This window comes from Pseudomonas sp. B21-036, assembly GCF_024748925.1.
In the GTDB taxonomy this organism is placed as follows: Bacteria; Pseudomonadota; Gammaproteobacteria; order Pseudomonadales; family Pseudomonadaceae; genus Aquipseudomonas; species Aquipseudomonas palmensis.
Genome location: NZ_CP087178.1, coordinates 4,312,153 through 4,763,307 on the forward strand (window position 1 = coordinate 4,312,153; position 451,155 = coordinate 4,763,307).

The 451,155-nt window shown below is 64.3% G+C and carries 421 protein-coding genes, 6 tRNA genes, 1 other RNA gene and 5 pseudogenes (2 of these 433 cut by a window edge); 199 read left to right on the forward strand and 234 right to left on the reverse strand.

The window, feature by feature from the left end; genetic code table 11:
• Both LOY33_RS19490 and nhaA read left to right on the forward strand, forming a co-directional pair.
• Positions 1-366: the 3' portion of an NAD(P)/FAD-dependent oxidoreductase gene (locus LOY33_RS19490; RefSeq protein ID WP_043862616.1), read on the forward strand. It extends 1,254 nt beyond the left edge of the window; 366 of the gene's 1,620 nt are visible here — the last part of the coding sequence; the start codon falls outside the window, past its left edge; it ends in the stop codon at positions 364-366.
• Between the two features lie 169 nt (positions 367-535).
• The gene (nhaA, locus tag LOY33_RS19495; protein ID WP_258659764.1) at positions 536-1,717 is read left to right on the forward strand and encodes a Na+/H+ antiporter NhaA; all 1,182 of its coding nucleotides are present in this window, start codon (positions 536-538) and stop codon (positions 1,715-1,717) included.
• A 91-nt stretch (positions 1,718-1,808) separates the two neighbouring features.
• On the opposite strand, the gene LOY33_RS19500 is transcribed toward nhaA, so the two are convergent.
• Positions 1,809-2,273 carry a glycine zipper 2TM domain-containing protein gene (locus LOY33_RS19500; RefSeq protein WP_043862618.1) on the reverse strand — a complete coding sequence of 155 codons (465 nt, stop codon included), beginning with the start codon at positions 2,271-2,273 and terminating at the stop codon, positions 1,809-1,811.
• Between the two features lie 147 nt (positions 2,274-2,420).
• Here LOY33_RS19500 and LOY33_RS19505 point away from each other — a divergent pair, with 147 nt between their 5' ends.
• Complete coding sequence (locus tag LOY33_RS19505; protein WP_043862619.1) at positions 2,421-2,657, forward strand: hypothetical protein; 237 nt, start codon at positions 2,421-2,423, stop codon at positions 2,655-2,657.
• Here the strand turns inward: LOY33_RS19505 and pdxH are convergent.
• The 5 genes from pdxH to dinG all read right to left on the reverse strand — a co-directional run bounded on the left by pdxH (position 2,654) and on the right by dinG (position 10,062).
• The gene (gene pdxH / locus LOY33_RS19510) at positions 2,654-3,301 is read right to left on the reverse strand and encodes a pyridoxamine 5'-phosphate oxidase (protein WP_043862620.1); all 648 of its coding nucleotides are present in this window, start codon (positions 3,299-3,301) and stop codon (positions 2,654-2,656) included. The genes LOY33_RS19505 and pdxH overlap by 4 nt on opposite strands.
• Positions 3,302-3,319: 18 nt before the next feature.
• Positions 3,320-4,297 (reverse strand): OmpA family protein, encoded by a 978-nt coding sequence (locus tag LOY33_RS19515; RefSeq protein ID WP_054914729.1) that lies wholly within the window; start codon positions 4,295-4,297, stop codon positions 3,320-3,322.
• A gap of 98 nt (positions 4,298-4,395) precedes the next feature.
• The gene (locus LOY33_RS19520; RefSeq protein WP_258659767.1) at positions 4,396-5,541 is read right to left on the reverse strand and encodes a serine hydrolase domain-containing protein; all 1,146 of its coding nucleotides are present in this window, start codon (positions 5,539-5,541) and stop codon (positions 4,396-4,398) included.
• 108 nt (positions 5,542-5,649) lie between these two features.
• Positions 5,650-7,836, reverse strand: coding sequence for a beta-galactosidase (locus tag LOY33_RS19525; RefSeq protein ID WP_258659769.1), 2,187 nt, complete (start codon positions 7,834-7,836; stop codon positions 5,650-5,652).
• 81 nt (positions 7,837-7,917) lie between these two features.
• Complete coding sequence (gene dinG / locus LOY33_RS19530; protein WP_043862624.1) at positions 7,918-10,062, reverse strand: ATP-dependent DNA helicase DinG; 2,145 nt, start codon at positions 10,060-10,062, stop codon at positions 7,918-7,920.
• Positions 10,063-10,159: 97 nt separating this feature from the next.
• Here dinG and LOY33_RS19535 point away from each other — a divergent pair, with 97 nt between their 5' ends.
• Complete coding sequence (locus LOY33_RS19535; protein WP_043862625.1) at positions 10,160-10,624, forward strand: CopD family protein; 465 nt, start codon at positions 10,160-10,162, stop codon at positions 10,622-10,624.
• A gap of 87 nt (positions 10,625-10,711) precedes the next feature.
• On the opposite strand, the gene LOY33_RS19540 is transcribed toward LOY33_RS19535, so the two are convergent.
• From LOY33_RS19540 to LOY33_RS19555, 4 genes are all read right to left on the reverse strand, one after another.
• Positions 10,712-11,470: a collagen-like protein gene (locus LOY33_RS19540; RefSeq protein WP_196933023.1), complete on the reverse strand. Its 759-nt coding sequence runs from the start codon at positions 11,468-11,470 to the stop codon at positions 10,712-10,714.
• A complete protein-coding gene (locus tag LOY33_RS19545) occupies positions 11,463-11,738 on the reverse strand; it encodes a DUF1145 domain-containing protein (RefSeq protein ID WP_043862627.1) in 276 nt (91 codons plus the stop codon). Before LOY33_RS19545 ends, LOY33_RS19540 begins: the two co-directional genes overlap by 8 nt.
• Positions 11,739-11,849: 111 nt before the next feature.
• Positions 11,850-12,563 carry an OmpA family protein gene (locus LOY33_RS19550; RefSeq protein WP_054914734.1) on the reverse strand — a complete coding sequence of 238 codons (714 nt, stop codon included), beginning with the start codon at positions 12,561-12,563 and terminating at the stop codon, positions 11,850-11,852.
• A 90-nt stretch (positions 12,564-12,653) separates the two neighbouring features.
• A complete protein-coding gene (locus LOY33_RS19555; RefSeq protein ID WP_043862629.1) occupies positions 12,654-13,346 on the reverse strand; it encodes an OmpA family protein in 693 nt (230 codons plus the stop codon).
• Positions 13,347-13,505: 159 nt separating this feature from the next.
• Here LOY33_RS19555 and LOY33_RS19560 point away from each other — a divergent pair, with 159 nt between their 5' ends.
• The 16 genes and pseudogenes from LOY33_RS19560 to pdeM all read left to right on the forward strand — a co-directional run bounded on the left by LOY33_RS19560 (position 13,506) and on the right by pdeM (position 30,970).
• A complete protein-coding gene (locus tag LOY33_RS19560; protein ID WP_043862630.1) occupies positions 13,506-14,000 on the forward strand; it encodes a DUF6231 family protein in 495 nt (164 codons plus the stop codon).
• A gap of 4 nt (positions 14,001-14,004) precedes the next feature.
• Positions 14,005-14,481 (forward strand): YchJ family protein, encoded by a 477-nt coding sequence (locus LOY33_RS19565; RefSeq protein WP_043862631.1) that lies wholly within the window; start codon positions 14,005-14,007, stop codon positions 14,479-14,481.
• A 2-nt stretch (positions 14,482-14,483) separates the two neighbouring features.
• On the forward strand, positions 14,484-14,963 hold the full coding sequence (locus LOY33_RS19570; protein WP_043862632.1) for an LEA type 2 family protein: 480 nt from the start codon (positions 14,484-14,486) through the stop codon (positions 14,961-14,963).
• A gap of 6 nt (positions 14,964-14,969) precedes the next feature.
• Entirely contained in the window at positions 14,970-15,176 is a 207-nt protein-coding gene (locus LOY33_RS19575; RefSeq protein WP_078480560.1) for an SEC-C metal-binding domain-containing protein, read from the forward strand.
• A gap of 98 nt (positions 15,177-15,274) precedes the next feature.
• Positions 15,275-15,917: pseudogene (locus LOY33_RS19580) on the forward strand (glutathione binding-like protein).
• A gap of 116 nt (positions 15,918-16,033) precedes the next feature.
• A complete protein-coding gene (locus LOY33_RS19585) occupies positions 16,034-18,472 on the forward strand; it encodes a penicillin acylase family protein (protein WP_253086737.1) in 2,439 nt (812 codons plus the stop codon).
• Positions 18,473-18,648: 176 nt separating this feature from the next.
• The gene (locus LOY33_RS19590) at positions 18,649-20,676 is read left to right on the forward strand and encodes a c-type cytochrome (protein ID WP_258659783.1); all 2,028 of its coding nucleotides are present in this window, start codon (positions 18,649-18,651) and stop codon (positions 20,674-20,676) included.
• A gap of 108 nt (positions 20,677-20,784) precedes the next feature.
• Positions 20,785-21,801 carry a ligase-associated DNA damage response exonuclease gene (locus tag LOY33_RS19595; RefSeq protein WP_078480563.1) on the forward strand — a complete coding sequence of 339 codons (1,017 nt, stop codon included), beginning with the start codon at positions 20,785-20,787 and terminating at the stop codon, positions 21,799-21,801.
• Positions 21,798-23,435 carry an ATP-dependent DNA ligase gene (locus LOY33_RS19600; protein ID WP_054914741.1) on the forward strand — a complete coding sequence of 546 codons (1,638 nt, stop codon included), beginning with the start codon at positions 21,798-21,800 and terminating at the stop codon, positions 23,433-23,435. The genes LOY33_RS19595 and LOY33_RS19600 overlap by 4 nt, the downstream gene beginning before the upstream one ends.
• A gap of 111 nt (positions 23,436-23,546) precedes the next feature.
• Positions 23,547-24,329, forward strand: coding sequence for a transporter substrate-binding domain-containing protein (locus LOY33_RS19605; RefSeq protein WP_043861953.1), 783 nt, complete (start codon positions 23,547-23,549; stop codon positions 24,327-24,329).
• A 103-nt stretch (positions 24,330-24,432) separates the two neighbouring features.
• Positions 24,433-25,161, forward strand: a complete 729-nt coding sequence (locus LOY33_RS19610) for an ABC transporter permease (RefSeq protein ID WP_043861954.1) — start codon at positions 24,433-24,435, stop codon at positions 25,159-25,161.
• Complete coding sequence (locus LOY33_RS19615; protein ID WP_258659791.1) at positions 25,158-25,868, forward strand: ABC transporter permease; 711 nt, start codon at positions 25,158-25,160, stop codon at positions 25,866-25,868. Before LOY33_RS19610 ends, LOY33_RS19615 begins: the two co-directional genes overlap by 4 nt.
• A gap of 8 nt (positions 25,869-25,876) precedes the next feature.
• Positions 25,877-26,992 carry a succinylglutamate desuccinylase/aspartoacylase family protein gene (locus tag LOY33_RS19620; protein ID WP_258659793.1) on the forward strand — a complete coding sequence of 372 codons (1,116 nt, stop codon included), beginning with the start codon at positions 25,877-25,879 and terminating at the stop codon, positions 26,990-26,992.
• 10 nt (positions 26,993-27,002) lie between these two features.
• Complete coding sequence (locus tag LOY33_RS19625; protein WP_258659795.1) at positions 27,003-27,767, forward strand: ABC transporter ATP-binding protein; 765 nt, start codon at positions 27,003-27,005, stop codon at positions 27,765-27,767.
• Between the two features lie 83 nt (positions 27,768-27,850).
• Positions 27,851-30,310: a ligase-associated DNA damage response DEXH box helicase gene (locus LOY33_RS19630; protein WP_258659797.1), complete on the forward strand. Its 2,460-nt coding sequence runs from the start codon at positions 27,851-27,853 to the stop codon at positions 30,308-30,310.
• On the forward strand, positions 30,311-30,970 hold the full coding sequence (pdeM, locus tag LOY33_RS19635) for a ligase-associated DNA damage response endonuclease PdeM (protein WP_258659807.1): 660 nt from the start codon (positions 30,311-30,313) through the stop codon (positions 30,968-30,970).
• Between the two features lie 2 nt (positions 30,971-30,972).
• On the opposite strand, the gene LOY33_RS19640 is transcribed toward pdeM, so the two are convergent.
• Together LOY33_RS19640 and dcd are read right to left on the reverse strand one after the other, a co-directional pair.
• Positions 30,973-31,200 (reverse strand): hypothetical protein, encoded by a 228-nt coding sequence (locus LOY33_RS19640; RefSeq protein WP_043861959.1) that lies wholly within the window; start codon positions 31,198-31,200, stop codon positions 30,973-30,975.
• Positions 31,201-31,300: 100 nt separating this feature from the next.
• Positions 31,301-31,867, reverse strand: coding sequence for a dCTP deaminase (gene dcd, locus LOY33_RS19645; protein ID WP_028943496.1), 567 nt, complete (start codon positions 31,865-31,867; stop codon positions 31,301-31,303).
• A 350-nt stretch (positions 31,868-32,217) separates the two neighbouring features.
• On the opposite strand from dcd, the gene LOY33_RS19650 reads away from it, so the two are divergent.
• A complete protein-coding gene (locus LOY33_RS19650; protein WP_008365925.1) occupies positions 32,218-32,427 on the forward strand; it encodes a cold-shock protein in 210 nt (69 codons plus the stop codon).
• 180 nt (positions 32,428-32,607) lie between these two features.
• On the opposite strand, the gene apbC is transcribed toward LOY33_RS19650, so the two are convergent.
• Positions 32,608-33,702 (reverse strand): iron-sulfur cluster carrier protein ApbC, encoded by a 1,095-nt coding sequence (apbC, locus tag LOY33_RS19655; RefSeq protein ID WP_058540969.1) that lies wholly within the window; start codon positions 33,700-33,702, stop codon positions 32,608-32,610.
• A gap of 151 nt (positions 33,703-33,853) precedes the next feature.
• Between apbC and metG the strand changes: the two genes are divergently transcribed.
• The 8 genes and pseudogenes from metG to LOY33_RS19695 all read left to right on the forward strand — a co-directional run bounded on the left by metG (position 33,854) and on the right by LOY33_RS19695 (position 40,424).
• Complete coding sequence (metG, locus tag LOY33_RS19660) at positions 33,854-35,893, forward strand: methionine--tRNA ligase (protein WP_043861961.1); 2,040 nt, start codon at positions 33,854-33,856, stop codon at positions 35,891-35,893.
• 91 nt (positions 35,894-35,984) lie between these two features.
• Positions 35,985-36,560 (forward strand): Rnf-Nqr domain containing protein, encoded by a 576-nt coding sequence (locus LOY33_RS19665; protein ID WP_043861962.1) that lies wholly within the window; start codon positions 35,985-35,987, stop codon positions 36,558-36,560.
• Positions 36,557-37,372, forward strand: a pseudogene (locus LOY33_RS19670) (RnfABCDGE type electron transport complex subunit B); the annotation flags it as partial. The gene LOY33_RS19665 and the pseudogene LOY33_RS19670, both read left to right, overlap by 4 nt.
• A gap of 16 nt (positions 37,373-37,388) precedes the next feature.
• The gene (locus tag LOY33_RS19675) at positions 37,389-38,372 is read left to right on the forward strand and encodes an RnfABCDGE type electron transport complex subunit D (protein WP_236176558.1); all 984 of its coding nucleotides are present in this window, start codon (positions 37,389-37,391) and stop codon (positions 38,370-38,372) included.
• A complete protein-coding gene (locus LOY33_RS19680; protein WP_258659814.1) occupies positions 38,369-38,983 on the forward strand; it encodes an RnfABCDGE type electron transport complex subunit G in 615 nt (204 codons plus the stop codon). Before LOY33_RS19675 ends, LOY33_RS19680 begins: the two co-directional genes overlap by 4 nt.
• Complete coding sequence (locus LOY33_RS19685; RefSeq protein WP_258659817.1) at positions 38,976-39,497, forward strand: Rnf-Nqr domain containing protein; 522 nt, start codon at positions 38,976-38,978, stop codon at positions 39,495-39,497. The genes LOY33_RS19680 and LOY33_RS19685 overlap by 8 nt, the downstream gene beginning before the upstream one ends.
• Before the next feature lie 4 nt (positions 39,498-39,501).
• Positions 39,502-40,140: an endonuclease III gene (nth, locus tag LOY33_RS19690; protein WP_043861967.1), complete on the forward strand. Its 639-nt coding sequence runs from the start codon at positions 39,502-39,504 to the stop codon at positions 40,138-40,140.
• A 104-nt stretch (positions 40,141-40,244) separates the two neighbouring features.
• Positions 40,245-40,424 carry a PA3496 family putative envelope integrity protein gene (locus tag LOY33_RS19695; RefSeq protein ID WP_043861968.1) on the forward strand — a complete coding sequence of 60 codons (180 nt, stop codon included), beginning with the start codon at positions 40,245-40,247 and terminating at the stop codon, positions 40,422-40,424.
• A 75-nt stretch (positions 40,425-40,499) separates the two neighbouring features.
• Here LOY33_RS19695 and LOY33_RS19700 read toward each other — a convergent pair whose 3' ends face one another.
• A complete protein-coding gene (locus tag LOY33_RS19700; RefSeq protein ID WP_043861969.1) occupies positions 40,500-41,126 on the reverse strand; it encodes a response regulator transcription factor in 627 nt (208 codons plus the stop codon).
• Between the two features lie 467 nt (positions 41,127-41,593).
• On the opposite strand from LOY33_RS19700, the gene LOY33_RS19705 reads away from it, so the two are divergent.
• Entirely contained in the window at positions 41,594-42,118 is a 525-nt protein-coding gene (locus LOY33_RS19705) for a hypothetical protein (protein WP_238596438.1), read from the forward strand.
• Positions 42,119-42,172: 54 nt separating this feature from the next.
• Here LOY33_RS19705 and LOY33_RS19710 read toward each other — a convergent pair whose 3' ends face one another.
• A complete protein-coding gene (locus LOY33_RS19710) occupies positions 42,173-43,390 on the reverse strand; it encodes an argininosuccinate synthase (protein WP_043861971.1) in 1,218 nt (405 codons plus the stop codon).
• 134 nt (positions 43,391-43,524) lie between these two features.
• The gene (locus LOY33_RS19715; RefSeq protein WP_043861972.1) at positions 43,525-44,493 is read right to left on the reverse strand and encodes an OmpA family protein; all 969 of its coding nucleotides are present in this window, start codon (positions 44,491-44,493) and stop codon (positions 43,525-43,527) included.
• A gap of 131 nt (positions 44,494-44,624) precedes the next feature.
• On the opposite strand from LOY33_RS19715, the gene pyrC reads away from it, so the two are divergent.
• A complete protein-coding gene (gene pyrC / locus LOY33_RS19720) occupies positions 44,625-45,671 on the forward strand; it encodes a dihydroorotase (RefSeq protein ID WP_043861973.1) in 1,047 nt (348 codons plus the stop codon).
• A 53-nt stretch (positions 45,672-45,724) separates the two neighbouring features.
• Positions 45,725-46,336, forward strand: a complete 612-nt coding sequence (gene rnt, locus LOY33_RS19725; RefSeq protein ID WP_173925077.1) for a ribonuclease T — start codon at positions 45,725-45,727, stop codon at positions 46,334-46,336.
• 110 nt (positions 46,337-46,446) lie between these two features.
• Here rnt and LOY33_RS19730 read toward each other — a convergent pair whose 3' ends face one another.
• A complete protein-coding gene (locus LOY33_RS19730) occupies positions 46,447-47,049 on the reverse strand; it encodes a peroxiredoxin (protein ID WP_043861975.1) in 603 nt (200 codons plus the stop codon).
• 236 nt (positions 47,050-47,285) lie between these two features.
• On the opposite strand from LOY33_RS19730, the gene LOY33_RS19735 reads away from it, so the two are divergent.
• Together LOY33_RS19735 and bfr are read left to right on the forward strand one after the other, a co-directional pair.
• Positions 47,286-47,504, forward strand: coding sequence for a bacterioferritin-associated ferredoxin (locus tag LOY33_RS19735; protein ID WP_043861976.1), 219 nt, complete (start codon positions 47,286-47,288; stop codon positions 47,502-47,504).
• A gap of 201 nt (positions 47,505-47,705) precedes the next feature.
• On the forward strand, positions 47,706-48,176 hold the full coding sequence (gene bfr, locus LOY33_RS19740; protein WP_043861977.1) for a bacterioferritin: 471 nt from the start codon (positions 47,706-47,708) through the stop codon (positions 48,174-48,176).
• Between the two features lie 140 nt (positions 48,177-48,316).
• Here the strand turns inward: bfr and grxD are convergent, their stop codons facing one another.
• A complete protein-coding gene (grxD, locus tag LOY33_RS19745; RefSeq protein WP_038999109.1) occupies positions 48,317-48,652 on the reverse strand; it encodes a Grx4 family monothiol glutaredoxin in 336 nt (111 codons plus the stop codon).
• A 92-nt stretch (positions 48,653-48,744) separates the two neighbouring features.
• Positions 48,745-50,853 carry a molybdopterin oxidoreductase family protein gene (locus tag LOY33_RS19750; RefSeq protein WP_258659823.1) on the reverse strand — a complete coding sequence of 703 codons (2,109 nt, stop codon included), beginning with the start codon at positions 50,851-50,853 and terminating at the stop codon, positions 48,745-48,747.
• A gap of 390 nt (positions 50,854-51,243) precedes the next feature.
• On the opposite strand from LOY33_RS19750, the gene argF reads away from it, so the two are divergent.
• Together argF and LOY33_RS19760 are read left to right on the forward strand one after the other, a co-directional pair.
• A complete protein-coding gene (gene argF / locus LOY33_RS19755; protein WP_043861979.1) occupies positions 51,244-52,164 on the forward strand; it encodes an ornithine carbamoyltransferase in 921 nt (306 codons plus the stop codon).
• Positions 52,161-53,270, forward strand: a complete 1,110-nt coding sequence (locus tag LOY33_RS19760; protein WP_043861980.1) for an ABC transporter ATP-binding protein — start codon at positions 52,161-52,163, stop codon at positions 53,268-53,270. The genes argF and LOY33_RS19760 overlap by 4 nt, the downstream gene beginning before the upstream one ends.
• An 82-nt stretch (positions 53,271-53,352) precedes the next feature.
• On the opposite strand, the gene LOY33_RS19765 is transcribed toward LOY33_RS19760, so the two are convergent.
• Complete coding sequence (locus LOY33_RS19765; RefSeq protein ID WP_058540964.1) at positions 53,353-54,132, reverse strand: PhzF family phenazine biosynthesis protein; 780 nt, start codon at positions 54,130-54,132, stop codon at positions 53,353-53,355.
• Between the two features lie 92 nt (positions 54,133-54,224).
• A complete protein-coding gene (gene ybaK, locus LOY33_RS19770) occupies positions 54,225-54,695 on the reverse strand; it encodes a Cys-tRNA(Pro) deacylase (RefSeq protein ID WP_043861982.1) in 471 nt (156 codons plus the stop codon).
• A 302-nt stretch (positions 54,696-54,997) separates the two neighbouring features.
• On the opposite strand from ybaK, the gene LOY33_RS19775 reads away from it, so the two are divergent.
• The 11 genes from LOY33_RS19775 (at position 54,998) to LOY33_RS19825 (ending at position 67,190) form a co-directional block, all read left to right on the forward strand.
• A complete protein-coding gene (locus tag LOY33_RS19775; RefSeq protein ID WP_043861983.1) occupies positions 54,998-55,849 on the forward strand; it encodes an MIP/aquaporin family protein in 852 nt (283 codons plus the stop codon).
• A 66-nt stretch (positions 55,850-55,915) separates the two neighbouring features.
• Positions 55,916-57,415 (forward strand): glycerol kinase GlpK, encoded by a 1,500-nt coding sequence (gene glpK / locus LOY33_RS19780; RefSeq protein WP_043861984.1) that lies wholly within the window; start codon positions 55,916-55,918, stop codon positions 57,413-57,415.
• Between the two features lie 162 nt (positions 57,416-57,577).
• The gene (locus LOY33_RS19785) at positions 57,578-58,333 is read left to right on the forward strand and encodes a DeoR/GlpR family transcriptional regulator (RefSeq protein ID WP_043861985.1); all 756 of its coding nucleotides are present in this window, start codon (positions 57,578-57,580) and stop codon (positions 58,331-58,333) included.
• Between the two features lie 172 nt (positions 58,334-58,505).
• Positions 58,506-60,044, forward strand: coding sequence for a glycerol-3-phosphate dehydrogenase (gene glpD / locus LOY33_RS19790; RefSeq protein WP_043861986.1), 1,539 nt, complete (start codon positions 58,506-58,508; stop codon positions 60,042-60,044).
• Positions 60,045-60,383: 339 nt separating this feature from the next.
• Positions 60,384-61,298: a glutamate/aspartate ABC transporter substrate-binding protein gene (locus tag LOY33_RS19795; RefSeq protein ID WP_043861987.1), complete on the forward strand. Its 915-nt coding sequence runs from the start codon at positions 60,384-60,386 to the stop codon at positions 61,296-61,298.
• Positions 61,299-61,397: 99 nt separating this feature from the next.
• A complete protein-coding gene (locus LOY33_RS19800) occupies positions 61,398-62,144 on the forward strand; it encodes an amino acid ABC transporter permease (protein WP_043861988.1) in 747 nt (248 codons plus the stop codon).
• A complete protein-coding gene (locus LOY33_RS19805; protein WP_043861989.1) occupies positions 62,144-62,815 on the forward strand; it encodes an ABC transporter permease subunit in 672 nt (223 codons plus the stop codon). Before LOY33_RS19800 ends, LOY33_RS19805 begins: the two co-directional genes overlap by 1 nt.
• Positions 62,812-63,546 (forward strand): amino acid ABC transporter ATP-binding protein, encoded by a 735-nt coding sequence (locus LOY33_RS19810; RefSeq protein ID WP_043861990.1) that lies wholly within the window; start codon positions 62,812-62,814, stop codon positions 63,544-63,546. The genes LOY33_RS19805 and LOY33_RS19810 overlap by 4 nt, the downstream gene beginning before the upstream one ends.
• Before the next feature lie 66 nt (positions 63,547-63,612).
• Positions 63,613-65,520 (forward strand): ATP-binding protein, encoded by a 1,908-nt coding sequence (locus LOY33_RS19815; protein WP_258659825.1) that lies wholly within the window; start codon positions 63,613-63,615, stop codon positions 65,518-65,520.
• On the forward strand, positions 65,517-66,842 hold the full coding sequence (locus LOY33_RS19820) for a sigma-54 dependent transcriptional regulator (RefSeq protein WP_043861992.1): 1,326 nt from the start codon (positions 65,517-65,519) through the stop codon (positions 66,840-66,842). The genes LOY33_RS19815 and LOY33_RS19820 overlap by 4 nt, the downstream gene beginning before the upstream one ends.
• Positions 66,843-66,863: 21 nt before the next feature.
• Positions 66,864-67,190 carry a GlpM family protein gene (locus LOY33_RS19825; protein WP_173925076.1) on the forward strand — a complete coding sequence of 109 codons (327 nt, stop codon included), beginning with the start codon at positions 66,864-66,866 and terminating at the stop codon, positions 67,188-67,190.
• Here LOY33_RS19825 and LOY33_RS19830 read toward each other — a convergent pair.
• Entirely contained in the window at positions 67,187-68,179 is a 993-nt protein-coding gene (locus tag LOY33_RS19830) for an alpha/beta fold hydrolase (protein WP_104572022.1), read from the reverse strand. The two genes, LOY33_RS19825 and LOY33_RS19830, sit on opposite strands and share 4 nt — an antisense overlap.
• 180 nt (positions 68,180-68,359) lie before the next feature.
• On the opposite strand from LOY33_RS19830, the gene metR reads away from it, so the two are divergent.
• Positions 68,360-69,277: a transcriptional regulator MetR gene (metR, locus tag LOY33_RS19835; RefSeq protein ID WP_043861995.1), complete on the forward strand. Its 918-nt coding sequence runs from the start codon at positions 68,360-68,362 to the stop codon at positions 69,275-69,277.
• Between the two features lie 18 nt (positions 69,278-69,295).
• Here metR and LOY33_RS19840 read toward each other — a convergent pair whose 3' ends face one another.
• The gene (locus LOY33_RS19840; protein WP_054914755.1) at positions 69,296-69,934 is read right to left on the reverse strand and encodes a LysE family translocator; all 639 of its coding nucleotides are present in this window, start codon (positions 69,932-69,934) and stop codon (positions 69,296-69,298) included.
• Positions 69,931-70,338 (reverse strand): NUDIX domain-containing protein, encoded by a 408-nt coding sequence (locus LOY33_RS19845; RefSeq protein WP_043861997.1) that lies wholly within the window; start codon positions 70,336-70,338, stop codon positions 69,931-69,933. The genes LOY33_RS19840 and LOY33_RS19845 overlap by 4 nt, the downstream gene beginning before the upstream one ends.
• A gap of 202 nt (positions 70,339-70,540) precedes the next feature.
• Between LOY33_RS19845 and LOY33_RS19850 the strand changes: the two genes are divergently transcribed.
• A complete protein-coding gene (locus tag LOY33_RS19850; protein ID WP_258659829.1) occupies positions 70,541-74,809 on the forward strand; it encodes a DEAD/DEAH box helicase in 4,269 nt (1,422 codons plus the stop codon).
• A gap of 130 nt (positions 74,810-74,939) precedes the next feature.
• Complete coding sequence (locus LOY33_RS19855) at positions 74,940-76,556, forward strand: FMN-binding glutamate synthase family protein (protein ID WP_054914757.1); 1,617 nt, start codon at positions 74,940-74,942, stop codon at positions 76,554-76,556.
• Between the two features lie 96 nt (positions 76,557-76,652).
• Here the strand turns inward: LOY33_RS19855 and LOY33_RS19860 are convergent, their stop codons facing one another.
• Positions 76,653-78,077, reverse strand: coding sequence for an amino acid permease (locus LOY33_RS19860; protein ID WP_058540960.1), 1,425 nt, complete (start codon positions 78,075-78,077; stop codon positions 76,653-76,655).
• A 439-nt stretch (positions 78,078-78,516) separates the two neighbouring features.
• Here LOY33_RS19860 and LOY33_RS19865 point away from each other — a divergent pair, with 439 nt between their 5' ends.
• The 3 genes from LOY33_RS19865 to LOY33_RS19875 all read left to right on the forward strand — a co-directional run bounded on the left by LOY33_RS19865 (position 78,517) and on the right by LOY33_RS19875 (position 83,163).
• The gene (locus LOY33_RS19865; RefSeq protein WP_258659831.1) at positions 78,517-81,663 is read left to right on the forward strand and encodes a transglycosylase domain-containing protein; all 3,147 of its coding nucleotides are present in this window, start codon (positions 78,517-78,519) and stop codon (positions 81,661-81,663) included.
• Positions 81,664-81,829: 166 nt separating this feature from the next.
• On the forward strand, positions 81,830-82,402 hold the full coding sequence (locus tag LOY33_RS19870) for a PadR family transcriptional regulator (protein WP_054914759.1): 573 nt from the start codon (positions 81,830-81,832) through the stop codon (positions 82,400-82,402).
• Entirely contained in the window at positions 82,399-83,163 is a 765-nt protein-coding gene (locus tag LOY33_RS19875) for a siderophore-interacting protein (RefSeq protein ID WP_043862003.1), read from the forward strand. The genes LOY33_RS19870 and LOY33_RS19875 overlap by 4 nt, the downstream gene beginning before the upstream one ends.
• Positions 83,164-83,173: 10 nt before the next feature.
• On the opposite strand, the gene LOY33_RS19880 is transcribed toward LOY33_RS19875, so the two are convergent.
• Both LOY33_RS19880 and LOY33_RS19885 read right to left on the reverse strand, forming a co-directional pair.
• The gene (locus tag LOY33_RS19880; protein ID WP_370409178.1) at positions 83,174-83,812 is read right to left on the reverse strand and encodes a Pr6Pr family membrane protein; all 639 of its coding nucleotides are present in this window, start codon (positions 83,810-83,812) and stop codon (positions 83,174-83,176) included.
• A gap of 25 nt (positions 83,813-83,837) precedes the next feature.
• The gene (locus tag LOY33_RS19885; RefSeq protein ID WP_043862005.1) at positions 83,838-84,059 is read right to left on the reverse strand and encodes a VF530 family DNA-binding protein; all 222 of its coding nucleotides are present in this window, start codon (positions 84,057-84,059) and stop codon (positions 83,838-83,840) included.
• 196 nt (positions 84,060-84,255) lie between these two features.
• Here LOY33_RS19885 and LOY33_RS19890 point away from each other — a divergent pair, with 196 nt between their 5' ends.
• The 5 genes from LOY33_RS19890 (at position 84,256) to LOY33_RS19910 (ending at position 93,464) form a co-directional block, all read left to right on the forward strand.
• Positions 84,256-86,304 carry a TonB-dependent receptor gene (locus LOY33_RS19890; RefSeq protein ID WP_058540956.1) on the forward strand — a complete coding sequence of 683 codons (2,049 nt, stop codon included), beginning with the start codon at positions 84,256-84,258 and terminating at the stop codon, positions 86,302-86,304.
• A 200-nt stretch (positions 86,305-86,504) separates the two neighbouring features.
• The gene (locus LOY33_RS19895) at positions 86,505-87,857 is read left to right on the forward strand and encodes a carbohydrate porin (RefSeq protein ID WP_253086753.1); all 1,353 of its coding nucleotides are present in this window, start codon (positions 86,505-86,507) and stop codon (positions 87,855-87,857) included.
• 46 nt (positions 87,858-87,903) lie between these two features.
• The gene (locus LOY33_RS19900; protein WP_043862008.1) at positions 87,904-90,312 is read left to right on the forward strand and encodes a glucose/quinate/shikimate family membrane-bound PQQ-dependent dehydrogenase; all 2,409 of its coding nucleotides are present in this window, start codon (positions 87,904-87,906) and stop codon (positions 90,310-90,312) included.
• A 197-nt stretch (positions 90,313-90,509) separates the two neighbouring features.
• Complete coding sequence (gene lon, locus LOY33_RS19905; RefSeq protein WP_043862009.1) at positions 90,510-92,930, forward strand: endopeptidase La; 2,421 nt, start codon at positions 90,510-90,512, stop codon at positions 92,928-92,930.
• A 135-nt stretch (positions 92,931-93,065) separates the two neighbouring features.
• Entirely contained in the window at positions 93,066-93,464 is a 399-nt protein-coding gene (locus LOY33_RS19910) for a protease inhibitor I42 family protein (RefSeq protein ID WP_043862010.1), read from the forward strand.
• 18 nt (positions 93,465-93,482) lie between these two features.
• Here LOY33_RS19910 and LOY33_RS19915 read toward each other — a convergent pair whose 3' ends face one another.
• The 3 genes from LOY33_RS19915 to LOY33_RS19925 form a co-directional block, all read right to left on the reverse strand.
• Positions 93,483-94,397: a hypothetical protein gene (locus LOY33_RS19915; protein WP_054914765.1), complete on the reverse strand. Its 915-nt coding sequence runs from the start codon at positions 94,395-94,397 to the stop codon at positions 93,483-93,485.
• Positions 94,398-94,476: 79 nt separating this feature from the next.
• Positions 94,477-95,481 carry an alpha-xenorhabdolysin family binary toxin subunit B gene (locus LOY33_RS19920; RefSeq protein ID WP_058540954.1) on the reverse strand — a complete coding sequence of 335 codons (1,005 nt, stop codon included), beginning with the start codon at positions 95,479-95,481 and terminating at the stop codon, positions 94,477-94,479.
• Positions 95,482-95,491: 10 nt separating this feature from the next.
• Positions 95,492-96,667: an alpha-xenorhabdolysin family binary toxin subunit A gene (locus LOY33_RS19925; protein ID WP_054914767.1), complete on the reverse strand. Its 1,176-nt coding sequence runs from the start codon at positions 96,665-96,667 to the stop codon at positions 95,492-95,494.
• Between the two features lie 162 nt (positions 96,668-96,829).
• Here LOY33_RS19925 and cmoA point away from each other — a divergent pair, with 162 nt between their 5' ends.
• On the forward strand, positions 96,830-97,609 hold the full coding sequence (gene cmoA / locus LOY33_RS19930) for a carboxy-S-adenosyl-L-methionine synthase CmoA (RefSeq protein WP_173925038.1): 780 nt from the start codon (positions 96,830-96,832) through the stop codon (positions 97,607-97,609).
• The gene (gene cmoB, locus LOY33_RS19935) at positions 97,606-98,562 is read left to right on the forward strand and encodes a tRNA 5-methoxyuridine(34)/uridine 5-oxyacetic acid(34) synthase CmoB (RefSeq protein ID WP_043862015.1); all 957 of its coding nucleotides are present in this window, start codon (positions 97,606-97,608) and stop codon (positions 98,560-98,562) included. The genes cmoA and cmoB overlap by 4 nt, the downstream gene beginning before the upstream one ends.
• Before the next feature lie 71 nt (positions 98,563-98,633).
• Here cmoB and LOY33_RS19940 read toward each other — a convergent pair whose 3' ends face one another.
• The 4 genes from LOY33_RS19940 to LOY33_RS19955 all read right to left on the reverse strand — a co-directional run bounded on the left by LOY33_RS19940 (position 98,634) and on the right by LOY33_RS19955 (position 104,569).
• The gene (locus tag LOY33_RS19940; protein WP_058540951.1) at positions 98,634-98,828 is read right to left on the reverse strand and encodes a co-regulatory protein PtrA N-terminal domain-containing protein; all 195 of its coding nucleotides are present in this window, start codon (positions 98,826-98,828) and stop codon (positions 98,634-98,636) included.
• A 70-nt stretch (positions 98,829-98,898) separates the two neighbouring features.
• The gene (locus tag LOY33_RS19945; protein ID WP_258659835.1) at positions 98,899-102,051 is read right to left on the reverse strand and encodes a CusA/CzcA family heavy metal efflux RND transporter; all 3,153 of its coding nucleotides are present in this window, start codon (positions 102,049-102,051) and stop codon (positions 98,899-98,901) included.
• A 19-nt stretch (positions 102,052-102,070) separates the two neighbouring features.
• Complete coding sequence (locus LOY33_RS19950) at positions 102,071-103,291, reverse strand: efflux RND transporter periplasmic adaptor subunit (protein WP_043862018.1); 1,221 nt, start codon at positions 103,289-103,291, stop codon at positions 102,071-102,073.
• A 27-nt stretch (positions 103,292-103,318) separates the two neighbouring features.
• Positions 103,319-104,569, reverse strand: coding sequence for a TolC family protein (locus LOY33_RS19955; RefSeq protein WP_043862019.1), 1,251 nt, complete (start codon positions 104,567-104,569; stop codon positions 103,319-103,321).
• 191 nt (positions 104,570-104,760) lie between these two features.
• On the opposite strand from LOY33_RS19955, the gene LOY33_RS19960 reads away from it, so the two are divergent.
• The gene (locus LOY33_RS19960; RefSeq protein WP_258659837.1) at positions 104,761-105,435 is read left to right on the forward strand and encodes a heavy metal response regulator transcription factor; all 675 of its coding nucleotides are present in this window, start codon (positions 104,761-104,763) and stop codon (positions 105,433-105,435) included.
• Entirely contained in the window at positions 105,432-106,811 is a 1,380-nt protein-coding gene (locus tag LOY33_RS19965) for a heavy metal sensor histidine kinase (protein WP_043862021.1), read from the forward strand. Before LOY33_RS19960 ends, LOY33_RS19965 begins: the two co-directional genes overlap by 4 nt.
• An 82-nt stretch (positions 106,812-106,893) precedes the next feature.
• Here LOY33_RS19965 and pdxJ read toward each other — a convergent pair whose 3' ends face one another.
• The 7 genes from pdxJ to lepA all read right to left on the reverse strand — a co-directional run bounded on the left by pdxJ (position 106,894) and on the right by lepA (position 112,900).
• Complete coding sequence (pdxJ, locus tag LOY33_RS19970) at positions 106,894-107,637, reverse strand: pyridoxine 5'-phosphate synthase (protein ID WP_258659838.1); 744 nt, start codon at positions 107,635-107,637, stop codon at positions 106,894-106,896.
• A 44-nt stretch (positions 107,638-107,681) separates the two neighbouring features.
• Positions 107,682-108,365 (reverse strand): DNA repair protein RecO, encoded by a 684-nt coding sequence (gene recO / locus LOY33_RS19975; protein ID WP_043862023.1) that lies wholly within the window; start codon positions 108,363-108,365, stop codon positions 107,682-107,684.
• Positions 108,366-108,422: 57 nt separating this feature from the next.
• On the reverse strand, positions 108,423-109,325 hold the full coding sequence (gene era, locus LOY33_RS19980; RefSeq protein WP_043862024.1) for a GTPase Era: 903 nt from the start codon (positions 109,323-109,325) through the stop codon (positions 108,423-108,425).
• Positions 109,318-110,007, reverse strand: coding sequence for a ribonuclease III (rnc, locus tag LOY33_RS19985; RefSeq protein WP_043862025.1), 690 nt, complete (start codon positions 110,005-110,007; stop codon positions 109,318-109,320). The genes era and rnc overlap by 8 nt, the downstream gene beginning before the upstream one ends.
• Complete coding sequence (locus tag LOY33_RS19990; protein ID WP_156326207.1) at positions 110,004-110,144, reverse strand: hypothetical protein; 141 nt, start codon at positions 110,142-110,144, stop codon at positions 110,004-110,006. The genes rnc and LOY33_RS19990 overlap by 4 nt, the downstream gene beginning before the upstream one ends.
• Before the next feature lie 96 nt (positions 110,145-110,240).
• A complete protein-coding gene (gene lepB, locus LOY33_RS19995; protein WP_043862027.1) occupies positions 110,241-111,095 on the reverse strand; it encodes a signal peptidase I in 855 nt (284 codons plus the stop codon).
• 5 nt (positions 111,096-111,100) lie between these two features.
• Complete coding sequence (gene lepA, locus LOY33_RS20000; RefSeq protein WP_258659841.1) at positions 111,101-112,900, reverse strand: translation elongation factor 4; 1,800 nt, start codon at positions 112,898-112,900, stop codon at positions 111,101-111,103.
• A 178-nt stretch (positions 112,901-113,078) separates the two neighbouring features.
• Between lepA and LOY33_RS20005 the strand changes: the two genes are divergently transcribed.
• Entirely contained in the window at positions 113,079-114,362 is a 1,284-nt protein-coding gene (locus LOY33_RS20005) for a hypothetical protein (protein ID WP_258659844.1), read from the forward strand.
• A 71-nt stretch (positions 114,363-114,433) separates the two neighbouring features.
• Here the strand turns inward: LOY33_RS20005 and LOY33_RS20010 are convergent, their stop codons facing one another.
• The 4 genes from LOY33_RS20010 to rpoE all read right to left on the reverse strand — a co-directional run bounded on the left by LOY33_RS20010 (position 114,434) and on the right by rpoE (position 118,298).
• On the reverse strand, positions 114,434-115,813 hold the full coding sequence (locus LOY33_RS20010; RefSeq protein ID WP_370409179.1) for a DegQ family serine endoprotease: 1,380 nt from the start codon (positions 115,811-115,813) through the stop codon (positions 114,434-114,436).
• Between the two features lie 300 nt (positions 115,814-116,113).
• Positions 116,114-117,079, reverse strand: coding sequence for a MucB/RseB C-terminal domain-containing protein (locus LOY33_RS20015; protein WP_043862031.1), 966 nt, complete (start codon positions 117,077-117,079; stop codon positions 116,114-116,116).
• A gap of 12 nt (positions 117,080-117,091) precedes the next feature.
• Complete coding sequence (locus tag LOY33_RS20020; RefSeq protein WP_043862032.1) at positions 117,092-117,685, reverse strand: sigma-E factor negative regulatory protein; 594 nt, start codon at positions 117,683-117,685, stop codon at positions 117,092-117,094.
• A gap of 31 nt (positions 117,686-117,716) precedes the next feature.
• Positions 117,717-118,298 (reverse strand): RNA polymerase sigma factor RpoE, encoded by a 582-nt coding sequence (gene rpoE, locus LOY33_RS20025; protein ID WP_010220971.1) that lies wholly within the window; start codon positions 118,296-118,298, stop codon positions 117,717-117,719.
• A 449-nt stretch (positions 118,299-118,747) separates the two neighbouring features.
• Between rpoE and nadB the strand changes: the two genes are divergently transcribed.
• Positions 118,748-120,364, forward strand: a complete 1,617-nt coding sequence (gene nadB / locus LOY33_RS20030) for an L-aspartate oxidase (protein ID WP_054914774.1) — start codon at positions 118,748-118,750, stop codon at positions 120,362-120,364.
• Here nadB and LOY33_RS20035 read toward each other — a convergent pair.
• Complete coding sequence (locus LOY33_RS20035) at positions 120,333-120,785, reverse strand: protein YgfX (protein ID WP_043862034.1); 453 nt, start codon at positions 120,783-120,785, stop codon at positions 120,333-120,335. The genes nadB and LOY33_RS20035 overlap by 32 nt on opposite strands.
• Entirely contained in the window at positions 120,769-121,026 is a 258-nt protein-coding gene (locus tag LOY33_RS20040; protein ID WP_043862035.1) for a succinate dehydrogenase assembly factor 2, read from the reverse strand. The genes LOY33_RS20035 and LOY33_RS20040 overlap by 17 nt, the downstream gene beginning before the upstream one ends.
• A 134-nt stretch (positions 121,027-121,160) precedes the next feature.
• Between LOY33_RS20040 and LOY33_RS20045 the strand changes: the two genes are divergently transcribed.
• Positions 121,161-122,102, forward strand: coding sequence for a folate-binding protein YgfZ (locus LOY33_RS20045; RefSeq protein WP_043862036.1), 942 nt, complete (start codon positions 121,161-121,163; stop codon positions 122,100-122,102).
• 58 nt (positions 122,103-122,160) lie between these two features.
• Positions 122,161-122,967, forward strand: a complete 807-nt coding sequence (locus tag LOY33_RS20050; RefSeq protein ID WP_054914777.1) for an HDOD domain-containing protein — start codon at positions 122,161-122,163, stop codon at positions 122,965-122,967.
• Here the strand turns inward: LOY33_RS20050 and LOY33_RS20055 are convergent, their stop codons facing one another.
• Both LOY33_RS20055 and LOY33_RS20060 read right to left on the reverse strand, forming a co-directional pair.
• Complete coding sequence (locus tag LOY33_RS20055) at positions 122,968-124,350, reverse strand: sensor histidine kinase (RefSeq protein WP_043860097.1); 1,383 nt, start codon at positions 124,348-124,350, stop codon at positions 122,968-122,970.
• Positions 124,343-125,014 carry a response regulator gene (locus tag LOY33_RS20060; RefSeq protein ID WP_043860096.1) on the reverse strand — a complete coding sequence of 224 codons (672 nt, stop codon included), beginning with the start codon at positions 125,012-125,014 and terminating at the stop codon, positions 124,343-124,345. Before LOY33_RS20060 ends, LOY33_RS20055 begins: the two co-directional genes overlap by 8 nt.
• A gap of 202 nt (positions 125,015-125,216) precedes the next feature.
• Between LOY33_RS20060 and LOY33_RS20065 the strand changes: the two genes are divergently transcribed.
• The 5 genes from LOY33_RS20065 to LOY33_RS20085 all read left to right on the forward strand — a co-directional run bounded on the left by LOY33_RS20065 (position 125,217) and on the right by LOY33_RS20085 (position 130,660).
• Entirely contained in the window at positions 125,217-126,506 is a 1,290-nt protein-coding gene (locus LOY33_RS20065) for an OprD family porin (protein WP_043860095.1), read from the forward strand.
• Between the two features lie 35 nt (positions 126,507-126,541).
• The gene (locus LOY33_RS20070) at positions 126,542-127,522 is read left to right on the forward strand and encodes a tripartite tricarboxylate transporter substrate binding protein (RefSeq protein ID WP_043860094.1); all 981 of its coding nucleotides are present in this window, start codon (positions 126,542-126,544) and stop codon (positions 127,520-127,522) included.
• Between the two features lie 127 nt (positions 127,523-127,649).
• Positions 127,650-128,108 carry a tripartite tricarboxylate transporter TctB family protein gene (locus tag LOY33_RS20075; RefSeq protein ID WP_043860093.1) on the forward strand — a complete coding sequence of 153 codons (459 nt, stop codon included), beginning with the start codon at positions 127,650-127,652 and terminating at the stop codon, positions 128,106-128,108.
• A gap of 1 nt (position 128,109) precedes the next feature.
• Complete coding sequence (locus LOY33_RS20080) at positions 128,110-129,624, forward strand: tripartite tricarboxylate transporter permease (protein WP_043860092.1); 1,515 nt, start codon at positions 128,110-128,112, stop codon at positions 129,622-129,624.
• A complete protein-coding gene (locus LOY33_RS20085; protein ID WP_043860091.1) occupies positions 129,617-130,660 on the forward strand; it encodes an AbrB family transcriptional regulator in 1,044 nt (347 codons plus the stop codon). The genes LOY33_RS20080 and LOY33_RS20085 overlap by 8 nt, the downstream gene beginning before the upstream one ends.
• Before the next feature lie 50 nt (positions 130,661-130,710).
• Here the strand turns inward: LOY33_RS20085 and LOY33_RS20090 are convergent, their stop codons facing one another.
• The 4 genes from LOY33_RS20090 to ung form a co-directional block, all read right to left on the reverse strand.
• On the reverse strand, positions 130,711-132,084 hold the full coding sequence (locus LOY33_RS20090; RefSeq protein ID WP_161493036.1) for an autotransporter outer membrane beta-barrel domain-containing protein: 1,374 nt from the start codon (positions 132,082-132,084) through the stop codon (positions 130,711-130,713).
• Positions 132,085-133,147: 1,063 nt separating this feature from the next.
• Positions 133,148-135,274: a hypothetical protein gene (locus LOY33_RS20095; protein ID WP_058540935.1), complete on the reverse strand. Its 2,127-nt coding sequence runs from the start codon at positions 135,272-135,274 to the stop codon at positions 133,148-133,150.
• A gap of 162 nt (positions 135,275-135,436) precedes the next feature.
• Positions 135,437-137,431, reverse strand: coding sequence for a hypothetical protein (locus LOY33_RS20100; RefSeq protein ID WP_258659855.1), 1,995 nt, complete (start codon positions 137,429-137,431; stop codon positions 135,437-135,439).
• A 132-nt stretch (positions 137,432-137,563) separates the two neighbouring features.
• Entirely contained in the window at positions 137,564-138,256 is a 693-nt protein-coding gene (gene ung / locus LOY33_RS20105) for a uracil-DNA glycosylase (RefSeq protein ID WP_058540933.1), read from the reverse strand.
• 129 nt (positions 138,257-138,385) lie between these two features.
• Between ung and LOY33_RS20110 the strand changes: the two genes are divergently transcribed.
• A complete protein-coding gene (locus LOY33_RS20110; protein ID WP_043860088.1) occupies positions 138,386-139,492 on the forward strand; it encodes an enoyl-CoA hydratase/isomerase family protein in 1,107 nt (368 codons plus the stop codon).
• An 18-nt stretch (positions 139,493-139,510) separates the two neighbouring features.
• Here the strand turns inward: LOY33_RS20110 and LOY33_RS20115 are convergent, their stop codons facing one another.
• Positions 139,511-139,924: a hypothetical protein gene (locus LOY33_RS20115; RefSeq protein ID WP_054914782.1), complete on the reverse strand. Its 414-nt coding sequence runs from the start codon at positions 139,922-139,924 to the stop codon at positions 139,511-139,513.
• A 213-nt stretch (positions 139,925-140,137) separates the two neighbouring features.
• Here LOY33_RS20115 and LOY33_RS20120 point away from each other — a divergent pair, with 213 nt between their 5' ends.
• The 7 genes from LOY33_RS20120 (at position 140,138) to LOY33_RS20150 (ending at position 146,687) form a co-directional block, all read left to right on the forward strand.
• Positions 140,138-141,607, forward strand: coding sequence for a sensor domain-containing diguanylate cyclase (locus LOY33_RS20120; RefSeq protein ID WP_043860086.1), 1,470 nt, complete (start codon positions 140,138-140,140; stop codon positions 141,605-141,607).
• Between the two features lie 23 nt (positions 141,608-141,630).
• Positions 141,631-141,852 carry a cysteine-rich CWC family protein gene (locus LOY33_RS20125; protein WP_078480620.1) on the forward strand — a complete coding sequence of 74 codons (222 nt, stop codon included), beginning with the start codon at positions 141,631-141,633 and terminating at the stop codon, positions 141,850-141,852.
• Positions 141,853-141,884: 32 nt separating this feature from the next.
• Entirely contained in the window at positions 141,885-142,577 is a 693-nt protein-coding gene (locus LOY33_RS20130) for a pseudouridine synthase (protein WP_043860084.1), read from the forward strand.
• A gap of 320 nt (positions 142,578-142,897) precedes the next feature.
• The gene (locus tag LOY33_RS20135) at positions 142,898-143,782 is read left to right on the forward strand and encodes an alpha/beta fold hydrolase (protein WP_043860083.1); all 885 of its coding nucleotides are present in this window, start codon (positions 142,898-142,900) and stop codon (positions 143,780-143,782) included.
• 117 nt (positions 143,783-143,899) lie between these two features.
• A tRNA-Gly gene (locus LOY33_RS20140) sits at positions 143,900-143,973 on the forward strand.
• A 220-nt stretch (positions 143,974-144,193) separates the two neighbouring features.
• Positions 144,194-144,847 (forward strand): hypothetical protein, encoded by a 654-nt coding sequence (locus LOY33_RS20145; protein ID WP_258659860.1) that lies wholly within the window; start codon positions 144,194-144,196, stop codon positions 144,845-144,847.
• Between the two features lie 136 nt (positions 144,848-144,983).
• Positions 144,984-146,687 carry a SulP family inorganic anion transporter gene (locus tag LOY33_RS20150; protein ID WP_258659862.1) on the forward strand — a complete coding sequence of 568 codons (1,704 nt, stop codon included), beginning with the start codon at positions 144,984-144,986 and terminating at the stop codon, positions 146,685-146,687.
• Between the two features lie 72 nt (positions 146,688-146,759).
• Here LOY33_RS20150 and LOY33_RS20155 read toward each other — a convergent pair whose 3' ends face one another.
• The 4 genes from LOY33_RS20155 to LOY33_RS20170 form a co-directional block, all read right to left on the reverse strand.
• Positions 146,760-148,346 (reverse strand): alpha/beta hydrolase-fold protein, encoded by a 1,587-nt coding sequence (locus LOY33_RS20155; protein WP_258659863.1) that lies wholly within the window; start codon positions 148,344-148,346, stop codon positions 146,760-146,762.
• A gap of 7 nt (positions 148,347-148,353) precedes the next feature.
• Complete coding sequence (locus LOY33_RS20160; protein ID WP_258659864.1) at positions 148,354-150,768, reverse strand: TonB-dependent receptor; 2,415 nt, start codon at positions 150,766-150,768, stop codon at positions 148,354-148,356.
• Between the two features lie 68 nt (positions 150,769-150,836).
• Positions 150,837-151,805: a FecR domain-containing protein gene (locus tag LOY33_RS20165; protein ID WP_043859743.1), complete on the reverse strand. Its 969-nt coding sequence runs from the start codon at positions 151,803-151,805 to the stop codon at positions 150,837-150,839.
• Complete coding sequence (locus LOY33_RS20170) at positions 151,798-152,337, reverse strand: RNA polymerase sigma factor (RefSeq protein ID WP_043859744.1); 540 nt, start codon at positions 152,335-152,337, stop codon at positions 151,798-151,800. Before LOY33_RS20170 ends, LOY33_RS20165 begins: the two co-directional genes overlap by 8 nt.
• Positions 152,338-152,528: 191 nt before the next feature.
• On the opposite strand from LOY33_RS20170, the gene LOY33_RS20175 reads away from it, so the two are divergent.
• Positions 152,529-153,557 (forward strand): DUF4917 family protein, encoded by a 1,029-nt coding sequence (locus tag LOY33_RS20175; RefSeq protein ID WP_258659867.1) that lies wholly within the window; start codon positions 152,529-152,531, stop codon positions 153,555-153,557.
• Positions 153,558-153,720: 163 nt separating this feature from the next.
• Positions 153,721-154,608, forward strand: coding sequence for a DMT family transporter (locus LOY33_RS20180; protein WP_253086613.1), 888 nt, complete (start codon positions 153,721-153,723; stop codon positions 154,606-154,608).
• 88 nt (positions 154,609-154,696) lie between these two features.
• Here LOY33_RS20180 and LOY33_RS20185 read toward each other — a convergent pair whose 3' ends face one another.
• The 4 genes from LOY33_RS20185 to LOY33_RS20200 all read right to left on the reverse strand — a co-directional run bounded on the left by LOY33_RS20185 (position 154,697) and on the right by LOY33_RS20200 (position 158,000).
• A complete protein-coding gene (locus LOY33_RS20185; RefSeq protein ID WP_258659868.1) occupies positions 154,697-155,914 on the reverse strand; it encodes an SAM-dependent methyltransferase in 1,218 nt (405 codons plus the stop codon).
• A gap of 108 nt (positions 155,915-156,022) precedes the next feature.
• Positions 156,023-156,640 carry a TPM domain-containing protein gene (locus LOY33_RS20190; RefSeq protein WP_043859748.1) on the reverse strand — a complete coding sequence of 206 codons (618 nt, stop codon included), beginning with the start codon at positions 156,638-156,640 and terminating at the stop codon, positions 156,023-156,025.
• A 26-nt stretch (positions 156,641-156,666) separates the two neighbouring features.
• Complete coding sequence (locus LOY33_RS20195; RefSeq protein ID WP_058540923.1) at positions 156,667-157,404, reverse strand: YgcG family protein; 738 nt, start codon at positions 157,402-157,404, stop codon at positions 156,667-156,669.
• The gene (locus tag LOY33_RS20200) at positions 157,404-158,000 is read right to left on the reverse strand and encodes a LemA family protein (RefSeq protein WP_043860787.1); all 597 of its coding nucleotides are present in this window, start codon (positions 157,998-158,000) and stop codon (positions 157,404-157,406) included. Before LOY33_RS20200 ends, LOY33_RS20195 begins: the two co-directional genes overlap by 1 nt.
• Before the next feature lie 184 nt (positions 158,001-158,184).
• On the opposite strand from LOY33_RS20200, the gene bglX reads away from it, so the two are divergent.
• The 6 genes and pseudogenes from bglX (at position 158,185) to LOY33_RS20230 (ending at position 166,354) form a co-directional block, all read left to right on the forward strand.
• On the forward strand, positions 158,185-160,479 hold the full coding sequence (gene bglX, locus LOY33_RS20205) for a beta-glucosidase BglX (protein WP_058540922.1): 2,295 nt from the start codon (positions 158,185-158,187) through the stop codon (positions 160,477-160,479).
• 63 nt (positions 160,480-160,542) lie between these two features.
• Positions 160,543-162,300 (forward strand): ATP-binding protein, encoded by a 1,758-nt coding sequence (locus tag LOY33_RS20210; RefSeq protein ID WP_043860785.1) that lies wholly within the window; start codon positions 160,543-160,545, stop codon positions 162,298-162,300.
• A complete protein-coding gene (locus LOY33_RS20215; RefSeq protein WP_054914790.1) occupies positions 162,294-163,637 on the forward strand; it encodes a sigma-54 dependent transcriptional regulator in 1,344 nt (447 codons plus the stop codon). The genes LOY33_RS20210 and LOY33_RS20215 overlap by 7 nt, the downstream gene beginning before the upstream one ends.
• A 163-nt stretch (positions 163,638-163,800) precedes the next feature.
• Positions 163,801-165,117, forward strand: a complete 1,317-nt coding sequence (locus LOY33_RS20220; RefSeq protein WP_043860783.1) for an MFS transporter — start codon at positions 163,801-163,803, stop codon at positions 165,115-165,117.
• Positions 165,118-165,436: 319 nt separating this feature from the next.
• Positions 165,437-165,643: pseudogene (locus LOY33_RS20225) on the forward strand (hypothetical protein); the annotation flags it as partial.
• Between the two features lie 105 nt (positions 165,644-165,748).
• On the forward strand, positions 165,749-166,354 hold the full coding sequence (locus LOY33_RS20230; RefSeq protein ID WP_043860781.1) for a flavin reductase family protein: 606 nt from the start codon (positions 165,749-165,751) through the stop codon (positions 166,352-166,354).
• Here LOY33_RS20230 and LOY33_RS20235 read toward each other — a convergent pair whose 3' ends face one another.
• Positions 166,355-166,585, reverse strand: a complete 231-nt coding sequence (locus LOY33_RS20235; protein ID WP_054914791.1) for a hypothetical protein — start codon at positions 166,583-166,585, stop codon at positions 166,355-166,357.
• A 40-nt stretch (positions 166,586-166,625) separates the two neighbouring features.
• Positions 166,626-166,934, reverse strand: coding sequence for a putative quinol monooxygenase (locus tag LOY33_RS20240; RefSeq protein WP_043860779.1), 309 nt, complete (start codon positions 166,932-166,934; stop codon positions 166,626-166,628).
• Between the two features lie 204 nt (positions 166,935-167,138).
• Between LOY33_RS20240 and LOY33_RS20245 the strand changes: the two genes are divergently transcribed.
• Positions 167,139-168,065 carry an AraC family transcriptional regulator gene (locus LOY33_RS20245; protein WP_258659871.1) on the forward strand — a complete coding sequence of 309 codons (927 nt, stop codon included), beginning with the start codon at positions 167,139-167,141 and terminating at the stop codon, positions 168,063-168,065.
• A gap of 78 nt (positions 168,066-168,143) precedes the next feature.
• On the opposite strand, the gene LOY33_RS20250 is transcribed toward LOY33_RS20245, so the two are convergent.
• Entirely contained in the window at positions 168,144-169,580 is a 1,437-nt protein-coding gene (locus tag LOY33_RS20250) for an aldehyde dehydrogenase family protein (RefSeq protein WP_258659872.1), read from the reverse strand.
• Positions 169,574-171,214, reverse strand: a complete 1,641-nt coding sequence (locus LOY33_RS20255; protein WP_258659875.1) for a 5-guanidino-2-oxopentanoate decarboxylase — start codon at positions 171,212-171,214, stop codon at positions 169,574-169,576. The genes LOY33_RS20250 and LOY33_RS20255 overlap by 7 nt, the downstream gene beginning before the upstream one ends.
• A 113-nt stretch (positions 171,215-171,327) precedes the next feature.
• Here LOY33_RS20255 and LOY33_RS20260 point away from each other — a divergent pair, with 113 nt between their 5' ends.
• A complete protein-coding gene (locus tag LOY33_RS20260; protein ID WP_058540916.1) occupies positions 171,328-172,194 on the forward strand; it encodes a LysR substrate-binding domain-containing protein in 867 nt (288 codons plus the stop codon).
• Positions 172,195-172,399: 205 nt separating this feature from the next.
• On the opposite strand, the gene LOY33_RS20265 is transcribed toward LOY33_RS20260, so the two are convergent.
• Together LOY33_RS20265 and LOY33_RS20270 are read right to left on the reverse strand one after the other, a co-directional pair.
• A complete protein-coding gene (locus LOY33_RS20265; protein ID WP_043860774.1) occupies positions 172,400-173,014 on the reverse strand; it encodes an NAD(P)-dependent oxidoreductase in 615 nt (204 codons plus the stop codon).
• A gap of 29 nt (positions 173,015-173,043) precedes the next feature.
• Complete coding sequence (locus tag LOY33_RS20270; protein ID WP_258659877.1) at positions 173,044-173,928, reverse strand: MBL fold metallo-hydrolase; 885 nt, start codon at positions 173,926-173,928, stop codon at positions 173,044-173,046.
• A gap of 105 nt (positions 173,929-174,033) precedes the next feature.
• Here LOY33_RS20270 and LOY33_RS20275 point away from each other — a divergent pair, with 105 nt between their 5' ends.
• Together LOY33_RS20275 and LOY33_RS20280 are read left to right on the forward strand one after the other, a co-directional pair.
• A complete protein-coding gene (locus LOY33_RS20275; RefSeq protein WP_054914797.1) occupies positions 174,034-174,942 on the forward strand; it encodes a LysR family transcriptional regulator in 909 nt (302 codons plus the stop codon).
• A 74-nt stretch (positions 174,943-175,016) separates the two neighbouring features.
• A complete protein-coding gene (locus tag LOY33_RS20280) occupies positions 175,017-175,190 on the forward strand; it encodes a hypothetical protein (RefSeq protein WP_167400210.1) in 174 nt (57 codons plus the stop codon).
• Here the strand turns inward: LOY33_RS20280 and LOY33_RS20285 are convergent.
• Positions 175,183-176,061, reverse strand: a complete 879-nt coding sequence (locus LOY33_RS20285) for a helix-turn-helix domain-containing protein (RefSeq protein WP_258659879.1) — start codon at positions 176,059-176,061, stop codon at positions 175,183-175,185. The two genes, LOY33_RS20280 and LOY33_RS20285, sit on opposite strands and share 8 nt — an antisense overlap.
• Before the next feature lie 139 nt (positions 176,062-176,200).
• Here LOY33_RS20285 and pobA point away from each other — a divergent pair, with 139 nt between their 5' ends.
• Together pobA and LOY33_RS20295 are read left to right on the forward strand one after the other, a co-directional pair.
• Positions 176,201-177,391: a 4-hydroxybenzoate 3-monooxygenase gene (pobA, locus tag LOY33_RS20290; RefSeq protein WP_078479553.1), complete on the forward strand. Its 1,191-nt coding sequence runs from the start codon at positions 176,201-176,203 to the stop codon at positions 177,389-177,391.
• A gap of 108 nt (positions 177,392-177,499) precedes the next feature.
• Positions 177,500-178,903, forward strand: coding sequence for an MDR family MFS transporter (locus LOY33_RS20295; RefSeq protein WP_054914927.1), 1,404 nt, complete (start codon positions 177,500-177,502; stop codon positions 178,901-178,903).
• Here the strand turns inward: LOY33_RS20295 and LOY33_RS20300 are convergent, their stop codons facing one another.
• The gene (locus LOY33_RS20300) at positions 178,904-179,788 is read right to left on the reverse strand and encodes a DMT family transporter (RefSeq protein WP_043860769.1); all 885 of its coding nucleotides are present in this window, start codon (positions 179,786-179,788) and stop codon (positions 178,904-178,906) included.
• Between the two features lie 151 nt (positions 179,789-179,939).
• Positions 179,940-180,572 carry a TetR family transcriptional regulator gene (locus LOY33_RS20305; RefSeq protein WP_043860768.1) on the reverse strand — a complete coding sequence of 211 codons (633 nt, stop codon included), beginning with the start codon at positions 180,570-180,572 and terminating at the stop codon, positions 179,940-179,942.
• Positions 180,573-180,833: 261 nt separating this feature from the next.
• Between LOY33_RS20305 and LOY33_RS20310 the strand changes: the two genes are divergently transcribed.
• The 4 genes from LOY33_RS20310 (at position 180,834) to LOY33_RS20325 (ending at position 188,049) form a co-directional block, all read left to right on the forward strand.
• On the forward strand, positions 180,834-181,985 hold the full coding sequence (locus LOY33_RS20310; RefSeq protein WP_054914799.1) for an efflux RND transporter periplasmic adaptor subunit: 1,152 nt from the start codon (positions 180,834-180,836) through the stop codon (positions 181,983-181,985).
• A gap of 3 nt (positions 181,986-181,988) precedes the next feature.
• On the forward strand, positions 181,989-185,144 hold the full coding sequence (gene ttgB, locus LOY33_RS20315) for a multidrug efflux RND transporter permease subunit TtgB (protein ID WP_043860766.1): 3,156 nt from the start codon (positions 181,989-181,991) through the stop codon (positions 185,142-185,144).
• Positions 185,141-186,595 (forward strand): AdeC/AdeK/OprM family multidrug efflux complex outer membrane factor, encoded by a 1,455-nt coding sequence (locus tag LOY33_RS20320; RefSeq protein ID WP_258659883.1) that lies wholly within the window; start codon positions 185,141-185,143, stop codon positions 186,593-186,595. Before ttgB ends, LOY33_RS20320 begins: the two co-directional genes overlap by 4 nt.
• Before the next feature lie 200 nt (positions 186,596-186,795).
• Complete coding sequence (locus LOY33_RS20325) at positions 186,796-188,049, forward strand: OprD family porin (RefSeq protein WP_100633546.1); 1,254 nt, start codon at positions 186,796-186,798, stop codon at positions 188,047-188,049.
• A 102-nt stretch (positions 188,050-188,151) separates the two neighbouring features.
• On the opposite strand, the gene LOY33_RS20330 is transcribed toward LOY33_RS20325, so the two are convergent.
• Positions 188,152-189,066, reverse strand: a complete 915-nt coding sequence (locus tag LOY33_RS20330) for a TauD/TfdA family dioxygenase (protein WP_043860763.1) — start codon at positions 189,064-189,066, stop codon at positions 188,152-188,154.
• 181 nt (positions 189,067-189,247) lie between these two features.
• Here LOY33_RS20330 and LOY33_RS20335 point away from each other — a divergent pair, with 181 nt between their 5' ends.
• Positions 189,248-190,174, forward strand: a complete 927-nt coding sequence (locus tag LOY33_RS20335) for a LysR family transcriptional regulator (RefSeq protein ID WP_043860762.1) — start codon at positions 189,248-189,250, stop codon at positions 190,172-190,174.
• Here LOY33_RS20335 and LOY33_RS20340 read toward each other — a convergent pair.
• Positions 190,131-191,177 (reverse strand): ABC transporter substrate-binding protein, encoded by a 1,047-nt coding sequence (locus LOY33_RS20340; RefSeq protein ID WP_258659891.1) that lies wholly within the window; start codon positions 191,175-191,177, stop codon positions 190,131-190,133. The two genes, LOY33_RS20335 and LOY33_RS20340, sit on opposite strands and share 44 nt — an antisense overlap.
• Positions 191,178-191,445: 268 nt before the next feature.
• Between LOY33_RS20340 and LOY33_RS20345 the strand changes: the two genes are divergently transcribed.
• From LOY33_RS20345 to LOY33_RS20355, 3 genes are read left to right on the forward strand one after another with little or no spacing between them, the layout of a single operon-like run.
• Positions 191,446-193,032: an ABC transporter permease gene (locus tag LOY33_RS20345; protein ID WP_258659894.1), complete on the forward strand. Its 1,587-nt coding sequence runs from the start codon at positions 191,446-191,448 to the stop codon at positions 193,030-193,032.
• Positions 193,029-193,853: an ABC transporter ATP-binding protein gene (locus LOY33_RS20350; protein ID WP_043860759.1), complete on the forward strand. Its 825-nt coding sequence runs from the start codon at positions 193,029-193,031 to the stop codon at positions 193,851-193,853. Before LOY33_RS20345 ends, LOY33_RS20350 begins: the two co-directional genes overlap by 4 nt.
• Positions 193,854-193,862: 9 nt before the next feature.
• Entirely contained in the window at positions 193,863-195,464 is a 1,602-nt protein-coding gene (locus LOY33_RS20355; protein ID WP_258659896.1) for an arylsulfatase, read from the forward strand.
• On the opposite strand, the gene LOY33_RS20360 is transcribed toward LOY33_RS20355, so the two are convergent.
• The gene (locus tag LOY33_RS20360; protein WP_054914803.1) at positions 195,436-196,128 is read right to left on the reverse strand and encodes a Crp/Fnr family transcriptional regulator; all 693 of its coding nucleotides are present in this window, start codon (positions 196,126-196,128) and stop codon (positions 195,436-195,438) included. The two genes, LOY33_RS20355 and LOY33_RS20360, sit on opposite strands and share 29 nt — an antisense overlap.
• 89 nt (positions 196,129-196,217) lie before the next feature.
• Here LOY33_RS20360 and LOY33_RS20365 point away from each other — a divergent pair, with 89 nt between their 5' ends.
• Complete coding sequence (locus LOY33_RS20365; RefSeq protein WP_196932600.1) at positions 196,218-196,742, forward strand: DUF962 domain-containing protein; 525 nt, start codon at positions 196,218-196,220, stop codon at positions 196,740-196,742.
• A gap of 85 nt (positions 196,743-196,827) precedes the next feature.
• Here the strand turns inward: LOY33_RS20365 and pcaC are convergent, their stop codons facing one another.
• From pcaC to pcaR, 9 genes are all read right to left on the reverse strand, one after another.
• Positions 196,828-197,220, reverse strand: coding sequence for a 4-carboxymuconolactone decarboxylase (gene pcaC, locus LOY33_RS20370; protein WP_043860755.1), 393 nt, complete (start codon positions 197,218-197,220; stop codon positions 196,828-196,830).
• 10 nt (positions 197,221-197,230) lie between these two features.
• On the reverse strand, positions 197,231-198,022 hold the full coding sequence (gene pcaD / locus LOY33_RS20375; protein ID WP_054914805.1) for a 3-oxoadipate enol-lactonase: 792 nt from the start codon (positions 198,020-198,022) through the stop codon (positions 197,231-197,233).
• A gap of 11 nt (positions 198,023-198,033) precedes the next feature.
• Positions 198,034-199,398: a 3-carboxy-cis,cis-muconate cycloisomerase gene (locus tag LOY33_RS20380; RefSeq protein WP_043860753.1), complete on the reverse strand. Its 1,365-nt coding sequence runs from the start codon at positions 199,396-199,398 to the stop codon at positions 198,034-198,036.
• 12 nt (positions 199,399-199,410) lie between these two features.
• Positions 199,411-200,700: an MFS family transporter gene (locus LOY33_RS20385; protein WP_054914806.1), complete on the reverse strand. Its 1,290-nt coding sequence runs from the start codon at positions 200,698-200,700 to the stop codon at positions 199,411-199,413.
• Positions 200,701-200,820: 120 nt separating this feature from the next.
• The gene (gene pcaF, locus LOY33_RS20390; protein ID WP_173925075.1) at positions 200,821-202,026 is read right to left on the reverse strand and encodes a 3-oxoadipyl-CoA thiolase; all 1,206 of its coding nucleotides are present in this window, start codon (positions 202,024-202,026) and stop codon (positions 200,821-200,823) included.
• Positions 202,023-202,802 (reverse strand): CoA-transferase subunit beta, encoded by a 780-nt coding sequence (locus LOY33_RS20395; RefSeq protein WP_043860750.1) that lies wholly within the window; start codon positions 202,800-202,802, stop codon positions 202,023-202,025. Before LOY33_RS20395 ends, pcaF begins: the two co-directional genes overlap by 4 nt.
• Positions 202,799-203,659 carry a CoA transferase subunit A gene (locus LOY33_RS20400; RefSeq protein ID WP_258659898.1) on the reverse strand — a complete coding sequence of 287 codons (861 nt, stop codon included), beginning with the start codon at positions 203,657-203,659 and terminating at the stop codon, positions 202,799-202,801. The genes LOY33_RS20395 and LOY33_RS20400 overlap by 4 nt, the downstream gene beginning before the upstream one ends.
• Positions 203,660-203,896: 237 nt before the next feature.
• The gene (locus LOY33_RS20405; RefSeq protein ID WP_043860748.1) at positions 203,897-205,243 is read right to left on the reverse strand and encodes an MFS transporter; all 1,347 of its coding nucleotides are present in this window, start codon (positions 205,241-205,243) and stop codon (positions 203,897-203,899) included.
• 284 nt (positions 205,244-205,527) lie between these two features.
• Positions 205,528-206,403: a pca regulon transcriptional regulator PcaR gene (gene pcaR / locus LOY33_RS20410; protein ID WP_173925037.1), complete on the reverse strand. Its 876-nt coding sequence runs from the start codon at positions 206,401-206,403 to the stop codon at positions 205,528-205,530.
• Between the two features lie 343 nt (positions 206,404-206,746).
• Here pcaR and LOY33_RS20415 point away from each other — a divergent pair, with 343 nt between their 5' ends.
• The 3 genes from LOY33_RS20415 (at position 206,747) to LOY33_RS20425 (ending at position 210,080) form a co-directional block, all read left to right on the forward strand.
• Positions 206,747-206,947, forward strand: coding sequence for a hypothetical protein (locus LOY33_RS20415; RefSeq protein ID WP_043860747.1), 201 nt, complete (start codon positions 206,747-206,749; stop codon positions 206,945-206,947).
• Positions 206,948-207,274: 327 nt separating this feature from the next.
• On the forward strand, positions 207,275-208,747 hold the full coding sequence (locus LOY33_RS20420; RefSeq protein WP_043862134.1) for an inorganic phosphate transporter: 1,473 nt from the start codon (positions 207,275-207,277) through the stop codon (positions 208,745-208,747).
• Positions 208,748-208,892: 145 nt separating this feature from the next.
• Entirely contained in the window at positions 208,893-210,080 is a 1,188-nt protein-coding gene (locus LOY33_RS20425) for a kelch repeat-containing protein (RefSeq protein ID WP_158554919.1), read from the forward strand.
• Here LOY33_RS20425 and LOY33_RS20430 read toward each other — a convergent pair.
• Positions 210,051-211,523, reverse strand: a complete 1,473-nt coding sequence (locus tag LOY33_RS20430; protein WP_043862132.1) for a helicase HerA-like domain-containing protein — start codon at positions 211,521-211,523, stop codon at positions 210,051-210,053. The two genes, LOY33_RS20425 and LOY33_RS20430, sit on opposite strands and share 30 nt — an antisense overlap.
• A 169-nt stretch (positions 211,524-211,692) precedes the next feature.
• Between LOY33_RS20430 and LOY33_RS26140 the strand changes: the two are divergent.
• From LOY33_RS26140 to LOY33_RS20450, 5 genes and pseudogenes are all read left to right on the forward strand, one after another.
• Positions 211,693-212,709, forward strand: a pseudogene (locus LOY33_RS26140) (cache domain-containing protein); the annotation flags it as partial.
• Between the two features lie 93 nt (positions 212,710-212,802).
• Complete coding sequence (locus LOY33_RS26145; protein ID WP_370409115.1) at positions 212,803-213,567, forward strand: methyl-accepting chemotaxis protein; 765 nt, start codon at positions 212,803-212,805, stop codon at positions 213,565-213,567.
• Between the two features lie 135 nt (positions 213,568-213,702).
• Positions 213,703-214,827, forward strand: a complete 1,125-nt coding sequence (locus tag LOY33_RS20440; RefSeq protein WP_054914809.1) for a glycosyltransferase family 1 protein — start codon at positions 213,703-213,705, stop codon at positions 214,825-214,827.
• Positions 214,820-215,593 carry a DUF2334 domain-containing protein gene (locus tag LOY33_RS20445; RefSeq protein WP_088515525.1) on the forward strand — a complete coding sequence of 258 codons (774 nt, stop codon included), beginning with the start codon at positions 214,820-214,822 and terminating at the stop codon, positions 215,591-215,593. The genes LOY33_RS20440 and LOY33_RS20445 overlap by 8 nt, the downstream gene beginning before the upstream one ends.
• Positions 215,590-216,582 (forward strand): lysylphosphatidylglycerol synthase transmembrane domain-containing protein, encoded by a 993-nt coding sequence (locus LOY33_RS20450; RefSeq protein ID WP_054914811.1) that lies wholly within the window; start codon positions 215,590-215,592, stop codon positions 216,580-216,582. Before LOY33_RS20445 ends, LOY33_RS20450 begins: the two co-directional genes overlap by 4 nt.
• 50 nt (positions 216,583-216,632) lie before the next feature.
• On the opposite strand, the gene purU is transcribed toward LOY33_RS20450, so the two are convergent.
• Positions 216,633-217,481 (reverse strand): formyltetrahydrofolate deformylase, encoded by an 849-nt coding sequence (gene purU, locus LOY33_RS20455; protein ID WP_043862127.1) that lies wholly within the window; start codon positions 217,479-217,481, stop codon positions 216,633-216,635.
• Between the two features lie 300 nt (positions 217,482-217,781).
• Between purU and mvaT the strand changes: the two genes are divergently transcribed.
• Positions 217,782-218,159 carry a histone-like nucleoid-structuring protein MvaT gene (gene mvaT, locus LOY33_RS20460; protein WP_043862126.1) on the forward strand — a complete coding sequence of 126 codons (378 nt, stop codon included), beginning with the start codon at positions 217,782-217,784 and terminating at the stop codon, positions 218,157-218,159.
• 72 nt (positions 218,160-218,231) lie between these two features.
• Here mvaT and sbcB read toward each other — a convergent pair whose 3' ends face one another.
• The 3 genes from sbcB to LOY33_RS20475 all read right to left on the reverse strand — a co-directional run bounded on the left by sbcB (position 218,232) and on the right by LOY33_RS20475 (position 220,610).
• On the reverse strand, positions 218,232-219,665 hold the full coding sequence (gene sbcB / locus LOY33_RS20465) for an exodeoxyribonuclease I (protein WP_043862125.1): 1,434 nt from the start codon (positions 219,663-219,665) through the stop codon (positions 218,232-218,234).
• A gap of 38 nt (positions 219,666-219,703) precedes the next feature.
• A complete protein-coding gene (locus LOY33_RS20470; RefSeq protein ID WP_043862124.1) occupies positions 219,704-220,063 on the reverse strand; it encodes a PilZ domain-containing protein in 360 nt (119 codons plus the stop codon).
• A 157-nt stretch (positions 220,064-220,220) separates the two neighbouring features.
• Positions 220,221-220,610 carry a tol-pal system YbgF family protein gene (locus LOY33_RS20475; RefSeq protein ID WP_043862123.1) on the reverse strand — a complete coding sequence of 130 codons (390 nt, stop codon included), beginning with the start codon at positions 220,608-220,610 and terminating at the stop codon, positions 220,221-220,223.
• 203 nt (positions 220,611-220,813) lie between these two features.
• On the opposite strand from LOY33_RS20475, the gene pyk reads away from it, so the two are divergent.
• Entirely contained in the window at positions 220,814-222,265 is a 1,452-nt protein-coding gene (pyk, locus tag LOY33_RS20480; protein ID WP_043862122.1) for a pyruvate kinase, read from the forward strand.
• 590 nt (positions 222,266-222,855) lie between these two features.
• Here the strand turns inward: pyk and LOY33_RS20485 are convergent.
• Together LOY33_RS20485 and LOY33_RS20490 are read right to left on the reverse strand one after the other, a co-directional pair.
• On the reverse strand, positions 222,856-223,782 hold the full coding sequence (locus LOY33_RS20485; RefSeq protein WP_229589906.1) for an iron-sulfur-binding ferredoxin reductase: 927 nt from the start codon (positions 223,780-223,782) through the stop codon (positions 222,856-222,858).
• The gene (locus LOY33_RS20490) at positions 223,775-224,887 is read right to left on the reverse strand and encodes a GGDEF domain-containing protein (protein WP_043862120.1); all 1,113 of its coding nucleotides are present in this window, start codon (positions 224,885-224,887) and stop codon (positions 223,775-223,777) included. Before LOY33_RS20490 ends, LOY33_RS20485 begins: the two co-directional genes overlap by 8 nt.
• Positions 224,888-225,170: 283 nt before the next feature.
• Here LOY33_RS20490 and LOY33_RS20495 point away from each other — a divergent pair, with 283 nt between their 5' ends.
• Positions 225,171-226,694: a fumarate hydratase gene (locus LOY33_RS20495; protein ID WP_043862119.1), complete on the forward strand. Its 1,524-nt coding sequence runs from the start codon at positions 225,171-225,173 to the stop codon at positions 226,692-226,694.
• 104 nt (positions 226,695-226,798) lie between these two features.
• On the opposite strand, the gene LOY33_RS20500 is transcribed toward LOY33_RS20495, so the two are convergent.
• The 4 genes from LOY33_RS20500 to LOY33_RS20515 form a co-directional block, all read right to left on the reverse strand.
• Positions 226,799-227,380, reverse strand: coding sequence for a DJ-1/PfpI family protein (locus LOY33_RS20500; protein WP_043862118.1), 582 nt, complete (start codon positions 227,378-227,380; stop codon positions 226,799-226,801).
• A 41-nt stretch (positions 227,381-227,421) separates the two neighbouring features.
• Positions 227,422-228,579, reverse strand: coding sequence for a phosphatidylserine/phosphatidylglycerophosphate/cardiolipin synthase family protein (locus LOY33_RS20505; RefSeq protein ID WP_054914815.1), 1,158 nt, complete (start codon positions 228,577-228,579; stop codon positions 227,422-227,424).
• A 1-nt stretch (position 228,580) separates the two neighbouring features.
• Positions 228,581-229,162 (reverse strand): YceI family protein, encoded by a 582-nt coding sequence (locus LOY33_RS20510; protein ID WP_043862116.1) that lies wholly within the window; start codon positions 229,160-229,162, stop codon positions 228,581-228,583.
• Between the two features lie 93 nt (positions 229,163-229,255).
• Entirely contained in the window at positions 229,256-230,149 is an 894-nt protein-coding gene (locus LOY33_RS20515; RefSeq protein ID WP_210014210.1) for an acyl-CoA dehydrogenase family protein, read from the reverse strand.
• A 133-nt stretch (positions 230,150-230,282) separates the two neighbouring features.
• On the opposite strand from LOY33_RS20515, the gene olsB reads away from it, so the two are divergent.
• Together olsB and LOY33_RS20525 are read left to right on the forward strand one after the other, a co-directional pair.
• On the forward strand, positions 230,283-231,038 hold the full coding sequence (gene olsB, locus LOY33_RS20520) for an L-ornithine N(alpha)-acyltransferase (RefSeq protein ID WP_043862114.1): 756 nt from the start codon (positions 230,283-230,285) through the stop codon (positions 231,036-231,038).
• Positions 231,038-231,811, forward strand: coding sequence for a lysophospholipid acyltransferase family protein (locus LOY33_RS20525; RefSeq protein ID WP_258659912.1), 774 nt, complete (start codon positions 231,038-231,040; stop codon positions 231,809-231,811). Before olsB ends, LOY33_RS20525 begins: the two co-directional genes overlap by 1 nt.
• Here the strand turns inward: LOY33_RS20525 and LOY33_RS20530 are convergent.
• The gene (locus LOY33_RS20530) at positions 231,787-232,377 is read right to left on the reverse strand and encodes an ACP phosphodiesterase (protein ID WP_043862112.1); all 591 of its coding nucleotides are present in this window, start codon (positions 232,375-232,377) and stop codon (positions 231,787-231,789) included. The genes LOY33_RS20525 and LOY33_RS20530 overlap by 25 nt on opposite strands.
• A gap of 159 nt (positions 232,378-232,536) precedes the next feature.
• Here LOY33_RS20530 and LOY33_RS20535 point away from each other — a divergent pair, with 159 nt between their 5' ends.
• Genes LOY33_RS20535 through LOY33_RS20545 form a run of 3 tightly spaced genes read left to right on the forward strand, consistent with a single transcriptional unit; the run spans position 232,537 to position 235,092 of the window.
• Positions 232,537-232,839 (forward strand): helix-turn-helix transcriptional regulator, encoded by a 303-nt coding sequence (locus tag LOY33_RS20535; protein ID WP_043862111.1) that lies wholly within the window; start codon positions 232,537-232,539, stop codon positions 232,837-232,839.
• 13 nt (positions 232,840-232,852) lie between these two features.
• Entirely contained in the window at positions 232,853-234,022 is a 1,170-nt protein-coding gene (locus LOY33_RS20540) for an MFS transporter (protein ID WP_258659913.1), read from the forward strand.
• A 20-nt stretch (positions 234,023-234,042) separates the two neighbouring features.
• On the forward strand, positions 234,043-235,092 hold the full coding sequence (locus LOY33_RS20545; protein ID WP_058540894.1) for an alkene reductase: 1,050 nt from the start codon (positions 234,043-234,045) through the stop codon (positions 235,090-235,092).
• A 109-nt stretch (positions 235,093-235,201) separates the two neighbouring features.
• Here LOY33_RS20545 and LOY33_RS20550 read toward each other — a convergent pair whose 3' ends face one another.
• The 3 genes from LOY33_RS20550 to LOY33_RS20560 are packed head-to-tail and all read right to left on the reverse strand — an operon-like array spanning position 235,202 to position 238,000.
• A complete protein-coding gene (locus LOY33_RS20550; protein ID WP_058540893.1) occupies positions 235,202-236,026 on the reverse strand; it encodes a hypothetical protein in 825 nt (274 codons plus the stop codon).
• Positions 236,027-236,065: 39 nt separating this feature from the next.
• Complete coding sequence (locus LOY33_RS20555) at positions 236,066-237,061, reverse strand: NAD(P)-dependent oxidoreductase (RefSeq protein WP_058540892.1); 996 nt, start codon at positions 237,059-237,061, stop codon at positions 236,066-236,068.
• A gap of 12 nt (positions 237,062-237,073) precedes the next feature.
• Positions 237,074-238,000, reverse strand: coding sequence for a LysR family transcriptional regulator ArgP (locus tag LOY33_RS20560; protein WP_236176835.1), 927 nt, complete (start codon positions 237,998-238,000; stop codon positions 237,074-237,076).
• 122 nt (positions 238,001-238,122) lie between these two features.
• Here LOY33_RS20560 and LOY33_RS20565 point away from each other — a divergent pair, with 122 nt between their 5' ends.
• The 9 genes from LOY33_RS20565 to LOY33_RS20605 all read left to right on the forward strand — a co-directional run bounded on the left by LOY33_RS20565 (position 238,123) and on the right by LOY33_RS20605 (position 251,489).
• Complete coding sequence (locus tag LOY33_RS20565; RefSeq protein ID WP_043862105.1) at positions 238,123-238,722, forward strand: LysE/ArgO family amino acid transporter; 600 nt, start codon at positions 238,123-238,125, stop codon at positions 238,720-238,722.
• Positions 238,723-238,908: 186 nt separating this feature from the next.
• Positions 238,909-239,505, forward strand: coding sequence for a superoxide dismutase (locus LOY33_RS20570; protein WP_054914821.1), 597 nt, complete (start codon positions 238,909-238,911; stop codon positions 239,503-239,505).
• A gap of 264 nt (positions 239,506-239,769) precedes the next feature.
• On the forward strand, positions 239,770-241,851 hold the full coding sequence (locus tag LOY33_RS20575) for a putative bifunctional diguanylate cyclase/phosphodiesterase (protein WP_370409116.1): 2,082 nt from the start codon (positions 239,770-239,772) through the stop codon (positions 241,849-241,851).
• A 144-nt stretch (positions 241,852-241,995) separates the two neighbouring features.
• On the forward strand, positions 241,996-243,327 hold the full coding sequence (locus LOY33_RS20580; protein ID WP_043862102.1) for an imelysin family protein: 1,332 nt from the start codon (positions 241,996-241,998) through the stop codon (positions 243,325-243,327).
• A 168-nt stretch (positions 243,328-243,495) separates the two neighbouring features.
• Positions 243,496-244,923 (forward strand): di-heme oxidoredictase family protein, encoded by a 1,428-nt coding sequence (locus tag LOY33_RS20585; RefSeq protein WP_043862101.1) that lies wholly within the window; start codon positions 243,496-243,498, stop codon positions 244,921-244,923.
• Between the two features lie 14 nt (positions 244,924-244,937).
• Positions 244,938-246,002 (forward strand): imelysin family protein, encoded by a 1,065-nt coding sequence (locus tag LOY33_RS20590; RefSeq protein WP_258659914.1) that lies wholly within the window; start codon positions 244,938-244,940, stop codon positions 246,000-246,002.
• Between the two features lie 2 nt (positions 246,003-246,004).
• Positions 246,005-247,102 carry a DUF1513 domain-containing protein gene (locus tag LOY33_RS20595; protein WP_258659917.1) on the forward strand — a complete coding sequence of 366 codons (1,098 nt, stop codon included), beginning with the start codon at positions 246,005-246,007 and terminating at the stop codon, positions 247,100-247,102.
• A gap of 174 nt (positions 247,103-247,276) precedes the next feature.
• Positions 247,277-248,428 (forward strand): efflux RND transporter periplasmic adaptor subunit, encoded by a 1,152-nt coding sequence (locus LOY33_RS20600; RefSeq protein ID WP_258659920.1) that lies wholly within the window; start codon positions 247,277-247,279, stop codon positions 248,426-248,428.
• A gap of 13 nt (positions 248,429-248,441) precedes the next feature.
• On the forward strand, positions 248,442-251,489 hold the full coding sequence (locus LOY33_RS20605) for a multidrug efflux RND transporter permease subunit (protein ID WP_100633520.1): 3,048 nt from the start codon (positions 248,442-248,444) through the stop codon (positions 251,487-251,489).
• A gap of 81 nt (positions 251,490-251,570) precedes the next feature.
• Here the strand turns inward: LOY33_RS20605 and LOY33_RS20610 are convergent, their stop codons facing one another.
• The 5 genes from LOY33_RS20610 to colR form a co-directional block, all read right to left on the reverse strand.
• The gene (locus LOY33_RS20610) at positions 251,571-251,798 is read right to left on the reverse strand and encodes a hypothetical protein (RefSeq protein ID WP_043862096.1); all 228 of its coding nucleotides are present in this window, start codon (positions 251,796-251,798) and stop codon (positions 251,571-251,573) included.
• Positions 251,795-252,508 carry a lipopolysaccharide kinase InaA family protein gene (locus LOY33_RS20615; RefSeq protein ID WP_043862095.1) on the reverse strand — a complete coding sequence of 238 codons (714 nt, stop codon included), beginning with the start codon at positions 252,506-252,508 and terminating at the stop codon, positions 251,795-251,797. The genes LOY33_RS20610 and LOY33_RS20615 overlap by 4 nt, the downstream gene beginning before the upstream one ends.
• A 4-nt stretch (positions 252,509-252,512) precedes the next feature.
• Positions 252,513-253,193 carry a class I SAM-dependent methyltransferase gene (locus tag LOY33_RS20620; RefSeq protein ID WP_043862094.1) on the reverse strand — a complete coding sequence of 227 codons (681 nt, stop codon included), beginning with the start codon at positions 253,191-253,193 and terminating at the stop codon, positions 252,513-252,515.
• A gap of 97 nt (positions 253,194-253,290) precedes the next feature.
• Positions 253,291-254,592 carry a HAMP domain-containing sensor histidine kinase gene (locus LOY33_RS20625; protein WP_258659922.1) on the reverse strand — a complete coding sequence of 434 codons (1,302 nt, stop codon included), beginning with the start codon at positions 254,590-254,592 and terminating at the stop codon, positions 253,291-253,293.
• On the reverse strand, positions 254,582-255,265 hold the full coding sequence (gene colR, locus LOY33_RS20630; RefSeq protein ID WP_043862092.1) for a two-component system response regulator ColR: 684 nt from the start codon (positions 255,263-255,265) through the stop codon (positions 254,582-254,584). Before colR ends, LOY33_RS20625 begins: the two co-directional genes overlap by 11 nt.
• Before the next feature lie 181 nt (positions 255,266-255,446).
• On the opposite strand from colR, the gene LOY33_RS20635 reads away from it, so the two are divergent.
• Positions 255,447-256,202: a phosphatase PAP2 family protein gene (locus tag LOY33_RS20635; RefSeq protein ID WP_054914826.1), complete on the forward strand. Its 756-nt coding sequence runs from the start codon at positions 255,447-255,449 to the stop codon at positions 256,200-256,202.
• An 87-nt stretch (positions 256,203-256,289) separates the two neighbouring features.
• Here the strand turns inward: LOY33_RS20635 and groL are convergent, their stop codons facing one another.
• The 5 genes from groL to LOY33_RS20660 all read right to left on the reverse strand — a co-directional run bounded on the left by groL (position 256,290) and on the right by LOY33_RS20660 (position 260,905).
• Entirely contained in the window at positions 256,290-257,939 is a 1,650-nt protein-coding gene (groL, locus tag LOY33_RS20640; protein ID WP_043862090.1) for a chaperonin GroEL, read from the reverse strand.
• Between the two features lie 46 nt (positions 257,940-257,985).
• Positions 257,986-258,279: a co-chaperone GroES gene (locus LOY33_RS20645; protein ID WP_009050540.1), complete on the reverse strand. Its 294-nt coding sequence runs from the start codon at positions 258,277-258,279 to the stop codon at positions 257,986-257,988.
• Positions 258,280-258,540: 261 nt separating this feature from the next.
• Positions 258,541-258,999 carry an FxsA family protein gene (locus LOY33_RS20650; protein ID WP_054914827.1) on the reverse strand — a complete coding sequence of 153 codons (459 nt, stop codon included), beginning with the start codon at positions 258,997-258,999 and terminating at the stop codon, positions 258,541-258,543.
• 66 nt (positions 259,000-259,065) lie between these two features.
• A complete protein-coding gene (locus tag LOY33_RS20655) occupies positions 259,066-259,797 on the reverse strand; it encodes a HugZ family protein (RefSeq protein ID WP_088515535.1) in 732 nt (243 codons plus the stop codon).
• 100 nt (positions 259,798-259,897) lie between these two features.
• Positions 259,898-260,905 (reverse strand): DUF481 domain-containing protein, encoded by a 1,008-nt coding sequence (locus tag LOY33_RS20660; protein ID WP_043862087.1) that lies wholly within the window; start codon positions 260,903-260,905, stop codon positions 259,898-259,900.
• A 143-nt stretch (positions 260,906-261,048) separates the two neighbouring features.
• Here LOY33_RS20660 and LOY33_RS20665 point away from each other — a divergent pair, with 143 nt between their 5' ends.
• Positions 261,049-261,402 (forward strand): MGMT family protein, encoded by a 354-nt coding sequence (locus LOY33_RS20665; RefSeq protein ID WP_043862086.1) that lies wholly within the window; start codon positions 261,049-261,051, stop codon positions 261,400-261,402.
• A 43-nt stretch (positions 261,403-261,445) separates the two neighbouring features.
• Complete coding sequence (locus LOY33_RS20670) at positions 261,446-262,999, forward strand: AmpG family muropeptide MFS transporter (RefSeq protein WP_258659928.1); 1,554 nt, start codon at positions 261,446-261,448, stop codon at positions 262,997-262,999.
• Here the strand turns inward: LOY33_RS20670 and LOY33_RS20675 are convergent.
• The 3 genes from LOY33_RS20675 to LOY33_RS20685 all read right to left on the reverse strand — a co-directional run bounded on the left by LOY33_RS20675 (position 262,996) and on the right by LOY33_RS20685 (position 265,884).
• Positions 262,996-264,240: an MFS transporter gene (locus tag LOY33_RS20675; protein WP_043862084.1), complete on the reverse strand. Its 1,245-nt coding sequence runs from the start codon at positions 264,238-264,240 to the stop codon at positions 262,996-262,998. The genes LOY33_RS20670 and LOY33_RS20675 overlap by 4 nt on opposite strands.
• Before the next feature lie 195 nt (positions 264,241-264,435).
• On the reverse strand, positions 264,436-265,281 hold the full coding sequence (locus LOY33_RS20680; RefSeq protein ID WP_043862083.1) for a mechanosensitive ion channel family protein: 846 nt from the start codon (positions 265,279-265,281) through the stop codon (positions 264,436-264,438).
• Positions 265,282-265,398: 117 nt separating this feature from the next.
• Positions 265,399-265,884 carry a YajQ family cyclic di-GMP-binding protein gene (locus LOY33_RS20685; protein ID WP_043862082.1) on the reverse strand — a complete coding sequence of 162 codons (486 nt, stop codon included), beginning with the start codon at positions 265,882-265,884 and terminating at the stop codon, positions 265,399-265,401.
• A gap of 116 nt (positions 265,885-266,000) precedes the next feature.
• On the opposite strand from LOY33_RS20685, the gene LOY33_RS20690 reads away from it, so the two are divergent.
• From LOY33_RS20690 to LOY33_RS20700, 3 genes are read left to right on the forward strand one after another with little or no spacing between them, the layout of a single operon-like run.
• Positions 266,001-266,918, forward strand: coding sequence for a putative 2-dehydropantoate 2-reductase (locus tag LOY33_RS20690; RefSeq protein ID WP_258659929.1), 918 nt, complete (start codon positions 266,001-266,003; stop codon positions 266,916-266,918).
• A gap of 46 nt (positions 266,919-266,964) precedes the next feature.
• Positions 266,965-269,001: an ATP-binding protein gene (locus tag LOY33_RS20695; RefSeq protein WP_258659930.1), complete on the forward strand. Its 2,037-nt coding sequence runs from the start codon at positions 266,965-266,967 to the stop codon at positions 268,999-269,001.
• Between the two features lie 2 nt (positions 269,002-269,003).
• Positions 269,004-269,564 (forward strand): cob(I)yrinic acid a,c-diamide adenosyltransferase, encoded by a 561-nt coding sequence (locus LOY33_RS20700; protein WP_043862079.1) that lies wholly within the window; start codon positions 269,004-269,006, stop codon positions 269,562-269,564.
• Between the two features lie 78 nt (positions 269,565-269,642).
• On the opposite strand, the gene LOY33_RS20705 is transcribed toward LOY33_RS20700, so the two are convergent.
• The 4 genes from LOY33_RS20705 to secA all read right to left on the reverse strand — a co-directional run bounded on the left by LOY33_RS20705 (position 269,643) and on the right by secA (position 275,395).
• Positions 269,643-270,587 carry a Nudix family hydrolase gene (locus tag LOY33_RS20705; protein WP_078479528.1) on the reverse strand — a complete coding sequence of 315 codons (945 nt, stop codon included), beginning with the start codon at positions 270,585-270,587 and terminating at the stop codon, positions 269,643-269,645.
• The gene (locus LOY33_RS20710; protein WP_088515537.1) at positions 270,584-271,216 is read right to left on the reverse strand and encodes a glutathione S-transferase; all 633 of its coding nucleotides are present in this window, start codon (positions 271,214-271,216) and stop codon (positions 270,584-270,586) included. The genes LOY33_RS20705 and LOY33_RS20710 overlap by 4 nt, the downstream gene beginning before the upstream one ends.
• A gap of 101 nt (positions 271,217-271,317) precedes the next feature.
• Positions 271,318-272,535, reverse strand: a complete 1,218-nt coding sequence (gene argJ, locus LOY33_RS20715) for a bifunctional glutamate N-acetyltransferase/amino-acid acetyltransferase ArgJ (RefSeq protein WP_258659932.1) — start codon at positions 272,533-272,535, stop codon at positions 271,318-271,320.
• Between the two features lie 124 nt (positions 272,536-272,659).
• Positions 272,660-275,395, reverse strand: a complete 2,736-nt coding sequence (secA, locus tag LOY33_RS20720; RefSeq protein WP_054914834.1) for a preprotein translocase subunit SecA — start codon at positions 275,393-275,395, stop codon at positions 272,660-272,662.
• Positions 275,396-275,657: 262 nt separating this feature from the next.
• On the opposite strand from secA, the gene LOY33_RS20725 reads away from it, so the two are divergent.
• The gene (locus LOY33_RS20725) at positions 275,658-276,107 is read left to right on the forward strand and encodes a DUF721 domain-containing protein (protein WP_054914835.1); all 450 of its coding nucleotides are present in this window, start codon (positions 275,658-275,660) and stop codon (positions 276,105-276,107) included.
• 99 nt (positions 276,108-276,206) lie between these two features.
• On the opposite strand, the gene lpxC is transcribed toward LOY33_RS20725, so the two are convergent.
• The 18 genes from lpxC to rsmI form a co-directional block, all read right to left on the reverse strand.
• Positions 276,207-277,118 carry a UDP-3-O-acyl-N-acetylglucosamine deacetylase gene (gene lpxC, locus LOY33_RS20730; protein ID WP_043862073.1) on the reverse strand — a complete coding sequence of 304 codons (912 nt, stop codon included), beginning with the start codon at positions 277,116-277,118 and terminating at the stop codon, positions 276,207-276,209.
• A 112-nt stretch (positions 277,119-277,230) separates the two neighbouring features.
• Positions 277,231-278,421 carry a cell division protein FtsZ gene (gene ftsZ, locus LOY33_RS20735; protein ID WP_043862072.1) on the reverse strand — a complete coding sequence of 397 codons (1,191 nt, stop codon included), beginning with the start codon at positions 278,419-278,421 and terminating at the stop codon, positions 277,231-277,233.
• A gap of 56 nt (positions 278,422-278,477) precedes the next feature.
• Positions 278,478-279,731 (reverse strand): cell division protein FtsA, encoded by a 1,254-nt coding sequence (gene ftsA / locus LOY33_RS20740; protein ID WP_043862071.1) that lies wholly within the window; start codon positions 279,729-279,731, stop codon positions 278,478-278,480.
• 15 nt (positions 279,732-279,746) lie between these two features.
• Positions 279,747-280,613: a cell division protein FtsQ/DivIB gene (locus LOY33_RS20745; RefSeq protein WP_043862070.1), complete on the reverse strand. Its 867-nt coding sequence runs from the start codon at positions 280,611-280,613 to the stop codon at positions 279,747-279,749.
• Between the two features lie 4 nt (positions 280,614-280,617).
• On the reverse strand, positions 280,618-281,574 hold the full coding sequence (locus LOY33_RS20750; RefSeq protein ID WP_043862069.1) for a D-alanine--D-alanine ligase: 957 nt from the start codon (positions 281,572-281,574) through the stop codon (positions 280,618-280,620).
• Positions 281,571-283,025, reverse strand: a complete 1,455-nt coding sequence (murC, locus tag LOY33_RS20755) for a UDP-N-acetylmuramate--L-alanine ligase (protein ID WP_043862068.1) — start codon at positions 283,023-283,025, stop codon at positions 281,571-281,573. The genes LOY33_RS20750 and murC overlap by 4 nt, the downstream gene beginning before the upstream one ends.
• Entirely contained in the window at positions 283,018-284,097 is a 1,080-nt protein-coding gene (gene murG / locus LOY33_RS20760) for an undecaprenyldiphospho-muramoylpentapeptide beta-N-acetylglucosaminyltransferase (RefSeq protein ID WP_043862067.1), read from the reverse strand. Before murG ends, murC begins: the two co-directional genes overlap by 8 nt.
• The gene (gene ftsW, locus LOY33_RS20765; RefSeq protein WP_054914837.1) at positions 284,087-285,301 is read right to left on the reverse strand and encodes a putative lipid II flippase FtsW; all 1,215 of its coding nucleotides are present in this window, start codon (positions 285,299-285,301) and stop codon (positions 284,087-284,089) included. Before ftsW ends, murG begins: the two co-directional genes overlap by 11 nt.
• The gene (murD, locus tag LOY33_RS20770) at positions 285,298-286,644 is read right to left on the reverse strand and encodes a UDP-N-acetylmuramoyl-L-alanine--D-glutamate ligase (RefSeq protein WP_104571974.1); all 1,347 of its coding nucleotides are present in this window, start codon (positions 286,642-286,644) and stop codon (positions 285,298-285,300) included. Before murD ends, ftsW begins: the two co-directional genes overlap by 4 nt.
• Before the next feature lie 6 nt (positions 286,645-286,650).
• Entirely contained in the window at positions 286,651-287,733 is a 1,083-nt protein-coding gene (gene mraY, locus LOY33_RS20775; RefSeq protein ID WP_043862064.1) for a phospho-N-acetylmuramoyl-pentapeptide-transferase, read from the reverse strand.
• Complete coding sequence (murF, locus tag LOY33_RS20780) at positions 287,733-289,100, reverse strand: UDP-N-acetylmuramoyl-tripeptide--D-alanyl-D-alanine ligase (protein ID WP_058540877.1); 1,368 nt, start codon at positions 289,098-289,100, stop codon at positions 287,733-287,735. Before murF ends, mraY begins: the two co-directional genes overlap by 1 nt.
• Complete coding sequence (locus LOY33_RS20785) at positions 289,093-290,559, reverse strand: UDP-N-acetylmuramoyl-L-alanyl-D-glutamate--2,6-diaminopimelate ligase (RefSeq protein ID WP_078479520.1); 1,467 nt, start codon at positions 290,557-290,559, stop codon at positions 289,093-289,095. Before LOY33_RS20785 ends, murF begins: the two co-directional genes overlap by 8 nt.
• Positions 290,559-292,292, reverse strand: a complete 1,734-nt coding sequence (locus tag LOY33_RS20790) for a penicillin-binding protein 2 (protein ID WP_162484872.1) — start codon at positions 292,290-292,292, stop codon at positions 290,559-290,561. The genes LOY33_RS20785 and LOY33_RS20790 overlap by 1 nt, the downstream gene beginning before the upstream one ends.
• Entirely contained in the window at positions 292,292-292,585 is a 294-nt protein-coding gene (gene ftsL, locus LOY33_RS20795; protein WP_043862060.1) for a cell division protein FtsL, read from the reverse strand. Before ftsL ends, LOY33_RS20790 begins: the two co-directional genes overlap by 1 nt.
• Entirely contained in the window at positions 292,582-293,529 is a 948-nt protein-coding gene (rsmH, locus tag LOY33_RS20800; protein WP_043862059.1) for a 16S rRNA (cytosine(1402)-N(4))-methyltransferase RsmH, read from the reverse strand. The genes ftsL and rsmH overlap by 4 nt, the downstream gene beginning before the upstream one ends.
• Positions 293,526-293,981, reverse strand: coding sequence for a division/cell wall cluster transcriptional repressor MraZ (gene mraZ, locus LOY33_RS20805; protein WP_043862058.1), 456 nt, complete (start codon positions 293,979-293,981; stop codon positions 293,526-293,528). Before mraZ ends, rsmH begins: the two co-directional genes overlap by 4 nt.
• Before the next feature lie 308 nt (positions 293,982-294,289).
• Positions 294,290-294,649: RNase P RNA component class A (gene rnpB / locus LOY33_RS20810), an RNA gene on the reverse strand.
• Between the two features lie 67 nt (positions 294,650-294,716).
• Positions 294,717-295,589, reverse strand: a complete 873-nt coding sequence (gene rsmI / locus LOY33_RS20815; protein ID WP_258662914.1) for a 16S rRNA (cytidine(1402)-2'-O)-methyltransferase — start codon at positions 295,587-295,589, stop codon at positions 294,717-294,719.
• 191 nt (positions 295,590-295,780) lie between these two features.
• Here rsmI and LOY33_RS20820 point away from each other — a divergent pair, with 191 nt between their 5' ends.
• The 5 genes from LOY33_RS20820 (at position 295,781) to LOY33_RS20840 (ending at position 299,581) form a co-directional block, all read left to right on the forward strand.
• On the forward strand, positions 295,781-297,595 hold the full coding sequence (locus LOY33_RS20820) for a penicillin-binding protein activator (RefSeq protein WP_258659940.1): 1,815 nt from the start codon (positions 295,781-295,783) through the stop codon (positions 297,593-297,595).
• Positions 297,595-297,966: a YraN family protein gene (locus tag LOY33_RS20825; protein WP_043862055.1), complete on the forward strand. Its 372-nt coding sequence runs from the start codon at positions 297,595-297,597 to the stop codon at positions 297,964-297,966. The genes LOY33_RS20820 and LOY33_RS20825 overlap by 1 nt, the downstream gene beginning before the upstream one ends.
• A gap of 135 nt (positions 297,967-298,101) precedes the next feature.
• Complete coding sequence (locus LOY33_RS20830; RefSeq protein ID WP_043862054.1) at positions 298,102-298,695, forward strand: phosphoheptose isomerase; 594 nt, start codon at positions 298,102-298,104, stop codon at positions 298,693-298,695.
• Positions 298,692-299,270 (forward strand): BON domain-containing protein, encoded by a 579-nt coding sequence (locus LOY33_RS20835; protein ID WP_043862053.1) that lies wholly within the window; start codon positions 298,692-298,694, stop codon positions 299,268-299,270. The genes LOY33_RS20830 and LOY33_RS20835 overlap by 4 nt, the downstream gene beginning before the upstream one ends.
• Positions 299,271-299,362: 92 nt before the next feature.
• A complete protein-coding gene (locus LOY33_RS20840; RefSeq protein WP_043862052.1) occupies positions 299,363-299,581 on the forward strand; it encodes a YgdI/YgdR family lipoprotein in 219 nt (72 codons plus the stop codon).
• Between the two features lie 45 nt (positions 299,582-299,626).
• On the opposite strand, the gene LOY33_RS20845 is transcribed toward LOY33_RS20840, so the two are convergent.
• The 7 genes from LOY33_RS20845 to rplM all read right to left on the reverse strand — a co-directional run bounded on the left by LOY33_RS20845 (position 299,627) and on the right by rplM (position 304,512).
• Positions 299,627-300,055: a ClpXP protease specificity-enhancing factor gene (locus LOY33_RS20845; protein ID WP_043862051.1), complete on the reverse strand. Its 429-nt coding sequence runs from the start codon at positions 300,053-300,055 to the stop codon at positions 299,627-299,629.
• Positions 300,056-300,072: 17 nt separating this feature from the next.
• Positions 300,073-300,690 carry a glutathione S-transferase N-terminal domain-containing protein gene (locus LOY33_RS20850; protein ID WP_043862050.1) on the reverse strand — a complete coding sequence of 206 codons (618 nt, stop codon included), beginning with the start codon at positions 300,688-300,690 and terminating at the stop codon, positions 300,073-300,075.
• 118 nt (positions 300,691-300,808) lie between these two features.
• Positions 300,809-301,588 (reverse strand): cytochrome c1, encoded by a 780-nt coding sequence (locus tag LOY33_RS20855; protein WP_043862049.1) that lies wholly within the window; start codon positions 301,586-301,588, stop codon positions 300,809-300,811.
• A complete protein-coding gene (locus LOY33_RS20860; RefSeq protein WP_043862048.1) occupies positions 301,588-302,799 on the reverse strand; it encodes a cytochrome bc complex cytochrome b subunit in 1,212 nt (403 codons plus the stop codon). Before LOY33_RS20860 ends, LOY33_RS20855 begins: the two co-directional genes overlap by 1 nt.
• Positions 302,799-303,392 carry a ubiquinol-cytochrome c reductase iron-sulfur subunit gene (gene petA, locus LOY33_RS20865; RefSeq protein ID WP_043862047.1) on the reverse strand — a complete coding sequence of 198 codons (594 nt, stop codon included), beginning with the start codon at positions 303,390-303,392 and terminating at the stop codon, positions 302,799-302,801. Before petA ends, LOY33_RS20860 begins: the two co-directional genes overlap by 1 nt.
• A 284-nt stretch (positions 303,393-303,676) precedes the next feature.
• Positions 303,677-304,069: a 30S ribosomal protein S9 gene (gene rpsI, locus LOY33_RS20870; RefSeq protein WP_043862046.1), complete on the reverse strand. Its 393-nt coding sequence runs from the start codon at positions 304,067-304,069 to the stop codon at positions 303,677-303,679.
• Positions 304,070-304,083: 14 nt separating this feature from the next.
• Complete coding sequence (gene rplM, locus LOY33_RS20875; protein WP_043862045.1) at positions 304,084-304,512, reverse strand: 50S ribosomal protein L13; 429 nt, start codon at positions 304,510-304,512, stop codon at positions 304,084-304,086.
• A gap of 247 nt (positions 304,513-304,759) precedes the next feature.
• On the opposite strand from rplM, the gene LOY33_RS20880 reads away from it, so the two are divergent.
• Positions 304,760-305,800 (forward strand): NADP(H)-dependent aldo-keto reductase, encoded by a 1,041-nt coding sequence (locus tag LOY33_RS20880; RefSeq protein ID WP_104571972.1) that lies wholly within the window; start codon positions 304,760-304,762, stop codon positions 305,798-305,800.
• Positions 305,801-306,015: 215 nt separating this feature from the next.
• The gene (locus LOY33_RS20885) at positions 306,016-306,912 is read left to right on the forward strand and encodes a GlxA family transcriptional regulator (RefSeq protein WP_167400212.1); all 897 of its coding nucleotides are present in this window, start codon (positions 306,016-306,018) and stop codon (positions 306,910-306,912) included.
• A gap of 86 nt (positions 306,913-306,998) precedes the next feature.
• Here LOY33_RS20885 and zapE read toward each other — a convergent pair whose 3' ends face one another.
• From zapE to LOY33_RS20900, 3 genes are all read right to left on the reverse strand, one after another.
• Complete coding sequence (zapE, locus tag LOY33_RS20890) at positions 306,999-308,093, reverse strand: cell division protein ZapE (RefSeq protein WP_043862043.1); 1,095 nt, start codon at positions 308,091-308,093, stop codon at positions 306,999-307,001.
• An 81-nt stretch (positions 308,094-308,174) separates the two neighbouring features.
• Entirely contained in the window at positions 308,175-309,524 is a 1,350-nt protein-coding gene (locus LOY33_RS20895; RefSeq protein ID WP_043862042.1) for a tryptophan--tRNA ligase, read from the reverse strand.
• 24 nt (positions 309,525-309,548) lie between these two features.
• A complete protein-coding gene (locus tag LOY33_RS20900; protein ID WP_054914842.1) occupies positions 309,549-310,184 on the reverse strand; it encodes an alpha/beta hydrolase in 636 nt (211 codons plus the stop codon).
• Between the two features lie 137 nt (positions 310,185-310,321).
• On the opposite strand from LOY33_RS20900, the gene LOY33_RS20905 reads away from it, so the two are divergent.
• Entirely contained in the window at positions 310,322-310,753 is a 432-nt protein-coding gene (locus LOY33_RS20905; protein WP_043862040.1) for a YhcB family protein, read from the forward strand.
• A 129-nt stretch (positions 310,754-310,882) separates the two neighbouring features.
• Here the strand turns inward: LOY33_RS20905 and mdeB are convergent, their stop codons facing one another.
• Both mdeB and LOY33_RS20915 read right to left on the reverse strand, forming a co-directional pair.
• Positions 310,883-313,564 (reverse strand): alpha-ketoglutarate dehydrogenase, encoded by a 2,682-nt coding sequence (gene mdeB, locus LOY33_RS20910; RefSeq protein ID WP_258662917.1) that lies wholly within the window; start codon positions 313,562-313,564, stop codon positions 310,883-310,885.
• Positions 313,565-313,589: 25 nt separating this feature from the next.
• Positions 313,590-314,786 (reverse strand): methionine gamma-lyase, encoded by a 1,197-nt coding sequence (locus tag LOY33_RS20915; protein ID WP_043861022.1) that lies wholly within the window; start codon positions 314,784-314,786, stop codon positions 313,590-313,592.
• Positions 314,787-314,913: 127 nt separating this feature from the next.
• Between LOY33_RS20915 and LOY33_RS20920 the strand changes: the two genes are divergently transcribed.
• On the forward strand, positions 314,914-315,393 hold the full coding sequence (locus LOY33_RS20920) for an Lrp/AsnC family transcriptional regulator (protein WP_043861021.1): 480 nt from the start codon (positions 314,914-314,916) through the stop codon (positions 315,391-315,393).
• A 155-nt stretch (positions 315,394-315,548) separates the two neighbouring features.
• Here the strand turns inward: LOY33_RS20920 and cysN are convergent, their stop codons facing one another.
• The 3 genes from cysN to LOY33_RS20935 form a co-directional block, all read right to left on the reverse strand.
• Entirely contained in the window at positions 315,549-317,450 is a 1,902-nt protein-coding gene (gene cysN / locus LOY33_RS20925; protein WP_123752848.1) for a sulfate adenylyltransferase subunit CysN, read from the reverse strand.
• A 14-nt stretch (positions 317,451-317,464) separates the two neighbouring features.
• Complete coding sequence (gene cysD / locus LOY33_RS20930) at positions 317,465-318,382, reverse strand: sulfate adenylyltransferase subunit CysD (protein WP_058540870.1); 918 nt, start codon at positions 318,380-318,382, stop codon at positions 317,465-317,467.
• A 136-nt stretch (positions 318,383-318,518) separates the two neighbouring features.
• Positions 318,519-319,277: a Nif3-like dinuclear metal center hexameric protein gene (locus LOY33_RS20935; RefSeq protein ID WP_043861018.1), complete on the reverse strand. Its 759-nt coding sequence runs from the start codon at positions 319,275-319,277 to the stop codon at positions 318,519-318,521.
• Between the two features lie 240 nt (positions 319,278-319,517).
• Here LOY33_RS20935 and algW point away from each other — a divergent pair, with 240 nt between their 5' ends.
• From algW to LOY33_RS20960, 5 genes are all read left to right on the forward strand, one after another.
• Entirely contained in the window at positions 319,518-320,675 is a 1,158-nt protein-coding gene (gene algW / locus LOY33_RS20940; RefSeq protein ID WP_043861017.1) for a Do family serine endopeptidase AlgW, read from the forward strand.
• A 156-nt stretch (positions 320,676-320,831) separates the two neighbouring features.
• Positions 320,832-321,491: an alpha/beta hydrolase gene (locus tag LOY33_RS20945; protein ID WP_043861016.1), complete on the forward strand. Its 660-nt coding sequence runs from the start codon at positions 320,832-320,834 to the stop codon at positions 321,489-321,491.
• 102 nt (positions 321,492-321,593) lie between these two features.
• Positions 321,594-323,060, forward strand: a complete 1,467-nt coding sequence (rhlB, locus tag LOY33_RS20950; RefSeq protein WP_408980668.1) for an ATP-dependent RNA helicase RhlB — start codon at positions 321,594-321,596, stop codon at positions 323,058-323,060.
• Positions 323,061-323,256: 196 nt separating this feature from the next.
• A complete protein-coding gene (locus LOY33_RS20955; RefSeq protein WP_043861015.1) occupies positions 323,257-324,201 on the forward strand; it encodes an ornithine cyclodeaminase family protein in 945 nt (314 codons plus the stop codon).
• Positions 324,202-324,274: 73 nt separating this feature from the next.
• The gene (locus tag LOY33_RS20960) at positions 324,275-324,901 is read left to right on the forward strand and encodes a transcriptional regulator (RefSeq protein WP_078479513.1); all 627 of its coding nucleotides are present in this window, start codon (positions 324,275-324,277) and stop codon (positions 324,899-324,901) included.
• 28 nt (positions 324,902-324,929) lie between these two features.
• On the opposite strand, the gene LOY33_RS20965 is transcribed toward LOY33_RS20960, so the two are convergent.
• From LOY33_RS20965 to LOY33_RS20990, 6 genes are all read right to left on the reverse strand, one after another.
• Positions 324,930-325,709, reverse strand: coding sequence for an ABC transporter substrate-binding protein (locus tag LOY33_RS20965; RefSeq protein ID WP_258659953.1), 780 nt, complete (start codon positions 325,707-325,709; stop codon positions 324,930-324,932).
• Positions 325,710-325,886: 177 nt separating this feature from the next.
• Entirely contained in the window at positions 325,887-326,333 is a 447-nt protein-coding gene (gene moaE / locus LOY33_RS20970; protein WP_043861012.1) for a molybdopterin synthase catalytic subunit MoaE, read from the reverse strand.
• A 1-nt stretch (position 326,334) separates the two neighbouring features.
• Entirely contained in the window at positions 326,335-326,580 is a 246-nt protein-coding gene (locus LOY33_RS20975; protein WP_043861011.1) for a MoaD/ThiS family protein, read from the reverse strand.
• On the reverse strand, positions 326,577-327,050 hold the full coding sequence (moaC, locus tag LOY33_RS20980) for a cyclic pyranopterin monophosphate synthase MoaC (RefSeq protein ID WP_058540865.1): 474 nt from the start codon (positions 327,048-327,050) through the stop codon (positions 326,577-326,579). Before moaC ends, LOY33_RS20975 begins: the two co-directional genes overlap by 4 nt.
• A gap of 97 nt (positions 327,051-327,147) precedes the next feature.
• Positions 327,148-328,542 carry a PhoH family protein gene (locus tag LOY33_RS20985; protein WP_043861009.1) on the reverse strand — a complete coding sequence of 465 codons (1,395 nt, stop codon included), beginning with the start codon at positions 328,540-328,542 and terminating at the stop codon, positions 327,148-327,150.
• 337 nt (positions 328,543-328,879) lie between these two features.
• Positions 328,880-329,998: a polysaccharide deacetylase family protein gene (locus LOY33_RS20990; RefSeq protein ID WP_258659960.1), complete on the reverse strand. Its 1,119-nt coding sequence runs from the start codon at positions 329,996-329,998 to the stop codon at positions 328,880-328,882.
• Positions 329,999-330,130: 132 nt separating this feature from the next.
• Here LOY33_RS20990 and yaaA point away from each other — a divergent pair, with 132 nt between their 5' ends.
• From yaaA to LOY33_RS21075, 17 genes are all read left to right on the forward strand, one after another.
• The gene (gene yaaA / locus LOY33_RS20995; RefSeq protein ID WP_258659962.1) at positions 330,131-330,910 is read left to right on the forward strand and encodes a peroxide stress protein YaaA; all 780 of its coding nucleotides are present in this window, start codon (positions 330,131-330,133) and stop codon (positions 330,908-330,910) included.
• A 797-nt stretch (positions 330,911-331,707) separates the two neighbouring features.
• Positions 331,708-333,024, forward strand: a complete 1,317-nt coding sequence (locus LOY33_RS21000) for a nucleotide sugar dehydrogenase (protein WP_043861007.1) — start codon at positions 331,708-331,710, stop codon at positions 333,022-333,024.
• A gap of 62 nt (positions 333,025-333,086) precedes the next feature.
• Positions 333,087-334,577 carry a mannuronan synthase gene (gene alg8 / locus LOY33_RS21005; protein ID WP_408980669.1) on the forward strand — a complete coding sequence of 497 codons (1,491 nt, stop codon included), beginning with the start codon at positions 333,087-333,089 and terminating at the stop codon, positions 334,575-334,577.
• Positions 334,578-334,613: 36 nt separating this feature from the next.
• Positions 334,614-335,780 carry an alginate biosynthesis protein Alg44 gene (locus tag LOY33_RS21010; protein WP_258659965.1) on the forward strand — a complete coding sequence of 389 codons (1,167 nt, stop codon included), beginning with the start codon at positions 334,614-334,616 and terminating at the stop codon, positions 335,778-335,780.
• A 103-nt stretch (positions 335,781-335,883) separates the two neighbouring features.
• Positions 335,884-337,272 (forward strand): alginate biosynthesis TPR repeat lipoprotein AlgK, encoded by a 1,389-nt coding sequence (algK, locus tag LOY33_RS21015; protein ID WP_258659967.1) that lies wholly within the window; start codon positions 335,884-335,886, stop codon positions 337,270-337,272.
• Positions 337,269-338,753 carry an alginate export family protein gene (locus LOY33_RS21020; protein ID WP_058540863.1) on the forward strand — a complete coding sequence of 495 codons (1,485 nt, stop codon included), beginning with the start codon at positions 337,269-337,271 and terminating at the stop codon, positions 338,751-338,753. The genes algK and LOY33_RS21020 overlap by 4 nt, the downstream gene beginning before the upstream one ends.
• Before the next feature lie 18 nt (positions 338,754-338,771).
• Positions 338,772-340,331 carry a mannuronan 5-epimerase AlgG gene (algG, locus tag LOY33_RS21025; protein ID WP_043861002.1) on the forward strand — a complete coding sequence of 520 codons (1,560 nt, stop codon included), beginning with the start codon at positions 338,772-338,774 and terminating at the stop codon, positions 340,329-340,331.
• Between the two features lie 11 nt (positions 340,332-340,342).
• Entirely contained in the window at positions 340,343-341,785 is a 1,443-nt protein-coding gene (locus LOY33_RS21030) for an alginate O-acetyltransferase (RefSeq protein ID WP_043861001.1), read from the forward strand.
• Positions 341,786-341,792: 7 nt separating this feature from the next.
• On the forward strand, positions 341,793-342,899 hold the full coding sequence (locus LOY33_RS21035; protein WP_058541092.1) for a mannuronate-specific alginate lyase: 1,107 nt from the start codon (positions 341,793-341,795) through the stop codon (positions 342,897-342,899).
• Positions 342,900-343,026: 127 nt separating this feature from the next.
• Positions 343,027-344,484, forward strand: a complete 1,458-nt coding sequence (locus LOY33_RS21040) for an MBOAT family protein (protein ID WP_054914852.1) — start codon at positions 343,027-343,029, stop codon at positions 344,482-344,484.
• A gap of 11 nt (positions 344,485-344,495) precedes the next feature.
• The gene (locus LOY33_RS21045; RefSeq protein ID WP_054914853.1) at positions 344,496-345,659 is read left to right on the forward strand and encodes an alginate O-acetyltransferase; all 1,164 of its coding nucleotides are present in this window, start codon (positions 344,496-344,498) and stop codon (positions 345,657-345,659) included.
• Positions 345,660-345,671: 12 nt separating this feature from the next.
• Positions 345,672-346,319, forward strand: coding sequence for an alginate O-acetyltransferase AlgF (locus LOY33_RS21050; protein ID WP_043860998.1), 648 nt, complete (start codon positions 345,672-345,674; stop codon positions 346,317-346,319).
• 33 nt (positions 346,320-346,352) lie between these two features.
• A complete protein-coding gene (locus LOY33_RS21055; RefSeq protein ID WP_043860997.1) occupies positions 346,353-347,804 on the forward strand; it encodes a mannose-1-phosphate guanylyltransferase/mannose-6-phosphate isomerase in 1,452 nt (483 codons plus the stop codon).
• Between the two features lie 136 nt (positions 347,805-347,940).
• Positions 347,941-348,405 (forward strand): hypothetical protein, encoded by a 465-nt coding sequence (locus LOY33_RS21060; RefSeq protein ID WP_043860996.1) that lies wholly within the window; start codon positions 347,941-347,943, stop codon positions 348,403-348,405.
• 76 nt (positions 348,406-348,481) lie between these two features.
• Positions 348,482-348,961 (forward strand): thioredoxin family protein, encoded by a 480-nt coding sequence (locus LOY33_RS21065; protein ID WP_258659971.1) that lies wholly within the window; start codon positions 348,482-348,484, stop codon positions 348,959-348,961.
• Positions 348,852-349,676, forward strand: coding sequence for an SDR family oxidoreductase (locus LOY33_RS21070; protein ID WP_054914855.1), 825 nt, complete (start codon positions 348,852-348,854; stop codon positions 349,674-349,676). Before LOY33_RS21065 ends, LOY33_RS21070 begins: the two co-directional genes overlap by 110 nt.
• Before the next feature lie 241 nt (positions 349,677-349,917).
• Complete coding sequence (locus LOY33_RS21075; protein WP_052504232.1) at positions 349,918-350,586, forward strand: TetR/AcrR family transcriptional regulator; 669 nt, start codon at positions 349,918-349,920, stop codon at positions 350,584-350,586.
• On the opposite strand, the gene LOY33_RS21080 is transcribed toward LOY33_RS21075, so the two are convergent.
• A complete protein-coding gene (locus LOY33_RS21080) occupies positions 350,575-351,480 on the reverse strand; it encodes a CoA ester lyase (protein ID WP_043860993.1) in 906 nt (301 codons plus the stop codon). The two genes, LOY33_RS21075 and LOY33_RS21080, sit on opposite strands and share 12 nt — an antisense overlap.
• Positions 351,481-351,525: 45 nt before the next feature.
• The gene (locus LOY33_RS21085; protein ID WP_258659972.1) at positions 351,526-352,266 is read right to left on the reverse strand and encodes an SDR family NAD(P)-dependent oxidoreductase; all 741 of its coding nucleotides are present in this window, start codon (positions 352,264-352,266) and stop codon (positions 351,526-351,528) included.
• A gap of 465 nt (positions 352,267-352,731) precedes the next feature.
• Here LOY33_RS21085 and LOY33_RS21090 point away from each other — a divergent pair, with 465 nt between their 5' ends.
• The 4 genes from LOY33_RS21090 to LOY33_RS21105 all read left to right on the forward strand — a co-directional run bounded on the left by LOY33_RS21090 (position 352,732) and on the right by LOY33_RS21105 (position 357,565).
• Entirely contained in the window at positions 352,732-353,145 is a 414-nt protein-coding gene (locus tag LOY33_RS21090; protein WP_043860990.1) for a thioesterase family protein, read from the forward strand.
• A gap of 71 nt (positions 353,146-353,216) precedes the next feature.
• Positions 353,217-354,359, forward strand: a complete 1,143-nt coding sequence (locus LOY33_RS21095) for an acyl-CoA dehydrogenase family protein (protein WP_078479507.1) — start codon at positions 353,217-353,219, stop codon at positions 354,357-354,359.
• A gap of 112 nt (positions 354,360-354,471) precedes the next feature.
• Positions 354,472-355,833 carry a phenylacetate--CoA ligase PaaK gene (paaK, locus tag LOY33_RS21100; RefSeq protein WP_100633482.1) on the forward strand — a complete coding sequence of 454 codons (1,362 nt, stop codon included), beginning with the start codon at positions 354,472-354,474 and terminating at the stop codon, positions 355,831-355,833.
• 40 nt (positions 355,834-355,873) lie between these two features.
• Positions 355,874-357,565: an alpha-keto acid decarboxylase family protein gene (locus LOY33_RS21105; RefSeq protein WP_258659974.1), complete on the forward strand. Its 1,692-nt coding sequence runs from the start codon at positions 355,874-355,876 to the stop codon at positions 357,563-357,565.
• Positions 357,566-357,610: 45 nt separating this feature from the next.
• Here LOY33_RS21105 and LOY33_RS21110 read toward each other — a convergent pair whose 3' ends face one another.
• From LOY33_RS21110 to LOY33_RS21130, 5 genes are all read right to left on the reverse strand, one after another.
• Positions 357,611-358,405 (reverse strand): SDR family NAD(P)-dependent oxidoreductase, encoded by a 795-nt coding sequence (locus LOY33_RS21110; RefSeq protein ID WP_043860986.1) that lies wholly within the window; start codon positions 358,403-358,405, stop codon positions 357,611-357,613.
• A gap of 75 nt (positions 358,406-358,480) precedes the next feature.
• On the reverse strand, positions 358,481-359,971 hold the full coding sequence (locus LOY33_RS21115) for an efflux transporter outer membrane subunit (RefSeq protein ID WP_258659975.1): 1,491 nt from the start codon (positions 359,969-359,971) through the stop codon (positions 358,481-358,483).
• Positions 359,968-361,044 (reverse strand): HlyD family secretion protein, encoded by a 1,077-nt coding sequence (locus tag LOY33_RS21120; protein WP_043860984.1) that lies wholly within the window; start codon positions 361,042-361,044, stop codon positions 359,968-359,970. Before LOY33_RS21120 ends, LOY33_RS21115 begins: the two co-directional genes overlap by 4 nt.
• Positions 361,045-361,064: 20 nt before the next feature.
• Positions 361,065-362,618, reverse strand: coding sequence for an MFS transporter (locus LOY33_RS21125; protein WP_043860983.1), 1,554 nt, complete (start codon positions 362,616-362,618; stop codon positions 361,065-361,067).
• A 191-nt stretch (positions 362,619-362,809) separates the two neighbouring features.
• The gene (locus LOY33_RS21130; protein ID WP_043860982.1) at positions 362,810-363,721 is read right to left on the reverse strand and encodes a LysR family transcriptional regulator; all 912 of its coding nucleotides are present in this window, start codon (positions 363,719-363,721) and stop codon (positions 362,810-362,812) included.
• A gap of 170 nt (positions 363,722-363,891) precedes the next feature.
• Between LOY33_RS21130 and LOY33_RS21135 the strand changes: the two genes are divergently transcribed.
• Both LOY33_RS21135 and LOY33_RS21140 read left to right on the forward strand, forming a co-directional pair.
• On the forward strand, positions 363,892-364,344 hold the full coding sequence (locus LOY33_RS21135) for a universal stress protein (RefSeq protein ID WP_043860981.1): 453 nt from the start codon (positions 363,892-363,894) through the stop codon (positions 364,342-364,344).
• Between the two features lie 38 nt (positions 364,345-364,382).
• Positions 364,383-365,159: an enoyl-CoA hydratase gene (locus LOY33_RS21140; protein ID WP_043860980.1), complete on the forward strand. Its 777-nt coding sequence runs from the start codon at positions 364,383-364,385 to the stop codon at positions 365,157-365,159.
• 26 nt (positions 365,160-365,185) lie between these two features.
• Here LOY33_RS21140 and LOY33_RS21145 read toward each other — a convergent pair whose 3' ends face one another.
• The 4 genes from LOY33_RS21145 to LOY33_RS21160 are packed head-to-tail and all read right to left on the reverse strand — an operon-like array spanning position 365,186 to position 369,939.
• Entirely contained in the window at positions 365,186-366,043 is an 858-nt protein-coding gene (locus tag LOY33_RS21145) for an HlyD family secretion protein (RefSeq protein WP_043860979.1), read from the reverse strand.
• An 11-nt stretch (positions 366,044-366,054) separates the two neighbouring features.
• Entirely contained in the window at positions 366,055-366,255 is a 201-nt protein-coding gene (locus LOY33_RS21150) for a DUF1656 domain-containing protein (RefSeq protein WP_043860978.1), read from the reverse strand.
• On the reverse strand, positions 366,245-368,431 hold the full coding sequence (locus LOY33_RS21155; RefSeq protein ID WP_054914863.1) for an FUSC family protein: 2,187 nt from the start codon (positions 368,429-368,431) through the stop codon (positions 366,245-366,247). Before LOY33_RS21155 ends, LOY33_RS21150 begins: the two co-directional genes overlap by 11 nt.
• Positions 368,428-369,939, reverse strand: coding sequence for an efflux transporter outer membrane subunit (locus tag LOY33_RS21160; RefSeq protein ID WP_043860976.1), 1,512 nt, complete (start codon positions 369,937-369,939; stop codon positions 368,428-368,430). Before LOY33_RS21160 ends, LOY33_RS21155 begins: the two co-directional genes overlap by 4 nt.
• Positions 369,940-370,125: 186 nt before the next feature.
• On the opposite strand from LOY33_RS21160, the gene LOY33_RS21165 reads away from it, so the two are divergent.
• Positions 370,126-371,073, forward strand: a complete 948-nt coding sequence (locus LOY33_RS21165; RefSeq protein ID WP_043860975.1) for a LysR family transcriptional regulator — start codon at positions 370,126-370,128, stop codon at positions 371,071-371,073.
• 73 nt (positions 371,074-371,146) lie between these two features.
• Positions 371,147-372,118: a D-glycerate dehydrogenase gene (locus LOY33_RS21170; protein ID WP_054914865.1), complete on the forward strand. Its 972-nt coding sequence runs from the start codon at positions 371,147-371,149 to the stop codon at positions 372,116-372,118.
• Positions 372,119-372,155: 37 nt separating this feature from the next.
• Here the strand turns inward: LOY33_RS21170 and LOY33_RS21175 are convergent, their stop codons facing one another.
• Positions 372,156-373,070: a DMT family transporter gene (locus LOY33_RS21175; RefSeq protein ID WP_054914866.1), complete on the reverse strand. Its 915-nt coding sequence runs from the start codon at positions 373,068-373,070 to the stop codon at positions 372,156-372,158.
• A gap of 136 nt (positions 373,071-373,206) precedes the next feature.
• Here LOY33_RS21175 and LOY33_RS21180 point away from each other — a divergent pair, with 136 nt between their 5' ends.
• Positions 373,207-374,082, forward strand: coding sequence for an AraC family transcriptional regulator (locus tag LOY33_RS21180; RefSeq protein ID WP_043859711.1), 876 nt, complete (start codon positions 373,207-373,209; stop codon positions 374,080-374,082).
• 65 nt (positions 374,083-374,147) lie between these two features.
• Here LOY33_RS21180 and LOY33_RS21185 read toward each other — a convergent pair whose 3' ends face one another.
• The 6 genes from LOY33_RS21185 to LOY33_RS21210 form a co-directional block, all read right to left on the reverse strand.
• The gene (locus LOY33_RS21185) at positions 374,148-376,559 is read right to left on the reverse strand and encodes a TonB-dependent receptor (RefSeq protein ID WP_258659977.1); all 2,412 of its coding nucleotides are present in this window, start codon (positions 376,557-376,559) and stop codon (positions 374,148-374,150) included.
• 103 nt (positions 376,560-376,662) lie between these two features.
• Entirely contained in the window at positions 376,663-377,643 is a 981-nt protein-coding gene (locus LOY33_RS21190; RefSeq protein WP_258659978.1) for a FecR domain-containing protein, read from the reverse strand.
• Complete coding sequence (locus LOY33_RS21195) at positions 377,640-378,203, reverse strand: RNA polymerase sigma factor (protein WP_258659980.1); 564 nt, start codon at positions 378,201-378,203, stop codon at positions 377,640-377,642. The genes LOY33_RS21190 and LOY33_RS21195 overlap by 4 nt, the downstream gene beginning before the upstream one ends.
• A gap of 4 nt (positions 378,204-378,207) precedes the next feature.
• Positions 378,208-378,534, reverse strand: coding sequence for a DUF3325 domain-containing protein (locus LOY33_RS21200; RefSeq protein ID WP_258659983.1), 327 nt, complete (start codon positions 378,532-378,534; stop codon positions 378,208-378,210).
• Positions 378,534-380,111 carry a PepSY domain-containing protein gene (locus LOY33_RS21205; RefSeq protein WP_258659984.1) on the reverse strand — a complete coding sequence of 526 codons (1,578 nt, stop codon included), beginning with the start codon at positions 380,109-380,111 and terminating at the stop codon, positions 378,534-378,536. The genes LOY33_RS21200 and LOY33_RS21205 overlap by 1 nt, the downstream gene beginning before the upstream one ends.
• A complete protein-coding gene (locus tag LOY33_RS21210; RefSeq protein ID WP_043859706.1) occupies positions 380,108-380,413 on the reverse strand; it encodes a DUF3649 domain-containing protein in 306 nt (101 codons plus the stop codon). Before LOY33_RS21210 ends, LOY33_RS21205 begins: the two co-directional genes overlap by 4 nt.
• A 201-nt stretch (positions 380,414-380,614) precedes the next feature.
• Between LOY33_RS21210 and LOY33_RS21215 the strand changes: the two genes are divergently transcribed.
• The 5 genes from LOY33_RS21215 to LOY33_RS21235 all read left to right on the forward strand — a co-directional run bounded on the left by LOY33_RS21215 (position 380,615) and on the right by LOY33_RS21235 (position 385,568).
• Positions 380,615-381,115: a sigma-70 family RNA polymerase sigma factor gene (locus LOY33_RS21215; RefSeq protein WP_054914873.1), complete on the forward strand. Its 501-nt coding sequence runs from the start codon at positions 380,615-380,617 to the stop codon at positions 381,113-381,115.
• The gene (locus tag LOY33_RS21220; protein WP_258659986.1) at positions 381,112-382,041 is read left to right on the forward strand and encodes a FecR domain-containing protein; all 930 of its coding nucleotides are present in this window, start codon (positions 381,112-381,114) and stop codon (positions 382,039-382,041) included. Before LOY33_RS21215 ends, LOY33_RS21220 begins: the two co-directional genes overlap by 4 nt.
• An 89-nt stretch (positions 382,042-382,130) precedes the next feature.
• Positions 382,131-384,461 (forward strand): TonB-dependent Fe(3+) dicitrate receptor FecA, encoded by a 2,331-nt coding sequence (fecA, locus tag LOY33_RS21225; protein ID WP_258659988.1) that lies wholly within the window; start codon positions 382,131-382,133, stop codon positions 384,459-384,461.
• A gap of 248 nt (positions 384,462-384,709) precedes the next feature.
• Positions 384,710-385,123 (forward strand): HPF/RaiA family ribosome-associated protein, encoded by a 414-nt coding sequence (locus LOY33_RS21230; RefSeq protein WP_043860410.1) that lies wholly within the window; start codon positions 384,710-384,712, stop codon positions 385,121-385,123.
• A 136-nt stretch (positions 385,124-385,259) separates the two neighbouring features.
• On the forward strand, positions 385,260-385,568 hold the full coding sequence (locus LOY33_RS21235) for a DUF3509 domain-containing protein (RefSeq protein ID WP_043860411.1): 309 nt from the start codon (positions 385,260-385,262) through the stop codon (positions 385,566-385,568).
• Positions 385,569-385,575: 7 nt separating this feature from the next.
• Here the strand turns inward: LOY33_RS21235 and LOY33_RS21240 are convergent, their stop codons facing one another.
• Complete coding sequence (locus tag LOY33_RS21240; protein WP_258659993.1) at positions 385,576-386,046, reverse strand: phosphate-starvation-inducible protein PsiE; 471 nt, start codon at positions 386,044-386,046, stop codon at positions 385,576-385,578.
• 255 nt (positions 386,047-386,301) lie between these two features.
• Between LOY33_RS21240 and LOY33_RS21245 the strand changes: the two genes are divergently transcribed.
• Positions 386,302-386,565 carry a YebG family protein gene (locus LOY33_RS21245; protein ID WP_043860413.1) on the forward strand — a complete coding sequence of 88 codons (264 nt, stop codon included), beginning with the start codon at positions 386,302-386,304 and terminating at the stop codon, positions 386,563-386,565.
• Positions 386,566-386,568: 3 nt separating this feature from the next.
• Here LOY33_RS21245 and LOY33_RS21250 read toward each other — a convergent pair whose 3' ends face one another.
• Entirely contained in the window at positions 386,569-387,591 is a 1,023-nt protein-coding gene (locus LOY33_RS21250; protein ID WP_054914877.1) for a Glu/Leu/Phe/Val dehydrogenase dimerization domain-containing protein, read from the reverse strand.
• Between the two features lie 116 nt (positions 387,592-387,707).
• Between LOY33_RS21250 and LOY33_RS21255 the strand changes: the two genes are divergently transcribed.
• Positions 387,708-388,514 carry a SirB1 family protein gene (locus LOY33_RS21255; RefSeq protein ID WP_043860415.1) on the forward strand — a complete coding sequence of 269 codons (807 nt, stop codon included), beginning with the start codon at positions 387,708-387,710 and terminating at the stop codon, positions 388,512-388,514.
• 77 nt (positions 388,515-388,591) lie between these two features.
• Here the strand turns inward: LOY33_RS21255 and maiA are convergent, their stop codons facing one another.
• From maiA to hmgA, 3 genes are read right to left on the reverse strand one after another with little or no spacing between them, the layout of a single operon-like run.
• Positions 388,592-389,218 (reverse strand): maleylacetoacetate isomerase, encoded by a 627-nt coding sequence (maiA, locus tag LOY33_RS21260; protein ID WP_058540845.1) that lies wholly within the window; start codon positions 389,216-389,218, stop codon positions 388,592-388,594.
• 12 nt (positions 389,219-389,230) lie between these two features.
• Positions 389,231-390,523: a fumarylacetoacetase gene (fahA, locus tag LOY33_RS21265; RefSeq protein ID WP_258659995.1), complete on the reverse strand. Its 1,293-nt coding sequence runs from the start codon at positions 390,521-390,523 to the stop codon at positions 389,231-389,233.
• A gap of 2 nt (positions 390,524-390,525) precedes the next feature.
• On the reverse strand, positions 390,526-391,827 hold the full coding sequence (hmgA, locus tag LOY33_RS21270; RefSeq protein WP_043860418.1) for a homogentisate 1,2-dioxygenase: 1,302 nt from the start codon (positions 391,825-391,827) through the stop codon (positions 390,526-390,528).
• A gap of 118 nt (positions 391,828-391,945) precedes the next feature.
• Between hmgA and LOY33_RS21275 the strand changes: the two genes are divergently transcribed.
• Positions 391,946-392,725, forward strand: coding sequence for an IclR family transcriptional regulator (locus LOY33_RS21275; protein ID WP_043860419.1), 780 nt, complete (start codon positions 391,946-391,948; stop codon positions 392,723-392,725).
• Between the two features lie 293 nt (positions 392,726-393,018).
• On the opposite strand, the gene LOY33_RS21280 is transcribed toward LOY33_RS21275, so the two are convergent.
• From LOY33_RS21280 to LOY33_RS21295, 4 genes are all read right to left on the reverse strand, one after another.
• Positions 393,019-393,930: an SDR family oxidoreductase gene (locus tag LOY33_RS21280; protein ID WP_043860420.1), complete on the reverse strand. Its 912-nt coding sequence runs from the start codon at positions 393,928-393,930 to the stop codon at positions 393,019-393,021.
• A 111-nt stretch (positions 393,931-394,041) separates the two neighbouring features.
• On the reverse strand, positions 394,042-394,947 hold the full coding sequence (locus LOY33_RS21285) for an alpha/beta fold hydrolase (protein ID WP_043860421.1): 906 nt from the start codon (positions 394,945-394,947) through the stop codon (positions 394,042-394,044).
• A gap of 192 nt (positions 394,948-395,139) precedes the next feature.
• Positions 395,140-395,826: an LrgB family protein gene (locus LOY33_RS21290; RefSeq protein ID WP_043860422.1), complete on the reverse strand. Its 687-nt coding sequence runs from the start codon at positions 395,824-395,826 to the stop codon at positions 395,140-395,142.
• Positions 395,816-396,202 (reverse strand): CidA/LrgA family protein, encoded by a 387-nt coding sequence (locus tag LOY33_RS21295; RefSeq protein ID WP_043860423.1) that lies wholly within the window; start codon positions 396,200-396,202, stop codon positions 395,816-395,818. Before LOY33_RS21295 ends, LOY33_RS21290 begins: the two co-directional genes overlap by 11 nt.
• Before the next feature lie 96 nt (positions 396,203-396,298).
• Between LOY33_RS21295 and LOY33_RS21300 the strand changes: the two genes are divergently transcribed.
• Positions 396,299-397,186: a LysR family transcriptional regulator gene (locus tag LOY33_RS21300; RefSeq protein ID WP_043860424.1), complete on the forward strand. Its 888-nt coding sequence runs from the start codon at positions 396,299-396,301 to the stop codon at positions 397,184-397,186.
• Here LOY33_RS21300 and LOY33_RS21305 read toward each other — a convergent pair whose 3' ends face one another.
• Positions 397,187-397,642, reverse strand: a complete 456-nt coding sequence (locus LOY33_RS21305; protein ID WP_043860425.1) for a flavodoxin — start codon at positions 397,640-397,642, stop codon at positions 397,187-397,189.
• A 150-nt stretch (positions 397,643-397,792) separates the two neighbouring features.
• Here LOY33_RS21305 and LOY33_RS21310 point away from each other — a divergent pair, with 150 nt between their 5' ends.
• Both LOY33_RS21310 and LOY33_RS21315 read left to right on the forward strand, forming a co-directional pair.
• The gene (locus LOY33_RS21310; protein WP_088515564.1) at positions 397,793-398,254 is read left to right on the forward strand and encodes a PAS domain-containing protein; all 462 of its coding nucleotides are present in this window, start codon (positions 397,793-397,795) and stop codon (positions 398,252-398,254) included.
• Positions 398,255-398,323: 69 nt separating this feature from the next.
• Positions 398,324-398,932 (forward strand): hypothetical protein, encoded by a 609-nt coding sequence (locus LOY33_RS21315; protein WP_043860427.1) that lies wholly within the window; start codon positions 398,324-398,326, stop codon positions 398,930-398,932.
• An 85-nt stretch (positions 398,933-399,017) separates the two neighbouring features.
• Here the strand turns inward: LOY33_RS21315 and LOY33_RS21320 are convergent, their stop codons facing one another.
• Positions 399,018-399,968, reverse strand: coding sequence for a MerR family transcriptional regulator (locus LOY33_RS21320; protein WP_043860428.1), 951 nt, complete (start codon positions 399,966-399,968; stop codon positions 399,018-399,020).
• 229 nt (positions 399,969-400,197) lie between these two features.
• Between LOY33_RS21320 and LOY33_RS21325 the strand changes: the two genes are divergently transcribed.
• The 4 genes from LOY33_RS21325 to LOY33_RS21340 all read left to right on the forward strand — a co-directional run bounded on the left by LOY33_RS21325 (position 400,198) and on the right by LOY33_RS21340 (position 402,212).
• Entirely contained in the window at positions 400,198-400,770 is a 573-nt protein-coding gene (locus LOY33_RS21325) for an antibiotic biosynthesis monooxygenase (protein WP_258660000.1), read from the forward strand.
• Positions 400,771-400,856: 86 nt separating this feature from the next.
• The gene (gene folM, locus LOY33_RS21330) at positions 400,857-401,555 is read left to right on the forward strand and encodes a dihydromonapterin reductase (RefSeq protein WP_054914885.1); all 699 of its coding nucleotides are present in this window, start codon (positions 400,857-400,859) and stop codon (positions 401,553-401,555) included.
• A 26-nt stretch (positions 401,556-401,581) separates the two neighbouring features.
• On the forward strand, positions 401,582-401,878 hold the full coding sequence (locus tag LOY33_RS21335) for a DUF1244 domain-containing protein (protein ID WP_043860431.1): 297 nt from the start codon (positions 401,582-401,584) through the stop codon (positions 401,876-401,878).
• Positions 401,871-402,212, forward strand: a complete 342-nt coding sequence (locus LOY33_RS21340) for a HopJ type III effector protein (protein WP_043860432.1) — start codon at positions 401,871-401,873, stop codon at positions 402,210-402,212. Before LOY33_RS21335 ends, LOY33_RS21340 begins: the two co-directional genes overlap by 8 nt.
• A gap of 42 nt (positions 402,213-402,254) precedes the next feature.
• Here LOY33_RS21340 and LOY33_RS21345 read toward each other — a convergent pair whose 3' ends face one another.
• From LOY33_RS21345 to LOY33_RS21355, 3 genes are all read right to left on the reverse strand, one after another.
• Positions 402,255-403,187, reverse strand: a complete 933-nt coding sequence (locus LOY33_RS21345; RefSeq protein ID WP_258660001.1) for an alpha/beta fold hydrolase — start codon at positions 403,185-403,187, stop codon at positions 402,255-402,257.
• Positions 403,188-403,201: 14 nt separating this feature from the next.
• Positions 403,202-403,342 (reverse strand): nucleotidyltransferase family protein, encoded by a 141-nt coding sequence (locus LOY33_RS21350; protein WP_309475768.1) that lies wholly within the window; start codon positions 403,340-403,342, stop codon positions 403,202-403,204.
• An 89-nt stretch (positions 403,343-403,431) separates the two neighbouring features.
• Complete coding sequence (locus LOY33_RS21355) at positions 403,432-404,220, reverse strand: SDR family oxidoreductase (RefSeq protein WP_258660002.1); 789 nt, start codon at positions 404,218-404,220, stop codon at positions 403,432-403,434.
• 138 nt (positions 404,221-404,358) lie between these two features.
• On the opposite strand from LOY33_RS21355, the gene LOY33_RS21360 reads away from it, so the two are divergent.
• Both LOY33_RS21360 and LOY33_RS21365 read left to right on the forward strand, forming a co-directional pair.
• The gene (locus LOY33_RS21360) at positions 404,359-404,928 is read left to right on the forward strand and encodes a TetR/AcrR family transcriptional regulator (protein ID WP_258660003.1); all 570 of its coding nucleotides are present in this window, start codon (positions 404,359-404,361) and stop codon (positions 404,926-404,928) included.
• A gap of 109 nt (positions 404,929-405,037) precedes the next feature.
• Positions 405,038-405,811, forward strand: a complete 774-nt coding sequence (locus LOY33_RS21365; protein WP_054914890.1) for a ParA family protein — start codon at positions 405,038-405,040, stop codon at positions 405,809-405,811.
• A gap of 27 nt (positions 405,812-405,838) precedes the next feature.
• Here the strand turns inward: LOY33_RS21365 and arsH are convergent, their stop codons facing one another.
• The 10 genes from arsH to LOY33_RS21415 all read right to left on the reverse strand — a co-directional run bounded on the left by arsH (position 405,839) and on the right by LOY33_RS21415 (position 413,948).
• Entirely contained in the window at positions 405,839-406,540 is a 702-nt protein-coding gene (gene arsH, locus LOY33_RS21370) for an arsenical resistance protein ArsH (RefSeq protein WP_043860437.1), read from the reverse strand.
• 12 nt (positions 406,541-406,552) lie between these two features.
• A complete protein-coding gene (locus LOY33_RS21375) occupies positions 406,553-407,023 on the reverse strand; it encodes an arsenate reductase ArsC (protein WP_043860438.1) in 471 nt (156 codons plus the stop codon).
• A gap of 31 nt (positions 407,024-407,054) precedes the next feature.
• Positions 407,055-408,338: an arsenic transporter gene (locus tag LOY33_RS21380; protein WP_258660004.1), complete on the reverse strand. Its 1,284-nt coding sequence runs from the start codon at positions 408,336-408,338 to the stop codon at positions 407,055-407,057.
• A gap of 15 nt (positions 408,339-408,353) precedes the next feature.
• Entirely contained in the window at positions 408,354-408,701 is a 348-nt protein-coding gene (locus tag LOY33_RS21385) for a metalloregulator ArsR/SmtB family transcription factor (protein WP_043860440.1), read from the reverse strand.
• A gap of 98 nt (positions 408,702-408,799) precedes the next feature.
• Entirely contained in the window at positions 408,800-409,498 is a 699-nt protein-coding gene (locus LOY33_RS21390) for an epimerase (RefSeq protein WP_088515571.1), read from the reverse strand.
• A gap of 41 nt (positions 409,499-409,539) precedes the next feature.
• Complete coding sequence (locus LOY33_RS21395; RefSeq protein WP_116055234.1) at positions 409,540-410,397, reverse strand: SDR family NAD(P)-dependent oxidoreductase; 858 nt, start codon at positions 410,395-410,397, stop codon at positions 409,540-409,542.
• A gap of 61 nt (positions 410,398-410,458) precedes the next feature.
• Positions 410,459-411,304: an SDR family NAD(P)-dependent oxidoreductase gene (locus tag LOY33_RS21400; RefSeq protein ID WP_116052249.1), complete on the reverse strand. Its 846-nt coding sequence runs from the start codon at positions 411,302-411,304 to the stop codon at positions 410,459-410,461.
• Positions 411,305-411,362: 58 nt separating this feature from the next.
• The gene (locus LOY33_RS21405) at positions 411,363-411,932 is read right to left on the reverse strand and encodes a TetR/AcrR family transcriptional regulator (RefSeq protein ID WP_043860443.1); all 570 of its coding nucleotides are present in this window, start codon (positions 411,930-411,932) and stop codon (positions 411,363-411,365) included.
• A gap of 144 nt (positions 411,933-412,076) precedes the next feature.
• On the reverse strand, positions 412,077-413,522 hold the full coding sequence (locus tag LOY33_RS21410; protein WP_058540834.1) for a DUF6765 family protein: 1,446 nt from the start codon (positions 413,520-413,522) through the stop codon (positions 412,077-412,079).
• A gap of 213 nt (positions 413,523-413,735) precedes the next feature.
• Positions 413,736-413,948: a hypothetical protein gene (locus tag LOY33_RS21415; protein WP_054914896.1), complete on the reverse strand. Its 213-nt coding sequence runs from the start codon at positions 413,946-413,948 to the stop codon at positions 413,736-413,738.
• Between the two features lie 127 nt (positions 413,949-414,075).
• Here LOY33_RS21415 and LOY33_RS21420 point away from each other — a divergent pair, with 127 nt between their 5' ends.
• Positions 414,076-414,321: a helix-turn-helix domain-containing protein gene (locus tag LOY33_RS21420; protein ID WP_054914897.1), complete on the forward strand. Its 246-nt coding sequence runs from the start codon at positions 414,076-414,078 to the stop codon at positions 414,319-414,321.
• Between the two features lie 152 nt (positions 414,322-414,473).
• On the opposite strand, the gene LOY33_RS21425 is transcribed toward LOY33_RS21420, so the two are convergent.
• From LOY33_RS21425 to LOY33_RS21585, 32 genes and pseudogenes are all read right to left on the reverse strand, one after another.
• Entirely contained in the window at positions 414,474-414,734 is a 261-nt protein-coding gene (locus LOY33_RS21425; protein ID WP_100633453.1) for a hypothetical protein, read from the reverse strand.
• 662 nt (positions 414,735-415,396) lie between these two features.
• Positions 415,397-417,943, reverse strand: a complete 2,547-nt coding sequence (locus tag LOY33_RS21430) for a CHAT domain-containing protein (protein WP_258660009.1) — start codon at positions 417,941-417,943, stop codon at positions 415,397-415,399.
• 289 nt (positions 417,944-418,232) lie between these two features.
• Positions 418,233-418,922, reverse strand: coding sequence for a hypothetical protein (locus LOY33_RS21435; RefSeq protein ID WP_258660010.1), 690 nt, complete (start codon positions 418,920-418,922; stop codon positions 418,233-418,235).
• Between the two features lie 4 nt (positions 418,923-418,926).
• On the reverse strand, positions 418,927-420,030 hold the full coding sequence (locus tag LOY33_RS21440; protein WP_258660011.1) for a hypothetical protein: 1,104 nt from the start codon (positions 420,028-420,030) through the stop codon (positions 418,927-418,929).
• Complete coding sequence (locus LOY33_RS21445; RefSeq protein ID WP_258660013.1) at positions 420,027-421,013, reverse strand: hypothetical protein; 987 nt, start codon at positions 421,011-421,013, stop codon at positions 420,027-420,029. The genes LOY33_RS21440 and LOY33_RS21445 overlap by 4 nt, the downstream gene beginning before the upstream one ends.
• 571 nt (positions 421,014-421,584) lie before the next feature.
• Positions 421,585-421,829: pseudogene (locus LOY33_RS21450) on the reverse strand (integrase); the annotation flags it as partial.
• A gap of 901 nt (positions 421,830-422,730) precedes the next feature.
• A complete protein-coding gene (locus LOY33_RS21455; RefSeq protein WP_258662921.1) occupies positions 422,731-424,053 on the reverse strand; it encodes an integrase arm-type DNA-binding domain-containing protein in 1,323 nt (440 codons plus the stop codon).
• A gap of 450 nt (positions 424,054-424,503) precedes the next feature.
• Positions 424,504-425,025 carry a hypothetical protein gene (locus tag LOY33_RS21460; protein ID WP_210014857.1) on the reverse strand — a complete coding sequence of 174 codons (522 nt, stop codon included), beginning with the start codon at positions 425,023-425,025 and terminating at the stop codon, positions 424,504-424,506.
• Between the two features lie 233 nt (positions 425,026-425,258).
• The gene (locus tag LOY33_RS21465) at positions 425,259-425,462 is read right to left on the reverse strand and encodes a hypothetical protein (protein ID WP_210014858.1); all 204 of its coding nucleotides are present in this window, start codon (positions 425,460-425,462) and stop codon (positions 425,259-425,261) included.
• A gap of 410 nt (positions 425,463-425,872) precedes the next feature.
• Positions 425,873-426,088 (reverse strand): hypothetical protein, encoded by a 216-nt coding sequence (locus LOY33_RS21470; protein ID WP_210014859.1) that lies wholly within the window; start codon positions 426,086-426,088, stop codon positions 425,873-425,875.
• 292 nt (positions 426,089-426,380) lie between these two features.
• Positions 426,381-427,583 carry an ATP-binding protein gene (locus LOY33_RS21475; protein WP_236066295.1) on the reverse strand — a complete coding sequence of 401 codons (1,203 nt, stop codon included), beginning with the start codon at positions 427,581-427,583 and terminating at the stop codon, positions 426,381-426,383.
• A 1,401-nt stretch (positions 427,584-428,984) separates the two neighbouring features.
• Positions 428,985-429,401: a DUF2846 domain-containing protein gene (locus LOY33_RS21480; protein ID WP_236066296.1), complete on the reverse strand. Its 417-nt coding sequence runs from the start codon at positions 429,399-429,401 to the stop codon at positions 428,985-428,987.
• Between the two features lie 67 nt (positions 429,402-429,468).
• Positions 429,469-430,062 carry a tail assembly protein gene (locus tag LOY33_RS21485; RefSeq protein WP_054916624.1) on the reverse strand — a complete coding sequence of 198 codons (594 nt, stop codon included), beginning with the start codon at positions 430,060-430,062 and terminating at the stop codon, positions 429,469-429,471.
• Between the two features lie 445 nt (positions 430,063-430,507).
• Positions 430,508-431,491: a hypothetical protein gene (locus tag LOY33_RS21495; RefSeq protein ID WP_236066297.1), complete on the reverse strand. Its 984-nt coding sequence runs from the start codon at positions 431,489-431,491 to the stop codon at positions 430,508-430,510.
• A 3-nt stretch (positions 431,492-431,494) separates the two neighbouring features.
• Positions 431,495-432,094: a hypothetical protein gene (locus LOY33_RS21500; RefSeq protein WP_210014860.1), complete on the reverse strand. Its 600-nt coding sequence runs from the start codon at positions 432,092-432,094 to the stop codon at positions 431,495-431,497.
• Complete coding sequence (locus LOY33_RS21505) at positions 432,091-432,393, reverse strand: hypothetical protein (protein ID WP_210014861.1); 303 nt, start codon at positions 432,391-432,393, stop codon at positions 432,091-432,093. Before LOY33_RS21505 ends, LOY33_RS21500 begins: the two co-directional genes overlap by 4 nt.
• A 336-nt stretch (positions 432,394-432,729) precedes the next feature.
• Positions 432,730-434,529 carry a DUF927 domain-containing protein gene (locus LOY33_RS21510; protein ID WP_258660014.1) on the reverse strand — a complete coding sequence of 600 codons (1,800 nt, stop codon included), beginning with the start codon at positions 434,527-434,529 and terminating at the stop codon, positions 432,730-432,732.
• Complete coding sequence (locus LOY33_RS21515; RefSeq protein WP_258660016.1) at positions 434,516-435,406, reverse strand: toprim domain-containing protein; 891 nt, start codon at positions 435,404-435,406, stop codon at positions 434,516-434,518. Before LOY33_RS21515 ends, LOY33_RS21510 begins: the two co-directional genes overlap by 14 nt.
• On the reverse strand, positions 435,403-435,630 hold the full coding sequence (locus tag LOY33_RS21520) for a hypothetical protein (protein ID WP_258660017.1): 228 nt from the start codon (positions 435,628-435,630) through the stop codon (positions 435,403-435,405). Before LOY33_RS21520 ends, LOY33_RS21515 begins: the two co-directional genes overlap by 4 nt.
• Complete coding sequence (locus LOY33_RS21525; protein WP_258660018.1) at positions 435,623-435,910, reverse strand: hypothetical protein; 288 nt, start codon at positions 435,908-435,910, stop codon at positions 435,623-435,625. The genes LOY33_RS21520 and LOY33_RS21525 overlap by 8 nt, the downstream gene beginning before the upstream one ends.
• A 4-nt stretch (positions 435,911-435,914) precedes the next feature.
• Positions 435,915-436,259 (reverse strand): hypothetical protein, encoded by a 345-nt coding sequence (locus LOY33_RS21530; RefSeq protein ID WP_258660019.1) that lies wholly within the window; start codon positions 436,257-436,259, stop codon positions 435,915-435,917.
• Positions 436,256-436,471 (reverse strand): hypothetical protein, encoded by a 216-nt coding sequence (locus LOY33_RS21535; RefSeq protein ID WP_258660020.1) that lies wholly within the window; start codon positions 436,469-436,471, stop codon positions 436,256-436,258. Before LOY33_RS21535 ends, LOY33_RS21530 begins: the two co-directional genes overlap by 4 nt.
• Positions 436,468-436,767: a hypothetical protein gene (locus LOY33_RS21540; protein WP_116550229.1), complete on the reverse strand. Its 300-nt coding sequence runs from the start codon at positions 436,765-436,767 to the stop codon at positions 436,468-436,470. The genes LOY33_RS21535 and LOY33_RS21540 overlap by 4 nt, the downstream gene beginning before the upstream one ends.
• Positions 436,764-437,096 (reverse strand): hypothetical protein, encoded by a 333-nt coding sequence (locus tag LOY33_RS21545; RefSeq protein ID WP_054916611.1) that lies wholly within the window; start codon positions 437,094-437,096, stop codon positions 436,764-436,766. Before LOY33_RS21545 ends, LOY33_RS21540 begins: the two co-directional genes overlap by 4 nt.
• On the reverse strand, positions 437,093-437,572 hold the full coding sequence (locus LOY33_RS21550) for a hypothetical protein (RefSeq protein ID WP_258662929.1): 480 nt from the start codon (positions 437,570-437,572) through the stop codon (positions 437,093-437,095). Before LOY33_RS21550 ends, LOY33_RS21545 begins: the two co-directional genes overlap by 4 nt.
• Positions 437,569-438,216 carry a KilA-N domain-containing protein gene (locus LOY33_RS21555; protein ID WP_258660021.1) on the reverse strand — a complete coding sequence of 216 codons (648 nt, stop codon included), beginning with the start codon at positions 438,214-438,216 and terminating at the stop codon, positions 437,569-437,571. Before LOY33_RS21555 ends, LOY33_RS21550 begins: the two co-directional genes overlap by 4 nt.
• On the reverse strand, positions 438,213-438,515 hold the full coding sequence (locus LOY33_RS21560; RefSeq protein WP_258660022.1) for a helix-turn-helix domain-containing protein: 303 nt from the start codon (positions 438,513-438,515) through the stop codon (positions 438,213-438,215). The genes LOY33_RS21555 and LOY33_RS21560 overlap by 4 nt, the downstream gene beginning before the upstream one ends.
• Positions 438,515-438,775, reverse strand: a complete 261-nt coding sequence (locus tag LOY33_RS21565; protein ID WP_258660024.1) for an AlpA family transcriptional regulator — start codon at positions 438,773-438,775, stop codon at positions 438,515-438,517. The genes LOY33_RS21560 and LOY33_RS21565 overlap by 1 nt, the downstream gene beginning before the upstream one ends.
• A gap of 173 nt (positions 438,776-438,948) precedes the next feature.
• Complete coding sequence (locus tag LOY33_RS21570; RefSeq protein ID WP_258660026.1) at positions 438,949-439,659, reverse strand: hypothetical protein; 711 nt, start codon at positions 439,657-439,659, stop codon at positions 438,949-438,951.
• Between the two features lie 180 nt (positions 439,660-439,839).
• Positions 439,840-441,153 (reverse strand): phage integrase central domain-containing protein, encoded by a 1,314-nt coding sequence (locus LOY33_RS21575; RefSeq protein WP_258660031.1) that lies wholly within the window; start codon positions 441,151-441,153, stop codon positions 439,840-439,842.
• Between the two features lie 161 nt (positions 441,154-441,314).
• Positions 441,315-441,390: transfer RNA gene (locus LOY33_RS21580), tRNA-Thr, on the reverse strand.
• A gap of 56 nt (positions 441,391-441,446) precedes the next feature.
• Positions 441,447-441,875, reverse strand: a complete 429-nt coding sequence (locus tag LOY33_RS21585) for a pilin (RefSeq protein ID WP_258660032.1) — start codon at positions 441,873-441,875, stop codon at positions 441,447-441,449.
• Between the two features lie 216 nt (positions 441,876-442,091).
• Here LOY33_RS21585 and LOY33_RS21590 point away from each other — a divergent pair, with 216 nt between their 5' ends.
• The 4 genes from LOY33_RS21590 to yacG are packed head-to-tail and all read left to right on the forward strand — an operon-like array spanning position 442,092 to position 444,992.
• Positions 442,092-443,300, forward strand: a complete 1,209-nt coding sequence (locus LOY33_RS21590) for a type II secretion system F family protein (protein ID WP_258660035.1) — start codon at positions 442,092-442,094, stop codon at positions 443,298-443,300.
• Positions 443,301-443,302: 2 nt separating this feature from the next.
• Positions 443,303-444,172, forward strand: a complete 870-nt coding sequence (locus tag LOY33_RS21595; RefSeq protein WP_104571939.1) for an A24 family peptidase — start codon at positions 443,303-443,305, stop codon at positions 444,170-444,172.
• Positions 444,169-444,792 carry a dephospho-CoA kinase gene (gene coaE / locus LOY33_RS21600; protein ID WP_058540805.1) on the forward strand — a complete coding sequence of 208 codons (624 nt, stop codon included), beginning with the start codon at positions 444,169-444,171 and terminating at the stop codon, positions 444,790-444,792. Before LOY33_RS21595 ends, coaE begins: the two co-directional genes overlap by 4 nt.
• Complete coding sequence (yacG, locus tag LOY33_RS21605; protein ID WP_043860325.1) at positions 444,789-444,992, forward strand: DNA gyrase inhibitor YacG; 204 nt, start codon at positions 444,789-444,791, stop codon at positions 444,990-444,992. Before coaE ends, yacG begins: the two co-directional genes overlap by 4 nt.
• Here yacG and LOY33_RS21610 read toward each other — a convergent pair.
• On the reverse strand, positions 444,989-445,678 hold the full coding sequence (locus LOY33_RS21610; RefSeq protein WP_043860324.1) for an energy-coupling factor ABC transporter permease: 690 nt from the start codon (positions 445,676-445,678) through the stop codon (positions 444,989-444,991). The two genes, yacG and LOY33_RS21610, sit on opposite strands and share 4 nt — an antisense overlap.
• Positions 445,679-445,807: 129 nt before the next feature.
• Between LOY33_RS21610 and LOY33_RS21615 the strand changes: the two genes are divergently transcribed.
• The 3 genes from LOY33_RS21615 to LOY33_RS21625 all read left to right on the forward strand — a co-directional run bounded on the left by LOY33_RS21615 (position 445,808) and on the right by LOY33_RS21625 (position 448,165).
• Positions 445,808-446,437, forward strand: a complete 630-nt coding sequence (locus LOY33_RS21615; RefSeq protein ID WP_043860323.1) for a DUF1780 domain-containing protein — start codon at positions 445,808-445,810, stop codon at positions 446,435-446,437.
• Between the two features lie 168 nt (positions 446,438-446,605).
• Positions 446,606-446,779 (forward strand): DUF3094 family protein, encoded by a 174-nt coding sequence (locus LOY33_RS21620; protein ID WP_043860322.1) that lies wholly within the window; start codon positions 446,606-446,608, stop codon positions 446,777-446,779.
• Between the two features lie 90 nt (positions 446,780-446,869).
• Positions 446,870-448,165, forward strand: a complete 1,296-nt coding sequence (locus LOY33_RS21625; protein WP_043860321.1) for an NAD(P)/FAD-dependent oxidoreductase — start codon at positions 446,870-446,872, stop codon at positions 448,163-448,165.
• Positions 448,166-448,392: 227 nt separating this feature from the next.
• Here LOY33_RS21625 and LOY33_RS21630 read toward each other — a convergent pair.
• The 5 genes from LOY33_RS21630 to clpB form a co-directional block, all read right to left on the reverse strand.
• Positions 448,393-448,469, reverse strand: a tRNA-Pro gene (locus LOY33_RS21630).
• A gap of 99 nt (positions 448,470-448,568) precedes the next feature.
• Positions 448,569-448,644, reverse strand: a tRNA-Lys gene (locus LOY33_RS21635).
• A 5-nt stretch (positions 448,645-448,649) separates the two neighbouring features.
• Positions 448,650-448,726: transfer RNA gene (locus LOY33_RS21640), tRNA-Pro, on the reverse strand.
• Between the two features lie 10 nt (positions 448,727-448,736).
• Positions 448,737-448,812, reverse strand: a tRNA-Asn gene (locus LOY33_RS21645).
• Between the two features lie 302 nt (positions 448,813-449,114).
• Positions 449,115-451,155, reverse strand: partial view of an ATP-dependent chaperone ClpB gene (gene clpB / locus LOY33_RS21650; protein ID WP_043860320.1) — the 3' portion only. 524 nt of this gene lie beyond the right edge of the window; only the last 2,041 of its 2,565 coding nucleotides appear in the window; its start codon lies beyond the right edge, outside the window; the stop codon is at positions 449,115-449,117.

The following is a 451,155-nucleotide window of genomic DNA, read 5'->3' on the forward strand; positions in this document are numbered from 1 at the left end:
GGCAAGCCATCCACCGCCCTGGGCAGCGTGGAACCCTCGTACAAGCCGGGCGTGAGCCTGGGCGACCTGGCGCTGAGCCTGCCGGCCTTTGCCATCGAGGCGATCCGTGAGGCACTGCCGGCGTTCGACCGCCAGATCAAGGGTTACAACCTGCCCGATGCGGTGTTGACCGGCATCGAGACGCGTACCTCCTCGCCGCTGCGCATCACCCGCGATGCCAGCTTGCAGAGCCTGAACCTGAAGGGGCTGTTCCCCGCCGGTGAGGGGGCTGGTTATGCAGGCGGGATTCTGTCGGCGGGCGTGGACGGAATTCGTGTGGCCGAGGCGGTGGCGCGCAGCATGCTGGGGCTGGACCTGGAAGCGTGAGGTAGGGCTTGCGCGCCGTTTCGCCGGCAAGATCGGCCCCTGCAGGGGTTGGCCTTGCTGGCGGAAAAGCCGCAATAGCATATAACAAAAAAGAATATAGTTTTTGTTCTAAAGCATATCCCCACAGGGTAGGGTGTTCCTCTTCGAATTTCAGGATGGAGGAGCACCCTTGCCTCTACGCAGCACATTCACGCGTTTCTTCCAGCTCGAATCAGCCAGCGGCCTGCTGCTGATTGCCGCGGCTGCCCTTGCGCTGATCATCAACAACTCCCCCCTCTCCTACCTCTACAACGGCCTGCTCGACGTGCCCGTGGTGGCCCAGGTGGGCGCGCTGCAAATCGCCAAGCCCCTGCTGCTGTGGATCAACGACGGCCTGATGGCACTGTTCTTTCTGCTCATCGGCCTGGAGGTCAAGCGCGAGATCATCGACGGCCACCTGTCCAGGCCCTCGCAAATCGTGCTGCCCGGCGCAGCCGCCATCGGCGGCATGGTGGTACCGGCACTGATCTACTACTTCCTCAACAAGGACAACCCCGCCGCCGTGGCCGGCTGGGCGATCCCCACCGCCACCGATATCGCCTTCGCCCTCGGCGTGCTGGCCCTGCTCGGCAAGCGTGTACCGGTGTCGCTCAAGCTGTTCCTGATGACCCTGGCGATCATCGACGACCTGGGCGCGATCATCGTCATCGCCCTGTTCTACTCCGGCGCCCTGTCCACCCTGTCGCTGATGCTGGCCGCCACCTGCCTGGTAGCGCTGGTGGCGATGAACCGGATGGGGGTGGTCAAGCTGGGGCCGTACATGGTGATCGGGTTGATCCTGTGGGTGTGCGTACTCAAGAGCGGCGTGCATGCCACGCTGGCCGGTGTCACCCTGGCGCTGACCATCCCGCTGCGCACTCGCAACGCCGAGCCGTCGCCCCTGCTGGCGCTGGAGCACGCCCTTCACCCCTGGGTGGCGTTCGGTATCCTGCCTCTGTTCGCCTTCGCCAATGCCGGCGTGTCGCTGGCCGGCGTCACCGCCGAGAGCTTTACCCACCATGTGCCGATGGGCATCGCGGTCGGCCTGCTGCTGGGCAAGACCGTCGGGGTGTTCGGCCTGACGTGGCTGGCGATCAAGCTGGGCCTGGCCGCCCTGCCCAGTGGCGCCAACTGGGGCCAGGTGCTGGGGGTGGCGATCCTGTGCGGCATCGGCTTCACCATGAGCCTGTTCGTCGGCTCGCTGGCCTTCGTGCCGGGCAGCAGCGAGTACGCCGGCATGGACCGCATGGGCATTCTCACCGGTTCCATCCTGGCAGCGGTGATCGGCTACGCGGTAACCGCCATGGCCAGCCGCAAGGCCGTCGGCAGTTGATGCCGAACCGGCAATGAAAAACCCCGACCGGCGGTGCCGAGTCGGGGTTTTGTTTGCACGCCCTCATAGCCAGAGGGCTGCAGGACAAGGTTCAGTGAGAAACCCGGCTGGTGCCATCCACGGTCATGATGCGAACGCGCTCGCCCACCCGGAAGATTTCGTTCTGCTGAACCTGCTGGACATAGGCGCGCATGCTGCCATCGTCTTCACGCACGGTGATTTCCACACCCTGGGTGCGGGTCAGGCCTTCCTCGGCTGCAGAACCTGCCAGGCCGCCGGCTACCGCACCGATGACTGCCGCGACGATACTGCCACGACCGCCGCCTACCGCGCTGCCGGCCACGCCACCCACGATGGCACCGGCGCCGCCGCCGATCGGGGTCTTGGTGCCTTCGATCTTGACCGGACGCAGCGACTCGATGGTACCCATGCGCACTTGTTGCACGCGACGGGCTTCATCGCGGGAATAGGAATCGCCGGTCAGGTTGGAGGTACAGCCGCCAAGCAGCAGCGACATCGTGGTGAACGACGCCACCAACAAAACTGATTTACGCATAGGATCATCTCCAGAAGACAGGTAGTCATTAGACTCCGCGCGTTGACCACTGTCACGACACACGGTGTATAAAATTGCTTCCATTCAGCGTCGGTACAGGCACTTGATCCCCGCCATGACCCCAACACTCAACAGGCAAGGATAGACATGGATTACTTCATCATCGCCGTAACCACCCTGGCGGGTCTGTATTTTCACGGGTGGCTGTATGTACGCATCAAGCGCTGGATGGACCGCGACCTGGCCCTGTCGCTGGCCGGGGACGACGAGCACAAACGCGTCTTCATGCTACAACGTCTGGACAGCGCCAGGGCGCAAAAGGTCAAACGCAAGGAATTGGCGGCCTGGCTGGAACGCGCGGCCGCCGAATACCGCGCCGGTTAAGGGGCCAGGCGCTCGCGCAGCCACAGGCCCTGTTTGAGCCGGTAGTTGAGACGATCATGCAGGCGGCTCGGGCGGCCCTGCCAGAACTCGATGCGTTCCGGCAGCAGGCGGTAGCCACCCCAGTGCTCGGGGCAGTGCGGCTGGGTATCGCTGAAGCGCTGCTCGGTGGCCTTGACCAGATCCTGCAGCTCTTCACGGTTGGCGATCACCCGGCTCTGCGGCGATGCCCAGGCGCCCAGGCGGCTACCCAGCGGGCGTACCTGGTAATACGCATCGGATTCCTGCGCCGTGACCTTCACCACCTTGCCTTCGATGCGCACCTGGCGTTCCAGGGTGGGCCAGAAGAAGGTCATGGCGGCGAACGGGTTGGCGCGCAGGTGATGGCCCTTGGCACTTTCGTAGTTGGTGAAGAAGGTGAAGCCCTGCTCATCCAGCCCCTTGAGCAGCAGGATACGGCAATGCGGACGCCCCTCGCCGTCCACCGTTGCCAACGTCATGGCGTTGGCTTCGACGGGCGGCTGCTCGGTCTTGACGGCATCCTCGAACCATTGGTGAAACAACGCGAACGGCTCTGCCGGCGCCTGGGTTTCGGTCAGGCCGTCGCGAGTGTAGTCGCGGCGCATATCGGCCAGGGTCTGGGTCATGCTGCGTTTCCTTGACGATCAGTTGGTCTTCGCAGGGCTGGTGCTGCTGGCAACGACTTTCTTCGCGGCCGGGGCGGCTTTCTTGGCGGCCGGCTTGGCAGCGGCTGCAGCCGGCTTCTTCTTGGCCACCGGCTTGGCGGCCGGGGCTTTTTTCGCAGTGGCTTTCGCCGCTGGTTTGGTGGCGGGCTTGGCAGCGGCCTTGACCGGTGCCTTGACGTCCTGCACGGCAACCAGTTCGGCCGGGCTAGGGGTCGGCTGCTGGTACTTGGCCACCAGCGCCAGCATGGTGTTCTGTGGCGTCAACAGCAGCTCGACGCGGCGGTTCAAGGCGCGGCCCTGCACACTGTCGTTGGCGGCGCGCGGCGCCACCGACCCCATGCCACGCAGCATCAGGCGATCACGCTGCAGGCCGCTGAGGCGGAAAATCGCCGATACCGACTGGGCGCGCTCCTGGCTCAGCTTCTGGTTGGCAGCAGCTGCGCCGCTGCTGTCAGCATGGCCGAGTACCAGCACGGCGGTCTTGGAGTCGGTCTCGATCACCTTGGCCACGCGCGTGATCGGGCCGAGGGTGGCCGGCAACAGCATGGCGGGGCGGTCAGGGTTGTACGAAGAGTCGACCGGTACGGTCACCACCAGCACGTCTTCGCGGCGCTCGAGCTCGAACTTGCTGTCCTTGATCGCTTCGCGCAGCTTGGGCTCGTAGTCGTCGAGCCAGGCCTGGGTGGCCTTGACGTCGATCTTGGGTACCGCCTGGGCCTGGCTCTGGGCCTTGTCGCTGTTTCCGAACGGCCACCACCAGCGGCTGCTGCTTTCGGACTTGGCGTCAGCCTGTGCAACCTTCTCGGTGACCACATCCTTCACGTCCTTTTCGGCCACCTTGTCGGAGCCGAAGGGCCACCAGCCATGGCCGCCATCGGCCGAGCCGTTCTGAGGGTGCTGTGCGCAACCGGTCACGGCCAGGCACAGGGCGAGAGCTAAGGTTTTATGTGAAGACATCAGCGATACACCATGAAAATGAAAGAAATTTGACCCGACAGCGCAGGCTGTTGGAATCCAGAATAGACAATGGGTTCCGGTTGCAGGGACTTACCCGATCAAAGGCAGCCGGCCAGCACCCGAACCAGTTTCTGTGCCCGCGGGTCCATCAGGACATACGGGCCCAGGGTATTGGTGACAAAGCCAAAGGCCACGTCGTGTTCCGGATCGGCAAAACCGACCGAGCCGCCGGCCCCCGGGTGTCCGAAAGCCTTGGCGCCCAGCCCGAACGTGGCGTTGGGCACCTGTGGCTGATCAAGCATGCAGCCCAGGCCGAAGCGGGTCTGGGTCAGCAGGGTCATGTCCTGGCCCAGGCTGTGTTCGCGGGTCAGTTCGTCGAGCAGTTCCGATTCCAGCAGGCTGCCGTCCAGCAGCCCGGCATAGAACCCGGCCAGGCTGCGTGCGTTGCCGTGGCCGTTGGCCGCCGGTTGCTGCATGCGTCGCCACTCAGGCTTGTTGGTACTGGTCAGGATGGCTGGCGGGTTGGTGAAGGCGCGGGTGGACAACGCCTCGGGCTCACGCATCGTCACCTGCAGCAGCCGCTTGGCTGCCTCGTCACCCGGGTTGCCTTTGCCCCGGGCGATGTGCGCGACACGGTAGAACTCTTCATCGTCCAGTCCCACATGGAAATCCAGCCCCAGGGGCCTGGCGGTGCGCGCCACGATCGACTCGCCCGGGCCGCGGCCGTCGGCGCGGCGAATCAGCTCGCCCAGCAGCCAGCCGTAGGTGATCGCGGCGTAGCCGTGGGCGGTGCCGGGGGTCCACCAGGGGGCTTCGGCGGCCAGGGTGTCGACCATGGTCTGCCAGTCGTACAGGGCTTCGGCGGGCAGCAACTGGCGGATCGCCGGCAGGCCGGCCTGGTGGCACAGCAGTTGGCGCAGGGTTACCGAGCTCTTGCCGGCCTGGGCAAATTCTGGCCAGTAGCGAGCGACCGGTGCTTCCAGCGCCAGCTTGCCTTCGGCCACCAGTTGCAGGGCGGTGACGGCGGTGAAGGTTTTTGTGCAGGAGAACAGGTTGGCGATGGTATCGCTGTGCCAGGCTTGCTGGCCGTCCTTGTCGGCGGTGCCGGCCCAGAGGTCGAGGACCGTTTCGCCACCGACCTGGATGCACAGTGCGGCGCCGCGTTCCTGGGGATCATCGAAAAGTGCTGCGAAGGCTTCGCGTACCGCCTCGAACTGGAGTTCGTAATGACCTTGAATCTGCACCCGTAATTACCCCGCCGTACTGCGCCACAAAATGGCTGGCATTGTTCCAGCACTGGAGGTTTTTGGGAACACCGCAAAGCCAGGCGGTCCCCTTGCGCTCTCAGGCGCTTACCGTGCCGGCATCACCAGCGGCTTGTTCAGTTGCTCCACCACCTCAAGATTGCTCTTGCGCACACTCTCCACAAACCCCTGAAACGGCACGTCGGTAATCCCCACCAAGCCGAAATGCCCATTCTCGCCATCGAGCAAACGCCCGCTGGCCGGCTGATCCAGGTACTGGAACCAGTGCACCCCCACAATCGAAGGCTCCTTCAAGGCCGCCTTGACGAAGTTCGCATAGGCCGGCCCACGGTCCTCCTCACGCGCCACTTCCATCGGCCCCGGCCCGAACGGCCCACGATCACGCGAGCCAAACTGGAACTCCGACACCAGCACCGGCTTGTCCAGCGCATTGAGCTGGGCAAAGTCGTAGCCATCCTGCGGCGTGGGTGCATACACATTGAAGCTCACCACATCACAGTACTTGGCACACGCCGCCACCGCTTCAGGCGTACTGACCGCAAACCGCCCACCCAGCAGCAGGTGATTGGGCGCATGCCATTTCAGCGAGTCGGAGATGGTCTTGAAGTAGGTCTCGGCAAACACCCGCTGGAAATACTTGAAGTCGGCCTCGATTTCCGGGTGCGCGGGGTCGGGCAGCGGCGGCTCGAAACCCGGGTCCTCCATCAGTTCCCACGCCGTCAGTTCGATGCCCCACGCCTTGGACAGGCCTTCCTGGTTGCGGTACTTGTCGCGCAGTTGCTTGAGAAAGGCACGCTTGGCCGGCGAGTCGGTGGTCAGGCGCAAGGTGCCATAGGCCAGCGCATAACGCTGCTTCGATTCATTACCCGGCACCGCCCAGGCCAGCTCGTTGTCGGCGAAATAGCCAATCAGCCACGGATCGTCGCGATGGTCGCGCGCGGCAATCGCCACAGCACGTTCGGTGGCCATGGCAAAGCGCGGGTCGAACGGGTCGGGCATCGCACCCCACCAGTCCACCCCCGTGCTGATGCTGGTGTAGTCGCCGCCGATGGACAACGGCAGGGTGTAGGCCAGGCGTTCGCTCTGCAGGCCGTTGTCGCTCCAGTTGCCCAGGGTGTTGAAACCCCAGGCCTGCAGGCGATCCAGGCTCTGGCCCTGCCAGCGCGCCTGGTCGAACGTCGGCGTGGCGTGACCACGGCCCAGGTTGGCGGCGTAGAAGTCGAACCAGCGCCCCTTGCCGAAACCGCGCCCCTGGGAAGAACCGTTGCCGTCCAGGTTGTCGCCCTGGCCGTAGTACTGCGCCAGCGGGGTCTGCGCCTCGGGCAAGGCGGTGAACATCGACTCGCGCCCTTCCACGTAGGTGCGCCCGCCATCGGCCGCCACGGCATTGACCCCCAGTGAGTAGAACGGATGCCCCAGCGGTGTGACCAGAAACCAGCGACCCTCACGCTTTTCGGTGCGAAAGAACCCCTTGGCCTCGAATGCCTCAGCGCCAAGCAGGCCGCCGAACGTGTCCAGCTTGAGCTTGCTGCGCTCGTCCAGCCAGCCCTTGAGCTGCTGCTGCTCGCGCTGGGCAGCCGCCTTGAGCTGGTCGTCACTGCTGATCTTTTCGGGCCAGCGACCACGGGTGGACTGCCCATAACCGTCGATGAGGCCGGCATAGGCGGCCTTTTGCAGCACGTCGTCGTCCTGCACGCCAAAGCGCTCGATCAGCAGGCTCTGCGCCACCTTGGGCCTGGGCATCGACAGCGTGACCGATACCACCTGCTTGAGGTCGGCCTTGCCCTCGCTGCTGGTCAGCAGCACCCGCTGGCCCTGATGACGGAACGGCATCGGCGGGCCGACACGCATGCCCTGGGTCAGCGGCGAGCTGGCGGTCAGCGGTACCATCACGGTCTGTGCCGGGCCGGCCGGCAGGTCGATGCGGCTGGTGAGGGTACTGCCGTCGCTGCTGAGCACCGTCACGTCGACGCTCAGCGCCCAGTCCATGGCGCTCTGCATGCGCAAGGTCAGCGCGGTAGCGCCCGTCCAGTCCCACACCCCGGTCTGCGGGCTAAGGCGCAGGCTCGGGCGCTCCACGGGGTTGAACACCACGCGCCGCAGTACCTCGCCCTCGGCTGTCTGCTCCGCGTTGTACTGCGGCAGGCTGGCATCTTCGGTCACCACATTGACCACCGCGGCCGGGCGAACGAAGTTGAACAGCGTCTGTTGCCCGGCCAGCAGCGGCGAGCTGAACAACAGTGCAATCACGGCAGGCAGGGTACGGCGCAACATAGGGCTGAAGTTCTCCTTGATGGCCCTTGCGGGCCTTGATCTGTGCAATAGACAACGGGGCACTGCAAAGCGCTGTGCCGCTCAGGAAATTTCCCGGCGAAACGGCGGCAGCGCATTGAGGATAGCCTTGCCGTAGCGCTGGGTGACCACGCGCCGGTCAAGCAGGGTGATGGTGCCGCGGTCCTGTTCGGTACGCAGCAGGCGCCCGCAGGCCTGGATCAGGCGCAGCGAGGCATCCGGCACGGCGATCTCCATGAACGGGTTGCCGCCACGGGCCTCGATCCACTCGGCCAGGGCCGCCTCGACCGGGTCGTCCGGCACCGCGAAGGGAATCTTGGCGATGACCACGTGCTCGCAATACGCACCCGGCAGGTCGACCCCTTCGGCAAAGCTGGCCAGGCCGAACAGCACGCTGGAGTCACCGCCGTCGACGCGCGCCTTGTGCTTGTTGAGGGTTTCCTGCTTGGACAGGTTGCCCTGGATGAACACCTGCTTGCGCCAGTCGCGGTCCAGGCCGTCGAACACGTCCTGCATCTGCTTGCGCGACGAGAACAGCACCAGCGAGCCACGCGAGCCTTCCACCAGCTCGGGCAGGTCGCGGATGATCGCGGCGGTATGCGCCGGAGCATCGCGCGGGTCGGCACGCAGGTCCGGCACGCGCAGCACGCCCGCATCCACGTGGTGGAACGGGCTGGGCACCACCGCCGTGACGGCCAGCTTGGGCAGCCCGGCGCGCATGCGAAAGCGATCGAACTTGCCCAGCGCGGTCAGGGTGGCCGAGGTCACCAGGGCGCCATGGGCGACGTTCCACAGGTTGCGGCGCAGCATCTCGGCCGCCAGGATCGGGCTGGCGTTGACCTCGATATCGAACAGCGCACCGCTTTCGGCCAGGGTCAGCCAGCGCGCCATCGGCGGGCTGTCTTCCGGGTCTTCGGCGGTAAAGGCGGTCCACAGCTCCCAGTTGCCCTGGGCACGGGTCTGCAGGCTGCCGAACAACGGGTACCACTCCTCGGCCTGGTGGCTGGGGATGCCGATGCTGACTTCGGCGTCCATACCTTCCTTGAGCAGGTCGGTGAGTCGGGTGAACAGGTCGGTCAGGCGCGAAAAGCCCTTTTTCAGTTCGATGCCCATCTCGCGCATGTGCTCGGGCACCACGCCGCCGACGAAGCGATAGCGCGGGCGTTCGCGACCTTCCATGTCTTCGCCCGGGCGAAACTCCGCCACCTGCTCGCAGGCGCTGAACATGAACTGCTGCTGGGCCTTGATCTCGCGGGCCAGTTCCGGCACCTGCTCGATGTACTTGCCCAGGTCGCCCGGCAACGGGTTCTGCGCCAGCAGCTTGGCCAGGTTCTTGGCGGTCTGCTCGAGCCAGTCGGCGGTCGAGCGCAGGCGGGTGTAATGGGCGAAATGGCCGATGGCCTTGTCGGGCAGGTGATGGCCTTCGTCGAACACATAGATGGTGTCGCGCGGGTCGGGCAGCACGGCGCCGCCGCCCAGGGCCAGGTCGGCCAGCACCATGTCGTGGTTGGTGACGATCACGTCGACCTTGCCCATGCCCTCGCGGGCCTTGTAGAAGGTGCACTGCCCGAAGTTGGGGCAGTGGCGGCCGGTGCACTGGCTGTGGTCGGTGGTCAGGCGCGACCAGTCCTGGTCTTCCAGGGCCTGTGGCCAGCTGTCGCGGTCGCCGTCCCATTTGTTGCCGGCCAGCTTCTCGATCATGCTGGTGAACAGCTTCTGACTGGCCTCGTCCACCTCGATGCGAAAGCCCTCCTCCTCGAACAGCTGCGCGGTGGCGGTCTGGGCGTGGCCTTCCTGCAGCAGCAGGTCGAGCTTGGACAGGCACAGGTAGCGACCACGCCCCTTGGCCAGGGCGAAACTGAAGTTCAGGCCGCTGTTGCGCATCAGGTCCGGCAGGTCCTTGAACACGATCTGTTCCTGCAGGGCCACGGTGGCGGTGGCGATCACCAGGCGCTTGCCAGCAGCCTTGGCCGCGGGAATCGAGGCCAGGCTGTAGGCCACCGTCTTGCCGGTACCGGTGCCGGCCTCGACCGCGACCACGGCGGGCTCGCCGCTGCGGCGGCCTTCGTCGTCCACGGCGATGTCGCCCAGCACCTTGGCCACTTCGGCGATCATCAGACGCTGGCCGTAGCGGGGCTTGAGGCTCTTGGCTTCGAGAAAACGCGAATAGGCGCCCTGAATCTGGGATTTGAGTTCGTTGCTGATCATGGTGTCGGGGCGCCCGGAGGGCTGGATAAATTTTCAGTGTTTCGAATGGGTCGCTATCATACCCCGCTATTGCCCCTTGCGCCGAATGGAGTTCCCGATGACCGCCTTTGCCATCCCCTACAGCCTGCATTTGCTGGCCGCCCTGATCTGGGTGGGCGGCATGTTCTTCGCCTGGCTGATCCTGCGCCCGGCCATGGTGGCCGCGCTTGACGGCCCTTCACGGCTGACGCTGTGGGTAGAAGTGTTTCAACGTTTTTTCGTGTGGGTCTGGGTGGCGGTCGCGGTGCTGGCGATCACCGGCGTTGGCATGATGCACATGCGCTTCTCGGGGTTCGAGACTGCGCCACGTTATGTGCAGGTGATGATTGGCGCAGGGATTGCGATGTTTGCGCTGTTTCTGAGAATCCAGGCGCTGCTGCTGCCAGAGTTGCGCAAGGCGGTGAAGGCGCAGGACTGGCCCGCCGGGGCCGCAGTGCTCGGGCGCATTCGGCGCCTGGTGGGGATCAACCTGCTGCTGGGTATTGCGGTGGTGCTGGTGGCGTCGAGCCGGCTGCTGGTGTGAGGTAATCGCTTCGCCAGCAAGGCGGGCTCCTGCAAAGGCCACGTTTGCCTGTAGGAGCCGACCTGGCCGGCGAAGAAGCCCTGAAAATCAGAGGCGCTGAAGTATCAGCTCCCCGTCAGCCCCGGCCGCCCCCGGTTGCCCGGGCTGCCCGGGTCTTCCCGTCGCCCCTGCATCGGTACGGTACACCAGGCACCCCTTGCTGGCCCCGCCTGCGCCCGGCTTGCCCGGCGCACCTGCCAGCCCCGGTGCACCGCCGTCGAGCCTGACCTTGATCTGCTCGGCCGGGAAGCTGGCCGGCAGTGCCAGGCGCACCCGGCCTCCGGACGCCCCATCATGGCCATCGCCACCGTTGTCGCCATTGGCGCCACGGCTGGCCTGGCCCCAGGTGCAACCACCCGCCTTGCCGTTGCCGCCATCGAGCCCCACATACCCCGGTGCCCCCGCGCCGCCACGGGCGTCGATGGCCAGTTCTGAAGCCTCCAGCGCCTGAATGCGCAAGCTCAGGTCACGTCCGGGCCTGGCGACCCGCTCATAGGTACCCGGCGCACCGTGAGCAGCAATCTCACTGCCCTGGCCCAACTGCGCCTGGGCCACTTCCATGCTCAGCGCATGCTCGGCCGGCACGATGGCAATGCGCGCCTGGTTGCCCAGGTGCAGCTCATCCACCTTCAATTCCACCAGGCTCGCCGGCAGCACCAGGGTGGCCGAATCCGCCACCTCCAGGCGCTGCAGGTGCACCACGCTGGCCTTGTTCGGCAGGCGCAGCACCGAGTGCGCCGCCACGCTGATTGCATCGGCCAGGGCCAACGGGCTGAACAGTGCTGCCAACAACACGACCTTACGCATGACCAGCCTCCTGGCGCGGGGCCGGTATCGATTGGATATGAAAGATGCCGACCAGCAGAATCTGCAAACGGTCGAACCAGCGATGGCTGCGCTCACGCAACCGTCCGTTGAACATCAGCACCTCGAGCACGTGCAGCACCAGCAGCATGGCCCCCGCGAGGTTGATCAGCTGGTGGAACGGCTTGTCTGCCGGCATCAGCAGATTCACCAGTACCACCCACCAGAACACTACCGTCAGGGCCTTGCCCAGCCCCCACAACGCCTTCATACCCGCGCCCCTTGTTGTTGCGTTTTCTTGTTTGGCGGCCCGCTTACGCGACACAGGCACTGCACGCCACATTACCGGCTGGCACCCTCCGGATGCCAGCCCCGATGTCGATCAATTGAGGTGCAATTCGACCCGGCGATTCTGCGCGCGGCCCGCATCGGTTTCGTTGTCGGCAATCGGCTCGCGCTCGCCACGCCCCTGGCTGGTGATTTTCTGCGGTGCCAGGCCCTGGCTGATCAGGTACTCGGCCACGCTGCTGGCACGCCGCTCGGACAACGCCTGGTTGTAGGCATCGCTGCCACGGCTGTCGGTGTGTCCGATCACCTTGATGCTGGCCACGCTCGGGTCATTGAGCTTGCCGGTCAGGGTACGCAACTGCTGCTGGGCGGCCGGGGTGAGTTCGGCCGAGTCGTAGGCGAACATCACGCTGCCCTGGTCGTTGAGGGTGATCACCTCGGGCTCAGGCGCCGGGGCCTTCTCGCTCGGCGGGTATTGGGGCAACGGGCAACCGTTGTGGCTCACCGGGGTGTTGGGCGGGGTATCGGGGCAGCGGTCGCGGCGGTCGAACACGCCATCGCCGTCTTCGTCACCGTCCTGGGCAAAGCAGATCAGGCCACCGGCGATGGCACCCAGCGCCGCGCCGCCACCGGCCCAGGCAGAGCTTTCGATGGCGCCCAGGCCGCCACCCACGGCGCCGCCCAGCAGGCTGCATAGGGGCCAGGTTCTTTGGTTCAACGGGGCGCTGCCATCGCTGTGGGTGGCGCAACCGGACAGCAGGCTGGCGACCACGAGCACGGGCAGCGCAGCCTTGGTGATTACATTCATGGGGAATGCTCCTGTGTCACCGGCCAGTACCGGTCACACAGGAGTAAAGACGCGCCCGCGACACTTCACAAGCCGCGGGGCGCAAGGGCTTCAGCGATCGATGCGAATTTCCACGCGGCGGTTCATCGCGCGTCCGTCGGCGGTGTTGTTGTCTGCCACCGGCTGGGTTTCACCGGCGCCCTGCACCGAAACGAAACTGCTGCGCGCAATGCCGCTCTCGACCAGGTAGTCGGTCACCGAATGGGCGCGGCGTTCCGAGAGTTTCTGGTTGTAGGCATCGCTGCCGCGGCTGTCGGTGTGCCCGGTGACGCTCAGGCGTGCGCTCGGGGCTTCGGCCTTGAGGCGCGTGGCGATCTTGTCCAGGCGCAGTTTGTCGGCCGTGGTGAGCCTGGCCGAGTCGAACTCGAACAGCACATCGCGGATCACGATGACCTCTTCCTTGACCACCACGACTTCCTCGACCACCGCGACCGGCTCCGGCGGGCAGCCGTTGGCATCGACCTGAACGCCACGCGGGGTGCCCGGGCACTTGTCACGGCTGTCCGGTACGCCATCACCGTCTTCGTCGCCGTCGCCATGGGCCCAGCAGTAACCGGCCGCCAGACCGCCGCCGAGCAGCGCGCCCCAGCCAGCCCAGCTGGAGCTTTCGATGGCGCCCAGGGCGGCACCGCCAACGCCCCCGACGGCGGCACACTTCGGCCAGTCGGTTTTTTGCAAACCTGCACAACCAGTCAATACGCTGGTTAGCAGAACCAGAGGCAATGCTGTGCGAACTATGCTCATTTTGTCGCGTCTCCTAGGGGGAATCGGTGCAAAACCGATGCTCTGGGAGTAAAGACCGGTGATTCCATCTGCGCCAGCAATAAGCCATGGCGCTTTGCGCGTGCCTCTATGCCTTGCGTCGCGGGCCGGCTAGTCTTGACGCATTAACGAGGAGCTTCGATGACTGACCGTTTTTCTTCGCGCACGCCCCAGCAGGCCCTCGCCGCCCTGCTGGAGCACCATGCCCCGCAACGCCTGTTGCTGGTGGGCACGTCGTTTCCGGCACTGGAGGCCTTCGCCGCCGCGCACCCGCAGGCGCAGATCGCCGTGGCCCGCCCCGGCGCGCTGCCGGCCGAGCTTGCCGCGCAGCGTTTCGACCTGGCGGTGCTGGTGGACTGCCTGGAACACCTGAGCAACCAGCAGGGCCTGCAACTGCTCGGCGGCATTCGTAACCTCAACGCCAGCCGCGTGGCGGTGCTGGTCGACCTTGCGGCCAGCGGCTGGCGCGACACCGACTTCTACGCACTGGCGCTGCAGGACAGCGAGCGTTTTCAACGTGACGAGCAGGTATTGAACCTGTTCACCTATGATCTACGTGACTACAAACAGGTACCCGACTGGCTCAACGCCAAGTTCTGGGCCAACCCGCAAAATTTTGGAAAGTACTGGTGGTGATGCAATGAGTGTCTCGGTTTGCCCGTGCGGCAGCGGTAACCTGCTCGATGCCTGCTGCGGGCATTATCATGCCGGCCACCCGGCGCCCGATGCACAGACGCTGATGCGCTCGCGCTACAGCGCCTATGTGCTGGGGCTGGTGGATTACCTGATCAAGACCACCCTGCCGGTGCAGCAGGCCGGGCTGGATCGCGCCGGCATTGCCGCCTGGAGCGCGCAAAGCACCTGGCTGGGCCTGGAGGTCGAGAGCGCCGAGGTGTTCGGCGGCCAGCCCGATCACGCGTTCGTCACCTTCACGGCGCGCTGGCACGACAACGACGGCGAGCACAGCCACCGCGAGCGCTCGGCCTTCGTGCACAACGGCGGGCACTGGTACTTCATCGACCCCACGGTGGGCCTCAAGGCCGGGCGCAACGACGCCTGCCCATGCGCCAGCGGGCAGAAGTTCAAGAAGTGCTGCGCCAGCTACATGAGCCATTAGTCATGACCACCTGCGCCCGTCGGCTGCTCATCGGCCTGCTGCTGATGAATCTGGCGGGCTGCGCCAGCTGGTGGGGCGGCAGCTACCAGGACCCCGGCGTGCACCTGGTGCGGGTCGAGACAGTAAAGGCGCGGCTGATGCAGCAGGAGTTCATCCTGCACTTTCGCATCGACAATCCCAACGACAGCACCCTGCAGGTGCGCAACCTGCATTACGCGGTGTACCTGGCCGACCTGTTGCTGGTCGAAGGCGACCACGGCCAGTGGTTTCGGGTGGACGCGCACAGTCGGCGCACCATCCAGGTACCGGTGCGTACCAACCTGTGGCGCCAGCTCAAGCCCATCGCCAAGCTGCTCAAGCGCCCCGATCAGGCCATCCCCTATCGCCTGGAGGGTGAGCTGAGCACCGGATTATTCTTTGCCCACGACCTGCACTTGTTGCGCAAGGGTGAGATAATTCCCGCCGATCTCATTCCGGAGTAACCCTCGATGACCCAGCAACCCCACGTTCATGGCCCCGACTGCAATCACGATCATGACCATCACGCGCATGATCATGACCACGGCCATGTGCATGGCCCGCACTGCAACCATGCCCCTCAGGAACCTGCGCGCAATGCCCTGAAGGACGTTGGCCGCAACGACCCTTGCCCATGCGGCAACGGCAAGAAGTTCAAGAAGTGCCACGGGGCCTGATGCCTCCCCTGTGGGAGCGGGCCTGACCCGCTCCCACACACGTTGCGCCTCGACATCAAGCACAGTTCCAGCAGACGACCATCAAACGGAGCGTGACCATGATCGACCTGTATTACTGGACCACCCCCAACGGCCACAAGATCACCCTGTTTCTCGAAGAGACCGGCCTGCCCTACACCCTTCACCCGATCAACATCGGCAAGGGCGAGCAATTTGCCGAAGACTTTCTGAAAATCGCCCCCAACAACCGCATCCCGGCCATCGTCGACCACGACACCGCCGACGGCCAGCCGCTGTCGCTGTTCGAGTCCGGGGCCATCCTGCTCTACCTCGCCGAAAAAAACCGGGCAGTTCATTCCCAAGGACCTGCGCGGCCGCCAGGAGGCCCTGCAATGGCTGTTCTGGCAAATGGGCGGCCTGGGCCCGATGGCCGGGCAGAACCACCACTTCAACCGCTTCGCCCCCGAGAAGATCCCCTACGCCATCAAGCGCTACGTGGACGAAACCGCGCGCCTGTACGGGGTACTGAACAAGCGCCTGGCCGACCGACCATTCGTCGCCGGCAACGACTACAGCATCGCCGACATGGCGATCTACCCGTGGATCGTTTCGCACACCTGGCAGCAGCAGAACCTGGACGACTTCCCGGCCCTCAAAGGCTGGTTCCAGCGCATCCAGGCACGCCCCGCCACACAGCGCGCCTACGCCCTGGTCGAGCAGATCAACCCGCCGCCAGCCTGAACCACGACAAGGCCGCGCGGTACTTTGAAAATAAAGCCCGCGCCCCCGCTTGCATGGCGTGATCGCGCTCACTAACGTAGCGCCTTTTAGCGCCATCCCCTGCAGGAGCCTTGCCCATGGCCTCGCCAGCCCTTTCCCCCGTTCTACCCCGGTTCGGCGTCGCCGCGACCCTGCTCGGGCTGCTCAGCCTGGGCGGTTGCCAACTGGGCAACCATCAGGACAGCGTCATCCCCACCAGCGGCGTGCAACCGCTCAAGGGGCTGGCACAGAACGTCTCGGTGCGGCGCAACGCCCTGGGCATGCCGCTGATCGAGAGCAGCAGCTTCCACGATGCGCTGTTCACCCTGGGCTATGTGCACGCCGGCGATCGCATCGGGCAGATGGTCGGCATGCGTCTGCTGGCCCAGGGGCGCCTGGCCGAGATGGCCGGCCCGGATGCGCTGGAGGTCGACCGCTTCATGCGCGCGGTCAACCTGAAAAAGAACGCCAGCGACCTCTACGCCGACGCCTCGCCGCGCCTCAAGCGCTTCTTCGAGGTGTACGCACGCGGGGTCAACGCCTACCTGTTCCGCTACCGCGACCGCCTGCCGGCCCCGTTGGCCCAGAGCGGCTACCGCCCCGAGTACTGGAAGCCTGAAGATTCGGCGCTGATCTTCAGCCTGTACAGCTTCAGCCAGTCGGTGAACCTGCAGGAAGAAATCGCCGCACTGACCCTGGCGCAGAAAGTCGGTGCCGACACACTGCCGTGGCTGCTGCCCAGCTACCCGGACGAACCGCTGGCCATGGCCGAAGCCGACAAGCTCAAGGGTTTGAACCCGGGCAGCCAGCTGCCGGGCCTGGCCACACTGAACAAGGTCAGCGAGCAACTGGCCGCGCTCAACCTGCTGGGCACCCCGGCGTCGAGCAACTGGGCCATCGCCCCGCAGCGCAGCCGCAGCGGCCGCAGCCTGCTGGCCAGCGACAGCCAGGGCGCCTGGGCCTTGAGCCCGGTGCAGGTACGTACCACCAAATACCAGGCCGCCGGCTTCAGCCTGGCCGGCCTGCCGTTCGTGCTGTCCGGCTTCAACGGCAAGCTGGCCTGGAGCAGCAGCGCGGCAATGGGCGACAACCAGGACCTGTACCTGGAAAAACTCAAGCGCGAAGGCAACCGCGTGCTCTATGAAGTCGACGGCCGCTGGCAGCCGGTGCAGGCGCGCAACGAGACCTACTTCGTCAAGGGCCAGCGCCCGCAACGCGAAACCCTGTACGAAACCCGCCACGGCGCCCTGCTGACCGGCACCCAGGGCAGCCTCGGCCTGGCCCTGAAGATGCCCGAACTCAAGGGCGACAAGAGCCTTGATGCGTTCTTCGACCTGTCGCGGGCACAGAGCGTCGAACGTGCCTTCGACGCCAGCCGCGAAATCGGCGCCGCCGCGCTGAACCTGGTGTTCGCCGACGCCGCCAACGTGGGCTGGCAGGTTACCGGCCGCTACCCCAACCGCCGCGAAGGCCAGGGCCTGCTGCCCTCCCCAGGTGCCGACGGGCGCTATGACTGGGATGGCTACGCCGACGCCATGCTCCACCCCTACGACCAGGACCCGCCGCAAGGCTGGCTGGGCAATGCCAACCAGCGCAGCATTCCCAAGGGCTATGGCCTGCAACTGTCCAACAGCTGGTACTACCCCGAGCGTGCCGAACGCCTGGCGCAGCTGGCCGGCAACGGCAAGCACGACAGCCGCAGCCTGATCGCCATGCAGTACGACCAGACCACCCTGTTCGCCGCCAAGCTCAAGGCCATGTTCGAAGCACCCGGCATGGCCCAGCCGCTCAAGCAGGCCATCGACGCCCTGCCCGCCGAGCAGAAGGCCCGCGCCCGCGAGGCCTACACCCGGCTGATGGCGTTCGACGGGCGCCTGAGCCCGCAATCGGCGGATGCCGCGGTGTACGAGCTGTTCCTGCAGCAAAGCGCCCGGCAGATCTTCCTCGATGAACTGGGGCCCGAAACCAGCCCGAGCTGGCAAGCCTTCGTCGCCAATGCGCGGCTGTCGTACTCGGCCCAGGCCGATCACCTGCTGGGCCGCGACGACAGCCCGTTCTGGGACGACCGCAACAGCCCGGGCAAGCAGGACAAGCCGACGATCCTGGCCCGCAGCCTGGCCGCGGCCATCAGCGCCGGCGAAGCGCAGATGGGCACCGACCGCCGGGCCTGGCAATGGGGCAAGCTGCACCAGTACCACTGGCCCGTCAGCGCACCCTATGGCCTGGGCGACACGCTCAAGCGCGGCCCGCTGGCCACCGGCGGCGACCACACCACACTCAACGCCTCGGCCTATGCCTGGGGCCAGGACTTCAATGCCCGCCTGATGCCGTCGATGCGCATGGTAGTCGACTTCGGCCTGGCCGAGCCGTTGCAGGGGGTGAGCAGCAGCGGGCAGTCGGGCAACCCGGCCAGCGCGCATTTCGCCGACGGCCTGGATGCCTGGTTCAAGGGCAGCTACGTGACCTTCCCGATGCAGCCGCAGAACTTCGAACGCGCCTACGGCAGCAAGCGCCTGACCCTGGTGCCCGGCAAGTAACCCCTTCGGCTCGCCGTCGCCCTGGCGGCGAGCCCCCTTCTCACCCCGCGCTGATCCATATCAAAGTGCCACCCTCGTCCATCGGCTATAACCGGGTTTGTCTGATGACCCTATAAAAACGATTGCGGATACGTGCCTACAGGACCACCTGCGGCCGCATCCAAAGGACGATTGCGATGGCTTCTCTTGTATCGCGTCTGGCCATGCTTGGCTCGACGCTGCTGTTTGCGTACCCCGCCTCTGCCAGTGAGCCGCCCCCGGCAACGGCAGTCGAACGCGGCGCCTACATTGCCCGTCTGGGCGACTGCGTGGCCTGCCACACTGCCAAGGGCGGCGAGTTGATGGCCGGCGGCCTCGAACTGACCACGCCGATGGGCACCATCTACTCCAGCAACATCACCCCCGACAAGGTCACCGGCATCGGCCGCTATACCTTCGAGCAGTTCGACCGTGCCATGCGCGAAGGGGTGAACGCGGCCGGCACCAACCTGTACCCGGCCATGCCCTACCCCTCCTACGCGAAAATGACCGAAGGCGACATGCGCGACCTGTACGCCTACCTGATGGAGGACGTGAAGCCGGTCAACCAGCCCAACCTGGAAGCGGACATGAAGTTTCCGTTCAGCCAGCGCTGGGGCCTGTCGCTGTGGAACCTGGTGTTTCTCGACAAGCAGCCCTTCGTGGCCGACCCGGCCCGCAGCGACGAGCTCAACCGCGGCGCCTACCTGGTACAGGGCCTGGGCCACTGCGGCGCCTGCCATACCCCGCGCGGCGTGGCCTTCCAGGAAAAGGCCATGGACGACGCCGGCAGCGCCGGCCAGCACTTCCTGGCCGGCGAGACCGTGGAGCACTGGCGCGCCCTGAGCCTGCGCAACCTGTGGACGGTGGAAGACACCGTGCAGTTGCTCAAGACCGGGCAGAACCGCTTTGCCACGGTGTCGGGCAACATGGCCGAGGTGATCTCCCACAGTACCCAGCACTTCACCGACGCCGACCTCACCGCCATCGCGCGCTACCTCAAGTCGTTGCCACCGGGCAAGGACGACCTGCCGATGCCGATGGTGGAACGAACCCCTGCCCCAGCGCCGGACAACCTGTTCACCAGCCGCGGCGGGCTGGGCTACACGCAGTTCTGCAGCGACTGCCACCGCCCGGACGGCGCCGGCGTGGCGGGCATGTTCCCGCCACTGGCGCACAACCCCAGCGTGGCCTCGGCCAACCCGACCTCGCTGCTGCACATCACCCTGACCGGCTGGCAGACCGCCGAAACCGTCGCCCACCCACGGGTGTACACCATGCCCGGGTTCTCGCGCCTGACCGACACCGAGATCGCCGAGATCCTCACGTTCGTGCGCAGCAGCTGGGGCAACGACGGCTCGGCGATCAGCGCAGCGCAGGTGGCCAAGCTGCGCCAGCAGCTCAAGCCCCAGGACCGCGACGCCTCGACCTTCGAGACCCCGCGCCTGGCCGACCTGCTGGCGGCCAGCAATGCCGATCAGGTGGTGCGCGGCATGCGCCTGCACCTGCAGACCCGTGACCTGCTGCCCGACAACGTCGGCAACGCGCTCAACTGCACCAGTTGCCACCTGAACGCCGGCACCGTGGCCGACGGTTCGCCGTTCGTCGGGGTATCGGCCTTCTTCCCCGGCTATGCGCCACGGGCGGGCAAGGTGATCACCCTGGAGGAGCGCATCAACGGCTGCTTCCGGCGCTCGATGAGCGGCTCGCCGCTGCCACCGCAAGGGTCCGACATGCAGGCGATGGTGGCGTACTTCGAGTGGATGAAGAACAACACCAAGCCCGAGGACAAGGTGCCAGGGCGCGGCGTAGGCAAGGTCGACCCGTCGATCAAGCCCGACCTGGACAACGGCAAGCAGGTGTATGCCCAGCAGTGCGCGGTGTGCCATGGCAACGACGGCGAAGGCCTGACCCGTGCCGACGGCACCTGGATCTTCCCGCCGCTGTGGGGCGAGCAGTCGTTCAACATCGGTGCCGGCATGGCGCGCACCTACACCGCGGCCGCCTTCGTCAAACGCAACATGCCGATCGGCATGCACGAGAAGTTCCCGCTCGGCCAGGGCGGCCTGTCCGACCAGGACGCGGTGGACGTGGCGGCCTGGTTCTCCAGCCAACCACGCCCGGACTTCCCCGACAAGGTCAAGGACTGGCCCAACGGCGGGCGCCCGGTAGACGCGCGCTACTGAAGCAGCCCCCCTGCAGCGTCGCCGGCAGCACGCCGGCGACGCTTTCGGATCGAACTTCACCGGCCCGGCCGCGCTCCTAGGTTAAACCCCCAGCGCAGCGGCCTTGGCATGGACCTGGTGATTGCACGACCCGAAGGATTGTATTGCCCACCCGGGGATTTCTACATCGACCCGTGGCGCCCCGTTGAACGTGCGGTGATCACCCACGGCCATGGCGACCACGCCCGCAACGGCAACCGCCACTACCTCACCGCCAGCCCCGGCGCGGGCATCCTGCGCAGCCGCCTGGGCGCCGACATCAACCTGCAGACCCTCGACTACGGCCAGCGCCTGGACCACGGCGGGGTGGCCCTGAGCTTGCACCCGGCCGGCCATGTGCTGGGCTCGGCCCAGGTGCGCCTGGAGTATCGCGGCGAGGTGTGGGTGGCGTCCGGCGACTACAAGGTCGAACCCGATGGCACCTGCGCACCGTTCGAACCGGTGCGCTGCCACACCTTCATCACCGAGTCGACCTTCGGCCTGCCGATCTACCGCTGGGAGCCCCAGCAGCAGATCTTCGACCAGATCAATGCGTGGTGGCGCGAGAACATCACACTGGGCAAGGCCAGCGTGCTGTTCTGCTATTCGTTCGGCAAGGCGCAGCGCATCCTGCATGGCCTGGACCCGAGCCTGGGGCCGATCCTGGTGCATGGCGCGGTCGAGCCGCTGAACCGGGTATACCGCGAAGCGGGTGTCGCCCTGCCCGCCACGCTGCATGCCAGCGAGATGGACAAGCACGACCCACGCATGCGCCAGGCGCTGATCCTGGCCCCGCCCTCGGCGGCCGGCAGCAGCTGGATGCGCCGCTTCGGCGACTACAGCGACGCCTTCGCCAGCGGCTGGATGCGCCTGCGCGGCACCCGGCGCCGGCGCGGGGTGGACCGCGGCTTCGTGCTCTCCGACCACGCCGACTGGCCCGGCCTGCTATGGGCCATCGAACAGACCGGGGCGCAGCGGGTGATGGTGACCCACGGCTCGGTGGCCGTGCTGGTGCGCTACCTGTGCGAGCGCGGGCTGGATGCCCAGGCGTTCGTCACCGAATACGGTGACGAGGATGAAGGCGCCCCGACCGAGGCCAGCGCATGAAGGCCTTCGCCGAACTCTACGGCCAGCTCGACGCCACCACCTCGAGCAACGCCAAGCGCGATGCACTGGTGCGCTACTTCGCCAGCGCCAGCCCCGCAGACGCCGCCTGGGCGGTGTACTTCCTGGCCGGCGGGCGGCCGCGCCAGCTGGTACCCACACGGCTGCTGCGCGAGCTGGCAATCAGCCTGTCGGGTTTGCCCGACTGGTTGTTCGAGGAGAGCTACCAGGCCGTGGGCGACCTGGCCGAGACCTTTTCGCTGCTGCTGCCCGAAGCCGCCCACAGCAGCGACGCGGGCCTGGCCTACTGGGTCGAGGATTGCCTGCTGCCGCTGCGCGGACTGCCGCCCGAAACCCTGGCGCAGCGCCTGCCGCCCCTGTGGGCACAGCTCGACCGGCAGAGCCTGCTGGTGTGCCTGAAGCTGGTCACCGGCAGCTTTCGCGTCGGCGTGTCGAAGCTGCTGGTCACCCGCGCCCTGGCGCAACTGGCCGACATCGACAGCAAGCGCGTGGCTCAGCGCCTGGTGGGCTACACCGACCTGTCGCACCGCCCCACGGCCCAGGGCTACCTCAAGCTGATCGCGGCCGAGTCCGAAGACGAACATGCCCAGCGCGGCGGCCAGCCGTACCCGTTCTTTCTGGCCCATGCGCTGCAACAGCCGGTGGACCAGTTCGACGCCCTGCTCGGCCCGCCCCAGGCCTGGCAGGCGGAATGGAAGTGGGACGGCATCCGTGCGCAGGTGGTCAAACGCGAGGGCCAGTTGTGGGTGTGGTCACGCGGCGAGGAGCTGCTGACCGAGCGCTTCCCCGAACTGCAGGCGCTGGCCGCCGTGCTGCCCGATGGCTGCGTGGTGGACGGCGAGATCGTGGTGTGGCGCGACGGCGTGCAACCCTTCGCCCTGCTGCAGCAGCGCATCGGGCGCAAGACCCTGGGCAAGAAGATCCTGGCCGATGCGCCAGTGGTGCTGTTGGGCTACGACCTGCTCGAATGGCAGGGGGCCGACTGGCGCAGCCGCCCGCAGGCCGAGCGCCGGGCGCAGCTGGAGGCGCTGGTTCAGACCACTGCGCACCCGGCGCTGCGCCTGTCGCCGGTGCTGCAGGGCGACACCTGGGCCGAGCTTGCCGCCCAGCGCGAGGCATCGCGCAGCCTGGGGGTCGAGGGCCTGATGCTCAAGGCCCGCGACGCCCTGTACGGGGTGGGCCGCACCAAGGACATGGGGGTGTGGTGGAAGTGGAAAATCGACCCGTTCAGCGTGGACGCGGTGCTGATCTATGCCCAGCGCGGACATGGCCGGCGCGCCAGCCTGTACAGCGACTACACCTTTGCGGTGTGGGACGCCCCCGCCGGCAGCCCGCAGCGTAGCCTTGTGCCCTTTGCCAAGGCGTACTCGGGGCTCAGCGACGAAGAGATGCGCAAGGTTGATGCAATCATCCGCAAGACCACCGTGGAAACCTTCGGGCCGGTACGCAGCGTGACCCCGACGCTGGTGTTCGAACTCGGCTTCGAAGGCATCGCACTGTCCAAGCGCCACAAGAGCGGGATTGCGGTGCGCTTCCCGCGGATGCTGCGCTGGCGCCTGGACAAACCGGTGGACGAAGCAGACGACCTGGCCACGTTGCAGTCGCTGCTGGGGTAAGCGAAACGCAGCAATTGGGACTATGGTGCGGAAATTGCTGTGAGCTTGATGTCGAGCGGCCAGCGGTAACGCTGCGCAGCCACCCATCATTTGCGCTTGAAGGACCACACCATGAAAAAAGCTCTGCTGACGCTGTCTGCTCTGGCGCTGTGCCTGGCTGCGGGCAACACCCTGGCCAAGGACTACAAGGAACTGCGCTTCGGCGTCGATCCCTCCTACGCCCCTTTCGAGTCCAAGGCCGCCGACGGCAGCCTGGTGGGCTTCGATATCGACCTGGGCAACGCGATCTGCGCCGAGCTCAAGGTCAAGTGCAGGTGGGTCGAGAGCGACTTCGACGGCATGGTTCCGGGCCTCAAGGCCAACAAGTTCGACGGCGTGATCTCGTCCATGACGGTGACCCCGGCGCGGGAGAAGGTCATCGACTTCTCTGACGAGCTGTTCTCCGGGCCTACCGCACTGGTGTTCAAAAAAGGTGCAGGCATGAGCGCCGACCCGGCCTCGCTCAAGGGCAAGACCGTCGGCTATGAGCAGGGCACCATCCAGGAAGCCTATGCCAAGGCCGTGCTGGACAAGGCCGGGGTCAAGACCCAGGCCTACCAGAACCAGGACCAGGTGTATGCCGACCTGATTTCGGGACGCCTGGACGCCTCGATCCAGGACATGCTGCAGGCCGAACTGGGCTTTCTGAAATCGCCACAGGGCGCGGGCTACGAAGTGAGCCAACCGGTGGACAGCGAATTGCTGCCGTCGAAGACGGCGGTGGGCATTAAGAAAGGTAACAGCGAGCTGAAGGCCCTGCTGAACAAAGGTATCAAAGCGTTACACGATGATGGCACCTATGCCGACATCCAGAAGAAGCACTTTGGTGATCTGAACCTGTACAGCGGCAAGTAGGGCCGGCCTCTTCGCCGGCAAGGCCGGCTCCTACACGGGTTCACGGTGCGTGCAAGAGCTGACGCACCGCGTACCCAAGGTCCCACCCGCACAGGCTCGCCCCATGCTTGACGACCTCCTGCAACACCTGGGCCTTGGCGCCTTCAGCCTCAGGGGCTTCGGCCCGCTGCTGCTGCAAGGCACCTGGATGACCCTGCAACTGTCCTTCATGTCGCTGCTGGTCAGCGTCGGCCTGGGCCTGCTCGGCGCCAGCGCCAAGCTCTCCGCGCTGCCGCTGCTACGCATCCCCGCGCAGCTCTACACCACGCTGATCCGCGGGGTGCCCGACCTGGTGCTGATGCTGTTGATCTTCTACAGCCTGCAGACCGGGCTCACCAGCCTGACCGACGCCATGGAGTGGGACTACATCGAGATCAACCCCTTCGCTGCCGGGGTCATCACCCTGGGCTTCATCTACGGTGCCTATTTCACCGAGACCTTTCGCGGCGCGATCCTCGCGGTGCCGCGCGGCCAGGTCGAAGCGGCCACCGCCTATGGCCTCAAGCGCTTTCAGCGGTTTCGCTTCGTGGTGTTCCCGCAGATGATGCGCTTCGCCCTGCCGGGCATCGGCAACAACTGGATGGTGATGCTCAAGGCCACCGCGCTGGTGTCGATCATCGGCCTGGCCGACCTGGTCAAGGCCGCCCAGGATGCCGGCAAGAGCAGCTACCAGCTGTTCTACTTTCTGGTGGTGGCGGCCTTCATCTACCTGCTCATCACCAGCGCCTCGAACGTGGCCCTGCGCTGGCTCGAACGGCGCTACAACGTCGGCACCCGGGAGGCACTGCGATGATCGAGCTGCTGCAGGAATACTGGCGCGCGTTTCTCTATACCGACGGCACCCACATCACCGGGCTGGCGATGACGATGTGGCTGCTCAGCGCCTCGCTGCTGATCGGCTTCGTGGTGTCGATCCCGCTGTCGATCGCACGGGTGTCACGGCGCCTGTGGGTGCGCTGGCCAGTGCAGTTCTACACCTACCTGTTTCGCGGCACGCCGCTGTATATCCAGTTGCTGATCTGCTACACCGGCATCTACAGCCTGGAGGTGGTGCGCGGGCAACAGCTGCTCGACAGCTTCTTTCGCGACGCCATGAACTGCACCATCCTGGCCTTTGCCCTGAACACCTGCGCCTACACCACCGAGATCTTCGCCGGCGCCATCCGCAGCATGCACCACGGTGAAGTCGAAGCAGCCAGGGCCTACGGCCTGCGCGGCTGGAAACTTTATGCTTATATCATCATGCCGTCCGCGTTGCGCCGCTCGCTGCCGTACTACAGCAATGAGGTGATCCTGATGCTGCACTCGACCACCGTGGCCTTCACCGCCACCGTGCCGGACATCCTCAAGGTCGCCCGCGACGCCAACTCGGCCACCTTTCTGACCTTTCAGTCGTTCGGTACGGCCGCCATCATCTACCTGTGCGTGACCTTCGCACTGGTGGGCCTGTTCCGCCTGGCCGAACGACGCTGGCTGGCCTTCCTCGGCCCCGCACACTAGGACCGTTCATGCACCACAAGACCCACGACATCCTGGCCCCGGTGCCGGGGATTTGCCGCCAGATCCACAGCTTCCACTTCGGCCCGCGCGGTGCCGGCAAGGTCTATATCCAGGCTTCGCTGCATGCCGACGAGCTGCCCGGCATGCTGGTGGCCTGGCACCTCAAGCAACGCCTGGGCGAATTGCAGAGCCAGGGCCGCCTGCGCCACGAGATCGTGCTGGTGCCCATCGCCAACCCGGTGGGCCTGGAACAGGTGCTGATGGACGTGCCGCTGGGGCGTTTCGAGCTGCAGAGCGGCGAGAACTTCAACCGCCACTTCGTCGACCTGAGCGACACCATCGGTGACCAGATCGAGGCGCACCTGACCCAGGACCCGCGGCACAACGTCGAGCTGATTCGCGAGTGCATGCGCCGGGCGCTGGACGCGCAGCCCGCCGCCACCCCGCTGCAATCCCAGCGCCTGGTACTGCAACGCCTGGCCTGCGATGCCGACATGGTGCTGGACCTGCACTGCGACTTCGAGGCCGTCGCGCACCTGTACACCACCCCGGAAGCCTGGCCCCGGGTCGAGGCGCTGTCGCGCTATCTCGGGGCCCAGGCCAGCCTGCTGGCCACCGATTCGGGCGGGCAGTCGTTCGATGAGTGTTTCACCCTGGTGTGGTGGCAGCTGCAGCAACGCTTTGCCAAGCAGTTCCCCATCCCCCAGGGCAGCTTTTCGGTGACGGTGGAGCTGCGCGGTCAGGGCGATGTGAGCCACCCGCTGGCCAGCACCGACTGCGAGGCGATCCTGAACTACCTGACCCGTTTGGGTGCCATCGAAGGCGAGGCCGCCCCCTTGCCGCCCCTGCCCTACCCGGCCACGCCGCTGGCGGCGGTCGAACCGGTGGCCACGCCGCTGGGCGGCCTGCTGGTGTTTCATGTCACCCCGGGCCAGCCGGTGCAGGCCGGGCAACTGATCGCCGAGGTGATCGACCCGCTCAGCGACCGCGTGACCCCGGTACACAACCAGCAGGCCGGGCTGCTGTATGCCCGCTCGCTGCGACGCATGGCCACCGCTGGCATGGTGATTGCGCATGTGGCGGGCAACCAGCCGTACCGCAGCGGCTATCTGTTATCGCCATGAGGGGCCGTGCATGTACAAACTGACCATCGAAGGCCTGCACAAGCGCTACGGCGAGCACCATGTGCTCAAGGGCGTTTCACTGCAGGCCAGCACCGGCGACGTGATCAGCCTGATCGGCGCCAGTGGCTCGGGCAAGAGCACCTTTCTGCGCTGCATCAATTTTCTCGAACAGCCCGACGAGGGCAGCATGACCCTGGACGGCCAGCCGGTGCGCATGGTGCACGACCGCCACGGCCTGCGCGTGGCCGATGCCGACGAGCTGCAGCGTATCCGCACGCGCCTGGCCATGGTGTTCCAGCATTTCAACCTGTGGAGCCACCTGAGCGTGCTGGAGAACATCAGCATGGCGCCGCGCCGGGTGCAGGGGGTAAGCCGGCACGAGGCCGAGGAACGGGCACGTGCCTACCTGGACAAGGTAGGCCTGGCGCCCCGGGTGGCAGACCAGTACCCGGCGTTCCTGTCCGGTGGCCAGCAGCAGCGGGTGGCGATCGCGCGGGCGCTGGCAATGGAGCCGGAGGTGATGCTGTTCGACGAGCCGACTTCGGCGCTGGACCCGGAGCTGGTGGGGGAAGTGCTGCGGGTGATCCAGGGGCTGGCCGAGGAAGGCCGCACCATGATCATGGTGACCCACGAAATGAGCTTTGCACGGCAGGTATCGAGCCAGGTGCTGTTCCTGCATCAGGGGCTGGTGGAGGAACAGGGCGCACCGGCCGATGTGCTGGGCAACCCTAGGAGCGAGCGGCTGCGCCAGTTCCTGAGTGGCAACCTCAAATAACCCGACGATTGTCACCCGCTAAAACTAATGCCGGGCATTGATGGTCTGTGAAGACACACCCACTGCCCACAAGCGGCCCCGGCATGCGTAAACCGTCCGACCTTGCTGGCCCCTGGTTTGCCACCCGTGGCTGGAAGCCCTTCGCCTTTCAGAAGCGCGTGTGGGCCGCCGTCGCCCGCGGCGAATCCGGGTTGCTGCATGCCAGCACCGGCGCCGGCAAAACCTATGCCCTGTGGCTGGCCGCGCTGCAACACCTCCATGCCCAGGACACGCCACGCGCCAAGCACCCGGCACCGCTGCAAGTGCTGTGGATCACCCCCATGCGCGCCCTGGCCGCCGATACCGCGCGGGCCTTGCAGGCGCCACTGGACGCGTTGCAGATTCACTGGAGCCTGGGCGTGCGCAGCGGCGACACCTCCAGCGCCGAGCGTGCCCGCCAGAGCCGGCGCCTGCCCAGTGCCCTGATCACCACCCCCGAAAGCCTGACCCTGCTGCTGACCCGCGATGCGGCGCAGAGCGAGTTCGCCAGCCTGCGCCTGGTGGTGGTGGACGAATGGCACGAGCTGCTCGGCAACAAGCGCGGTGTACAACTGCAACTGGCCCTGGCGCGCCTGCGCCGCTGGCACCCGGGCCTGATCGTATGGGGCATCTCGGCCACCCTGGGTAACCTGGAGCATGCCCGCGACGTGCTGCTGCCCGAGGGCGGTTGCCTGGTGCAAGGCCGCCAGGACAAGCGCATCGAGGTCGATACCCTGCTGCCAGAAGCCATCGAGCGCTTCCCCTGGGCCGGGCACATGGGGCTCAAGATGCTCGCGCAGGTGCGCGATGAGGTGGCGCGCAGCAGCAGTTGCCTGGTGTTCACCAACACCCGCGCCCAGGCCGAGCTGTGGTATCAGGCGCTGCTGGAGGCGCGCCCCGACTGGGCCGGCATCATTGCCCTGCATCACGCCTCGCTGGCCCGCGAAACCCGCAACTGGGTCGAGCAGAGCCTGAAACAGGGCCAGCTCAAGGCAGTGGTATGTACCTCAAGCCTAGACCTGGGGGTGGATTTTCTGCCCGTCGAACGGGTGTTGCAGATCGGCTCGGCCAAGGGCGTGGCGCGTCTGATGCAGCGCGCCGGACGCTCGGGGCACGCGCCGGGCCGCCCTTCGCGGGTGACCCTGGTACCGACCCACAGCCTGGAGCTGGTGGAGGCCGCCGCCGCCCGCGAGGCCGTTGCAGCACACCAGATAGAGGCAAGGCGCTCTCCGGCGCTGTGCATGGATGTGCTGGTGCAGCACCTGGTGAGCATGGCCCTGGGGGCCGGGTTTCGCCCCGCGCAACTGCTCGAGGAAGTGCGCAGCACCTGGGCTTATCGGCACCTGCGCGACGAACAGTGGCAATGGGCGCTGGAATTCGTGCGCAACGGTGGTGCCTCGCTGGGCGCCTACCCTGACTATCACCGGGTCATCGAAGCCCCGGACGGGGTATGGCGGGTGGCCAACGCGCGCCTGGCGCGTCGCCACCGCATGGGCATCGGCACCATCGTCAGCGATGCGAGTATCCAGCTGAAGTTCTGGAGCAAGGGAGGCGGCGGGCGCAACCTGGGCAGTGTCGAGGAAGCCTTCGTTGCCCGCCTGCGCCCGGGCGATGCCTTCCTGTTCGCCGGGCGCACGCTGGAGTTGATGCGCATCGACAACATGACCGCCTATGTGCGTCGCAGCACCGCACGCAAACCTGCCGTACCACGCTGGAACGGCGGGCGCATGCCGCTTTCCAGCGAGCTGGCCAGGGCCGTGGTCGAGCAGCTCGACAGCGCCGCGCACGGTCGCTACCACGGGCCGGCCATGCAGGCGGTCAAGCCATTGCTGGAGCTGCAGCGGCGCTGGTCGGTGATCCCCACCCACGACATGCTGCTGGCCGAGACCTGGACCTCGCGTCAGGGCTGCCATCTGTTTCTCTATCCATTTGCCGGGCGCACCACCCACCTTGGGCTGGCCAGCCTGCTGGCGTGGCGCTACAGCCGCAGCCAGCCGGCGAGTTTCTCGATTGCGGTGAACGACTATGGCCTGGAACTGCTGTGCCCTGGCGAAGTGCCGTGGGCGGCCATGCTGCCGGACCTGCTGAGCCCCGATGAACTGCTCGAGGACGTGCTGGCCAGCCTGAATGCCGGCGAAATGGCCATGCGCCGTTTTCGCGAAATTGCGCAGATCTCCGGGCTGGTGTTCGGCGGTTATCCCGGCTCGCACAAGAGCACCCGGCAGATCCAGGCGTCCAGCGGCCTGTTCTTCGAGGTGTTCCGCCAGCACGACGCGGGCAACCTGCTGCTGGGCCAGGCCCGTGACGAGGTGCTGAACGCAGAGCTTGAGATCGACCGCCTGGCGCAGGTACTGAGCCGGCTGGGCGGTTTGCGCCTGCATCTGCAGCCGCTTGCGCGCCCGGGCCCGCTGGCCTTTCCGCTGCTGGTGGAAGGCATGCGCGAAACCCTGAGCACGGAAAAGCTCGCCGACCGCATCGCCCGCATGGTCGCCGACCTGGAAAAGGCCGCGAGCCGGGAGCGCTGAATGAGTCACTGCCTGAACATCGACGTACACGGCGAGCAGCTCTGGCTGCTGGGGGACAAGGCGCTGTACTGGCCGGCGCGCAGGGTGATGCTGGTGGCCGATGTGCATATCGGCAAGGCGGCGGCATTTCGCGCCCAGCACCTGCCCGTGCCCCGCGGCACCACGCAATCGACCCTGCAACGCCTGGACCGGCTGCTGACCAGCTACCCATGCGAAGAGCTGATCGTGCTGGGCGACTTTCTGCACGCACGCACCGGTCGCGCCGCGGCCACGCTGGAACGCGTGCGGCAATGGCGGGAACGGCACGCCCGGCTGAAGATCACGCTGATACGCGGCAACCACGACCTGCATGCCGGCGACCCGCCCGAGGGGCTGCGCATCGATGTGCTGGACGGCCCGCTGCTGCTGGGGCCGTTCGCCTTGCAGCACGAGCCCGAGCCCCATCCCACGCACCTGGTGCTGGCCGGCCACGTACACCCGGTGTATGTGCTGCGGGGGCGCGCGCGGCAACGCCTGCGCCTGCCCTGCTTCGTGATCGGCGAACGGCTCGGCCTGCTGCCGGCCTTCGGGGACTTCACCGGCGGCTGGGCAGTGCAGCCTCAGCCGGGTGAGCGCGTGTACCTGACGGCAGACGCGCAGGTATGGCCGGTCAAGCCCTAGGCTCAGGCAACCGGTGCCGGTGGCGGTTCATCAGGGAGTGTGGGTTCACCCGGTTCCATCGGCGGGTTATCGCCTGGCTGCGCCGGCGACGGGGTGTCCGGGCCAGGCTGGCCGGGGACGCCACCGGCCTGCATCAGTGGCGGCTGCGCAAGCAATGACCAGGCCACCAGCCCGATCTGATTGGGCTGCAGCACGGCAAGTTTGGCGCTGATTGAGGGGTCGAGTTTCATAGGCGGCTCCTGAGCGAAGTCCGACACGCCTCCTGGCGTGCCGGGACGGTTCATCTGCTTGGAGTGCCTTGCCGGCGAGTAATTCCCTCGCTTCGTCGGCTCAGGTGCGCGGCAGGGTCACACCGCGCTGGCCCTGGTACTTGCCGCCGCGGTCCTTATAGGACACTTCGCACTCTTCGTCGGACTCCAGGAACAGCATCTGCGCCACGCCTTCGTTGGCGTAGATCTTGGCCGGCAGGGTGGTGGTGTTGGAGAACTCCAGGGTCACGTGGCCTTCCCACTCCGGCTCGAGCGGGGTGACGTTGACGATGATGCCGCAACGGGCATAAGTGCTCTTGCCCAGGCAGATGGTCAGCACGTTGCGCGGGATGCGGAAGTACTCGACGGTGCGCGCCAGGGCGAAAGAGTTGGGCGGGATGATGCACACGTCGCTCTTGACGTCGACGAAGCTGCCGGCGTCGAAGTTTTTCGGATCGACGGTGGCCGAATTGATGTTGGTGAACACCTTGAACTCGTCGGCGCAGCGCACGTCGTAGCCGTAGCTGGAGACGCCGAAGGAGATCAGCCGGTTGTCGCTTTCGCCGCGTACCTGACGCTCGACGAAGGGCTCGATCATGCCGTGTTCCTGCGCCATGCGGCGAATCCACTTGTCCGATTTGATGCTCATGGCGGGTGTCCTGAAATAGCGTGGTGAAGAAATTCTGTGGGGCATCTTACCGGGCCCGGCGCCGGGTTCAAAGTTCCGTGCGGTGTTGGCGGCAAGATCCGCGTCATACGGGGCCTGCGCGGGGTATCGCGGCGCCGTCAGTCTTGAATTGCACGAAAGCTGAACAAGACCATTGGCACGTTCTGGAAAAAGGGTTATGGTGACGCCACTGTGCTGCACGTGTCACTGAGAATCTCTACCTGATGCAAGATCTCGATCAACCCATCTTCATGAATTTTCTGCCTCTTTGCACTCAGTCTCGGCCAGGGCGTTTCCTGAGCCGTAATTAACTTTGTCCAAGGAGACAGACCATGTCCAATCGCCAAACCGGTACCGTTAAGTGGTTCAACGATGAAAAAGGCTTCGGCTTCATCACCCCACAATCCGGTGACGACCTGTTCGTACACTTCAAAGCCATTCAAGCTGACGGCTTCAAAAGCCTGAAAGAAGGCCAGCAGGTCTCTTTCGTCGCTACCCGCGGCCAGAAAGGCATGCAAGCTGAAGAAGTACAAGTTATCTAACTTGCGCTTCACTGCTTGAAAAAAGCCCTGCCCTCACCGGCGGGGCTTTTTTTTGCCTTGCCGGTGGGCCTGCCCGTAGGAGCCGGCGTTGCCGGCGAAGGCAACACCGCAGTACCTGCCTGGTGATGCAGTGGGCCCTTCGCCGACAACGCCGGCTCCTACACAGGCGAGGGTGTCGACTCAGTCTTCGCTGATGGTGATATTGGGCATCGCCGGCGCCGCCGCTTCCTGCAGCACGATACGCGCCCCCACCTGCCGTGCCAGTTCCTGGTACACCATGGCAATCTGGCTTTCAGGCTCGGCAATCGCGGTCGGCTTGCCGCTGTCGGCCTGCTCGCGAATCAGCATCGACAGGGGCAGCGAAGCCAGCAGCTCCACACCGTACTGCGCCGCCAGCTTCTCGCCACCACCTTCACCGAACAGGTGCTCGGCATGCCCGCAGTTCGAGCAGATATGCACGGCCATGTTCTCGACCACGCCCAGCACCGGGATATTCACCTTGCGGAACATCTCCACCCCCTTTTTCGCGTCCAGCAGCGCAAGGTCCTGCGGCGTGGTCACGATCACCGAACCGGCCACCGGCACCTTCTGCGCCAGGGTCAGCTGGATGTCGCCGGTGCCCGGCGGCATGTCGATCACCAGGTAGTCGAGGTTGTCCCAGGCGGTCTGGGTCACCAGTTGCAGCAACGCACCGGAGACCATCGGGCCACGCCATACCATCGGCGTGTTGTCGTCGGTGAGAAACGCCATCGACATGACTTCCACGCCATGCGCACGCAACGGTACGAACCACTTCTGGTCGCGGATCTGCGGCCGGGTCCCTTCGGCGATACCGAACATCACGCCCTGGCTGGGGCCATAGATGTCGGCATCCAGGATACCCACCCGCGCCCCTTCACGGGCCAGGGCCAGGGCCAGGTTGGCGGCAGTGGTGGACTTGCCCACACCGCCCTTGCCCGAGGCCACGGCCACGATGTTCTTGACGTTGGCCAGGCCCGGAATCTGCGCCTGGGCCTTGTGCGCGGCGATCACACAGGTGATCTCGACCTGTGCCGAGGCCACGCCCTCGATCCCCTCGACGGCGGTCTGCAGCACCTGGGCCCAACCGTTCTTGAACAGGCCGGCGGCATAGCCCAGCTCCAGGGCCACGCTGACCCGGTCGCCCTGGATATCGATGCTGCGCACACACCCGGCGCTGACCGGGTCCTGGTTCAGGTAAGGGTCGGTGTATTGGCGAAGGACGGTTTCAACCGCTGCGCGAGTGACGGCGCTCATGGAGACTCCCGATAAAAGACTGAATGAAACAGGTCGCTATGCTAACCCGTGAAACAACGGCAGATACGTCCATGGGGTGAAATATATTTCCCATCGTTTTATAGTGGCCGATCACCGTTCATACCCTGTAGCCGAAAGTAGCCGAGCCCCCATGTCCGAGCCACGCCAGATTCTCGTCACCAGCGCCCTGCCCTATGCCAACGGGTCGATCCACCTTGGCCACATGCTCGAGTACGTTCAGACAGACATGTGGGTGCGCTTCCAGAAGTACCGCGGCAACCAGTGCACCTACGTGTGCGCCGACGACGCGCACGGTTCGGCGATCATGCTGCGCGCCGAGAAAGAAGGCATTACCCCCGAGCAACTGATCGCGAACGTGCAGGCCGAGCACTGCGGCGACTTTGCCGACTTTCTGGTGGAGTTCGACAACTACCATTCGACCCACGCCGACGAAAACCGCGAGCTGTCGAGCCAGATCTACCTGAAACTGCGTGACGCCGGGCATATCGCCACGCGCTCGGTCACCCAGTATTTCGACCCCGACAAGCAGATGTTCCTGGCCGACCGCTTCATCAAGGGCACCTGCCCCAAATGCGCGGCCGACGACCAGTATGGCGACAACTGCGAAAAATGCGGCGCCACCTACGCGCCGACCGAACTGAAGAACCCCAAGTCGGCGATCTCCGGCGCCACCCCGGTGCTCAGGGACTCCCAGCACTTCTTCTTCAAGCTGCCCGACTTCCAGGCCATGCTGCAGCAGTGGACCCGCAGCGGCACACTGCAGGACGCCGTGGCCAACAAGTTGGCCGAATGGCTGGATTCCGGCCTGCAGGAATGGGACATCTCCCGTGATGCGCCGTACTTCGGCTTCGAGATCCCGGGCGAGCCGGGCAAGTACTTCTATGTGTGGCTGGACGCGCCGATCGGCTACATGGCCAGCTTCAAGAACCTGTGCGACCGCACGCCGGAACTGGACTTCGACGCCTACTGGAAAAAAGACTCCAGCGCCGAGCTGTACCACTTCATCGGCAAGGACATCGTCAACTTCCACGCGCTGTTCTGGCCGGCCATGCTCGAAGGCGCCGGCTACCGCAAGCCGACCGCAATCAACGTGCACGGCTACCTGACGGTCAACGGCCAGAAGATGTCCAAGTCCCGTGGCACCTTCATCAAGGCGCGCACCTACCTCGACCACCTGTCGCCGGAATACCTGCGCTACTACTACGCGGCCAAGCTGGGCCGTGGCGTGGATGACCTGGACCTGAACCTGGAAGACTTCGTGCAGAAGGTCAACTCGGACCTGATCGGCAAGGTGGTCAACATCGCCAGCCGCTGCGCAGGGTTCATCCACAAGGGTAACGGCGGCGTGATGGTGGCCGGCGACGCCGCACCGGAGCTGACCGAGGCCTTCCTGGCTGCGGCACCGGGTATCGCCGACGCCTACGAAGGCCGCGACTTCGCCCGTGCGATGCGCGAAATCATGGGCCTGGCCGACCGCGCCAACGCCTGGATCGCCGACAAGGCCCCGTGGTCGCTGGCCAAGCAGGAAGGCAAGCAGGACGAAGTGCAGGCCGTGTGCGCCCAGGGCATCAACCTGTTCCGCCAGCTGGTGATCTTCCTCAAGCCGGTGCTGCCGCAACTGGCCAGCGATGCCGAGGCGTTCCTGAACGTCGCGCCGCTGACCTGGAACGACCACCAGAGCCGTCTCGAGAACCACCAGCTGAACCCGTTCAAGGCATTGATGACCCGCATCGACCCGGTCAAGGTGCAAGCCATGGTCGACGCTTCCAAGCAGGACCTGGCCGCCAGCCAGACCAGCGTGGTCACCGGCAACGGCGAACTGACCAAGGACCCGCTGTCGGCCGAGATCGACTTCGACACCTTTGCCGCCGTCGACCTGCGGGTAGCGCTGATTCTCAAGGCCGAAGCCGTGGAAGGGGCCGACAAGCTGCTGCGACTGACCCTGGACATCGGTGACGAGCAGCGCAACGTGTTCTCCGGCATCAAGTCCGCCTACCCGGACCCGAGCAAGCTGGAAGGTCGTCTGACCATGATGATCGCCAACCTCAAGCCACGCAAAATGCGCTTTGGCGTGAGCGAGGGGATGGTCATGGCCGCAGGCCCTGGCGGCGAGGAGATCTACCTGCTCAGCCCTGACAGCGGCGCCAAGCCGGGTCAGCGCATCAAGTAAGTGCCACGCCCCGACCCTGACCGGCCGGGGCGTTCTAATTGCACCGTGATTGCCGGATAATGGCGCACAGCCTCTTGCCTGTGGCGCGCCCATGACCGAATTGCTCCTTACCCTTATCAGCGCTGCGCTGGTCAACAACCTCGTGTTGCACCAGGCCCTCGCGCTCGACCCGCTGCTGCAGCCCGTCGAGCCGGCGTCACGTCGCCGGGTGCATGCACTGGGGTTGGCGACGCTGGTGCTGATGGTGCTGGCGGTCGTACCCGGGCAGTTGCTTTACCGCTACGGATTGCGCCCGCTGCAACTGGAGTACCTGCGCCTGTTCGTGTTCCTGCCGCTGTGCGTTCTGCTGGCAGCGCCGGTGCTGAACCGGTTGCAACGCCAACTGCCACACTGGCCGTTCACCGGCCTCAAACCCTTGCTGCTGGGCAATGCCGCCGTCCTGGGCCTTGCCCTGCAAGCCAGCGATGCCACGCTCGACCCGTTCGCCACCCTGGCCCTGAGCCTGGGCGGCGGCCTGGGCTTCTGGCTGGCGCTGTGCCTGTTCGACGACCTGCGCCAACGCAGCGACGCGGCCCCCGTGGCCTTGCGCGGCCTGCCCATCGAGCTGATCGGCGCAGGGATCATGGCCCTGGCCTTTCTCGGTTTCAACGGACTGTTCACCTCATGAGCCTGATTCAACGCATCGACGCCCTGCTGCCCCAGACCCAATGCGGCAAGTGCGGTCATGCCGGCTGCCAGCCTTACGCCCAGGGGCTGGCGGCGGGCGAGGCGATCAACAAGTGCCCACCCGGCGGCAGCGAGACCATTGCCGCACTGGCAGCACTGCTGCAGGTGCCGGTGATTGCCCTGGATACCGACCGCGGCAGTGCGCCCGCCCAGGTCGCCTTCATTCGCGAGGCCGAATGTATCGGTTGCACCAAATGCATCCAGGCCTGCCCGGTGGACGCCATCGTCGGCGCCGCCAAGCTGATGCACACAGTCATCAGCGCCGAATGCACCGGCTGCGACCTGTGCGTGGCGCCTTGCCCGGTCGACTGCATCGACCTGCTGCCACTGCCTGCCGACAGCCCTATCGTGCCGATCGTCGGCGGCCTGGCGCACACCCGGCCACAGCAGCTCGCCCGCGCCGCCCGGCGCAGCCATGCACGCCACCGCTTCGAGCAGCGTGCCCAGCGCCTGCAACGCGAAGAGGCGCGCAAGCAGGCCGAACGCATCGCGCGCAGCCAGCGGCCCGCCCCGAACGCGGCGGCTGCGGTGCCGGCCGACGACCCGATCAAGGCCGCGATTGCGCGGGTGCAGGCGCAAAAGGCTGCAGCCGCCGATGCGGCGCTGAAAAAGGCCAAAATTGCCGCGGCCATGAGTCGCGCCCAGCTGACCAAGGCGCGCACAGCCTTTGGCGACTCGCCAAGCCCGGCGCAGCAAGCGCAACTGGCTGACCTGCAGCAAGCGCAGCAACAGGCCCAGGCTCACCTGGAATCACTGCTGGCGGTAAGCGATGCTGCCCGCGCCTGACCCGGGCGAACGCCTGCGCGCCAGCCTGCGCCTGGTGCTGCTGGCGTGCCTGCCCGGCTTGCTGGCACTGACCTGGCTGCACGGTTGGGGCACCCTGCTCAACCTGCTGCTGACCACCACCGCGGCGCTGGCGACCGAAGCGGTGCTGCTGCGCGCCCAGCGCCGCCCGGTGCGTGCTGCACTGGGCGATGGCAGCGCCCTGGTCAGCGCCACGCTGCTGGCCATCGCCCTGCCCGCCTACCTCGCCTGGTGGGTGCCGGTGATTGCCAGCGCAAGCGCCCTGGCCCTGGGCAAGCATGTGTACGGCGGGCTTGGCAAGAATCCGTTCAACCCGGCCATGCTCGGCTATGCCGTGGCCCTGGTCAGCTTTCCGGCCCAGATGACCCAGTGGCCCGGGCCGCAACCGCTGGACCTGGGCACCAGCCTCGAAGCGGTGTTCGGCTTGGCCGTCCGACCCGACGCCTGGGCCCAGGCGACGGTGCTGGATGTGGTGCGCCACAACCAGAGCCTGACCATCGAAGAACTGTTCGGCCAGCACCCGGCCTTCGGCCGATTCGCCGGCGCAGGCAGCGAGTGGGTCGCCCTGGCCTTCCTGGCCGGTGGCCTGTTGTTGCTGCAGCGCAAGGTGTTCAGCTGGCATGCCCCGGTGGCCATGCTGGGCAGCCTGTTCATCATGAGCCTGCTGGGCTGGAACGGCTCGGGCTCCGACTCCAATGGCTCGCCGCTGTTTCACCTGCTGGCCGGCTCCAGCCTGTTCGTCGCGTTCTTCATCGTCACCGAACCGGTCAGCGGCCCCAGGGCGGCCAGCGCACGCCTGCTGTTCGGCGCCGGGGTGGGCGTGCTGGTCTATGTAATCCGTACCTGGGGTAGCTACCCCGACGGCAGCGCGTTCGCCGTGCTGCTGATGAACCTGTGCGTGCCGGCGCTCGAACGCTGGGCCGCGCGGCGCCAAGGGCAGCCGGCATGACCCCCCGGGCGCGTGCAGTGCTGCTGGTGGCGGCCGTGGCGTGCCTGGCCATCGGCTGCGCCATTGGCTGGGCGCAGTTGAACGCCGCGCGTATCAGCCAGGCTGAAGTGCAGCTCAAGGCCAGGAGCCTGCTGATCGTGCTGCCGGCAGAGCGCTACGACAACCAGCCGCTGCAACGCCCCCTCGTACTGCCCGCACCGAGCCTGGCCCATAGCACCCTGCTGGCCGGCTACCGCGCGACCCTGCTCGGCCAGCCCAGCGCCGTGGTGCTGCACAGCCGGGTTCAGGGCTATGCGGGGCCACTGGACCTGCTGATCGCCATCGACAGCCACGGCCGCCTGCTGGCCACCCGGGTGCTGCAGCACCAGGAAACGCCAGGGCTTGGCGGCAAGCTGAGTGAACCGGGCAACACCTGGCTACGCGGGTTCGAGGGCCGCACGCTGGCGGACACCCCCGATCCGGCCTGGGCCCTCAAGCGCGATGCCGGCCAGTTCGACCAGCTGGCCGGCGCCAGCGTGACCTCCCGCGCAGTGATCCAGGCGGTGCACGATGCCCTGCGCTACTTCGACGAACACTCCCACTATCTGCTGGGTACCGGTGAACATGAATAGCCGCAGCCTGCTCATCCTCAGCCTGGCCCCGATGCTGGGCGCCAGCCAGACCCTGGCCCAGGCCGCAGCGCTGGCGTTGTTCAGCCTGTTGAGCCTGTGCCTGCACCGGTTGTGCATGACGCCCTTGCGCCCGCTGCTGCAAGGGCTGCAGACCACGCTGGTCAGCGTGCTGCTGGCGGCGATGCTGGTGACCTGCCTGGAGCTGAGCCTGCGCGCCTGGGCCCTGGGGGTTCACGCGCAACTGGGCATCTACCCGGGGCTGATCGCACTGCAATGCGTGCTGCTGGAACAGTGCTTCGAGCGCCATCGCGGCGTCGCGCAAGGCCTGCTGGTGGTCATCGGCTTGTGTACAGTGCACCTGCTGCTGGGCCTGTGCCGCGAACTGCTGGGCTCTGCCGGGCTGCGCCTGGCCCAACTGACCCCGGGCGCACTGATCCTGCTGGGCCTGCTACTGGCCATTTTCAACCGGGTGCGGCGCAAGCCGGCCCCCTCTAGCCGTCAAGGAAGCCTCTGAGCCCATGAATGCTGCCAAACGCCTGGAAATCTTTCGCAGGCTGCACGAAGACAATCCGGACCCGAAGACCGAGCTGGCCTACACCACCCCCTTCGAACTGCTGATCGCGGTCATCCTCTCGGCGCAATCCACCGACGTGGGGGTCAACAAGGCCACTGCACGCCTGTACCCGGTGGCCAACACGCCCCAGGCCATCTACGACCTGGGCGTTGAAGGGTTGTCCAGCTACATCAAGACCATCGGCCTGTACAACAGCAAGGCCAAGAACGTCATCGAAACCTGTCGCCTGCTGATCGAGCGCCACGGCGGCGAAGTGCCGCAAACCCGCGAAGCCCTCGAAGCGTTGCCCGGGGTGGGCAGAAAGACGGCCAACGTGGTGCTCAACACCGCATTTCGCCAGCCGACCATGGCGGTGGACACGCATATCTTCCGGGTCAGCAACCGCACCCGTATCGCCCCCGGCAAGACGGTGCTGGAGGTGGAAAAGGCATTGATGAAGTTTGTGCCCAAGGACTATCTGCTGGACGCGCACCACTGGCTGATACTGCATGGGCGCTATGTATGCCAGGCGCGCAAGCCACGCTGTGGAAGCTGCCGTATCGAGGACCTTTGCGAGTACCCGCAAAAAACCTCCGACGATTGAACAAATAGTTGAATCGGTTGCGCACGATTGAAAAAATCTTTTTTACCGGCTCTGAAAATATCGCTATAAGGTGCGCCAATAGCCCTCTTGGCATGGAGTGACTTATGAGCACCGATAACGAAGAGCTGGATATCGACGTCGAGCCGGACACGGCAGACGAACAGGAAACGGAAAGCCCGCCCGAAACGGCGAAGACCAACCTCAGCAAGCGTCGCACCATCGACAACATGCTGGAAGAACGCCGCCTGCAAAAGCAGTTGGCCGATTACGACTTCGATCTTTGACGGCCCACTTCAGGTCGCGGGCGGGCCGTCTCTAGCGCATGCATGGGCCAGGCAGTCGCCCTGGCAAGGTCTGGTTCACACCAGGCCGTTACGCTGGGCCAATTCGATAAGGTCCACCAGGGAGCGCGCATTGAGCTTGAGCAACAGGCGCGTCTTGTAGGTACTCACCGTCTTGTTGCTCAGAAACATGCCGTCGGCAATCTCCTTGTTGGTCTTGCCGCGTGCCAGTTGCTGCAGCACCATCATCTCCCGCCCCGACAGACGTTCGACCATATCCGCTTCGCTGGAACCGCCAAGGTTCGAACGCACCGAGTGCAGGGCCTGGTTGGGGAAGTAGCTGTAACCGGAGAGGACCGCCTTGATGGCGCTGAGCAGCTCGGTAAGGTCCTGCTGCTTGCAGACATAACCCGCGGCGCCCGCCTGCATGCACCGCATCGAAAAATGCCCAGGTGCCTGTGAGGTCAGCACCAGTACCTTTATGTTCACGTCATTGGAGGTCAACCTTGCGATGACCTCCAGCCCATCGAGCTTGGGCATGCCGATATCCAGTATCACGATATCGGGCAGGTGTTTCTTGACCAGCTGCAGCGCGTCCACTCCGTTGTCGGTCTCTGCGACAACTTCATAGCCATGCCGCTCCATCAGCATGCGTACAGCCAGGCGAATGACCGGATGATCATCCACGATCAGCACTTTATTCATGGGCAAAATCCAATTTTCGCTGTTCGATTTTTTGAGCCCGCACAATAGCCTAGTCAACCGGCATAGTGCATTGCAGCTTCCTTGACAGTTGCACGACAAGACCAGACCTACCTAAATAGAAGATTATTCCTACAAAACTTCCTGATAGCAGGCGTTAAGCAGAAACAATCATTGGGTCGTTCGAGGCGTGCATGCAGTGCGAACAAACACTAACACCGCACTCTCGCCACGTTCCATATGACAACGCTCGCCCGCACGCAGGAAATATCCGTGATATTTGACTAACCCGGGTATCAATCCTGTCACGGCGTTTTATCGCGTCGAAGTTGCACCGAAGTATTTCCTGAGGACGATCCATAACCCCCTGAACACCGAAGTACCCAGGCCGCATAGTGGTTCCAAAAACAATGCGAACCCTGACCCTTGCGCCCACGAAACAGCGCTCACGCCGAGCAGCAGGCACGTACATGAGCAACGTCGAACCGAAAAGCCCACTGACGATCATTGCTATTTTCGCGGGTATCATCGAAGCCTCTGCGTTGGCCTCACTGCCCTTTCTTGGCGAAGACAGCCAGGGTATCTACACGTGGTTTCTGGTGGGCTTTCCACCCTTTCTGACAATCCTGTTTTTCCTGACGCTCAACTTCAACAGCAAGACGCTGTATTGCCCGGAGTACAACGAGGACACGCCTGAAGTTCCGGATGAACCCAAAGACTGGCCAACTTCAGAACAACGTGAAAGTCACCTGCCGCCTGCCCGTTCTGCCTTTGCACAATTGACCACACAAGCCCCACCCCTGGGTTGCGACGCCATGGCACCCGCTATCTCGACCATCGTCATTTCCGGTGCACACAGCACATCGCTGATCGAATACCTTGTCACTCAGGCCATCACGCAACAGCCCAGGCTGGGCACGCTGGTCATCCACAACCTTGAAACCGGCACGCAGACCACACTGACCACCCATGCCCTGGGCGCCGAGCTACCGTAATGAAGGCATAAAAAAACCCGGCCTCAGGCCGGGTTCCTTTCGTTCAAGCGCCCCTCACACCAGTGAGCGGCCCTTGTTCGCGGCAATGCGCAGGCGCAGTGCGTTGAGCTTGATGAAGCCCGCCGCGTCGGCCTGGTTGTAGGCGCCGCCGTCTTCTTCGAAGGTGGCGATGTTGGCATCGAACAGCGAATCGTCAGACTTGCGACCGGTGACGATGACGTTGCCCTTGTACAGCTTCAGGCGAACCACACCGTTCACGTTCAACTGCGAAGCATCGATCATCTGTTGCAGCATCAGACGCTCAGGGCTCCACCAGTAGCCGGTGTAGATCAGGCTGGCGTACTTGGCCATCAGCTCATCCTTGAGGTGAGCCACTTCGCGGTCCAGGGTGATGGACTCGATCGCACGGTGCGCGCGCAGCATGATGGTGCCGCCCGGGGTTTCGTAGCAGCCACGGGACTTCATGCCCACATAGCGGTTCTCGACGATGTCCAGGCGACCGATGCCGTTCTCGCCGCCGATGCGGTTCAGGGTGGCCAGGACGGTGGCCGGAGTCATCTCGACGCCGTCCAGCGCCACGACGTCGCCGTTGCGGTAGGTCAGTTCCAGGTAGGTCGGAACGTCAGGGGCGTTTTCTGGCGACTTGGTCCAGCGCCACATGTCTTCTTCGTGCTCGGTCCAGGTATCCTCCAGCACGCCGCCCTCGTAGGAGATGTGCAGCAGGTTGGCGTCCATCGAGTACGGCGACTTCTTCTTGCCGTGACGCTCGATCGGGATACCGTGCTTCTCGGCGTAGTCCATCAGCTTCTCGCGCGAGAGCAGGTCCCACTCGCGCCATGGGGCGATGACCTTGACGCCTGGCTTGAGCGCGTAGGCACCCAGCTCGAAACGCACCTGGTCGTTGCCCTTGCCGGTGGCGCCATGGGAAATGGCGTCGGCGCCGGTTTCGTTGGCGATCTCGATCAGGCGCTTGGCGATCAGCGGACGTGCGATGGAAGTACCCAGCAGGTACTCGCCTTCGTAGACGGTGTTGGCGCGGAACATCGGGAACACGAAATCGCGGACGAATTCTTCTCGCAGGTCATCGATGTAGATCTCTTTGACACCCATGGCCTGAGCCTTGGCGCGGGCCGGTTCGACCTCCTCGCCCTGCCCCAGATCGGCGGTGAACGTCACCACTTCACAGTTGTAGGTATCTTGCAGCCACTTGAGAATCACCGAAGTATCAAGGCCGCCGGAATACGCCAGTACGACCTTTTTTACGTCCGCCATGCCATCACTCCACGGGTTGTACGGAAAGCCGGTGATTCTACCGGCCTTACCGCAGAATTTACAGTGGGGCGACAGCTTGTGACGACAAAGCGACAGAAATTGTCGTCGGCGCGACCGGCGGTCGCACCGTCGAATCAGGCGGCGGGTTTGCCTGCCTGGGCGGCCGGCGTCTGCGTGGGTGCCGGCGCAGGCGGGGTCGCTGCCGGTTCGGCAGGCTTGTGCGGGGCAACCTCTGCGGGCTTCTCGACCGGGGTGACGCGGTCGAGCTGGATGTTCACCCGGCGGTTGCGTGCCCGATTGGCGGCATTGGTATTGGCCGCCAGCGGATAGCGCTCGCCATGAAAGCGCACGGTGATCTGCTCTTCGGGGATGCCATGGGCCTTGAGGTAGTCCTGCACCGCCAGGGCGCGGCGACGCGAGAGGTCACGGTTGGTCAGGCGGTTGCCGCTGTTGTCGGAGTGGCCATCGAGCTCGATGTGGTTGACCGTGGGGTCGGCCTTGAGGAAGTCGATGATCACGTCCAGGCGGGCACGTGCATCGGCATCCAGATCGATACCTCCGCCCGGAAAGCCCACGCGTGCCTGGCGCACCTGGTCATAGTTCATCGGCAGCAGCTTGGCCGCACAGGCCTGGTAGTCACCGTAGGCACGGTTGAACTTCACCGGCAGCACGCGCACTTCCATGCTGCGCCCGGCTTCGCCGGTGTAGTTGCGCACCACGGTGCTGCGCCCGTCCAGCAGGCCATTGATGAGCCGGCTGGCCTGGCCCTGGGAGCTGTTGAACAGCACGCCGCTGCGCGCCATGCGCACCGCGCCCAGGTTGATGTCGCCACGCCCGGGCTGCCACGGTGCGGCGGCGGCCAGCAGGGTCGCGGAGCCGGCGCCCAGCACATTGCTGGTGGAGCGCAGCTGGAAGGTGGCCTGCTCGCCCGCGCGGCGCACGAACTCGCCGCTGCCGAAATCGGCGATCGGCTGGATCAGCCGGCATTCGAACTGATCGCCCTCGACCTTCCACTCGACGTTCTCCACGCGAGTCTGGAAGGTGAGTGCCACGGCCGGCAGGCTGGCAAACATACTGAGCAGGGCTAGGTAACGCTGGCGCACGGGCGGCTCCACAAATTTCTTACGGCATACCTGCAAGCTATCGGACGCCCTGCGCAAAACTTGATAGCGAGTGCTCGGATCGGGCTTTTCCGGTAGCATTCACCGGGAGTTCGAACCGCCTGGAATCCCCAATGTCCGACCGCCTGACCCTCCTGCGTCCCGACGACTGGCACATCCATCTTCGCGATGGCGCTGTATTGCCCCATACCGTCGGCGACGTGGCGCGCACCTTTGCCCGCGCCATCATCATGCCCAACCTGGTACCGCCGGTACGCAACACTGCCGAAGCCGACGCCTATCGCCAGCGCATCCTGGCCGCCCGCCCTGCCGGCAGCCGCTTCGAACCGCTGATGGTGCTGTACCTCACCGACCGCACCCAGCCCGAGGACATTCGCGCGGCCAAGGCCAGCGGATTCGTGCATGCCGCCAAGATGTACCCGGCCGGCGCGACCACCAACTCGGACTCCGGCGTGACCAGCGTCGACAAGATTTTCCCGGTGCTCGAAGCCATGGCCGAGGTGGGCATGCCACTTCTGGTGCACGGCGAAGTGACCCGCCCCGAGATCGACGTGTTCGATCGCGAGAAGCTGTTCATCGACGAGCATCTGCGCCGTGTGGTCGAGCGCTTCCCCACGCTCAAAGTGGTGTTCGAGCACATCACCACTGCCGAAGCCGTGCAGTTCGTCAACGAGGCCCCGGCCAACGTCGGCGCGACCATCACCGCCCAGCACCTGCTGTACAACCGCAACCACATGCTGGTGGGCGGTATTCGCCCGCACTTCTACTGCCTGCCGATCCTCAAGCGCAACACCCACCAGGTGGCTCTGCTCGACGCAGCCACCAGCGGTAGCAGCAAGTTCTTCCTCGGCACCGATTCGGCGCCCCACGCCCAGCATGCCAAGGAAGCCGCCTGCGGCTGTGCCGGCTGCTACACCGCGTTCGCCGCCATCGAGTTGTACGCCGAGGCGTTCGAACAGCGCAACGCTCTGGACAAGCTGGAAGGTTTCGCCAGCCTGCATGGCCCGGCGTTCTACGGCCTGCCGGCGAACACCGACCACATTACCCTGGTCCGCGAAAGCTGGACCGCCCCAGGCAGCCTGCCGTTCGGCGAGCAGACTGTCATCCCGCTGCGCGCCGGTGAGCAACTGCGCTGGCGCCTGCTGGAGGAGACTGTGTGAGCGACGATTACGAAGACGACCAGGAAGGTCAAGGCGGCGGTTCGCGCCATCCGATGGCAGAGCGCTTTCGCGGCTACCTGCCGGTGGTGGTGGATGTTGAAACCGGTGGTTTCAACTGCGCTACCGATGCACTGCTGGAAATAGCCGCAGTCACCATCGGCATGGACGAAAAGGGCTTCCTGTTCCCGGAGCACACCTATTTCTTCCGCGTCGAACCCTTCGAGGGCGCCAATATCGAACAGGCGGCTCTGGACTTCACCGGCATCAAGCTCGATCACCCGCTGCGCATGGCGGTCAGCGAAGAGTCGGCGCTGACCGACATCTTCCGCGGCGTGCGCAAGGCCCTCAAGGCCAATGGCTGCAAGCGCGCGATCCTGGTGGGGCACAACAGCAGTTTCGACCTGGGCTTCCTCAACGCGGCCGTGGCGCGCCACGACATGAAGCGCAACCCCTTCCACCCGTTCTCCAGCTTCGACACCGCCACCCTGGCTGGCCTGGCCTATGGTCAGACCGTGCTGGCGCGGGCCTGCCAGAGTGCCGACATCGACTTTGACGGGCGGGAGGCACACTCGGCGCGCTACGACACCGAGAAGACGGCCGAGCTGTTCTGCGGCATCGTCAATCGCTGGAAGGAAATGGGCGGCTGGCAGGACTTTCGCGACTGACCGCTTCGCCGGCCGGCGCCTGCAGACGCTACGCGACGCAGGAGCCAGCCTTGCTGGCGAACAGGCATAAAAAAACCGGCCACCAGGGCCGGTTTTTTCATGCGTGGCGCTTACAGCTTGCCAGCATTCTCGCTCAGGTAGGCAGCAACGCCTTCTGGCGAAGCGGTCATGCCCTTGTCGCCTTTTTTCCAGTTGGCAGGGCAGACTTCGCCGTGCTCTTCGTGGAATTGCAGCGCGTCGACCAGACGGATCAGCTCTTCCATGTTGCGGCCCAGCGGCAGGTCGTTGACGATCTGCGAACGGACAACACCCTTGTCGTCGATCAGGAACGCGCCACGGAAGGCCACGCCGCCTTCGGACTCGACGTCGTAGGCCTGGGCGATTTCGTGCTTGAGGTCGGCAGCCATGATGTATTTGACCGGGCCGATACCGCCGGCGTTGATCGGGGTGTTGCGCCAGGCGTTGTGGGTGAAGTGCGAGTCGATCGAAACGGCGATCACTTCAACGTTGCGCGCCTTGAAGTCGTCCATGCGGTGATCCAGGGCGATCAGCTCGGACGGGCAGACGAAGGTGAAGTCCAGTGGGTAGAAGAACACCAGGCCGTACTTGCCCTTGATAGCCGAAGCCAGGTTGAAGCTGTCGACGATCTCGCCGTTGCCCAGTACTGCAGGTACGGTGAAGTCCGGGGCGTTTTTGCCTACGAGCACGCTCATTCGATATCTCCTGATGGTATTGAATGGTTTGCGCAGCCGACCCGCAGGTCCGCTGGCATGACACAAGAACTGCCCATCATACACCGACCGACGCCGTGCGCCGAGCGAATGCCAGCCCACTGCCAGACTGACCGCCGGTCGCTCTGGAACGGGCCTCTGCACAAGGTACTTTGACAAGCATTCTCATTAGCATTAAGCTCCCCGACATCAAGCCTTTACCAGCGATGGTCTCCCTTATGTATGTGTGTCTTTGTGTTGGTGTTACCGACGGACAGATCCGCGATGCGATTTACGAAGGATGCTGCAGCTACAAGGAAGTCCGTGCCGCCACCAACGTGGGCACCCAGTGCGGCAAATGTGCCTGCCTGGCCAAGGAAGTGGTACGTGAAACCCTGACCAAACTGCAGGTCAGCCAGGCCGCCCTGCCTTATCCGGTAGAATTTACCGCAGCCTGAAAACAGCGAATTTGAAGAACCGGACCTCGTGTCCGGTTTTTTTATGCCTGCAATTCAAGTAGTTAGGCTTAAAACGCGGAACACAAACATTCTTATTCCGATTAATTTTCATTTATTATTCAATAACTTAGGTTTGACACTGGAAGTTGTCGGGCTCAGACTCCTGCTTATCGACACACTTACGCAGGGCAGGCCCCCATCATGAAAGGCGACGTTAGCGTCATCCAGCATCTCAACAAGATCCTCGGAAACGAGCTGGTCGCAATCAACCAATACTTCCTGCATGCGCGCATGTACGAAGACTGGGGTCTGGAAAAGCTCGGCAAGCACGAATACAAAGAATCCATCGACGAGATGAAACACGCTGACAAACTGATCAAGCGCATCCTGTTTCTCGAAGGTATTCCCAACGTCCAGGACCTGGGCAAGCTGCTGATTGGCGAACACACCAAGGAAATGCTCGAGTGCGACCTGCGCCTGGAGCAGAAAGGCCTGATCGACCTGAAGGCGGCGATTGCGCATTGCGAGACCGTGGGCGACTTCGGCAGCCGCGAACTGCTCGAAGACATCCTCGAGGCCGAGGAAGAGCATATCGACTGGCTGGAAACCCAGTTGAGCCTGATCGACAAGGTCAGCCTGGAAAACTACCTGCAGTCGCAGATGGGCGAGTAATCACGCCCAACCGGCTGTAACCAAAGCCCCGCCTGTGCGGGGCTTTTTTTCGCCTGGGGTAACCGGCCTTGCCGGCCACCGGGCCCAGGCAGGCACAAAAAAGCCCCGCAGATGCGGGGCTCTTCAGTGCAAAACCGGATTCAGGCCTTGGCCGCCTCGGCCTTGGCAGCGGCGTCCTTGATCAGGGTCTGCAGCTCGCCGTTGGCAAACATCTCGGCCATGATATCGCTGCCGCCGACCAGCTCACCGCCCACCCACAGTTGCGGGAAGGTCGGCCAGTTGGCGTACTTGGGCAGGTTGGCGCGGATTTCCGGGTTCTGCAGGATATCCACGTAAGCGAACTTCTCGCCACAACCCATCACGGCTTGCGCCGCCTTGGCCGAAAAGCCGCACTGCGGGGCATTCGGCGAGCCTTTCATGTAAAGCAGAATGGTGTTGTTGGCAATCTGCTCTTTGATTGTTTCGATAATATCCATGAAGCACCTCGCGGCTGAACTTTCCGACCTGGTTGTCGGCACGGTGACGCATTGTATCGGAAAGCCGAGCGTGACGCTCGGCCTTGCCGATATCAGGCCGCAACCACCTCTACCACCACCCCGTTGAGCGCCGCATTGCCCGATACCGCGTCGCGCTGACGCTCGTCGGTCAGATCGTTGGCACTGGCCCCTGCTTGCGCCTGAGCGATGCCCAGGCGCATGCCTGGCCGCCCGTGGCCGAAGCCGTGTGGCAGGCTGACCACGCCGGGCATCATATCGGTGCTGGCGAGCACCTCCACCTCGATGCTGCCCACGCGCGAGCTGACGCGCACTCGCTGGCCGTCCTGCAACTGCCGGCCGGCCAGGTCGTCGGGGTGCATCAGCAGCTGGTGGCGCGGCTTGCCCTTCACCAGGCGATGGTAGTTGTGCATCCAGGAGTTGTTGCTGCGCACATGCCGACGCCCGATCAGCACCAGTTGCGTGGCGTGGGGCAAAGCTTGCGCGGCGAAGCGCTGAAGGTCGGCCAGGATCACCGCGGGCGCGGCCTCGACACACTGGCTGGCAGTTTTCAGCCGCGCACCGAGGTTGGGCTGCAACGGCCCCAGGTCGATACCGTGGGGATAGCGCTCGAGGGTGTGCAGCGACAGGTCGAACGCGCTGCCCTGGCCATGGGGCCCGCCGCGCAAGCCCAGGTCGATCATCTGCGCGGGTGTCAGGGTCGGTTTGAGCGGCTTGTCGGCCAGTGCCGCGAAGGCCTTGGCCAGGCCGACGAAAATCTCCCAGTCGTGCAGCGCGCCTTCGGGCTTGGGCAGGATCGCCCGGTTGAAGCGGCTGACGTTGCGCACCGCCAGCAGGTTGAAGGTGGTGTCGTAGTGATCGTTCTCCAGCGCCGAGGTGGACGGCAGGATCAGGTCGGCATGGCGCGTGGTCTCGTTGATGTACAGGTCGATGCTGAGCATGAACTCCAGCCCTTGCAGCGCCTGCTCCAGCTGCCGTCCATTGGGCGTGGAGAGCACCGGGTTGCCGGCCACGGTGACGAGTGCACGCACCTGCCCTTCGCCCTCGCATAGCATCTCTTCGGCCAGTGCCGCCACCGGCAGCTCGCCTGCGTACTCGGGCAGGCCCGACACACGGCTCTGCCAGGCGTTGAAATGCCCGCCGCTGGTACTGGCCACCAGGTCCACTGCCGGCTGGGTGCACAAGGCGCCGCCGACCCGATCCAGATTGCCACTGACCAGGTTGATCATCTGCACCAGCCAATGGCACAGGGTGCCGAAAGCCTGGGTCGAGATGCCCATGCGCCCATAGCACACGGCCTTGTCGGCGGCGGCGAAGTCACGGGCCAACTGGCGGATCTGCTCGGCCTCGATGCCACAGCGCGGGCCCATGGCTTCGGCTGTGAATGGCGCGATTGCCTCGCGCACCGCGCCCAGCCCGGCCACCGGCAGGTGCGTGGTACGGCTCAGGCCTTCCTCGAACAGGGTGTTGAGCAGCCCGCACAGCAGCGCCGCATCAGTGCCTGGGCGCACGAACAGGTGTCGGTCGGCCATGGCCGCGGTCTCGCTGCGCCGCGGGTCGACCACCACCAGCTTGCCGCCCCGTGCCTGCAGGGCCTTGAGGCGCTTTTCGACATCGGGCACAGTCATGATGCTGCCGTTGGAAGCCAAGGGGTTGCCGCCCAGAATCAGCATGAAGTCGGTATGGTCGATGTCCGCAATCGGCAACAGCAGGCCATGGCCGTACATCAGGTAGCTGGTCAGGTGCTGCGGCAACTGGTCGACCGAGGTCGCGGAAAAGCGGTTGCGCGTCTTGAGCAGGCCCAGGAAATAGTTGCTGTGGGTCATCAGGCCGTAGTTGTGCACGCTGGGGTTGCCCTGGTACACCGCCACCGCATTCTGACCATGGCGCTGCTGCAGGGCCCAGAGCTTCCGGGCGGCCAGCGCGAACGCCTCGTCCCAGCCGATGGCCTGCCATTGCTCGCCGATGCGGCGCATGGGAGTACGCAGGCGGTCCGGATCGTTCTGGATGTCCTGCAACGCAACGGCCTTGGGACAGATATGGCCACGGCTGAAGGTGTCCAGCGCATCGCCCTTGATCGACGTGATGCGCGGCGCCTGCCCAGGCTCATGGGCCACTTCCAGGGTCAGGCCGCAGATGGCTTCGCACAGATGACAGGCACGGTGATGCACGCTTTTGCTCATGGCCGCCTCTTGTTGTGGGTCTGATTAGCGACCTCGACTATGGCCCTGCCCCGCCCCTCTCGCCAGTGACGTTCGTGGCGTGAATCGCCCGGCATCAGGCAAGGCGATGGTCGCGGCGCGCTGGCACCTGTACCGCGCATGCGTTGCAAAGGCCTCGGCGGGCAGTGTACAAAGCCTGTCCGGCCCAATAAAAAGCGTCACCCAACGGCTTGCAACACATTCGGCAACGTCGAGTTCGCAGCCCCCACTTGGTAAGACGCGACATTTAATTATAGTATTGCGCCTTTCCCTATTTCGTCGCCCCGTGCGGCTTTCGCCGCAGGTCACTTCCGTTGTTTTCGAAAACCGGCTTTTGATGATCTGCGGTCTGTTGCAAAAAGGTAGTCAATGATGAGCGCTAGGCACTTTCTCTCCCTGATGGATTTCACCGCCGAAGAACTGGTCAGTGTGATCCGCCGAGGGATCGAGCTGAAGGACCTGCGTAACCGCGGCGTACTCTTCGAACCCCTGAAAAACCGCGTGCTGGGCATGATTTTCGAAAAGTCGTCCACGCGTACCCGGCTGTCGTTCGAAGCCGGCATGATCCAGCTCGGTGGCCAGGCCATCTTCCTGTCGCCACGCGACACCCAGCTGGGCCGTGGCGAGCCGATCGGTGACTGCGCCATCGTCATGTCGCGCATGCTCGACGCGGTGATGATCCGTACATTTGCCCACAGCACGCTCACCGAGTTCGCCGCCAATTCGCGGGTACCGGTGATCAACGGCCTGTCCGACGACCTGCACCCGTGCCAGCTGCTGGCCGACATGCAGACCTTCCTCGAACACCGCGGCTCGATCCAGGGCAAGACCGTGGCCTGGGTGGGCGATGGCAACAACATGTGCAACAGCTATATAGAAGCGGCCATCCAGTTCGATTTCCAGCTGCGCATCGCCTGCCCCGAGGGCTATGAGCCCAACCCGGCGTTCGTGGCCCAGGCCGGCGAGCGCGTGCAGATCGTGCGCGACCCCAAGGACGCCGTGCGCGGTGCACACCTGGTGAGCACCGATGTCTGGACTTCCATGGGCCAGGAGGAGGAAACTGCACGGCGCCTGGCGCTGTTTGCGCCTTACCAGGTCAACCGCGAACTGCTCGACCTGGCGGCTGCGGATGCCCTGTTCATGCACTGCCTGCCCGCCCACCGTGGTGAGGAAATCAGCCTGGACCTGCTCGACGACCCCCGTTCGGTCGCCTGGGACCAGGCCGAAAACCGCTTGCATGCACAGAAGGCGCTTCTCGAATATCTTGTCGAACCGGCCTATCACCACGCATGAGTCAACCTCTACTGCTTAACCTGCGCGACCTCGCCTGCGGCTATGGCGAGCAGCGCATCGTCCAGAACCTCAACCTGCACCTCAACGCCGGCGACATCGGTTGCCTGCTGGGTTCCTCGGGGTGCGGCAAGACCACCACGCTGCGCGCCATCGCCGGTTTCGAGCCGGTGCACGAGGGCGAGATCAGCCTGGCGGGCGAAGTCATCTCCAAGGCCGGCTTCACCCTGGCCCCGGAGAAGCGCCGCATCGGCATGGTGTTTCAGGACTACGCGCTGTTCCCGCACCTGACCGTGGCCGAGAACATCGCGTTCGGCATCGGCAAGCACCCGCGCCAGCGCCAGGTGGTCGATGAAATGCTCGAGCTGGTGAAGCTGGACAAGCTTGGCGGGCGCTACCCGCATGAGCTGTCCGGCGGCCAGCAACAGCGTGTGGCCCTGGCCCGTGCCCTGGCACCCGAGCCGCAACTGCTGCTGCTGGACGAGCCGTTCTCCAACCTCGACGTGGAACTGCGCCGACGCCTCAGTCATGAGGTGCGTGACATCCTCAAGAGTCGCGGCACCAGCGCGATCCTGGTCACCCATGACCAGGAAGAGGCCTTTGCCGTCAGCGACCATGTGGGCGTGTTCAAGGAAGGCCGCCTGGAGCAGTGGGACACCCCGTACAACCTCTACCACGAACCGTTCACGCCGTTCGTGGCCAGCTTTATCGGCCAGGGCTATTTCATCCGTGGCCAGCTGACCAGCCCCGAATCGGTGCAGACCGAACTGGGCGAGCTGCGCGGCAATCGGGCCTACACCCTGCCCCAGGGCAGCGCGGTGGATGTGCTGCTGCGCCCGGACGACATCGTGCATGCGCCCCACAGTGCCTTGAAGGCAAGCATCGTCGGCAAGAGCTTCCTCGGTGCGTCCACCCTGTACCGCCTGCAACTGGGTACCGGCAGCCAGCTCGAAGCGATCTTCCCGAGCCATATCGACCATCAGGTCGGCGGCGAGGTGGGCATTGAAGTGGCGGCGGACCACCTGGTGCTGTTCCCGGTGGCCGGCACGGTGCCGGCACAACTGCCGGTGGCGGAGAACGGCGTGCGACGCTACAGCGCGGCGCTCTGATAACGCTTCGCCAGCAAGGCTGGCTCCTACAGGAAATTGCCTGGCCTACTGTAGGAACCAGCCTTGCTGGCGAAAAGGGCCGCTAGAGGAACAACGTCCCGCTCGCCACCCGCGTCGCATACCCGCCAATCTTCACCCGCGCCCCTTCCAGGCGGCAGAACAGCTCCCCACCCCGCGCGGAACACTGCACCGCGTGCAGCTCATCCTTGCCCAGGCGCTGCGCCCAGTAAGGGATCAGCGAGCAGTGCGTGGAGCCGGTCACCGGGTCTTCAGGGATACCGATCCCCGGCGCAAAATAGCGCGACACAAAATCATGCTCGCGCCCTGGCGCCGTGACAATCACGCCCAGCCCCGGCAACGGCACCAGCGCCGCCATGTCAGGGCGACAATCCCGCACCGCCTGTTCGCTTTCGAGCACCACGAACAGTTCATTGGTCTGCCACACCTCGACCACCGGGCACCCCAGCGCCTGCGCCACCGGCGGCAGCTCGGCCAGCGGCTGCGGGTCGTAGCGCGGGAAGTCCAGCACCAGGCGCCCCGCCTCGCGGCTCACGGTCAGCGGCCCCGAACGGCTGTCGAACGCCAGGCACTCGGCATCTTCCCCATACACCTCGAACAGCACATGCGCGCTGGCCAGGGTCGCATGCCCGCACAGCGGCACTTCGGTGGAGGGCGTGAACCAGCGGATGCGCCAGCGCTGCGCCTCGCGCACGACGAATGCGGTTTCGGCCAGGTTGTGCTCGGCCGCAATTTTTTGCATCAGTTCATCGGGCAGCCATTGCTCCAGGCGATACACCATCGCCGGGTTGCCGCTGAAGGGTTGGGAACTGAAGGCATCGACCTGGTGAAATTCAAGCTGCATGGGTTGGCTCCTGCATGGGAAGGCAGCGAGCATGCCTGCCCGGGCGCTCGCGCTTCCATATACAGAATGGCCGGATTTGGAGGATACAGATGCTACTCGCGGCCGATCGCCGCAAAGCTGCCCCGGGTGTGCTCGGCCAGCACCGCCGCCGCCAGTTCCACCTCCAGCCCGCGCCGCCCGGCGCTGACATGAATGGTTTCGAACTGCTGCGCCGAAGCATCGATGAAGGTGCGCAGGCGCTTCTTCTGCCCCAGCGGGCTGATCCCGCCCACCAGGTACCCGGTGGAACGCTGTGCGGCCATCGGGTCGGCCATTTCGCACTTCTTTGCACCCGCCGCATGGGCCAGGGCCTTGAGGTCCAGGCTGCCCACCACCGGCACCACCGCCACCAGCAACTCGCCCTTCTCGGTGCTGGCCAGCAGCGTCTTGAACACCCGCGCTGGCTCCAGGTTGAGCTTCTCGGCGGCTTCCAGGCCGTAGGAAGCCGCCTTGGGGTCGTGTTCATAACTGTGGATGCGGTGTTCGGCGCGGGCTTTCTTGAGCAAATCCAGGGCGGGGGTCATGCAGGGCTCCAGGCAGGGTGATCGGTCTCCAGTCGCTGGCTACTTTAGGGCAAAACGCCGGAGCCAACCATTACCCGCCCGGTTGCCACCGACACCACCTGAGCCACCGGCAGTCAGAATATGAATGGCAGTTCACTTTCGACCTTTGACATCAGCGTTTCTTGTCTATATTTTTTCGATTCTGAATATCGAACTGCCCCAATACCGTGCAGTTCTGCCGTCAACCCGACCAGAATGGGGATTCTGCTCGGGTTTTTGTCGAGCGCACACGCGCCTCACAACAACAAGAACCGAGGTCACGAATGACGACTGCTCTACGACAACCAACGCTGTCTGCCCAATGCATGGCCGAATTCCTCGGCACCGCATTGCTCATCTTTTTCGGTACCGGCTGCGTCGCGGCACTCAAGGTCGCGGGCGCCAGCTTCGGCCTGTGGGAAATCAGCATCATCTGGGGCGTGGGGGTCAGCATGGCGATCTACTTCACCGCCGGGGTGTCGGGTGCACACCTGAACCCGGCCGTGAGCATCGCCCTGAGCCTGTTCAGCGGCTTCGAAAAGCGCAAGCTGCCGTTCTACATCGTCGCCCAGGTGGCCGGTGCCTTCTGCGGCGCGGCGCTGGTATACACCCTGTACAGCAACCTGTTCTTCGATTACGAACAGACCCACGCCATGGTGCGCGGCAGCACCGCCAGCCTGGAGCTGGCCTCGGTGTTCTCCACCTATCCGCACCCGTTGCTGTCCACCGGCCAGGCATTTCTGGTGGAGGCCGTGATCACGGCCATCCTGATGGCGGTGATCATGGCCCTTGCCGACGACAGCAACGGCCTGCCCCGGGGCGCACTGGCACCACTGCTGATCGGCCTGCTGATCGCGGTGATCGGCAGTGCCATGGGCCCGCTGACCGGCTTTGCGATGAACCCGGCGCGCGACTTCGGTCCCAAGCTCATGACCTTCCTGGCCGGCTGGGGCAACGTGGCCTTTACTGGCGCACGTGACATTCCCTATTTCCTGGTTCCCATCATTGCGCCGATCATAGGTGCAAGCGTGGGTGCCGCCCTGTATCGCGGCGTGATCGCGCGCAACCTGCCCACGGCAGACGGCGCGAACGCCCAGACCGACGACAACGCTCGGGGCAAGACCCAGGCCTCCTGATGCCGAACCGGCGAGCCAGGCTCGCCCTGCCCCGACTTCCACCTTTTCGAGTGCAAGGCCCACACCATGACCGACACCCCGAACAAGCACTACATCATTGCCCTGGACCAGGGCACGACCAGTTCACGCGCGATCATCTTCGACCGTGACGCCAACGTGGTCGGCACCTCGCAGCGCGAGTTCGCCCAGCATTACCCCCAGGCCGGCTGGGTCGAGCATGACCCGATGGAGATCTTCGCCACCCAGAGCGCGACCATGGTCGAAGCACTGGCCCAGGCGGGCCTGAGCCACGACCAGGTGGCGGCCATCGGCATCACCAACCAGCGCGAGACCACCGTGGTGTGGGACCGCGAAACCGGTCGCCCGGTGTACAACGCCATCGTCTGGCAGTGCCGACGCAGCACCGAGATCTGCGAGCAGCTCAAGCGTGACGGCCACGCGGACTACATTCGCGAAACCACCGGCCTGGTCACCGACCCGTACTTCTCGGGCACCAAGCTCAAGTGGATCCTGGACAACGTCGACGGCGTGCGTGAGCGCGCCGAACGCGGCGAGCTGCTGTTCGGCACCGTGGATACCTGGCTGATCTGGAAGTTCTCCGGCGGCAAGGTGCATGTCACCGACTACACCAACGCCTCGCGAACCCTGATGTTCAACATCCACACCCTGGAATGGGACGAGAAGATGCTGCAGGTGCTGGGCATCCCGAAGCAGATGCTGCCCCAGGTACGCTCGTCGTCAGAGGTCTACGGCCACACCAAGAGCGGCATCGCCATTGCCGGCATCGCCGGCGACCAGCAGGCTGCGCTGTTCGGCCAGATGTGCGTGGAGCCGGGCCAGGCCAAGAACACCTATGGCACCGGCTGCTTCCTGCTGATGAACACCGGCGACAAGGCCGTGCAGTCGTCCCATGGCCTGCTCACCACCATTGCCTGCGGCCCGCGCGGCGAAGTGGCCTATGCCCTGGAAGGCGCGGTGTTCAACGGCGGTTCAACCGTGCAGTGGCTGCGTGACGAGCTGAAGATCGTCAACGACGCCCACGACACCGAGTACTTCGCCAGCAAGGTCAAGGACAGCAACGGCGTGTACCTGGTGCCGGCATTCACCGGCCTGGGTGCGCCGTACTGGGACCCGTACGCGCGCGGCGCCCTGTTCGGCCTGACCCGCGGGGTCAAGGTCGACCACATCATCCGCGCCGCGCTGGAGTCGATCGCCTATCAGACCCGCGACGTGCTCGACGCCATGCAGCAGGATTGCGGCGAGCGCCTGAGCGCACTGCGCGTGGACGGTGGCGCGGTGGCCAACAACTTCCTGATGCAGTTCCAGGCCGACATTCTCGGCACCTGCGTGGAACGCCCGCAGATGCGCGAAACCACTGCGCTCGGCGCCGCCTACCTGGCCGGCCTGGCATGTGGCTTCTGGAGCGGGCTGGACGAGCTGCGCGGCAAGGCCATCATCGAGCGCGAGTTCACCCCGCAGTTGGAGGAGGCGCAGAAAGAGAAGCTGTACGCCGGCTGGCTGAAGGCGGTGGACCGTACCCGCGACTGGGAACCGCACGAGGAATAAAACCTGCGCAGGCTTCTTCGCCAGCAAGGCTGACTCCTACACTGTAGGCGCCAGCCTTGCTGGCGAGGCGCCCACAGGATCGTTTCAGCCAGCCCCGCGCTGGCCCCCGCCCCCATCCTGCGGCATCATGCAGATTTGCCCGGCAGCCCAAAAGGACCGCCCATGAATCTGCCCCCTCGCCAACAACAAATTCTCGAGCTGGTCCGCGAACGCGGCTATGTCAGTATCGAGGAAATGGCGCAGCTGTTCGTTGTAACCCCGCAAACCATCCGCCGTGACATCAACCAGCTGGCCGAAGTGAACCTGCTGCGCCGCTATCACGGTGGCGCGGCCTATGACTCGAGCATCGAGAACACCGCCTACGCCATGCGTGCCGACCAGATGCGCGACGAAAAGCAGCGTATCGCCGAAGCCATCGCCGCGCAGATCCCCGATCACGCCTCGCTGTTCATCAACATCGGCACCACCACCGAGTCCATCGCCCGCGCTCTGCTCAACCACAACCACCTGAAGATCATCACCAACAACCTGCATGTGGCCTCCATCCTCAGCGCCAAGGACGATTTCGAAGTACTGCTGGCCGGCGGCAACGTGCGCCGCGATGGTGGTGTGGTCGGCCAGGCCAGCGTCGACTTCATCAACCAGTTCAAGGTCGACTTCGCCCTGGTCGGCATCAGCGGCATCGATGAAGACGGCAGCCTGCTCGACTTCGATTACCAGGAAGTGCGCGTGTCCCAGGCCATCATCGCCAATGCGCGCCAGGTGATCCTCGCCGCCGACTCCAGCAAGTTCGGGCGCAACGCCATGGTGCGCCTGGGCTCGATCAGCCTGATCGACTGCCTGGTGACCGACCAGCCTCCCGTCGCCGCCCTCGCCCAGTTGCTCAACCAGCACAAGATCCGCCTGGACGTGGTGTAGCGCCATCGCGGCCCTCGCAACGGGGGCCGCTCGAATGTTCATAATTTTTCATTTATTTGTCATCCGATCAGTATTTTCTATTGAAAGCGACTGGCGGGCGCCATTTTGTTGCGCTACCATTTTCGCAAACGAACATTAATGTTCATATTCGATAGAAACCAGAGGCCGCCTCGTGTCCCAGTCCAGCTCGCCATCGCCCGCCCTTGCCGAAATCTATGACGTTGCCGTGATCGGTGGCGGCATCAACGGCGTCGGTATCGCCACCGATGCAGCCGGGCGCGGCCTGTCGGTACTGCTCTGCGAAAAGGATGACCTGGCCAGCCATACGTCCTCGGCCAGCAGCAAGCTGATCCACGGTGGCCTGCGCTATCTGGAGCACTACGAGTTCCGCCTGGTGCGCGAAGCGCTGGCAGAACGCGAAGTGCTGCTGGCCAAGGCGCCGCATATCGTCAAGCCGATGCGCTTCGTGTTGCCGCACCAGCCGCACCTGCGTCCAGCCTGGATGATCCGCGCCGGCCTGTTCCTGTATGACCATCTGGGCAAGCGCAAGCAGCTGGGCGCCTCGCGCAGCTTGCGCTTCGGCCCGGGCAACCCGCTCAAGCCGGCCATCACCCGCGGTTTCGAATACGCCGACTGCGCAGTGGACGACGCCCGCCTGGTGGTGCTCAACGCCATGGCCGCGCGTGAACTGGGTGCGCACATCCTCACCCGTACCCGCTGCGTCAGCGCACGGCGCGTGGGCAAGCTGTGGAACGTGCAGCTCGAACGCGCCGACGGCAGCCAGCAGACCATCCAGGCCCGCGCGCTGGTGAACGCGGCCGGCCCGTGGGTGGCCAGGTTCATCAAGGACGACCTCAAGCTGGAGGCGCCCTACGGCATTCGCCTGATTCAGGGCAGCCACCTGATCGTGCCCCGGCTGTACGAGGGCGAGCATGCCTACATCCTGCAGAACGAAGACCAGCGCATCGTGTTCGCCATCCCGTACCTGGAGCGCTTCACCCTGATCGGCACCACCGACCGCGAGTACAGCGGCGACCCGGCCCAGGTGAGCATCACCGAGGCCGAGACCGACTACCTGCTCAAGGTTGTGAACGCGCACTTCAACCACCAGCTGGGCCGCGCCGACATCCTCAGCACCTATTCCGGTGTGCGCCCGTTGTGCAACGACGAGTCGGACAACCCCTCGGCGGTCACCCGCGACTACACCCTGGCCCTGTCGGCGTCTGCCGGCGAGGCGCCGCTGCTGTCGGTGTTCGGCGGCAAGCTGACCACCTACCGCAAGCTGGCCGAGTCGGCCATGGCCGAGCTGGCGCCGTACTTCACCCAGATGACCGGTAGCTGGACCGCCACCTCCAGCCTGCCGGGCGGTGAACAGATGACCACGCCGCAGGCGCTGTGCGACGAGATTCTCGCGCGCTTCGGCTGGCTGCCAGCGGATATCGCCAAGCGCTGGGCGCTGACCTACGGCAGCCGCGTATGGCGCCTGCTCGAGGGCGTCCAGGGCCCGGACGACCTGGGCGATGCGATTGGTGGCGGGTTGTTCACCCGCGAGGTGGATTACCTGTGCAGCGAGGAATGGGCGGTCAGCGCCGACGATATCCTGCTGCGGCGCACCAAGCTGGGGCTTTTCACCAGCCCGGCCGAACAACAGGCTCTGCGGGTTTACCTGCAACGGGTAGAACTGAGCCGCGGGCGTATTCAGGCAGCCTGACACCGCAAAATCGCATCGCGGGTCAAGCCTGCTCCCACAAGGTCACCAAACCAGTGGGAGCGGGTTTGACCCGCGATGAGGCCAACAAAGGACTATCTGTTCGGTTTCCCGAACGATCCATTGGCCCTTAATCGGAAACCCGGACATCCCTCCCCCGCCATACCCCGGCAAAAAATGCCCGCCGCCGCTATTTGCATGGGGTTATGATCAAAATCAGAGTTTGGCATGAGTCATGCTCTACACTCAGTACCCGAATGCGCAACCGCTTCATTGCTGTGTTCGCTGAACGAAAGAGCCCGCCAACGGCTCAATAAGAAAAACAACGTCGAGGAAAATTTGATGCGTATCGTTCCCCATCTGTTGGGCGCCGCCATGGCGACCGCTTTGATCAGCACGCCGGCCCTTGCCGCCGAACTGACCGGCACCCTGAAGAAAATCAACGACTCGGGCACCATTACCCTGGGGCACCGCGACGCTTCCATCCCGTTCTCCTACATCGCCGACGCTTCGGGCAAACCCGTCGGTTACTCCCACGACATCCAGCTGGCTATCGTCGAGGCCCTGAAAAAGGACCTGAACAAGCCGGACCTGAAGGTCAAATACAACCTGGTCACCTCGCAGACCCGCATCCCGCTGGTGCAGAACGGCACCGTTGACGTCGAGTGCGGTTCCACCACCAACAACCTCGAGCGCCAGCAACAGGTCGACTTCTCGGTCGGCATCTTCGAGATCGGTACCCGCCTGCTGTCCAAAAAGGATTCCTCCTACAAGGACTTCCCGGACCTGGCCGGTAAGAACGTGGTGACCACCGCCGGTACCACATCCGAGCGCATCCTCAAGTCGATGAACGCCGACAAGCAGATGAAGATGAACGTCATCTCCGCCAAGGACCACGGCGAGTCGTTCCAGATGCTCGAGTCCGGCCGCGCCGTCGCCTTCATGATGGACGACGCCCTGCTCGCCGGCGAAATGGCCAAGGCCAAGAAGCCGACCGACTGGGCCGTGACCGGTACCCCGCAGTCCTATGAAATCTACGGCTGCATGGTGCGCAAGGGCGATGCCCCGTTCAAGAAAGCGGTCGATGACGCCATCGTCGCCCTGTACAAGTCGGGTGAGATCAACAAGATCTACGACAAGTGGTTCAACCAGCCAATCCCGCCTAAAGGCCTGAACCTGATGTTCCCCATGAGCGACGAGCTCAAGGCGCTGATCGCCAATCCTACCGACAAAGCTGCAGACGAAAAGAAGTCCTGACCCCCAGCTAGTTAGTGTCTAACCTTTCATCCGAGGGCGCCCAGCGCCCCCGGATGCTCGAAGGTGCCCGTGAAACAACCGATCTGAGGGGAGACCCCGATGAATTACAACTGGGACTGGGGCGTTTTTTTCAAGTCCACCGGCGTTGGCAGCGAGACCTACCTGGACTGGTATATCACCGGCCTGGGCTGGACCATCCTGATCGCCGTTGCCGCCTGGATCATTGCGCTGCTGCTGGGCTCGGTGCTCGGCGTCATGCGTACCGTACCGAACCGTCTGGTGTCGGGTATCGCCACGTGCTACGTGGAACTGTTTCGCAATGTGCCGCTGCTGGTGCAGCTGTTCATCTGGTACTTCCTGGTACCCGACCTGCTGCCCGAAGGCCTGCAGGAGTGGTACAAGCAGGACCTCAACCCGACCACCTCGGCGCTGATCAGCGTGGTCATCTGCCTGGGGCTGTTCACCGCTGCACGGGTGTGCGAGCAGGTGCGCACCGGCATCCAGGCGCTGCCCCGTGGCCAGGAAGCCGCTGCCCGCGCCATGGGCTTCAGCCTGCCGCAGATCTACAACAACGTGCTGCTGCCGCAAGCCTACCGGATCATCATTCCGCCGCTTACCTCCGAATTCCTGAACGTGTTCAAGAACTCCTCGGTGGCGTCGCTGATCGGCCTGATGGAACTGCTGGCACAGACCAAGCAGACCGCCGAGTTCTCGGCCAACCTGTTCGAGGCCTTCACCCTGGCCACGCTGATCTACTTCACCCTGAACATGGGGCTGATGCTGCTGATGCGCCTGGTCGAGAAGAAAGTCGCGGTGCCGGGCCTGATCTCCGTGGGGGGTAAATAATGGACATGGATTTCAGTGGAATCGTGCCAGCCCTGCCGGGCCTGTGGAACGGCATGAAGATGACCCTGCAACTGATGCTCATGGGCATCATTGGCGGCATCGCGCTGGGTACCGTGCTGGCACTGATGCGGTTGTCGTCGAGCAAGCTGCTGTCGCGCCTGGCCGGCGCCTACGTGAACTACTTTCGCTCCATCCCGCTGCTGCTGGTGATCACCTGGTTCTACCTGGCGGTACCGTTCGTGCTGCGCTGGATCACCGGCGAAGACACCCCGGTGGGTGCGTTCACCTCCTGCGTCGTGGCATTCATGATGTTCGAGGCGGCGTACTTCTGCGAAATCGTGCGGGCCGGCGTGCAGTCGATCTCCAAGGGCCAGATGGCGGCTGCCCAGGCACTGGGCATGAACTACGCGCAGACCATGCGCCTGATCATCCTGCCCCAGGCATTTCGCAAGATGACCCCGCTGCTGCTGCAGCAGAGCATCATCCTGTTCCAGGACACCTCGCTGGTCTACACCGTGGGCCTGGTGGACTTCCTCAACTCGGCACGGGCCAGTGGCGACATCATCGGGCGCTCCAACGAGTTCCTGCTGTTTGCCGGCGCCGTGTACTTTGTCATCAGCTTCTCCGCTTCCTTCCTGGTCAAGCGTCTGCAGAAAAGGATAACCGTATGATTTCCATCAAGAACGTCAACAAGTGGTACGGCGATTTCCAGGTTCTGACCGACTGCAGCACCGAGGTCAAGAAAGGCGAAGTGGTGGTGGTGTGCGGGCCGTCTGGCTCGGGCAAATCCACCCTGATCAAGTGCGTCAACGCGCTGGAACCGTTCCAGAAGGGCGACATCGTGGTCGACGGCACCTCGATCGCCGACCCCAAGACCAACCTGCCCAAGCTGCGCTCGCGGGTCGGCATGGTGTTCCAGCACTTCGAACTGTTCCCGCACCTGACCATCACCGAGAACCTGACCATCGCGCAGATCAAGGTGCTGGGCCGCAGCAAGGAAGAAGCCACCAAGAAGGGCCTGCAACTGCTCGAGCGCGTCGGCCTGTCGGCCCATGCGCACAAGCACCCCGGCCAGCTCTCCGGCGGCCAGCAGCAGCGCGTGGCCATCGCCCGCGCCCTGGCCATGGACCCGATCGTGATGCTGTTCGACGAACCCACCTCGGCCCTGGACCCGGAAATGGTCAGCGAGGTACTCGACGTGATGGTGCAACTGGCCCACGAAGGCATGACCATGATGTGCGTGACCCACGAAATGGGCTTTGCGCGCAAGGTGGCCAACCGGGTGATCTTCATGGACAAGGGCAACATCATCGAAGACTGCACCAAGGAAGAGTTCTTCGGTGACCAGAGCGTGCGCGACGAGCGTACCCAGCACTTCCTCAGCAAGATCCTGCAGCACTGATGCCGCCCGGTGCCCCTGCCCGGCCCACGCCGGGCAGAGGGCGCTGGTCGTGACAAGGCCACTGTGATGAAATGCGATCCCACGCTCTTTCGCCCAGCCAAGCCTGACCTTGCCGTGAAACCTCGCCTGATCCGCCACCTGTTCCTGCCCCCACTGGTCCTGCTGCTGATGATCGGCCTGGGTGTGATCGGCTACCTGATCAGCGAGCACAACGGCATCCGCACCCTCAGCGAGACCGGCGAGCGTCAGCTTGAACTGCATGCCCGCGCGGTCGAGAGCGAGATCAGCAAGTACACCTACCTGCCCAGCCTGCTGGAACTCGAAGACAGCGTCTCCAGCCTGCTGAACTCCACCGATGGCGACCAGCGCCAGGCGGTCAACGAATACCTCGAAGGGCTCAACCGGCGCAGCCGCAGCCGCGCCATCTATGTGCTCGACACCACCGGCCGGGTGCAGGCCACCAGCAACTGGCGCGACGTCGACAGCTACCTGGGCGAAGACCTCTCGTTCCGTGCCTATTTCCAGAATGCCGTGCGCGGCCAGCCCGGGCGCTTCTACGGCATCGGCAGCACCACCGGCGAACCTGGCTACTACCTGGCCCATGGCCTGGAGGAACACGGCAAGATCATCGGCGTGGCGGTGATCAAGGTGCGCCTGGAAGCCCTCGAAGAGCGCTGGCAGCGAGCCCGCCTGGAAGCCTTCGTCAGCGACGAGAACGGCATCATCATCCTCTCCAGCGACCCGGCGCGGCGGCTGAAGTCGGTGCGCCCGCTGACCCCGGAAATCAAGGAGCGCCTGGCGCGCAGCCTGCAGTACTACTGGTTCCCGCTCAACGAACTGCAGCCGCTGGCGCGCGAGAAGCTCGCCGACGGGGTCGAGAAGCTGACCTTTCCGGCCAATGCCGAACTGGGCGACAGCAACCGCAAGGTCACCTACCTGGCCCAGACCCGGCGCCTGAGCGACACGCCCTGGCACTTCACCCTGCTGACCCCGCTGCAGGACCTGCGCCACGAATCGATGATCCAGGGCGTGCTGGTGGCCGTGGCCTTCGCCCTGCTGGCGATCCTGCTGATAGCCTGGAACGAGCGACGCAAGGTGATCGCCACCCGCCTGGCCGCCCGCGAGGCGCTGGAAGAAGCCAACAACCAGCTCGAACGCAAGATTACCGAGCGCACCGCCGACCTGCGTGCCAGCAACGAACGCCTCAAGGGCCAGATCCGCGAACGCCGGCACGCCGAGCAGACCCTGCGCCATGCCCAGGACGAACTGGTGCAGGCCGGCAAGCTGGCGGCCATCGGGCAGATGTCGACCAGCATCGCCCATGAGCTGAACCAGCCGCTGGCGGCGCTGCGCACCCTGTCGGGCAACACCGTGCGCTTTCTGCAGCGCGGTGCGCTGGAAACCGCCAGCGCCAACCTGCTGACCATGAACGAACTGATCGACCGCATGGGCCGTATCACCGCCAGCCTGCGCTCGTTCGCCCGGCGCGGCGACGACCGTGGCCAGGCCTCGCTGGAAAAGGCCGTGACCGCCGCCCTGCAACTGCTCAATGCGCGCATCGAGGGCTGTCACCTGAAACTGCACCTCGAGTACGCCGACCAGCAACTGACCATCGACCAGACCCGCCTGGAGCAGATCCTGGTCAACCTGATCGGCAACGCCCTGGATGCCATGGCCGCGGTGCCGCTGCCGCAACTCTGGCTCGAAGGCGAGCTGGTGGGCGACAAGTACCGCCTGCGCGTGCGCGACAACGGCCATGGCATCGACGATGAAGCGCGCAAGCACCTGTTCGAACCGTTTTTCACCACCAAACCGGGCGAGCACGGCCTGGGCCTGGGCCTGACCCTGTCGGCCAGCCTCGCCGCTGCAGCCGGCGGTACCCTGAACGTCGAACACCCCGCCAGCGGCGGTACCGCGTTCGTGCTCAGCCTGCCGCTGGTCGATGCCCCCACTGAACCTGCCGAGTCCCTATGACCCCATCGCCCCTTACCGTCCTGATCGTCGAAGACGATCCGCATGTGTTGCTCGGGTGCCAGCAGGCGCTGGCCCTGGAAGATATCGCCTGCGAAGGCGTCGGCAGTGCCGAACAGGCACTGGAGCGCATCGGCGATGATTTCGCCGGCATCGTGGTCAGCGATATCCGCCTGCCGGGCATCGATGGCCTGGAACTGCTCAGCCGCCTCAAGGCCCGCGACAAGAGCCTGCCGGTGGTGCTGATCACCGGCCACGGCGACATCGACATGGCCGTGGGCGCCATGCGCAACGGCGCCTACGACTTCATGGAAAAGCCCTTCTCGCCGGAGCGCCTGGTGGATGTGGTGCGCCGGGCGCTGGAACAGCGCGGCCTGGCCCGCGAAGTGTTCTCGCTGCGCCGCCAGCTGGCCGAGCGCAGCACCCTGGAGGGGCGCATCATCGGCCGCTCGCCGGCCATGCAGAACTTGCGCGAGCTGATCGCCAACGTCGCCGATACCTCGGCCAACGTGCTGATCGAGGGCGAGACCGGCACCGGCAAGGAGCTGGTCGCGCGCTGCCTGCACGACTTCAGCCGGCGCCAGAGCCAGCCCTTCGTGGCGTTGAACTGCGGCGGCCTGCCGGAGAACCTGTTCGAGACCGAGATCTTCGGCCACGAGGCCAACGCCTTCACGGGTGCCGGCAAGCGCCGCATCGGCAAGATCGAGCACGCCAACGGCGGCACGCTGTTTCTCGACGAAGTCGAGAGCATGCCGCTCAACCTGCAGATCAAGCTGCTGCGCGTGCTGCAGGAGCGCACCCTGGAACGCCTGGGTTCGAACCAGAGCATTGCGGTGGATTGCCGGGTGATCGCCGCCACCAAATCGGACCTGGATGCCCTCGGCCAGACCGGCCAGTTTCGCAGCGACCTGTACTACCGCCTCAACGTGGTGACACTGGAACTGCCGCCGCTGCGCGAGCGCCGCGAAGACATCCTGCAACTGTTCGAGCACTTCCTGCAGCAGTCGGCCCTGCGCTTCGACCGCGAGGCACCGCCGCTGGACAGCCAGACCCTGTCGCGCCTGATGGCCCATGACTGGCCGGGCAACGTGCGCGAGCTGCGCAACGTGGCAGAACGCCACGCCCTGGGCCTGCCGGCGTTCAAGAAGGCCGGCGCCAATGTGGCGCAGAGCCTGGGCTTTGCCGAGGCGGTCGAGGCCTTCGAGCGCAACCTGCTCAGCGACGCCCTGCAGCGCACCGGCGGCAACCTCAGCCAGGCCAGCCAGGAGCTGGGCATGGCCAAGACCACCCTGTTCGACAAAGTCAAAAAATACGGCCTGGCCTGAGCGAGCGTTTCGATGGACATGATTCTCAAGGCCTGCCTGGGCGCCGTGGTGGTGCTGATCATCGCGGCCCTGGCCAAGACCCGCAATTACTACGTGGCCGGGCTGGTGCCGCTGTTTCCCACCTTTGCCCTGATTGCCCACTACATCATCGGCAAGGGCCGCTCGCTGGAGGACCTGAAGGCCACCATCGTGTTCGGCATGTGGTCGATCATCCCCTACTTCGTGTACCTGGCCGCGCTGTACGTGCTGGTCGACCGCCTGCGCCTGGAGCTGTCACTGGCGCTGGCGGCGGTGGCCTGGCTGATCGCCGCCACCGTGCTGGTCAGCGTGTGGGTGCGCCTGCACTAGCGTTGGGCCAGATGGCCCAGCTCTTCGCGGTGCGCCTTCAGGTAAGGCAGTACCGCCGCCAGCAGCGGGGCCTTGAACGGCTCCTGGAAGCGGTGCGCCAGGCCCGGTATCAGGCGTAGCTGGCTGCCCTGGATGTGCGCGGCCAGGTGCACGCCGTGCATCACCGGCAACAGCGGGTCGGCCGTGCCGTGCACCACCAGGGCCGGTACCCGCAGGTTGTCGAGCAGCTCGACACGGCTGGGCTCGGCAAGTATGGCCATGACCTGGCGCTGCACGCCTTCGGGGTTGAAGGCCCGGTCGTAGGCGGTGGCGGCCTGCTGCAACAGGGCCTGGCGATCATCCTGCACCTGCGGGCTGCCCAGCGCGGCCAGCAGGTCGGCCTGCTGCTCCAGGGCCACCTGGCGATTCGGCGCACCGCGCCGGGCCAACTGCCGAACCAGCGCCGGCGCAGGCGCCGGCAGCCCCTGCGCCCCCGAACTGGACATGATCAGGGTCAGGCTCTCGACCCGCTCGGGCGCCATCGCCGCCAGGTGCTGGGCAATCATTCCACCCATGCTCACCCCCAGCACATGAAAGCGCTGCGCGTGCAGCGCATCCATCAGCGCCAGGCCATCAGCGGCCATGTCGCTCAGGCTGTAGGGCGCCGCCACCGGCAGGCCGAGCCGGTAGCGCAGCGCCTCGACCGTCAGGTTGGCCTGGGCGGGGGGCTGGTTCCAGCGCGACAGGCCGACGTCGCGGTTGTCGTAGCGGATCACCCTGAAGCCCTGCTGGCACAGCGCAAGTACCACCTCGTCGGGCCAGTGGATCAACTGGCCGCCCAGGCCCATGACCAACAGCAGGGCCGGGTCGCTGTCACGCCCGATGCTCTGATAGGCCAGGCTGACCGGCCCCGCCTCGGCGTATCGGATAGCTGAAGTGATGTCGCAGCGAGGCGCCGCGAACGAAGAAAAGGCGCTGCACAGCGCCACCAGAAACAGGATTGCCCGCATGAAAGAAACACCAGAGTGCAGTTCGCCAGTAAAGCGCGAGTCTGATGAAGTTCATGCCGGCGCGCTGCCACAGATCGGTGACCGTTTGATGACAACTGCCGGGCGGTCGACAGCATCGTCAACATGAGACAAACTCAACGAATTGTCTCATCCATCAAATTCTGTTCATGGAGCACCCTGGTGCTGGAAATTCGCCACCTCAAGACCCTGCACGCCCTGCGCGAAGCCGACAGCCTGGTGGAGGCCGCCGAGCGCCTGCACCTGACTCAGTCGGCGTTGTCCCACCAGTTCAAGGAACTCGAAGAACGCCTGGGCATGCAGTTGTTCACCCGCAAGACCAAGCCGATCCGCTTCACCAGCGCCGGCCTGCGCCTGCTGCAACTGGCCGATGCCACCCTGCCGCTGCTGCGCGGCGCCGAACGGGACATTGCGCGCCTGGCCGGCGGCACCGCCGGGCGCCTGCACATGGCCATCGAGTGCCACAGCTGCTTCCAGTGGCTGATGCCCACCATCGACCAGTTCCGCGATGCCTGGCCAGAGGTGGAGCTGGACCTGGCCTCGGGCTTCGCCTTCGCCCCGCTGCCGGCCCTGGCCCGTGGCGACCTGGACCTGGTGGTGACCTCCGACCCGCTGGAGCTGACCGGTATCACCTACGTGCCGCTGTTCACCTACGAGGCGATGCTGGCGGTGGCCAACCAGCACGTACTGGCCTCCAGGCCCTACGTGGTGCCGCAGGACCTGGCCACGGAAACCCTGATCACCTACCCGGTGGAACGCGACCGCCTGGACATCTTCACGCGCTTTCTGGAGCCTGCCGACATCGAGCCCGGGCAGGTACGCACCGCCGAGCTGACGGTGATGATGATGCAGTTGGTGGCCAGCGGACGCGGGGTATGCGGCATGCCGCACTGGGCCCTGCACGAGTACAGCTCGCGCGGCTACGTGAAGGGCAAGCGCCTGGGTGAAAAGGGCCTGTTCGCCACGCTGTACGCCGCAGTGCGCAGCGACATGCTCGATGCACCGTACATGCGCGACTTTCTGCTGACCGCCAAGGACACCTCGTTCTCGACCCTGGATGGGGTCAGTGCAGTGCGCTGAAGGTTCAAGCGGCAAGCATCAGGCCAGTTTGCGTTGTTCCTGCACCAGGCGCAGCGCAAGGGCCGCCAGCACAAAGCCCATCACGTAGCGCTGCAACATCAGCCACAGCGGGTAGCGCGCGAACCAGGCCGACAGGCCGGCGGCGAACAGTGCGATCAGCAGGTTCACGGTGAAGCTCACGCCGATCTGGGTCAGGCCCAGGGTCAGGCTCTGCGCCAGCACCGAGCCGTGCTCGGGCGAAATGAACTGCGGCAGCACCGACAGGTAGAACACCGCCACCTTGGGGTTCAGCACGCTGGTCAGAAACCCCATCGTCACCAGCCGCGCCGGTGAATCCGGGGCCAGCTCACGGGGCTCGAACGGCGAGCGCGCACCCGGCTTGACCGCCTGCCAGGCCATCCACAGCAAGTAGCCGGCACCGGCCCAGCGCAGCAGGTCGTAACCCAGCGGCACGGCCATGAACAACGCGGTGAGGCCCACAGCTGCGGCCGTCATGTGCACCAGAAACCCGCCCACCACACCGATCAGCGACGTCACGCCGGCCATGCGGCCCTGGCAGATCGAGCGCGAGATCAGGTAGATCATGTTCGGCCCGGGGGTCAGTACCATCAGCAGCGCGGCGCCGCTGAACAGCAGCCATTCGTGCAGCGGGATCATTGCGCGGCCCGTTGCAGGTGCAGCGGCAGGATCAGGTCGCGGGTCAGCGGCGCCAGTTCGAGGTGATCCACCTGGTGGGCGTCGACCCAGCAGGCTTCCTCGATTTCCGCTGCGGGTTCAAGCGTCAGGTCGGTGTGCAACTGAAACAGCTCGGCCTGCACTTCGAAACCCGGCTCGTTGGCCGCCGGTGCGCTGAACTGGCCCAGGTACTGCGCCTGCTGCGGGTCGATGCGCAGGCCCAGCTCTTCGAACAGCTCGCGGGCCAGGGCATCGACGGGTTGCTCGTGGGGTTCGATCTTGCCGCCAGGCTGCATGAAGGCCAGGGTGCCGCGCTTGCGTACCAACAGGGTTCGGCCCTGAGCGTCGAGCAACAGGGCAGCGGCGATACGGATGGTTTTGCTCATGGTAGGCGGCTCGTGGCGGGGAAGGCGCGCTAGGATCACATGCTGGCGCAGGGCTTTCAATCTTGCTGAGCGCTTCGCCGGCAAGGCCGGCTCCCACAGGTTCGGCGCATTCCTTGTAGGAGCCGGCCTTGCCGGCGAAGCGGCCGCAGCAGCCTGACGAAAGCCCCTTGCAACCAGGGCGCAACGGCCGCATAAACACCCCATGAACCTGCCCGCCCGCAATCACCCGGTACTCGACGCCTTCCACCCCGCCGTCCGTGCCTGGTTCCAGCACCGTTTCGCCACGGTGACCGCCGCCCAGGCCCAGGCGTGGCCGCTGATCCGCAGCGGGCAATCGCTGCTGGTGGCGGCCCCCACCGGCTCCGGCAAGACCCTCACCGCGTTCCTCGCGGTCCTCGACGAACTCTTCACCCAGGCCCTGCACGCCGGCGGCGAGCTGCCCGAACAGACGCTGGTGGTGTACGTCTCGCCGCTCAAGGCGCTGTCCAACGACATCCAGCTCAACCTGCAGGCCCCCCTGGCCGGTATCAGCGCCGAACTGGCCGCCCTCGGGCTGCCCACGCCGACCCTGCGCACCGCAGTGCGCAGCGGCGATACCCCGCAGAAGGAACGCGCGGCCATGCGCCGCCAGCCCCCGCATATCCTGGTGACCACCCCCGAGTCGCTGTACGTGCTGCTCGGCTCGACGTCCGGGCGTCAGGGCCTGGCCTCGGTGCACACGGTAATCGTCGACGAGATCCACGCCGTGGCCGGCAACAAGCGCGGCAGCCACCTGGCGTTGAGCCTGGAACGCCTGCAGGCGCTGTGCCAGCGCCCGTTGCGGCGCATCGGCCTGTCGGCCACCCAGCGTCCGATCGAGCGGGTGGCGCAGTACCTGGTAGGCCATCAGCGCCCCTGCGCCCTGGTGGATATCGGCCATGCGCGCCAGCGCGACCTGGCCATCGAGGTACCGCGCGCGCCACTGGGCGCGGTGATGGCCAACGATGTGTGGGAGCTGGTCTACGATCGCCTCGCGCAACTGGCCCGCGAGCATCGCACCACCCTGGTGTTCGTCAACACCCGGCGCCTGGCCGAGCGCCTGGCGCGCCACCTGAGCGAGCGCCTGGGGCGCGAGGCGGTGGCCGCGCACCATGGCAGCCTGGCCAAGGAATTTCGCCTCGACGCCGAGCAGCGTCTCAAGCGCGGCGAGCTGCAGGTGCTGGTGGCCACCGCCTCGCTGGAGCTGGGCATCGACATCGGCGAGGTCGACCTGGTGTGCCAGATCGGCTCGCCTGGCTCGATTGCCGCGCTGCTGCAGAGGGTTGGCCGCTCCGGCCACCAGGTGGACGGCACCCCCAAGGGTCGTGTGTTCGCCACCACCCGCGACGAGCTGATCGAGTGCGTGGCCCTGCTCGACTGCGTGCGCCGTGGCGAGCTGGACGAGCTGCATATCCCCAACGCACCGCTGGACGTGCTGGCCCAGCAGATCGTCGCCGAGGTCAGTTGCCAGCCCTGGGACGAACAGGCGCTGTTTGCGTGCCTCACCTGTGCGATGCCCTACGCCAATCTGGAGCAGGCACATTACCAGGCCCTGCTGCGCATGCTCGCCGAAGGCTACAGCGGGCGCCAGGGCGTGCGCGGCGCGTACCTGCACCGCGATGCGGTCAGTGCCCAGTTGCGTGGAAGGCGCGGCAGCCAGCTGGCTGCCCTGACCAGTGGCGGGGCGATACCGGACAACGCCGACTACCGCGTGCTGCTCGAACCCCAGGCCTTGAACATCGGCAGCGTGAACGAAGACTTCGCGGTGGAGAGCATCGCCGGCGACATCTTCCAGCTGGGCAACGCGTCGTACCGCATCCTGCGCGTGGAGGCCGGCAAGGTACGGGTAGAGGATGCCCACGGGCAACCGCCGACCATCCCCTTCTGGCTGGGCGAGGCGCCGGGGCGCAGCGACGAGCTGTCCTTCGCGGTGGCACGCCTGCAAGCCGAAATCGACCAGCGCCTGGATGCCAGCGGCGGCCAGCTGCAACCGCTGCTGACCTGGCTGCACGCCACGCTCGGGCTGAACGCGGACAGCGCCGAGCAACTGCTCGACTACCTGGCCCGCACCCGCCAGGCCCTCGGCGCCCTGCCCTCGCAGGACACGCTGATCATGGAGCGCTTTTTCGATGAGTCCGGCGGTACCCAACTGATCATCCACTCGCCCTTCGGCAGCCGCATCAACCGCGCCTGGGGGCTGGCACTGCGCAAGCGCTTCTGTCGCACCTTCAATTTCGAGTTGCAGGCGGCAGCCAGCGAGGATGCGCTGATCCTGTCGCTGTCGGCCGGCCACAGTTTTGCCCTGGAAGAGGTGTGGCGCTACATTTCCAGCGCCAGTGCCGAGCACCTGCTGACCCAGGCCGTGCTCGATGCGCCGCTGTTCGGCGTGCGCTGGCGCTGGAACGCCGGGGTGTCGCTGGCACTGCCGCGCTATGCCGGCGGGCGCAAGGTCGCCCCGCAGATCCAGCGCATGAAAAGCGAAGACCTCACCGCTGCCGTGTTCCCCGACCAGCTGGCGTGCCTGGAAAACATCGTCGGCGAGCGCGAGATTCCCGACCACCCGCTGGTGGAGCAGACCCTCGACGACTGCCTGCACGAGGCGATGGATTGCGAGGGCTGGCTGAACCTGCTGCGGCGCATCGAAGACAAGCGCATCCGCCTGATCTGCCGCGACCTGCCGGCGCCTTCGCCCCTGGCGGCGGCGATCCTGAATGCACGTCCATACGCCTTTCTCGATGACGCACCGCTGGAAGAGCGGCGCACCCAGGCCGTGCTCAACCGGCGCTGGAGCGACCCGCAAAGTGCCGACGACCTGGGCGCACTGGATCCGCAGGCGATTGCCGCAGTGCGTGCCGAGGCCTGGCCGTTGCCAGGCGGCGCTGACGAAATGCACGAGGCACTGATGAGCCTGGCGGCCGTGTGCGATGCCGAGGTGCAGGCCAACCCGGGCTGGCTGGCATGGCTGCAGCAACTGGCCGCCGGCGCACGCGCCTGCCACCTGAAGCTGCCGCAGGGTGGCGGCCTGTGGCTGGCCCGCGAACGCCTGCCGTGGCTGCTGGCGCTGTACCCGCAAGCGGCGCCCACCCCATTGCCCGGGTTCGATCAGCCCATCGATGCCGACAGTGCTGCCGTGGAACTGCTGCGCGCGCGCCTGAGCGGCTTCGGCCCGCTGACCAGCAGCGAGATCGGCGCGCCGCTGTGCCTGAGCCCCTCACAGGTCGAGCAGGCCATGCTGCGCCTGGAAGCCGAGGGCTATGTCATGCGCGGGCACTTCAGCCCGGGCCACCCCCCTGAACAATGGTGCGAACGCCACCTGCTGGCGCGTATCCACCGCTACACGCTCAAGCGCCTGCGCCGCGAAATCGAGCCGGTCAGCCTGCAGGACTTCATGCGCTTTCTGTTCGACTGGCAGCACCTTTCGCCCGGCACCCGGCTGGAGGGCCCGGCGGCGCTGGGCGAGGCGCTGACCCAACTGGAAGGCTTCGCCGCAGCGGCCTCGGCCTGGGAAAGCGACCTGCTGCCGAGCCGGCTGCGCGACTACAGCGGGCAGTGGCTGGACGATGCCTGCCGGGCCGGCAAGTTCGTGTGGGCTCGCCTGGCCCCTTCGGGCAAGGCTGCGGCCAGTACCCTGCGCAGCACCCCTGTCGTGCTGCTACCACGGGCGCGGCTGGGGTTGTGGCGAGCACTGGCCGCCACCGACGACGCCCCGGCACCGTCGCCCCGCGCGCAACGTGTACTGGCCGCGCTCAGCGAGCACGGCGCACTGTTTTTCGATGAACTGCGCGACGAGGCACGCCTGTTGCCCAGCGAGCTGGAGACAGCCCTGCAGGAACTGGTGGCGGCCGGGCAGATCAGTGCCGACAGCTTTGCCGGCCTGCGTGCACTGATCACCCCGGCCAGCAAGCGCCAGGCACGCAGCCATCGGCGTGGTCGCGGGGCATTCAGTGGCGGCATGGAGGACGCCGGGCGCTGGGCATTGCTGCGCCGCGCCGGCACGCCGGCCGAGGACGCCCTGGAACAGGTGGCCCTGACCTTGCTGCGCCGCTATGGCGTGGTGTGCTGGCGGCTGCTCGAACGCGAGGCCGACTGGCTGCCGAGCTGGCGGGACCTGCTGCGCACGTTGCACCGCCTGGAGGCGCGTGGCGAGATCCGTGGCGGTCGCTTCATCAGCGGGCTGGCCGGCGAACAGTTCGCCTTGCCCGAGGCCATCGGCGTATTGCGCGAAGTACGCAGGCGCCCGCTGGATGGCAGCCTGGTGGCGGTGAGTGCCAGCGACCCGCTGAACCTGGTGGGCACCTTGCTGCCCGGCAGCAAGGTGGCAGCGGTGAGCGGCAACCGGGTGGTGTACCGCGACGGCGTGGCGGTGGCGGCGCGGGTGGCGGGCAAGGCGCAGTACTGGGTGCAGGAGGATGCGGCGCTGCGTGAGCGGGTGGTGCGCGATGTCCATCACTGATCCCGAAGCTTTGCGGTGTGTGCAGGAGCCGGCATTGCCGGCGAAGGCCGCAACGCTGTCTTGATGGGTTCACTGGCATCCAATCCCCCATTCGATATAAGGTCTTGGATTGCCTGCAAAAGGAACCCGCATGAGCCTCTCCCTCCTCAGCCGTTATGCCTTCTTCGCCGCGTGTGTCGTGTTCACCCTCGCCAGCCTGCCGTTCCTGCACCACGACTGGCTGTGGCCCTTCACCCTGGTCACCGGCCTGCTCAGCCTGCTGGGCCTGTTCGACCTGCTGCAGAGCCGCCATGCGGTGCGGCGCAACTACCCGATCCTGGGCAATATCCGCTACCTGGTGGAGGGCATCCGCCCGGAAATCCGCCAGTACCTGCTCGAATCCGACAGCGATGCGCTGCCCTTCTCCCGCGCCCAGCGCTCGCTGGTGTACTCGCGGGCCAAGAACGAAACCGCCGACAAGCCGTTCGGCACCCTGATCGACGTCTACCAGTCGGGCTTCGAGTTCATCGGCCACTCCATGCGCCCGGCACCGCTCAGCGACCCCGAGAGCTTTCGGGTGATCGTCGGCGGCCCGCAGTGCACCCAGCCCTATTCGGCCTCGGTGTTCAACATCTCGGCCATGAGCTTCGGCTCGCTCAGCGCCAACGCCATTCGCGCCCTCAACCAGGGTGCCAAGCTCGGCAACTTCGCACATGACACCGGCGAGGGCAGCATCAGCCCCTACCACCGCGAACATGGCGGCGACCTGACCTGGGAACTGGGCAGCGGCTACTTCGGCTGCCGCACCTCGGACGGTCGCTTCGACCCCGAGCGCTTCGCGCAGCAGGCCAGCAGCCCGCAGGTGCGCATGATCGAAATCAAGATGAGCCAGGGCGCCAAGCCCGGCCACGGCGGCATCCTGCCCAAGCACAAGGTGACCCAGGAAATCGCCGACACCCGCGGCATCATGATGGGCGAAGACTGCATCTCGCCGTCGCGCCACAGCGCATTCTCCACCCCCATCGAGCTGATGCAGTTCATTGCCCAGCTGCGCGAGCTGTCCGGCGGCAAGCCGGTCGGCTTCAAGTTCTGCCTGGGCCACCCGTGGGAGTTCATGGGCATTGCCAAGGCCATGCTCGAGACCGGCATCCTGCCCGACTTCATCGTGGTCGACGGCAAGGAAGGCGGCACCGGCGCCGCGCCGGTGGAGTTCACCGACCACATCGGCGTGCCGCTGCGCGAAGGGCTGCTGTTCGTGCACAACACCCTGGTGGGGCTGAACCTGCGCGACAAGATCAAGCTGGGCGCCAGCGGCAAGATCGTCAGTGCGTTCGATATCGCCAGCGTGCTGGCCATCGGTGCCGACTGGGCCAACTCGGCGCGCGGCTTCATGTTCGCCATCGGCTGCATCCAGTCGCAAAGCTGCCATACCAACAAGTGCCCGACCGGCGTGGCCACCCAGGACGGCCTGCGCCAGCGGGCGCTGGTGGTGCCGGACAAGGCGCAGCGGGTGTTCAGCTTCCACCGCAACACGCTCAAGGCGCTGGCCGAGATGCTCGCCGCCGCCGGGCTGGATCACCCCTCGCAGCTGGAGGCCAAGCACCTGGTGCGGCGCATGTCGGCCACCGAGATCAAGCTGTTCTCGCAGCTGCACGTGTTCCTCAAGCCGGGTGAACTGCTTACCGGCGAGGTGAACGGCGAGTTCTACTCGCGGATGTGGCAGATGGCGCGGGCAGACAGTTTCGAGCCCAACGCCGAAGCGGCGTAACGGCGTCGCCGACTCCTCACCTGCAGGAGCCGGCATTGCCGGCGAAGGGGCAGTACAGCCACACAAAAACCCCGGCCTGGGCCGGGGTTGTGTACATCAGGATGCGCTGGATGCCGCCACCGCTGCACTGTCGCCCTTGGGCGCCAGCTTGAACACGTGGTACAGCACCGTCAGCATTACCAGGAACGCCGGGCCGATGAACAGCGCCACGCGGGTTTCCTCGAAGTAGGCCATCAGGCCGACCACCAGGATCAGGAACGCCAGGGCCAGGTAGGAACTCAGCGGCCACAGCCACATGCGGTACTTGAGCGCGGCCCGTTCGGCCTGGCTCAGCCCGGCGCGAAAGCGCAGTTGCGCCAGCAGGATCATCACCCAGGTCCAGATCGCGCCGAAGGTGGCGATCGAGGTCACCCACACGAAGACCTTTTCAGGTACCAGGTAGTTGGCCAGCACGCCCAGCAGCAGCGCGCCGATCGACAGCAGCAGTGCATTGCGCGGCACGCCGTTGCGCGAGGTGCGCGCAAAGCTGGCCGGGGCCTGGCCGTTCTGCGCCAGGCTGTAGAGCATGCGCCCGGTACTGAAGATACCGCCGTTGCACGACGACAGCGCCGCGGTGATCACCACGAAGTTGATGATGCCGGCTGCGGTCTTGATGCCCAGGCGCTCGAAGGTCATCACGAACGGGCTGCCCTGGCTGCCGATCTCGTTCCACGGGTACAGCGACAGGATCACGAACAGCGCGCCGACGTAGAACAGCAGGATGCGCCAGAACACCGAGCCGATGGCCTGCGGGATGGTCTTTTGCGGGTTGCGCGCTTCACCGGCGGTAAGGCCGATCATCTCCACGCCCAGGTAGGCGAACATCACCATCTGCAGCGACATCAGCACGCCGGTCACGCCGTTGGGCATGAAGCCGCCGTGACTCCACAGGTTGGAGATGCCCAGCGCCACACCGTCGTTGCCGAAGCCGAAGGCGATCACGCCGATGCCGCCCAGCACCATGGCGATGATGGTCACGATCTTGATCAGGGCGAACCAGAATTCGAACTCGCCGAAGGCCTTCACCGCCACCAGGTTGATCGCGCCCATGCTGCCCAGCGCCGCCAGCGCCCAGATCCAGCGCGGTACGTCCGGGAACCAGATGCCCATGTAGATGGCCACCGCGGTGATCTCGGCGACACAGGTCACCAGCCACAGGAACCAGTAGTTCCAGCCGGTCAGAAAGCCCGCCAGCGGGCCCAGGTAGTCTTGTGCGTAGCGGCTGAAGGACCCGGCCACCGGGTTGTGCACGGCCATCTCGCCCAGCGCGCGCATGATCACCAGGATCGCCAGGCCGCCGATGATGTAGGACAGCATGATCGCCGGCCCGGCCATTTCGATGGCCTTGGCCGAACCGAGGAACAGCCCGACACCGATACAGGCGCCCAGCGCCATCAGGCGAATGTGACGTTCGCCGAGTTCCCGCTTGAGTGGGCCGCCCTGGGCGGTCTCACCATGAGAAGGGTGGTTGCCGACTGGCATAGGAATACAACCTCATTTTGTTATTGGATATAACCCTTCGTGCAGGCTGTACAGCGCCGATAGGCTGCTGTTTCGCCGCGCCGGGCTCACCTTGTGGGCAAGCACGTCGACCGGGGCGCGGAGCACCGGCCGAGCGAAAGGGGCGAGCAGTATAGGAAGGCCGCTACAGGGCTTTTCACTATATAAACCCCGATATTTGGCGAGAACTCTCGGCAATTACCGCTTATTCGGAGTGGCATTACCCGCGCTTGGCCGTGCGGGTGTCAACCGGGCGGCTAACATAGCACCAAAACGGGGCAACACAACCTTGCACCAAAGGCGCATGTTCGCGCCGTGATTGGCGAACCTGCCGCTGGCAACCCACAAATTTTTCATCAATTGCGACCAGCGTCTAAGCTTCAGGCAAGCGAGACGAACATACGCAGCCGGGCTGAACACTATGGGCGCACAGTGGCAAACGGAACCAGACAAGACGCAGGCTGCCGCAGAACAACCGGATACTCCCGCATTGCCCAAACGTCCCCGCCGGCGCTATGGCTGGTGGCTGTTCGGCCTGCTGGTGCTGGGGGCCCTGGTACTGCTGGGCCTGGCGATCGCCCGTGAAATGCACACCTCGCGCCTGCAGGCGCGCGAGTTCAGCCAGTTCGCCGCCACCCTGAGCTATTCGATGCACAAGGGCCCCAGCGATGCCGTCATCTACCCGGGCGAAGGCCCGTTCGACAAGCGCCTGGGCTACAGCGCGCTGGGCGAGTTTCTGCCGCGGCTGTTCAAGCGCGATTACGTGATCGTCGAGCAGGCGCGTTTTTCGCCGGCGCTGATGAACTATGTGCAGCACGGGTTCTTCGTGCCCTATGCCGAGAAGATCCAGGCCGGCCTGTCGATCACCGACTGCAAGGGCGACGCGCTGTACCAGTTCCATTACCCGCAGCACCTGTACCCGGATTTCGCCTCGATCCCGCCGGTGATCGTGCACAGCCTGCTGTTCATCGAGAACCGCGACCTGCTCGACCCCGCCGATCCGCGCAGCAACCCGGCGGTGGACTGGCCGCGCTTCGCCATGGCCGCCTACAGTCAGGTCGCCAAGCACCTGGCCCTGCCCGGCCAGTCGGCCGGCGGCAGCACGCTGGCCACGCAGCTGGAAAAATACCGCCACTCCCCCGATGGCCTCACGGTGTCGGGCAGCGAGAAACTGCGCCAGATGATTTCGGCCAGCGTGCGCGCCTACCAGGACGGGCCGCAGACCCTGGGCGCACGCCAGCGCATCGTGCGCGACTACCTCAACAGCGTGCCGCTGTCGGCGGTGCCCGGCCACGGCGAAGTGCACGGCATGGCCGAGGGCCTGCGGGTGTGGTACGGCGCCGACTTTGCCGAGGTCAACAAGACCCTGGCCAGTACCGACAGCGACCCGGCCAGCCTGACCGCACGTGGCCTGGCGCTGCGCCAGGTGCTGTCGCTGATGATCGCCCAGCGCCGCCCGTCGCACTTTCTGTCCAAGGGTCGCAACGAACTGGCCACCCTCACCGACAGCCACGTGCGCCTGCTGGCCGCCAACAACATCATCGACCGCCCGCTGGCCGATGCCGCGCTGGCAAGCAAGGTGGTGTTTCGCGACTGGGTGGCGCAGCCGACCATCGTGCCCATCGTCACCAACAAGGGCATCAGCGTGGCTCGCAGCCGCTTGTCGTCGGCGCTGGGGCGCCCGCTATACGACCTGGACCGCCTCGACCTGTCGGCCACCAGCACGCTGCAGGCCGACCTGCAGGGGCAGGTCAGCGAGTACCTCAAGAGCCTCGCCGACCCGGCCTTTGCGGCGCAGATGGGGCTGATTGGCGAACGCCTGCTGACCCCCACCAGCACCACCCAGGTGCGCTACAGCTTCACCCTGCTGGAACGCACCGCCGACGGCTCGCGGGTACGGGTACAGACCGACAGCACCGACCAGCCGTTTGACATCAACGAGGGCAGCAAGCTTGAGCTGGGCTCCACCGCCAAGTTGCGGGTGCTGACCCAGTACCTGGAAATCATCGCCGAGCTGCACGACAAGTACGTCGACATGCCCCCGGCCCAGTTGAGCAAGGTGGAGGTGGCCGACACCGACTTCATCAGCCGCTGGGCCCTGGATTACCTGGCCCGCAACAAGGACCGCAACATCACCGCGATGCTCGACGCGGCGCTGGAGCGCAAGTATTCGGCCAGCCCCGGCGAAGCCTTTTTCACCGGCGGCGGCATGCATGTGTTCAACAACTTTCGCCGCGAGGACAACGGCCGCATGCCGACCCTCAAGGATGCCCTGCGCGAGTCGATCAACCTGCCCTTCATTCGCCTGATGCGCGACCTGGTGCGCTACAGCACCTATTCGGCACCGGGCAACAGCGGCAAGTTGCTCAAGGACGATGCCGAGCCGCGGCGCCAGGAGTACCTTGCCCGCTTCGCCGACCGCGAGGGCACCGACTTCATGCGCCGGTTCTGGAAGAAGTACCAGCGCAAGACCTCCCAGGAACGCCTGGACACCTTTCTCGACAGCCTGCGGGTCACGCCGATCCGCCTGGCCGCCGTGCACCGCTACCTGTTCCCCGAGGCCGACCAGGCCACCTTCAACGCCTTCGTGCGCGCGCACATGAAGGCCGAGCCAGGGGCGGCCAAGCGGCCACCGCTGAAAAAGGACCAACTGACCGACCAGCGTCTGGAAGGCCTGTATGCCGCCTACGGCCCGGGCACCTACGACCTGCCCGACCAGGGCTACATCGCCCGGGTGCACCCGCTGGACCTGTGGCTGCTGGGCTACCTGCTGAAGAACCCTACCGCAAGCTTTCAGGACGCGGTGCAGGCCAGCCATTTCGAACGCCAGGAAGTCTACAGCTGGCTGTTCAAGAGCCGGCACAAGGGCGCCCGTGACAGCCGTATCCGTACCATGGTCGAGATCGAGGCGTTCCTCGACATTCACCAGCGCTGGAAGCGCGTGGGCTACCCGTTCGATCACCTGGTGCCATCGCTGGCCACCGCCATCGGCAGCTCGGGCGACCGCCCGGCGGCGCTGGCCGAGCTGGTGGGCATCATCCAGAACGACGGCGTGCGCCTGCCGGTGCTGCGTATCGACACCCTGCACTTTGCCGCCGACACGCCCTATGAACTGCGCCTGGCCGGCGACCCGGACCGGGGCCAGCGGGTGCTGTCGGTGGAAGTGGCGCGGGCCCTGCGCGGGGCCATGTCGCAGGTGGTGGACGCCGGTACGGCGCGACGGGTGTCGGGGAGCTTCAAGCTGCCCGACGGCACCCTGCTGACCATGGGCGGCAAGACCGGCACCGGGGACAACCGCATCGAGAGCTTCGGTGCTGGCGGGCGGCTGATCGGTTCGCGTTCGTTGAACCGCACCGCGACGTTCGTGTTCTTTCTGGGCGACAACCATTTCGGCACCTTGACGGCGTTCGTGCCGGGGCGCGCGGCCGAGGCATTCAAGTTCACCTCGGCGTTGCCGGTGCAGGTGCTCAAGGGCATGGCGCCGATATTGCTGCCATACCTGCAACCGGGGGGCAACACGTTGTGCACGCCGCCGCTGGTGGCAACGCAAGACCTTTCGAAGCCCTGACGCCATTCGCCCGCCTGCAGCAACCACACGCTTGCGTGCAGGAGCCAGCCTTGCCGGCGAAACAGATCAGCGCCAAATGCGAAAAATAATCATCTCCACGCCTTGCATTAAGATATATCTTGAGTAATATCTTTAGATACATCGCAACGCAGACAGGAGACAGTCCATGCGTGACCATCACCCACCCCACCGCGACAGCGGCGAGCGCCATGACGGCTTCGAGCGCCGGCACGGCCGTGAACGCGGCGACCGTGGCCCCCGCGTGTTCGCCCCCGGCGATCTCAAGTTGCTGCTGCTGGCCATGCTTTCGGAAAAGCCCGGCCACGGCTACGACCTGATCCGCCAGATCGAGGCCGAGTTCGACGGCGGCTACAGCCCCAGCCCCGGCGTGATCTACCCGACCCTGACCTTCCTCGAAGAGAGCGAACTGATCAGCGGCGAAGTCCACGGCAGCAAGAAGCTCTACAGCGTCACCGACGCCGGGCGCCAATCGCTGGTCGACCAGGCCATCGCCCTGGACGGCGTGCGCACGCGCATCGAGGTGAGCAAGCGCTCGATGCGCGTGCACGACCGTCCGCCGGAAATCCACGAAGCCGTACACAACCTGCGCCATGCCCTGCAGATCCACGCCGGGCGCTGGAACCCCGCAGAGATCGAGCGGGTACGCACCCTGCTCAACGACACCGCAAAAGCCATCGTTGCCGGCCCGGCAACCCCCACCCAGGAGACTTCCGAATGACGGACAGCCCCAACCTTTCGATCCATCGCGTCAACCACGAGATCAAGCGCCGCCGCCTCGAGGTACTGCGCGTGACCGAGCTGACCCCGCGCATGCGCCGCATCACCCTCGGCGGCGCCGAGCTGCAGGGCTTTCTCAGCGTCGGCAGCGACGACCACGTCAAACTCATGTTCGCCTGCTCCCCCGAAGAACAGGTGGCCCTGGACAACCCCGGCGCCACCGACGTGCGACCGACCATGCGCGAGTACACCCCGCGGCGCATCGACCTGGCCGCCGGCGAGCTGGACCTGGACTTCGTACTGCACGGCGACGGCCCCGCCTCCACTTGGGCGGCCCAGGCCGAACCCGGCCATTACCTGCATATCGCCGGGCCACGCGCCTCGCTGGTGGTACCGGACATCTTCGACAGCTACCTGCTGGTGGGCGATGAAACCGCCATCCCGGCCATCGGCCGCCGGCTCGAAGAGTTGCCAGCCGGACGCAAGGTGCTGGCGGTGATCGAAATCGAGGACGACCAGGAACGCCAGCCACTGCCCAGCGCGGCGCAGGTCGAGGTGATCTGGGTACGGCGCCACCAGCAGGACGTGCTGCAGGTGTTGCGCGACCTGAGCCTGCCGTCGGGCACGCTGTACGCCTGGGTTGCCCTGGAAAAGGCGCTGACGCGCAAGGCCAAGAGCCTGCTGCTGGAAGAGAAAGGCGTGAACGAGGCGTACCTCAAGGCGGCCGCCTACTGGCGACTGGACCCCAACGACGAGGAATAAGCGTCGACCTTCAGGGTTGCGCCTGGGCCCGTGCCAGGCGCCTGCCCTGCCAGCGGTCGAGGAGAATCAGCAGCACGCCGACCAGAATGAAGCCCCCCAGCATGGCCAGCGCATTGAGCAGCACCTGCGCATAGCCCAGGCTCGCCACATCGACGAACGGGTACGGATAGAAACCGATACCGTGACCGCGCGCCAGCACATACGCAAAGTACCCCAGCGGATACACCAGCCAGCCCAGCAGGTGGGTGAAACGCAACTGCCCCTTGGGCACGCACCACCACCAGTACAGCGCATAGGCCGCCGGCATCACGTCGTGCAGCAGCTCATCGGCCAGCCACTGCCAGCCCTGCGGTTGCCACAGATGACGCAGCAACAGGCTGTAGGCCAGCGCCACGAACACGATGCTCACCGCCACCCCGGAACTCACCCAGGGCGACAGCCACCAGCGCCGCGCCGCCGATTCACGGCCAAAGGCCGCCTGGGTCAGCACCGTGGCCACCAGGGTATTGCTCAACACCGTGAAATAACCGAACAGATTCACCAACCCGCCCAGCAGGCTGGCCTGATCCTGCCAGCGCGCCAGCAGCACCAGATACAGCTGGATGGTCAACGCCGCCCAGCCAAGGCCCGCCAGCAGGCCGATGCCCATGCGACGGTCAGCCACCGGCATCGGCTCAGCGACCGCGTTGCAGCTTCAGGTACAGGCGCTCGACCTTCTCCCGCGCCCAGGGCGTCTTGCGCAGGAAGGTCAGGCTCGACTTGATGCTCGGGTCACTCTTGAAGCAGCGGATATCGATGCGCTGCGCCAGCCCTTCCCATTGGTAGTGCGCCACCAGCGCGGTGAGGATCTGTTCCAGTGTCACGCCATGCAGCGGGTTGTTGTCAGCGGCAGTCATGCCTGTGCTCCAGCCAAACGAAGGTGCGCACCTTAGCCCAGGTGCGGCGGCGCGTCAGCACCTGGTGCGGCCTTTCTCGATCAAGGGCACCTGAGGTGATTCTAGTGACCACGAAGGCTCTGGACAGCACCTTGGCATTTATTGTTTTACGGTAATGTTATATTGTAACCAAAACGAAACTGCCAAGGACCCCACCATGCGTCACCTGCCGCTCCACCTCTCCCCCCTTGCCGCCGCACTGTGGCTGGCCTCGCTGCCCAGCCACGCGGTTGAACTGCAACCCCAGGTCATCACCGCCAACCCGTTGGGCACCCCGCTGGCAGCCCCCAGCAGCGTGCTCGAAGGCGACACATTGACCCTGCAGCAAAAGGGCAGCCTGGGCGAAACCCTGAACACCCAGCCCGGCGTCGCCTCCACCTGGTTCGGCCCGGGCGCCAGCCGCCCGGTGATCCGCGGCCTGGACGGCGACCGGATCCGTATCCTGCGCAACGGCGTGGGTGCACTGGATGCCTCTTCGCTGTCGTACGACCACGCCGTGCCACTGGACCCGGTGAACGTCGAGCGCGTCGAGATCGTGCGCGGCCCGGCCGCCCTGCTCTACGGTGGCAATGCCATCGGCGGGGTGGTCAACACCTTCGACAACCGCATCCCCGACGCGCCGGTGCAAGGCATTCATGGTGCCGGCGAGCTGCGCTACGGGGGCGCCGACACCACCCGCAGCAGTGCGGGCAAGCTGGAAGCCGGCGATGGCCGCTTCGCCCTGCACCTGGACGCCAACAGCCGCCAGTTCAACGATTTGCGCATCCCCGGCTACGCCCGCAGTTCGAAGGTGCGCGATGCCGACGAACCCGGCGGCAAGCATCGCCTGGAAAACAGCGACGGGCGCCAGGACGGTGGTGCCGTCGGCGGTTCGTACAACTGGGAACACGGTTACGCGGGCCTGTCCTACAGCCGCTACGATGCCAACTACGGTTCGGTGGCCGAGCCCGGCGTGCGTCTGGCCATGGAACAGGACCACTACGCCTTTGCCTCCGAACTGCGCGACCTCGACGGCCCGTTCAGCTCGCTCAAGTTCGACGCCGGCTACACCGACTACAAGCATCAGGAGCTGGAAGGCGGCGAGGTGCATACCACCTTCAAGAACAAGGGCTACGAGGCCCGCGTCGAGGCTCGGCACCAGCCGCTGGGGCCGGTGGAAGGCGTGATCGGCGCCCAGGTCACCCGCAACGAGTTCTCGGCGTTGGGCGAAGAAGCCTTCGTGCCGCAGACCGATACCGACAGCCTGGCGCTGTTCGTGCTCGAACAGTGGAAGGCCACCGACCGCCTCGACCTGAGCCTGGGCGCACGCCTGGAGCACACCCGGGTCGACCCCGACAGCCAGGGCAGCGAACGTTTCGCCCAGGCCGACAGCGCCAGCAGCTTCACCGCCGCCAGCCTGTCCTCGGGTGCGGTGTACCAGTTGACCCCGGTGTGGTCGCTGGCCGCCAGCCTGGGCTACACCGAACGTGCACCGACCTTCTACGAGCTGTATGCCAATGGCGCTCACGTCGCCACCGGCACCTACGAGGTGGGCGACCCGGGGCTTTCGAAGGAGAAGGCGATCTCCAGCGACCTGGCCCTGCGCTTCGACAACGGCACGCACAAGGGCAGCGTGGGCGTGTTCTACAGCCATTTCCGCAACTACATCGGCCTGCTGGCCAGCGGCAACCTGCGCGAAGGGCATGATCACGATCACGGGGATGACGATCACGATCACGACCATGATCACGAGCATGGCGACGTGCCCGAATACCTCTATCACGGCGTGCGCGCCCGCTTCTACGGCATCGAAGCCCAGGACCGCTGGCAACTGCTGGAAAACGCCTACGGCAGCTTCGCCCTGGAACTGTCTGGCGACTACACCCGCGCCAAGAACCTGGATACCGGCGAAGACCTGCCACGCATTGCCCCGCTGCGCCTGAACAGCGGCCTGACCTGGAACCTTGAACGCTGGCAGGCACGGGTCGACGTGCAGCATGCCAGCAGCCAGCATCGCAAGCCGGCCAATGAAACCAGCACCGACGGCTACACCACCCTGGGGGCCAGCGTGGGCTATCGCTTCGAGATCGGCCAGAGTGAATGGCTGGCCTTCGTGCGCGGCGAAAACCTCACCGACCAGACCGTACGCTATGCCAGTTCGATCCTGCGCGACATCGCCCCAGCGCCGGGTCGCAGCGTCCAGGTAGGCCTGCGAACCACCTTCTGAACCCACACCGTTGCCGGATTGTTACCCATCCGGCAACGGTCACTCTTGCTGATCCGGCTTTTTTTCCGGCACGTTCGCCTATATCCTCCCCGCCTCAAGCTGAACCGCTTCACCTATTCCTGATACTGCCTTGCCCTCGACGATGCCTGCATCTCGGGCAATTTGCCGTTCTTCCAACAATCAAAAGACAGCGCTATCTCATGCATCAGTTCCATCATCTGCCCCCCGCCGCCGCCACCTTGCTGGTAGGCCTGGCCGCCAGCACCCTGGCCTGCAGCCTGCAGGCCGCCCCCCTCTTGGACGGCGACTCGCCCTGGATGCTCGGCGACTGGGGCGGCACACGCTCGGCGCTGGCCGAGCGCGGCTACGACTTCACCCTGGGCTACACCGGGGAGATGGGCAGCAACCTGCACGGTGGCCACGACCACAGCAACACAGCCCGCTACAGCGACCAGTTCAGCCTGGGCAGCCACCTGGACCTGCAGAAGATCCTCGGCTGGCAGGGCGCCGAATTCCAGTTGACCGTGACCGAGCGCCACGGCAACAACATCAGCAACGATCGCATCAACGATCCGCGGGTGGGCGGCTTCACCTCGGCCCAGGAAGTCTGGGGCCGTGGCCAGACCTGGCGGCTGACCCAGATGTGGTTCAAGCAGACGTACCTGGACGGCGACCTCGACGTGAAGGTCGGGCGCTTCGGCCAGGGCGAGGACTTCAACAGCTTCCCCTGCGACTTCCAGAACCTGGCCTTCTGCGGCTCGCAGGTGGGCAACTGGGCCGGCAGCATCTGGTACAACTGGCCGGTGAGCCAGTGGGCCCTGCGCGTCAAGTACCACCTTACGCCGGAACTCTACGCCCAGGTCGGTGCCTACGAACAGAACCCCTCCAACCTCGAGCGCCAGAACGGCTTCAAGCTCAGCGGCAGCGGCACCCAGGGCGCGGTACTGCCGGTGGAACTGGTGTGGACGCCGGCCATCGACGGCCTCAAAGGGGAATATCGCGCCGGTTACTACTACAGTAGTGCCAAGGCACAAGATGTTTACAAGGACGGCAACGGCCAACCGGCAGCCCTCAGTGGCCAGGACTATCGCAGCAGCTCGAGCAAGCACGGGTTCTGGCTGGGGGCACAGCAGCAGGTGACGTCGTTGGCCAGCGATCACTCACGTGGCCTGAGCGTTTTTGCCAATGCCACGCTGCACGACAAGAAGACCAATGCCATCGACAACTATGTTCAGGCAGGTGTGGTTTACAAAGGGCTGTTCGACGCCCGCGCCAAGGACGACATCGGCTTCGCCCTCGCTCGCGTGCACGTCAACCCTGCCTATCGCAGGAACGCCGAGGCCCGCAACCGCGCCAATGCCCTCTTCGACTACGACAACCCCGCCTTCCTGCCCGTCCAGGACACCGAGTACAGCGCCGAGCTGTATTACGGCATCCACCTGGCCCAGTGGCTGACCGTGCGCCCGAACCTGCAGTACATCCGCCACCCGGGCGGGGTCGGGCACGTGGACGACGCGCTGATCGGCGGCCTCAAGATCCAGAGCAGCTTCTGAACGGGCCCTGCGGCTCGAACCTTTTCACCTTGATGGAGAACACACGATGAGCACTGATGGTGCCTTGAGTAGAACCCGCTGGCTGCCGAGACTGCTCGGCGTGCTGCTGTTGCTGATGGGGCTGGCGCTGCTGGCCGGCGGTATCAAGCTGAGCCAGCTCGGCGGCTCGCTGTATTACCTGATCGCCGGTATCGGCTTTGCCCTGTCGGGCGTGCTGCTGCTGGCACTGCGCCGCACCGCGCTGGGCCTGTACGGCCTGGTGCTGCTCGGTAGCACCCTGTGGGCATTGTGGGAGGTCGGCCTGGACTGGTGGCAACTGGTACCGCGCCTGTCGCTGTGGTTCGCCCTGGGCGTGGTGTTGCTGCTGCCGTGGGCACGCCGCCCGCTGCTGGGCCAGCCCGGCAAGCTCAACACCGGGCTGCTGAGCCTGGCGGTGGTGCTGTCGGGCGCCACCGCAGTGGCGAGCCAGTTCACCTTCCCGGGTGAAATCAAGGGCGAGCTGGGCCGCGACAGCACCGAGCTGAGCAGCACCGCGCCGGCCATGCCCGATGGCGACTGGCAGGCCTACGGGCGCACCGAATTCGGTGACCGCTACTCGCCGCTGCGCCAGATCACCCCGAACAACGTGCACAAGCTCGAAGAGGCCTGGCGCATTCGCACCGGCGACCTGCCGACCAGCGATGACCCGGTCGAGCTGACCAACGAGAACACCCCGCTCAAGGTCAATGGCAAGCTGTATGCCTGCACCGCGCACAGCAAGGTGCTGGCCCTGGACCCGGATACCGGTGCCGAGATCTGGCGCTTCGATCCGCAGATCAAGAGCCCGGTGGGCTTCAAGGGCTTTGCCCACATGACCTGCCGTGGCGTGTCGTACTACGACGAAAACAACTACGTGAACATGGACGGCGCCCCTGCGCCGAAAATCTCCGAAGCCGGCCAGGCCGTGGTGCGCAGCTGCCCGCGTCGCCTGTACCTGCCCACCGCCGATGCGCGCCTGATCGCGATCAACGCCGACACCGGCAAGGTCTGCGAAGGCTTCGGCAACCAGGGCGTGGTCGACCTGACCCAGGGCATCGGCCCGTTCACCGCCGGTGGCTACTACTCCACCTCGCCTGCCGCGATCACTCGCGAGCTGGTGATCATCGGTGGCCACGTCACCGACAACGAGTCCACCAACGAGCCCTCGGGCGTGATCCGTGCCTACGACGTGCATGACGGTCGTCTGGTCTGGAACTGGGACAGCGACAACCCGGACGAGACCGCGCCGCTGGCACCGGGCAAGACCTACAGCCGCAACTCGGCCAACATGTGGTCGCTGGCCAGCGTCGACGAGAAGCTGGGCATGGTGTACCTGCCACTGGGCAACCAGACCCCTGACCAGTGGGGCGCCGACCGCACCCCAGGTGCCGAGAAGTTCAGTGCCGGCATCGTTGCCCTGGACCTGGCCACCGGCAAGGTACGCTGGAACTACCAGTTCACCCACCACGACCTGTGGGACATGGACGTCGGCAGCCAGCCGACCCTGCTCGACCTGAAGACCGCCGACGGCGTCAAACCTGCGCTGATCGCTCCGACCAAGCAGGGCAGCCTGTACGTGCTCGACCGTCGTGACGGCAGCGCCATCGTGCCGATCCGCGAGATCCCGGCGCCCCAGGGCGCGGTCAAGGGCGACCACACCGCACCGACCCAGGCCCGCTCGGACCTGAACCTGCTGGGCCCGGACCTGACCGAGGCGGCCATGTGGGGCGCCAGCCCGTTCGATCAGATGCTGTGCCGTATCCAGTTCCGCGAACTGCGCTACGAGGGCCAGTACACCCCGCCGTCGGAGCAGGGCAGCCTGATCTACCCGGGCAACGTGGGCGTGTTCAACTGGGGCGGCGTGTCGGTCGACCCCGTGCGTCAGCTGCTGTTCACCAGCCCCAACTACATGGCCTTCGTGTCGAAGATGGTGCCGCGTGCTGAAGTGGCCGAGGGCAGCAAGCGCGAAAGCGAGACCAGCGGCGTGCAGCCCAACACCGGCGCACCTTACGCGGTGATCATGCACCCGTTCATGTCGCCCCTGGGCGTACCGTGCCAGGCCCCGGCCTGGGGCTATGTGGCCGGTATCGACCTGACCACCAACAAGGTGGTGTGGAAGCACAAGAACGGCACCAGCCGCGACAGCTCGCCGATTCCGATCGGCCTGCCGGTGGGTGTACCGAGCATGGGCGGCTCGATGGTGACGGCCGGCGGCCTGGGCTTTTTGAGCGGCACCCTGGACCAGTACCTGCGTGCGTATGACGTGAACACCGGCAAGGAGCTGTGGAAATCGCGCCTGCCGGCTGGCGGCCAGGCCACGCCGATGACCTACACCGGCAAGGATGGCCAGCAGTACGTGCTGGTGATGGCTGGCGGGCACGGTTCGCTGGGCACCAAGATGGGCGATTACGTGATCGCCTACAAACTGGCGCAGTGATCGACCGCTGAACCTGGGCTGCCGTGCAGCCCTTCGCCGGCAAGGCCGGCGCCTGCAGGACCATGTGACAGCATGGCCCGGCAGGCGCCGGCCTTGTCGCTGAAGGGGCCGCCCGGCACTGCACATACCTGTCCGCCCATTGAAACCTCCCCCCTCCCGCCCCATCTAAGCACCATAGTCATTCACGCAGGTGCCCCATGAGCGACCAGCAGGATCTCCCCGAACATCCCGACCAAGACGCTGAAGTCGAGCATCTCGACGCCTCCGACCACACCGGTCGCACCCTCGCCATCCCCGGCCAGCAACTGCCGGACAAGGTCTACGTGATCCCGATCCACAACCGCCCGTTCTTCCCCGCGCAGGTACTGCCGGTGATCGTCAACGAAGAACCCTGGGCCGAGACCCTGGACCTGGTGGCCAAGACCCCGCACCACAACCTGGCGCTGTTCTTCATGGACACCCCGCCCGAAGACCATCGCCACTTCGATACCTCGGCCCTGCCGCTGTACGGCACCCTGGTCAAGGTGCACCACGCCAGCCGCGAGAACGGCAAGCTGCAGTTCGTCGCCCAGGGCCTGACCCGCGTGCGGATCCGCACCTGGCTCAAGCACCACCGCCCGCCCTACCTGGTGGAAGTCGAATACCCGCACCAGCCCAGCCAGCCGACCGACGAGGTCAAGGCCTACGGCATGGCCCTGATCAACGCGATCAAGGAGCTGCTGCCGCTCAATCCGCTGTACAGCGAAGAGCTGAAGAACTACCTCAACCGCTTCAGCCCCAACGACCCTTCGCCGCTCACCGACTTTGCCGCCGCCCTGACCTCCGCCACCGGCAACCAGCTGCAGGAAGTACTCGACTGCGTGCCCATGCTCAAGCGCATGGAAAAGGTGCTGCCGATGCTGCGCAAGGAAGTCGAGGTGGCACGCCTGCAGAACGAGATCTCTGCCGAGGTGAACCGCCAGATCGGCGAGCACCAGCGCGAGTTCTTCCTCAAGGAACAGCTCAAGGTCATCCAGCAGGAGCTGGGCCTGACCAAGGACGATCGCAGCGCCGACCTGGAGCAGTTCCAGCAGCGCCTGGCAGGCAAGACCCTGCCCGCTGCGGCGCAAAAGCGCATCGACGAAGAAATGGGCAAGCTGTCGATCCTGGAGACCGGCTCGCCCGAGTACGCCGTCACCCGCAACTACCTGGAATGGGCCACCGCTCTGCCCTGGGGCGTGTACGGCAAGGACAAGCTCGACCTCAGGCATGCACGCAAGGTGCTCGACCAGCACCACGCCGGCCTGGATGACATCAAGGATCGCATCATCGAGTTCCTTGCCGTGGGCGCCTACAAGGGCGAGATCAGCGGTTCGATCGTGCTGCTGGTGGGCCCGCCGGGCGTGGGCAAGACCAGCATCGGCAAGTCCATCGCCGAGTCCCTGGGGCGGCCGTTCTACCGCTTCAGCGTCGGCGGCATGCGCGATGAGGCCGAGATCAAGGGCCACCGGCGCACCTACATCGGTGCCCAGCCGGGCAAGCTGGTGCAGGCGCTCAAGGACGTCGAGGTGATGAACCCGGTGATCATGCTCGACGAGATCGACAAGATGGGCCAGAGCTACCAGGGCGACCCGGCCTCGGCCCTGCTCGAAACCCTGGACCCGGAACAGAACGTCGACTTCCTCGACCATTACCTGGACCTGCGCCTGGACCTGTCCAAGGTGCTGTTCGTGTGCACCGCCAACACCCTCGATGCCATCCCCGGGCCGCTGCTCGACCGCATGGAGGTGATCCGCCTGTCCGGTTACATCACCGAGGAAAAGGTCGCCATCGCCAAGCGTCACCTGTGGCCCAAGCAACTGGCCAAGGCCGGCGTGGCCAAGGCCAGCCTGGGTATCAGCGACAGCGCATTGCGCACGGTTATCGAAGGCTATGCCCGTGAAGCCGGGGTGCGCCAGCTGGAAAAACAACTGGGCAAGCTGGTGCGCAAGGCCGTGGTGCAGTTGATCGACACACCCGATGCAGTGATAAAGATCGGCCCCAAGGACCTCGAAGCTTCACTCGGCATGCCGGTGTTTCGCAGCGAGCAGGTGCTGTCGGGCAAGGGCGTGATCACCGGCCTGGCCTGGACCAGCATGGGCGGCGCCACGCTGCCGATCGAGGCGACCCGCATCCACACCCTCAACCGTGGCTTCAAGCTCACCGGCCAGCTGGGCGAGGTGATGAAGGAATCCGCCGAGATCGCCTACAGCTACGTCAGCGCCAACCTCAAGCAGTACGGTGGTGAGGTGGGCTACTTCAACGAGTCTTTCATTCACCTGCACGTGCCCGAAGGGGCCACGCCCAAGGACGGCCCGAGTGCCGGGGTGACCATGGCCAGCGCCCTGCTGTCCCTGGCACGCGACCAGGCACCGAAAAAAGGCGTGGCCATGACCGGCGAGCTGACCCTGACAGGGCAGGTATTGCCGATTGGCGGGGTACGCGAGAAGGTGATTGCGGCGCGCCGGCAGAAGATCCACGAGCTGATCCTGCCGGAGGCCAACCGCGGCGACTTCGAAGAACTGCCCGGCTACCTGAAGGCCGGCCTGCAGGTGCATTTCGCCAGGCGCTTCAGCGACGTGGCCAAGGTGCTGTTCTGAAACAGCGGTAACAGAAACAGCGCGGGCTGCAGGCAGCCCGCGCGGGCACCCGGCAGCGAAGCGTGAGAATCTTCCCAAGGCAGCACACTTTCCCTATTATCGGCTGCCCGGACCCTCCCCGAGCCAGGAGTCATGATGACCGCATCCCGTGTGTTACTGAGTTCGAGCCTGATACTCCTGGCCAGCTGTGCCAGCCAGCCCACACCTCCACAGCCGCTGCTGGTGGAAAAACAGAGCCAGTGCCCGGTCACGCTCGATGTCGGCCAGGCCATCACCCTGGCGTTGCCCAGCAACCCCAGTACCGGTTATCGCTGGCTGCTGCAGAATCCGGCCAACGGCGTACTTGCGGCGCTGGGCCCCGAGGTCTACAGCAACCCCGAAGACACCGGCCTGGTGGGCAGTGCCGGCCGATCGCTGTGGCGCTTCAAGGCCAGCGCCAGCGGCAGCGGCCACCTGCTGCTGGTGTATCAGCAACCCTGGGCACCGGAGGTCAAGCCGGCGATGAGCTTCGACTGCGACATCCAGGTACGCTGAGGCTGCGCCCCGGAGCATTTACTCAAGGCGTTTCTGAAGACGCCTGGCGCACTCTTCGATGAATGACCACTGCGCCAGGAAATTCTTGAAGTGAATGACGAATCTGGCCAGTTGCTGACTGTCCTGCATGCTGTGCAACTTGCCGATCGAGGCGTCCAGATAGGTCTCGATGAACTGCCAGGCGGTCTGCAGGTGCGACGCAGCAGTGGTGACGTCTTCCAGGCGTACCACCAGATTTCGCATGCGCTGCGCCAGTAGCCCCAGGTTCCCTTCCTTTGTGCCGGATGCCACCAGGCGCTCGATCTTGCGCCCCAGTGCCGGCCTCAATTCGAACCGGGCGTCATCACGAAACCTGTCGGTCTCCTTGCGTACTTCACCGACCTGGAACTGGAAGACGCCCGCCGAGTTCTTGAGGTTGGCCACCCACCGTGCCATCTCCAGCACAAGGGTTCGGTCTGGTGCATCCAGTTGCACGGGCACCTCGAACTGCACGCCTTGCCAAGCCTCCCTGCGCCCGCCCAACGCCTTGGTACGTTCACAGGCCAGCAGCGCACGCTCGCCTGACAGGCTGATGGAGCTGGCGCAGTTGATCAGCGCGATGGGCAACTGAATGCTTTTCTGCTTCAACCGCCCCCATGAGTCGGCGTGGAGGTTGATGCGATGGAACAACACCTGCATCGGGTAGAAGTCGAGCTCGGGGTCCGGGTGACGGTAGTATCCCAACCACTGCAGAAAGGCCTCCCGTCGGGTCGGTATCGCCATCACATGGTCCATGTAGGCATCCAGCACGGCAACGTGTTCGCGGGTGAACGTCAGGTCGATCCGCCCCTCCTCCTCCAGATCCTGCACCAATTGCAGCGGAATCAGGGCTATCTGGGTATCCAGCTCATCCTGAGGCAGTGGATGCCTCAGTCTTTGAATAATATTGTTCATTGTGGGTCATCACCAGAGCAATCCAGAAGCCGCAAGGCGCTGCTGGCCAGCACAGCCTGCAGCGCCTTGCGCCCTTCACTCAAAGGCCGGCAACATACTCGGCCTTGATCTTTTTCTTGTAGGCTTTCAACGCCTCGACCAGCTCGCTGACCGCTCTCAACGCCTGCACATCGTCGATGCTGCAGGCGATGAGCCGATCCCACACCGGTTTCAGTTGCACGGCGATGCGCCTGATGCCGGCCAGCCATTGCTCGCGTGACGTGACCAGCTCGGCATAAGCCTCAAGGTGCTGGCACTGGGCCTGGAGGCGCGTCTTGTCCCGTGCCATCGCGGTCAGTTGCAGTTGCAGTTCATCGTGCTGCTTCTGCATCCCTCGGCGCTGCTCGAGCATCGTTGCATAGCGCATGCCTTCCATTGCCGCACCGATGATTTCGCCAATTTTCTTCAGCGCGCCTTGCACTGCCTCGACCGACAGTCCGCCCGTGGCGATGACATCCGCCGCCGCCTTGAGCTGCTCGGTGGTCGGCAACAGGCCGCCGAAGGTGGATTCCACCTTGGCCGCCTCAAGTACCTTGATCGCCTCGTCAAGACTGGCCAGGGCCTCGCGCCGCACGGCCAGTTCGTCTTCGCAGGCCTTGCTATTGGCCGCCAGCCTGTCGAGCTCGCCCTGATAGCGAGCCTTGTCGGCACTGGAGTCATAGACCGGGATGGCCGTGATCTGAGCCGTGGCCGTGCGCAACTGCCCCAACTGATCGTTGAGCTTGACGGCAATCTCGCCGATGGCGTCCTGTGCCACCTCCAGATACTGCGCAATGTCCTCGGGATCATCGTTCGGGTCGATGTCCTTTTCGAGGCCGCCCAGGTCATTGCTCTTGATCGCGACGATGATGCGATCGGCATGGCGCATCAGTTGCTGGAGGTTGTCGTCAAGACAGCGTGCATTGCGCTCCACACGCTCGTGCAACAGGGGCAGGAAGGCATAGCGGCTGTCCTGGGCGGCCTTCAGGTAGGCGGCACCGGCACGCAGGACCCTGTCGAACTGCGGATCATCCCAGCCCAGCGGAAATTGAAGAATGTTGCTCATGGGTAGCTCCTTATTGGGCCCACAGCGTGTCGTCGAAGACCCGGCTCATGGTGATGGAGCAGGCTTCGATAAACGCCCACTGCGAGAGAAAGTTTCTGAAATGGATGATGAAAATGCCCAGCTGCCGGCTGTCGTTCATCTTTTCGAGCTTTTCGATGGACGCTTCGATGTAGGTGCCGATGGTCTGCCAGGCCGTCTGCAGGTGCGAGGAAGCGGTCACCACCTCCTGCAGGCGGGTGGCCAGTTCATCCATATGGGTCGTGAGTACCTGCAGGCGTCCCTCCAGGTTGACCGCCGCCGTCAGGCGCGCCCCCACAGCCTTGCGTTCCTTCTGCACCCGGTTGCGGGTCTTGCGCACCTTTTCGGCCTTGGAGCCGTAGATCGAGCCTGAGATGACCGCCCCCAGCGGGCCGGCCGCCAGCCCGGACAGGGCCGCCTTGACGTACTCGTCGTACTGCTTGTTGAGGTTGTCGATTTCCTTGTCCAGCGCCGCCAGCTCATCGCGCAGGGCCTGAGTGGCACCGCTGGCCTGGTGACGCTCGATGGCGTCGGTCTTGAGGGCGACCTCGTTCATCAGCTCGAAACGCGCGGTGTCGCGAAAGGTTTCGGTGTGGCTGCGCACGCTGCTTACGCGCGCGTGAAAATGCTCGACTTCATCCTTGAGCACCTCCATGTAGTCCACAAGCGACGAGACGATCTCCCGGTCGCCGAAGCTCAACGCAACCGGCGCTGCGAACTGCACGGACTCCCACGTATCACGCCGCCCGCCAAGGGCCTTGGTCTTCTCGCATTCCTGCATCACACCCTCGCCGGTGGTGTTGATGCCACGGGCACACACCCCCAGCTCGGCGGACAGCTTCTTGCACTCGTCGGACAGCGTGCCCCAGGCGCGGGCATGCTTGTGCAGGTTGAGAAAGGTCGTGCGCATGGCACTGACCGACAGTACCGGCTCCTTGATGTCGGTGTAGCCAAGCCAGGGCACCAGCGACGCGGTTTCGGTCGGCAGGCCGGTGACATACTTCACATACTGATTGAGCGTGACGATATGTTCGCGGGAAAGCGTCAGCCCTCCCTCGTTTTCGCCATCACGCTGGTTCATGCCTTCGATCAGGTTTCTGGGCAGCAGGGCCGCTTCCTTTTCCAGTTCACCGGTATCGTACGAGCGCGCGCCAGGTTCGAGTTTCATTTCACATTCCTTGTGAGTGAGCCAATAGGGTCAAGCCACTTCACTCTAAGGACCCGCCGACAAGACAAATAGCCGGCAGGCTTTCCTCGAAGCCGGCATTGGAATGCAGCGGCCAGCCGCGCCGGTCAGTCGGCCATGCATCCTGTTGCAACATTGGCTAAAATGCCGGCCCTTTACCGCCGAACGCCTGGATTGCCCGTGAGCAAAGAGCCCGATCGCCTGTTCGCCACCCCGCTGGCGCAGGTCCCCGATTTCACCTTCAACGAAGATGTCGTGCGGGTTTTCCCCGACATGATCAAGCGCTCGGTGCCCGGCTACCCGACGATCGTCGAGAACATCGGCGTGCTGGCTGCCCAGTTCGCCCAGCCCGATACCCTGCTGTACGACCTGGGCAGCTCGCTCGGTGCGGTGACCCAGGCGATGCGCCGACATGTACGCAGCGAGGGCTGCAAGGTGCTGGCAGTAGACAACTCCCCGGCCATGGTCGAGCGCTGCCGCGAATACCTCAGCCACCAGGACGCGATGCACCAGGAGTTGCTGCCGGTGCAGGTGATCGAGGCCGACATCACCGCGCTGGACCTGCAGCCGGCGTCGGTGGTGGCGCTGAACTTCACCCTGCAGTTCATCGAGCCGCAGGCACGCCTGGCCCTGCTTGGCCGCATTCGCCAGTGCCTGGTGCCTGGCGGCGCACTGATCCTGTCGGAAAAGCTGCGCTTTGCCGACCCGCAGCAACAGGCCCTGCTCACCGATCTGCACGTGGCCTTCAAACGCGCCAACGGCTACAGCGAACTGGAAATTGCCCAGAAGCGCAGTGCCATCGAAAACGTGATGAAACCCGACAGCCTCGAGGAACACCGTCAGCGCCTGCTGGCAGCCGGTTTCTCGCAGGTGGTGCCGTGGTTCCAGTGCCTGAACTTCGCCTCGCTGATTGCCCTGCCATGATCGATCTGACTCCCCTGGTCCGCCGCATGGCGGGCACCCCATTGGCGCACTGGGCCCAAGGCCTGCAGGCGCAACTCGATGCCAAGCTGGAAAAGGGCCATGGCGACCTGGAGCGCTGGCAAAGCGCACTGGATGCGCTGCCGGCCCTGGAGCCCAGCCAGGTCGACCTGCTGCACGGCCTGCGCCTGGACAGCGATTGCGACGACGCCACCCGCGCACAGGTGCGCACCGCGCTGATGGGCCTGTCGCCCTGGCGCAAGGGCCCGTTCGACCTGTTCGGCGTGCACGTGGACACCGAATGGCGTTCGGACTGGAAGTGGTCACGGGTCGCGCCGCACCTGGACCTGCGCGGCAAACGCGTGCTGGATGTGGGCTGTGGCAACGGCTACTACCAATGGCGCATGCTCGGCGCCGGCGCCGACAGCGTGATCGGCGTGGACCCCAACTGGTTGTTCTTCTGCCAGTTCCAGGCCGTGCAGCGTTACCTGCCGGACCTTCCCGCCTGGCACTTGCCGTTCGCCCTGGAAGACCTGCCGGCCAACCTGGAAGGTTTCGACACGGTGTTCTCGATGGGGGTGTTCTACCACCGCCGCTCGCCGATCGAGCATTTGCTGGCGCTCAAGGACTGCCTGGTCAAGGGGGGCGAACTGGTGTTGGAAACCCTGGTGGTCGAGGGTGACGAGCATCAGGTGCTGGTGCCTGAAGACCGCTATGCGCAGATGCGCAATGTATGGTTTCTGCCCTCGGTGCCGGCACTGGAGCGCTGGTTGCGTCGCGCCGGCTTCAGCGATGTGCGCTGCGTGGATGTGAGCGTGACCAGCGTCGAGGAACAACGCAGCACCGACTGGATGCGCTACCAGTCGCTGAGCGACTTCCTCGACCCTACCGACCCGACCCGAACCGTCGAAGGCCTGCCGGCACCCAGGCGGGCGGTGCTGGTGGCGCGCAAGTAATCAGAAGGGGGCCTCTTCGCCTGCAGGAGCCGGCCTTGCCGGCGCAGAGGCCCTTGCGAACACGGCGTGCGTCAGTCCTTCACCACCTGCTGCTGCACCTGCTCCTTCTTCTGCGCTACCTCCTTCCTGCCCTCCCCATGCACCCGCTCCTGGCTCTTGCGAAACTCGGCCCAGAACGCCTTGGTGCGCTCGGCGCCGCCTTCGGCCATTGCCGCGCTGCTGCCCAGCAGCAACGCGGCGATCAGTGCGTACTTGCTCAGGTTCATCGACCTTCCCTCATGATTGGATTCGAACCGATCATAAGCAGCCCAAGCTAACGCCAAGGTGAGCCGCACATTACAGTGCTGCAAGATTGTGCTCCTCCTCCTTGCGGTGCGCCCAGTGGTACAGGGCCGGCAGCACCAGCAGGGTCAACGCGGTGGACGAGAGGATGCCGCCGATCACCACGGTGGCCAGCGGGCGCTGCACCTCGGCACCGGTGCCAGTGGCCAGTGCCATCGGAATGAACCCCAGCGACGCCACCAACGCGGTCATCAGCACCGGCCGCAGACGCGTCAGCGCACCTTCGTCGATGGCCACGCGCAGCGGCCGGCCCTGCTCGCGCAAGCTGCGGATGAAGGCGATCATCACCAGCCCGTTGAGCACCGCCACCCCCGACAGGGCGATGAAGCCCACCCCTGCCGAAATCGACAATGGAATGTCGCGCAGCCACAGCGCCACCACCCCGCCGGTCAGCGCGAACGGGATGCCGGTGAACACCAGCAGGCCGTCCCTGACGCTGTTGAACATCATGAACAGCAGCCCGAACACCAGCAGCAATGCCACCGGCACCACCACCTGCAGGCGCTTGGCCGCCGATTGCAACTGCTCGAACTGACCGCCCCAACGCGTCCAGTAGCCAGGCGGCACTTCCACCTGCGTATCGATGCGCTCGCCGGCCTCGGCCACGAACGAACCGATGTCGCGGCCACGCACGTTGGCGCTGACCACCACCAGGCGCTTGCCGTCTTCGCGGCTCACCTGGTTGGGCCCCTGCACCAGCGCCAGGCTGGCCACCTCGGCCAGGCTGATGAAGCCGATACCGCCGTCGCTGCCCGCACTGGCCGGTACCGGAATCAGCAGCTGCGACAAGCCTTCGATGTCGGTACGCACGTCGTCCGAGAGGCGCACCACCATGTCGAAACGCCGGTCGCCCTCGTACAGCGTGCCGGCCTGGCGGCCGCCCACGGCCACGGCGATGGTGTCCTGCACATCGCCGACGTTGAGCCCGTAGCGTGCAGCCTTGTCGCGGTCGACCTCGATGGTCAGCACCGGCAGGCCCGAGGTCTGCTCGACCTTGACCTCCGATGCCCCCGGCACCGCCTGCAAGGTTGCGGCAATCTGTGCTGCCGTGCGGTTGAGCACCGTCATGTCGTCGCCGAAGACCTTGACCGCCACATCGCTGCGCACCCCGGAAATCAGCTCGTTGAAGCGCAGTTGAATCGGCTGCGACAGCTCGTAGTTGCTACCCGGCACCCGCGCCGCCGCGCGCTGGATATCGGCGATCAGTTGCTCGCGCGACTTGCCGGGGTCGGGCCACTGCGCCTGCGGCTTGAGCATCACGTAACTGTCGGAGATGTTCGGCGGCATCGGGTCGGCGGCGATCTCGGCGGTGCCGGTGCGCGCAAATACGCGCTGCACCTCCGGCACCTGGCTGACCACACTCTCCTCCAGGCGCTGCTGCAATTGCACCGACTGGCTCAGGCTGGTGCCCGGCACCCGCAGTGCCTGCAGGGCGAAATCGCCTTCGCTGAGGCTGGGCACGAACTCGCTGCCCATGCGCCCGGCCAGCACCGTGCACAGCAGCACCGACGCCCCGGCCAGGGTAAACGCCAGCCCACGGTGCCCCATCACCCAGCGCAATAGCGGCGCATAGCCGGCCTTGGCGCTGCGCATCAGCAGGTTTTCCTCTTCCTTGACCTTGCCGGTGACGAACAGCGCGATGGCCGCCGGCACGAAGGTCACCGAGAGCAGCATCGCTCCCAGCAGGGCGATCACCACGGTGAAGGCCATGGGGTGGAACATCTTGCCCTCCACCCCGCCCAGGGCAAAGATCGGCAGGTACACCACCATGATGATCAACTGGCCGAAGATCAGCGGGCGGCGCGCCTCGCGGGCGGCATTGAACACTTCGTGCAGGCGCTCGGAGCGGGTCAGCAGGCGGCCATGGTGCTGCTGGGCGTGGGCCAGGCGGCGGATCGCGTTCTCCACGATCACCACCGCGCCATCGACGATGATGCCGAAGTCCAACGCACCCAGGCTCATCAGGTTGGCACTGACCTTGTTGCCGAACATGCCGGTGAAGGTGAACAGCATCGACAGCGGAATCACCATGGCGGTGATCAGCGCGGCGCGGATGTTGCCCAGAAACAGGAACAGCACCGCGATCACCAGGATTGCACCTTCCACCAGGTTCTTCTTCACCGTGGCGATGGCCTTGTCGACCAGGTCGGTGCGGTCGTACACCGTGACCGCGCTGACACCCGCCGGCAGCGTGCGGTTGATCTGCGCCAGCTTGTCGGCCACTGCCCGCGACACAGTGCGGCTGTTCTCGCCGACCAGCATGAACACGGTGCCCAGCACCACCTCACGGCCATTTTCGGTAGCCGCGCCGCTGCGCAGTTCGCGGCCGATGCCCACCTGGGCGACATCGCGCACGCGAATCGAGGTGCCGTCGACAGTGGCCAGCACGATGTTGGCAATGTCGTCGATGCCTGCCAGTTGCCCCGGCGCACGAATCAGCAGTTGCTCGCCACGGCGCTCGATGTAGCCGGCACCGACGTTGGCGTTGTTGCGCTCCAGGGCCGTCAGCAGGTCGCCCAGGGTCAGCTTGTAGGCGGCCAGGCGCCTGAGGTCGGGGGCAATCTGGTACTCCTTGGCGTAGCCGCCGATGCTGTTGATCTCGGCCACACCGCGCACGTTGCGCAACTGCGGCTTGATGATCCAGTCCTGGATCTCGCGCAGGTCGGTGGGCGTGTACTCGCTGCCGTCGGCCTTGCGCGCATCCGGCGCGGCTTCCACGGTCCACAGGAAGATCTCGCCCAGGCCGGTGGAGATCGGCCCCATGGCCGCCTCGACGCCGTCGGGCAACTGCCCGCGCGCCTGTTGCAGGCGCTCGTTGACCAGTTGCCGGGCGAAGAACAGGTCGGTGCCCTCGTCGAAGATCACCGTCACCTGCGACAGCCCCGAGCGCGACAGCGAACGGGTCTGCTCCAGGCCCGGCAGGCCGGCCATGGCGGTCTCGATGGCGAAAGTGATGCGCTGCTCGGTTTCCAGCGGTGAAAAGCCCGCCGCCGAGGTGTTGATCTGCACCTGCACGTTGGTGATGTCGGGCACCGCATCGATCGGCAGCTTCTGGTAGCTGGCCAGCCCCAGCCCGGCCATCAGCAGCACCGCGAGCATCACGATCAGGCGCTGCTCGATGGCAAATTGAATGATCCGTTCGAACATGAGGAGTACTCGTGGGGGCTCAGTGGGAATGCTCGGCGCTGGCTTTGCCCAGCTCCGACTTGAGGATGAAGCTGCCCTGTGCCGCCACCTGCTGGCCGGCCTGCAGGCCCGCCTTGATCTGCACGAAGCCGTCGGCCACCACACCCGGGGTCACCGCCTGGGCGGTGAAGCCCTCTGCACTGCGCACGAACACGGTGGGCTGCTCTTCGAGGGTCTGCAGCGCGGCCTCCGGTACCGCCAGCGCCTCGTCCAGGCGTTCGGTAGGCACCCGCACCGCCACGAACAGGCCGGGGCGCCAGGCGCCGCGAGGGTTGTCCAGGGTGACCCGCACGGTGGCGGTGCGGGTCTGCTCGCCGAGCAGGCTGCCCACATGGCTGACCGTGCCGCTGGCCTGCTCGCCCAGTTCACTGGCCAGCACCGTCACCGGCATGCCGACGCGCAGCCTGGCCAGGTCACGCGGGGCCACGCCAAAGGTTGCCCACACCCGCGACAGGTCGGACAAGGTGAAGGCCGCACTGCTCTCGCTGACCACTTCGCCCGGCACCAGGTGCTTTTCCACCACCTGCCCGTCAAACGGTGCACGCAGCTCATAGCGGTTGCCGCCGGCCAGCACCACGCTGCCACTCAGCGCGCTGATCTTCTGCCGGGCATTGGTGGCGGCGATCTCGGCTTCCTGCAGGGCCTGGCGCGCCTGCAGGTAGTCCTGTTCGGCAGAGATGCCCTCCTGCCACAGGTCTTTCTCGCGGGCGAAGGTGCCGCGCGCCAGTTCCAGTCGCCGCTGGCTGGCCGCCAGCTCGCTGCGCTGCTCGGAGATCTGCGGGCTGGCGATCACCGCCAGCAGTTGCCCGGCCTTGACCTGCTGGCCGAGCACCACGGCCACCGATTCCACCACCCCGGCCGCACGCGGCACCAGGTGCGCGGTACGGTCCTCGTCGAAGCGGATCTCGCCCGGCAGGCCGAGGCTGCGGCTCAAGGTGCGCGGGGCCACGGTGGCCAGCTCGATACCGGCCACCTGGATCTGCTCGTCGCTCAGGGTCAGGTGGCCCTCCTGCTGTTCTTCGCCATGGCCTTCCTCGCCATGGGCGTCGTCGCCATGGCCCTTTTCCTCATCGCCATGGCCCGCCTCGGCATGCGCCGCGTGGGAGGCCTGCGGCGCATTCATCTGGTGACCCAGCACAACCCCCAGGCCAACGCCCAGGGTCAGGGTGACGGCCACCAGCGTGATGGTTTTGCTGTTCATGCACATTCCTCGGCAAATCGTCGGGGGTCAGCGGCTGGCGGTGGCCAGGTCGCCGAAAAGTCGTTCCAGGCGGACTCGCGCATCGCTGCCCTGGGCCTGCGCCGCCAGGTATTGGGTGCGCGCCGCCACCAGCGTGCGCTGGGCGTCGAGCACCTCGAGAAAGCTGAACTTGCCGCGCTCGAAACCCCGCGTGGCGGCGTCCACCGCCTGCTGCGCCGCCGGCAGTATCGAGCGGTCGAAGGCCTGTACCTCGCCCGCAGCCACCTGCCACTGCGCCAGCGCCTGCACCACTTCGCTGCGCACCCGCAGTTCGGCGCCGTTGCGCAGGTCGCGGGCCTGATCGGCACGCCGCGCCGCCGCCAGCACATTGCCCTGGTTGCGATCGAACAAGGGCAGCGGTATCGACACCCCGACCACATTGATGCGCTCGCGGTCGGCCTCGCTGTACTGGCTACCCAGGCTGACGGTGAGGTCGGGGATACGCTGGCTGCGAGCCAGCCCCAGGTCAGCCTCGCGCTGCTCGATCTGCAGGCGGGCCAGGCGCAGCTCGGCCGTGCGCTCGAGGCGGGCAAGCAGCGTGTCGCCCTCGGCTGGGGTCAGGGCGTCGGACGGCATGCCTGCCACCCGCTCGAACCCCGCCTGCGGCGCCCCCGTCACGCTGGCCAGTTGCTGATAGGCCACGGCCACGGTCTGCTGGGCACGGCCTCGTTCCAGGCGCATCTCGGACACCTGCACCTGCGCGCGGGTGGTTTCGATGGGGGAAGCGCTGCCGGCCCGCACCCGCCCCTGCACCACCTGCAGGCCACGCTCAGTCAGGCGCAGCGACTGCTCGGCCAGTTGCAGCCGTTCCTGCGCCTGCACGGCGGCATGAAACGCAGCCAGCACCTCGGCGCGCAAGGCATTGCCCTGGCGTTCCAGTTCCAGCGCCGCCAGGGCCTGCTCGCGCTGGGCCACCTCCACCCGCGCACCGCGCTTGCCGCCCAGTTCCAGGCGCTGGCTGAGGCTGACGGTGGTGGTCTGCGAGCCGCGGCGGGTATCTTCCTGCTCCCAGCTCAACTCCGGGTTGGGCAGCAGGCCGGCCTGGTTGCGTTCGCCCAGGGCGATCTCGGTGCCCCAGCGCGCCGCGGCAAGCTCGGGGTTGTTGTCCTGCGCGGTGCGCAAGGCGGCATCAAGCGTCAGCACGCTCGCCTGCAGCGCTGTCGAAAGCCCCAGCAGCACCCCGGCCAGCGCCGCCAGCCGCGCCACGCGCTGTGGATGAAGCCTGTGCCTGCACGTCATGCGTGAATCCCCCGCGCCCATTTCGAAGCGGGCACTTTAGGGAGCGGGCTTTATCGTCAACATGACCCCAGGATTACAAATCTGTTATCCAGCGCCGCTCAGGACCGGCTTGGCTTACCATGCGCGGCACGCCTTGACCCTGAAGTGACTCAAGGGTTGAGAATTGCCGTTTTGCACGCCGCGAGTACCCCATGCGCCTATTGATCATCGAAGACGAAGTCCGTACCGCCGAGTACCTGCAGCAGGGCCTGAGCGAGAACGGCTACATCGTCGACTGCGCCGCCACCGGCATTGACGGCCTGCACCTGGCCCGCCAGCACGCCTACGACCTGGTCATCCTCGACGTCAACCTGCCGCAGCTCGACGGCTGGAGCGTGCTGCAACGCCTGCGGGCGGAGTCCTCGACCCGTATCATGATGCTGACCGCCCACGGCAGGCTCTCGGATCGGGTCAAGGGCCTGGACCTGGGCGCCGACGATTACCTGCTCAAGCCGTTCGAGTTTCCCGAACTGCTGGCACGCATTCGCAGCCTGTTGCGGCGCAGCGAGCAGAACCTGGCGCAGGCCACGCTCAGGGTCGCCGACCTTGAGCTGGACCCCAGCCGCCACCGCGCCTACCGGCGCAACCAGCGTATCGACCTGACGGCCAAGGAGTTCGCCCTGCTGCACCTGCTGATGCGCCAGAGCGGCGAGGTGCTGTCGCGCACGCAGATCATCTCGCTGGTGTGGGACATGAACTTCGATTGCGACACCAACGTGGTGGAGGTGTCGATCCGGCGCCTGCGGGCCAAGATCGACGACCCCTTCGAGGACAAGCTGATCCACACCCTGCGCGGCGTGGGCTATGTGCTGGAAGCGCGCGAATGAAACCGGCACGACTGTCGTTGCGCCTGGGCCTGAGCGTCAGCCTGATGGGCGCGGCGCTGGTGCTGCTGCTGGCGAGCCTGGCGGTACTGGCGCTGGACCACGAACTGGACAACCGCGCCCGCAAGGTGCTGGCACGCAAGATGGAGCAGATCGAGCACAGCCTGGGAGTGGACCTGAAGGCCAGCGACCTGGGCTCGCGCGCCCACCCCCTGCTCGACCTGGTGATGGGCCACGACGACCTGAGCCTGAACATCATCGCCCAGACCGGACGCCACCCGGCCCTGTTGAGCCTGGGGCCTGCAGTGGAGGCCGAGCCGCTGCGGCGTATCGCGGCCGGGACAGCGCTGGGCTACAGCGAATGGCAGGACAGCGCCGAGGCCCGTCTGATGACCGCCGCGCGCCTGATGACCCTGCGTGACGGCACCCCGGTGCGGGTACTGCTGACGCTCAACCGAGCCGACGACCTCGGCCTGCTGCAGGCCTACCTGCGTTCGACGTTGCTGGCGTTGCCACTGCTGTTGCTGCTGATCGGCATTGCCGCCTGGAAGCTGGTGCAGCGTGGTCTGCTGCCGCTGCGCAGGTTTCGGCGGATTGCCGCCCAGGTGTCGGCGCAGGAGCTGAGCCACCGCCTGCCCGAGGACAAGCTGCCCCAGGAACTGAGTGCCCTGGCACGCGGCATCAACGTGATGCTCGACCGGCTGGATGGCGGCGTGCAGCGTCTGTCGCAGTTTTCCGATGACCTGGCGCACGAACTGCGCACGCCGATCAGCAACCTGATGGGCAGGGCCCAGGTGACCTTGTCACGGGTGCGCTCGGCGCAGGATTACCGGGTGGCGCTGGAGGACAGCATCGAGGAGCTGACGCGCCTGAACCGGATCATCACCGACATGCTGTTCCTGGCCCAGGTGGACGCGCCGCGTCAGCAACTGGCGTTGAAGCCGGTGGCGCTGGCCGACGAGGCGCAACGGGTGGTGGAGCTGTTCGCGCTGAGCGCCGAATGCAAGGCGATCACCCTGAAGGTCAGCGGCTGGGGCACGGTGCAGGGCGACCGGCTGATGCTGCAGCGGGCGCTGTCGAACCTGTTGAGCAATGCAATTCGCCACAGCCCCGAGGGCCGCCTGGTGGAAATCGGCATCGAGCAGAGCGCACGGGGCGTGCAATGCTGGGTGCGCAACGAGGGGCCGGGGATCGAGGCGGTGCACTGGCCGCACCTGTTCGAGCGGTTCTACCGGGTGGGCTGCGGGCGCTCGCGGGTGGAGGGCGGCACGGGGCTGGGGCTGGCCATCGTGCAGTCGATCATGCAGGTGCATGGTGGGCAGGTGGAGGTGACCAGCGCGGCGCAGGGGCCTACGCGCTTCAGTCTGATATTTGGCTAGGCGGCTTCGCCGGCAAGGCCGGCTCCAACAGGAATCGCGGTGCCTGTAGGAGCCGGCCTTGCCGGCGAAGGTCACGACGCATTCAGCGGTTGCTGGCTGCCAGAATCAGCTGTTTCATCTCGCTGACCGCACCCTTGAAGCCCACGAACAACGCATGGGCGACCAGTGCATGGCCGATGTTCAGTTCGTTGATGCCCTTGATCGCCGCCACCGGCTCGACGTTGTGGTAGTGCAGGCCATGCCCGGCATTCACGATCAGCCCCTGGGCCAGGCCGAAGGCCACGCCATCGGCCACGCGCTGGAGCTCTTCGGCCACCTCGGCGGGGGTCTGCGCATCGGCGTAACGCCCGGTGTGCAGTTCGATCGCCGGCGCGCCAACACGGCGCGAGGCCTCGATCTGGCGCTCGTCGGCATCGATGAACAACGACACCTCCGACCCCAGGCGCGACAGGCGCTCCACCGCCGCCTTGATCCGCGCCTCCTGCCCCGCCACGTCCAGGCCACCTTCGGTGGTCAGTTCCTGGCGTGTCTCGGGCACCAGGCAGATGTGCGCCGGGCGAATGCGCTCGGCAAACAGCATCATCTCTTCGGTGACGCCCATCTCGAAGTTCATGCGCGTCTGCAGCACCTCGCTCAGTACCAGCACGTCACGGTCCTGGATATGCCGGCGGTCTTCGCGCAAGTGCACGGTGATGCCGTCGGCACCCGCCTCTTCGGCGTCCAGCGCGGCCTTGACCGGGTCCGGATATCGCGTGCCACGGGCCTGGCGCAGGGTCGCCACGTGGTCGATGTTCACGCCAAGGAGGATGCGGTTGCTGGTGGTCACGAAGAGACTCTCCTGAAAATTGAGCCTCACAGCATACGTCGTGATCAAGGCTTGCGAAACAGTTCCCGGCTGACCAGCGGGCGCCCGCCCAGGTGCACCGCCAGCGCCTGGCGCATCAGGCGCTTGGCCGCGCCCAGCGCGCCCGGCATCGACCACTCGGCCTCGGCCATGGCCAGCAGGTGCGCGCCACTGAACAAGCCTGGCTGCACCAGGTACACCCGCTCCAGGCCCGCGTCCACCTGCAGGCGGTACAGGCCATCGGCCACCAGAGGATCGCCATTGATGTCGTGCTCAAGCGCAAAGCCATAGCCCAGCTCGTCCAGCAGGCGCCATTCGAAGGCACGCAGCAACGGCTCCAGCGGGCGCCCCGCACCCAGTGCCTGCAAGGTGGCAGCGTACTGCTCGAACATCACCGGGTGCGGGTCTTCGGCCTGAAGCAGGCGAATCAGCAGCTCATTGAGGTACAGCCCGCTGAACAGCGCGTCGCCGTTGAGCCAGACCGCCACGCCTGCGCTGTCCATGCGACCGACATTCTTGAGCTCGCCGCGCCCATGGAACTGCACCTCCAGCGGCACGAACGGACGCGCCAGGCTGCCGGCCTTGCCGCGCGCACGACGCAGCACGGCGCGCAGGCGCCCCTGGGGGGTAAGGAAGTCGACCAGCGCACTGGTTTCACGGTACGCCCGGCTGTGCAGCACGAAGGCCGGTTGGCCGTCTGGCATGTCCATGATTCAGCGCTTCACGAAGAGGTGGGCCCGACACCGGCCGGTGTCGGGCCAGGGCAATCAGAGGTCGCCGTAGCCCAGCGAACGCAGGGCGCGCTCGTCGTCGGACCAGCCACCCTTGACCTTGACCCACAGGTTCAGCATGACCTTGGCGTCGAACAGCAGCTCCATGTCCTTGCGCGCCTCGGTGCCGATGCGCTTGATGCGCTCGCCCTTGTCGCCAATGATGATCTTCTTCTGGCCGTCACGCTCGACCAGGATCAGTGCATGGATATGCAGCACGTTGCCCTGCTGCTTGAATTCCTCGATCTCGACGGTGATCTGGTACGGCAGCTCGGCGCCGAGCTGGCGCATGATCTTCTCGCGTACCAGTTCGGCAGCCAGGAAGCGGCTGCTGCGGTCGGTGATCTGGTCTTCGGGGAAGAAGTGCTCGTTTTCCGGCAGGTGCTTGGCAATCAGCGCTTCGAGGGCATCGAGGTTGTGCCCGTGCTGCGCCGAGACCGGCACGATCTCGGCGTTGGGCAGTTGCTCCTGCAGCCATTGCAGGTGCGGCATCAGCTCGGCCTTGTCCTCGATGCGGTCGGTCTTGTTGATGGCCAGGATCACCGGGCCCTGCACGTACTGCACGCGCTCGAGCACCAGTTGGTCCTCGTCGGTCCACTTGGTGCGATCGACCACGAAGATCACCACGTCGACGTCTTTCAACGCCGCCGAGGCGGTACGGTTCATGTAGCGGTTGAGCGCCTTCTCGTTGCCCTTGTGCATGCCGGGGGTATCGACGTACACCGCCTGCACATCACCTTCGGTCTTGATCCCGAGCATGTTGTGGCGGGTGGTCTGCGGCTTGCGCGAGGTGATCGCGAGCTTCTGCCCGAGGATGTGGTTGAGCAGCGTCGACTTGCCCACGTTGGGGCGGCCGACGATGGCGACGTAGCCGCAACGGGTAGTGTTCTGTTCAGTCATTGCCATTCTCCACGCCCAGGGCGATCAGTGCTGCGGCGGCCGCGACCTGCTCGGCGATACGCCGGCTCACGCCCTGCCCTCGGCTTTTTTCAGTCAACAGGGTCACTTCGCATTCGACGAAAAACGTCCGGCAATGGGGTTCACCCTGGATATCCACCACTTCGTAGCGGGGCAGTTCGCAGGCCCGCGACTGCAGAAACTCCTGCAGGCGGGTTTTCGGGTCCTTGTTGGTGTCGACCAGGGTCAGGCTCTCGAACTCACCGGCCAGCCATGCCAGCACGCGATCGCGTGCGGTGTGCATGTCCGAGTCCAGGTAGATCGCACCGATCAGCGCCTCGAGGGCATCGGCCAGGATCGACTCGCGCCGGAACCCGCCGCTTTTCAGCTCGCCCGAGCCCAGGCGCAGGTACTCGCCCAGGTCGAAACCGCGGGCCAGCACGGCCAGGGTTTCACCCTTGACCAGGCGGGCGCGCAGGCGCGACAGCTGGCCTTCGCGGGCCTGGGGGAAGCGCTCGAACAGGGCCTCGCCGGCGACGAAGTTGAGGATCGCATCACCAAGGAACTCCAGCCGTTCGTTGTTGCGGCCGGCAAAGCTGCGATGCGTGAGGGCCAGCAGCATCAGCTCCTGGTTCTTGAAGGTGTAGCCGAGCTGGCGCTCGAGGCGGCTCAAGGAAACGCTCACAGTGTACCCACGCGCTGTTCGTGGTCGATTTTCAGCAGCGGCGCCAGGGCGCCGGGCTCACACAGTTCTGTCCGGCTCGAAGCCGACGGGGTTAACGCGTTGTTCAAATGCAAATCCTGAAAGACGGTTTTGTTCATGCCTGACGTCCGGCCGGGGCGCGTCTTGTGGACGCCCTTGTACAGCCTATGCCAGAAAAGCATTCGGCGCTGTCGAAGGACAGCGCCGTTAGGGTGTTACTTGATCAGGCCAACCCGCGAAAGGCTCGGGAAGTGGCTGAGCTTGGGCTCTGGCCAGCTCATCCAGATGGCGAAGGCCTTGCCGACGATGTTCTTGTCGGGAACCATGCCCAGCAGCTCCTTGGGAATGTTGGGGTCATCCCAGTAGCGACTGTCGTTGGAGTTGTCGCGGTTGTCGCCCATCATGAAGTAGTGCCCGGCAGGCACCACCCACTGCTGGTCCGGCGGCATGCGATAGCGGCTCATCTCCTTGCGGATCAGGTGCTCGGCCTCGCCCAGCTTCTCCTTGTACAGCTCGGCGCTGCCCAGGGTGCCCGGCTCGCTGCCGACCAGTTGCTCGGCAATCGGCTGGCCGTTGACGAACAGACGCTTGTCGCTGGTGTAGCGCACCTGGTCGCCCGGCAGGCCGACCACACGCTTGATGTAGTTGACGTTCGGGTCGCTCGGGTAGCGGAACACCATCACATCGCCACGCTGCGGGTCACCGACCTCGATGACCTTCTTGTCGATCACCGGCAGGCGGATGCCGTAGGAGAACTTGTTCACCAGGATGAAGTCGCCCACTTCCAGGGTCGGCTTCATCGACCCCGAAGGGATCTGGAACGGCTCGACCAGGAACGAGCGCAGCACCAGCACGATGAACAGCACCGGGAAGAACGACTTGCCGTACTCGACCAGCAACGGCTCCTTGTTCAACTGCTCGACCACCGCCATCTCGGGCTGGCTGACGCTGCCCTGATAGGTGTTGATCGCCGTGCGCCGGCGCGGGGCCAGGAACAGCAGATCGATCAGGGCCAGCAGTCCACACACGGCAACGGCGATGACTAGCAACAGCGGGAAATTTAGTGACATAGGACCTAGCTATCCAACCTGAGCACGGCGAGGAAGGCTTCCTGTGGAATTTCCACGTTGCCCACCTGTTTCATGCGTTTCTTACCGGCTTTCTGCTTTTCCAACAGCTTGCGCTTACGGCTAACGTCGCCACCGTAGCATTTGGCCAGTACGTTCTTTCTGAGCGCCTTGACAGTGGTACGCGCCACAATCTGCCCGCCAATGGCGGCCTGGATTGCCACATCGAACATCTGCCGCGGGATCAGTTCCTTCATCTTCTCGGTCAACGCGCGGCCTTTGTAGTGCGCATTGTCACGGTGCACGATCAATGCCAGGGCATCGACCTTGTCGCCGTTGATCAGTACATCGAGCTTGACCAGGTTGGCCGACTGATACCGGTCGAAATGGTAGTCCAGCGAAGCATAGCCGCGGCTGGTGGATTTGAGGCGGTCGAAGAAGTCCAGTACCACTTCGTTCATCGGCAGGTCGTAGCGCACCTGCACCTGGGAACCGAGGAACTGCATGTCGCGCTGTACGCCACGCTTCTCGATGCACAGGGTGATGACGTTGCCCAGGTGCTCCTGCGGCACGAGGATGGTGGCGGCCACGATCGGCTCGCGGAAGTCTTCCACCGACGACACGTCCGGCAGCTTGGACGGGTTGTCGACGTAGATGGTTTCACCGGTCTTGAGCTTGACCTCGAAGATCACGCTCGGCGCGGTGGTGATCAGGTCCAGGTCGTACTCGCGCTCCAGGCGCTCCTGGATGATCTCCATGTGCAGCATGCCGAGGAAGCCGCAACGGAAGCCGAAGCCCAGTGCGTCGGAGCTTTCGGGCAGGTACTGCAGCGACGAGTCGTTCAGGGTCAGCTTTTGCAGCGCGTCACGAAAATCTTCGAAATCTTCGGAACTGACCGGGAACAGGCCGGCATATACCTGGGGCTGGATACGTTTGAAGCCTGGCAGCACTTCCACGTCGGGCGTGGAACTGAGGGTCAGGGTGTCACCGACCGGTGCACCGTGAATGTCCTTGATGCTGGCGATGATGAAGCCCACTTCTCCAGCCTTGAGGTCGGCGGTGGCGGTGTGCTTGGGGTTGAACACGCCCACGCTGTCGACCAGGTGCACCTTGCCGGTGGACTTGACCAGAATCTTGTCGCCCTTCTTGACCCGGCCATGGCGCACGCGCACCAGGGACACGACGCCCAGGTAGTTGTCGAACCAGGAGTCGATGATCAGCGCCTGCAGCGGTGCATCGATGTCGCCGGTAGGGGCCGGAATGGTCTGCACCAGGCGCTCGAGCACCTCGTCCACGCCCATGCCGCTCTTGGCACTGCAGGCCACGGCTTCGGTGGCGTCGATGCCGATGATCTTCTCGATCTCGTCCTTGACGCGGTCCGGATCGGCCTGGGGCAGGTCCATCTTGTTCAGTACCGGCATGACCTCCAGGCCCTGCTCGATGGCGGTGTAGCAGTTGGCGACCGACTGGGCCTCCACGCCCTGGCCGGCATCGACCACCAGCAGCGCGCCTTCGCAGGCGGCCAGCGAACGGCTGACTTCATAGGTGAAGTCGACGTGGCCGGGGGTGTCGATGAAGTTCAGCTGGTAGGTGATGCCGTCGTTCGCCTTGTAATACAGGGTAACGCTATGGGCTTTGATGGTGATCCCGCGCTCGCGCTCGAGGTCCATGGAGTCAAGTACCTGCGCTTCCATCTCGCGCGCGGTGAGGCCACCGCACATCTGGATGAAACGGTCGGCCAGGGTCGACTTGCCATGGTCAATGTGGGCGATGATGGAGAAATTGCGGATATGACTCAAATCACTCACGGGTCAACACTCAAAAAGGCTGCGGGGCGAACGCCCGCCGAAAAATAGCCGGGAATTGTACCTTATGAAGGGGCCAGCCGCCACGCCCGCCCCTCCAGTTTCATGGTGCCTGATATTTCTGTCAGTAGATGGCCGCTCGCGCAGACCCGAATATAGGGCACCAGACGGAGAAATGGCCATGGCACATGTTCAACCAGCAGTCCCCGGAAGCCCCGATACGAGCTTTGGTGACAACGGCGAGCGCTCCCTACCGCAAATTGCGGACACCGATCGTTTCATCACTGATGTGGCAATACACGATGACACAATCACCGTGTGTGGCCTGACCGGGGACCACGAGCAGTCCCGCTATACCTTGCTTCGCTTCGATGATAAAGGTGATCTGGACCCGACGTTCGGCAACAAAGGGATAGTGTTCGGAACATTCGACCCGGTGGCCGAATCGGGCGCGGAAGCCATCGTCGTCGATGCCAACGCGAAGATATGGATGCTGGGATGGGTGAACAGCGCCGGCAAGCCCCACAGACTGGTGGTGGCACGTTTCGACGCGCAGGGCGCGCTGGACACCAGCTATGCCTCCCCCCACGGTTACCTTGCCCTGGATCAGGACAACAGCCTTCATCTGAAGCTGCATTCCACGTCACTCCAGCTGCGGGCCGGACACCTGCTCGCCAGTGCTACGCTGGAGTCGGATTGGCTGGCTACCCATGCTTGCGTCTATCGACTGGATCTTGCCGGCAATGCCGGTTTCCCGAGCGGTCAGTTCATCGAGATCACGCACCCTTCCGGGACGGTGCAGATCGCCAATGTCATTGCGCAGGAAAGCACATTTCTCGTTGCCGGAACCTTGCGCAACGGGCCTGAGACCCGAGGCTTCATCGCACGCTTCAGAAACGACGGCACACCCGACCCGTCCTTTGGCGACCGATACGGTTTCAAGCTGTATGAATCCCCGCTGTCGCGCTGGCTGCACTGGTTGCCGCGCTGGCTCCGCTGGCTTGCTCCGCGTCGAAACGCCAACATCCGCTTCAACACGCTGATTCAACGCCCCGATGGCCACCTGATCGTCGCGGGGAACCTGCCCGGCGAGCGCCCCGAAGACACCAACGCCATGACTTGGCAATTCGATGCCGAAGGTGTGAGGGACGCGACCTATAACCACGGCAACCCGACGGTGCTGACCTTCAACACGCACAACGAAGACGAATGGGAAGCCGCAGCGCTGCACCAGGACGGCAAGCTGGTGGTGTTTGGCCTGGGCGGTCAGCGCATCTACCGTGCCCGCTATACAGTCCATGGCCGACTGGATACTGCCTTTGGCAACCAAGGTATCGCCTTCCAGGACTACCCCAAGGACAGAAAGATGATCGCCGTCGCAATGACGCCCGCCGCCACACTGCTTGGCTTGAACAGCCAGCACGCATGGGGTTTCTCCGGTCTTCTGGCACGCTTTCGCAATTGACTGCGCGCCCATGAAAAAGCCCGACGCATCGGCGTCGGGCTTTTTCTTACCGCGACCTTCTCGGTCAGGCCTTACTCGGCCAGCTTGAAGGTGATGAAACTGGCACGGCCCTGACGCAGCACGCGCATCGACACCGAACGGTTCTTCGGCAGTTCCTTGGCGATTTCGGTGAAGTTCTTCGCCGAAAGGATGGCCTGGTTGTTCAAGTGGCTGATGACGTCACCGGGACGCAGGCCGATCATCGCGGCCGGACCATCCTGCACTTCCTTGATGACCACGCCGCCCTTGAGCTCCAGAGTCTTTTTCTGCTCTGCGGTCAGGTCGGCTACCGATACGCCCAGGCGGTTGCTGCTGCGCTCGACGCCGCCATTGGCACCGGTGGTCACGTCCTGATCTTCATCGGGCAGTGCACCGATGGTCACGTCCAGGTTCTGGCGCTTGCCGTTGCGGATGATCTCCAGCTTGGCCTTGGCGCCATCTTTCAGGCCACCGACCAGGTGCGGCAGGTCAGCCGACATGACGATCGGCTGACCGTTCATGCTCAGGATCACGTCGCCCACCTGCAGGCCGCCCTTGGCTGCCGGACCATCTTCCAGCACCTGGGCCACCAATGCGCCGGCCGGTTTGTCCAGGCCGAAGGATTCGGCCAGGTCCTTGTTGACCTCCTGGATCACCACGCCCAGCCAGCCACGGCTGACCTTGCCGTCCTTTTTCAGCTGGTTGGAAACATCCAGTGCAACATCGATCGGGATAGCGAACGACAGGCCCATGAAGCCACCCGAGCGGGTGAAGATCTGCGAGTTGATGCCGACCACTTCGCCATTCATGTTGAACAGCGGGCCACCGGAGTTACCCGGGTTGATCGCAACGTCGGTCTGGATGAACGGCACGTAGGTGTCGTTGGGCAGGGTGCGGCCCTTGGCGCTGACGATACCCTTGGTCACCGAGTGATCGAAGCCGAACGGCGAACCGATGGCCAGCACCCACTCGCCCACCTTGAGTTTCTCGGAGTCGCCCAGCTTGACCGTGGGCAGGTTCTTGCCATCGACCTTCAGCAATGCCACGTCGGTACGCGGGTCGGTGCCGACCAGCTTGGCCTGCAGTTCGCTGCGGTCGGACAGGCGCACGATGATTTCATCGGCATCGGCCACCACGTGGTTGTTGGTGAGGATGTAGCCGTCGGCCGAAATGATGAAGCCCGAACCCAGCGACTGGGCCTCGCGCTGACGATCGCCACGGGGTGAGCGCGGGGCTTGCGGCATGTTGCGCTCGAAGAACTCGCGGAACATCGGCGGCAGGCCTTCGAGGTCTGGCATCTGGCCCGCAGCATACTTGCGATCAGGCAGCTTCTGCTTGGTACTGATGTTGACCACCGCCGGCGAGGCCTGCTCGACCAGGGTGGTGAAATCAGGCAGGGCTTCGGCCTGGGCGTTGAGCACCTGCCCGAGCATGAGCACGGCGGCGAACAGCGACAGATAGGATTTCAAGCGAGGTATTGACATACGGCTCCCGTCACAACGAGCGTGGTTAAGCAGTAGGGACCAGCCAACGCACAAAGCCCGGCAACATCCTCGAAAGGCTGCGACCAGGCTCGGTGGATCGGCATTGTTGATGCTGCAACAGCAGTAAAGGCCAGCCCCCGAAAGAACTGACCTATAGATAAATCTGGAGAATTTTGCAAATTCGAAGGCTTACGAATCATGTCAACGCCTTGGCGGCCCATCGATCATCAACGCATTACCTGTGGCTCGTCATTGGCTGGCGTGGGCGTCTTGGGCACGCATCGACAAGGCGACCCGCTCGGCGGTACCGATGGGGATCTCCCCTACCACGGTGACCACCACATCACCCTTGGGCGTGGTCAGCCGGCGCGAAACCGCGACCGTCGGGCCAAGCTGGGTACGGGCGTCGATGCCCGAATTGCCTGCAACCGGCTCCAGAAACACCGAGAAGCGTGCCAGGCCATCATCGTACATCAGGCTGCTGACGATGCTCTTGTGTTCCGGATCCTTGCGTACCGCGCTGTTGACCAGCTCGAAGCCGGGTGGCAACCAATCGGAACGCCATCCCGATGCGGCCTCGGCAACCTGCTGAGTGGCCTGTGCCACCGGCTTGCAGTTGCTGCTGGGCTGCAGTTGGGCATCGTCCGGCGCCTTGTCGGTCTCCAACCGGGTGAACTGGAAGCGCTCCAGCAGTTGCTCCTTGTCGTTGAGCAGCAACGACTTGAGGGGCAAACCCGACTGTCGATCCAGGTGCAGCTCGAAGGCATAACGATGCTGATCGCGCGGCCTGAGGGTGATGATCTCGACCTCGCGACCGGCCACCCGGGAGCGCCCTGCCACACTCAGGTCGTACCAGTTCATCAGCTTCAAGGGGTCCAGGACACGGGGCGAAGACTGCGCCGCATTGCCCACTCCTCGGGCCAGGGCGCCGCTCACGCACTGGGTACGTCCATCTACCCGCACAACCTCAAGGGCTGGGCCATCGAGTTGCAACAAGCGTTCACGAACCTTGCCTTCCTGCACCCGATGCCAGATGTCATGGGTGGAAAAGCTGCCGTTACGCTCGTAGACGAAAGTACCCTGATAACTCTGCTGCTGCTCGGCCTTGGCCAGACGGTTGAGCCAGTCTGCGGCATCAGTGGAGGAGTTGGCGGCCAGGGCCGGCACCGACAGACATCCTCCGAGCAAGAGCGGTAGTAGAGTTGGCGCGCGCATGATCCTCCTTACTCAGCGATTTTCCAGGCTGGCCGCACGGGCATAAGGCAGAGCACTTTCAGTCCCTTCCACGGCGGCTTCCTGAGCATGCTGGCGCAGGTAGCCCGGCAGACGTTCGTCCTGCCAGCCGCTTTGACCTTGCAGCACGCCATTGGCCATCGGGCCGGTCGGCTGTTCGGCACTCTCGGTGTAGCCTGCCAGTACTGCCGGGCCTTGTACCTGAGGTACGGTCACGCCTTGCTGCACAGGCTGCTGGGCAGCCAGTTGGGCACCGCTGATGTCGTCCTGGTTGTACAGGCGCACACCTGCCAGTACTGCAACGGTCACCGAAGCTGCAACAGCCAGACGACCCAGGCTGCGCCATGGACCACGGGCAACCTTGACCGGCGTGGCTTCGTCAGCCAGCGCGGCACTGACCGCGGCGGCGATATCCAGTTTTGGCAGCAGCAGTTCCTTGTGCATCGCTGCTCGGGCAACCTGGTAACGCGACCAGGTGGCACGGGTTTCATTGTCGTCGACGGCATTCAATACCCGACGCAACTCCAGTTCGTCCGCTTCGTTATCCATCACCGCGGACAGCGATTCCTGCAAAGCTTCACGACTCATGGCGGTTCCTCTCTTGGCTGTCGCCGCTGTCTCAGGTTTCCTGCAACAACGGCTGCAGGGCTTTATCTATGGCCTCCCGAGCGCGGAAAATTCGAGAGCGCACGGTACCCACCGGACACTGCATGACGCTCGCAATGTCCTCGTAACTCAGACCATCGAATTCACGTAAAGTTAACGCCGTACGCAAATCTTCTGGCAGCTGCTGGATGGTTCGGTGGACGGTGCCCTCGATTTCATCTCGTAACAGCGCGCGCTCTGGTGACTCGAGATCCTTGAGGCCATGATCGCCATCGTAAAATTCCGCATCCTCGGAACTGACATCACTGTCTGGCGGCCGTCGACCGCGGGATACCAGATAGTTTTTCGCCGTGTTGATCGCAATGCGGTACAGCCAGGTATAAAACGCACTGTCGCCACGGAAATTGCCAAGCGCACGGTAAGCCTTGATGAACGCTTCCTGTGCCACATCCTGGGCTTCATGGGTGTCGTGCACAAAACGCACGATCAACCCGAGAATCTTGTGCTGATACTTCAGCACCAACAGATCAAACGCTCGCCTGTCGCCACGCTGCACGCGCTCGACAAGCTGCTGATCCTCTTCCTGGGTTAGCATGAACACTCCTCGGTGGACCTGGAGGAGTGCTGCAGCGGCCATCGTTCAGGCTTGCAACCATAGACTCGGGCTTTTCGCAAAAGTTCTCCCCTCCAAGCAAGTTTCCTGCGGCCCTTGAACGGCTCGCACGAAAAACGCAGCACGGTCACGGCCGGCTGCGTCAATATTCTGGTCTCGTGTACGCAGGCAAAGCCGATATCAGCCCCAGGCCTCCCGTCGCCGCCGCGTCCTGGCATGCAGGCAACCTTCTATGGATAGGCAGGGTTCCAGGAAAGTTCCCACATGCAAGCATCAGGTCGCACCGCACGTCATGGAAATCAGGCCCTCGAGGCTGTTATAAAGGCAACCCAGCCCGTTTCACGATAGTTTCACAATGCCATAAACACCTGACTATTGTGCCGATACCCCCGTCCTTATACTAGTGGTCGCCTCGCTCGGATATCCCTGACATGAGCCAACAATTCCAACATGACGTTCTGGTGATCGGCAGCGGTGCCGCCGGCCTGAGCCTGGCCCTGAACCTCCCGGCGCACCTGCGCATCGCCGTACTGAGCAAAGGCGAGCTGGCCAACGGCTCGACCTTCTGGGCACAGGGCGGTGTTGCCGCCGTGCTCGACGACACCGACACGGTACAGTCCCACGTGGAGGATACGCTCAATGCCGGCGGCGGGCTGTGTCATGAAGACGCGGTGCGCTATACGGTCGAGCACAGTCGCGAGGCGATCCAGTGGCTGATCGACCAGGGCGTGCCGTTTACCCGTGACGAACAGGCCGGCGTCGATGAACGCGGCTTCGAGTTCCACCTGACCCGCGAGGGCGGCCACAGCCACCGGCGCATCATCCACGCGGCCGACGCCACTGGCGCGGCGATTTTCACCACGTTGCTGGAGCAGGCCCGCCAGCGCCCGAACATCGAGCTTCTGGAACAGCGCGTGGCGGTCGACCTGATCACCGAACGGCGCCTGGGCCAGGCCGGCGAGCGCTGCCTGGGAGCCTATGTGCTCAACCGTGCCAGCGGCGAGGTCGACACCTTTGGCGCCCGCTTCACCGCGCTGGCCACCGGCGGGGCGGCCAAGGTCTACCTCTATACCAGCAACCCGGACGGCGCCTGCGGCGACGGGATCGCCATGGCCTGGCGCGCCGGCTGCCGGGTGGCGAACCTGGAGTTCAACCAGTTCCACCCCACCTGCCTGTACCACCCGCAGGCCAAGAGCTTCCTGATCACAGAAGCACTGCGCGGTGAAGGCGCCCTGCTCAAGCTGCCCAACGGCGAGCGCTTCATGCCGCGCTTCGACCCGCGCGCCGAACTCGCCCCGCGCGACATCGTGGCCCGCGCCATCGACCATGAGATGAAGCGCCTGGGCGTCGACTGCGTGTACCTGGACATCAGCCACAAGCCTGCGGAGTTCGTCAAAAGCCACTTCCCGACCGTGTACGAACGCTGCCTCACCTTCGGTATCGACATCACCACCCAGCCGATCCCGGTGGTACCGGCGGCGCACTACACCTGTGGCGGCGTGATGGTCGACGACCACGGCCAGACCGACGTACCGGGGCTCTATGCCATTGGCGAAACCAGCTTCACCGGCCTGCACGGTGCCAACCGCATGGCCAGCAACTCGCTGCTCGAATGTTTCGTCTACGGCCGCTCGGCGGCAGCCGACATCCTCGCCAGGCTCGACAGCGTGGCCATGCCCCAGGCCCTGCCCTGCTGGGATGCCAGCCAGGTCACCGATTCGGACGAAGATGTGATCATTGCGCACAACTGGGACGAGCTGCGCCGGTTCATGTGGGACTACGTCGGCATCGTGCGCACCAGCAAGCGCCTGCAGCGCGCCCAGCACCGGGTACGTCTGCTGCTGGACGAAATCGACGAGTTCTACAGCAACTACAAGGTCAGCCGCGACCTGATCGAGCTGAGGAACCTTGCCCAGGTAGCGGAGCTGATGATCCGCTCGGCCATGCAGCGCAAGGAAAGCCGGGGCCTGCACTACACCCTGGACTACCCGGACATGCTGCCCGAAGCTCTGGACACTATTCTACGGCCACCCACCTACGCCGACTGAACTTCAACCGCAAGCGCAGGCGCCGGTGCAGCACCGGTTCCAGCGCATCGGGGGCGATGCACTGGCTCTGGCTGAACAGCCGCCCCGGCCGGCGATAACGCAGCACTACCAGGGCGGGCAAGGCGAGGCTGTCGCGGCGCAGTTGCACCTGCTGCCAGCCCGTGGCCGCGCTGAACAGGTGCCAGCCAGAAGGATCACGGCGCAGGCCGGTGACGGCACGCGGGTGGGTAAGCAGGATATGCCGGGGCACGACCCAGGCTGCGTGTGCCAGGCAAAGCGCCAGGCCAAGCAGGGTCATGTATAGCGAAATGGCCAGCAGGCACAGCGCGATCAGCGCCAGCAACTGGCATGCGAGGTAGGCCGCCAGCAGGGCCCTCGAGCCCTGCCAGCGACACTCGAAGCGGTCACTTGGGCTGGACACGGTCCAGGATCATGCGCACCATGCGCTGCAGCTCAGGGTCGTCGGACTCGCTGCGTTCCATGAACCAGCCGAACATGTCCTGGTCTTCACAGGTCAGCAGCCGGACATAGAGCGCGCGGTCGACGTCGTTCAAGGTGCTGTACACCTCCTGGGTAAACGGCACCAGCAGCACGTCCAGCTCCAGCATGCCGCGGCGGCTATGCCAGAAGAGCCGGTTGAGTTCAGATTGTTCGACGACCATGGAGCCCTCCTCAAATTGGCCGCCAGTATACAGGCCGAGCCTGTGAACGGCACAAGGCGTTGGTCTAGGTCGGCTACCTATTTTGCCGACAGCACTCTATGATGACCCCCAGTCCTGATTACCTGCGAAGACCCATGGCCGACTCCGCTTTTTTCTGCCCCCTGTCCCACGAGGGCGTCCTCGCCGTCCGCGGCTCTGACGCCGGCAAGTTTCTGCAAGGTCAACTGACCTGCAACATCAATTACCTCGACGAGCACACCTCCAGCCTCGGCGCGCGCTGCATGGTCAAAGGGCGCATGCAGTCGAGCTTTCGCATCGTGCCCCACGCCGACGGCTTCGTGCTGGCAATGACCCACGAACTGCTCGAGCCGCAACTGGCCGACCTGAAGAAGTACGCCGTGTTCTCCAAGGCCAAGCTCACCGACGAGAGCAGTGCCTGGGCGCGCTTCGGCCTGCAGCATGGCGACAAGGCGTTGCAGGCGCTGGGCATCGAGCCGCCGACGCAAGATGGCGCCATCAGCCGGCACGACCCCCTGTTCGCAATTGCCGTATCGCCGGGCCGCACCGAACTGTGGGTACCGGCCGAACAGGCCGCAGCCGTACGCGAGCAACTGGCCGAGCACCTCGACGAAGGCCCGCTGGACGCCTGGCTGCTGGGGCAGATCCGCGCCGGTATCGGCCAGGTGATGGCCCAGACCCGCGAACTGTTCATCCCGCAGATGATCAACCTGCAGGCCGTGGGTGGCGTCAGCTTCAAGAAGGGTTGCTATACCGGGCAGGAAATCGTCGCGCGCATGCAGTACCTGGGCAAGCTCAAGCGTCGCCTGTATCGCCTGGCCCTGGCCGAGGGAACTGCTCCGGCCCCTGGCACCGAGGTGTTCTCCCCTACCCATGCCTCATCGGTGGGTGAGGTGGTGCTGGCCGCCACGAGCGCGCAGGGCAGCGAGCTGCTGGCGGTGCTGACTGCCGATGCGGTAGCAGACGACAACCTGCACCTGGGCAGCCCCGAGGGCCCGCGCCTGGAACTGCTGAGCCTGCCTTACGAACTGGACCGCGATCGCGAAATCCAGCGCTGAGCCCACCTGCCCCGCCGCGTGTGGCGGTGGGGCCCCTGAATGCGCTAGAGAATCCACGATGAACACGCTGGCCCAGATCGTTGAAGCACAATTGCTCAGCGCCATCGACAACGATGACCTGGTGCTGCCGACCTTGCCGGAAGTGGCCCTGAGCATCCGCGAAGCGGCTGAAGACAGCGAGATCAGCGTCAGCACCCTGAGCAAGGTGATCGGCCGCGACGCCGCGTTGTCGGCACGCCTGATCAAGGTGGTCAACAGCCCCCTGTTGCGTGCGGCCACCGAAGTCACCGACCTGCAGACCGCCATCACCCGCATGGGTATCAACTACAGCTGCAACCTGGCCATCGGCCTGGTGATCGAGCAGATCTTCCATGCGCGCTCACCGGTGGTCGAACAGAAAATGCGTGAAATATGGGCCAAGAGCCTGGAAGTGGCCGGCATCAGCTATGAGCTGTGCCTGCGCTTCACCCAGCTCAAGCCCGACCAGGGCGCCCTCGCCGGGCTGGTCCACCAGATCGGCGCATTGCCGATCCTGACCTATGCCGAAGAACACAACGAACTGCTCTCCGACCCGGTCTGCCTGAACCATGTGATCGACCTGATCCACCCGGTACTGGGCGACAAGATCCTCAGCGTGTGGGAATTTCCCGAGCAACTGGCCGGGCTGCCGAGCCTGTCGCAGAACCTGGAGCGCAGCACCGACAAGCTCGACTATGTCGACATCGTGCAGATCGCGCGCACCCTCAGCGATGGCAACGAACATGCCCTGGCGCGCCTGCCGGCGATGCGTCACCTGAAGCTGCCACCCAACAGCCACCTGCAGGTCAGCGAGCTGATCGGCGCCAAGCACATGTTTCGCGCCTGATCAGTCGCCCGGGTTGAAGCTGACCCGAACCTTGAGCCCGCCGCGCTCGCCATCGTGCAGGCTGATCTGCGCCAGGTGTGCGCGGCAGATCTCACCGACGATGGCCAGCCCCAGGCCGGTGCCCTGCGCACTGCGCCGATAGAAGCGTTCGAACACCCGCTCGCGCTCCTGCGGGGGAATCCCCGGCCCGTCGTCCTCCACCTCCAGCACCGCCGGGGCCGTCACCCGCAGAATCACGTTGCCATTGGCCGGGGTGTGCGCCAGGGCGTTGTCCACCAGGTTGCTCAGCAATTCGTTGAGCAGCGTCGGCTCGCCGCGTATCCACACCGGCGCCTGTGCTTCCAGTGCCAATGCCACACCCCGTGCATGCGCCAGCGGCGCCATGGCCATGCCCAGCTCGCGGGCCAGCTGGCTGAGGTCGAGCAACTGTGCACCGCCCTCGGCAATGGCGCGCGCACCGTTCTCCACCCGTGCCAGCGACAGCAGCTGGTTGGCCAGGTGGGTCAGCTTGTCGGTGCCCTGGGCCGCCAGTTCGAGCGTGGTGCGCCACTCCTGCGGGTCCTTGGCGCGCAGGCCCAGTTCCACCCGCGCCTTGAGCGCCGCCAGGGGGGTGCGCAACTCGTGCGCGGCGTCGGCGATGAACTGCGCCTGGCGCTCGAACTGGCCCCGCAGGCGCTCGGTGAAGTGATTCAGTGCACGCACCAGCGGCCCCAGTTCGCGCTGAACCTGAACCACCGGCAGGGCGCGCAGGTCGTCGGGCTGGCGTTCTTCCACGGCGCTGCGCAGGCGCTCCAGCGGGCGCAATGCGGCGCTGACCGCAAACCACACCAGCAGCAACGCCCCCATCGCCAGCATGCCCAGGCGCAGCAGGGTATCGGCCATCAGGCTGCGGGCCATGCTCACGCGCGCCTCTTCGGTTTCGGCCACGCGGATCTCCGCCATGCCGTTCATGTTCGGCTCGCTCACCGCCTTGAGCAGGCTGACCACCCGCACGTCCTGGCCCAGGTAGCGCGCATCGTAGAAGCGCGCCAGGGCCGGATAGTCATCGGTACGCGGGGTATCGGGCGGCGGTGCGGGCAGGTTTTCGTAGCCGGAAATCAGGCGTTGATGGATGTCGTTGACCTGGTAGTAGATCCGCCCCGCGCTGTCGTAGGCAAAGGTGTCCAATGCCACGTAGGGCACATCGGCGCTGAGGGTGCCGTCGCGTTGCGAGAGCCCTGCGGCGATGGTGCGCGCCGAGGCCAGCAGGGTACGGTCATAGGCAGTGTCGGCGGCCTCGCGACCGTTCCAGTAGGCACTCAGCCCGCTGGCCACCATCAGCACCACCAGCAGCAGGGCGAGGTTCCACAGCAGGCGCCCGCGCAGGCTGCCGGCGTCACGCATCACGGTGCTCGAGCAGATAGCCCAGCCCACGGAAGGTGACGATCGCCACGGCATGCCCGTCGAGCTTCTTGCGCAGGCGGTGCACGTAGATCTCGATGGCGTCGGGGCTGGCCTCCTCGTCCAGGCCGAACACCTGCGCCGCCAGTTGCTCCTTGCTCATCACCCTGCCAGGGCGGGCGATCAGCGCCTCGAGCACGGCCTGTTCGCGGGAGGTCAGGGCCAACAGCTCGCCCCCCAGGGTGAAGCGCCGGGTATCCAGGTCGTACACCAGCGGGCCGCAGGTCTGCTGGCGCTCGCCACCGAGCACGCTGCGGCGCAGCAGGGCCTTGACCCGCGCCTCCAGCTCGGTCAGTTCGAACGGCTTGGCCAGGTAGTCGTCAGCCCCCAGGTTCAGGCCGTGCACCCGGTCCTTGACGTCGCTGCGGGCGGTCAGCATCAGCACCGGCACGGTCTTGCCGCGGGCCCGCAGGCGCGCCAGCACCTCGAAGCCGTCCATGCGCGGCAGGCCCACATCGAGCACCGCCACGGCATATTCCTCGCTGGCCAGGGCCAGGTCGGCAGCAACTCCATCGTGCAGCACATCCACCGTCAGGCCTGTGCTCTTGAGGGCCTGGGCCACGCTCTCAGCCAGTTGCAGATGGTCTTCGACGAGCAGTACACGCATCGATTTCTCCTGGTCGTGTCGCGTTCAATGGCGCGGAGTTTACAGCGCGGCGGGCGCCTGTGAAGCCATCGAAACATTGAAAGGCCACTGAAAGGTTAGCGAAAGGTTGAGCCCCTAGCATCGCCTGACGGCCCGTTGTACAGGCCGTAGATCGAACCGAAGCGTTCGACCCGAATAAGAACAATAACGGAGTCACCCCACGATGCTGTCCACCCAGCCTCAGGCGCCTGCGCCTGCCCGTCGCCTGCACCCTCGTCCCTCTGCCATCGCCAGTGCCCTCGCCTTTGTCGGCGTCGCCCCGCTGAGCCAGGCCGCGTTCGTCGAAGACAGCACCGCCACCTTCGAAACACGCACCATGTACTTCAACCGCGATTTCCACAACGAGCCCAGCACCACACAATCCAAGCGCGAGGAATGGGCCCAGGGCTTCATGCTCAACCTGGAATCGGGCTACACCGAAGGCACCGTCGGCTTCGGCGTCGACGCCCTGGGCATGCTCGGGGTCAAGCTCGACTCCGGCAAGGGCCGCACCGGCACCGGCCTGCTGCCAACCCATGACAACGGGCGCGCCGCCGACGAGTACTCCAAGCTCGGCCTGACCGGCAAGGTCAAGGTGTCGGCCACCGAGCTGAAGGTCGGTACGCTGATCCCGCAAACGCCCACCCTGCGCCCCAACGACGGGCGTATCCTGCCGCAGACGTTCGAGGGCGGGCTGCTGACCTCCCAGGAAATCAGGCACCTGACCTTCACCGGTGGCCGCCTTGAAAAGGTCAAGGACCGCAACGACACCAACAAGGAAGACATCGCCCTCAACAACAAGAACGGTCGCTTCCTGGGCACGGCCGAAGGCAACCATTTCGACATGGCCGGAGTGGACTACAAGCTCACCGACCGCATCACCGGCAGCTATCACTTCGCCCAGCTCGACGACGTGTACCGCCAGCACTTCGTCGGCCTGCTCGCGACCCAGCCGTTCGGCCCGGGCACCTTCGGCGCCGATGTGCGTGTGGCGTTCAGCGGCGACCAGGGCCAGGCCCGCGGCGGCAGGATCGACAACACCGCCTTCGGCAGCCTGTTCAGCTATGCCCTCGGCGGCCACAAGCTGAGCACCGGCTACCAGCGCCTGTCGGGCGACAGCGCCTTCCCCTACGTCGATGGCGCCGACCCCTACCTGGTCAACTTCGTGCAGATCAACGACTTCGCCCAGGCCGACGAGCGCTCCTGGCAAGTGCGCTACGACTACGACTTCGCCAAGCTCGGCGTACCCGGCCTGAGCTTCATGAGCCGCTACCTCAGTGGCGACAACGTCAGCCGAGCCGGCGGTGGCGAAGGCAAGGAGTGGGAGCGCAATACCGAATTCAAGTACGTGGTACAGAGCGGCGCCCTGAAGAACGTCGCCGTGCGCCTGCGTAACGCCACCTTCCGTTCCAACTTCTCCCGCGACGCCGACGAAGTGCGGCTGCTGGTGAGCTACAGCGTGGCGCTTTGGTAATCCGCCCATAACAACAATGTTCACGGAGACTGACGATGACTTTTTCACTGCGCAAGATCGCCCTGGCCACCGGCTGCCTGCTGCTGGCCGGCAACGTGCTGGCCGCCGAACCCAAACGCCCCGAGTGCATTGCCCCGGCCTCGCCCGGCGGCGGCTTTGACCTGACCTGCAAGCTGGTGCAGAGCGCGCTGCTCAACGAGAAGATCCTGAGCAAGCCGATGCGCGTCACCTACATGCCCGGCGGAGTCGGCGCGGTGGCCTACAACGCTGTGGTGGCCCAGCGCCCGGCCGACGCCGGCACGCTGGTGGCGTGGTCCAGCGGTTCGCTGCTGAACCTGGCCCAGGGCAAGTTCGGCCGCTTCGACGAGAACGCAGTGCGCTGGCTGGCAGCGGTAGGCACCAGCTACGGCGCCATCGCGGTGAAAAAGGACTCGCCCTACAAGACCCTCGATGACCTGGTGGCGGCACTGAAAAAAGACCCTGGCAAGGTGGTGATCGGCTCGGGCGGCACCGTTGGCAGCCAGGACTGGATGCAGACCGCACTGATTGCCAAGGCCGCCGGCATCAACCCGCGCGACCTGCGCTATGTGGCACTGGAAGGCGGTGGCGAGATTGCCACCGCATTGCTGGGCGGGCACATCCAGGTGGGCAGCACGGACATCTCCGACTCGATGCCGCACATCCAGAGCGGCGACATGCGCCTGCTGGCGGTGTTCTCCCCCGAACGCCTGGACGAGCCCGAGATGAAGGACATCCCTACCGCCAAGGAACAGGGCTACGACATCGTCTGGCCAGTAGTACGCGGGTTCTACCTGGGGCCGAAGGTGAGCGACGAGGACTACGCCTGGTGGAAGGCATCGTTCGACACGCTGCTGGCCTCGGATGAATTCGACAAGCTGCGTGACCAGCGCGAGCTGTTCCCGTTCGCCATGACCGGTGAAGCGCTGGACGTGTATGTGAAGCAGCAGGTAGCGGACTACAAGGCACTGGCCCAGGAATTCGGACTGATCCAGTAACCCATCGCTTCACCTGTAGGAGCCGGCCTTGCCGGTGAATCACCGCGGTCCCGCCAGGTCGGTGGCGCGTCATTCGCCGGCAAGGCCGGCTCCTACGGGTGCAGGTTTGCCCTTCGAGGATTCCCCCATGATCCTGCAACGCCTTTTCGCCCTGACCCTGCTGGCCGCCTGCGCCGCACTGGCCGTCATGGCCTGGCCCTACCAGGCCGCCTTCTCCTACGAACCGGTCGGCCCGCGCGCCTATCCGTTGCTGATGCTCGGCCTGATGGCCATCGCTCTGCTCTACCTGGCGATCCGTCCCACGCCCATCGTGCGCAAGGACGACGAACCAGAGCTGGACCGCGCCAGCCTGATCAAGATCGGCCTGTGCACCGGCCTGCTGCTGGTGTTCGCCGCCACCTTCGAATCCCTGGGCTTCATCCTCAGCAGCACGCTGATCGGCATCCCCATGGCGCGCCTGTACGGAGGACGCTGGCTGCCCAGTGCGGTCATCGTCGGATTGATGAGCATCGCCCTGTACCTGCTGTTCGACCGTGCCATGGATGTGCCCCTGCCCCTGGGCCTGCTCGACGTTCTGGAGAATTGACATGGATACTTTCAGCTACCTCGGCCAGGGCTTCGGCGTCGCCCTGAGCCCCTACAACCTGGTGACTGCACTGTGCGGCACCCTGATCGGTACGGTGGTCGGCCTGCTGCCGGGCCTGGGCCCGATCAACGGCGTGGCGCTGCTGATCCCCATCGCGTTCGCCCTGGGCCTGCCGCCGGAATCGGCGCTGATCCTGCTGGCCGCGGTGTACCTGGGCTGCGAATACGGCGGGCGCATCAGCTCGATCCTGCTCAACATCCCCGGTGAAGCCTCCACCGTGATGACCACCCTGGACGGCTACCCCATGGCTCGCCAGGGCCTGGCCGGGGTGGCGCTGTCGCTGTCGGCCTGGAGCTCGTTCATCGGTGCGTTCATCGCCACCTGCGGCATGGTGCTGTTCGCCCCGCTGCTGGCCAAGTGGGCGATCGCCTTCGGCCCGGCGGAGTATTTCGTGCTGATGGTGTTCGCCATCGTGGCACTGGGCGGCATGGCCGGCGACAAGCCGCTCAAGACCTTCATCGCCGCCCTGATCGGGCTGTTCCTTTCGGCCGTGGGCATCGACGCCAACAGCGGTGTGTACCGCTTCACCGGCGACAGCATCCACCTCACCGACGGCATCCAGTTCGTGGTGCTGGTGCTGGGCCTGTTCTCCATCAGCGAGATCCTGTTGCTGCTGGAAAAGACCCACCACGGGCACAAGGCCGTGGAAGCCACCGGACGCATGCTGTTCAACCTCAAGGAAGCCGCTTCGGTGTTCGTGGTGAACATCCGCTGCGGCCTGCTCGGCTTCTTCATGGGCGTGCTGCCCGGGGCCGGTGCGACCCTGGCCAGTGCCGTGGCGTACATGACCGAAAAACGCCTGGCCGGTGCCAGCGGCACCTTCGGCAAGGGTGACAAGCGCGGCCTGGCCGCTCCGGAAACCGCCATCGGCGCCTCCTGCTGCGGCGCCCTGGTGCCGATGCTGACCCTGGGCGTACCGGGCTCGGGTACCACGGCGGTGATGATCGGTGCCTTGAGCCTGTACAACATCACCCCCGGCCCGCTGCTGTTCGAACAGCAACCGGATATCGTCTGGGGCCTGATCGCCTCGCTGTTCATCGCCAACATCATGCTGGTGATCCTCAATATCCCCATGGTGCGCCTGTTCACCCGCATCCTGTCGGTGCCCAACTGGGCGCTGGTGCCGGTGATCGCGATCATCACCGCGATCGGCGTGTATGCGGTGCATGCCACCACCTTCGACCTGTTCCTGATGATCGGCATCGGCATCTTCGGCTACATCCTGCGCAAGCTGGACTTCCCGCTGTCGCCGCTGCTGCTGGGCTTCATTCTCGGCGGGCTGATGGAGCAGAACCTGCGCCGGGCGCTGTCGATCTCCAACGGTGAACTGGAGATTCTGTGGGCCAGCCCGATCAGCCTGGGGGTGTGGGCGATGGTCGCGTTGATGCTGACCCTGCCGCTGCTGCGTATATGGCGCCGCCGCAGCGCCCAGCGTCGTGCCCTGGCCGATGTCTGAATCCACCTTGCGCACCTGGTGGGCCACTCCACTGGTCGGCCTGGCCGGCGGATATCTCGCCAGCCTGGTCGGCTGGCCGCTGCCATGGATGGTCGGCTCGCTGCTGGCGGTGATTCTGGTGCGCTGCCTGACGCCCTGGCAGATCGGTGAAATACCCAACGGGCGCAAGTGCGGCCAGTGGATCATCGGCGTCGGCATCGGCCTGCACTTCACCCCCCAGGTGGTCGAACAGGTGGCCAGCCATTTCGGCTTGATCTTCTTCGGCGCGCTGATCACCAGCGTATCCAGCCTGATCGGCGTATGGCTGTTGCTGCGCACCGGTGAAGACCGGGCCACGGCGTTCTTTTCCAGCATGCCGGGCGGCTCGGGCGAGATGGTCAACCTGGGTGCACGCAACGGCGCAGTGCTCAGCCGCGTCGCCGCCGGGCAGAGCCTGCGGGTACTGGCGGTCGTGCTGTGCGTGCCCGCAGCGTTCAAGTTCCTGCTCGGCGACGGCGTACCGTTGAGCCATGCCGGTACGGTGGATGGTTACTGGCTGGCGTTGATCGCGCCGCTCGGGGTGCTGGCCGCACTGCTCTGGCAGCGCCTGCGCCAGCCCAACCCGTGGCTGTTCGGCCCGCTGCTGGTGGCCTCGAGCATCAGCATCGGCGCCAACCTGCACACCGGCCTGCCCGACGGCGCCAGCCAGCTCGGCCAGTGGCTGATCGGCAGCGGCCTGGGCTGTCACTTCAACCGCGCGTTCTTTCGTCGCGCGCCGTCATTTCTGGGCCGTACCCTGGTCGCCACGGCGCTGACCATGCTGCTGGCGGGCCTCGCGGCCTGGGCCTTGAGCGCGTTGACGGCGCTGGACCTGCGCTCGCTGACCCTGGGCATGATGCCCGGCGGTATCGCCGAAATGAGCCTGACCGCCGAAACCCTGCAACTGTCGGTACCGCTGGTGACCGCGCTGCAGGTGATGCGCCTGCTGTTCGTGCTGTTTCTGGCCGAGCCGTTGTTCCGGCACTGGGCGGGCGAACGAACATCCGCCAACCCCTGAAACGAGAAAAGGAAGCCGAGGCTTCCTTTTCTTTTCTACTGCTCGCCTGATCAGAAGCGATAGCTTGCGCCGAGGCTGAAGCTGTACGGCATCTCGATGTTCTTGCCGTTCATGTAGCCAGCCTCGCCGTACACCTGGAAGTCCTTGGCGACGGTCCAGGCAACCCCTGCGCCCAGCTCGGCGCGCGAACCGGACAGGTCGTTGTTGAACACGTTGTCGTTCACCTGCACCTGGTTGCGCTGTGCGAACTCATGGGCAAACGCGGCCTTCACGTAGGGCTGGATCATGCTGTCGCCGCCCAGCGAGATGGTCTTGCCGAGCGTGGTACCGACCTTGCCCAGCAGCGAGCGGCTGACATCGCCATTGGCGTCGAAGCCGTTGTCCAGGGTGAAGTCCTTGCCGGCCACCGCCGCAGCGGCCACCTGGGCGAAGGGTTCGATGAAGTAGCCATCGTCGAGCTTGATGTGCTTGCCGACTTCGACCGAGGCGCTCATGCCGTGGGTGTCGTAGTCGCCCTTGGTGCGGGTGCCATCGCTCAGGCCGACCTTGGCGTCATTCTGGTAGCGGTTGTACTTGAGCACGCTGTCGACGTAATAGCCGCTCTCAGGGTCCATCCAGGTGGCGTAGCCGCCCACATAGTAGCTGTCGATGCTGCCCGAACTGCCGTAGCTCAGGTTCAGGTCCGAGCGGCTGTGGCCGGCCAGCAGGCCCAGGGTCCAGTTGCTTTCGCCCAGTTGCGCATCGGCCCCGAAGGTCAGCCCGCGCTGGTTCTGCTGGTACCCTACGCCCGACGAGGCGTCGGCAATGTTGTGCTGGTTGCCGTAGGCACGCATCCACACCCCGGCGTTCTTGCCCTGGTTGTAACGCAGTTCCCCCATGCGGCTGCGCAGCGAGGTCATTTCGCCGTAGGCGATGGTGATCGGGGTGTTGAACAGGGCCATGACCGTGCGGGTCATCGGGCTGATGGTGCGGGTTTCCCTGTCCAGGTACCAATCCTGGCCGTCCTTCACCAGCTTGTAGGAGTAGGCACCCAAGTCTACTTCCTGGCGATCGTTGAGCAGGCTGAACTGCGCATCGCCCGAGCCCGTATGAACCAGCTGCAGGCGCTCCACGCTGGCGGGGTCGGTACCGCTGGTGCCGACCATCAGCCCATGGGTGCCGCTGGCGTTGCCGGTGACGTTCAGGAAATCGGTGGCGCCGCTGGCGAAGTTGGACGCCATGTAGAACTCGCCATTGCCCGATAGGCTCTGCACATTCAGTTCATAGAACGAGTTTTCGTCGCCGAAGGTGATGCGGCCCCCGGTCATGGCCAGGTCGCCGATGGTGTTGTTGGCGTTCAGGGTCCAGTTGGAGTTGCTGTTGATGTTTACCTGCTGCACACCGTTCAAGTTGCCGGTGAGTTGCGAGCGGTTGTCAAGCGCCAACGACGCGTTGGCACCAGGTGTAACAACTACATCCCCCACCAGAGACGCCTGATCAAGTTTCAGGTTAGCGGTGGCGGTATCAGCAATTTGCACATTGCCGCGCAACGAAGAAGCTGCCACGTTCAGGTTGGCCGTGGCAGGGCCCTGGACCTCAAGAATGGCGCCGTTACCACCGTTCAAGGTCGAACCATTTCTAACATTGATTTCAGCGACTGTATCAGTGCGCACCAGAACTGCAGGGCCCGTACCGCCAGTGGCACTGGAGTTATCCAAGGTGAGTGTCGGCGCTTGCGAATTGATGGCTGACTCGCGCCCGATGCGAACTCCGGCCGCTGTACCGTTGAATTGCGTACCGGAAGTAGCGGTGACAGTGCCGCCAAGGATCGCTAGGCCGATGCCGTCGGCATTGCTGCCAGTGACCGTGGTCCCGCTGATGTTCAATGTGCTCCTGGCGGACACCTGGGCCCCCAGCCTAGCGCCGGTAATAGTGCTGTTGCTGACAGTGGCGGTGGACGGTGCGGCCCCTACCCGTGCTATGGCCATCCCGACAGCGCCCGTTGAGGAAACAACTGCCCCATTCACGGTCGCGTTGCTGCCAAACAGGTGCAAGCCGTTGGAACTGCCGCCCGAGATAGTGCCGCCATTGAGCTGCACGGTCGACGCGGTAACACGAATGGACAACGTGGAAGCATCCTGGGTAGTCAGCACTGCACCATTGACGAGATCATAAGTATCCGGTGCATCTGCAGCGGTAAGTGTCAGCGTCTGGTTATCAACTAGAATGGCCAATGCCTGCTCACTTGCAAGCGCCCATGGCAATAGCATCAACATATTCATAAATACAAATAGCGGCTTTTTTGTGCTTGTTTTATCGATTGTAGTTCGCATGCATGGACCCCTTGAAAAATAATCAGTTGAATTGAGGCGACTGCCTCGACTCGTAACTTCAAAGGTACATAGCCTAGGGGTATTGAATAGTGAGATATGTAGGAAATTTCCTAGGTAGCTTGCATTTAATTCCTCACCAACGCAGCGTGCTGGGGTTTCCCCCAGCACGCGACTGTCAGCTCTGAGGCAGACACAAACCGCCACCTGGCTTACGCAGGGCATAACGCACGGCCGATGCCTGAGAGCTACCCGGAATATTACCGGCCTTTACGATCCGCCAACTGGCGCGGAACGACCCCAATTCATAGTACTTGCCAGGCTGGTCAGCGATTTCGAAGTAAGACTTGAGCAGTGGCAACACACGCTCGATTCGATTTGAAGTAGCCTCTTGATCACTGACAACCACCGGTATTTCCCGCGTCCTGTCAGTGACAACTATTGAACCGGCCTTATCGCTGCACACACTGAGTGTAATAAATACAAGATCATCTTTGGATAACACTCCCGCACGCTCTGCGATCGCCAACCTGATACCGTCTGGCAAAGGACGAGGACGTTCACAATTCAATATACCCAAAGCGGTCACTGGCGTTGTACCCGGTACATCGCTGCTACCGCCAATGCGATCCGGGAATGTCACTTTTGCAGTTACCGTCACGGTGGCAATACTGACCTCTACGCTGCCATCGACCGCCTGTTGCGGGTTGCCGGTGGTTTCGGTTTCCTGGATTTCGTAACCGATCGCGATGGTGCCATTGCCCAGGCTCTCGACGAAATTCCAGGGAATCGGGATAGAGATGACAGTCCCCGGTGTTTCGCCTGCGGCGATGGTGTGTGTAACTGCATTGTCTTTTCGACCATAGAACAACCGGACGAACTCACCCACTTTCGCATTCTCGTACACGGTAAAGAGCAGAACCGCACCTGAGCCGACATCCGCTGGGCGAATAAAACCAGGTTGTTTCGAACTGTTGCCTTGAGCGCGAACCGGTACCAGCGTGGCGTTGATCGGTCCAGGCCCGACAGGGTCGGGGCCTATGGTGGTCAAGTCAACCGCCACCTCGGTGTCGGGCGATGTCCAGGTGTTCTTGCCACGAATGACGTCATACCATACCCGTACCGCTGGGTCTTTCACCTGGTCATTGGGCAAAGCAATCTCATCCCAGTTAAAGGTGACCCGATCATTCGGCCAGATAATGACTTTTACAGTGTCCTCATCACGGTAATACACCCGAATTTCATCGCCTGCCTGAGCGTTTTTAAAAGCCGGCACGATAGCTTCCACGCCAGTGCGGGCGTCCTCCCGACTAATCGGTGCAGCGGGTACCAGCGGCTTCAGCAGGTCCTCGGGTTCGGGGGTCAGACGCACCGTCAGGTGAACCGGGATGGAAAAGTCCGAGCGATTCCCAGCCCGGTCCTCAAGCTTGTACTGGAGCACCGAAACACCTTCGCCAATCGCTTTGATAGTGTCCTCATCGAGTTCGATGTCGAAGCCATCGTCCTCTGCCTCTGGGGGAACGTCGCCACTGCGAACAGGTACCGGGTTACCAGCGATGTACAACTGATATTTGTCGCCCGGGTAATAATCAAAATAAGGAGGAACATGAAGCGTCAATGTCCCGCTGTGCTCAGCAAGGTATTTCAGGGTAACGACGCCATCAGTCACGTCGGCAGGGTACTCGATTGGCGCGGGGTTATCGTTCAACGCGGGGTCCAGCAAATCCAGTGTCAGCAGTTGAATTTCAGATTCTTCTTTGTTGCCCGTCTCATTACTATACACCGAGTAACCAATCAATTTGATACCATCCCCGCCCACTTTCAAACTGTTGAAAGGGATGACAAAACGACCAGGAAGATCGGTGGCAGCAACAGGCACTTCAAACTTGTAGGTATACTGCACACCGTCTTCTACGCCGTTGACAACCGGAACACCATTTACATGCAGAGTTACATAATCGAAACTGCCATCATCCCCCCCCGAAGGCACCCACAATGGAATCTCCAACATTAGCCCCGACTTGAACTGGTCTCGGTGAAAAAGATTGACCTTACCATCGTCTGCAGCAGGCAATACATTATCCATCACAAAATCTTCAACTGCATTCACCCCGCCGACGCTCATCACCCCGAACCCCGTGGGCGCCTTGGCGGCTTTAAGTTCATTACTGTGCGTAACAACTGCTTGAAGACCCTCTTCCAATGCAGTTTTATTATCCTGATCACGCTTGGCCCGGTACTCTGCAATCGCGGGATTTTTTGCCTTGGCGGCTTCACCGGTATTTGCCTTTTCTAAAATAGTCATCTTGACTCTCCATTTCAGGTAGATTTGCTAAACACACAACAGGCACGTGACGCTTCCTCAATCAGCCTGTGCGCCGCTGATTGCTTCATACGTTCGATACTTGCTAATGCCGCTACCACGTTCCTACGTCAGGTGCGAAGTACCTGGCCGATTTAACCGCGGCTAAACGTTGCTACCATCACATACCGAGCCATTCGGAAGTTGTAGCGATATGAAAGTCATCTCCCGATCGGATTCACCACCCTGTCCATCCGCTCTGGCCACTCTGTAATTCACTACTGCAACTCCCTCGACATCCTTGCCATCTGCCTCATTGGCACGCTTAAGGGGTTGTAGGACCAAATCGGCAAAGCGTGTCATCGTAAACATAAAGCCGTTATTAACCTGCGCCGGGGTAGACAGCTTGATGGGATCGAAATAAACAACATCAGTCAGTGATCCCGTGGGGGGCGTTGATGAAGCCCCCTCAAGAGTGCGAAACAGTTGCCAGGACACTTCGACGTTGTCCCCTACGCCCCACAATCCAGGGTTGCCTGGCACGCTGATACGTATACCGTTCCAGGGTTTTTTCTGGCAGTTGATCCACCCCCAGAGCGTGACATCAGGAAATTTTACCGGTTTGAAGCCAACGATTGGCTGGACAGCAACCCGCACATGCGTATCACGGGCACGATGGCGGTTGACGCCATTGAACGTCCAGTAGAACACCGCAATCGCGGGCCCATCTCCCGCAGCCAGCACTGCGGCATAGGGCACGGGGGAAAACCTGACGACGCTGCCTGCGGTATCGCCTGCCTTCACGGTGTAGGTAGCGACCACGTCGGCGTTATTACCCCAATACAATTCAAGTATTTCGCCTGGCTCAGGCACTGCATACAGCGTCACCTCGACAGTGACTGGCAGGTTCATGTCCTGGCGGGTCAGGATGTTGTCACCTGTTCTGCCTTTCACCACTACCGGCTTTAGCAATCTGTGAATAGGATCGGGGCCTTCAGGGTCGGGGCCTGCGACACTCAGGTCTACCTCGAATGCAACTGTTGAGGAGGTTGAAGTGATTTCCCGAGTCAGCGTGTAGTACACCTTGCAAGCAGTGCGCCCCGAAAAGCCATCGGCGGCCAGGATTTCCCACGCCACAGGCAACCTAACGGGCCAGGTGGCGGTGGACGGTACGGTGTAAGGTGCCAATGTGCGTCCATTCCAATAGGCTTGCAGGGTGTCCCCAGTACGCGCGTCTACGATACGTGGAATATGCACCTGCACACCGCGACGGGCGTCCTCAAGGTCGACCAAACCATCTTCAGCCAGCGGCACCTGAGGCGCAGGCAGCACCATTGGCTGCGCCACATTCACGGTCAGGGGCAAGGACAAGGAGATGGCTCCCCGATTGCTAGCGCGATCCATCAGCCAGTAGTAGAGCACTCGCGAACCGTTGGCTTTCCTGCGAACATCGTCGCCCCTGATCGTCAACTCGACAAAGCCCTGATCCTTGTGCGACTGCTGGATCTGCAGCCTCGCCAGGGGGTCGAACAGGGGGCCTTTCGACGGTTCAAGGAAGACTTCGATCACATCCTCCAACCGCACGTCCGGCCACAGCTCGACCCTGACGATAACCCTGTCGTTGTTGCGTACCAGGTAAGCTTGATCGATGGTGCGCGTGTTTTCATTCAATGCGGGGGGATTACCGGCCTGGCCGTTGTTGGGGGCGGTCTTGTCAAGAAACACTGCGGCGGGCTGGGAGGTCTCCGGGTTGAGTACCTCTGTGATCCATACCCGGTAGGAAACGTAGAAGATTCCTTGAGTGCGCAGATAGGGTTCAGGTATAGCCGCATCCAGCGGAAAAAGGTCTGCGGGATCGGCCGTCATTGGCACTTCCCAGCTTCCAACCACTACACCGATTTCAGCCCCACTCGATACGGCGCTGCCCCATATCAGATCAAAATGCAGTATTGCGCCATCAAAATAGTCTTGTTCGTAACCTGGCCAGGCACTCTCGATGAGAACTGCCAGCGGCCGGGTCTGATTGGCCAGTGGAATTGTATACACCCCTGCCTCGTCGGCCAGCAGAGGCAGTGCAGCAGGAACCCGCAATGTAGGCAGAATCAAAATACCGATCGATTGGCCGCTGCGGCCTGACCCCATCATGCTCAGTTTGGTCATCTGCGTATTCCTCGGGCCTGGTGGTCAAAACCATTTCAGGGCGCTGCTCGGCTCTCACCTCTCACAGCCATGGCGCAAATGTAATGGCGGAATACGCTTCGCGAAACTGACAGAAATACCAGGTAGGTGCGCTTACAACGCCGGTAGCGCCCACTCCACCGGCGCCAGCCCGTGCTGTTCCAGAAACTTGTTGGCCCGGCTGAAATGCCCGCAGCCGATGAAGCCACGGTAGGCCGACAACGGTGAAGGATGCACCGACTTGAGCACCAGATGCTTGGTACCGTCGATCAGCACAGACTTGCTCTGGGCATGCTTGCCCCACAACAGGAACACGGTGGCGGGCTGGCGCTCACTGACCAGCTGGATGATGCGGTCGGTGAACGACTCCCAGCCTTTTTTGGCATGCGACGCGGCAATCGAGCGCTCCACGGTCATGGTGGTATTGAGCAGCAGCACGCCCTGTTCGGCCCAGCTCTGCAGGTAGCCGTGGTTCGGGATCGGGATGTTCAGGTCGCGCTGCAACTCCTTGTAGATGTTCACCAGCGACGGCGGCGCGGGCACCCCAGGCTGCACCGAGAAGCACAGGCCGTGTGCCTGGCCCGGGCCGTGGTAGGGGTCCTGCCCCAGAATCACCACTTTGACCTGGTCCAGCGGTGTGGAGTTGAGCGCATTGAAGATCAGCGGCCCCGGGGGATAGATCTCCTTGCCGGCCGCATATTCCTGACGCAGGAACTCACGCAGTTGCTGCATGTAGGGCTGTTCGAATTCGCCGCGCAGAGCGTCTTTCCAGCTCGGTTCGAGTTTGATGCGGTCATCGTTGGTCATGGGCACTCCCGTAGGCAATGGGGGCGGACACTAGGAAAGCTGCCAGCGCTTGTCAATCGATCCGACCGGCGACCGGCATGATCGCTGACAGTAGCCATACTTGTCGGGATAACCGCAGTGAGGTGGCCCATGGCCGTAGCGTTCGAAGTACTCACCGGCGTCGATGGCGCCCGCATCGGCGTTGCCAGCCTGGATGCGCCCCAGTCGCTCAACGCCCTGTCGTTGCCGATGATCGAGCAGTTGAGCACCCACCTGCAAAGCTGGGCCAAGGATGACGGCATCGTCTGCGTGCTGCTGCGCGGGCTGGGTGACCGGGCGTTCTGCGCGGGGGGCGATGTGCGCAGTCTTGTGGAGGCGTGCCGCGCACAGCCTGGTGAAGTGCCGCCGCTGGCGGCGCGTTTCTTCGCCGCCGAGTACCGGCTCGACTATGACCTGCACCATTACCCCAAGCCTCTGCTGTGCTGGGGGCACGGGCATGTGCTGGGCGGCGGCATGGGCCTGCTGCAGGCCAGCACGGTACGCATCGTGACCCCGAGCAGCCGCCTGGCGATGCCGGAAATCAGTATCGGCCTGTACCCGGACGTGGGCGCCAGCTGGTTTCTGAACCGGCTGCCAGGGCGTCTTGGCCTGTTCCTTGGGCTGACTGGCGCGCCGATCAATGCACGCGATGCACTGGACCTGGGCCTGGCGGACCGCTTCATGGGCGAAAACCAGCAGGACGAGCTGATTGAAGGGCTGTTGCAACTGAACTGGCAGGAGCAGACCGCGATGCAGCTCAACAGCCTGCTCAAGGCGTTGCAGCAGCAGGCGCTGGCCGAGTTGCCGCCGGCCCGATGGCTGCCACGCCGGGCGCAGATCGACGCGCTGCTCGATGTCAGCGACCCGGCCTGTGCCTGGCGGGCGATTGCACAGTGGCGCATGCACGACGACGAGGTCCTGGCCAAGGCGGCACGCACCCTCACCGAAGGCTGCCCGCTGACCGCGCACCTGGTGTGGCAGCAGATCGCGCGGGCGCGCTACCTGTCGCTGGGGCAGGTGCTGCAGATGGAATATGCGATGAGCCTGAACTGCTGCCGGCATCCGGAGTTCAGCGAAGGGGTACGCGCGCGCCTGGTGGACAAGGACCAGACGCCGCATTGGCATTGGCAGGAAGTTGCTCAGGTCCCCCAGGCAGTGGTGCAGGCGCACTTCAGCAAGGCATGGGAGGGGCGGCATCCGCTGGCTGACCTTGTGTGAAGCCAGCGAATGCGATGTTCACCGGTGCGAGTTGCGATCGCCCCAGCCGTTGTCGCTGCGGCCCCGGTCACGCCCATGATCGCGCCCATGGTCATTGTCCCGCCCCTGATGCCACTGCTGCCCCTGACCATAGCGCGGGTTCTGGTAGTAACGCCCTGGGGCGGGGCGCACATTGTAGTAGCCATGCCCCGGTACCGGGCGGTACTGAGGCACGGGCGCCGGGCGGTAGTAACGCGGCGCGGGGGCGTAATAGCGAGGCTGCGGCACCACGTAGTACCCCCTGTTATAGGGATAACCACGGTCGTAACCACGGTATTCATAGCGGTCCACGGTGTACACATCACTGCGGTAGTAGCCCTGGCCACCGTAATACGGAGCACAGGCGGTGGTCAGCACACCCAGCACAACAATCAGCAAAAGTCGGCGATACATGGCGGCCTCCCGGACCGCTGAACTGCACATCCCAGCGGCGCTGGTCGGCGTCGATCGGCAAGCGTTCATCGACATAGGCTAAGACCACCGAATCGACGTGCCGTGCGTTTTTCGAAATAAATTGTGACAAGGCCGATACCCCTGAAAATCGTCCAGTTATTTTCTGCGCGCCCCTCTAGAATAAGACGCATCGGTACCCGCCACGGATCTGCCATGCCGCTTCGTTACGCCCTGTTCTCGCAACGCTCGTTGATGCTGGCATTGCTTTTGTTGCTTGGCTGCGGCTTTCTGGCCACGTCGCTGCTCAGCTACTTTGCCTCGCGCAGCGAGATCCGCGACAACATCATCAACACCGAGCTGCCGCTGACCTCCGATACCGTCTACTCCGAAATCCAGCGGGACCTGGTGCGCCCGGTGGTGATCGCCTCGATGATGGCCCAGAACACCTTCCTGCGTGACTGGGCCCTGGCCGGCGAACAGGACCCGATGCCCATCACCCGCTACCTCAATGAAGTGATGGCGCATCAGAATGCCTACACGGCGTTTTTTGTCTCCGAGGCCAGCGGCATCTACTACCAGGCCAAGGGCGTACTCAAGCATGTCGACCCGCGCACCGAGCGTGACCGCTGGTACGCACGCGTCAAGGCGATGGACACGCCCTACGAGATCAACGTCGACCTGGACATGGCCAACCAGGACAAGCCCACCGTCTTCATCAACTACAAGGTGTTCGACTACCAGGGCAGGTTCATCGGCGCGGCTGGCGTCGGGCTGACGGTCGAAGCGGTGATCAGGCGCCTGAGCGACTACCAGTTGCGCTATCAGCGTACGGTGTATTTCGTCGATGCCAGCGGTCGCATCGTGCTCACCGGGTCTGCCGGCGGCCCCGAAGGCGTACACAGCGGGCTCACGCTGCGCGAGGTGCCAGCGCTGGCCGACCTGCAGCAGAAAATGCCCGTGCCGGTGGAGGGCAACCGCGAATACAACCATGATGGGCACAGCCACTTTCTCAATGTGCGCCTGATCCCCGAGCTCGACTGGTACCTGTTCGTCGACAAGCGCGACGGCACGGCCCTGGACAGTGCACGCCAGTCGCTGTACATGAACCTGGTGATCTGCGCGATGATCACCCTGGTGGTGCTGTCGCTGCTCAATGCGATGATCCGTCGCCATCAGGACAACATCCAGACCCTGGCAACAATCGACAGCCTGACCGGCCTGCCCAACCGACGCGCCTTCGACCTGCTGGCGGCACAGGCCCTGCTCGACACCGAGCGCGAGCCCATGCCGCTGGTGGCACTGCTGCTCGACCTGGACCACTTCAAGGTCCTCAACGATACCCACGGCCATCTGGCCGGCGACGAAGTGCTGCGTCAGTTCGCGCGCATCCTGGAAAGCTGCCTGCGCCATACCGACATCATCTGTCGTTGGGGCGGCGAGGAGTTTCTCGTGCTGCTCAAGAACACCGACGCCGACGCCGCACGGGCGGTTGCCGAAAAGATTCGCCTGCGCACCGAGCAACTGGCCTTCGGCTATGCCGACAAGGTGCTCGACCTGACCGTGAGCATCGGCTTGAGCGCCCATCGGTCCGACGATACCTTGCACACCCTGATCGCCCGCGCCGATGATGCGCTGTACCGCGCCAAACAGGGTGGACGCAATCGCGTCTGCTCGGAACTGTAACGTCGCCCCCGGTAGCCACCACCATGAACGATACCCGCCTGTGCCCCGCCTGCGGCGCCAGCAACCAGTGCAGCCTCGCCGACCCGCGCAGCGCCACCCAGGCCTGCTGGTGCTACAGCGTGCAGATCGATCCCCGCGTGCTCGAAGCGCTGCCGGCGCATTTGCGCAACAGTGCCTGCCTGTGCCCGCGATGCGCCCAGGTCGATGCCCGATTGCAGGCAGCCAAGCCTGCGCCGAACCGTTAGACTGCGCGCCCACCTCTGTACGCCCAACCGCCATGCGCCTCGACCGTTTTCTCAGCAACTTGCCATGTTTCAACCGCCAGCAGGTGCGCCTGCTGCTGGTGCAACGACGGGTGCGGGTGGATGGCGTGGCCATCGCCGACCCGCACCATGAGGTACGCGAGTTCAGCCGCGTCGAGGTCGACCAGCAGGTGCTGCAAGCCGGGCGTGCACCGCGCTACCTGATGCTGCACAAGCCGATGGGTTGCGTCAGCGCCACCGTCGACCCGCAGCACCGCACCGTGCTCGACCTGCTCGACGAACCCGACCGGAACGACCTGCACATCGCCGGGCGCCTGGACTTCAACACCACCGGGTTGCTGCTGCTGACCAACGATGGCCAGTGGTCACGTCGCCTGACCCAGCCCAAGACAGGGCTGGCGAAAACCTACTACGTCGAGACCGAGCAGCCGATCACCGACGCCTATGCGCCAACCTTTGGCCAGGGCATCTACTTCGCCTTCGAAAACCTCACCACCCTCCCCGCCGAGCTCACCCTGCTGGGCAGCCACAGCGCGCGCCTGAGCATCGTCGAGGGGCGCTATCACCAGGTCAAACGCATGTTCGGCTTCTTCGACAACAAGGTCACGCGCCTGCACCGCGAGCGCATGGGCCCGCTGCACCTGGACCCGCAGCTGGCCCCGGGGCAATACCGTGCGCTGAGCCAGGATGAAATCCTGGCCATCTGACGCCACGACCGCTCGGCAAAAAAATCATCGATTGCGCCAACGGCACTTGCGGGTTGGCCGGGCGCCTGCTTGAATCCAACCGTCAGTCTGCATGTGACCAATCGGTCACGAACGCAGCCCAAGGCACTTTTCTGCAGGTGACCGGCGCCCCGAAGCGCTGGCGTCCGGCAGATTGCCCACCTAACAACAATACCCGTCGACCAGCCGGCAACGGATCGACACAGGGCCCCTCGTTTCATTTCAAGGCGTATGCCTACCTGTCATGAAGACCGGGCAAGCTTGCTTGCACGGATACCCTTTTTGCGCCAGGAGTCGATGACATGAGGCCAGAAATTGCTGTGCTGGATATACAGGGTCAGTACCGGGTTTACACGGAGTTCTATCGCGCGGACGCCGCAGAGAAGACGATCATCCTGATCAACGGCTCGCTCGCCACCACAGCTTCTTTCGCCCAGACGGTGCGCAACCTGCATCCGCAGTTCAACGTCGTGCTGTACGACCAGCCCTACTCGGGGAAGTCCCGGGCACACAACCGCAACGACCACCTGCTGACCAAGGAAACCGAAGGCCGGATCCTGCTGGAGCTGATCGACCACTTCGCCGCCGACCACCTGATGTCGTTTTCATGGGGCGGTGCCTGCACCCTGCTGGCACTGGCCAGCAAGCCGCGGCGCATTCGCAAGGCCGTGGTCAGCTCGTTCTCGCCGGTGATCAACGAACCGATGCGCGACTACCTGGAGCGCGGCTCGCACTACCTGCGCACCTGCGACCGCCAGCAGATGGGCAAACTGGTCAACGACACCATCGGCAAGCACCTGCCCTCGCTGTTCAAGCGTTTCAATCATCGCCACGTCAGCAGCCTGGCCGAGCATGAGTATGCGCAGATGCACTTCCACATCCATCAGGTGCTGGATCACGACCTTGGGCGGGCCCTGCGGGCCGCACAGGCCATCGACATTCCGGTGCTGTTCATGAACGGTGAATGGGACGAATACACCACTGCCCACGATGCCCGGCAGTTTTCCCGGCACGTGCGCCACAGCCACTTCAGGCCGATTCGCAGCGCCGGCCATTTCCTGGACATGGAACACAAGGCGGCCTGCCGCGACACCCGCGAGGTGCTGCTGGAGTTTCTAGGCCCGCAACCGCGTGAAACGCGCTCCCCGTATCACTTCGTGCACGGCCAGCATGCGCAGGCCATCTGAGTGGTCGCGGCCAGTGTAGCGCCGGTCTGCGGCAGACCGGCGCTACGGCTCGCGAGCCGCCGATTGCAATAAGGGCTTCAAATCGTCTCGCAGTTCTGGTACAAAGTGCGCCTGAAAGCGGGTGTCGTATAATGGCATTACTCCAGCTTCCCAAGCTGATAACGAGGGTTCGATTCCCTTCACCCGCTCCAGTCACTTCAGCTCCTCCAGCGCCACACCAGGCGGCTCGACAGAACGGATGACCGTTTGGTTGACCGGTACCTGATCCGAATTCAGCCTCTTCAAATCCCCTCTGCCTCCCTACCTTCTCGTTTCTAAGCCACAACGCTCCACTTCTTTTGTTGCCTACTTCTTTTGTTGCCGCTAGCGTGAATACGCTACGGATAGCGTTGAAGATGAAAGGGCTCACTTTTGGAAAAGATCAAATTTGATGTCGACACTGTTTACTGCATATCCATAAAGGAAAGGCAGGACCGGCGTGATCTGTTCGAGAAGGCCGTCGGTTGCCTGCTTGAGAATCCAGTTACCTTTTATATTGTCGAGCGAAATGACGACCCTGTGCGAGGGTGCTTCGAGTCTCACCAGGCGCTGGCAAAGATGGCGTTGGCCAACGGTTTTCAGCGAATTCTGATATTCGAAGATGATGTAAAACCCTATCAACTGAAACCTGCGCAGATCGGCTGGACAAACCGCTTCATCCGTACCCGCCCTTTCAAAGCCCTGCATCTCGGCTACAGCATGGGCCGGACATGGCTGACCTGGTTCCCTTTCATCGCCCGAGGGCGCGTGGTAGCGCTGCACGCCTACATTCTCTCCCGTGAAGGCTGTCGTGCCGTGACCGAGGCTCGATACGATGGTACACCGCTCGACAGGCTGTTCAGGAATCACATCAAGCAGTACTGCGCTTTCCCCATGCTGTTCCGACAACACGCAGCGTATGAGACTGGTAGTGATATCGAGGGAGCGTCAAAAGATGAGGATGAGTGGTGGGAGCGAAACTGGGACCGCCACAAGCGCTCACCGATCAAGAACTTCTGGAGAACGCTGTTCCGACTGAATTTTTGAAGCCGTGCCGTGGGGACGCCTGGCGATGATCGCACCATTGCAGTAGAAACCTGCCTGCGCCTGATTCAGATCAACACCGCCCCCAAAGACCTTGGTAAAACCCACCGCTGCTCCGAAACATCACAAGGATCGGTCCATGTTTCTCTCCCGCTGGCTCCCCGGCCTCGCCAACCTGCTGCGTTACCGTGCCGAATGGTTTCGCCCTGACCTCCAGGCAGGCCTGTCGGTTGCCGCCATCCAGATCCCCATCGCCATCGCTTACGCGCAGATCGTCGGCCTGCCGCCGCAGGTCGGGCTGTACGCGTGCATCCTGCCCATGATGGTGTACGCCCTGGTGGGCAGCTCGCGCCAGTTGATGGTCGGGCCCGACGCTGCCACCTGCGCCATGGTCGCCGGTGCCGTGGCGCCGCTGGCCATGGGCGACCCGGCGCGCGTGGCACAGTTGTCGGTGATCGTCACGGTGCTGGTGGGGCTGATGCTGATCGCCGCAGGCCTGGCACGGGCCGGCTTCATTGCCAGTTTCTTCTCCCGACCGATTCTGATCGGCTACCTCAACGGTATCGGCCTGAGCCTGCTGGCCGGCCAGCTGGGCAAGGTGCTGGGGTTCAAGATCGAGGGCAACGGCTTCGTGCTCAGCCTGATCAACCTGCTCGAACGCCTGAACGAAATCCATTGGCTGACGCTGTTCATCGGCCTGGCCGGCCTGGCTCTGCTGATCTGGCTGCCCCGGCGCTACCCAAAGCTGCCGGCAGCGCTGGTGACCGTGGCCATCGCCACCCTGGTGGCCGGCCTGTTCGGCCTGGACCGCTTCGGCGTGGCAGTCCTCGGTCACGTGCCCTCGGGCATGCCCACCCTCGCCTGGCCGCAGACCAACCTCGAAGAGATGAAAAGCCTGCTGCGTGACGCCCTGGGTATCGCTACGGTCAGTTTCTGCAGCGCCATGCTGACTGCACGCAGCTTTGCCGCACGCCATGGCTATGCGATCAACGCCAACCATGAATTCCTCGCCCTGGGCGTATCGAACCTGGCCGCCGGCGCCTCGCAGGGGTTTGCCATCAGCGGCGCCGACTCGCGTACCGCAGTCAACGACATGGTGGGTGGCAAGAGCCAGCTGGTGGGCATCATCGCGGCGCTGGTGATCGCGCTGTGCCTGCTGCTGTTCACCGTGCCCATGGCGTGGATCCCGCAGGCAGCCCTGGGCGCCGTGCTGCTGATGGCCGGCTGGGGGCTGATCGACGTCAAGTCGCTGAGCAAGATCTACACCCTCAGCCGCTTCGAGTTCTGGCTGTGCATCCTGACCACGGTCGGCGTGCTGGGCGTGGGCGTGCTGCCGGGCATCATCATCGCGGTGACCCTGGCGATCCTGCGCCTGCTCTACACCATCTACCAGCCCACCGATGCAGTGCTGGGCTGGGCGCCCGGCATCGAGGGCCAGGTGGACATCCACCGCCACAAGGACGCGCGCACGGTGCCAGGGCTGGTGGTGTACCGCTTCGACGACGCGATCCTGTTCTTCAACGCCGACTACTTCAAGATGCGCCTGCTCGACGCGGTGCAGAAGGAGGTGGAAGCCCGTGCCGTGCTGTTCGACGCCGAGGCGGTCAGCTCGATCGACGTGAGCGGCGTCGCGGCGCTGCGCGAAGTGCGTGAAACCCTGATGGCCCAGGGCATCGTGATGGGCATCGCCCGGGCCCGCGGCAGCTTCCTGCGGATGCTGGTGCGCTCGGGGCTGGCGCGGGAGATGGGCAGCGAGCTGCTGTACGGCTCGGTGCGGGCAGGCATTCGCGCCTACCGACTGTGGCGCAACAAGGTCAGGCGCGAGGCGGCTGTCGCACAGTAAACCTTTCGCCGGCAAGGCCGGCTCCTGGCGATGTTGCAGGAGCCCGCCTTGCCGGCGAAGCGGCCAGCAGGGTCAACGCGGCTCACAAGCCTGCGGCGTCCCCTGCCCGCTACCGATCAGGGCGATCAACCCACACGGCAATGACCCACGCCATTGCAGGTAGTCATGCCCGGCCGGGTATTCCACCTGCACCACCGGATACCCCTTGGCCTGCAGCACGTCGCGCAACTGGCGATTGGTGTCGAGAATCTTCGGCCCCTCGAACAACCCCGACTGCAGGTAGAAGCGCAGCGGCACACGCGGTGCACGCACGTACTCGCGGGTCAGCCAGCCAGGCTCCATTCCTTCCGGCGCCCACCAGTACGACCCCGACAGGCTCAGCACATTGCCGAACAGCTCCGGATGCTGCAGCCCCAGGTAGGCCGAGGCCAGCCCGCCGTAGCTGGAACCTGCCACCACCGTGCGGTCGGCCGGGGCCGACAGCCCGCGCGCCTTCGCCCAGGGCATCAGTTCCTCGGCCATGAACCGCGCAAACTGCGGGTTGGGTGGCAACTCGACCTGGCGCGACAGGTCGGTCGGGTTGGCGATGATCAGCGCAGCAGTGGGGCCGATCAGGCCATCGGCGAGCAGGTTGTCGAGCAGCGTCGGGGTGGGCACCTGCCGGGTGTAGGCATGCGCATCGAACAGCACCAGCAGCCCCTGCCCCGCCGCCCCCGGTGTCCAGCCCGACGGCCGGTACAGGTACACGTCACGCTGGTTGCCCAGCACCTTGCTGGTCAGCACCTGGCGCTCCAGCGTGCCCCGGGCTACCCCGGGGCGCTGCGCCACCCAGGGCTGCGCAGGCGCGTCGGCAAGCTCCAGGCGCGAGCGCGACAGCCAGCGATCGCCACTGCCATCGGCAAAGCCGTTGGGGTTGAGCGGGTCTTGCCGGGAGCTGGCCAGAATCACCCGGCGGTCAGTGGAGGGCGGTACGTCCGGTGCCATCTGGTAGCTCATCCGGGTGCTGGAAGGCACCACGTAGCTACGAAACCACACATCGCTGTCGCCCAGGCGCTGCAGCTCATCATGGTTGCCCGACGGCGCGCCGAATACCCGAACGTTGTGCCGGGCACCTCGCCACAGGAAGGTCAGCAGCGATTGCCCGGGCTGCTCCGCCAGCGCTTCGACCAGGGGCGTACCCTGCTGCTCGCGGGCCTTCCAGAAGGCCTGGGTATCGCCCCCCTTGGCCACATGCGCCGCCAGCTCGCGCATCACCGGGCTTTGCAGGCGCGTCTGCTGGGCCTGCTGCTCGGCCACGCTGGTGACACCGGTCAGCTTGAGCGAATAGGCAGCCTGCGGGCGGGTGGCGATGGCTTCTGCGCGCACGCCATACAGGCCGTCATGGGGGGCGATGAACATGAAGTCGCGCACCATGTCCAGCCCGTCCACCAGCAACCGCACCGGCTGGCCGTCGGCATCGAGCAGGCGCACGCTGACGTCGCCCTCCACGCGCCCCTGCACGAAGTCACCGGCCTTGAGCGGCACGGTCCATACCGGCTGCCGGCCCTGGCCGATGGCGCCGCTGACGCTGTGCCCGGGCACCAGCGAGGCCGCCATTGCGGCGCCGCCGGTCAGGCTGGCCAGCGCAAGGCCGGCGCAAAATGTCTTGAGTCGTTGCATGTACACCTCAGAAGTCGATGCTGGCCGAAAGTTTCAGCGTGCGCGGCTCGCTGACCGTGGCGTAGCCGTCGTTGAACACACCGGCCCAGTAGGCACGGTTCTCGACGTTCTCCAGGCTGGCGCGCAGCACCACGTCCTTGCTCAGGATGCGCGTGCTGTAGCGACCGCCCAGGTCATAACGGGTCCACTGCGGAATCTTCAGCTCGTTGGCCGAATCCAGGTACTGCGAGCTGCTGTGGATGGCCAGCGCGGTCAGGGTCAGGCCCTCGACCCAGGGCGTGTCCCACTCGCCGCCCAGGTTCGCCGACCACTGCGGCACCCCGCGCGCGGCGTTGCCATTGAGCTTGCCGCCAGCGGTCTTGGTCAGCTCGGCACGGGTATAGGTCACCCCGCCCAGCAGGCGTACGCTCGGCGTCAGCGAACCGAACAGGTTCCACTCCACCCCGCGATTGCGCTGCTGACCATCGTCGGTGTAACGGTTGCTGGCGGTGTCGAGCATCATGCTCGGCTTCTCGATCTGGAACACGCTGACGGTGTGGGTGAAGTCGCCCAGGTCCCACTTGACCCCGGCTTCCACCTGCTTGGACTTGTACGGGGCGAACTGCTCGCCATAGTTGGCAGCCGACAGGTCGCTGACCATGCCGCCCTGGGTCAGGCCCTCGATGTAGTTGGCGTACAGCGAGACATCCGCCTCCCACGGCCTGAGCACCACGCCCAGTGCCGGGGTCAGCGCATGCTCGTCATACGAAGGCGAACTCATCTTCTGGCGCACCCGCTGCGAGCGCACGCCCAGGGTCAGCAACAGCTTGTCGTCGACGAAGCCCAGGGTATCGGCCACGGCAAAGCTCGACAGAGTGTTGTCGCCGGTCTTGTCGCTGGAGCCGATGTTGCCGGCAATGATCGGCTTGCCGGGGTGATAGATGTTGGTCGTGTACTTTGCCCCGGTTACGGTGGCGGCGCGACCGATGTCCTGGTGCAGCAAGGTGGTGCTGAGCACCAGCTGGTGGGTCACCGGACCGGTACTGAAGTTGCCGCGCACACCCGCTTCGGTGGACAGGCTATGGGTATAGCCGCCCTGGTTGTAGGTTTCGGCGGTGGCGTCGCCGTTGCCGGAGGTGATGATCGAGCGCGTGCCGTTGAGGAAGCCCTTGTAGCGGGTACGCGCACCGCCGACGCTGGCGTAGGCCGTCCAGTCGTCCGACAGCTCGTATTCGCCGCGCAGGATCACCGCCTTGCTGATCTGCTTGGCCGAAATACCGTCGAGGATGTTGGAATCCGGCTTGGGCGCCTTGGTCACGTAGCCCAGTTTGCTGAAGCCGGCCATCATCGGGCTGCCGTTCTGCATCTTTTCGTGGCTTTCGTAGGCATCGAGTTCCAGCTTCCAGCCATCGCCACGGTAATCCATGCCCAGGGACGCCAGGGTGCGGTCCTTGGACTGGTCGTCGACCCCGGTGTCACCGCTGCCGTACACGCCGTTGAAACGGATGCCCAGGCGGTTCTCCTCACCCAGGCGCCGGCTCAGGTCCAGGTGCTCGGCCCAGTAGCCGTCGGATACGTAGCTGGTGGTCAGGCGCGTCAGTGGCGCATCCCCGGCCCGCTTGGGCACCAGGTTGATCACCCCGCCCACACCGCCGTTGGGGGCCATGCCGGTGAGCAGTGCGCCAGGGCCCTTGAGCACCTCGACGCGCTCCAGGAACTCGGTGGGCACATGCCCATCGGGCGCCAGGCCATACAGACCGTTGACCGCAAGCTCGGTGGAGTCGATGGAGTAGCCGCGGATCATGAAGTTTTCGTAGGTGTGGCCTTCACCGGTGCTGAAGCGCACCGACGGGTCGTTGCGCAGCACCGCGCCCACCGTGCCGCTCTGCTGGTTTTCCATGTGCTGGGCGGTGTAGGCGGTGATGTTGAAAGGGGTTTCCATGATGTCGCGATTGCCCAGCATGCCCACCTTCGCACCGCGTGCCACCTGGCCACCGCTGTAGAGCTCGGGCGGGTTGCTGCTGTTGCCCACCTGCGCATTGACCGTGGTGGCACCCAGGGTCAGCGCGCCGTCGCTCTCGGGGCGACGCAGGATGATCACGCCGTTTTCTTCGCTGGCCACCAGGCCGCTGTTGTCCAGCAGGCGTTGCAGCGCCTGTTGCAGGGTGAAGCGGCCCTGCAGCGCCGGGGCATCGCGCCCGGCCAGCCACTGGCTGTCGGCGGCAATCGCCACCCCCGCCTCGCGGGACAGCGCCTGCACCGCGCTATCCAGCGGCTGGCTGGGCAGGTCGAGCGCCAGCACGCGGGTGCCTGCGCTCAGCTCGGCCGACACGGCCGACAGGCTGGCCGCGCCAAGAGCACAGGCCAGCACCAGGTGGCGAAGGGTGCTGGGGATAACCGAAGAAGGCGACGAACGCGTGGTCCGGGCGAGGAAAAACGACATGATCTGTCCTTTGAGCTAGGGAGTTGCCAGGAAGACGCGCTAGCTGGCCACTACCCCTCAAAAAAATTTCAACGTAGCTGCAGCCAGGTGTACTCACCCTTCTGCATCAGGCTCAGCGGCAGCACCCTGGGCAAGGCGTTCAGCAATATGTCGGGGCGGTCGCTGGGGAAGCTGCCGGTCAGGCGCAGCCCGGCCGCTCCCTCGCCAAGCCGCACCTGACGGTTGCTGTAGGCATTGAATTCGTCGATCACCTCGGCCAGCGGTGCATCGGTGAACGACCACCAGCCCTGGCGCCAGTGCTCGGCGTTCGGGGCCGCCTGCGGGTGATGCTCCACCGGCCCCGGCACACCGGGTTCGCCCAGGCGCACCCGGTCGCCGGCCAGCAGTTCGCGGGTCTCGCCATCCAGGCCGCGCACCTTCACATGACCGCGGGTCACCGCCACCTGGATATCGCCGCCACGGTCGCTGACGCTGAAGGCGGTGCCCAGCACCTGCACCTGCCCCAGCCGGGTGCTGACCAGGAAGCTGCGCAGGCGCTCGTGGGCCACGTCGAAAAACACATTGCCGTGGGCCAGCATGACCTCGCGCTGGCCGTTGCTGTACTTCACCTGCACGTTGCTTTCGGCCGCCAGCACCATCTGGCTGCCGTCGGGCAGCAGTACATTGCGTGCGGGCGCTGCATGTTCGGTCAGCAGTACCTGGTCGAACTGTGGCCGGCGCTGCCACAGCCAACCCAGCCATGCACTGCACCCGACCACCGCCAGCAGGCCGGCACCCTGGCGCAGCAGGCGACGCCGGCCGAGGTTGACCGGCTCGGGGGCCAGCGAGCCGCGCAACTGCGGGGTCAGTCGATGGATCATCTGCCAACGCTGCTCGGCCTCCAGCCAGGCACGCTCATGCTCGCTGCTTTTGTTGCGCCAGCGCTGCAACTGCCCGCTCACCTCGCGCACACGGGAGGGGTCGTCACTGTGCAGCCCCGCCAGGTAGCCCAGCGCCTGCTGTACCTTGCGTGGCGAAACCGGCCGCGCCTCAGACATGACGGCAGGCCTGGCTCAGTTCGGACAGGTCGAACACCGCGCGGCCGATGTGCAGCTCCACGGCCTTGGCCGACAGCTGCAGCTCGTCACACACCTGGCGATGGCTCTGGCCATGCAGGCGCACTCGCACGAACACCTCGCGGCGCAGGCGCGGCATGCGCTCGATACGCGCAATCAGTTGCTGCAACTGCTCGCGGGCAATCAGGATCTCTTCCACGCTGGGGGTGAGCCCATCGGCCCGTGTCAGCCAGTCCTCCAGCGCCGCCAGCTCGCGACTGCGCCGGCGAAACTGGTCGATGCACAGGTTGCGCGCCGCCTGGAACAGCAGCGCACGGGCATTGATCACCGGGGCATTGAGGGCATGCGCGTAGGCCTGGGCAAAGCTCGACTGGGCAATATCGGCCGCATCATCGGGGTTGCGCAGTCGACTGCCGAGGTAGCGACGCAGGTCGGTGTAGTGCGCGAGCAGCTCGTCGGCGACAGCCGCAAACGACGGCGCGCCGGCCGTCCAGGGGGTTGAAAGCGAGGTCATGGGCGTCCGGCGCGTGATAAGGCAGACAAAACATTAATGGGAATTCGTATCATTCTCACACACTCCCTCTGCCTTCGGCCAGCCCTCAGTACCCGGTGGCAGACACCGCAGGTTCCGGAGCGCTGATGACAACGCGCCGGCGTGCTACAGTCGCGCCCTGCCAACGTGCAACAAATCCCTACGAGATCCACATGCCCCTCGCCAACGTCGACGCAACCCTGGCGGCCTGGCCGCACCTCAATACCGCCCACCCGTGCACCAGCCTGCTGCTGGGCAACGGTGCCAGCCGCGCCATCTGGCGCCCGTTCGCCTACTTTTCGTTGTTCGAGCTGGCCCAGCGCGTGCGCCACAAGCCCCTCGGTCTCACCGACCAGGCACTGTTCAAATCGATGAACAGCGAGCTGTTCGCGCCGGTGCTCAGTGCCCTGAACACCACCGTGCAGGTCAATGCCGCGCTGGCGATCAGTTCGTCGGCACCGCTCAACCGCTACTACGCGATCAAGGAAGCGCTGATCCACGCCGTGCGCAGCGTGCACATTCCCTGGAAGCTGCTGCCCACTGCCCACCTGGCCGCGATCAACGCCGAGCTGCGCACCTACCAGCGCGTGTTTTCCAGCAACTACGACCTGCTCTGTCACTGGGCCGTGAACCAGGCGCCGCACGGCTTTGCCGAGCTGTTCGACGAGGAAGGCGATTTCGACGTCAGCCGGGCTCAGGGGCCGGGCACGCGGATGCACTACCTGCATGGCGGCCTGCACCTGCTGCGCACCCTGCACGGCACCACGCGCCAGCGGGCGGCCAGCGGCAGCCAGTTGCTCGACGGCTTTGCCATCAACACCCCGGGCGATGTGCCGCTGTTCGTGAATGAAGACAGCAGTGACAACAAGCTGCGGGCGATTCGCGGGTCCGATTACCTGACCTGGTGCTACGCCGCGCTGGCGACGCAGCGCGAGGGGCTGTGCGTGTTCGGGCATCACCTGGACCGTGCCGACCGGCACCTGGTGGAGGCGATCAGGCAGGCGCAGCCGACACACCTGGCCATTTCGATCCTGCCGGTGAACGAGGCGGCCATCGTGAGCCAGAAGCAGCATTACGCGCGGGTGTTCGAAGCGTGCCCGGGCATCGAACTGCATTTTTTCGATGCCACCACGCACCCGCTGGGCGCGCTGGCGAATGTGCCCGCGCCGCCGCCCAAGGCAGTGGGGCGGCGTCGGCGCTAGGCCGGCCCCCACAGGAGGGCGCGAAGCCTGTAGGAGCCGGCCTTGCCGGCGAAAAGGCCGGCGCGACGCCCAACTGTACGGACACCTTTGTTGCCAACTGTAACCAGATTCCCCACCCCACCTGTGGCTCAATGAGCGGCCCCTCCAGCCCTCAGGCGCGCTCATGTCTACCCGCGAAAACACCGGCCTGGCCCTCGGCCTGCTCGGCGTCATCATCTTCAGCCTGACCCTGCCCATGACCCGCATCGTGGTGCAGGAGATGCACCCGCTGCTCAACGGCCTGGGCCGGGCCCTGGTGGCCGCGATCCCGGCAGCGGCGCTGTTGCTGTGGCGCCGTGAAAAGTGGCCCACCTGGCAGCAGGTCAAGGGCCTGAGCCTGGTGGCGCTGGGGGTGATTCTCGGTTTCCCTGTGCTGTCGGCCTGGGCCATGCAGAGCGTGCCGGCCTCCCACGGCGCACTGGTCAACGGCCTGCAACCCTTGTGCGTGGTGGTGTATGCGGCGTGGCTGTCCCACGAGCGACCTTCCACGGCGTTCTGGGCATGGGCGGCGCTGGGCAGCGCACTGGTGGTGGCCTACGCGATGATCATGGGCGCCGGACACATCCAGGCCGGTGACCTGCTGATGCTGGCGGCGATTGCGGTGGGCGGGCTGGGCTATGCCGAAGGTGGCCGCCTGGCGCGGGAGATGGGCGGTTGGCAGGTGATCTGCTGGGCGCTGGTGCTGTCCAGCCCGCTGCTGCTGGGGCCGGTGGTGTACCTGGCGCTGCAGCATGAGGGCGCGATCAGCCCGCGGGCCTGGTGGGCGTTCGGCTATGTGTCGCTGTTTTCGCAGTTCATCGGTTTTTTTGCCTGGTACGCCGGGCTGGCGCTGGGCGGAATCTCACGGGTGAGCCAGGTGCAACTGCTGCAGATCTTCTTCACCATCGCGCTGTCGGCGCTGTTCTTTGGCGAGCAGGTGGCGCCGATCACCTGGGTGTTTGCCGGCGGGGTGATTCTGACGGTAGTGCTGGGGCGCAAGGCGCGGGTGCATCCGGCACCGGTCAAGGCCTGAGGTGCCGCCATCGCGGGTCAAGCCCGCTCCCACAGGTAAGGGTGATCCTTGTGGGAGCGGGCTTGACCCGCGATGACGGTGGTGAGGTTCAGACAGGAATCAAGCCATCGGCCCGCAGCAGCGTCTCCAGACAATGCTCCTTGACCCCATAGAACGCCTTGAGCGCCTGGATCTTCTCCAGCAACGCCTGCGCCGCCACCGGCTCGCGCCGCCGGGTGGCCAGGATCATCTTGTTCTTGTTGGTGTGCTCCAGCGAGATGAACTCGAACACCTTGGTCTCGTAGCCACAGGCCTCCAGGTACAACGCACGCAGGCTGTCGGTGAGCATCTCGGCCTGCTGCCCCAGGTGCAGGCCGTACTGCAGCATCGGCTTGAGCAACCCCGGGCTGTGCATCTGCGGGCGAATCTGCTTGTGGCAGCACGGCGAGCACATGATGATCGCCGCGCCACAGCGAATACCGGTATGAATCGCGTAGTCGGTGGCAATGTCACAGGCATGCAGGGCGATCATCACCTCGATGGCGCTGGGCACCACGCTGCGCACATCGCCACACTCGAACTTCAGCCCCGGATGCTCCAGGCGTGCGGCGGCGGCATTGCACAGCTCGACCATGTCCGGGCGCAACTCCACGCCCGTCACCTGCGCCTCGCGCTGCAGGGTATTGCGCAGGTAGTCATGGATCGCGAAGGTCAGGTAGCCCTTGCCCGAGCCGAAGTCCGCCACCCGCACCGGCTGATCTGCCGCCAGTGGCGCGCTGCTCAGCGCATGGGAGAACACCTCGATGAACTTGTTGATCTGCTTCCATTTGCGCGACATCGCCGGAATCAGCGCCTGCTGCTTGTCGGTCACGCCCAGGTCGTGCAGAAACGGCCGGCTCAGCTCCAGGTAGCGCTTCTTCTCGCGATCATGCTCGCCGGTCACCGCCTCGCGCGCCTGCTGCACGGCGTTGCGATGCAGCATCGGCTTGCCCTTCTTGGTGAACTCCAGCTGCACCTCGTCGTTCAGGCTGAGCAGGTGCGCGTTGCGAAACGAAGCCGGCAACAGCTCACCGATCAACGCCAGCGCCTCGTCCAGCGCCAGATTGCGGGTGATGTCGCGGGTCTTGTAGCGGTACACGAACGACAGGCTGGCCTGCCCCTTGATCGTCAGCGGCTTGGCCGTTACCCGCTGCAGGTCGACCTCGGCGCCGACATGGCGCGCCAGCACCAGTTTGATGAAGGTGTGCTGGTGCAGGCTGGTGGCGAGCAGCGCCAGAAACTGCGCACGCGCATCCGGCGCGGCCTGGACGGTGGGGGTTGCGGACATGGGGAGTGGGTGCCTCGGGTTGCGGGGGGCGCCCGCAGGCGCGCAATGGCGCGCATTTTACGTGGATGACCGCCCCAGGCACAGCATTTGTCGATCAGCGCGCATGCCTCAGCCCAGCAGCACCAGCCGGTTGGGCAGCTCGTTGCGCGCCTGGGTCACCGGCACATGGGCCGCCAGCAGCTCGCCACAGGCCTCGATGCAGGTGACAAAGCCCTGCAGGGTCTGGCCCTGCTGCACCTGGGCGGTGAAGGTGCGCACGATGGCGTCCCAGGCCTGGTTGTCGAGGCGACTGGAGATGCCCTCGTCCACCAGGATCTCCACATACCGCTCGGCCTCGCTGACGAAGATCAGCACCCCGGTGCGGCCCACGGTGTGATGCAGGTTCTGCTCCAGAAACTGGCGCCGCGCCAGGTTCGACGCACGCCAGTGGCGCACCCTGCGCGGCACCAGCCAACTGGTCAGGCGCGGCAGGCGGAACACCAGGCACAGCACGATGAAGGTCAGCCACTGCGCCAGCAGCAGGCCATGCACGCTCAGCCAGCCGCTCAGGTAATAGAGGACGCCCGGCACCACCAGCGCCAGCAGGCTGGCCCACAGCAACGGGATATAGGCATAGTCGTCGGCACGCGCCGCCAGCACCGTCACCAGCTCGGCATCGGTACGCTGTTCTACCTGGGCGATGGCCTGGGCCACCTGACGCTGTTCGTATTCACTGAGCAATGCCATGTACGTGTGTGTCTCTTGTCGTGTAGTTACCAGCCGCCGGAGGACCCGCCCCCGCCGAAACTGCCGCCGCCGCCACTGAAGCCACCGCCGCCACCGCCCAGGCCGCCACCGAAACCGCCGCCAAGACCACCGCCAAAGCCCCCGCGCCCACCGCGGCCACCCCCGCCAAGGCCCTGCAGGGCGAACACGATGATGATCATCAGAATGAACAGGCCCACCGCCCAGACCGGCGCACCTTGCTGCTGCGCCTCGTCTGCCAGAGGTCGCGCCGGCTCGTCCAGCGGTGCGCCGCCCAGCACCTGAAGGATGGCCGCCGTGCCAAGCACGATGCCCTGGCTGAAGTCGCCACGGCGAAACGCCGGGGTGATCACGCTGTTGATGATGACCGAGGCCTGGGCATCGGTCAGGCGGCCCTCCAGGCCATAGCCGACTTCGATGCGCAGCTTGCGCTCCTGGGGGGCGACGATCAACAGCGCACCGTTGTCCTTGCCCTGCTGGCCGATGCCCCAGTGGCGCCCCAGCTGGTAGCCATAGTCCTCGATGGCCTGCCCGTGCAGGCTGGCCAGGGTCACCACCACGACCTGCTCGCCGGTGGCCTGCTCGTGGGCCTTGAGCATCTGCTCAAGCTGGCTGCGGGTGGCGCCGTCTAGCAGCCCGGCCTGGTCCACCACCCGTGCACTGAGCGCCGGGAACTGGGGCGCGGCCCACAGCCAGCCGCTCGCCGCCAGCAGCACCAGCAGCAGCGCCGCCTTGAGCGCACGCATCAGAATTTCACTTCAGGCGCTTTGTCGGCATCGGCGCTGGTGGCCTCGAAGTTCTCGCGCAGGGGCATGTCGCTGTACATCACGCTGTGCCACAGGCGCCCGGGGAAGGTACGGATCTCGGTGTTGTAGCGCTGCACGGCGGCGATGAAGTCCTTGCGCGCCACCGCGATACGGTTTTCCGTACCCTCGAGCTGGGACTGCAGGGCCAGGAAGTTCTGGTTCGACTTAAGGTCCGGGTAACGCTCCGAGACCACCATCAGGCGCCCCAGCGCACCGCCCAGCTGGGCCTGTGCGGCCTGGAACTGGCGCAGTTTTTCAGGATCGTCCAGGGTGCTGGCATCGACCTTGATCGAGGTGGCCTTGGCCCGCGCTTCGATGACCGCAGTCAAGGTGGCCTGCTCCTGCCTGGCGTAGCCTTTGACCGTTTCGACCAGGTTGGGAATCAGGTCGGCACGGCGCTGGTACTGGTTCTGCACCTGGGCCCAGGCCGCCTTGACCTGTTCGTCGTATTGGGGAATGTTGTTGATGCCGCAACCGGCCAGCAGGCTGGCCAGTGCCAGCACCAGCCACAACCGTGCTCTGTTCGATACCTGCATTGTCGCTACGCTCCGTGAGTGCTCGAAATGCGCCGGACTTGAGGCATAATCCGACGCCGCCGCTGGATCGTGATGGCCCAATCGGCTAAAAGATGCCCCAGCAAACTACAACAATAGCCGCTTCCCCAACTTCGGCTTGCCAGTCTGCACCGTGACGACTGCCGCAGCCTTGAGAACAGAATTCATGAACAAGCTGTGTTTGCTGGGCCTGCTCGTCAGCCTGGCCAGCCAGTCGGCCTTCGCTGACTCGCCTGCCGCCGCGCCATTGCAAGACAAACAGGCGTTCATCGCCAACCTGCTCAAGCAGATGAGCGTCGAGGAAAAGATCGGCCAGTTGCGCCTGATCAGCATCGGCCCGGAAATGCCGCGCGAGAAAATCCGCGAGGAAATCGCCGCCGGGCGCATCGGCGGTACCTTCAACTCGATCACCCGTGACGAGAACCGGCCCATGCAGGACGCCGCCATGCGCGGGCGCCTGAAAATACCGATGTTCTTCGCCTATGACGTGATCCACGGCCACCGCACCATCTTCCCGATCAGCCTGGGCCTGGCCGCCAGCTGGGACATGCAGGCCATCGCCCAGGTCGGCCGTACCTCGGCCCTGGAAGCGGCCGCCGACGGCATCGACATGACCTTCGCGCCCATGGTCGACATTGCCCGCGACCCGCGCTGGGGCCGTACCAGCGAAGGCTTTGGCGAAGACACCTACCTGGTGTCGCGTATCTCCAGGGTGATGGTCGAATCGTTCCAGGGCCACAGCCCGGCCAACGCCGACAGCATCATGGCCAGCGTCAAGCACTTCGCCCTGTACGGCGCGGTGGAAGGCGGGCGCGACTACAACACGGTCGATATGAGCCCCACGCGCATGTACAACGAGTACCTGCCGCCCTACCGCGCCGCCATCGATGCCGGTGCCGGCGGCGTGATGGTGGCGCTGAACTCGATCAACGGCGTGCCCGCCACCTCCAACACCTGGCTGATGAACGACCTGCTGCGCCGCGACTGGGGCTTCAAGGGCGTGACCGTCAGCGACCATGGGGCGATCACCGAGCTGGTGCGCCACGGCGTGGCCGCCGATGGCAAGCAGGCGGCGCAGCTAGCGATCAAGGCCGGCATCGACATGAGCATGAACGACACGCTGTATGGCCAGGAACTGCCGGGGCTGCTCAAGTCCGGCGCGGTCAGCCCGGCCGAGCTGGACAACGCGGTGCGCGAGATTCTCGGCGCCAAGTACGACATGGGCCTGTTCGCCGACCCGTACCGGCGCATCGGCCAGGCCAAGGACGACCCGGCCGACACCTATGCCGACAGCCGCCTGCACCGCGACATCGCACGGGACGTGGCGCGCCGCAGCCTGGTGCTGCTGGAGAACCGCCAGCAGACCCTGCCGCTGAAAAAGTCCGGCACCATCGCCCTGGTCGGCCCGCTGGCCGATGCCCCGATCGACATGATGGGCAGCTGGGCCGCCGCCGGTCGCCCGCACCAGTCGGTGACCGTGCGCGAGGGCCTGCGCCGTGCCCTGGGCGACAAGGCCAGGGTGCTCTACGCCAAAGGCTCGAACGTGACCGGCGACAAGGCCGTGCTCGACTACCTCAACTTCCTCAACTTCGACGCCCCGGAAATCGTCGATGACCCGCGCCCGGCTGCCGTGCTGATCGACGAAGCGGTCAAGGCCGCCAGGCAGTCGGACGTGGTGGTGGCCGTGGTCGGCGAATCGCGGGGCATGTCCCACGAATCGTCCAGCCGCACCACCCTGGAGATCCCGGCGGTGCAGCGCGAGCTGATCAAGGCCCTCAAGGCCACCGGCAAACCGCTGGTGCTGGTGCTGATGAACGGTCGCCCGCTGTCGCTGGCGTGGGAGCGCGAGCAGGCCGACGCCATCCTGGAAACCTGGTTCAGCGGCACCGAGGGCGGCAACGCCATCGCCGACGTGCTGCTGGGCGACTACAACCCCTCGGGCAAGCTGGCCATCACCTTCCCGCGCTCGGTGGGGCAGATCCCGATGTACTACAACCACCTGCGCATCGGCCGCCCGTTCACCCCCGGCAAGCCCGGCAACTACACCTCGCAGTACTTCGAGGAGCCCAACGGCCCGCTGTACCCCTTCGGCTACGGCCTGAGCTACAGCACCTTCAGTGTGTCGGCGCCGAGCCTGTCGAGCACCACACTGAAACAGGGCCAGAGCCTGGAGGTCAGCGTGCGCGTGAAGAACACCGGCCAGCGTGACGGCGAAACCGTGGTGCAACTGTACCTGCAGGATGTGGCCGCCTCGATGAGCCGCCCGGTCAAGGAACTGAAGAACTTCCAGAAGCTCATGCTCAAGGCCGGCGAGGAGCGCACCCTGCACTTCACCGTGCAGCCGGACGACCTGAAGTTCTACAACAGCCAGTTGCAGTGGGTTGCCGAACCTGGCGAGTTCAACGTCCAGGTCGGCCTGGACTCCGAAACCGTGCAACAGCAACGCTTCGAGCTGCTGTAAGTCGCTGTGACGTTCACGGGGAAGTGCCTGGCAGCCTTCCCCCCTGCCAGGGTACTGCTTGCCATGCCGTTCACTTACCGCGCCGTGCGACTGGGCCTGATTCTGCTGCTGATCACCGCCGGCACCCTGCTGGCCGCCGGCTGGGCGATGAATCAGGCCAAGCGTCAGGCCATGCTCGACGATACCCAGCGGGCCAGCCAGCAACTGGCGCTGTACGCCAACTCGCTGCACACCCTGATCGAACGCTACCGCGCCCTACCCGCTGTGCTGGCGCTGGACTCCGAACTCATCGCAGCCCTCGGCGGCCCGGTGGGCGAAGCGACCCAGGACGCGTTGAACCGCAAGCTCGAACGCATCAACGGCGCCGCCAGGTCGTCCACCCTCGAACTGCTCGACCACACCGGCCTGGCCGTGGCGGCCAGCAACTGGCGCCTGCCTACCACCTACGTGGGGCAGAACTACGGCTTTCGACCGTACTTCAAGCAGACCCGCACCCAGGGCAGCGGGCGCTTCTATGCGGTGGGGGTGACCAGCGGCATTCCCGGCTACTTTCTGTCCAGCGCGGTGCTGGGCGACCAGGGACGGTTTCTCGGGGCCATGGTGGTCAAGCTGGAGTTTCCCGAGCTTGAGCGCGAATGGCGCCAGGGCAGCGACGTGCTGCTGGTCAGCGACGCCCGCGGGATCATCTTCCTGGCCAACCAGGACGGCTGGCGCTACCGCGAGCTGAACCCGCTGTCGGCGGCCGATTTCAATGAGCTGGACGCCACCCGCCAGTACGACAAGAAGTCGCTCTTGCCCCTGCAGCGCCAGGTGCTGACCCGCTTTGACGACAACAGCCACCTGGTGCGCGTGCAGCGCCCCGAAGGCGACACCGACTACCTGTGGGAAAGCCTGCCGCTGGAAGCCGAGGGTTGGACCCTGCACCTGCTGCGCACACCGCGCACCGGGGATGACGAGCGCAACGCCGGGCTGACGGCCGCCGCCGTCTGGCTGACCCTGGTGTTCGCGGTGCTGTTCATCAGCCAGCGCCTGCGCCTGGCCCGCCTGCGCCAGCGCAGCCGCGACGAGCTCAAGCGCCTGGTGGAGGAACGCACCCATGAACTGCGCATGGCTCAGGAGGGCCTGGTGCAGTCGACCAAGCTGGCGGCGCTGGGGCAGATGTCCGCCGCGCTGGCCCACGAGCTCAACCAGCCGCTGACCACCCAGCGCATGCAGCTGGCCACCCTGCGCCTGCTGCTCGACAGCGAGCGCCTGGACGAAGCACGCCAGGCCCTGCAGCCGCTGGACCAGATGCTCACGCGCATGGCGGCCCTTACCGGACACCTGAAAACCTTTGCCCGCAACAGCCCCAGCGGCCTGCGCGAACGTCTGGACCTGGCCACCGTGGTCGACCAGGCGCTACAGTTGCTCGACCCGCGCATCCGCGCCGAGGGCGTCAGCACCGCGCTGTACCTGGCGCGTCCGGCCTGGGTACGCGGCGACGCCATCCGCCTGGAACAGGTGCTGATCAACCTGTTGCGCAACGCCCTGGACGCCATGGCCGACAAAACCTGGAAACACCTGGAGATCCGTATCGAAAAGCAGCATGACCACTGGCACCTGAGCGTGCTCGACAGCGGCGGCGGCATCAAGCAGGAGCACCTGGGCTGCGTGTTCGACCCATTCTTCACCACCAAGCCGGTGGGCGAAGGGCTGGGCCTTGGGCTGGCGATTTCCTACGGCATCATCCATGAAGCCGGCGGACGCCTGCAGGTCGACAACCAGCCCGGCGGTGCGCGTTTCAGCCTGACCCTGCCCTGCGACCCGGAGCCTGCATGCTGAATGCGGTGATTGTCGTCGACGACGAGGCCAGCATCCGTACCGCGGTGCAGCAGTGGCTGAGCCTGGCCGGCTTCGAGGTGCAGCTGTTCGAACGTGCCGAGGCGTGTCTGGCACAGCTGCCCGAGCATTTTCCCGGGGTGATCCTGAGCGATGTGCGCATGCCCGGCATGGGCGGCCTGCAACTGCTGGAGCAACTGCAGGGGCGTGATGCCGACCTGCCGGTGATTCTGCTTACCGGGCATGGCGACGTGCCGATGGCGGTCGAAGCCATGCGCAATGGCGCCTACGATTTTCTGGAAAAGCCCTTCAGCCCCGACAGCCTGCTCGGCAGCCTGCGCCGCGCCCTGGAGAAACGCCAGCTGGTGCTGGAGAACCGCCGACTGCATGAACAGGCCGACCTCAAGGTGCGCCTGGAAAACACCCTGCTGGGCATGTCGCCTGGCCTGCAGCAACTGCGTCGCCAGGTGCTGGACCTGGCCGGGCTGCCGGTCAATGTGCTGATACGCGGCGAAACCGGCAGCGGCAAGGAGCGCGTCGCGCGGTGCCTGCATGATTTCGGCCCGCGGGCCGACAAGCCGTTCGTGGCGCTCAACTGTGCGGCGATCCCTGAGCAATTGTTCGAGGCCGAGCTGTTCGGACACGAGAGCGGCGCCTTCACCGGCGCCCAGGGCAAGCGCATCGGCAAGCTCGAATATGCCAACGGTGGCACGCTGTTCCTCGACGAGATCGAGAGCATGCCGCTGGCCCAGCAGGCCAAGCTGCTGCGGGTGATCCAGGAGCACAAGCTCGAGCGCCTGGGCGCCAACCAGAGCATCAGCGTGGACCTGCGCATCATTGCCGCCACCAAGCCCGACCTGCTGCTCGAAGCCCGCGCCGGGCGCTTTCGCGAAGACCTGGCGTACCGTCTGAACGTGGCCGAACTGCGCCTGGCGCCGTTGCGCGAGCGGCGCGAAGACATCCCCCTGCTGTTTGCCCATTTTGCCCGCGCCGCCGCCGAGCGCCTGGGCCGCAGCGCCGCCGACCCCAGTGGCGCACAACTGGGCCGGCTACTCAGCCACGACTGGCCGGGCAACGTGCGCGAACTGGCCAACGCCGCCGAGCGCCACGCCCTGGGCCTGGACGATGCGCAATCGGCGGCAGTGGCGCATACCGGGCAATCGCTGGCTGCCCAGCAGGAAGCCTTCGAGGCCCAGTGCCTGCGCGCCGCCCTGAGCCGTCATCAGGGCGACATCAAGGCGGTGCTCGAGGAGCTGCAACTGCCCCGACGCACCCTGAACGAGAAGATGCAGCGCCACGCACTGGTGCGCGAAGACTTCCTCGAACGCCCCGGCCCATAGGCGGATTCTTGCCTATCGCTGCGCCGCCAATGAGCGGATTTCCGCTCATTCGACCTGCCAAACCCTTCTAAACCGGGCCTTCGCTGGCTGGCACGGGTCCTGCTATGGCCCTGTCAGGCCGCGTTTACACGCGCACCACAAAAACAACTAGAAGGTTGCTTCAATGGATAACTCCACCTCTCTGCCTGCTGGGGCAGCGGCCGCACCCGCTGAAAAAACCACCTCCAGCCGCCTAAAGTCGATTTTCTCCGGCTCCATCGGCAACATGGTCGAATGGTACGACTGGTACGTCTACGCGGCGTTCTCGCTGTACTTCGCCAAGGCCTTCTTCCCGGCCGGCAACACCACCACCCAACTGCTCAACACCGCCGCGATCTTCGCCGTGGGCTTCCTGATGCGCCCGATCGGTGGCTGGCTGATGGGTATCTATGCCGACCGCAAGGGCCGCAAGGCCGCGCTGATGGCCTCGGTACTGCTGATGTGCGCCGGCTCCCTGGTCATCGCCCTGACACCCAGCTACGAAACCATCGGCGTCGCCGCGCCGGTGCTGCTGGTGATCGCACGCCTGATGCAGGGCCTGTCGGTGGGGGGTGAATACGGCACCTCGGCCACCTACCTCAGCGAGATGGCAACCAAGGAGCGTCGCGGTTTCTTCTCCAGCTTCCAGTACGTCACGCTGATCTCCGGCCAGCTCATCGCGCTGGCGGTGCTGATCATCCTGCAGCAGACCCTGACCACCGAGCAGCTGTACTCGTGGGGCTGGCGCGTACCCTTCGTGATCGGCGCGCTGTGCGCGGTGGTGGCGTTGTACCTGCGTCGCGGCATGGAAGAGACGGCCTCGTTCACCAAGAAGGAAAAGGCCAAGGAAAGCTCGATGCGCACCCTGCTGCGCCACCCCAAGGAACTGGCGACCGTGGTCGGCCTGACCATGGGCGGCACCCTGGCGTTCTACACCTACACCACCTACATGCAGAAGTACCTGGTGAACACGGTGGGCATGAGCATCAGTGACTCGACCATGATCTCGGCGGCCACCCTGTTCCTGTTCATGTGCCTGCAGCCGGTGATCGGCGGCCTGTCGGACAAGATCGGCCGTCGCCCGATCCTGATCGCCTTCGGTGTGTTGGGCACCCTTTTCACCGTGCCAATCCTGACCACGCTGCACACCATCGAGACCTGGTGGGGTGCGTTCTTCCTGATCATGGCAGCACTGATCATCGTCAGCGGCTACACCTCGATCAACGCGGTGGTCAAGGCAGAGCTGTTCCCCACCGAGATCCGTGCGCTGGGCGTGGGCCTGCCGTATGCGCTGACCGTGTCGATCTTCGGTGGCACGGCCGAGTACGTGGCACTGTGGTTCAAGAGCATCAACATGGAGACCGGCTACTACTGGTACGTCACGGCGTGCATTGCCGTCTCGCTGCTGGTGTACGTGTTCATGAAGGACACCCGCAACAACTCGCGGATCGAGACCGACTGATCGGTTTGCTGCAATAGACAAGGGGCCTCCAGCGATGGAGGCCCCTTTTTTGTGGGCTTAATTCGGCATTAATGCGGATGCGCGATGCTGGGTTCACTCAGAACCGAGTCGTCCTCTTCGCTGTCAAGCCAGCGCCCACAGAATGCTTTGGCGCTCGCAAAACACTGTGGGCACTGGCTTGCCAGCAGAGGCCAACCGTTTTCTGATGTATCGATTTAATAGATTCATATAGGCAATATTTTGCGCTTTTTAATCAAATTAACGGGCGTAAAATCAACCCCATAGCAACAGACAACCCCTCACCACCGGAGCAACCCCCATGAAAACCAAACTGATGCTGGCCCTCACCTTCTCTGTCCTGGCCGCCAACGCTTTCGCCGAAGACGGCTTCGACCGCACCAACGCGCACAACTTCGCCGTGGAACACGCCCAGCCCGCCACCGTGGCAGAAGACGGTTTCGATCACACCAACGCGCATCGCTTCGTCGAAGATGGCTTCGACCGCACCCAGGCCCACCGCATCAGCTGACAGCCGATGCAGCGCCACAGCCCGGCTTCGGCCGGGCTTAGTCATTTTCAGGGCCGGCAACTGTTGGCACACTAGGCGCACCCTCCGCCCACAGGCCCGATGATGTACTACTACGAACCCGCAAAAGGCCACGGCCTGCCCCACGACCCGTTCAACGCCATCGTCGGCCCGCGCCCGATCGGCTGGATCTCCTCCCAGGACCGCGACGGCCGCCTGAACCTTGCGCCCTACAGTTTTTTCAACGCCTTCAACTACATTCCGCCGATCATCGGGTTCTGCAGCGTCGGGCGCAAAGACAGCCTGAACAACATCGAACAGACCGGCGAGTTCGCCTGGAACCTGGCCACACGCCCGCTGGCCGAGGCCATGAACCAGAGCTGCGCCGCCGTGGCGCCAGAGGTCGACGAGTTCGCCCTGAGCCAGCTGACCCCGGCAGCCTCCAGGGTGATTGCGGTACCCCGGGTGCAGGAAAGCCCGGTGTCGTTCGAATGCAAGGTGACCCAGATCGTGCAACTGCAACGTGCCGACCAGGCGCTGGTGCCAAGCTGGCTGATTCTGGGCGAAGTGGTAGCGGTGCACATTGCCGAGCACCTGCTCAAGGAAGGGATCTACGACACCGCGGCCGCCGAGCCGATTCTGCGCGGCGGCGGCCCGGCGGATTACTTCGAGCTGGGCAACCTGTTCAAGATGGCCCGCCCGCAGGCCTGATCACCAGATCAGTTCGGCGTCGTCACTGACGCCGTTCAGGCGCTGCAGTTCGACCACTGCAGCGTCATCGGCCTCCAGTGCGGTCTTGAATACCTGCCCTGGCAGCACCTTGTGAAAACGCGGTGCGCCGCCAGCGCCCAGGGCCTTGACCGCGATCGCGGCGCTGTAGCCACCCTCGCCCGGGACCACCGCCGAAACAGCCTCGAATACGTCGAATTCTTTACGTGCCATTGCCTCTCACATCCACATCGGTTGCCGGAAAGGCGCCATTCTAACTCGCCGGCTGCTCGGTGAACGTCTGCAGGTCGAGGCTGTCCACCACCCGCGCCTGCACCAGTTCACCAAACAGCTGCAGGCTGGGCGAGGCAAAGTAGTCGTGCAGCGCCGAAGTATCGGCCCACACCCCGTTGAGCAACCACAGGTCGGCATCGCAGGTGGAACGCTGCACGCTGAAATGCAGACACCCCGGGGTTTGCCGCGACGGTTCGAGCAGTTGCTGCAGGCGCACGCCCAGCTCGGCCGAACGGCCGACGCTGGCGCGCACGAAGGAAAGATGGCTGACCGGTTGTGATGACGTCATGTGCGGTGCTCCTTGAAGCGGCCAGGGAAGAAAACCCAGGCTGCCAAGGCTACGGCCCAGGCCACGCGCGGCGTTAGGCGATTCCTGTCGACGGCTTGCCTGATTCTGCACCCGTCGCAGGATCAGGCAAGAACCGCGCAGCATTCGGCTAGCGCCCCGGCGTGCGCGAACCTATGCTGCGCCCATCGGCAGAGGAACCCGCACATGTCAGCCCCAGAACCCACCCCACCGTTGCTGGACCCGGCCCTGGAGCTTCTGCGCCAGGAACTGGCCGGGCTGGTCGTTCGCCACTGCCCCAGCGACACGGTGCCTTCGGCCATCGCCGACCTGCACCTGAGCCGCTACGAGCAGAGCACCCGCTCGATGCCGACCCTGGCGCAGCCGGCGCTGTGCATCCTGGCCCAGGGCCGCAAGGAGATCTGCCTGGGCGACGAGACCTATGTTTACGACCCGCTGCACTACATGGTGGTGTCGGTGGCGATGCCGATCAGCGGTGCACTGCTGGAGGCCAGCCCGCAGAACCCCAGCCTGGGCATTCGCCTGGACATCGACCCGGCCGAGATCAACAGCCTGATCGCCGAGGCCGGGCCGATGGGCGTGCCGTCGCAGCCGTCGTCGCGGGGGGTGTTCATCGAACGCCTGGACACCCAGATGCTCGATGCATTGCTGCGCCTGATCCGCCTGCTGGATACGCCCAAGGACATTGCCGTGCTGGCGCCGCTGATCCGTCGCGAGATTCTCTATCGCCTACTGCGTGGGCAGCAGGGTGCGCGGCTGTACGAGATCGCCATGGCCAACACCCAGACCCACCGCGTGTGCCAGGCCATCCAGTGGCTCAATGATCATTTTCAGCGCCCGCTGCGCATCGACGACCTGGCACGGGAGGTGAACCTGAGTGCCTCGACGCTGCACCACCGGTTCAAGGCGGTGACCTCGATGAGCCCGTTGCAGTATCAGAAGCAACTGCGCTTGCAGGAAGCCCGGCGGCTGATGCTCAACGATGGGTTGGAGGCGTCGGTGGCGGGGTATCGGGTGGGCTATGAGAGCCCGTCGCAGTTCAGCCGCGAGTACAGCCGGCTGTATGGCGCGCCACCGCTGCGGGACATGGCAAGGTTGCGTAGCGCGCTCTAGATCGCTTTCGCCGGCAAGGCCGGCTCCTACAGGCAGTACGCGGTCGCCTGTAGGAGCCGGCCTTGCCGGCGAAGAACGCTACACCGCCCTCACCACATGCTTGACCTCCTGAAAAGCCGCCAGCCCCCAGGGCCCCAGCTCGCGCCCCAGGCTGCTCTGCTTGTAGCCACCCCACGCTGCCTGCGGGAAGATCACCTGCGGTGCGTTGATCCACACCAGCCCGGCCTGCAACTGGTCGGCCACCCGTTCAGCGGCCGCCGGGTCTGCACCTACCACGCTGGCCACCAGCCCGAACTCGCTGTCGTTGGCCAACGCCACCGCCTCGGCTTCGCTGTCCACCCGACGCACGCACAGCACCGGGCCGAAGATTTCCTCGCGCCACAGCGCACTGTCCAGCGGTACCTCGGCAAACACCGTAGGCTCGATGAAGTACCCAGCGGCGTGTTCGAGCGGCTTGCCACCGCACAGCAAGCGCGCGCCACTGTGCATGCCACGCTCGATGTGCCCCAGCACGCGCTGGTACTGGGCCTGGTTGACCAGCGGCCCCATGTCGCTGTCGCCGGCAAACGGGTCACCCACCCGGATCGACGCAGCCCGTGTCTTCACCCCGTCGACAAAGGCGTCGTACAGCGCATCGGCCACCAGCACGCGGCTGGTGGCCGAGCACATCTGCCCGGCATTGAAGAAGCCGCCGGCACAGGCCAGCTCGAGCGCAAGCTCCAGCTCGGCCGACTCCAGCACCAGCAATGACGACTTGCCGCCCAGCTCCAGGCTCACCCCCTTGACCGTCTCGGCCGCGCGCTGCATCACCTGCACGCCGACCGCATTGCTGCCGGTGAACGACACCTTGGCGATACGCGGGTCGCTCGTCAGCGGTGCCCCCACCGCCAGCCCGGTGCCGCACACCAGATTGAACACCCCATCCGGCAGGCCGCATTCGGCGATGATCCGGGCCAGTTCCAGCTCGGCCAGGGGCGTGACCTCCGACGGCTTGAGCACCACGCAGCACCCTGCCGCCAACGCCGGGGCCAGCTTCCAGGCGGTGGTCACCATCGGGAAGTTCCACGGCACGATCAGGCCGACCACACCGCACGGCTCGCGACGCAGGCGGGCGCTGAAATCCTCGCTGGGCAAGGCCAGCGGCTGGTCCTGCTGCCTGTCCAGGGCCTGCGCCAGGCCCGCGTAGTACTCGAACGTCGCCACCACATCGTCGACGTCCATCGCCGACTCGGCCAGGGGCTTGCCGTTGTTGCGCGATTGCAGTTCGATCAGTCGCTCGCGGCGGGCCTCCACACCCCGCGCGATCCTGTGCAGCAGCTCGCCACGGTGCGCCCCGGTGGTACGCGACCAGCCGGCAAAAGCGGCCTGCGCCGCCGTGGCGGCACAGGCGACTGCATCGCCATCGCCCCCGGCCACCTCGGCCAGGGACTGCCCGGTGCTCGGGTTGATTACCGTGAGCGGCTGCGCGCCGTGATGCCACGCGCCCTCGATGTAGATACCGGGCAGGTTCAGCATGGTTGCACCGCCTGCATCCACGCTGCCTGGTCGACCTCGATCAGGCTCGGGCCACTGCGTTGGCGGGCACGCAACAACGCCTCGCGCAGTTGCGCCACCCCGCTCGCCGCTTCGGCGGCGCAACCGAGAGCCTTGGCCACGCCAATGAAATCGGGGGTGTGGATATCCACGCCCACCGGTTCGATGGCGCGGTTGAGCATGTACTTCTTGATCTCCTCGTACCCCTGGTTGTTCCACAGCAACACGATCAGCGGCACCTGCGCCTCCACCGCACTGGCCAGCTCCGGCAGGGTGAACTGCAAGCCGCCGTCGCCGATCAGGCACACCGCAGGCAAGCGTCGATCCGCCTGCTCCGCACTGCCCAGCCACGCGCCCATGGCCGCCGGCAAGGCGTAGCCGAGGGTGCCGTAGCCGGTCGAGGCGTTGAACCAGCGGCGCGGCTGGTCGAGGTCCAGGGTCAGGTTGCCGGTGTACACCGGCTGGGTCGAATCACCGACCAGCACGGCATCGGGCAACGTCTGCAACACGCTGTCGAGGAACAGCGTCTGCGCCCGCGTGGCCGCGTCCCATTCGCTGGCCAGGGTATCGCGCAGGCGCGCTGCCCGCGCCGCGCCCCACTCGCCTTCGCGCGGTGGCGCCGGCTGCTCGGCCAGGGCCAGCAACAGGGCCTGCGTCGCCTGCTCTGCATCGGCTACCAGTGCCACCCTGGGCGGGTAGTTGCGCACGCACTGGTCCGGGTCGATGTCGATGCGCAGCAGGGTGCCGGGGATCTCGAAGCCGCCCTTGAAGGTGACGTCATAGTCGGTTTCGGCCAGCTCGGTGCCGATCGCCAGCACCACGTCGGCCTCGCGCACCAGTGCACGGGTCGCCACCAGCGACTGGGTGGAGCCGATCAGCAGCGGGTGCCCGGAGGCCAGCACGCCCTTGGCATTGATGGTGAGTGCAACGGGCGCCTGCAGGTGCTCGGCCAACCGGGCGAGTGCGGCGCCTGCGTCGATGGCACCGCCACCGGCCAGGATCAACGGGCGGCGGGCAGCGGCCAGCAGCGCCGCCATGCTCGCCACCGGCCCTGGCGCGGCACCGGCGCGGGCGATGTGTACCGGCTCGCAGCCAAGCAGGTGATCGGCGTCTTCGACCAGCACGTCCAGCGGGATCTCGATATGCACCGGGCGCGGGCGCGCGCCCTCGAATACCGCAAAGGCACGGGCCAGCACGGCCGGCAGGTCATCGGCGCTCATCAATGTGTGCGAGAACGCCGCCACACCGCTGACCAGCGCGCCCTGGTTGGGCAGCTCGTGCAGCTTGCCGCGACCGCCGCCCAGGGCATTGCGCGACTGCACGCTGGAGATCACCAGCATCGGGATCGAGTCGGCATAGGCCTGGCCCATGGCGGTGGTGATGTTGGTCATGCCCGGGCCGGTGATGATGAAGCACACCCCAGGCTTGCCACGGGTACGGGCAAAGCCGTCAGCCATGAAGCCTGCGCCTTGCTCGTGGCGCGGGGTGATATGACGGATGGTCGAGCCGGCAAGGCCGCGGTACAGCTCGACCGTGTGCACGCCGGGAATGCCGAAAACATGGTCGACGCCATAGTTTTCGAGGAGTTTTACCAATACTTCGCCGCAAGTCGCCATGGTGGTCTGCCTGGAATCATTCTGGAACAAGGCCTGATTGGACCCGCCAGGCGCTACCGGCACAATGCAAAAATCCTCATACTAGCCATGTCTACAGCTCATGGCTTACCCCGATGAAACGCCTGCCTCCCTTGCCTGCCCTGCACACCTTCCTGATCACTGCGCAATGCTGCAACTTCACCCGTGCGGCGCAGCAACTGCACCTGACCCAGGGCGCGGTGAGCCGCCAGATCGCCGGCCTGGAAGCACACCTGGGCTACGCGCTGTTCGTGCGCCAGGCACGCGGCCTGAGCCTGACCCGCGAGGGCCAGGACTGGCTGCCGCGGGTGCAGCAGGTATTCGGGCTGATCGAGGAAGGCGTGCAGCAGGTGGGCGCGCAGCGCACCACCCTGCAACTGAAGGCGCCGACCTGCGTGATGCGCTGGTTGCTGCCGCGCCTGATGGAATGGCAGGCGCTGCACCCGGAAGTGCCGGTGGAGCTGACCACCACCGTGCAGCACGGGGTGGATTTTCGCCGGGAAGCGTTCGATGCGGCGGTGGTGTATGGCGCCGAGCCTGATCCGGCCCTGCAGGTGCTGAAGCTGTTCGATGAACAACTGACACCGGTGTGCGCGCCGCAGTTGCCGTTGCGCACGCTGGATGATCTGCAGCAGCACATGCTGTTGCACCCGGCGCGGGACGAGAAGGACTGGGCGACCTGGCTTGGCGCAGCCGGCGTGCAACTGCCCAGGCAAGGCCGGCGCCAGCATTTCGAGACACTGGACATGGCCATGTCGATGGCGTCCCAGGGCACCGGGGTGGCGATAGGGGATTGGGCGTTGATCGGCGATGACCTGGCCAGCGGACGGCTGGTGATGCCGTTCGACCTTCGGGTCAAGACCGGCAAGGGCTATTACCTGGTGCGGCCCGCGCAGGTGGCGGCGCCGGGGTTGATGGCCTTGCTGGAGTGGTTGGGCGGGCAGGCAGGGGCACCGCGTTGATGCAGTCGCCGGCAAGGCCGGCTCCTATACCTGTAGGAGCCGGCCTTGCCGGCGAATGCTTTCTAGGCTCTGTACGAAAAGCCTTGATACTCGGTGATGCTGCGTTGAAAACAGCCTCGGAATGCTCATTTACAACCCGTAAACTCCGCTTCCTCGGCTGTTTTCGCCTTGCCTGACCTTCGTCTCAAGACTTTTCATACAGCCCCTAGTACCCCACAGTAAAGCGCTGACGCGAATGCGCTGGCTTCTCTACCTCATCGAGCAACGCAATCGCATAGTCGGCAAAGGTGATCCAGCTCCTGCCCTTCGCGTCGACCAGCAGGTGATCCTTGCCCACCCTATAGCTACCGGTGCGCTCGCCTTCGACGAACTCCGCCGACGGCGACAGGAAGGTCCAGTCCAGTTGCTGCTCCTGACGCAAGGCCTGCAGAAAATCGCCACCTGCGCTCGCCTCGGCCTTGTAGGCCTCGGGGAAGTCCGGCGCGTCGATCACGCGCTCCCCTGACGGCAGCAGCAGGCTGCCCGCCCCGCCCACCACCAGCAGGCGCTTGACCCCGGCCTTCTTGACCGGCCCGATGATCGCCTGCGCCGGCACCGTGGCAAAGTGCGCGGCGCTGAGCACCACGTCATGCCCGGCAACGGCCTGCTCCAGCCCCTCGCCCCGGGTCACGTCCAGGGCTACCGTGCTCACCCCTTCGCGCCCCTGCAGGCGCGACGGGTCACGGGCTATGGCGGTGACGCTGTGGCCACGGCGCAGGGCCTCTTCCAGCAACTGGCTGCCGGCACGTCCGGTAGCACCGATGATTGCGATCTTGCTCATGGAAACCTCCGATCAGGATTGAACGACACTTACCACTTCATTTCGCCCTTGGCGACCTTGGCGCCGAGCTCCAGCGAGCTCTCCTCGCCCAGGCCGGGGTAACGTTTTTTCATTGCAGCGACCAGCTCGGCCGAGTTGGCCGCCCTGGCGCTTTCGGCATCGAAGGCGCGGATGTAATCGGCGGTGAAGCGCACCGCCTCGAGCGACCCCTTGCTCTGCCCCAGGTAATGCCCCGGCACCACCGTCTGCGGCGCCAGCTGCTCGATGCGCGCCAGGGTCGCGAGCCAGTCCTTGTGCGACTGCGCCGACTGGGTGTCGGCCATCCACACGTGCAGGTTCTCGGCCACCACTACCCCGCCGACCACCGCCTTGATCGACGGGACCCATACAAAGCTGCGGTCGGGCTGCGGGCCGTCCAGGCCGATCACTTCAAGACGCTGCCCTTCAAGGGTGAGCACGTTGCCGGGCAGCACGTCAGGCACGATGAGCCGGGCGGGCTTGTCGGCCGCCATCTGCGGGCCCCAGTAGGCAAGCTTGGCAGCCATGGTCTGCTTGATGTGCGCGACCGTCGCCTGCGACGCCAGCACCTTGGCCTTGGGGTAGGCACGGGTCAGGGTGTCGAGGCCGAAGTAATAGTCCGGGTCGCCATGGCTGATGTAGATGGTGGTGAGTTGCTTGCCGCTATCGCGAAGCTTCTTCAGCACCTGCTCGGCCTGGCACTTGCCGAACTGTGCATCCACCAGAATCGCCTCGTGCTGGCCACTGACGATCACCGAGCTGACCGGAAACAGCGCCTCGCTGCCGGGGTTGTACACGTCCAGTTTCAGCGGTGCGTCGCCGGCAACGGCCTGGGTGATCGCACCGAAAGCGGCACACGCCAGCAGCAGGCGACGCAGGGAAAAGAAAGCAGCCATCAAGCAATACCTGTTCAAGTCATCGATGAGGCACAGCTTAGTTGCACAAACCATCACAAAAAATGCGATGCTCCAACATAGTTTGTTTCTGAAATCGGGCAGATCATGGACCGTCTCACCGCAATGAAGGTGTTCGTCAGCGTAGTCGACCTGGGCAGCCAGTCGGCCGCCGCCGACCAACTGGACCTGTCACGCCCTGTGGTTTCGCGTTACCTGGCCGAGCTGGAGGACTGGGTGGGGGCGCGCCTGATGCAGCGCACCACGCGCAAGCTGAGCCTGACTGCCGCCGGCCTGGAAACCCTGCCGCGCTGCCGGCAGATGCTGGAACTGGTGGGCGACCTGCACGCGGCAGTGGGCGCCCCGGATGACGCCCCGCGGGGTGAACTGCGCATCAGCGTCAGTACCTCGTTCGGGCATGCGCAACTGGTGGAAGCGGTAGCGGACTACGTCAAGCGCTACCCGCTGGTGAAGGTCGACCTGCAGATGCTCGACCGCACGGTCAACCTGGTGGACGAACGCATCGACCTGGCCATCCGCGTCAGCAACGACCTGGACCCCAACCTCATCGCCCGCCGCCTGAGTGTGTGCCGCTCGGTGGTGTGCGCCTCGCCAGCCTACCTGCGCGAGCACCCCGTACCGCGCCAGGTGCAGGACCTGAGCCAGCACAACTGCCTGACCCATTCGTACTTCGGCCACAGCCTCTGGCATTTCGAGGTCGACGGCGAACAGGTGTCGGTGCCGGTGCAAGGCAATATCAGCGCCAACGAGGCCCTGACCCTGGAGCGCGCCACCCTGGCCGGCACCGGTATCGCCATGCTGCCCACCTACCTGGTGTGGCAAGCCCTGCGCAGCGGCACGCTGGTACGCCTGCTGCCCGAGGCCAGGCCCCGCGAACTGGGCCTGAACGCGGTGTACACCTCGCGCAAGCACATGCCCGCAACCCTGCGCAGCATGCTCGACTTTCTGGCGGCACGCTTCACCGACCCGCCCCACTGGGACCACGGCCTGGACTGACCGGCAGGCACCTGGCGCAATGCTGGCCTATGCTTGTAGAAGCATCTGTGTGCGGGATACAGGAGGTTGGTGCCATGACCCTGAAATCCAGAAAGTGCGCTGCCCTGTTGGCCATCACTGCCGTGCTCGGGGTGTACGGGGCAGCGGCGTATCGGGTCGAGCTGCTGCGCCAGCAACCCTATGCGGCGTCCAGCTGCAGCTCCGCCCACTGCCTGCCCCATGCCGGCACACTGAGCGTGGTCAGGTAGCCAGCGAAGGTTCACGACGACGAAAGTCGCGGGGCGAAAGGCCGGTCATGCGCCGGAAGAAGCGCGAGAAGTATGCCGGGTCGGCAAAACCCAGGCTGTCAGCCAACTGGTTGATCGTGAGGCTGGTGTAGATCAGGTCGCGCTTGGCTTCCAGCACGATGCGCTGGTGCACGATCTGCAGCGCCGACTGCCCGGCCAATGCCCGGCACAAAGTATTGAGCGTTGCCACCGACACCCCCACCTGATGCGCCAGCTCCTCCACGCTCGGCTGCTGGCGAAACTGCTGCTCCACCAGCCCGTTGAAACGCTGCAGATACTCGCGCCCACGTTCCGGCACCTGGGCACCGGCACTGCGGCGCAACTGTTGGCGGCTGATCCACACCACCATCAGGTTGATCAGCGAATGCAGCTGCAACTCGCGCCCGGGCAGGTCTTGCTGGTACTCGGCCTGCAGGGTGCTGAACAGGCTGTTGAGGTAATCGGCGTCGGCCCCGGCCAGGTAACTGGCGCCGCGCTGCAGGGCGGCTGGCACGCCCGTCAGTTGCCGCTGCAGCACCTCCACCAGCGGCGCCGCCAGGGTCACCACATAACCGTCGACGTCTTCGGAAAAGCGAAAGCCGTGCACGCACAGCGCCGGCACCACCTGGATCGCCGCCTGCTCCAGGCGACACACCTGCCCCTCCAGCTCGATCTCGGCCTGGCCCCTGTACAGAAACAGCAGCTGCCACAGGTCGGCATGCCGGTGCGGCTCGATCTCCCACTGGTGCAGGCGGCTGCGCGCCGGGATCGACTCGCTGTGCAGCAGGTCGGGCGTCGGCCAGCCCAGCGTCTCGCCGTACAGCTTGAATACCGGAATCGACACCCTGCTCATCACACCCTCGCTTCCCGACCACTGTCCGATAAACGCACCTATTAGCGAAAAGTACCGCTTTGTGCTCGGTTTGTCCCTTCAGAAGGCCAGCCGGCAAGCGAAAAATGCAGGTACTCCAATCATAAAAAGTCCAACAATCATGAAAACCCAAGTCGCGATCATCGGTGCGGGCCCGTCCGGCCTGCTGCTCGGCCAGTTGCTGCACAACGCCGGCATCTCCAACGTCATCCTCGAACGCCAGGGCCCCGACTATGTACTGGGGCGTATCCGCGCCGGCGTGCTCGAACAGGGCATGGTCGAGCTGCTGCGCGAAGCCGGGGTCGGTCAGCGCATGGACGCCGAAGGGCTGCCCCATGCAGGCTTCGAGCTGGCCTTCGACGGGCGCCGCGAGCACATCGACCTCAAGGGCCTGACCGGCGGCCAGGGCGTGATGATCTACGGCCAGACCGAAGTCACCCGCGACCTGATGGCCGCGCGCGCCGACAGCGGTGCGACCACGGTCTACCACGCCGAGAACGTGCGCCCGCACGACATGAAGACTGGGCAGCCCTACGTCACCTATGAAAAGGACGGCCAGCAGCATCGCCTGGACTGCGACTACATTGCCGGCTGCGACGGTTATCACGGGGTGGCACGCCAGTCGATTCCGAGCGAGGCGCTGCAGGTGTTCGAGCGGGTCTACCCGTTCGGCTGGCTGGGCATCCTGGCCGACACCCCGCCGGTCAGCGACGAGCTGGTGTACGCGCGCCACGAACGCGGCTTCGCCCTGTGCAGCATGCGCTCGCCCACCCGCACCCGCTACTACGTGCAGGTGCCGGCCGAAGAGAAGGTCGAGGACTGGTCGGATGAGCGCTTCTGGGAGGAACTCAAGTCGCGCCTGCCCGACGAGCTGGCCGAGCGCCTGGTCACCGGCCCGTCGATCGAGAAAAGCATCGCCCCGCTGCGCAGCTTCGTGGTGGAGCCGATGCAGTACGGGCGCCTGTTCCTGGTCGGCGACGCCGCGCACATCGTGCCACCCACCGGGGCCAAGGGCCTGAACCTGGCCGCCAGCGACGTCAGCACGCTGTACAACATCCTGCGCAAGGTCTACGCCGAAGGCCGCACCGACCTGCTGGAACGCTACTCGGCGATCTGTCTGCGGCGCATCTGGAAGGCCGAACGCTTCTCGTGGTGGATGACCTCGATGCTGCACCGCTTCCCCGACAGCGACGCCTTCAGCCAGCGTATCCAGCACACCGAGCTGGACTACTTCGTGGGCTCCGAGGCCGGGCGCAGGACCCTGGCAGAAAACTACGTGGGCCTGCCCTACGAGCCCATCGAAGACGCTTAGCAGGCTATCGAGTACACTGGGCAGCACCCGGTCCCACTTGCCCAGAGCTACCTCGTGACGCAATTGAACACTCCGCAACCCGCCCTGCGCAGCGTGCTCGTCGCGCTGATGCTGGCGATCTTCCTCGGCGCGCTGGACCAGACCATCGTCGCGGTCTCGATGCCGGCGATCTCCGCGCAATTCAACGACGTGACCCTGCTGGCCTGGGTGATTTCCGGCTACATGGTGGCCATGACCGTGGCGGTGCCGATCTACGGCAAGCTCGGCGACCTGTACGGCCGGCGGCGCATGATCCTGACCGGTACCGGGCTTTTCACCCTGGCCTCGCTGTTCTGCGCGCTGGCACAGAACATGGAGCAACTGGTGCTGGCGCGGGTACTGCAGGGCATCGGCGCGGGCGGCATGGTGTCGGTCAGCCAGGCGATCATCGGCGACTTCGTGCCGCCCCGCGAGCGCGGTCGCTACCAGGGTTATTTCAGCAGCATGTATGCCCTGGCCAGCGTCGCCGGCCCGGTGCTGGGCGGGCTGCTGACCGAGTACCTGTCGTGGCGCTGGGTGTTCTGGCTGAACCTGCCGCTGGGGCTGACCGCCTGGTGGGTCACCGAGCGTACCCTGCGCGGGCTGGCCACGCCGCAACGCAAGGCGCAGGTGGACTACCCCGGCGCGGTGCTGTTGATCTTGGGCCTGACGGCCCTGCTGCTGGGCATCACCCTGATCGGCCAGGGCCAGCCCATCGGGTCCGGCCCGGTTGCCGGCCTGCTGCTGGCAGCCCTGTTCGGGCTGGGCGTATTCGTGCTGCACGAACGCCGCGCCGTCGAGCCACTGCTGCCGTTGCAGCTGTTCGGCAACCGGGTGGCAGTGCTGTGCTGGTGCACGATCTTCTTCACCAGTTTCCAGGCCATCTCGCTGACCATGCTGATGCCGCTGCGCTTTCAGAGCATCACCGGGGCGGGCGCCGACAGCGCCGCCCTGCACCTGCTGCCCCTGGCCATGGGCCTGCCGATCGGCGCCTATTGCGGCGGCCGCCTGACCAGCCTGACCGGGCGCTACAAGCCGCAGATTCTGGGCGGTGCACTGTTGATGCCGGTGGCGATCATCGGCATGGCCCTGAGCCCGATCGACGGCGTGCTGCTCAGTGGCGCGTTCATGCTGCTGACCGGCATCGCCTCGGGCCTGCAGTTCCCCACCTCGCTGGTGGCAACCCAGAGCGCAGTGGAGCCGCGGGACATCGGCGTGGCGACCAGCACCACCAACCTGTTCCGCTCGCTGGGCGGGGCGATGGGGGTGGCCTGCATGTCGGCACTGCTGCTCAGCCTGCTGCACGACAGCGGCTTCAGCCTGGCCGGCGAGGCGTTGATCGGCAGCCTCAAGGACGGCCAGGCCAGTGCGGCGGTGCAGGCGCAGTTGCTGCAGACCTTTCGCAACCTGTTGCTGGGTAGCGCCGCCGTCTCCCTGCTGGGGCTGTCGGCGGCGCTGGCATTGCCCAACCGCGAGCTGCGCGGCCGGCAGTAGTCAGTTGCGCCGCTGCGCCCAGGCCACCGCCAGGCCGCTCAGGCAAATGACCGCAATGCCGACCACGCCGTAGGCGTCCGGGGTGTGATTGAAAATGAGGTAGCCGTACAGGCCGGCGAACAGGATCTGCCCGTAGCTGAAGGGCGCCAGCATGGCCGGCGCGGCATGCCGGAAGGCCTGGGTCAGCAGCATGTGCCCGAGCATCCCGCAGGTGCCCAGGCCGATCATGAACAGGCCATGCCCCAGGGTCGGCATGCTCCAGAAGAATGGCACCAGCGCGGTCATGATCAGGCTGTTGAAGATGCCGGTGAGAAAGTTGCTGGTGGTCGGGCTGTCGATGCCGCTGAGCTTGCGCGTGAGCAACTGGTAGCAGCCAAAGCAGAAGGCCGAACACAACGGCAGCAGGATTGCGGGGGTGAACAGCGCCCCGCCCGGGCGCACCACGATCAGCACGCCGACAAACCCGGCCAGCACCGCCAGCCACTGGGCGCGGCTGACCCGTTCACCCAGCAGCGGTACCGACAATGCGGTTACCAGCAGGGGCGCGAGGAAGTTCACGGCGGTGGCTTCGGCCAGGGGGATGTAACGCAGGCCGGTGGTGAAGAACAGGCTGGTGCCGATCAGGCACAGCGCCCTGGCCAGTTGCAGGCCGGGGCGGCGTGTACGCACCACCGCCGAGAAGCCGCTGCGCGGCACGAACACCACCAGCATCAGCAGGGTGTGCACCACATAGCGTGCCCACACCACCATGACGATGGCATAGAAGCCGGAAAGGTATTTGGACAGGGCATCGTGGCTGGCGAACAACAGCACCGCCATGCACATCAGGGCGATTGCCTTGAGCGGCTGCTCGGCACCTTTGAGGGTCGGGTTGTGCGCACTCATGCCAGGGCTCTATGCAAAGTTGATGGTCCTTGGGGGCAGACTACCCGGTCACCGACTACCGTTCCAAGCAGCGCCGGTGTTTTTTGTTGACCGGGCACGGGGCACGACAGGGAAACGTCCTATGCCAACCTTCACAAATGCTCACAAATGCTCAATTGCGCAGCGACGGGCTCAAGCGCAGCATATCCAGCCCGGTATCCACCCACCGCTCGGCATCCCCGGCAATATCGAAACTGTCCGGCAGCAGCAGCCAGCTGCCAATGATGCCGTCGATGTAAGCGAATATTGCAATAGCGGCACGCTGCGGGTCCATGTCCGCAGGCAATTGCCCACGCCTGACTGCATTGGTCAACGTCAGCGCTATACGCTCGTAGCAGTCGCGGGTCGTGGCCTGGCGCTGCTGACGGATCTCACACATGTCATCGGTGAATTCACACTTATGATGCAGGATCTCATTGATGCGCCGGGTACGCGGCTCGTGCAGCATCTGCTGCATCAGTTGAATCAGCAACTTGCGCATGCAGCCCAGCGGGTCCGGCTCGTCTTCGCTCTCGCCGGCCTGGGCCAGCGCCTCGATCGGCTCACGCAAGCTGTCGAGCAGGGCCTGCACCAGTTCGCCCTTGTCCTGAAAGTGCCAGTAGATGGCACCCCGGGTCACCCCGGCCAGCTTGGCGATATCCGCCAGGGTGGTACGCGCCACCCCACGGGCATGGAAAGCTTTTTCGGCGGCCTCGAGTATCTGTTGGCGGGTTTCCTGAGCTTCCTCTTTGGTGCGACGGACCATGGCAGTACAACCTCATCAAGGAGCCGGACGCGCGCTGCGGGCGTCCGGGTTCTGAGCCGGTATGGCCACTGTCGGGCCCTCTACCGGGTGTCTTAATCAAGCCTGTGGTCACCTCGACAAGGTGCACCACGGGTATTTACAAACAAGCATGAATGTAAGTATATTCCTTAGCATCCTACTTATCCACCCGGAATTAATTTTCCCTTCATCCCGTTTCCATTACTCTTGAGCGTCTTCAGCTCTTTCGACCCGAGGATCTTCATGCAATTCAAGCCAGCTGTTTCCGCTCTGGTTTCCGCCGTCGCCCTGGCAACACTGCTCAGCGGCTGTAAAAAGGAAGAAGCGGCGCCTGCGGCGCAAGCTCCTCAGGTCGGCGTCGTGACCCTCCAATCCCAGGCCTATACCCTGACTTCCGACCTGCCGGGGCGCACCATCGCCTACCGCGTGGCCGAAGTGCGTCCACAGGTCAACGGCATCATTCTCAAGCGTCTGTTCAAGGAAGGCAGCGAGGTCAAGGAAGGCCAGCAGCTGTACCAGATCGACCCGTCGGTGTACGAGGCGACCCTGGCCAGCGCCCAGGCCAACCTGCAATCGACCCGCTCGCTGTCGGACCGCTACAAGCAACTGGTGGCCGAGCAGGCGGTGAGCCGTCAGGAATACGACGACGCACAAGCCAAACGTTTGCAGGCTGAAGCCTCGCTGCGCAGCGCACAGATCGACCTGCGCTACACCAAGGTGCTGGCGCCACTGAGCGGCCGTATCGGACGCTCGATGTTCACCGAAGGTGCGCTGGTCAACAACGGCCAGGCCGATGCCATGGCGGTGATCCAGCAACTGGACCCGATCTACGTCGACGTCACCCAGTCTTCGGCCGAGCTGCTCAAGCTGCGCCGCGAGCTCGAAAGCGGGCAACTGCAGAAGGCCGGTGCCAACGCCGCCAAGGTCTCGCTGAACCTGGAAGACGGCACCACCTACACCCACGAAGGCCGCCTGGAGTTCTCCGAAGTCTCGGTCGACCAGACCACCGGCTCGGTAACCCTGCGCGCCGTGTTCCCCAACCCCGAGCACAACCTGCTGCCAGGGATGTTCGTGCATGCACGCCTGGCCGCCGGCGTGAACGCCAACGCGATCCTCGCCCCGCAACAAGGCGTGACCCGTGACCTCAAGGGCCAGCCCACCGCGTTGATCGTGGACAAGGACAACAAGGTCGAACTGCGCCAGCTCAAGGCCAGCCGTACCGTTGGCAGCGACTGGCTGATCGAGGAAGGCCTGAAGCCGGGCGACCGCCTGATCACCGAAGGCCTGCAGTTCGTCAAGCCGGGCGTCGAGGTCAAGGTCAGCGAAGCCACCAACGTCAAGCCTGCCCAACCGTCCCAGGCCAATGCAGCGTCAGCAGGGGCCAAAGGGGAATAAACCATGTCGAGATTCTTTATCGATCGCCCCATCTTTGCCTGGGTAATCGCCCTGGTGATCATGCTGGTCGGGGCCTTGTCGATCGTCAAGTTGCCGATCAACCAGTACCCGAGCATCGCGCCGCCGGCCATCGCCATCGCCGTGACCTACCCGGGCGCCTCGGCGCAGACCGTGCAGGACACCGTGGTCCAGGTGATCGAGCAGCAGCTCAACGGTATCGACAACCTGCGTTATGTGCAGTCCGAGAGCAACTCGGACGGCAGCATGACCATTACCGCCACCTTCGAGCAGGGTACCAACCCTGACACCGCGCAGGTCCAGGTGCAGAACAAGCTGAACCTGGCCACCCCGCTGTTGCCGCAAGAAGTGCAGCAGCAGGGTATCCGCGTGACCAAGGCAGTGAAGAACTTCCTGCTGGTGATCGGCCTGGTGTCCGAAGACGGCAGCATGACCAAGGACGACCTGTCGAACTACATCGTCTCCAACATGCAGGACCCGATCTCGCGTACCGCCGGTGTGGGTGACTTCCAGGTGTTCGGTGCCCAGTACGCCATGCGTATCTGGCTCGATCCGGCCAAGCTGAACAAGTTCCAGCTGACCCCGGTGGACGTCAAGACCGCCGTGGCCGCGCAGAACGTGCAGGTGTCCTCCGGTCAGCTGGGCGGCCTGCCTGCCCTGCCCGGCACGCAGCTCAACGCCACCATCATCGGCAAGACCCGCCTGCAGACCGCCGAGCAGTTCGAGAAGATCCTGCTCAAGGTCAACCGCGACGGTTCCCAGGTCCGCCTGGGCGATGTCGCCGACGTCAGCCTGGGGGGCGAGAACTATAGCGTCAGCGCACAGTTCAATGGCAAGCCGGCCTCCGGCCTTGCGATCAAGCTGGCAACCGGGGCCAACGCCCTGGACACCGCCAAGGCACTGCGCAACACCATCGCCGAGCTGGAGCCGTTCTTCCCGCCTGGCATGAAGGCGGTGTTCCCGTATGACACCACGCCTGTGGTCACCGAATCGATCAGTGGGGTGATCCACACCCTGATCGAGGCGATCGTGCTGGTGTTCCTGGTGATGTACCTGTTCCTGCAGAACTTCCGCGCCACCGTGATCACCACCATGACCGTACCGGTGGTATTGCTCGGCACCTTCGGCATCCTTGCCGCAGCAGGCTTCAGCATCAACACCCTGACCATGTTCGCCATGGTCCTGGCCATCGGCCTGCTGGTGGACGACGCCATCGTGGTGGTGGAAAACGTCGAGCGGGTGATGTCCGAAGAGGGGTTGTCACCCAAGGAGGCGACCAAGAAGTCCATGGGCCAGATCCAGGGCGCCCTGGTCGGTATCGCCCTGGTACTGTCGGCGGTACTGCTGCCGATGGCGTTCTTCGGCGGCTCCACGGGCGTGATCTACCGGCAGTTCTCGATCACCATCGTGTCGGCCATGGGCCTGTCGGTGCTGGTCGCGCTGATCTTCACCCCGGCGCTGTGCGCCACCATGCTCAAGCCGGTCAAGAAAGGCGAGCACCATACCGCCAAGCGTGGCTTCTTCGGCTGGTTCAACCGCAACTTCGACCGCAGCGTGCAGAGCTACGAGCGCGGCGTGGGCAACATCCTGCGTCACAAGGCCCCGTACTTCCTGGCCTACATCCTGATCGTGGTGGGCATGGTGTGGCTGTTCATGCGTATCCCTACCGCGTTCCTGCCCGAGGAAGACCAGGGCGTACTGTTCGCCCAGGTGCAGACCCCGGCCGGTTCCAGTGCCGAGCGCACCCAGGCGGTGGTCGACGAAATGCGCGCCTACCTGCTGGACAAGGAGTCCGACACAGTGGCCTCGGTGTTCACCGTGAACGGCTTCAACTTCGCCGGCCGCGGCCAGAGCTCGGGCATGGCCTTCATCATGCTCAAGCCGTGGGGTGAACGTTCTGCCGAAAACAGCGTGTTCAACCTGGCAACCCGTGCCCAACAGCACTTCTTCAGCTTCCGCGACGCGATGGTGTTCGCCTTCGCCCCTCCGGCCGTACTGGAGCTGGGTAACGCCACCGGTTTCGACGTGTTCCTGCAGGACCGCGCCGGCGTCGGCCACGACAAGCTGATGGAAGCGCGCAACCAGTTCCTGGGCATGGCCGCGCAGAGCAAGATCCTCACCCAGGTACGTCCGAACGGCCTGAACGATGAGCCGCAATACCAGCTGACCATCGACGACGAACGCGCCAGTGCCCTGGGCGTGACCATCGCCGATATCAACAACACCCTGTCGATCGCCCTGGGTGCCAGCTATGTGAACGACTTCATCGACCGTGGTCGGGTCAAGAAGGTCTACCTGCAAGGCACTGCCGATTCGCGCATGAGCCCTGAAGACCTGCAGAAGTGGTACGTGCGCAACGCCGCCGGCGAGATGGTGCCGTTCTCTTCCTTCGCCAGCGGCGAGTGGAGCTACGGTGCACCCAAGCTGTCGCGTTACAACGGTGTCGAGGCAATGGAAGTACTCGGTGCGCCAGCCCCTGGCTACAGTACCGGTGAGGCCATGGCCGAGGTCGAGCGCCTGGCGGCGCAACTGCCAGCCGGTGTCGGCTTCGCCTGGACCGGCATGTCGTACGAAGAGAAGCTGTCGGGCTCGCAGATGCCGGCACTGTTCGCGCTGTCGCTGCTGATGGTGTTCCTGTGCCTGGCGGCACTGTACGAGAGCTGGTCGATCCCGATCGCGGTAGTGCTGGTAGTGCCGCTGGGTATCATCGGTGCACTGATGGCGGCCAGCATGCGCGGGCTGTCCAACGACGTGTACTTCCTGGTGGGGCTGCTGACCACCATCGGCCTGGCGGCGAAGAACGCGATCCTGATCGTCGAGTTCGCCAAGGAACTGCACGAGCAGGGCCGCAGCCTGGTCGATGCGGCGATCGAGGCGTGCCGCATGCGTCTGCGTCCGATCATCATGACCTCGCTGGCGTTCATCCTGGGCGTGGTGCCGCTGACCATCGCCACGGGTGCAGGCTCCGGCAGCCAGCACGCCATCGGTACCGGTGTGATCGGCGGCATGATCACCGCAACGGTACTGGCGATCTTCTGGGTACCACTGTTCTTCGTAAGCGTGTCGTCGCTGTTCGGTAGCAAGAAGCCCGAAGAAGAGGACGCCAAACCTGAAACCCCACGCTATGAGGCCGGGCAATGAGTAAGTCCCTGTTGTCCCTGGCAGTCACCACCTTCATTCTCGGTGGCTGCTCGCTGATCCCTGATTACCAGACCCCCGAGTCGCCGGTGGCGGCCCAGTGGCCGCAAGGGCCGGCCTACTCGCCGACCCAGTCGGCCGACGTGGCTGCGGCCGAACAGGGCTGGCGCCAGTTCTTCCATGACCCGGCGCTGCAGCAACTGATCCAGACCTCGCTGGTCAACAACCGCGACCTGCGGGTCGCCGCGCTGAACATCGATGCCTACCGGGCGCAGTACCGCATCCAGCGGGCCGACCTGTTCCCGGCGGTCTCGGCCACCGGCAGCGGCAGCCGCCAGCGGGTGCCGGCCAACGTTTCGCAGACCGGCGAGTCGAGCATCAACAGCCAGTACTCGGCCACCCTGGGCGTGAGTGCCTACGAACTCGACCTGTTCGGTCGGGTGCGCAGCCTCAGCGAGCAGGCCCTGGAAACCTACCTGTCGAGTGAACAGGCGCGTCGTTCCACGCAGATCAGCCTGGTGGCCAGCGTGGCCAACGCCTACTTCACCTGGCAGGCCGACAAGGAGCTGCTGACGCTCACCGAAGACACGCTCAAGACCTACGAGCAGAGCTATGCCCTGACCCGTCGCAGCAGCGAAGTCGGCGTGGCCTCGGCCCTGGACCTGAGCCAGGCGCGTACCTCGGTCGAGGGCGCACGGGTCAAGCTGGCCCAGTACCAGCGCCTGGTGGCGCAGGACCTGAACAGCCTGGCCGTGCTGGTCGGCACCGGCGTGCCGGCGAACCTGCCCAACGGCATGAAACTCGACAGCGACCTGCTGGCCGACGTGCCGGCCGGCCTGCCGTCGGACGTGCTGCAGCGTCGTCCCGACATCCAGGAGGCCGAGCACCTGCTCAAGGCCGCCAACGCCAACATCGGCGCGGCGCGCGCAGCGTTCTTCCCGAGCATCAGCCTGACCGCCAACGCCGGGACCCTGAGCCCCGACATGGGCGGGCTGTTCAAGGGAGGCTCGGGCACCTGGCTGTTCCAGCCGCAGATCAACCTGCCGATCTTCAACGCCGGCAGCCTGCGTGCAAGCCTGGACTACTCGAAGATCCAGAAGGACATCAACGTCGCCAAGTACGAAAAGACCATCCAGACTGCCTTCCAGGAAGTTTCCGATGGGCTGGCGGCGCGCCAGACCTTCAACGAGCAGTTGCAGGCCCAGCGTGATCTGGTCGAAGCCAACCAGGACTACTACCGCCTGGCCGAGCGTCGCTACCGTATCGGTATCGACAGCAACCTGACGTTCCTGGATGCCCAGCGCAACCTGTTCAGTGCCCAACAGGCCCTGATCAGCGACCGGCTGTCGCAGCTGGTCAGCGAGGTCAACCTGTACAAGGCCCTGGGTGGCGGCTGGTACGAGCGCACCGGTGATGCCCGCCAGCAAGCGTCGATCGAGTCGCCCAAGGGTTGATTCGATAGCGTGGCGACACAACAGCCCACCCTTCGCGGTGGGCTTTTTTGTGCCTGCAAGCCTGCCCCTACCAAAAGTAACCAGACAGTTAGTGTTCGGTTATCGCCCAATTCCGCCTGTAACGAATTGATTCCCTCCTGCCTGCCACAGCACCATCCATCCGCCATCGCCCCAACATAAAAACAAGAGACGCCCTAACGATGAACACTTTCCAGCCCGCACGTCACCTGTTCCCCGGCCTGCTTGCCATGAGCTGCGCCCTGCCCGCCCTGGCCGACGAAGGGGGCTTTGTCGAAGACGCCAAGGTAGGCCTCAACCTGCGCAACTTCTACATCAACCGCAATTTCGTCGACCCGGCCAACCCCCAGGGCAAGGGCGAGGAATGGACCCAGAGTTTCATCCTCGACGCCAAGTCCGGCTTCACCCAGGGTACCGTCGGCTTCGGCGTCGACGTGCTGGGCCTGTACTCGGTCAAGCTCGACGGCGGCAAGGGTACCGCCGGCACGCACCTGTTGCCGGTACACGATGACGGCCGCCCGGCCGATGACTTCGGACGCCTGGGCGTGGCGCTCAAGGCCAAGGTCTCGAAGACCGAGCTGAAGGTCGGCGAATGGATGCCGGTACTGCCGATCCTGCGTTCGGACGACGGCCGCTCGCTGCCGCAGACCTTTCGCGGCGGCCAGCTGACCTCCCAGGAAATCGACGGCCTGACCCTGTATGCCGGGCAATTTCGCGGCAACAGCCCGCGCAACGACGCGAGCATGGACGACATGTCCATGAACGGCCGCGCCGGTATCACCTCCGACCGCTTCAACTTTGCCGGTGGCGAGTACACCTTCAACGACAAGCGCACTCTGGTCGGGGTGTGGAACGCCCAGCTCAAGGACATCTACAACCAGCAATACATCAACCTGGTGCACAGCCAGCCGCTGGGCGACTGGACCCTGGGCGCCAACCTGGGCTACTTCATCGGCAAGGAAGACGGCGCCGAGCGTGCCGGCAAGCTCGACAACCGCACCGCCTCGGCGCTGCTTTCGGCACGCTATGGCAGCAACACCTTCTACGTGGGGCTGCAGAAAGTCAGCGGCGACGACCTGTGGATGCGGGTCAACGGCACCAGTGGCGGCACCCTGGCCAACGACAGCTACAACGCCAGCTTCGACAATGCCAAGGAGCGCTCCTGGCAGCTGCGTCACGACTTCAACTTCGCCGGGCTTGGCGTGCCGGGGCTGACCCTGATGAACCGCTACATCAAGGGCGACAACGTGCACACCGCCGTGGTCAGCGACGGCAAGGAATGGGCGCGGGAATCGGAGCTGGCGTACGTGATCCAGTCCGGCAGCCTGAAGAACCTGTCGTTCAAATGGCGCAACTCGACCATGCGCCGCGACTTCAGCACCAATGCATTCGACGAGAACCGCCTGATCGTCAGCTACCCGATCAGCTTTCTCTGACCTTCGGGCCTGCGTTGCAGCCCATCGCGGGTCAAGCCCGCTCCCACAAGGATCACCGAACTCCTGTGGGAGCGGGCTTGACCCGCGATGAGGCCAGCCCCATCAGCCCACATCCTGCCCCTTGATGGTGCGGCTACGCTGCCCCTGCACCCCCACCGGCACATCCCCCTGCAGCGTCACCCGACGCACCACACGCCCCTGGGTACCGTAGTCATCCACCGCATAATGCTGGGTCGCGCGGTTGTCCCAGATCGCCACGTCCCCGGCCTGCCAGCGCCAGCGCACGGTGTTCTCCAGGCGCGTCACATGGCTCTGCAGCAGGTTGAACAGGTGATCCGAATCGGCCTTCGAATAGCCCTTGATGCGCTTCACGAAATGCCCCAGCAGCAGGTGCTTCTCACCGCTCACCGGGTGCACCCGCACCACCGGATGCTCGGTCTCGTACACCGTCGAAGTGAACACCTTGCGGTAGTTCTCCAACTGCTCGAGGCTCACGTTCGGCTTGGTCGCGGCATAGTCGTACTCGTTGCTGTGCACCGCCCACAACTGCTCGGCCAGCGCCTGCAAGGCCGGTGACAGGTCATCGTACGCGCTGGCGGTATTGGCCCACACCGTATCGCCCCCCGACGCCGGCGCCACCACCGAACGCAGGATCGACGCCTTGGGGTACGCCTCGACGAAGGTCACGTCGGTGTGCCAGGAGTTGGCCCGACGCCCTTGCCCGCCATCGAGTTCCAGCAGGTAGCGGGTGCCATCGCGCACCGGCACGGTCGGGTGCGCGATGGGCTCGCCCAGCAGGTGCGCGAAGGCCTCCTGGGTCTGGTCGTCCAGCTGCGTCTGGCCCCTGAAGAAGATCACCTTGTGCTGCACCAGCGCGGCCTGGATCGCCTCCACCACCGCCGGGGCCAGGTCGGCGCCCAGTGTCACTCCACGAATTTCGGCACCGATGCGCCCGGCCACCGGATGAATCTCCAGCGCATGGCTGACAGGTGCTGCGGCAAATGCGGCGTTGCTCATGGTTCGTCCCTCATCGGTTGCGTCACGGTAAGTGCCGATGAAACTCTGGCGCTATCTATATGCAAATAAGCTCTAACAGATATGCAAGTGCTTCATTGACGGAATAAGAGCTTGCATTTAAAACCCAGACTCCCGGGGCGGCAAATACCTTCGCCCTATTTTTGGAATGCCGGAAAAGCATATGGATCTTCGCCAACTGCGCTACTTCATCGCCCTCACCGAACACCGCAGTTTCGTGCGCGCCGCCGACGCCATGGGCATCACCCAGCCCGCCTTCAGCCGCAGTATCCAGGGCCTGGAGCAGGAGTTCGGCTGTGTGCTGGTGGACCGCGCCAACAAGGATCTGCGCCCCACGCCCGAAGGCCAGGTGGTGCTGCAGCACGCCCTGCGCCTGGTGCAGGGCGCGGCGCAGTTGAGCAGCGAGGTGCAGCAGATGACCAAGCTCGATGCCGGCGAGCTGCGCTTTGGCTGCGGCCCCGCGCCAGCGGTGAACCTGGTGCCGCAGGCGGTGGCGCAGTTCATCAACGCCCACCCCAAGGTGCGCACGCATTTCGAGGTCTCAAACTGGGAAAAGCTCAGCCGGGCGCTGAGCCGCGAAGAGATCGAGTTCTTCGTCGCCGACATCCGCCACTTCGAAGCCGACCCCAACTTCCAGACCCTGGCCCTGACCCCGCGCCGCGGCCTGTTCTTCTGCCGCCCCGGGCACCCGCTGCTGGCCAAGGACAGCCTGTCGACCAACGACATGTTCGACTACCCGCTGGCCTGTTCGCTGATTCCGCCGGGGGTGCGCAAACTGCTGGCCAACCTCAGCGGCAAGACCGACTTTTCGCCGCAGATCCAGAGCGAGCACCAACCCACCCTGCTCAAGATCGTGCTCGGCACCAATGCCATCGGCATCGGCAGCGAAGAGGCCTACGGCGCGGCGGTGCAGGCCGGCGAACTGGTGCGCCTGCACTGGCGCAACCTGCCGGCCAACCTCGACAGCTTCAATGCCCGCTGCGGCATCGTCAGCCGCAGCGGCTACCGCCTGTCCCCTGCGGCGCGGGCGATGATCGAGACCCTGATCAACCTTGACCGCCAGCCTGCGCCACAGGCGCTGGTCGGGTAGCCTGCGGCGCCAGCCACTGGTCGACCTTGAACGGTTTGCGAATCAGGCGCTGCTGCGCGGCGAGGTCCACCGAGGCTTGCAGGCGGGCGAGAAAGTCGGGGTCCAGGGTCGAGTCGAACACCGCGCTCAGGCGCTCCTGGCTGAGGTCACGCTGCAGGATCGCCGGCGGGTAGCTGGCACGCTCCGACACCAGCTGGATATAGGCGTCCTTGTTGGCATCGTCGGTCAGCCATTGCACCGCCGGCTGCTGCGCGGCGACGAACTTCTCGACCACTGCCGGGTACGCATCGACGAAGGCACCGGCGGCCACCAGCACCGCCTGCACATTGCCCGCCCCGCCCAGATCGCGGGTATTGAGCGGCAGTTCGGCCAGGCCGCGATCGGCCAGCGCACTGATGCCGGTGGAGCCCCAGGTGGCGTCGATCTGCCTGGCCGCCAGGGCGGCGATAGCCGCGCTGAAATCCAGGTTGATGACCTTGAGGTCCTTCTCGCTCAGGCCCTGGCTGGCCAGCGCGGCATCGAACGAAAGCTGCGTGGCGGTGCCACGGAACACCGCCACGCGCTTGCCCTTGAGGTCCTGCAGGGTCTTGATGCCGCTGCCCGGCACCACCCCAAGGTAGTGCTTGACCCCGCGCGCGGTGGCGGCCACCAGGCGGGTGTCGACGCCATTGGCCTTGCCGATGATCGCCGCCAGGTCGCCCAGGTAGGCGAAGTCCACCTGGCCATTGGCGAACGCCTCGTTGATGACCGGCCCCGCACCCTTGAAGTAGTTCCACTGGATGCTGATGCCGTCGGTGGCGAAGGCTTTCTCCAGCAGCTGTTGCTGTTGCAGCACGTCGGTGATGCCACCGCCCGAATGCTGGGTGCCGGCACTCAGGTCGGGCACCGCGATGCGGATCTGCTTGAGCTCGGCGCCCTGCGCCAGTGTCGGCATCCAGCCGATCACGGCGGCCAGTGCGGGGGTGGCGAACAGGCTGAAAACACGATTGATCGACAGGTTCATGGCACACAGCTCCTTGTAATGGTGCGGCCACGCTACCCATAGCGGATGCCAATCTTTAAATACTATTAAATTACATTTTAATAACCAGATTACATATAAGCCCTGTCAAGCCCGGCCCTGCGGGCTATGCATTTCACGCAACCAAAATATGCTTCGAATGCATTGGCTGCGCGGCGAGTCAGCGGCTTTAAATGCAGTTCTTATCGCTCAATCGAATGTAATTTCTTCTGCATATACCCATAAGAAATATACAAATAGCGAGGCCTGCATGACCCGTACCGCCCTTTCCTCACTGGCCCCCGCCCCTGGCCTGCCGCGTCTGCGCAGCCTGCCCTGGCAGCGCCTGCAAGCCTGGTATCTGCCCTTGCTGCTGGCGGCGGTGTGGTGGCTGGCCAGCCGCAACCACTGGATGAGCGAGCAGATACTGCCACCGCCTGCACTGGTATGGGACAGCGCCGTGGAACTGGGTCGCGGCGAGGTGTGGGCGCACCTGGCCATCAGCCTGCAACGCCTGCTCCTGGGGCTGGTGGCCGGGGTCGGGGCCGGTGCGGTGCTCGGCGCCTGGATGGGCTTCAGCCAGCGCGCCGAACGCCTGGTACTGCCGACTTTCAACGCCCTGGCGCAGATCCCCACCCTGGCCTGGGTGCCGCTGTTCATGGTGCTGTTCGGCATCGGCGAAGTGCTCAAGCTGGTGGTGCTGGTCAAGGCGGTGATCGTGCCGGTGACCCTGCACACCCTGGTGGGCGTGCGCGATGCCCAGCCGCGCCTGCGCGAAGCGGCGGCGGTACTGCGCCTGCCCACGCACCTGCTGGTTCGCCGGCTGATCCTGCCCGCTGCGCTGCCGGCGTTTCTGGCCGGTGTGCGCCTGGCCCTGGCGGCCGGCTGGACCTCGCTGCTGGCGGTCGAGCTGCTGGCCTCCAGCGAAGGCCTGGGCTACCTGATGGTGTGGGCACGGCAACTGTTCATGCTCGACATCGTGTTCGTGTGCATCGCCGTGATCGGCGTGCTCGGGCTGCTGATGGACCGCGGCCTGGGCTGGCTCGACCGGCGCCTGCTGCACTGGCCGCACCCGGCCACCGCACAACTGCGGGTGCGCCCGCTGCTTGGCTGGCAGCACCTGCATGCCCTGGGCCTGCCGCTGGCGCTGCTGGTGCTGTGGCAACTGGCAAGCCAGTACGGTTGGGTCGATGCGAACATTCTGGTGGCGCCGCTGGAGGTGGTGCACAGCACCTGGGCCGGCGTGCTCGACGGCACCTTGAGCGGCGCGCTGGCCGTCAGCGTCGGGCGAGCGCTGGGCGGCCTGCTGCTGGGCGGCAGCCTGGGCTTTGCCTTCGGCCTGTTACTGGGCCTGTCGCGCCGCGCCGAGCGCCTGCTGGGCCCGAGCCTGGCCGGGCTGCGCCAGATCGCGATCTTCGCCTGGGTGCCGCTGCTGACCGCCTGGTTCGGCCTGGGCGAACTGGCCAAATGGGTATTCGTCGGCCTGGCGGCATTCTTCCCGCTGTTCATCGCCACCCAGCGCGCGGTTGCCAGCCTGCCTGCGCAGCTCGACGAAGCCGCCCGCGTGCTGCGCCTCAGCGGTGCCCAGCGCCTGCGCAGGCTGGTGCTACCAGGCGCCGCGCCGGGCATCTTCGCCGGGTTGCGGGTCGGCCTGATCTACGCCTGGCTGGGCACCATCGGCGCCGAGTACTTCATGCCCTCCGGCGGTGGCATCGGCAGCCTGATGATCGGCGCCCAGCAACTGCTGCGCATGGACCTGATCATGGCCGGCATGCTGCTGGTCGGCCTCACCGGCGCCCTGCTCGGCGCCGTCGGACAACACATCGAACTGCGCGCCACGCGCTGGAGACGGGCATGAACGCACTCGCTCACCCACGGGTCAGCTTCAACCAGGTCGGCAAGCGCTTCAGCGTGGCCGACGGCGAACTGGAAGCGATCCGCGATTTCAACCTGCAGATCGCCGACGGCGAATTCGTCGCCATCGTCGGCGCCAGCGGCTGCGGCAAGTCCACCCTGCTGCGCCTGCTGGTGGGCCTGGACGCCGAGTACCAGGGGCAGATCCTGATCGACGGCCAGCCGGTGCACGGCATCGGCAGCGAACGCGGCATCGTGTTCCAGGAGCACCGCCTGTTCCCCTGGCTGACGGTGGCCGAGAACATCGACCTGGGCCTGGTCAACGAGGGCCTGGAGCGCACCCGGCGCGCCCGGCGGGTGGCCGACTTCATCAGCCTGGTGGGCCTCGAAGACTTTGCCCAGGCCTACCCGCACCAGCTCTCGGGCGGCATGGCCCAGCGCGTGGCGATTGCCCGCGGGCTGGTGGCCAGCCCGCGCATCCTGCTGCTGGACGAACCCTTCGGCGCCCTCGACGCCCTTACCCGCCAGCAGATGCAGGACGAACTGCTGGCCATTCGCGAACGGGCGCGCATCACCACCCTGCTGGTAACCCACGATGTCGAGGAAGCGATATTCCTGGCCGACCGCGTGGTGGTGCTCGAACCGCGCCCGGGGCGGATCAAGCGCATCGTCGAGGTCGACCTGCCTCACCCACGCCAGCGCGCCAGCCTGGCGTTCCACCGCCTGCGCGAAACCCTGCTGCACGAACTGACCCACGACGAGCGCTACCTGCCGCCCGCCGTGGAGCAGATCCGCGACCTGCCCCTGACCTACCTTGCCTGCTGAGTGCCGACCATGAGCCAACGCCCCAACTTCCTGATCATCGTTGACGACGACCTGGGCTTTTCCGACCTGGGTGCCTTCGGCGGCGAAATTGCCACGCCGCACCTGGACGCCCTGGCCACTGCCGGCCTGCGCCTGACCGACTTCCACACCGCGCCCACCTGCTCGCCGACCCGCTCGATGCTGCTGACCGGCACCGACCACCACATCGCCGGCATCGGCACCATGGCCGAGGCGCTGACCCCGGAGCTGATCGGCAAGCCGGGCTACGAGGGCTACCTCAATGACCGCGTGGTGGCGCTGCCCGAGCTGCTGCGCGAGGCCGGCTACCAGACACTGATGAGCGGCAAGTGGCACCTGGGCCTGAAGGCCGAGCTGGCGCCACATGCGCGTGGCTTCGAACGTTCGTTCGCGCTGCTGCCGGGCGCGGCCAACCACTATGGCTTCGAACCCACCTACGACGAACACACCCCCGGCCTGCTCAAGTCGACCCCGGCGCTGTACATCGAGGACGACACCTTCGTCGAAGCGCTACCCGAGGGCTTCTATTCCTCCGACGCCTTCGGCGACAAGTTGCTGGAGTACCTCAAGGAGCGCGACCAGAGCCGGCCGTTCTTCGCCTACCTGCCGTTCTCCGCGCCGCACTGGCCGTTGCAGGCGCCGGCCGAGGTGGTGGCGCGCTACAAGGGTCGCTACGACGCCGGGCCCGAAGTACTGCGCCAGGAGCGCCTGGAAAAACTGCGCGCCCTGGGCCTGATCGGCGCCGAGGTGCAGGCGCACCCGGTGGATGAACAATGGCAGGCGCTGAGCGACGAACAGCGCCAGCGCTCGGCACGCGCCATGGAGGTGTACGCGGCGATGGTCGAGCGCATGGACTGGAACATCGGCCGGGTGCTCGGCTACCTGCGCAACCAGGGCCTGCTGGACAACACCCTGGTGCTGTTCATGTCCGACAACGGTGCCGAGGGCGCGCTGCTCGAAGCCTTCCCCAAGTTCGGCCCGCACCTGGCCAGCTACCTGGACCAGCACTACGACAACAGCCTGGACAACATCGGCCGCGCCAACTCCTACGTGTGGTACGGCCCGCACTGGGCCCAGGCGGCCACCGCACCGTCGCGGCTGTTCAAGGCCTTCACCACCGAGGGCGGCATTCGCGTGCCGGCCCTGCTGCACTACCCGGCACTGGCGCGCCAGGGGCAGATCAGCCATCAGTTCAGCACCGTGATGGACATCACCCCGACCCTGCTGGACCTGGCCGGCATCCGCCACCCGGGCAAACGCTGGCGCGGGCGCGACGTGGCGCCGCTGCGCGGCAAGTCGTGGCTGGGCTACCTGTCGGGCGAGACCGAGCAGGTACACGACGAGCACACCGTCACCGGCTGGGAGCTGTTCGGGCGCCGGGCGATTCGCCAGGGGCACTGGAAGGCGGTGTACATTCCAGGCCCGGTGGGGCCGGCCACCTGGCAGCTGTACGACCTGAGCATCGACCCCGGCGAGGTCCACGACCTGGCGCAGGCGCAGCCGGCAAAACTGCAGGCCCTGCTCGGCGAATGGCAGAAGTACGTCGAGGAAACCGGGGTGATCCTCAGCCAGTCGCCGTTCCAGCCGGATTAGCCATCAGTGCCAGGCGCGCGGGGTCGAGAATCTCGATCTCGCCGTAGCTCAGGCGCAGCACGCCATCCTGCTCCAGCGCCTTGAGAATCTGGTTGGTGGTCTGGCGCGACAGCGCGAGCATCAGCGCCAGTTGCTCCTGGGACAATTGCAACACCCTCCTGGCCCCCTCCACTTCGCCGTAACCGGCGGCGATCTGCAGCAGCCGGTAGGCCACCCGCGGCGCGGCACTCATCAGGCTCTGCTGCTCCAGCGCGACAAAGGCCAGGCGCAGCTTGTGGCTCATCAGCAAGGCGAATTCACGCCAGTAATGCGGTTGCGCATCCAGCAATTTCACCAGCGCGCCCTGGGGCACCCGCAGCAGGTGGGTGGCACCTTCGGCATAGGCATCGTGGGTACGTGGCTGGTCGTCGAACAGGCAGATCTCGCCGAACCAGTGCGGGGCCTCGATCAGGGTCAGCACCGCCTCCTTGCCCTGGGCGCTGACCGCACCGATGCGGATGGCGCCATCGAGCACCGCGTACAGTCCGCAAGGCGGGTCGCCGCGCTGGAACAGGCAGGCGCCGGCCTCCAGGCTCACGGGCCGGGCCAGGTGCAGCAGGCTATCCTGCAGGGTAGCGGGCAACTGTTTGAACCAGTGACCCTGGCGCAAGGTTGAAGCGTTCATCGGGGGCCTCGTGGTGACACTGTCGGCTAGCCGACAGACGACGGTGCCTGCGCAGGGCAAGCTCGGGCAATCCTACAGGAGGAACAACAATGAAAAGCCTCGTCGAGCACCTGAGTCAATACGCGGCCTACCACCGCGACCCACGCAACATCGCCACGCACTTCGTGGGTATCCCGCTGATCGTGGTGGCGGTCACGGTGCTGCTGTCGCGTCCGGGCATGGCATTGGGCGGGGTGTGGCTGTCGCCTGCATTGCTGGTGGCGCTGTGGTCGGCGTGGTTCTACCTGCGCCTGGACACCCGCTTCGGGTTGCTGATGAGCGTGTTGCTGGGCTTGTGCCTGTGGGCCGGGCAGGTATTGGCGGTTCAAAGCACGCTGGTGTGGCTGGGTGCGGGGCTGGGGCTGTTCGTGGTGGGCTGGGTGATCCAGTTCGTCGGCCACTATTACGAGGGGCGCAAGCCGGCGTTTGTGGACGACATCAGCGGGCTGATCGTGGGGCCGTTGTTCGTGGTGGCGGAGATGGCGTTCGTGCTGGGGTTGCGCGGGGAGTTGAAGCGGTCGATCGAGGCGAATGCGGGGCCGGTGGGTAGTCGCTCGAAAAAGGCGGCAATCTGAAGGCCCATTCGCCGGCAAGGCCGGCTCCTACAACGGCACGCACACACTGTAGGAGCCAGCCTTGCTGGCGAAGAGGCCCTGAAGATCAGGCGCGGGATTCGACGCCCAGTTCATCCCACACCGACTCCGCCAGGTGGAACGTGGCATTGGCCGCCGGGATCCCGCAATAGATCGCGCTCTGCATCAGCACTTCCTTGATCTCTTCGCGGGTCACGCCATTGTTCGCCGCCGCCCGCAAGTGCAGCTTCAGCTCTTCATTGCGGTTCATGCCGATCAGCATCGCGATGGTGATCAGGCTGCGGGTATGGCGTGGCAACCCCGGCCGCGTCCAGATATCGCCCCACGCGTGCCGGGTGATCATTTCCTGGAACTCGCCGTTGAACTCGGTGAGGTTGCTCAGGCTGCGGTCCACATGGGCATCGCCCAGTACCGCACGCCGCACCTGCATGCCGGCCTCGTAACGTTCTTTTTCGTCCACAACCTACTCCTCAGCGGGCCAGCAGAAAATCGATCACGCGGCGGCTGAACGGCGCGCCGACTTCAACGTTGGACAGGTGCGCCGCCTGGAACTCGGCATACTCGGCACCCACCACATGTTCCTGGATGAAGCGCCCGCCAGCCGGCGGCGTGACCGCATCGGCACTGCCGGAAATCACCAGCAGCGGCACCTTGATCTCACCCAGCTGGTCCCGGAAGTCCGCATCGCGCACCGCGCCGCAGTTGGCCGCATAGCCATCGGGCGAAGTACCCGCCAGCATGTCGGTGATGCGCTTGGCCTGGTCCGGGTTGGCCTGCGCATAGGCCTTGGTGAACCAGCGCTCGATGGAGGCGTCGCGCAGCCCCACCATCGCCGCCTCGCGGTCGCGCAGCACCATGTCGATGCGCGGGTTCCATACCTCGTCGTTGCCGATCTTGGCTGCGGTGTTGCACACGATCAGGCGGTTCAGGCGCTCGCCGGCATGGATGCCCAGCCACTGCCCGATCAGCCCGCCCATGGACAGGCCGCAGAAATGCGCCCGCTCGATCTTCAGCGCGTCCAGCAGTGCCAGCACGTCACGCCCCAGTTGCTCGATGCTGTACGGCCCCTCGGTCACCAGCGACTGGCCATGCCCGCGAGTGTCGTAGCGCAGTACCCGAAAATGCGCGGCAAATGCCGGCAGTTGCGGGTCCCACATGGTGTGGTCGGTGCCCAGCGAGTTGGACAGCACCAGCACCGGTGCGCCCTCGGGCCCGTCGAGCCGGTAGTTCAGTACGCCATCAGCGAGTTGTACGCTAGCCACAACGGCCTCCTTCAACGCTTGAATTGTTGGTGTTCAGCCACCGCCCGCGCCACCCACACGCGGGCCTGGCCCAGGTAATGAGCAGGGTCGAGCAGGCGGTCGAGTTCGTCCGCCGACAGCTCGGCAGTCACCTGCGGATCGTCGCCCAGCACGTCGCGCAGCTGACGCTGTTCGGCCACCGCACGCTTGCAGCAGGTTTCCAGCAGGTGGTGTGCGGTGTCCCGGCCCAGTCGCTGGGCCAGCACGATGCTGACCGCCTCGGCCAGCACCAGGCCCTGGGTCAGGTCGAGGTTGCGGCGCATGCGCGCAGCATCCACCTCCAGGCCCTCGGCAATCACCTGGGCCTGGCGCAGGGCGCCGGACACCAGGCAGCAGATCTCGGGCAGGGTTTCCCATTCGGCATGCCACAGGCCCAGGCTGCGCTCGTGCTCCTGGGGCATGGCCGCGAACAGCGTGGACACCAGCCCCGGTACACGGGTAGCGGCGCCGATCAGCACCGCCGCGCCCACCGGGTTGCGCTTGTGCGGCATGGTCGACGAGCCGCCCTTGCCCGGCGCAGCAGGCTCGAACACCTCCGCCGCCTCGGTCTGCATCAGCAGGCTCACATCGCGTCCCAGCTTGCCCAGGCTGCCGGCGATCATGCCCAGCACCGAGGCGAACTCCACCAGGCGGTCACGCTGGGTATGCCAGGGCTGCTCGGGCAGGCTCAGCCTGAGCTGCCCGGCCAGCGCCTCGGCCACCGGCAATGCCTTGTTGCCCAGCGCCGCCAGGGTGCCGGAGGCGCCGCCGAACTGCAGGCTCAGCAGGCGCGGCTTGAGCTCCTGCAGGCGCTGACGGTGACGGGTGAGTGCACCGAGCCAGCCGGCGATCTTCATGCCCAGGGTCACGGGCGTTGCATGTTGCAGCCAGGTGCGCCCGGCCAGCGGCGTGTCGGCATGCTGCAGCGCCTGGTGCGCCAGGCTGTCGGCCAGGCGCGCCAGGTCGGCTTCGATCAGGCCCAGGGCATCGCGCAATTGCAGCACCAGCCCGGTGTCCATCGCATCCTGGCTGGTAGCGCCCAGGTGCACGAAGCGCTCGGCTTCGGGCACGCCGCTGGCAATCACCTTGCCCAGCGCCTTGACCAGCGGGATGGCCGAGTTGCCGGCCACCGCGATGGCCTCGGCCAGGGCCGCGAAGTCATAGCGCTCGGCCTGGCAGGCCGCTTCGATCGGTGCCACCGCCACCTGCGGGATCAGCCCCACCGCCGCCTCGGCGCGGGCCAGCGCGGCTTCGAAATCGAGCATGCCCTGCACTCGGCCACGGTCGGAAAACACGGCGCGCATGGCCGGCGCGGTGAAGTAGGCATCGAACAGCTGATTGCCCGGACGTTGGTTCATCGGTGGTCCTTCTCAATGATCGTGGTGCAGGTACGCCGCCTGCTTGGGCAGGCGCAGGCTGAACAGGAAGGCAATCGCCATCATCACCGTAACGTACCAGTAAAAGGCATTTTCCATGTTCAGCGACTTGAGCCCCAGTGCCACATATTCGGCCGAGCCGCCGAAGATCGCGTTGGCCACCGCGTAGGCCAGGCCCACGCCCAGCGCACGTACCTGAGGCGGGAACATCTCGGCTTTGACCAGCCCGCTGATCGAGGTGTAGAAGCTCACGATGGCCAGCGCCAGGGTGATCAGCACAAAGGCCAGGAACGGGCTGGTGACGGTTTTCAGGGTAAGCAGGATCGGTACCGTGCACAGGGTGCCCAGGGCGCCGAACCAGAGCATCGAGGTGCGCCGGCCGATGCGGTCCGAGAGCATGCCGAACAGCGGCTGCATGCACATGTACAGGAACAGTGCACCGGTCATGATGAAGCTGGCGGTCTTGGCGCTCATGCCCGCAGTGTTCACCAGGTACTTCTGCATGTAGGTGGTGAAGGTGTAGAAGATCAGCGAGCCGCCGGCGGTGTAGCCAAGCACGGTGATGAACGCCGCCTTGTGGTTGCGGAACAGGCCGCCGAGGCTGCCGGCGTCCTTGTCGTTGCGGGTTTCGGCGCTGCTGGTCTCTTCCAGCGAGCGACGCAGGAACAGCGAGATCACCGCCGCGATGGCACCCACCACGAACGGGATGCGCCAGCCCCAGGCGCGCAGCTCATCTTCGGTGAGCAGTTGCTGCAGGATCACCACCACCAGCACCGCCAGCAGTTGCCCGCCGATCAGGGTCACGTACTGGAACGAAGCAAAGAAACCGCGCTGGCCGCGCAGGGCCACCTCGCTCATGTAGGTGGCGGTGGTGCCGTATTCGCCGCCCACCGACAGGCCCTGGAACAGCCGCGCCAGCAACAGCAGCGCCGGTGCCCAGGCACCGATGCTGGCGTAGGTCGGCAGGCAGGCGATCACCAGCGAGCCGGCGCACATCATCAGCACCGAGATCATCATCGAATTCTTGCGCCCGTGGCGATCGGCCACACGGCCGAACAGCCAGCCGCCGATGGGCCGCATCAGGAACCCGGCGGCGAACACGCCAGCGGTGTTGAGCAGCTGCACCGTCGGGTCGTCGGAGGGGAAGAAAGCCGGGGCAAAGTAGATCGCGCAGAAGGCATAGACGTAGAAGTCGAACCATTCCACGAGGTTGCCCGAGGAGGCACCGACGATGGCGAAAATGCGTTTGCTGCGTTCTTCGCCGGTGTAATGGATTGAAGTCATGGCAATTCACTCTGGGAGGATGTCTGAAGTCTAGACACACTCGGTAACACTCACGTTCCACAGAACAATCACCCCGCTGCCCCGACCTTGCGTGGAGGTCGCAGCAGCGGGGTCATTGATTTACACGCGCTCGATGGCCAGGGCCAGGCCCTGCCCGACACCCACGCACATGGTCGCCAGGCCTTTGCGCCCGCCGGATTTCTCCAGCTGGTGCAGCGCTGTCAGCACCAGGCGTGCGCCGCTCATGCCCAACGGGTGACCCAGGGCAATGGCGCCGCCGTTGGGGTTGACCTGCGGCGCGTCGTCGGCAATGCCGAGTTCGCGCAGCACGGCCAGGCCTTGGCTGGCGAAGGCTTCGTTGAGCTCGATCACGTCGAAATCGGTGACCGCCACGCCCAGGCGCTCGATCAGCTTGCGCACCGCCGGCACCGGGCCGATGCCCATTACCCGGGGGGCAACGCCGGCACTGGCCATGCCGAGCACGCGCGCGCGCGGGGTCAGGCCATGCTTTTGCACCGCCTCGGCCGACGCCAGTATCAGCGCCGCGGCGCCGTCGTTGACGCCCGAGGCGTTGCCGGCGGTGACCGTCTTGTCCGCGCCGTTGACCGGCTTGAGCCTGGCCAGGGCTTCGAGGGTGGTGTCGGCGCGCGGGTGTTCGTCGTGCTCGACCACGGTCTCGCCCTTCTTGTGCGCGATGCGCACCGGCACGATCTCTTCGGCGAAGTAGCCGGCGGCCTGGGCCTTGGCGGTGCGCTGCTGGCTGCGCAGGGCGAAGGCATCCTGGTCGGCGCGCGATACCTGATAGTCGTCGGCCACGTTGTCGGCGGTCTGCGGCATCGCGTCCACGCCGTACTGGGCCTTCATCAGCGGGTTGATGAAGCGCCAGCCGATGGTGGTGTCTTCCAGCTTCATGTTGCGCGAGTAGGCGCTTTCGGCTTTGCCCATCACGAACGGTGCACGGGACATCGACTCGACGCCGCCGGCAATCGCCAGCTCCATCTCGCCGCTGGCAATGGCGCGAAACGCCGTGCCGATGGCGTCCATGCCCGAGGCGCACAGGCGGTTGAGGGTCACACCTGGCACGCTGTCGGGCAGCCCGGCCAGCAGCAGGGCCATGCGCGCTACGTTGCGGTTGTCTTCACCGGCCTGGTTGGCGCAGCCGAAGAACACTTCGTCGAGCTGGTCCCATTGCACGGTGGGGTTGCGCTCGATCAGCGCCTTGAGCGGCACCGCCGCCAGGTCATCGGCGCGCACGCCGGCCAGGGCGCCGCCGAAGCGGCCGATGGGGGTGCGAATCGCGTCGCAGATGAATACGTCACGCATCAGGCTTCTCCCGGCGCTTGGCCGTGGGCGGCCGCGGTGCGCGCTTCGAGGTCGCGCAGCGCAGTCAGCTCGACTTCGCTCGGCGCCACGGTGGTTTCGACGCTGTCGGCAAAGCGGATCGCCCAGCCGGTGGCGGCGACGATCTGCTCGCGGGTCACACCCGGGTGAATCGAGGTGACCACGAATTCGTTGCTGCCGGCTTCAGGTTCCATGATGCACAGGTCGGTGATGATGCCCACCGGGCCGGCACCGGGCAGGCCCAGGCGTTTGCGCGAGTCGCCGCCTTCGCCGTGGCCGACCGAGGTGATGAAGTCGAGCTTGTCGACGAAGGCGCGCGAGGACTGCTTGAGGATGATCAGCACGGTCTTGGCGGAGCCGGCGATTTCCGGTGCGCCACCGGCACCCGGCAGGCGTACCTTGGGCTGGTGGTAGTCGCCGACCACGGTGGTGTTGATGTTGCCGAAACGGTCGACCTGGGCGGCGCCCAGAAAGCCCACGTCGATGCGCCCGCCCTGCAGCCAGTAGCGGAAGATCTCGCCGGTGGGCACCACGGTATCGGCGGTTTCGGCCAACTCGCCGTCACCGATGGACAGCGGCAGTACCGTCGGCTTGGCGCCGATAGGGCCCGATTCGTAGATCAATACCACGTCGGGCGAAGAGGTCAGGCGTGCCAGGTTGGCGGCCTTGGACGGCAGGCCGATGCCGACGAAGCACACGGCGCCGTTGCGCAGGCGGCGGGCAGCGGCAACGGTCATCATTTCATTGGTGGAGTAGCTCATTGTACAGCCTCCGAAGCGCTGGCCAGTTTTGCCTTGAAGGCAGGGAAGTCGGCGGTGCCGCGAATGTATTCGTCGATCCAGGCGGTGAAGGTCTCACGGCTGCGGGCAATCGGGTCCCAGGCCTGGTAGAAGCGGTTGTCACGCTCGGAGTAGCCGTGCGCGTAGGACGGGTGCGCCCCGCCCGGTACCAGGCACACGGCCGACAGTGCCCAGGTGGGCAGCACGCAGGCATTCATTGGCGCGTTGAGGTCGTCGACGATCTCTTCCACGGTGACGATGCAGCGCTTGGCGGCCAGGGCGGCCTCCTTCTGCACACCCAGGATGCCCCACAGCAGCACGTTGCCCTTGCGGTCGGCCTTCTGCGCGTGGATCACGGTGACGTCCGGGCGAACCGACGGCACGGCGGCCAGCACCTCACCGGTGAACGGGCAGGTCACGCTCTTGATCAGCGGGTTGACCTTGGGCAGGTCGGAGCCGGCGTAGGCGCGCAGCACCGCGAACGGCAGGCCCGAGGCACCGGCAACGTAGGCGTTGGCGAGGTCGGCGTGGCTGTGTTCTTCGATTTCCATGGCGTGCGGCCACTGCTTCTCGACCGCGTCACGCAGGCGGTGCAGCGACCCGACACCCGGGTTGCCGCCCCACGAGAAGATCAGCTTGCGGGCGCAGCCGGCGCCGATCAGCTGGTCGTAGATCAGGTCGGGGGTCATGCGCACCAGGGTCAGATCCTTCTTGCCCTGACGAATGATTTCGTGCCCGGCGGCGGTCGGGATCAAATGCGTGAAGCCTTCAAGGGCGACGCTGTCGCCGTCGTTGACGAACTGCTTCACGGCGTCGTGGAGCGAGAGGATTTCAGCCATTGCAGACTCCTGGAGAGCGGTTTCAGAGGTGCCTCTGGGCGGCACCGGCATGAGCTCAGATTAAGGCGGCGCATTGGGCCGTACAATCCGATAATCGCCATAGCGTTCGATTATCGAACGTATTGTTGTTGTGCTAAGAATATGAATCAGGGTGGCTTCATTCGCCGGCAAGGCCGGCTCCTACAGGCTCACCGCAAACCTGTAGGAGCCGGCCTTGCCGGCGAAGCGTTCAGGGTGTCAGGTCGCGTCAGCGTGGCTCACCACACCCTTGATCACCACCGCCACCGTCGCGATCGCGGCCGGGATCACCAGGGCCGTCAGCACCTGTTCGAAGTTCCAGCCCAGGCCCAGCAACGTGGCGCCCATCCAGGCCCCGAGAATCGCGCCAAACCGGCCGATGCCCAGCATCCACGACACGCCGGTGGCACGGCCCTGGGTGGGGTAGAAGCGCGCCGCCAGCGACGGCATCGCCGACTGCGCCCCGTTCACGCACATGCCGGCAATCAGCACCAGGGTCGCCAGCAGCGTGATGTTGCCCAAGCTCTGCCCCACCGCGTAGGCGAACACCCCGGCCAGCAGGTAGAAGGTGCCGATCACCTTGTGCGGGTTGTAGCGGTCCATCGCCCAGCCTACCGCCACCGCACTGAGCACGCCGCCGAACTGGAACAGCGCACCGATGAACGCCGCCTGCTCCATGCTCGCGCCGCTGTCACGCATCAGCGTGGGCAGCCAGCTGGTCAGCAGGTAGACAATCACCAGGCCCATGAAATAGGTCAGCCACAACAGCAGCGTGCCGACGCTGTAGGTGCCCGAGAAGATCACCGCGAACACGTTGCGGGCCTTGACCGTCTTCTGTTCCGGCACACTGAAGCTGGCAGCCTGGTTGACGATGCCCGGCTCGATCGGCGCCAATGTGCGGCGTACCCGGTCGGTGCCTTTGTTGCGCACCACCAGGTAACGCGCCGACTCCGGCAGCCACACCATCAGTACCACCACCAGCAGCAGCGGCAGGATGCCGCCGATCAGCAGCAGGCTATGCCAGCCGAACATCGGGATCAGCTTGGCGGAAATGAACCCGCCACCGGCCATGCCCAGGTTGAAGCCGCAGAACATGCTGGTGACCAGCAACGACTTGTGCCGCTCGGGGGTGTATTCGGACAGCAGCGTGGTGGCGTTCGGCATGCCGGCGCCCAGGCCCAGGCCGGTCAGAAAGCGCAGCACCAGCAACTGGTCGACGTTGGTGGCATAGGCCGAGGCCAGGCTGAACGCGCCGAACAGCAACACCGCGCCCACCAGCACCACCTTGCGCCCGAAACGGTCGGCCAGCGGCCCCGAGCCCAGCGCACCGAACACCATGCCGATCAGCGCGGCGCTCATCACCGGGCCCAGGCTGGCGCGGTCGATGCCCCAGTCCTGGGACAGTGCCGGGGCAATGAAGCCCATCGCGGCGGTGTCCAGGCCGTCGAGGAACACGATCAGAAAGCACAGGATGACCACCCGCCATTGGTAACGCGACAACGGCTGGGCATTGATGAACGACTGCACATCCAGGCAGTTTCCAACAGCAGCTTGGGGACTATTCATTGTTTTTATCCAGAAGATGCGCGCGAGTGTGCGGGTGCGCGCGTGAACGGCACAGACGGTCGGGTACGGGTCTTTTGGAAAGGGTCAGCTACCGTGCAGCCGGCAGGCGGGCAGGTACAGGCTGAAGCAGGACAGGGTGCAGGTCATGGGGTGTTCTCTCGCTCATTATTATTGGAGGCCGTCAGGGGCCACTTGATGCGAGGGACATTAATAAGGCGCGCGACGCGGCGCAATTCGATAAACGCAAGACTGTGCGTTTATCGAACAGGAACCGCTCGACGCATTCAACTGAACAGCTGGGTACTCAGGTCGCGGCTGGCCGCCACCATGATCGGCAGAAACTTCTGCTCCAGCTCGCTGCGACTCACCCGCCCGGCGTGGGTACTGATGTTCAGCGCCGCCAGCACCTGGCCGGAGGCGTCGTACACCGGCACCGCGATCGAACGCAGGCCCTGCTCCAGCTCCTGGTCGACCACGCACCAGCCCTGCTCGCGCACCTGCTGGAGGATTTCCAGCAAGGCTGCCGGGTCGTGCACGGTACGGCTGGTCTTGGCCTGCAGGTCGGCGTGCTCCAGGTATTCGTGCAGGGTGGCGTCGTCCAGCGCCGCCAGCAGGATGCGCCCCATCGAGGTGCAGTAGGCCGGCAGGCGCCCGCCCACCGACAGGTCCACCGAAATAAGGCGCTGCACCGTCGCCGAGCGGGCGATGTAGAGAATGTCGTCACCTTCGAGGGTGGCCATGTTGCAGGCCTCGTGCAACTGGTCGCTCATGCGGTCCAGGTACGGCTGCGCCGATACCGCCAATGGCGTCGAGGACAGGTAGGCATGACCCAGGGTCAGCACCTTGGGCAGCAATGAATAGGTGCGCCCGTCGGTGGTGGCATAGCCGAGCTTGATCAGCGTGTGCAGGCAACGGCGAACCGCCGCGCGCGGGATCTCGGTGCGGTGGCTGATCTGGGCGATGGTCAGGTGCCGCTTGCGCTCCTGGAACGCCTGCACCACCGCCAGGCCCCGCGCCAGCGACGTCATGAAATCCGGGTCGCCGGTGAACGCCTGGATGCGCTTGGCCGGCGAGGCCACGATGGGCGGCGCCAACGAAGCGAAAGAGCTGCGCACGTTGTCGTTCAGGCCTGGGCCCTTGCCCCCTGTTTCTTCACTCATGACTCACCTCGGCAAACTTCACTTGGGCGATTATCGAACCATCGGCCGATAATCGCAATTGACCGATGCCTACAATTGCTTATACCTTTCGCCTGCCACATGTGGCTTCTTGGAGAGACTGGTCAGGTACCCACCGTAGAAGTCCCAGGCACGGCCTTGCCCACCAGCAAGGCCGTTTTTGCTTCTGCCGGGCTGACAGGCCCCGACAGAAGGTGTAAAACAGCCATTCAACTGCAATCACCCTCGTCTTATATAGACGCTCGACACAATGGCCTGCGCCGCTGTCGTCGGGTTAAACGTGCTTGTGTTGAGATCGGCATCAACTCCAACTTCAGGAAACACTGTGACGAAAGATGAACTGCGCGCTGAACTCGAGCGCCAGGAACAACGTTACAAGGACGTTTATGGCGGAGAAGTCACCACATACGCCGCCCAACCAGACCCCGAACGCAAACCCTGGCGCAAACGTGCCAGCCTGCTGGACCAGGCATTTGCCGTGGAACTGCAAAAGATCGAAAAGGAGCTCAGCCCACAGGAGCCCTGACCCTCGGACAAAGCGCCCGCCCCTGGGCACGGCACCGGCACGAAGACGGTGCCTTGGGCGACCCTTGCGGCGTCGAAGATGAAACCGTTACGTAATCTCACAAATTTAATACGGTCGTTTGAATTATTCAGCCGTGGAAAACATCGGTTTTTTCTTGACCGTTCGCGTTATTTTTTCTGATTTTTGCCGATCTTTCTCGATTACCCTCCCCTCCTGCAGTGCCCTGCCCCCCCGCAAAAGCGCCCCGACCGGTCAGCACCTAGTGCATCGATTACCCAGGATTTCTGGCATAATCGCGCCCCCTTATGACCGGGTCAGAATTCCTTCATGATCGATTTATTCAGCGGACTTGATGCCTGGGTACTGGTGAGCCTGTTGCTCGCCTTGACCTTCGTGCTCGCCTTCGAGTTCATCAATGGCTTTCATGACACCGCCAATGCGGTAGCGACTGTCATCTATACCAAAGCCATGCCGCCGCACCTGGCCGTGTTCTTTTCCGGCGTGTTCAATTTCCTTGGCGTCCTGCTGGGCGGAGTCGGGGTGGCGTATGCCATCGTGCACCTGCTGCCGGTTGAGCTGCTGATCAATGTGAACACCGGGCATGGCCTGGCCATGGTCTTCTCGCTGCTGGCCGCGGCCATCGCGTGGAACCTGGGTACCTGGTACTTCGGCATCCCGGCGTCCAGCTCGCACACCCTGATCGGCTCGATCCTGGGCGTGGGCCTGGCCAACGCGCTGCTCAACGACATTCCACTGGGTGACGGGGTCAACTGGCAGAAGGCAATCGACATCGGCATGTCGCTGGTGCTCTCGCCCATGGCCGGCTTTGCCGTGGCCGCGCTGGTGCTGATCGGCCTGAAGTGGTGGCGTCCGCTGTCGAAGATGCACAAGACGCCTGAACAGCGCCGCAAGCTCGACGACAAGAAGCACCCGCCGTTCTGGAACCGCCTGGTACTGGTCATTTCGGCCATGGCCGTCAGCTTCGTGCACGGTTCCAACGATGGTCAGAAAGGTATCGGCCTGATCATGCTGGTGCTGATCGGCATCGTGCCGGCGCAGTTCGTGCTGGACCTGAACAGCACCACCTACCAGATCGAGCGTACCCGTGACGCGACCCTGCACCTGAGCCAGTTCTACCAGCGCAACAGCGAAACCCTGGGCGAATTCCTGGCACTGGGCAAGGCCAAGGCCGGTGACCTGCCGGAGCAGTTCAGCTGCAATCCGCAACAGACCGAGCCGACCATCACCGCGCTGCAGCAGTCGCTCAACGGCGTGGCGGACTACCATTCGCTGACTGCCGAGAAGCGCGTGGAAGTGCGGCGTTACCTGCTGTGCCTGGATGACACGGCGAAAAAGGTCAGCAAGTTGCCAGGCCTGGAAGCACGTGAAAAGGCCGACCTGGACAAACTGCGTCGTGACCTGACCGCGACCACCGAGTACGCGCCGTTCTGGGTGATCCTGGCGGTGGCCCTGGCCCTGGGCCTGGGGACCATGGTGGGCTGGAAGCGTGTGGTACTGACCATTGGCGAGAAGATCGGCAAGCAGGGCATGACCTATGCCCAGGGCATGTCGGCGCAGATCACCGCAGCCTGCGCGATTGGCGCGGCCAACATCTTCAGCCTGCCGGTGTCGACCACCCACGTGCTGTCGTCGGGTGTGGCCGGGACCATGGTGGCGAACAAGAGCGGCCTGCAAGGCGGCACCGTGCGCACCATTCTGCTGGCCTGGGTGCTGACCCTGCCGGCGACCATCGCCTTGTCGGCGGGGTTGTTCTGGTTGGCGTCCAAAGCCATCGGTTGAAATAACGCTGTACCGCAGAAGGGTCAGCCATTCATTTGGCTGGCCCTTTTTTCATGGCCCTGCGCAAACGCACTGTCATTTATGTCAGTAGACGATGGGCCACCTGCAGCGCACCCTCCTTTTCATGCCGACAAGGAGAATGCACATGTCGAAGGACGGCCATATCCACGCTTGCGCTGGCGCCATGCACATCGCCCGGGCCCTGCACAGCGCCATGCGTTTGCCCAATGGCGATGTGCTGGTTGCCGGCGGCATCACCAATGGCGGGCTTGCCACCGACAGCGTGGAACGCTTCAGCTTTGACCAGCGCGAATGGAAGCAACAACCCCCCAAGCAGAAGGCGGCATTCTCGCAACTCACGGTCATTCTCGACGACGGGTCCTTTCTGCTGGTGGGCGGCTCGCAAACCGGGGAAGCCAGCGGCCACGTCGAGCGCTTCGAGCCCATCCGCTCATGCTGGACAACGCTGCGCAGCCTCCAGGTTGCCCGCTTCAGCCACACCGCTACGTCATTGTGGGGCGGCACGAACAAGGTGCTTGTCATCGGCGGCAACCACCTCAAGGGCGACACCGGGAAAGTGCTCGACATCGTCGAGCTGTACGACGTCGCCAGCGACGAGTGGCATCAGCTCGGTGAGCGCAGTCAGGCACGCATGAACCACAGCGCCACGTTGCTCGATTCCGGCAAGGTGCTGATTATCGGCGGCTATGCCCCCGACCAGGCACTGGCCCACTGCGAACTCTTCGACCCGCAGACCGGGCGGTTCGAGCCGACCACGCCACTGCCTGCCCCCCGCATGCAACATACGGCCACGCTGCTGAACAATGGCCAGGTGATGGTGGCGGGCGGCACCTGCATGCCGTTTGGTGAAAGTGCACTGGAATCGTTTTTGTACGATCCGCTAACCAATACCTGGCGAAGTGGCCCGCCCATGCAGCGTGGACACCAGGGGCATACCGCCACGCTGCTGCCCGATGGTCGGCTGCTGCTGGCCGGCCATACCAGACTGCCCTACCGCCCCAGCACCGAGCTGTACGACCCTCGCCAGGATGCATGGGTGCTGGGCAGCGAGCTGAACGAACCGCGTTTCTCCCACAGCGCCACGTTGCTGCCCGACGGTCAGGGCGTGCTGCTGTGCGCAGGCCAACTGCTCACAGCCGACACGGCCTATACACGAAGCTGCGAGCACTGCTGCGGCCCCTTGGCACAACCTGCCGAGCCTGCGCAGGGCACCGGCTCGATGCCTTCGGGCCCGCTTGAGAACTTGCCGGCGAACCGGCAACTTCAGTGCCTCGACGCCTTGTCAGCGGCGCTTGCTGCCCCCCAGCAGTGAGCCCATCAAGCCCCGCACCAGTTGCCGTCCGAACTGATTGGCCGCCTGGCGCACCGCCGACTTGATCGCCTGCCCCGCCGCGCTCTGCAAGAACTCCCCGGCCTTGTCGGCCAGGCTTTCCTCGGCCGGCGCCTGCTGCGCCGATGGCACCTGCCCCTTGCGCGCCATCAATATCTCGTACGCCGACTCCCGATCGATCGGCTTGTCATAGCGCCCCTGCAACGGCGACGCCGCAATCAGCGCCGCCCGCTCGGCCTCGCTCAACGGCCCGATGCGCGATTGCGGCGGCGCGATCAGTACCCGCTCGACCATGCCCGGCGTGCCCTTGTCCTGCAGGGTGCCCACCAACGCCTCGCCAATGCCAAGCTCGGTCAGCACCGCCAGGGTGTCGAACGCCGGGTTCGGCCGAAACCCATCGGCCACCGCCCGCAGCGACTTCTGCTCCTTGGCCGTGAACGCACGCAAGCCATGCTGGATACGCAGGCCGAGCTGGGCGAGCACATCGTCCGGCAGGTCGCCCGGCGACTGAGTCACGAAATACACCCCCACCCCCTTGGAACGAATCAACCGCACCACCTGTTCCAGACGATCCTGCAAGGCCTTGGGCGTGCCGCTGAACAACAGGTGCGCCTCATCGAAAAACAGCGCCAGCAGAGGCTTGTCCGCATCGCCACGCTCGGGCAACTGCTCGAACAGCTCCGCCAGCAACCACAGCAGGAAGGTCGCATACACCTTCGGCGCCTCGTGCACCAGGCGGCTGGCATCGAGCAGGTGGATGCGCCCGCGCCCGTCGGCAGCAGGCTGCAGCAGGTCTGGCAACTGCAACGCCGGCTCACCGAACAGAGCCTCGGCCCCTTGCTGCTCCAGGGTCGCCAGGCGCCGCAACAGGGCCTGGCTGGAACCGCTGGTCATCAGCGCACTGTCTTCGCCGAGCACCTGCGGGTTGTCCTTGAGGTGGCCGAGCAGCGCCTTGAGGTCCTTGATGTCCAGCAGCAACAGGCCCTCGCGATCGGCCACCTTGAACGCCGCATACAGCGCCGCCTGCTGGCTGTCGTTGAGTTCGAGCAGGTTGCCCAGCAGCAACGGGCCCATTTCGCTCAAGGTCGTGCGCAACGGGTGCCCGGACTTGCCGTGCACATCCCACAGGGTCACCGGATACGCCTGCGGCCGATGCTCGAGCCAGGGCATGCCGGCAATCCGCTCGGCCACCTTGCCCTGCGGGTTGCCCACCGCCCCCAGGCCGCACAGGTCGCCTTTGACGTCGGCAGCGAACACCGCCACGCCGGCATCGCTGAAGGCCTCGGCCAGGTGCTGCAAGGTCACGGTCTTGCCGGTGCCGGTGGCCCCGGCAACCAGTCCGTGACGGTTGGCCAGGCGCATGGCCTGGCACACCGGCTGCCCCGCCAGGTCCGCACCGAGAATGAACTGCGAAGAGTCAGGCATGTTTTTTCACCCTCTGTTCAAGCTTTAGTAGTACTCGGCCGATACCAAGTGTTGATGTTTCACCCAGAAAGTCAGGAAAAGCCCGACAAGGACATGGGAACTGCACTGCTTTCAAGATGCCTTTGTGCGAATGACCCGGATATAAAGACCTTAGCGGACCCAATACGCCATGAATAAAAGCTTCCGTTTCAGCCATAAGATCTTGCTGGCTGCTTCCCTGATCGTCCTTGTGGCCTTCACCCTCTTTACTCTCTACAACGATTACCTGCAGCGTAATGCGATTCACGAAGATCTGGAAAACTATGTCGGCGAAATGGGCGATGCCGCCTCGACCAACATCAAGAACCTCTTCGAAGGACGCCTGCTGCTGGTAGAGAACCTGGCACAGAACATCGCGGCAGCTCCCGGCAACCTCGATTCGCTGCTGGACCAGAAGGTGCTGGCGTCGAGCTTCATCACGGTGTACATGGGCAAGACCGACGGCGGCTTCACCGTGCGCCCGGTGATCCAGATGCCTGACGGCTACGATCCGCGCATCCGCGACTGGTACAAGGACAGCATGGCGGCCAACGGCCCGACCCTGACCGAACCCTACCTGGACATCAGTACCGGCAAGATGGTGATCGGCATGAACGCCACAGTGTCGCGCGAACTGGGCGTGGTCGGTGGCGACATGGAGCTGGACGCCCTGGTCAAGATCATCAACTCCCTGAATTTCGGCGGCATGGGCTACGCGTTCCTGGTGAACGACCAAGGCAAGATCCTGGTGCACCCAGACAAGGACCTGGTGATGAAGTCGCTGTCGGACCTGTACCCGAACAACACCCCGCGCCTGACCAAGGAACTGACCGAGGTCGAGAACAACGGCCAGACCCGTATCCTCAGTTTCGCACCGGTCAAAGGCCTGCCATCGGCCAACTGGCACATCGGTCTCTCGATCGATAAAGAAAAAGCCTACGCGATGCTGAGCAAGTTCCGCACCTCGGCGGTGATCGTCACCGTGATTGCGGTGGCCATCATCATCGCCCTGCTCGGCATGCTCATCCGCGTGCTGCTGCAACCGCTGCACATCATGACCCGCGCCATGGAAGACATCGCCCAGGGCGAAGGCGACCTGACCAAGCGTCTGAGCATCCACAGCAACGACGAATTCGGCACCCTGGGCCGCGCCTTCAACCACTTCGTCGAGCGTATCCACAGCTCGATCCGCGAAGTGTCCTCGGCCACCCAGCAGGTCAACGAAGTGGCACTGCGCGTGGTCAGCGCCTCCAACTCCTCGATGGTCAACTCCGACGAGCAGGCCAACCGCACCAACAGCGTGGCCGCCGCGATCAACGAGCTGGGCGCCGCTGCCCAGGAAATCGCCCATAACGCCGCGCAAGCCTCGCAGCAGGCCAGCTCTGCACGCCACCTGGCCGAAGAGGGCCAGCAGGTGGTAGACCGCAGCATCCAGGCGATGAACCGTCTGTCGGACCTTATCTCCACCTCCAGCTCGCACATCGAGACGCTCAACAGCAAGACCGTGAACATCGGTCAGATCCTCGAAGTGATCACCAGCATCTCGCAACAGACCAACCTGCTGGCCCTCAACGCGGCCATCGAGGCGGCCCGTGCCGGTGAAGCCGGGCGCGGGTTTGCCGTGGTGGCCGATGAAGTGCGCAACCTGGCCCACCGTACCCAGGAGTCGGCACAACAGGTGCAGAGCATGATCGAAGAGCTGCAGGTCGGCGCCCGCGAGTCGGTCGACACCATGAGCCAGAGCCAGCGCCACAGCCAGGACAGCGTCTCGATCGCCAACCAGGCCGGCGAACGCCTGGGCAGCGTCACCCTGCGTATCGGCGAGATCGACGGCATGAACCAGTCGGTGGCCACCGCCACCGAAGAGCAGACCTCGGTGGTCGAGTCGATCAACATGGACATCAACGAAATCAACATGCTCAACCAGGAAGGCGTGGAGAACCTGCAGGCCACCCTGCGTGCCTGTTCCGACCTGGAACAGCAGGCCGGCCGCCTCAAGCACCTGGTCGGTACCTTCCGCATCTGACCGCGCGCGCCCGGCGGCTTGCTCGCCGGGCGCGCAACATGATCGAACAAACTATCCTTCACTGAGGTCCACCCTAGGGCGCGTCATCCACCGCATATCCATGCGCGATGACAACCTGAAGACGGTCTCGGAGGGATGCTGATCGTGCACATCGCTGACATCACCATGTTCTACGCCCCCGCCAGTGGCGGTGTGCGTACCTATCTTGATGCCAAACACCGCCGCCTGGGCCTGAACCCCGGCGTTCGCCACAGCCTGCTGATCCCCGGCGCCAGCGCCAGCCATGCCAATGGCATCTATCAGGTGCCTGCCCCCGCCCTGCCCTTCGGCAATGGCTACCGCTTCCCGCTGCGTCTGGCGCCCTGGCGCAACGTGCTGCATGACCTGCAACCGGACCTGATCGAAGTGGGCGACCCCTACCTCACCGCCTGGGCCGCGCTCGATGCACGGCGCCAGCTCGATGTGCCGGTGATCGGGTTCTATCATTCCGACCTGCCGCTGCTGGTCGGCAACCGCATGGGCCACTGGTTCACGCCCAATGTCGAAGCCTATGTCAGCAAGCTGTACGGCAACTTCGACCGGGTGCTGGCGCCCAGCCAGGTGATGGCCGACAAGCTGCGCGGGCTGGGCATCGGCAATGTGCATGTACAGCGCCTCGGGGTGGACCTGCAGACCTTCCACCCCGATCATCGCGACCCCGGCCTGCGCGCCGAACTGGGGCTGGCCGACACCACGCGCCTGCTGGTGTTCGCCGGGCGCGGCTCCCGGGAGAAGAACCTGCCCGTGCTGCTGGACTGCATGAAACGCCTGGGCAAGCACTACCACCTGCTGCTGGTGGGTTCGCACATGCCCAGCAACGTGCCGGCCAACGTCACCATCATCAACCACTTCTGCCCGGCCACCCAGGTCGCCCGCCTTTTGGCCAGTGCCGATGCGCTGCTGCACGCCGGCGACCAGGAGACCTTCGGGCTGGTGATACTCGAGGCCATGGCCAGCGGCATCCCGGTGGTGGCGGTAGCGGCCGGGGCCTTTACCGAAATCGTCGAACCGGGCTACGGCCGGCTGTGCACGCCCAACGACGGCCAGGCGATGGCCGCCGCCGTGCGCGAGCTGTTCGAGGCCGGCGCACCGCAACTGGGGCAGCAGGCACGCCGGCATGCCGAACAGCACTACGCCTGGGACACGGTGGTCGGCGGCCTGCTCGAACACTATCGGGCCGTGCTGGGTCATCACGAGCAACCGGTGCGCGCCCATGCCTGAACAGCCTGACCTGCACAACCAGCGCCCCAGCGTGCTGCTGGTGCTGCACGACGTGGCCCCGGAAACCTGGCCCGACTACCAGCCCTTCGTCGAAGCCGTGGACGCCCTGGGCGACATCCCCATGACCCTGCTGGTGGTACCCGACTTCCACCGGCGCAACCCTGTGCAGCAGGCCCCGGCCTTTCGCCAGGTGCTGGAGCGGCGACTGAGCCGGGGCGACGAACTGGCCCTGCATGGCTACTACCATGCCGACGACGGCCCGCCGCCACGTTCGCCGCGCGAGTACTTCATGCGCCGCATCTATACCTGGGAGGGTGAGTTCTACGCCCTGGGCCAGGCCCAGGCGCTGCATCGCCTGAATGCCGGGATCGAGCTGTTCCAGGCCTGCGATTGGCCGCTGACCGGCTTCGTTGCCCCGGCCTGGCTGATGAGCGAAGGCACTCGCCAGGCCCTGCGCGAAACCCCGCTGCACTACACCAGCGACCCGCAGCACCTGTTCCGCCTGCCCGATTTCAGCCGCATCGACGCCCCGGGGCTGGTGTGGAGCGCCCGCAGTGCCTGGCGCCGCGGGCTGTCGAAAGTGCTCAGCGAGGCGCGCCGGGCACGCCTGCAGCAGGCGGCCACGATCCGCCTCGGGCTGCACCCGGTGGACATGCGCCATGCCTACTCGCGCCGCTACTGGCTCGACACCCTGCAGCAACTGCTGCAGCAGGGCCGTACCCCCATGACCAAGATGGCCTGGCTGGCCAGCAGGCCCGGCGCATGACTCGCCTGGGCTGGCTCACGCTGGCCCTGCTGCTGGCGCTGCTGGTACCGACGCTGCTGGGCGGCAGCGACCTGCTGCCGCGCCTGCAGCGGTTCCCGCTGGCGCTGCTGATGGGGTTGTTCGGCATGATCGTGCTGTGCTGGTGCATCAACGCCCTGCGCCTGCGTCTGCTGCTCGGCACCCAGGGGGCGGCGCTGGGGCGGGTGCGCAGCCTGGGGGTGATCATGGCCACCGAGTTCGCCATCTGCTCCACCCCCGGCGGCAGCGGCGGGCCACTGGCGCTGGTGGCCCTGCTGGCCAGGCACCGGGTGCGCCCGGCCCAGAGCAGCGCGGTGTTCGCCATGGACCAGCTCAATGACCTGGTGTTCTTCCTGTGCGCGATGTTCGGGATTGTCATCTACATGCTGTTCCACCGCTTCAGCGCAAGCATGCAAGGCATGCTGCTGGCCAGTGCGCTGATGATGTTCGCCGCCCTGCTGGCGGGGCTGGCGATACTGCGCTGGCGCCGCGGGTTGATGCGTGCGATGGGCCGGCTGCTGCGGCGGTTGAAGGTGCGTGACGCCACCTGCCGACGCTGGGCGCGCAAGGTGCTGCACTTCTTTCGCGCGTTTGCCGCCACCTGGCGCCTGCCCAAGCGGGTACTGGCGCTGGTGTTCGGGCTCACCTGCCTGCACTGGGCGCTGCGCTACAGCGTGCTGTACCTGGTGTTGCGCGGGCTGGGGGCAGACCTGCAGTGGGTGTCGAGCTTTCTGGTGCAGATGCTCGCCCTGAGTGCCGGCCAGTTCAGCCTGTTGCCCGGCGGGGCTGGCGCGGCGGAGTTGACCTCGGCGACGCTGCTGACGCCCATGGTGGGCAAGTCGACCGCGGCTGCGGCGATTCTGATATGGCGGGTGGTGACGTATTACTTCTATCTGGTGGTGGGCGGCCCGGTGTTCGTCTGCCTGCTGGGCAAGCCGCTGCTGGAGCGGTTGCGCCTGGCACGGCGGTAGACACGCGTTGTGCCCTTCGCCAGCAAGGCTGGCGAGGGGCCGGTGCGGTCCTAGAACACCACCGTCTTGTTGCCGTGCACCAGCACGCGGTCTTCCAGGTGATAGCGCAGGCCGCGGGCCAGCACCATCTTCTCGACGTCGCGACCGAAACGCACCATGTCCTCGATGCTGTCGCTGTGGCTCACACGCACCACGTCCTGCTCGATGATCGGGCCGGCATCCAGCTCTTCGGTCACGTAGTGGCAGGTGGCGCCGATCAGCTTCACGCCACGCATCGACGCCTGGTGATACGGCTTGGCCCCCACGAACGACGGCAGGAAGCTGTGGTGAATGTTGATCACCTGCTGGGCGTATTCCTGGCACAGCTGTGGCGGCAGGATCTGCATGTAGCGCGCCAGCACCACCACGTCGGCGGCATGCTCCTTGACCAGGCGCGACACCTCGGCAAATGCCGGCTGCTTGTTCTGCGGGTCGACCGGTACGTGGTAGAACGGAATGCCGTGCCACTCGACCATGCTGCGCAGGTCATTGTGGTTGGAGATCACGCACGGGATATCGCAGTCCAGCTCGTTGCTGTGCCAGCGGTGCAGCAGGTCGGCCAGGCAATGGGACTCGCGGCTGGCCATCAGCACCACGCGTTTCTTCTGGTCGGTGTCGGTAATGCGCCACACCATCGAAAACTCTTCGGCAATCGGCGCGAACGCTTCGCGCAGCGCCTCGATGCCGAAAGGCAGGGTATCGGCACGGATTTCGTGACGCATGAAGAACCAGCCGCTCAGGTCATCGGAATGATGGCTCGCTTCGGTGATCCAGCCGTTATGGGACGCCAGAAAATTACTGACTTTGGCGACGATGCCGACACGGTCGGGGCAAGCGATCACCAGCCGATAGGTGCGCATGAGAGGGGCTCCAGAGTTCGCAAAGGCGCGTATTCTAACGACTGCCCGGAAAAACTGCAGTAGTGATTGCATACCGTGTATCACAACCTCACACCGCAGCCAGCCTGGGCTTGCACCTCGTCAAGGGCACATTAAAGTTATTTAACAATTGAAGCGGATAATTGGGAGTATCTCGTCACAATACCCTTTCAATTATGAAGGTATTCCGCAATGACGGCGGTTTAATGTTTACTTGTATTAAGTGTCTGACTATTATTGCTGCACCGCTGTCCTGCGTCCCTTCCCTCCAAGGAATACCTCATGTCCCTGATCAACGAATACCGCGCTACCGAAGAAGCCATCAAAGAACTGCAAGCCCGCCTGAAGAACCTGTCCGAAGACAACAAGCTGAAAACCGAGCTGGAGTTTGAAGCCAAACTGCGCGAGCTGATGGGCGAGTACTCCAAGTCGCTGCGCGACATTATTGCTCTGCTGGACCCTGAGGCCAAACTGAACAAGGCCCCTCGCGGCCCGGTTAAAACCACCGGCACCAAGCGTGCACGCAAGGTCAAGCAATACAAGAACCCGCACAATGGCGAAGTCATCGAAACCAAAGGTGGCAACCACAAGACACTCAAAGAGTGGAAAGCCAAGTGGGGTGGTGACGTAGTAGAAGGCTGGGCGACCCTGCTCGGTTAATCGCTGGACACTGTAACCCGGTTACAGGTCAGCCCAAAACGCCAGCATGCTGGCGTTTTTTATTGCCTGCAATTACTGCAGGGCAAACCGTTCGCGCAAGTTCATGGCATGGGCTCGCCATTGCGCCAGCAACTCGCGCTGCGTGGCATCGGCATCCAGCCAGGCGCTCTGCAATGCCTGCTCGAAGCCTTCAAGGGTATTCGGAGCGCCCATTGCCGGGTCGCTCAGGCGCTGCTGGCAGAACCCGAGCCAACGCTGGCGCTCCTGTGCATCCAAGGTCTGCGGAAAATTGCGCGCACGGTAGCGAAACAGCAACTCCGGCAATCGTGCATCGTCGAACATCCACTGACCCGTGGCTAATTGCTCGGGCTCCACGGTTCTTACTTGTTCACACAGGCGTCGGTCGCGATCACCGATAAATCCGTCATACAGCTGTTGCTCGGGGTCTTCGCTCGGGGCGAATTCCTGACTGTCATAAATAGCGCTCAACTTGTTCTGCCACACGGCCTGGGCGGCACTCAACTGCTCGGCACGCTGTTGATACAACGTCATATCCAGGCCAAGGCGTTGCTGATCTTCACCGCGCAATACACTCAAGGGCGCGACCACCGGGCAGCGATTGATCTGAATTAATTTCAACGGTACCGGCAATTGTCCCTCGGACATTTCCTCGCGTCGGGTGTACAGACGCTGACGCAACACTTCGGCATCTTCCGTCAGCAATGGGGCGATATCCTGATGCAAGTCGCACACAATCAGCGCATTGCGATTGCGTGGATGCCAGGCCAGGGGCAGCACCACGCCAAGATAATTACGTGCCGCAGAAAAGCGTCCGGAAATATGCACAAGCGGTTGCAACAAACGCACTTGATCGAGGACTTTCTGCTTGCTGCGCAACTGGAACAACCATGCATACAGCCTGGGTTGCTTCTCGCGAATCAAGCGCGCCATTGCCAACGTGGCACGCACATCCGCAAGCGCCTCGTGCGCCTGCCCGTGATCGATGCCATTGGCCGCCGTCAGCAACTCCAGCTTCAGGCTCACCTGGCCGTCGCGCTGCGGCCACTGGATGCCATCGGGGCGCAGGGCGTAGGCAGTGCGCACCACATCGATAAGGTCCCAGCGGCTGTTGCCGCCCTGCCACTCGCGGGCATAGGGGTCGAAAAAGTTGCGATACAGGCTGTAACGCGTCACTTCGTCGTCGAAACGCAGCGAGTTGTAGCCGGCCCCGCAGGTACCCGGGCGCGCCAGCTCGGCGTGCACCCGGGTCATGAACTCGGCTTCGCACAGGCCCTGGGTGGCCAGCTGCGCCGGGGTAATGCCGGTTATCAGGCACGCCGCAGGGTGCGGCAGAATATCGTCGGCGGGTTGGCAGAAGAGGTTGACCGGCGGCTCGATCTCGTTGAGGTCCAGATCGGTGCGCACCCCTGCCACCTGCAGGGGCCGGTCGCTGCGCGGGTTGATACCGGTGGTTTCATAGTCGTGCCAGAAAATGCTGGAGCTCACGGCGTCGTCCTGAACAGAAAATCTGCCGGGAGTCTACCTCAGGCCGACGCACTCAACGGGTGGAAGCTGAAATAGTTGCGCAGCGACGACACCAGCTCGTCGTATTCGCGAGGGGCCTGCAGCAGCATGAAGCCGGAATCGTAGTGCCCCGGGTTCTCGTCTTCGTGGCACCACAGGCAGCTGGCGGTGAGGTTGATCACGTGCAGCGCACCGGCGCGCCCGGGCACCTTGAGCTGCAGTTCGAAATCGGGGCCCACCAGCAGTGGCAGGTCGCTGATCAGCATCAGGCCGTCTTCGGACACATTGCCCAGATAACCGATGGGCAACCCGGTAAACCGGTTGAAGACCTTGAGGTAATACGGGAGCAGGTGACGCTCGATTCGACGTTCGGTAAACATGATAGGAGTCGCTGTCGAAGACCCTTGAGCAGGGTCGCGCTGGATCGTTCTGGTGTACCGCATGTACCTCACAAGCCTAGCGCAACCTGACTGCCCCGTCACATTCGGACCCGCGCACTTTAGTATTAACGTCAGTATCGACGTCGTTGCGCGGCCATCAACGCCAGGGTGTGCTGCTGGCCGGACGGGCGATGGCCGGCTCGCCATTGGGGCGATAGTGGCCAAGCTGCTCGAGGGTCTGCAGGCGGGCGCGGGCACGGTAGGCGTACTCGTTGCGCGGGTACTGGGTGATGATGTACTGGTAGGTCTGCGCCGCATCCACATAGAGCTTCTGGCGCTCCAGGCACTGACCGCGCAGCATCGACGCCTCGGGGTGGATGAACGGGCGCGCACGGCTGGTGCGGTCGACCTGCGACAGCTCGAGCATGACCTGCTCGCAGTTGCCGCGATCATAGGCGCGGTAGGCATTGTTCAGGTGATGGTCCATCGACCAGCGGGTGCAACCGACGACACTGGTCGCCAGGGCTAAAACGATCAAGGCTCGCATGGGGGGTCTCCTCTACTGAGCAGTGTATCGGCGCTTTCCTTGAAAGCTATAGGAGGAACAGCGGCAAGCGGACTGCATTGCGCTTGCCGCTTGCCACTCGTTCAACCGCCCCTCCTCCTCCCACCAAGGTAGTGCAAAGGAACAATGACTACAGCGATTTTCCGGAGTAGCCTTTCGCTGCGCTTCACTACAGGAGTCTGTGCATGACCATCCGCCGCACCAAAATTGTCGCCACCCTTGGCCCCGCCAGCAACTCGCCGGAAGTTATCGAGCAACTGATCCTTGCGGGTCTGGACGTCGCTCGCTTGAACTTCTCGCACGGCACCCCGGACGAGCACAAGGCTCGCGCCCGCATGATCCGTGACATCGCTGCCAAGCATGGCCGCCACGTCGCGCTGCTGGGCGACCTGCAAGGGCCGAAGATCCGCATTGCCAAGTTTGCCAACAAGCGAATCGAACTCAAGGTCGGCGACCGCTTCACCTTCTCCACGGCTCACCCGCTCACCGAAGGCACCCAGGATATCGTCGGCATCGACTACCCGGACCTGGTCAAGGACTGCGGCGTGGGTGACGAACTGCTGCTCGACGACGGCCGCGTGGTCATGCGCGTCGAAACCGCCAGCGCTGACGCCCTGCACTGCGTGGTGCTGATCGGCGGCCCGCTGTCGGACCACAAGGGCATCAACCGTCGCGGCGGCGGCCTGACCGCCCCGGCCCTGACCGAGAAAGACAAGGCCGATATCAAGCTGGCGGCCGAGATGGACCTGGACTACCTGGCCGTGTCGTTCCCGCGTGATGCCAGTGACATGGAATACGCCCGTCGCCTGCGTGACGAGTCCGGTGGTACGGCCTGGCTGGTGGCCAAGATCGAACGTGCCGAAGCCGTGGCCGACGACGAGACCCTCGACGGCCTGATTCGCGCCAGTGATGCAGTGATGGTGGCCCGTGGTGACCTGGGTGTGGAAATCGGCGACGCCGAGCTGGTGGGCATCCAGAAGAAGATCATTCTGCATGCACGCCGCCACAACAAGGCGGTGATCACCGCGACCCAGATGATGGAGTCGATGATCCAGAACCCGATGCCGACCCGTGCCGAAGTGTCCGACGTGGCCAACGCCGTGCTCGACTACACCGACGCGGTAATGCTGTCGGCCGAGAGTGCTGCCGGTGCCTACCCGCTCGAGGCGGTACAGGCCATGGCGCGGATCTGCCTGGGCGCCGAGAAGCACCCTACCAGCAAGACCTCCAGCCACCGCATGGGCACGCAGTTCAGCCGTTGCGACGAGAGCATCGCGCTGGCGGCCATGTACACCGCCAACCACTTCCCGGGTGTGAAGGCGATCATTGCCTTGACCGAGAGTGGCTACACCCCGCTGATCATGTCGCGTATTCGTTCGTCGATCCCGATCTTCGCCTTCTCGCCGCACCGCGAGACCCAGGCGCGGGTTGCGATGTTCCGTGGCGTGTACACCGTACCGTTCGACCCTGCGGCGCTGGCGCCGGAGCAAGTCAGCCAGGCGGCGGTGGACGAGCTGCTCAAGCGTGGCGTGGTCGAGCAAGGTGACTGGGTCATCCTGACCAAGGGTGACAGCTACCACACCATCGGTGGCACCAATGGCATGAAGATTCTGCATGTCGGTGATCCGTTGGTCTGAAGCTGACCGGTTGTCACTAGAGCCCCGCCTTGATGGCGGGGCTTTTTTATGGGTGCGATACGCCGGTGCCGGTGATCTTGAGCTGGCTTTGATCTGCCGGCCCTTCAGAAGGCCGAGTGGAGTCGCCATCCAGGCTGGATAATCTCTCGACTCTGGATCAGTGGTTCCAATGACAGCAAGCATATCCAACATGAATACAGACGCCGAGGGCCCCTTCCGCTCTTACAGCGGCTTACTTTTTTCTTGGAAAAAGTAAGCAAAACCGCTCCGTCCATCATCAGGCCCTACGCTTCGCTACGGGTCCCCTCCCTCCGGCGCCGCTCCGGGGGCACGCGACCCGAGTTGCAAGCAACTCTAACAGTCGCTCGCTTCGGCTAACGCCGAAGGGGCTTCGCCCCGCCCCCTGCACGACACCTCCACTCGGCCTTCTGGGGGACGGAAGATCAAAATCAAAAGCAGATCAAGATCAAGATCAAGATCAAGAGCCAGAGCCAGAGCCAGAGCCAGAGCCAGAGCCAGAGCCAGAGCCAGAGCCAAGGCCAGCGCAAACGCCGCAGGAGCCTGCAGTACCTCCTTATGGGAACAGGAGCTCAGGCATGCCCCACGAATACATCCGCAAACAGCTGATTACGCGGCAACCCCGCCAGAAACATCCCACGCGCAAACCGCTCCACACTCGACGCAGAGCCACAAGCCAGCGCAATCGTCTGACGCGATGCCAGACGCATCGGCCCCAACTCCTCCGGTATCAGCAACTGCACCTCCACCTGCGGGTACCGCCGCGCCAGGTCATCCAGCTCCCGCTGCAGGTAATGCCCACCCGCCTCGCTCGCCACATGCACCACCCTGATCGCCCCCTGATGCTCCTGACGCAGCGCCTCGCGCACAATCCCCCACAGTGGCGCCAGCCCGGAACCCGCCGCCAGCAGCCACAACGGCCGGGCCTGCCAGTCCGGATCGTAATGCAGCGCGCCACCGCGCAACTCCCCCAGGCGCACCAGGTCGCCCACCTGCAACCCCCGCGCCGCGCTGCAGAACGCCCCGGCATGCCGACAATCCAGGTGAAATTCGAGCCATTCATCCTCGCCCGGCACGCTGGCCAGCGAATACGGTCGCGCAACACCTTGCACGCTCCACAGCACCAGATGCTGCCCCGCCTGATACCGCAACGGCCTGTCCGGTTGCAGGCGCAGCCGCAGCACCTGCGCGCCCAGCCAGTCCAGCGCGACGACCCGCGCCGGCGCCCCATCGCGCACCGGGTCGAACACCGCTACCTGCAGGTCACTCTCGACCCGACACTGGCAGGCCAGCCGCCAGCCCTCCAGGCGCTTGCCTTCACTCAGCGCATCGGGCCTGGCATCACCCGGCACACCCGCCAGACAACGCACCAGGCAAGCATGGCAGCTCCCCGCCCGGCAGCTGTAGGGCACGCCCACGCCAGCCTCGTTCAGCGCATCCAGCAGGTTGCTGCCCTCGGCCACCTGCCAACTGCGCTCACCTACGCACAACTCAGGCATCCACCACCTCCCAGGCCGGCACACAGCGATTTCGGCCGCTGCGCTTGGCGCGGTACAGCGCCTGGTCGGCACGGTGCAATGCATTGTCCAGGTCATCCTCGGCTGTCAGCAGGGTCATGCCGACCGACAGGCTCAAGGGCCCCACCTGCCCCTGCATCGCCGCCGAGGGCAACGCACCAAAGGCCTGACGCAGACGCTCGCAGCAATGTTCCAGGGCCTGGGCCGTGCAATCGGGCAACAACAGCACGAACTCCTCGCCGCCATAGCGGGCCAGCACCGCAGCGTCGCACAGGTGCTCGCTGGCAACCTGGGCAAAGGCCTGCAGTACCCGGTCGCCGACCGCATGCCCGTGGGCGTCGTTGATGCGCTTGAAATGGTCCAGGTCGATCAGCGCCAGGCCATGCCGGCTCCCCATGGGCATGCTGGCCAGGGCATCGCTGGCCAGGCGCAGAAAATGCCGGCGGTTGAACAGGCCGGTCAGCTCGTCGGTGGCCACCAGTTCCTCCAGTTGCCCCATCATGCCGCGCAGGGTGTCTTGGTGCGCCTGCAGGGCGATGCGGCGCTGGCGCATGCGCTGGCGCGAGGCCTGCACGTAGCGGGCATACAGGCACAACCAGCACAGCACCACGAACAGCGTGCATACCTGCAACGCCGCCAGCGCCGGGTCCGACAGGCGCCCGTTGCCCCACTCCCACAGGTTCAGGCCGAGAAAGCTGCACAGCACCACCAGCGCGCAGCGGGTGAACGAACGGCCGTTGAGGTGGAACAGGCCGAACATCAGGATCAACGGGTACAGCACCAGGAAGGTGCCACGGGCCTGGTCCAGGTTGGCCAGCAGCCAGGTTTGCCAGGCCGCTGCCAGCAGCACCTGGAACTCCGTGAGGCTGGGGTCGCGCCAGCGCAGGTTGACGCCACTGGCAAACACCCAGCCCAGCCACGCCAGGTTGAGCAACAGCAGCACACTGCTCGCGCCGATGACCGGCACCGGCGCCTGCACATGCCCGCCCAGCACGGCGACCCAGGCCAGCAGCAGCACCAGCAGGTAACTGCCGGCAGCCAGCAGGAAACGCTTGAGAAGAAGCTTTTGCAGAGCGGTTTCGGTCACGGGTGACTCACCAGGCAGCCGAGCGGCAGCGGTTGTGACGGGGGGCAGTCGGTACTGTAGGACGTGTTCGAAATAATTGCCACGCAAAAACAGTGCCTGGCAGCAGGCGACCATGGTTGGCCGCACTGGCGCGTGTACCGGCAGGCGATGCGCGCTATACTGCCGCGCCTTTTTGCGTCGGCCACTGCGTGTCGGCGCGCCTTGAAAGGTCATTGCGACGCCTCGGCCCGTGAACGTCGCGATACCTTAATGAATGTTCCCGTCTTTAAGAGGAGCGCGCTGCATGACCGTGATCAAGCAAGACGACCTGATTCAGAGCGTTGCCGACGCCCTGCAGTTCATTTCGTACTACCACCCCGTCGATTTCATCCAGGCCATGCACGAGGCCTACCTGCGTGAAGAGTCGCCGGCTGCGCGCGACTCCATCGCGCAGATCCTGATCAACTCGCGCATGTGCGCCACCGGCCACCGGCCGATCTGCCAGGACACCGGTATCGTCACCGTGTTCGTGCGCGTCGGCATGGACGTGCGCTGGGATGGCGCGACCATGAGCCTGGACGACATGATCAACGAAGGCGTGCGTCGCGCCTACAACCTGCCCGAGAACGTGCTGCGCGCCTCGATCCTGGCCGACCCGGCAGGTGCCCGCAAGAACACCAAGGACAACACCCCGGCCGTGATCCACTACTCGATCGTCCCTGGCGACAAGGTCGAGGTCGATGTCGCGGCCAAGGGCGGCGGTTCGGAAAACAAGTCGAAGATGGCCATGCTCAACCCGTCCGACTCGATCGTCGACTGGGTGCTCAAGACCGTTCCGACCATGGGCGCCGGCTGGTGCCCGCCGGGCATGCTCGGCATCGGTATCGGCGGTACTGCCGAGAAGGCCGCGGTGATGGCCAAGGAAGTGTTGATGGAGTCCATCGACATCCACGAGCTCAAGGCCCGTGGCCCGCAGAACCGCATCGAAGAGATCCGCCTGGAACTGTTCGAGAAGGTCAACCAGCTGGGCATCGGCGCCCAGGGCCTGGGCGGCCTGACCACCGTGCTCGACGTCAAGATCATGGACTACCCGACCCACGCAGCCTCGCTGCCGGTGTGCATGATCCCCAACTGCGCAGCCACCCGTCACGCGCACTTCGTGCTCGATGGTTCCGGCCCTGCAGAGCTGGAAGCACCGTCGCTGGACGCCTACCCGGAAATCGTCTGGGAAGCCGGCCCGTCGGCCCGTCGCGTCAACCTCGACACCCTGACCCCGGAAGACGTGCAAAGCTGGAAGCCGGGCGAGACCATCCTGCTCAACGGCAAGATGCTGACCGGCCGCGACGCCGCGCACAAGCGCATGGTCGAGATGCTCAACCGTGGCGAAGAGCTGCCAGTGGACCTCAAGGGCCGCTTCATCTACTACGTCGGCCCGGTTGATCCGGTGCGCGAAGAAGTGGTTGGCCCGGCAGGCCCGACCACCGCAACGCGGATGGACAAGTTCACCCGTCAGATCCTGGAGCAGACCGGCCTGCTGGGCATGATCGGCAAGTCCGAGCGCGGCCCGACCGCCATCGACGCGATCAAGGACAACAAGGCCGTGTACCTGATGGCCGTGGGTGGCGCTGCCTACCTGGTGGCTCAGGCGATCAAGAAATCCAAGGTGCTGGCATTTGCCGAACTGGGGATGGAAGCGATCTACGAGTTCGACGTGAAAGACATGCCGGTGACCGTTGCGGTCGACAGCAATGGCGAGTCGGTGCACATCACCGGGCCTGCGCTGTGGCAGAGCAAGATCGCGCAAAGCCTGGCAGTGGAAGTGAAGTAAGCGCCAGCGCTACAAGCTGAAAGCTGAAAGCGGCAAGGGAGTGATCCCTTGCCGCTTTTTTGTTGCCTGTACCGGCCTCTTCGCCGGCACGCCAGCGAAGGCTTTCAGAGGGTAATGCGCGTACCCAGCAACCCCAGGAACCCCGCCAGCCACGCCGGGTGCGCAGGCCAGGCCGGCGCACTGGCCAGGTTGCCCTGCACATGCGCCGCCGTCACCTCGATCTCGACGTAACGCCCACCTGCCAGGCGCACCTCCGGCGCACACGCCGGGTACGCACTGCACTCGCGCCCCTCCAGCACCCCGGCCGCCGCCAGCAGTTGCGCCCCATGGCACACCGCCGCAATCGGCTTGCCCGCCTGGTCGATGGCGCGCACCAGTTGCAGCACCTCTTCATTCAGGCGCAGGTACTCCGGCGCACGCCCGCCCGGGATCACCAGCGCGTCGTAGTCTTCGGCACGCACCTGGGCGAAATCGAAGTTCAGGCCAAAGTTGTGCCCCGGCTTCTCGCTGTAGGTCTGGTCGCCCTCGAAGTCATGGATGGCGGTACGTACCGACTGCCCGGCCGACTTGCCCGGGCACACCGCATGCACCGTGTGGCCAACCATCTGCAGCGCCTGGAACGGCACCATCACTTCATAGTCTTCGACGTAATCGCCGACCAGCATGAGAATCTTTTTCGCTGCCATTTCGTCAACTCCTTCTGATGCGGGGGAAAATCGAAAGAACCTCAGTCGCGCCGGTCCAGCAGGTTGACCACCACCCGGTCCAGCCAGCCCCAGATACGCTGTTTCACACGCCGCCACAGCGGCCGCGCCTGCCAGTCGTCCAGGTCGACCTGGCGGCTCAGGGCAAAGTCGCGCTCGAAGCTCGCCACCACGTCGGCGGTCAGTTGCGGGTCGATGGCCTCGACGTTGGCCTCAAGGTTGAAACGCAGGTTCCAGTGGTCGAAATTGCATGAGCCAATGCTCACCCAGTCGTCCACCAGCACCATCTTCAGGTGCAGGAAGCATGGCTGGTATTCGAATATCTTCACCCCTGCCCGCAGCAGGCGCGGGTAATAGCGATGACCGGCATAGCGTACCGAAGGATGGTCGGTACGCGGGCCGGTCAGCAGCAGGCGCACATCGATGCCCAGCGCGGCCGCGCGGCGCAAAGCCCGGCGCACCTTCCAGGTGGGCAGAAAATACGGCGTGGCCAGCCAGATACGACGCTTGCCGCTGATCAGCGCACGCACCAGCGACTGCAGGATGTCGCGGTGCTGGCGGGCGTCGGCATAGGCCACCCGGCCCAGGCCCGGGCCTGCAACCGGCACCCGCGGCAGGTGCGCCAGGCCGAAATGGGTGGGTGGGCGCCACGCGGTGCGGCGCAGGTTGGAACGCCACTGGCGATCGAACAGCATCTGCCAGTCGGCCACCAGCGGCCCCTGCATCTGCACCATCACCTCGTGCCATTCGCTGACCGGCTCGCCCGGTGTCCAGAACTGGTCGGTGACCCCGGTGCCGCCGACCACCGCCCAGGCCTGGTCCACCAGCAGCAGCTTGCGGTGGTCGCGGTACAGGTTGCGCAGCCCCCGGCGCCAACGCAGGCGGTTGTACCAGCGCAACTCAACGCCGGCGCCCAGCAGGCGCTGACGCAGGCTCAAGGTAAAGGCCAGCGAGCCGTAGTCATCGAACAGGCAGCGTACCCGCACGCCGCGCTCGGCGGCCTGCACCAGCGCCTGCACCATGGCCTCGGCACACGCCCCGGCCTCGACCAGGTACAGCTCCAGGTCGACCTGGTGCTCGGCACCCATGATCGTCTGCAGCATGCGCGGGAAGAACTGCGGGCCGTCGATCAGCAGTTCGAACTGGTTGCCGGCACGCCATGGAAACACCGGCCCGGCCATTTCAGCGCGCCGTGAAGATCAGTACCGCACCCACCGGCACCGACAGGTTGATCGACTGCAGCCCGGCGAGCTTCTGCAACGTCTTGAGGCCGGGCAGCAGGTCGAAGTGATCGGCGCTCAGTACCAGCGGCTCCAGGGTCACCACCTGGAAACGCCGCTCGTCGAGCCGGGTGGCGAGCAGCTGCGCGTTGTAGCTGTGGGTCTTGCCGTGCAGGTTGACGGTCACCGGCAGGCGCAGTTCGACCTGGGCACCGTTGGCCAGGTCGTTGATCGGACGCAGGTCGATCTGCGCCTGGATGGTCGCGTCGGGGTATTTGGCCACCTCGAACAGGTCGTTGCGCATGCGCTCGTCACGTAGCGGGATGCCGCTGCTGACCGAGTCCATCTCGATCTGCAGCTCGGCCGCACCCTTGCGATCGACCTTGCCATGCAGCACCAGAAAGCGATGCACCTCGGACACGTTGCCGTTCTTGCTGGTGATGAACGACAGGCGCGACGATTCGCCGTCCAGGTGCCAGTTGGCCTGGGCAGGCAGGCTCGCCAGGGCCAGCAGGGCGAGAGCGATTCGGGGCAGGCTGAACATGCAGGTTCCTGAAAGCGTAAAGCCGCCAACATTACCCGCCTGCCCGCACGGCAGCAAGCGACAGCCTGTGGCCATGCGGGCAGCCCGGCAACCTCAGGCCAGCCCGCTGCCGGCCCATGCCTTGGCCAGGCGCCTGGCCCGCGCCGCGCTGGCGATCTGCAGGATGCCCTGGTCGCGCTGCCACAGCTCGGCCCAGGGCCCCGGCGTGCTCGTCAGCGCCTGGTCGAGCTCGCCGCTCAGTTGCGAGAACTGCGCGAACAGTCCGCCCAGCAACAGGTGGAACGCCGCCGAATCGGCGCATTGCCGGCTGCCTTCGGCACACCCGGCCAGCAGCCCGATCAGGCGCAGCAAAAGCCCCTGCGGCCAGGCATTGGCGCGGCCTACCCCGTACAGCCAGGCGCTCAGGGCGCTGAGCACGTACAGGTCTTCCAGCGAGCGGAACGGCTTGACGTAGGCATCCCAGCCGTCACCGGCCAGGCGTTCGCACAGGGCCTGTTCAAGGTGCAGGCGGGCATGCCCGACCTCAGGCATCAACGGCAGGCTCGGCAAGGGCTCCACGCGCACACCGGGCTCCCCCGGGTACACCACCGCCAGGCTCAGCCGAGGCGCCTGGCCCGGTGCTTCGCAGCGCGCCGCCACCAGCAGCCAGTCGGCGTCCGGCCCGGCGGTGACGAAATCCTTGCTGCCGCTCAGGCGCAGCGTGTCGAGCGCCAGGCGCATGCCCATGTCGGCGGCGCGCACGCTGCGCCGCTCACTCGCACACAGGGCGCCGAGGCCCGCCGGAGCGCTGGGCCACAGCACGCGCAAGGCGGCCTGGTAGCCCACCAGAAACGCCAGCCCCGGGGTCGGCATGGCTTGCCCGCCCAGCACTGCCAGCTCGAACGGGCTGACCGTGCCCAGCTGCTCCAGCAGGCTGGCGTAGGTGTCGCCCAGGTTATCGGTTGCCAAGGGCGGAATGGGGTCGTTGAGTCGCTGCAGCCAGGCCATCGGCGTGCTCCTTGAGGGCTGTCATACAAGCATCACCAAAGCTTCATGGGGGTGACACCGCGTCTACCTAGGCTGAGCTTGCACAACATAGTCGACCGGCCGCAACCCCATGGCTGGCTTATGGAGACTCGCAATGACCCTGACTGCATGCCCTGGCGACACCCGTAACGAACGCCGTCTGCAGGCCGAGCGCCTGGTCGGCCCCGCCGCGCTGCACGAAGCCCAGGCATTGCGCTTTCGCGTGTTCAGCAGCGAATTCAAGGCCAGGCTCAAAGGCGCCGAACACGGGCTGGACATGGACGACTACGACATCCACTGCCAGCACATCGGCGTACGCGACCTCAACAGCGGGCACCTGGTGGCCACCACCCGCCTGCTCGACCACCAGGCCGCCAGCAGCCTGGGGCGCTTCTACAGCGAAGAGGAGTTCAGCCTGCATGGCCTGGGCCATCTGCAGGGTCCCATCCTTGAACTGGGGCGCACCTGCGTCGACCCGGCCTACCGCAACGGCGGCACCATCGCGGTGCTGTGGGGCGAGCTTGCCGAGGTACTCAACGAGGGCCGCTACAGCTACCTGATGGGGTGCGCCAGCATCCCCATGCAGGACGGCGGCGTGCAGGCCCACGCGATCATGCAACGCCTGCGCGAGCGCTACCTGTGCACCGAGCACCTGCGCGCCGAACCGAAGAACCCGCTGCCCAGCCTGGCACTGCCCGGCAACGTCATCGCCGAGATGCCGCCGCTGCTCAAGGCCTACATGCGCCTGGGAGCCAAGATCTGCGGCGAGCCGTGCTGGGACGAAGACTTCCAGGTGGCCGACGTGTTCATCCTGCTCAAGCGCGACGAGCTGTGCCCACGCTACGCCCGCCACTTCAAGGCGGCGGTGTGATGCAACGCCTGCGCGTGTATGCGCGAATCGTCCGGGTGCTGCTGGTGGTGCTGTTCGGGCTGGGCATGGCCAGCCTGTTCAGCCTGTACGAGCGCCTGCACCTGAGTACTCCCGACGACCGCCGCCAGCGCTGGTCGCAATTGTTCATGGCCCGGCTTGCCCGGGCCTTGCCGTTCAAGGTCACGGTGATCGGCAACCGCCCGCAGCAACCGATGCTGTGGGTCAGCAACCACGTGTCGTGGACCGACATCCCGCTGCTGGGCATGCTCGCGCCGATGTCGTTCCTGTCCAAGGCCGAGGTGCGCCAGTGGCCGGTAGCCGGCTGGCTCGCGCTCAAGGCCGGCACCCTGTTCATCCGCCGCGGCGGCGGCGACAGCCAGCTGCTGCGCCAGCAGATCGCGCGGCACCTGCAACAGGCCTGCCCGGTGCTGATCTTCCCCGAAGGCACCACCACCGACGGGCGCAGCCTGCGCACCTTCCACGGGCGCCTGCTGGCCAGCGCGATCGACACCGCCACGCCCGTGCAACCGGTGGCCGTGCGCTACCTGCGGGGCGGCAAGCCCGACCCCATCGCGCCGTTCGTGGGCGATGACGACCTGCTTTCGCACCTGCTGCGCCTGTTTGCCCACGACTGTGGCGAGGTGCAGATCCACCTGCTGGCGCCCATCCAGAGCGCCGGCCAGGAACGTGCGGCACTGGCGTTCAATGCCCAGCTGGCGATCCACACGGCGTTGTTCGGCGCCCAGCCTCAGCGCCGCGCCAAGGCGGCCTGAGCGTCGGCCGCAAAGCCCTGCAGTTCGGGGTAGAAGTGGCGAAAGTCTTCCATCAGCGGGCCGTACAGCGCCTGTACCTCCTGCATCGCGCCTGCCATACCCTCGGGGCGTGACAGGCGCCGGGCGATACCGTTGAACACCTGTTCAAGCACCGCGAACTCGCGGTACGAGCCCAACCAGTCGTCCGCCGCCATGTACGGCGCAATCTGCGCCAGGCGCCCGGGCAGCTCGGGCTCGGCCGCCAGCACCTGGTACACGCGCCCGGTGAACTGGCTCAGCGGCTGCCGGGCATAGTCGTGCCAGTGCAGCGCCAGGCAGTGGTCGAAAAACACATCGAGGATGATCCCGGCATAACGGCGCCGCTCGCGCGGAAAACGCGCCAGCGCCGCCAGTACCCGCGGGTGGCTGTCGGTGTACACGTCGATCTGGCGGTGCAGGCGGATGGCGGCTTCCAGCGGCTGGGCAAAGCGCCCCTGCAACGGCCCCTTGACGAAGTCGCCGTACAGGCTGCCGAGCAGTTGTTCGGGCTGCTGGCCGCCCAGGTGAAGGTGTGCGAGGTAGTTCATAGGCCGCAGTCTAGCACCGCTTGCCCGCTTGAATATCGTTATAACCCGATATAGCGATTCATGCGCACGCCAGAACCAAATCATATTTGTATATCGCGAAATACCGATTTATATTTCGCCCCATCGCGATATAACGCTATACCCACCACGAGCCCACCCATGCCTCTTGATCTCGACGAAATAATAAAAGCCCTGGCCCACCCAGTACGGCGAGAAATCCTGAACTGGTTGAAAGACCCGCAAGCCTGCTTCCCCGACCAGCACCACAGCACCGAACACGGTGTGTGCGCCGGGCAGATCGACCAACGCTGCGGCCTGTCGCAGTCCACGGTCTCGGCCCACCTGGCCACCTTGCAGCGCGCGGGGCTGATCAGCAGCCAGAAGATAGGCCAGTGGCACTTCTTCAAACGCAACGAGGAAACCATCCAGGCCTTCCTCCAGCAGATGAGCCAAGAGCTCTGACAAGGACCTTGCAATGCCCCTTTCGCTGTTGATCCTGGCGCTGAGCGCCTTCGCCATCGGTACCACCGAGTTCGTCATCATGGGCCTGCTACCGGATGTGGCAAGCGACCTGGGTGTGTCGATCCCCGGTGCCGGCTGGCTGGTGACCGGCTACGCGCTGGGCGTGGCCATCGGCGCGCCGTTCATGGCCCTGGCCACCGCCCGGCTGCCGCGCAAGGCCGCACTGGTGGCGCTGATGGGGGTATTCATCATCGGCAACCTGCTGTGCGCCCTGGCCACCGACTACAACGTGCTGATGTTTGCCCGCGTGGTCACCGCGCTGTGCCACGGCGCCTTCTTCGGCATCGGTTCGGTGGTGGCGGCCAACCTGGTTCCGGCCAACCGCCGCGCCTCGGCCGTGGCGCTGATGTTCGCCGGCCTGACCCTGGCCAACGTGCTGGGCGTGCCACTGGGTACCGCGCTGGGCCAGGTGTACGGCTGGCGCTCGACGTTCTGGGCAGTGACCGTGATCGGCGTGATCGCGCTGATCGGCCTGATCCGCTTCCTGCCGATCAAGCGCGACGAAGAGAAACTCGACATGCGTGCCGAGCTGGCTGCGCTCAAGGGCGCCGGTATCTGGCTGTCGCTGTCGATGACCGTGCTGTTCTCGGCCTCGATGTTCGCCCTGTTCACCTATGTGGCGCCGTTGCTGGGTGATGTCACCGGCGTGTCGCCACGCGGCGTGACCTGGACCCTGCTGCTGATCGGCCTGGGCCTGACCCTGGGCAACATCCTGGGCGGCAAGCTGGCCGATCGTCGCCTGGCCGCCACGCTGATGGGCGTGTTCGCCGCCATGGCGGTCATCTCCACCGCCCTGAGCTGGACCAGTACCGCGCTGATTCCGGCCGAGATCACCCTGTTCCTCTGGGCCACCGCCGCGTTCGCCGCCGTGCCGGCCCTGCAGGTCAACGTGGTGAGTTTCGGCAAGGCGGCACCGAACCTGGTGTCGACCCTGAACATCGGTGCCTTCAACCTGGGCAATGCGCTGGGCGCCTGGGTCGGCGGCACCGTGATCGACCAGGGCCTGGGCCTGACCCGCGTGCCCCTGGCGGCAGCGGCGCTGGCCGTGCTGGCCCTGATCGTCACCCTTATCACATTCAGCCAGGGCGGCAACAAAGCCGAACTGGCACCTGCCACTCACTGATTGCCACGAGGTTCACGCACATGACAACGCTATTCGACCCGATCACCCTTGGCGACCTCGAGTTGCCCAACCGCATCATCATGGCCCCGCTGACCCGCTGCCGGGCCGACGAAGGCCGCGTACCCAACGCGCTGATGGCCGAGTACTACGTGCAGCGCGCCAGCGCCGGGCTGATTCTCAGCGAGGCCACCTCGGTGACCCCGCTGGGCGTGGGCTACCCCGACACACCGGGCATCTGGAGCAACGACCAGGTGCGTGGCTGGACCAACGTGACCAAGGCGCTGCACGGTGCTGGCGGGCGCATCTTCCTGCAACTGTGGCACGTGGGACGCATCTCGCACCCGCTGTACCTGAACGGCGAAACGCCGGTTGCGCCGAGCGCGGTGCAGCCCAAGGGGCATGTGAGCCTGGTGCGCCCGATCACCGAATTCGTCACCCCGCGCGCGCTGGAAACCGAGGAAATCGCCGACATCATCGAGGCCTACCGCATCGGTGCCGAGAACGCCAAGGCGGCCGGCTTCGACGGTGTGGAGCTGCATGCGGCCAACGGCTACCTGATCGACCAGTTCCTTCAGAGCAGCACCAACCAGCGCACCGACGAGTACGGTGGCTCGCTGGAGAACCGTGCACGGCTGCTGCTGGAAGCGACCGATGCGCTCATCGACGTGTGGGGCGCGCAGCGCGTGGGCGTGCACCTGTCGCCACGGGCCGACCTGCACGACATGGGCGATGCCAACCTGACCGAGACGTTCACCTACGTGGCGCGGGAGCTCGGCAAACGTGGCATCGCCTTCATCTGTGCGCGTGAGCGAGTGGCCGAAGACAGCATCGGGCCGTTGCTCAAAGAGGCGTTTGGCGGGCCGTACATCGCCAACGAACGCTTCGACAAGGCCAGTGCGAATGCTGCCATTGCCAACGGCACGGCCGATGCGGTGGCCTTCGGCGTGCCGTTCATTGCCAACCCCGACCTGCCGGCACGGCTGCAAGCGGATGCACCGCTGAACGAGCCACGGCCTGACACGTTCTACTCCAAGGGCCCGGTCGGGTACATCGATTACCCGGTGATGTAAGCGTCGGCTCTGTCGCGGGTCAAGCCCGCTCCCACAAGGGTATCGGTGGTGTGCAGACAGCCACTGTACCGGTGGGAGCGGGCTTGACCCGCGATAACTTCACAGCGGATCAGGGCTTGGCGTTGATCTGCCGTTGCAGGTTCTGCACCTGGCTCTGCAAGGTGGTGATGTTGCGGGTCACCTGCCCGCGAAACGCATCGAACTCCGCCGTCGAGGCACCCGCCCCGGCAGCCGCCGCTGGGCGATTCTCCTGCTCGCTCTTGAGCACGATCAGGTCCTGTTCCAGGCGCTGGATCGCCGCCCCCGGATCCCCCTGCTTCTTCAATGCGGCAATCTCCGTCGACAGGCTCTTGAGCTGCGCATCGACCTTGCCGGTATCAGCCTGCGCCGCCTTCACCGCCGCCAGCTCCGTGGCCACGGCCTTGAGTTGCGCCTGCAACTGGGCATTGGTTGCCTGCTGCTCGCCAACCTGCGCCAGGGCCTGCTCCAGCCGCTTGCCCAGGTCCCCCTGCTGCCCGGCTACGCCCTGCTGCTGCTTGCTCTGCTCGGCGAGGCTGGCCTGCAACTGCTTTATCTGCAGCTTCAGTGCCTCGCTGCCGGTGCTGACGCTCGACTCGCTGGCCGCCACCTTGCCGCTGATGTCCTGCAGGCGCCCGGCAGCTTCTTCACTGATGCGCGCAAAGCTTTCCTGGGTGGCCACCAGTTGCTGCTCCATCAGCGAAATCTGCTGGAAGCTCCACCAGCCAAGCCCGGCCAGGGCGATGAACGAAGCGCCCACCAGCGCCCACAACGGCCCGGTGGCCGCCGGCTTGCGCGGTTTGCCGCGCACGGCGGCCACCCGTGCACCTGGCGCCGGGGCAAAGTCGTCATCATCGCGACCGCCGGCCTTGAGGCTGGGTACATCATCGAAATCGTCGTGAGCATCGTTGCGCATGGATCAACCGCCGTGAGTGCAAATGAGCGCCAGTATAAGTCAGTGGCCGCCGTGCTGGGCCTTCCACCAGCCGCAGAATTCATCCAGCGCCGCCCACAGGCTGACCTGCGGGCGGTAGTCCAGCTGCTGGCGGGCGCGGCTGATGTCCAGGGTGAAATCCTTGTTCATCACCTGCACCGCCAGGCGCGACAGGGTCGGTTGCGGACGGCCCGGCCACAGCAGGCAGGCCCCCTCGTTCAGCGCGCCCAGGCTGTAGGCCAGGCCACTGGAGCGGTAGCGCGTGACCTGGGGCAGGTCCATGCGCCGCATCACGTAGTTGATCACGTCCCACAGCGGCAGCGGGTGGCCGTTGCTGATGTTGTAGGCCTGCCCGAGCGCGTCGTTGCCGGCCAGCACCGCGTTGATCAGCGCCTCGTTGAGGTTCTGCACGCTGGTGAAGTCGACCTTGTTCAAGCCGTTGCCGATGATCGCCAGACGGCGTTTCTGCTGCATCTTGAGCAGGCGCGGGAAGATGCTCACATCCCCTGCCCCGGTGACGAAGCGCGGGCGCAGGGCCAGCACTTCCAGGCCGAACTCCTGGGCACCGAAAACCTTCTGCTCGGCCAGGTACTTGGTGGTCGCGTAGGCATCGTGCAGGCGCCGCGGCACCTGCTCTTCGGTCACCCCCAGGCGCGAGCGCCCGTTCCAGTAGATCGACGGCGAGGACAGGTGCACCAGGCGACGAACGTGTTCCTTCAGGCACGCCTCCACCACGTTCTCGGTGACCACCACGTTGCCCTGGTGAAAGTCCTGGTAGCGTCCCCAGTTGCCCACCGCACCGGCGCAGTGCACCACGGTTTCGACGCCCTGGCAGACCCGCCGGGCCAACTCCGGGTCGCCCAGGTCCCCCGGAATGAACTGGGCGCCGCGGCGCACCAGGTGCTCGACGCCTTCGGCCCGCCGGCCATTGACCCGTACCTCCATGCCCTGCTCCAGGGCAAAGCGTGCAAAGCGCCCGCCAATGAAGCCGCTTGCGCCGGTGACCAGAATTCGCATGAAGCACTCCGCCTACTTGTTTGCAGATGATGCAGACGCCGGCAAACCCGACCACGGCACCAACCAACTGCTGGCGCTGCGCCGCAGGTGGTCGGTGAGTTGGCCGAGCAATTGCCCGCCATTGCGCCAATGATGCCAGTACAGCGGCACATCGATCGGCTTATCCGCCAGAATTTCCACCAGCTGCCCGTTGGCCAGTTGCGCCTGGGCCTGCAATTCGGGCACCAGGCCCCAGCCCACGCCGGCCTCGGTCATGCGCAGAAAGCCCTCCGAAGACGGGCACAGGTGATGCAGGAATGCACCATCGATACCCAGCGACACCAGGTAGCGGTGCTGCAGAAAATCGTCCGGGCCGAACACCACGGCCGGGGTGCGGGCCAGGCGCGCCACCTCTACCCCCTGGGGAAAGTGGCGCGCCATGAAGTCGGGGCTGGCCAGCGCACGGTAGCGCATGGCGCCGAGCAGCTCGCTGCGCGCCCCGGCAACCGGTCGCTCGCTGGCGCACAGGCAGGCCGCCACTTCGCCGGCGCGCATGCGCTTGAGGCCCACCTCCTGGTCTTCCACCACCAGCTCCAGCAGCACCCGCTCCTGTGCACAGAACGCCCCGACCGCCGCCGCCCACCAGGTGGCCAGGCTGTCGGCGTTGAGCGCTACCCGCAGACGCTCGGGCTGGCCGCCATCGTCCAGCGCCGGCACCTGATGCTGCAGGTCGCGCTCGAGCAGGCGCACCTGCTGTACATGGTTGAGCAGGCGCTTGCCGATCTCGGTGGGCGCTGGCGGCGCGGCGCGTACCAGCACCGGCTGGCCGACGCGCGCCTCCAGCAGCTTGATGCGTTGCGAAATGGCCGATTGCGACAGCCCGAGCAACTGTGCGCCCCGCTCGAAACCGCCCTGCTCGATCACCGCCGCCAGGGCGGAAAGCAACTTGTAGTCGAACATCAGTTTCCCTAATGCCGGATGAGGTTTATTGGTTTTTCTTATACGCCCACTGTCCGCACAATAGCCAGCGATCCCCCCTGTATTTTCGGCAGCCCGTGTGGCTGCTTCGCGGAGCACCTCCCATGTGGCAAAGCTACCTCAACGGCCTGCTGGTCGCCTTCGGGCTGATCATGGCTATCGGTACCCAGAACGCCTTCGTGCTGGCGCAGAGCCTGCGCCGTGAGCACCACCTGCCGGTGGCGGCGCTGTGCGTGTTCTGTGATGCGGTGCTGGTGGCGCTTGGCGTGTTCGGTCTGGCCACGGTGCTGGCGCAGAACCCGACCCTGCTGGCGGTCGCGCGCTGGGGTGGGGTGGTGTTTCTGCTGTGGTATGGCAGCAAGGCGCTGATACGCGCCTGCTCCAGCCAGAGCCTGGAGCAGGGCGAGGGCCTGGGTCAGCGTTCGCGTCGCGCGGTGTTGCTCAGTGCCCTGGCGGTGACCCTGCTCAACCCCCACGTGTACCTGGATACCGTGTTGCTGATCGGCTCGCTGGGTGCGCAGCAAAGCGTGCCAGGTGCCTACGTGGCGGGTGCAGCCAGTGCCTCGCTGCTGTGGTTCTTCACCCTGGCGCTGGGTGCGGCCTGGTTGGCGCCGTGGCTGGCCCGGCCTGGCACCTGGCGCCTGCTGGACCTGATGGTGGCGGTGATGATGTTTGCGGTGGCGTTGCAACTGGCGCTGGGCTGACCCGTTCGTCAGGTGTCGGCAAAGGCTCTGGAACCTCTATTCCATACACTTGTTGCGTGGTTTAGGTCAGGGCCCGGTGCTATGATCCCGAATCTGCGTCGCAAAGAGTAAAAACTCGCCGATGCATTCCGGCCGCCCGTGATCGGCCTTGCGCTCACCGCAACAGACCTGATTAGGAGAATCACCATGGCTTTTGAATTGCCGCCGCTGCCTTACGCACACGATGCCCTGCAGCCGCACATTTCCAAGGAAACCCTGGAATACCACCACGACAAGCACCACAACACCTACGTCGTGAACCTGAACAACCTGGTGCCAGGCACCGAGTTCGAAGGCAAGACCCTGGAAGAGATCGTCAAGACTTCTTCGGGCGGTATCTTCAACAACGCCGCTCAGGTCTGGAACCACACCTTCTACTGGAACTGCCTGGCGCCAAACGCTGGTGGCCAGCCTACCGGTTCGCTGGCTGAAGCCATCAACGCCGCGTTCGGTTCGTTCGACAAGTTCAAGGAAGAGTTCACCAAGACGTCGGTTGGCACCTTCGGTTCCGGTTGGGGCTGGCTGGTCAAGAAAGCTGACGGCTCCCTGGCGCTGGCCAGCACCATCGGTGCCGGCAACCCGCTGACCAGCGGTGACACCCCGCTGCTGACCTGCGACGTGTGGGAGCATGCCTACTACATCGACTACCGTAACGTGCGTCCGAAGTATGTCGAGGCGTTCTGGAACCTGGTCAACTGGAAGTTCGTGGCTGAGCAGTTCGAAGGCAAGACCTTCACTGCATAAGTGCTGCTTCTGAAAAAACCCGGCTCAGGCCGGGTTTTTTTATGCCGAAAAAGCGGCAAAGAGCAAAACCCCACCCACCAACCTTTTTTAACCAATTTCACCAACACCCTCTCTTGCTGCCCCCCCATACCGCGCTAACATCAATCGTTGGGAAACTTGTCGTACATCGCTCAAGTCGCAAGGCCGGGCAACCGATACAGTGACCGCTGGATCATGAATCCTGCCAACGGCCGATAGTGGATTGCCACAGATGATGGCAAAATGATGCCATGCGCATGGATTAAGGAAACCCCATTGAAGCTGGAACTCAAAAACAGCTTGTCGGTCAAGTTGCTCAGAGTGGTCCTGCTCTCGGCACTGGCCGTGGGCGTGGTACTCAGCTGTGCGCAGATCGTCTTCGATGCCTACAAGACCCGCCAGGCTGTCGCCAACGACGCCCAGCGAATCCTCGACATGTTCCGCGACCCTTCCACCCAGGCCGTATACAGCCTGGACCGCGAAATGGGCATGCAGGTCATCGAGGGGCTGTTCCAGGATGAGTCCGTGCGCATGGCCTCCATCGGCCACCCCAACGAAACCATGCTGGCAGAAAAGTCGCGCCCTCTGCAGGAACTGCCGACCCGCTGGCTCACCGACCTGATCCTCGGCCAGGAACGCACCTACACCACCCAGCTCGTCGGCCGCGCGCCCTACAGCGAATACTACGGCGACCTGAGCATCACCCTCGATACCGGCGCCTACGGCCAGGGCTTCGTGGTCAATTCGGTGATCATCTTCATTGCCGGCGTGCTCCGCGCCCTGGCCATGGGGCTGGTGCTGTACCTGGTCTACCACTGGCTGCTGACCAAGCCACTGTCCAAGCTCATCGAGAACCTCACCCAGATCAACCCCGACCGCCCCAGCCAGCATCAGCTGCCGCTGCTCAAGGGCCACGAGAAGAACGAACTGGGCCTGTGGGTGAACACCGCCAACCAACTGTTGGCGTCCATCGAACGCAATACCCACCTGCGCCACGAGGCCGAGAACAGCCTGCTGCGCATGGCCCAGTACGACTTTCTCACCGGCCTGCCCAACCGCCAGCAACTGCAACAGCAACTGGACAAGATCCTGGTCGATGCCGGGCGCCTCCAGCGCCGGGTTGCGGTGCTGTGCGTAGGCCTGGACGACTTCAAGGGCATCAACGAACAATTCAGCTACCAGGCCGGCGACCAGTTGCTGCTGGCCCTGGCCGACCGCCTGCGTGCCCACAGCGGTCGCCTGGGTGCCCTCGCCCGCCTGGGCGGCGACCAGTTCGCGCTGGTGCAGGCCGACATCGAACAACCCTACGAGGCCGCCGAGCTGGCCCAGAGCATTCTCGATGACCTGGAAGCGCCGTTCGCCCTGGACCATCAGGAGATCCGCCTGCGCGCCACCATCGGCATCACCCTGTTCCCCGAAGACGGCGACAGCACCGAGAAGCTGCTGCAAAAGGCCGAACAGACCATGACCCTGGCCAAGAGCCGTTCGCGCAACCGCTATCAGTTCTACATCGCCAGCGTCGACAGCGAGATGCGCCGGCGCCGCGAGCTGGAAAAGGACCTGCGCGAAGCCCTGCCGCGCAATCAGCTGTACCTGGTTTACCAACCGCAGATCAGCTACCGCGACCACCGCGTGGTGGGCGTCGAGGCGCTGCTGCGCTGGCAGCACCCGGAGCTGGGCATGGTTCCGCCCGATCAGTTCATACCGCTGGCCGAACAGAACGGCAACATCATCGTGATCGGCGAATGGGTGCTCGACCAGGCCTGCCGGCAACTGCGCGAATGGCACGACCAGGGCTTCAGCGACCTGCGCATGGCAGTCAACCTGTCGACCGTGCAGCTGCACCACAGCGAGCTGCCCCGGGTGGTCAACAACCTGCTGCAGATCTACCGCCTGCCGCCGCGCAGCCTGGAACTGGAAGTGACCGAGACCGGCCTGATGGAAGACATCAGCACTGCCGCCCAGCACCTGCTGAGCCTGCGCCGCTCCGGCGCGCTGATCGCGATCGACGACTTCGGCACCGGCTATTCCTCGCTCAGCTACCTCAAGTCGCTGCCGCTGGACAAGATCAAGATCGACAAGAGCTTCGTGCAGGACCTGCTCGACGATGACGACGACGCCACCATCGTTCGCGCGATCATCCAGCTGGGCAAGAGCCTGGGCATGCAGGTGATCGCCGAGGGCGTGGAAACCGCCGAGCAGGAAGCCTACATCATTGCCCAGGGCTGTCATGAAGGTCAGGGCTACCACTACAGCAAGCCGCTGCCGGCACGCGAGCTGACCGCCTTCCTCAAAGCAGCGCAACGCAACCAGGTATCGATTCTGTGAGTGACGCTGCCGCCAAGGGCAGCGTGAACAGCATTTGAATTTTTACGTGGCAACCTCTTTACAGAAAATGCATATCTTTCGCATTATGTTGCACCTTTGCGTGCGGCTGCACGCCTGTTCAACCTCTCGACGCAGGAATAGCCCATGATTCGTATGCCTCTGGCCACCGCCAGTCTGCTGGCCATTGCCATCTCCCTCGCCGGCTGCGGCGATGACAAGGACAAGGCCGCCGCACCACAGGCCGCCGCACCTGCTGCCGCCAGCACCACCCAGGCGTCCGGGGCCGTCGACGAAGCCGCCGCCCAGGCGGTGGTCAAGCACTACGCCGAGATGGTGTATGCCGTGTACAGCGACTCGCTGAGCACCGCCAAGACCCTGCAGACCGCAGTCGATGCCTTCCTTGCCAAGCCCGACGCCGACACCCTGGCCGCCGCCAGGACTGCCTGGGTAGCCGCCCGTGTACCGTACCTGCAGAGCGAAGTGTTCCGCTTCGGCAACACCATCATCGACGACTGGGAAGGTCAGGTGAACGCCTGGCCGCTGGACGAAGGCCTGATCGACTACGTCGACAAGAGCTATGAACACGCCCTGGGCAACCCGGCCGCCACCGCCAACATCATCGCCAACACCGAGATCCAGGTGGGCGAAGACAAGGTCGACGTCAAGGACCTGACCCCCGAGAAGCTGGCCAGCCTGAACGAGCTGGGCGGTTCGGAAGCCAACGTCGCCACCGGCTACCACGCCATCGAATTCCTGCTGTGGGGCCAGGACCTCAACGGCACCGGCCCGGGCGCCGGCAACCGCCCTGCCTCGGACTACCTGCAAGGCGAAGGCGCCACCGGCGGTCACAACGAGCGTCGTCGTGCCTACCTCAAGGCCGTGACCCAGCTGCTGGTCAACGACCTGGAAGAAATGGTCGGCAACTGGAAGCCGGCAGTGGCCGACAACTATCGCGCCACCCTGGAGGCAGAACCTGTCGCCAACGGCCTGCGCAAGATGCTGTTCGGCATGGGCAGCCTGTCGCTGGGCGAACTGGCGGGCGAGCGCATGAAGGTCTCGCTGGAAGCCAACTCGCCTGAGGACGAGCAGGACTGCTTCAGCGACAACACCCACTACTCGCACTTCTACGACGCCAAGGGTATCCGCAACGTCTACCTGGGCGAGTACACCCGCACCGACGGCACCAAGCTGAGCGGCCCGAGCCTGTCGTCGCTGGTGGCCAAGGTCGATCCGGCCACCGACAACACCCTGAAGGCCGATCTGGAAGCTACCGAGGCGAAGATCCAGGTGATGGTCGACCACGCCCTCAAGGGTGAGCACTACGACCAGTTGATCGCTGCCGACAACGCTGCGGGCAACCAGATCGTGCGTGACGCCATCGCCGCGCTGGTCAAGCAGACCGGTGCCATCGAACAGGCTGCGGGCAAACTGGGCATCACCGACCTGAACCCGGACACCGCTGACCACGAGTTCTGAGTGGTAGCGTGCTGAAACAGAGGCGGCCTTCGGGTCGCCTTTTTTGTGGGACCTCTTCGCTGGAAGCTGAAGCAGATTTCATCCAGCAAACGCAAATCCCTCTTATTCATATCCCCCGCGCCTGCTAAGCTTGCACGCCGGTTTTACGCTAGCCATTCAGGATTCTCGATGCCCGCTCCGCTTCACCGCGCCCTTCCCCTGCTACTGGCCCTGGCCCTGAGCGCCTGTGACGACGCCCCGCGTTTCACCAAGGCCGAACCTGGCGAGGCGCGTGCCGGTGGCAGCACCACCGTGAACAAGCGCGACCGCAACGCCTACTCCATGCCCTCGGCCAACCTCACCCCGAGCCAGCGCCTGGACTTCAGCGTGGGCAACAGCTTCTTCCGCAGCCCGTGGGTGATCGCCCCGTCCACCACCACCGCGCGCGATGGCCTGGGCCCGCTGTTCAACACCAACGCCTGCCAGAACTGCCATATTCGCGACGGGCGCGGGCACCCGCCCGCAGAGGGCGCCAAAAACGCGGTATCGATGCTGGTGCGCCTGTCGATCCCCGACCAGCCCGAATACGCCAAGGTCATCGAGCAACTGGGCATCGTGCCCGAGCCGGTCTATGGCGGGCAGTTGCAGGACATGGCCGTGCCCGGCGTGGCCCCCGAGGGCAAGGTGCGGGTCAGCTACACCCCGGTGAACGTAACCTTCAAGGACGGCACCCAGGTCGAACTGCGCAAGCCGCAGCTGCAGATCACCCAGCTTGGCTACGGCCCGATGCACCCCGACACACGCTTCTCGGCACGCGTCGCGCCGCCGATGATCGGCCTGGGCCTGCTCGAGGCCATCCCTGATGAGGCCATCCTGGCCAACGCCGACCCCGAGGGGCGCAACGGCACCGGCATTCGTGGCCGGCCCAACCTGGTATGGGACGACGCCCAGGGCAAGCAGGTACTTGGCCGCTTCGGCTGGAAGGCCGGGCAACCCAACCTCAACCAGCAGAACGCCCATGCGTTCTCCAGCGACATGGGCCTGACCAGCAGCCTGGTGCCGCGCGACGACTGCACCCCGGCGCAGCTCGATTGCCTGGCCCAGCCCAATGGCAACGGCGCCGATGGCGAGCAGGAGGTCAGCGACAACATCCTGCGCCTGGTGCTGTTCTACACCCGCAACCTGGCGGTGCCGGTACGCAAGGACGTCGATTCGCCCCAGGTGCTGGCTGGCAAGAACCTGTTCTTCCAGGCCGGCTGCCAGGGCTGCCACACCCCCACATTCACCACCTCGGCCAATGCCGCCGAACCGGAGCTGGCCAACCAGACCATCCGCCCCTACAGCGACCTGTTGCTGCACGACATGGGCCCGGGGCTGGCCGACAACCGCAGCGAATTCGCCGCCGGTGGCCAGGACTGGCGCACCGCGCCGCTGTGGGGCATCGGCCTGAACCAGACCGTCAGTGGTCATACCCAGTTTCTGCATGACGGGCGCGCCCGCAACCTGCTCGAGGCCGTGCTCTGGCACGGCGGCGAAGCCGAGCCTGCGCGCCAGCACGTCTTGACCTTCAATGCCGAGCAACGCGCCGCGTTGCTGGCGTTCCTGAACTCACTCTAGAGAAGGAGCCGGACATGTTCCGTCCCAAGCTGTTGTTCACCAGCCTCGCCGCCATCGCCCTGGGCGCCTGCTCGCCGCAGGACCCGCAGGCCGTGACCTCTGCCGCGATCGCCAAGCAGGTGATCCTGCCGACCTACAGCCGCTGGGTCGAAGCCGACCGCCAGCTGGCCGTCAGCGCCCTGGCCTTCTGCGAAGGCAAGGCCGACCTGGCCACCGCACGCGCCGACTTCCTGCACGCACAAAAAGCCTGGGCCGAGTTGCAACCGCTGCTGATCGGCCCGCTGGCAGAGGGCAACCGCGCCTGGCAGGTGCAGTTCTGGCCCGACAAGAAGAACCTGGTGGGCCGTCAGGTCGAGCAACTGGTCAACGGCGACAAGCCGGTGGATGCCGAGACCGTGGCCAAGTCCAGCGTCGTGGTGCGTGGCCTGTCGGCCTACGAGTACATCCTGTTCGACAGCAAGCCGGACGTCGCCACCGCCGAACAGAAGGCCCGTTATTGCCCGCTGCTGGTGGCCATCGGCGAACACCAGAAGAACCTCGCCGAAGAGATCCTCAAAGGCTGGAACAGCACCAACGGCATGCTGGCGCAGATGACCAAGTTCCCCAACCAGCGCTACGCCGACTCCCATGAGGCGATCGCCGACCTGCTGCGCGCCCAGGTCACCGCGCTGGACACCCTGAAGAAGAAGCTCGGCACGCCGATGGGTCGCCTGAGCAAGGGCATCCCGCAGCCGCTGCAGGCTGAAGCCTGGCGCAGCCACTCCTCGCTCAAGAGCCTGGAAGCCAGCCTGATCGCCGCCCAGACCGTGTGGGTCGGGGTCGACAACCAGGGCCTGCGCGGCCTGCTGGGCAAGGACCAGAAGGCCCTGGCCGACAAGATCGACGCGGCCTATGCTGATGCCCTCAAGCAACTGAAGGCAATCGATCGGCCCCTGGGCGAAATGCTCCAGGACGATGCCGGCCGCGAGCAACTGAACGCCTTCTACGACAGCCTGAACGTGGTTCACCGCCTGCATGAAGGTGAACTGGCCAAGGCGCTGAACATCCAGCTGGGCTTCAATGCCAACGACGGTGACTGATCATGTTGCGACGCCAGGCCCTCAAACTCGGTAGCGTGCTGCTCAGCGCCCTGACCCTGGGTGGCTGGACCCTGTGGCGCAGCAAGGGCCAGCAGCCACTGCTGCTGTCGGCCCGTGACGATGCCGACGGCAAGCACTATGCCGTGGGCTATCGCCTGGACGGCACCCAGGTGTTCGCCACCCAGGTCGAACTGCGCTGCCACGACATCATCAACCACCCCGAGCGGCCGATCGCGCTGTTCGTGGCGCGCCGCCCCGGCACCGAGAGCTACCTGATCGACCTGCGCGACGGGCGCCTGCTGCAGACCCTGGCCTCGCAGCCGAACCGGCACTTCTATGGCCACGCGGTGATCCACAAGGGTGGCGAATGGCTGTACGCCACCGAGAACGACACCACCGACCCGGGCCGTGGCGTACTGGGTGTGTACCGCTTCGAAGGCGAACGCCTGGCCCATCATTCGGAAATCCCGACCCACGGCATCGGCCCGCACCAGGTGTCGTGGCTGCCTGACGGCGAGACCCTGGTGGTGGCCAATGGCGGTATCCGCACCGAAGCCGAGAGCCGGGTGGAGATGAACCTGGATGCGATGCAGCCCAGCCTGGTGCTGATGCAGCGCGACGGCACCCTGCTGAGCAAGGAAACCCTGAGCCAGCAGATGAACAGCGTGCGCCACCTGGCGATTGCCGACGACGGCACCGTGCTGGCGTGCCAGCAGTTCATGGGCGGCTCGGAAGAAACCGCCGAATTGCTGGCGATCAAGCGTCCGGGGCAGCCGTTCGTGGCCTTCCCGGTGCCGGAGCGCCAGTTGCAGTCCATGGCCCAGTACACCGCCAGCGTGGCGGTGCACAGCGAGCTGCGACTGGTGGCGATGACCGCGCCACGGGCCAACCGCCTGTTCATCTGGGACCTGGACAGCGCCGAGGTGAAGCTGGATGCGCCGATGCCGGACTGCGCGGGCGTGGGCGCAGTGGCCGATGGCTTTGTGGTGACCTCCGGGCAAGGGCGTTGCCGGCTGTACGACTGCCGCAAGACAGCGCTGGTGGGGCAACCGCTGCAACTGCCTTCGGGGTTGTGGGACAACCATCTGCACCTGATCTGATATAGCAATCGCGGGTCAAGCCCGCTCCCACAGGGAACACCTGGAACCTTGTGGGAGCGGGCTTGACCCGCGATGACGTCGGTACAGACAACATAAAATATACCGAACCAGCACACCGCCCCCTGCGCCGCGACCGACTAGACTTGCGCAACAACGCCTCCAGGGAGCTGGTCCATGCTGCGCCGTCGCATGCTCATCATGCTGGGTATCGTCCTGCTGCTGGTGCTGGCCCTGGGCGGCTACAAGGGCTTGTCCATCTACCGCCAGATCCAGCAGTTCTCCGCGCCCAAGCCGCCGGTCAGCGTTGCCGCCGCCGAGGCGCGCGAGCAGCCCTGGCAAAGCCGCCTGCCCGCCGTGGGCAGCCTCAAGGCCCTGCAAGGGGTGGACCTGAGCCTGGAGATCGCCGGCACGGTCAAGGCCCTGCACTTCGAATCCGGCCAGCAGGTCAAGGCCGGGCAACTGCTGCTGCAGCTGGACAGCGACGTGGAGACGGCCCTGCTCGGCACCGCCCAGGCCGACCTCGGGCTGGCCCAGGTGGATTATCAGCGAGGCAGCCAGCTGGTCGGCAGCCAGGCCATCTCCAAGGGCGAATTCGACCGCCTGCGCGCCCAACTGCTGCGCAACCAGGCGGTAGTGGCGCAACTCAAGGCATCCCTGGCGAAAAAGAGCATCAACGCGCCGTTCACCGGCACCATCGGTATCCGCCAGGTCGACCTGGGCAGCTACCTGGCCAGCGGCACTGTGATCGCCACCCTGCAGAACCTGAGCAGCCTGTATGTCGACTTCTTCGTGCCGGAACAGGCGCTGCCCAACCTCAGCCTCGGCCAGCAGGCGCTGGTCTCGGTGGCCGCCTACCCGCATCGCAGCTTCACCGCCACCCTCAGCGCGATCAACCCCAAGGTCGACGACACCACCCGCAACCTGCAGGTGCGCGCCACCCTGGCCAACCCCGACGGCACGTTGCTGCCGGGCATGTTCGCCAGCCTGCAGGTGTTGCTGCCCAACCCGCGCAACGCGGTGGTGGTGCCGCAGAGCGCCGTCACCTACACCCTCTATGGCAACTCGGTGTATGTCGCCGTGCCGCAAAAGTCCGAAGACGGCAAGGTGCAGACCACGGCCGATGGCCAGCCGCAACTGATCGCCGAGCGGCGCTTCGTCGAGACCGGCGAGCGCCGCGACGGCCTGGTGGTGATCGCCAAGGGCCTCACGCCCGGCGAAACGGTGGTCACCGCCGGCCAGTTGAAGCTGACCCAGGGCGCTGCCGTCACCCTGAGCGCCGACAAGACCCTGCAAGCCGAACCGACCAGCCAGCCCGGCGCCGACTGACCAAGGAACCGCCATGGCCTTTACCGACCCGTTCATCCGTCGCCCGGTGCTGGCCAGCGTGGTCAGCCTGCTGATCGTGCTGCTGGGGTTCCAGGCCTGGAGCAAACTGCCGATCCGCCAGTACCCGCAAATGGAAAACGCCCTGATCACGGTGACCACCGCCTACCCAGGGGCCAACGCCGAAACCATCCAGGGCTACATCACCCAGCCCCTGCAGCAGAGCCTGGCCAGTGCCGAAGGCATCGACTACATGACCTCGGTGAGCCGGCAGAATTTTTCGGTGATTTCGATCTACGCGCGCATCGGCTCCGACAGCGACCGGCTGTTCACCGAGCTGCTGGCCAAGGCCAACGAGGTCAAGAACAAGCTGCCCCAGGACGCCGAGGACCCGGTGCTGAGCAAGGAAGCCGCCGATGCCTCGGCGCTGATGTACATCAGCTTCTACAGCAAGGAGCTGAGCAACCCGCAGATCACCGACTACCTGTCGCGGGTGATCCAGCCCAAGCTCGCCACCCTGCCCGGCATGGCCGAAGCCGAGATCCTCGGCAACCAGGTGTTCGCCATGCGCCTGTGGATCGACCCGGTGAAGCTGGCCGGCTACGGCCTGAGCGCCGGCGATGTGACTGCCGCGGTGCGCCGCTACAACTTCCTGTCCGCCGCCGGCGAGGTCAAGGGCCAGTACGTGGTCACCAGCATCAACGCCACCACCGAACTCAAGTCGGCCGAAGCCTTCGCCGCCATCCCGCTCAAGACCAAGGGCGACAGCCGCGTGCTGCTGGGCGATGTGGCACGGGTGGAGATGGGCGCGGAGAACTACGACACGGTCAGCTCGTTCGACGGCACGCCGTCGGTGTACATCGGCATCAAGGCCACCCCGGCCGCCAACCCGCTGGACGTGATCAAGGAGGTGCGCAAGCTGATGCCGGAGCTGGAAGCGCAGTTGCCGCCCAACCTCAAGGCCTCCATCGCCTATGACGCCACGCTGTTCATCCAGGCCTCCATCGACGAGGTGGTCAAGACCCTGGTCGAGGCGGTGCTGATCGTGATCGTGGTGGTGTTCCTGTTTCTCGGCGCGCTGCGCTCGGTGCTGATCCCGGTGATCACCATCCCGCTGTCGATGATCGGCGTGCTGTTCTTCATGCAATTGATGGGCTACTCGCTGAACCTGTTGACGCTGCTGGCGATGGTGTTGGCCATCGGCCTGGTGGTGGACGATGCGATCGTGGTGGTGGAGAACATCCACCGCCATATCGAGGAGGGCAAGACGCCGTTCGACGCCGCGCTGGAAGGCGCCCGGGAGATCGCCATGCCGGTGGTCTCGATGACCATCACCCTGGCGGCGGTGTACGCCCCCATCGGTTTCCTGGAGGGCCTCACCGGGGCCCTGTTCAAGGAGTTCGCCCTGACCCTGGCCGGGGCCGTGGTGATTTCCGGCATTGTCGCGCTGACCCTGTCGCCGATGATGTGTGCCCTGCTGCTGCGCCCGGAGCAGAACCCCAGCGGCCTGGCCCATCGTCTCGACCAGCTGTTCGAGCGGCTCAAGCGCCGCTACCAGACGCTTTTGCACGGCACCCTCGAGACCCGGCCGGTGGTGATTGTGTTCGCCCTGATCGTGCTGTGCCTGATCCCGGTGTTTCTGATGTTCAGCAAGAACGAGCTGGCCCCGGACGAAGACCAGGGCATCATCTTCATGATGGCCACCGCCCCGCAACCGGCCAACCTCGATTACCTGAACGCCTACACCGACGAGTTCATCACGATCTTCAAGTCATTCCCCGAGTACTACTCCTCGTTCCAGATCAACGGCTTCAACGGCGTGCAATCGGGCATCGGCGGCTTTCTGCTCAAGCCGTGGAACCAGCGCAGCCGCACCCAGATGGAGTTGCTGCCCGAGGTGCAGGCCAAGCTGGCGACCATCAGCGGCCTGCAGATCTTCGGCTTCAACCTGCCCTCCCTGCCGGGCACCGGCGAAGGCCTGCCATTCGCCTTCGTGATCAACACGCCGAATGACTACGTGTCGTTGCTGGAAGTGGCGCAACGGGTCAAGGACCGCGCCCAGGCCTCGGGCAAGTTCGCCTTCCTGGACATCGACCTGGCATTCGACAAGCCGGAGGTGGTGGTAGATATCGACCGGGCCAAGGCGGCGCAGATGGGGGTGTCGATGGATGCCCTGGGCGGCACCCTGGCCACGCTGCTGGGCGAGGCCGAGATCAACCGCTTCACCATCGAGGGGCGCAGCTACAAGGTGATCGCCCAGGTCGAGCAGGCCTACCGCGACAACCCCGGCTGGCTGAACAACTACTACGTGAAGAACGAGCAGGGCCGGATGCTGCCCCTGTCGACCCTGATCAGCGTCAGCGACCGCGCGCGGCCGCGCCAGCTCAACCAGTTCCAGCAGCTGAACTCGGCGATCATCCAGGGCTTCCCGCTGGTGAGCATGGGCGAGGCCCTGGAGACGGTGCGCAGCATCGCCCAGCAGGAGGCACCGGCAGGCTTCGCCTTCGACTACAGCGGGCAGGCACGTCAGTTCGTGCAGGAAGGCAGTGCGCTGTGGGTGACCTTCGGCCTGGCGCTGGCGATCATCTTTCTGGTGCTGGCGGCGCAGTTCGAGAGTTTCCGCGACCCGCTGGTGATCCTGGTGACGGTGCCCCTGTCGATCTGTGGAGCATTGATCCCGCTGTTTCTGGGGTGGTCGAGCATGAACATCTACACCCAGGTGGGGCTGGTGACGCTGATCGGGCTGATCAGCAAGCATGGCATCCTGATCGTCGAGTTCGCCAACCAGTTGCGCCTGCACAAGGGGCTGAATGCGCGGGATGCCGTAGAGGAAGCGGCAGCGATACGCCTGCGGCCGGTGCTGATGACCACGGCGGCGATGGTATTCGGCATGGTGCCGCTGATACTGGCGACGGGCGCCGGGGCGGTGAGTCGGTTCGACATCGGCATGGTGATCGCCACCGGGATGTCGGTGGGCACGCTGTTCACGTTGTTCGTGTTGCCGTGCGTGTATACGTTGCTGGCCAGGAAGGAAATGCCAAGTACGGCGCTGGAATCGAGTTGAACGCATCGCGGGTCAAGCCTGCTCCCACAAGGATCACTGCAACCCTGTGGGAGCGGGCTTGACCCGCGCCGATACACTTCATCACCCGTTGGAGCGCAGCCCCCGGCTCATGCCGAACAGGAACAACAGCAGGTCATGGTCCGGTTGCGCCGTGACGACCGGCTTGGCCGTCCGCGGCAGCGGGCACTGCGCGCCCAGGTCGATGGAACTGAGCACCTGCGGACGCGGCTCCTCCCACGCGGCGAAAGCCACCGAAGCCACCGCCAACGCCACAAGCAGAAACAAACCTCGTGCTATTTCTAGTTTCATTGCTCTAAACCTTTGACAGCGCTGCCAAACGCCACTTCGTAAAAGTAGAGCAACTTCTTCCAGTCCGCATCGTTCCACGACGAATGGCGGCGCAGTTGCTTCAGGTCATTGGCGGCCGCACGCTGGCAGCTGATGCGCCGGCGGCACTTCTCCAGGTCCAGCAAGGCGACCTCGGCACGCGCATCCGCGCCCTCGCCGGTCACCTTCACGAAAATATGCTTGCTGTACAGGCAGCCATGCTGCCAGTGCCCGCGGTGCATGCGCGCCAGGTTGCCGGCCAGGTCCTCGAGCACCCGGTCGTGCAGCGCCTCGCCGTGCTGCTCGCGCCCGCCGCCGGCGTACCACAGGTCGATCTCCTCGAAACCATCCAGCGCCTCGCTGACCAGCAGCGCCCGCCACTGGTGCTGGGCATCGCGCTCCACGCCGCAATAGACGATATGCGGCACCCGCACGCCCAACTGCTCGAAACTGCTCAGGGCAGCGAACTCACGCAATACCGTGGGGCGACCGAAAGGGTGCAACAGGCTGCGGTAGATATGCCCGACCTGGCGCTTGGCATACAGCAGATGGCCCGTCTCGTCGCTCAGGCGCTGCACGCCGCTTTCGCCGCCACGCCGCTGGTTGGGTGCCTCCACCCATTCGCCCTGGCGCTGCCAGAAGTAATCGAATTGATCCGAGACCGCCGTACCGCCCGTTCCTTCCACAGCCATTCCTTCACCCCTTGCGCAATACGTAAACTCGCCACATCGCATAGAACGGCAAAAAGTCCATTCGTTCCTGAATACGGAAACCTGCGGCCTCGAACTCCTGTTCAACCGTAGCAGCTGGTAACACAAAACGGTTCTGGTAACTGCCATCGGCCTGCCCGTTGTTACGGCGTGCTTCCAGGCGTTTACGCCGCCAGGCCTTGATGTTGCCGTCCACCCACAACGAGATGATCACGCTATCGCGGCTAACCCGTTGAAACTCCGAAAGAATCGCCTTGCGATGGGCCGCTTCGCCAATGTGGTGGAACAGCCGCATGCAGAAAATGCTGTCTACCGCGTTGTCCGGCAGATCGATGGCGAAGGCTGATGTCTGCAAGGGCCGTACCCGTTTGACCACTTCTGCCGGTTGCGACCCGCAGGCGATCTGCAGCATGGCGGCGGAATTGTCGGCGCCGATGATCACGCGGTTGGCCTTTTCGGCCAGCAGCGGCCAGAAACGGCCGGCACCGCTGGGCAGGTCCAGCACCAGGCCAGGCTCCCCGGCCAGCGCCAGGGCACGCCGGGCCAATTGCTCGTCACGCTGGTGGGACAAGCGGCGGGCAATGCCGTCCTGGTGCTTGTGCAGGTACTGTTGAGCGTGCTGCTCGTCGTACTTTTCGGAAAACTTGAGCTTGATGGGACTGCGCATGGTGCATCTCCTGACTCCAATGCCGCCTACCTTAAGCAGGGCGACGTTGGCGTCAGGTCATGCGAACGTGAAAAAAATGTCAGGTTGCGTCGCTAAGTTACAAGGTGTTTCCGGAGGACTGCGACCCAGCCGTGCCCAATTTCACATGGAACCGGCAACCATGGGGTTCGGCGGCGCTCAGGCTGACGCTCCAGCCCTGGTCCTCGCAGATCCGCTGCACCAGCGACAGGCCCAGCCCGAGCCCTTCCCCGCGCTTTTCGCCGCCGCGCACGAACGGCTGGAACATGGCCTCGCGATGCTCCTCGGGAATTCCCACGCCGCTGTCCTCGACGGTGAAGCCATCGGGCTCCAGGGTGAGGCGGATGTACCCCTGGTCGGTGTAGTGCGCCGCATTGCGCAGCAGGTTGCCCATCACCGATTGCAGGAACGTGGCGTTGTACAGGGTGGGCAGCGCGCCGGTGTAGTGGTAGGTGAGGGTCAGCCCCTTCTGCTCGATGGTGTCGCGCCAGACGCCGATCAGTTCGTTGCCCACCTCACGCAGGCTTGCCCGCGAAGCGACGGCACCCTCGTCGCGCTGGGCGCGGGCGAGCATGAGGAAGGTCTGCACCAGCTCGCGCATTTCTTCGGTGGCCCGCGAAATGCGTTCGACCTGGGCGCGGGCGCGATTGTCGATGGCCGGGTTCTCCAGCAGCAGCTCGCACGAGCTGGCCAGCACCATCAGGGGCGTGCGCAGTTCATGGCTGACATCGCTGGTGAACAGCCGCTCGCGGGTCAGTGCATCACGCAGGCGCCCCAGGGTGGCGTCGAAGGCCACCGCCAGTTGCCCCACTTCGTCGGCCGCGTAGTCCGGCGCCAGGGGCGGCGCCAGGCCCAGCAACTGGTCGCGGTGGCGCACCTGGCGCGCCAGCCGGATCACCGGGGCCATCACCCGCCGTGCCAGCACCCAGCCGAGAAATACCGCCAGTGCCAGGCTGAGCACGAAGCCCACCACCACCACGGCGAACAGCACGCGCTCGCGTTCTTCGAAATCGCTCTGGTCCTGCAGCAGCACGTAGTGCCGCCCGTCCACCACCTCGACCATGGCGTGGTACGACAGGTGCTCGCGAAACACTTCGTGAAACCCCGGGGTGAGGTGGCGCAGGTCCTTGGGCAGGTCGAAGTCGTCGCGCCCACCACTGTAGTAGAACAACTGGTCGGGCCGCGGGCGGTGGCTCCACTCCGATACGCTGTCCATCAGCAGCATGCGCTTGAGGTCGCCCCCCAGTACCGAGGAAATCAGGCGCTCTTCCACCAGGTGCACGGTGGCCACGATGCCGAAGGCGAAGGCCCCGGCCACCAGCGCGCTCATCAGCGCGAAGGCGATGATGATGCGCTGGGCAAGGCTTTGCTTAAACTCCATCACGACCCTCGGCCAGTCGATAGCCAACACCGTGCACGGTATGCAGCAGGGGCTTGTCGAATGGCTTGTCGATCACCTGGCGCAACTGGTGGACGTGGCTACGCAGGCTGTCACTGTCGGGGCAGTCGTCGCCCCACAGGGCTTCTTCCAGTACCTCGCGGCGCAGCACGTGGGGGCTCTTCTGCATCAGCACTGCAAGCAGCTTGAGGCCGACCGGGTTGAGCTTGAGGAACTTGCCCTGGCGGGTGACCTCCAGGGTGTCGAGGTCGTAGCTCAGGTCGCCGACGTTCAGGCTGCGCCGGCCACCGCCCTGGGCCCGGCGCAGCACCGCTTCGATGCGCGCGGCCAGTTCCGACAGGGCGAACGGCTTGAGCAGGTAGTCGTCGGCGCCGGAGCGAAAGCCCTGCAGGCGGTCGTCGAGCTGGTCGCGGGCGGTCAGCATGATCACCGGGGTATCGCGCCGGGCATCCTCGCGCAGGCGCTTGCACAGCGTGTAGCCGTCGATGCCGGGCAGCATGATGTCGAGCACGATCAGGTCGTAGTGCTCGGTGGCAGCCAGGTGCAGGCCCGACAGGCCGTCCTGGGCGCAGTCGACGGTGTAGCCCTTGAGGCCCAGGTAATCGGCCAGGTTGGCCAGGATATCGCGGTTGTCTTCAACCAGTAGAATTCGCATCGGTACCTCTCCCCCGTCCTCGTTTGCCTGCTTGGCAGGCGCAGCTTAAGGCCATCGTCCAGGCCCCGCCAGCGCCGCATGGATTTAATCGCAACTGACATTTTTTTCACCCCAGCTTCACACATAGCGTAGGCGCGGCGGCACACAATCGGCAGTTTCCATTGCCTGCCTGGACCCTGCCATGCCTGCCACTCCCCCTTTGCCCGCGTCCCGCCCGCTGAACCTGTGGATTGCCCTGGGCATTCCGCTGCTGACCGCCGTGTGCCTGATCCTGCTGGAGCTGACCGACCTGGACATGGCCCTGGCCAACCTCGCGTTCGACCCGCAGGCGGGCCAGTTCATCGGTCGTCACAGCTATTTTCTCGAAGACATCCTGCATGATCGCGCCAAGGAGCTGGTCATCCTGTTCGCGGTACTGGCCATCGTCGGCTTTGCCGCCAGCTTTGTGCTGCAGCGCCTCAAGAGCTGGCGCCGGGAACTGGGTTGCCTGGTGTTGGCGATGGGCCTGTCGACCGGCTTCGTGACGCCGCTCAAGGCCGCGACGGCGGTGCAGTGCCCCTGGAGCCTGAGCGAATTCGGCGGCCAGGAAACCTACAGCAAGCTGTTAGAGGCCCGCCCCGCCACCGACAAGCCAGGGCGCTGCTGGCCGGGCGGGCATGCGGCCACGGGGTTTACCCTGTTTGCGCTGTTTTTTGTCCTGCGTGATCGCAAGCCACGCCTGGCCAAGGCCGCGCTGGTGTTCGCCTTTGGCCTGGGGGTGGTGTTTTCGGTGGGCAGGATGCTGCAGGGCGCCCACTTCTTTTCGCACAATGTGTGGACCGCAGTGTTCTGCTGGCTGATCGGGTTGGGGTGCTACTGGCTGGTGTTGTATCGCAAGCCGTCACTGGCCGCTTCGCCAGCCAGGCTGGCACCTACAGGATTCGCTGAACGTCTGTAGGAGCCAGCTTTGCTGGCGAAGGGTTTCTGCCAGACATAAAAAAGCCCCGCACAAGGCGGGGCTCTTCTTCAAGCGGGTAAGGCTGGCTTACATCATGCCGCCCATGCCGCCCATGCCACCCATGCCGCCCATGTCAGGCATGCCACCGGCAGCCTTGTCTTCAGGCGCATCGGCAACCATGGCTTCGGTAGTGATCATCAGACCACCGATCGAGGCCGCGGCCTGCAGAGCCGAACGGGTCACCTTGGCAGGGTCCAGGATGCCCATTTCGATCATGTCGCCGTACTCGCCGGTAGCAGCGTTGTAACCGAAGTTGCCCGAACCTTGCTTGACCTTGTCGACTACCACGCTTGGCTCGTCGCCGGCGTTGGCAACGATCTGGCGCAGTGGGGACTCGACGGCGCGACGCAGCAACTGGATACCCACGTTCTGGTCTTCGTTGTCACCCTTGAGCTCGGCAATGGCCTGCAGCGAGCGAACCAGCGCCACGCCACCGCCAGGTACCACGCCTTCTTCGACGGCTGCGCGGGTAGCGTGCAGGGCGTCTTCAACGCGGGCTTTCTTCTCTTTCATTTCAACTTCGGTGCCGGCACCGACCTTGATCACGGCAACACCGCCAGCCAGCTTGGCCAGACGCTCTTGCAGTTTTTCACGGTCGTAGTCCGAGGAAGTCTCTTCGATCTGGGCACGGATCTGCTTGACGCGTGCTTCGATGTCGGCTTCAACGCCAGCACCGTCGATGATGGTGGTGTTTTCCTTGGACAGGGTCACGCGCTTGGCGTTGCCCAGGTGCTCCAGGGTGGTCGACTCCAGGCTCAGGCCGATTTCTTCGGAGATCACGGTACCGCCGGTCAGGACGGCGATGTCCTGCAGCATGGCCTTGCGGCGGTCGCCGAAGCCAGGTGCCTTGACCGCAGCCACTTTCACGATGCCGCGCATGTTGTTGACCACCAGGGTAGCCAGCGCTTCGCCTTCGACGTCTTCAGCCACGATCAGCAGCGGACGACCGGCCTTGGCAACGGCTTCCAGTACTGGCAGCAGTTCGCGGATGTTGGAGATCTTCTTGTCGACCAGCAGCAGCAGCGGGCCGTCGAGCTCGGCAACCATGGTGTCCGGCTTGTTGACGAAGTAAGGGGACAGGTAGCCACGGTCGAACTGCATGCCTTCTACAACCGACAGTTCGTTTTCCAGGCCCGAGCCTTCTTCGACGGTGATCACGCCTTCTTTACCGACTTTTTCCATGGCTTCGGCAATGATTTCACCGATGGAGGTGTCGGAGTTGGCCGAGATGGTACCGACCTGAGCGATGGCCTTGGAATCGGCGCATGGCTTGGACAGGTTCTTCAGCTCTTTGACGATGGCGATGGTGGCCTTGTCGATACCGCGCTTGAGGTCCATCGGGTTCATGCCGGCAGCAACGGCCTTGAGGCCTTCGCTGACGATGGCCTGTGCCAGAACGGTAGCGGTGGTGGTGCCGTCGCCTGCTTCGTCGTTAGCCTTGGAGGCCACGTCTTTCAGCAGTTGGGCGCCCATGTTCTCGAAGGCGTCCTTGAGTTCGATTTCCTTGGCAACCGAAACACCGTCTTTGGTGATGGTTGGCGCGCCGAAGCTCTTGGCCAGAACCACGTTGCGGCCTTTCGGGCCCAGGGTCGCTTTTACCGCGTCAGCCAGAACGTTGACGCCAACCAGCATTTTCTTACGGGCGGAATCGCCGAATTTTACGTCTTTAGCAGCCATGATCGTTTAATCCTTGAATACTTTGGAGTAACGGGAAACCAGCGGATCAGCCTTCGATAACGGCGAGAATCTCGTTCTCAGCCATTACCAGCAGGTCTTCGCCGTCAACTTTCACAGTGTTGCTGCCCGAGTACGGGCCGAAAACCACCTTGTCACCCACTTTCACGGCCAGCGCGCGCACTTCGCCGTTGTCCAGGATGCGGCCGGTACCCACGGCGACGATTTCGCCACGGTTGGGTTTTTCAGCGGCCGAGCCTGGCAGAACGATACCGCCAGCGGTTTTCGATTCTTCTTCGCTGCGACGGATGACGACGCGGTCATGCAGAGGACGAAGCTTCATTGTCGATCTCTCCTGATAGTGGTTTTCATCGGCCGGTATCGTTACCGGCGTGTTGATGCTTTCGGCGTAGCCGATCGTGGACCGCGGGGCGGGCCACGCATGTATTGTCTGGGGCAAATGCCCAGAAACCTTGCGGTGACCCATACATGAGGTCGGCCAAGGCGATTACAAGGCTTGCCGATGAAAATTTTTGCAGGCCGGCGCGCCAAATGAAAAACGGCCCCGAAGGGCCGTTTCATGCTACGCGGGCGAGCGCTCGCGTCACGGGTCACGCTTTTCGTATTCGCCTTCGATCACATTGGGCTGACGCGGTGCGCCGGGCGGCGCATTGAACGGGTCGTCGCCGAAGGCGCGCTGACGCATGGCCTGGGCTTCGGCGCGCTGGCGCAGCTTGTTGGCCAGCAACCGGCGGCTGAACGGCAACAGCACGATCAGGCCGATCACGTCGCTGATGAAGCCGGGGAGCAACAGCAGACCGCCACCCAGGGCCAGCATCAGGCCGTGGAACATGTCTTCGGCCGGCAATTCGCCGCGCTGCAGGCTCGCCCGCGCACGCAGCGCGGTGGCAAGGCCCGCGACCCGCACCACCAGCACACCGAGGGCCGAGCCCGCGATGATCAGCAGCAGCGCCGGGAAAAATCCGATCGCGGTGCTGACCTTGAAAAACACATACAGCTCGAGCACCGGGAAAAGCAGAAACAGCAGTAGAAAAGCACGCATCAAGGGTTCCTCTACGCAAGATGTCCTTGCAGGTACGACCTTAAATGGTTGCTGGCCGTTGCAATTTCAACCCTCGACCGCCTCGCGATCAGGCCACTGTTCGGCGCGGGCCAGCAAAACCAGGGCTTCGCGTACTTGTATCGGTGTATTGCAAGACCTTGGAAACGCCAGCCAGTGCAGGCCCTGGCCGATGCGCAGGTGCATGCCCTCGGTATCGATCCCTACCAGCGAGGCCGGTGCGCTGGCAGGCAGGCCGCTGAGCTCGACGTAGTGCGCGATGGCGTTGGCATGGTCGTCGTTCATGTGCTCGACCATGCTCACCTCGGCCTTGCCGGCGAACGGGTTGGCCAGGGTCACGTCGTCCAGCCAGTGAATCGCGCCGAAGCCGCCGATATAGCGATGGCGCACCGGCCTGAGCACCCAGAAGTCGAAGTCGTGGGCGCTGTGGTACTGGCTCGATTCGGGGAAGTAGCGGTAATAGCGCCCGGCGGCGGCCTCGATGGCCTCGGGGTCGGCCAGCTTGTGGGCCTCGGCCATCACGGTAAGGCGACCCACCGCCTGCACGTCCTCGGCATCGCGCTCGCCTACCAGCAGCGAACACTTGGGGTCTTTTTGCAGGTTGTGGGTGTGCTGGGCAATGCGACTGATCAGGATCAGCGGGTTACCGTCGGCGTCCAGGCAGTACGGCACCACGGAACCGAAGGGGAAGCCGGGCATCGATTTGGAATGGGTCGAGAGTACGCCACGGTACTCCTTGAGCAGCAGCTCTCTTGCCTGCCTTGCAGCCTTCGCGCTCACGGGGGTGCTCCTGGGAAAGGTGTGATCGCGACAAGCTAATCATTATCAGTGGCGATTGCCAAGGGGCCTGCAGGCACCGGCCCCTGAATGCGAAAGCGGTTTACCAGGCCACGCCGAAGCCGACGGTGTAGCGCGTCTTGTCCAGGTCGCTGTCGCTGGTGCCGCTGATGATGTCCTTCTCGGCCTTCAGGTTCAGCGATGCCCATTCGGTGACCTTGTAGCGCAGGCCTACCTCGGCATCCAGGCTGTAGTCCGCCACACCGCCCAGCGGCTTGCCAACCTCGCCGTTGGTGAACAGCTCGACCGACTTGCCGATCAGGTAGCGGTTGTAGTCCCACTTCACGCCCAGCGAATAGAAATTGTCCTTGCCGCCGTCGCTGTACTCGTAGTCGGTGCGGTTGAGCAGCGAACCCAGCGAGAACGCGCCCAGCTCGTCGTCCCAGAACTGGTACCCCGGGCCGGTACCGACCGTGCGCTGGCGGGTCAGGTCTTCGATGTGGTCGCGCTTGTAGTTCAGACGCCCCTGCCAGAACCACTGCTCGGTAATGAAGCGGTCCAGCGCGTATTCGGCGCTCCAGTTGTTGGTGGTTGTCGTGTCGTTCTTGGTCTCGCGGTTGTACTCGCCCTCGGCGTTATGCCGCCAGCGACCGTGACGGGCAGTGGTCTTGAAGTCGACGTCGTAGTCGTCACTGTCGGTTTCGGCGCGCTTGTAGTCCAGTGCCAGGTCGATGTTGCCCTTCCACAGCATGTCTTCGACCAGCGGCTTGGGCTTCATGATCTGCTGGATGCTGGCCAGTTCAACCGCCTTGGGCGCCTCGCCATTGGCCAGGATCACCTGGCCGTCTTCACCGGCCTGCAGCGACTTGGCCTTCTCGCCGGTGTAGGCGTCCTGCTTGACCAGCAGTTCCTGGTCGCTCTCCAGGGTCTTGACCTTCTTCCAGTCCAGCGCGATGGAGCCACCGTATTCGGTCTGCAGCACCAGCTTGCCACCGTCGAAGACCTTGATCTTGCCGCTGAGCCGGTCGCCGTTCTTCATCCATACGGTATCGGCCACCGCAGGGGCGCAGACACCGGTCATCACAAGGCACAACAAGGCTCTAGAATACATAGGCAGTACAGAAACTCGGGTTCGCAGAAAAATCGGGCATTATCCAGATACCCGCCAGCAGAACAAGGACTGACCCAGCCAATGCCGATGAGTTCAATTCGTATTTGTGCGCCCTGCCCCCTTCACTGCCCCGCAACGCCCCGATGAGCGCGGCCTTGACCGACGCGCAGCAGCGCGCAGAAGACCGACGGACGGCGCTCTACCTGGTGCTGGGCCAACTGCCGCCAGGCAAGGTGGTCAGCTATGGTGAACTGGCGGCCATCGCGGGCCTGGGCCGCGCGGCGCGCTGGGTGGGGCGCACCCTCAGCCAGTTGCCGAGCGACACTCGCCTGCCCTGGCACCGCGTGCTGGGCGCCGGCGGACGCCTGAGCCTGGCCCTTGGCACGCCCTCCGGGGATGAGCAGCGGGCCCGCCTGCGGGCCGAAGGGGTGACCGTCCGGAACAATCGTGTGGATATGTTGCGCCATGGCTGGCGCCCGATGGAGCACAGCGGTTAGAGTGCGCGCTTTGTTTTCGCAAACTTGAGGCAGATGTTGGCCCATGCCCCGTAAAACCTGGCGCGCTGCGCTCGCTGCCTATGCCAGCCCGTCGACCCTGGTGCTGTTGCTGCTCGGCTTTGCCGCCGGCCTGCCCTATATGTTGGTGTTCTCGACCCTGTCGGTATGGCTGCGCGAAGCCGGGGTTGCCCGTGAAACCATCGGTTATGCCAGCCTGATCGGCCTGGCCTACGCCTTCAAGTGGGTATGGTCGCCACTGCTGGACCAATGGCGCCTGCCATTGCTGGGCAAGCTTGGCCGACGCCGTTCCTGGCTGGTGCTGTCACAGATCCTGGTGGTCATCGGCCTGGTCGGCATGGGCTTTTGCGACCCGCAGAAGCACCTGTCGTGGCTGATCGCGCTGGCGGTGCTGGTGGCCTTCGCCTCGGCCACCCAGGACATCGCCGTGGATGCCTACCGCCTCGAGATCGCCGGCGACCAGCGCCAGGCCGCCCTGGCCGCCAGCTACATGGCCGGCTACCGGGTCGCCGCCCTGCTGGCCACCGCGGGCGCGCTGTTCTTTGCCGAAGGGTTCGGCTCCACCGGCTTCAGCTACAAGCACAGCGCCTGGACCGGCACCTATGTGCTGTTCGGCGTGCTGATGGTGCCCGCCCTGATCACCAGCCTGCTGATGCGCGAGCCGCCCGTCCCCCTGCGTACCCAGCTGTTGGCGGCGCGCTACGGCTTCGGCCACCAGCTGGCCTCGGTCTTCGTGCTGATCATTCTGCTGGTGTCGGTACCGGCGATGTTCACCCAGCTGTACAACACCGATTTCGCCAGCGTGCTGTTCGAAGGCGCCAGCCTGCTCGACCTGCTGCTTGAAGACCGCGCCTTCCTGCGCGCGATCCTCTACATCACCCTCACCACGCTGTGCCTGTCGTCCATGGGGCGACGCGGGCTGGCCCCGGTGCTGACTCCGGTCAACGACTTCATCGTGCGCTACCGCTGGCAGGCGCTGCTGCTGCTGGGGCTGATCGCCACCTACCGCATGTCGGACACGGTGATGGGCGTGATGGCCAACGTGTTCTACATCGACCAGGGCTTCACCAAGGACCAGATCGCCAGCGTCAGCAAGATCTTCGGCCTGTTCATGACCCTGTTCGGGGCCGGCATGGGCGGCCTGCTGATCGTGCGCTTCGGCATCCTGCCGATCCTGTTCATCGGCGGTGTGACCTCGGCGGCGACCAACCTGCTGTTCCTGATGCTCGCCGACATGGGGCCGAACCTGCAGATGCTGGTGGTGACCATCTCGCTCGACAACTTCAGCTCGGGTCTGGCGACCTCGGCCTTCGTGGCCTACCTGTCGAGCCTGACCAACCTGAAGTTCTCGGCCACCCAGTACGCCCTGCTCAGCTCGATCATGCTGCTGTTGCCGCGCCTGATCGGTGGCTACTCAGGCGTGATGGTCGAGAAGTACGGCTATCACGACTTCTTCCTGATCACCGCGATGCTCGGGGTGCCAACGCTGATCCTGATCGCCTTGCACTGGCACCAGGAACTGCGGCGCGGCAAGCTGGCCCCCGTGGAGCCCGAGACCACCGAGCGCCCCGGAGCCTAGGCCAGCGACGCCAGTTCGGCGTCGTCCTGCAGCACCGTGCGCAACGGCCACAGCGCCAGCAACCCGGCGCAACCTGCCGCCAGGGCGAAGCTCAACAGGCTCGCCCCTGCCCCCAGCATCGCCAGCAAGGCGCCGCCCAGGCCCAGCAAGGCGATGGTGATCATGCCCAGCATCGCCGACACCAGGCCCTTGCTCTGCTCGCTGGAGAACAGCGTCATGCGGTACAGCACCGCGTTGGCGATGCCCAGGCCCAGTGCGTACAGCGACATGCCCGCCACCAGGCTGAACACCGAAGGGTACAGCCAGGTGCCCAGCATGGCCGCGCCCAGGCCGATCAGATACGGCCACAGGGCCTTGCGGATCAGCGCGCGCAGGCTGTAGCGCTCGGCAATGCGGTTGATGATCAGGTTGCCCGCAATCAGGCCGCCGAACACCGGCAATTGCCACAGTGCATAGTCCAGGGTGCTCAAGCCCTCGTCATGAATCAGCAGCACCGGCGACAGACCGATCCAGCCGATCAGCGGCAGGCCCACCAGGCCCAGGGCAGCGCTGCCGGCAACGAAGCGGCGGTTGCCCAGCAGTTGCCCGTAACCGGCCAGCAAGGGCAGCAGGTGGATGGGCTGGAAGGCCAGGCGCGTACCGTCGCGCCGCTCCACCCCCAGGGTTTCAGGCATGAAGCGGTACAGCGCGCACCAGGTCAGCACGGCGAACCCTGCGAACAGTACGAACAGCCAGCGCCACGAGACCCATTCCAGCAGCACGGTGCCTACCAGTGGGCCGAGCAGCGGCGAAAGCAGCGCGATGTTGGCCAGCAGGGCCATCATGCGCACCGCATCCGCCTCGCTGAAGGCTTCGTTCAGGGCCGGGTAGCTGACCGTGACCACAAAGCCCAGGCCGATACCCTGCAACAGGCGCAGCAGGTTGAACAGCTCGATGCCCTCGACCCAGTAGGTGGCAAGGCAGGCCAGGCAGAAGATGGCGCACCCCCACAGCAGCAGCGGACGCCGCCCGTAGCGGTCGGCCAGCGGGCCGATCAGCCACTGCAGCAGCACACCGCCAAGCAGGTAGAGGTTCAGCGCATGGGGGATGAATTCGGGGCTGGCATTCAGGTCGCCCACCACCGTGGGCATGGCAGGCATCACCACGTCGCTGGCCAGGTAGGTCAGCAATTCGAACAACGCCAGGGTCATGGCGAAACAGAATGCCCGGAACGGGGTGATGTTTATCAGCGGGGTAAGCATGGCAAGGCCTGGCAGGGAAAATCAGCCAGCCTGTATGCCAGAAAAGGCAAAGGTCGGACAGTAACAAGAAGTGAACAAGTGTAATCGGTGCACCCGAATCGCGGGGCAAGCCGCGCTCCCACGCGGTCATCACTGTCTCCAGACACATGATGTACCTGTGGGATCGGGCTTGACCCGCGATGAGCTCGAGGCGTGTTACTGCACGGCCGCTTCCTGCACCACACGGATTACCCGCTGCGGAAACGGGATGTCGATGCCCTCGGCCTTCAACCGGTCGCGCGCATGCTCGTTGAGCATGAACATCACGTCCCAGTAGTCAGCCGTCTTCACCCAGGCTCGCAGCGACACGGTGATCGAGCTGTCGCCCAGTGCCGAAATCACCGCCTGGGGCGCGCCCGGTTCCTGCAGCACCCGCGGGTCATTGGCCAGGTCCAGCAGCACCTTGCGCGCTACCTGCAGGTCGGCCTCGTAGTCCACGCCCACATCGAACACCACCTTGCGGGTCGGCTGGCGGTTGGTGTTGGTGATGATGCCGTTGGACAGGCTGCCGTTGGGCAGGATCACCGTCTTGTTGTCACCGGTACGCAGCACCGTGTGGAAGATCTGGATGCTGTCCACGGTACCGCTGACCCCCTGGGCCTCGATCCAGTCGCCCAGGCGGAACGGGCGGAACAGCAGGATCAGCACCCCACCGGCGAAGTTCGCCAGGCTGCCCTGCAAGGCCAGGCCGATGGCCAGGCCGGCGGCACCGATAGCGGCCACGAACGAGGTGGTCTCGATGCCAATCATCGAGGCCACGCTGACCACCAGCAGGATCTTCAGAATGATGTTCGCCAGGCTGCTGATGAAGCCTTGCAGCGCCAGGTCGGCGTTGCGCAGGGCCAGCAGCTTGCCCAGGCGGTAGGTGACCTTGTTGATCACCCACCAGCCGATGGCCAGGGTCAGCAGCGCCAGCAACAGGCGACTGCCATATTCCATGATCATCGGGATCCAGGTCTGCGAAGTCCTGACCAGCTGATCCACTTCAGCGTTCAAATCCATAGGTTGTCTCCTGATGCCGGGCGGCAAAAAACGGGGAAAGCGTGGCGCCGCAATCGTTTCAGCGGCCGCAGAAACCTCGGACGCCGAAACGGCGCCAAGGTTCCGGGTACACGGGGATCAGTCGCGGAAGTTGTTGAACTGCAGCGGCATGCCGAACTCCTTGGCACGCAGGGCCGCGATGGCCTCCTGCAGGTCGTCGCGTTTCTTGCCGGTGACACGTACCTGCTCGCCCTGGATGGCGGCCTGGACCTTGAGCTTGGCGTCCTTGATGTGGGCGACGATCTTCTTGGCCAGTTCCTTGTCGATGCCTTCCTTCAGCGTCGCTTCCTGCTTCATCACCTTGCCCGATGCGAAGGCATCCTTGACCTCCAGGCACTGCACGTCGATCTTGCGCTTGACCAGCGCCAGCTTGAGGATGTCGATCATCGCCTCGAGCTGGAACTCGGCCTCGGCGGTGAGGTTGACGGTCAGTTCCTTTTCCTTGAACTCGAAGCTGCCCTTGCCCTTGAGGTCGTAGCGGCGGTCGAGCTCCTTGACCGCGTTTTCCACGGCGTTGGTGACTTCGTGCTTGTCCAGTTCCGATACCACGTCGAACGACGGCATATCCATTCTCCAAAAAAATAAACGCACGCTCATGGGCCCCTGGTCGCAGAGCATGATGGAGCGTGCCGGGTTTGACGGTTAAAATGCGGGTTCATTATAACGGTTGCGAAACGCAGATGAGCAGCACCTGGCATATTCTCGGCGCCGGCAGCCTGGGCAGCCTCTGGGCCTGCCGCCTGGCACAGGCCGGCAAGGCGGTCCGCCTGATCCTGCGCGACCCTGCGCGCCTGCACGCCTACGAGGCGGCGGGCGGCCTGAGCCTGGTACACAACGGCCAGGCGCAGCGCCACGCGATCCCCGCCGAAACCGCCGATGCAGGCACGTCTATCCACCGGCTGCTGGTGGCCTGCAAGGCCTACGACGCGCCCGCGGCAGTGGCGCAACTGGCGCCCCGACTGGCGCGCAATGCCGAGCTGGTGCTGCTGCAGAACGGCCTGGGCAGCCAGGACGAAGTCGCCAGCCAGGTCCCCCACGCACGCTGCATCTTCGCCTCCAGCACCGAGGGCGCGTTTCGCGAAGCCGACTGGCAGGTGAACTTTGCCGGGCATGGCTTCAACTGGCTGGGCGACCCGGCCAACCCGCTGCCGCCCGATTGGCTCGACGACCTGACCGACGCCGGCATCCCGCACCAGTGGACCCCGGACATCCTCACCCGGCTGTGGCGCAAGCTGGCGCTCAACTGCGCCATCAACCCACTGACCGTGCTGCATGCGTGCCGCAACGGCGGCCTGGCCGAGCATCACTGCGAGGTGGCCACGCTGTGCGCGGAGCTGGCCGAGCTGCTGCAGCACTGCGGCCAGCCCGAAGCCGCCACCGACCTGCAGGTCGAGGTCGAACGGGTCATCCAGGCCACGGCGGCGAACTACTCTTCCATGTACCAGGACGTGCGCCAGGGCCGACGCACCGAGATCCACTACCTGCTCGGCCACGCCTGCCGCGTTGCCGCCCGCCACGGCCGCCATCTGGCGCACCTTGAACGGCTGCACCGGCGCCTGGTCGAACACCTGAACGCACGCGGGTTGCCCAGCGACTGAGGGCAACGCTACCCTGCCCCTCCACCCACAGGATCACGCCGTCACCATGCCCTTGCGCGAACGCCTGGAAAACCTGCCGGTCGGCCAGAAGCTGCTGGCCGCCCTGCTGGTGCTGCTGATCACCATTCTGCTGGTGGCCAACCTGACCTTCATCAGCGCCGCCTACTGGATCTCCCAGGAGGCCATGGCGCCCCAGGCCCTGCAGACCATCGGCCGCCTGGTATCGCACCCGGAGCTGGCACAGCGCGCCGCCGACTCGCCAGAGGCGGCCAACGACCTGCTCAAGGAACTGGACAGCTACACCCCGCTGCGCGCCGCCGCGCTGTATGGCAGCGACGGCAAGCTGCTGGCGCAGTTGCAGCACGGCGAACCCCTGGCAGTGCCCAAGCGCTACCGCAACATCGAAAGCTGGCGCCTGACCGAGTTTCGCAGCACCCAGCTGGTAACCCTGCCGCGCCCCGGCAACCCGCCCGGGCATCTGCTGCTGGTGGCCAGCAGCGAGCTGCCGATGGCCTTCTATACCGGCACACTGACCGCCAGCCTGGGCATCCTGGTGTTCAGCATCCTGCTATGGATGCTGATTGCGCGGCAGATCAAGCGCCTGATCACCCAGCCGATCTACCAGCTCGAACAGCTCTCGCGCCAGGTGACCCGCGAAGAGAACTATGCCCTGCGCGCGCGCCCCGGCAACCGCGACGAAATCGGAAGCCTGGCCGAGGCGTTCAACACCATGCTGTCGCGCATCGAAGCCCGCGAACAGCAACTCAAGCGCGCCCGCGACGAATTCCAGACCGCCTATGACCAGGCCCAGGGCCTGGCCGAGGAAACCCGTCACACCAACCGCAAGCTGGAACTCGAAGTACAGGTGCGCAGCAAGATCGAGCGCAAGCTCACCGGCTTTCAGAACTACCTCAACAGCATCATCGACTCCATGCCCTCGGCACTGATCGCCCTGGACGAACAGCTCTACGTGACCCAGTGGAACCAGGAGGCCAGCGCGCTTTCCGGCACGCCGCTGGACGAGGCGCTGAACCAGCCGATCTTCCTCGCGTTCGAGCCGCTCAAGCCGTTCCTGCCGCAGCTCAAGGAAAGCGTCGAGAAGCACCGCGTGGCCAAGATCGAGCGGGTCACCTGGACCAGGGGCGACGATGCGCGCCACTACGCCCTGACCTTCTACCCGCTGATGGGCGGTGGCGGGCGCGGCGTGGTGATTCGCATCGACGACATCACCCAGCGCCTGTCGCTCGAAGAGATGATGGTGCAGTCGGAGAAGATGCTATCGGTCGGTGGCCTGGCTGCTGGCATGGCGCACGAGATCAACAACCCGCTGGGGGCGATCCTGCACAACGTGCAGAACATCCGTCGACGCCTGTCCCCCGACCTGCCGAAGAACCTGGAGCAGGCCAGCGAAACCGGCATCGACCTGGGTACGGTCAACCAGTACCTGGAAAACCGCCAGGTACCCCAGTTGCTCGATGGCATCCAGCAGGCCGGCGCACGGGCGGCCAAGATCGTCACCCACATGCTCAGCTTCAGCCGCCGCAGCAACCGCCAGATGGCACCGTGCGACCTGCCGGCATTGATCGACCAAGCGGTGGAGATCGCCGGCAACGACTTCGACCTGACCGAAGGCTTCGACTTCAAGGGCCAGGCCATCGTGCGCCAGTTCGACCCGGCCCTGGGCCCGGTGCCCGGCACCGCCAACGAGCTGGAACAGGTGCTGCTCAACCTGCTCAAGAACGCCGCCCAGGCGATTCACCAGCGCGAAGACGACAGCGAACCGGGGCGTATCATCCTGCGTACCCGGCTCAACCCGCCGTGGGCCGAGATCCAGGTCGAAGACAACGGCGTGGGCATGCCCGAGGCGGTGCGCAAGCGCACCTTCGAGCCGTTCTTCACCACCAAGGAAATCGGCCAGGGCACTGGCCTGGGCCTGTCAGTGTCGTATTTCATCATCACCAACAACCACAAGGGCCAGATGGAGGTGCAGTCGGCGCCAGGTCAGGGCACGTGCTTCACCTTGCGCCTGCCGCTGAGCAACCTGCCGATGCCACCCGCCGGCCCGCCAACGATGGAGTCATGAGCATGGGTTTTCGCTTGTCGAAGATTTACACCCGCACCGGCGACAAGGGCGAAACCGGCCTGGGCGACGGCCGCCGCGTCGCCAAGGACCATCCGCGCATCGAGGCCATCGGAGAGGTGGACACGCTCAACAGCCAGCTGGGCGTGTTGCTGGCAGGCCTGGCCGAGCAACACCTGGACGAGGTGGTCGAAGTGCTGGCGCCGTGTCAGCATCGGCTGTTCGACCTGGGTGGTGAGCTGGCGATGCCCAGTTACCAGGCCTTGAACGAGGCCGAGGTGCAGCGCCTGGAAGCGGCGATCGACCACTGGAATGAAGAGCTGGGGCCTCTGGAGAACTTCATTCTGCCGGGCGGTTCGGCGCTGATTGCCCAGGCCCATGTATGCCGCAGCCTGGCCCGCAGTGCGGAGCGGCGGTGTCAGCAGTTGAATGCGGCAGAGCCGCTGGCGGGGGTGGGGCTGGCGTACATCAATCGGCTGTCGGACTTGCTGTTCGTGGCCGCGCGGGTGATTGCGCGGCGCCAGGGGGTGGCGGAGGTGTTGTGGCAGGCTGCGGCCAGGCCATGACGCCGCTTCGCCGGCAAGGCCGGCTCCTACAAGGGTCAGCGCCGTCTGTAGGAGCCGGCCTTGCCGGCGAGGCTTCACTCAGGCCTCAGGCCAGAATGCCCGAATTCCGGCCACGCCTTGGGCGCCGAACTGCCAGGCCCGCTCGCAATCAGCCGGCCCCACGCCACCCAGCACATACACCGGCCGGTTGAAGCCTTCGATCAGCTCGCTGACCTGCTCCCAGCCCAACGGTACCGCCTCGGGATGCGTCTGGGTCGCCTGCACCGGCGACAGGGTGACGAAATCCACCCCCATCTGCTCTGCCAGCGCCAGTTCTTCGGCGTTGTGACATGACGCGGCCAGCCAGCGCTCCCTGGGGAACGGTCGGCCCTTGGGCGCGTATTTGCGCAACTGCTCGGCCGTAAGGTGCCACCCTGCCGCCGGGAAATCGCCCAGCCACTCCAGCGGCCCCTTGAGCATCAACTGCGCCTTGCCGGCACACAGCCCCACCGCATCCACCGCCACATCGCGGTACTTGGGGTCGTAGCCGTTGGGCGCACGCAACTGCACCAGCTTGATCCCGCCGGCAATCGCCTTCTGGATGCCGCGCAGCAACTGCGGGGCTTCCAGTTCGCCCGGGGTGATCAGGTAGTGGCCAGGCAACCGCGCGGCCGCCACGATGGGCTGGTTGGCTTCAGGGAAGTCGTATTGCGGCAGTTCGCGTGGCGACACCCAGGCCAGTGGCTGGCCTTCGGCGCCATGGGGCTCGCCGGTAAAGCCGTCGACCTCCCACACGTCCAGCAGCACCTGCTTGTCGGGGTAGTCGTGACGCACCTTGATCAAGGGCCGTGCACGGGTCACGACGATGCCCAGTTCCTCGTGCAGCTCGCGGGCCAGGGCGATCTCGACCGCCTCCCCCGCCTCCACCTTGCCGCCGGGAAACTCCCACAGGCCGCCCTGATGCTGGCTGTCGGCACGGCGCGCAATCAGGATGCGCCCATCGGTGCCACGGATCACCGCAGCGGCAACATGCACCCGCTTCACGACGCACGCTCCGCCAGCGCAGCCTGCTGCCAGGCCTGGAAGGCCGGCCACTGGTAGATGGCCTCGACGTAGGCGGCGGCTGCCGCAGGCAGTTCGACACGGTAGCTGCGCAGGCGCACCGCCACCGGGGCGAAGAAGGCGTCGGCCAGGCTCAGTTCGCCGAACAGGTACGGGCCCGGGGTCTTGGCCACCAGGCGGCACTCGGACCACAGCGCGACGATGCGGTCGATGTCGATCTGCACCTCGAGTGGAATGCTCTCAAGGGCCTGATCGTGGTCCAGGTTCATCGGCATGGTGCTGCGCAGGGCGAAGAAGCCACTGTGCATCTGCGCACAGGCCGAACGCGCCTGGGCCCGGGCAGCGATGTCGCTGGGCCACAGGTTGGCTTCAGGGTGGCGCTCGGCCAGGTACTCGGCGATTGCCAGCGAATCGGCGATGGTGCCGTGTTCGGACTTGAGCAGGGGCACCTTGCCGGTGGCGGAGTGCGCAAGGATACGCTGGCGGGTATCGGGCTGGTTGAGGGTGATCAGCAGTTCGGTGTAGGGCACCCTGGCCAGCTCGAGGGCCAGGGCGGCGCGCAGCGACCAGGAGGAATACAGCTTGTCGCCGATGATCAGTTGGTAGCTCATGGGTGGGCTCCATCGGGATGTGCGGGGGCCTATCGCGGGTCAAGCCCGCTCCCACAGGGTTACTGCAATCCTTGAGGGAGCGGGCTTGACCCGCAATACGGTCAGGTACGGTATTCAGCGTTGATCTTCACATACTCATGGGACAGGTCGGTGGTCCAGATCGTCTCGCTGCAGTCGCCACGCCCCAGGTCGATGCGGATGGTGATCTCTTCCTGGGCCATCACGGCCGAGCCCTGGGCCTCGGTGTAGGTGGCGTTGCGGCCGCCTTTGCTGGCGATGCACACATCGTCCAGGTACACGTCGATCAGGCTCACGTCCAGGTTCGGCACGCCAGCACGGCCCACAGCTGCCAGGATCCGGCCCCAGTTCGGGTCGGAGGCGAACAGCGCGGTCTTGATCAGCGGTGAATGCGCCACGGCATAGCCGACGTCCAGGCATTCCTGATGATTGCCACCACCGTTGACCTGAACGGTCACGAACTTGGTCGCGCCTTCACCGTCACGCACGATGGCCTGGGCCACTTCCATGCACACCTCGAACACCGCCTTTTTCAGCGCATCGAACAGCGGGCCGCGGGCTTCGGTCACTTCAGCCACGTCGGCCTTGCCGGTGGCGATCAGCATGCAGCAATCGTTGGTCGAGGTATCGCCGTCGATGGTGATGCGGTTGAACGACTTGTTGGCGCCGTCCAGCAGCAGGTCCTTGAGCACGGCCGGCGCCACCTTGGCGTCGGTGGCGATGTAGCCGAGCATGGTCGCCATGTTCGGGCGGATCATCCCGGCGCCCTTGCTGATGCCGGTCACGGTGATGGTCACGCCGTCATGCTGGAACTGGCGGCTGGCCCCCTTGGGCAGGGTGTCGGTGGTCATGATGCCGGTGGCGGCCTCGGCCCAGTTGCTTTCCGACAGGTCGTCCAGGGCGGCCTGCAGCGCGCCTTCGATCTTCTCGACCGGCAGTGGCTCACCGATCACACCGGTGGAGAACGGCAGCACCGCATCGGCGTCGACACCCGCCAGCTCGGCCAGCCTGGCGCAGGTGCGCTCGGCAGCGGCCAGGCCGGGGGCGCCGGTACCGGCGTTGGCGTTGCCGGTGTTGGTCAGCAGGTAACGCACACTGCCCTGCACGCGCTGCTTGGCCAGGATCACCGGGGCAGCGCAGAACGCATTGAGGGTGAACACGCCGGCAACGCTGGAGCCTTCGGCGCAGCGCATTACCACAACGTCCTTGCGCCCGGGGCGCTTGATGCCCGCAGAGGCAATACCGAGTTCAAAACCTGGAACCGGGTGCAACGTTGGCAAAGGACCAAGACCGACAGCCATGAAAGCGCTCCTAGAAAAAAGGCGCCGGCTCGAGATACCGGCGCTTGAGATGGAACAACGCCGCGACGGTTGGGCCCGTCGCGGCGCGGTGTTCAGATATCAGCAGGGGGCAACGGCGGTGCGATCAGTCGATCTTGCCGTGGCACTGCTTGAACTTCTTGCCCGAACCGCACCAGCAGGGTTCGTTGCGGCCCAGCTTCTGCTCGTTGCGCACCGGCGCTGCGGCCACGGCGACGTCGGCACCCTCCTCAAGCAGCTCGCCCGCTTCCAGGCCAGGGGCCTCGGCGTGCTGGAACTGCATGCGCTGGGCCAGCTCTTCGGCTTCGCGGCGCAGGCGTGCTTCCTCTTCGATCGGGTCTTCGCGGCGAACCTGAACGTGCGAGAGCACGCGGATGGTGTCGCGCTTGATCGAGTCCAGCAGTTCCTGGAACAGGGCAAACGACTCGCGCTTGTATTCCTGCTTCGGGTTCTTCTGGGCGTAGCCACGCAGGTGGATACCGTGGCGCAGGTGATCCATGGTCGACAGGTGGTCTTTCCACAGGTCGTCGATCACACGCAGCAGGATCTGCTTCTCGAAGGTACGCAGGGCATCGGCGCTGGCCTGCTCTTCCTTCTCGTTGTAGGCCGCCATCAGCTCGGCCATCAACTTCTCGCGCAGGGTCTCTTCGTACAGGTGGTCGTCTTCGTCCAGCCACTGCTGGATCGGCAGCTTGACCCCGAAATCGCTGGCCAGTGCCGCTTCCAGGCCCGGCACGTCCCACTGCTCGGGCAGCGACTGTGGCGGGATGTGCTGGGCCACGGTGGCATCGAGCACTTCCTGGCGGAACTCGGCGATGGTATCGCCGATGTTGGTCGCCGCCAGCAGGCTGTTGCGCATGTGGTAGATGACCTTACGCTGCTCGTTGGCCACGTCGTCGAATTCGAGCAGTTGCTTGCGGATGTCGAAGTTGCGACCTTCGACCTTGCGCTGGGCCTTCTCAATGGCGTTGGTGACCATGCGGTGCTCGATGGCCTCGCCGGACTGCATGCCCAGGGCCTTCATGAAGTTCTTGACCCGGTCGGAGGCGAAGATGCGCATCAGGCTGTCTTCCAGCGACAGGTAGAAGCGGCTCGAGCCCGGGTCGCCCTGACGGCCGGAACGGCCACGCAACTGGTTGTCGATACGGCGCGATTCGTGGCGCTCGGAGGCGATCACGTGCAGACCACCGGACTCGATCACCTGCTGGTGACGCTTCTGCCAGTCGGCCTTGACCTGGGCAACCTGCTCGGGCGTCGGGTTGTCCATGGCAGCCACTTCGACTTCCCAGTTGCCGCCCAGCAGGATGTCGGTACCACGACCGGCCATGTTGGTGGCGATGGTCAGTGCACCCGGGCGACCGGCCTGGGCGATGATCTCGGCTTCCTTCTCGTGGAACTTGGCGTTCAGGACCTTGTGATCGATGCCTTCCTTGATCAGCAGGTTGGACATGTGCTCGGAGGTTTCGATGGTGGCGGTACCCACCAGCACCGGACGCCCGGAAGCCATGCTCTCCTTGATGTCGGCGATGATCGCGGTGTACTTCTCTTCGGCGGTCAGGTAGACCAGGTCGTTGAAGTCCTTGCGCGCCAGCGGCTTGTTCGGCGGGATCACCATCACGTTGAGCTGGTAGATCTGGGCGAATTCGAACGCTTCGGTGTCAGCGGTACCGGTCATGCCGGACAGCTTGTTGTACAGGCGGAAGTAGTTCTGGAACGTGGTCGAGGCCAGGGTCTGGCTCTCGGGCTGGATGTTCAGGTTTTCCTTGGCCTCGATGGCCTGGTGCAGGCCCTCGGACAGGCGACGGCCCGGCATGGTGCGGCCGGTGTGCTCGTCGATCAGCAGGATCTGGCCGTCCTGCACGATGTACTCGACATTGCGGTGGAACAGCTTGTGGGCACGCAGGCCGGCATACACGTGGGTCAGCAGGCCCAGGTTGTGCGCCGAGTAGAGGCTCTCGCCCTCAGCCAGCATGCCGACCTGGGTGAGCATCTCTTCGATGTACTGGTGGCCGGCTTCGTTGAGTTCGACCTGGCGGGTCTTCTCGTCGATGCTGTAGTGGCCTTCCTGGGTGACCTGCCCTTCGACCTCTTCGATGTGCTGCTTGAGCTGCGGGATCAGCTTGTTGATCTCGATGTACAGCTTGGAGCTGTCTTCGGCCTGGCCGGAGATGATCAGCGGGGTACGGGCTTCGTCGATCAGGATGGAATCGACTTCGTCGATCACGGCGAAATTCAGCTCGCGCTGGAATTTCTCTTCCATGCTGAACGCCATGTTGTCGCGCAGGTAGTCGAAACCGAATTCGTTGTTGGTGCCGTAGGTGATGTCGGCGGCATAGGCGATGCGCTTTTCTTCCGGCGGCTGGAACGGGGTGACCACACCCACGGTGAGGCCCAGGTATTCATACAGAGGGCGCATCCAGTTGGCGTCGCGGCGGGCCAGGTAGTCGTTGACCGTGACCACGTGCACGCCCTTGCCGGACAGCGCGTTGAGGTACACGCCCAGGGTCGCCACCAGGGTCTTGCCTTCACCGGTACGCATCTCTGCGATCATGCCCTCGTGCAAGGTCATGCCACCGATCAGCTGTACATCGAAGTGACGCATGCCCATGACCCGCTTGCCGGCCTCGCGCGCAACGGCGAAGGCTTCGGGCAACAGTTGGTCAAGGGTCTCGCCTTTGGCCAGGCGCTCTTTGAACGCTGCGGTCTTGGCCCGCAACTGCTCGTCCGTCAGGGCGACCATCTGCTCTTCGAAGGCATTGACGATCTGTACCGTCTTGAGCATGCGTTTGACTTCACGCTCGTTCTTGCTTCCAAAAAGTTTTTTTAACAAAGGCGCAAACATATTGGCAGGATCTTCCACACGTAGGGATGGAGGGCGGCCCCGTGAGTCGCCCGTGCAGCCCTTATGGCCGCATGCGAACGAGCATTCTACCCGGAAACGATGGTGAGGAAAGTGGCGGATTTCCACGATGCTGGCACAGCGCTTTTGACGGGGCTTTTTTACAATAAGGCCTTTTTCGCCAACTTCAACCCATCGTCACATGAAGAATTACCGGCGGGGCGATCTGTTAAGATGGCGCCACTGTATTTTTCGGACCCTGCCCATGGCTTTTCGCCCCCTGCCCGCCCGTGCACCCGCCGTGCTTTTGCGTGAAGCGCGACCGCTCAAGGCCCTGTTCAGCCAGGCCCAGCGCCTGGCCCAGCTGCAGCGCCTGGTAGAGAGCCAGTTGCAGCCGGCAGCGCGCGAGCATTGCCATGTGGCCTCCTGGCGCGAGGGTACGCTGCTGCTGATCGTCACCGACGGGCACTGGGCCACGCGCCTGCGCTACCAGCAGAAACGCCTGCTGCGCCAGTTGCAGATGATGGAGGCCTTCAGCAGCCTGACCCGCATCAATTTCAGGGTGCAGCCAGTGGCCGGTGTGGCACCCGCGGCGGGGCACCCGATGGACATCTCGACACGTTCGGCGCAGAACATCCACGCTACGGCCGAAGGGATCACCGACCCCAAGCTCAAGGCGGCGCTGGAGCGCCTGGCCAGGCACGGCAAGGGATAGACGAGCGCACAGCGCTCGCAAACCTGCGACTGCGCGGCAATAAAAAAGGGCCACCCGAAGGCAGCCCCAAAAAATAACTAAAGAAGAGAGAGTTCGTACTTACACTGCCGCAACCGGACGCATGTAAGAGATCGGTGCCGTGCTGGCATCTTCGAACGTCACCACTTCCCACGCATCGGTTTCCTCGATCAGCTTGCGCAGCAGCTGATTGTTCAGCGCGTGTCCGGACTTGTAGCCCTTGAACTCGCCGATCAGGCTGTTGCCCAGCAGGTAGAGGTCGCCAATCGCATCGAGGATCTTGTGCTTGACGAATTCGTCTTCGTAGCGAAGGCCGTCTTCGTTGAGCACGCCATCCTTGTCCACGACGATGGCGTTTTCCACGCTGCCGCCGAGGGCGAGGTTGTGCTTGCGCAGGTACTCGATGTCACTCATGAACCCGAAGGTACGGGCGCGGCTGACTTCCTTCACGAACGAGGTGCTGGAAAAGTCCACGCTGGCACTCTGGGTCCGGTTGTGGAACACCGGGTGGTCGAAATCGATCTCGAAACTCACCTTGAACCCTTCGAAAGGCAGGAAAGTGGCGCGCTTGTCGCCGTCTTCCACTGTCACTTCACGCAGGATGCGGATGAACTTCTTGGCTGCGTCCTGTTCTTCCAGGCCGGCAGATTGAATCAGGAATACAAAGGGCCCGGCGCTGCCGTCCATAATTGGCACTTCGGACGCGGAGAGCTCGACGTAGGCGTTATCGATGCCCAGGCCAGCCATGGCCGAGAGCAGGTGCTCTACCGTGTCTACCTTGGTATCGCCATTGACCAGTGTCGTGGACATGGTCGTCTCGCCGACGTTTTCCGCACGGGCAGGGATCTGCACCACAGGGTCGAGGTCGGCACGGCAAAATACGATGCCGGTATCCACAGGGGCGGGCTTGAGGGTCAGGTAAACCTTTTCCCCGGAGTGCAGGCCGACACCTGTGGCACGGATGATATTTTTCAGGGTGCGTTGTTTAATCATGGCATTGGCCGCTTCAGCGCAAATTGCGAACTGGTATCAACAAAGGCTGAGGATAATAGCAGACCCGGCCTTTGCTGAACACCAATCACCTTCATAGCCCTGATAAATTCCATTAATCGGCCTGACGACGCAGGAAAGCCGGGATATCCAGATAATCCAGGTCGTCCTGCGGGTTCAGCTTCTGTGCCGCAGCGGCCCCGGCGTGAGCCTGGTTGCGCATGACGGTCGGACGCTCCAGATCGCGGTAGTTGACCGAAGGTTGCTCCGGACGGGCCGGTGCAGGGGCTGGGGTCTGTACAGCGGACGCTTGCAGGGTGTTGTCGATGACCTTGACCGGTTTCTCGATCTTGGCACCCAGGCCGGTGGCTACCACGGTGACGTGCAGCTCGTCGCGCATGTCCGGGTCGATGACGGTACCGACCTTGACCATGGCGTGGTCGGAGGCGAATGCCTCGATGATGCTGCCCACATCGGAGTATTCACCCAGCGACAGGTCAGGACCTGCGGTGATGTTCACCAGAATGCCGCGGGCGCCCTGCAGGTTGACGTCTTCGAGCAGCGGGTTGCGGATGGCCGCCTCGGTCGCTTCACGCGCACGGTTCGGACCGCTGGCGCAGCCGGTACCCATCATGGCCATGCCCATCTCGCTCATCACGGTACGCACGTCGGCGAAGTCGACGTTGATCATGCCCGGACGCTTGATGATGTCGGAGATACCGCGAACGGCACCGGCGAGCACGTCGTCAGCCTTGGCGAAGGCCGACAGCAGGCTGGCATCCTTGCCCAGGATGGTCAGCAGCTTCTCGTTCGGAATGGTGATCAGCGAATCGACGCTGTCGGCCAGGGCACGGATGCCCTCGTCGGCGATCTGCATGCGCTTGCGACCTTCGAACGGGAACGGACGGGTCACCACCGCAACGGTGAGGATGCCCATTTCCTTGGCCACTTCGGCGATGATCGGAGCAGCACCGGTACCGGTACCGCCGCCCATGCCGGTGGTGATGAACACCATGTTGGTGCCTTGCAGCACTTCGGCGATGCGCTCACGGTCTTCCAGCGCGGCCTGACGACCGACTTCCGGATTGGCACCTGCACCCAGGCCCTTGGTCACGCCGGTGCCCAGTTGCAGGATGGTGCGCGCGCCGATGTTTTTCAGCGCTTGAGCATCGGTGTTGGCGCAGATGAATTCGACGCCTTCGATGTTGCTCTTGACCATGTGATTGACGGCGTTGCCACCGCCGCCACCGACGCCGATCACTTTGATGACCGGGCTTTGCGGGACGTTGTCTACGAGCTCGAACATTTTCCCTCTCCTTTCAGTTCTCTAGTTTTTTGCGCCTACTACTACTGCTTTGAAACTTAAAAGTTGCCCTGGACCCAGCGCTTGAGTCGCTCAAGCACCGGGGCCTTCGGTTCATCGCCATAGCTGTTGCTGCTGATACCGGTCAGGGTCACGCCTTCGGACTGCTTCTGCAGGCCATAGGTCAGAAGGCCCACGCCGGTGGAATAGATGGGGTTGCGCACCACGTCGCTCAGACCCCGCACGGTGTAAGGCACGCCCAGGCGTACCGGCATGTGGAAAATCTCTTCGGCCAGTTCCACCGCGCCTTCCATCTTGGCGGTACCGCCGGTGAGCACGATGCCGGCCGGCACCAGGTCTTCGTAGCCACTGCGACGCAGTTCGGCCTGGATCAGGGTGAACAGTTCGTCGTAGCGTGGCTCGACCACTTCGGCCAGGGCCTGGCGCGACAGTTCGCGCGGCGGACGATCGCCCACGCTCGGCACCTTGATGGTTTCGCCGGCACCGGCCAGCTTGGCCAGGGCACAGGCGTAGCGGATCTTGATCTCTTCGGCGTACTGGGTGGGGGTACGCAGCGCCATGGCGATGTCGTTGGTCACCTGGTCGCCGGCAATCGGAATCACCGCCGTGTGGCGGATGGCGCCCTCGGTGAAGATCGCGATGTCGGTGGTACCGCCACCGATGTCCACCAGGCACACGCCCAGCTCTTTTTCGTCATCGGTCAGCACCGAGTAGGCCGAGGCCAGTTGCTCGAGGATGATGTCGTCGATTTCAAGGCCGCAGCGGCGCACGCATTTTTCGATGTTCTGTGCTGCATTGACCGCACAGGTGACCACGTGCACCTTGGCTTCCAGGCGCACGCCGGACATGCCCAGCGGCTCGCGCACGCCTTCCTGGTTGTCGATCACGTAGTCCTGCGGCAGGGTGTGCAGCACCCGCTGGTCGGCCGGGATGGCCACGGCCTGGGCCGCGTCCAGCACCCGCTCCAGGTCCGCCGCGCTGACTTCGCGATCGCGGATGGCGACGATGCCGTGGGAGTTCAGGCTGCGGATGTGATTGCCCGCCACGCCGACGAACGCCGAGTGAATCCGGCAGCCAGCCATCAGCTGGGCCTCTTCGACGGCGCGCTGGATCGACTGCACGGTGGATTCGATATTGACCACCACGCCCTTCTTCAGCCCGCGCGATGGATGGGTGCCGATACCGACGATTTCCAGGGTGCCATCGGCGGCCACTTCGCCCACCAGTGCAACCACCTTGGACGTACCGATATCCAGCCCGACGATCATTTTGCCGCTATGCGCATTTGCCATGGGTCCTGCCTCTCTCTAATTCTTCGCAACAGCGGGTTGGGCTGTCGTCGGTGCATTCGGTTCCCGCCAGCCAACGGCCAGGCCATTGGCGTAACGCAGATCGATGCGGGCGATGTTCGTGATCTGTTCTTTGAGCGTCTTGTCGTAAATGGCAATGAAACGGCGCATCTTTTCCACCAGATGGTCGCGCCCCAGCAGCAACTCGATACCCGGCCCGGCGCTGCCGGCACCGGTGGTCAGGAACCAGCTGCCCCGCTCACGCAGTTCCAGCCGGGCGATCGAGAAGCCCATGGGCCGCAACATCTGGCTCAGTACCTGATATTGCTGCATCACTTGCTGCTGCGCCCGCTGCGGCCCGAACAGCTGCGGCAGGTGCTCGTAGTTGGCCAGCTCGCGCGGGGTGAAGGCCTGGCCCTGGTTGTTGAGCAGGGCCTCGTCGCCCCAGCGCGCCACCGGCAGCTGTTCCTCGAGGCGGATCACCACTTCGTCCGGCCACACGCGACGCACTTCGGCATGCGCGATCCACGGCATCTGCTCGAGCTCGGTGCGCATGCTGGCCAGGTCGACGGTGAAGAAGCTGGCGGCCACATAGGGCGCGATACGCTGCTGCACGGCCTGCTGGCTGATGTAGCTCAGGTCGCCCTGCACGGCGATCTTGGTGATCGGCCGGTCGGCATACGGCATCAGGCGCTGTGCGCCCTCGTAGGCACCGAACCCGGCCACTACCAGCAGAACCGGCCACAGCAGACGCTTGAACACGCTGAAATTGGCCTTGGGCAGGCGCGCCGACAGTGGCTCCTTGGCCACCATCCGGCTGGCACCGCGCGGCACCGGCTTGCGGCCGGTGGCGGGTTGCTGATGACGTACCATCGCGCCTTGCATGGGCTTAACCTCGCGCCTCGACGCTGGCCGCCAGGATCGCCAGCACCAACTGCTGGAAGTCCAGGCCGGCCGCGCGTGCCGCCATTGGGACCAGGCTGTGATCGGTCATGCCTGGTGCGGTGTTGACTTCCAGAGGCCAGAAGTTGCCCTGCTCGTCCTGCATCACGTCCAGACGACCCCAGCCGGCAATGCCGATGGCGTCGCACGCACGTGCGGTCAGTTCGATCAGTTCCTGTTCCTTGGCAGCGTCCAGGCCGCACGGAATGCGGTACTGGGTATCGTTGGCGACGTACTTGGCGTCGTAGTCGTAGAACGTGTGCGGGGTGCCCAGCGCAATCGGCGGCAGCACCTGGCCGCGCAGCACGGCAATGGTGAACTCCGGACCGTGAATCCATTGTTCAACCAATACTTGCGAGTCGTAGGTGGCGGCGTCCTTCCAGGCAACGATCAATTCTTCGACGCTGCTCACTTTCGCCATACCGATACTGGAGCCTTCATGGGCCGGTTTGACGATCAAAGGGAAGCCCAGTTCCGCGCCCGCAGAAATACAGTCTTGCTCGCTGGCCAGCACCGCGTGGTGCGGGGTTGGAATACCCAGGCTTTTCCACACCTGTTTGGTGCGCAATTTGTCCATCGCCAGGGCCGACGCCAGGATGCCGCTGCCGGTGTAGGGGATACCCAGGCACTCGAGCAGGCCCTGCATGCTGCCGTCTTCACCGCCACGGCCGTGGAGAATGATGAAGGCGCGGTCGAGCTTCTCGCGCTGCAGACGGTCGAGCAGATCGTCACCCACATCGATGGCGATCACCTCGACGCCGGCGCTGGTGAGCGCCTCGATCACTGCGGCGCCGGACTTGAGCGACACCTCGCGCTCGGCGCTCTTGCCGCCGTACAGCACGCCGACACGGCCGAAGGCCTTCGGGTCGATGGTCGAGTGCAGCTTGGAGTATTGAGCAGTCATTTGGCCTTCCCTGCGGTGGCAACCGCGCCCGCGAACAATGGGCTTTTCAACAATTGCGGGGCCAGGCCACCGATGTCGCCGGCACCCTGGCACAGCAGGATGTCACCGGCACGCAGCAGCGGCTTGACCAGTGGCGCCAGCTCGATGCCGCGCTCGATGTAGATCGGGTCCAGCTGGCCACGCTGACGGATGCTGTGGCACAGCTGGCGGCTGTCGGCCCCCGGGATCGGCTCTTCGCCGGCCGGGTAGACCTCCATCAGCAGCAGCACGTTGGCATCGGCCAGCACCTGCACGAAGTCGTCGTACAGGTCGCGGGTACGGCTGTAGCGGTGCGGCTGGTAGACCATCACCAGGCGGCGCTCCGGCCAGCCACCGCGCACGGCCTTGATCACGGCCGCCACTTCGGTGGGGTGGTGACCGTAGTCGTCCACCAGCATCACGCTGCCACCGTCGACCGGCAGTTCGCCGTACACCTGGAAACGTCGGCCCACGCCCTGGAAGCCCGAAAGCCCCTGCACGATGGCCTCGTCGCTGATGCCCTCGTCGGTGGCGATGGCAATGGTGGCCAGTGCATTGAGCACATTGTGGTTGCCCGGCATGTTCACCGACACGTCCAGCGGCTCGCGGTCACGGCGCAGCACGGTGAAGTGGGTCTGCATGCCCGACTGGCGCACATTGATCGCGCGCACGTCGGCTTCCTCGGCAAAGCCGTAGGTCACTGCCGGGCGCTTGACCAGCGGCAGGATCTCGCGCACCACCGGATCATCCAGGCATACCACGGCCAGGCCGTAGAACGGCAGGTTGTGGAGGAACTCGACGAAGGTCTTCTTCAGCTTGTTGAAGTCGCCCTCATAGGTCGCCATGTGGTCGGCGTCGATGTTGGTGACCACGGCCACCAGCGGCTGCAGGTGCAGGAAGCTGGCGTCGCTTTCGTCGGCTTCGGCAATCAGGTAGCGGCTGGTACCCAGTTGTGCATTGGTACCTGCTGCATTCAGCCGGCCACCGATCACGAAGGTCGGGTCCAGGCCGCCGGCGGCGAACACCGAGGCCAGCAGGCTGGTGGTGGTGGTCTTGCCGTGGGTACCGGCTACCGCGATGCCGTGGCGATAGCGCATCAGTTCGGCGAGCATTTCGGCACGCGGTACCACGGGGATACGCCGCTCAAGGGCCGTCGCCACTTCCGGGTTGGCCGTATTGATGGCACTGGACACCACCAGTACATCGGCACTGGCGGCGTTCTCGGCGCGGTGGCCAAGGAAGATTTCGGCACCAAAGGACTCCAGGCGCTCGGTGACCGGCGAGGCCTTGAGGTCCGAGCCGGAAACCTGGTAACCCAGGTTGAGCAATACCTCGGCAATACCGCACATGCCCACGCCGCCGATACCGACGAAGTGGATGCGGCGGATACGGCGCATTTCAGGTTGCGGGATGGCTTTCTGGCTTTCAACCATGGGCCACCTCCAGGCAGATATCGACCACGGTGCTGGTAGCCGCGGGCTTGGCCAGGCGTCGTGCGGTGCTGGCCATGGTGTCGAGTTTTTGCGGTTGCATCAGTACCTCGTTCAGGCGTTCAGCGAGCTGCGCTGCGCCAGTTGTCGCTTGCGGCATCAGGAAGGCGGCGCCTTCACGTGCCAGATAGTGGGCGTTGTGGGTCTGGTGATCGTCGATGGCATGGGGCAGCGGCACCAGCATCGAGGGCAGACCGGCCGCAGCCAGTTCGCTGACGGTCAGCGCACCGGCCCGGCAGATCACCAGGTCGGCCCAGCCATAGGCGTGGGCCATGTCTTTGATGAACGGCTCTACCTGAGCCTCGATCCCGGCCTCGCGATAGCGCTCGGCGGTAATCTGGTCATGCTGCTTGCCGGCCTGGTGGAACACCTCGGGGCGCAGGGCCTCGGGTACCAGGGCCAGGGCCTGTGGCAACAGTTTGTTCAACGGCTCCGCGCCCAGGCTGCCGCCCAGCACCAGCAGGCGCGCGCGGCGCCCGGCCAGTGGCGCGCGCACAGGCTCCAGGAACAGCTCGCCGCGCACCGGGTTGCCGGTGGTGCGCAGTTTGTCGCTGGCCTCGAAGGTGTTCGGGAAAGCTTCGCAGACTCGGCCTGCCAGCGGCACCAGCAGCCGATTGGCGGTACCGGCCTTGGCGTTCTGCTCGTGGATCACCACGGGCACGCCAGCCAGCTTCGCCGCCACACCGCCCGGGCCGGTCACATAGCCGCCAAAGCCGACCACACACACCGGCTTGAGCCGACGGATGATGCGCCGCGCCTGCAGCACCGCCTTGAACAGGGTGAACGGCGCCTTGAGCAGCGACAGCTTGCCCTTGCCACGCAAGCCGGTGACCTGGATCAGGTGCAGTTGCAACCCGGCCTGGGGCACCAGCTCGTTTTCGATACCGCGTGGGGTGCCCAGCCAGTGCACGGTGTAACCGCGTGCCTGGAACTCACGGGCGCAGGCCAGGGCCGGGAACACGTGGCCCCCGGTGCCGCCTGCCATGATCAATACGTTTTTGCCTTCAACGGCCATGTCTTGGCTCCTCGGCAAAATCGCTCTCATCGAATTCATGTTCTTCGCTGCCCAGGTGCGTGCGGCTCTCCCACTCGATGCGCAGCAGCAGGCCCATGCACACGCAGCAGATCACCAGCGAGCTGCCGCCGTAGCTGAGGAACGGCAGGGTCAGGCCCTTGGTCGGCAGCAGGCCGACGTTCACCCCGATGTTGATCAGGAACTGGCCGATCCACAGGAAGGCCAGCCCGTAGGCCATGTAGGCGGCAAAGAACTGCTTGGCTTTCTCGGCCCACAGACCGATGTACATCGCGCGCAGGCTGACGAACACGAACAGCGCAACGGTCAGCAGCGAACCGACCACGCCCAGCTCTTCGGCCAGTACCGAGAACACGAAGTCGGTGTGTGCTTCGGGCAGGTAGAACTGCTTCTGCACGCTGTTGCCCAGGCCCACGCCCAGCCACTCACCGCGGCCGAATGCAATCAGGGCCTGGGTCAGCTGATAGCCGGAACCGAATTGATCCGACCAGGGGTCGGTGAAGGTGATCAGGCGCGCCATCCGGTAGGGCTGCGCCTGTACCAGAATGAACACCGCCGCCACCGCCAGCACCACCATCAGGCTGAAGCGGAACAGCCCCACCCCGCCCAGGAACAGCATCGCCGCGGCGGCGCCCATCATCACCACCGTGGCGCCGAAGTCCGGCTCCATCAGCAGCAGGCCGGCCATCGGCAGCAGCACGATGAACGGCTTGAAGAAGCCCATCCAGCTCTCGCGCACCTCGGTCTGGCGGCGCACCAGGTAGCCCGCCAGGTAGATCACCACGAACACCTTGGCGATCTCGGAAGGCTGCACGTTGAAGAAGCTGAAGCCGATCCAGCGCATCGAGCCGTTCACTTCGCGGCCGATGCCCGGCACCAGTACCAGCACCAGCAACCCGAAGGCACCGACCAGCATCATGAAGCCCATGCGCTGCCAGGTGGCGATCGGCACCATCATGGTGACGACGCAGGCGACCAGGCCGATGGCCACGTACACCAGGTGACGGATCATGTGGTAAAGCGGGTTGCCCGACTGCAACGCGGCCACTTCCGAGGAGGCCGAGGTGATCATCACCAGGCCAAGGCCCAGCAGCGCCAGGCAGCCCGCGAGCATGGCGAAATCGAGATCGATGCCGCGACCAGTGACCAGGGGGGACGGATAAGGCTTGATGATGCCGAAGATCATGCCAGCCCCTCCACGGCCTGGGCGAACAGCCGCCCACGCTCTTCGAAGTTCTTGAACATGTCCAGGCTTGCGCAGGCAGGCGACAGCAGCACGGCGTCGCCTGGCTGGGCCAGCGCGGCGCCCTGCTGCACGGCTTCGTCGAGGCTGCTGACGCGAATCAGCGGCACGCTGTCGCCCAACGCCTGGGCCAGGCGCTCGGCATCACGGCCCAGCAGCACCACGGCGCGGCAGTGCGCCGCCACCGGGGCACGCAGCGCCGAGAAATCCGCGCCCTTGCCGTCGCCGCCGGCCACCAGCACCAGCTTGCCGTCGATATCCGCACCCAGGCCTTCGATGGCCGCCAGCGCGGCACCGACGTTGGTGGCCTTGGAGTCGTCGTACCAGCTCACGCCGTCACGCTCGCGCAGCCACTGGCAACGGTGGGCCAGGCCGGCAAAGGTGCGCAGGCTGGCCAGCATGGCGTCGAACGGCAGGCCTGCGGCATGCCCCAGGGCCAGCGCCGCGAGGGCGTTGGACTGGTTGTGCGCACCACGGATCTTCAGCTCGCGCACCGGCATCAGGGTCTGGAACTCGAACGCCAGGTACTTCTCGCCGTTCTCTTCGCGCAGCCCGAAGCCCTTGAAGTCGGGCACATTCAGGCCGAACGTCCAGCACGGCACGTTTTCCATCGGCAGCGGACGGCTCAGTGCATCCTGGCGGTTGACCACCACCTGCCGTGCGCCACGGAAGATCCGGTGCTTGGCCAGGTGATAGGCCGGCAGGCCGCTGTAGCGGTCCATGTGGTCTTCGCTGACGTTGAGCACGGTGGCCACTTCGGCATTCAGCTGATCGGTGGTCTCCAGCTGGAAGCTCGACAGCTCCATCACGTACAGCTCGATGGCGTCGTCCAGCAGGTCCAGTGCCGGGGTACCGAGGTTGCCGCCCACTGCCACACGTTTGCCTGCCGCAACGGCCATCTCCCCGACCAGGGTGGTGACGGTGCTCTTGGCATTGGAACCGCTGATGGCAATGATCGGCGCCTTGGCATTGCGCGCGAACAGTTCGATGTCGCCCGACAGCTTCACGCCGCGCGCGGCAGCCTGCTGCAGGGCCGGGGTCGCCAGGGCCAGGCCGGGGCTGACGTACAGCTCGTCGGCACGGCACAGGAACTCCACATCCAGTTCGCCACAACGCACTTCCACCTGCGGGTAGTCGCGACGCAAGGTCGCCAGCTCCGGCGGGTTCTCGCGGGTATCGGCCACCGCAAACGCAATGCCCCGGTTCGCCAGGAAGCGAACCAGGGACATGCCGCTCTTGCCGAGGCCGACAACGATGCGGAAGTGGTCAGACGCGATCAGGGACACTCGTTTCTACCTCAGTTTCAGGGTGGCAAGGCCGAACAGCACGAGAATCACGGTGATGATCCAGAAGCGGACGATCACCCGAGGCTCGGGCCAACCCTTGAGTTCAAAGTGGTGGTGGATCGGTGCCATGCGAAACACGCGCTTGCCGGTCAGCTTGAAGGAGGCCACCTGGATCACCACCGACAGGGTCTCCATCACGAACACGCCGCCCATGATGAACAGCACGATCTCCTGACGCACGATCACGGCAATGGTGCCCAACGCGGCACCCAGTGCCAGGGCGCCAACGTCACCCATGAACACCTGCGCCGGGTAGGTGTTGAACCACAGAAAGCCCAGGCCCGCGCCGATCAGCGCGCCGCAGAACACGATAAGCTCGCCCGCGCCCGGCACGTAGGGGATCAGCAGGTATTCGGCGAACTTCACGTTGCCCGACAGGTAGCAGAAGATACCCAGCGCACCACCGACCATCACCGTCGGCATGATCGCCAGGCCGTCCAGGCCGTCGGTCAGGTTGACCGCGTTGCTCGAGCCCACGATGACGAAATAGGTCAGCACCACGAAGCCGATGCCCAGCGGGATGGTGACATCCTTGAGCATCGGCACGATCAGGGTGGTTTCCACGCTGGTGGGCGCGGTCATGTACAGGAAGATCGCCGCGCCCAGGCCGAACACCGATTGCCAGAAGTACTTCCAGCGGCTTGGCAGGCCACGCGAGTTCTTCTCGATCACCTTGCGGTAGTCGTCGACCCAGCCGATGGCGCCGAACAGCAGGGTGACGATCAGCACCACCCACACATAACGGTTGGTCAGGTCGGCCCACAGCAGCGTGCTCACGCCGATGGCGGACAGAATCAGCGCACCGCCCATGGTCGGGGTGCCGGACTTGGAGAGGTGCGATTGCGGGCCGTCATTGCGCACGGCTTGACCGATCTGGCGAATCTGCAGGGTACGAATCATCCAGGGGCCCAACCACAGGGCCAGCGACAACGCGGTCAGTACACCCAGAATCCCGCGCAGGGTCAGGTACTGAAAGACCGCGAAGCCTTTGTAGAACTGTTGCAGATACTCAGCCAGCAGCAGCAGCATTAATGTTTCTCCCCGCTGGAACCGCACAAGGCCGCCACGACGTTTTCCATCGCAGCGCTGCGCGAACCCTTGATCAAAATGGTGGTGTTGTTGGCCTGCTCGACGCGAACGGCGTCGATCAAGTCAGCTTGAGTGGCGAAATGATGGGCCCCGGTGCCAAATGCCTTGACCGCTTCGGCCATCATCGGGCCCACGGCATAAAGTGCTGCAACCTTGCCCCTGGCGTATGCGCCGACCTGCCGATGCCCTTCCTCGGCCCACTGGCCCAATTCGCCGATATCCCCGAGCACCAGGACGGTACGCCCGGAAAAGCCGGCGAGTATATCAACGGCAGCGCACATGGAGGTGGGGTTTGCGTTGTAACTGTCGTCGATCACGCGCACACCGGTGGGCGCCATGTGCACCACGGTGCGGCCCTTGACCGGCTGCACCGCGTCAAGACCCTCGACGATGCCTTCCAGTGTCACGCCGAAAGCCTGTGCGGCAGCCGCGGCGGCCAGGGCGTTGCTGACATTGTGAGTGCCCAGCAGGTTGAGCTGGACGCGGGCGTTGCCCAGCGGGCTGCGCAATTCGAAACCGGGGCAGCCGCGTTCGTCGTGACGAATGTCGGTGGCATGAAAATCTGCGTCGGCATTGGCCAGGGCGAAAGTGATCACAGGGTGATGGCCGGCGCGCTGCTTCCAGATGCCGAAGGCCTTGTCATCCAGGTTCAATACCGCCACGCCATCCTGGCCCAGGCCTTCGAGGATCTCGCCCTTGGCTTCGACGATTTTCTCCGGCCCGCCGAACTCACCCACATGAGCGGTACCGGCGTTGTTGATGATCACCACCTGCGGCCGGGTCAGGCCGACGGTGTAGGCGATTTCGCCGATGCGCGAGGCGCCCAGCTCGATGACCGCCGCCGTATGGTGCGGGGCCAGCTCCAGCAGGGTAAGCGGTGCGCCGAAGTCGTTGTTGAGGTTGCCACGGGTGGCCAGTACCGGCCCGCGGGTGCGCAGGATGCTGGCCAGCATCTCCTTGACCGTGGTCTTGCCACTGGAGCCGGTGATTGCGGCAACCGGCTTGTCGAAGGCGGCGCGATTGAGCGCCCCCAACTGGCCCAGGCCCAGGCGGGTATCGGCAACCACCAGTTGCGGCAGGCTGCTGCCCGGCACTTCGTGCTGCACCAGCGCCGCAACGGCGCCCTTGGCAGCCACTTCGTCCAGGTAATCGTGACCGTCGAAACGCGGCCCGGCCAGGGCGACGAACAACTGGCCAGGGGTGATCGCGCGGCTGTCGATGCTGACGCCATCGAAGGTTGCATCCTGGCCATGCAGGCGGCCCTGCAGCGGCGCTACCAACTGGCTGAGGGACATTGACTCAAGCATTCGGGGCCTCCCAGGCTGCCAGGGCTCTTTCGGCCTCGACCAGGTCGGAGAAGTCATGGCGCTCGCCGTTGATCTCCTGGTAATCCTCGTGCCCCTTGCCCGCCAGCACGATGACGTCGTCGGCAGCGGCGGTGGCGATCAGGTGCGCAATCGCCGGGCCACGGCCGGCGATGAACTCGACGCTTTCACCCCGGGCAAAGCCTGGGCGGATATCGTCGAAAATCTGCTGGGGCGCCTCGCTGCGCGGGTTGTCGTCGGTGACCAGCACGCGGTCGGCCAGGCGCTCGGCCACTTCGGCCATCAGCGGGCGCTTGCCGCGATCGCGGTCGCCGCCGCAGCCGAACAGGCACAGCAGCTTGCCTTGCGCATGGGGACGCAGGGCTTCGAGGACCTTTTCCAGGGCATCGGGGGTGTGGGCGTAATCGACCACCACCAACGGCTTGCTGCCACCGCCCAGGCGCTGCATGCGCCCTACGGGGCCTTCGAGCTGCGGCGTGACCTTGAGAATTTCGTCCAGCGGATGATCCATCGCCATCAGCGTGCCGACCGCGGCCAGCATGTTGCTGAGGTTGAAGCGCCCGAGCAGGCGGCTGCGCAGCATATGCTCGCCCTGTGCCGTTACCAGCACCGCACGCACGCCATCGTCGTCGAACTTCGCTTCGCGGCAGTACAGCGAGGCGGCAGCGTCGACGAGGCTATAGCTGATCAGGCGCGAATCACCCTTCTGCGCCGCCAGCTCACGCCCGAAGGCATCGTCCAGATTGACCACCCGCGAGCGCAGGTCGGGCCAGGCGAACAGGCGCGCCTTGGCGGCCTGGTAGGCCTCCATGCTGCCGTGGTAGTCCAGGTGATCGCGTGACAGGTTGGTCATTACCACGATGTCGAAGGCCAGTGCCGCTACCCGGCCCTGTTCCAGCGCATGGGAGGACACTTCCATGGCCACGGCCTTGGCGCCAGCCTTCTTCAGGTCGCCCAGGGTCGACTGCACGGCAATCGGATCTGGCGTGGTCAGCCGGCCACTTTGCAGCTGGCCATAGAAACCGGTACCCAGGGTGCCGATCAGGCCGCAGTGCTGGCCCAGCAGGTCGAGCGCCTGGGCCACCAGCTGGGTGACGCTGGTCTTGCCGTTGGTGCCGGTCACGCCGATCAGCTCGAGCTGGCGGCTCGGCTCGCCATAGAAGCGCCCCGCGATATCCGACAGCTGGGCAATCAGGCCCTTGACCGGAATCATCGGCACATCGGTGATCGGCAGCACGGTGGTGTTCTGCACTTCATAGGCCACGGCTGCCGCGCCGCGCTTGAGCGCATCGGCAATATGCTCGCGGCCGTCGACACGCGCACCCGGCACCGCCAGGAACAAGTCCCCGGCGCGGACCTTGCGGCTGTCCAGGGTCAGCTCGCGGATCAACGGGTCGTTGTTGCCGCTCAGGGCAAACAGCTTACTCAATGGCATCGACATCAACCGCGCCCTCCCTTGGCGGGCGCAGCACCGGCCTGCTGCTGTGGAGTAGGAGCCGGCAGGTTGTCTGGCGGCACGTTCATCAGTCGCAGGGTGCCGGACATGACCTTGCTGAATACCGGCGCCGATACCAGGCCGCCGAAGTAGCCACCCTTGCTCGGCTCGTCGATCACCACCACGATGGCATAGCGCGGATCGCTCATCGGGCCGAAGCCGGTGAACAGCGAGCGGTAGGCGTTCTCGGTGTAGCCCTTGGAACCGACGGTGGCCTTACGGGCCGTACCCGACTTGCCGCCCACGTGATAGGAAGGCACCTGCGCACGGAACACGCCACGTGGCGCTTCGATGACCTGCTGCAGCATGCCCTGGATGGTCTTGGCGGTATCCTCGGGCACCACCTGGGTGGCTTCCGGGGTCTTGTCCACCTTGAGAATGCTCAGCGGTACCATCTTGCCGTTGTTGGCCAGCGCGGCGTAGGCATGCACCAGCTGCAACGCGGTCACCGACAGGCCGTAGCCGTAGGACAGGGTCGCGGTCTCGGCCTTGCGCCACTCGCGGTGGTTGGGCAGGTTGCCGACACGCTCGCCCGGGAAGCCCAGGCCGGTGTACTGGCCCAGGCCCAGTTGCGACATCACGCGGTAGATGGACTCGCCACCGATATCGAAGGCGATCTTGCTCATGCCCACGTTACTGGAGTTGATCAGGATGCCGGTCAGGTCGAGGATCGGGCCTTCGCTCCTGGACACGTCACGAATGGTGTAGCGGCCCAGCTGCAGGGTGCCCGGATAGACCTCGACCTTGTCGGTCGGCTTCCAGCGTCCGCTCTGCAGGGCGGCGCTCATGGAGAAAGGCTTGACCGTGGAACCCGGCTCGAACACGTCGATGATGGCACGGTTGCGCATCGCCGCCGGGAACATGCTGCGGCGGTTGTTGGGGTTGTAGGTGGGCTGGTTGACCATGGCCAGCACTTCGCCGGTCTTCACATCCATGATCACCAGGCTACCGGCCTTGGCTTCCTGTTCGGCAATCGCGTTACGCAGTTCGCGGGTGGCCAGGTACTGCAGACGCAGGTCGATGGACAACGCCAAGGTCTTGCCGGCCTTGGCGTTCTTGGTGACCTGTACGTCCTTGATCAGCCGGCCGCGCCGGTCCTTGATCACCTGCCGCTTGCCGGGCACCCCGGCCAGCCACTCGTCGTAGGCGAGCTCCACCCCCTCGCGACCGTGATCGTCGAGGTCGGTGAACCCGACCATGTGCGCAGCGACATCGCCGGCTGGATAGAAGCGGCGGAACTCTTCGATGCCATACACGCCGGGCACCTTGAGGTCGAGCACCACCTGGCCCTGCTCCGGGGTAAGGCCGCGGACCAGGTAGATGAATTCCTTGTTGGCCTGCTGTTCGAGGCGCTCGGCCAGTTGCTGCGGGTTCTGCTTGAGCGCGGCGGCAAGCGCCGGCCAGCGGTCCTTGGCAGCCTGCATCTCCTTGGGGTTGGCCCACAGGGTGGTAACCGGCGTACTCACGGCCAGCGGCTCGCCGTTGCGGTCGGTGATCAGCCCGCGGTGCGCAGGAATCGGAATGTGACGCAGGCTGCGGGCATCGCCCTGCCCCTTGAGGAAGTCGCGGTCGACCACCTGCAGGTCGACGATACGCCAGGCAATGGCCCCCACCATGATCACCAGCAGGCCGACCACAACGCGGAACCGCCACGGGTAGAGTGCGCCTTCAAGTTTCATCATGGCGCCACCATCCGTACTTCGTCAGCGGCGGGAATGCGCATGTGCAGCTGTTCGCTGGCCAGATTCTCGATGCGGCTGTGGGCGGTCCAGGTGCTCTGTTCCAGAATCAACCGGCCCCACTCGGCCTGCGCCTTGTCGCGTTCGTTGAGCTCGCCGTACAGGGTATTGAGCAACTGGCGGTTCCAGTGCGCACTGTAGGACACCGCCACCGACGAAACGAGCACGCCAATGAACAGCAGCAGCATCAGGAAGCTGCCGCCTGGCAAGGGCTTGGCGAAAAGCCTGCTCAACGCAGCTTCTCCGCCACACGCATGACCGCGCTACGCGAGCGCGGGTTGGCCTTGAGCTCGGCCTCGGAGGCGAACTGCGCCTTGCCATGGACCTTGATCTTGGGCTCGAAGGGCTTGTGTTGTACCGGCAGGTTGCGTGGCAGGTTGTCGGCCTCTCCCTTGGCCAGCTTGCGCATGAACAGCTTGACGATGCGGTCTTCCAGCGAATGGAAGCTGATGACCACCAGACGGCCACCGATCTCGAGCGTGTCGAGGGCAGCCTCGAGCCCGGCTTCGAGGTCGCCCAGCTCGTTGTTGACGTGAATGCGCAGCCCCTGGAAAGCACGGGTGGCGGGGTTCTTGCCCTTTTCCCACGCGGGGTTGGCGACCTTGAGCACTTCGGCGAGGTCGGCGGTACGGGTAAAGGGTTGCTGCTCGCGACGGGCGACCACGGCGTTGGCCATGCGCTTGGCGAAACGCTCTTCGCCGTACTCCTTGAACACGCGGGCGATTTCTTCGGCCGGCGCGGTGGCGATGAATTCGGCGGCGCTGACGCCACGGCTCGGGTCCATGCGCATGTCCAGCGGGCCGTCGTTCATGAAACTGAAGCCGCGCTCGGGGTCATCGAGCTGCGGCGAGGACACGCCCAGGTCGAGCAGGATGCCATTGACCTTGCCGGACAGGCCCCGCTCGGCGACTTCGGCGCCCAGCTCGGCGAAACTGCGCTGCACAATGACAAAGCGGCCGTCTTCGGCCGCCAGCGCTTGCCCGGTGGCAATCGCTTGTGGGTCCTTGTCGAACCCCAGCAGCCGACCCTGCGGCCCCAGGTGCTGGAGAATCAGCCGGCTGTGCCCGCCACGCCCGAAGGTGCCATCCAGATAGCAGCCATCGGCGCGTACGGCGAGAGCCTCGACGGCTTCGTCAAGCAGTACGGTGATGTGTTTGAAGCCACTATCTATAGTCACAGGATCAGATCACGCAGTTCATCAGGCATCGCGCCCGGTTGTTGAATGGCCACCAGGTCAGCTGCAGCAACAGCGTTCCAGGCGTCCTCGTCCCACAGTTGGAATTTGTTCAGTTGCCCCACCAGCATCGCCCGCTTGTCCAGCTTGGCGTACTCGCGCAGACGCGGTGGCACCAGGAAACGCCCACTGCCGTCGAGTTCCAGATCCACCGCATTGCCGATCAGCAGACGCTGCAGGCGACGGTTCTCTTCGCGTAACGACGGCAAGGCACGCAGCTTGGCTTCGATCAGTTCCCACTCATCCAGCGGATACACGCACAAGCAGGGATCAACCGCGTCGATCGTCACGATCAACTGCCCGGAACTGCGCGAATCGAGCTCGTCACGGTACCGGCTCGGCATTGCGAGACGGCCTTTTGCGTCAAGGTTGATTGCGTTGGCTCCGCGAAACACGGCTGCACTTCCCTAAATGTTAGCTTTTTTGTGTCTGAAAACCCACTTCATGCCACTTTCCGCCACTTGCGCACACTATAGGAATCCGCCCACCACACCGTCAAGGCGCGCTTATAAGGAAAACCCTTACAGATCGGCGATTTAGAGCAACAAGGCGATACAAAGAGGAGAATCGAGAGGGGTTTTGACGGGGAAAGGCAAATTCACTCAAACGGATAGAGTGCAAAGTTAAAGTGATTTATGAAGAGTAAGATTTTTTTGGTATTACCAGAACACATCTGCTATCGAATCAAGCAGGAAGGGAAAAGGTGGAGAGTCGATCTGTAAGCCGGGTTCTGTCGAGGACAGTCATTCCTCTACGACGGCCATCACTGGACGCCTTTAGCAACCTACCCGGTTCCAACGCGGGCCGCGCCATATGGAACCCTATTTGGTCTTGCTCCGAGTGGGGTTTACCTAGCCACGGACTGTTGCCAGCCGTGCGGTGCGCTCTTACCGCACCTTTTCACCCTTACCGGCACCGAAGTGCTTAGGCGGTTATTTTCTGTGGCACTTTCCGTAGGCTCACGCCCCCCAGGCATTACCTGGCACTCCGCCCTATGGAGCCCGGACTTTCCTCCCCCCTCTTTTGCGGAACAAAAGAAGGCAGCGACTGTCCAATCGACTCTCCGCCGCAAAGGTTAACGGCAGCGGGCCCCGAGAACAAGCGATAAAACAAATAATATCACTATGACATTAGTGGTCTTTCTGTTTTTCCAACGCTATTTGATACAAAACATTCTTCCGCACCCCGGTAATTTCCGCCGCCAGGGCTGCTGCACGCTTGAGCGGCATCTCTGCTAGCAGAAGATCAAGCACGCGCATCACTTCGCTGCTCACGGCCTCTTCGTTCTCCGGGGCGGTCCAGCCCGCCACCAGCACCACGCACTCCCCACGCTGCTGATTGCTGTCGTTTTCGACAAACGCGCGCAGCTCGGCCAGGGGCAGCCCCTTCAGGGTCTCGAAGGTCTTGGTCAGCTCACGAGCCAGCAACGCCGGCCGTTCGCCGCCAAACACCGCCTCCATGTCCTGCAGACACTCCAGAATGCGGTGCGGCGCCTCATAGAAAATCAGCGTACGGGGTTCTTCCTTGACCTGGCTCAGGCGCGCGCGGCGACCTACCGCCTTGGCCGGCAGAAAACCCTCGAAGATGAACCGGTCGGACGGCAGGCCCGCCGCCGACAACGCCGCGATCAGTGCGCAGGCGCCCGGTACCGGCACCACATCGATGCCCGCCGCTCGCGCCTGGCGTACCAGGTGGTAGCCCGGGTCAGAGATCAGCGGCGTACCGGCATCGGAGATCAACGCCACATCGTCGCCGGCCAGCAGGCGCGTGATGAAGCGGCTGCCCTCGTCGCGCTCGTTGTGCTCGTGACAGGCGGCCAGCGGCGTGTTGATGCCGAAGTGCTGCAGCAGGCGGACCGAGTGGCGCGTGTCCTCGGCCGCGATCAGCGCCGCCTCGCGCAGCACCTTCAAGGCCCGGGCGCTCATGTCATCCAGGTTGCCAATGGGCGTAGCCACCACGAAAAGCTTGCCGGCAGTGGAATTGGAAGCACCTGGAGCATCGATCACAGCACACACCTGTAAATAGAGAACAAAGCGCCATTGTAGCCCGTAAGGCGGCAACAATGCGTTACCCACAGCGGCGGCACGCCTGCGCAGGGCGACCTATATTGAAGGATTAACGCCAGCAAGATCGCGCCCCGGCCAGCGCTTGGGTACAATTGCAGGTTAATTTGATCGAGTAACAGGATTTTTACATGATCGCTTGCCTGCGGCTGCTCTCAGCCCTCTGCCTCGCTGCCCTGCTGGCAGCCTGCGCCAGTTCGCCCTCGTCCAGCCTGGGTGAGCTGCCGCGCACTCCGGATGCCAGCATCGAGCAACTGCTCGACCAGGCCGCCACCAGCAAGACACCTGAAAAGGCTGCACTGCTGCGCCTGAGCGCCGCTGACCTGGCCTACCACCAGAAAGACTTCGCACGGGCCTCGCGGATCCTCGAGCAGGTGCCACTGGACACCCTCAAGCCGGCCCAGCAAGTGTTCGCCAGCACCCTTGGCGCCGAGCTGGCGATGAGCCGCAACCAGCCCAAGGCCGCCCTCACCGCCCTGAGCCACCCGAGCCTGGCCCGGTTGGACGAACTGCCGCCCGAGCTTCAGGTGCGCACCCGCAGCGTGCATGCCGCCGCCCTGGAAGCCGATGGCCAGACCCTGGCTGCCGCGCAACAGCGCGTCGCCATGGCTCCCCTGCTCAGCGGCGCCGCCGCCAGTGCCAACCACGAGGCCATCTGGAACCTGGTTGCCGCCCTGCCCACCGAACAACTGCAAGGCACCGGCACCGACGTGATGGCCGGCTGGACCAGCCTGGCCCTGGCCGTCAAGAGCGCCGGCACCCTCGAACAGCAGCAGGCCGCCATCGAAAGCTGGCGCAACCAGCACGCCGGCCACCCTGCCGCCGTGCAACTGCCACAGCCCCTGCTCAAACTCAAGGAACTGGCCAGCCAGCCGCTGACCAAGATCGCCCTGCTGCTGCCCCAGGAAGGCCCGCTGGCAGGTGTTGCCCGCGCCCTGCGCGACGGCTTCATGGCGGCGCACTTCCAGGCCCAGCAGGCCGGCCAGAAGCCGCCTTCGGTCGAAGTCTTCGACAGCTCGCGCCTGACCTCCCTCGATGACTTCTACCGCAAGGCCCAGGCCAGCGGCGTCCAGCTGGTGGTAGGCCCGCTCGAGAAGAACCTGGTCAAGCAGTTGAGCGCCTACCCGCAACTGCCGATCACCACCCTGGCACTGAACTACAGCGACGCCGGCCAGACCGGCCCGGCGCAACTGTTCCAGTTCGGCCTGGCCGCCGAAGACGAAGCCCGCGAAGTCTCGCGCCGCGCCCAGGCCGACGGCATGCGTCGTGCCGTGGCCCTGGTGCCGAGCGGCGAATGGGGCGATCGCGTACTCAAGGCCTTCCGCCAGGACTGGGAAGCCAAGGGCGGCACCCTGATTGCCGCTGCCCACATGTCGCAGCCGGTAGCCCTGGCCCAGCAGATCGCCGACCTGTTCCAGCTGCGCCAGAGCGAAGGCCGCGCCAAGAGCCTGCAGAGCACCGTGGGCGGCAGTGTCTCGGCACAGCCATCGCGTCGCCAGGACATCGATTTCATCTTCCTGGCCGCAACCCCGACCCAGGCCCAGCAGATCAAGCCGACACTGAACTTCCAGTACGCCGGTGACGTACCGGTGTACGCCACCTCCAACGTGTACAGCGCCAGCGGCAACGTCAACGAGTACAACGACATGAACGGCATTCGCTTCTGCGAAACGCCGTGGCTGCTCGACACCGGCAACAGCCTGCGCCAGCAGGTGGTACGCCAGTGGCCGCAAGCGGCCGGCAGCATCGGTCGCTTGTACGCGATGGGTGCCGATGCCTACAGCCTCGCGCCGCGCCTGGGCCAGCTCAAGGCACTGCCGGACAACCGTATCGAAGGCCTGTCCGGCAGCCTGAGCATGAACGCCAACCAACGCATCGAACGCCAGTTGCCATGGGCCGAGTTCACCGGCGGTCAGGTCAAGCGCCTGCCGGACACCCCGCGCTGATGCCCGACGGTTCTCGCCAGGCCGCGGGTATCGCGGCCGAACAGCAGGCCCTGCATTACCTTCAGGCGCAGGGCCTGCAGTTGCTGGCGCAGAACTGGCGATGCAAACGCGGCGAGCTTGATCTGGTCATGCTTGACGGCGATACAGTAGTATTCGTCGAAGTCCGCTACCGGCTGCACGCGGGCTTTGGCGGAGCACTGGCCAGCGTCGATACCCGCAAACAGCAAAAACTGGTGCTAGCGGCCCAGTATTTTCTGCAGCAGGAGGCGCGCTGGGCCAACCAGCCCTGTCGTTTCGACGTGATTGCCCTGCAGGGCCGCGGCCACTCGGGCACACCGCTCGACTGGCTGAAGAACGCTTTCGACAGTTGAACCCGCCCCGCTTGATGCATCCGTTACCCACTCAACTTTTTTGCTCTTTGTTTCGCGGGCTGCACAGTCATGTGCCGCAGGGTCTTCAAGACGTTGCGACACGCCCGACCAGCCGCCCCACTTAAGGTCACACAGATGGACATGCAATCCCGAATTCGCCAGCTATTCCAGGCCAGCATCAACACCAAGCAACAGGCGATGGAAGTCCTTGCACCACACATCGAGCAAGCCAGTCAGGTGATGGTCAACGCGCTGCTCAACGAGGGCAAGATGCTCGCCTGCGGCAACGGCGGCTCGGCGGGCGATGCCCAGCACTTCTCGTCCGAACTGCTCAACCGCTTCGAGCGCGAGCGCCCGAGCCTGCCGGCCATCGCGCTGACCACCGACAGCTCGACCATTACCTCGATCGCCAACGACTACAGCTACAACGAGATCTTCTCCAAGCAGATCCGTGCCCTGGGCCAACCGGGCGACGTGCTGCTGGCGATTTCCACCAGCGGCAACTCGGCGAACATCATTCAGGCGATCCAGGCCGCACATGATCGCGAAATGATTGTCGTAGCTCTGACCGGACGCGATGGCGGCGGCATGGCCTCGCTGCTACTGCCCGAAGATGTGGAGATTCGCGTACCGGCCACCGTCACCGCACGCATCCAGGAAGTCCACCTGCTGGCGATCCACTGCCTTTGCGACTTGATCGACAGCCAATTGTTCGGGAGTGAAGAATGACCCCTAATCGCCTTGGCCTGATGGCCCTGACCCTGTGCCTGAGCATCACCGGCTGCAGTTCGGTGATTACTGCCAGCCGCGAAAACCCGATCGAGGACGATCGCGGCACCCGCACCTTCGGCAGCAAGATCGACGACTCGCTGATCGAAACCAAGGTAGCGGTGAACGTGGCCAAGGCCAGCCCGGACCTGGACAAGAACTCGCACATCGTCGTCACCAGCTTCAACGGCATCGTGCTGCTGGCCGGGCAGACCCCGCGCGCCGACCTCAAGAGCCTGGCCGAGCAGACCGCCGGTCAGGTGCAGCGGGTCAAGAAGGTGCACAACGAACTTCAGGTGCTGCCGCCCTCCTCGCTGCTGGCGCGCAACAATGACGCCTGGCTGACCACCAAGATCAAGGCCCAGATGCTGACCGACAGCAACATCCCCGGTTCGCGCATCAAGGTGGTGACCGAGAACGGCATCGTCTACCTGCTGGGCCTGCTGACCCAGCAGGAAGCCAATCAGGCCACCAACCTGGTGCAAGGCGTGTCGGGTGTGCAGAAGATCGTCAAGCTGTTCGAATACATTGACTGACCGCGGCTTCACGCCCTTCGCCGGCCTCGCCGGTGAAGGGCGTGAAGCCGCCGGCGCACCGCAACCCCCACCGACACCCCACAGGAATACCCATGAAGAACGGCCTGTTCGCCACCCTGCTGATCGCTACCTTCGCCACCCTGGCCGGCTGCTCCACCCCAAGCCTGATCACCCTCAATGATGGCCGTGAGTTCCAGGCGGTCGACGCGCCGAAACTCGAACGCAGCTCCGGCTTCTACGAGTTCCAGCAGCTCGACGGCAAACGCACCCGTGTGAACAAGGATCAGGTGCGCACCATCACCGACCTGTAAGCACACAGGCCCAAAAAAAAGGCGACCCCGCAAGGTCGCCTTTTTTCATTTCACCACTTTCAGGCTCGGACGCCCACTTGGCCGCGGCGGCTGCCCGCCACTCGGCGGGCCGTCATCATCCGGCTCGACGCCCTCGTCCTCGAGGTCGTCATCCTCCATCAGTGGCGGCTCGAGTTCGAACACCATGCCCTGGCCATTCTCACGGGCATAGATACCCAGGATGGCGCCGGCAGGCACGTACAGCGTGTGGGCAACCCCACCGAAACGCCCCTCGAAGCTCACGGCTTCGTTATCCATGTGCAAGTGACGCACGGCATTGGGCGACACGTTCAAAACGATCTGGCCATCGCTGGCGAAGCCCTGAGGCACCTGCACCGCAGGGTACTCGGCATTGACCAGCATGTGCGGCGTGCAATCGTTGTCCACGATCCACTCATACAAGGCTCGCACCAGATACGGACGACTGGAGTTCATCAACGGCTCCTTAAAACCTAACGCATATCGCGTTCAGCGGCGGACAGGCTGGCCTTGAAGGCTTCCCGCGCAAACTGACGCTCCATGTAATCGAGCAGCGGCTTGGCTGGCCGCGGCAGTTCGATACCCAATACCGGCAAACGCCACAGTATGGGCAATAGACAACAATCCACCAGGCTTTGCTCCTCACTCAGGAAACAAGGCTTGTCGGCGAACAACGGCGAAACGCCGGTAAGGCTCTCGCGCAGCTCCTTGCGCGCCTGCACGCGGGCAGGCTCCTTGCTGCGCGGGTCGAGAATCAGGTCCACCAGCGAACACCAGTCACGCTGGATACGGTGGATCAGCAGGCGGCTGTTGGCACGCGCCACCGGGTAGACCGGCAACAGCGGCGGGTGCGGGTAGCGCTCGTCGAGGTATTCCATCACCACGGTCGACTCATACAACGCCAGGTCACGATCAACCAGGGTCGGTACGCTGCCATACGGGTTGGCTTCCAGCAGCTTGGGCGGCTGGCGCCCGGCTTCGACACTGATGATCTCGACGCCGACACCTTTCTCGGCGAGAACGATGCGCACCCGATGAGAATAATGATCAGCGGGGTCGGAGTAGCAGGCTAACCGATTGGTCACGCCCATGGGGGTCCTCCTCGCGTGTTGAACTTATGAAATTACAAATGCAAACGCGCCCTGGGGGCCCTCCATACTGCAGAGGGACCCCAGGGCGCGCGTTAAACTAACAGATTTTACCCTGTGATCAGTGCACGTCCTTCCAGTATTCGCGCTTGAGCAGGTAGGCGAACACGAAGAAGAAGGCCAGGTACAGCAGCACGTAGGTGCCGATGCGCTGGCTCTGCAGCTTGACCGGGTTGGCCGAGTAGGCCAGGAAGGTCACCAGGTTCTTGACCTTCTCGTCGAACTGCTCGTCGGTCAGGGTACCGGATTTCGGCACGATGGTCAGCTGATCGCACGCTTCGTGGGTCAGCGGGGCACCGGTGAGCGGGTCAAACTGCTTCTTGCCCTCGACCACGGTCTGGATCTGCTTGCAACCGACCACCTGACGCCCCTGCAGGCCCACCAGCACGTTTGGCATGCCAACGTTGGGGAAGACCTTGTTGTTCACACCCCAAGGGCGTGACGGGTCCTCGTAGAAGGCCCGCAGGTAGCTGTACAGCCAATCGGTGCCGCGTACCCGCGCCACCAGGGTCAGGTCGGGCGGCGCCGCACCGAACCAGGCCTTGGCGTCGGCCGGCTGCATGCCGATGTTCATGTGGTCGCCGATCTTGGCGCCGGTGAACACCAGCTTCTCGAGCATCAGCTCGTGCGGGATGCCCAGGTCATCGGCGACACGCTCGTAACGCTGGAACTTGGCGCTGTGGCAACCCATGCAATAGTTGGCAAAGGTCCGTGCGCCGTCCTGCATGGCGGCCTTGTCGGTCAGGTCGATGTCGACCTTGTCCAGTTCCACGCCGTGTTCGGCGGCGAAGGTCAGCGAAGGCATCACTGCCAGGAGCAATACTGCAAATAGCTTTTTCATCAGCCAGTCACCCTTTCCGGAACCGGTTTGGTCTTCTCGAGCCTGGTGTAGAACGGCATCAGAATGAAGTAGGCGAAATACAGGAAGGTACATACCTGCGACAGCAAGGTGCGACCCGGGGTTGGCGCCAGCACGCCGAGCACGCCCAGGATCACGAAGGAGATGCAGAACACCCACAGCCAGGCCTTGCTCATCCAGCCCTTGTAGCGCATCGACTTGACCGGGCTACGGTCCAGCCATGGCAGCACGAACAGCACCGCGATCGCAGCACCCATGGCGATCACGCCCAGCAGCTTGTCGGGTACCGCACGCAGGATCGCGTAGAACGGCGTGAAGTACCACACAGGGGCGATGTGCTCCGGGGTCTTGAACGCGTTGGCTTGTTCGAAGTTGGGTTTCTCCAGGAAGTAGCCGCCCATTTCCGGGAAGAAGAACACGATCATGCAGAAGACGAACAGGAACACCACCACGCCGACGATATCCTTGACGGTGTAGTACGGGTGGAACGGGATGCCGTCCAGCGGAATGCCGTTCTCGTCCTTTTTCTTCTTGATGTCCACGCCATCCGGGTTGTTCGAACCCACTTCGTGCAGCGCCAGGATGTGCAGCACCACCAGGCCGAGAATCACGATCGGCAGGGCCACCACGTGCAGGGCGAAGAAGCGGTTCAGGGTAATGCCGGAGATCAGGTAGTCGCCACGGATCCACTGGGTCAGGTCGCCGCCGATGACCGGGATGGCGCCGAACAGCGAGATGATCACCTGGGCACCCCAGTACGACATCTGGCCCCAGGGCAGCAGGTAGCCCATGAAGGCCTCTGCCATCAGCGCCAGGTAGATCAGCATGCCGAACAGCCATACCAGCTCGCGTGGCTTCTGGTACGAGCCGTAGAGCAGGCCACGGAACATGTGCAGGTAGACCACGATGAAGAACGCCGACGCACCCGTGGAGTGCAGGTAGCGCAGGATCCAGCCGTATTCGACGTCACGCATGATGTATTCGACCGAGGCGAACGCCTCTTCGGCCGAAGGGGTGAAGCTCATGGTCAGCCACACGCCGGTCACGATCTGGTTGACCAGGACCAGCAGGGCCAGGGAGCCGAAGAAATAGAAGAAGTTGAAGTTCTTCGGTGCGTAGTACTTGCTCAGGTGATCTTCCCACATCTTGGTGGCGGGGAAGCGGGCGTCAACCCAGTCCATGAACTTACTCATCACGCGTTCTCCTGATCGACGCCGACGACGATGATGTCATCCGACTCGTACGAGTGCGGTGGCACTGGCAGATTGAGCGGCGCTGGCTGGGACTTGTAGACGCGGCCGGCGAGGTCGTAGTGGGAGCCGTGGCATGGGCAGAAATAGCCACCCACCCACTTGGGACCCAGGTCGACAGGCGCCACTTCGGGACGGAAGGTCGGCGAGCAGCCCAGGTGGGTGCACAGGCCGACGAGCACGAGGATTTCCGGCTTGATCGAGCGGTTCGACGGGTCGACGTAGGCCGGCTGCTCCGACGCCTTGGACTCGGGGTCGGAGAGCTCACCGGTGATCTTCTTCAGGTTGCCCAGGATCTCCTCGGTGCGGCGGACGATGAACACGGGTTGGCCGCGCCATTCAGCAATCATCTGCTGGCCGGGCTCCACCTTGGCGATGTTGACCTTGACCGGTGCACCGGCAGCTTTCGCCTTGGCACTGGGAAACCATGACCCTACGAACGGGACCGCAGCCCCCACCGCTCCTGCAGCACCCACCACGGACGTGGCTGCTACCAGGAAGCGACGCCGGCCTGCATTGACGCCGTCATTGCTCATTCAGTCCTCTCCCATCAGCTTTGTGGCCTGTTGCAACAGGCATCTACTAAGTAAATTTCGAACTGCTAAAAATAAATTTCGAACTGCTAAAAATTTGCCGCATGGTAATGAAAAGACCCATCGAAGACAAGGTTATTACCCGGCATAAAGGCTGTATCCCTTATAGCACTTGACCTGCGTCTATGCGGCAAGTTGTCACACAGGGTCGGCAGCCCCTTTTATTCAAGACATAAAAAAAGCCCGGTTCCACCAGGAACCGGGCTTTTTTTGAACGCCGAAGCGAATTAACGCTTGGAGTACTGAGGACGCTTACGTGCTTTACGCAGACCCACTTTCTTACGCTCGACTTCACGAGCGTCACGGGTAACGAAGCCAGCTTTGCGCAGAGCGCCACGCAGGGTTTCGTCGTAGTCCATCAGTGCACGGGTGATACCGTGACGGATAGCGCCCGCTTGACCGCTGACACCACCACCGATGACGGTGACGTAGATGTCGAACTTCTCGGTGGTTTCGGTGAGTTCCAGCGGCTGGCGAACTACCATGCGCGCGGTTTCACGACCGAAGAAGGTCTCGAGGGAGCGGTTGTTGATGGAGATGCTGCCAGTACCCGGACGCAGGAAAACGCGTGCGGTTGCAGTCTTGCGACGGCCAGTGCCGTAATTTTGAGTCGCCGACATAATGAACTATTCCGTTAAATCTTCAGTTCTTGGGGCTGCTGAGCAGTATGAGGGTGTACAGCGCCCGCATAGACTTTCAGCTTACGGTACATGTCGCGACCCAGCGGGTTTTTAGGCAGCATGCCCTTTACCGCGGTCTCGATCACGCGCTCAGGCGCTTTGGCGATCAACTTCTCGAAGTTGATTTCCTTGATGCCGCCCGGGAAACCGGAGTGGGAGTAGTACATTTTGTCCGAAGTCTTGGCACCAGTAACACGTACCTGCTCGGCATTGATCACGACGATGTAGTCGCCGGTGTCAACGTGAGGGGTGTATTCTGGCTTGTGCTTGCCACGCAGACGGCTCGCGATCTCAGTGGCCAGACGACCCAGGGTCTTGCCAGCAGCGTCAACGACGAACCAGTCGCGTTTTACTGTTTCCGGTTTAGCAGTAAAAGTTTTCATTCTTTATAGCCTCAGGGGCCGTCCCGCAATTTTAAGACGGCAGATCTTACTGAATAGTGCGTACTTTGACAAGGTCAAAGGCAGCCGGATACGGACGCTATCGGGGGCTCGGGTCAGCACGTCCAATACTCGGCAAGATTCTTCGGCGGCGGGGCATCACTTCCACTGCTGAGAGAGGTGCAGAATTATCCAGATTGCAGAAAAAATATCAACCTGCTTTTATGCTTCTTTTGCCGTGGAGATCGTCATGGAGTATCGCCAGCTGGGTCGCACCGACCTCAACGTGAGTGCATTGTGCCTGGGCAGCATGACCTGGGGCGAGCAGAACGACCAGGCCGAGGGCTTCGCCCAGATCGAACGGGCCAAGGCGGCCGGGATCAATTTCATCGATACCGCGGAGATGTACCCGGTGCCGCCGCGCCCGGAAACCTACTCGGCCACCGAGCAGATCATCGGCAACTGGTTCAGCCAGCGCGGCGATCGCGCCGGCTGGATCCTGGCCAGCAAGGTGGCCGGCCCCGGCAACGGCATCAGCCACATTCGCGACGGCCAGCTCAAGCACAACCGCCAGCACATCGTGGCAGCCCTGGACGCCAGCCTCAAGCGCCTGCAGACCGACTGGATCGACCTGTACCAGCTGCACTGGCCCGAGCGCAGCACCAACTTCTTCGGCAAGCTGGGCTACCAGCACCTGCCCCAGGACCACTTCACGCCGCTGGAGGAAACCCTCGAAGTGCTCGACGAACAGGTCAAGGCAGGCAAGATCCGCCACATCGGCCTGTCCAACGAAACCCCGTGGGGCACCATGAAGTTCCTGCAACTGGCCGAAAGCCGCGGCTGGCCCCGTGCGGTCTCGATCCAGAACCCGTACAACCTGCTCAACCGCAGCTTCGAAGTGGGCCTGGCGGAAATCGCCATCCGCGAGCAGTGCGGCCTGCTGGCCTACTCGCCGCTGGCCTTCGGCATGCTGTCGGGCAAGTACGAGAACGGCGCGCGCCCGGAAAACGGCCGCCTGACCCTGTTCAACCGCTTCTCGCGCTATTCCAACCCGCAGACCGTCGCCGCGTGCAGCCGTTATGTGGCCCTGGCCCGCGAGCACGGCCTGGACCCGGCGCAGATGGCCCTGGCCTTCGTGACCCAGCAGCCGTTCGTGACCAGCAACATCATCGGCGCCACCTCGCTGGCACAACTGGACAGCAACCTGGCAAGCGCCAGCCTGAAGCTCGGTGACGAGCTGCTGGCCGCCATCGATGCGATCCACCAGGACCAGCCCAACCCCGCCCCGTAAAGCGCTGCAACGGTTCCCGCAGCCCGCTGCGGGAACCGAGGGTAGACACAATCGCCAAAAAATAAGACGATCCAGCCGGTGATTGACCACTCTACCCTATAAGAATAACGACAATGATGTTTACCCAACCTACCGCATCGCTGCGGCGCGTCAGCATCCTGGCCATCGACAAGGTATTCGCATCAACCCTGATGCAGGCCAAGGATTTCTTCCACCTGGCCAGCCTGCGCTATGGCAAGCAACTGGGCCTGGGCCTGCAACCGATGTTCGAAACCCGCCTCGTTAGCCCCGACGGGCTGCCCGTGCAGAGCTTCAGCGGCGTGCAGCTACCGGTGGACAGCGGCCTCGAGCAGGCCGACGTGATCATCCTGCCGGCGTTCTGGGACGACTTCGATGCCCTGTGCCAGCGCTACCCCCAGGTACTGCCCTGGCTGCGCGAGCAGCATGCCCGTGGCGCTGTGCTGTGCGGCGAGGCCAGCGGCGTGTTCTGGCTGGCCGAGGCCGGCCTGCTCGATGGCAAGGAGGCCACCACCTACTGGCGCTTCTTCGGCCAGTTCGCCGAACGCTTCCCGAAGGTGTCGCTGAACCAGGACAAGCACCTCACCGATGCCGACAACCTCTATTGCGCCGGCGGCGCCACCTCGGCCTGCGACCTGTACATCTACCTGATCGAGCGCTTCTGCGGGGCCAACGTGGCCCAGGCCGTGGCCCGCGACATCCTCTACGAGGTGCAACGCAACTACACCCCGGGGCGCATGGGCTTTGGCGGACAGAAACTGCACCAGGACCTGATCATCCTGCAGATCCAGCAGTGGCTGGAGGAACACTTCGCCGACAAGTTCCGTTTCGAGGACGTGGCACGCAACCATGGCATGAGCATCCGCAACTTCATGCGCAGGTTCCAGAGTGCGACGGGGGACAAGCCGCTGCATTATCTGCAACGGCTGCGGATCGAGACGGCGAAGGGCTTGCTGTCGGGGACGCGCAAGAGCATCAAGACCATCAGCTACGAGGTGGGCTATGACGACGCCAGCTTTTTTGCGCGATTGTTCAGGCAGCACACGGAGCTGTCGCCTAACCAGTATCGGCAGCAATTCATGCAGGAGGCCTGAGGGCCTATCGCGGGTCACGCCCGCCCCCACAGGTTCGCTGCAAACCTCTGTGGGAGCGGGCTGAGCCGCGACAGCAGTGACGCGATTTAAGGCTTGTGTGCCCGCGACAGGAACTCGTGGGACTGCATCTCCAGCAAGCGGCTCAGGGTACGCTGGAACTCGAAGCTCAGGCGCCCGCCGGTGTACAGGTCCTTGAGCTCCACTTCAGCCGAGATGATCAGCTTGACGTTGCGGTCGTAGAACTCGTCGACCATGTTGATGAAGCGACGCGCCAGATCGTCGGTGGCCACGCCCATCTGTTCCACGCCACTGAGCAGCACCGCATGGAAGATCTTGCCCAGTTCGATGTAGTCGTTCTGGCTGCGCGGGCCGTCGCACAGTTCGCGGAAGTCGAACCAGGCCACGTCGTCGCAGGTACGCAGCGCACGGATCTCGCGGTTCTCGATCATCAGCACGTCGTTTTCCACCGCCTGGGTGCATTCCGGCGTCAATGCGCGAAAGCTCTTGCGCAGGCTTTCGTGGGCCGCTTCATTCAGCGGGAAGTGGAACAGCTCGGCCTGCTCCAGGTGACGCAGGCGATAGTCCACGCCGCTGTCGACGTTGACGATGTCGGTGTTCTGCTTGATCAGGGCAATTGCCGGCAGGAAGCGCGCACGCTGCAGGCCGTCCTTGTACAGGCCGTCCGGCACGATGTTGGAGGTGGCCACCAGGGTCACGCCGTTCTTGAACAGCTCCTCCATCAGGGTGCCAAGGATCATCGCGTCGGTGATATCGGACACGAAGAACTCGTCGAAGCAGATCACCCGCGCCTCGTCGGAGAACCGCTTGGCAATGATGGTCAGCGGGTTCTTCTCGCCCTTGAGGGTCTTCATTTCCTCGTGCACGCGCTTCATGAAGCGGTGGAAGTGCGTACGCACCTTCTGCGGGAAAGGCAGCGCCTCATAGAACGTATCGACCAGGTAAGTCTTGCCGCGCCCTACCCCACCCCAGAAATACAGGCCCTTGACGGGCGCCTGCTCTTTCCTGCCGAACAGCTTGCCGAACACACCCGGCTTGCTGTTGTGCGCCGCGACCAGGTCGTCGTACAGGCGCTGCAAGTGACGCACCGCTGTTTCCTGCGCCGCGTCATGGAAGAATTCGGGACGTTTCAGATCTGCTTGATATCGTTCTAGGGGCGTCATAATTCGTTAGCAAGGCAACAAAAGCGGGCCGTCACTGTAGCGACGGCCCCGGGTAATGGCAATCAGACTTGCGATTGACGGTCAGTCCTGCTGGGGCTGCAAGGCAGCGCGCAGGCTTTCGATGGCGGCATCGCGCGCCGTGGCATCGGCGAACTGCGGCCCGTCGGCCACGCACTCGCCTTCCAGCCACAGGCTGAAGCCCAGGCCTTCGTCACGGACATCCAGCGGCTGGCCCAGTTGCAACTGCTTGCTCACCGCACCGGCCGCCTTGCCATCGGCAAAGCTGCGCGACAGCAGCAACTGCTCGCCGTCGGCTGCCAGCAGGCGGAAGCGGAAGCTGCCGTCCTCTTCACGGAAGCTCACGAAGCGTGCCGCCTTGACCGCCTTCTTCCTGGTTTCACCGCTGACCTGAACCGTGCTGCGGAACGAGCGCAGGCCCACTGCTTCGCGCAGTTGCTCAAGAAACGGCGTGGCGATCCTGCGGGCCTTCTGCGCGCCGGCCAGAAGAATGTCCTCCAGGTCCGCCGGGCGGGAAATCAGCTGGTGGTAATGCTCGCGCGGCGCGCTCAACTGGCCGTCGACCAGCTGGAACAGGCGCTGCTTGGCTTCGCCCCAGCCCAGCCCCTGCAGCAGTTCGCTGCGGAAGGCTTCGGCTTGCTCGGCGGTGGCAAAGGCCTGGAACAGGGTGAACAGGTGCGAGTTGTCCGGGTCCTTGGCCTCGCCCGGCGCGCGCGAGTCGGTGACGATGCGCGAGATCGCGTCCTTCATCTCCTTGGCACTGGTGAACAGCGGGATGGTGTTGTCGTAGCTCTTGGACATCTTGCGACCGTCCAGGCCCGGCAAGGTGGCCACGCTTTCCTCGATCAGCGCCTCGGGCATGGCGAAGAAGTCCTTGCCCTGGCCGAACAGGTGGTTGAAGCGCTGCCCGATATCACGGGCCATTTCCACGTGCTGGATCTGGTCGCGCCCCACCGGCACCTTGTTGGCATTGAACATCAGGATGTCCGCCGCCATCAGCACCGGATAGCTGTACAGGCCCATGCTCACGCCCGCATCCGGGTCTTCGCCGCTTTCCAGGTTCTTGTCCACCGAGGCCTTGTAGGCATGCGCGCGATTGAGCAGGCCCTTGGCCGCCACGCAGGTCAGCAGCCAGGTCAGCTCGGGGATCTCGGGAATGTCGGACTGGCGGTAGAAGGTCACGCGTTCCGGGTCCAGGCCGCCGGCCAGCCAGGTGGCGGCGATTTCCAGACGCGAGCGCTGGATGCGCTGCGGGTCGTCGCACTTGATCAGCGCATGGTAGTCGGCCAGGAAGTAGAACGAGTCGACGCCCGGCTGCTGGCTGGCGAGGACCGCCGGGCGGATGGCACCGGCATAGTTGCCAAGGTGCGGCGTGCCCGTGGTGGTGATACCGGTAAGGATACGAGTGGTCATGGGTAATCGCTTATCAGGCTTGTATCAGTTCGAAAGGCGTGGCAGCACCAGATCCTTGAGGTCGGTCAGCTTGCCGTGAAAAAAGTGACCGCATTCTGCCACTTTCAGCAGCTCATGGGGGCGCGCCAGTGCATCGGACCAGGCGTAGACAATCTGCGGATCGATCACCTCGTCGGTTTCGGGCTGGATCACGCTCAAGGCACCTGCCTGCGGCAGGCCGTCGGTACCGCCAAGGCGCATCACTGCCGGGGCTACCATGAACAGGTGCTTGAGCGTGACGCCCTGGGCTTCGAGCCGGCCGCCGAGGCTGGCCGCGACGAAGCCGCCGAAGGAGAAGCCCATCAGCGTCAAAGGTAATTCGGGATGTTTTTCGCGCAGCCAGGCTGCAGCGGCCTGTGCATCGTCGACTTCGCCGCTGCCCATGTCATGGCTGCCAGCGCTCTGGCCTACACCGCGGTAGTTGAAGCGCAGGGTGATGTAGCCGGCATCGCGTGCGGTGCGCTGCAGCATCGACACCACCTTGTTGGTCATGGTGCCGCCCTGCACGGGGTTGGGGTGGCACAGCAGGACGATGCCGCGAGGGTCTGCCACGTCCAGGTACAGGGCTTCCAGCTGGCCAACCGGGCCATCGATGAATACGGGGGTTTCGCGGATAAGCAAGGGTGAACTCCGTGACCTCTGGAGGGGTCGACTCGTCTAGCTGATGATTCTGTCTGAGATATTTGCGATCGCTCGCGGTATACAGCGCAGGTCCGAGCCGTTAACGTAAAGCAAAGCCGTTTATAGAGGAAGGACTCGTGGAACTCTCGCTCTTAGTTTGGTTGTTGCCGACCCTGGCCCTGGTAGTGGGTGTAGTCGTTGGTTTCCTGGTCGCCCGCCTCTTGCCCAATGCCGCCCCGAGCAGCACCCAGCGGCAGCTGGACGATATCCAGGAACGTTTTGACAGTTATCAGAGTGAAGTGGTGACCCATTTCAACAGCACCGCGGCGCTGGTCAAGAAGCTGACCCAGAGCTACCAGGAAGTGCAGGACCACCTGGCCGAAGGCGCCAACCGTCTGGCCCTGGACGAACAGACCCGTCAGCGCCTGCTGGCCGCACTGCACTCCGAAGCGCAGGGCCCGCGTGACCGTCTGACCCCGCCCAAGGACACCGAAGTGCCACGCGACTACGCGCCCAAGGCACCGAACACCCCGGGCATGCTGGATGAGCATTACGGGCTCAAGCGCTGATCGCAGCGGCCCCGTCACTGGCATGGCGCGCTCCTGCTGGAGCCGGCCTTGCCGGCGAATGCCACACCCAACCATCCGATACAAAGAAAAAAGGGGCCGATCGCCGGCCCCTTTTTTCATCCCCTCACATCAACGATACCAGGGGCCCGCCGCATCCAGCGCCGGATACCTGGCCCGTGCCTGCGCTATCACATCGACCTCCAGCAGCCCGTCATCCACCAGCGCCTGCAAGCTGGCCAGCACCACACTGAAGCGGTCCACCTCGAAGAACTGGCGCAACCGCTGGCGCGTATCGCTGCGCCCGAAGCCGTCGGTGCCCAGCGTCACGTATGGCGCCGGCACGTACTCGGCAATCAATTGCGGCCAGGCACGTACATAATCGGTCGCGGCAATCACCGGCGCATCCCCCACCAGGCACTGCGCCAGATGGCTGCTGCCGCCCAGCCCCAGACGCTGCCCGCGCTGCACATCCCGTGCATCACGCGCCAGTTCGCTGAAGCTGGTCACACTGAACACCTCGCTGGCGATGCCCCAGTCCGCCGCCAGCAGCTCGCTCGCGGCGATCACCTCGCGCAGGATCGCCCCGGAGCCCAGCAGGCGAACCCGCCCCAGGGCATGCTCCACCTGCTGTTCGGCAAACCGGTACATCCCGCGCAACACTGCCGCATGTGCCTCAGGTGGCAGGGAGGGGTGTGGATAACTTTCATTCATCACCGCCACATAGTGAAACTCGTCGCACTGCTCCACCAGCATGCGCCGCGCCGCGTGTTCCAGAATCACCGCCAGTTCGCCGGCAAAGCACGGCTCCCAGGCGCGGCAGTTGGGCACCATGGCCGCCATCACCAGGCTCGAGCCATCCTGGTGCTGCAAGCCTTCGCCGCCCAGGGTGGTGCGCCCTGCCGTGGCCCCCAGCAGCAGGCCACGTGCACGCTGGTCGGCCGCCGCCCATATCAGGTCGCCGACCCGCTGGAAGCCGAACATCGAGTAATAGATGTACACCGGCAACATCGGCTCGCCATGCACCGCATAGGAGGTGGCCGCCGCTACCCAGGACGACAGGGCCCCGGCCTCGGTGATGCCCTCCTCCAGCAACTGACCATCGCGCGACTCCCTGTAGGAGAGCAGCGAACTGGCATCTTCGGGTTCGTAGCGCTGCCCATGGGGCGAGTAGATGCCGATCTGCCGGAACAGGCTGGCCATGCCGAAGGTGCGCGCTTCATCGGCGACGATCGGCACCACCCGCGGCCCCAGCTCTGGGGCCTTGAGCCAGGCACCGAGCATGCGCACCGCAGCCATGGTGGTGGACATCTCCTTGCCCTCGGCGTGCAGCGCAAAACCGCCCATCACCTCCAGCGCCGGTACTGGCAGCGTGCGCGCCTGGGGCCGCCGCGACGGCAGGCTGCCGCCCAGGGCATTGCGCCGCTCGCGCAGGTAGCGCATCTCCCGGCTGTTTTCGTCCGGCCGGTAGAACTGCAACTGCTCAACCTGCGCATCGCTCAAGGGCAGGTGGAAGCGGTCACGGAAGGCCAGCAGCGCCTGCACATCGAGCTTCTTGGCCTGGTGCGCGGTCATGCGCGACTCGCCGGCCGCACTCATGCCGTAGCCCTTCTTGGTCTTGGCCAGGATCACCGTGGGCCGGCCCTTGCACGCCTTGGCGGCGGCAAAGGCGGCATACAGCTTGCGAAAATCATGGCCACCGCGCTTGAGCGCGTTGATCTCGGCCGAGCTCATGTGCTCGACCAGGCGCTGCAAGGCCGGGTGCTGGTTGAAGAAGTGTTCGAGGTTGTAGGCGCCGTCATTGGCCCCCAGGGTCTGGAACTGGCCGTCGGGGGTTGCCGCCAGCTGGCGCAGCAGCACGTGCTCGCTGTCGCGGGCAAACAGCGCATCCCATTCCGAGCCCCACAACACCTTGATCACGTTCCAGCCGGCGCCGCTGAACAGCGACTCCAGCTCCTGGATGATCTGGCCATTGCCACGCACCGGACCATCCAGGCGCTGCAGGTTGCAGTTGACGATGAAGGTCAGGTTGTCGAGTTGCTCACGGGCCGCCAGCGTCAGCCCGGCGATGGATTCGGGCTCGTCCATCTCGCCATCGCCGAACACGCCCCACACATGGCGCTGCGCGGTATCGGCCAGGCCGCGGTGCTGCAGGTAGCGCATGAAGCGCGCCTGGTACACGGCGTTTAGCGGGCCGATGCCCATCGACCCGGTGGGAAACTGCCAGAAGTCGGGCATCAGCCACGGGTGCGGGTAGGAGCACAGGCCATCGCCTGCGACCTCCTGCCGATAGCTGGCCAACTGAGCCTCGCTCAGGCGCCCTTCAAGAAAGGCCCGGGCATAGATGCCGGGCGCCGAGTGTGGCTGGAAGAACACCAGGTCGGCCGTGCGCTGCTCGCCGCCCTCCTCGCCGCGGAAGAAGTGCTGAAACCCCACCTCGAAGATCTCTGCGGCCGAAGCGTAACTGGCGATGTGCCCGCCCAGGTCACCGTAGGCATGGTTGGCACGCACCACCATCGCCAGGGCATTCCAGCGCAGGATGCTGGTGATGCGCTCGTCCAGTTCCAGGTCGCCCGGGTAGGCGCCCTGATGTTCGAGCGACAGGGTGTTGCGGTACGCCGAGTACGGCTGGGCACCACGCTCCAGGCCCAGTTCGCGGGCATGCGCCTCCAACTGTTCGAGCAGAAACCGCGCGCGGGCCGGGCCGCAGTGCGCCAGGGTCGACTCCAGCGCCTCCAGCCACTCTGCAGTTTCGCCAGGGTCGCTGTCACCGGGCACGCCGTCGCCAGGCACAAGGTTCATCATTGCCACCATTGCATTGACCTCATCCGTGACGGGTTCAGGCACTCGCCTTGAGTGCCTGTTGCACATCGGCCAGCAGGTCGTCGATGTCTTCCAGCCCCACCGACAACCGCACCAGCCCCTCGGAGATGCCGTAATGCGCACGCTCCTCTGGGGTATAGCTGGAATGAGTCATGCTTGCCGGGTGCTGCGCCAGCGACTCGGCATCGCCCAGGCTCACCGCCCGGCTGAACAGTTGCAGGGCGTTCATGAACCGCCGCCCTGCACCGATGCCGCCCTTGAGTTCGAAGGCGATCATGCCGCCCGGCTGGCTCATCTGCTGGCGGGCCAGGGTGTACTGCGGGAAGCTCGCCAGGCCCGGGTAATGGATCAGCTCCACCTGCGGCTGCCCGGCGAGGAACTCGGCCAGCACCTGAGCGTTGGCGCAGTGGCGGTCCATGCGCAGGTTGAGGGTCTTGATGCCGCGCATCAGCAGTGCGGCGTCATGGGGCGAGAGCACCGCACCGGTCATGTCCTTGAGGCCCTGCAGACGTATACGGTCCACCAGTGCCTGGCTGCCCACCACAATGCCAGCAGTGATGTCGCCATGGCCGCTCAGGTACTTGGTGGCCGAATGCACCACCAGGTCGGCGCCCAGCTCCAGTGGCCGTTGCAGGTACGGCGTGCAATAGGTGTTGTCGACCACCACGGTCGCGCCGTGCTTGCGTGCAATCTTCGCCACGCCGGCGATATCGGCCATGTGCATGTTGGGGTTGGCCGGCGACTCGAAATAGATCACCCGGGTGGCCGGCGTCATGGCCGCCTCCAGTGCCTGCAGGTCGGCCATGTCCACATGGCGCAGCTTGACCCCGAACTCGCCGATGCCGTGGTGCAGAAAGGCAAAGGTGCAGCCGTACAGGGTATTGCCCAGCAGCACCTCGTCACCGGGGCGCAGCAGTGTCCATAGCGTGGACGTGATCGCCCCCATGCCCGAGGCCAGCGCCAGCCCGGCCTCGCCGCCTTCCAGCGAGGCCATGCGTGCTTCCAGCAGGTTGAGGGTGGGGTTGGAGATGCGGCTGTAGAAATGCCCGGCCTGCTCGCCGGCAAAGCACGCAGCGCCGTACTCCACGGTGGGAAAGGTGAACGTCGCGGTCTGGTAGACCGGTGGCACCAGTGCGCCGCCGTGGTCCTGGGGGTCGTAGCCATGGTGAATGGCGCGGGTGGCAAATCCTGGGAGCTTGTTGGAGCCGTGCATGGCAACCGCCTCTTGTGGTTTGTTATAAGCTTATTCCACAGACCGGCTTAAATTTTTCCAAATACGCCTACGAAAAACGCCGTTCACTGACATAAAAACAACAAGAACAGGCTATGGAGGGCAAGACATGCCTAGCGCCATCGACCGTACCGACCGCGCACTGCTGGCCGCGCTGCAAGACAACGCCCGACTGACCGTGGCCGAGCTCGCCGACAGCGTCGCCCTGACCACCTCGCCGTGCTGGCGGCGGGTCAAGCTGCTGGAGGAGTCGGGCTACATCACCGGCTATCAGGCCATCCTGTCACCCAAGGCACTGGGCTTCGGAGTGACCGCCTTCGTCAGCATCATGATGGATTCGCACAGCAAGGAGATGGCCCGGGCATTCGAGCAGCGGCTGATGGATATCCCCGAAATCGTGGCGTGTCACAACATCTCCGGGCGCTATGACTTCCTGCTGGAGATTCTGGCGCGGGATCTGGAGTCGTTCGGCGAGTTCACCCGCGAGGTACTGCAGCGGCTGCCGGGGGTGAAGGAGATCTATTCGAGCTTCTCGTTCAAGGCGGTGAAGGAGAAGCGGGTGATTCCGGTGGCACAGAAGCATATTTGAAGCGGCGTGTCCGCTGGGCACTTCCCCGGCAAGGCCTGCTCCTGCATGGCCTTGCGCTCACCGTAGGAGCCGGCCTTGCCGGCGAAGCGGCCAGCCGCCACAAAAAAGCCCGCGATGGCCTTCACCATCGCGGGCTTTTCATTCAGCAGCAGCGCTTAGATCGCGCCACGCTTGCGCAGCAGTTCCAGTACCTGCTTGACGCCCTCTTCCACGCCAACGCTCTGGGTGTCGATCACCAGGTCCGCATCCTGCGGCACGTCATACGGGAAGCTCTCGCCCGGGATGTTGTCGCCACCGGCCGCGTACAGCCCCTGCGGATCACGCTCACGGCACGCCAACGGCGAAGCCTGGACGTAAACGGTCAGCAAGCGCTCCTTGCCGATCAGCGCCTTGGCCTGTTCACGGCCTTCGGCATCCGGTGCCACGAACGCGGCCAGGGTCAGCAAGCCCGCTTCGTTGAACTGACGCGCCACATGCGCAGCACGACGCCAGTTCTCGGTACGCCCGGCACGGTCCTGCGGCAGGCCTTTGTTCAGGTCATGGCGCAGGTTCTGCCCATCGAGCACGTACACCGCACGGCCCATGTCGAACAGCTTGCGCTCAACGGCATACGCCAGGGTGCTCTTGCCCGCGCCCGACAGGCCGCTGAACAGCACGGTGGCCGGCTGCTGGCCGAAGCGCAAGGCACGCTCCTCGGTGGTCACGTGGGCCTGCCTGCCATGCTGGCCGGTGCTGCCGTGAGGCAGTACCGGTGGCGCGATGATCATGCCCGCGCCCACGGTGCCGTTGGTCAGGCGGTCGATGATGATGAACGCGCCGGTGGTGCGGTTGCTGTCGTAGCCGTCCAGCGCGATCGGAGCGTCCAGGCTCACCTTGACCTTGCCGATCTCGTTGAGCTGCAACGCGCTCGCAGCGCCCTGTTCCAGGGTGTTCACATCGACCTTGTGGGCGATGCTGGCAATCGAGCCCGGCACGTAGCTGGTGGCGCGCTTGATGTCGTATTTCTTGCCCGGCAGCATCGGCTCTTCGGCCATCCACACCAGCATGGCGTCGAACTGGTCGGTCACCGGCGGGACGTTGTCGGCATGCACCAGCAGGTCGCCACGGGAGATGTCGATCTCGTCTTCCATGGTCAGGGTCACGGCCTGGCCCGGGCCGGCCTGCTCCAGCTCACCTTCGTAGGTGACGATGGACTTCACGCGGCTGCTCTTGCCCGACGGCAGCACCACGATCTCGTCGCCCTTGTGTACCACGCCGCTGGCCAGGGTGCCGGCAAAGCCACGGAAGTTCAGGTTGGGCCGGTTGACGTACTGCACCGGAAAACGCAGGTCGGTGAAGTTGCGGTCGGCAGCCACTTCCACGGTTTCGAGGATTTCCATCAGCGCAGGGCCGGTGTACCACGGCGAACGCTCGCTGCGGTTGACCACGTTGTCGCCCTTGAGCGCCGACATCGGCACGAAGTGCAGGCTGCTGGGGGTCATGTTGATGGCTTCGGCAAACTTCAGGTAGTCGGCCTTGATGCCTTCGAACACGTCCTGGTCGAAGCCCTTGAGGTCCATCTTGTTCACGGCCACGACGATGTGCTTGATGCCCAGCAGCGAAGCGATGTAGCTGTGCCGGCGGGTCTGGGTCTGCACGCCGTAGCGCGCGTCCACCAGGATGATCGCCAGGTCGCAGGTGGACGCACCGGTGGCCATGTTGCGGGTGTACTGCTCGTGACCCGGGGTGTCGGCGATGATGAACTTGCGCTTGGCCGTGGAGAAATAGCGGTAGGCCACATCGATGGTGATGCCCTGCTCGCGCTCGGCCTGCAGGCCGTCGACCAGCAATGCCAGGTCGATGTCGTCACCGGTGGTGCCGACTTTCTTCGAATCGCGGGTAATGGCTTCCAGATGGTCTTCGTAGATCATCTTGGAGTCGTGCAGCAGGCGCCCGATCAGGGTGCTCTTGCCGTCGTCGACGTTACCGCAGGTCAAGAAGCGCAGCAGTTCCTTGCGTTCGTGCTGGGCCAGGTAGGCGAGGATGTCCTCGCTGATCAATTCGGATTGGTGCGACATGGTCTGACCCTAACTTAGAAATAGCCCTGACGTTTCTTGTCTTCCATGGAACCTGCGCCATCGTGGTCGATGACGCGGCCCTGGCGCTCGGAAGTGCGCGTCAGGAGCATTTCCTGAATGATGTCGGTCAGGCTCTCGGCCTCCGACTCCACCGCGCCCGTCAACGGGTAGCAGCCAAGGGTACGGAAACGCACTTTCTTCTTGACGATGCGGGCCTTCTCTTCATCCGAGAGGTGCTCCAGGATGCGCTCGTCATCGATCATGATCAGGGTGCCGTTCTTCTCGATCACTTCGCGCTCGGCTGCAAAGTACAGCGGCACGATCGGGATGCCTTCGAGGTAGATGTACTGCCAGATATCCAGCTCGGTCCAGTTCGACAGCGGGAACACGCGAATCGACTCGCCCTTGTTGACCTTGCCGTTGTACACGTTCCACAGCTCTGGGCGCTGGTTCTTCGGGTCCCAGCGGTGCTTGCTGTCACGGAACGAGTACACGCGCTCCTTGGCCCGCGACTTCTCTTCGTCGCGGCGCGCGCCACCGAAGGCGGCGTCGAAGCCGTGCTTGTCGAGCGCCTGCTTGAGGCCCTCGGTCTTCATGATGTCGGTGTGCTTGGCACTGCCGTGGGTGAACGGATTGATGCCCTGGGCAACGCCATCGGGGTTGACGTGGGTGATCAGCTCCAGGCCCATTTCCTCGACCATCTTGTCGCGGAAGCTGTACATCTCCTGGAATTTCCACTGGGTGTCGACGTGCATCACCGGAAACGGCAGCTTGCCCGGGAAGAAGGCCTTGCGTGCCAGGTGCAGCATCACGGCCGAATCCTTGCCGATCGAGTACAGCATCACCGGGTTGTCGAACTCGGCGGCCACCTCACGAATGATGTGGATGCTCTCCGCCTCCAACTGTTTCAAATGCGTCAGCTTGTCGACCATGGCTACTCACGGAAAATCAATCTTATGGACGGCCAGCGGGCCGTGTTCGAGCGGGCCACTTTATCACAGCACCCGATTCTATTTAGGCAGGCTACTAGAACGAAACAGTATAAGAATATGCCTTGGCGTTTTAGCCTCAGATCGGGTTCGGGCAGTCGATGAACAGGTGTTCCAGAGCGAATCGACGTGCCAGGTAATCGCCCAGCGCCTGCACCCCGTAACGCTCGGTGGCGTGGTGGCCGGCGGCGATGAAGCTGATGCCGTTCTCGCGAGCACTGTGGAAAGTCTGTTCCGACGCCTCGCCGCTCAAGTACAGGTCGACCCCTGCGGCAATCGCCTGGTCGATGTAGCCCTGGCCGCCGCCGGTGCACCAGCCCACCCGGCGAATGACCTCGTCGCCTTCGATCAGCAGCGGCTCGCGGCCCATCACGTCGCTGACCTTGCGCGCGAAATCCCGCGCCGACATCGGTTCGGCCAGCGAGCCCACCAGGCCCACCACCCGTGGGTTGGCCGGGTCCAGCGGGCCCTCGACGGTGATGTCCAGCTGGCGCGCCAGCTGCACGTTGTTGCCCACCTCGGGGTGCAGGTCCAGCGGCAGGTGGTAGGCCAGCAGGCTCAGGTCGTGTTTGAGCAGGGTCTTGAGGCGGCGCTGCTTCATGCCGGTGATGCAGGGGTTCTCACCCTTCCAGAAGTAGCCGTGGTGCACCAGCACCAGGTCGGCGCCCGCCTCGACCGCAGCGTCCAGCAATGCCTGGCTGGCGGTGACGCCGGTGACGATGCGCGACACCTGCGGGTTGCCCTCGACCTGCAGGCCGTTGGGGCAGTAGTCCTGGATTTTTGCGCTGCCAAGGTAGCGATCGGCTTCCTCGACCAGGGTGCTCAGGGCAACAGCCATGCAAAGACTCCTCAATTCAGCGGTTCAGCGTGGCACAAGGCCTCGTATAATGGCCGCCATTATGAGCCGTCGACCGTTTTTGGGGAAACCGACGGCAACTGCCCGGGGGCGCGGCGCCATGACCGTCATGGCTCGACGTGATTTAGCAGTTCCTGCACGGGCCTTGCCGCAGTATGATCGCGCGCGTTCATCTACTCCCCACTGCGGCATCGGCTCTGGCCACCTCCCAGGATCCATCTCATGTTCAAGGCTCTGCGTTACTTTGCCTGGCCACTGGTCACCGGCGTACTGATCGCCCTGCTGGTCATCCAGCAATTTCCCCAATGGGTCGGCCTGCCCAGCCAGGACGTCAACCTGCAGCAGGCGCCGCAGACCACGCGGCTGATGCAGGGCCCCGTGTCGTATGCCGATGCGGTGAGCAATGCGGCCCCCGCAGTGGCCAACCTGTACACCACCAAGGTGGTCAACAAGACCGCGCACCCGCTGTTCGAAGACCCGCAGTTCCGCCGCTTCTTCGGTGACAACCTGCCCAAGCAGCGGCGCTGGGAATCGAGCCTGGGCTCGGCGGTGATCATGAGCCCGGAGGGCTACCTGCTGACCAACAACCACGTGACCTCCGGCGCCGACCAGATCGTGGTGGCGCTCAAGGACGGCCGCGAGACCCTGGCACGGGTGATCGGCAGCGACCCGGAAACCGACCTGGCCGTGCTCAAGATCGACCTCAAGAACCTGCCCTCGATCACCATCGGGCGCTCGGACAACATCCACATCGGTGATGTGGCGCTGGCCATCGGCAACCCGTTCGGCGTCGGCCAGACGGTGACCATGGGCATCATCAGCGCCACCGGGCGCAACCAGCTGGGCCTGAACAACTACGAAGACTTCATCCAGACCGACGCGGCCATCAACCCGGGCAACTCCGGTGGCGCGCTGGTAGATGCCAATGGCAACCTGACCGGCATCAACACCGCGATCTTCTCCAAGTCCGGCGGCTCGCAGGGCATCGGCTTCGCCATCCCCACCAAGCTGGCGCTGGAGGTGATGAAGTCGATCATCGAGCATGGCCAGGTGATTCGCGGCTGGCTGGGCATCGAGGTGCAACCGCTGAGCCAGGAGCTGGCCGAGTCGTTCGGTATGCAGGGCCGGCCAGGCATCGTGGTGGCGGGCATCTTCCGCGACGGTCCGGCGCAGAAGGCCGGCCTGCAGCTGGGTGACGTGATTCTGAGCATCAACGGCGAACCGGCCGGCGATGGCCGGCGCTCGATGAACCAGGTGGCGCGGATCAAGCCCAACGACAAGGTGGCCATCGAAGTGGTGCGCAACGGCAAGCCGCTGAAGCTGATCGCCGAGATCGGCCTGCGTCCACCGCCTGCACCCGCGCCCAAGGAAGAGGACTGACCCCTGGCCGCGCCGGCCTGACGCCGCATCGGCGCAGCACTGCGTGCGGCGGGTGATTGGCACAACCGACTGTTCTGTGACAGCCTTGCACGCAACGCCAGCGATGCCTTTCTTCAAGCACGCACCCCGGCCTGCGTGCACTTTTTCGGAGCAGTCATGACCAATCCCCTGATTCTCGAACCCCAGAAAACCGCCGACGCCTGTGTCATCTGGCTGCATGGCCTGGGCGCCGACCGCTACGACTTCATGCCGGTGGCCGAAGCCCTGCAGGAAGTGCTGCTGAGCACGCGCTTCGTGATGCCGCAGGCACCCACCCAGCCGGTCACCATCAACAATGGCTACGCCATGCCCAGCTGGTACGACATCAAGGCGCTGACGCCGGGTGCACGCGCCATCGACGAAGCGCAACTCGACGCCTCGGCACAGGCGGTCATCGACCTGATCAAGCAGGAACAGGCCAAGGGCGTCGCCCTGTCGCGCATCATCCTGGCCGGCTTCTCCCAGGGCGGTGCAGTGGTTCTGCACACCGCCTATGTAAAGTGGCAGGAGACGCTGGGCGGGGTAATGGCCCTTTCCACCTACGCCCCGACCTTCACCGACAGCACCGTGCTCAGCGCCAGCCAGCAGCGCATTCCCGCGCTGTGCCTGCACGGCGTGTACGACCCGGTGGTCATCCCGTCCATGGGGCGTGCCGCCTTCGAGTACCTGAACAGCTGGGGCGTCACCGTGCAGTGGAAGGAATACCCGATGGAACACGCCGTGCTGCCCGAGGAAATCCAGGACATCGGCGCGTGGCTGATCGAGCGGCTGCGCTAAAAAACGCCTTGCCTGTAGTTGTCGGAGCAATCCACTACGCCGCGCCCGAATCTTGCATTACACTGGCCGGCGTACATTCCTTAACCAATTGATGAGATGACCGTGCTCAAAGCACTCAAGAAGATGTTCGGAAAGAGCGAGGTTGAGCAACTCGCCACCGAAAGCGTTGCTACCGTGCAGCCGCCCGCAGCACCCAAGGCCCCGGCTCCCGCCACGCCGCTCAAGGCTCAGACCGAAGCCGCCGCGCCAGCGCGCGCCGAAAAGCCGGCGGAAAAACCCCTGGAGCAACCGGCGAGCAAACCGGTCGAGGCCAAGCCGCGCCGCGAGCGCAAGCCAAAACCCCAGGCCAGCACCTGGAAACTGGAAGACTTTGTGGTGGAACCGCAAGAGGGCAAGACCCGCTTCCACGACTTCAAGCTCTCGCCCGAGCTGATGCATGCCATCCACGACCTGGGTTTCCCGTACTGCACGCCGATCCAGGCCGAAGTACTGGGCTTCACCCTGCGTGGCAAGGATGCGATCGGCCGGGCCCAGACCGGCACCGGCAAGACCGCCGCGTTCCTGATCTCGATCATCAGCCAGCTGCAACAGACCCCGCCGCCCAAAGAGCGCTACATGGGCGAGCCGCGGGCGCTGATCATTGCCCCTACCCGCGAACTGGTGGTGCAGATCGCCAAGGACGCCGCCGAGCTGACCAAGTACACCGGCCTGAACGTGATGACGTTCGTCGGTGGCATGGACTTCGACAAGCAGCTCAAGGCCCTTGAGGCACGCCACTGCGACATCCTGGTGGCCACCCCGGGTCGCCTGCTGGACTTCAACCAGCGCGGCGAAGCGCACCTGGACATGGTCGAGGTGCTGGTGCTGGACGAAGCCGACCGCATGCTCGACATGGGCTTCATCCCGCAGGTTCGCCAGATCATCCGCCAGACCCCGCCCAAGAGCGAGCGCCAGACGCTGCTGTTCTCGGCCACCTTCACCGAAGACGTGATGAACCTGGCGCAACAGTGGACCACCGACCCGGCCATCGTCGAGATCGAGCCGGAGAACGTTGCCAGCGAAACCGTCGAGCAGCATGTGTATGCGGTAGCCGGCGCCGACAAGTACAAGCTGCTGTACAACCTGGTGACGGAGAACAAGTGGGAGCGGGTCATCGTGTTCGCCAACCGCAAGGACGAGGTGCGCCGTATCGAGGAGCGCCTGGTGCGTGACGGCGTGAATGCCGCGCAATTGTCGGGCGATGTGCCGCAGCACAAGCGCATCAAGACCCTGGAGAATTTCCGCGAAGGCCGGGTCACCGTGCTGGTGGCCACCGATGTGGCCGGTCGCGGGATCCACATCGACGGCATCAGCCACGTGATCAACTTCACCCTGCCCGAAGACCCGGACGACTACGTGCACCGTATCGGCCGTACCGGCCGTGCGGGTACCAGTGGCGTGTCGATCAGCTTCGCCGGTGAGGACGATTCGTACCAGTTGCCGGGTATCGAGGCATTGCTGGGGCGCAAGATCAGTTGCGAGACCCCGCCGACCGAGCTGCTCAAGCCGGTGGCGCGCAAGCATCACTGAGTCGATTGATGGACAGAAAACGCAGCCCTCGCCGGCTGCGTTTTTTTTTGCGCTGACCGGGCTGGCTCATCGCGGGTCAAGCCCGCTCCCGCAGCGACCACAGTAATGATTGTGGGGGCGGGCTCGAGCCGCGATAGGGTTGGCGCAATTAAACTATTTGTCCATAATAGACAAAATAGTTCAAATGGAGCGCCGCATGTCTACCCCACGCGTGATCGACCAGCCCCTGGCCCGCCAACTGCTCGCGCAGGTGGACGTGCCGCAGATCCTGCGCAAGCTGTTCCGTGACCTGGCCGCCGGCCAGGCCGTGCAGCCGCCGCAACAGCTGGTGGAGTTCCCGGCCGGCAGGGGCGACTTCATCAACTACGGCGGGGTGCTCGCCGAAGACCGCGTCTACGGCGTCAAGACCTCGCCCTACATCGTGCGCGAAGGCGCGCCGCTGATCACCGCCTGGACATTGCTGATGTCCATGGACAGCGGCCAGCCACTGCTATTGTGCGACGCCGGCGAACTGACCACCGCACGCACCGCTGCCACCACCGCCGTCGCGGTCGACGCCCTGGCCCCCACCAGCGCCAGGCGCCTGACCGTGATCGGCAGCGGCCCCATCGCCCAGGCCCACCTGCACTATGTACGCGGCGTGCGCGACTGGCAGGACATCCGCCTGCACTCGCCAGGCCTCAAGGATAAAAGCGCCGAGCAGCGCGAAGCCCTCGGTGCACTCGACCCGCGCCTGAGCCTGGTGGACGACCTGCAATCAGCACTGCACGACGCCGACGTGATCATGCTGTGCACCTCGTCGGCAAAGCCTGTGATCGACCCGCGCCAGCTGAGCAAGCCGGCCCTGATCACCTCGATCAGCACCAACGCGGTACGCGCCCACGAAGTGCCGCCCGAGTGCCTGACCGACATGGACGTGTACTGCGACTACCGCCTGACCACCCCCGGCTCTGCCGGCGAGATGCGCATCGCCAGCGAGCAGCACGGCTGGCAGGCCGACGCCATCATCGGCGACCTGGCCCAGTTGCTCAGCGAGCAGGCGCCGCGCCCGACCTACCAGCGCCATGCCTTCTTCCGCTCCATCGGCCTGGGCCTGGAAGACATCGCCCTGGCCAACGCCCTGTACCGCCTGCACGGGTGACGCCCGCCCGCGTTTGCGGCACACTCCCAGCGCCCTTCGCCTAGGGCGCTGACACCGCCTGGAGCCCGCCTGCATGCCGACACCGCCCCACGACCCCGCCCTGAGCAACTTTCGCGCGATTGCCGACGCCATCGCCACGCTGTTCTTCCCCCACGCCGAGGTGGTGCTGCACGACCTGCGCAGCCAGAAGATCGACTACATCGCCAACAACCTGTCCAAGCGCGAGATCGGCGACGATGCGGCCCTGGAAGACATGTTCGAGGCAGGTACCGACGAAACCAACATCGGCCCCTACGAAAAGCTCAATTGGGACGGGCAGAAGATCCGCTCGCTCAGCACCGTGCTGCGCGACGCCCAGGGCAAGCCGCAGGCCGTGCTGTGCATCAACCTGAACATCTCGATGTTCGAAAACGCCAAGGCGGCGCTGGACCTGTTTCTCTCGCCCACCCGGCTGATCGCCCAGCCCGACGCGCTGTTTCGCGATGACTGGCAGGAGCGCATCAACACGTTTCTCAACAGCTGGCTGCGCGAGCGCCAGCTGGCACTGAGCAACCTGAATCGCGACCACAAGCGCGAACTGGTGCTGGCCCTGCACGCCGAGGGTGCGTTTCGCGGCAAGAGCGCCGCCAACTACGTGGCCAACGTGCTGAACATGGGCCGGGCCACGGTGTACAAGCACCTCAAGGAGCTCAAGGCCTGAACGAACTCAGGCCTCGGGCAGGCGACGGTCAGTCGCCGTAGATGTCGGACTTGAAGTACTTGGCCTGGATCTTCTGGTACTCGCCATTGGCGCGAATGGCGTCAATGGCCGCGTTCAGCTGGGCCACCAGTTCGGCGTTGCCCTTGCGCACCGCGATCCCGGCGCCCTCACCCACGTACTTGGGGTCTTTCAGCTCTGGCCCGACAAACCCGTAACTCTGGCCCTTGGGCGTCTCCAAGAAGCCCTGTTCAAGCGGGATGGTGTCGGCGAACACACCGTCCAGGCGACCGGCCACCAGGTCCATGAAGATTTCCTCGTTGCTGGTGTAGCGCACGATCTCGATGCCCTTGGGCACCAGTTCCGCAGTCACATAGCGGTCGGTGGTGGTCGCGCGCTGCACGCCGATGCGCTTGCCCTTGAGGTTGGCGAAGTCGTCATCGACCTGGCTGCCGACCTTCATGGCCAGGCGTGCGGAGGTGAAGTAGTACTTGTGGGTGAAGTCCACCGACTTCTTGCGGTCTTCGGTGATGGTGATCGACGACAGGGCGGCATCGATCTTCTTGACCTTGAGCGACGGGATCAGGCCGTCGTATTCCTGTTCGGTCCACTGGCACTTGACCTGCATCTGCGCGCACAGGGCGTTGCCGATGTCGTAGTCGAAGCCACTGATAGCGCCGTCGGCGGTCTTGAACGCGAACGGTGGGTAGGCGGCTTCGATACCGATGCGCAGGGTCTTTTCAGCGGCGAACGACGGGGCGGCGGCAAACAGGCTCAACGCCAGCGCGGCCAACAGGGATGGGGTTTTCATCAGCGGTCTCTCTCGCTCGTTGTTGGGGTGTGTTGCAAGACAGAGGAAAAAGCGGCGGGCACAAGGCAGCCTGGAACTATTTTGTACTTATAATTCCATACTGGACTTTTGTGTATTAATTTTCAACCGATTCGCGGCACCGCACCGTTGCAGGAGCCAGCCTTGCCGGCGGGGCGTCTACCAACGCCCCGCCGCGTCCGCATCACTCTGGCGCCCCTCGACCCAGCGCGGCCCCTCGCCGGTCTGCTCCTTCTTCCAGAACGGCGCGCGGGTCTTGAGATAGTCCATCACGAAGTCGCACGCCTGGAACGCCGCCTGCCGGTGCGCACTGGCTACCCCCACGAACACGATCGGCTCGCCCGGCTGCAATGCGCCGATACGGTGCAGCACTTCGACCTTGAGCAACGGCCAGCGCTGCTCGGCCTCCAGCACGATCTTGGCCAGGGCCTTTTCGGTCATGCCCGGGTAATGCTCCAGGAACATCCCCGCCACCTCGCGACCGTCGTTGAAGTCGCGCACATAGCCGACAAACGACACCACCGCGCCCACCCCGACGTTGGCCGCGTGCATCGCATTGGTCTCGGCGCCGGGGTCGAACGCGCCGGCCTGCACTCGAACGCCCACCTCAGCCCCCGGTCACGGGCGGAAAGAACGCCACTTCGTCGCCGTCGGCCACCGGCTCGTCGAGCCTGCACAACTCCTGGTTGCGCGCGCACATCAGGTTCTGCTCGCCCAGCATCGCGTACCCCTCCCCGCGTGCCAGCAGGGCCTTGCGCACATCGTCGACGCTGTCGAACGGCCCGTCGAGGCGTTCGCCGTCGCTGTCCAGCGCCTCGCGATACCGCGCGAAATACACCACGTCGATGTTCATGGCGCCTCCACCTGGTAGTGCCCGCTCTTGCCGCCCAGTTTTTCCAGCACACGCACGCTGTGGATGGTCATGCCCCGGTCCACTGCCTTGCACATGTCGTAGATCGTCAGCGCCGCCACACTGGCGGCCGTCAGGGCCTCCATCTCGACGCCGGTCTGCCCGGCCAGCTTGCAGCGCGCCACGATATGCACCGTGTCGTCGCCTTCGCCAGTAAGCTCGAGCTTGACGCTGGTGAGCATCAACGGGTGGCACAGCGGGATCAGATCGCTGGTCTTCTTTGCCGCCTGGATGCCGGCAATGCGCGCCACGGCAAACACGTCGCCCTTGGGGTGGCCGCCAGCCACAATCATCTGCAAGGTTTGCGGGAGCATGCGCACCCGCGCTTCGGCCACCGCCTCGCGCGAGGTGACGGCTTTGTCGGTGACGTCGACCATGTTGGCCCGACCTTGGGAATCGAGATGAGTCAGCACAGGGTTACTCCTGATCAGGAGCACCGATTGTAAACCCAGGGGTCAACATTAGGCAGCGGAAAAAACCGGGCGGCACAAGGCCGCCCGGTGGCAGGGGTTACAGGTGGGATTCGGCGTATTCGGCCAGGACCGAACGCGGCACGCCCTGCAGGGTGATGTGTACGCCGTTGGGGAAGTCCTTGAAGCGCTCGGTCAGGTAGGTCAGGCCCGAGCTGGTGGCGGACAGGTAAGGGGTGTCGATCTGCGCCAGGTTGCCCAGGCAGATCACCTTGGAACCGGCCCCGGCACGGGTGATGATGGTCTTCATCTGGTGCGGGGTGAGGTTCTGGCATTCGTCGATCAGGATCAGGCTCTGCTGGAAGCTGCGACCGCGAATGTAGTTGAGCGACTTGAACTGCAACGGCACGCGCTCGAGGATGTACTCGACGCTGCCATGGGTGTTTTCGTCGTCCATGTGCAAGGCTTCGAGGTTGTCGGTGATCGCCCCCAGCCAGGGCTCCATTTTTTCCGCTTCGGTGCCCGGCAGGAAGCCGATTTCCTGGTCCAGCCCCTGCACGCTGCGGGTGGCGATGATGCGCCGGTAGCGCTTGCTGACCATGGTCTGCTCGATGGCTGCGGCCAGTGCCAGGATGGTCTTGCCCGAACCTGCGGCACCGGTGAGGTTGACCAGGTGGATGTCGGGGTCGAGCAGGGCGAACAGCGCCAGGCCCTGATGGATGTCACGCGGTTTCAGGCCCCAGGCTTCCTGGTGCAGCAGTGGCTCCTGATGCAGGTCGAGCAGCAGCAACTCGCTGTCACGGATGCCCTTGACCCAGCCGACGAAGCCCTGCTCGTCGATGATGAACTCGTTGATGTGAACCGCCGGCAGGTTGTCGGCCAGCTGCACGCGGTGCCAGGTGCGCCCGCGCTCCTGGCGGGTCTCGACCTTGTTGACGCGGTCCCAGAACGAGCCGCTGACCGAATGGTAGCCTTTGGGCAGCAACGAAACGTCGTCGACCAGCTGATCGGTACTGTAGTCCTCGGCGGCGATACCGCAGGCGCGGGCCTTGAGGCGCATGTTGATGTCTTTGGTCACCAGCACCACGTCCAGTTCCTTGCGCCGGCTACGCAGCTCGAGCAACTGGTTGATGATGATGTTGTCGTTGAGGTGTTCGGGCAGCAGCCGGTTGGGTTCGGCGCGTGGGGTCATCAGGATCGACAGGAAGCCCTTGGGGCCGCTCTTGCCGCGCTGGATCGGTACGCCCTGCTCGACATCCTCGGGCGTGGCATCGCCCAGGGTCTGGTCGATCAGACGAATGGCCTGGCGGCATTCGGCGGCGATCGTGTGTTTGCCGGTCTTGAGTTTGTCGAGCTCCTCGAGCACGGTCATCGGCAGCGCGACGTGGTGTTCCTCGAAATTCAGCAAGGCGTTCGGATCGTGAATCAGAACATTGGTATCGAGCACGTAAAGGATTGGCTGGTTGGAAGAAACGTTACGTCCTTGATCATCCATACTCGGTCACCTTTGTAGGGGCCAGACGACGCAATACCTGGGCGGTGCTGCGCCGCGAAGTGACCGCCGGTCTCCCCCTGGCCGCGTCGTTACGGTAGGGAAGCTGCGAACAAAGGAGGGGCCATTAGTACGCCACCTGTGCTGCAGGGTTCGGCGGTCTGACTTCTTGATACCGCAAAACCCGTGACGATAAAAAGCGTTTTTACGTTTTTTTGAAGTTTATTTTTCGTTGTGCGGTCAAGCCCTTGGCGTGAGCCGCAAGCACCACTACAGTTAATGATCAAACCCCGATGAACGCCTGGCGATTTTTTCCGCCGGGTGCCGCCGCGCCCAGCGATTACGGGGTTTCGGCAAATTCCCGGCAGTTGCCCCAGCCAATCCCGCTCTGGGCCGTGTGCTGCAGCAACCAGTCGATCGCCGCCTGGGCCCTGGGCTGGCCGTCATGAAACTGGATCACCCCGCGGCGCCACAGCAGCATCAGGCTCAGCACCCGCTGCGCCGACTGCTCGGCATTCAACCCAGCCTGGTCCTGGGCGTCGATATCCCACAACATCACCTGCAGCTGCTGGCCGGCAAAAAACGCTGCACTGTCGGCGCGGCGCTGCCCGTAGGGCGGGCGAAACAGCGGCACGAATGCCTCGGGCAGGCTGCTCTGTACCAATGCCCGGCTGGAGACCACCGAGTCCTGCCAGCCGGTCCACTGCGCATGCGAGCTGTACTGCCAGCCCTGCAGCCCCACGCACTGCCCGGCATACAGTTGTTGCAGCGCTGCGGCCGAGGTCTGGTCGCGGCGCGCCTGCAGGTTCTTGCCCACCACGAAGAACAGCCCGCCAAGCTTCTGCCGGCGCAGGTAGTCGGTCAGCGCCTCGGTAGCCGGCCCCGGGCCGCCATCGAAGCTGAGCACGAACAGCCGGTCGTTGAGTGCCTGGCCATCGCGCTCCTGGTCGGAAAACCGCTCCACCTCGCTGGAGGTCTGGGTAAACAGCGCCGCCTTGCGCAACTGCTCGTTCAGGTAGTACTCGTGAAAACGTCGGCTTGGCTGCGCCCAACCGGCGTAGAACGAATCGTCTTCAACACTGAACTTGCCCGCCTGCTGGCGCAGGTCCGGCAGGCTGTCGATGGCGTAACAGAACGAGGCGTCCTGCTCGCAGCTCTGCTGGGCCAGGTCATAGTTGCGCCACAGCCGCTGCCACAGGCGCTGACGCAAGGCATTCAGCGTCACCAGGTTGACCTGGCGAAGGTTCAGGCGCTCGGCCAGCTGCGCCTCGCTCAGGGCCTCGCTGTCATACAGCACGCGGGCAAAGCTGAGGATTTCGGCACGCGAGGCCACATCGAACAGGGCCGGGCTGTCGAGTTGTTCGGGCCACACGCTGCGGTCGAACCGGGCCAGCTCGATCGGGGCAGCGTGCACCAGCGTGCTCAGCAGGCCGGCCAGTAAAAGAAGGGCTATGCGCACGATCACACTCTCCATTTTCTCGCCGCGCACTATAGCGCCAAGCGCCGCCAGGGTCTTGGCTATTGGCGCGATAGCTGGAGATCGGCGCCCCCCGCCCGTAGAATCGACGCCACGATTCAAGGAGCCGACCTCATGCTGACGGTGATCTCACCCGCCAAGACCCTCGATTACGACACCCCGCCCGTTACCCAGCGGCACACCCTGCCGCAATACCTGGACGACTCCCAGGAACTGATCCTGCAACTGCGCGAACTTTCGCCGCAGCAGATCAGCGACCTGATGCACCTCTCGGACAAGCTGGCCGGCCTCAATGCCGCGCGCTTCGGCAGCTGGACCCCGAACTTCACCCCGGCCAACGCCAAGCAGGCGCTGCTGGCGTTCAAGGGCGACGTGTACACCGGCCTGGATGCACAGAGCCTGAGCGAAGACGACTTAACCTATGCCCAGCAGCACCTGCGCATGCTGTCGGGGCTGTACGGCCTGCTGCGTCCGCTGGACCTGATGCAGCCCTACCGGCTGGAGATGGGCACCAAGCTGGCCAACGCCCGCGGCAAGGACCTCTACGCCTTCTGGGGCACGCGCATCAGCGAGTGGCTGAACCAGGCGCTGGCCGAGCAAGGCGACGACCTGCTGCTGAACCTGGCCAGCAACGAGTACTTCTCGGCGGTCAAGCGCAGCGCGTTGAAGGCGCGGGTGATCAACACCGAGTTTCGCGACTTCAAGAATGGCCAGTACAAGATCATCAGCTTCTATGCCAAGAAGGCGCGGGGCATGATGACCCGCTTCGTGACCCAGGAGCGCATCGACGACCCCGAGCGGCTCAAGCAGTTCGACGTGCAGGGCTACTACTACAGTGCCGAGCAGTCCAAACCGGACAACCTGGTGTTCCTGCGCGACCACCCGGCCGAGTAGAAAGCATTGCGGGTCACGCCCGCTCCCACCGGGATCACCTGAATCCTTGCGGGCGCGGGCTTGACTCGCGATGGCGTCCTCACAGCCCGCCAGGCGCCAATCCCGTGGCGCCAAAAAACCACCCCCTCTAGCCCTATCGCCAAACGTCATAAGACCGTTCGTAGTTTTCTGACGAAATATCCTGAAATTTTTTTTCATGCTGGCATAAAAACATCCCCCTCCAAGTTTGCCCTACAGACACGGGACGAAACTGCCGTGTGCTATCAAAGTGAAAGTATCGTCAACTGTTGAAATATTAAAAAATCCTTCACGGCGACTCGGGCGAGCCTGGAACTTATCCCCTTGAGGCTCGCTCATACCACCGGTACGGATTATCTCGTGATGGATGTGAGAGATGACGTACATGACAAATGGACAGTATCAGGAAGTTTTGAAAGCACTTTTTTGTCCGCGCAATTGTTCGACAAGATTACGCGTCCAAGCCAGGAGAGAGCACCCTTAAAAATCGTCCTAGTGGTTGATTTCAAAGGATTTAATCCACTTGAAATAACAAGCACAGCAGTACGCGCAGTGGGTACTGCAATAAAGACGGATACCGTCCAGGGCTCACCCCCTAATGTAAATGGCCATTAGCCGCCAACTTGAGTGCCGTTTATTTTTCGCACTCCAATTTAATTTGCCTGCCGGCAGTTAGCGGTTTAACCGTGACACTTCCGTGCACCCTGAATTTGCTGGTCAACCAACCCGGTCTGGCGCTTAGTTGTGCGCCGACATGATAAACACATGAGGTGAATGCGATGCGTATCAGCATCTTTGGTTTGGGTTATGTAGGTGCGGTCTGTGCGGGCTGCCTGTCCGCCCGGGGCCATGAAGTGATCGGCGTGGATGTATCGGCGACCAAGATCGACCTGATCAACCAGGGCAAATCCCCCATCGTGGAACCGGGCCTCGAAGCCCTGTTGCAGCAAGGCATTGCCAACCAGCGCCTGCGGGGCACCACCGATTTTGCCCAGGCCATTCGCGACAGCGACGTGTCGATGATCTGCGTCGGTACGCCGAGCAAGAAGAACGGCGACCTGGGCCTGGAATACATCGAGTCGGTGTGCCGCGAAATCGGTCTGGTACTGCGCGACAAGAGCAGCCGCCACACCATCGTGGTGCGCAGCACCGTACTGCCGGGCACCGTCAAGAACGTGGTGATCCCGATTCTCGAAGACTGCTCGGGCAAGAAGGCCGGCGTCGATTTCGGCGTGGCGGTCAACCCCGAGTTCCTGCGCGAAAGCACCGCGATCAAGGACTACGACCAGCCGCCGATGACTGTCATCGGTGAACTCGACCGCGCCAGCGGCGACGTGCTGCAGGCCCTCTACGAAGAGCTCGACGCCCCGATCATCCGCAAGGACATCGAAGTGGCCGAGATGATCAAGTACACCTGCAACGTGTGGCACGCCACCAAGGTCACCTTCGCCAACGAGATCGGCAACATCGCCAAGGCCTGCGGCGTCGATGGCCGCGAAGTGATGGAAGTGGTGTGCCAGGACAAGGCCCTGAACCTGTCGCAGTACTACATGCGCCCAGGCTTCGCCTTCGGCGGCTCGTGCCTGCCCAAGGACGTGCGCGCCCTCACCTACCGCGCCGGCAGCCTGGACGTGAAGGCGCCGCTGCTCAACTCGCTGATGACCAGCAACGAGTCCCAGGTGCAGAACGCCTTCGACATCATCGAAAGCCACGACAAGCGCAAGGTTGCCCTGCTGGGCCTGAGCTTCAAGGCCGGCACCGACGACCTGCGCGAGAGCCCGCTGGTGGAACTGGCCGAACGCCTGATCGGCAAGGGCTACGAGCTCAACATCTACGACAGCAACGTCGAGTACGCCCGCGTGCACGGCGCCAACAAGGACTACATCGAGTCGAAGATCCCCCACGTCTCGTCCCTGCTCAACGCCGACTTCGAGCAGGTGATCAACCACGCCGACGTGATCGTGCTGGGTAACCGCGACGAGAAGTTCCGTGCGCTGGCGCAACAGGCCCCGGCCGGCAAGCAGGTCATCGACCTGGTCGGCTTCATGGGCAAGCCGACCTGCCCCACCAGCCGCACCGAAGGCATCTGCTGGTAACAGCAGCCACTGCACGGGGTCGCCCCAGCCCCGTGCAGTTCCTTCCCATTCATTCGCTACGGATGCACACCATGCAAAGGCTCAAGCACGGCCTGCTACAGGTCGCCGGATGGCTGTTCTACGTGAGCCTGCTCATGCTGATCGCCCTGGCCTTGCCCAAGACCGTTTTCGACCCCGACTCCAAGGACTTCATCTTCCTCATCGGCGCTGTCGGAATCTGGCGTTATTCCATGGGTGCCACGCACTTCGTGCGGGGCATGCTGTTCCTCTACATCGTCTACCCGATGCTGCGACGCAAGGTGCGCAAACTGGGCAGCGCGGCCGACCCGTCACACGTGTACCTGATGGTCACCAGCTTTCGCATCGACGCCCTGACCACCGCGCAGGTGTACAGCTCGGTGATCCGCGAGGCAATCGACTGCGGCTACCCCACCACCGTGGTCTGCTCGCTGGTGGAAATGAGCGACGAACTGCTGGTGAAAAGCCTGTGGGCCAAGTTCAACCCGCCCGACCGCGTGGCCCTGGACTTCGTGCGCATCGCCGGCACCGGCAAGCGTGACGGCCTGGCCTACGGCTTTCGCGCCATCTCGCGCCACCTGCCCGACGAGAACGCAGTGGTCGCGGTGATCGACGGCGACACCGTGCTCGGCGAAGGCGTGGTGGCCAAGACCGTGCCCTGGTTCAAGCTCTACCCCAATGTCGGTGGCCTGACCACCAACGAATTCTGCGAAGTGCGCGGCGGCTACATCATGAGCGAGTGGCACAAACTGCGCTTTGCCCAGCGCCACATCAACATGTGCTCGATGGCCCTGTCCAAGCGCGTGCTGACCATGACCGGGCGCATGTCGGTGTTCCGCGCCGCCGTGGTGACCAACCCCGAGTTCATCAAGGACGTCGAGAACGACTCGCTGCAGCACTGGCGCCTGGGCCGCTTCAAGTTCCTCACCGGCGACGACAAGTCCAGCTGGTTCAGCCTCATGCGCCTGGGCTACGACACGTTCTACGTGCCGGATGCGGCGATCAACACGGTCGAGCACCCGCCGGAAAAGAGCTTCATCAAGGCCAGCCGCAAGCTCATGTACCGCTGGTACGGCAACAACCTGCGCCAGAACTCCCGCGCCCTGGGCCTGGGCGTTCGCCGCCTCGGCCTGTTCACCAGCGTGGTGCTGTTCGACCAGCGCGTGTCGATGTGGACCAGCCTGCTCGGGCTCACCGTGGCGCTGATCGCCAGCCTCAAGTTCGGCCCTGCCTTCCTGCTGGTGTACCTGCTGTGGATCGGCACCACCCGCCTGATCCTGACCCTGATGCTGATGTGCTCGGGGCATGCCATCGGCCCGGCCTACCCGCTGATTCTCTATTACAACCAGATCGTCGGCGCAATCATGAAGATCTACGTGTTCTTCCGCCTCGACAAGCAGTCCTGGACCCGCCAGCCCACTGCGCTCAAACGCGACCTCGCGAGCTTTCAACAATGGTTCAACACCTGGTCTTCGCGGACCATGACCTTCTCGGCAGCCAGCATCTTCGTCGCTGTGCTGTTCATGGTCGTGTGAGCCGCCGCCCTACGGAATAAACAGGAACATATCGCCATGAATACCGCCGTGAATGCCAATGTCGTGCATGAGTCCGAAGCCCAGCGTCAGCACGCCCGGGTAAAGATCCCCGCCAAGCTGCGCTACCTGGGGGCCAACCGCGAGACCCTCGAAGTCAAGGTCGAGGACCTCTCGGCCGGTGGCCTGAGCTTCTACACCCGCCACCCGCTGAAGGTCGGCGAAGTGGTGCGCGGCCGCCTGCAGTTCGTGGTCGACAACCTGGGCCTGGCCATCGACATCGAGTTCCAGGTGCGCTCGCACAACGTCGCCGACGGTCGTACCGGCGTGCAGTTCCAGAACCTGGAACAGCGCGACATCGCCACCCTGCGCCACATCATCACCTCGCACCTGTCGGGCGAGCTGATCAGCATCGGCGACGTGCTCAGCACCCTGCAACGCGACAACTTCACCAAGGCGCGCAAGCAGAAGGACACCGGCGGCGGCTTGAGCGCCTTCGGCCGCCTGCGTGCGGTCACCTTCAGCCTCGGCGTGTTCGTGGTCGGCGTGGCCGCGTTCGGCTTCATCGCCAAGTCGGTGTACGGCCTGTACTTCATCAGCCATGCCGAAGCCGGGGTGGTCAGCGTCCCCACCACCAACGTCACCATGCCGCGCGACGGCACCGTGCAGAGCCTGGTGAAGGCGGACGGCCCGGTGGTCAAGGGCGCGCCGCTGGCCTCGTTCAACACCAGCATGCTCGACCTGCTCAAGGGCCACCTGGACGACCAGCAACTGGAGCCGGCGCGGGTCGAGGAACTGTTCGGCAAGCAGCTCAGCGGCACCCTCACCAGCCCGTGCGACTGCGTGGTGGCCAGGCAGCTGGTGGATGACGGGCAATACGCGAGCAAGGGCGCAGTGATCTTCCAGCTGATCCCGCGCACCACCAACCCGATCATCGAGGCCCGTTTCAGCTACCGCCAGTTCGACGAAGTACAGCCCGGCACCCGCGTCAACTTCCAGGTGGCCGGCGAAGACGACGTGCGCCAGGGTCGCATCGTCAGCAGCACCAGCCAGAACAGCGACGACCTGTCTTCGGACATTCGCGTGCAGATCAAGCCGGATGCGCCGATGCCCAGCGAGCTGGCCGGGCGCCCGGTGTCGGTCAACAGCGACCGGGGCCCGTCGATGGACTGGCTGATCGACAAGGCCGTGGCCCGTGGGCTTTGAAGAGGACATGCCGGTGACTACCCAACACACCGCGATCCCTGTAGGAGCCGGCCTTGCCGGCGAATCGTGCAGCCCCCTTCGCCGGCAAGGCCGGCTCCTACCGATGGGTGCACTGGCCCTGGCCATCAGCCTGGCCGGTTGCGCCGGCCTGCCCGACCAGCGCCTGGCCAACGAAGCCCTCAAGCGCGGCGACACCGCCCTGGCCGAGCGCAACTACCAGCAACTCGCCGACCTGGGCTACAGCGAGGCCCAGGTAGGCCTGGCCGATATCCAGGTCGAAACCGGTGACCCGGCCAAGCTCAGGCAGGCCGAGGCCACCTACCGCGCCGCCGCCCGCACCTCGCCCCGCGCCCAGGCCCGCCTCGGCCGTCTGCTGGTGGCCAAGCCCGACAGCAGCGAGGCCGAGCGCCACGAGGCCCAGGGCCTGCTCAAGCAGGCCTTCGCCGCCGGCGAAAGCAACACCCTGATCCCGCTGGCCATGCTCTACCTGCAATACCCGCAGAGTTTCCCCGACGTCGATGCCCAGCAGCAGATCGACCAATGGCGCGCCGCCGGCTACCCCGAGGCGGGCCTGGCCCAGGTGCTGCTGTACCGTACCCAGAACACCTACGACCAGCACCTGGACGAGGTGGAACGTATCTGCAAGGCCGCACTGGCCAGCACCGACATCTGCTATGTGGAACTGGCCAGCGTGTACCAGAAGCGTGCCCAGCCCGAACAACAGGCCGCGCTGATCGACCAGCTCAAGGCCGCCTATGCCCGCGGTGCGGTACCGGCCAGCCGGGTCGACAGCGTGGCCCGCGTACTGGCCGACCCCAGCCTGGGCCAGACCGACGAGAAAACCGCCCAGGCCCTGCTCGAACAGGTCGCACCGAGCAACCCCGCGTCCTGGGTCAGCCTGGCGCAACTGCTCTACAGCTTCCCCGAGCTGGGCGACAGCGACCAGTTGCTGGCCTACATCGACAAGGGCCGCGAGGCCGCACAACCGCGCGCCGAGCTGCTGCTGGGCCGCCTCTACTACGAAGGCAAGGCCGTGCCGGCCGACGCGAAAAAAGCCGAGACGCACCTGCAGTCCGCCGCCGATGCCGGCGAAATCAGCGCCCACTACTACCTCGGCCAGCTCTACCGCCGTGGCTATCTGGGCCAGGTCGAACCGCAGAAAGCCGTCGATCACCTGCTGCGCGCCGCCCGTGGCGGCCAGCTCAGCGCCGACTACGCGCTGGCCCAGCTGTTCAGCGAAGGTCGCGGCATTCGCCAGGACCTGGTCAACGCCTGGGTGTTCGCGCAACTGGCGCAGGCCAACCCCAGCGAGCAATCGACGGCAATGGCCGGCGAGCTCGACCAGCAGCTATCCGCCCCGCAGAAGGCCCAGGCCCAGCACCTGTTGCAACAGGAGCGCCAGGCCCGTGGCGCCATGGGTCAGGGCCCCGGTGCCCAGGCCATGCAGGCCCTGCAGGACACCACCGAACAAGACGGCGAGGAATCCCTATGACACTCAACCCGTGGATGAAGGCCGGCCTGGGCCTGGGCTGTGCCCTGCTCTGGTCGTGCCCGACCCTGGCCGCGATGACCGCCGAGAAGAACTTCGGCCTGGAAGTGAAAGTCACCGGCCAGTCCGAGGATGACCGCGACCTGGGCACCCGCTCCGGCGGCGACGTCAACGGCCTGGGCCTGGACCTGCGCCCCTGGGTGTATGGCGAGCGCGGCAACTGGAGCGCCTACGCCATGGGCCAGGCGGTCACCGCCACCGACACCATCGACACCGACACCCTGCGCCAGGCCGACGACGACAGCCAGGTCGAAACCCGCCGCGCCAGCGGCCGCGAGCAGGACAAGAGCTACCTGGCCATGCGCGAGTTCTGGGTCGGCTACAGCGGCCTGACCGCCTACCCCGGCGAGCAACTGCGCCTGGGCCGCCAGCGCCTGCGCAGCGACGACGGCATGTGGCGCGACACCAACATCGAGGCGCTGAACTGGACCTTCGACACCACCCTGCTGCGCGCCAACGCCGGCGTGGCCCAGCGTTTCAGCGAGTACCGCACCGACCTCACCGACCTGGCCCCCGAAGACAAGGACCGCCTGCACGTCTACGGCGACGTGGCCGCGCAATGGACCCCCGGCCACTGGGTCGGCCTGCGCGCGCACCACACCCACGACGACGGCAAGCTGAAGAACCCGGGCGAGACCCTCGACCCGCTGGACAAGACCCGCAACGGCGACCTCACCTGGCTGGGCCTTGAGGCCAACAGCGACGCCTACAACTGGCGCAACCAGAACACCGTCAACTACTGGGGCAGCGTCACCTGGCTCACCGGCGACCGTGATCGCCTGAGCGCCACCACCCTGGCCAACGGCGACCAGCTGGCCACGCAAAAGCAGAGCGGCGATGTCAACGCCTGGGCCACCGACCTGGGCATCCGCCTGCGCCTGGACCCCAACTGGCAGGTCGGCGCGGCCTATGCCCGCGGCAGCGGCGGCGGTGGCAGCGACGGCTCGGGCAACTTCGAACAGACCGGCCTTGAGAGCAACCGCTCCAACTTCACCGGCACCCGCTCGCGTGTGCACCGCTTCGGCGAGGCCTTCCGTGGCGAGCTGGGCAACCTGCAGGCCGCCACCCTGTTCACCTCCTGGCAACTGCGCGACGACTACGACGCAAGCCTGGTGTACCACAAGTTCTGGCGCGTCGACGGCAAGCAGAACATCGGCAGCAGCGGCATCAACGCAGTGGTCGATGATGACGGCATCAACCGCCCGCTGATCCAGGGCGAAAAAGACCTCGGCCAGGAGATGGACCTGGTGGTCACCAAGTACTTCAAGCAGGGCCTGCTGCCGGCCGCGCTGAGCCAGTCGATCGACGAACCGTCGGCACTGGTGCGCTTTCGCGGTGGGGTGTTCAAGCCAGGCGACGCCTATGGCAAGGAAGCGGACTCGTACATGCACCGCGCCTTCATCGACGTGATCTGGCGTTTCTGATGCCTGGAGTGCATTGACATGAACCTTTACCCGCTCAACACGCTGATCGCCGGCAGCCTGCTGCTGGCCAGCAGCATCGCCCTGGCCAACGGCCTGCCCGTGGCCAGCCCGGCCAAAGAGCTGCAGCACGCCAAGACCTACACCGTCAGCAGCGCGCCGATCGAGCCGTTGCAGATCCCGGCGCCGACCCTGCCCGACCTCAGCGGCTACACCGCCGAAGCGGTGCAGGCCAAGATCCAGCGTGCACGCAAGGGCAAGGTCACGGTACGCCGCATGCTGCAGGAAGACGCCCTCAAGGAGTTCATCGGCGGCGACAACAAGATGGCCGAATGGGTAGCCCGCCAGCACGGCATCCCGCAGGCGATCTTCGTCGATGACGGGCATGTCGACTTCACCGAGCTGAGCAAGCACGTGCCGGCCCAGTACCTGCGTGAAACCGCGCCGGGGGTATACCTGTCGCGCCTGCCGATCGTGGTGGGGCAAAAGGGCGTGCTCGAGATCGATGCCAAGGTCAAGGAGCTGCGCCTGTCCCAGGAAGGCGGTGCGTTCATCGTCAACGACGGCAAGCTGTTCGTCAGCGACACCCGCGTCACCGGCTGGCGCGAAAAGGACAACGGCCCGGCGACCTTCCGCACCCCCAAGGAATTTCGCCCGTTCCTGCTCTCGTGGGGCGGCACCGAGACCTACATCGTCAACACCCGCATGGCCAGCTTCGGCTATGCCCAGAGCAAGTCCTACGGCGTGAGCATTTCGCAGTACACGCCCAACATGGCCAAGCAGATGGGCCGCCCCGAACCCACCGGCTGGATCATCGGCTCCGAGTTCAGCGACATGTGGTACGGCTTCTACTGCTACGAGACCAGCGACTTCGTGGTCAAGGACAACACCTACCGCGACAACATCGTGTACGGCATCGACCCCCACGACCGTTCGCACCGCCTGATCATCGCCGGCAACACCGTGCATGGCACCAAGAAGAAGCACGGCATCATCGTCTCGCGCGAGGTCAACGACAGCTGGATCATCAACAACAAGAGCTACGACAACAAGCTCTCGGGCGTGGTGATCGACCGTAACAGCGTCAACAACCTGATCGCCTACAACGAGATCTACCGCAACCACACCGACGGCATCACCCTGTACGAAAGCGGCGACAACCTGATCTGGGGCAACAAGGTCATCAGCAACCGTCGCCACGGCATCCGCGTGCGCAACAGCGTGAACATCCGCCTGTACGAAAACCTCGCCATGGCCAACGGCCTGGTGGGTGTGTACGGGCACATCAAGGACCTGTCCGATACCGACCGCGACATCGACCTGGACCCGTTCGACACCAAGGTGTCGCTGATCGTGGTGGGCGGTGAACTGGCGGCCAACGGCAGCGGACCGCTGTCGATCGACTCGCCCCTGAGCGTGGAGCTGTACCGGGTGTCGATGCTGGCCCCGAGCAAGTCCAGCGGCATCAGTTTCTCCGGGGTGCTGGGCGATCGCCAGGACGAGATTCTCGACCTGATGGTGCGCCAGGGCAAAGCCGTACTGATCGACCCGGTCGAACGCCAGACCGACATGGCGGATTGAGGAAACCTGACATGACCCCACACCTGATGAAACTGCTTGGCCTGAGTGCGGCGCTGCTGGCGATCAGCAACGGCGTGCGTGCCGACGAGGTGCAGGCGCCCAGCTTCACCGCCCAGCCGTGCTGCCAACTGTGCCCCGAAGCCCACGATGCCAGCCGCTACACCACCCGCTACCAGCAGAACTTCACCACCCTGGTGCAAGCCCAGGGCGACTGGCTGTTCCGTACCCGCGAAGACCTGCGCACCGAATTCACCACCACCCCGGCCGGCTACAAACGCCTGCAGCAGGTGCACGATGCGTTCAAGGCGCGCGGCGTGGAACTGGTGGTGGTGTACCAGCCCACCCGTGGCCTGGTGAACCGCAACATGCTCAACCCGGCCGACAAGGCCGCGTTCAACTACGAGAAGGCCCTGCGCAACTACCAGGCCATGCTCAAGCGCTTCGCCCAAATGGGCTACAACGTGCCCGACCTGTCGCCGCTGACCAACGAACAGTTGCCGGCCGCGCAGCAGGGCAAGGACTTCTACTTCCGCGGCGACCAGCACTGGACGCCCTATGGCGCCGAGCGTGCGGCAAAAATCGTGGCCGACACCGTGCACAGCATGCCGGCCTTCGCCGACATCCCGCGGCGTGAATTCGAAAGCCACCCGTCCGGCCGCATGGGCAAGACCGGCACCCTGCACAACGTCGCCGGCCAACTGTGCGGCACCAGCTACGCGGTGCAGTACATGGACCAGTTCGTCACCGAGCCCAAGGGCGAGAGTGGCGGCGACGACCTGTTCGGCGACTCGGGCAACCCGCAGATCACCCTGGTGGGCACCAGCCACAGCGGCAAGAACTACAACTTCTCGGGTTTTCTGCAGCAGTACATCGGCGCCGACGTGCTCAACGTCGCGTTCCCCGGTGGCGGCCTGGAAGGTTCGATGATCCAGTACCTGGGCAGCGAAGAGTTCCAGAACAACCCGCCCAAGATCCTGGTGTGGGAGTTCTCGCCGCTGTACCGCCTGGACCAGGAAACCATCTGGCGCCAGATGCTCGCCCTGCTCGACAACGGCTGCGAAGGCAAGCCTGCGCAGATGAGCGTCAGCACCTCGCTCAAGCCGGGCACCAACGAGCTGCTGGTCAATGGCAAGAACGGCGTGATCAAGAACCTGGTCAACGGCCGCCATCAACTGGACATCCAGTTCGAAGACAAGTCGGTCAAGACCTTGCAGGCCACCCTGTGGTACCTCAATGGTCGTCACGAGGACCTGAAGATCGAAAAACCCGAAACCTCCGACACCGACGGACGCTTCGCCTTCCAGCTGCGCGAGGACGAGGACTGGGCCAACCAGACCTTGCTCGCGGTGGAAGTGCAGGGTCCCGAAAGCGGCAGCCAGAAGGTCCAGGCCAGGCTGTGTACACGCAACCCGATCGCCGGCGCCGGGCAGCATGCTGCCCAGGCCGGCCTGTGAGGCGCACATGACATCCATCCGCACCCTTGCCACCCCCGCCCTGCTCGCCCTGGCCCTGTTCGGCCCGGCGGTGCAGGCCGGCGGGCTGGTCCCGCCGCAGGGCTACTACGCCGGCATCGAGAAACCCAAGACCAGCCCCAACGACTTCACCTGTGAAGCCGTGCCCAAGCCCTACACCGGCGCGCTGCAGTTTCGCAGCAAGTACGAAGGCTCGGACAAGGCCCGCGCGACGCTGAACAAGGCATCCGAACAGGCCTTTCGCGATTCCACCGCCAGCATCACCACGCTGGAGCGCGGGGTCAGCAAGCAGGTGATGCAGTACATGCGCGACGGCCGTCCGCAGCAGCTGGACTGCACCCTGCAGTGGCTGGGCACCTGGGCGCAGGCCGATGCGCTGATGTCCACCGACTACAACCACACCGGCAAGTCGATGCGCAAATGGGCGCTGGGCAGCCTGAGCTCGGCATACCTGCGCCTGAAGTTCTCCAACGCACAGCCACTGGCGGCGCACCAGGCCCAGGCCGAACAGATCGAGAAATGGTTCGCGCGCCTGGCCGAGCAGACGGTCAAGGACTGGAGCGACCTGCCGCTGGAAAAGATCAACAACCACTCGTACTGGGCCGCCTGGTCGGTGATGGCCACGGCGGTGGCGACCGATCGCCGCGACCTGTTCGACTGGGCCGTGAAGGAGTACCGCGTGGGTGCCAACCAGGTCGATGCGCAGGGCTTTCTGCCCAACGAGATGAAGCGCAAGCAGCGCGCCCTGGCGTACCACAACTACGCACTGCCGCCGCTGTCGATGATCGCCAGCTTCGCCCAGGCCAACGGCGTGGACCTGCGCCCGGAAAACAACGGCGCGCTCAAGCGCCTGGGCGAGCGGGTGTTGTCCGGGGCCAGAGACCCGAGTGCGTTCAAGGCGCGCAATGGCCAGAAGCAGGACATGGACGATCTGAAGATCGACAGCAAATACGCCTGGCTTGAGCCGTGGTGCAGCCTGTACCAGTGCGACGCCGATGCGCTCAAGCGCAAGCACGCGATGCAGCCGTTCAAGAGTTTCCGCCTGGGCGGCGACCTGACGCGCGTCTACGACCCGCAGGCAGAACAGAAGAAGTAGCAACGACCGCAATCCCTGTGGGAGCGGGCTTGACCCGCGATGCTTTTGATCTGGTTCCCCCGCAATTTCAGCGGGGGGTTTGGGGGGCTGCTGCCCCGATTGTGGATAACGACAAGGAGAGATCGGGATGGTGTTCTCGTCCAATGTGTTCCTGTTCCTGTTCCTGCCGATCTTTCTCGGCCTGTACTACCTGAGCGGGCAACGCTACCGCAACGCCCTGCTGCTGCTGGCCAGCTACGTGTTCTACGCCTGGTGGCGGGTGGACTTCCTGGCGCTGTTCGCCGCGGTCACCCTGTGGAACTACTGGATCGGCCTCAAGGTGGGCGCCGCCGGCGTGCGCACCAAGCCGGCCCAGCGCTGGCTGCTGCTGGGGGTGGTGGTCGACCTGGGTATCCTGGGCTACTTCAAGTACGCCAACTTCGGCGTCGACAGCATCAACGCGATCATGACCTCGTACGGCCTGGAGCCGTTCATCCTCACCCACATCCTGTTGCCCATCGGCATCTCGTTCTACATCTTCGAGTCGATCAGCTACATCATCGACGTGTACCGCGGCGACACCCCGGCCACCCGCAACCTGATCGACTTCGCCGCGTTCGTGGCGATCTTCCCGCACCTGATCGCCGGCCCCGTGCTGCGCTTTCGCGACCTGGCCGACCAGTTCAACCACCGCACCCACACCCTGGACAAGTTCTCCGAAGGCTGCACGCGGTTCATGCAGGGCTTCATCAAGAAGGTGTTCATCGCCGACACCCTGGCGGTGGTCGCCGACCACTGCTTCGCCCTGCAGAACCCGACCACCGGCGACGCCTGGCTGGGCGCACTGGCCTACACCGCGCAGCTGTACTTCGACTTCTCCGGCTACAGCGACATGGCCATCGGCCTGGGCCTGATGATGGGCTTTCGCTTCATGGAGAACTTCAAGCAGCCCTACATCAGCCAGTCGATCACCGAGTTCTGGCGGCGCTGGCACATCAGCCTGTCCACCTGGCTGCGCGACTACCTGTACATCACCCTGGGCGGCAACCGCGGCGGCACCTTCGCCACCTACCGCAACCTGTTCCTGACCATGCTGCTGGGCGGCCTGTGGCACGGCGCCAACTTCACCTACATCATCTGGGGCGCCTGGCACGGCATGTGGCTGGCGATCGAGCGCGCACTGGGCCTGGACACCAACCCGCAGCGCTTCAACCCGGTCAAGTGGGCCTTCACCTTCCTGCTGGTGGTGATGGGCTGGGTGATCTTCCGCGCCGAAAACCTGCACGTGGCCGGGCGCATGTACGGCGCCATGTTCAGCTTCGGTGAATGGCAGCTGTCGGAGCTCAACCGCGCCAGCCTCACCGGCCTGCAAGTGGCCACCCTGGTGATCGCCTACCTGAGCCTGGCGTTCTTCGGCCTGCGCGACTTCTACCGCAACGCCAAGCCCACGGCCAAGGCCAGCCCGGTGGCCGTGCATGGCGACGGCAGCGTGAGCCTGGACTGGGGCCTGTACATGACCCGCGCGCTGGTGCTGCTGCTGTTCGTGGCCTCGATCCTCAAACTCTCGGCGCAAAGCTACTCGCCGTTCCTCTACTTCCAGTTCTGAGCGAGCCGACCATGACCCGATCATTACGCAAACTCTACGCCGTGCTGTTCATGGCCCTGCTGCTGGGCCTGGGTATCTGGTCGCTGGGGGGCCTGGGCAGTTTCCAGCGTACCGCGCAGATGTCCCTGCTCGACGGCAAGCTGGCCAAGGCCGCCGAAACCCACTACGACGCGCAGTTCCCGATCAAGCGCCTGGGCACCAACCTCTGGGCGGCGCTGGACTTCAAACTGTTCAACGAAGGCCGCCCGGGTGTGGTGCTGGGCCGCGAGCAATGGCTGTTCAGCGATGAAGAGTTCAAGCCGGTGGCCGGCAGCGAACAGTTCGAGGCCGAGAACCTCGCACTGATCCGCGGCGTGCGCGACACCCTCAAGCAGCACGGTGTGCAACTGGTGCTGGCGATCATTCCGGCCAAGGCCCGCCTGTACCCGGAGTACATCGGTGAGCAGACGCCCGCCAGCCTGCATGCCGACCTGTACAACCAGTTCCATGCCAAGGCGCGCCAGGCCGGCGTGTTCGCCCCGGACCTGCTCGGCCCGCTGCAGGCGGCCAAGGCCCAGGGCCAGGTGTTCCTGCGCACCGACACCCACTGGACACCACTGGGCGCCGAGGTGGTGGCACGCCACCTGGCAGAAGCCGTGGCCCGCCAGACCCTGCTCAGCGGCACGCCGCAGCAGTTCGTCACCGAAGCCAAAGCCGCCACACCGTACAAGGGCGACCTCACCAACTTCCTGCCGCTGGACCCGTTGTTCAGCCACCTGCTGCCGGCCCCGGACAGCCTGCAGCAACGCACCACCCGCCCTGCCCGGGCCCAGGACCAGGCCGACAGCGACGACGCGCTGTTTGCCGACAACGAGATCCCCGTGGCGCTGATCGGCACCAGCTACAGCGCCAACCCGCACTGGAACTTCCTCGGTGCGTTGCAGCAGGCGCTGCGCAGCGACGTGGTCAATTACGCCGAGGACGGCCATGGCCCGCTGCTGCCGATGCTCAAGTACCTGCAGACCGACGCCTTCAAGACCAGCGCCCCACAGGTGCTGGTATGGGAGTTCCCGGAACGTTATCTGCCAATGAAAAACGACCTCAGCGCCTTCGATCCGCAGTGGATCGCCCAGCTGAAGCAAACCCGTACCGCCAATCAAGACATGGCCCTGTCGTCCAATCGGACGCAACACTGAGAGGAACTGCACATGACCACCAAGCACCGCATTGCCAAAGCATTCGCCCTGACCGCCGGCATGAGCCTGCTCTCGCTGCAGGCCTGGGCCGGCGCCGACGCCGCACTGTATGGCCCCAGCGCGCCCAAGGGCTCGACCTTCGTGCGCCTGTACAACGCCGGCAACCAGCCGGTGGCCGCCAGTGTCGGCAACACCCAGATCAGCGAAGTGGCCGCCCAGGGCAGCAGCGATTTCAGCTTCATGCCCCAGGGCGACTACAGCGCCAAGGTCGGCAGCCAGACCGTACCGGTCAAGCTGGCGGGCGATCACTACTACACCCTGGTCAACCACGGCAGCGGCCAGCCGCAACTGGTCGAGGAACCGCCGTTCAAGAACAAGCAGAAATCCCTGGTACGCGTGCAGAACCTGAGCGACCAGGCCCTGACCCTGAAGACCGCCGATGGCAAGACCGAAGTGGTCAAGCCGGTGGCGGCCAAGGCGCGCGGCGAGCGCGAGATCAACCCGGTCAAGGTCAGCCTGGCGCTGTATGAAGGCGACAAGAAAGTCAGCGACCTCAAGCCCGTTGCGCTCGAACGTGGCGAAGCGGCCGTGCTGTATGTGACCGGCAGTGGCAGCAACCTGTCGCCGGTCTGGGTCAAGCGCCCTGTGTCCACCCGTTAATCAACTGCCCCTTTCAACGTTCGGAGATTACCCATGATTCCAGTCATCCTGTCCGGTGGTAGCGGCTCGCGTCTGTGGCCCCTGTCGCGCAAGCAATTCCCCAAGCAGTTCCTGGCCCTGACCGGTGAACACACGCTGTTCCAGCAAACCCTGTCGCGCCTGGTGTTCGACGGCATGGACGCGCCCATCGTGGTGTGCAACAAGGACCACCGTTTCATCGTCAACGAGCAGTTGGCCAACCTGAACCTGGACACCCAGGCGATCCTGATGGAACCGTTCGGGCGCAACACCGCGCCGGCCGTGGCGCTCACGGCCATGAAACTGGTCAACGAAGGCCGCGACGAGCTGATGCTGGTGCTGCCGGCCGACCACGTGCTGGACGACCAGAAGGCCCTGCAACGCGCCCTGGCCCTGGCCACGGTGGCCGCCGAACGCGGCGAAATGGTGCTGTTCGGGGTGCCGGCGACCAAGCCGGAAACCGGCTACGGCTACATCAAGTCGAGCCAGGACGCCCTGCTGCCCGAAGGCATCAGCCGCGTGGCACAGTTCGTTGAAAAACCGGACGAAAAACGCGCCACCGAGTTCGTCAAAAGTGGCGGCTACTACTGGAACAGCGGCATGTTCCTGTTCCGCGCCAGCCGCTTCCTCGAAGAGCTGAAAAAGCACGACCCCGACATCTACGACACCTGCCTGCTGACCCTGGAGCGCAGCCTGGAAGACGGCGACAGCATCAGCATCGACGAGGCCACCTTCGCCTGCTGCCCGGACAACTCCATCGACTACGCGGTGATGGAAAAGACCCAGCGCGCCTGCGTGGTGCCGCTGAGTGCGGGCTGGAGCGACGTGGGCTGCTGGTCGTCGCTGTGGGACGTGCACGAGAAGGACACCAACGGCAACGTGACCAAGGGCGACGTGGTGGTGCAGGACAGCCACAACTGCATGATCCACGGCAACGGCAAGCTGGTATCGGTGATCGGCCTGGAGAACATCGTGGTGGTCGAGACCAAGGACGCCATGATGATCGCGCACAAGGACAAGGTTCAGGGGGTCAAGCAGATGGTCAACACCCTGGACGCCCAGGGCCGCAACGAAACCCAGAACCACTGCGAGGTGTACCGCCCGTGGGGCTCGTATGACTCGGTGGACATGGGCGGGCGCTTCCAGGTCAAGCACATCACGGTAAAACCCGGCGCCAGCCTGTCGCTGCAGATGCACCACCACCGTGCCGAGCACTGGATCGTGGTGTCGGGCACGGCCGAGGTGACGTGCGACGAGAACGTGTTCCTGTTGTGCGAGAACCAGTCCACGTACATCCCGATCGCCTCGGTGCACCGCCTGCGCAACCCGGGCAAGATCCCGCTGGAGATCATCGAGGTGCAGTCGGGCAGCTACCTGGGCGAGGACGACATCGAGCGTTTCGAAGACATCTACGGGCGCTCCACGCCAGTGGAGCGCGGGGTGTCGATCAAGACCATCGCACAGTGATCTGAAGCCCGGAAGGCCTTTTCGCGGGTCAAGCCCGCTCCCACAACGGTCGCCATCGAACCTGTGGGAGCGGGCTTGACCCGCGATGCTTTTATCAGGGTAGGATGATCCTTCATCCGCACCCAAGGCGCCCTCCATGTTCATCGGTATCCTGCTCATCCTCACCTGGCTGGTCCTGCTGCTGCGCTACCCGGCCAAGGCCTTGCCGATCTCCATGGCCGCGCTGCTCGGTCTGGGCCTGGTGGGCCTGTGGGTGGTGTGGCTGGACAACCGCGAGGCCAGCCAGCTGGCCCGCCTGGAACTGCGCCTGGACTACGCCCCCGACGCCTGCCCGGCCGACCGGCCGCTGCGCGTACAGATAAAGAACGCCAACCGCGTGCCGCTGGTCGAGCTGCGCTGGCGCGTGGCCGCCTACGCCCCCGGCGACACCGTCAACCTGGCCGAGAACACCTACGCCGCACCGCGCTACCGCGGCCCCGGCGACCTGCAGCCCGAGGCCAGCTGGCACGACTGCCTGCCCCTGCCCCCCCTGCGCTCAGGCTACCGTCCGCAAACCCTGGAATTTCGTGCCGAGCACCTGCAGGGTGGCTTTGCCAACTAGTATTTTTGCCAGTTACCTGAGACACGCCAGCCGGGGTTGAATGGAGCGCACCGCAATTCTTGCAGGAGGCACCACCATGTCACTCAGGCCCGTGACCCGCCTCGACCAGCTCCAGGCGCTGCTCGATGATTGCACACGCCAACGCCCGGCCATGGTCATGGTGGGCTCGGCCAGTTGCCCGCCTTGCCGCACGATGCATCCCGGTGTCGCACGGCTTGGCAGTCAACATCCTCAGGTCGACTTCCACTATTTCAACGTCGACCTGTTCGAGGATCACCCGCAAGAACCGGCCCTGACCTGCCTGTTCCAGAGCCTGTCGCTGCACTATCTGCCTTCACATATCCTGTTGCCCGTCGCCGGCCACAACCTCGTGGTGTGCGCCACGAGCATCACCCGGCTGATCGACGCCCTGACCGAACACCACATTCTGAGGAGAGCCCCCTTCCATGCCCGTCGTCCTGATCACCGGTTGCTCCAGCGGCATCGGCCGCGCCCTCGCCGACAGCTTCAAGTCCGCCGGCTACGACGTGTGGGCGACTGCGCGCAAGGCCGATGACGTCGCCACGCTGATCAAGGCCGGCTTCAGCAGCCGCCAGCTGGACGTCAACGACGAGGACGCCCTGGTGCGCCTGGCCGACGCCATCGAAACGGCCCATGGCGGCCTCGACATCCTGATCAACAACGCCGGCTACGGCGCGATGGGGCCGCTGCTGGACGGCGGTGTCGAGGCCATGCAGCGCCAGTTCGAGACCAACGTGTTCGCACTGATCGGTGTGACCCGTGCACTGTTCCCCTTGCTGCGACGCAATCGCGGCCTGGTGGTGAACATCGGCAGCGTGTCGGGTGTGCTGGTCACCCCGTTCGCCGGCGCCTATTGCGCATCCAAGGCGGCGGTGCATGCGCTCAGCGATGCGCTGCGCCTGGAACTGGCGCCGTTCGGCATCGGCGTGATGGAAGTGCAGCCCGGCGCCATCGCCTCAAGCTTCGCCAGCAATGCCGGGCGCGAGGCCGAGCAGGTGCTGGCGCAAGACTCGCCGTGGTGGCCATTGCGCGAGCAGGTGCGCGCCCGCGCCCGCGCCTCGCAGGACAGACCGACCCCCGCCAGCGCGTTCGCCCAGGGCCTGCTCAAGGCCGTACAGCAGCGTACCCCGCCCGACCTGCTGCGCCTGGGCAACGGCAGCCGCGCCTTGCCGCTGCTGGCCGGCGTGCTGCCCAAACGGCTGTTGGAAAAGGTGCTGAAGAAACGTTTCGGCCTCGACCGCAGCCTGTGATCTGCCCGGTTTGCGGGGGCCTGCGCCGGCGATAGCTGACCCTATCGCTAACTATAAAGTGCACACCAGAGCATTTTCCAAAGCGTCTCCAAGGCCAAGAATCGCCCTCGTACTGGATCGGCTGCATTGCCACAGCGGCGGCGCGCTCCAGGCAATCAGGGAGAAATCTCCAAGGTCGGAGCACCGCTGCCTGCTGGCAGCCTTTCTCACAAATGCAATCAGGCCCTTTCTGGAGACATTCGTGAAACACCTTAACCTTCCGCGCAAGATCCCCACCCAGGCCCGCTCGCGGATGATGGTCGAAACCATCCTCACCTCCACCGCCAAGGTGGTGGTCAAGCATGGCTACCAGGGCACCAACACCAACCTGGTGGCCCAGCGCGCCGGGGTCAGCGTGGGCTCGGTCTATCAGTACTTCCCGAACAAGGATGCATTGATCGCGGCGTTGCATGAGCGCCATGCGCAGGCCATGAACCGGGTGATTCTGGAGGTCGCCGGCGCCCACGAGGTGGCCGACCTGCCGGCCCACCTCAGGCTGCTGGTGCAAGCCCTGCTGCACCTGCACCAGCAGGAACCGGAGCTGCACCGGCTGCTCGACACCGACCTGGCCAACCTGAGCCGCAGCGTCGACGACCTGCAGCACAAGGCCCGCATCACCCTGTCCATCGAGCGCCTGCTGGACCGCTGGCGGGCCACGCTGGCTCACAGCAACCTGCACCTGGCCGCCTGGCTGGCGGCGCAGGTGATCACCTCGATGGTCAAGGCCTACATCCTCGACTCGCCGCAGATGAGCCAGGCGCAGATCGAGGATGCGATCAGCAGCTCGCTGATCGGGCTGTTGTGCCTCCCGCCAGCCATGCCGCTCGCCACCGCCCGCGCCCGCGCGCAGCCGCACAGCTCAGCGGCGTAGCGCCTGGCGCGCCTGCAACTGCTCGTAACGCTCCAGCAAGCGCAGCGCCTGCAGGTAGCTGGGCACTTCCACCACCAGGCCATCGACTTCGGCACGCACGTTGCCGCCCTGGGCAGCCGCCTCGAACGCCGCCACCTGCCGGCGCGCCAGTTCGGCGTCCGCGTCAGCGGGGGTGAGGTAGCGATTGGCGACCGCCACGTGCGCCGGGTTGACCACACCCTTGGCCTGGTAGCCGATGGAGCGGGCGAACTGCATGTCGGCTTCGGCACCCTGCGCGTCGGCAAAGGTGTAGGGCGAGTCGATGGCCAGCACCCCCGCCGCCGCGCATTCGAGCAGAAAGCGCGAGCGCGGGTAATACAGCTCGGTGCCGGCGCGGCTGCGCCCGGCGCCCAGGTCGGCCACCATGTCCTCGGTGGCCACCAGCATCGCCTTGATACGCGGGCTGGCGGCGGCGATCTCGATGGCGCGCACCACGCCCAGCGCGGTCTCGATGTTCGGCACGATCAACGTGCTGCCGGCAGCGATGCCATGGCGCCCCTCAAGCTCGGTGATCAACTGGTCCAGCTCGATCATCTGCTCGCGGCGCTCGACCTTGGACATCATCACCACCTGCGGGCGGCCAGCCATCACTGCCGCCAGGTCCTCGTGGCCACAGGTTTCAAACGGGTTGATGCGCACCGCACTGACCCGCCCGCAGGCGCGCCAGCGCTGCAGGATATCCACCGCCAGTGCACGCGCCTCGGGGCGTCGCGCCGGTGGGGTGAAGTCCTCCAGCTCCTGCACCAGCACGTCGCCATCGCCGTCGAGTGCCGCCAGCAACGCGCGCTCGTCGGCGCCGGGAATGAAGAAAAAGGTGCGGCAAAGCGCCAGTGGGTTGTCCTTGGAAACTGCCATGGTTGACGTCCTGTACAGAGAAGAAAAGGAAGAAAAGAAAGCGCCTCAGAGCATCGCCAGGCCGCCGTCCACGGCGATGGTGGTGCCGCTGACGAACGAGGCCTTGCCCGACAGCAGCCAGGCGATCACCTCGGCGGCTTCCTCGGCACGGCCCTCGCGGCGCAAGGCGGTCATGCCGTGCAGCTGTTCGAGCTTGCCGGCGACGCGCGTGGTGTCATCGAGCATCGGCGTGCGGATCACCGCCGGGGCAACGCAATTGACGGTCAGCCCGCGCGGGCCCAGTTCGCGCGCCAGGCCCTTGCTCAGAGTGATTACCGCGCCCTTGCTGGTGGCGTAGCCGAGCGTGCCGGCCAGGCCACCGCCGCGAATGCCGGCGACGCTGGCCACGGTGCAGATATGCCCGCCGGCGCGCATCAAGGGCACGCTGTGCTGCACCACGCTGAAGGTGGCAAGCAGGTTGACCTCCAGCAACTGGCGCAGGCGCGCCACGCTCAGGTCGTCGAATGCCGTGGTGTCGACCACCCCGGCGCAGGTGGCCAGGCCATCGATGCGCCCGCGCCACCGGGCGATTTCGGCGAACACCGCGGCCACTGCCTGTTCATCGCACAGGTCCAGGGCGAACGGCCGATGGCCTGGGCCCAGCGTATGCAGGGTGCGATCCAGGCCGCCTTCGTCACGGTCCAGGCACGCCACCTGAAAACCCTCCCGTGCCAGCTGCAGGGCGGTCGCCGCGCCAATACCGCTGGCCGCACCGGTGACCACCGCCACCCTGTCTTGATTGGTCATGAACACTGCACTCCCTGAATGGCGATACAGGGCCGCTACAACAACGGCGCCTGAGTGGCGGCCATGCTAAAAGAATGCCTGCCGAACAACTACTCGCATTAAAAACCCCACACACAAGAGCCGTGCCCGTGTACCCGCCGTGGATTGCTCGCATTGCCAGGAATATTAAATATTCATGACCAAAGTTCGTTGTCGGCGGCGAAATGCGAGCAATTCAACGCCACCCTCAAGGCCGCCCCCACAAACGAACCATGGCGTACAACCAGCAGCCAGCAACCCCACGACAGACAAGCGCTGCAGCGCGAAAGCGAGTTCCCTGCAAACAAACGCGAGTAGCCTTGCAAGTTCAACTTGCCTAGCATTTGAAACAACTTGAAACCCACTTTCAAGGGACCGAACAAGTTGCCGAGAAGTTTCAAGAACATTTCGCCAACTTCAAACAGAACAAACAAAAGGAAGTGCACCATGAGCCAGAAAGGCTTTGAGACCGTCATTGAAATCAAATACCGCGACACCGACTCGATGGGCCATGTAAGCAGCCCCATCTATTATGACTACATGCAACATGCCTACCTCTGCTACATGCACCACCTGCTGCAACTGCCAAAGAGCGAAAAACTGCCGCACATCATGGTGCGCAGCGAGTGCGACTACCTCAAGCAGGCCATGTACGGCGAAACCCTGGTGGTCAGCAGCGCCGTGGTGAAATTCGGCACCAAAAGTTTCGAGATCGAGCACACCATGCGCCGCCAGGACGATACCCACGAGGTGGTGGCCAGGGCCAAGTCGTACCACGTGATGTTCGACTACGACAAACAGGCCACCGTGCCTGTGCCCCAGGCATTCAAGGATCAGGTCCTGGCTTTCCAGGAAGGCTGAGCCGGCGCTCAGGGACGAACCGTTCGCCGACGCTCAGGCGCCCCGGCGAACCGACTGCAAAGGTACGCTCAATGAAACTCTCCTGGACTCCACAGCAGCTCGCGCTGCTGTCGACCTACCGCGCCATCGGCGTGGAACTGGCCGAGGCGCGGCGCAGCGCCGCCCCCGGTTTCGATCACTACGGCTGGCAGCGCCTGTGCGACGCGGGCCTGTGGAAGCTGGTCATCCCGCTCGAATACGGCGGCCTGGGTGAAGACTGGTGGGGCTTCAGTGCCGCGCTGGAAGGCCTGGCCTCGTCGATCCGCACGCCCGAGCTGCTGCTGTCGGTGATTGCCCAGGCCGGCATGGTCCGTGCCCTGATGCTCTACGGCAGCGACGCCCAGAAGGACCGCTACCTGAGCGCGATCCTGGCCGGCGCGCTGAGCGCCACCGGCATCGCCGAACCGGGCACCGGCACCGACGTGCGCAGTATCCACAGCCTGCTGACCCCGTGCGCGGACGGCTACCGGCTGACCGGCAGCAAGTTCAACATCGCCCATGCACCGGTGGCCGACTTCCTGCTGATCGTGACCCGCCTGGCCACCGACTCCAAGCACAACATCGCCCTGGTGATCATCGACAAGGACACCCCCGGCCTGACCCGTGGCGAGCCGGACGACAAGCTGGGCAACAAGCACCTGCCCACCGGCCCGCTGCACTTCGACAACCTGCCGGTGCCGGCCGAACAGGTACTGGGCGAGCCGGGCCGCGGCCTGCAGCAACTGATTAGGATCATCTCGCTGGGGCGTGCGTACTACGGCCTGGTAGCGGCCAACCTGCCCACGCCGTTCCTGGCCGAGGCCATGCACTACGCGGCCAACCGCCAGAGCTTCAACAGCGCCATCGACACCCACCAGTACGTGCAGAAGCGCCTGGTGGACATCGCCATGGGCATGGAGCGCAACCGCTGGATGGTGTACGCCGCGCTCGACCAGCTGCTGGGCAACGACCCCCAGGCGCTGATGAGCTGCTCGATCGCCAAGCTCGGCGCCGCGCAGGACTTCATCCACAGCGCCATCAGCCTGCTCAAGCTGTACGGCAGCCTGGGCTACCACGAAGGCGACATCGCCACCCTGGTCAAGGACGCGCTGGGCTTTGCCAGCGTGGGCGGCACCGAAGAGATGCACCAGAAGAACATCTTCAACCAGCTGCTGCGCCTGACCCAGGCCGGCTGACCCCGCAGCGCCCGCCCCTGCCACCTGCGCGCCCGGCCCCACCCGGCGCGCGGGCATGGCAGCGCGAGCGTGGGCGCCCTTGACCACCCCTTCCTGGTAGAGAACAGACCCGATGCCGATCGAATCGACTTTACTGCACGCAAGCCCTGTCGCCGCCCTGGCCCCGGTGCCCTTCGCCCAACCGTTCGATGACCACCTGGAACAGGCCGGCCTCGACGAGTTGCGCCAGCACCAATTGCTGCGCCTGCGCCAGACCCTGCTGCATGCCTATACCCATGTGGCCTGGTACCGCGAGCAGTTCCATGCACTGGACGTGCACCCCTACGACCTCAAGCACCTCGACGACCTGGCGCACTTCCCGCTGACCAGCAAGGCACAGTTGCGCGACCACTACCCCTTTGGCCTGTTCGCCGTGCCGATGGACCAGGTGCTGCGCCTGCATGCCTCCAGCGGCACCACCGGCCAGCCCACCGTGGTCGGCTACACGCGCAACGATATCGACGTGTGGGCCTCGCTGGTGGCGCGCTCGATCCGCGCTGCGGGCGGGCGGCGCGGCGACCGCATCCATATCGCCTATGGCTACGGCCTGTTCACCGGCGGCCTGGGCGCACACTACGGCGCCGAGAAACTGGGCTGCACGGTGATCCCGATGTCGGGCGGGCAGACCGCACGCCAGGTGCAGCTGCTCAAGGACTTCCAGCCGGACATCATCATGGTGACGCCGTCCTACATGCTCAACATCGCCGAAGAGATCGAACGCCAGGGCATCGACCCGCAGTCGCTGTCGCTGCGCGCCGGGATCTTCGGTGCCGAGCCGTGGGGCGGACAGATGCGCGGCGAGCTGGAACAGCGCCTGGGCATCAAGGCCCTGGACATCTACGGCCTGTCGGAAGTGATGGGCCCGGGGGTGGCCATGGAGCACCTCGACACCCAGGACGGCCCGACACTCTGGGAAGACCACTTCTACCCCGAGATCATCGACCCGGTCACCGGCGCGGTGCTGCCCGACGGGCAGTTCGGCGAACTGGTGCTGACCACCCTGAGCAAGGAAGCGCTGCCGATGGTGCGCTACCGCACCCGCGACCTCACCCGCCTGTTGCCCGGCAACGGTCGCGCCATGCGCCGCATCGACCGCATCACCGGGCGCAGCGACGACATGCTGATCATCCGCGGGGTCAACGTGTTCCCCAGCCAGATCGAGGAGCAACTGCTCAAGCTGCTGATGTTCAGCCCGGTGTACCAGTTGCATGTCAGCCGCCAGGGCAACCTCGACGTGCTGGCCGTACACGTCGAGCTGCGCCCGGAACACAGCGGCCTGAGCGCCCAGCAGCAACAGGCCGCCTGCCAGCAGCTGAGCCACCAGATCAAGGTGCACGTGGGCATCAGCACCCACATCCAGCTGCACCCGTGCCACACCCTCAAGCGTTCCGAAGGCAAGGCCGGCAACGTCATCGACCTGCGCCGCCAGCCCTAGCGGCGCACCCTCTCTCAAGGATCACGAGGCTCCCCTACTCATGGACATGACCATTGGCGATTTTCTGCTGCGCCGCCTTCAGGAATTCGGCATCCGCCACCTGTTCGGCGTGCCCGGCGACTACAACCTGACCCTGCTCGAACAGGTCGAGGCGCTGCCCACGCTCGACTTCATCGGCAACTGCAACGAACTCAACGCGGCCTACGCGGCCGACGGCTACGCCCGCACCCAGGGCTTCGGTGCGGTGCTGACCACTTACGGGGTGGGCGACCTCAGTGCACTCAACGGCATCGCCGGCGCCTATGCCGAGCGGGTGCCGGTGATCATGGTGTCGGGCATGCCGCCGCTGCACGCGATCATCGACCGGGCCCTGATGCACCACACCCTGGGCGACGGCAACTACGACAACATCATGGTGACCCTGCGCCAGTTCACCGGGGCCCAGGCGCGCATCACCGTGGAAAACGCCGCCATGGAAATCGACCGCGTATTGCAGACCTGCTACCGCGAACGCCGCCCGGTGTACCTGCAACTGCCCAGCGACCTGGCCACCCTGCCGATCGAGGTGCCCGACACGCCGCTGCAACTGAGCGAGCCGCGCAGCGAGCCGGGGCAACTGCAGGCGGTGGTACGGGCGCTGGTGGCACGCCTGGATGCCGCCAGCTCGCCGGTGCTGCTGGTGGACATGGACGTGGCGCGCTTTGGCCTGGTGCCCCAGGTGCTCGAGCTGATCGAGCGCTTCGACCTGCCCTTCGCCTGCCTGCCGCCGGCCAAGGCCATGCTGCCCGAGTCGCACCCGCTGTTCCTCGGCACCTACGCCGGTGCCGGCTCCGCGCCCGGCGTGCGTGCGGCACTGGAGCAATCCGACTGCGTGATCAGCCTTGGCGCACGCTTCACCGACACCAGCACCGCGCTGTTCTCCCACAGCTTCATGGACGGCGCGCTGATCCAGCTGCACGCCTACGCGGCCTCGATCGCCAGGCAGCACTACACCGCCGTGAGCCTGGGCCAGGTGCTCCAGGCGCTGGGCCAACAGGCGCTGGCACGCGAGCGCCGCGCCCAGCGCATCCCGCCGTTCAGTGCCAGCCCGGCGTTCGCCGCGCTGTCGGGCAAGCCGCTGAGCCAGCTGCGCTTCTGGCAGCGCATCGGCCACCTGATCGAAGCCGACGACCTGGTCATCGCCGAAAGCGGTACCTCGTCGGCGGGCATCAGCGGCCTGCGCCTGCCGACCGGGGCAACCTGCATCACCCAGCCGATCTGGGGTTCGATCGGCTACACCCTGCCCGCGCTGCTGGGCAGCCTGCTGGCCGCACCGACACGCCGCCAACTGCTGTTCATCGGCGACGGCTCGTTGCAGATGACCGTGCAGGAGCTGTCGACGATTCTGGCGCACAACCTCAAGCCGGTGATCTTCCTGATCAACAACGATGGCTACACCATCGAACGGCTGATCCTGGGCGAGCATGCCAGCTACAACGACGTGAACCCCTGGCGCTATGCGCAACTGGCCAGCGTGCTGGACACCCGCGAGCGCTCGCGCAGCTTCACCGTGCACACCGAGGACCAGCTCGAAGATGCGCTGGCCCAGGCCGCACAGGCCGACACGCTGGTGTTCATCGAAGTGGTGATGGAACGCATGGACGCGCCCGAATCGCTCAAGCGCTTTGCCCGGCTGTTCGCCGAGTTCGACTACGGGCTGCAACCGGCCAGCCTGCCGGCGATTGCCGGCTGAAGGCCGCGCCCAGGCGAGTCGCTCGCCCGGGCGCGGCAGGGTGCATCAGGCGATGGAACGAACCACGCCGCCATCCACGCGCAGGGCTGCGCCGGTGGTGGCGCTGGCCTGGCGCGAGGCCAGGTAGACCACCATGTTGGCGACCTCCTCGACCGTGGCCAGACGCTTGATGACCGAGCTGGGGCGGTGCTCGGCAATGAACCGGGCCTCCAGCGTCTCGCTGTCCACCCCCTGCTCCCTGGCCATCTGGCTGAAGTAGCCGCCCACGCCTTCGGAGCGGGTCGGGCCCGGCAGCACCGCATTGACGGTCACGCCGGTACCGGCCAGGGTCTCGGCCAGCCCGCGGGAAATCGCCAGCAGAGCGGTCTTGGTGGTGCCGTAGTGCACCATCTCGGTCGGGATCTGCAGCGCCGATTCACTCGACAGGAACAGCACCCGGCCCCACTCGCGCGTGGCCATGCCCTTGGCGTAATGGCGCGACAGGCGCACCGCGCTCATCACGTTGACCTCGAAGAAGCGCTGCCAGTCCTCGTCGCTGATCTCGAAGAAGCCCTTGGGCTCGAAGATGCCCAGGTTGTTGACCAGGATGTCGGTTTCCGGCTCCTTGGCAAACAGGATGTCCGCCCCCTCGGCCGTGCCCAGGTCGGCCGCAATGCCCTTGACCTTGGCCCCCGGCAACTTGCGCTGGATCTGTTCGACGGCGCGCGTGACACGGGCCTTGGTGCGCCCGTTGACCACCACCTCGGCACCGGCCTCGGCCAGCCCGTGGGCAATGGCAAAGCCGATACCGGCGGTGGAGCCGCTGACGATCGCACGCTTGCCGTGCAAGGAAATATTCATACCTGCGTCCTTTTCTGGATGACATGTGAACCCCGGCACGGCGCCGGCCGTGCCGGGGCACGGCCGGCGCAGGCCTCATGGGTGCTTTGACCGCTGCCCTCGATCGAGTTCAGCGCTGGCCTGGGCCGGTGGGGCAAATGACTGCCAGCCCCCGCCCAGGGATTTGTACAGGCCGACCATGGCCAGCGACACCGCCGCCGAGCTTTCGACCCACTGCTCCTGGTTGGCCAGCAAGGCGCTCTGCACGGTCAGCACGTTGAGGAAGTCGACCGCGCCCTCCACGTACTGGTTGCGCGCGGTGTCCAGCGCCACCCGGCTCTGGCGCACCGCTTCGTCGAGCAGGTCGCGGCGCAGCTGGCTGGCGTTGTACAGGCGCAGCACATCGTCGATCTCGTGCCAGGCGCGCAGCACCACCTGCTGGTACTGCACAGCCGCTTCCTGCTGCTGCGCCTCGCGCAGCTTGAGCACGCCGGTCAGGCGCCCGCCTTCGAAGATCGGCAGGCTCAACTGCGGGCCGATGGCAAACCGGCGCGAACTCCAGTTGCCGAAGTCCGACAGTTGCAGCGACTGGAACCCCGCGCTGCCCGACAGGCGGATGCTCGGATAGAAGTTGGCCTTGGCCACCCCGATGCTGGCCGTGGCGGCGTGCAGTTGCGCCTGTGCCTGGCGGATGTCGGGGCGCCGCTCGGCCAGTTCTGAGGGCAGGCCCATGGCAAAGCGCTGCGCGGTCTGCGGCATCGGTGCCGGTTGCAGCAGTTCGTTCTGCAGGCTGCGTGGCGGTTCGGCCAGCAGCAGGCTCAGGGCGTTGATCAGTTGCGCCTGGCGGTCTTCCAGGGTGGGCAGGCGCGCCTCGATGGACGCCACCTGCGCCTTGGCCTGGGCCACGTCGAGGTTGGTCGCCACGCCATCGTTCAGGCGCATCTGCGACAGGCGCAGGCTGTGGCGCGACACGTCGAGGTTCTCGCGGATCACCGCCAGGGTGCTCTGCACCGCACGCAGCTGGATATAGTCGTGGGCGGTCTCGGCCAGCAACGACAGCAGCACGCCCTGGCGGTCGTTTTCGGCCACCTCGACGCTGGCGTCGGCGGCCTCCACCTCACGCCGCACCCGGCCCCACAGGTCCAGTTCCCAGGCAGCGGTGAAGTCGCCCTGCCACAGGTTGAAGGCCGACTTGCCGTTCTTGCCGGACGGGTCGTTGAGGCCATCCTCGCTGTTGCGGGCGCGGCTGTAGTTGCCGTTCAGGTCGACCGACGGGTACTGCTCGGAGGCAATGCTGCTGCGCAACGCACGGCTCTGCATCAGCCGGGCGGTGGCCACCTGCAGGTCCAGGTTGCGTTCGACCGCGCGCTGCACCAGTGACGACAGCTGCGCATCGTTGAACTGCTCCCACCAGCGCGCCTGCAGCGGTGTCGCCTCGGGCTGGCTGGGGCCGGCCTTGTCCTGCAGGGGCGGCCAGGCCGACGGCGCGGTGGAGCGCGGCGCTTCGAAATCGGGGCCCAGGCTGCAGGCGCCGAGGGTCAGCGTGGCGCCCAGCAGCAAGGGCGAAGTAGCCTGTGCGAAGTTCATCGAGCGCTGACCTCGTTGCCGGCCTGGGCCCTGGCCGGGCTCTGGGTATCAATTTTGGCGATCACCGACATGCCCACGCGCAGGCGGCTGAGCAATGGCTGGTCGGCGTCGAGCACGATCTTCACCGGGATGCGCTGCACCACCTTGGTGAAGTTGCCGGTGGCGTTGTCCGGCTTGACTGCGGCAAAGGTCAGGCCGGTGGCCGGGGCCACGCTCTGCACATGGCCGCGCAGCTGTTCACCGGCAAAGGTATCCACGCTCACCAGCACTGCCTGGCCTGGCTGCACGTGGGTCAGCTGGGTTTCCTGAAAGTTGCCGACCACGTAGGCCTGCGCCAGCGGCACCACCGAGAGCAGCCGTGCGCCCGGGTTGACGTAGGCGCCCACGCGCACGGCGCGCTCGCCGACCATGCCGTCGATGGGTGCGACGATCTGCGTGTAGGACAGGTCCAGGCGGGCACGGTCCAGCGCGGCCTCGGCATGCTTGAGGCCGCCCTGGGCTGCCTCCACCTGCGCGGTGAGAATGTCCACCTGCTTGCGTGCCGCGGCCAGCGCCGCACGGGTGTTGGCCAGGCGTGCCTGGGCCTGATCGACCCGGCTGCGCGCCTGCTGGGCGTTCTGCACGGTGCCGGCGCCCTGCTCGGCCAGGCGGGTGTGACGGGTCAGTTCATGGTTGGCGAACGCCAGCGCCGCCTCGTCGGCAGCCACCGTGGCCTGGGCCTGGGCAATCAGCGAAGCCTGGCGTTCGAGGGTGGCGCGGGCGTTCTGGTACTGCGCGCGGGACATCAGCAACTGCGCGTCGGCGGCGGCCAGCGCCGCCTGGAAGTCGCGGTCGTCGATCTGCGCCAGCACCTGGCCGGCCTTGACCTGCTGGTTGTCCTCGACGTGGACCGCCTTGATGAAGCCCGACACCTTGGGCGCCACCACGGTGTAGTCGGCCGTGACGTACGCATCGTTGGTGGACTGCGTGCCGCCGCTGCCGAACAGCGCGGGCAGCGCCACATAGGCCAGGCCGGCGACGACGATCACCGCCACGGCGATCAGGGTGAGTCTGGAAGTTTTACTTGAGGTCATGTCTTTCTCTCTCGACGGGACTAGGCCACTGCACGCGGCGGGTAGATCCGGGTAGGCACAAAGGGAATCAGCACGATCAGCGCCAGTGCCAGCAGCGCCATGCACAGGTAAAGGTCGGCCGAGGTCAGCACCACGGCCTGCTCATGGATGCGCCTGGCCAGCCCCGGCGCATCGCTGGCAGCCAGCGGCGAGTTGCCCAGGTTGTCCACCAGCATGTTGGAGTGGAAATGCCGGCGCACCGTGGTCAGGGCCTCCAGCACCCCGGCAGCCACCACCGAAGCCAGGCCCTTGATGGTGTTGAACCAGGCCGAAGCGAACGGGCCGTCCTGCGGGGTCATGCCGCCGGTGGCGAGCATCAGCAGCGGGATCACCGCCATCGGCTGGCCGAAGATCTGGAACAGTTGCAGCACATAGAAGTTTTCGCGCACCCACTGCGAGGTGATCTGCGTGCCGCCCAGGCATGACATGGCGAGCATGCCCAGGCCGATGGCCAGCACCCAGCGGCAGTCCACCGCGCGGATGTTGCACAGCGCCGCGGTCAGCGGCAGCGCCAGCAGTTGCGGCAGCGCCACCAGCAGCATCACCGGGCCGCTGTGCACGGGCCGATAGCCCTGGACCTGGGCCAGGTAGTTGGTGGGGATGATGATCACGGCCGACAGCACCACCAGCACCCCGCCCAGGGTGATCAGGGCGTGGGTCAGGTTGCGGTTGCGCAGCATCTGCAGCTTGAAGAACGGCAACGGGTGCGACCATTCGTTGATCATGAACAGCACCAGCAGCACCACCCCGCCGCCCAGCAGCCAGCAGATCAGCGGCGAGTTGAACCAGCCCATGCGGTCGCCCTGGGACAGGCCGATCACGATCGAGCAGATGGCCGGCAGCCCCAGCAACAGGCCGCGCCAGTCGAACTGCTTGAAGCGCTCCAGGCGCAACGGGTCCTGCGGCAGGCCCCAGGCCACGCAGCCCATGGCCACCAGCGAGGGCAGGATGATCTGCCAGAACGCCCACTGCCAGCCGACATACTCGGTCCACATGCCCGCCAGCGGCAGGCCCAGGCTCGGCCCGAAGGTCGCGGTCAGGGCGTAGCCGGCCAGGCCGTAGAGCTTGATGCCGGGGGGCAGAAAGCGCAGCGCCACGCTCATCAGCATCGGCGGCAGCGCGCCCCCGGCAAGGCCTTGCAGGGTGCGCAGCAGCATCAGGCTTTCGAGGTTGGGTGCAAACGGGCAGAGCAGCCCCAGTACGGCAAAGGCGCCGATGGCACACAGGGTGAAGCGGCGCAGCGAGAAGGTCACCGAGCACCAGGGCGCAAAGGCCATGGCCGACACCGAGGTGGCCGAGTACAGCGCCACCAGCCAGGCCCCTTCGTCGGCGCCGATGTGCATCCCGCCACGGATGTCGGCCAGGGCCATCTTGGTGACCATCTCGTTGAGGCCGGCGCACAGCACCGCCAGCAGCACGCCGACCAGGCCCACCACGATACGCAGGCCGAAGGCAGCCGGGGCGGCCGGTTTGGCAGGCGCCGCAGCGGGCGCCGGGGTGGCCCCCAAGGGCGCCTGGGCCGCCAGCGACGTCATGGCCGGCCCCCGCCCACAGGCGCTGAAGCACGGCAGAAAAAAGGCACACACATGGCAGGAGGACTCCGGGTAGTTAAGTACCCGGCAAGTCTATGGAGGCCAATAGATGACGAAAACTGACATATTCGCAGTTTATTGCTGCGTCAAACGCAATCCACAAAAGCCGTCGATAACGCGTGCCTGCCCCGGGCTCAGGCGTAGTGCCTGGAGCAACATTCCTTGAGGGTCTGGCGCAACCAGCGGTGGGCGGGGTCGTTGTCGAAGCGCGGGTGCCAGGCCTGCATGATGGTCACCGCCTCCAGCGCCATCGGGATGCGGAACGAGCGCAGCGGCAGGCCGAGCCGGGCCACGCTCATCAGCACGTGCTCGGGCAGCGCCAGCAGCAACTCGGAGTCGGGCAGCGAGAACATCGCCGAATGAAAGCTCGGGGTGATCAGCGCCACGCGCCGCTGCAGGCCCATGCCGGCCAGCGCCGCATCGATCGGGCCGGCGGCGCGACCACGGCGCGACACGCTGATCTGCTCGTAGCCGGCGAAGCGCTCGGGGGTGATCTCGTCATCGAAGATCGGGTGATCGACCCGCGCCAGGCCGACGAAAGTGGTGGAGAACAGGCTCTGCACCTTGATCTCGGGACCGAGGTTGCGCGTGGCACTGATGTACAGGTCCAGGCGCCCGTCGCGCAGTGCGGCGTCCTCGTCGCCGCCCTCGCCTTCGGGCACGAAGCGCAGCACCGTGTGCGGCGCCTGTTCGCGCATGGTTTCCAGCAGGGGCGCGGCAAAGGGCGCGATGAACACATCGTTGGCGCGCAGGTTGAAGGCCCGTTCCAGACTCTGCAGGTCGACCTCGTCACTGGAACTGAACACCTGGTTGGCCTGCTCCACCACACTGCGCACCTGACTGCGCAGGGCCATGGCCTTGGGCGTGGGCACCAGGCCGCGGCCGGCGCGCACCAGAATCGGGTCACCCACCGCATGGCGAATGCGCGTCAGGGTACGGCTCATGGCCGCGGGGCTCAGGTTCATCCGCCGCGCCGCGCCGACCACACTGCCTTCATCGAGCAGCGCATCCAGCGCGACCAGCAAATTCATATCTGGAAAGTGCATGGCAAGCATCCATTCATTGCTTCGTTGAGTCCGGGGCAAAGCTTAACAGTTTCCGCCGCGCTCACAGCCCCTGCATGTGGCGCAACTAGTCATTGCACGCTGCACCATTTACCGCGCCGCATGCTTTTTTCAAGAATGCTGCTCTTTGCACAGTGAGTGGACCCTGCCCCATGTACAGCGTCGTTTTGATCGCCATCGATGGCTCGCCACGCAGCCACGGCATCCTGGAAACCGTCAGCACGTTCTGCGAGCAGACCCGTCATCGCCTGCATGTGCTGCTGGCGGTCGACCGTGCCTACGCGCTGCCCGAACAGGACGGCCACATCAGCCCGCAGGACGAAACCGAATACCCGGCGGCCAGCCATGAACAGCAGGTGGCCGACATGAGCATGCTGCAGGCGGTGACCCACCTGCGCGAACGCGGCTTCCAGACCGAAGGCAACCTGGTCAATGGCGACCCGGTGTCGAGCATCGTCGCCGAGGCCAAGCGCCTGGGCAGCGACCTGATCGTGATGGGCCACCGCCACCTGTCGCGGCTGGACCGCATGTTCGACCCCTCGATCAGCAGCAAAGTCATCGACAAGGCCGGTTGCCCGGTACTGGTCGATGCGCGTCATCTCTGACGCCCCCTTGCACTCACCCCTTGAACGAGACTACACGGATGAAACTCGATTACCTGCTGCTGGAACAGATTGACGCGGTGGCGCTGATTCGCCTCAACCGGCCGCTGTCGCTCAATGCCCTGTGCGCCGAACTGGCGGCGGAGCTGGCCGGCGTGCTCGACCGCCTGGAACAGGACCGCAGCGTGCGCGCCGTGGTGCTGACCGGCACCGACACGGTGTTCGCCGCCGGGGCCGACATCATGGCCATGCGCAACCGCAACTACATCGACGTGTACACCAGCGACTTCGTGACCGTGGACTGGGAGCGCCTGGCCAGCTTTCGCAAGCCGGTGATCGCCGCGGTGGCCGGCTACGCACTGGGCGGTGGCTGCGAGATGGCGCTGATGTGCGACTTCATCATCGCCGCCGAGAGCGCGCGCTTCGGCCAGCCGGAAATCAAACTGGGGACCATCCCCGGTGCCGGCGGCAGCCAGCGCCTGGCGCACTTCATCGGCAAGGCCAAGGCCATGGACATGGTGCTCACCGGGCGCACCCTGGACGCCCACGAAGCCGAGCGCTGCGGCCTGGTGAGCCGGGTGGTGAGCGATGCGGCGCTACTCAACGAAGCCTTGCGTGTCGCGGCGCGGATCGCCGGCTACTCCGGGCCGGTAGCAATGATGGCCAAGGAGGCGGTGAACGGCGCCTTCGAAACCACCTTGAGCGAAGGCGTACGCCAGGAGCGCCGGCTGTTTCATTCCACCTTCGCCATCGAGGACCAGAAGGAAGGCATGGCCGCCTTCGCCGAGAAGCGCGAGCCGCAGTTCATGCACCGCTGAACGTTCGCCATGGCAGCGGCACGCGCTCAATCGCGCGGCTTGACCACCACCGTGCAGGTGGTGCCCGCTGCCAGCAGGAAGCCTTCGGGCACCTCGTCGATGTGAATGCGCACCGGTACCCGCTGGGCCAGGCGCACCCAGTTGAAGGTGGGGTTGACGTCGGCGATCAGCTCGCGGCTTTCAGGGTTGTCGCGGTCATAGATGCCGCGCGAGATGCTCTCCACATGCCCCTTGAGCACCTCGCCGCTCATCATCTGCAGGTCGGCCTGATCGCCCACCTTCACGTGCGGCAGCTTGGTCTCCTCGAAGAAGCCGTAGACCCAGAACGAGTCCTTGTCGACCACCGCCATCTTCGGCTCACCGGTGCGCGCATAGTCGCCGCGGTGAACGTTGAGGTTGGTCACGTAGCCGTCCACCGTGGCCAGGATGCGTGTGCGCTTGAGGTCCAGCTCTGCCGCCGCCAGCTGCGCCTGGGCCTGCTGGTAGTCGGCCAGGGCCGAGTTGGCGATGTTGCTGGCGTCGTCGCGGTTCTCCCGCGAGATCACCAGGTTGTCCATGTCGGCACGCCGGTGCGCATTGACCTTGCGCATCTCCCAGGTGGCCTTGCGCGAGGCTACCAGCGCCTGCGCCTGCCTGACCGCCACCTCGTAGTGCTCGGGGTCGATCTGGATCAGCAGGTCGCCCTTCTTCACCAGCTGGTTGTCGCGCACCGGCACGTCCACCACATAGCCGGGCACGTCGGCGGCCACGTTGATGATGTCGGCGCGTACCCGCCCGTCGCGGGTCCAGGGCGTGTTCATGTACTGCACCCACAATTGCCGGCCGATCGCCACGGCAGCTGCCAGTACCAGCAAGGTGGCGATCAGGCTGAAAAACTTTTTCATCGACTAGGGTCTCAACGGTAGACGGTCAGCGCCATGGCGCCAAAGAGGCAAATGAACAGGCACAGGCGCAGCAGCGCCGGGTGCCAGAAAAAACGGTAGCCGTCATGCCCGGCAATGAACCGGTCCAGCCCCCAGGCAAGCCCTGCGGCGAACAGGAACATCAAGGTCATGGTCGGCATGTACAGGCCGTGGAAGGCGATTTCACGGGGCATCGGGCAGTCCTTGCGTCGCGGGCAGGTGGGCCAGCGGCGATTGTGGGTCGAGCAGCGAGGTACGGATGAAGTGCAGGTAGCTCTGCACCCGGCGCAGGGCCGAGGTGTCGAAGTGCCGGGCGAAAGGTTCGTCGGTGGCCTGCACGCGGCTGATCGCATGGTCCACTGCCACCAGCGCACGCTCGTGGTTGCTGGCGGTGGGCTGCAGGAACAGCCGCGCCAGCGCCCGCCCCATCACGCGGATGGCCTGGCGCCAGGGCTGGGACTCGGCATAGCACGGGTGCACCGGGAGTATCGCCTGTTCCTTGCGCAGCTCGATGATCGCGTGGCCCACCTCCAGCACCACGAACATCCAGCGCAGCAGCTTGCTCTGCACCTGGGGCTGGCCCACGGCCAGGCCATAGGCCTGGTGCAGCAGGTCACGGGTGCGGCTCTCGAACGCCGAGCCCAGCCCGCGCAGGCGCCCGCTGATGGCGAACAGCACCTGGCCGCGCAGGTCCTGCTCCAGGCGACTCCACAGCCAGCGGCTGTTGGGCGGCAGGATGATCGCCCCGGCCGCCGCGCACACCAGCATGCCGATGACCATGGCGATGTAGTCGTTGACGAAGGTGTAGGGGTTGTACACGGTGAGGTTGTCGGGCACCGAGCCGGTCGAGAAGAAGATCAGCAGGCCCAGGCCATAACCGGCGTAGGCCGGGCGCGAGGCCAGGAACGCGCCCACCACGAACACCGGCGCCAGCACCATGCACAGTAGCGGGAAGCCGTCGATCCAGGGGAACACGAAGAAGGTTTCGAAGAACCCCACCAGCGCGCCGAACAGGGTGCCGCAGGCCATCTGGAACGACATGCGCTTGGGGTTGGGGGTGGCCGCCGACAGGCCCACGGTGGCCGCCGCGATCAGGGTCATCATGGCCCCGCTGGGCCACGCCGTGGCCAGCCAGAAGCTGCCCAGCACCAGCAGGATGAACGCGGCCCGCACGCCGGCAGCCAGCGACACCAGCCAGTTGGTCTGGGCCACGTAGGGTTCGTCCCATTGCTCACGGGCGTGGCTGTGCTCGGCCAGCGAGGCGTGGGTCTGGGCATAGCTGTGCAGGTCGTCGACGAAGCGGTACAGCAGTTCGTAGGCGGTGTGAAAATCGAGCAGGTCGGCGTCGCTGGGCGCGGTGTCGAGGTAGGCGGCGCGCAGGCTGCGTACCCGCTCGGGCAGGTCGTCCTTGTAGGCGGCCAGTTGCTCGGCCAGGCGCGCGGCATCGGCGTGGGTCAGCGAGCGCCCGGCATAGCCGTCGAGCAGGTTGGCCAGGGCATCGAGGCCCGGCTCGATGGCCGTGACGATCTGCAGCGGGCCGCGCTGGCGCAGGCGCTCGAGCAGTTGGTGCAGGGCGTTGAAGCGCGTGGTGATGGCCATGAACTCGCTGTTCATGCGGCCCAGGCGGCCGTTGCGCCGGCGCATGTGCGGGTCTTCGAAGGCGGTCACGCTGCGCAGGCTTTCCAGGCCCACCGCCTCGGCGATGAAGCGCACGTTGCTGCTTTCGAAACGGTCGCGCTGGCTGTCGCCGCGCAGGCCTTCGGCGACGAAGCCGGCGAACACGCCAAAGCGCTGGTACAGGGCGTTGCGCATCGAGGCACTGGCCGACTGCGGCAGGATCGCGGCGCTGACCAGGGTCGACACCAGGATGCCCAGGGAGATCTCCAGCACCCGCCACACTGCCGCCATGAATGCACCGTCGGGGTGCTGCAGGGCCGGCAGGCCGACCATGGCCGCGGTGTAGCCGGCCAGCACGAAGCCATAGGCGCGAAAGTTGCGGTAGCGCATCGCCCCCGCCGAGCAGATGCCCACCCAGATCGCCAGGCTGGGCAGGAACAGCTCGGTGTTCTGCGGGAAGATCGCGATCAGCGCGACCATCACCGACGAACCGGCCAGGGTGCCGAGCAGGCGGTAGAAGCTCTTGGCGAACACGTGGCCGCTCTGCAGCTGCATCACGATGAACACGGTGATCATCGCGGTGCGCGGCTGCGGCAGCTCCAGACGCATGGCCAGCCACAGGGTGAGAAACGCCGCGCTCAGCACCTTGAAGATGTACACCCAGGTGACGCCGTCGCTGCGCGCCCATTCGAAGAAGCCGCGACGCCATTCAAGTGATGCCAGCCAGCGAAACGGCAGGGTCATGGCGCTCATTTGTCGAACACCGCCAGGGTGCGCGGGGTGGCCGGTGCGGCCTGCTTATCCGGCGTCGGCACATCGTTGCCGGCGCCCAGCCCACCGCCCAGGGCGGTGACCAGTTCGGCATGCGCGGTCAGGCGCGCGGCCTGCACCTGCTGCTGGATCTGCTGCTGGCGAAACAGCAGGGTCTGCGCATTGAGCACGTTGAGGTAGTCGGTGAGGCCGCGCTGGAACGCGATCATGGCGATGTCGTAGGTCTTCTGCGCCGAGGCCACCGACTCGGCGGCAAAGTGCTGTTGCTCGTCCATCGAGTGGCGGCGGATCAACTGGTCGGACACCCCCTTGAGGGCCTCGACCACGGTCTGGTTGTAGCGCGCCACGGCGATGTCGTAGCCGGCCGAGGCCACGCCCAGTTGCGAGCGCAGGCGGCCACCGTCGAACACCGGCAGGCTGATGGCCGGGCCGACGTTGTAGTTGAACTTGCGCCCGGTGAGAAACTCCAGCGCACCGCCGCCGGTGGCCATGAAGCCGAGCCCGCCGACCAGGTCGACGTTGGGGAAGAAGCCGGCATGCGCCACATCGATACCGCGCGCCTGGGCCGCCACCTGCCAGCGGCTGGCAACCACGTCGGGACGCTGCCCCACCAGCTCGGCAGGCAGCGCCGACGGCAGCTTGAGTGCGGTGGCCAACGAGAGATTCGGCCGCTGCAACTGCGCGCCCTCGCCCGGGCCCTTGCCGGCCAGCGCGGCCAGCTGGTTGCGCGCCAGGGCGATTTCTTCATCGAGGCTGTCGAGCTGGCGATGGGTTTCGGGCAGCGGCGTCTGCGCCTGGCTGACCTCGAAATGGGTGCCGATGCCCCCGGCCAGGCGCCGTTCGGCCAGGGCCAGGATCTGCTCCTGCTGGGCCAGCTCGGCCTTGACGATGTCGCGCTGGGCAAAGTGCAGCGACAGCTGGATGTACACCTTGACGATGTTGTTCTGCAGTTCGAGCTGCGCCTGGCGCGCCTGGGCCACGCTCATGTGGGCCATGTCCACGGCCTGCTCGCTGGCATTGCGCTCGCGGCCCCACAGGTCCAGCGCATAGCTCAGGCCCAGGGTGGCATTGTTGTCCCAGGTGTTGGCACCGGACAGCGCGCCGGGGCCATAGAACTGGTCTTCAGGCCAGTTGTGGCGCTTGAGGCTGGACTGGCCGTTGACCTGCAGTTTTTCGTCGGCCTCGATCACCCCGGCCATGGCCCTGGCTTCACGCACGCGGGCAGCGGCCATGGCCATGGTCGGGCTGCCCTGGAGCGCCAGGGCGATCCAGCGCGCCAGTTGCGGGTCGCCATAGGCTTGCCACCATTGCTGGTCGGGCCAGTGGGCATCCTGCGCGGCTGCTCGGATGGCCGCGTCGGTGGTCAGGGTATTGGCTTGCAGCGTCTTGCTTTGCGGGGCGATGCCCCAGGTTCCGATACAGCCGCTCAAGGTCAAGCTAAAGGCACAGACACTGAGCGCATTCAGCGCTCTGATGATGCGACGCGGCACAGCTGCGAGTTCCCGACTAGAAGGTGGATGACGCTAGGTGACGCAATTCTAGGGGGCCGCCGCACTGGCGATAAGCGTGCTTTACTGCGAATCTTTGTTACGAAAACCGCGATAATCCGGCTTTAGTCTGAAGACTGCTTTGGTTACTTCATGTCACAATTCTGTCGTCTTCCTTGAGAGAGCCCCATGGACACCCTGCAAAACATGCGTGCTTTCAGTTGCGTCGCGCAAGTCGGCAGTTTCACCGCCGCTGCCGTGCAACTGGATACGACCACCGCGAACGTGTCGCGGGCGGTTTCCAATCTTGAAGCGCACCTGCAAACCCGCCTGCTCAACCGCACCACCCGGCGCATCGCACTGACCGAAGCAGGCAAGCGCTACCTGATGCGCTGCGAGCAGATCCTCACCTACGTGGAGGAAGCCGAGGCCGAGGCCAGCGACGCGCATGCGCGCCCGGCCGGGCAATTGAAGGTGCACTCGATGACCGGCGTGGGCCAGCATTTCGTCATCGATGCCATCGCCCGCTACCGCGAAACCCACCCCGACGTGACCTTCGACCTGACCATGGCCAACCGCGTGCCTGACCTGCTGGACGAGGGCTACGACGTGTCCATCGTGCTCGCCAGCGAGCTGCCGGACTCGGGTTTCGTGTCGCAGCGCCTGGGCATCACCTACAGCATCGTGTGCGCCTCGCCCGAATACGTGAAGCGCCACGGCGTGGCGCACAAGCCGGCCGACCTGCTCAAGCACGCCTGCCTGCGCATGGTGAGCCCGGTGATCCCGCTGGAAAAATGGCTGTTCGACGGCCCCGAGGGCCAGGAGGTGGTGAACATCACCCAGGCGCCCTTCCAGGTGAACTCGGCCGATGCCATGAAGGCGGCGATCCGCAGCGGCATGGGCGTGGGCGTGCTGCCGATCTACTCGGCCATCGACGGCCTGCGCGACGGCAGCCTGGTACGGGTGATGCCCGAGTACCGCCTGCAGGAGCTGAACCTGTACGCGATCTACCCCTCGCGCCAGTACCTGGATGCGAAGATCAAGACCTGGGTCGAGTACCTGCGCAACTCGCTGCCGGAGATCCTCGCGGCCCACGAGGCCGACCTCAAGACCCACGAGCTGCTCATCGCCACCTGAAATCTTGCTGCACAGGGGCGGCGGAGAATGATAGCGTGCTACCCATTCTCCCCTGCCCGCAGCGAGTTCGCCGATGAAAAAGACCGTACTGGCCTTCAGCCGCATCACCGCCCCGATGGTCGAGCGTCTGCAGCAAGACTTCAATGTGATCGTGCCCAACCCCAAGCTGGGCGACATCAATGCCCAGTTCAACGAAGCGCTGCCCCAGGCCCACGGCCTGATCGGGGTGGGGCGCAAGCTGGGCGAAGCGCAGCTGCACAACGCCGAGCAGTTGCAGGTGGTGTCGAGCGTGTCGGTGGGTTACGACAACTACGACCTGGCCTACTTCAACCAGCGCGGCATCGCCCTGACCAACACCCCTGACGTCCTCACCGAAAGCACCGCCGACCTCGGCTTTGCGCTGATCATGAGCGCGGCGCGGCGGGTGGCCGAGCTGGACGCCTGGACCAAGGCCGGCGAATGGAAAGCCACCGTGGGCCCGGCACACTTTGGCAGCGACGTGCATGGCAAGACGCTGGGCATCGTCGGGCTGGGCAACATTGGCGCGGCGATTGCGCGGCGTGGCCGGTTCGGCTTCAACATGCCGGTGATCTACAGCGGCAACAGCCGCAAGACCGCGCTGGAGCAGGAACTGGGTGCGCAGTACCGCAGCCTGGATCAACTGCTGGCCGAAGCCGACTTCGTGTGCCTGGTGGTGCCGCTGGGGGCCAACACCAGGCACCTGATTGGCGAGCGCGAACTGAAGCTGATGAAGCCCAGTGCGTTTCTGGTCAACGTGTCGCGAGGGCCGGTGGTGGATGAGGCGGCGCTGGTGGCGGCGTTGCAGCAGGGCACGATTCGCGGTGCAGGGCTGGATGTGTACGAGAAGGAGCCGCTGAGCGATTCGCCGCTGTTCCAGCTGGCCAATGCGGTGACCTTGCCGCATGTGGGCTCGGCCACGGCCGAAACCCGCGAGGCGATGGCCAACCGTGCCATCGACAACCTGCGCGCGGCACTGCTGGGCGAGCGCCCGCGCGACCTGGTGAACCCGCAGGTGTGGAAGTAAGGCTGCCATTCGCCAGCAAGGCGGGCTCCTGCAAGGGTTACGCGGCCCTGGTAGGCGCCGGCCTTGCCGGCGAAGGCGTCACCACCCGCCCCTTCCTGAACACCAGCACATTGCCCAGCATCACCAGCACCAGCCCGCCCAGCGCCGGCGCTGTCCACTGGTACCCCTCGTAGAACGCCGACACGTTCAGCGCCACCAGCGGGAACAGCACCGTGCAGTACGCCGCACGCTCCGGCCCCATGCGCCCCACCAGCGTCAGGTACGCGGTAAAGCCGATCACCGACCCCGGGATCACCAGGTACAGCAGCGACCCCACATACCGCACATTCCATTCCATCGCGAACGGAATACCGCTGACCACGCAGTACAGCGCCAGCATTCCGGCCCCGTAGAGCATGCCCCAGGCATTGGTGGTCATCGGCCGCAAGCCGGCCTTCTGCTGCAGGCTCGAGAGCATGTTGCCCGCCGAGAAACACAGCGTACCCAGCAACGCCAGGCCCAGGCCGATCAGGGTTTCGCGGCTGGCCGCATGCCCGGCCAGCTCCGGCCAGAACAGCAGCCCCAACCCGCCCAGCCCCAGCGCCCCACCCGCCAGCACGTTGGCCGCCACCTGCTGCCCGAAGAACACCCGCGCATTGAGTGCGTTCCACAGCGTGGCGGTGGAGAACACCACCGCGATCAGGCCGCTGGGGATCCACTGGCTGGCCGTCAGAAAGCACATGAAGTTCACGCAGAACAGGCACAGCCCCTGGGCCAGGCAGATCAGGTGCCCGCGCCGGTTCATCACTTGCAGGCGCCGCCCGATCAACAGCACGGCAAACAGCACCAGCGCCGCCAGGGCAAAGCGATAGACGATGGACACCGGGATGGCCACCACCCCCAGCTGCAGTTTCAGGGCGATCCAGGTGGTGCCCCAGATCAGCACGGTCAGCAGGTACAACGACAGGTTCATGGCATGCACTCCTCACGACAGCCTGCAGTGTCCGGCGCGGGCCGCCCCGTGCGCTTGCACAAACTTGCGGTTTTTTGCTGGGCGGGGCTGTCAGGCCCGGTGGCCGCGAGTAGGATGGCCGACAGAGGTAGACCCCATGACGCCACTGGACCAGTTGCAAGTCTTTCAAGCCATGCACGCCTCGCCCAATGCCCGCCTGGAACACAGTGCGCAGCTCGGCGACGAGCTGGTCGCAGCCCTGTGGAACAACCGCCACGACGCCCGCGACTACGAAGCGCCCAGCCACCACACGCTGTCGTGCTATATCGCCGGCGGCACCGGCACCTTTCGCCGGGATCGCCCCGCCGCCAAGGGCGGGCCCGGCAAGCTGTGCATCCTGCCGGCCGAGCACGCCTCGAACTGGGTGATCAATGGCAGCATCCGCCTGGCGCACCTGTACATCAGCCAGGCGCAGTTCGCCCTGGCCTGCACCCGCCTGCTGGACCGCGAACCGCGCGAGGTGCAACTGCACGAAGCGACCTTCATCGACGACCCGGAGCAGGCGCTGCGCTTTGGCCGGCTGATCGAGCTGAACTGGGACGAGCCGGGCGAGCGCCTGCTGACCAGCAGCCTGGCCCACGAGATTCTCGACCATGCCGTGCTCAACCAGGTGGGGCTGCGTCGGGGGCTGCGCCTGAAGGGCGGGTTGGCGACGCATCAGCGCCGGCACCTGGCCGACTACATCGAGGCGCACCTGGAGCAGGCGATCAGCCTGGGTGAGCTGGCGTTGCTGTGCAACCTGTCGCACTACCACTTTGCACGGATGTTCCGCGCAAGCTTCGGCCTGCCGCCGCACCAGTACCTGCTGGCGCGGCGCCTGGCCCGGGCACGCCAGCTGCTGCGCTGTGGCGACGGGGCGTTGGGCGAGGTGGCATTGGCGTGCGGGTTTGCCAGTGCCAGCCATTTCAGCAATCGCTTCAGGCAGGTGGTGGGGGCCACGCCGGGGGATTATCGGTTGGCCATGCGCCGCTGATCGCGGGTCAAGCCCGCTCCCACAGGGCCCCCACCGCCCTCACGGTGGGTGTTCTTCCTGTGCTCTCAGAACTCCAGGGTGCTCGACAGGCTCACCTGCCGCGAATCCCCCACTGCCACGAAGTAGCGGTTCACCGCCGAGCTGTAGTAGGTCTTGTCGAACAGGTTCTTCACGTTCAGCTGAAAGCGCACCTTGTGCTCATCCAGCCGGGTTTCATAACTGGCGAACGCATCCGCCACGGTGTACGCCGGCAGGTCGAAATCGTTCTCCGCGTTGCCGGCCCGCTCGCCCACATAGCGCGCCCCGGCGCCGACCCGCAGGCGATCACCACCGAACAGGCTGCCCACGTCATACACCGCCGACAGCGACCCGGTATGCCGCGCCACGTTCTGCAGGCGGTTGCCCTTGAGCTTGGGGTCCTGGGACACTTGGGCGTCGGTGAAGGCATAGCTGCCGATCAGGCTCCAGCGCTCGCTCACCTGCCCGGTGAGGTCCATCTCCAGGCCGCGCGACTTCACTTCGCCGGCGCTGCTGTACAGGGTATCGCCGGTGGCCGTGTCGAAATTGGCCACCAGCACGTTCTGCTTGGTGATGTCGAACAACGCCACGCTGCCGGTGATCGCCCCCGGCAGGTCGAGCTTGGCGCCCAGCTCCCACGACTTGCCCTCTTCGGGGGCAATCGAGGAATCCAGCACCAGGCCACCGGTCATCGGCGCGATGCTGGAGTTGGGCTTGAACGACTCGGTGTAGCTGCCATAGAACGACAGCGTGTCGTCGACCTTGTACACCAGCCCCGCACGCGGCACCCAGGCCTGGCCGCTGTTGTCGGTGTTGGCCTTGAACGGCCGGCCGCGACCGGCGTACTGGTCGAACTGCTGATAGCGCGCACCGGCCACCAGAATCCAGTGCTCGTCGAGGTGGATCGAGTCCTGGAAGAACAACGAGTTGCTGCGCAGCTTGTCGGTCTGGTCGCTGTCGCTGTCGCGCACGGCGGTGCCGGGCTGGACCTGGCCGTACACCGGGTTCAGGTAATCGAAGGTGTTGCGGGCGCCGCGAATCAGGTCGGCACGAAACACCTTGCGGTACTCGTCATCCACCCCCACCAGCACGTCGTGCTGCATGCCTGCCAGTTGCAGCTTGCCGTCCAGGCTGACGGTGGCGAAGCGGTCGCTGCTCAGGGCGCCACGGGTGCCGTCCAGGTTGCGCGTGATGGTGCCCTTGGCAGGGTCAACCGCGGTGACGCGCACCTGGCTGGCATCGTAGGTTTCGCGGTTGAAGCTGTAGCCGAAGTGGAGTTTCCAGTCATCGGCAAGCTGATGGTCGACCTCCAGGCGGTACAGGTCCGAGCGCCCTTCCATGTTGTTGAAGGGCTCGTCCAGCCGACGTGTGCTGGGGATGTTCAGCGGGTGGTTGGTGCGCGGGTCGATGGCCGTGCCGCGGTCGAACGGATACAGGAACTCGCGGTGCTCATAGGCCAGCTGCACCTGGGTGTCTTCACCGAACCAGGCCAGCGACGGCGCCACCAGCGTCTCGCGGTGGGTGCCGAAGTTGCGCCAGTAGTCTTCGTCCTCGTGGTCGAGCACCAGGCGGTAGGCGAAGTTGCTGTCGCCCAGCGCGCCGGTACTGTCGAGCCCGCCGCCGCTGCCGTTCTTGCCGCTGCCATAGCTGGAGCCGCGCAGGTTCACGGCGTTGTAGCGCTGCAGTTGCGGGCGCTTGCTGACCACGTTGATCACCCCGCCCGGGTCCTGGATGCCGTACAGCAGCGAGGCCGGGCCCTTGAGCACTTCGACCCGCTCGGTGCTGGCATTGAGGCTGCGCCCCTGCACCAGCGGCATGCCGTCACGCATGATCGAGCCGTCGCGGTTGTCGCCGAAGCCGCGCTTCATCACGGTGTCGGCGGTGGCGCCGAAGTTGTTGCCCTGGGTGATGCCGCTGACGTTGCTCAACGCGTCGTCGAGGTTGCGCGGCGCCTGGTCGGCGAGCACCTGGGCCGGCACCACGTTGATGGCCTGGGGGATCTCCAGGTTCGGCACCTGGCTGCGCATGATCGCGCTGGTGGCCGGCGGCTGGTAGCTGCCGACGCTGTCCTGCTGGGACGAGACCGTGGTGGGCTCGAGGTTGAGTGCACCGGCCTGGGCCAGCGGTTCGACGGTGAGGGTGCGCGCATTCACGCGGCGGTAGGTGAAGCCGCTGTTGCCCAGCAGGCGCTGCAGGGCCTGCTCGGCACTGAACGTGCCCGTCAGGGCCGGCGCGGCAAGGCCGGGCAGCTCGACGGTGTAGACCACGCTCAACCCGGTGACCCGGCTGAAGTCGTTGAGCGCCTGGGGCAAGGGTTTGCTGGGCTGGGCAAAGCGGTACACCTGCTCGACCTGCTGCGCTACCGCCTGGCTCACGCCCGCCCCCAGCGGCAGCCACGCTGCCGCCCCAAGCCCGATTGAAACGCAACGCACCAACGATGATTTTGCCCTGAACTTCATGCCGTCGACCTGTGAGTGAACCTGTTTCATGCGAATGAATCGCACTTTCAATCACTACACGGTTGCGGCACGTACTTACCTCACCGGGCCGTGAAAATATTTTTCAGCGCAGCAGCGTGACCCGCCCGAGCAGGGTCTTGCGCTGGAAGCCGGCCACCGCCCCCAGGGCGTCCAGCGCCGCCAGCGGGTCGGCGGCGGGGAAGCTGCCGCTGACCTTGCGCGCCGCCAGGGCGTCGTCCAGCAGCACGATGCGCCCGGGGTAATGCCGGGCCAGGTCGTCGACCACCTGCGCCAGCGGCGCCTGGTAGTAGTTGAGCCAGCCCTGGCGCCAGGCCAGGCGGTTCTCGCTGTCCACGCCCTGCACTGCACCGGCCAGGCCCTGGGCGTACTCCACCTGCTGGCCGGCCGTGAGCACCTGCTGCGCCTGCCCCGGCGCCGGCGTGACCCCGACCTTGCCCGACAGCACGGTAACGGTGGTGCCCTGGGGCTGGCGACGCACCTCGAACCGGGTACCCATCACCCGCACCTCGCCGCCATCGGCCTGCACGGTGAACGGCGCACCGGTATGCTTGACCTCGAAGAACACCGCGCCGCGCCGCACCTGCACGCGACGCTGCCCACCGCTGAAGTCCACGTCGATGGCGCTGTCGGCATCCAGCAGCAGGTGCGACTGGTCGGCCAGGGTCACGGCCTTGAGCTCGCCCACCGCGGCCACGTAATCGGCGCCCAGGTCATCGACCCAGTTGGCCGGGTGCCAGCCCGCCCCCATCGCCACGCCCAGCACCACGCTGGCAGCCAGTGCCAACCCGGCCACACGGGCCGGCCAACGGCGCCGAGGCCGGTCCATCGCGCGCAGGTAGGCCTCCAGTGCCGGGGCGTCTTCGGCGGCCAGGCGTGCTGCAGGCGCGGCGGTCTGCTGCCACAGCGCCTGGGCCTGGCGCCAGGCCTGCGGGTGCGCAGGGTCGGCCAGCAACCAGCGCTTGAACGCGGCGCCCTCGGCACGCGCGGGCTGCTGGTTGATCTGGCCGAGCCAGACGAGCGCGGCCTGCTGCTGTTCGGCGGTAGGTGGGGCTGGAGCGTTCATCGCGGGGCATTCCCTGGCTTGCGGGGCACGGCAGGCTCGGCGGCGATACTCGCCTTGCAGGCCTCGAGGGCACGCATCATATGTTTTTCCACGGCGCTTTGGGACAGGCCCATGGCCCGCGCAATGTCGGCATAGGTGCGGCCGTGGATACGGTTGAGCAGGAAGATCTGGCGGGTGCGCTCGGGCAGCTCGCGCAGGGCAGCCTCGATCCGACTCAGGTCGCTGCCGGCCTCCAGCGCGGCCTCGGGCTCGCTGGCATGGCTGTCTTGATGCGGCGCCAGCAGGCTGTCGTTGACCCGCTCGCGGGCGCCTTGGCTGCGCAGGTGGTCGATGGCGATATTGCCGGCGCAGCGCAGCAGGTAGGTGTCCAGCGCCTCGACCTCGACCTGCGGGCGACGCCAGAAGCGCAGGAACAGTTCCTGCACCAGGTCGGCGGCGGTGGCCCGACAGCCCACGCGGCGGCTGACCAGGCGCTCCATGCGTGCACGCTGGGCCACGAACACCTGCACGAAACGTGCGCGGCCCGGGGCGTCGTCGTGGCTGTCGAGCGGCTCGCTCATCGTTTCAGTACGGCGCCAGCAGTGCCAGCGGCGCCAGCACCAGGCTGGCCGCGGCCAGGCCCAGCAGCAGGCGCGGGGCGTAGGGAAGGACGAACACCCACGCGCACAAGCCGCCCATCACTACCGCGCTCAGCTCCACCAGGCCCATGGCCCAGCCGCTGTGACGCACCGCCAGCCCCAGTGCCACGGTGATCAGCAACCAGCCGCCCATGCGCAGGCCACGCAGGCGGCGGGGCGTGGGCTTGTGCCCCAGCAGGTCGGTGTAATGGCGTTCCATGGCCAGGCACAACGCCGCCACTGCGGCAAAGCCGAACAACGCGATGGCCAGCATCACTGCACCTCGCTTTCGATCAGCGGTGCGGCCCTGGGCGTGCGTGCCGCGCGCTTGGGCGCCAACACCTGCGGGCGCAGCATCTTGCGCGCCATCCAGGCCAGCAGCAGGCCACAGCCCAGCGCCGTGAGGTCGAACCCGGCAATCATCCAGTCGCCCTGGGCGATCGCAGGCAGCAGGCCGGTGCCGGTGGTCAGGGCGTTGAGCACCGGCAAGGCGGCGAACAGTACCGCGCCCAGCAGCAGTTGCTCGCCCCAGGCGCGGCGCCCGGGGCGCAACAGTGCGTGCAGCAGCGCCAGGCCCCAGACGGCAAAGAAGCTGTCGACCTCAAGATCGGCACGTCCTTCAAGGGCCACCGGCAACAGGCGGTTGGCCCAGAAGAACGCCGCCACGGCGAGGATCAGCCCGCTCATGCTGGCGATGTTGAGCACCTCGACCAGACGCAGCTCGAAGGGCTGGGTGCCACTCTTGGCGTGCTTGAGCTGGCGCTTGCCCAGCCACATCACCAGCCCCGTGCCGATCACAGCAGTGCCGGCCAGGCCGAACACGAAGTACAGCCAGCGCAGCGTCGGGCCGGCAAAGTGGCCCATGTGCAGGCCGTACATGCCGGCGGCAATCACCAACGGTGTGCTTTGCTCGCCCGGGGCCTTGAGCGGGGTGCCCTGCACGCCGTCGAAAAGCCAGCCGGCGCCGCGGTTCTGGGCGATGCCCTCGTTGCTGGCACGCACCAGGCGCACCCGTGCGTTGAGGTCACCGGGGTTCTGCACCTCGACCCAGCTGACCTCGCTGCCGGGCGCCTGCTGGCGCGCCTGGGCATACAGCTGCGCCAGCGGCACCAGCGGTGCCGGGGTGCCCGCCGGCTTGACCGGCTCGTCGCGCGAAAACAGCTCGTTGTAATAGGCCTGGAGGTTGTCGCCATACATCGTGCTGATGCTGGCCGGCATCACCATGGCCATGAAGATCACCAGGCTGCTGTAGCTGATCATCAGGTGGAACGGCAGCACCAGCACGCCGATCGCGTTGTGGCCGTCGAGCCAGGAACGCTGGCCCTTGCCGGGGCGGAAGGTGAAGAACTCCTTGAAGATCTTCTTGTGGGTGATGATGCCGGTGACCAGCCCCACCAGCATCATCAGCGCGCAGAAGGTCGACAGCCAGCGGCCCCACGGGTAGGGCATCTGCAACTGGAAGTGGAAGCGGTAGAAGAACTCGCCGCCGCTGCTGTCGCGCGGGTGCAGTTGATTGCCGGTGGCGGGGTCGAGGATCTTTTCGTTGAAATCGCGCCGGCCGGCGCCGGGTGCACGCCAGCCCACGCGCAGGGTCGGGTCGCGTGCTTCGGGCAACTGGATGAACCAGCTGCCGGCATCGGCGGCGTTGGTTTGCAGGTAGCGCTGCGCCAGGCTCAGGCTGGCGGTGGTGTCGAGGGTGCGGTACGGGATCTCCGGCTGGGTCCAGTGGCTGATTTCGTTCTTGAAGTACGACAGCGTGCCGGTGAGGAAGATCGCGAACAGCAGCCAGCCGAAGATCAGCCCGGCCCAGGTGTGCAGCCAGGCCATGGCCTGGCGAAAGCCTTCTTTCATGGGGTTTGCATCCAGTAGGCCAGGCCGTTGATGGCGGCCAGCGCGGCGCCGGGCAGCAGCACCCCGAGCCAGGCATGCCAGGCGCTGCGACAGGCGAAGCACCAGAGGATCGCCACCAGGTAGAACAGAAACGACAGCATCATGCCGGTGACGACCGCGTCGGCCTTGGGCATGGGCAGCAACAGGGTGATGCACACGCTGGCCATGGCCGCCAACAGGTAACCGCCGAGCAGCGCCGCGAGGCTGCGCGAGGTCACGGCCAGGCGATAACTGAAGGGCAGCCCGGCGGCTTTGCTTTTCATGACAGCGGGTCCAGTGTGAGGAGGGGCGTAATATTAATGATTAATATTCGCAGATGCAAAGACACCGCTTCAACCGGCCATGAAGAAGCAGATCGGTGGTATGGCCGCTTGCAGCGGGTGGCTTGAAGCCTGTGGCTTCAACTCCTACAATGCGAACAATTCTTATTCTTTTGCGCACCCCCCGGCGCCGGAGTTGTCACGGTGCCCAGTGCCCAGCCCGCCCCTGCTTCGCTCGAAGGCCTCTACAGCGCCCATCACAACTGGCTCACCGGCTGGCTGCGACAGCGCCTGGGCTGCCCGCACAGCGCCGCCGACCTGGCCCAGGACACCTTCATGCGCCTGCTGCAGGCGCGCGAAACACCAACGCTCAACGAACCTCGCGCCTTCCTCACCACGGTGGCCAAGCGCGTGCTGTTCAACCACTACCGCCGCCAGGACCTGGAACGCGCCTACTACCAGGCACTGGCCCAGCTACCCGAAGCGGTGGCGCCTTGCGAAGAACATCGCGCGATCATTCTGGAAACCCTGATCGAACTCGACCGGCTGCTCGACGGCCTGCCCGTGGTGGTCAAGCGCGCCTTCCTGATGGCTCAGGTCGACGGCCTGGGCTACGCCGACATCGCCCGGCAGCTGGGCATTTCGCTGGCCACCGTGAAGCGCCATCTGAACAAGGCGGCCATGCGCTGCTACTTCGCCCTGTGAACGCCCAGGAATTCTCGCCCAAGGTGGCAGAACAGGCGGTGCACTGGCTGATCGAACTGCAGGGCGGTGCCCTCGACAGCCGCCAGCAACTGGCCATGGAGCGCTGGCTGCAGGCCAGCGAAGAACACCGCCGCGCCTGGGACCACATACAGCGGGTCAATCAGCGCCTGCGCGGGCTGTCTTCGCCACTGGCGCACGCCGCCCTGCAGGCGCCACGCTCGGCCAGCCGGCGGCGCGCGCTCAAGGCGCTGTTGCTGCTCGGGGTGGGCGGCGCCTGCGGGCTGGCCCTGCAGCAGCACAACCCGCTGCCGCCCCTGCTGGCCGACTACCGCAGCCCGCTGGGCCAGCGCCGCCAGATGCGCCTGGACGACGGCACGCACCTGCACCTGAACACCGCCAGCGCCGCCGACGTACGCCTGGACCGCGAACAGCGGCTGATCCACCTGCTCGAAGGCGAACTGCTGCTCAATGTGGCCGACGACCCCCGCCCCCTGCGCGTGGTGACCGGCAACGGCCTGCTGCAGCTGTCGAGCGGACGCTTCAACGTGCGCCAGTGGGCCGACCACAGCCGGGTGGCGGTGCTGCAGGGCCGGGCGATGCTTGCCGGGCATGCGCTTGAAGCCGGGCAGCAGGCGCGTTTCGACGGGCCACGCTGGGGCGCCACCGATGCGGTGGATGCCAACACCGGCGCCTGGGTCGACGGCATGCTGGTGGCTGCGCATACGCGCCTGGGGGACTTCATCGACGACCTGGCCCGCTACCGTCGCGGCCAGCTCACGTGCGATCCGGCGGTGGCCGACCTGCTGCTGTCGGGCAGCTACCCGCTGGCCGACAGCGAACGCATCCTGGACCTGCTGGAGGTGTCGCTGCCGGTGCGCGTGCGGCGCTTCACCCGCTACTGGGTCACGGTAGAAGCCCGCGCCTGAGATTATTTTCAGAACCTTGAGCCGTTTTTTCATCTCGCGTGACAGAGAAGGCAGAACCCTTTGCCCCGACCTTCTCAAGGACCCTTTGCATGCCGCTTCGCCTAAGCCCCCTCGCCCATGCCCTGCTGCTGGGCGCCAGCCTCACCTTCGGCGCCGTTGCGCCCCTGCACGCCGCCCAGGCACGCACCTACCACATCGCCCCGATGTCGCTGGAAGACGCCCTGAACCAGTTCGGGCGTGAAAGCGGCGTGCTGATCTCGTTCGGCTCGCAGGTGACCCAGGGCGTGAAAAGCCGTGGCCTGGAAGGCGAGTATTCCACTGCACAGGGCCTGGCCGCGCTGCTTGAAGGCACCGGCCTGCAGGCCCGCGCCGAAGGCGACAACGCCTACAGCCTGCAACCGCTGGCCCCGGCCGCCGGCGCGCCGCTGGAGCTGGGCAGCTCCAGCGTGGTCGGCGACTGGCTGGGTGAAGCCACCCAGGACAACGTGTTCGAACACCCCGGCGCACGGGACGTGATCCGCCGTGAAGAGTTCGAACGCACCGGCGCCAGCAGCGCACGGGAAGTGCTCAACCGCATCCCCGGGGTGAATGCGCCGGAAAACAACGGCACCGGCAGCCACGACATGGCGCTGAACTTCGGCATTCGCGGGCTCAACCCGCGCCTGGCCTCGCGCTCCACGGTGCTGATGGACGGCATTCCGGTGCCGTTTGCGCCCTATGGCCAGCCACAGCTGTCGTTCGCGCCGATCAGCCTGGGCAACATGGACGCGGTGGACGTGGTGCGTGGCGGCGGCGCCGTGCGCTACGGGCCCCAGAACGTGGGCGGCATCGTCAACTTCGTGACCCGCGCGATCCCCGACCAACCCACGCTGAAGGCCGGCCTGCAGACCCAGACCAGCCCCTCCTCCAGCCACGACGGTTTCAAGAGCAGCGCCAACCTGCTGGCCGGCGGCACCGCCGACAACGGCCTGGGCGGCGCGATCCTGTATTCGGGCACCCGCGGTGGCGACTGGCGCGAGCACAGCGACACGCAGATCGACGACCTGATCCTCAAGGGCAAGCTGCAACTGGACGAGGCCAACAGCCTGCATGCCATGGCGCAGTACTACGAGGGCGAGGCGCAGATGCCCGGCGGCCTCAACGTGGCCGACTACGACGCCGACCCGTACCAGTCGACCCGCCTGCAGGACAAGTTCTGGGGCCGGCGCACGATGTTCAACGCCGGTTACGACTACAAGGAAGGCGAGCGCCAGTTCAGCGTCAACAGCTTCTTCACCAAGACCCTGCGCAGTGGCTACCTGGTTCAGAACAGGTCGATCTCGCTGTCGCCGCGCGAGTACTGGGTGCGCGGCATCGAAACCCGTTTCACCCAGGGCTTTGCGCTGGGCGACAGCCACCACGAGGTGGGCCTTGGCTACCGCTACATCAACGAGGCCGGGCACGAGCTGCGCTACATGGAGAGCGTCAGCGCCGGCCAGTTGCCGACCACCTCCAGCCCCAACGACCGCGACACCCGTGGCGGCACCGATGCCCATGCGCTGTTTCTGGATGACCGCATCGACATCGGCCAGTGGACCATCACCCCGGGTATCCGCTACGAGATGATCAAGTCGCAGCAGAGCAACAAGCTCAAGGGCCTGGAATACAAGGGCGACTACAACACCGCGTTGCCGGCGCTGAACGTGATGTACCACCTGAGCGACAGCTGGAACCTCTACGCCAACACCGAGGGTTCGTTCGGCAGCGTGCAGTACAGCCAGATGCCCAACCGCGTGAACCAGGGTGAAGTGAAGCCCGAGAAGGCCCGCACCTGGGAGCTGGGCACGCGCTACGACAACGGCAACCTGCAGGCCGAGGCCGGGCTGTTCCTGATCAACTTCGACAACCAGTACGAAAGCAACCAGACCACCGACGACGTGATCGCCCGTGGTGAAACCCGCCACCAGGGCCTGGAAACGAGCGTGAAGTACGCGCTGGACGGCCTCACGCCGGCGCTGGCCGGGTTCGATGTGTACGCCAGCTATGCCTTCGTTGACGCGACCATCCGCGAAGATGGGCCGAACAAGGGCAATCGTGTGCCGTTCTCCTCCAGGCACAAGGGTACGCTGGGGCTGGGTTACACCGACGGGCCGTGGAAGCTGAACCTGGACAGCACCTACCAGAGCAGCCAGTTCGCCGACAACGCCAACACCTCGGCCCAAAGCGCAGACGGCGCGGCCGGGCGCATCCCGGGCTACATGCTGTTCAGCAGCCGCGCCGGCTATGACTTCGGGCCGCAGCTGTCGAACCTGAACGTGGCGGTGGGGGTGAAGAACATCTTCAACCACCAGTACTTCACGCGCTCATTCGACGACAACAACAAGGGCAAGTATGTGGGTGAGCCACGGACGGTCTATCTGCAGACATCGGTCGCTTTCTGATCGGTAGCGCCTGCTTCGCCGGCAAGGCCAGCTCCTACAGGAGCGCACCTTGCAGGGGGGTCGCGTATTGACTCAGGACACCCCCAGACAACCTTTCACCTGTTTAATTGCCACAAAATATTTTTCTTCTTCAAGCACTTGAAAAGTTCTGCCAACTGCCTGACCTTGTAGTCAAGAGGCGATGATTTCCACAGGCCGCAATGGCCCGCATCGTTCTCTTGCGAGCTAGCTGAATAAGGGATTGAACTATGCAAATCCAAGTCAACAGCGACAACCATATCCAAAGCAGTGCCCGTCTCGAAGAGTGGGTACGCACTACGGTAGAAAGCACGCTCGAACGCTACGAAGAAGACCTCACCCGCATCGAAGTCCACCTGCGCGATGAGAACGGCGACAAGCCAGGCCCCCACGACATGCGCTGCCAGATGGAGGCACGCCCCAAAGGCCATCAACCGATTTCCGTCAGCCACAAGGCCGATAGCCTGGAGCAGGCCATCGAAGGCGCCGCGACCAAACTCGAGCATTCCCTCGAGCACCTGTTCGGCAAACTGCGCGGCAAACGTGGTGTGACCCAGAAGGTCGCAACCGCCCCGGCAGCCGATGCCCTGCTGCAGGAAGAATTCCTGGAGAATGAGCAAGCCCTGCAGGCCCGTCAGGCCTGACAGCCAAGGCAATGAAAGAAGGCGAGCCACGGCTCGCCTTTTTTATTGACCACTCGGCACCTGCCCCGCAACGTCACCTGAACCAACCTGGCCAGGGCCCGGTCAATCAGAACATGTCTTTGCCAGGTACAGCCCCATGATCAACCCCTTCCAACAGATCAACGCTGCATTTGCCGACACCTACCGGGTCAACCTGAGTATCGAGCGGCTCGATGGCAGCATCATGCTGACCCTGTCCGACGATCAGGGCGTGGTGGCCAAGCGCCTGATCAGCCCGGCCCAGCGCAATGACCCCAAGCGTCTGGCGCGCCTGATCGAGAGCGTGCGCTTTGGCATTGCCATCGAGCAGGGCCACAGCGCCATGGAGATTCTGGCCAGCATGACCCGCGACGGTGCACGCACCCCGGGCCTGCGCGCCGCCAGCGAGCGCCGCGCGGGGGCGTGAGCCAAGGCTACTTGGCCTCTTCGATTTCCTTGCCGCTGGCGTCGATGGCCTTGGTGGAGGGGTAGCGCGACGAGGCGTAGCGCACCACCAGGATCGAGAGCGACAGCAGCAGGATCCCGCCGCACACATACAGCAGGCCCACGTCGGGGGCCTTGTGGTGCGACACATCGCCGATCAGCAGGCGCGTAAGCGCGGTGATCGCCACGTACAGCAGGAAGCGGATGGGCATGTGGTTGGTCTTGAAGTAGATCCCCACCATCGCCCCCAGCTCCAGGTAGATGAACAGCAGCAGGATGTCATCGACGCTCACCCCACCCTTGCCGATCATCTCGATGAATGCCGACACCGCCGCATAGGCGGTGATGGCACCGATGCCGAACAGTGCCAGGTAATGAAAGGCCTCCACGCACAGGTTGCCCAGCGAATCCGCCGAGCCATGCAGGCCCTTGCGCACTTTTTCAGCCCATTTGATGTTCACGATGCGAATTCCTTGGAAACGACGAAGGGAGGATGCGCCACCCAGGTGACGCTTTGCCTGCATGCAGTAAAAAGGCCAGCGGCACAGCTTGAGAAGGCGACCGATTGCCGCAAGACACCCGCCACCCCACCATTGCGAGCAAATTGAGCTATAAAAATGCCACTACCCAAACGTGGTGGTTTGCCTTATGCTTTTACCTGTATAAAAACACAGTACTCGTACACATCAATTATCGAAAGGCATGTGAGGTGATGAATGGCCGTCGAAGTGGTATACCGCAGCAGCCGCGATCTGGAGCGCTTGTTCATGGATAAAGCTGAAGCAGACCGTCACGACAAGATGCTCGAGCTGGCCGAACTGCTCGCCGAGGTGCTGCAGAAGGCCGTGCCGTCGCTGAGCGAACAGCAGGTCGAGGAAGCGGGTATCTACATGGCGAAGAACCGCGATGTGTTCGCCAAGGCCTTCAAGAGCCAGCCCGACGCGTTGTCCGAGCTGCTTGCCGAGCAGCCCGCCGAGTAGGCATCAGGCGTTGTACACCAGCTTCTCGGCCAGTTGCTGGGCCACGCGGGCCGGCGAGCTCTTCTCGGCCTGGGCGTGGGCGAAGACCTCGGTCAGCCGCGTGGGGATGCGCGCCAGGTGCGCGGTGATGGTGCCAAGGTCCTGGCCCTGGTGGGTCAGCGCCACGTAGATCAGCCCGCCGGAATTGATGATGTAGTCCGGGGCATACAGAATGCCGCGGGTTTCGAGCTGGTCGGCGACCTGAAGGTGGGTCAGCTGGTTGTTCGCCGAGCCGGCCACCGCGGCACAGCGCAGCTGCATGACGCTCTGGCTGTTGAGCACCGGGCCCAGCCCGCACGGCGCGAAGATGTCGCAAGGCGTGCTGACCAGCGCTTCGCTGGCCACCGGCAGCGCATTCAACTGCTCCATGGCCAGTTGCACCCGCCCCGGGTCATGGTCGCTGACCAGCAGTACCGCCCCCGCCGCATGCAACTGCTCGGCCAGGGCAAACCCGACATTCCCCAACCCCTGCACAGCCACGCGCAACCCTTCCAGGTTGTCGGTGCCCAGGCGCGCCATCGCCGTGGCGCGGATGCCGGCGAACACGCCCATGGCCGAATGCGGCGAAGGGTCGCCGGCGGTGGTGGTACTGGTGACGTGCCGGGTGCTCTGGGCGATGCAGTCCATGTCCAGGGTCGAGGTGCCGCTATCGGTCGCGGTGATGTAGCGCCCCTCCAGGCTGTCGACGAAGCGCCCGAAGGCCTCGAACAGCGCGGCGCGGTTTTCCACATGGGGGTTGCGGATGATCACCGCTTTGCCACCGCCCAGCGGCAGGCCCGCCAGGGCAGCCTTGTAGCTCATGCCCTGGGCCAGGCGAATGGCATCGGTCATTGCGGTGTCGTCGTCCGGGTAAGGCAGATAGCGACAACCGCCCATGGCCGGGCCCAGCCGCTGGTTGTGAATGGCGATCACCGCCTTGAGGCCCGTGGCCGGGTCGACGCACAGGTGCAGTGAGTGGGTGCGCGTGCTTTGCATGAGAGCGAACATTGCCCAGCCCTCGTGAGTCAGTGCTCCCACCAGTATAGGCGGCGCGAAGGCACACGTTGCGGCACTGGACGAACGCCCCTGCCGGCGCTACAACAGAAGCTTGAGCGGAGACTGCCATGACCCCACGCCAAGCCTGCCTGGCCTGCCTGGAACGCAACCCCGCCGCCCTGTTCGAGGCGGCGCTGTGGATCGCTGCCGAACATGATGCCAGCGTGCAGCCGGCCCAGGTGCTGGGCGAGTTGCAGCTCGTGCAGCAGCAGGTCAGCCAGAGCCTGCCCATGCTGCCGGTGAGCGAACTGGCGCAGCCGTTGCTGCGGGCGCTCAGCGCGGCGGGCTTCCAGCAGGACGAGTACCACCCGTTGCGCCCACAGGCGGCGCTGCTGAACAAGGTGCTGCAACGTCGTCGCGGACAACCGCTGGCACTGGCGATCCTCACGCTGGAGCTGGCCCGCGGGCTGTCGATACCACTGGAGGGGGTGAATTTTCCGGGGCATTTCCTGTTGCGCGTGCCGGGGGCCGATCACCTGCTGGACCCCTGCGGCGGGCGCCGGTTGTACCCGGCCGATTGTCGCGAGTTGCTCAGCCGCCAGTTCGGCCCGCAGTTGCCGTTGAGCGCCGAGCATCTGGTGACGGCCAGCGCACAGCAGATGCTGCAACGACTGTCGCGCAACCTGCGTCAGTTGCATGCGAGCAATGATGATGACCTTGCGGCGCTGAAGGATGCCGAGCGGGTGTTGTTGCTGGGCTCGGCCAGCGCCAGCGACTACCTGGCGCGGGCGACACTGTATCAGCGGCTGGATTGCCCGCAGGCAGAGCGGTTTGACCTGGAGCATGCGCTGATGCTGACGGATGACCCGATCCAGCGGTTGCGCCTGACCGAGCGGCTGAGCCACCTGCCGCCGCCGACACCTTCGGTGCACTGAAAGCTTCGCCGGCCAGGCCGGCTCCTACACGGGCCGCGCAGCGCCTGCAGGAGCCGGCCTGGCCGGCGAATGGGCCATCAGGGGGTATCCGGCTGACGCGAAGGGTGCGCCTGCACGAACGCATCATGCTCACCGGCCAGCGCCACCACCCGGCGAATCCGTGGCCAGCCCGACAGGTCCACATTGAACCGTTCGGCCGCATACACCTGCGGGATCAGGTACACATCCGCCAGCCCCGGCTCATCGCCGAAACAGAACCCCGCCTCGCCGATCATCTGCTCCACCGCCGCCAGCCCCTGGGTGATCCAGTGGCCGATCCAGGCGTTCACCTGGGTGTCGTCATGCCCCAGCTCACGCAGCTGGTTGAGCACGCTGACATTGTGCAGCGGGTGGATGTCGCAACCGATCAACGCCGCCACGGCGCGCGCCTGCGCCCGCGCCACCGGCGACTGCGGCAACAGCGCAGGCTGTGGATAAACCTCCTCCAGGTACTCGATGATCGCCGGCGACTGCACCAGCAGCTCGCCCGAGTCGATACGCAGCGCCGGGATGCGCCCCTGGGGGTTCAGCCCCAGGAACTCGGCCTCGCGCTGCGCGCCCTTGAGCAGGTTGACCGGCAGCGACTGGTAATCCAGCTGCTTGAGCGCCAGCGCAATGCGCACGCGGTACGACGAGGTAGAACGGTAGTAGGTATACAGCTCCATGCTCGTACCCTCTCAATGTGCCGGCAGGATCTTGCCGCGGCACTCGCCAAAACCGATCGAGGCCACGCCATCACGCTTGCAGCGCGCGCGCAGGATGATCTCGTCGCCGTCTTCGAGGAACCTGCGCACCTCGCCACTGGCCAGTTCGATCGGCACCTTGCCGCCCTCGGTAATCTCCAGCAGGCTGCCGAACTGGCCAGGCTTGGCGCCCGACAGGGTGCCCGAACCGAACAGGTCGCCTGGCTGCAACTGGCAGCCGTTGACACTGTGGTGCGCAACCATCTGCGCCACGGTCCAGTACATGCTCAGGGTGTTGCTCAGGGTCAGGCGATGCGCCGGCAGGTTCTGCTCGCGCATGCGCTCGGTCAGCAGCAGCACTTCCAGCTCGATGTCGAACGCGCCACCCGCCTGGTCACGCGGGTCGAACAGGTACGCCAGCGGCTGCGGATCGCCTTCGGGGCGTGCCGGCTGGGCGCAGCGGAACGGCTCCAACGCTTCGGCGGTGACCACCCAGGGCGACACGGTGGAGATGAAGCTCTTGGACAGGAACGGGCCCAGCGGCTGGTATTCCCAGGCCTGGATGTCGCGGGCCGACCAGTCGTTGAGCAGGCAGTAGCCGGCAACGTGTTCGCCTGCCTGCGCTACCGGGATGGCATCGCCCATGGCATTGCCCTGGCCGATCCAGATGCCCAGCTCCAGTTCGTAGTCCAGCCGCGCGCACGGGCCGAAGCTCGGCTCGGTTTGCCCGGCGGGCAGGGTCTGGCCGTTGGGCCGACGGACATCGGTACCCGACGGGCGAATGGTCGAGGCACGGCCGTGGTAGCCGATCGGCACGTACTTGTAGTTGGGCAACAGCGGGTTGTCGGGGCGGAACAGCTTGCCGACGTTCTTGGCGTGCTCGATGCCTACATAGAAGTCGGTGTAGTCGCCGATGCGCGCCGGCAGGTGCAACTGGCACTCGGCGGCCGGGTACAGGGCCGGCTTCAGTGCAGCCTGGTGCGGGCTGTCGGCACCCAGCAGTTCGAGCAGGCGCTCGCGCAGGGCCACGCGGGCCTCACGGCCCAGGGCGAAATAGGCGTTCAGCGCACCACCGCGGGTGGCCTGCACCGCATTGCGGGCCTGGCCGTCGAACAGCCCGGCGGCCAGCACCGCGTCGAGGTCCAGAATCGCGTCACCGATGGCCACACCGCAGCGACGCTCGTCGCTGCCACGGCTGAAGATACCCAGCGGCAGGTTCTGCAGCGGGAAATCGCTATGCCCGTTGGCGTGCTCGACCCAACTGCGGGCAATGGCGGACTGGTTCATGGTTATCTCCGATTCGGTGTGAAGGTGCTCGGCAAGGTGGCCCAGCACGTGTCGTAGTCGGCCTGCAGTTGCGGGCATTCAAGCGCATGGCGGGTCGGGCGCAGCACCTGGCTGGTCTCGAACATGAACGCCATGGTGTTGTCGATCTTGCTCGGTGCAAGGTCGGCGGCAATCGCCCTGGCGCAGGTTTCGGCGTCCGGGCCGTGGGCGCTCATGCAGCTGTGCAGCGAGGCGCCGCCGGGCAGGAAGCCTTCGGCCTTGGCGTCGTACTCGCCCTTGATCAACCCCATGAACTCGTTCATCAGGTTGCGGTGGAACCACGGTGGACGGAAGGTGTTCTCGGCCACCATCCAGCGCGGCGGGAAAATCACGAAATCGATGTTGGCCATGCCGGGTACGCTGGTGGGCGAAGTGAGCACGGTGAAGATCGACGGGTCGGGATGGTCGAAGCTGACCGTGCCGATGGTGTTGAAACGGCGCAGGTCGTATTTGTACGGCACGTTGTTGCCGTGCCAGGCCACCACGTCCAGCGGCGAGTGCTGCAGTTCGCAGCCCCACAGCTCGCCGAGGAACTTCTGTACCAGCGGTACCGGGCCCTGCTGCTCTTCGTAGTGGGCCACCGGCGCGAGGAAGTCGCGCGGGTTGGCCAGGCCGTTGCTGCCCAGCGGGCCCAGGTCCGGAATGCGCAGCGGCGCGCCGTGGTTTTCGGCAATGTAGCCACGCGCCTGACTGTCGAGCAGCTCGACGCGAAACTTCAGGCCACGGGGCAGCACGGCGATTTCCAGCGGCTCCACGTCCAGCACGCCCAGCTCGGTGACGAGGCGCAGGCGGCCCTGCTCGGGGACCAGCAGCAGTTCGCCATCGGCGTTGAAGAACACCCGCTCCATGGAACGGTTGGCGCGGTAGTTGTAGATGCTGATGCCGGCCGGCTTTTGCGCCGCCGAGTTGGCCGCCATGGCTACCCAGCCGTCGATGAAGTCGGTGGGCTCGGCCGGGATGTCCAGCGGGCTCCAGCGCAGCCGGTTGGGGGTTACCGGGCCCAGCGGGCCGCCGCTCAACTGGCGCTCGAGGCGTTCGAATGCCGGGTGCAGTGCCGATGGCCGGATACGGTACAGCCAGGTACGCCGCTGCTCGCTGCGCGCCATGGTGAATGCGGTGCCGGAAAACAGCTCGGCATACAGGCCATACGGGGCTTTTTGCGGGGAGTTCTGGCCAACCGGCAGGGCGCCGGGCAATGCCTCGCTGGCAAATTCGTTGCCGAAGCCGCTCTGGTAAGCGAGGGCGGGAGTGGAATCGACGTTCATCGAGCCTCCAGTCAGGTAGCGTTATTATTATCGTAAACTGATTACGCATAACGTAATTTGATACCTGTAACCCGTCAAGCTATAAAGACGCCCACCTGTCAACACGGACCCCTTTCCCATGAGCAAAACCAGCACCGCCGACAGCAACGGCAAACAGAAGGTCCGCTCGGCGGAGGTCGGTACCGACATTCTCAAGGCGCTGGCCCAGCTCTCGCCGGCCACCTCGCTGTCGCGCCTGGCCGAGCATGTGCAGATGCCCGCGAGCAAGGTGCATCGCTACCTGCAGGCCCTGATCGCCAGCGGCTTTGCCGAGCAGAACCCGGCCACCAACCACTACGGACTGGGCCGTGAAGCCCTGCGCGTGGGCCTGGCCGCGCTGGGCGGGATGGACGTGCTGAAAGTGGCGGCCATGCCGTTGTCACAGCTGCGTGACGCGCTCAATGAAAGCTGCTTTATCGCGGTGTGGGGCAACCAGGGCGCAACGGTGGTGAACATCGAACCTGCGGTGCGCGCCGTGACGGTGGTGACGCAGATCGGTTCGGTGCTGCCGTTGCTCAGTTCGTCCACCGGGCTGGTGTTCGGGGCCTACCTGCCCCAGCGCGAGACCATCGAGTTGCGCGACCAGGAACTGCTTGCCCTGGGCCAGGACGCCGCAGACTACGAAGCGCTGTTTGCGCAGATCCGCGCACGCGGCCTGCACCATGTGCATGGCCTGCTGATGCCGGGGGTGGATGCGCTGTCGGCACCGGTGTTCAACGCCATGGGCAACATCGCTGCCGTACTGACCGTGGTGGGCCCGACCTCGATTTTCCATGCCGATGAACAGGGCCCGGCGGCGCAGCAGCTGCAGGCGGCGGCGCAGGCAATCAGCTGGCGCATGGGCTATGAACCACAGTGACCTGTTTTGGTGCACTGTTACCCACTTTGCAACAGTGAATGTCCGAAACGTCTATTTTTTTCGGTAGGGGGGCTGGCTATGCTGGCCGGGCTTGCAGCGAAACGCGGTTTCGCCAGGCGCTGGGCCGATGGTTTGGCGGTTAATGTCAGGTTAATCCTCTCCCCCTAGAGTAACCACCTGACACGTTGAACCCTCCCCCTTCAGGTTCACCGACGTTGATTTTGAAGCTCCTTGATCTACGTCTTGCTTGGCCGCTGCTTTTGCAGCGGCCTTTTTTATTTGTGCTGCCCGGTTCAGCCTGCGTGCCTGTGCAGATTGGCCATCATCTGCTGCAACGCCTCGAGGCTGTCCTGCGGGTGCACCGCGCCCTCGAAATCGCCGATGGCATCCCAACTTGCGGCGATGTCTTCCACGCTCATGCCCTGGCGCGGGTCGAAGCCCACCCCCAGGCTGCGTTCCCAGCGCACCTTGCCCACCCAGCCGCCACCGACCTCGTAGAGCCCGCCGGTGTCCTGGCAGCGATCACTGCCCAGGTACACCACCAGCGGGCTGATCAGCTCGGGCTTGAGCTGTTCGAACACCTGCGGCGGAATCAGCCCCTCGGTCATGCGCGTGCCACCGGTGGGGGCGATGGCATTGACCAGGATGCCGTGCTTGCGCCCCTCGAGCGCCAGGGTGCGGGTCAGCCCGTACAGGCCCAGCTTGGCCATGCCGTAGTTGGCCTGGCCGAAATTGCCATATATGCCCGAGGTGGACGAGGTGAAGATCACCCGCCCCGCGTTCTGCTCGCGCAGGTGCGGCCAGGCGGCGCGGGTGAGCTTGTAGGCACCCTCCACATGCACGCGGTACACCTGGTCCCAGTCGCTGTCCTCCATCTTGTGAAAGGTCTTGTCCCGCAGGATGCCGGCGTTGTTGACCAGCACATCCACGCGGCCGAACGTGTCCAGCGCCTGTTGGACGATACGCTCGCCATCGGTGACCGAGTCATGGCTGGCCACCGCCGTGCCGCCCGCCTCGCGAATCTCGGCCACCACACGGTCGGCCGCCGATGCGCTGGCGCCTTCACCATGGGTGGAGCCTCCCAGGTCGTTGACCACCACGCGGGCACCATGACGGGCGAACAGCAGCGCATGGGCACGCCCGAGGCCCCCGCCAGCGCCGGTCACAATCACTACTTTTTCATCCAGGCGAATCGACTCGGTCATCTCGGCACTCCGTTAACTGCAAGGAATATGGCAGCCAGTGTCAGCCAGCGCCCGGCCCCGGACAATCAACCGGGCGGACGCTGAATGGCAGGCAATAAGGCAGCGGGATGATCAGGACCAGGCGACCTTGTGCGCCAGGCTTGGCAGAGGTTGCTGCCGAAATGCCAGGTAGTGGCGCAGCACCTGTACCGGTGCCTCGGTGTGCGGATAATGGCCGATGCCCTGCAGGGTCACGGTGTCGGGTTGGGGCACCAGTTCGCAGTAGCGCGCCACCACATGCGCGCCCGATACCGGGTCGGCGGCGCCATTGATAAGGCGCAGCGGTACGCCTGACTGCTGCAAGGCCGCCACCCAGCGCTCGCGCCAGGTGACGCGTTCGGGTACATAGGCTGCCAGCTTGTGCAGGATGCGATTGCCGCGGTTGGAGGCGATCAGGCTCCAGCAGTCATCCAGCACGCTTTCACTGGGGCGTGTGCTGCGGCCATAGAGGTGGGTGACATTCCTGACCAGGTCGTCGCGCCCGAACGAGCGCGCCACCAGCCAGCCAAGCCGGCTGAGCAGGAGCTTGTGCACCAGCAACGCACGGTGGCACTCCGGGAACAGGCCGGCGTTGAGAAACGCGCAACTGGCCACCTGGGCCGCCCCCTCGTGGTGACGGGCCAGCAGTTCCTGGGCCACCGTGGCGCCATAGTCATGGGCCAGCAGGTGCACCGGCTCCTGAACCTGCAGGTGTTCGAGCAGGGCCTGCTGTACGTCGGCCTGTTCCAGCAGGCTGTAGGTGTGGTGCAACGGCTTGGACGAGTCACCGAAGCCGAGCATGTCGCAGGCGATCACGCGAAAGCGCTGGGCCAGGGGTTGCCACAGGTAGTGCCAGTCCCAGCTGGCGGTGGGGAAGCCGTGCAGCAGAAGCAGGGGCTCGCCCTGCCCTGCGCTCCAGTAGCGAATCGATTGCTGGCGAAACGTGAAACTGCGACCACGGGTACGCCAGACACTCAAGGGAATCTCGGCGAGGGGCATCACGCAGGTCCTGGTTCGGGGCTGCAACTTCCTGGGGGCAGCGCGTTGTCGGGCAAAGGGTTGGCGGCGGTCATTGCAATCACCTCGGCACATGGGTGTGCTCTGCTGCCGGTCAGTCTAGAGGCGCGACTCGATAGCGGGTGTTGCATTGCCAGCCAGCTTATTGGCCCACCGGGTCAGGGCAGTAAATAGTTACAGCAGGTGACGTAACAGTGGCGCCATGAACAGGTTGAAAATGCCCGTCAGCACCATTACCAACCCCGCCACAGAGCCCTCTTCGCCGCCCACCTCATGGGCTCGGCTGACCCCGGCGCCGTGCGCCCCCACCCCGAACAGCGCCCCGCGTGCCAGCGGCGTGCGCAAGGGCAGGTACTTGAGCAGTACCCCGCCCATCAGGGCACCGAGCACCCCGGTGAACATCACGAACACCGCGGTGAGTTCCGGCACACCGCCCAGGTCGTGGGCCAGCGGCATGGCAAAGGGTGTGGTGATCGAGCGTGGCAGCAGCGACAGGCTCACCTGATTGTCCAGCGACAACGCATGGGCCAGGGCCCACGAACTGCCGATGGACGCCGCGCTGCCCACCAGCATGCCCAGCGACAGGGCCGGCCAGTGGCGTGCCAGCAGCGCCCGCTGCTGCCAGATCGGCACCGCAAAGGCCACGGTGACCGGGCCCAGCACCGACATCAGCCAGTGGGTGTTGCGCGCATACTCGGCGTAACCGGTGTGCAACGGCACCGCCACCGCCAGCAGCACCACCGGGACCAGGATCAGCGGCGACAGCAGGTAGCGCCCGGTACGTCGGTACAGCCAGCGGCTGCCCAGGTAGGCCAGCAGGGTCAGCGCCAGCCAGAACAGCGACATCGGCTCAAGCGTCATGGCGCAGCCTCCAGCGGCACGCCCACTCCACCGTGAAGGCAGTGGCGAGCATCACCAGCAGCGTGCTTGCACCGATCACCAGCAGAATGCGCCAGCCTTCGCTGCGCAGCAGCGGGCCGTAGTCGAGCAGGCTCATCAGCGCCGGAATGAAGAACAGCAGCATCTCTGCCATCAGCAGGGTGGCGCCGGTCTGCAGGGTGGCCGGCTTGACCCGCCCTGTGGCGAACACCAGCAGCAACAGCGCCATGCCCACCACACCGCCCGGGATCGGCCAGTGCAGCCAGGCCGACAGCTGGCATCCGAGCAGGTACAGCACCAGCAGCACGCCCAGTTCGGCGAGCAGGCGCGAAAATTTCTTGAATGAAACGGCAGTCATCGAAGGGGTCCTCTGAGGCCTGCAGTTTAAAATCCCGCTGCCCATGCAAAAAGCGAATTGTTAGACTGGCATCCATTCCATAATGGAATTCAGGCAATGGAATTCAAGCAACTACGCAGTTTTGTCGAAGTGGTTCATCGCGGCGGCTTCACCCAGGCCGCGCAGACCCTGCATATCAGCCAGTCGGCCGTGAGCAAGCAGGTGGCGCAACTGGAGCACGACCTGGGCATGGCCCTGCTCGATCGCCATGGCTCGCAGTTGCACCTGACCGACGCCGGCAAGATCGTGCTGGCCCGCGGCGAGGCCATGCTGCGGCTGCGCCAGGAACTGCACAACGAACTCGACGACCTTGGCCAGCTGGCGCGGGGCGAGTTGCGCCTGGGGCTGCCGCTGCTGGGCAGCGACGCGCTGTTTGCCGGGTTGTTCGCCGAGTACCGGCGGCGCTACCCGAACATCACCGTGCAACTGCTCGAAGGCGGCAGCCTGAACGTGGAGCACGCCGTGCGCAGCGGCGAGCTGGAGCTGGGCGGCAGCCTCACGCCCACCACACCGGGCTTCGAGTGCCAGCCCTTCTGCAACGAACCGCTGGATGCACTGCTGCCGGTAGCCCACCCACTGGCCACTGCCGGCAGCATCAACCTGGGGCAACTGGCCGACACGCCGTTTCTGCTGTACCAGCGCAGCTTCGTGCTCAATGATCGCCTGCTGGCGGCCTGCCAGGCCTATGGCTTTACCCCGAAGGAAGGCGGACGCAGCGGCCAGGCGGATTTTCTGGCGGCACTGGTGGCGGCAGGCCAGGGCGTGGTGTTGCTGCCACGGGTGGTGGCGCGGGGCCTGGAACGGCCGGGGGTGGTGCGTGTGACCTTGAGCGAGCCCAGCGACCTGCGCTGGGACATCGCCTTCATCTGGCGCCAGGGCGCCTACCTGTCACGGGCGGCGCAGGCCTGGCTGGCGCTGCTGCGCGAGCGCCCGCAACCGCTGTGATCAGCCGCGCAGCCTGGCGATGAACTCGGCCAGCCAGGGCTCTGCATCGGTTTCGGGGGTGACGGTTTCACTGGCGTCCAGACGCAGCATCGGCTGCACTTCGTCGAGGCCCAGTTCGGCGAACAGCTCGCGCAATTGCTCGCCGCCGCCGCAGTAGGTGTCGCCATAGCAGGAGTCGCCCAGGCCGATCACCGCACCGGGCAAGCCGCGCCAGGCACCTGGCAGCACATCGCGGATCTCGCTGTACAGCGGCACCAGGTTGTCGGGCAGCTCGCCCATGCCGGTGGTGGACGTGATCGCCAGAAAGGCCTGCGGGGCAAAGCCCTGAACGTCCTGCAGGTTGGCACGGTTGGCCAGCAGGGTCTCGAAACCCGCCGCCTGGAGCAGCGAGGCGGCATGGCGTGCAACTTCCTCGGCGGTGCCGTAGACCGAGCCGGAAAGAATGGCAACTTTCATAACTAATCCCGAAGCTGAGTAAAAGCGTAGGATACTACCACCTGATGCGGGTTCCGGACGCTGGCAATTGGCCCGCATGCAGATGCCGACCGCTCGGCAATCCACTAGAATCCTTCGCCTGGGTGCCCCTTTCACATTCGGTTCGACACGATGATCAACGCCAAGCTGCTGCAACGCATGATTGATGCCTCCAACGACGGGATCGTGGTAGCCGAACAGGAAGGCGACGACGACACCATCCTGATCTATGTGAACCCGGCCTTCGAACGCCTGACCGGCTACGCGGCCAACGACATTCTGTACCGCGACTGCCGCTTCCTGCAGGGCGAGCCGCGCGACGATGCGGCCCGGGCACGCATCCGCGACGCCATCCGCAGCGGCCAGCCATGCCGGGAAGTGCTGCTCAACTACCGCAAGGACGGCACGCCGTTCTGGAACGAGCTGTCGATCACCCCGGTGTTCAACGAGGCCGACCAGCTCAAGTACTTCATCGGTATCCAGAAGGACGTGAGCCGCCAGGTGGCCGCCGAGCAGCGGGTGCTGGAACTGGAGCAGGAACTGGCCCGGGCGTACGCCAAGCTCGACGCGCAGAAACCCGACGGACGGTCTTAACAAAGCCAGCGAATCGTTGTCCATCACCCACGAAGAAATGATTCCCGATTGAAATTGCCGAGTTCGCCCATGCAATCAGATGCCCTCCTGACCCAGGATGAGCTGGATTTCATTCAGACCATGCACCGTTCGCCACAGCTGAACCTGACGGACGTCACCTCCAGCCTGCGCCTTGATGGCGGCAGCGAGGTGCAGCAACTGTTGACCCGGCTGGTGGCCCAGGAGCAGGTGACCCTCCAGGCGAATTTCGAGAACCAGCAGATGAGCTTTCCACTGCAGCTGGTGGAAGACGAGTTCCATGCGGTGAGCCTGCAACTGGGCGCACCGAGCATCTATGAAGACGGGCCGATGATGCGCCCCTGGCGCCTCACGCTGGAGCCGCCGGTTGCGCTGGACGACGAGCTGGGCCTGAGCACCGACCTCAAGGTGTGCGAGATGTCGTTTCGCGGTGTGCTGGTGCAGGTACCGCGCAATCGCAAGCCGCCCAAGACCTTCAACCTGTGGTTCAGCCCCGAGGCCGACGCGCCGATCAACCTGCAGGGCACCTTGCAGCGCAAGACGGCCGACGGGCTGGCAGCGTATCGGCTGAGCCAGCACCAACCCCAAGAGATCGAGCGGTTGCGCCAGTACATCCTGCGCCAGCACCGGTTGGCGCATCCCGAATTGCATCCGGATTAACACCGCAGCGCGGCTTTCGCCGGCAAGGCCGGCCCCTGCAGGGTTGCAACTGCCTGCAGGAGCCGGCCTTGCCGGCGAAGGGGTTTCAGGTATCCAGGTGCTCTGCCAGGTACTGCTGCAGGCGCCGACGCATCAAGCGCCCCTCACTGCCCAGGCACGCCACCTGCGAGCGCATCAGCGCATCCTGGGCCAGCTCCGCCGCCTCCCCCGCGAACAACAACGGGCAATCCAGGCCCTGGGCCAGGCGCATCAAGCGCTTGGGCAGCTCGGCCGTCGGTGAATGGTTGGAGAACAGCACCAGTGCCTGCGGCGCCATGCGCTCGCACACCAGGCTCAGTTCCTCCAGCGGCTGCCCCACGGCCAACACCCTGATCACCACCTCGCTGCTGCCCAGCATCAGGGCCGCCACCAGCAACTCAAGCTCGCGGCAGTGCCCTGGCATCGCCGCCAGCACCACGCTTACCTCCTGCTGCTCGCGGGCCAGTTGCAGGCGCTGCAAGGCCCGGGCACGCAGGAAGCCGTCGAGAAACAGCCACTCGCTCTGCGCACCGAATGCCTCGCCGGCCGCGCACAGGTCGTGCCATACCGGCATCAGGATGTCCTGGAACACCACCACCAGCGGATAGCTGGCGAAGACCTGCCCGTACACCTGCTCCAGGCGCCTCTCGTCGAATGCCTTGACGGCCTGGCGCAGCTGCACCTGCCACTGCTTCCAGTCCGCCTGGGTGCCGGGCGCCTGGGCCGAGGGGGCCTGCTGCTGGGTCGCCTGGTTGCGCGCAAGGATCTTGCCGACCTTGCTCACCGCCACGCCGCGCTCGATCCAGCCCAGAATGCTGCGCACGTCATCGATGTCGGCCTGGGAATACAGGCGGTGCCCACTTTCGGTGCGTACCGGCTGGATCAGCCCATAACGGCGCTCCCAGGCACGCAGGGTGACCGGGTTGATGCCGGTCAGGCGCGCCACTTCACGGATGGGGAAAAGCTCCTCCTGGCGGTGGGGAGCATCAGGGAGGGAAGCCGAATCAGGCTCGATCATCGCCGTAAAGACCGTGATTGCGTAGTGAAAGGCAATTCTACTCCCCTTGTACCAGCCCGCCGCAAGCACCATGCGCCGGGCAGCCGACACATCAGCACTGACGAGTCAGCTTATTTGCGGAATAATCCTTGCTTGTTCCCACACGAACACTCGAACGCCACCCACCACCCCGGGCAGCGTTGCATGGCCGTGGCTACCCGCCGCGCCGGTTTTTACCAGGAGATACACGATGTCTACCCCTCCGGTTACCTTGATGGTGGCGCGCCGCGTTGCCGAGGGTCGCTACGAAGACCTGATCGCCTGGCTGCGCGAAGGCGAACAGCTGGCTACCGACTTTCCCGGCTACCTGGGTTCCGGCGTACTGGCCCCGCCGCCCAACGACAACGAATTCCAGATCATCTTCCGCTTCGCCGACGAGAAAACCCTGCATGCCTGGGAGTTTTCTGCCTCGCGCAGCGCCTGGCTGGCCCGCGGCAACGGCCTGTTCCAGCAGCCCCACGAGCACCGGGTCAGCGGCATCGACGGCTGGTTCGGCCCGGCCCTGGCACAACGTCCACCGCGCTGGAAACAGGCCGTGGCCATCTGGCTGGCGTTCTTTCCGGTGTCGCTGGCCTTCAACCTGCTGTTCGGCCACTGGCTGGGCGAGCTCGGCCTGGTGCCACGGGTACTGCTGAGCACCCTGGCCCTGACCCCGCTGATGGTCTACCTGTTCATCCCGCTGTCGACCCACCTGCTGGCCAGCTGGCTGCACCCCAAGCCTGCCCCGCAGAGCGTTGCCGCGCCGCCCGTGGGCACCCGCTGACGCAGCGCCCCGGGGCGTGCAACGGCGGCGAGTTCGGGTATGCTGGGGCCTACCCAAGCGAATATCTGAAGTTGACCGCCCATTACATGAACAGCCCAATTCTTGTTACCGGGGCCAGCCAGCGAGTCGGGCTCGCGCTGGCCATCAAACTGGCGCAGGCCGGCCACACGGTCGTCAGCGCCAGCCGCAGCATCAGCGCGCAGGCGCCCCACCCGAACATCGTGCAGTTCCAGGCCGACCTGTGCCTGGAGCAGGACCGCCTGGCCCTGATCGACCACCTGCGCAGCCGCTATGACGGCCTGCGGGCGATCATCCACAACGCCTCGCTGTGGCTCGACGATGACCTGGCCAACCTGAACACCATGTTCAAGTTGCACGTGGAAGCGCCGTACCACCTGAACCTGGCACTGGGTGAGCAACTGCTCAAGCTGGACAAGTCGGACATCATCCACATCTGCGACGAAACCTCCTCGCGCGGCAGCAAGAGCCATATCGGCTATGCCGCCACCAAGGCGGCGTTGCAGAACATGGTGCTGTCGTTCGCCGAGAAGTACGCCCCCAGCGTGCGCGTCAACGCCATCCTGCCCGGCCTGCTGATCTTCAAGGAAGACGGCGACGAGCAGTACCGCCAGCAGGCGCTGAAGAAGGCCCTGCTTGAATTCGAACCCGGTGCCCAGCCGCTGATCGAGGCCGTGATGTTCCTGCTCGACAGCCAGTACAGCACCGGCAGCAACGTGGTCATCAACGGTGGCCGCCATTTGAAGAACCGCATCGCGGCCGGATGAGCCGCTGCACCGTGAAGGGAACCCCCATGGACCCGCAACAGCAACTCGAACTCGAAGCGGCGGCCTTCCGCCGCCTGGTAGCGCACCTGCGCGAGCGCACCGATGTGCAGAACATCGACCTGATGAACCTGTCCGGCTTCTGCCGCAACTGCCTGTCCAAGTGGTACAAGGCCGCCGCCGACGAGCGCCAGATCGACCTTAGCCTGGATGACGCCCGCGAAGTGGTCTACGGCATGCCCTACGCCGAGTGGAAAACCCAATACCAGAAAGAAGCCAGCGCCGAACAGCAAGCGGCGTTCGCCAAAGGAAAACCCCATGACTGACCTGAACACCCTGCGCAGCCAACTCGACAGTGGCGAACATGTATTCGCCGACACGCTGGCGTTCATCGCCCAGGGCTACACCTACCAGCCACAGGCCTTCACCAATGGCGGTGTGGAAAACGCCGCCGGGCAGAACGAAGGGTCGTGCAAGACCCTGGGCCTGGCACTGCTCGAAGGCCTGAGCGACCAGCACGCGCTGCTGGCGTTCGGCGAGCACTACCGCTCGGTGCTGGCCACCCCCGAGGGCAGCGACCACGCCAACATCCGTGCGCTGATGCAGCATGGCCTGGCCGGCGTGACGTTCGCCGGCGCGCCGCTGCAACGCAAGGGCTGACGCCACACCGCTGCACAAGAACGGCCCACCTGGGCCGTTTTTTCATGCCTGGGGTTCGATCACCTGCCCGGGCACCTGCGCCGGCAGTTGTGCACTGCGCAGCCAGCCCAGGGCTATGGGCCACAGCTGCGCCTGAAAGCGGCTGTGAAAGAACGCGAAATGACCGACCCCCTTGGCATCGACCTGCTGCGCGGCGATGCGCAGGTGCGTGCACGCGCTGGCGGTAAAGTAGCCCAGCAGGCGCTCGATGGCCGGCACCGTACCGAACGGGTCGTCGGTCAGGCTGATCGCCAGGATACTGGCCTGCACCTGGCCAAAGCCCAACGCCCCCAGCGCGCGACCGCTGGGCCGCTGTTCATAGGTGGCGGCGGGTGTCACCCAGTCGCGCACCACGCCGGCCGGGGTGTCTTCCATCCAGCCCAGGCGCTTGCCGGGAAAGTAGCCGAACACGCGGGTCAGCAGCGGCATTGCCAGGTGCCATTTGCACAGCAGTTGCCAGCGGCTGCCCGGGGCATAGTCACGCCAGTAGGCGAACTGTGCGCCCACCGTGACCACCCGCCGGATGCTCGCCGCCGACGCCGCCAGGCCCAGCGCGCAACCGCCGAAACTGTGCCCGACCACATCGATGGGCTGCCCAGGGAACTCGCGCCGGGCGCGCTGGAGCATCGCCTCGAAATCCAGCCGGCCCCAGTCCGACCAGCTGGCCTGAAAACCCCGCAAGGCCGCAGGGCGCGATTCGCCGATGCCGCGGTAGTCGTAGGTGATCACGTCGGCGCCATGGGCGAACAGGTAGTCGGCAAAACGCGAATAGAAACGGCAGCGCACCGAGGTGGCGGCGTTGATGATGACCACCGCCCGCGTGGGGTCCGCCGCGCCGTGGCGCCAGGTGAAGCCGCTCAGGGTGAAGCCGTCTGCCGCCTCTTCGCGAAACGGCTGGGCAACGCTGGGCGCCTGGGTGGTGAGGGGTTGATTCATCGGTGCCGGCTCCTTCAGGGCCCTTCGCAGCGCAGCATCGGCCAGCGGGTGAGCCAGCCCGTGTGGGTGATGCGCGAGGCGTAGACCGTCTGTTTCTGGCTAACGTAACGCGCGGTGCGGCGCAGTACCAGCCCGAACAGGTCATTCAGCCCCAGGGGCGCAGCGACTTATCATTGTGGGTTCGGCCACCGGCAGGTTGCGCGGGCACGGGCGCCGATCATCGGCGCGCCGGCCCGCGCCCGCCTCAGGCAAGCTCGGTGTAACGCGCCGCCACTTCGGCCTGGCGGATGTCCGAGATCAGGGTGTGACGGGCTGCCTGGAAGGCCGTCCAGCGGGCGTCGTCATGCAACGGCGGGATGGTCACCCCCTCGCGGCGATCGAACCCCACCAGCGCCGCATCCACCAGGTGGTCCACCTCCATCACCTGCGTCAGGGTGTTGATGTCGATGCCCGAGCGCTCCCATATCTCGGTACGCGTGGCCGCAGGCAGCACCGCCTGCACGTATACGCCGCTGGGCGAGAGCTCCAGGCTCAGCCCCTGCGACAGGAACTGCACGAACGCCTTGGTGGCGCCATACACCGTCATGCCCAGCTCCGGTGCCAGCCCTACCACCGAGCCGATATTGACGATGGCCCCCTCCTCGGCCTGCGCCAACCGTGGCGCGATGGCATGGGCCAGGCGCGCCAGCGCGAGGGTGTTGAGCGTGATGATGCGCGTGACGCTGTCGGCGCTCTGCTCGACGAAGGCCCCCGACTGCGCCGCCCCGGCGTTGTTGATGAGGACGCCGATGCGGGCATCTTCGCGCAGGCGGGTTTCGACCCTGGCAAGGTCTTGGGCCAGGGTGAGGTCGGCCTGCAACACCTCGACGGCCACGCCATGAGCCTGGGCCAGGCGGCTGGCCAGCCCGTCAAGGCGATGCCTGTCGCGGGCTACCAGCACCAGGTCATGGCCACGACGGGCAAAACGCTCGGCGTAGGTAGCGCCGATACCGGAAGAAGCACCAGTGATGAGAACAGTGGCAAGGGTAGTCATGGGGTTGCGCTCTCGATGGGTGGGTAACGAGCCGCTATGATGATGACCATAATCTTAATCGTCAACGGTTTTGATGATGGTTGACATCAATGTATAGTGGGCCCCTGACTGACGGCACACGCAGCGAGGAATCTGCACATGAGGGTCACCAAGGCACAGGCGCAAGCCAATCGCGCGCACATCGTCGAAACCGCGTCCGAACTGTTTCGCGAGCGCGGCTATGACGGGGTGGGCGTGGCAGACCTGATGGCGGCGGCAGGGTTTACCCACGGCGGCTTCTACAAGCACTTCGGCTCCAAGGCCGACCTGATGGCCGAGGCTGCTGCCTGCGGGCTGGCCAAGACTGCCAGCGCCGAAGAAGCGCTGGACGTGGCGCAATTTTTCCAGCGTTACCTGTCGCGCGAACACCGCGATGCACGCAGCACCGGCTGCACCATGGCCGCCCTGTGTGGCGACGCGGCGCGCCAGCCGGCCGCAATCAAGGCGACCTTTGCCGACGGCCTGGAGGGCCTGCTCAAGCGGGCCGAGCACGCAGGTGCCGAAAACGGCGATCAAGACCCGCACACCGCACGCGACAGGATGATCGAGCGCTTTGCCCAGGCGGTGGGCGCGATCATGCTGTCGCGCGCCTGCCCGGACGATGCGCCATTGGCCGACGAAATCATCGAGGTGTGCCGCAAGGCCATCGTTGCCCCGCTCGCCGACTGAGGTGCCCGCCCCGCAGTTGTCTTAAAACTGCAACCTTTTGGTCATAGTATGGAAGCTGTTCCCGCTGCAGCCCTGTTGCAGCGGGCCTTTGACAAGGACTCGAAACTCAATGCGCCGTGTCGTATTCAATCAGAAAGGGGGCGTGGGCAAGACCAGCATCGCCTGCAACCTTGCCGCCGTCAGCGCCGCCGAAGGGTATCGGACGCTGCTGGTGGACCTCGACCCCCAGGCCAACACCACCCACTACCTCACCGGCCTGCTCGGCGACGACATCCCGGCCGGCATCAGCGACTTCTTCAAGCAGACCCTCTCTAGCGCACCGGGCAGCAAGCGCGGGCGCGTGTGCATCACCCCCACCCGCTACGACAACCTCGACCTGGTGACCGCCAGCCCCGACCTGGCCGACCTGCAGCCCAAGCTGGAGAGCAAGTTCAAGATCAACAAGCTGCGCAAGCTGCTGGTTGAACTGTCCGAAGACTACGAGCGCATCTACATCGACACCCCGCCGTCGCTGAACTTCTACACCTTCAGCGCGCTGGTGGCCGCCGACCGCCTGCTGATTCCGTTCGATTGCGACAGCTTTTCGCGCCAGGCGCTGTACAGCGTGATCGAGCAGGTGGAAGAACTGCGCCAGGACCACAACGAGTCACTGCAGGTGGAAGGCGTGGTGGCCAACCAGTTCGTCGCGCGCACCGCGCTGCACCAGAGCCTGGTGGACGAACTGCTGGCCGAGGGCCTGCCGGTGCTGCCGGTGTACCTGAGCAGCTCGGTGAAGATGCGCGAATCCCACGAGCTGTCGGTGCCGCTGGTGCACATGGCACCGCGGCACAAGCTGTCGCGCGAATTCGTCGACCTGCTGGGGGCGCTGGAGCGGGCTGCCTGAGGGCTGCCCGCCGGTTGCGCCCTGGCGTCAGATCGACGCCTGGCGCATGCGATCGGACAACGCCTGCGCCGTTTCCTTGCGCTCGGAGTAGCGGTCCACCAGGTGCGCCTGGCTGTCGCGCAGCAGCAGCGTGAACTTGACCAGTTCTTCCATCACATCCACCACCCGGTCGTAATACGGCGAGGGCTTCATGCGGCCCTGCTCGTCGAACTCCATGTACGCCTTGGGCACGGACGACTGGTTGGGGATGGTGAACATGCGCATCCAGCGCCCCAGCACGCGCAGCTGATTGACCACGTTGAACGACTGCGAACCGCCACACACCTGCATCACGGCCAGGGTCTTGCCCTGGGTGGGGCGAATGGCGCCGAGGGCCAGCGGCACCCAGTCGATCTGCGCCTTGAACACCGCCGACATCGCGCCGTGCCGTTCAGGCGAACACCACACCTGGCCTTCGGACCACAGCACCAGCTCGCGCAGTTCCTGAACCTTGGGGTGCTCCACCGGTACGTCGTCTGGCAGTGGCAGGCCGCTGGGGTCGAAGATGCGCGTCTGGGCGCCAAAATGCTGGAGCAGGCGCGCGGCCTCCTCGGTCAGCAACCGGCTGAAGGAACGCTCGCGGGTGGAGCCGTACAGCAACAGAATGCGCGGCTTTCGCTCGCCGGCCTGCAGGGCGGTAGGCAGGCCTTCGAACAGGCTCGGGTCGAGGTTGGGCAGGTCGTGGTGCATGGGGCCTCCGGGTCAGAGCGTGGCAATGCGGTCGAGTTCACGCTTGAGCGCGTGGGCATCGAGCTGGCTGAATGGCAGCGCGAAAAACGCCCGGCAGCGACGCTCGATACGCGCCAGGGCATGGTGAAAGTTCGCCTCCACCTCGTCGTCGGTGCCGGGTTGTTCGGAAGGGTCGGCCAGGCCCCAGTGGGCCTTGAGCGCCGGGCCGAAAAACACCGGGCACGCCTCGCCTGCGGCCTTGTCGCACACGGTGATGACGATATCCGGCGGGTTGGCCGCGAAGGCCTCGTTGCCCTTGCTGCTAAGGCCCGCAGTGCTGATGCCGGCCTGCTGCAGGGTCAGCAGGCTGCGCGGCAACACCTGCCCCCTGGGGAAGCTGCCGGCGCTCAGCGCCTCGAAGCCCGCCGGGGCGAGGTGATTGAACATCGCTTCGCAGAGGATGCTGCGACAGCTGTTGGCCGTGCACATGAACAGAACTCGCATGGTGGTGTACTCCCTTTGGCAGGCAGAATGGTCAAAGGCTCAGGCGCAGGGCCAGGGCCGAAAGCGTGATCAACAGCACAGGCACCGTCAGCAGCAGGCCGACCTTGAAGTAGTAGCCCCAGGTGATGCGCGTACCCTTGCGCGCCAGCACATGCAGCCAGAGCAATGTGGCCAGGCTGCCGATGGGAGTGATCTTGGGGCCCAGGTCGCAGCCGATGACGTTGGCGTAGACCATCGCCTCGCGCACCACACCCTGTGCTTCGCTGGCGTGGATCGAAAGCGCGCCGATCAGCACGCTGGGCAGGTTGTTCATCACCGAGGACAGCACTGCGGCAAGCAGCCCGGTGCCCAGCGACGCGCCCCACACGCCATAGGCGGCAAGACGGTCCAGCAACTGGGTGAGCAGGTCGGTAAGGCCGGCGTTTTTCAGGCCGTACACCACCAGGTACATGCCCAGCGAGAACACCACGATCTGCCAGGGCGCCTCGCGCAGCACGCGCCGGGTAGAGATCACATGCCCGCGCGCAGCGACAATGAACAGCACCACTGCACAGGCCGCCGCCACGGCGCTGATCGGGATGCCCAGCGGCTCGAGCAGGAACAGGCCCACCAGCAGCGCCACCAGCACGCCCCCGCCCACGCGGAAGGTGGCGCGGTCGCGAATCGCCAGCACCGGCGCCTTCAGTGCCTGTACTTCGTACACCACCGGTATGTCGCGGCGAAAGTACAGGAACAGCACCAGCAAGGTGGCCGCCACACTCACCAGGTTCACCGGCACCATCACCGCCGCGTATTCGCCAAAGCCCAGGCCGAAGTAATCGGCCGAGACGATGTTCACCAGGTTGGAGACCACCAGCGGCAGGCTGGCGGTGTCGGCAATGAAGCCTGCGGCCATGACGAACGCCAGGGTCGCAGCCGGGGAGAAACGCAGCGCCAGCAGCATCGACATGACGATAGGGGTAAGGATCAGCGCCGCGCCATCGTTGGCGAACAGCGCCGAGACCGCAGCGCCCAGCAGCACGATGAAGGCAAACAGCCGGCGCCCGTTGCCGCGCGCCCAGCGGGCCACGTGCAGGGCTGCCCATTCGAAGAAGCCGGCCTCGTCGAGCAGCAGGCTGATGACGATGATCGCGATGAAGGTGGCGGTGGCGTTCCACACAATCGCCCACACCGTGGGGATGTCGTGCAGCGACACCGCGCCCAGCGCCAGGGCCAGCAGTGCGCCGAGGCTGGCGCTCCAGCCGACGCCCAGGCCGCGGGGTTGCCAGATGACCAGGGTCAGGGTGAGCAGGAAAACAGCGATGGCAGTCAGCATCGGCGCGCTCCTGGCTCAGCAGCAGGCAGCAGCACGAACGGGGCGCCCGTCCATGTTGTGCAAGCGTGTGGTGTTGTCCTTGAGCCAGTCGGCATTGGCGCGCAGCGTCACCTGCAGCAGGTCGTGCACCCAGCCGGGCAGTTGCGGGTTGAGACGGTAATACACCCACTGCCCCTGGCGACGGTCGAGCAGCAGGCCGCTGGTACGCAGCTGCGCCAGGTGACGGCTGATCTTGGGCTGGCTGTCGCCCAGGGCGCACATCAGCTCGCACACGCACAGCTCGCCCTGCTCTGCAATCAGCAGTGCAGCGCGAGCGCGGGTTTCGTCGGCCAGGCTCTTGAACAGCTCGGGTGGGGTAATCATTGTGGGCGGCCCTTACATATGGATAACCGAATATACGGATATCCATATGTTATCTGCAACCGGATTTTTCAGCGCCTGCCATCAACCTCCCCAGCGCGTCACCCGCAGTTGGGGGCCGGTTTTTCGCGCAAGGCCGTGTGGTAGATCTGCGCCGAATCGAGCACGGGCTGGGTGGCACCATGGCGGGCGATCGACAGCATTGCCTGGCCGATGACCTCGGTGCTCAGCACCTTTTCGGGCAACAGCGCACGCGCCAGGCTCAGCAGCGGGCCGGTGAACCGGTAGAACACACGGTACGCGCGGGTTCTGGAGGTGGCACCGTGCAACGGTTGAATCACCGCCGGGCGCAGGATGTGCACGCGCCTGAACGGCAGGCGCAGCAGGCTGTTCTCCGTCATGCCGCGCACCCGCGCCCACATCGTCGAGCTGGTTTCGCTGCTGTCGGCGCCCGCCCCGGAGACGTAGATGAAGGTGGCATGCGGGTTGAGCTCGCACACGCGCTGGGCCACCGCCAGGGTCAGGCGGTAGGTCATGTGGGTGTACTGCGCCTGGGTCATGCCCGCCGCCGAAACGCCCAGGCAGAAGAAACACGCATCCACATCGCGCAGGTCGTCGTCGAGCAGCGTGGACGGGTTATCGGCGAAGGCCGGCCTGACCACCTGCCGGAGCTTGGGGTGCTGGGCGTTCAGGCGTGAGCGCCCGATCAAGCGAACGGACTCCACATCCTGCGCCGCCAGGCATTCGCGCAGCACCCCGCTGCCGATCATGCCGGATGCACCAAAGATCACTATGTTCATGGCGTAGGCTGGCCTCGCTCAGTCTGAAGGGTGCGCCGGCTTCATGCCGACGGCCATTGCGGCGGTGCCGTGCCGAAATCGGCCGCGAGGCTGACCGGCTTCCAGCGCTGCATCGCTTCGCTGCGGGCGGCCTCTTCCACCTCCACCACATACAAGGCGTCCGACCCCAACAGTAGACGCGACGGCAGCCCTTCACGAGCGGCCAGCGCCACGATCAGCTGCGCAATGCGCTCGGGGTCGCCCACTTCGTTGCCCACGTAGGACTCGATCAAGGCCTTGAACGCGGCCATCGACGCCATGTAGTCCGGGGCCAGCTCGGTGAGCGTGTTGCGGGCCTGATGGCCCCAGTCGGTACGCATGCCGCCGGGCTCCAGGGTGCACACCTGGATGCCGAACGGCGCGACCTCCTTGCCGACCACGTCACTGAACCCGCCCACGGCCCATTTGGCCGCCTGATAGGCCGACAGGCCCGGGCTTGCGATGCGACCGCCGGCCGATGACACCTGAAAGATATGGCCGCGGCCCTGGGCGCGCATCACCGGGATGGCCGCACGGGTGAGGTTGACCACGCCGAACAGATTGGTCTCGACCTCGGCGCGAAAATCATCGGTGGGGATGTGCTCGAACGGCTGGATATGGCCGAAGCCTGCGTTGTTGACCAGCACATCCAGCCGGCCAAAACGGCGCACGGCCTCGGCCACGGCGTGCCTGGCCTGCTGTTCGTCGGTCACGTCCAGTTCGAACGTGGCCAGGTTGGCCCCGTACTGCGCCTGCAGCTCGACGAAGCGTGTGATGTCGCGTGCAGTGGCCAGCACCTTGGCGCCGCTGTGCAGCGCCGCCTCCAGAATGGCGCGCCCCAGGCCTCGGGACGCACCGGTAATCAACCAGACTTCAGACATGATCATTCAACCTTTTCAAAGCGCCGACGCGGCGCATGGGCAACGTAAAAGAGGGGGCTGCTCACTCGGGCCGAAAGCCGGCCTTGCCTTCCAGCATCACCGACTCGGCAAGCGCCTTCTGTGCCTGAATGTCCGCCAGGCTGCGGGCATAGCCGGCCTCCAGCGCCGCATAGGCATCCCCGCCGAGCACGGTGCGCAGCGGCGGTGTCTGCAGCTGGCTGAGGGTGTAGATGGCGTCGGCCATTTTCAGCGGGTCGCCCGAGGCGGTGTCTTCGCCATGCTGTTCGATCCACCCGCGCAGGTTGCCGACCGCACTGCCCTTGTAGGCGTCGAGCTGCTCGGTCCAGCGGATGTTGGCCACGAAGCCGGTCTTGATCGAACCTGGCTCGATGATCAGGGTGTTGATGCCGAACTCGGCCAGCTCTTGCGCCACCGCTTCGGCGAAGCCTTCCAGACCGTACTTGGCCGCGTGATACAGCGAGCCGCCCGGGTAGGCGGTACGGCCGCCGACACTGCTGACATGGATGAAGGTACCGCGCTGCTGTGCGCGCATCGCCGCCATGAAGGCGCGGGTGACCTGTATCGGCGCCATCAGGTTGAGCGCGATCTGCTGCTCGACTTCGGCGTCGGTCATCTCTTCCATCGCACCGATCACCGCCCCGCCCGCGTTGTTGACCACCACCTCCACATCGGGATGGCGGGCAGCAACGGCGCGTACCTGTTCGCGGTCGGTCACGTCGAGCGCTTCCACATGAAGGCGCTTTGGATACGCCTGTTGCAACGCCTGCATCGCCTCGACCCGACGCACTGCGGCGACCACGGTATGCCCCTGGGCCAGCGCCTTTTCGGTAAGGGCCAGGCCCAGGCCACCCGAAGCACCGGTAATGAACCACTTTTGAACAGCCATGAAGATACTCCTGTTACAAATTGTGAGTGATTAATCACTCAGTTAAAAGGCAAGGCTTTTACGCCGTAATGGCGCGCCACAGCATATGGAAGCCCAGCTGGCGGTGGCTGTCGGCCTCCTCCGGGGACTTCTCGATGTGTTCGATGGTGGTGGTGGCGATACTCTCGATCACGGAAGAAATGAAGCTGATCGGGGCATCGATCAGCACGCCGTCCTCTACCCCGCCCTCCATCGTCCTGGACACGGCCTGGAACGGCTGCGCGCCCAGTGCGCGGGTGTCTGCGGTTACCTGCCCCGACGCCGACAGCCGTGCCAGCACCACGCGCTCCAGGGCATTGTTCAGGCCCCAGCTGACATAGCGATTGAAGATGTACTCCATGCGCTGGCGGTAGTCGGCCTGGGCCGGGAAGTCCGACATCATGGCCGTCACCAGGCTTTGCTTGAGGTGCAGGTAGAGCTCCTGGAACAGCACCTCCTTGCTGCTGAAGTAGGTGAACAAGGTGCCGTCGGCAACCCCGGCGCGCCGCGCGATGCTCGACGTGCTGGCCATCACGCCCAGCTCGGCGACTGCCTGCATCGCAGACAACAGCAAGGCTTCACGTTTTTCGGGGCTGAGGGGACGTGCCATGGAGGGAGGTTCGCTTAAGAAGACTGAGTAATCAGTCAACTATATTCCTGACCCTTGGGCGAATGCAAGGGGCGGATGGCGCGACGGTGCCGAACGGCAAGCCCCCCGGCATCGCGCCGGGGGGTTGATAGCCGTTATCCGGCGCTACTCGAACAGGTTCACGATGGCATCCGACAACGTACTCCGCTGCCGCGACCACGAGCTTGTGAAGTGATAGATATCGTTGGCCTGAACGTAGTGCTTCACGAACTGGAAGTGATAGTCGGCAGCAATCTGGAACAGGTACAGATCGCTTTGGATATTCACGTAGTTGGTGCCGAAGCGATGGATCTCGGTACTGATCTGGACCATGCCCTCCAGAACCGCATGGGTGTCAGGCTCCAGGTCCACATTGATTTCCGAACTTGGCTTTTCGGTAAGAATGCGCTTCCAGGCGAGCTCCGAACTCTTTCTTCCCGAGGTGCCCTTGGTAAGGTCGCAGGGGGCCTCGATGGCCTGGCGGGCTTTGCTCATTTCGTCTTTGATGCGGTCATCCAACTGCAACTTCCTGCCTGTTTTTACTTGGCAAAACAAACTGGTCAACTCGAGCCAGGCGGATTCATATTCCTTGGGGTTATCGCGCTCGACCATCTGCTTGGGGTTGGACCAGCAAGGCTTGTACCTGAACTTGGCGAAACTGTAGTCGGGGAAGTGCCCGAGCCAGCCGTGCCCCAGATAACTGGTACCGCTGGGGGCCGCTTCGAAGTTGGGGTTCGCGAACGGCACGCCCTTGGTGTCGGATGATTTCAGGACTTTCCTGTTCCAGTTTTTCGACGAGCCGTCCATGTAATAGATGGCCTGTGGGCCGTAGCCCATCTTGGACCATTCCCAGGAGTCCGGGTCGTAGTCCGCATCCCAGTAGGTGTTCATCACGTTGTCGAGGCCGCAGTGGTCCTGGTGGGCCCAGGTGTCGGCGATCACATGCGCCCTGACCCCCAGCAGGATCAGCCTGAACCTGCGCAGCACGTCTGCGCGATTGTCTTTCAGCACCTCTGCCCCACCGATGGCCAGGCTGATGATCTTCTCCAGCCGGTCGTCATCGGTGGCGCAGAGCACTGCATCTTGAACAAGCCTGCGCGAGAGTGCGCTTTGCGGCCGGTTGAGCATCTTGCCGTATTGCAGATCCTTTACCTTGCTGGCGTTGTACTTTCTCAGTATCTGCTCGCCGCCGAAGGTGTCGCGCTTGATGAACTTGGGCAGGTAGTTGGCCACTTCAGCGCCATGGGTTTCTTCTCGGCTGGGCGTGCCGGCCGGGTCGTTGTAGTTGCCGGGGATGAAGTGGTACGAGCACCACAGGCCATCTTCAGGCTCCCCCATCGTACCCAGCAGCCCGCCCTGGTAGGTGTAGCGAGGGTTGTCCATCTTGGCGACGACGTTGTACTTGGCAGATTTTTGGGTGTCGCTGACCAGGCTCCAGTAAGAGGCATAGGTGCTCTCGCTGAAGAAGTCGATGAAGTTGGCTGCCTTGGCAATAAGGGTTGCATCGTCCTTGTTGAAGCCGCCGCACAGTGCTGAGTGGTAAGTACCGTAGAAGTGAAAATCCTGATCCATGCCGCTTTCCCCTTAACAGTTTTTGTTTAACAAAAAAAGACCGCAAGGGTTTATAGGCACAGCTTTAAATAGTGTCAAATGGCCATTAGTCAATGATAATTGTTATTTTTTATTTCGTGTATTAACGTTGGGATACTGCGGTTTGATGGGCATGGCGATATAGAGCGGTTCTATTTAAATTCGTGGCCAATGGAGACAGTCTGCGCTCAGTAATCAGCCGTCAGACTTGAGCAACTTTCCACACTGCTCACTGGCCAACTGGCTGATGATCCGGATGGCCTGATGAATACCCGCCGTGTTGCGAAAGCTCAGCTGCGGGTTGTGCTCGCACTCCAGCACCTCGTCATGCTGGACGAGCGCTTCACCGAGTAGTTCGAGGGTCCAGGCGTAGCGTTGGATGGTGGACAAGCGTTCTTGGTCAGTCATGGGGATACCTGCTTCGCAGCTTGCTGGATAGAGGGGAGGAAGAAGCTCGGTATAGGCCACCAGGCAATGCGCGAATGGGCCGTAAATACCGTGGTCATATAGGCATCATAACGGGACGATTCTTTCCATGGCAAGAATCTCCGCAACCCTCGATACCGATGGCAGTCTGAAAAAGCTCGGCGCAGCGATCCGGGCTCGACGCCTGGCGCTTGCGTTGTCCCAGGAAGCGCTGGCCGACGCGGCAGGCGTGGACCGTTCGCATATGGGGAAAATCGAGCGAGGGGAAAGGAACGTCACGTTCCTGAACATCTTGCGGATTGCAGTTGCGGTGGGGTGCAAGCCTTCTGAGCTATTAGTTGATGCGAGTCTTTAGAGTTAGCCACTGATCGATGCAGTGGTGTTTTTGTGATACGACTCCGAAAGCCATTCCTAGCGTAACAACGCCATCCTGAATGGGTTTACTTCCACCTCCCTCGCCCGACATTGGCTGGTAATATCGACGCCAGCGACACGCCGACAGGATACCTACACAAGCTCATGCTTCCACTTGTAGCTGCTGTAGAGGAACGGGCGACTGTCCTCCTTGGTGGTTTCCACGACTCGCAGTTTCACCTTCGTGCCGACCGGGTAGTCCCTGATCTTCCGCGCGCACTCGATCTTCATGTTCTGTGGGAAGGGTTCGCCACTCGCAGGACGGACGCCATTCTTGCGGCGGGCAGGATCGTAAAAGACTTCAGCAATAATCGAGATGTATTCGTCTGGGTCATGCCTGAGTTCCCAAACCATGCTGCCCCCTCTGCCTTTCGAATGTGTGATTACTGGAGTGAAGTCCGGGGTGAGCAACTTGTCAAAACGCAGGCTCCGAGCCAACACCGCGACCTAGCTAGACGTTGACATCGGAGCGGCCTATGGCTAGGGCAGAAGCCTGTCAGGCCAAGCTGACGAGCCCTCGCTAGTCCGAGCAAGGCATTTTGGCCGCAACGTCCTGTTCCTTAAGAGGAAACGAGGAAGATAGAAACAACAAAGCCGCACCAGGCGGGCTTTGTTAGGTGTTTAGTAGACAGTCTTGAATTCCTGGACATCTGATATCTGATGCGGAGACAGGAGTCGAACCTATACGAAAGGCCATGAATTTAATGGATATTATTCTGAAGGGTGCAACTCTTTATCTCTAAACTTATCCTCAGCCTATTCCCAGGCTCCCTCCCCTGTGAAAAACCCTGACAGGATGATGAAATGCGCTGAAGCATTCAGTCATCCATTCGCCAAAGCTAGCCTCAGGATGTTCAAGGGGATGGCAACTATCGACCAACATTGGACAATGTGAACGCGAATTTCCATCACAGAATTCCTTTCCGTCGATGGCGGGGGGGCTCTACAAAATCTCGGCGTTCAAAGGGCAACGATTGGATTTCTCGGGATTTCGTACAAAGCCTAGCTCAAATAATTCACAAAAGACCGTAGATCGCCAAACCTGCTGTAAAATAGGGGTGTAGGAACATACCCTTCTCGGGAGCGAGGCTTAACCTATTTTCAACCTTCGTATAGGCGGATTCTGGTAGGTGTTCTTTAAGTTTGGATAAAACTGTGGGTAGCGTCAAATTAGGTAATTGGCTAATGGTACGTGCAGCTGCACTGTAAGGATTGAACCCGTCTTTTATGTTTTCTCCCATCAGGCAAGATATCATAAAACTGGCAGTGTCACTGACCTTCCAGTCACTGGCCAGTGAGATTGATTTTCTATTAAGAAGGAATAGGGTAGGGATAGTTACAAAGTCATTAGTTTTGAAGCTTTTCTGATAATTCCTGGTTGACTTTGAGCCAGAGTGGCAAGCATTAAGAATAACAAGCTTCGCCTTAAATTCAGGTGCTGACCGCTGAAGTGAGTCAACTGAAATAACATGACTTGTATCTAGAGAGCCAAGTTTTGCAAAGTAAGCATCGGTGAATAGTTCAAGTGAGCTTCCGTGAGTCGAGACAATAACAATGTCATCGGACCCAATTAGCTTGGTCAATCCGCCCTTACTGTCAGCGACTATGTTTTCTGAAAGTTTCAGGCCTGCACTATCCGCGAATGCACTCGCCTCAAATGGTGCGAGAACCAAGTCTTCTCCTGGATCTGAGATAGCTACGACAGATTTAAGGCTGCCATTATCACTCTTGCACTCAGTGAGGCACGGGACTGTTCTCACATGGAACTCTCCCGCTAGCATTCGCGAGGAAAGCCGAGGGTTTCTTAATGCGAGTTGTGTCATTGGAAGATCAAGTCTGCTGTCGCTTATGTATCGAACAGATCGACATTTAAAGTGTGCTATTTTTTCAATGATAGGGTCTAGTTTTTCAGCCAACACAGTGAGGATTATGTTGAGCGCAGATGTAAAGGTGGCTCGACTGATATTCTCTGTCGCGTATTGTAATTGAGCAGCATGCCACTCATTTATGATTTCGTCGCACACTTCCGTTCGCCAGTAGTTCTCAGCTATGAAGGCCCAGATTTTAGTTTTTCCTTCTGATTTCGTGGTAAAAACTAAACAATGACCTTCCGACAGTCTACTCTGGCAAAGTTTAAGTTGGCTGCATGTGTTGGCATGATCGAGCGGAAGTTCCAGCCCCGATAACTTTAATTCTCTGCATATTTGGGACAGCTCATCCCATGCGGTAACTGGATTTCTTACTTCCCACGCGTCGTCATACTTTTCCTGAAATCCCATAATATGTGGGGCGCCGAAATCTCGAATGCGGAGAAGGATGTCATTAACTTTGCCTTCAAGTGAGTCGCTGATACGCCCTTTGAGTTTCTCAGCCCACTCAAGAATAGCTAGCCAATCTGCCATTGCATTACCGCGTATTGCAAGTAATGGTGGCAGTGATGCAGTGGCTTCACCATGCTCCGGCAAGTAGGATAAAAGACTTTCCATATTGACAAAGTAGCGCGCGCGCACTTCGCGCCTATGATGTAAGCGCAAAGAGCCTTTCAGCATTTCATCTATGCCAGTTGAGGCTTTTTTTAAATCTTGAACTAGACGATTAATATCACCCTGTTCTGCTGCCACTTTTGCTGCGCTAATGGATAAGCCTAGAGATTCTTCAGGGAAATCCTGATCCTCAAGAGCTTCATTTGCAGACTTAATCATCTCTTGAGCCTTGTCAAAATCCGCTAGCCTGCGGAAACAATCGATCATATTTATCATAACCCCTACCTTAGCTGTAGTGGTTATTTTTTCTGTATTAAGTACGCGTCCAAAATATTTAGCTGCTACCTTGGCATGTCCTTTATTCATGTGAGCCATGCCGATGTTAGAATATAATCTGGCTGGACAGGCCATACCTGTTTCCCGGTAGAGGCGCAAGCTCAGTCGTCCAAACTTTATCGCATCATCGAAGTCGCCATCTGCACAGGAAACTATCGTCGCTGTGTCGTAGCATTTGGCTTTCAAGTATAGCGATTGAAGTTCATCGCTTAGTCTTTCTGCATCAGCAATGTTTCTATAGGCTGCTTGTGTAGCTCCATGATGTGAATAAATAATTGCAGATTTCAAGTGTAGCTCTGCAATTGTTTCCTTTTCGTTGTAGTGATGCAGTATGATGGCCGCTTCTTTAAAAACATTAGGATGATTGTCATAGCTGATCCCAAAGTCTTCGGGGTGACTGATCATGAGCTGTGTAAGCTCAAGTGCTACGCTCTTTGAGGACGGGTGAGCTAGCTTGGTGATTTTCCTGATTGTCTTTGATACTTTTGTCAGGTCGGACAGCATGAAGTAGCAGCGCGCGAGGAGTTCTAGAAATAAAAGTATTTCGTTTGCATTGTTTTTTTTGGTAAAAACCTCTAAAGCTATACCTGCCTTGGAAATTGCGAGTCCTAAATCATCCACGGTCATTTTCATGATGGTGTTGTATATTCCGGTCGGAGTTTGCCCCCTCTTTTTATACCCATCCTTTAATAGGTACTTTTTAAAATTCGAAGGGCTAATGTCGTTCCAGCTATAAATATCCATTCGTAACCTCTGTTCCCTCAGTGCGATAGTTAGCTGTCCTCGGATTTATAGTCGTGTAGGCTTGCTGGTGCTTACTGAATCGCTTAGTACAGCCTACAATCGCCGTATGCTGCGTAAAGCAGCGAGCTACGCCGAACTCTAGCTCTAGCTCTTCGACAATCATGTCAAAATAATGGCCAGCCTGCTACTTTGCAATACGGAAGCCTTTCTGCCGAACACTAAGTTTGATACAAGGCCCACTAAATTTTCTAGTTTCAGTTAGAGCTGAGCGTTCCCAGGGTGGATAGCCTCATCGACTGCTGTTCGCAAGAGTTCGTATTAAGGATTCTCGCAACACGTTGCTAAGTGATTCATCTACGTCGTTCAGGCTGATAGTCGCTGCCCCTGTGTTAGATAAAACTATCGTTCCAGAGTATTGGCCGCTGAGACGGACTCTAACTTTCTCAACTGCGTATTTCCTCTCTCCAACTAGGTCTGAGCACGCATCTTGTATTTTTGTGTCGCCTGAGATAAGAACTTTGGCAAGTGCTTTGTTCTTGAGTTCAAGCTTGGATATTTGAATCATGTCTAAATTGCCGGAGAGGTTGTTTGTAGCTAAGGTCTCCGTAGCCCAGGACGTTACATCAATATTAAGTGGTTCGATGGTTATTCTGAAATTTGTTATTTCTGAAAATCTATTAAGCAGAGCTTGTACGCTGCGTGGTGGGTTGATTAGCTCGAGTGTGGGTGACTCGTTGGATACTGTGAAAGCAGACTCTCTGTATTCGGTGCGATCAAAGACGGTTTCATTGCCGAATGGGTCGGTGACTGTGTCGGTATAGGTGATTTTCTCAATATACCTTGCCGATAATTCCCCACTACGAATTTTATCTATGATAAATCCGTGCTGCTGCGTATCGCTGAAGCTCAGGGATTTTATGCGTGCCGCCAACTGATCGATAGAGCAAGGCCAGTCTATATCCATCCATCGATAGCGCATGATATTAAGCCTCCGACTCGGAGATTAACTCATTCTTGATTTTGAGGGCTGTTTGTTCAATTATCGAAAAATACTTGGCCCGGTCAATAGTGTCCACGGCAGTCATGGTCTTACGATGCGCACCTTTGTGATATTTGAACTCTCCCTGCACGCCGTACCTAAATCCTAAGCAGTTCTGCTTGTCCTCAAAGCCGGCTTCAAAGCGAATTATGTTGGGTGGGTTTTGAATTTGCTCAGATTTCCACGAAATGTGAGTGATGTAAAATCCACGCTGGCTTAGCTCTTTGTATTCTTTGGACTGAACAAGATTTTGCCCGCTCAAAGCCATACTGTGGACTACGGCGAACATTTCCATGCCTGCTTCGCTTTCAGCCGTTTCTATATCTAAATCTAGCGAATCGTTGGCCTCTTCTCCTCTGTTGAGTGAGGATACTTTGAGATTCATAACGTTTCGAAGTTTAAAGCCCGGAAGTTGCGAGATTAGCGATGTGAAAAATTTCGACCGCAATTCAGGTGTTGCCAGCTCGGATAGCTCTACTTTTTCCTGATTGAGCGGAGCCTTCCGGCGTTGCTCTACACACTCTTTGATTGCTTCAACTACACGTTTTGCTTTGTCTGTGGCAGGCAGGCGAACGATCGTCTTCCCACCCTCGACTAAGAAATCAATTTTTGCCTCATTACGCTCACGCTGGAGAAGCTTGGTTCGGTTGTGATTAAATTCGTCGTACTCGACTTTTATTGCGTAGCCACCATCCTTTACGATTCTATGTGTGACTGCTTCGCTTGGGCCTGTTTCTTTGATGTAGGCTTCTACTGCGGCCCTTATATCTTCAATAGGGATCTCATTTCCAAACTGGATATTTGTTGTTTTCTCTCGCCGCCCCGGAGGCTCTCGCTTATCAACTATCGCTTCAATATCATGGAAGCCATGAGGAAGCATCGCTATGTAGTCGCACAGGTCATCCCGCTCATCTTTTGTCGAGCAGAAAATCCCTCTATCCTTAAGCAGCTCACGCAAAACAGCGACTGTCATGCGTTGTTTTCCGGAAATTAAGAGGTCGTAGATGTCATTGTCATTAGCGCTAATGTGATTTAAGTAGTCATTCATGACCAGGTTCCCAGGTCTACTGTAGAGTAGGAGGTTTTTATTTCGCTGATGGGCTCATACTTTATTGCAAGCACATACTCGCCCAGGTCGGTGCTCGTGCCTGCCAATCCCTCAATATACTGTTGTTGTGATTTCTGGAAAGTTGGTGATGAGTTCTCTGAGGGGTTGAGAGTTTTTATCTTTACTTCGGTCCTCTCGTCTAGGAGCTCATACTTTCTTAGGATGTCGATAAGATAAATGAATTCGTCGCTAGATTCACCTTTTCGAGAGTAAAATATTACCACCTTTCTCTGAGCAGTGCCTTTAGGATCTCGAGCCTCTAAGATTATTACCGGGGAGGTTAGTGTCTCGAGTGTTGCACCTTTGGCTTTTTTTACTTGCAGGTTAGCTTTGCGCACTAATTGGGGGTGATAATAGTAGCAATGCTCTTGCCCTGGTAATTCGGGAACTCGTTTCCCCCGCATGCGCCGGATTTCATTGCTGACATTGTCGAGCCAGAAAATTTCTTTTGGCCCGAGGACGAAAACTCGCTTTCCTTTCGGAAGTTGTAAGCTTTCATTTGCTATGAAGGATAATGAGGCATTGAAATCTGCATCGTATTCGCCATCGTGGTTGTATACGAATAGTAAGCCGCAGATTGAGTAGGTTACATTGTCATGAGCATGCTTTTCTTGCCAGTCTGCACTTTTGTCAGCACACGCAATTTGTTTGCCTAGGCTAATCAACGCTGCCTTGATAGCTGGCGACTTGATCGAACCTTTTGCGTAGCTCTTGAGGTCGCAGTGAACATAGGTTCGTTGAGCTGAGTACGGTTCGTCATAGTAGTACACGACATCGCACGGATGTGTTGTCACCTCATGCTCTACTTGTGCTTCGCAAGGCCAGTCGTGGTTGGTAGGGCCTACCCGATCCCAAAAGAATTCCGCAAATAAATCGCTTGCTAAGTTCTCAGCTTGTTTAGCAATGTGTTCATTTTCAGCCATATATCTATATCCTTACATTTCTGGCTTGGATCTAATAACTTTTTACAGAAGCGTAATTTCTATTGTCATTTGGTCAGTGGCGCGAGAAGGCTCAAGCGCATACTCAGACTTTTTAATTTCTCGCTGCAAATAGGGTGTGCATGCTGTCAAGCTCGATAAATATATGAATTTTGCAAGCATGTTTATGCCTTCAAAACATAGATGACGTTTGGCCATCATTCTGTCTTTGCTTGTGCTTCAAGGCAAGGGGGCTGGAGCAGTCTATACGTCGGGTGGGAGTGTTCGCCGTTCGGGGCTCTATTGCTTGTAGTCTGTGTCACTGACTTTTGCATGGCGGCGTTACCGAAAGAGAAGGACGCTCAATTATCCTAGCTCTCGCCCAGGTTTTTCCTGAGACTCATCAATCCAGATCGACGATATATCAATGATTTTAAAGGAAAAAATTCCATGAAAAACGGTCGGCATGTGCACTGGGAGCAGTGCCTGGGCCCAAGGCGCGGCCTGAAGTGCAGACTGGTTTTCCGTGCCTAGGTTCTGTACGAAAAGAGATATCACAAACACCGCATGGAGCAATCACGCTGCTCAGATACGTCGCGTAGTCGGCCAACACATTTCGATCAATCTGCCGCGCATCATTGATACCGGGCCCTGTTCGGAACGGCACCACCTCACGAATGCCTGCTACCGATCAAAGTGCCCTTTGACCGTGCCGTAATGACCGCTACCGAACATGTCTTTCAGCACTTGTGGCCCTGCGTAGCTCAGTTGCCTGCCGTGGCCGAAATTACGACCATCGCGTCTACCCACCAATACCATGTCAGTCACCTCCTCTGCCGTTCTCCGATCCTCGCCCCACGTCATCCCGCCAAGAATGTTGAGTGTTATCAGGGATCAAGGCCCCTGCGACCTGTGGGGAATGTCCTCTTCGCGGGACTGGCGGCTCCTTACGTCCGGGAGCAAAGGCATCTCATGATCTGGCCTCCTGAACACTGTTACCGGTGGGCGGGTGGAGGCAGTACTGGCTGACGAGACCAGCGCCTGAAGATCCTGAGCCAGGTGCAAGCAGCAATGCGATGACCGGGGCATGCCTGACTGTCAGTCAGGTGCAGTCCATTCCTTGGTCTGCGGCACCATCATCTACAGCGCTGTTGCTGGTGCCATCGGCGTTTGTCACGCCGATTGTCACGAGGGGGAATGCCGCAAAGCTCTGTGCGAGCTGGGCTGCAGCAGCGTTAGAAGCGCCCGTCTCTTTCCAGAAGAAAGAGACGGGCGCAGGTTGGCGCAATAGTCGGCCAATCGGATAGGTTGCTGCAGGGCAGCGCAATAGAAAGTGTCGTCTGGCGCACGAGGGCCATGAAATGTAGTTGGCATCCATCACCGGGGAGGTGACCGGGCGAGCTGCCGGATGCGAATCGCCCTTGGGGAGAACCACCGTGGGAGCGGCGTGACCTTGAAGGCTCGGGTCACCTGGGGTGCTGTCAACGACAGCCTTTGCACTGTCTTTTCTACGCCCGCAATTCGAGAGGGTCAAGCGACTCGCCCGCTGGATTTTGCGGAAGAAAATGGCATTGGGCGTGTACGGAATCCCGTGGTTTCCAGTGGCCGATTGGGTGCTTTTGATTTTTTAGGTGAGGTCCATCCAAACAGGGCGGCTTTGCAGCCCTGTTTGGATGGACCCGCATGAAAAGCGGATCATCGAAATTTCAAAGCCGTGCGCTCACTCGACTGCGCCAAGCCTTGCTCTTAGGCTAGAAACGTTTGCCCCGGTCTGATTCGCGAACTCATGCGGCGAGATATACTCCTGCCGGTTCGCGTCGAGGTAACCGCTCCACCAACTCATGATCATTCGCCGTTCCTCCAGGAACTCGGCCTTGTGGATATACGCCGCCCGAACGTTGTTGCGCTCCCTGTGGCTCATCTGCCGCTCGATAGCAGTCTCCGACCACAGCCCGGATTCGACCAAGGCACTGCACGCCATGGACCGAAAGCCATGCCCGCAGATTTCGGTCTTGGTGTCGTAGCCCATGTTCCGCAGAGCGCTGTTGACCGTGTTCTCGGACATAGGCTTCCACGAGCGAGCGTCACTGGTGAACACCAGATCGAAGTACCCCGTGATCGCATGAATCTGTTCGAGCAACGCCACAGCTTGCGGTGACAGAGGGACAAGATGGATATCACCTGCCATCTTCGTTCCTCTGGTCGAATAAGGAACACCGTCTAACGCGGGGCGCGTGTCAGGTATCTCCCATATGCCACGCTTCAGGTCGAACTCACTCCAACGCGCGAAGCGCAATTCGCTGGACCGGACAAACACATGCAAGGACAGCATGACGGTCAGCCGAGTGAGCGTACGCCCCTTGTAGTTCTCGATGCGGTCCATCAACTCAGGCAAGCGAGACAGCGGAAGTGCTGGCCGATGCTTAACTCGTGGCGCGCTGATGAAGCCCTCAAGGTCATATGCTGGGTTCACCGTGATCAGCCGCAGCCGCTTCGCCTCACGCATGATGCTCTGCAGATAGTTTTGTACCCTTAAAGCCACATCGATCGTGCCGCGCTTCTTGATCGCCTCAAGCGGTTGCATGAGGTCAAAGGTATCCAGATCAACGATGGCCCGTGCACCGAGCACCGGGAATACGTGAGTCTTCAAACGACTCAGCACGGTCCTTGAATGGCCAGGCGCCCACTTCACGGACATCTCTTTATGCCAGTCCAAGGCAACGCGCTCGAATGTGTGGCCTCTGACAACCGCCTCGGCCTTGGCCTGCTGCTTGGACGCAATCGGATCAATGCCCTCAGCCAGCATCCGCTTAGTCTCCAGACGCCTCTGCCGAGCATCTGCGAGACCGATGACGGGATAGTTGCCAAACGAGGTCAGCCCCTCTCGCCCATCCGGTTTCACATACCTGAAGCGCCAGCCTTTGCGGCCGTTGGGGTAAACGAGGAGGTAAAGACCGTCACCGTCAAAAAGCTTGTAGGGGCGGTCAGTAGGTTTGGCCGAACAGCATGCGGTGTCGGTCAGGGGAGCAGTAGTACGAGCCATAAGGGTAAACCCCTTTATCGAATCGACTTTATCCCAAACGTTACCCCTAAATCGGCTGGCAGCTGCCGGAATCCGACGGAACGCCATAACGAAAAAACCCGCCAGAAGGCGGGTTTTACGGGGGTTCCAGAGATTTTGGTAGCCTTCGCTGGAACCTGAACTGGTGCCGGAGACAGGAGTCGAATCAGGCACCTCCAACCCAATAAAATCGGGAACTTCGATGACGGAATGCCACCACTGTATACCTAAACATATACCTAAAACGAAAAGTACTCCGATCAGGGAACCATGAACGAGCCCTCCTAAGAGGGCTTGTTATTACCCTTTTCTTGAGGGCGGCGGCGGTGGCGGCGGCGGAGGTACGCGCCTTGGCAGCTCCACATCACTCTTGATGTTTCTCATTGGTGGCGGCGGAGGTGGTGGCGGCTTTCGCTCGGACATGAAGTGCTCCTATGGGTGGGTTGATATAAAGATCGGTAGGAAGGAGATCAACGACCAAATCACAGCGTAGATGACGTTCCTCGACAAACCGTCGAGCTCATTGCTTCGTCGATCGTTGTTGGTGGCATTCCTCGTCGCTCCCATGACGTAGTAGTCCATCATGATCTGCATAAAGAAGCTGTTTGCCTGCTCAACGCTTCCGTCGTAGTAGTCGATCAGCGTCTTCCGATGTGCCTCAAGCTTCTCGGCCACCGGTATGGCTAGGTCATCAAAGCGGACGCGCCAGGCCCAAGCGAAATGCCACATCGCTCTGACAACGAAAATCCCTGCCCCTAGGTACAGAATCCAGAAAAAGATACCCGCGGTCGTTTCTGTCGCCGGTGCCTTGGGAAGGAGGTAAGAGAGGAAGCTCAAGAGGGCTACGATCAGCGCGAGCGGCAGATTCAGCCTGGAGATTAACTTCTCCTTACGGTCAGCCTCAGCGAGGTAGATCTTCTCGTACAGCTTGTACTCTTCATCATCGGACCTCATGTCACAGTTGCTCCCTCCAAACTCAATGGCTTAGGGCCATCATCCTTCCTACGCAGCTCCATGCCAAGAGCCTCTAACATGATGATGCTTGGGAGGTGGTGTATAGCCGGGCACCAGCACCCCGGAATGGTGGCTTGGCGCTTCACCATCCAACGACCGTGTCTGCTCGCCGGCGGGCGTTGCGATGACAGCAACCCCTTTGTCTGAACGGATACCGGAAAGTTTGCCAGTATCTACAGCCCCATCTGCCTGATGATCCTGCGCGGCTCCATTCCATCGCGAAGTGCCCAGCTGGCGTCCATGGTCATCTGGTCGAGCGCCTTGCTCTCGAATGCCTCGGCCATGGCAGCGGCCTTCCTGACAATCAGTAGCGCCAGCTCTGGCGGGAACTGGACCGGCTCCGGTTGGGGTAGGTAGTCGCAATCGATAACGGACATGTCGCGGCCCTCGATGTGATGGTGCTCAACGTGGCGAGCTGGGCACCGGATTATCTGATAACTACCCAGCATCCGGGTAGTTCACGGCAGGCCGATCGGTCACCTGCTGTACCTGCGCCGCCTGCACATTTTCGTTGCTCCTCCTCTTTCTCGTCAGACCCGCTGGCCCGCCCCGGTCTGGCGCATCTTCGCCGCCAGCATCAGGTCACCATGGGTCTGCTCCCGCGCCGCGACCAGGCCTACATGGTTCACTCGGACGGCGGCGCCCGCACTTGCCCGGCGCTGTACCGCCTTAGGGGCCAGGCCACCATGTCAACATCTGCACAGCGTGTCGTTTTCCACACACGGGCACTCGTCGAGTCGATCAATATTGGTAGTTTCGCCGAGGCTGGCCAGCCGGCTCTGCAGGGCTATCGGATGCTCGCAGCCACCAGCTCTGCGATTCCCTGTCGCACGGCATCGATATTGTCATCCATGGTCGCCAGCGCGCCGTTGACGTTACCCACAACCGCATCCGATCCCCGCTCGCCAACCCACTTGGTCAGTTCCTCCACTGAGGCCCTCAGCGCGTCCTGGTTATGACTGAGGCGCTCGAGCACCTCGGCAACAATCTGTAGTTCTCGCATCCGTGGCTCTCCGATCATCTGTCGAGAAACCATAGCTGATGGGCAAGGATTGACAGCTGCCAAAATAAATCCCCATAACTGGAGCTGACCTAAATAGGCGGGTTGGTCAGCCGGCGGCCATTAGAGGTCAGCCTAGGCGATTTGCAAACCAGCCGGAAAAGTGGGCTAACGTCACGGAAACGACTAACATTCCGTGAGCAGCCGCACTGCAAGGGTGAGCTCCTTCTAAACAGCTCACACAGAGCCGACGAAGCGCCGCCTTCGCCGGCTCTAACTTTTTATAAAACTAAAATTACATATATTCTTTTTGCCGCCTAATAAATTGACCAAGAAGCGGCACAGCAAATGAGTATTTACCGTGACGGTTCTTATAAATCAAACCAGAATCAGCCAGGCTCGAAAGCATTTGATTAACGTGGCTACTACTGAACGGTTTCTCTAGCATCTCCTTCGACTTGACTGTTACATCCTGAACGGAAAACTCGCCGTCGCAATGCTCAAGTTCAGCAATAACACCAAGCAACTCACGTTGTCTGTCTGTCGCCCGTGCCCAACGTCCAACAAAAAAATCGCTGTCTAGCTTGCGTAGAATTTCATCAGCGGGGACGCCAATCTGCTCATCGTTATCCATCTGCTGTATGAATACGTCATACACTTCTCTACATATAAACTGAACAAAGTATGGGTATCCTCCAGAAAGCTGCCCAATTTGCCGCATTGAGGGGTCAGATAGCTTAACCGGGCATTCTTGCAGCGGAATCCGAATCGCGTCCTGAACTGCACTTTCGCTCAGTTTGTCGAGCATTACCACCCGAAACATACGCTCAGCGTAGGTCCGCGCTTCAACCAATTTTGGGAAAAGCGTTGGTAGCCCCGTAAGCGCCAACATGAAGGGAATCCCTTTTCGCTGTATTGACTGAAACACGTCCAGCAGCATAGAAAGGGGGAATTGATCTTTCTGCGCATGATCAGATAGATTTTGCGCTTCGTCATAAGCAAATATTATTCCAGAAACACCCAAGCCAGCAATAGCACTCCAAACGATCTCCAGCACTCGCTTAACTTTGTCTTCTACAAGACCCGGCGTTGATTCATATATACTCTGAAGTGTCTGAAAATTTAAAGTTTGACTCACCATGGATTCAGTTCTAGAAAAACCAATCCCTTCAGACACTTGAAACTCGCCAACTTTTACTCCGGATGTCACCACCGAGAGATCCGTGAGCAACCGGGTAGCGATACTGCCTTCATTTAAGCTAGCGCTCTCAGAAAGGTCGGTACCTACCCACAACCACTTAGCTTGCTGAGCCATAGGTTTGAAGGTTTCGAGTAAAACGGTCTTACCAGTCCCGCGCAGGCCAGTGAGCACCAGGTTCTCTAGGATGGTCTTCTGACCTAATAGGCGCGCGAATTCCTTTTTTTCGTCCTCCCGACCTGCGAGGTAGGGAGGCATGTGCCCCGCGCCCGGCTTGAAAGGGTTCTGAAATGCGGCCATGATTAGCTCCAGCTATAAACTTAGAAAGAGTACTAAATTTACACCCTGAGCTTTAAATGTCAAAGCCCTTTTGTCGGATATAGCTTGACGGCGGCAAACCTCATAGAGCTAAGAGGTTTCATTGCATTTTACCATTGACGAGGCCACCGAATTTCTTGAGGGCAACCGCTACCGAAGTTCAGGCAGTTCTATCGCCAGCCCCTGTACAGCAAGGCTCACAGCCGATCCCGCTCAAGCGCCAGCGGTCGAATCCGTCAAGAAGGGTCAAGAATTTCCGTCAAGGTCTGTCAAGGGCAGGTCTAGGGTACGGGCCATTCTGGACGAGGCGAGCGGCCCAGGCATGATCGGGTTGCCCGCGCGCTAAGCCAGCCGCTGGTTTCCTGGAGTTCTACCTGCTGGTGCTGGCGCCGATCCGTCCAGAACCTGTCCAGAATCCGCGCTGAGAACTCTTGACGGGACTACGGCTTGAATTCAGCCGCACGCGGCGCCCCATGTGGGCTACGGCCGTCAGATGCTTCCTGATCCGTCTAGTGCCTGTCTAGAATCCGTCAGGGGTCTGTCGGGGGTATGAGACGGCAAAAGCCCTTACTTTGACGGCCTCCCGCATAGGCCGGGCCTCTGACGCCCACCCGGTGCTGGTTCCGTATCATGCCTGTCTCACATTCCGTCAAAGCGTGGTCAAAGTGCTGGCTGGCGCTGGGCAGCGAGCATTGTGGTTTTCATGTGCTCATTCGATGCTCGGAGCACTGGACCGGTTGCCGCTGGCAAGGCTCCATTACCGTGGAAACCAGGGTGGAAACCGCCGGCTGGCAACCTCAACATTTCTCAACAGGCAGGCCACTCAGGTTCGCACGGAAGGTTCGTGCATAGGGGGTTGCGAACCTAAGTGCGAACCACCGGCGCGAACTTGCCCAGCACCAGCGTCAGAATGCGTACCTGGCTGCGTACCTCCGCGGCATCACGCACTCCGACTGCGCGAAGATCGTGCGTGAAGCGCTGCGCGAACCAGGCCCGCCACGCCCTGCTGGATCTGCTCATTTCGTGGATACCAGGTTGGATGCTGGGCGATCTGTTCCGCGCCAGCGACCCGGACAGCCGTTGACAAATGTTCACATGAGAACGGCCCAGTACCGCCGTCCGGGTGCCGGCCCTGTTAGCAAATACTAGTTCCTGGCCGGAACTGCCCCTGCGCGGGTGTGGCCGTGTAACGCCTCCCGGTAACCAGGCCAGACTGGTTACCAGGCGTGGTTACCAGAACTGGTTACCGCCTCGTTCCCACAACCTGGGCGCCAGCTCAGCGAGACAGACGATATGGTCCGACTCAGACGCTTTGGTCTGTCCCGCGCCACAAAACTGTGAGGTCGCATTTCGTGGCGCGGTGTAGAGGGAGGCCATGGCAGGCTAGAACGCTGTCGGCGAGAGGTCCATGCTCATGCTGGTATCAATAGAGATCCGATATTTTTTGGTTGCGCCAGCATCCATCACAAACGACCTCTCCTTAAGCCCGCCTCCGCATAAGGACGTTGAGTTAACTCCGATAATGCGCTCACCAGCAGGCAGGTAAAACTTCGCGGTCTCTCCAGAACCAATTTCTGCAGATTGTTTGCCATCGATGTAAACCAGCGTATTGCATGCAGACCCCGTAAACCCGGTATCCCTGGTAACAACTAGCGTTCCATGACCAGTCGTTGGCTTGACCTGATATCCAGTCAACCTGGAAGTTGGTACTGGGTCAGCCTGGTTAGAAGGGATCGGGGAGGTGGCGCAACCGGCCAGCGAAGTAGCGGCAGCCAAAATTAATCCTGCAAGACGCATCATGCTTCATCCATTCTTAGCGCGGAAAGGAGCATGAAATTATCACGCTCCCGCCGCAAATGAACACCCGCTACATTTGGTCTTCAGCGTAAATACCAGCACTGATGATAGCTCCGCCCCATCGCCGACGCCCCAGACAGAGCGGCACGGGGTTGCCGCTGGCAGTGGTGTTTCGGGCGCTGCCGAAGGCATAGCCCGGTGTGTTCTCGGGCGCCGCACTAGTCTTGAGCCCTTGGCTTTGCGGGCTAATCGCCTGGATCACTCCTCCGATAAGAGCCGCTCCCCCCATTTGCATCATCCACGGTTGTTGCAGCACCAAACCACCTACTATTAGCGCCGCTCCAATAACCGTCTGCAAAACACCCGCCCGCTTGCTTCCGCAGATCACCGGAATAATCCTGATTTCGCGACAGCCGCCTAGGCCAAACTCCTCTTCGCCGACATTCCTGCCGTTTCGGAATACTGCGAATTCAAGCCCCCTGGCTTTGGCTCTCGCGAGATCCTGAGCGAACCCCGGATGATTCACATCTATCGCCCTCGTCGCTTCCCGGATGTCGCCATGGCCGGAAAGAAGGTAAGGGTGCTTCCTTCCGTATTTCTTCCCGAGAAAGCCGCCCAGTATGATGGTCGTTCGCGGGGTGTACTCGATTGCTAATGCGGCCATTAGATAGTCTCCTGAGTTGGGTTAGTGGGGGACGGGAGATTGAGTCGGCAAGCCAGTAGAGCGCGCGACATGCGAGCCTGATCACGGATCAGTTGCTCCCGTTTCGGATCAGGATTCCATGCCGCACAGTGGCAGGAGGAATAGGCCCTAGCTCCGCGGAATGTACCTCGGAGTAGATCAGCTGAAATTCGTGCTTCGTCCTCGGTGAAGAAAGGGCCGTCAATATCGACGTGCTTACCATCACGGACACACCGAACATCCCACACGTCGTAACCGCTGATGGCCTTCGAATTGTCGGCGAAGTCGGTGGCCTTGCAGGCCTCTGTGAATCGTTCTTGGAACGTGGTCATAGATTGCTTTCTCCTTGGTATTGATCGTTCATGGATATCTCTTTCGCATGGGCGCCACTGGCGCTGGTCATGGGCTGGTGCCCGGTGGTGTTGCTCTATGTCGCGCCACGTTTTCGCGCAGTTGCGTTTCTTGGCGCGGCTCCAATCAGGTTGCAAAGAATTGCCTCAGACTCCGCCATGTCATCGCGCTGGCTGGCGATCAGGTAGCGGAACACCGTCAGCGCCTCGGCCTTGTTGCGGGGCCGGATCTGCGCCAGCAGGCCGAACACAAACCAATCCCGTGCCGTTGCCTCGGGCGGCCCGTCGCTGGCGTCCCGATCGACGGCGTTGCGCAGCCGGTAGAGGTGGTCCCAGTAGCCCAGCTCGTACAGGCAATCAGCCAGGGTGTGAGGCAGCAGTTCAGGGTGGGCGTTGAACCGGGCGGCTACCTCGCCCTTGTCGAAGTCACCAAATTGGCCGGTAGTCTCCAGCCCGCGCAGCGCATCGATGCAAAACGATTCCGCCTCGGTATCGGCCAGGAGGTCATCACCAAAGCGGGCGGCGCCCTCCTGCCTCAGTTGATGCTTCTCGATGGCCCGCGTGGCAAGGGCTTCCAGGTCAGCGAACCCGAACGACGACATGGCGGCGAATGGGTGGCCGGGGTTGGTGGCCACCAGGTAATCCCGGTACCGTTTTTCGAGCAGATCGAGCGGCGTATTGATCTTCTTGGCGCCCTCCATGGCTCGCTCAATCAGAGCGCTATGGCCGGTGCCGATGATCGAGCGCAGCCAGAGCACCGCATCCACCTCCTTGTCGCCGCTCACCACCTCCTGCGGCGGCAGCTCGGGCACGCTCGGTAGGGTCTCGGTGCTGGCGCTGATCTGCGGCAGGGTGAACATGGCGCGGTGCTGCCCGTTGTCGCGGAATATCCCGGAGCGTGAAACCAGGGTCTTCACCGTTCCCAGCGGCAGGCCGGTCGCTTCGGCCACTTCGCGCAGCGAGTGACGGCGGCGCAACTCCAGCACCAGGTGCCGCTGCTCATCTGAAACCCGTTGTTTCGTCTTGGCGGCTGAATCCGCCTGTTTCATTGGCGTGGTCATGGCTCACACCACGCTCAGCTTGGGTGGCAGCTTCGGCCCGAACGGTGCCCCGGGTGCGAAGGGATCAGGCAGCAGATGCTTGGGGCACTCGCTGATGAAGTCCGCCATCGCCGCATGGCAGGCGTTGAACAGCGGCGCGTCATTCCACTCTTGCCCCCGGCGTTCTGCGCTGTCCTCCAGCGCATGGGTGAACACCAGGCCTTCCAGGCTGGTGACGCCATCCCGCCTGGCCTGCTCGCGCTCCACGGCGTTCACGCTCAGCAGGTCGCACATACGGTCGAATCCCAGGACACCGGCCAGCCCGTCATGGTCGAACAGCAGTGATTGGCCGAATCCGGCCAACGCGGCCACGGCCTTGCTGCGCTCATCCTCTCGGTGCGCTTGTGCCTCTTGCTCCAGATCGGCAATGGCCTGGCGGGTGAACGGCAAGAACGCTTTCAGCTTGCCTGCCTGGCGGCGCATGGCACGCTGCTCATCGCGGACCGAATCGAGGTTGCGGTTGATGTTGCGGCAGATGCGCCGGGTGGTGATGATCTGCGTGCTGGCGCTGGCCCCTGGCTTCAGGGCGATATCGCACAGGCGCATGGTCTGTGTGGGCTTCATGGGTGGACCTCCATGGGCGTGTTGTCGTAGGTGGCGCGCAGCTCGGCACCGGTCACGCAATGTCGACCACCAGGCGCATAGCAGCCCCGGCAGGTCATAACGTGGTTGATGTACCGGTCACGGGCCTGACGCCACTCGGGTGTGGCATTGGCGGCGTTCGTGTACGGGCTGGACGGCAATTGCGCAGGCTCGACCAGCACCAGGTGTGGGCGATCCTGGGCACGTTTCGCCACGGGTGATTCGCCAGCGCCAGCAACGTTTGGCGGCATGTGATGGAGCAGGTCAGCAAGGAGGCTCATGGAGCCACCTCGCTTGAATTGCCATAACGCCCAAATGTGTCTGTGAAAAAAAATCGGGGGAACGGGGGAACGCGGGGAACACCCTGTATTTCCGGGGCCTTCAGCGGGGGTACGTGTTCCCCACCCGAAAAACTGGGGAACAGTGATAACCAAGCATCAGGAAAAACACAGGCGCTTATATTCAAAAACATGTTTGTGTTCCCCCTGTTCCCCAACACTTCAATAAGGGGGAACGGCTACAGCCCCCGAATTTACTGGCTGTTCCCCCGTTCCCCCTGTTCCCCACGTTTTTAGGTTCCTGTGTATTCGGGCATTGGCGTTGGGTGGTGACGGCGGTCATAGGCCACCGCCTTCGCTGTCCATGGCATCGGGGTCGATCACATACAGGCGGGCAGACCCACCAGCAGGCAGGCGGTATTTCTTGGTCCTGCGGCTGTCTCGGTCGGTGTCGTGCTTGGCGATTGCGCCAGCGCCCTCCAGTGCTTTCACTACACGCGCCAATCCGTGCCCATGGGCTGCCTCGGTCAGCGCGGACTTGTTGAACAAGTACAGCCGCTTGGTGCCGATCACCTCCCAGTACCCGGCACGGTTGAAAACCTTGGCGTCTGGCGTTTGATCTTCTACGTCCGAAAACCGGCTGCTGCCGTGCTTGTCGATGAAGTCGAGGATGCCCGCTAGTATCTGGCGATCCTCGGCGTTGCCGCCGCCCACCCGGCTCAGCCACTCGCTGTACAGCAACTGGCAGTCGGCCAGAGCGGTGCCCGGCGTCCAGGGCAGCAATCCATAGGCAATGGCCATTTCGCCCGCCAGCGCGATCACCGCGAAGCGATCGGCCACCCGTCCGGCCTGGGCGTTGTCCTCGACGAACTGGGCGCGGATTCCGGCGAAGTCCTCGAGCAGGCCGGGGCGGTCATCACTCGCCAGCAGCCTCTCCACGAATGCCGGCCCGATATGGCCGTGGTTCGCTCCCACGGCCACAGTGAGCTGGCGGTGGAAGTCGGCACCTTCCAGGCCGTGCAATTCGTCGAAGGCGCGGTGTGTACGGGTGCCGGCGTTCACATCCACCATGCGCAGCTCAGCACCAGCATGGGCGGCATTACCGCTGATGGCCGCGTGCTCAGACAGGGAGCGCTCACCGCTGGAAAGCGCCAGCAGGCGCCAGCTCAGTTTTCCGCGCGCCTCTCGGTCGCGGGTCATGGTGCCCTTGCCCTGGCCGTTGGCGAGCGAGTACGCCATCTCCTGTACGCGCTTGGGGTCGGCTCGCTTGATCTCATCCAGGGGCAGCATGGTGTCGTTGCGGCTCGATGCCTCAATCTCCAGCCCGCCCTTGGTCATATCCCATGACGCGGCGAATATGCCTGGGTCGCCCCATACCGATGAGCCGATCAACTGCGCCAGCGACTTGCCGCTGGAGCTATCTCCCACCAGGTGAACACCGCCACCCAACACGCCCACCAGGCTCAGCAGCGGGCCAGCGAGGGCGCAGCCGATAGCCAGGGTCAGCACCGGGTTTCCCTCGCACTTGGCCGCGACGTCGGCCTTCCAGCCGTCCAGGCTACCGCGCACGCTGAACAGGTTTTGGCCCTTGGCGCTGGCCTGATAGCGCACCTTATCGCTGCCAATGGTGCGTCCAGGCAGCACAAAGGCGCCCGACTCATGCCAGCCGGGGCGGCAGGTAGTGGCGAACACCTCTGCAGGGCGCTGGTCCAGCAGGTACTCCATGAACTGGCCGCGCTTCTTCAAGGCGATGATGACGCCCATGCCAAACAGCGTCCGCCTGGCGTCCTCACCGCTACCGCCGAACACTTCCATGGGAATGATCCACTCCTTGGGGCCGCTGTCGGTGAGCAGGCGCAGAAACCGGCCCTCGCTGCCATCGTCACTGTTGGTAGTACGAGCGGCGACGGTCACCGGCGTGGCGACCCACTCGTCAGTGATCGGGCGGTCCGCCTTGTCGTCGTCGCTGTCATCGTCGCCAGCGCTGCGCTTGAAGCCGTGCCAGTACACGCCGGGCTTGAGCCTGCGGCCCTTCTCATTGGCTACCCAGTGCTCGTACACGCCCCAGCACGGGCGATCTGGCTCGACCTTGGGCGCATCGGGGCGCAGGTTGATGACGTTGGTATCAGGCGGGCGCATGGCGGCACCTCCAGGCGGCGAGGTCGTTGAAGTCGGAAATGGTCAGCGGCGCATCGGCTGGCCACTCGGGGAAGGTCACCAGGCCACCACACGCGGCCGCGGCTTCATGGGCGGCGGTGCGCCCTGGATTGCCCTTGCCTTCAGCTTCGGTCTGGCGGTCGTCGTCGCCGGCGACGATGATTTCGGTACCGGGGTAGTCGGCCCGTAGCGCCAGCCCAACCGGTTTCAGATTCCCGGCGTTCATCGCGCAGGCGACCGTGTAGCCGCTTGCGTGGAGCGTGGCACCCGTCGCCCAGCCTTCGCAGATGCACAGTGGCTTGCCCGGCGTGATGCGCCCCAGTGGCGAATAGGCGCCTTTGATCCGCCCGCCATACAGGAAGCGCTTGTCGCCGTCCGCGGCGATCCGCTGCAGGTTCACCAGCACACCACCGGCATACAGAGGAATTAGCAGGTCGTCACCACGCTGGCGCAGGCCGTGGGCGCGAACGCCCTTGGTGACCAGGTAAGGGTGACCAGGATCAGCACGGCGAGCGTCACGCCACCAGCGTTGCGCAAGGTCCGCGGCTTTGAGCTGACGCTGCTGCCGTTCGGCTTCCCGCTGGCGCTGGGCCTGCTCGATGCGCTGGCGCACCTGCTGGGCTTCGCGGGCATCCACCGGCTCACGGCTACACCAGGTGCTGGTGCCGCCCGTCTTCCAGCTCCCGAACGCACCCGAGGCAATGCCATCGGTAAACAGGCAGTACCAGCCGTTTAGGGTGCCGGACTTGTCGCCGGGGACGTGGAAGCGGTGAATATCGCCATCGTCTAGGGGCAGCCAGTCGAGCGGCCCATAGACCGACTGGAGCGCTTCACGGAAAAGGATCGTGGCGTCGGTCATGCGGCCCCCTGCGGCGGTGTGAAGCGCTTGGCCAGCCGCTCCAGTTGGCTGGTCAGGCGCTCCAGCTCGGAGCAGTGACGACCTGCGTCACCCTCAGTAATGCGCAGCTCCAGGAAGCCCACCAAGGTTTCCACCAGCAGCGCATAGCTGGCGCTGTCGATGTGAGCGCCAGCAGTAGGTGGGCCACCGGCACCCTTGCGGCGAATAGGCGTGACCTTACTCATGGCTCACGCCCTCCCGATCAGCGCCAGCGAAGGCCCGGCAGACCTGGCCATTGTTCACCGCGTGCCAGTAGGTCAGTTCGTCAAGCGAATCGACGAGGCAAGCCGTCACCATGGCGTCTGCGCTACACAAAACTACGCGCCCGCACTCGGCATCGGCCTGGCTGATGAATGGCCCGAGCACAGCCCTAGAAGCCTTGGGATGAGTAACGTAAAACAGCTCGGTGGCTTTCTTCAGGCAAGCCGATCCCGTCGGCGCCGAAGCACCGTTTTGCAGTTTCATGGTGTTACTCCCCGTCGAAGTCTTTAGGCGTGAAGCGTTCGGCTCCGTTGCGTACTACTCGCAGGCCAAGTGCGGCAGCCCTGGCCACGGCGTCTGCAAAGCCCAGCTCTAGATTGGTCGTTCGCCCGCCCATGCCAGCAATAGCAAACCTGATGGCCTCATATGCTGCGGTCTCATCATTCGCCGCCAGTTCGGCAATTTCACTGTCGAAAAAGGCGATGCCCTTTTCCCAGTCAGCGGCCACACCTGGGTTGTTGCGCGGCCAGTTGACCATCCGCCCGCAATCGTCCCGGCTTGTGAAAGTGAGATCGTCGCGACAAACGATGGGAGCTTTAATTACGGCATTCACAGGTCACCCCCTTGCTCAGCGGTCACGCCTTCCAGCATTTCGGCCCAGGCCATGGCGGTGTGCTGCGCCATCACGGCGGTGACGCGGGCGACGATGACTGGCGTAGTGGGTGCGGCGATCAGCGCCAGAGCCATGCTCAGTAGTACCAGCACGCCTTGTACGTCGCGCAGATCGTCTTGGGTGTCCTCAGCCATGTGAGTAAGGGAAGTCATACAAGACCTCCATCAGCAGCGGGCTGCCCAACAATGCCGTGTGAGGCGCCAAGGTGACGGTGGCGCCAGCAGTAATTGCCACTGAACGACTGGATTTGCTCGAGGTGCCGGGCAATGTCGCAGGCCAGCTCGTTGTCATATCCGCCCATCGCAGGGATCACCAGCGTCAGCAGGATTTTCTCCAGCTTCTTGTGCTCTTCGCGGGCGAAATTCATGTAGCACATCTCGCGAGCATCCAGCACTGCCTCAGACAGAACCTCACCATCAAGAGCCGCTACTGCCAGGAAGCTAGTCATTGGGCACCTCCGACTTGGGCTGCGGCCTTGAAATGCTCCACCAGCGCAGCGCCTGGGCGCAGCTGGCGCTGGCATTCCACAAACGTGGTGTGGACCTCATCAGACATGCGCAAGGCGTCGTCCAAGCCTGCCAGGGAGTCACGACAACGACCTTGAATGCTGATCGAAGCGTGCGGGAACTCGGTTTTCACCAAGGTGGCGATGCCACCGGCAAGGCTGCGACCGACCACCGGAGGAAGGCAGATCGATTGCTGGCCGGGAATGGTGATCACGACCTGAGATTGGATGAAGCCCTGTACCGCTTCGGCGTTGCGTTGAGCCGGAGTCATTGAGCACCGCCTTGCCCTTCCAGGGCGCGGGCGATATCGGTGTGATGGTTGTAGCGGGCGACGCGAACGGACAAGGAAGAGTTTGCGCGAAGTGCGGCCAGGGCCAGGCGCCGGTGGGCGTATGCGCGAATTTTGGACGGAGTGAGGGCGTGTTTCATCGGTGAAGCTCCTTCTGCTGAGGAGCTGCCACGTTCGTTACCAAGCGAATGGGTGGCAGCTGTACGCAGGTTGGTAAACCGGGGCAAAAGGAACCCGGCAGGCACGAATGCCTCCCACGCACAGCCGCCATAACACGTAACTGCGGGCACAAAAAAAGCGCCTGCAATCGTAATGGGGGCGCTGTTGCGCCTTTTGCTGATCGGGTTACCAAGCCCGGCCGCTGAATTTGCAGCGACGGGCGAACCATACCGAGCATCAAGATTGCCTGCAACCAGAAATATCGACCGTTCATCGCCGGTCTTGAGCGCCAGCGTCATGCGACATCCCTCCCGAGGTGCTTGGCACGTAGGCTCTGGATGTAGCGCAGCAAAGCCTCTTTACGGGTATTGAAGTCCTTCCCCTGGCCAATCATCATCACGTCGCGGATCTCGATGAGAGACACCAGCAGCAACTCCTGGGCGCTGAGCTGATCACGATCCCGGCCGGAGAACTGTCCGGTGATCACTTGGTTGATCAACCGGGCTTCGTTGATGAAGTGGTGGCGCTGGGGCGCCTTGCCGCGCTCCTCGCAGGAGATGGCCAAGGCATCACACAAACCGCGATAGCCGATCGCAGATTGCAGGCGGGCCTGCTGCCAGTTGCCTTGGCCACCGCGCAGCAGGGCATCGATCTGTTCGTCACACCAAACGGCAAAGTCCACAGAGAGCCACCGGGCAAAGACCACCGCCAGCTTCGGGTGAAGCCAAGTGCCGCCATAGCGGCCGCGCTTGGTCCTGACCAATTCCGGGAATTTCCCGGTTTTAGAAATGGCTGCCAGGTAAGAGGCCGTGTCGGGCAGGCGCAGCCACTCGTGAGGTTCTTTCCCGAACCTCTCTGCAATCTCGGTGGCATGCAGCCAGCCGTCGACGTCAAAGCGCACGGCGCGGCCCTGGTAATCGAAGGGAATGATCTTGGCCGTCATGCTGCCACCTTCTGAGCTGGGCCGGCGCATAGAAAGTAGGTGGCCACGTTCTGGTGCTCGCGGCCGTGGTCGTCCTTCAGAGTGCTGAGGTGGGTGACGATGTTGTGACCCTTGGCCCGCAGCTCGGCGATGCGCGCACCAGGGCGCAGGATGTTCAGCAGCGTGATGGCCTGAAAGGTGTTGATCGAACCATGCTGGCGCAGGTGCGCGAGAAGACGGATGCGCTGCGCGCTGCCGCTGGTATCATGAACTTGCATATCTTTTGGGCTGGCCTGTTGGTCGGCCTTTCTTTTGTTCATTAGGCGGCCACCTCGCGCAATGCGATGCGTTGGCGAACCCAAGCCGTAACCTCAGCCAGAACGAACCCCACGGGCGAGCCCCGCGACTTGCTGTTGCTCAGCGATACAGGCCGGGGAAAGGTAGGGTCATCCTTGAGTCGCTTGTAGACGGTGGCGCGGGCCAAGCCGGTGATGGCCTCGACCTCGGGGAAACGGATGATAGTGTTGGCAGGGTCTCTCTGAGGGAGAGTAGCACCTGGAATTTGGCTGATGTTGCTCATGTCTGTATCCCGTTGTTGATGGCGACGGGATTCAGATTTGCAGAGAGGATCGGGTGACCAGCAACCTTTCTAGGTGGGCAGTAGGTGGGCACATTCCGACTATTGCGGGTGCCCACTTGTGCCGACGACTGAAGTGGGCACCTCAGCTGGAGAGCTTGGTTTCACTGGCTTTTTCAGGTGGGCACCTTCTTAACTTTACGACCACCACGCCTCAAGTTGGCAGGACGGAGAATGAGGTTGACCGCGTCAGCCATGTTGGCCCCCGCGCCCTTTTCGCGAAGATACCTAATCACTTCCTCCTGTGTCGGCGCGGTGCTAGGGTCATCTTGGTCATAAGTCGACCACAGTTGCTTTATCGCATCCTCCACATACTCCAACCCTTCAGATCTATGCCCGTGATAAGGCAGTGTCAGCGGCTCGACCTTAGTCTCAATGATGGTTGACGGTTTAGGCTTGGACTGCTGACGAGGCGGAGCGATGACCCTAGGAACGGATGATCTTGGTCTGGCGAATTGAACCCGTTCAGTGCTTACCCAGTTGGCCAACGAGGCGCGAGTAATGATTGTATGTGATGTACTAATTTCCATATCACGATCAGATGGCTTCATTGCCACTGCTTCCCAGCCACTCCACTGACTGTTCTCCTCGAATATATAAGCGCGACACACGACAGGCGAGATAACGCCCTGCCGGATGGCAGAAACAATCGCAAGGGAATGTGCCCATGCCTGTTTCCAGCGTGGAAGGCCGCGCTCCTTAGCTTTTTCGAGGGATTCGATATCGAATGGATCAATACCTGCCAACAAGAGGGCTGCTTGCTCCACGGTGAACTCCATCACCTGCTTCCAATGGTTCAGATCCGGCAGGTCATCTTCGTACTCCATCCTCACGCCCTCCCAGGCGCTCCCATATTGAATAAATCGGCTGGCCAAGGGGATGGGAAGTCCGTTTTTCGCTCCGTCGAGCTAGGCCAGCCGAAAACCATTGCCTGCTCGAACACTGGCTATTCGAACAGTAATGGCATTCAGTCTATATCTGTCTACGCGAACAATGGAAGGTCCGCTTCAGGCCCTCTTGATCGGCACCACATTGGCATTCAGCTCAGCACGATGCGCGTAGTCGTATGGGGTAACGTGCTTCTCGCGGTTCGCATCGAGGTAGTCCGCCCACCACTGAACCATCAGCCGACGCTCCTCTATGTACTCGGCCTTGTGGATGTAAGCCGCCCGCACGCTATTGCGCTCCTGGTGGCTCATCTGGCGCTCTACCGCGTCCTTGCTCCACAGCCCCGACTCAACGAGCGCGGAACAGGCCATGGCCCGGAACCCATGGCCACACACCTCTGTTTTGGTGTCGTAACCCATTCGCCGCAGCGCCTTGTTCACCGTGTTTTCACTCATGGGCTTCCAGTGGTTGCTGTCACCCGCGAACACCAGGTCGAAGCGCCCGGTGAGCTGGCGCACCTGCTCGAGCGTGGCCAGAGCCTGGCGGCTGAGGGGCACCAGGTGGGGCGTACTCATCTTGGAGCCGCGGTGCGAATTCTTCACGCCTTCGATCTGCTGGCGCTCGCCGGGGATCTCCCACATGGAGCGATCGGTGTCGATCTCTGGCCAGCGAGCAAACCGCAGCTCACTGGATCGGATGAAGACCAGCAGGGTGAGCTGGGTGGCCAGGCGGGTCAGCGGCCGACCGGTGTCGTTGTCGATTCTTTGCAGCAGTTCAGGCAGCCGATCGAGCGCCAGCGCAGGCCGGTGGACGGTCTTGCGCGTGGCGGTTGCGCCCTGTAGGTCGACTGCAGGGTTCGTGTCGATGTGCCCGTGCTGGACAGCCATGCGCATGATTCCGGTCATGTACTGCCGTAGCCGGCCGGCAGTATCCAGAACTTCGCGCTTCTCCACAGCCTTGAGCGGCGCCAGCAGGTCGCGGGTCTTCAGGCCGACTACCGGGCGCTGGCCCAAGGCCGGGAGCAGGTAAGTTTCGATCCGCCGCCACACCGTCGCGGCATGACCTGGTGACCACTTCTTAGAACAGGCCTCATGCCAGTCCTTGGCCAGCACGCCGAAGGTGTTGGCCCTCGCATTCGCCGCTTCGACCTTACCCTGCCGGGCGCTCTCGATCGGGTCTTTACCATGCGCCAGCAGCTCCAGCGCTTCGGCTCGGCGCTCGCGGGCGGCTTTGAGTGTCAGCGCTGGGTAGTTGCCGAAGGTGGCAAGCCCCTCTCTACCATCCGGCCGCTTGAACTTCATGCGCCAGATCTTGCTGCCGTTCTTCTTGACCAGCAGAAACAGGCCCTGGCCGTCGAACAGGGTGTAGTCCTTGTCCCGCGGCTTGGCGGCCTCGCATTTGGGGTCTGAGAGGGGCGTAACGGTGCGTGCCATAGGTATACGTTTTCTCGTCGAACCGGCGTATACCCTAACGTATACCTAAAACAGGTATATGCCTAGAGACAGAACGAGATAGCTAGAAACAAGAAAGCCCGCACTAGGCGGGCTTTTCAGGGGGCTCCGTATACAGGGCGAGACGTATCGGAACAGCTGGATGGTGCCGGAGACAGGAATCGAACCTGCGACCTTCGCGTTACGAGTGCGCTGCTCTACCGACTGAGCTACACCGGCGTGGCGACAACGCTACCATTGCCGCCACGCTTTCGCAAATCACTGTTTATCAACAGCTATTGCCCACCACTCGCCTGCACCGCGGTGCACCCGGCCGGGGCCAGGTCGTCCTCGATATCGGTGCTGCACCTCCAGCCCGTGGCCGAACGGGCCCAGGTCAGGTGCTTGCCCGCCACCGGCGCCGGCGCATCCACCAGCACGCATGCAAGGGTGCCCACACCAGTCGCCGCCACGCCCTGCGCACTCAAGGTGCAGTTGGCCGTGGTCGGCTGGCCGCCAAGGGCGGCGACATCGGCCACGTCCTTGCCCTGGTTGATCTGCACTTCGAAGGCGGTCTTCAATGCCGACACCTCGGCCAGCGCCGCCGTGGCCTTGGCCCGCGCCTGATGGTTGGTGTACATGGGCATGGCAATGGTCGCCAGAATGCCGATGATCGCCACCACGATCATCAACTCGATCAATGTAATACCGCGCTGTCCCTTCATGGGCACTCCCCTCGCAAAAACTCACAAATCCCGCCACGGACACCGCCGCAGACCAGCGCGCCAGTAGGCCCGAACAGACACCTTTTGTCACCCTGCGGGTGCTTAACCCAGCACCGCGCTCGACTACTCTAGTGGCCACCGGGCGGGATTGCCCGAGCCTATCACCCTGAAGCTGTTACAGGGTTTGTGACTGTCCACCGCTGCAGGGAGGTAGCGATGAACCACAAGACAAAAACCTATGCCTGGCAAGGCATCGACCGCTCCGGCACCCACGTGAGCGGGCACAGCAGCGGGCAGAACAGTGCGCTGGTGAAGGCGCTGCTGCGCGGTCGCGGCATACGCCCTACCCAGGTGAACGCGGCACGCCGTATTACCCTGCAATTGCCCGCTTCGCTCGGCGCCAAGGACATCACCCGCTTCAGCCGCCAGCTGGCAACGTTGTTCAAGGCCGGCGTGCCGCTGCTGCAAGGGCTGGGCATGATCGCCGAAGGCATCAACAACCCATCGCTGCGCAGCCTGCTAGGCACCCTCAAAAACGATATCGCCGCCGGCTGCGGCCTGGCCGATGCGCTGCGCAGGCACCCGCGCCAGTTCGACAGCCTGTATTGCAACCTGGTGGCCGTGGGCGAGCAAACCGGCTGCCTGGACAGCCTGCTCGACCAGCTGGCAACGCTGCAGGAGAAACGCCAGGCACTGCGGGCCCGGCTGAAGAAGGCCATGGTCTACCCCGCGCTGGTGCTGCTGGTGGGGTTGGGGGTGGCGGCGCTGCTGCTGCTCAAGGTGGTGCCGCAGTTTCAAGCCATGTTTGCAGGCTTCGGCGCGCCGTTGCCGGCCTTCACCCAGGGTGTCATCAACCTGGCCGACTGGCTGGGGCAGTATCTGCTGTGGGTGCTTGGGGTAATGCTGGCCACGGGATTTGCCCTGCGCTGCGCCTTCGAGCGACAGCAGGCGGTGCGTTTGTGGATGTTGCGCCAGGGGTTGCGCATGCCGGTTCTGGGGCCGGTGATGCAGCATGCGGCGCTGGCTCGTTTTGCGCGCACCCTGGCGACGTCGTTCAGTGCCGGCGTACCGCTCACCGAAGCCCTGGGGCCGGTCGCCGCCGCGTGCGGCAATACGCTGTACGAGCAAGCCGTGCTGCGCCTGCGCCAGGCCATCGGCAACGGCCTGTCGATGAGCGCGGCGATGCGCAACGAGCCGCTGTTCCCGTGCCTGGCGGTACAGATGTGCGCCATTGGCGAGACATCCGGCACGCTCGACGATATGCTCGACCGGATCGCCAGCCACCACGAAACGGCCGTCGACGAATGGCTCGACAACCTGGCCAGCCTGCTGGAGCCGATGATCGTGCTGATTCTCGGGCTGGTGGTGGGCAGCCTGGTGGTCGCCATGTACCTGCCGATCTTCCAGCTGGGCGATGTGATCTGACTATGGACCTGTTCGAAACCCTGGCCCGCCAGCCGCTGGCCTACCAATGTGTCGCCCTGTTGCTTGGCCTGATTGTGGGCAGCTTCATCAATGTGCTGGTGCATCGCCTGCCGATGATGCTGGAGCGCCAATGGCGCAGTGAGGCCCGCGAAGTGCTGGAGCTGCCCAGCCCGGCCGAGCCACGTTTCGACCTGATGCTGCCCCACTCCCACTGCCCGCACTGCCAGCACCGCATCCGCGCGTGGGAGAACATCCCGGTGCTGAGTTACCTGTGCCTGCGCGGGCGCTGTTCGGCCTGCAAGGCATCGATCAGCCCGCGCTACCCACTGGTGGAGCTGGCCTGCGCAGGGCTTGGCCTGTTCGCGGCCTGGCATTTCGGCTTCAGCGCCAGCGCGGCGGCGTTCATGCTGTTGAGCTGGGGCCTGCTGGCAATGAGCCTGATCGATATCGAGCATCAGTTGCTGCCCGATGTGCTGGTGCTGCCGCTGCTGTGGCTGGGGCTGATACTCAATGCCTTCGAGGTGTTCGTGCCGCTGGACCAGGCGCTGTGGGGCGCCGTGGCCGGCTACCTGAGCCTGTGGACGGTGTACTGGCTGTTCAAGCTGGTCACCGGCAAGGAGGGCATGGGCTATGGCGATTTCAAGCTGCTGGCCATGCTCGGCGCCTGGGGCGGCTGGCAGATCCTGCCGCTGACGCTGCTGCTGGCCTCGTTGGTGGGCGCGCTGCTGGGCCTGGTACTGCTGCGCCTGCGCAACCAGCAGGCGAGCACGCCGATTCCGTTTGGGCCCTATCTGGCCATTGCGGGCTGGATCGCGCTGCTCTGGGGTGGTCAAATGACCACTTCCTATCTGCAATTTGCCGGACTGCAATGACCACACCCGCCTTCACACCCTGGATTCTCGGCCTCACCGGTGGCATCGGCAGTGGCAAGAGCGCCGCGGCGCAACGCTTCATCGAGCTGGGCGTGCACCTGGTGGATGCCGACCAGGCCGCACGCTGGGTGGTCGAGCCCGGGCGCCCGGCGCTGGCCAGCCTGGTGGAGCATTTCGGCCCCGGCGTGCTGCAAAGCGACGGGCAACTGGACCGCGCCGCGCTGCGCCAGCTGATCTTCAGCGACCCGGCGCAACGCCGCTGGGTGGAAGCCCTGCTGCATCCGCTGATCGGCCAGGAGATCTTCAGCTACCTGGCCAAGGCCGAGTCGCCCTATGCGGTGTTCGTTTCACCGTTGATGATCGAGTCGGGCCAGTATCAGCGCACCCAGCGCCTGCTGGTGATCGACGCGCCGCAGGCCTTGCAGATCAAACGTACACTGCAGCGCGACCAGACCAGCCCCGAACAGGTGCAGGCCATTCTCAAGGCGCAGACCAGCCGCGAAGAGCGCCTGCGCCATGCCCACGACGTGATCGTCAACGACCGCGACCTGGCCTGGCTGCATTCGGAGGTCGACCGCCTGCATCACTTTTACCTGACTTTGCGTGGAGGCCAAGCATGAGCCAACCCCTGACCGTAGACTGCCCGACCTGTGGCGCCCCTGTTGAATGGAGTGCCACAAATACCTATCGGCCGTTCTGCTCCGACCGCTGCAAGCTGATCGACCTGGGTGCCTGGGCCGCTGAAGAGCACAAGATTCCGGTGGCACCGGATGCCGAAGACGAGCTGTTCTCCGGCGACTTCAACCCGCGCGAACACTAGCCGCGCGGTTCGTCGTCCTTCCACGGGGCCTGCAGGTAGCGGGTCCGGTTGAAGGTTTCCAGCCACTCGGGGCAGAACACCACCAGCGCACTGATTACCATGCCGTTGATGAAGGCCTCGGGGAAGATGATCAGCCACAGGTAGCCGATGAAGTCCGACAGCCATTCGGGCATCACGAAGATACCGTCCAGCCACAGCCAGCCTAGGCTGGCCAGCAGGCACAGCAAGGTCGCCAGCGCAGCGGCGAAAAACCCCGAACAGAAGATGTACACGAACAGGTTTTTAGGCTGTGCGCGCTCCACCAGTATGGCCACCCCCTCCGTCACCAGCACCGGCAGGCCAATCAGCAGCAGGCCGTTGACGCCCATCGCCGCCAGGTCCTGACGCCCCAGCGCCACCAGCCCCACCTGCGCCACCAGGCCACCGACGATTGCCAGCGGCCAGTCCAGCAGCAGGGTCACGGCGGTCATGCCGATGAAGTGGTACGACACGCCGGTGTCGAAGTCGCGACGTACCAGCCACAACGCGAACAGCGCGAAGATGGTGCCGAACAGCAGGTGCTGGCGCCGCCGGTCGGTGAACAGCTCGACCCACGGCGCGCGCCACACCGCCCACAGCAGCAGCGGCACGTAGCACAGCCAGCCCAGCAGCAGGCTTTGTTCCGATAACACTTGTGCGCCAATCACGGCTGTCTGCCCCTTGTGTGCATTGCGCCCGACGATGGCTCATTCTACACATCGTTCCACGGCCTGTTGCCGCCATCCACCGGGCCTGGAATGCAGCGTTGTCATGATTTGGGCGCTAAGCTTGTGCCCATGGATGACTCAGACTACCTGCGCCTGCTAACCATTCAGGCCGAACAAGCCAATGCGTTCCTGTCCAATGCCCGCAAATGGGAGCGCGAGCGTTGGGTATGCCAGCGCCTGCTGCAAGGCCTGAACATCCCTTACCGCAGCGAGGACTTCACCGCCGCCGGTCAGGAGCCACCGGATGTGCTGTTTCGCGATGCCGCCTTCGAGGTGTTCTTCGTGCTCGACGAAGGGCGCCGGCTCAACGACGAATGGCGCGAAGAACTGCAGCGCCGGCGCAGCGCGTTTTCCCTCGCGCAGCTGGTAAGGCGCGAGGCCCGGCCGCGACGCATCAGTGCGCAGGAGCTGCTGCAGCGCCTGGCCCCCACCCTGCGCAAGAAGTCGCACAACTACCGCGAACGCAACCTGGACCTGGGCGAACTGGACATCATTGCCTTCGCCAGCCTCAAGCGCGAAGTGCTCGACCTCAACAGCCACTTCCCGCCGCCCACAGAATACCTGCGCCAGGGCTGGCGCTCGCTGTCGCTGGTGGGCCCGACCTTCGCCCGGGTGCTGTTCGCCCACCCCGATGCGCCGGATTTTCTGCGCGCCAACCTGGGGCGCAGCATCGTCTTCGATGTGGGGATCAGCCTGTGATCGCTGCCCCCTGCCAAAGCGGGATGGCATAAATGCGGCGCGGGTGATACAAAGCGCAATCATTCGCTGTCACGAGCGCTTCGATGCCCCAGGTAAGCCTTTGGCGACGGACTACAGTGAACACTGTAGCGTTCCCACAGTCACATGCGTCTACCTGACGAGGCCTCCATGACCAGCCGCCTGAACCCCGAAGACCAGCGACGAGTCGATGAATACCTGCGTGCCCCCCAACACCAAGTCGAGCGCAAGCCTTTCAGGCCATGGCTGCTCCTTGCTCTGGTGGTGGGCGTGACGATCAGCCTTGGCCTGTTGAGCCGCCTCCTGAGCCACCTGGTGCTATGAGCTGCCTTGCGCTCGCCCAAACCGCCCGCCCTGCGCGGCCGGCCACTCAGGACCCAACCCAGAATTCCGCAAACCTTATGAGATATCCCCATGACTCACCGTATCGTGATTGTCGGCGGCGGCGCCGGCGGCCTGGAACTGGCGACCCGCCTGGGTAAGACCCTGGGCAAGCGCGGCACCGCCGCGATTACCCTGGTCGACGCCAACCTGACCCACATCTGGAAGCCGCTGCTGCACGAAGTGGCGGCCGGTTCGCTCAATTCTTCCGAAGACGAGCTCAACTACGTGGCCCAGGCCAAGTGGAACCACTTCCAGTTCCAGCTGGGGCGCATGAGCGGCCTGGAGCGTTCGAGCAAGCAGATCCAGCTGGCCGCCACCCTCGACGAGGATGGCCGCGAGCTGCTGCCGGCGCGCACCCTGGCGTATGACACGCTGGTGATCGCGGTAGGCAGCAACACCAACGACTTCGGCACCCTGGGTGCGGCGCAGCATTGCCTGTTCCTCGACACCCGCAAGCAGGCCGAGCGCTTCCACCAGCAGTTGCTCAACCACTACCTGCGCGCCCATGCCGGCGACCTTGCCAGCGAGAAGATCAGCGTGGCGATTGTGGGTGCCGGTGCCACCGGCGTGGAGCTGGCGGCCGAGCTGCACCATGCCGCCCACGAACTGGCCGCCTATGGCCTGGACCGCATCCAGCCCAAGGACATGCAGATCACCCTGATCGAGGCCGGCCCACGGGTGTTGCCGGCGCTGCCCGAGCGCATCAGCGTGCCGGTGCACAAAACCCTGGAAAAACTCGGCGTGACGGTGCTGACCAACGCGTCGGTGAGCGAGGTCACCGCAGACTCGCTCAAGACCGCCAACGGCGAGGTGATCCACGCCAGCCTCAAGGTGTGGGCGGCCGGTATCCGCGCACCGGCGTTCCTCAAGGACATCGACGGGCTGGAAACCAACCGCATCAACCAACTGGTGGTGCGCCCTACCCTGCAGACCACCCTGGACGATGACATCTTCGCGTTCGGCGACTGCGCCGCCTGCCCGCAGCCGGGCAGCGACCGCAATGTGCCGCCGCGCGCCCAGGCCGCCCACCAGCAGGCCTCGCTGCTGGCCAAAGGGCTCAAGGCGCGCCTGGAGGGCAAGGCGTTGCCCACCTACGCGTACCGCGACTACGGCTCGCTGGTCTCGCTGTCGCGCTTCTCGGCAGTGGGCAACCTGATGGGCAACCTCACCGGCAGTGTGATGCTCGAAGGCTGGCTGGCGCGGATGTTCTATGTGTCGCTGTACCGCATGCACCAGATGGCGCTGTATGGCACCTTCCGCACGCTGATGCTGATGCTCGGCAGCCGTATCGGCCGCGGTACCGAACCCCGCCTCAAGCTGCACTGACGGCTACCCCCGTCCGCCCCGGCGCCCTGCCGGGGCCGGATGGGCGCCAGGCTACTGGCGTGCGGTTGACCCGGGGCGAGCTGTGTTTCGACGAGGCGCGGATGCGCGCACTACAGCCCCCTGCAGGAGGTGCTGGGCATAGGCAGTACCGCCAGCTGGCTGCACATGCGCTAAACCCTGCGCAAACGAAAAAGGGCACCTTTTGCAAGGTGCCCTTTTTCTGAAGATGGTCGGGGTAAGGGGATTCGAACTCCTGACATCCTGCTCCCAAAGCAGGCGCGCTACCGGACTGCGCTATACCCCGGTAAAAAAAAGACACCGATTAAGGTGCCTTTTTTAATGGCTGGACGCTAATGGCGTACCAACCTTTTAAGATTCAAACCCAGCGAACCGGATTCAAAAATGGTGGGTCGTGTAGGATTCGAACCTACGACCAATTGGTTAAAAGCCAACTGCTCTACCAACTGAGCTAACGACCCAAATATGGTCGGGGTAAGGGGATTCGAACTCCTGACATCCTGCTCCCAAAGCAGGCGCGCTACCGGACTGCGCTATACCCCGGTTTGAAATTTGGCTCCGCGACCAGGACTCGAACCTGGGACCCAATGATTAACAGTCATTTGCTCTACCGACTGAGCTATCGCGGAACTATCAATTTCAAGTACAACTTGCTGCAATTTCGAAAACTGTATCGCTACCGCTTCGAACTCTTCGACCTTGTGCATCGCTGCGTTCATGTCTCTGAGGCGCGCTATTCTACAATCTTCAAAACCCTTGTCAACCCTTAATTTGCATTCAACACACTGATTTGCAACTTTTTTTCAGATTCCCACTTCTGCCGGAAACCTGCGGGGTGACATACAGCGGGGCGCACTTTACAAGCACTCGAAGCAAAATGCAAAGAAAAAAGGCCTCGAAAATCGAGGCCTTAGCGTAACCCGCCGAAAACTCAGGCAAAGACGATCTCTTCGCCCTCCAGCTTGGCGGTGATGCTGCTGCCGGGCATGAACTGACCCGACAGAATCAGTTGCGCCAGCGGGTTCTCGATCCAGCGCTGGATCGCCCGTTTCAGCGGCCGTGCGCCATACACCGGGTCGTAACCGACCGCGATCAGCTTGTCGAGGGCCTCGGGGCTCAGCTCCAGGCTCAGCTCGCGTTCGGCCAGACGGCTGCGCAGACGCGACAGCTGGATCTGGGTGATACCGGCGATCTGGTCGCGACCCAGAGGCTCGAACACCACCACTTCGTCGATACGGTTGACGAACTCGGGGCGGAAATGCGAACCCACCGCGTCCATCACCGCAGCGCGCTGCGCCTCGCGATCACCCACCAGTTCCTGGATCTGTGCCGACCCCAGGTTGGAGGTCATCACGATCACCGTGTTGCGAAAGTCCACGGTACGGCCATGACTGTCGGTCAGGCGACCGTCCTCAAGCACTTGCAGCAACACGTTGAACACGTCCGGGTGGGCCTTCTCGACCTCGTCCAGCAGCACTACCGCATAGGGTTTGCGCCGCACGGCTTCGGTCAGGTAGCCGCCCTCTTCGTAACCCACGTAGCCTGGCGGTGCACCAATCAGCCGCGCCACGGAATGTTTCTCCATGAACTCGGACATGTCGATACGCACCATGGCCTCTTCGGTGTCGAACAGAAACTCGGCCAGCGCCTTGCACAGCTCGGTTTTACCCACACCGGTAGGGCCCAGGAACAGGAACGAACCACTTGGCCGGTTAGGGTCGGACAACCCGGCCCGCGAACGACGCACCGCGTTGGCCACGGCCACCACGGCCTCTTCCTGGCCGATCACGCGCTGGTGCAGCAGGCTTTCCATCTTCAGCAGCTTTTCGCGCTCGCCTTCGAGCATCTTGGATACCGGGATACCGGTCCACTTCGACACCACCTCGGCGATCTCTTCCTCGGTCACCTTGTTGCGCAGCAGCTGGTTTTCGGCCTTGCCGTGCTGGTCGACCATCTGCAGGCTGCGCTCAAGGTCCGGGATCACCCCGTACTGCAGCTCGGCCATGCGGCTCAGGTCGCCCTTGCGGCGGGCGGTTTCCAGCTCCTGACGGGACTGCTCGATCTTTTGCTGGATCTGCGCAGAGCCCTGCACTTCGGCTTTTTCCGAGGTCCAGATCTCTTCCAGGTCGGAGTACTCACGCTCCAGCCGCACGATCTCCTCGGTCAGCTTCTCGAGGCGCTTGAGGGCCGCCTCGTCGTCTTCCTTCTTCAGCGCCTGGGATTCCACCTTCAGTTGAATCAGACGACGCTCCAGACGGTCGAGCACCTCGGGCTTGGAGTCGATCTCCATGCGGATGCGGCTGGCCGCCTCGTCGATCAGGTCAATGGCCTTGTCGGGCAACTGACGATCGGTAATGTAGCGATGGCTGAGCTTGGCCGCGGCAATGATCGCGCCGTCGGTGATCGCCACCTTGTGGTGCACCTCGTAACGCTCCTTGAGGCCACGCAGGATGGCGATGGTGTCTTCCTCGCTCGGCTCCTCTACCAATACCTTCTGGAACCGACGCTCCAGCGCCGCATCCTTCTCGATGTACTGGCGGTACTCGTTCAGCGTGGTGGCACCGACGCAGTGCAGCTCGCCGCGCGCCAGCGCAGGCTTGAGCATGTTGCCGGCATCCATGGAGCCTTCGCCTTTACCGGCGCCGACCATGGTGTGCAGCTCGTCGATGAACAGGATGATCTGGCCTTCCTGCTTGGACAGCTCGTTGAGCAGGCCTTTGAGGCGCTCTTCGAACTCGCCGCGGAACTTGGCGCCGGCAATCAGCGCGCCCATGTCCAGCGACAGCAGGCGCTTGCCCTTCAGACCATCGGGCACTTCGCCATTGATGATGCGCTGGGCCAGGCCTTCGGCGATGGCAGTCTTACCCACGCCAGGCTCACCGATGAGCACCGGGTTGTTCTTGGTACGGCGTTGCAGCACCTGGATGGTGCGACGGATCTCGTCGTCACGGCCGATCACCGGGTCGAGCTTG

Excerpts from the sequence above, each read along its gene's own strand:
- LOY33_RS20060 (WP_043860096.1), bottom strand. The coding sequence starts at position 125,014 with ATGCGTGTACTGCTCGTCGAAGACCATCTGCAACTGGCTGAGAGCGTG.
- LOY33_RS19695 (WP_043861968.1), top strand. The coding sequence starts at position 40,245 with ATGAGCACCGATAACGAAGAGCTGGATATCGACGTCGAGCCGGACACG.
- LOY33_RS21245 (WP_043860413.1), top strand. The coding sequence starts at position 386,302 with ATGGCCGTCGAAGTGGTATACCGCAGCAGCCGCGATCTGGAGCGCTTG.
- fahA (WP_258659995.1), bottom strand. The coding sequence starts at position 390,523 with ATGAACCAGTCCGCCATTGCCCGCAGTTGGGTCGAGCACGCCAACGGG.
- murC (WP_043862068.1), bottom strand. The coding sequence starts at position 283,025 with ATGGTTGAAAGCCAGAAAGCCATCCCGCAACCTGAAATGCGCCGTATC.
- LOY33_RS20650 (WP_054914827.1), bottom strand. The coding sequence starts at position 258,999 with ATGCGTGCTTTTCTACTGCTGTTTCTGCTTTTCCCGGTGCTCGAGCTG.
- LOY33_RS21405 (WP_043860443.1), bottom strand. The coding sequence starts at position 411,932 with ATGGCACGTCCCCTCAGCCCCGAAAAACGTGAAGCCTTGCTGTTGTCT.
- nth (WP_043861967.1), top strand. The coding sequence starts at position 39,502 with ATGAATGCTGCCAAACGCCTGGAAATCTTTCGCAGGCTGCACGAAGAC.
- LOY33_RS19830 (WP_104572022.1), bottom strand. The coding sequence starts at position 68,179 with ATGCGGGCAATCCTGTTTCTGGTGGCGCTGTGCAGCGCCTTTTCTTCG.
- LOY33_RS21050 (WP_043860998.1), top strand. The coding sequence starts at position 345,672 with ATGACCACCAAGCACCGCATTGCCAAAGCATTCGCCCTGACCGCCGGC.
- LOY33_RS21410 (WP_058540834.1), bottom strand. The coding sequence starts at position 413,522 with ATGGATCAGGATTTTCACTTCTACGGTACTTACCACTCAGCACTGTGC.
- LOY33_RS21395 (WP_116055234.1), bottom strand. The coding sequence starts at position 410,397 with ATGTCTGAAGTCTGGTTGATTACCGGTGCGTCCCGAGGCCTGGGGCGC.
- LOY33_RS21000 (WP_043861007.1), top strand. The coding sequence starts at position 331,708 with ATGCGTATCAGCATCTTTGGTTTGGGTTATGTAGGTGCGGTCTGTGCG.
- LOY33_RS21090 (WP_043860990.1), top strand. The coding sequence starts at position 352,732 with ATGAGCCAGAAAGGCTTTGAGACCGTCATTGAAATCAAATACCGCGAC.
- LOY33_RS20685 (WP_043862082.1), bottom strand. The coding sequence starts at position 265,884 with ATGCCGTCGTTCGACGTGGTATCGGAACTGGACAAGCACGAAGTCACC.
- LOY33_RS21480 (WP_236066296.1), bottom strand. The coding sequence starts at position 429,401 with ATGATGCGTCTTGCAGGATTAATTTTGGCTGCCGCTACTTCGCTGGCC.
- LOY33_RS20945 (WP_043861016.1), top strand. The coding sequence starts at position 320,832 with ATGACCAATCCCCTGATTCTCGAACCCCAGAAAACCGCCGACGCCTGT.
- LOY33_RS20725 (WP_054914835.1), top strand. The coding sequence starts at position 275,658 with ATGGCTTTTCGCCCCCTGCCCGCCCGTGCACCCGCCGTGCTTTTGCGT.
- LOY33_RS20600 (WP_258659920.1), top strand. The coding sequence starts at position 247,277 with ATGCTGCGCCGTCGCATGCTCATCATGCTGGGTATCGTCCTGCTGCTG.
- LOY33_RS20560 (WP_236176835.1), bottom strand. The coding sequence starts at position 238,000 with ATGTTCGACTACAAGTTGCTTTCCGCCCTGGCGGCGGTGATCGAGCAG.
- ftsZ (WP_043862072.1), bottom strand. The coding sequence starts at position 278,421 with ATGTTCGAGCTCGTAGACAACGTCCCGCAAAGCCCGGTCATCAAAGTG.
- LOY33_RS20675 (WP_043862084.1), bottom strand. The coding sequence starts at position 264,240 with ATGCTTACCCCGCTGATAAACATCACCCCGTTCCGGGCATTCTGTTTC.
- LOY33_RS21380 (WP_258660004.1), bottom strand. The coding sequence starts at position 408,338 with ATGCTGACTGCCATCGCTGTTTTCCTGCTCACCCTGACCCTGGTCATC.
- LOY33_RS20985 (WP_043861009.1), bottom strand. The coding sequence starts at position 328,542 with ATGGATGATCAAGGACGTAACGTTTCTTCCAACCAGCCAATCCTTTAC.
- LOY33_RS19805 (WP_043861989.1), top strand. The coding sequence starts at position 62,144 with ATGGACATGGATTTCAGTGGAATCGTGCCAGCCCTGCCGGGCCTGTGG.
- LOY33_RS20965 (WP_258659953.1), bottom strand. The coding sequence starts at position 325,709 with ATGAAAACCCCATCCCTGTTGGCCGCGCTGGCGTTGAGCCTGTTTGCC.
- bfr (WP_043861977.1), top strand. The coding sequence starts at position 47,706 with ATGAAAGGCGACGTTAGCGTCATCCAGCATCTCAACAAGATCCTCGGA.
- LOY33_RS20670 (WP_258659928.1), top strand. The coding sequence starts at position 261,446 with ATGCCCCGTAAAACCTGGCGCGCTGCGCTCGCTGCCTATGCCAGCCCG.
- dcd (WP_028943496.1), bottom strand. The coding sequence starts at position 31,867 with ATGAGCATCAAATCGGACAAGTGGATTCGCCGCATGGCGCAGGAACAC.
- coaE (WP_058540805.1), top strand. The coding sequence starts at position 444,169 with ATGACCACACCCGCCTTCACACCCTGGATTCTCGGCCTCACCGGTGGC.
- LOY33_RS19795 (WP_043861987.1), top strand. The coding sequence starts at position 60,384 with ATGCGTATCGTTCCCCATCTGTTGGGCGCCGCCATGGCGACCGCTTTG.
- LOY33_RS20505 (WP_054914815.1), bottom strand. The coding sequence starts at position 228,579 with ATGGCCGGGCCGGTGTTTCCATGGCGTGCCGGCAACCAGTTCGAACTG.
- LOY33_RS21010 (WP_258659965.1), top strand. The coding sequence starts at position 334,614 with ATGAATACCGCCGTGAATGCCAATGTCGTGCATGAGTCCGAAGCCCAG.
- LOY33_RS20325 (WP_100633546.1), top strand. The coding sequence starts at position 186,796 with ATGAACACTTTCCAGCCCGCACGTCACCTGTTCCCCGGCCTGCTTGCC.
- LOY33_RS21230 (WP_043860410.1), top strand. The coding sequence starts at position 384,710 with ATGCAAATCCAAGTCAACAGCGACAACCATATCCAAAGCAGTGCCCGT.
- LOY33_RS21110 (WP_043860986.1), bottom strand. The coding sequence starts at position 358,405 with ATGAATATTTCCTTGCACGGCAAGCGTGCGATCGTCAGCGGCTCCACC.
- LOY33_RS19505 (WP_043862619.1), top strand. The coding sequence starts at position 2,421 with ATGGATTACTTCATCATCGCCGTAACCACCCTGGCGGGTCTGTATTTT.
- LOY33_RS26145 (WP_370409115.1), top strand. The coding sequence starts at position 212,803 with ATGGTCAACTCCGACGAGCAGGCCAACCGCACCAACAGCGTGGCCGCC.
- LOY33_RS21425 (WP_100633453.1), bottom strand. The coding sequence starts at position 414,734 with ATGGTTTGGGAACTCAGGCATGACCCAGACGAATACATCTCGATTATT.
- LOY33_RS20850 (WP_043862050.1), bottom strand. The coding sequence starts at position 300,690 with ATGGGCGTGACCAATCGGTTAGCCTGCTACTCCGACCCCGCTGATCAT.
- LOY33_RS20615 (WP_043862095.1), bottom strand. The coding sequence starts at position 252,508 with ATGGCTGTGGAAGGAACGGGCGGTACGGCGGTCTCGGATCAATTCGAT.
- LOY33_RS20475 (WP_043862123.1), bottom strand. The coding sequence starts at position 220,610 with ATGCGAGCCTTGATCGTTTTAGCCCTGGCGACCAGTGTCGTCGGTTGC.
- LOY33_RS19620 (WP_258659793.1), top strand. The coding sequence starts at position 25,877 with ATGCACCACAAGACCCACGACATCCTGGCCCCGGTGCCGGGGATTTGC.
- LOY33_RS19945 (WP_258659835.1), bottom strand. The coding sequence starts at position 102,051 with ATGTTCGAACGGATCATTCAATTTGCCATCGAGCAGCGCCTGATCGTG.
- metG (WP_043861961.1), top strand. The coding sequence starts at position 33,854 with ATGTCCGAGCCACGCCAGATTCTCGTCACCAGCGCCCTGCCCTATGCC.
- LOY33_RS21345 (WP_258660001.1), bottom strand. The coding sequence starts at position 403,187 with ATGAATCAACCCCTCACCACCCAGGCGCCCAGCGTTGCCCAGCCGTTT.
- LOY33_RS19565 (WP_043862631.1), top strand. The coding sequence starts at position 14,005 with ATGAGTGTCTCGGTTTGCCCGTGCGGCAGCGGTAACCTGCTCGATGCC.
- LOY33_RS20855 (WP_043862049.1), bottom strand. The coding sequence starts at position 301,588 with ATGAAAAAGCTATTTGCAGTATTGCTCCTGGCAGTGATGCCTTCGCTG.
- LOY33_RS20305 (WP_043860768.1), bottom strand. The coding sequence starts at position 180,572 with ATGGTCCGTCGCACCAAAGAGGAAGCTCAGGAAACCCGCCAACAGATA.
- recO (WP_043862023.1), bottom strand. The coding sequence starts at position 108,365 with ATGGACATGCCAGACGGCCAACCGGCCTTCGTGCTGCACAGCCGGGCG.
- pcaR (WP_173925037.1), bottom strand. The coding sequence starts at position 206,403 with ATGAGTGAAGAAACAGGGGGCAAGGGCCCAGGCCTGAACGACAACGTG.
- LOY33_RS21460 (WP_210014857.1), bottom strand. The coding sequence starts at position 425,025 with ATGAGGTCCGATGATGAAGAGTACAAGCTGTACGAGAAGATCTACCTC.
- fecA (WP_258659988.1), top strand. The coding sequence starts at position 382,131 with ATGCCGCTTCGCCTAAGCCCCCTCGCCCATGCCCTGCTGCTGGGCGCC.
- LOY33_RS19550 (WP_054914734.1), bottom strand. The coding sequence starts at position 12,563 with ATGAATGTAATCACCAAGGCTGCGCTGCCCGTGCTCGTGGTCGCCAGC.
- LOY33_RS19555 (WP_043862629.1), bottom strand. The coding sequence starts at position 13,346 with ATGAGCATAGTTCGCACAGCATTGCCTCTGGTTCTGCTAACCAGCGTA.
- LOY33_RS21355 (WP_258660002.1), bottom strand. The coding sequence starts at position 404,220 with ATGACTACCCTTGCCACTGTTCTCATCACTGGTGCTTCTTCCGGTATC.
- LOY33_RS19900 (WP_043862008.1), top strand. The coding sequence starts at position 87,904 with ATGAGCACTGATGGTGCCTTGAGTAGAACCCGCTGGCTGCCGAGACTG.
- LOY33_RS20250 (WP_258659872.1), bottom strand. The coding sequence starts at position 169,580 with ATGCTGAACCTGCCCGGTATCTACATCGAGGGCGCGTGGCATCACGGC.
- LOY33_RS19800 (WP_043861988.1), top strand. The coding sequence starts at position 61,398 with ATGAATTACAACTGGGACTGGGGCGTTTTTTTCAAGTCCACCGGCGTT.
- paaK (WP_100633482.1), top strand. The coding sequence starts at position 354,472 with ATGCCGATCGAATCGACTTTACTGCACGCAAGCCCTGTCGCCGCCCTG.
- LOY33_RS20530 (WP_043862112.1), bottom strand. The coding sequence starts at position 232,377 with ATGAACTACCTCGCACACCTTCACCTGGGCGGCCAGCAGCCCGAACAA.
- LOY33_RS20300 (WP_043860769.1), bottom strand. The coding sequence starts at position 179,788 with ATGAGTGCGCACAACCCGACCCTCAAAGGTGCCGAGCAGCCGCTCAAG.
- LOY33_RS19545 (WP_043862627.1), bottom strand. The coding sequence starts at position 11,738 with ATGAAGGCGTTGTGGGGGCTGGGCAAGGCCCTGACGGTAGTGTTCTGG.
- mvaT (WP_043862126.1), top strand. The coding sequence starts at position 217,782 with ATGTCCCTGATCAACGAATACCGCGCTACCGAAGAAGCCATCAAAGAA.
- LOY33_RS21130 (WP_043860982.1), bottom strand. The coding sequence starts at position 363,721 with ATGCACTTTCCAGATATGAATTTGCTGGTCGCGCTGGATGCGCTGCTC.
- LOY33_RS19950 (WP_043862018.1), bottom strand. The coding sequence starts at position 103,291 with ATGAACAGCAAAACCATCACGCTGGTGGCCGTCACCCTGACCCTGGGC.
- LOY33_RS19760 (WP_043861980.1), top strand. The coding sequence starts at position 52,161 with ATGAGTCAACCTCTACTGCTTAACCTGCGCGACCTCGCCTGCGGCTAT.
- pyk (WP_043862122.1), top strand. The coding sequence starts at position 220,814 with ATGACCATCCGCCGCACCAAAATTGTCGCCACCCTTGGCCCCGCCAGC.
- cysN (WP_123752848.1), bottom strand. The coding sequence starts at position 317,450 with ATGTCGCACCAATCCGAATTGATCAGCGAGGACATCCTCGCCTACCTG.
- LOY33_RS20170 (WP_043859744.1), bottom strand. The coding sequence starts at position 152,337 with ATGACCTCGCTTTCAACCCCCTGGACGGCCGGCGCGCCGTCGTTTGCG.
- LOY33_RS20255 (WP_258659875.1), bottom strand. The coding sequence starts at position 171,214 with ATGGCGACTTGCGGCGAAGTATTGGTAAAACTCCTCGAAAACTATGGC.
- LOY33_RS19920 (WP_058540954.1), bottom strand. The coding sequence starts at position 95,481 with ATGAGCAACATTCTTCAATTTCCGCTGGGCTGGGATGATCCGCAGTTC.
- LOY33_RS21365 (WP_054914890.1), top strand. The coding sequence starts at position 405,038 with ATGCGCCGTGTCGTATTCAATCAGAAAGGGGGCGTGGGCAAGACCAGC.
- LOY33_RS21595 (WP_104571939.1), top strand. The coding sequence starts at position 443,303 with ATGGACCTGTTCGAAACCCTGGCCCGCCAGCCGCTGGCCTACCAATGT.
- zapE (WP_043862043.1), bottom strand. The coding sequence starts at position 308,093 with ATGACGCCCCTAGAACGATATCAAGCAGATCTGAAACGTCCCGAATTC.
- maiA (WP_058540845.1), bottom strand. The coding sequence starts at position 389,218 with ATGGAGCTGTATACCTACTACCGTTCTACCTCGTCGTACCGCGTGCGC.
- glpK (WP_043861984.1), top strand. The coding sequence starts at position 55,916 with ATGACCGACACCCCGAACAAGCACTACATCATTGCCCTGGACCAGGGC.
- LOY33_RS21195 (WP_258659980.1), bottom strand. The coding sequence starts at position 378,203 with ATGAGCGAGCCGCTCGACAGCCACGACGACGCCCCGGGCCGCGCACGT.
- LOY33_RS21150 (WP_043860978.1), bottom strand. The coding sequence starts at position 366,255 with ATGCCCCGTGAAATCGCCTTCCACGGCCTGTACATGCCGACCATGACC.
- LOY33_RS19860 (WP_058540960.1), bottom strand. The coding sequence starts at position 78,077 with ATGCCAGTCGGCAACCACCCTTCTCATGGTGAGACCGCCCAGGGCGGC.
- LOY33_RS21430 (WP_258660009.1), bottom strand. The coding sequence starts at position 417,943 with ATGGATATTTATAGCTGGAACGACATTAGCCCTTCGAATTTTAAAAAG.
- LOY33_RS20535 (WP_043862111.1), top strand. The coding sequence starts at position 232,537 with ATGCCTCTTGATCTCGACGAAATAATAAAAGCCCTGGCCCACCCAGTA.
- LOY33_RS21255 (WP_043860415.1), top strand. The coding sequence starts at position 387,708 with ATGACCCCACGCCAAGCCTGCCTGGCCTGCCTGGAACGCAACCCCGCC.
- LOY33_RS19525 (WP_258659769.1), bottom strand. The coding sequence starts at position 7,836 with ATGTTGCGCCGTACCCTGCCTGCCGTGATTGCACTGTTGTTCAGCTCG.
- LOY33_RS19765 (WP_058540964.1), bottom strand. The coding sequence starts at position 54,132 with ATGCAGCTTGAATTTCACCAGGTCGATGCCTTCAGTTCCCAACCCTTC.
- LOY33_RS20935 (WP_043861018.1), bottom strand. The coding sequence starts at position 319,277 with ATGGCTGTTGCCCTGAGCACCCTGGTCGAGGAAGCCGATCGCTACCTT.
- LOY33_RS21320 (WP_043860428.1), bottom strand. The coding sequence starts at position 399,968 with ATGATCGAGCCTGATTCGGCTTCCCTCCCTGATGCTCCCCACCGCCAG.
- LOY33_RS20820 (WP_258659940.1), top strand. The coding sequence starts at position 295,781 with ATGATCGCTTGCCTGCGGCTGCTCTCAGCCCTCTGCCTCGCTGCCCTG.
- LOY33_RS20275 (WP_054914797.1), top strand. The coding sequence starts at position 174,034 with ATGGACCGTCTCACCGCAATGAAGGTGTTCGTCAGCGTAGTCGACCTG.
- LOY33_RS20500 (WP_043862118.1), bottom strand. The coding sequence starts at position 227,380 with ATGGCAGCGAAAAAGATTCTCATGCTGGTCGGCGATTACGTCGAAGAC.
- LOY33_RS21055 (WP_043860997.1), top strand. The coding sequence starts at position 346,353 with ATGATTCCAGTCATCCTGTCCGGTGGTAGCGGCTCGCGTCTGTGGCCC.
- LOY33_RS20690 (WP_258659929.1), top strand. The coding sequence starts at position 266,001 with ATGAGCAGCACCTGGCATATTCTCGGCGCCGGCAGCCTGGGCAGCCTC.
- petA (WP_043862047.1), bottom strand. The coding sequence starts at position 303,392 with ATGAGCAATGACGGCGTCAATGCAGGCCGGCGTCGCTTCCTGGTAGCA.
- LOY33_RS20180 (WP_253086613.1), top strand. The coding sequence starts at position 153,721 with ATGTCTACCCGCGAAAACACCGGCCTGGCCCTCGGCCTGCTCGGCGTC.
- yacG (WP_043860325.1), top strand. The coding sequence starts at position 444,789 with ATGAGCCAACCCCTGACCGTAGACTGCCCGACCTGTGGCGCCCCTGTT.
- LOY33_RS21550 (WP_258662929.1), bottom strand. The coding sequence starts at position 437,572 with ATGACGCTGGCGCTCAAGACCGGCGATGAACGGTCGATATTTCTGGTT.
- LOY33_RS19595 (WP_078480563.1), top strand. The coding sequence starts at position 20,785 with ATGGACCTGGTGATTGCACGACCCGAAGGATTGTATTGCCCACCCGGG.
- LOY33_RS21235 (WP_043860411.1), top strand. The coding sequence starts at position 385,260 with ATGATCAACCCCTTCCAACAGATCAACGCTGCATTTGCCGACACCTAC.
- LOY33_RS20280 (WP_167400210.1), top strand. The coding sequence starts at position 175,017 with ATGACCCTGAAATCCAGAAAGTGCGCTGCCCTGTTGGCCATCACTGCC.
- LOY33_RS20570 (WP_054914821.1), top strand. The coding sequence starts at position 238,909 with ATGGCTTTTGAATTGCCGCCGCTGCCTTACGCACACGATGCCCTGCAG.
- LOY33_RS20660 (WP_043862087.1), bottom strand. The coding sequence starts at position 260,905 with ATGTATTCTAGAGCCTTGTTGTGCCTTGTGATGACCGGTGTCTGCGCC.
- LOY33_RS19910 (WP_043862010.1), top strand. The coding sequence starts at position 93,066 with ATGACCGCATCCCGTGTGTTACTGAGTTCGAGCCTGATACTCCTGGCC.
- LOY33_RS21465 (WP_210014858.1), bottom strand. The coding sequence starts at position 425,462 with ATGTCCGTTATCGATTGCGACTACCTACCCCAACCGGAGCCGGTCCAG.
- LOY33_RS20830 (WP_043862054.1), top strand. The coding sequence starts at position 298,102 with ATGGACATGCAATCCCGAATTCGCCAGCTATTCCAGGCCAGCATCAAC.
- LOY33_RS19600 (WP_054914741.1), top strand. The coding sequence starts at position 21,798 with ATGAAGGCCTTCGCCGAACTCTACGGCCAGCTCGACGCCACCACCTCG.
- LOY33_RS20405 (WP_043860748.1), bottom strand. The coding sequence starts at position 205,243 with ATGAATAGTCCCCAAGCTGCTGTTGGAAACTGCCTGGATGTGCAGTCG.
- LOY33_RS21045 (WP_054914853.1), top strand. The coding sequence starts at position 344,496 with ATGACCCGATCATTACGCAAACTCTACGCCGTGCTGTTCATGGCCCTG.
- LOY33_RS21500 (WP_210014860.1), bottom strand. The coding sequence starts at position 432,094 with ATGAAGCCCACACAGACCATGCGCCTGTGCGATATCGCCCTGAAGCCA.
- LOY33_RS21570 (WP_258660026.1), bottom strand. The coding sequence starts at position 439,659 with ATGGAGTACGAAGATGACCTGCCGGATCTGAACCATTGGAAGCAGGTG.
- LOY33_RS19680 (WP_258659814.1), top strand. The coding sequence starts at position 38,369 with ATGACCCCCCGGGCGCGTGCAGTGCTGCTGGTGGCGGCCGTGGCGTGC.
- LOY33_RS19895 (WP_253086753.1), top strand. The coding sequence starts at position 86,505 with ATGCATCAGTTCCATCATCTGCCCCCCGCCGCCGCCACCTTGCTGGTA.
- LOY33_RS20895 (WP_043862042.1), bottom strand. The coding sequence starts at position 309,524 with ATGACCACTCGTATCCTTACCGGTATCACCACCACGGGCACGCCGCAC.
- LOY33_RS20920 (WP_043861021.1), top strand. The coding sequence starts at position 314,914 with ATGCCTAGCGCCATCGACCGTACCGACCGCGCACTGCTGGCCGCGCTG.
- LOY33_RS21620 (WP_043860322.1), top strand. The coding sequence starts at position 446,606 with ATGACCAGCCGCCTGAACCCCGAAGACCAGCGACGAGTCGATGAATAC.
- LOY33_RS21290 (WP_043860422.1), bottom strand. The coding sequence starts at position 395,826 with ATGACGCTTGAGCCGATGTCGCTGTTCTGGCTGGCGCTGACCCTGCTG.
- ftsW (WP_054914837.1), bottom strand. The coding sequence starts at position 285,301 with ATGATCTTCGGCATCATCAAGCCTTATCCGTCCCCCCTGGTCACTGGT.
- LOY33_RS20590 (WP_258659914.1), top strand. The coding sequence starts at position 244,938 with ATGTTCCGTCCCAAGCTGTTGTTCACCAGCCTCGCCGCCATCGCCCTG.
- LOY33_RS20440 (WP_054914809.1), top strand. The coding sequence starts at position 213,703 with ATGCTGATCGTGCACATCGCTGACATCACCATGTTCTACGCCCCCGCC.
- LOY33_RS20585 (WP_043862101.1), top strand. The coding sequence starts at position 243,496 with ATGCCCGCTCCGCTTCACCGCGCCCTTCCCCTGCTACTGGCCCTGGCC.
- apbC (WP_058540969.1), bottom strand. The coding sequence starts at position 33,702 with ATGAGCGCCGTCACTCGCGCAGCGGTTGAAACCGTCCTTCGCCAATAC.
- LOY33_RS21335 (WP_043860431.1), top strand. The coding sequence starts at position 401,582 with ATGGACCCGCAACAGCAACTCGAACTCGAAGCGGCGGCCTTCCGCCGC.
- LOY33_RS20005 (WP_258659844.1), top strand. The coding sequence starts at position 113,079 with ATGGCACATGTTCAACCAGCAGTCCCCGGAAGCCCCGATACGAGCTTT.
- LOY33_RS21035 (WP_058541092.1), top strand. The coding sequence starts at position 341,793 with ATGACATCCATCCGCACCCTTGCCACCCCCGCCCTGCTCGCCCTGGCC.
- LOY33_RS20080 (WP_043860092.1), top strand. The coding sequence starts at position 128,110 with ATGGATACTTTCAGCTACCTCGGCCAGGGCTTCGGCGTCGCCCTGAGC.
- ttgB (WP_043860766.1), top strand. The coding sequence starts at position 181,989 with ATGTCGAGATTCTTTATCGATCGCCCCATCTTTGCCTGGGTAATCGCC.
- LOY33_RS20430 (WP_043862132.1), bottom strand. The coding sequence starts at position 211,523 with ATGCCTGACTCTTCGCAGTTCATTCTCGGTGCGGACCTGGCGGGGCAG.
- LOY33_RS19640 (WP_043861959.1), bottom strand. The coding sequence starts at position 31,200 with ATGAAACTCGACCCCTCAATCAGCGCCAAACTTGCCGTGCTGCAGCCC.
- LOY33_RS19570 (WP_043862632.1), top strand. The coding sequence starts at position 14,484 with ATGACCACCTGCGCCCGTCGGCTGCTCATCGGCCTGCTGCTGATGAAT.
- LOY33_RS19845 (WP_043861997.1), bottom strand. The coding sequence starts at position 70,338 with ATGAGCAAAACCATCCGTATCGCCGCTGCCCTGTTGCTCGACGCTCAG.
- LOY33_RS21510 (WP_258660014.1), bottom strand. The coding sequence starts at position 434,529 with ATGCGCCCGCCTGATACCAACGTCATCAACCTGCGCCCCGATGCGCCC.
- LOY33_RS20185 (WP_258659868.1), bottom strand. The coding sequence starts at position 155,914 with ATGTCCGCAACCCCCACCGTCCAGGCCGCGCCGGATGCGCGTGCGCAG.
- LOY33_RS19500 (WP_043862618.1), bottom strand. The coding sequence starts at position 2,273 with ATGCGTAAATCAGTTTTGTTGGTGGCGTCGTTCACCACGATGTCGCTG.
- LOY33_RS21205 (WP_258659984.1), bottom strand. The coding sequence starts at position 380,111 with ATGAAAGAAGGCTTTCGCCAGGCCATGGCCTGGCTGCACACCTGGGCC.
- LOY33_RS19675 (WP_236176558.1), top strand. The coding sequence starts at position 37,389 with ATGCTGCCCGCGCCTGACCCGGGCGAACGCCTGCGCGCCAGCCTGCGC.
- LOY33_RS19705 (WP_238596438.1), top strand. The coding sequence starts at position 41,594 with ATGAGCAACGTCGAACCGAAAAGCCCACTGACGATCATTGCTATTTTC.
- LOY33_RS21520 (WP_258660017.1), bottom strand. The coding sequence starts at position 435,630 with ATGAGTAAGGTCACGCCTATTCGCCGCAAGGGTGCCGGTGGCCCACCT.
- LOY33_RS21155 (WP_054914863.1), bottom strand. The coding sequence starts at position 368,431 with ATGAGCGCCATGACCCTGCCGTTTCGCTGGCTGGCATCACTTGAATGG.
- LOY33_RS20135 (WP_043860083.1), top strand. The coding sequence starts at position 142,898 with ATGAGGCCAGAAATTGCTGTGCTGGATATACAGGGTCAGTACCGGGTT.
- LOY33_RS19810 (WP_043861990.1), top strand. The coding sequence starts at position 62,812 with ATGATTTCCATCAAGAACGTCAACAAGTGGTACGGCGATTTCCAGGTT.
- LOY33_RS21560 (WP_258660022.1), bottom strand. The coding sequence starts at position 438,515 with ATGAACAAAAGAAAGGCCGACCAACAGGCCAGCCCAAAAGATATGCAA.
- LOY33_RS20200 (WP_043860787.1), bottom strand. The coding sequence starts at position 158,000 with ATGCAGGTATCGAACAGAGCACGGTTGTGGCTGGTGCTGGCACTGGCC.
- LOY33_RS21140 (WP_043860980.1), top strand. The coding sequence starts at position 364,383 with ATGAAACTCGATTACCTGCTGCTGGAACAGATTGACGCGGTGGCGCTG.
- LOY33_RS21070 (WP_054914855.1), top strand. The coding sequence starts at position 348,852 with ATGCCCGTCGTCCTGATCACCGGTTGCTCCAGCGGCATCGGCCGCGCC.
- LOY33_RS20210 (WP_043860785.1), top strand. The coding sequence starts at position 160,543 with ATGCCGTTCACTTACCGCGCCGTGCGACTGGGCCTGATTCTGCTGCTG.
- LOY33_RS21445 (WP_258660013.1), bottom strand. The coding sequence starts at position 421,013 with ATGGCTGAAAATGAACACATTGCTAAACAAGCTGAGAACTTAGCAAGC.
- LOY33_RS21440 (WP_258660011.1), bottom strand. The coding sequence starts at position 420,030 with ATGAATGACTACTTAAATCACATTAGCGCTAATGACAATGACATCTAC.
- cysD (WP_058540870.1), bottom strand. The coding sequence starts at position 318,382 with ATGGTCGACAAGCTGACGCATTTGAAACAGTTGGAGGCGGAGAGCATC.
- LOY33_RS21180 (WP_043859711.1), top strand. The coding sequence starts at position 373,207 with ATGACGCCACTGGACCAGTTGCAAGTCTTTCAAGCCATGCACGCCTCG.
- LOY33_RS19535 (WP_043862625.1), top strand. The coding sequence starts at position 10,160 with ATGACCGCCTTTGCCATCCCCTACAGCCTGCATTTGCTGGCCGCCCTG.
- groL (WP_043862090.1), bottom strand. The coding sequence starts at position 257,939 with ATGGCTGCTAAAGACGTAAAATTCGGCGATTCCGCCCGTAAGAAAATG.
- LOY33_RS21065 (WP_258659971.1), top strand. The coding sequence starts at position 348,482 with ATGTCACTCAGGCCCGTGACCCGCCTCGACCAGCTCCAGGCGCTGCTC.
- LOY33_RS19585 (WP_253086737.1), top strand. The coding sequence starts at position 16,034 with ATGGCCTCGCCAGCCCTTTCCCCCGTTCTACCCCGGTTCGGCGTCGCC.
- LOY33_RS21125 (WP_043860983.1), bottom strand. The coding sequence starts at position 362,618 with ATGACGTCGCTGGCGGCCCAGGCGCCCTTGGGGGCCACCCCGGCGCCC.
- LOY33_RS19515 (WP_054914729.1), bottom strand. The coding sequence starts at position 4,297 with ATGTCTTCACATAAAACCTTAGCTCTCGCCCTGTGCCTGGCCGTGACC.
- LOY33_RS21165 (WP_043860975.1), top strand. The coding sequence starts at position 370,126 with ATGGACACCCTGCAAAACATGCGTGCTTTCAGTTGCGTCGCGCAAGTC.
- LOY33_RS20385 (WP_054914806.1), bottom strand. The coding sequence starts at position 200,700 with ATGACTTCAATCCATTACACCGGCGAAGAACGCAGCAAACGCATTTTC.
- LOY33_RS19925 (WP_054914767.1), bottom strand. The coding sequence starts at position 96,667 with ATGAAACTCGAACCTGGCGCGCGCTCGTACGATACCGGTGAACTGGAA.
- LOY33_RS20085 (WP_043860091.1), top strand. The coding sequence starts at position 129,617 with ATGTCTGAATCCACCTTGCGCACCTGGTGGGCCACTCCACTGGTCGGC.
- folM (WP_054914885.1), top strand. The coding sequence starts at position 400,857 with ATGAACAGCCCAATTCTTGTTACCGGGGCCAGCCAGCGAGTCGGGCTC.
- LOY33_RS19785 (WP_043861985.1), top strand. The coding sequence starts at position 57,578 with ATGAATCTGCCCCCTCGCCAACAACAAATTCTCGAGCTGGTCCGCGAA.
- LOY33_RS21400 (WP_116052249.1), bottom strand. The coding sequence starts at position 411,304 with ATGGCTGTTCAAAAGTGGTTCATTACCGGTGCTTCGGGTGGCCTGGGC.
- LOY33_RS19750 (WP_258659823.1), bottom strand. The coding sequence starts at position 50,853 with ATGAGCAAAAGCGTGCATCACCGTGCCTGTCATCTGTGCGAAGCCATC.
- LOY33_RS19630 (WP_258659797.1), top strand. The coding sequence starts at position 27,851 with ATGCGTAAACCGTCCGACCTTGCTGGCCCCTGGTTTGCCACCCGTGGC.
- LOY33_RS20165 (WP_043859743.1), bottom strand. The coding sequence starts at position 151,805 with ATGTCTGAGGCGCGGCCGGTTTCGCCACGCAAGGTACAGCAGGCGCTG.
- LOY33_RS21145 (WP_043860979.1), bottom strand. The coding sequence starts at position 366,043 with ATGAAAAAGTTTTTCAGCCTGATCGCCACCTTGCTGGTACTGGCAGCT.
- LOY33_RS21120 (WP_043860984.1), bottom strand. The coding sequence starts at position 361,044 with ATGACCTCAAGTAAAACTTCCAGACTCACCCTGATCGCCGTGGCGGTG.
- alg8 (WP_408980669.1), top strand. The coding sequence starts at position 333,087 with ATGCACACCATGCAAAGGCTCAAGCACGGCCTGCTACAGGTCGCCGGA.
- LOY33_RS20175 (WP_258659867.1), top strand. The coding sequence starts at position 152,529 with ATGCCCCTCGCCAACGTCGACGCAACCCTGGCGGCCTGGCCGCACCTC.
- LOY33_RS20620 (WP_043862094.1), bottom strand. The coding sequence starts at position 253,193 with ATGCGCAGTCCCATCAAGCTCAAGTTTTCCGAAAAGTACGACGAGCAG.
- LOY33_RS20320 (WP_258659883.1), top strand. The coding sequence starts at position 185,141 with ATGAGTAAGTCCCTGTTGTCCCTGGCAGTCACCACCTTCATTCTCGGT.
- LOY33_RS19890 (WP_058540956.1), top strand. The coding sequence starts at position 84,256 with ATGCGTCACCTGCCGCTCCACCTCTCCCCCCTTGCCGCCGCACTGTGG.
- LOY33_RS21275 (WP_043860419.1), top strand. The coding sequence starts at position 391,946 with ATGAGCAAAACCAGCACCGCCGACAGCAACGGCAAACAGAAGGTCCGC.
- LOY33_RS20695 (WP_258659930.1), top strand. The coding sequence starts at position 266,965 with ATGCCCTTGCGCGAACGCCTGGAAAACCTGCCGGTCGGCCAGAAGCTG.
- LOY33_RS20240 (WP_043860779.1), bottom strand. The coding sequence starts at position 166,934 with ATGACGTCATCACAACCGGTCAGCCATCTTTCCTTCGTGCGCGCCAGC.
- LOY33_RS21360 (WP_258660003.1), top strand. The coding sequence starts at position 404,359 with ATGAGGGTCACCAAGGCACAGGCGCAAGCCAATCGCGCGCACATCGTC.
- LOY33_RS20360 (WP_054914803.1), bottom strand. The coding sequence starts at position 196,128 with ATGAACGCTTCAACCTTGCGCCAGGGTCACTGGTTCAAACAGTTGCCC.
- pdxH (WP_043862620.1), bottom strand. The coding sequence starts at position 3,301 with ATGACCCAGACCCTGGCCGATATGCGCCGCGACTACACTCGCGACGGC.
- LOY33_RS20070 (WP_043860094.1), top strand. The coding sequence starts at position 126,542 with ATGACTTTTTCACTGCGCAAGATCGCCCTGGCCACCGGCTGCCTGCTG.
- LOY33_RS20525 (WP_258659912.1), top strand. The coding sequence starts at position 231,038 with ATGCAACGCCTGCGCGTGTATGCGCGAATCGTCCGGGTGCTGCTGGTG.
- arsH (WP_043860437.1), bottom strand. The coding sequence starts at position 406,540 with ATGCACCACGACCTGCCCAACCTCGACCCGAGCCTGTTCGAAGGCCTG.
- LOY33_RS21085 (WP_258659972.1), bottom strand. The coding sequence starts at position 352,266 with ATGACCAATCAAGACAGGGTGGCGGTGGTCACCGGTGCGGCCAGCGGT.
- LOY33_RS20115 (WP_054914782.1), bottom strand. The coding sequence starts at position 139,924 with ATGTATCGCCGACTTTTGCTGATTGTTGTGCTGGGTGTGCTGACCACC.
- LOY33_RS20785 (WP_078479520.1), bottom strand. The coding sequence starts at position 290,559 with ATGTCGATGCCATTGAGTAAGCTGTTTGCCCTGAGCGGCAACAACGAC.
- LOY33_RS21030 (WP_043861001.1), top strand. The coding sequence starts at position 340,343 with ATGACCCCACACCTGATGAAACTGCTTGGCCTGAGTGCGGCGCTGCTG.
- LOY33_RS20215 (WP_054914790.1), top strand. The coding sequence starts at position 162,294 with ATGCTGAATGCGGTGATTGTCGTCGACGACGAGGCCAGCATCCGTACC.
- LOY33_RS19855 (WP_054914757.1), top strand. The coding sequence starts at position 74,940 with ATGAGCCTCTCCCTCCTCAGCCGTTATGCCTTCTTCGCCGCGTGTGTC.
- LOY33_RS20790 (WP_162484872.1), bottom strand. The coding sequence starts at position 292,292 with ATGAAACTTGAAGGCGCACTCTACCCGTGGCGGTTCCGCGTTGTGGTC.
- LOY33_RS21095 (WP_078479507.1), top strand. The coding sequence starts at position 353,217 with ATGAAACTCTCCTGGACTCCACAGCAGCTCGCGCTGCTGTCGACCTAC.
- LOY33_RS19685 (WP_258659817.1), top strand. The coding sequence starts at position 38,976 with ATGAATAGCCGCAGCCTGCTCATCCTCAGCCTGGCCCCGATGCTGGGC.
- olsB (WP_043862114.1), top strand. The coding sequence starts at position 230,283 with ATGACCCTGACTGCATGCCCTGGCGACACCCGTAACGAACGCCGTCTG.
- LOY33_RS20835 (WP_043862053.1), top strand. The coding sequence starts at position 298,692 with ATGACCCCTAATCGCCTTGGCCTGATGGCCCTGACCCTGTGCCTGAGC.
- LOY33_RS20840 (WP_043862052.1), top strand. The coding sequence starts at position 299,363 with ATGAAGAACGGCCTGTTCGCCACCCTGCTGATCGCTACCTTCGCCACC.
- dinG (WP_043862624.1), bottom strand. The coding sequence starts at position 10,062 with ATGATCAGCAACGAACTCAAATCCCAGATTCAGGGCGCCTATTCGCGT.
- LOY33_RS20365 (WP_196932600.1), top strand. The coding sequence starts at position 196,218 with ATGAAAAGCCTCGTCGAGCACCTGAGTCAATACGCGGCCTACCACCGC.
- LOY33_RS20595 (WP_258659917.1), top strand. The coding sequence starts at position 246,005 with ATGTTGCGACGCCAGGCCCTCAAACTCGGTAGCGTGCTGCTCAGCGCC.
- LOY33_RS20125 (WP_078480620.1), top strand. The coding sequence starts at position 141,631 with ATGAACGATACCCGCCTGTGCCCCGCCTGCGGCGCCAGCAACCAGTGC.
- LOY33_RS21105 (WP_258659974.1), top strand. The coding sequence starts at position 355,874 with ATGGACATGACCATTGGCGATTTTCTGCTGCGCCGCCTTCAGGAATTC.
- murF (WP_058540877.1), bottom strand. The coding sequence starts at position 289,100 with ATGCTTGAGTCAATGTCCCTCAGCCAGTTGGTAGCGCCGCTGCAGGGC.
- LOY33_RS20470 (WP_043862124.1), bottom strand. The coding sequence starts at position 220,063 with ATGTTTACCGAACGTCGAATCGAGCGTCACCTGCTCCCGTATTACCTC.
- LOY33_RS19575 (WP_078480560.1), top strand. The coding sequence starts at position 14,970 with ATGACCCAGCAACCCCACGTTCATGGCCCCGACTGCAATCACGATCAT.
- LOY33_RS21040 (WP_054914852.1), top strand. The coding sequence starts at position 343,027 with ATGGTGTTCTCGTCCAATGTGTTCCTGTTCCTGTTCCTGCCGATCTTT.
- LOY33_RS21285 (WP_043860421.1), bottom strand. The coding sequence starts at position 394,947 with ATGCCCCTCGCCGAGATTCCCTTGAGTGTCTGGCGTACCCGTGGTCGC.
- LOY33_RS20575 (WP_370409116.1), top strand. The coding sequence starts at position 239,770 with ATGCCATGCGCATGGATTAAGGAAACCCCATTGAAGCTGGAACTCAAA.
- LOY33_RS19560 (WP_043862630.1), top strand. The coding sequence starts at position 13,506 with ATGACTGACCGTTTTTCTTCGCGCACGCCCCAGCAGGCCCTCGCCGCC.
- LOY33_RS20285 (WP_258659879.1), bottom strand. The coding sequence starts at position 176,061 with ATGAGCAGGGTGTCGATTCCGGTATTCAAGCTGTACGGCGAGACGCTG.
- rnt (WP_173925077.1), top strand. The coding sequence starts at position 45,725 with ATGGCAGAGCGCTTTCGCGGCTACCTGCCGGTGGTGGTGGATGTTGAA.
- LOY33_RS21135 (WP_043860981.1), top strand. The coding sequence starts at position 363,892 with ATGTACAGCGTCGTTTTGATCGCCATCGATGGCTCGCCACGCAGCCAC.
- LOY33_RS20860 (WP_043862048.1), bottom strand. The coding sequence starts at position 302,799 with ATGAGTAAGTTCATGGACTGGGTTGACGCCCGCTTCCCCGCCACCAAG.
- ung (WP_058540933.1), bottom strand. The coding sequence starts at position 138,256 with ATGACCAACGATGACCGCATCAAACTCGAACCGAGCTGGAAAGACGCT.
- LOY33_RS21515 (WP_258660016.1), bottom strand. The coding sequence starts at position 435,406 with ATGACCGACGCCACGATCCTTTTCCGTGAAGCGCTCCAGTCGGTCTAT.
- LOY33_RS20265 (WP_043860774.1), bottom strand. The coding sequence starts at position 173,014 with ATGAGCAAGATCGCAATCATCGGTGCTACCGGACGTGCCGGCAGCCAG.
- LOY33_RS21555 (WP_258660021.1), bottom strand. The coding sequence starts at position 438,216 with ATGACGGCCAAGATCATTCCCTTCGATTACCAGGGCCGCGCCGTGCGC.
- LOY33_RS20330 (WP_043860763.1), bottom strand. The coding sequence starts at position 189,066 with ATGAGCAACGCCGCATTTGCCGCAGCACCTGTCAGCCATGCGCTGGAG.
- LOY33_RS20700 (WP_043862079.1), top strand. The coding sequence starts at position 269,004 with ATGGGTTTTCGCTTGTCGAAGATTTACACCCGCACCGGCGACAAGGGC.
- LOY33_RS20450 (WP_054914811.1), top strand. The coding sequence starts at position 215,590 with ATGACTCGCCTGGGCTGGCTCACGCTGGCCCTGCTGCTGGCGCTGCTG.
- cmoA (WP_173925038.1), top strand. The coding sequence starts at position 96,830 with ATGCCGGCCCTTTACCGCCGAACGCCTGGATTGCCCGTGAGCAAAGAG.
- LOY33_RS20750 (WP_043862069.1), bottom strand. The coding sequence starts at position 281,574 with ATGACTGCTCAATACTCCAAGCTGCACTCGACCATCGACCCGAAGGCC.
- LOY33_RS21575 (WP_258660031.1), bottom strand. The coding sequence starts at position 441,153 with ATGGCACGCACCGTTACGCCCCTCTCAGACCCCAAATGCGAGGCCGCC.
- LOY33_RS21485 (WP_054916624.1), bottom strand. The coding sequence starts at position 430,062 with ATGGCCGCATTAGCAATCGAGTACACCCCGCGAACGACCATCATACTG.
- argF (WP_043861979.1), top strand. The coding sequence starts at position 51,244 with ATGAGCGCTAGGCACTTTCTCTCCCTGATGGATTTCACCGCCGAAGAA.
- LOY33_RS19820 (WP_043861992.1), top strand. The coding sequence starts at position 65,517 with ATGACCCCATCGCCCCTTACCGTCCTGATCGTCGAAGACGATCCGCAT.
- LOY33_RS20190 (WP_043859748.1), bottom strand. The coding sequence starts at position 156,640 with ATGGCATTGCTCAGTGAATACGAACAGCGTCAGGTGGCCCAGGCCATC.
- LOY33_RS20975 (WP_043861011.1), bottom strand. The coding sequence starts at position 326,580 with ATGAACATCGACGTGGTGTATTTCGCGCGGTATCGCGAGGCGCTGGAC.
- LOY33_RS20150 (WP_258659862.1), top strand. The coding sequence starts at position 144,984 with ATGTTTCTCTCCCGCTGGCTCCCCGGCCTCGCCAACCTGCTGCGTTAC.
- purU (WP_043862127.1), bottom strand. The coding sequence starts at position 217,481 with ATGCGCACCTATCGGCTGGTGATCGCTTGCCCCGACCGTGTCGGCATC.
- LOY33_RS21420 (WP_054914897.1), top strand. The coding sequence starts at position 414,076 with ATGGCAAGAATCTCCGCAACCCTCGATACCGATGGCAGTCTGAAAAAG.
- LOY33_RS20245 (WP_258659871.1), top strand. The coding sequence starts at position 167,139 with ATGTCAGCCCCAGAACCCACCCCACCGTTGCTGGACCCGGCCCTGGAG.
- colR (WP_043862092.1), bottom strand. The coding sequence starts at position 255,265 with ATGCGAATTCTACTGGTTGAAGACAACCGCGATATCCTGGCCAACCTG.
- LOY33_RS20345 (WP_258659894.1), top strand. The coding sequence starts at position 191,446 with ATGACCCGTACCGCCCTTTCCTCACTGGCCCCCGCCCCTGGCCTGCCG.
- LOY33_RS20040 (WP_043862035.1), bottom strand. The coding sequence starts at position 121,026 with ATGGTCGTCGAACAATCTGAACTCAACCGGCTCTTCTGGCATAGCCGC.
- LOY33_RS21525 (WP_258660018.1), bottom strand. The coding sequence starts at position 435,910 with ATGAAACTGCAAAACGGTGCTTCGGCGCCGACGGGATCGGCTTGCCTG.
- LOY33_RS20120 (WP_043860086.1), top strand. The coding sequence starts at position 140,138 with ATGCCGCTTCGTTACGCCCTGTTCTCGCAACGCTCGTTGATGCTGGCA.
- rpsI (WP_043862046.1), bottom strand. The coding sequence starts at position 304,069 with ATGTCGGCGACTCAAAATTACGGCACTGGCCGTCGCAAGACTGCAACC.
- LOY33_RS19605 (WP_043861953.1), top strand. The coding sequence starts at position 23,547 with ATGAAAAAAGCTCTGCTGACGCTGTCTGCTCTGGCGCTGTGCCTGGCT.
- LOY33_RS21020 (WP_058540863.1), top strand. The coding sequence starts at position 337,269 with ATGACACTCAACCCGTGGATGAAGGCCGGCCTGGGCCTGGGCTGTGCC.
- LOY33_RS20425 (WP_158554919.1), top strand. The coding sequence starts at position 208,893 with ATGTCGAAGGACGGCCATATCCACGCTTGCGCTGGCGCCATGCACATC.
- LOY33_RS20350 (WP_043860759.1), top strand. The coding sequence starts at position 193,029 with ATGAACGCACTCGCTCACCCACGGGTCAGCTTCAACCAGGTCGGCAAG.
- LOY33_RS20095 (WP_058540935.1), bottom strand. The coding sequence starts at position 135,274 with ATGACTATTTTAGAAAAGGCAAATACCGGTGAAGCCGCCAAGGCAAAA.
- LOY33_RS20065 (WP_043860095.1), top strand. The coding sequence starts at position 125,217 with ATGCTGTCCACCCAGCCTCAGGCGCCTGCGCCTGCCCGTCGCCTGCAC.
- LOY33_RS19865 (WP_258659831.1), top strand. The coding sequence starts at position 78,517 with ATGGGCGCACAGTGGCAAACGGAACCAGACAAGACGCAGGCTGCCGCA.
- LOY33_RS20260 (WP_058540916.1), top strand. The coding sequence starts at position 171,328 with ATGAAACGCCTGCCTCCCTTGCCTGCCCTGCACACCTTCCTGATCACT.
- LOY33_RS20845 (WP_043862051.1), bottom strand. The coding sequence starts at position 300,055 with ATGAACTCCAGTCGTCCGTATCTGGTGCGAGCCTTGTATGAGTGGATC.
- LOY33_RS19940 (WP_058540951.1), bottom strand. The coding sequence starts at position 98,828 with ATGAACCTGAGCAAGTACGCACTGATCGCCGCGTTGCTGCTGGGCAGC.
- LOY33_RS21615 (WP_043860323.1), top strand. The coding sequence starts at position 445,808 with ATGGATGACTCAGACTACCTGCGCCTGCTAACCATTCAGGCCGAACAA.
- LOY33_RS21565 (WP_258660024.1), bottom strand. The coding sequence starts at position 438,775 with ATGAGCAACATCAGCCAAATTCCAGGTGCTACTCTCCCTCAGAGAGAC.
- LOY33_RS20610 (WP_043862096.1), bottom strand. The coding sequence starts at position 251,798 with ATGAAACTAGAAATAGCACGAGGTTTGTTTCTGCTTGTGGCGTTGGCG.
- lepB (WP_043862027.1), bottom strand. The coding sequence starts at position 111,095 with ATGTCACTAAATTTCCCGCTGTTGCTAGTCATCGCCGTTGCCGTGTGT.
- LOY33_RS20395 (WP_043860750.1), bottom strand. The coding sequence starts at position 202,802 with ATGAGCTACTCCACCAATGAAATGATGACCGTTGCCGCTGCCCGCCGC.
- pobA (WP_078479553.1), top strand. The coding sequence starts at position 176,201 with ATGAAAACCCAAGTCGCGATCATCGGTGCGGGCCCGTCCGGCCTGCTG.
- LOY33_RS20045 (WP_043862036.1), top strand. The coding sequence starts at position 121,161 with ATGGCCGACTCCGCTTTTTTCTGCCCCCTGTCCCACGAGGGCGTCCTC.
- LOY33_RS21190 (WP_258659978.1), bottom strand. The coding sequence starts at position 377,643 with ATGAACGCTCCAGCCCCACCTACCGCCGAACAGCAGCAGGCCGCGCTC.
- LOY33_RS21185 (WP_258659977.1), bottom strand. The coding sequence starts at position 376,559 with ATGAAGTTCAGGGCAAAATCATCGTTGGTGCGTTGCGTTTCAATCGGG.
- bglX (WP_058540922.1), top strand. The coding sequence starts at position 158,185 with ATGAACAAGCTGTGTTTGCTGGGCCTGCTCGTCAGCCTGGCCAGCCAG.
- LOY33_RS19540 (WP_196933023.1), bottom strand. The coding sequence starts at position 11,470 with ATGCGTAAGGTCGTGTTGTTGGCAGCACTGTTCAGCCCGTTGGCCCTG.
- LOY33_RS21385 (WP_043860440.1), bottom strand. The coding sequence starts at position 408,701 with ATGATTACCCCACCCGAGCTGTTCAAGAGCCTGGCCGACGAAACCCGC.
- ftsA (WP_043862071.1), bottom strand. The coding sequence starts at position 279,731 with ATGGCAAATGCGCATAGCGGCAAAATGATCGTCGGGCTGGATATCGGT.
- LOY33_RS19885 (WP_043862005.1), bottom strand. The coding sequence starts at position 84,059 with ATGACTGCCGCTGACAACAACCCGCTGCATGGCGTGACACTGGAACAG.
- era (WP_043862024.1), bottom strand. The coding sequence starts at position 109,325 with ATGACTGAACAGAACACTACCCGTTGCGGCTACGTCGCCATCGTCGGC.
- LOY33_RS19710 (WP_043861971.1), bottom strand. The coding sequence starts at position 43,390 with ATGGCGGACGTAAAAAAGGTCGTACTGGCGTATTCCGGCGGCCTTGAT.
- LOY33_RS21625 (WP_043860321.1), top strand. The coding sequence starts at position 446,870 with ATGACTCACCGTATCGTGATTGTCGGCGGCGGCGCCGGCGGCCTGGAA.
- LOY33_RS20010 (WP_370409179.1), bottom strand. The coding sequence starts at position 115,813 with ATGCTCGGGCAGGTGCTCAACGCCCAGGCCGAAGCCCTGCCTGATTTC.
- mdeB (WP_258662917.1), bottom strand. The coding sequence starts at position 313,564 with ATGGTGGCAATGATGAACCTTGTGCCTGGCGACGGCGTGCCCGGTGAC.
- LOY33_RS20745 (WP_043862070.1), bottom strand. The coding sequence starts at position 280,613 with ATGCAAGGCGCGATGGTACGTCATCAGCAACCCGCCACCGGCCGCAAG.
- mraY (WP_043862064.1), bottom strand. The coding sequence starts at position 287,733 with ATGCTGCTGCTGCTGGCTGAGTATCTGCAACAGTTCTACAAAGGCTTC.
- LOY33_RS20545 (WP_058540894.1), top strand. The coding sequence starts at position 234,043 with ATGACAACGCTATTCGACCCGATCACCCTTGGCGACCTCGAGTTGCCC.
- LOY33_RS20020 (WP_043862032.1), bottom strand. The coding sequence starts at position 117,685 with ATGAGTCGTGAAGCTTTGCAGGAATCGCTGTCCGCGGTGATGGATAAC.
- LOY33_RS20635 (WP_054914826.1), top strand. The coding sequence starts at position 255,447 with ATGCCTGCCACTCCCCCTTTGCCCGCGTCCCGCCCGCTGAACCTGTGG.
- LOY33_RS20270 (WP_258659877.1), bottom strand. The coding sequence starts at position 173,928 with ATGGCTGCTTTCTTTTCCCTGCGTCGCCTGCTGCTGGCGTGTGCCGCT.
- LOY33_RS19840 (WP_054914755.1), bottom strand. The coding sequence starts at position 69,934 with ATGATCCCGCTGCACGAATGGCTGCTGTTCAGCGGCGCCGCGCTGCTG.
- hmgA (WP_043860418.1), bottom strand. The coding sequence starts at position 391,827 with ATGAACGTCGATTCCACTCCCGCCCTCGCTTACCAGAGCGGCTTCGGC.
- LOY33_RS20335 (WP_043860762.1), top strand. The coding sequence starts at position 189,248 with ATGGATCTTCGCCAACTGCGCTACTTCATCGCCCTCACCGAACACCGC.
- LOY33_RS21315 (WP_043860427.1), top strand. The coding sequence starts at position 398,324 with ATGCAATCAGATGCCCTCCTGACCCAGGATGAGCTGGATTTCATTCAG.
- nadB (WP_054914774.1), top strand. The coding sequence starts at position 118,748 with ATGAGCCAACAATTCCAACATGACGTTCTGGTGATCGGCAGCGGTGCC.
- LOY33_RS20155 (WP_258659863.1), bottom strand. The coding sequence starts at position 148,346 with ATGCAACGACTCAAGACATTTTGCGCCGGCCTTGCGCTGGCCAGCCTG.
- grxD (WP_038999109.1), bottom strand. The coding sequence starts at position 48,652 with ATGGATATTATCGAAACAATCAAAGAGCAGATTGCCAACAACACCATT.
- LOY33_RS21590 (WP_258660035.1), top strand. The coding sequence starts at position 442,092 with ATGAACCACAAGACAAAAACCTATGCCTGGCAAGGCATCGACCGCTCC.
- LOY33_RS20380 (WP_043860753.1), bottom strand. The coding sequence starts at position 199,398 with ATGAACCAACGTCCGGGCAATCAGCTGTTCGATGCCTACTTCACCGCG.
- lon (WP_043862009.1), top strand. The coding sequence starts at position 90,510 with ATGAGCGACCAGCAGGATCTCCCCGAACATCCCGACCAAGACGCTGAA.
- LOY33_RS19730 (WP_043861975.1), bottom strand. The coding sequence starts at position 47,049 with ATGAGCGTGCTCGTAGGCAAAAACGCCCCGGACTTCACCGTACCTGCA.
- LOY33_RS21535 (WP_258660020.1), bottom strand. The coding sequence starts at position 436,471 with ATGACTTCCCTTACTCACATGGCTGAGGACACCCAAGACGATCTGCGC.
- LOY33_RS21175 (WP_054914866.1), bottom strand. The coding sequence starts at position 373,070 with ATGAACCTGTCGTTGTACCTGCTGACCGTGCTGATCTGGGGCACCACC.
- LOY33_RS20310 (WP_054914799.1), top strand. The coding sequence starts at position 180,834 with ATGCAATTCAAGCCAGCTGTTTCCGCTCTGGTTTCCGCCGTCGCCCTG.
- LOY33_RS21295 (WP_043860423.1), bottom strand. The coding sequence starts at position 396,202 with ATGACTGCCGTTTCATTCAAGAAATTTTCGCGCCTGCTCGCCGAACTG.
- LOY33_RS21415 (WP_054914896.1), bottom strand. The coding sequence starts at position 413,948 with ATGACTGACCAAGAACGCTTGTCCACCATCCAACGCTACGCCTGGACC.
- LOY33_RS20915 (WP_043861022.1), bottom strand. The coding sequence starts at position 314,786 with ATGCACGGCTCCAACAAGCTCCCAGGATTTGCCACCCGCGCCATTCAC.
- LOY33_RS19665 (WP_043861962.1), top strand. The coding sequence starts at position 35,985 with ATGACCGAATTGCTCCTTACCCTTATCAGCGCTGCGCTGGTCAACAAC.
- LOY33_RS19700 (WP_043861969.1), bottom strand. The coding sequence starts at position 41,126 with ATGAATAAAGTGCTGATCGTGGATGATCATCCGGTCATTCGCCTGGCT.
- LOY33_RS21080 (WP_043860993.1), bottom strand. The coding sequence starts at position 351,480 with ATGGCAGTTTCCAAGGACAACCCACTGGCGCTTTGCCGCACCTTTTTC.
- LOY33_RS19870 (WP_054914759.1), top strand. The coding sequence starts at position 81,830 with ATGCGTGACCATCACCCACCCCACCGCGACAGCGGCGAGCGCCATGAC.
- LOY33_RS20050 (WP_054914777.1), top strand. The coding sequence starts at position 122,161 with ATGAACACGCTGGCCCAGATCGTTGAAGCACAATTGCTCAGCGCCATC.
- LOY33_RS21470 (WP_210014859.1), bottom strand. The coding sequence starts at position 426,088 with ATGCGAGAACTACAGATTGTTGCCGAGGTGCTCGAGCGCCTCAGTCAT.
- algK (WP_258659967.1), top strand. The coding sequence starts at position 335,884 with ATGGGTGCACTGGCCCTGGCCATCAGCCTGGCCGGTTGCGCCGGCCTG.
- LOY33_RS20955 (WP_043861015.1), top strand. The coding sequence starts at position 323,257 with ATGTCTACCCCACGCGTGATCGACCAGCCCCTGGCCCGCCAACTGCTC.
- LOY33_RS19965 (WP_043862021.1), top strand. The coding sequence starts at position 105,432 with ATGAAACCGGCACGACTGTCGTTGCGCCTGGGCCTGAGCGTCAGCCTG.
- LOY33_RS20960 (WP_078479513.1), top strand. The coding sequence starts at position 324,275 with ATGCCGACACCGCCCCACGACCCCGCCCTGAGCAACTTTCGCGCGATT.
- LOY33_RS21545 (WP_054916611.1), bottom strand. The coding sequence starts at position 437,096 with ATGACTCCGGCTCAACGCAACGCCGAAGCGGTACAGGGCTTCATCCAA.
- LOY33_RS19775 (WP_043861983.1), top strand. The coding sequence starts at position 54,998 with ATGACGACTGCTCTACGACAACCAACGCTGTCTGCCCAATGCATGGCC.
- rplM (WP_043862045.1), bottom strand. The coding sequence starts at position 304,512 with ATGAAAACTTTTACTGCTAAACCGGAAACAGTAAAACGCGACTGGTTC.
- rpoE (WP_010220971.1), bottom strand. The coding sequence starts at position 118,298 with ATGCTAACCCAGGAAGAGGATCAGCAGCTTGTCGAGCGCGTGCAGCGT.
- LOY33_RS20075 (WP_043860093.1), top strand. The coding sequence starts at position 127,650 with ATGATCCTGCAACGCCTTTTCGCCCTGACCCTGCTGGCCGCCTGCGCC.
- LOY33_RS20130 (WP_043860084.1), top strand. The coding sequence starts at position 141,885 with ATGCGCCTCGACCGTTTTCTCAGCAACTTGCCATGTTTCAACCGCCAG.
- LOY33_RS19650 (WP_008365925.1), top strand. The coding sequence starts at position 32,218 with ATGTCCAATCGCCAAACCGGTACCGTTAAGTGGTTCAACGATGAAAAA.
- LOY33_RS21435 (WP_258660010.1), bottom strand. The coding sequence starts at position 418,922 with ATGCGCTATCGATGGATGGATATAGACTGGCCTTGCTCTATCGATCAG.
- LOY33_RS19625 (WP_258659795.1), top strand. The coding sequence starts at position 27,003 with ATGTACAAACTGACCATCGAAGGCCTGCACAAGCGCTACGGCGAGCAC.
- LOY33_RS21210 (WP_043859706.1), bottom strand. The coding sequence starts at position 380,413 with ATGAAAAGCAAAGCCGCCGGGCTGCCCTTCAGTTATCGCCTGGCCGTG.
- pdeM (WP_258659807.1), top strand. The coding sequence starts at position 30,311 with ATGAGTCACTGCCTGAACATCGACGTACACGGCGAGCAGCTCTGGCTG.
- LOY33_RS20540 (WP_258659913.1), top strand. The coding sequence starts at position 232,853 with ATGCCCCTTTCGCTGTTGATCCTGGCGCTGAGCGCCTTCGCCATCGGT.
- LOY33_RS20510 (WP_043862116.1), bottom strand. The coding sequence starts at position 229,162 with ATGTTCAGCCTGCCCCGAATCGCTCTCGCCCTGCTGGCCCTGGCGAGC.
- LOY33_RS19590 (WP_258659783.1), top strand. The coding sequence starts at position 18,649 with ATGGCTTCTCTTGTATCGCGTCTGGCCATGCTTGGCTCGACGCTGCTG.
- LOY33_RS19955 (WP_043862019.1), bottom strand. The coding sequence starts at position 104,569 with ATGACGTGCAGGCACAGGCTTCATCCACAGCGCGTGGCGCGGCTGGCG.
- LOY33_RS20420 (WP_043862134.1), top strand. The coding sequence starts at position 207,275 with ATGATCGATTTATTCAGCGGACTTGATGCCTGGGTACTGGTGAGCCTG.
- LOY33_RS20515 (WP_210014210.1), bottom strand. The coding sequence starts at position 230,149 with ATGGCCTGGCTGCAGCGACTCAACGACCCCATTCCGCCCTTGGCAACC.
- LOY33_RS21540 (WP_116550229.1), bottom strand. The coding sequence starts at position 436,767 with ATGACTAGCTTCCTGGCAGTAGCGGCTCTTGATGGTGAGGTTCTGTCT.
- LOY33_RS20400 (WP_258659898.1), bottom strand. The coding sequence starts at position 203,659 with ATGGCTGAAATCCTCTCGCTCCACGACGCCGTGAAGCAGTTCGTCAAC.
- LOY33_RS21300 (WP_043860424.1), top strand. The coding sequence starts at position 396,299 with ATGGAATTCAAGCAACTACGCAGTTTTGTCGAAGTGGTTCATCGCGGC.
- LOY33_RS20055 (WP_043860097.1), bottom strand. The coding sequence starts at position 124,350 with ATGCGTGACGCCGGCAGCCTGCGCGGGCGCCTGCTGTGGAACCTCGCC.
- LOY33_RS19875 (WP_043862003.1), top strand. The coding sequence starts at position 82,399 with ATGACGGACAGCCCCAACCTTTCGATCCATCGCGTCAACCACGAGATC.
- LOY33_RS20485 (WP_229589906.1), bottom strand. The coding sequence starts at position 223,782 with ATGCCTGAGTTGTGCGTAGGTGAGCGCAGTTGGCAGGTGGCCGAGGGC.
- algG (WP_043861002.1), top strand. The coding sequence starts at position 338,772 with ATGAACCTTTACCCGCTCAACACGCTGATCGCCGGCAGCCTGCTGCTG.
- LOY33_RS21115 (WP_258659975.1), bottom strand. The coding sequence starts at position 359,971 with ATGAACTTCGCACAGGCTACTTCGCCCTTGCTGCTGGGCGCCACGCTG.
- LOY33_RS21250 (WP_054914877.1), bottom strand. The coding sequence starts at position 387,591 with ATGTTCGCTCTCATGCAAAGCACGCGCACCCACTCACTGCACCTGTGC.
- algW (WP_043861017.1), top strand. The coding sequence starts at position 319,518 with ATGTTCAAGGCTCTGCGTTACTTTGCCTGGCCACTGGTCACCGGCGTA.
- LOY33_RS21305 (WP_043860425.1), bottom strand. The coding sequence starts at position 397,642 with ATGAAAGTTGCCATTCTTTCCGGCTCGGTCTACGGCACCGCCGAGGAA.
- LOY33_RS21455 (WP_258662921.1), bottom strand. The coding sequence starts at position 424,053 with ATGGCTCGTACTACTGCTCCCCTGACCGACACCGCATGCTGTTCGGCC.
- LOY33_RS19610 (WP_043861954.1), top strand. The coding sequence starts at position 24,433 with ATGCTTGACGACCTCCTGCAACACCTGGGCCTTGGCGCCTTCAGCCTC.
- LOY33_RS20665 (WP_043862086.1), top strand. The coding sequence starts at position 261,049 with ATGAGCGCGGCCTTGACCGACGCGCAGCAGCGCGCAGAAGACCGACGG.
- LOY33_RS19735 (WP_043861976.1), top strand. The coding sequence starts at position 47,286 with ATGTATGTGTGTCTTTGTGTTGGTGTTACCGACGGACAGATCCGCGAT.
- LOY33_RS21310 (WP_088515564.1), top strand. The coding sequence starts at position 397,793 with ATGATCAACGCCAAGCTGCTGCAACGCATGATTGATGCCTCCAACGAC.
- murG (WP_043862067.1), bottom strand. The coding sequence starts at position 284,097 with ATGGCCGTTGAAGGCAAAAACGTATTGATCATGGCAGGCGGCACCGGG.
- LOY33_RS20100 (WP_258659855.1), bottom strand. The coding sequence starts at position 137,431 with ATGACCAAACTGAGCATGATGGGGTCAGGCCGCAGCGGCCAATCGATC.
- secA (WP_054914834.1), bottom strand. The coding sequence starts at position 275,395 with ATGTTTGCGCCTTTGTTAAAAAAACTTTTTGGAAGCAAGAACGAGCGT.
- LOY33_RS21585 (WP_258660032.1), bottom strand. The coding sequence starts at position 441,875 with ATGAAGGGACAGCGCGGTATTACATTGATCGAGTTGATGATCGTGGTG.
- LOY33_RS20880 (WP_104571972.1), top strand. The coding sequence starts at position 304,760 with ATGGAGTATCGCCAGCTGGGTCGCACCGACCTCAACGTGAGTGCATTG.
- pyrC (WP_043861973.1), top strand. The coding sequence starts at position 44,625 with ATGTCCGACCGCCTGACCCTCCTGCGTCCCGACGACTGGCACATCCAT.
- LOY33_RS21505 (WP_210014861.1), bottom strand. The coding sequence starts at position 432,393 with ATGAGCCTCCTTGCTGACCTGCTCCATCACATGCCGCCAAACGTTGCT.
- LOY33_RS21475 (WP_236066295.1), bottom strand. The coding sequence starts at position 427,583 with ATGGCCGCATTTCAGAACCCTTTCAAGCCGGGCGCGGGGCACATGCCT.
- LOY33_RS20355 (WP_258659896.1), top strand. The coding sequence starts at position 193,863 with ATGAGCCAACGCCCCAACTTCCTGATCATCGTTGACGACGACCTGGGC.
- LOY33_RS21325 (WP_258660000.1), top strand. The coding sequence starts at position 400,198 with ATGTCTACCCCTCCGGTTACCTTGATGGTGGCGCGCCGCGTTGCCGAG.
- LOY33_RS21375 (WP_043860438.1), bottom strand. The coding sequence starts at position 407,023 with ATGCGAGTTCTGTTCATGTGCACGGCCAACAGCTGTCGCAGCATCCTC.
- LOY33_RS19960 (WP_258659837.1), top strand. The coding sequence starts at position 104,761 with ATGCGCCTATTGATCATCGAAGACGAAGTCCGTACCGCCGAGTACCTG.
- LOY33_RS19880 (WP_370409178.1), bottom strand. The coding sequence starts at position 83,812 with ATGGGCATCGGCCTGCTGGCGGGCCTTGGCTGGGCGGCGTTGACCATC.
- LOY33_RS20220 (WP_043860783.1), top strand. The coding sequence starts at position 163,801 with ATGGATAACTCCACCTCTCTGCCTGCTGGGGCAGCGGCCGCACCCGCT.
- LOY33_RS20645 (WP_009050540.1), bottom strand. The coding sequence starts at position 258,279 with ATGAAGCTTCGTCCTCTGCATGACCGCGTCGTCATCCGTCGCAGCGAA.
- yaaA (WP_258659962.1), top strand. The coding sequence starts at position 330,131 with ATGCTGACGGTGATCTCACCCGCCAAGACCCTCGATTACGACACCCCG.
- LOY33_RS20340 (WP_258659891.1), bottom strand. The coding sequence starts at position 191,177 with ATGAACCTGTCGATCAATCGTGTTTTCAGCCTGTTCGCCACCCCCGCA.
- LOY33_RS19990 (WP_156326207.1), bottom strand. The coding sequence starts at position 110,144 with ATGAACAAAACCGTCTTTCAGGATTTGCATTTGAACAACGCGTTAACC.
- argJ (WP_258659932.1), bottom strand. The coding sequence starts at position 272,535 with ATGGCTGTCGGTCTTGGTCCTTTGCCAACGTTGCACCCGGTTCCAGGT.
- LOY33_RS21390 (WP_088515571.1), bottom strand. The coding sequence starts at position 409,498 with ATGAACATAGTGATCTTTGGTGCATCCGGCATGATCGGCAGCGGGGTG.
- LOY33_RS20495 (WP_043862119.1), top strand. The coding sequence starts at position 225,171 with ATGACCGTGATCAAGCAAGACGACCTGATTCAGAGCGTTGCCGACGCC.
- LOY33_RS20110 (WP_043860088.1), top strand. The coding sequence starts at position 138,386 with ATGGCCGTAGCGTTCGAAGTACTCACCGGCGTCGATGGCGCCCGCATC.
- LOY33_RS21170 (WP_054914865.1), top strand. The coding sequence starts at position 371,147 with ATGAAAAAGACCGTACTGGCCTTCAGCCGCATCACCGCCCCGATGGTC.
- LOY33_RS20195 (WP_058540923.1), bottom strand. The coding sequence starts at position 157,404 with ATGCGTGCGCTCAAGGCGGCGCTGCTGCTGGTGCTGCTGGCGGCGAGC.
- LOY33_RS20625 (WP_258659922.1), bottom strand. The coding sequence starts at position 254,592 with ATGGAGTTTAAGCAAAGCCTTGCCCAGCGCATCATCATCGCCTTCGCG.
- LOY33_RS20015 (WP_043862031.1), bottom strand. The coding sequence starts at position 117,079 with ATGCGCGCGCCAACTCTACTACCGCTCTTGCTCGGAGGATGTCTGTCG.
- LOY33_RS21280 (WP_043860420.1), bottom strand. The coding sequence starts at position 393,930 with ATGACCGAGTCGATTCGCCTGGATGAAAAAGTAGTGATTGTGACCGGC.
- LOY33_RS20605 (WP_100633520.1), top strand. The coding sequence starts at position 248,442 with ATGGCCTTTACCGACCCGTTCATCCGTCGCCCGGTGCTGGCCAGCGTG.
- cmoB (WP_043862015.1), top strand. The coding sequence starts at position 97,606 with ATGATCGATCTGACTCCCCTGGTCCGCCGCATGGCGGGCACCCCATTG.
- LOY33_RS19850 (WP_258659829.1), top strand. The coding sequence starts at position 70,541 with ATGAACCTGCCCGCCCGCAATCACCCGGTACTCGACGCCTTCCACCCC.
- LOY33_RS20555 (WP_058540892.1), bottom strand. The coding sequence starts at position 237,061 with ATGCGAATTCTGGTCACCGGCGCAAGCGGCTTCATTGGCGGGCGCTTT.
- LOY33_RS21200 (WP_258659983.1), bottom strand. The coding sequence starts at position 378,534 with ATGCTGGCCATCGCGTTGTTCGGCTTTGCCGCAGTGGCGGCGTTGTGC.
- LOY33_RS20295 (WP_054914927.1), top strand. The coding sequence starts at position 177,500 with ATGCTGGCGATCTTCCTCGGCGCGCTGGACCAGACCATCGTCGCGGTC.
- LOY33_RS21495 (WP_236066297.1), bottom strand. The coding sequence starts at position 431,491 with ATGACCACGCCAATGAAACAGGCGGATTCAGCCGCCAAGACGAAACAA.
- LOY33_RS20825 (WP_043862055.1), top strand. The coding sequence starts at position 297,595 with ATGCCCGACGGTTCTCGCCAGGCCGCGGGTATCGCGGCCGAACAGCAG.
- LOY33_RS20565 (WP_043862105.1), top strand. The coding sequence starts at position 238,123 with ATGTGGCAAAGCTACCTCAACGGCCTGCTGGTCGCCTTCGGGCTGATC.
- LOY33_RS20160 (WP_258659864.1), bottom strand. The coding sequence starts at position 150,768 with ATGTCGTTTTTCCTCGCCCGGACCACGCGTTCGTCGCCTTCTTCGGTT.
- LOY33_RS20235 (WP_054914791.1), bottom strand. The coding sequence starts at position 166,585 with ATGGCACGTAAAGAATTCGACGTATTCGAGGCTGTTTCGGCGGTGGTC.
- LOY33_RS20680 (WP_043862083.1), bottom strand. The coding sequence starts at position 265,281 with ATGGATTTGAACGCTGAAGTGGATCAGCTGGTCAGGACTTCGCAGACC.
- LOY33_RS20445 (WP_088515525.1), top strand. The coding sequence starts at position 214,820 with ATGCCTGAACAGCCTGACCTGCACAACCAGCGCCCCAGCGTGCTGCTG.
- LOY33_RS21340 (WP_043860432.1), top strand. The coding sequence starts at position 401,871 with ATGACTGACCTGAACACCCTGCGCAGCCAACTCGACAGTGGCGAACAT.
- LOY33_RS20230 (WP_043860781.1), top strand. The coding sequence starts at position 165,749 with ATGTACTACTACGAACCCGCAAAAGGCCACGGCCTGCCCCACGACCCG.
- LOY33_RS19915 (WP_054914765.1), bottom strand. The coding sequence starts at position 94,397 with ATGAACAATATTATTCAAAGACTGAGGCATCCACTGCCTCAGGATGAG.
- LOY33_RS19615 (WP_258659791.1), top strand. The coding sequence starts at position 25,158 with ATGATCGAGCTGCTGCAGGAATACTGGCGCGCGTTTCTCTATACCGAC.
- ybaK (WP_043861982.1), bottom strand. The coding sequence starts at position 54,695 with ATGACCCCCGCCCTGGATTTGCTCAAGAAAGCCCGCGCCGAACACCGC.
- LOY33_RS19815 (WP_258659825.1), top strand. The coding sequence starts at position 63,613 with ATGAAATGCGATCCCACGCTCTTTCGCCCAGCCAAGCCTGACCTTGCC.
- LOY33_RS21060 (WP_043860996.1), top strand. The coding sequence starts at position 347,941 with ATGTTCATCGGTATCCTGCTCATCCTCACCTGGCTGGTCCTGCTGCTG.
- LOY33_RS20710 (WP_088515537.1), bottom strand. The coding sequence starts at position 271,216 with ATGAGCTACCAACTGATCATCGGCGACAAGCTGTATTCCTCCTGGTCG.
- LOY33_RS20580 (WP_043862102.1), top strand. The coding sequence starts at position 241,996 with ATGATTCGTATGCCTCTGGCCACCGCCAGTCTGCTGGCCATTGCCATC.
- LOY33_RS20550 (WP_058540893.1), bottom strand. The coding sequence starts at position 236,026 with ATGCGCAACGATGCTCACGACGATTTCGATGATGTACCCAGCCTCAAG.
- lpxC (WP_043862073.1), bottom strand. The coding sequence starts at position 277,118 with ATGATTAAACAACGCACCCTGAAAAATATCATCCGTGCCACAGGTGTC.